This is a genomic window from Anaerotruncus massiliensis (ex Togo et al. 2026), from assembly GCF_900199635.1.
In the GTDB taxonomy this organism is placed as follows: domain Bacteria; phylum Bacillota; class Clostridia; order Oscillospirales; family Ruminococcaceae; genus Anaerotruncus; species Anaerotruncus massiliensis.
In genome coordinates this window covers 1,984,541-2,445,913 of sequence record NZ_LT962687.1, presented here as the reverse complement: position 1 = coordinate 2,445,913, position 461,373 = coordinate 1,984,541, and the positions used below count along the sequence as shown (strand labels likewise).

The following is a 461,373-nucleotide window of genomic DNA, read 5'->3' as shown; positions in this document are numbered from 1 at the left end:
AAAAGGAAGACGGAGGAGAGGAAATCGGCGGCGATGGTGGCGAGCAGGTACCCTGTGAGGCCGAGGTGGAACACCACCAGAAAGATGATGTTGAAGGTGATGACCAAAATGGTGCTGAGCACCCCGTCGAAGGCATAGAGCTTGATGAACTGCTTGGCGCGCACGAACTGGGCGCAGAGGGAGCGCATGCAGGAGGTGAGCACATAGAGGTAGACGAGCGGCGCGCCGCCCTCGAGCATCTCGACGCGGGAGAGGAGCGGATAGAAGGCGAGCAGGAGCACATACCCGGAAAAAATGGCGGTGAGCGCGCCGGTAAAAACGTCCCGCTTGTCGGTGGCGCGGTCGATGCCGAACCGGATGATGGCGTTGGACATGCCGATCGACGCGAGCGGGATGATCAGGTTGGCGGTCTGCGCGAGCAGGTTGGCGTCGCCGAGTTCTCCCGGAGCAAGCACGCGGGTATAGAAGGGAACGAGCAGAAAAACAAGCACCTTCGAGCTGAAGGTGCCGACTGCAAAGATCAGCGTGTTGGAGAGCAGCTTTTTATACTTGTCCACACCGCCGTCCCCTTTCCGTTCATTTGGCGAGCCGTCAGAAGAGATTCAAAAAGCCGAGCAGCCCGTAGGACCCCACCGTCATGATGACCCCGGCGATCAGCACGCCCAGCGTGATCGAAAGCAGCGCGGGGCGCATACGCATCCCGAGCAGCGCGGCGATCGCCGCGCCCGACCACGCCCCGGTGCCCGGCAGGGGCACGGCCACAAAGAGGCAGAGTCCGATGGACTCGTAGCGGGTGACCTTGTCCGACTTTGCCATGAGCCGGTTTTCGATGCGGGTGGAAAGCCCGGAAAGCAGGCGCGTGGACTTGAGCCAGCGGAAGAGCGGCCTGCCGAAAAGCACGATAAACGGGACGGGCAGCAGGTTGCCGACGACCGAGATGACAAAGACGGTCGGCCAGTCCATCCCAAAGAGCGCGCCGAGCGGAATGGAGCCGCGCAGCTCGATGAGCGGCACCATCGACACGAGGAAGAGGGCAAGCTCGCGGCCCGCGCCTGACAGGAACTCAAATAACTGCTGGGTGAGCTGCTGCATAAAATCCTCCGAAAGCCCGGATAAACCCGGATAAAAATACCATTGCAGAATCATATTATAATCAAATTATGCACAAAAGACAATGGAATATTGTAAATTCCCGCTCCGCCCCGGAATTTCCGTGCAAAAAGACGAAGCCCCCGCCCGCAGGGCGGGCGGGGGGATGGATATGCTTGCGGCAAACCGCACGGCGGACCCGCCAAAGGTTTTGAGGGCCCGGGGGACCGTTTTTCAGCTCTGCCGCATGGGCCGAGCGGACGGCGGCGCGGGGCGGCGGGCCTGTTAAAAGTTTTCGGGGTCCAGGGGGACTTTTTCAAAAGTCCCCCTGGGGCAGCAGCCTCTCGGCGTTCCTCCACTTGATGTCCTCGAGTTCCTCCCCGGTAAGGCCGAGGCACTCGAGCATACCGAGCTCGTTTTCGACGGTGTTCCAGGGGCAGTCGGTGCCGAAGAGCACGTGGTCGGCGCCCTTCTTGCGGATGAGGCGGAGGTACTCGCCCGGTTCGAGGTAGACGGAGCTCATGGCCGTGTCGAAATAGACGTTGGGCAGATCGCAGAGATAGCGCTCGGCGGGTTCCGTCTGGCCAAGCGCGCCCATGTGCGCGGCGACGAGGGCGAGGCGCGGGAAGGCGCGCGCGACCGCCGCGATCTGGTCGGCGGGCGCGAAATTCTCTCTGCTGACGGGGTCGCGCCCCGCGTGCAGCAGGAGCGGCAGTCCCGCTTTTTCGATGGTGGCGTAGATTGGAAAATACGCCTCGTCCCCGAAATAGCACGTCTGATAGGCGGGGTGCAGCTTGACGCCGCAGAGGCCGGCGGCCTTGATTTCGGCGATCTCGTCGGCCGCGCCGGGGTCCTTCGGATGCACGGTGCCGAAGCAGAGCATGTTCGGGTTGCGCGCCTGCACCTCGGCGGCGAAGCGGTTGACGGTCTTCTGCTGTCCGGGTTTGGTGGCGATATGCAGCACGACGGCGCGGTCCACGCCCCAAGCGGACATGGCGTCGAGCGCGCCGCGCTCGGTGCCGTCGGTGTAGTAGGGGCTGTCATAGGCGATGTGCGAGAGACGCGGCAGCGTCTTTGCGGCGAGCGCGTCGGGGAAGATGTGGGTGTGAAAGTCGACGAGCATGGTGTTTCCCCCTATAAATCCGGATGGTTCCGGGAATCTTAGATAAGGCAGAGTTTATTATACATCATCGCGTTACCGATGTAAAGCGCGCAAACCCCTTGACAAGTGGATAAAATCGGTATAGAATAACAGCAGACCCACCCCCACCCCCGGGGGGTATCGAAAGGATGAAAGCCATGAAGCAAAAATTCGATGTGACGGGCATGACCTGTTCCGCCTGCTCGGCGCACGTGGAAAAGAGCGTGGCGAAGGTCCCGGGCGTCCGGTCGGTGACGGTCAACCTGCTCTCCAACAATATGGCGGTCGACTACGACGAGACGGCCTCGAGCGACGCCGCCGTCATCCATGCGGTCGAGGAAGCCGGCTACGGAGCCTCGGTGCACGCGGGTGCGGCTTCGTCCCGCCCGCAGGCGAAGGCGGCGCCCGCCGCCGACCCGATGGCGGCCGAGATTGCCAACATGAAGCGGCGGCTGATCGTCTCCTTCGTTTTCCTGATCCCGCTTTTCTACATCTCGATGGGGCATATGATGGGCCTGCCGCTGCCCCATTTCCTGCACGGGACGGCAAACGCGCTTGTCTTCGCGTTCACCCAGCTGCTGCTGACGCTTCCGATCGCCTACGTCAACCGCAAATACTACCAGGTGGGCTTCAAGACCCTCTTCAAGGGCGCGCCCAACATGGATTCGCTGATCGCGATCGGCTCGGCGGCGGCGATGATCTACGGCGTGGTGGCGATCTACATGATCGGCTGGGGGCTCGGGCACGGCGACACCGCCCTGGTGGAGCAGTATTCGATGGACCTCTACTTCGAGTCGGCGGGCATGATATTGGCGCTCATCACGCTCGGCAAGTTCCTCGAAACCCGCTCGAAGGGCAAGACGAGCGAGGCGATCACCAAGCTGATGGACCTCGCGCCCAAGACGGCGCTCGTCGAGCGGGAGGGCGTCGAAGCGGAAATCCCGGTCGAGGAGGTCGCGGTGGGCGATCTGCTGATTGTCAAGCCGGGCGCGAGCATCCCGGTCGACGGGGAGATCACCGAGGGCAGCGCAGCGGTCGACGAATCGGCGATCACCGGGGAGAGCATCCCGGTGGACAAGGGACCGGGCGACCGGGTGATCGCGGCGACGATCAACCGCTCCGGTTACTTCAAATTCCGCGCCACCAAGGTGGGCGCGGACACCACCCTCGCGCAGATCGTCGCGCTCGTTGAGGACGCGGCCAACTCTAAGGCCCCCATCGCCAAGCTCGCCGACAAGGTGAGCGGCGTGTTCGTGCCGGTGGTCATCTGCATCGCCGTGATCGCCGCCGTGACCTGGCTGCTGCTCGGGCATACGGTGGAGTTCGCGCTCTCGATCGGTATCGCGGTGCTCGTCATCTCCTGCCCCTGCGCGCTCGGCCTCGCCACCCCGGTGGCGATCATGGTCGGCACCGGCAAGGGCGCGGAAAACGGCATCCTCATTAAATCCGCCGAGGCGCTCGAGACCGCCCACACGATCGACACCGTCGTGCTCGACAAGACGGGCACGATCACCGAGGGCAAACCGCGCGTCACCGATATCCGGACGGCGGATGGCCTCTCCGAGACGGAGCTGCTGACGATCGCCGCCTCGGTGGAAAAGCCGTCGGAGCACCCGCTCTCCACCGCGATCGTCGAAGAGGCCGCACGGCGGAACCTCTCTCTGCGCGCCGTGACGGGGTTTGAAGCGGTCGCGGGGCAGGGCGTCGCGGCCGAGGTGGGCGGCGTCCGCTACCTCGCGGGCAACCGCAGGATGATGGAGGAAAACCGCATCGAGCTCGGCGGCTTCGCTGAAAAGGGCGAGACCTTGTCAGGGGAGGGCAAGACCCCCCTCTACTTTGCCGGCGAGGGCAAAGCGCTCGGCGTGGTCGCGGTGGCCGACACGGTCAAGCCGACCAGCCGCGCGGCGATCGAGGCGTTCGGACAGATGGGCGTCGATGTGGTGATGCTCACCGGCGACAACAAGCGCACCGCGGCCGCCATCCAGAAGCAGCTCGGCATCGGCCGGGTGGTGGCGGAGGTGCTCCCGCAGGACAAGGAGCGGGAGGTCGCCAAGCTGCAGGAGCAGGGCCGCAAGGTCGCGATGGTGGGCGACGGCATCAACGACGCGCCCGCCCTCACCCGCGCGGACGTGGGCATTGCGATCGGCGCGGGCACCGACGTGGCGATCGAATCGGCCGACGTGGTGCTCATGAAGAGCGACCTGCTCGACGCGGTGACGGCCATCGACCTGTCGCGCGCGGTCATCCGCAACATCAAGCAGAACCTCTTCTGGGCGTTCTTCTATAACTCGATCGGCATCCCGCTGGCGGCGGGCGTCTTCTTCTCGGTGTTCGGCTGGAAGCTCAATCCGATGTTCGGCGCGGCGGCCATGAGTTTAAGCTCGGTGTGCGTCGTCTCGAACGCCCTGCGCCTCAAGCTGTTCCAGCCGCGGAGGGCCGCGGCTTCCAATACAAATAGTAATCAGCAAGAAAAAATCAACCCAAAGGAGGAAATCATTTCCATGAAAAAGACGATGGTGATCGAAGGCATGAGCTGCGGACACTGCTCCGCGCGGGTGGAAAAGGCGCTGAACGCGCTCGACGGCGTGACGGCGAAGGTCGACCTCGAGGCCAAGACCGCCTCCATTGAGACGGAGGGCAGGGCGTCCGACGAGCAGATGAAGGCCGCCGTCACCGACGCGGGCTACGACGTCGTCTCGCTGAGCTGACATGCGGGCGGACAGGGAACAGGTCGCCCGCCTGCTGCGCACGGCGCGCGGGCAGATCGACGGCATCCTCAAGATGGTGGAGGAGGACCGCTACTGCATCGACGTGTCCAACCAGATCATGGCGGCCGAGTCGATTCTGGGGCGCGCCAACCGGGAGGTGCTTCGCGCGCATCTTGAGGGGTGCGTGCGGGACGCGTGCGAAAACGGCGCGGCGGAGGAAAAGATCGAGGAGATTGCCGCGCTGCTCGACAAACTGGTGAGGTGACAAAAAGCCCCGCCCCGGGTACCGGGGCGGGGCTTTTTCACCGCGGAAAACTCACTTCGCGCGGTCCTTTTCGGCGGTGAGCAGGAAGGAGAGGGGCAGCCCCCTCCCGTCGTAGGCGTCGGTCAGCCCGACGTCGTAATCGAACTCCCGCAGCTTTTCGACGCGCATCCCCGCCGCGCTGACCGCGCCGACGATGTCGGCCATCGTGTGCGAAAAGCTGGTGAAGGTTTTGGAGGCGTACCGCTCCGACAGGTAACCCATCCCCTCGTTTTCGAGCCAGGGCTCCCGGCGGAAATAGGAGTAGGCGACCCGGTCGGGGCGCTCCGGGTCGAAGGCGGGCTCGCCGGGCATGGGCAGCATGTTCATGAAGGGGTGGAAATCGTGGAGCAGAAACCGGCCGCCCGGCTTCAGGCAGTCCGCCGCCTTTTGGAAGAGCGGTCCCAGGTCCCGAAACCAGGTGATCGCCCCGATGGTGAAGAAGACGAAGTCAAAGCTACTGTGGAAGGTCTCCGGGATGTCGAGGATGTTGCAGGCGACGAACCGGCAGTTGCCGACGCCCGCCTTTTTCGCGGTTTCGGCCGCCTGCGCGAGGATGTTTTCCGCGATGTCGAAGCCGGTCCCGCTCGCCGCGCCGAGGCGCAGGAGGGAGAGCAGCTCGCGCCCGTTGTTGCAGCAGAACTGGGCGACCGCCCTGCTGCTCCAGTCGACGGCCTCCAGCTCCCTTGCCACGTCCGCGCAGAAGAAGGGAAGATGTTCGCCGAGCAGCCGTTCGTGGTTGTTCTCGCCCCAGCCGGGCTTCCGGTGCTCGAACGCCTCCTCCCAGGCGGCCTTGTTATTCTGGATATAGTCCATGTCGGTTCCTCCGTTCCCGTATGGTTTTTCCGGTCTATTCGCGCAGCGCGTTCAGCAGCGCGCGCACATCGGGGAACTGCCAGGTCGGCTGCCAGCGGGAGGCGGGGATCTCCTCCGGCTTCGCCTCGCCGGTAAAGACGACGGCGGTGTCCACGCCGGCGTTGACGCCGCAGGCGATGTCGGTGTAGAGCCGGTCCCCGACCACGAGCGTTTCGTCGGGGGAGAAGCCGGCGGCCCCCAGGCAGAGGTCGACCATCACGCGGTTGGGCTTGCCGATGAAGAGGGGCTCGCGGCCCACCGCGCAGCCGATCATTTTGCAGATCGCGCCGCAGTCGGGCACCGCGCCGAACCCCACGGGGCAGCAGAGGTCGGGGTTGGTGGCCAGGTAGTCGACCGGGCGGGTGAGGAGAAGCTCGCAGAGGAGCTCCACCTTGCGGTAGGTGAGCTCGTTGTCAAAGCCGACGACGGCGCAGGCGATGCCCGGCTCGAGCGTCTCGGTCACGTCGACGCCCGCCGCGCGCAGCTCCCCGGCGAAGGAGCGGGTGCCGAGCAGGAAGACCTTTTTCCCCGGGTAGTGGGCGCGCAGATGGATGGCCGCCGCGTAGGAGGCGGTGATGAAATTGCTTTCGTCGGTCTCGACCCCCATGCGCCGGAATTTTTCCATGTAGTCGCGGACGCCCTTGGTGGAATTGTTGGTGATGAAAATCGACTTGCCGCCGATCGAATCGATGTGGGAGAAGAGCTCGCGGCTTCCGTCGATCAGCGTTTCGTCGATGGCGACCGTCCCGTCGATGTCGAAGAGGAAGAGTTTCTTATCGGAAAGCATCTGTCACGCCCCTTTTGGGAATTGGTATTTTTTACAACGGTTCGAGACCATTATACCGCGAATGGGCGGATTTGCATAGTGGAAGCTCCACAAACTGCGAGTTGAAAAAACAGGCAAAATCCCGACTTTTTCTGGGAAAATTTTTGGAGGACTCCCCAAAATTGCGAAGGGGTGGATGGCGCGAATTGACAAGGAGGAAGATCGAAATTATAATTATTTACGTAAACGACAACGGTGTCGTGGAAATTTTTCCACGATGCCCATTTTTTTGTCGTTCCCGGCGCGCTGTACAAAGAGGAGCGGATGTGGTATGATGATTGTACAAAATAGGTTAATATTGTGATCAAAAATTATATAAATTGTCGAAAACTGGAAATTGCTTGTCTGTGTGTGGTCCTAACGGGGCGTAACGACGCGCCCCGATGGATAAATAAACAGAGAGAAAGAGGCGATGTTTTCATGGCGAGTGAGTCGAAACCGGTCCGCAGGGACGAAGGCAATGTCATCGCAAGGGTAGGTGCCTCCCTGACAAGATGGTCGATGAAGTACATGCCCGACCCGAGTATTTTTGCGGTCGTGCTGACCCTCATCGCGTTTGTCCTGGGCATTGTGGTCGCGCGGCAGACTCCGATGCAGATGGTTCAGAACTGGTACAAGGGTCTGTGGGAGCTGCTGGCCTTTGCAATGCAGATGTGCCTGATCATCATCACCGGCTCCGCGGTCGCGGAAGCGCCCATCGCGAAGAAGGGCATCCGCAAGCTGGCCGGGATCGCCAAGAGCGGCAAGCAGGCCGCCTGGCTGGTCACCTTCGTATCCGTCCTGGCCTCCTTCCTGCACTGGGGCCTCAGCCTGATCGTGGGCGCGCTGCTGGCCAAGGAGCTGGCCAAGGAGCTGCGCATCAAAAAGATCCCGTTTGAGTACGGCCTGATTGCGGCGGGTGCGTATGTCGGCCAGATGACCTGGCAGGGGATGCTCTCCTCCTCCATCGGCCTGCTCATCGCGACGCCGGGCCACTTCCTCGAGGACCAGATCGGCGTCATCCCGATTTCCCAGTACATGTTCAACCCGATGAACATCATCATTACGATCGCGCTGCTCGTGCTGCCGCCGATCTTCGCCGGCATGCTGCATCCCAAGGAGGAGCACGTGAGCCCGCTCGAAAAGACCGCGATCGAAATGATCGAGCTGGAGAGCGAATCGGTCGACGAGATGCCCGAGAACCCCTCCGTGGGCGACCGCCTCAACCACAGCCGCATCCTGGCCTATGCGCTTGCGCTGATGGGCGTGGTGTATATCGTCTACCACTTCGCGACCAAGGGCTTTGACCTCGATATCAACATGGTCAACGCCATCTTCCTCTTCGCCGGCATCATCATGCACGGCAACATCGCGAACTACATCCGTGCCGTCAAAAACGGCATCGGCGGCGTCAGCGGCATCGTCTTCCAGTTCCCGCTCTACGCTGGCATCATGGGCATGATCAAGTACTCCGGCCTCGTCGACATCCTCGCGACCGGGCTCGTCTCGATCAGCACGCCCTTCACCTTCCCGCTGTGGACCTTCATCAGCGCCTCGATCGTCAACCTGTTCGTCCCCTCCGGCGGCGGCCAGTGGGCGGTTCAGGGCCCGATCGCGGTCCAGTCGGCGATGATGATGAACGCCGATATCATCAAGACCGCGCTGGCGGTCGGCTACGGCAACACCTGGACCAACATGTTCCAGCCGTTCTGGGCGATCGCGCTGCTCGGCGTCACCGGCCTGAAGGCGAAGGACATCATGGGCTACACCACCGCCATCATGCTGATGAGCGGGCTGATCTTCATCCTGGGCGTCCTCTTCCTGCCTGTTTGACGCCTCTGACCTGAAAGGGGGAACCTGCAGTTATGCCTTTTAATTTTAAGGAAACCACGGTCGCCGAGGTGCACCGCGCGATGCTGGCGGGGGAAGTGACCTGCCGCGAGCTCGTGGAGTACTACCTGGGGCGGATCGACGCGTATGACCAGAAGGGGCCCTGCCTCAACGCGATCATCCTCGTCAATCCCAAGGCGCTCGAGGAGGCCGACCGCCTCGACGCGGCGCTCAAGGAGAAGGGGCTGACCGGCCCGCTGCACGGCATCCCGGTCATCCTCAAGGACAACGTCGACACGGCGGATATGCCGACCACCGCGGGCTCGGAGAGCCTGCGCGGCTTTACCCCCGACGAGGACGCCTTCATCACCAAGCGCCTGCGGGAAGCGGGCGCGATCATCCTCGCAAAATCCAACCTGCACGAGTTTGCCATCTGGGGCGAGACGATCAGCTCGATCCTCGGCCAGACCCTCAACCCCTACGACCTGACCCGCACGCCGGGCGGTTCGTCGGGCGGCACGGGCGCGGCGATCGCCTCCGACTTCGGCATCCTCGGCATCGGCACCGATACGATCAACTCGATCCGCTCCCCCTCCTCCGCCTGCTCCCTCGTGGGCATCCGCCCCACCATCGGGCTGGTGAGCCGCAGCGGGGTCGTGCCCTATTCCTTCACGCAGGACACCGCCGGCCCCATCTGCCGCACGGTGGAGGACGCCGTGGCCGTGCTCGACGTGATCGCGGGCTACGACAGGAAGGACGACGAGACCGCCTGGTGCGTCGATAAGCTCCAGCAGGGCAGCTACGCCGAATACCTCAAGAAGGACGGCATCCGCGGCAAGCGGATCGGCGTGCTCGAGAGCTTCTTCGGCAAGAAGGACGTGCACGAGGAGGTCAACCGCGTCGTGCGCGCGGCGATCGAGGTCCTGCGCGAGCAGGGCGCCAAGGTCGTCCCCATCACCGAGGAGATCGACTCCGGCTGGCTCACCTCGAGCGTCAGCGTCCATCTCTACGACCTCAAGGACCACCTCAACATCTACCTGAACGCCCTGCCTCCGCGCGCCCCCGTCCATTCGGTGGAGGAGGTCATGGCGTCGGGCAAGTTCCATCCCGGCATCAAGGAGAACCTGGAGAAGGCGATGCAGCTTTCGACCGGCACGCCGGAATACAACCAGCGGCTGATCCTGCGCGCGCAGACCCAGACCAAGGTCATGAAGCTGATGGCCGACTACGAGCTTGACGCGATGGTCTACCCGCACCAGCAGCAGCTCGTCTGCAAGACGGGCGGCAGCCAGCAGCAGCGCAACGGCGTGCTCTGCTCGGTGACCGGGTTCCCGTCGATCGCGGTGCCCGCCGGCTACAGCACGCCGGACGAGAACGCCCCCATCGGCGTGCCCGTCGGCATGGAGATCATCGGCCGCCCGTGGAGCGAGCCCACCCTCATCGAGATCGCCTACGGGTTCCAGCAGGCCGCGCCTTTGCGCAAATCCCCGCCGACGACCCCCGACCTTTAAGGATCAAATGCACAACGCCCCCGTACCCGGCGCGCCGGGTACGGGGGCGTTTTTATTCGTTACCGCAGCAGCGGCAGGCTGCCGGTGAGGCGGCTGACCTTTTTGGCGTCTCCGCAGATCGCCAGGCCGTAGTAGGTGAACTCCTCCGGGGAGGCCGCGGCGGCCCCGCTGATGTATTCGTCGTAGACGCGGCACCGCTGCGCCACATCGGAGAAATCGACGGTCAACAGGCCGGAAAATTCCTCCGTGCAAAGCCGCTCGCGCAGGTCGTGGAGCAGCGCGCGGTCCCCCTTCAGGATGGGGATGGGGGAGCCGGTGATGCCGGTGTGGACCCGGCCGGCCGCGTCGGCCACGTCCGGTCCGACGATCTCGGGGAAGCGTTTGCCCAGCGTGATCCCGAGGATGGCCGCCGTATTCGCGGCCACCCCCGCGGGCAGGGCCCCGTCGATCACCAGGACGCACTTTTGTCCGCTTTTGAACATACCGGCACATCTCCTTTCCCTGGATTCCGTTCCGAGAGGACCAGCCCCGCCAGCGTCAGCAGGACGCCCCCGGTCGCAAGGGGGGTGATCCGTTCCCGCAGGACGATCACCGAGGTCGCGACGGTGATGATCGGCACGCAGTAGATGTAGACGCTCGTCTTGACCGCGCCGAGCCGCCGGACCGCGAAGTTCCAGGTGACGAAGCAGAGGGCGGAGGCCCCCAGCCCGAGGTAGAGGATGTTGAAAAGGAGCATGGGATTCGCAAAGCGCGCGAAGCCCCAGTGGAAATCGGTGAACAGCAGGGCGGGGAGCATGAAGAGCAGCCCGTAGAAGAAAACGCGGCGGGTGGCCTGGACGGTGGGGCAGCCGAACGCGGCAATGCGGCGGGTGAGGACCGCGTAGACCGCCCACACGAGGGCCGCGAGCAGGGCGAGCAGATCGCCGAGGGGGTTGAGGCGCAGGACGGCGGCCCCATTAAAGCTGATGAGCGCGATGCCCGCGAGCGCGACGGCAAAGCCGATGAAAAAGCCGCTCCGCAGCGGCTCGCCGTTCAGGAAGAAGTGGGCGAGCAGCGCGGTGAAGAAGGGCGCGACCGAAATGATGACGCCGACGTTGGAGGCGAGGGAGTAGGTCAGCGCGATGTTTTCCAGCAGGAAATAGAGGGTGACGCCCGTCAGCCCCGCGAAGAGGAAATACCGTTCCTGCTTCCAGCCGGTGGAGCGCAGGCGGTGGGGACAGATCACAAGCAGGGCGAGAAAGCCGATGCAGAAGCGAAAGAAGAGGATTTCAACGGGGGCGAAGTCGCGGAGCAGCACCTTGGTCGAGATAAAGGTGGTACCCCAGATCAGGATGGTCAGGGCCGCCGCGAGGTGGCCCTGGACGGTTTGCTTTGGCAAGATGGTTCCCTCATTTCTCACGGAAAATCTCCCGGTACTGACCGGGCGTCAGGCCGATGAAGCGCTTGAAGGCGTTGGTGAAGTGGCTCTGGTCGGTGAAGCCGCTGGACATGGCGGCTTCGATCGGCTGCGCGCCCCGTTCGAGCAGTTCCTTCGCCTTGTTGATGCGCACCGTCAGCAGGTACTGGTAGGGGGTGATGCCCCGCTCCCGCGTGAACGCCCGGAGCAGGACGAATTTATTCATGTCCGCCGCCTTTGCCAGCTCATCGAGGGAGACCGGCTCGGCGTAGTGCGCGTCCACGAAGGCGCGCACCCGCTGGACGCCCGCGTTTTCCGCCTCGGGACGGCCTGCGGCCGGCTGGGCGTAGCGGCCGACCACCCGCTCGATCAGGAAGAGGAATGCCTCCTCCTTGGCAAAGTCGGCGCTGCCCTCCATGATCATCTCGTGGACCTCCCGCAGGAGCAGGGCCTCCTCCGCCTGGGGCGCGACCGGCTCGGAAAATTCGGGCAGCCGGCGGCTGCCGGTGATCTCCTCCATAACCGATTCCATCACCGCCTCGGGGATGTTGAGGCAGCGGAAATCGAGCGCCCGCTCGTCCACCTGCTCGCACTCATGGTTTTCGCGCGGGTTTAAAAGCAGCATATCCCCCGACACGAGGATGTAGTCGCGGTTTTTGCAGGAGAGGTGGCGCTTGCCGCTCTCGATAAACCCCACCACGTAGTGGTCGTGGAAGTGGTTGGGAAATTTCTGCATCAGGCCCTGGAACTGGTAGGCCTCGATCTTCAGGTCGCTATCGTAACAGACGCGGCGTTCCTCCGCCATGGCGATCCCTCCCGGTTTCGGTCTGTCCCCTATCATAACACCCGGCGCGGAATTTGTCTTGTATCAAATTGACGGAATCCCCGGTTTCGGCGCAGGAAAAAAGCGGCACGCCGAAGGCGTGCCGCTTTTTCGCGTCCGTTCAGTGGAGGGTGCCCCGCGAGCCCCAGGTGTCGAGATCGACCATCGCGAAGTAGACCTGTGGGATTTCCAAGCCGAGCAGCTCCTTCATCAGGGCGTAGAGCGCCTCGATGTACGCCCTCTGCGCCTCGATGGGCAGGGACTTCTGGAAGACCGTCTCCAGAAAGGCGCACTCGGCGAGCTCGCCGCCCCGGTAGATTTCGCAGCCCGCGTCGATGCGGATCATGGCGCGGTCGGCGGGCTTGCCGGGCAGGAGCCGCACGCAGTCCGCGATTCCGGCGGAAAGGGCGGCCTTCTGCGGCGGGGTAAGCGCCTTGGTGGTGCTGAAATGCAAAAAGGGCATGGTGAAAACTCCTTTCGCTGGATATTAAGGGGTGACTTCCGGCAGGAAGGAGGTCCCGGCCGGGAAATCGTGGATGTCAAAGCGGTCGGCGACCGTCGCGGCGATGTCCGCGAAGGTGCCGCGCACGTGCAGGTTCACGCCGCTTTTGAGCCGCGGGCCGTACACGAGCAGGGGGATGTATTCGCGGGTGTGGTCGGTCCCCTTGGTGGTGGGGTCGCAGCCGTGGTCGGCGGTGATGAGGAGGATGTCGTCCTCCTTCAGGAGCGCGAGGATTTCGGGGAGCTTTTCATCGAAATATTCGAGCGCCTCGGCATAGCCTTTGGCGTTGTTGCGGTGGCCGTAGAGCATGTCGAAGTCCACGAGGTTCACGAAGAGCAGCCCGTCGAAATCGCGTTCGAGGTATTTAAGGGTCGACGCGATCCCCTCCCGGTTGTTGCGGGTGTGGTCGACCTCGGTGATGCCCACGTTATTGAAGATGTCCTCGATCTTGCCGACCGCGATGACGTCGCGCCCGGCGTCCTTCAGGTACTCGAGGACGGTTTTGCCCGGCGGGTCGATCGAAAAGTCCCTGCGGTTTTCGGTGCGGGTGAAGCCGGTCTCGGGGGAGCCGACAAAGGGGCGGCAGATGATGCGGGAAACGGTGTCGTCCCCCATCAGCAGCTCGCGGGCGATGCGGCAGATTTCGTACTGCCGTTCGAGGGGGATAATCTGCTCGTGCATGGCGATCTGCATAAGGCTGTCCGCCGAGGTATAGATGATCGGGCGGCCGGTGCGCATGTGCTCCTCGCCGAGCACCTGGATGATCTCGGTGCCGGAGGCGAGGTAGTTGCCGATCACCCCCACGCCGATGCGCTTTTCCAATTCGTCGGTGATCCGCCTGGGGAAGCCGTCCAGAAAAATCTTGTTCGGCTTTTCCACGAGCAGGCCGCTCATCTCGAAGTGGCCGGTGGTGGTGTCCTTGGCGGGGGCGAACTCCCGGCACTTGCCGTAGTTCGCGCGGGGGGCGTCCACCCCCTCAAGCCCGAGGCCGTCGATGTTATAGAGGCCGAGGGCGCGCAGGTTGGGGACGCGAAAGCCGCCCATGTTTTTTTCCGCATACTCCTTGACGTGGCCGAGGGTGAAGACCCCCTCGTCGCCGAACGCGGCGGCGTCGGGCAGGGCGCCCACGCCCACGCTGTCAAGGACGATCAAAGTAACCCTGGACATAAAATCCTTCCTTTATGATAGATTGTGGCTCCCAACCGAGAGGGGGCGCAGATGGAACCGGCCGTCCTGCCGGAGCTTGGTGGAGACGGAGCTGATCGTGAGGACTACGAGGGCCAGCACGTAGGGCAGCATCGAGATGATCGACGAGGGGATGCCTGTGCCGAGCAGCTCCACCCGGATGCCGATGGCGTCCGCGAAGCCGAAGAGCAGGGTGACGAGCGCCACGCCGATGGGGTTGGAGCCGCCGAAGACGACGGCGGTATAGGCGGTGAAGCCACGCCCTGCCACCATGCCCTCCGAGAACTCCGAGAGGATGGTGGTGGAGAGGTAGGCCCCCGCGAGCCCGCAGAACGCCCCCGACAGGAGCACCACGCTCCATCGGATGCGCGCGGGGGAGATGCCGGCGGATTTCGCCGCGCCCTCCGACTGCCCGAGGGCGGTCACCTTGAGGCCGTATTCCGTCCGCCGCAGCAGAAAGCGCATGACGAAGATGAGCGCGATCGTGAGCAGGACGACGTAGCTCTGGTTATTGAGGAACGCGTTGACGAGAGGGATGCCATCGAGGAAATCGAGGTGGAAGAGGGGGAGCTTCTGGATGTTCGAGAGGCGGTAGAGCCCCTGGGTATTGAAGACGGCCGCCATCAAAAAGGTGGTGAGCCCGCCGCTCAACAGGTTCATCGCGATGCTCGCGATGATGTGGTTGGCCCGAAAGCGCACGACCGCCAGTCCGAAGATCGCGCTGTAGAGGGCGGTGCCGGCGACGGCGCCCAGCATCCCGAGCCAGACGTTGCCGCCGCACTGGTCCGTCACGGCCACGCAGATGAAGCAGCCCACGGTGATGAAGCCGTCGATGGCGAGGTTGGTGATGCCCGCCTTGTCGCAGAGCAGGCAGCCGAACGCCGCCAGCAGAAGGGGAGTGGCCACCCGCACGGCGGCGGCCCACACGCTCGCGTTAAACAGCATTTCCATGGGTCTTTCGCTCCTTCCTTCTGCGGATGAATTTGAAGCCGACGTCCGCGCTGATTGTGAGGATGATGATGGCCATGATGATCTCGGTGACGATCTGGGGCACGCTGGTGACCCGCTGCATGATGCTGCCGCCGTTCTTGAGCGCGCCGAAGAAGAAGCCCGACAGGATGACGCCGAGGGGGTTGTTGTTGGCGAGCAGCGCGACCACGATGCCGTCGAACCCGATGTCGGGGTTGAAGGCGGCGATCAGCTTGTGCTGCACCGCCGTGACCTCCATGGCCCCGATGACGCCGGCCACCGCGCCGCTGAGCGCCATGACCTTCAATATGATGCCGTTGGGCTTCATACCGCCGTAGCGGGCGAACTGCTGGTTGGTGCCCACGAGCTTGATCTCATACCCCAGCGTGGTTTTGAAGAAGAGGAAGGCGGCGATGAGCGCGACGATGACCGCCAGGTAGATGCCGACGCTCGCCGAGGAGGCGCCGAACGCCCCCAGCTTGGGCATCCAGAGAGCCTCGGGGAGGGTACGGCTCGCGTTCATCTGGGTGATCTTTTCCGGGTCGCGCATCACTTCGGCTGCCATGAACTCGGTCAGCAGCTGGCCGACGAAGTTGAGCAGCAGAGTGGTGACGACCATGTCGGTGCCGAAATAGACCTTCATGAGCGCCGGGATGAGCGCGAAGAGCGCGCCCGCCGCCGCCCCGGCGAGAAAGACGGGCAAAAGCCCCAGCCTGCCGGTCGTCTCCGGCAGGGCCAGCGCGATCCAGGTGGAGGCGATCGCCCCCAGGTAGATCTGCCCGTCCACGCCGAGGTTGAAGACCTCGGCCTTGAAGGGGATGCAGACCGCGACCCCCGCCAGGATGAGGGGGGTGGCCCAGCGGATGGTGCCGGCCAGGTCGCGGGTGAAGGCGCGCCCCAGCCCCTGGAGCACGGCGGCGGGGTCGTAGCCGGAGACGGCGAGGAAGATCATGACGATCACGATTGCGACCAGCATCATCGCCACCTGGCGGCCGACCGCTTTGCCCGCGCCGCGTATGCGCTTGGCCCAAAGACTATTCTTCATCGCGCACCTCCCGGCGTTTCGCGCCCAGCATGTATTCGCCGATCTCATATTCGTCCGCCTCGCCGCGCAGGAACTGCCCCACAAGCTCCCCCTCGTACATGACGACGATCCGGTCGGAGAGGGCGAGAATCTCGTCGAGTTCGGCGGAGATGAGCAGGATGCCCCTGCCCTCGTCGCGCAGCTCGCCCAGCTTGCCGTGGATGTATTCGATCGCACCGATGTCCACGCCCCGCGTGGGCTGCGCCGCGATCAGCAGCTCGGGCGACGATTCGAACTCCCGCGCGAAGACGACCTTCTGCATGTTGCCGCCCGACAGGGTGGAGAGCGGATAGGTCGCGTCGGGGGTCTTGACGAGGAAGCTTTTGCAGAGCTCCTCGGAAAAGCGGGAGATCTTCGCGTGGGAAAAGACGCCGCGCTTTGAGTAGGGCGGGGTGTAATAGCGGTTGAGGATGAGGTTTTCGCTGATCGTGCAGCTCTTGGAGACGCCCGTTTTGAGGCGGTCCTCCGGCACGTGCCCGATCCCCTTCTGCCGCCTGCGGCGGATGGAGTCCCGGCCGATCTCGCGGCCGCAGAGGCGGACGCTGCCCGCCTCAAGGGGGATCATGCCCGCGATTGCCTCCGCGAGGTCGGACTGGCCGTTGCCCTCGACCCCCGCCACGCCGACGATCTCGCCGCGCCGCACCGAAAGAAAGACGTCGTGCAGCGGCATTCGCCCGGGCCGGGGCGCGGTGCGCACCTCCCGGAGCTCGAGCACCTTTTCACCGGGCGAAAAGGGCTTCATCGGGACCTCGGTGGCGACCTCGCGCCCGACGATCAGTTCGGAGAGCCTGCGCACGTTCATTTCGGAGGTCTCGCCCGCGCCGGTGACGACCCCCTTGCGCATGATCGTGACCCGGTCGGTGACGGCCAGGACCTCCTTGAGCTTGTGGGTGATGAAGACGATCGTGCAGCCCTGCTCCCGGAGCCTGCGCATAATGTTCAAAAGCCCGTCCGTCTCGGCGGGGGTCAGCACCGCGGTGGGCTCGTCGAGGATGAGAATTTTCACCTGCCGGTAGAGCGCCTTGAGGATTTCGACCCGCTGCTTTTCGCCCACCGAGATCTGGCTGATCTTCGCGCCGAGGTCCACCTTGAGGCTGTAGCGGTCCATAATTTCGGTGATCTCCCGGGCGGCGCGCGTCTCGTCGATCGAAAGCCCCCTGCGCGGGGTGCGCCCGAGGATGATGTTGCGCAGCACCGTCTCGTCGGGCATCAGCATGAAGTGCTGGTGCACCATGCCGATGCCGCGGCGGATGGCGTCCATCGGGGAGGAGATTTCACACTCCTGCCCGAAAATTTTGATGGTCCCCTCGTCCGGCTTCACCATGCCGTAGAGGATGCTCATGATGGTGGATTTGCCTGCGCCGTTCTCCCCGATCAGGCCGTGGATCTCGCCCTGCCCGATGCGGATGGAGACGTCGTCGTTGGCGATGACGCCGGGGTAGCGCTTGGTGATGTGGAGAAGCTCGATTGCAGAGGGCATGGACCTTACCTCCCGAACTCGCCCCGCTCATCCCACTCCTTCAGGATTTTGAGTGCCTCGGATGCAGCCAGGCAGGCTTTTTCCTCGCCGTTGTTGTAGGCAAAATTGTTGTTCTTGCGCGCCGCGACCACCGAAAGGACCGCCGCGATGCGCATGCCGTGCAGATAGCCGATGATAAACTGGCCGGCCGTGTCCATCTCGAGCACCTTGACGCCCTGCTGCTCGATGTCGGGCATGATGTCCTTCGCCCAGGAGGGCCAGTAGCTGTCCGGCTCGTCGCCGAGCGGGCGGCCCTGCCCGAGGTAGAAGGAGCCCGCGGTGTATTCGAGCGCGAGCCCGTAGCGGAAGCCGAGCCGCTCGCACGCCTCCGCCAGCGCCATGACCATGACGGGATCGGCGAAGGAGGGGAATTCGGGGTCGATGTAGCACTCGGAGGAGCCGTCCCGGGCGATGCAGGCCACCGGGATGAGCAGGTCGCCGTTTTCAAAATTGGGGTCGATGCAGCCGGTGGTGCCCACGCGCAGAACGGTGTGCACGCCGGATTTTTTCAGTTCGTTTAAGCAGATCTCCGCGCTGAGCGCGCCGATGCCGGTGGAGGTGGTGCCCTGCTCCATGCCCTGGTAGACGCCGCGTTTGGAGATGTAGTGGCGGCTGTGGGCCACATCCCGCACGTTTTCCCAGTTGGCGGCGATCTTTGCGGTGCGCTCGGGAGAACCGGGAATGATCACATAGCCGGGCATGTCGCCCTCCCGCAGGTGCAGGTAGTAGGATCTCCCGTCCTCCGTCTTCGGGTCGAGTATCTGGTCAAGTTTTTTCATAGTCGGTCCCCTTTCCTGTTTCTCGGTTCCGCCTCAGGCGTAGAGCGTGCGGATGGTTTTTTCGGTGTCCGTCTCCCGCAGGATGCGGATCGCCTCGCTCGCGATGCGGCAGGCCTTCTCCTCGCCGCCGTTGTCGCCCCAGGCTCCGGTGACGCGGTTCGCGTTCACAGCCAGTACCGCGCCCATGCGCATCTTGTGCAGGTAGCCCATGACCAACTCGCCGGCCGTCTCGTTGTCGACCGCCACGACCTTTGCGTTGCGCAGACGGTCGACGACGTTCGCAGCCTCGGGCGGGAAGAAGCTCTCCTCGTCCCCGTCGAGCGGACGGCCCTGGCCGACGTAGTAGGAGCTGATCGAGCAGACCACGCCCATCGTGTAGCGGTAGCCGAGCCGGCGGCAGGCCTCGATGAGGGCCTTTACGACGCGGGGGTCGGCGAAGGCGGGGAACTCGGGCTTCACGTAGTGGGTCACGGCGCCGCCCTTCCGCATGCAGGCGGCGGGGATGATGATGTCGCCGAGGTCGAGGTCGGTGCGGATCGCTTCGGCGCAGCCTACCTTGACGCAGGTGTGCACGCCCACCTTCTTGAGCTCGTTGAGGCAGATTTCCGCCGGCTGGCAGCCGATGCCGGTGGAGGTCATCGCCATGTCGAAGCCCTCATAAACGCCCGTCACGGTGCGGTATTCGCGGTTGTAAGCGATCTCCTTCGTATCCTGCCAGACGGCGGAGATGTGTTCGGTCGCGGCCTGGTCGCCGGGCAGGACGACGTAAGGGGGGACGTCCCCCTTGGCGAGACGCAGGTGGTAGACCTTTCCGTCGACGGTCGGCGCGGTTGCCTTGCTAGCCTGATTTGCCATAACAGTTTACCTCCCGGAAAATTTGATGCGGACGGCGGGGCCGCCCCGTTTTTTTGAAAGCGGCCCTGCGCCGCGCTCGAACGCGGCGCAGGGCCCGCCGGGGGATGCCTATTCAGCCGCGATGCGGTTCCAGTCGGGCGCGATGGGGTCGAACTCGACCACGAGCTCGCCCGCCTTGATCTTCGCCTCGATCTCCTTGCCCTTGGCGATGGCGTCCTTGAAAGCCGCGGCGTATTCCGCGTTGTCGGTGCGCTCGGGGAAGGAGTCGTATGCCTCCCAGTAGAGGTAGTAGCCGTCGTTGGTGATGTCGCGGATGCCCTGCTGCCCGCCGGGGAAGTTCCCGTCGACGACCGCCTGAATCGCGTCGTAGACGGCGGTGCCGTAGTTCATCTTGATCGTGCCGACGAAGTTTTTGCTTGCGTCGGTGTAGTCCATGATGCAGCTCATGACGAAGACGTCCTTGCCGGTCTCGTTCACCGCCTCGATGATGCCCGCGTCGGGGGCGGCGCAGTCGCCCTGGATGACGTCGCAGCCCTTGTCGATCATGGCGAGCGCGACCTCCTTGGCCTTGGCGCTGTCCTCATAGCTGGCATAGGCAAATTCCACCACCGCGTCGGGGTTGGCGTCGCGCACGCCGCGCATGAAGCCGTTGCCCTCGGCGTTCGGGCCGGGCTCCTCGCCGCCGACGATGAAGCCCACGCGGTTGGTCTTGGTGGCCAGCCCCGCGATGTAGCCGTCGACATAGAAGGTGGTCTGGCCGCGGAAGACGGCGTCCCACAGGTTGGCGACCGGCTCCTCGGGGGTGTTGATCTCCTGGAAGATGGCGGCGTACTTGGTGTCGGGGAACTCCTGCGCCACCAGCTTGGTCGCGTCGGACATGTAGCCGAAGGTGGTGATCACGAGGTCGTAGCCCTCCTGCGACATGCTGCGGATGTCCTCCTCAAAGGAGGCGGGGGAGGATTCGATCTTTTTGAACTCCACGCCCAGCTCGGCGGCGGCGCGTTCGCCCGCGGCGGCCATGTCGTCCATGGGGCCGTTGTCGCCGAACTTCTGGTTGCCGATGAGTACGACGCGCACGGCGTCCCCGCCGTCCGCCGCGGGAGCGGCGGAATCCGCCGGGGCTGCTTCGCCGGCGGGCTTGCCGCCGCAGGCCGCCAGCAGCGTCAGGATGAGGCAGAGGCTTAAAACGGTAGAGATGAGCTTTTTCATAATTTCCTCCTTGTAGGCGTTTGATAAGGTTCCTGTTGTCATGGGGGCGGGGGGTTCAGTCCACCCCGAGGGCTTTTTCGGAGACGGCGGCGACCCGCCGCTGAATCTCCCCGAGGTCGAGTCCGGGGATGCGGCGGTCCTGCACCAGGCGGCGGCCGCCGACGAACACGTCGGTCACATCCGCGCCGGTGGCGCAGTAGACGACGTTGGAACTCACGTTTTCGGCGCGCCCCGTCCGCAGCGGCGTCATGTGCGGGCGGGAGGCGTCCACGAGGATGAGGTCGGCCAGCTTGCCCTGCTCGATGGTGCCGAGCTCGTTTTCGAGGCCGAAGAGCTTCGCGCCGTTCACGGTGGCCATGTCGAGCGCGTCGTGCGCCGTGAGGGTGCGTACCCCGCCGTGCAGGCTGTGGACGAGCAGCAGGCATTTCATCTCGCGGAAGAGGTCGTTGGAGTTGCTCCACATGGCGCCGTCGGTGCCGAGCGCCACGGTTACCCCCGCCTTCAGAAGCGCGGGGATAGGGGCGAGTCCGTCGGCGATCTTCATCTCGCAGATGGGGGTGTTCACCACCTTGGCGCCCCGCTTTGCCATCAGCGCGATCTCCTCCCCGTCGAGGTAGACCGCGTGGGAGCCGATGTATTTTTCCGTCAGCAGGCCGCAGCGGTCGAGCGCCCTGACGGGGCTTTCGCCCATCCGCTCCACCGCGGCCGCGTGGCGCCAGGGGGTCTCCGCGAGGTGGCTCGTGAAATGGCAGCCGCTCTTTTCGACGATCTCCCGTACCCGGCGCAGGCGCTCCCGGGTGAATTCCTCCTCCGGCAGCGTGCCGAGCAGGGGGATGAGGCCGTACTCCCGGCAGCGGGATTGGAAGGCCTCGAGCATCCCGTCGGTCAAAAACCCGTCCGAACGGTAAAAGTCGTATCGCACATCCTCCGCCGGCGCGCCGCGCAGGCCGATCTTCGCAAACGCCTCCTGCGAGAGGGGCCCGAGGCTCCAGTACATGTTCTCCACCAGCATCGTGGTGCCGCTGAGCAGCGCCTCGGCATAGGTCAGCAGGCGGGCGTGGTAGCGGTCCTCGTCGGTGACGCGGTCGTAATACCAGTTGTGTTCCGCAAACCGCTCCATCTGCTCGCCCAGCGTGGTGTTGTCCGCGCCGCCCTTGGCAAAGCCCATATCGCCGTGGCAGTGCCCGTTCACGAGCCCGGGCATCACGATCTTTCCGCGCGCGTCCACAAAGGCGCGCCCGTCCGCCGCCGTGAGCGGATGGGACCCCGCATAGGCGATGCGGCCGTCCGTTATGCCGACGCTGCCCGAAAGGGGCTTGTAGCGGTCGTGGGCGGAGATGATCACGCCGCCGGATATCACGGTATCAAACATCTTCTTCTCTCCCACAGAAAGCAGGGATTATTCCGGAATCCCCTGCAGAATGGTCAGGCTGGCCGAGACGCCCAGCCGGTCGGCGCCCGCTTCCACCACGGCCGCCGCGTCCTCGTAGGTGCGGATCCCGCCGGAGGCCTTGACCTGCAGCTTGGAGCCGACCACGCCGCGCATGAGGGCGACGTCGTGAGGGGTCGCGCCGCCGGTGCCGAAGCCGGTGGAGGTCTTGACAAAGTCCGCTCCCGCGCGCATCGCAAGCTCGCAGGCGGTCTTCTTCTGATCGTCGGAGAGGTAGCAGGTCTCGATGATGACCTTTGTGAGGGTGCCCGCTGCGGCGTCCACAACGGCCTTGATGTCGCGGTAGACAGTCTCGTCGTCGCCCGCGAGCAGGGCTCCCACGTTGATGACCATGTCCACCTCCTCGGCACCGCGCCGGATGGCGTCCTGCGTCTCGAACGCCTTCACCTCGGGGGTGTTCGCGCCGAGCGGGAAGCCGATGACGGTGCAGACCCTGACGCCGCTGCCGTCCAACAGGCGCCTGGCCTGTTCGATGTTGCAGGGGTTGATGCAGACCGACGCCGCGCCGATCCCGAGCGCCTCCCGGCAGATCTGCTCGACCTGCGCGGGGGTGGCGGTCGCCTTGAGAATCGTGTGGTCCATCATTTTGGCTAACTGTTTTCTGTTCATATCCGGTCCTCCTTGGCCTTGTTTTGGTTAAAGCATCTCCTGTTCCTTCAGGATGGTTACGATTTTTTGTTTGTCGGACTCGCTTACCTCGCTCAACGGGGCTTTCATCCGGCCGAGCGGCGCGCCGACAAGTTCGCCGACGAATTTGTAGGCCGCCATAAAGGGCCCGATCTTCATCGCCTGGCGCACGCGCAGGATCTTTTCCTGCATGGCCCTCGCGGTTTCCCAGTCGCCCCTGTCGATCGCCCCGCAGATGCCGACGATGAGCTTGGGGAAGATGCAGGTCAGCAGGGAGAAGACGCCCACGCCGCCCAGCAGGCTCGTCGTGAGGATTTGCGCGTCGCTGCCGGCCATCAGTTCAAAGTGGCGGTCCCTGCCGATGAGGCGCAGCATCGTCTGCTGGTGGATGATGTCCTGCGTGCTGTCCTTGTAGCCCCACAGGTTGGGGACCTCGGAAAAGAGCCTCCCGATGAGCTCGGGGGAGAGCTTGTTGCCCGTCTCGGGGGCGTTGTAGAGATAGACGGGCAGCTTGGTCTGGCCCGCGATCCCCGCGAAGTAGCGGTAGAGACCCTCCTCGGTGTATTTGTAGACGAGGGGTGGCGTAATGATGATCGCGCCGCACCCGCATTCCTCATACCGCTTCATGCAGTCCACGGCCATGTCGACGCTGTTGTAGATCAGGTTGCCGAGCACGGGAATCCGGCCGTCCGCGGCCTTGACGGCCCTGCGCACCGCTTCCACGCGCTGCTCGGTGGGGAACATGAGCGCCTCGCTCGCGAGGCCGTTGACAAATACGCCGGTGATGCCGTTTGTGATCAGGTATTCGATCTCCTCTTCGAGCAGCGCAAAGTCAATCCGCCCGTCGGCTGTGAACGGCGTGATGACCTCTGAGGCGGGCCCGTGGAACAAGAGCTCCTTTTGCATGGTCTGCTGACCTCCTGTGTGGAAATTTGAAATTGCGTTCACTCTGCAGGTGATTGCTTGTTGCAGTTCCTACTATATGGCATTACCGAGCGTTTTTCAAGCAAATAATTGAAATTTAGATCAATTTTGTCAAGAAAACCAGAATAAGAATGCGTATTTATTGGTTTTATCCTTAAATAGTGAAAATTTGTTCAATTTATTGCTTCCGAAATTACAGATATGGGCGAAGATTAAAAAAACCGGACACGATTATTTCCGGAAAAACGAATAGAACACAAAATAATTGAAACTATTCTCGAAAAGTAAAAACTAAATTTGAAATTTAGTCCAAATCTATTGACAAAGCAATCATTTTTTTCTATTCTAGAGAAAGAGAAGGAAGCAAAATAATGGGAATCAACCGTGGGGGGAAGACGATGAACAGAGATGGGCAGCTGCTCTATACCGTCGCGCGGCTCTACTATCTGGACAACCTGAACCAGGCCGAGATTTCGGCCGAAATGGGGCTGTCGCGCCCGAAAGTGTCCCGCCTGCTCGCCAAGGCGCGCGAGGACGGGATCGTGAATATCCAGATCAGCCCGCCGCCCTGCGGCGACGTGCACGAGCTGGAGGAGCGTATCCGGGCGCGGTTCGGGCTCGAGCATGTGCTGGTGACCGAATCGCCCTACGCGGACGACAAACGGGCGCTGGCCGATACCGTGCGGCAGGCCGCGCCCTTTTTCCAGGGCTTCCTGCGGGACGGGGACAAAATCGGGATCGCATGGGGCTATACGTTGCTGAAGCTGGCGGAACACCTGCAGGAGGTTTCGATGCCCGCCTCGGTCATCCTCCAGATCGCCGGGAATCTCGACAACGCCGACAGCAACAACTTCGCCAATGAGATCGTGCGGCACTTTTCCCAAAAGCTGGGGGTCAAATCGCTCAACACGCTGCCCTGTCCGGTGGTGGTGGAGAACTCCATCATTGTGGACCTCCTGCTGCACGACTCCAAGATCAGCCACATCATCAACCAGGTCAACGGCGTGGACGTGGCGTTCCCGAACATCGGCGTGCTCAGCGAGGAGAACTGCCTGTGGCGCACCGGATACATTTCCACGGAGGAGCTTCAGCAGCTTCACCGGAGCGGTTCGGTGGGCTGCATCTGCTGCCGCTTCATCAACGAGCGGGGGGAGATCGTGGACCCCTCCCTCGACGAGCGGACGATCAGCATCGGGCTCGAGGCGCTGCGCAGCGCCCGCCACTCCTGCGCCTGCATCGCCAGCGACGACAAGGTGCCCCCGCTCATCGGCAGCCTGCGCGCGGGGCTGGTCGACGTCCTCGCGATCGACTCCCGCACGGCGGAGACCCTGCTCGCCTACGCGGAGGATTAGGGGCGTGAAACAGGACCATAAAAAAGGACGCGTCTGCGTCCTTTTTTTGCGCGCCGGGGCGAACCCCGCGGAATAGAGAGACACACCCTCCGCACATTCTTTGGAATGTGCGGAGGGTGTGCTTCTTTGCGGTGCGATATCGTGAATGAGAGGAGGTCAAACCAGGTCGGCCTTCAGCCGGGGTTCCCGGACGGACGCCTTCGTCAGCAGCTCCCTGCCGACGCGGTTGACGAGCCCGCACATCCCGGCCTCGTCGATATGGGTCAGCTTCCCGTCCCTGACGACGGTTTCCCCGTTGACCACGACGTCCTTCACCATGCGGGGGTCGCCGCTGATGACGATGCAGGCCGCGGGGTCGTTGCAGCCGCCGGCATATTGCAGCTGGTTCCAGTCCATAACGACCAGGTCGGCCGCCATATGGGGCGCGAGGAAACCGATGTCGTCGCGGCCAAGCGTTTTGGCCCCGCCGGCCGTGGCGAGGTAGAGAATGTCCTCCGGGCCGACGGCGTCCCGGCCCCAGGTGAGCCGGTTGACGAGATAGGCGCTGCGGATCTCCTCCATCATGTTGGAGGAGTTGCTGCTGGCCGCGCCGTCCACGCCGAGGCCGATGCGGCTGACGCCCGCCTTGAGGTAGGCCGGGATGGGGCTCACACCGGAATTCAGGAACATGTTGGAGATGGGGCAGTGCGCGATGCCGGTGTTCGTCTTCGCCATCTGCCGCACCTCCTCCTCGTTGATGTGGACGCAGTGCGCGTAGTAGAAGCGCTCGCCCAGCAGGTCGTGCCGCCGGAACCATTCAAAGGGGCGGCAGCCGAATTTTTCGAGGGTGAATTCGGTCTCATAGCGGCTTTCCGCCAGGTGCCCGTGCACGAGCAGGTCGTATTTTTCCGCGAGGTCGAGCGCGGCGCGCAGGCTTTCGAGGGTGCCGTACTGCGGCATGCTGGGCGCGACGCCCACCCGGCACATGGAAAACCGCGACGGGTCGTGGTAACGCTTCACGAGGCGCTCGGTGTCCGCGATGATCTCCTCCGGCGCGCTGATGATTTCGGGCGGGACGATGTTGCTTGCCAGCGATTCAAAGCCGCGGTTGGGATGGAACCGGATGCCGATCTCCTCCGCCGCCAGGATCGTCGCCTCCACCAGCCCTTCCACCGGGTGGGGATAGAAGAGGTCGTTGGAGGTGGTGCAGCCGGTTTTGAGCGCGTCGCCGAGCCCGGCGTAGACGCCCGCCCGGGCGACCTCCGGAGTCAGGTCCTTGAAGATTTCAAACATCACCTGGAGCCACGGCTCGAGCACCAGCCCGTTTGCAACGTTGATGTTACGGATGAGGGACTGCCAGGTGTGGTGGTGGACGTTGACGAACCCCGGGAGGATGACGCGCCCGGAGGCGTCGACCACCTCGTCGATGGGGGTGGTCGCGCGGTGCTTTTCGGCGAGGCGCTCGCCGACGTCCACGATCTCATTCCCGCTGATCAGCAGGTCGCCGTGGCGGTAGCGGCGGCGGTCGCCGTCCATCGTCAAAATCCAGTCGGCGTTTTGGTAAAGGATGGTTTTCATGAGGAGCCCCCTATTCTGATACGGTGTCTTTCGCCTTCTTTTCGGCGGGGATCAGGACGCTGAGCAGGATGGCGGTGATGGCGGTGCCCGGCAGGCCGCTGAGCATCGAGGTGACCCAGAAGGGGAAGGCCGCGAGGCTGTCCGCCACCGCGCTGAACCCGATGCCGACCGCCAGCGAAATTCCCACGATCGTGGTTTCGCGGTTGCCCATTTCGCAGTTCTTGAGGATGTTGATGCCCGAGAGGATGATGACGCCGAAGGTCATCAGCGCCACGCCGCCGAGCACCGCGTTGGGGACAAGGGTGAAGACGGCGCAGATTTTCGGGCAGATGCCGCAGAGCATGACCAGCACGCCGGTGATCGCGATCACAAAGCGGCTGGTGACGCCGGTGAGGCCGCAGAGGCCGAGGTTGGCGCTGATCGAAATGGTCGGGCAGAGATTGAAGAGCGAGCCGAACACGCTGCTGATCCCCTGCGCGAGGATGCCGCCGTGCTGTTCCTTTCCGGTGGGCAGCCGGTTTTCGGCGAGGTTGGCCGCGGTGGTCTGGTCGCCGAGCAGCTCGAGCAGGGCCACAAGGCAGAGGAAGCTGACCGTCACGATGGTGCCCAGCTCAAAGCGGATGCCGAAGTGCAGCGGCTGCGGCACCCGGAGCCACGCGGACTGGATCATTTCGGAAAAATCCAGCTTCCCCATAAAGCCGTAGACCGCCGTCATGACGACCATCGAGACGAGCGCGGCGCATTTTTGCAGGAGCCCCTTCGTAAACCGCTGGAGGAAGAGGGTCAGCAGGATGGTGCCGCCGGCCAGCAGGTAGTTGCTCAGGGAGCCGTAGTCGGCGCTCCCGGTGCCGCCCGCGCAGTAGCCGATCGCCACGCCGCACAGGCTGATGCCGAGGATCGCCACGATCGTGCCGGAGATGTAGGGCTTTACCAGCTTTGCAATTTGCTTGTAGAGCCCGCCCCACACGATCAGGCAGACGACGCTGCCGACCAGGCAGGCGCCCGTGAAGGTGTCGAGCCCGTGCTGGGCGGCGATGGCGATGCCCGGCGCCACGAAGACGAAGCTGTTGCCCAGAAAGACCGGCAGCCGCGCGCCGACGGGACCCGCGCCGATCGATTGGAGGATGCTGGCGATGCCCGCGACAAACAGGCAGGCGGCGATCAAAATGGTGATCTCCGAGGCCGGCAGGCCGATTCCGCCGCCGATCAGCAGCGGGATCGGGACCGTGTTCAGCAGCAGCACCGGCAGATGCGTAAATCCAAGGGCGATCGCTTCCCGCAGGGGGGGACATTCGTTGAGCCCGTAGCCTTTTGGAATTTTCTTAAACATTCTGTTTCCTCCTTACTCACGAGAAACTCGTGACACACACAGAAATCAGCTTTCCAGTGCCCTCCGCGGGAATTCGCGCGCAGACCCGCTGATGAAAATGGAATGTAACAAATGCACTTGTTACATTTACAAAATACCACATTGCCAAAAGGCTGTCAATCGTTACATCGACAGAAATAAACCCGGATTTGTTGTGTAAAACGCTTGAAACGGAGCAAATTTTTTAAAATTACCACCCGCCGGCTGAACGAGTGAATGGGGTCGCTTGCGCTGGAACTGATGTAACATAACGATGTTACCGGGATATGTTTCACTGATTATTCGGAAACTTCACGCGGAATACTTGATGAAAAGGGATTGCTGTGCTAAGATGGAAAAAAAGACAGGATGCGTCCAGAAACGGCAGGTGAGGCTTTTGAATATCCGGGAGATCGCACGGCAGGCGGGGCTTTCCATCGCCACCATTTCCCGCGTCATCAACCATCCCGAGACCGTCGCGCCCGAGACGAGGGAGCGCGTTTTGGGGATTTTGGAGTCCTGCAACTATTCGCCCAAGCTGGCCGCCAAGCCGCCCAGGAAAAAAACCGGCGCCGTCGTCCTGATCGTCCCGGTCCTGCCGCGGTATTACGGCATTCTTGCCGGCATCCGCCAGGTCCTGCAGGCCAACGGCTACCAGCTGACGATCTGCGAGACGAGCGGCTTTCGGGGCGGGGAGAACGGAAGCATCCGCGCGGTCGCGGCCTCCCGGCCGGACGGCGTGATCCTGGTGCGCGGCTACGAAGCCCCGCCGGAGCTCGGGCCGCTCCGGCAGGCGGGGATTCCCGTCGTCCTGGTCGGGAAGTGCGCGGACGCGGAGAGCGAGAACAACTGCAGCATCAACTTCCAGGACGCCGCCGCCAAGCTCACCGCCCACCTGATCGACATGAAATACACCCGTATCGCGCTGGTGCAGACCGAGGCGGACTATCCGGAAAAGCCGCAGATCACGGCGGGCTTTTTGCAGGCGCTCGCGGCGGGCGGCCTGGACGCGGGCGGCTGTCCCATTTTGGAGACGGAGGACAGCGTCCGGGGCGGGTACATCGTTTTAAAGGAGATGCTCGCGGAGGGGGAAGCCCTGCCGCAGGCGTTTTTTGCCGCCGATGACGGCATCGCGGTCGGCATCATGAAGGCGGCGCAGGAGGAGAAGCTCGCGGTTCCCCGCCAGCTGGCGGTCGCCGGCTTCACGGACTCCGAGATGGCCACGGTCGTCTGCCCGGCGCTCACCACGGTGGAGCATCCGTATGAGCGGCTGGGGACGGTGGCGGCCCGGCGGCTGATCGACCTTATCGAGAACAGCGAGCTTTACGACATCGAAACGCAGGAGATCGTGCTGAAATCCAAGCTGAAGATCCGCAAATCCTGCGGCAATAAGAAGAATATCTATGAGCAGTTCGAGTGAGGGGAGGGGAAGCGGTATGTGCACAGCGGTGGATTTTATGGGCCTGCCCCTGAAAAACCCGGTCATCGTGGCGGCCGGTCCCTGGTCGCGGGACGCCGCGTCGATCCAAAAGGCGATCGACGCGGGGGCGGCGGCCGTCGTCACCGAAACCATCACACTGGAAAAGAGCCAGCTTCTCCGGCCGCGCATCTACCGGCAGGAGGGGCGGCTACTCAATACGACGCTCTACAGCACGCTGTCCTTCGAGCAGCTGGAGCGGGAGCTTTCGCAGGTCCGGAAGGGGGACAGCTTTCTGATCTGCAACATCCGCGGCGGCACCCCCTCCGAGCTTGCCTACACCGCCACGGCGGTGGAGCGCTTCGGCGCGGACGCGCTGGAGCTCTGCTGCTTCACCCCCATCGGGACCAAGATGGAGAACCTCGCGATCCATCCGGATGAGATCTACGAGATGATTCGGCAGGTCACCCAAAAGGTCTCCGTCCCCGTGATGGTGCGGCTGCCCCATCACGCGGCGTCCTCCCGGGAGTTCGTCCAGGCGGTGGAGCGCGCCGGGGCGAAGGCTGTCAGCGCGATCGAAACCCTCTCCGGGCTCATCGGGGTGGACGTCGAGCGCGGCCGCTCCCGGACGCCCACGATCGGTGGGTATTCCGGCCCGCATATCCGTCCGGTCTCGCTGGCGGCGACCGCCATGCTCAGCCAGCTGGCGGACTGCCAGATCGCATCGATGGGCGGGGTGGAGGACGCGCTCAGCGCGCTGGAATTCCTCATGCTGGGAGCTTCGGTGGTCCAGCTGGGCTCGGCGGTCCTGCTGGGAGGATATGGGCGGATCACCCGGACGGTGGAGGATCTGGAGGCGTGGATGCGGGCGCACCGGTATGGCTCGGTCGAGGAGCTGCGCGGGATCGCGCTGGACTCCCTCTCCCCCTTTGAGGAGATCCTCACCCGCCGGCTGCACGCCTCGCTGGATTCCCCCTGCGGGCAAAGCTGCGGGGAGGGCGGCTGTCCCTGCGTCACCGCCTGCCTCGACGGCGCGGTCGTCCGGGAGGGGGACCGCGTCCGGGTCGTCCGGGAGCGGTGCTCCGGCTGCGGGCTCTGCGTTTCGCTCTGCCCCGGCGGACATTTTTCCCTGCGGAAATAGGCGCACATATCAAAAGAGGCCGCTGAACCTGTTCAGCGGCCTCTTTTGATATGGGTTGCCTTATGGATTGACGAGCGCGGGCCCGTCCCCTCCCTCCACCCAGGCGAAGATCTCCCAGATATTGCGCTCATAGTCGAGGAAGTAGGCGGCCCGCGAACCAAATCCGAAGGTCTCGGGCTTGCTGATGCAGACCACTCCCTTGGAGGTGAAATCCTCGTAAATTTCGTCCACGTCCTCCACCCGCGGGACCTTGATCGCGGTCATGAAGTTGTGCGCCTCATCCATGAGGTTCTGCTCGCCCATGATCTCGGCGACGGCATCCCGCGCCCAGATTGCGATCGTCGCGCCGCGGAAGGAATACTCGATAAAGTTGGGGTTTTCCACCGTCGGCTGGATCCGCTTCGGCTGGAATCCCCACTTGTCCTCAAAGAATCGGCGGGAACCGTCAAAGTCCTTCGGGAAAAAACAGATGGCTTCAATGTTGTCCAGTTTTTCAACCGCGCTCATAAAATCGCTCCTTCATATTTATTTTTACCGCGTGGTTATGCGGCCGGGTACCTGGTGCCTGGGGCGGGCGGAAGCGCCCGCCGTCACAGGGAGGAGAGCTGCCGGAAAGCGCCGCCGCGCAGGGAGGCGTACACCTCCCGGTAGACGCGGTGGAGTCGGCGGTAGGTCTCGGCGTTTTCCGGGATCGGCGGCACGGTATGCGAGATGTGCACCATTTCGCGCGCACCCTCCCGCACGTCGGCGAAGAGGCCCGCGCCCACCGCGCCGATGATCGCCGCGCCGACCAGCGTCGCGTCCGCGACGGCAAGCACCTTGACTTCCGTGGCGAACATGTCGGCGATGATCTGCCGCCAGAGGCGGGATTTCGTGGCGCCCCCCGTGATGGCGAGGGAACGGATGGAGACGCCGGATTCCCGCATTGTCTCGTACATGTCCTTCGCCTCGAGGGTGATCCCCTCCATGACGGCGCGGAGCAGGTCGTTTTTGGTGCTCGAGAAGGTCAGCCCCGCGAAGACCCCTCTGGCGTCGGGGTCCCAGTTGGGATACCCGCTTCCGGTCAGGTGGGGAAGGAAGACGACCCCGTTTGAACCGGGCGGGCTTTGTTCGGCGCGGATATCCATCAGCCGGTAGGCGTCCGTGCCGGTATCTTCCGCGTGAGCGCATTCCGCCTCCGCGAGGACGTCGCGCGCCCACCGATAGGCGCTCGCCGCCCCGAGCTGGTTGGCCTCCAGCTCGCAGATGCCGAAGGCGGGGGAGAGCGGGGCCATCAGGCCGGCGGTCTTGCTGAGGTCGAGGGACCGCGCGCCCGCCACGAGAAAACCGGAGGTGCCGAGGGTAAGGGAGGCCATGCCGTCGCTCACAACGCCCGCGCCGATGGCGGCGCACTGCTGGTCGCCCGAACCGGCGATCAGCGGCAGCCCCTCCGGAAGCCCGGAGTGGGCGGCGGCCGCGGCTGAGACCGAGCCGATTCGCGCGCCGGATTCCACGAGGGGCGGCAGCTTTGCACGGTCGATACCGGTCGCCGTCAGGATGCGGTCGGACCAGCCGCGCGCGGCGAAATCCACCAGCCCCAGCGTGCAGGCGGCCGTCAGCTCGGCGCGCAGCTCCCCGGCGCCGAACCGGTAGGACACATAGTCCCCGAGGTGTACGATCCACCTCGCGCGGCGGTATGTATCCGGGTCGTTTTTCAAAATCCAGACGAGCTTATGGATGGCGAAGGGAGGCGAGACGGGCATCCCGCTGATGCGGTAGAGTTCGCCGGGATCGATCCGTCCGGCCGTTTCGTCGATCGTCTCCGCCGCGCGCTGGTCCTGCCAGCCGTAGAGACGGCGGTCAATCATCCGCATTTCATCGTCCAGGAAGCCGAACGTCGACCGCTGGCAGGAAAAACTGGCGCAGGCGAGCTGGGAGGGGTCGACGGCCGCCGCTTCCACGGCGCGCCGGCAGGCCTCAAAGGTCTTTTCGACGATCTCCTCCGAATCCTGCTCCACCCATCCGGGGCGGGGATAGGCGGCGCCGTATTCCCGGTACCCCTGCCCCGCCACCGAGCCGTCCGTCCCGATGATCATCGCTTTCGCGCCGGTGGTGCCCACGTCGATTGCCGCGATATAATGTTCCAAACAGAGCTTCTCCTTTCCCGGCCCGTCAGAGGAGGCCGATTTCCTTCATCTGGTCGTACGCGTCGATGATCTGGCCGGACGCCCGCGTCCCGATGAGTTCCGCCCCGGCCTTGATGAAGGCGTAGGCGTTCTGGGGACGCGGGAATTTGACGCCGGCCACCTTCAGCCTGACCCCGGTGCCCGTGAGCGCCTTTTTCATGACAAGGAACTGGTCCATGCTGGGGCCCTCGTACTGTCCGGTGGAGGTTTTCGCGTAGTCCAGTCCCGCCTCGGCGATGAGCCCGCATACCCGCGTGATCTCCTCATCCGTCAGGAAGCACACTTCCAGGATGACCTTGGTCAGCGCGTCCTTCCCGGCGATGCGCTTGAACGCGTCCAGCTCCGCCTTCGTCACGTCGTAGCGGCCGTCGCGGACCGCCCCGACGTTGATGATCAGGTCGAGGGTGTTGCAGCCCGCCCGGAGCGCCTCCTCCATCTGGGCGATCTTTACGGGCAGGGGGGAGGCCCCGAACGGAAAGTCGATTCCCGTTCCGATCAAAAGGTCGCTCCCCGCCAGCTCCTCCCGGACGACAGGGGTCCAGTAGCTGGTCGCGGAATAGAACGCCGCGCAGTTGTAGGCGCGCGCGGTGCGGCAGCCCTCCCGGATCTCCCGTTCGCAGGCGTTTTTGGGGAGCACGCTGTGGTCGAACAGCTTGCCGAGTTCCTTTTTGGAGATGTGCGCAAGATCAACCATTCCGAATCCCTCCAGCAATCAGTAGGCTTTTTCAAGCAGGCGGGTGATGTCGGCGGCGTCCAGGGTCTGATAGTCGTTATCCAGCCCCACGCCCATATAGGCGACCGTCGCCTCGGCGATCGCACGCACGTCCGGGCCCACCCCGACCTCGCGCAGCGTCTTGTCGAGCCCGATATCCCGGAGCAGCGCCCTGATCTCATCGATCGAGCCGGCCAGCAGTTCCTCGTCGGAGCGGCCCTCCGTCTTAGCCGCGGGGTTCAGCAGCTTCCCGACCACCTTGTATTTGTCCGGATTGGAGCGCATGTCGTACTCGTAGACGACCGGCGCGAGCGCCGCCAGGAATTCGCCGTGCACGACGTTGTCGATGCCGCCAGCGGCATGGGCGACGGCATGGCAGTTGGTCACGCCGCCCATCGAGATGGCGATGCCCGCCAGCGTGTCCGCCAGCGCCATCTGCGAGCGGGCCTCGAGGCTGCCGCCCTGTATGACCGCCTCGCGCAGGTATCTGCCGACTATCGAGATCGCCCGCTCGGCGTAGAGGTCGGAGATGGGGGTGGACATGCGGCTGGTGTAGGCCTCAAGCGCGTGGCAGAAGACGTCGAAGCCGGTGCTCGCCGTAATCCTCGGAGGCAGGCTGAGCATGAGCTCGGGGTCGATAATCGCGTGCCTGGCCCAGGTGTAGTCGCAGCCGAAGCCGGGCTTTTCCTTTGTTTCGGGGTTGGTGATGACCACATACTGGGTCACGTGGCTGCCGGTGCCCGACGTGGTGGTAACTGCAACGACCGGTAAGGTCGCGCCCGTGATCGCCTGCCGTCCGCCGCTCGGGGTAGGGGCGAAGTCCCAGATCTTTCCCCGGTGCCCCGCCGCAATTGCGATCCCCTTGGCGGCGTCGATCGCGCTGCCGCCGCCGAGGCCGATCAGGACGTCGACGCCGCTGTCCATGGCAAGCGCCGCGGCCCGGTCGACATCGACCGAGAGAGGGTTGGGGCTGATATCGGTGAACGCCACCGACGCGACGCCGCTGTCCGAAAGGATTTTTTCCAGCCGTGCGAGCAGGCCGTTTTCCCGGAAGAAGGGCCCGGTCGTGACGATCATCGCCTTTTTCCCATACTGCTTTACAACTTCTCCGGCCTCCCTGATTTTCCCGGGGCCAAAGGTGAGCCTGACCGGCGTGTTCCAATTGAATTCCATGGTGTTCCTCCTAAAGCTGGGATGTGTTTGCGCGAGCAAAACATCCTCTGGTTTGTGGACGGCCCCGCGGTTCAGTTCTCCGGCCGGAGGAGCTCCCGCGGGCCGTACCGCGCGAGTACCCGTTCCCCGGCCTCCCGCGCGGCCTCCATGATCCGTTTCCGGTCCACGCGGCAGAGGCTGCGGTCGCGCATGACCGCGCGCCCGCCGATATAGCTGTCGCGCACGTCCTGCCCCGTCACGCTGTAGGCGAGGGTGGAGAGGACGTTGTCGTAGTGGCCGAGGCGCAGCGGGCAGAGGTGGGGCGCGTCGGTATCGATCGTGATGAAATCGGCGCGCTTGCCGACTGCAATGCTCCCGAGCTCCTTTTCCAGCCCAAAGACCCGCGCCCCCTGGATGGTGGCCATCTCGAGCGCCTGCCGTGCGCTGACCGCGCGGACGCCGCCCGTGATCGCGTGCAGGAGCAGGATCCCCTTGATCTCGCGGAAGAGGTCGTTGCTGTTGTTCCACAGCCCGCCGTCGGTGCCGAGCCCGACCGGGACGCCCGCGGCGAGGTAATCGGGGATCGGCGCGACCCCGTCAGCGATCTTCATCTCGCAGAGCGGGGTGTTGACGACGCGGAAATCGGCCCTGCCGAGCATCCCAACCTCCTCCCGGTCCACCTGCACCGCATGGGAGCCGATGATGGGGGCGATATCGAGAAGCCCGCGCTCCTGGAGGTAGCGCACGGGGGTTGTGCGGAAATGCTCGGCGATGTGGCGGGATCGCCAGTCGGTCTCGGCGAAATGCTGGGTAATGAGCACCCCGCTGTCGCGCGCGAATTCCTCGATCAGGCGCAGTTGCTCCTCGTCGAAAAATTCCTCCGAAAGGCTGCTGACGACGGGCAGGATGCCCTGTTCCCGGCACTCCGAAAAGAACGCCGCATAGTCCTCCCGCAGGGCTTTTGCCCCGCCGGCGGCGAGACGGTCCTGGATGTCGTCGGAGACGCCGCCCCGGATTCCCGTTTCGGCCATCGCCCGTATCGAGTCCTTCCCGAGGGAGGTGTACTCGTGCTCGAGGAGGAAGGTGGTGCCGGACATGATCGCCTCGATATAGGTCAGCTGGCGCGACCAGAAGAGGTCCTCCTTCGTGAGGTCCTCCAGGAAGTAGCGGCGCGGCTCGTAAATTTCGTTCTGCTCCAGCAGTGTGAGGCCATCCCCAAGCCCACGCAGGACGGTCATGTCGCCGTGGACGTGGCCGTTGACCATGCCGGGGAAGATGATTTTGCCCGCCGCGTCGACGCGCTCCCGCGCCTCGCCGGGGAGCGCGCCCTCGCATACCGCGGCAAACCGTCCGTCCGTCACGCCGATGGAGCCGACGAACGGCCGGCAGCCGGGCTCCATCGTGACGATGATGCCGTTTTCAAGTTTCAGATCAAACATGCGACCCCTGCCTTTCAATGGCGGAAGCGGCGGGGAACCCGGGGCTCCCCGGCCGCTCCCGTCCTTTGGTTCGTTTAGGCCTTCGCGGAGGCCTCGTCGTCGACCACCTCGCCGTAGATCACCGGCTCGGGGTTTTCGCCGCGCTTGAGCGCGGGCAGGTAATTGTCAAAGAAGTCGTGGAAGAGGCGCATGATCTCCTTGCGGTTTCCGATGATCAGCGTGACCGTCAGCAGGATGAAGACGGCGCTGATGAGGTCCTGCAGGGCCCAGATCGCGGCGACGTCCAGCGTGGAGAGGAAGACCAGCGGCAGGACGTAGTAGCAGATGTGGGCGTATTTGAGCACGGGCGTCAGCCGCCGCTTGCCCAGACAGAAGTTCAGCGACTTTTCGCAGGAATAGAAGAGCGCGATGATCGTCGTCCAGACGAAGAAGCCCAGGATGATCGCCATCAGGTAGGCGCCCCACTCGCCGTAAGCCATGCGGAAGGAGATCGTGGAGAGCTGGCCACTGGTGATGTCGCCGTAGTCGATGTAGGAGTTGGTGATGATCAGGGTGAGCGCGGTCATCGTGCAGATGACGATGGTGTCCACGAAGATTTCGCCCCATGCCCACGCGCTCTGGCGGACCGGATGGTCGGTCCTGGCCGGGGCGTGCAGGACGATGCCGAGCCCGGTGCCGGCGTCGTTGGAATACATCCCGCGCGCGAGGCCGTAGCGGACCGCGTCGCGGACGGTGGCGCCCGCAAAGCCGCCGATGCCGGCGATCGGGGTAAAGGCGTGGGAGAAGATCGAGCCGAAGGCCGCGGGGATCCGGTCATGGAAAATGACCAGGATGCCGACGCAGGCGACGATATAGAGGATCGCCATGAAGGGGACGGCCTTTTCCGCAACGGCGGAGATCCGCTTGAGGCCGCCGGCGACAGTGATGAACACCGTGATGCCGAGGAAGGCGAGGATGAAGCGCTTGTCGATGCCGAACGCCTCGTGGATCGAGTTGGTGAACGCCTCGCTCTGGGTCAGGTTGGACCAGGGCCCGGAGATGACGCACCACAGGCCGACCAGGAAGCCGCCGACCTTCCAGCCCATGGCGTCGCGCACGACGAACGCGCGCTCGCACATGAACTCGTTGGAGGATTTATACCGGACGCGGTATCGCTGCCCGAGGATAATCTCGGCCGCCTTGGTGGACATGCCCACCAGTCCGGCGACCCACATCCAGACGATGGCGCCGGGGCCGCCCATCGTGACCGCCGTCGCGACGCCGGCGATGTTCCCGACCCCGACCGTGCTGGCGAGCGCCGTACATCCGGCCGCGAAGCTGGAGATGGTCCCCTCGCCTTTTTCCCCCTTCTTGAAGAGCTTGCCGATGGAATTCTGGAACATGAACTTGAGGGAGAACTGGTATTTGAATTTGAACTTGATCGTCATGTAGATACCGATGCCCAGCAGGGCGATCGTCATCGGGGTCCCCCACAGGAAATTGGCGACCGCCTGTATGCCGTTAACCAGGAAATCCATTATCTTTCCTCCTCATCTGATCTGTCAGGTGAATACGTCCAATGCGGAATTGAATTCGGAAATCAGGTCGTCAATGTCCTCCGTTCCCACCGAGACGCGCAGCAGCCCCTCGTGGATTCCCATCTTGAGGCGGATTTCCTCGGGCACGCCGTAGTGGGAGGAGGAAACCGGATGGGACATGCTGGTGCGCAGGCCGCCCAGCGTGGTCAGGTATTTGACGAACTGGAGACGGTGCAGGAATTCGTTGATCTTCTCCCGGTCGTCCGCCACCGAAAAACTCAGCATCGCCCCGCAGCCGTGGGGGAACATCCGCTTGGCCAGCTCCCGCTGCGGGTGGGTGTCGAGGCTCGGATGGTTGACGCGCCGTACGTGCGGATTTTTAAGCAGCGCCCGGGAGAGCAGTTCGGCGTTTTCGATCTGCTTTCTGACGCGCAGGCCCATCGTGCGGACGCTGCGCAGGCAGAGCCACGAGGACACCGGGTCCGCGCAGCAGCCGGTCAGGATATACTGGTTGCGCAGCTCCGCGCCGATCTCGGGATCGTTGTAGGTGATGGAGCCCGCCGTCAGATCGCTGTGGCCGCCGAAATACTTGGTGAGGCTGTGCATGACAAGGTCCGCGCCGTGCTCCAGCGGCTTGATGACGAACGGGGTGGTAAAGGTGCTGTCCACCATCAGGACGGCGCGCGCGCCGTGCGCGACAGCCGCGACCTCGTCCAGGTCCACCAGCGTGGTGAGTGGATTGGAGATCACTTCGGTGTAGAGGACCTTTGTATTGGGCCGGATCGCCTTGCGGATTTCGTCCGGGTTGGTAAAATTGGCATAGCTTGTCTCAATCCCGTACCGGGGGAGGATGTTGTCCATCAGGTCGATCGTCTCGCCGTAGAGCGAGCTGTTGGCCAGGATGTGATCCCCCTGTTTGGTGCAGGTGTGCAGGGCAAGGTTGATCGCCGCCATGCCGGAGGAACAGACGAAGGTCTTCTGCCCGTTCTCCAGGTAGGAGATCGCCTTGCCCAGCGCGTTGCGGTCGGGGTTTGCGATCCGGTTGTAGACGTAGCCGTCCGCGTCCACCGTTTCGACGAGCTCGTGCAGGTCGCCCATGGCGTAGGCGCTGGCGAGGAAAATCGGGGGCGCGTCCGCATGCAGGACGTCCCCGTCCAGCTCGTCTCCCGCGTAAAGAAGCCCGGTATCGTCTTTCATTTGGTTCATCATAACTCACCTCAAAAATTGGTATCGCCGGTGTCCGGTGAATGGTTCCGCGCCGTCCGGGGCCTGTCGCGACCAGGCCCGACGGTACAGGGGATTTTAACAGTTGCCCGCTTGACGACCTCATTGTAGACCTTGACGCTACGTAAAGGTCTATTCACGTTTTGTTGGAGAATCGAACAAAATATTCTGTAGATTTAGCCAATTATTGATCAAACAAGCCAATACAACCCGCGTGTGGGAAACACAAAACGGTCGGCCTGGCAGGGCTGTCTCAAACGTCAACAATCCTGTCAGGCCGGCCGTCCGGCGGGCCGAAGAACCTTTGGTTCCCGTTTTTTCAGAGGAGGATCTGGATTTCGTACTCCGCCCGCTCGTACTCCTTAAGGTTGTCCTCATACTCGTTGGCGATGACGAGCGTGTGCGGGGGCGGCTCCCGAATGTAGTCCCGGATGCGGTGGGTGTCGATGTCGTCGAGGAAAATCCGCGAGCGAAAGCAGAGGTACTCCCCGGCGGGCAGGCTGCGGATGCCCGGGGAGAGGACGGCGGGCTTCTCCCGGAGGTAGACGAAGTAGCCAGCCTCCAGAAAGCGGCCCTCGAGCATGGCGTCGAAATCCATCAGGAAGCCGTATTGGCGGCGGTAGGCGAGGCGTTCCTCCTGCTTCCGGCTCTTCAGGGCGGCCAGCCGCACCGCCTTTTCGTCGACGGGCTCCCCCGCGAAACAGGGGGTGTTGAGGATATACCGCTCCTCCAGATGGACGCGGTAAAACTCCTCGGGCGGTCTGCCGGAGGCCCCGTAGGTGAAGTATTCGATATACCACTCGATGTCCCGCAGGATTTTTTCCGATTCCTCGATGGCGCGCCGCTGTTTTTCCCGCTGCTCGTTGAGGTGGGAGAGCAGCGTTTCCACGCTTCCCGAGAGGATGACCTCCTTGATGCTCTCGAGCGACAGGCCGAAGCTCTGCAGGTACTTGATGCGGTCGATGTAGTGAAACTGCTTGAAGGAGTAGTAGCGGTACCCGGTGTCCGGGTCGGTGTAGGAGGGGGAGATCAGCCCCATGGAATTGTAGTAGCGCAGGGTGCGCGTTGTAATGCCCATCAAGGCCGCGGTTTCGCCAATGGTATACAATTCTTTCATAACGCACCTCCGTTGTTAAATCAACCTAACATGATTATACCAATACGATCATATATTGTGCAAGTATGATTTTGTGCATATAAATCTCTTGACAAGTGGGTCCGCAGACGCTACTATATTTGTATATACAGGAACGTTCAAGTAAAGGCGGAGAGGGAGGCTGCCGCGCCGGGGACGGTTCCTGTCTATCCCGCTTGCACGCCAAATGCCTGTCTACAGGCGTTTGGCACGACCCTGTCCGCTTGCTTGACATTGTCCAGACACGTAATATAATGAAGGAGGATACATAAAAATTTCCAACTGCTGATAAAGCGTCGGAAACCGGAGGGAAAGTATGGTACTGGACAAAAACAGCCCGAAGCCGCTGTACGCGCAATTGGAGGACATCCTGCGCACCGCGATCCTCAACAAGGAATGGGAAGTGAATCATGCCATCCCGTCTGAGATTGAACTCAGCCGGATGTACAGCATCAGCCGGATGACGGTGCGCGCCGTCATTACCCAGCTGGTGAACGAAGGGATGCTCTACCGCGTGCAGGGGAAGGGCACGTTTGTCGCCGAGCCCAAAATCTCCACGAAATCGCTGGCCTACATGGGCGTGCGCGAGCAGCTGGAACGGATGGGTTATCAGACCTCGACCCGCCTCGTCCGCTTCGAAACGGTCAGGGCGAACGCGCACATCGCCGGAAAGCTGGGGATCACCCGTGGGGACGAGGTCGTCTTCATCGAACGGGTGCGCCTGGTCGAGGGCTGCCCGCTCAGCCTGCATCTCTCCTACCTGCCGAAGGCCATGTGCCCCTCCCTCACGGAGGAGTACCTGGAGACCGAGCAGCTCTGCGTGATCGTGGAAAAACAGTTCGGACTGAAGGCCGCCGCGGTTTCCGAATCGCTCGAATCGGTGCTGGCCACCGAGGAGGAGGCGGAGCTGCTGGAGATCGACCGAAGGTTTCCTCTCCTGATGCTTGAGGACGTCAACAAGTCCCCGGCTGGGCGCATCTTTGAATACAGCAAGGTGCTCTTCCGGGGGGATAAGATCAAACTCCATTTTGAATACGAAACCAAATAATCAGGCATTCGGCCGCGGTATGCCGCAGGGAGAGCGGGAAACAGCCGCGTTCCGCCTGCCGGAAAGCGAGGCTGTTATGAACGGCAATCTGTTTGTCCGCGTTTTGAGGCGGGCGAGGGAGTCCTCGACCGCCTGTGCATCCATCAACATCCTCAACTACAACACCGCGCGCGCGGTCATCCACGCGGCCGAACGGGCGGGGCGCCCGGTAATCCTGCAGCCCTCCGTCGGTACGGTGCGGCGCTATGGGGTCTCCGAGATGTTCCGGATGATCGACGGGCTGCGTTCGGCGGCGTCCGTCCCCGTCGCGCTGCATTTGGACCACTGCAGGGACGAAGAACTGGCGCGCGCCTGCGCCGACGCCGGATGGGACGCGGTCATGATGGACTATTCCGCGCTGCCGCTGGAGGAGAACATCCGGAAGACCCGTGAAATGGCCGCGTACGCGCACCCGCGCGGCGTTGCGGTCGAGGGGGAGGTGGGCGTCATCTTGGGCGTGGAGGAGGAGGTCTCGAGCAAGACCGCCAGCGCCGCGTCCTATGAGGACACGCTCGCCTTCATCGAAGGGGCGGGCGTGGATGCCATCGCGCCCTCCATCGGGACGGCGCACGGGCTGTATACCGGCGTGCCGGCGCTCAATTTCGGGCTGGTGGAGCGGCTCGCCGCGCAGCCGGTCCCCATCGTCATCCATGGCGGCACGGGGCTGCCCGCGGCGGATTTCCGCCGGCTGATCGCCCTCGGCGCCGCGAAGATCAATCTTTCCACCGCGCTCAAGCAGGTCTATCTCGGGGAGTCCCGCAGACAGCTTGAGAACCCGGACGTCGCCCCGGTCGCCTTCGACGAGGCGGTCGAGAACGCGGCCTCCCTGCTGATGGAGAAGTTCATTCGGCTGTTCGCCGGGGAGGACGTCGAGCTGTGAAACCTGTCACGGTAGGCCCGGCCGGCCGGGCTGCTTACGAATGCGACCTGCACAGCCACACGACCCGGTCGGACGGGAACGACACTCCCCGGGAGTCGATCGACCGCGCGGCGGCGCGCGGGCTCAGGGCCCTCGCAATCACCGACCACGACGTCCTGCCGCCGGCGGAGGTGTCCCTCCCCGACGGGAGCGTCCGGGAAATCCACGCCTATGCCGGGGAGCGGGGCGTCTGCCTGCTGCGCGGCATCGAGTTTTCCTGCGAAACGGAGATTCAGGACGTCCACATCGTCGGCCTCGGCTGCGACTGGGAGGGGCCTGATATGGCCCGGGAGGTCGCCCGCATCGCGGAGAGCAAGTCGGGCTCCTACCTCGAGCTCATCCGCAGGCTGAACGAACGGGGCTACCGGATCGACCTCGCGGAGCTGCTCGCCGCGGGCGGGCGGGAGATCCCCGTCGCGGAGCTGCAAAAGAAAGCGATTTTTGACTACATGGCGGCAAAGGGGTACGTCTCTGCCTGGAGCGAGGCGAAGCTCCTGGTCCGGGAGGACCCCGCCCTCAATGTCGAGCGGGAGAAGCCCGGCGCGCTGCGGATCATCGAGGCGATCCACCGCGCGGGCGGGACGGCGATCCTCGCGCATCCCTATCTGATTGACGAGCAGGTCCGCTTCCAGGGGGAGCGGATCGGGCGGTGGCGGCTGATCGAGCGGCTGGCCGGGGCCGGGCTCGACGGCATGGAGGTGCGCTATACCTACGATAAGACGACCTGCAAGGACCGCCGCCCGCCGGAAGCGATCTGGGCGGAGGTGCGGTCGCGGATGCCGGAGGGGCTGTTTGTCTCGGGCGGCTCCGACTATCATGCTGATTACAAGAAAGGACAGGACAATCCGCGCGACCTCGGGGAATGCGGGCTGACAATGGAAGAGTTTTTATCCGTCCCCGTCTTCGCGCGCCTGTACCGGACGGGAGGTTAAGATGAAAGAGATTGTGGAGATCAGATGGCACGGCCGCGGCGGCCAGGGCGCAAAGACGGCGTCGCTGCTGCTTGCGGACGCAGCCTTCAACACCGGCAGGTATGTGCAGGGATTCCCGGAATACGGGCCCGAGCGGATGGGCGCGCCCATCACCGCCTACAACCGGATCAGCCGGGAGCGCTGCACGGTGCACAGCAACATCTATGAACCCGACTACGTTGTGGTGGTGGACGAGACGCTGCTCTACGCGGTCGACGTGACGAAGGGGCTCAGCGAAGAGGGCGCGGTGATCGTCAATTCGGACAAAAAGCCGGAGGAACTGCGTGGGAGCCTGCACGGCTACCAGGGAAAAATCTGTACGGTGGACGCGGGACGGATCTCGGAGGAGACGCTTGGAAAGAACTTCCCGAACACGCCGATGCTCGGCGCGGTGGTGAAGGTGAGCGGCGTCATCCCGGAAGAAAACTTCGTGAAGGACATGCGCCAGTCCTTCGCGCACAAGTTCGCCACCAAGCCCCAGATGATCGAGGGAAATATGCGGGCGCTTGTCAAAGCGATGCAGGAGGTGCTCATCGGGTGAATAGCAAACGAGCGGCGGAAATCCGGGAGGATATCCGCTGGCAGGAGATTACACCGGGCGGCGCGGTCTATGAGGGCGGAACCGCTTCGGCGGTGAAGACGGGGGACTGGAGGGTCATGCGCCCGGTCTTCCACGCGGATCGGTGCAGGCAGTGCCTTCTTTGCGCCCCAACTTGTCCAGACATGGCTATTCCGGTAAAGGACGGTAAACGGGAGGATTTCGACTATTTCTACTGCAAGGGCTGCGGAATCTGCTTCAAGGTCTGCCCCTTCCAGGCGATCAGCTTTGAAAAGGAAACGCATCAGGAGGTGAACGGCGATGGGAATCCGTGAACGGCTCTCGGGAAACGAGGCGGTGGCATACGCGCTCAAGCAGATAAACCCGGACGTCATGGGGGCGTTCCCCATTACGCCCTCCACCGAAATCCCCCAGTATTTTTCCCAGTATGTCGCCAACGGGGAGGTCGACACCGCTTTTATCCCGGTCGAATCGGAGCACAGCGCCCTCTCCGCCTGCATCGGCGCGGAGGCCGCGGGCGCGCGCGCGGTGACGGCGACCTCCTCCTGCGGGCTTGCGCTGATGTGGGAGCTGCTGTATGTGGCGGCGTCCTCCCGCCTGCCGATCACCCTCGCGTGCGTCAACCGGGCGCTTTCGGGGCCGATCAACATCAACAACGACCACAGCGATTCGATGGGCGCCCGGGACAGCGGCTGGCTCCAGCTCTACGCGGAGACCAACCAGGAGGCGTACGACAACATGCTTCAGGCGATGCGGATCGCCGAGCATCCGGACGTGCAGCTTCCGGTCATGGTCTGCCAGGACGGCTTCATCACCAGCCACGCGATCGAGAATATCGAGCTGGTTGAAACCGACGCGGTCCGGGCGTTTGCCGGCCAGTACCGTCCGGAGCACAGCCTGCTCGGGCCGGAGCCGATGTCGGTCGGTCCATATGACGTCCCCGCCTACTATATGGAGCACAAGCGCCACCAGGCGCAAGGGATGATCAATGCCAAACGGGTCATCCTGGATGTCGCGCGCGAGTTTGAGCGAATGACCGGGCGCGGGTACGGCCTCATCGAGACCTGCCGGATGGAGGACGCGGAATGTGCGCTGGTGCTGATCGGTTCGTCGGCCGGGACCGCGAAGGCCGCGGTCGAACGCCTCCGCGCGGCGGGGAAGCGGGTCGGGCTCGTGAAAATCCGCGCCTTCCGGCCCTTCCCGGCGGAGGAGCTCGCGGCGGCGCTCCAAAACTGCGGCGCCGTCGCGGTAATGGACAAGTGCGCGGGCTTCTCCGCGGCGGGCGGCCCGCTGTTCGCGGAGGTCTGCGCGGCCCTGTACGGCGCCGCGCCGCGTCCCTTGCTCGTCAGCTACACCTACGGCCTCGGCGGGCGGGATGTGACGGTGGACAGCATGGAGCGGGTGTTTGGAGAGCTCGAGGAGACGCTCCGGACCGGAGCGGCGGCGGAGCCCTGCCGCTGGCTGGATGTGCGGGGATAAGGAGGAGAAAACATGTCATACAGCTTAAAGGAAGAACTGGCGAAACCCGAGCGGCTCTCGGGCGGGCACCGGATGTGCGCGGGATGCGGGTCCCCCATCGCGGTCAGGACGGTGCTGCGCGCCGTCAAACCGGAGGACCGGGCGGTCGTCTGCTGCGCGACCGGCTGTCTCGAGGTGTCCACGTTTTTATATCCGTATACGGCCTGGAAGGACAGCTTTATCCACAGCGCGTTTGAAAACGCGGGCGCGACCATTTCAGGCGTGGAGACGGCGTACGCCTCCCTCAAAAAGCAGGGCAAGGTGAAGGAAAACTGCAAATTTATTGCGTTCGGCGGGGATGGGGGCACCTACGACATCGGCTTCCAGTCGCTGTCCGGCGCGCTGGAACGCGGGCATGACATGGTCTATGTCTGCTATGACAACGAGGCCTATATGAACACGGGAATCCAGCGGTCCTCCTCCACGCCGCACTTCGCGGACGCGACGACCTCCCCGGCGGGCCGGGTCGTCCCTGGGAAAACGCAGGAGAAAAAGGATTTGACCCGCATCGTCGCGGAGCACCACATCCCCTATGTAGCCCAGACGACCTTCCTCGGAAACTTCCGGGACATCAGCGAAAAGGCGGAGCGCGCGATTTACACGCCCGGGCCGGCCTTCCTGAACGTCATGGCCCCCTGCCCGCGCGGCTGGCGCTACCCCTCCGAGGAACTGATGGAGATCACCAGGCTGGCGGTGGAGACCTGCGTCTGGCCGCTGTTTGAGGTCATCGAGGGCCGGTGGGTGCTCAACTACCAGCCCAAGAACAAGCTTCCGGTCGAAGAGTACCTCAAGCGGCAGGGCCGGTTCAAGCACATGTTCGCACCGGGAAACGAGTGGATGATCGAGACCTGCCAGAAGGAGGTCGACCGCAGGTGGGAGCGGCTGTGCGCCGCCTGCAACGCGTAACCGCTCATCATGATACAAAAGGGCAGAGGGCCCGCCGGAAATTCCGGCGGGCCCTCTGCCGCGTGTTTATGCGATCGGGTCCAGCTTTTTGACCGTCAGGGTCGCGTTCGCGTTGCCGTTGATGATTGCGTCCAGATTGGCGGGAAGCGTCCGCAGGATCGCGATCGCCAGGTCCAGGACGTCGTTGGCGGCCAGCGTCACGATCGTCGAGCAGGAGAGCCTCGCGTCAAAGGTCAGTCCGGTGCTGCCGTCGGCGGATAGGGTCTGCGAGCCGCGGGTCTGCTGGATGATGGCGCCGTTCCTGCGCACGCCGATCGCGGCGTCCACCGCCTTATTGGCGTTCAGCAGGACGTTGTAGTTGATTTCGTAGTCCCCCGGCTCGGCCACCATCAGGGAGTTCGCGGCGGGGTAAGCGACATTCCGGGCGGACATCGGGGTGTTTAGGGAAACCGGGAGATAGGTGTCCGCCTGCGTAAAGAACAGGAGCTGGGTGGTGGCGTTGTAGAGACCGCCGTAGGCGGCAAGCCCGTTGCCGGCGGTTCCGGGTCTGCATGGCGGAGGACAGCAGGGCGGCGGGGGAGGGACCGGACAGCACCGGGCGGAGTTGTTGGGGGCGCTGGAGTTTGGGTATATTGTCATGTGGCATCTCTCCGTAAAAATGGATTGGGAATTCTCCCATATCAGTCTATGGCGCGCCCAACCGAACCGTTCAAATTGCCGCCGGGAGCGGCGGAAGCGAAAGAAAAAGCGGCCCCGCAGTTTTGCGGGGCCGCTTTTGCGTCATGTGGAGGAGGTCTCCCCTGACGGGGCCTCCTTACTGGAGGTATTCCGGCATGGCTTCCTTGTAGTTGTCCTTGGTGACCATGATGCAGCTGACGGCGGTCTCCTTGGGGGGCTCCTCGCCGTTAACCATCATCATGATGTGCTCCGCGCTGATCCGCCCGACCTCGAGGGCGGAGAAATACGCGGCGGCCTTGAAGCAGGAGCCCTTTTCGAACTCCGCGGGGGCCAGATAGCCGCCGAGCCCGACGGTGCAGGAGCCGTCCGCGAGGCCGGCCTGCTCGATCGCGCGGGTCGCGCCGACGGTCCCCTCGTCCCCGGTGGTGAGGACCATCCACTTTTTGATCTGCGGATTGGCGACGATCACGCCGTTGGCGGACTGGAACGCGACGTTCAGGTCCATCTTATAGTCGGTCTTGAAGATGTGGTCCGCAGGGAAATCGGGGAGCATTTCGGCGATGATGTCGAGCTGGCCCTCCGAACGGGGGATGCAGCTGGTGACGGTGTCAGTGGTCATGATCATGATGCCGCACTCGGGATCGTCAACCAGGTTGTTTTCCTGCATGTAGTTGACCAGCCACTTCGCGCTCTCCTGGCCGATCATATAGGCGTCGATTCCAACCCAAGGCGCGATTTTGTTGCCCGCGTCGTCGATCAGCGCGTCATCGGCGGCCAAAACGGGGATGCCGGCCTTTTCGAGCTTCTCCACCGCGACCTGCGAAAGCGTCTGGTCGGGCGGGCAGCAGATGACGCCGTCCACCTTCTGTGCGATGACGGTGTCGACCATCTGGAGGAAGAGGTTGCCGTCGTCCTTGGCGTCGAGGTACATCCAGTCCTTGGCGCCGAGCTCCTTCACCTTTTCGCCGGCCGCCACGCCCTCATTGATAAACCAGGTCGCGTCGGCAAACTTGTAGATTCCGGCGATGACGACGTCCTTCTTTTCGGCGGGTGCCGGCTCCGCGGCATCGGGCTGCGTTTCGGGGGCGGCCGCCGGTTCGGCCGCCGATGCGGGCGCGGGCGCGGGCTCCGCGGGGGCGGACTGTGCGCAGGAGGCCAGGAGGGTGACCGCCATTGTCAGTGCGAGCAGAATGGCCAATGTTCTTTTCATACTAGTTCTCCTCTCATTCATACCGATAATGACCACGCGGCAGAGCCGCGCTGACGACTTAGTTTGCGCCGGAACGCCCGGCCTCGATGCTCTGCATCAGCATCTTCTTCTGGTGCTTGTTGCGGCGGTAGAAGTCGAAGGCGAGCGCGATCAGCAGGAGCAGGCCGCGCGCCACGGTCTGCCAGTAGACCTGGACCTGCGCCATGATGAGCCCGGTGTTGAAGCACTGGAGGATCAGCACGCCGAGGATCATCCCGCCGACCGACCCCACGCCGCCGGACATCGCCACGCCGCCGAGGACCGACGCGGTGATCGCGTCGAACTCGAGCCCGCTGCAGGAAGAGGGCTGGCTGGACTGCATGCGCGCGGCGAGCAGTCCGCCGCCGAGCGCGGAGAGCCCCGCGCTGATCATAAAGAGGATGGTGGAGATCTTTTCGGGATTTAAGCCCGCCAGCCGGGCGGCGTATTTGTTTCCGCCCAGCACATAGACGCTGCGGCCGAAGAAGGTTTTGCTCAGGACGATCGCGGAGACGAGGAAGGCGAGGATCAGTACCAGCACCGGCAGGTTGAAGATGCCGAGGACCTGCCTGGAGCCGATGTCGGTAAAGGATTTGTCTGAGATGAAGACCGGTTTTCCGCCGCAGAGGATGTAGCCCAGCCCCCGGAAGATCGACATGGCGGAAAGGGTGACGATGAACGGTTCCAGCTTGAGCTTGTTGACGCCCATCCCGTTTAAAAAGCCGATCAGCAGGCCGATCAGAACGACCAGCGGGAGGATCAGCATGCTCGGCACGCCCATTGTCAACAGAAGCCCCGCGACAACCGAGGAAAAGGCGGCGATCGAGCCGGGCGAAAGGTCGATCAGTCCCGCGATGATCAGATAGGTCTCGCCGATTGCCACGAGGCCGGTCAGGGACGCGGAGGTGAGGATGTTCAGTAGGTTCTGGGTGCTGAAATAGTTCTTGTTGATCACGGTAAAGACCACGACAATGACGAACAGGGCCACCATCAGGCCGATTTTTTCCACGAATCCGCTGTTTTTCCAAAACGATTTTCTCTTATCCATCGCTTAGTCCCCTCCCAGCATGGCGTACTGCAAAATGAGTTCCTCCGTGGCGTCCTTCCGGGAGACCTCGCCGGTGACGCGGCCCTCCCGCATGACAATGATCCGGTCGCTCAGCCCGATGATCTCGGGAAGCTCAGACGAAATCAGGATGACCCCCTTGCCCATCCGGGCATATTCGCAGATCATCTTGTAGAATTCCGATTTGGCCCCCACGTCGATCCCCTTGGTGGGTTCGTCCAGAATGATGACGTCGGGGTTGGTCTCGTGCGCGCGGGCGACGACCGCCTTCTGCTGGTTGCCGCCGGAGAGCTCGAGAATTTTTTTCTGCGCGTTCGGCGTCCGGATTTTAAACTGGCGGATTCCGCCCTCGATCAGCTGCGTCTCCCGTTTGGCGTCGATCAGCAGACAGGCGTTGCGCAGCCGCTTCAGCACGCTGATGGAGATGTTCATGCCGACCGAAAGGGTGGGGATGATCCCCTGCTCCTTGCGGTCCTCGGGGCAGAGGGCGATCCCGTTCGCGATGGCCTGCGCGGGCGAACGGTTTTCGATCTTCTTCCCGCCCAGCAGGACGGTCCCGGAGCGGGTCGGATCGGCGCCGTAGATCGAGCGCATGAGCTCGGTGCGCCCCGCGCCGACCAGCCCGGAAAAGCCCAGGATTTCGCCCCGATGCAGCTCGAAGGAGACGTTTTTCACATAGTAGTTGCAGAGGTCCCGCACCTCGAGAATGGTTTCACCGATGGAGTCGCTGCGCTCGAGCGACTGGAACAGGTCCCCGAGATCGCGGCCGACCATCATGCGGATAAGGTCCTGGTTGGTGCATTCCTGCCGGCCGACCTCCGCGACCAGCTGCCCGTCCTTGAAGACGATCACCCTGTCGACGATCTGTTCCAGCTCCTTCATCCGGTGGGAGACGTAGAATACGATCTTTCCCTGCGCGCGCAGCTTCCGGATGATGCGGAAGAGCACGCCGATCTCGTTGTCGGTCAGGCTGGCGGTGGGCTCGTCGAACGCGATGACCTTTGCGTTGCGGATGTAGGCCTTCATGATTTCGACCATCTGCTGGTGGGCGGTGGAGAGGGTGCGCACACGGGCCGCCGGGTCGATGCTGACGCCGAATTCCTCGATGACCTTCCGGGTCTCCGCGAGCATCCGGTTATAATCGATCAGGCGGTCCTTCCCACGCGCCCAGCTCCCCAAAAAGACGTTTTCCGCGACCGTCATATCGAGGATGACCTGGCGCTCCTGATAGATGACGCTGATGCCCGCCTCGATCGCGTCCTTCGGGCAGGTGAAATGCTGCTCCCGTCCGTTGAGCAGCACCTTCCCGGAGGTCATGGTGTAGTCCCCGTTGAGGATTTTTAAGAGCGTGGATTTTCCGGCGCCGTTCTCTCCGACGAACGCGTAGACCTGCCCGCTTTCCGCACGGAATGAAATCCGGTCAAGCGCACGGACGCCCGGGAAATACTTGCAAATCTCCCGGAACTCCACGACGTTTTTGGCCGGGGATTTTTGGGCCTCTTCCTTCATTCCTCATCCCTCCATTCTGTCTGTCATACTTCAATAAAACCGGATCCCGCCGCCGGGCTCCGCCCCATGCGCGGGCCCCGCGCGGAAGGCGATCCACCAGGCGGACTGCCGCCCGCTTCCCACCCAGCCGGTGTCCGCCGCGCTGCGCTCGGCCAGGTGGATGGATTTCTGGGTGGAGGGCTCGGGCGCGATCTGCCATTCCTCCGGACCGCCGGCCCGCGCGTCCATCCAGATTCCCAGAAAGGGGAGCCGGTCGGGCGGGAAGGTGATCTCGACCGCGTAGCGGGATTTCGGCGCCCAAAGGGCGCACCAGCCTTTGGATACCGGCCGGGAAAGGACATATTTGCAGCCCATTCCCGCGGGAGGCATCCGGGTGAGGTCGAGAATTCCTCCGCCCTCCAGCGGAAGATTTCGGAGCGGGGCCTCCCGGACGCGGGAGGGGACAAACCCCTCGGCGCAGGCGATATCCGCTTTTGCCTCCCCGCCGGGCAGAAGAACCTCCATGCCCGGTTCCGCCCGGAAGAGCGGATGGGCGGCCCAGAGAAAGGGGAACCCCGGCCCTCCGGTATGCCGGACGCGGTAGTCCATCCGGACCGCCGGCCCGCTGAGGCGGATACGCTTTTCAAAGAAGCAGGGGAACCGGCGGCTGCGGTATTGCAGGCTTACGCCGTCCTCCATCCGCAGCGCGCGCAAAGTCCGGTACCAGACCTCCCCGTGGTCCGGCAGGCGGACCCGCCGCCCGTCCACCGTTTCAACGGCCGCCGCGGCGGCGTTGGGGAACATGTCGTCGATCCCGGCGCACTCCGCGTCTTCAAAGCGCAGCCCGCGGGGGACCGGGCGGAGGACGTCTCCGGGGCGCTGGTAGAGCAGCTCCCGGTCCGCGCGCTTATCAAAGAGGGAGGCGATGTTCCCGCCCCGTCCGGGGAGCACCAGCAGGCGCAGCGCCTCGTTTTCCAGCCGCAGGCAGGGGGCCTGCTTATAGCGGGCGGGGACGATCTTGACCGCCACCGCTAAACGAACATGTTCTCCGGCACGCACGCCAGCAGCGCGCCGCCGTCGATATCGATGGTCGCGCCGGTGATATAGGCAGCCTTGTCGGAGGCGAGGAAGACGATGCCGTCCGCGATTTCCGACGGGTCGGCAAACCGCTTGAGCGGGATGCGCGGCTCCGCGGACCAGATGGGGTTCTGTTTGTCCCAGCCGATATCGGTGTAGCCGGGCTGTACGGTGACGACCCGGATGCCGTAGGGGGCAAGCTCCATGGCGCAGTTTTTCGTGAACTTGGAAAGCCCTGCCTTGGCTGCCGCGTAGACGGAACAGTCGGGCCAGCAGCCGACGGCGTGGTTGGAGGAGATGTTGACGATAACGCCCCTGACGCCGCGTGAGATCATCTCCTTCGCCGCGCGCTGCGCGCCGAAGAAGTTCCCCCGCAGATCGGTGTTGATCACCGTTTCAAACAACTCGGGCGTCGTCTCGAGGAAGGGGGCGGTGAGCCCCACGCCCGCGTTGTTGACGAGCAGGTCGATCCGCCCGAAGGCATCCAGGAAGGCGTCGTACATCCGCCGGATGCTTTCAAGGTCGGAGACGTCCGCTTGGATCGTCACGGCGCGCCTTCCGAGCCCCTCGATGACGGCGGCGACTTCGCGCGCGCCCTCTTCGCGGCTGTGGTAGGTGACGCCGATGTCATATCCCGCCTCGGCGAGGCGGATGGCGGTCGCGCGCCCGATGCCGTGGCTGGAACCGGTGACCAGTGCGGTCTTTTGCATAGAATCCACCTTCCCTTCTCAGAAATCCGCGTGAGGCAGTCGGGCCGCGAACGTGCGCAGCCGGCGGATTGCCTCCTCGATGTTTTCAATCGAATTTGCGTAGCTGAAACGGATGAAGCCCTCTCCGCAGCTGCCGAAGCAGCTGCCGGGCGTACATACGACACGGGCCTCCTCCAAAATCCGTTCGCAGAGAATCTGGGTCTCCATCCCGAACGCGCGCACGTCCGCAAAGGCGTAGAAGGCCCCCGCGGGCATTGCGCAGCGGATCCCGGGGATGGAATGGAGCCCCGCGACCATAACCTTCCGGCGGGCGTCGTAGATTTCACGCATGGCGTCCGCCGCCTCAAAATGCTCGACCGCCCACTGCGCGGCGTACTGGCAGGGGGTGGCGACGCAGGCGTTCAGGTACTCCTGCAGCTGGGTCATCTTGGCGATCAGCTTTGCGGGGCCCATTGCGAAGCCTACCCGCCAGCCGGTCATGGCGAACGCCTTGGAAACGCTGTTGACGACCAGCGTGCGTTCCTTCATGCCGGGACACTCCGCGATGGAGGCGGAGGGGACGCCGTCGTAGATAAGCGTCCGGTAGACTTCGTCGCAGACGACCAGCAGGTCGTGTTCGACCGCCACCCGGGCGATCTCCTCCAGCTCCGGGCGGCTGAGCACCACGCCGGTGGGATTGCCGGGCGTGTTCAGCATCAGGACCCTGCTGTTGGGGGTCAGGGCCTGCCGGACGCGCTCGGCGCTGACCCGGAAGCCCTCCTCGGGGACGGTGCGGATGTGGCGGACCTCCCCGCCCACAAATTTTGCCAGCTCAAAGTAGTCCAGCCAGACGGGGTCCTGGACGAGGATGCCCTCCCCCGGTTCGATGATGCACATCAGGGCGAGCGCGAGCGCGTTGATCGCGCCGACCGTCACGATGACCTCCGTTTCGGGATCATAGGAGAGCCCGTTGGCAAACGGGGAAGCGGCGATTGCCCGGCGCAGGCTCGGGATGCCGTTATTCGCGGTGTAGTGGGTTTTGCCGTCCCGCGCGGCCCGGTCGGCCGCCTCGACGGCGCCCGCGGGGGTCGGCAGGTCGGGCTCCCCCATCTCGAGGTGGATCACGTCCCGCATCCCGGACGCACGGTCGAAGAGCTTGCGGATCGGGCTTTTCTGCATCTGCCCGGCGCGCGTGTTAATCCATTCCATAGCGGTCCTCCCTGTCGTTACAAAAGCGTCGGCGGGATGCTGAACGAACGGAAGCCGTCGGCGGCTTTCCGGACCACACGGTCCGCGCGGTTCAGGACCGGCTGCAAGTGCCCGGGGAAGAGCGCGTCGACCGGAAGCCCTTCCAGCCGCAGGATGCTCTCCCGGTAGCGCAGCAGGTCGGAATCAAAGGTGCTGAGCAGGTTGATCCTGCCGCCGAAAAAGAGGACGTCCCCGGCGAACAGGACCTGCTTTCCGTCCACCCTGCCGTAGAGGCAGAGTCCGCCGCCCGTGTGCCCGGGCAGGACCAGGCAGGTAAGCTCCAGCCGCCCCAGCCGGAGGCGTTCGCCGTCCCTGACGATTTGCCCGGCGGGCGCGCCGGGGAAGGAGAAGCCCTCCGGGTAGAGCCCGGCCTCTATGTATTCCGCCATCGTGCGGTCGAGCAGGGACTGGTCCCCGAGGACGCGCGCCTCGTGCGCGTCCGCCACGAGCCGCGCGCCCGTCCTCCGGAGAAAGTGGGGGACCCCGGCGGCGTGGTCGGCGTGCGCGTGCGTGACGACCAGATAGCGGATGTCGGAAAGCCGGTATCCGTCCGCGGCGATCTCCTCCTCGATCCGGAGGTTGTCGAGATTCACCCCGGCGTCCACCAGGATGAGCCCCTCCCCCGAATCGATCAGCCATGCGTTGCAGTCGAGCGGGTGGGTCAGCCCGAGGCCGTTGTCGCCCGAGGCTGCGAGGGAAATGCTGCGTGTAACCTTCATGCTCCGTTCTCCCTTCCTGTCAAACGGCTGCTTCCATCCCGTCGACGACCCGGTTCAGCTGCGCCGGGTCGATCTCCACCTCGGCGGGGCGGGGCATGTGCCTCGCGGCGAGCTGCAGGTCCTTGAGCCCGCTGCCCGTGACGACGCAGGCGACCGAATCGCCCGCCTGTACGACGCCCTTTTCCCGCAGCTTTTTTGCCGCCGCCAGCGTCGTCGAGCTGGCGGCCTCGGCAAAGATTCCCTCGGTGCGCCCCAAAAGCCGCTGGGCCTCCAGAATTTCCGCCGATGAGACCGATTCGCTGCAGCCGCCGGAGTCGTAGATCGCCTGCAGGGCGGTCTCCCCGTCGAGCGGGTAGGCGTCGGCGATTGCGACGGCGATGCCGGCGGGGTTCTCCACCCGTTCGATCTGCGTGGGCTTTCTGCCCGCGCGGAAGGCGTTGACAACCGCGCAGCAGCCCTCCTCCTGCGTGCCGACCATCCGGGGGAGCTTTTTGACGAGTCCCAGCCGGAAGAGATCGAGGTAGCCCCTGTAGATGCCCGACAGGATTCCGCCGCCGCCGATCGGGACGAAGAGCCAGTCGGGGACCTCCCAGCCGGAGGCCTTCGCCATTTCGTAGGCGATCGCCTTCTCCGAATCGGCCTGGAAGGGGTTGTAGGCGCTCGCCGTCGTCACGTTGTGCCAGCCGCGCTCCCGGTATACCCTGGCGATCAGGTCGATGCAGTCGGTCACCGAGCCGCGCACGAGGATGACGCGCGCCCCGTAGAGCTGGATCTGCGCGACCCGTTCGGGCGGGGTGGACGCCGGCACCATGACATAGCAGGGGATGCCCGCCCGGGCCGCGTAGGCCGCGGCGGCGGCGCCCGCGTTGCCTGCCGAGCCGATCACAACGGCGGACGCGCCGAGCGCTTTTGCCTTGCTGATGGAGATGCTCATGCAGCGGTCCTTGAAGGTTCCGGTCGGGTTCAGCCCCTCGTTCTTGACGGACATCTGCCGGATGCCGAACGCCCGGGCGATCCCGGGGGCCGGGACGAGGGGGGTGAAGCCCTCGCCCATCGTCACCTTTTCACACTCCCGGCCAATGGGGAAGAAGGGCTCGTAATCCCAGTACTGCCGGGCGTTTCGCAGGGCGGAGCAAAGCGCGTCCCGCCGGTCGAACGGATATTCCGTGTTCAGGATGCCGCCGCAGGAGGGGCAGCGGTAGGCGTCGCCTTCGCACCTCTCCCCGCAGCTTCTGCAGACGAGCGAATAATTACCCATGACGATCCTCCTGTGCGGTGCCCAGATACTCCACGGCCATCCGGGCGAAGATTTCGGCGCCCCGCGCCAGCTGGTCCAGCTCCACGTACTCGTTTGTGATGTGTGCCTGCCGGATACTGCCCGGCCCGAAGATCAGTGCGGGGATCCCCAGACCCTCCATGAGCATCGCCATCTCGCAGCTCGCCAGAAAGGGCTTCAGCGCCGCCCGCTCAGGTTCGCCGGGGGAAACGGCGGACATCATGGCCTTGACCAGCGGGTGCTCCGCCTCGATCTCGCCGGGCGGGCAATTGGTGGTCATCTGCAGGGTGCAGCGGCATCCCTCTTCCACGGACGAGACCTCGTCGATCAGCCGCTGCGTCTCCGCAAGAATCTGTTCCGCCGTCTCCCCGGGCAGGTAGCGCCTGTCGACGCGCATGTCGCACCGGTCGGGGATGGAGTTGAGCTCTCTTCCCGCCTGGAGCATGGTCACCGTCATGGTGGAGTGCCCGAGCAGGCGGGACTGCCTTTTGTCGAGCGTCCCGGACTGGAACGCGCGGATCTTTTCAACCATTTCCGCCGCATGTACGATCGGGTTGATACCCATTTCGGGGCGGGAGGCGTGCGCCCGCCGTCCTGAGAAGGTCAGCCACAGCCCCATCACGCCCTTGTGCCCCAGGTTGATTTCCAAATCCGTGGGCTCTCCGACGATGCAGGCGTCCGCCCGGACGCCCGACGTCAGCAGGCGGCGCATCCCCTTGTTGCTGGTCTCCTCGTCCACGTCGAGCGCCAGCAGGACCTCCCCGCGCAGGGGCACCGCGCACTGCCGCAGAACTTCCAGCGCGTGGAGCATCGCCGCGATGCTGCCCTTCATGTCGCAGGCGCCGCGCCCGTAGAGCCGGTCCCCGCGGACCTGCGGCTCAAAGGGCGGGGAGTCCCAAAGCTCCTCCGCGCCGGGCGGGACCACGTCGATGTGCCCGCTGTAGAGCAGGGTCTTGCCGCCGGGGGCGCCCCGCATGCGGATGAGGATGTTGGAGCGCCTGCCCTCGACCGGCTGCTCCTCCGCTTCGAGCCCCATCTCCGCCGCGATCCGCATCAGGAGCTGTCCGGCGCCGTACTCCATATCGCCGGAAAGATCACTGCGCTCCCGGATCAGACGGCCGGCCAGCTCGGCCACCCGGTTTTTTGAAACCGTGCGGTGGATGGCATCCCGCACACTGTCTGTACAGCGGGACATGGCGGCCCCTTACGGTTCGAGATAGGCGACGACGTCGACCTCGACCGACGCCCCGTCGGGCAGGGAACCGGCGCCGATGGCGATGCGGGAATGACGGCCCCTTTCGCCGAACGCCAGCTCAAAGAGCTCGGAGGCGCCGTTGACCACGCGGGGCTGTAGGGTAAAATCGGGGCCCGCGTTGACGAATCCGGTCACGCGGACGATGCGCAGCCGGTCGAGGTCGGCGACCGAGCGCAGCTCGCTGATGCAGCGGATCGCCGCGATGCGCGCCGACTGGTAGGCGTCCTCAAGCGAAATCTCCGTGCCGACCTTCCCGGCATAGAGCAGTTTTCCGTCGACGGTGGCCGCCTGCCCGGACGCGAAGACGAAATTTCCCGCGGTCTGGGCCGGAATGTAGCTTGCGACCGGCACGGGGCAGTCGGGCAGCGTGATGTGGTTTTCCGAAAGCCTTTTTTCTACATTGGTCATGGTTGGGCCTCCTTAAATTGCAAACAATTTGTCTTTTATACCAGACAAATTATCTTTATTCTTTGGGGCCATTATAGTTCCTGCGGGCAAACATGTCAATATAATATTCAAAAAAATTAAAAACAAATTACTTATTTTATGGAAACTATCTATTTTCTGTCATTGGAGAAAAACTTTTTGTTTTGAATATTTGTAAGAAAGCCTTTACATTTTGTTTTTGGCTTGCTATAATATTCCATAACAATCGGATGTTTGAGCGGTAATATTTAGTTAAAGGGGAGACTGATTTGCGACTGATCAGCGAGGAGCTATCCTTCTGGCGGGACCTGCTGTCGATGCTGGAGGCCCAGTATGGGAGCAACTGCGAAATTGTGCTGCACGACCTGACAAAGGACTATAACCACACAATCGTCGACATCCGCAACGGCCACATCACCGGCCGCAAGATTGGCGACTGCGGAAACAATCTGGGGTTGGAGGTCCTGAGTGGGAACGCCAAAAACGGGAACCGGTACAATTACGTCACCCGGACCGATACCGGGAAGATCCTGCGCTCCTCCACGCAGTTCCTGCGCGACGACGACGGCAAGATCATCGGGTCCCTCTGTATCAATATGGATATCACCGAATCGCTCGCGTTTGAAAAGTTCCTGCACAACTATAATGGGACGGGCGATCCCGCGGTCGAGGTGCGGGAATTCTTCACCACCGACGTGAAGAGCCTGCTCGAGTGCCTGATCCAGGAGGCGCAGCTGCCGATCGACAAGACGCCGGAGCATATGGACCGGGCGGATAAGCTGAAATTTCTGGAGTACCTGGACAGCAAGGGCGCGTTTCTGATTACGAAATCGAGCGAGCGCGTCTGCGAGTACCTGGGGATCTCACGCTATACCCTGTATAACTATCTGGATCTGCTGCGCTCCAAGCAGGAGCAGGATTAGGAGGAAACAATGGAAAAGGTCTTGTGGGAGCTTCTGTCCGGACGGCTGGTCGCCATTGTGCGCGGCGTCGGCCCGGAGGAAATCGTCGACACTGCGCGCGCGCTCGCGGCGGGCGGAATCCGCGCGCTGGAGATCACCTTCGATCACACGCGGGCGGACGGCGCCGCGCGGACGCTGGAGTCCATCCGTCTGCTGAAGGAACGGATGGGCGGGGAACTTTTGCTGGGGGCGGGGACCGTCCTCACGCCGGAGGAGGTGGACCTTGCGGTAGAGGCGGGCGCCGAATATATGATCTCGACCTGCGGGTTGGTGTCGGGCGAGATCATATATTCCGCGCCCGACACCAACCCGCAGGTCGTCCGCCGTACCAAGGAGTTGGGAAAGGTCTCGATCCCGGGAGCATTCACTCCCACCGAGGCGGTGGAGGCGCACCGCTGCGGTGCGGACATCGTCAAGCTGTTCCCTGCGGCGCTGCTCGGCGTCGATTATCTCAAGGCGCTGCGCGGGCCGCTGGGACATATCCGCTTTTCCGCCGTCGGCGGCATAGACGCCCGGAACGCGGCGGCCTTTTTGGAGGCGGGCGCCTGCTGCCTCGGGGTCGGCGGGACGCTGGTCTCGCTGCCCGCGATCCGCTCGGGGCAGTACCGGCTGCTGACCGACGCCGCCCGCGGGCTGTGCCGCGCGGTCTCCGGCGCGAACGCCTCGGACGGGGGGGTGACGCGATGGAACGCTATATTCTGACGATCGATTCCGGAACCAGCAATACGAGGGCGGTCCTGTGGGATCTGGACCGCCATGTCGTGGATATGGAAAAAAGCGGCGTGGGGGTCCGCTGCACGGCGGCCGACGGACACAACGGACGGCTGAAGGAGGCGGTCCGGGGATGCCTGGAGGAGCTCCTGCGCCGGAACGCCGCCTCGTGGGAACAGGTGGAGCGCGTCATGGCGAGCGGGATGATCACCGCCGACGTCGGGCTGGTGGAAGTCCCGCATGTGACGGCCCCCGCCGGGCTGGAGGAGCTGTCCGCGTCGCTGGCGCCCGTCCTTGTCCCAGACGTCTGCCCGCTGCCGATCCATTTTATCCCCGGCGTCAAAAACCGCGTCTCCGGGGTTTCTCTCGAAACCTTTGAGGCGATGGATATCATGCGCGGGGAGGAGGTGGAGGCCTGCGCCCTCATCGACCGGCTTGGGGTGCGGGGGGAGGCGGTCCTCGTCCTTCCGGGTTCCCACACCAAATTTGTCTCCGTCGGGGCGGACGGGAGGATCGCCGGCTGCCTGACCACCATCACCGGGGAGCTGCTCGCCTCGATCATGCACGATACGATCATCGCGGATTCGGTGAAGCGCACCTTTGTGGAGGCGGACACCTACCGCCGGGAGATGGTCCTGCGCGGCTACCGGGCCGCGCGGGAGGTCGGACTCAGCCGCGCCTGCTTTTCCGGGCGGATCCTGAACCAGTTCGCGGTGAAGGACCATACGCTGATCGCAAACTTCATCCTTGGGGCGGCGCTGCAAAACGACCTGTACGCGCTCCGGCATTCCACAGCGATCGCCTGCGGACCGGACGCCCGGGTGATCGTGGCGGGGAAGAGCCCCTTCCGTGAGGCGTTTGCCGACCTGATGGAACGGGAGGGCTGCTGGCGGAGCGTGCGGAGCTATGAGCCGGAGGGCGGCGCGCCGCTTTCCGCGCTGGGGGCGTACCTGCTGGCGGAGGCCTCCCTCGCAAAAGAGGCGGAAAAGAAGGGCAAATAGGATACAAAAAACGCGCTGCAATCGATCCGATTGCAGCGCGTTTTTTATATTGCGGGGCGGACGTCCCGAAAATCCCGCGGCCGTCTACCTGAGCAGGTTCGGCAGGAACATGATGATGCCCTCGAATCCGATCAGCAGCGCCAGGACGACGAGCGCACAGCCGATATAGGCGAACAGGTGCCGGTTGATGACCCGCTCCACCTTTTCCCCGCACAGGCTGACGGCCGTATACAGGTTGATGCCGACGGGCGGGGTGAGCATGCCGATGCCGAGGGTGATGACCATGATGACGCCGAAGGAGACCGGGTTGATGCCATAGGCGCCGAGCATGGGCGTCAGGATGGGCGCCAGGATCATGATGGCCGGGATGGTCTCCATGAAGGTGCCGACGAACAGCAGGAGCAGCGTGACCAGCAGGTAGAACATGAGCCGGTTGGAGGCCACGCTCATGATCGCGTTGCCCACGATGACGGGAATCTGCTCACGCGTCATGATGGCCGCAAACACGGTGGAAGACAGGACGATGAACATGCAGATGTTGGTGGTGATGACCGTGCGGCGGATGATCTGCATAAGGCCCTTGAGGGAGAGCTGGTGGTAGATGAGGGTGCTCACGAGCAGTCCGTAGGCCACGGCGACGACGGCCGCCTCGGTCGGGGTAAAGATCCCCAGGTAGATGCCGCCCAGGATGATGATGGGCATTCCCAACGCCCACAGCGCGTCGACAAAGGAGCGGCCGACCTCATGAATGGAGAACTTCCTGGTGGCGTGCCGCATGTGCTTCCTGCCCCAGAGGACGGCGTACACCGACATGCCGCCCGCAAGCAGGAAGCCCGGGATAAAGCCGCCGAGGAAGACGTCGGTGATCGCCACGCTGCCGACCGAGATGCAGTAGAGCACCATGGGGATGCTGGGCGGTACGATGACCCCCAGCCAGCCGCCGCTGGCAATGGTGGCCAGGATAAAGGGCATCGGGTACCCGTCCTCCTTCATCGAGGGGATCATGATCGACCCGATGGCCGCCACCGTCGCGGGGGCGGAGCCGGAGATGGCCCCGAAGAACGCGCAGGCGAGAAAGGAGACCACGGCCAGACCGCCGGGCAGCCAGCCCACCAGGGAGCGCGCCAGATTGACCAGCCGTTTGGAAACGCCGCCGGTGTCCATCAGGTTGCCGGCCAGGATAAAGAAGGGGACGGCCATCATCGAATAGCTGTTGGCGGACGAAAAGAGGCGCTGGACGACGATCCCGAGGGGGATGTCGGTCAGGGCCATAATCGGCACGATGCCGCCGAGCAGCAGGGCGATGGCAATCGGGCAGCCGATGAGCAGGACCAGGACGAATACCCCGAATATGAGTGCGACCATCATTGGTCATCGCCGCCTTTCTGGACACCCAGCGGATGGGTGGTCGTGAGATAGTCGCTCCAGAAGAGCATGGCCGACCGCAGCGCGGAAAGCGTCAGGCCGAGCGCCATGACCGTATAGATGACGGCCATGGGCATCCCGGTCGTCACGCTGAACTGCGGGCGGGCCAGGCTGCTGGCGACATAGAGCCAGCTTAAGACGCTGATGAAACCGAGCGTCACGGTCGTGATGATGTCCGCGATGACCATGACAACCCGGCGCAGGCACGCGGGCAGCATGTCCACGAAGATGGTGACGCCCATATGGCTCCGCGTGCGCACACACATGCTGATGCCGATGAAGACGATGGTCACCAGAAGATAGCGTGAGATCTCCTCGCCCGCGATGTTGGGGACCTTCAGCACATAGCGCAGGACAATGGCCAGCAGGACCGAAACGGTCATGCCCAAAAGGGCGAGGGCGGACACCGTCATTTCAAACAGGTCCAGACATTTGTCGATCAATCGGATGATTCCGGTTCCCCCGGACTCGTTTTCCACTTGCATAAGGAACCTCCCAGAGTGTGATCAGTTCGCCGCGCCCGGGGCCGGGGCGCCATCCTCCGGAGCGCCGCCCCGGCCCGGCCTTTTCTGCGGACCCGCGTCCGCGCTTTATTTGTCCGCGTTCACCATATCGATCAGCTCCTGCGGGACATACTTGGGCACCATGGCGTCCAGGCACTTCTGCTGCAGGGCGTCCCTCCAGACGTCGCGGTCGGGACGGATGATGGTGACCCCTTCCTCTTCCATCACGGCGGTCAGGCTGTCGATGCTCTCGGCAAGAACCTGCCGCTGGTAGGCGGTGGCCTCGATGCTGGCCTGCGTCAGAATGTCGTGGTATTCTTCCGGGACGCTGTTCCAGGCGCTTTCGCTCATGGCCGTCATGATGGAGGTCGGGATGGGATCGATCAGCGTCATGTAGTCGGTCGCCGTGTAGAACTTGTTGAAGTAGGCGACGACGACCGGCCAGGTGCCGCCGTCAAGCGTGCCGTTCTGCAGGGCCGTAAAGACCTCGCTCATGGCCATCGGGACGGGGTTGGCGCCCAGGGCGTTCATATAGGCGATGAGTCCCGGGCTCTCCATCACGCGGATGTTCATTCCCTTCGCGTCCTCGGGTTTTTCGATGGGATGCCCGTTGTTGATGATGTTGGAGAAGCCCGCGTCGGAGATGGTCAGTACGTGAACCCCCAGCGGGAGGCACTCCTCCTTCAGCTTATCGCCCAGCTGGCCGTCCATGACCTTGTACTCATGCTCATAGCCGTCAAACAGGAACGGGATGTCGAACACCATGAAGTCGGGAATCCAGGCGGTCATCGTGGCGGTGGAACCGAGGTAGCCGTCCACGGTGCCCATCTGCATCCCCTCGATGAGCTCGCGCTCGTCGCCCAGCTGGGACGAGGGGTAGATCTCGATCTGGACGGCGCCGTTGGTCCGCTCCTCGACCAGCTCCTCGAACTTGGCGATGCCCTGGTGCTGCGGGGTTCCGGGCGCGAGCACGTGCCCGAATTTCAGCGTGACCGCGCCGTCCGGGACGGACTGCGCGGGGGCTTCCGTGTCGGCCGGGGCGGCCGGCGCGTCACCGGGCGCGGGCGCGGCCGGCTGCCCGCCGGGGGCGGCGCCGCACGCGGCCAGCGACAGGATCAGAACGAGGGCCGTCAGAACAGAACATACAGTTTTCAACATGGATGATAACTCCTTTCAAAAGCGGGATGATTTGATTTGCGCTTGATCCGAGCGCCGGGCGTCATTCGGCGATCGTTGCGGGGAAAAGGTCGTCCACCGTGATCCGGGGCAGGCACAGGCCCTGCTCCTTGGCGTACCGCAGCATCGTCTCGAGCACGTGCCGGTTTGCCTCCACCCCGTACGGCCAATAGTCCCTTCCCATCAGCTCCATGGCCTTTTCCGCCTCGGAAAACGCCCAGGGCAGGGTCACCGGCAGGGTGCCCATCCCGGTCAATTTCCCCAGCGCGATTTTCTTCGCCCGGGCGAAGGCGCTGCAGAGGCTCCGGGCCGCCCAGGGGTACTTCAGGGCAACGTCCCTTCGGAGGACGACGACGTGCATGATCGGAAAGATTTTGGTCCGGGCATAGTAATCCGTTTCCATCTCCCGGTAGTTCTCCCACAGCCGCGTGATTTTCCGGCCGTCGAAGCAGCCGGGCTTGCGGGGGTTCAGCAGGACGTCGATCTCGCCGTCCTCCAGCATGCCGCTCAGGCACTTGCCGGGGGGAATCCTGTGGATTTTGACTCCCGGGGGCGGCGCGAAATCCCCCATTCTGTCGTTGGGGCCGGGACCCTCGACGCCGCCGGTGAACCATTCGACCTCCTCCGGAGAGACCTGGTATTCCTCCCACAGGATCCCCCGGAGCCAGAGCGCCAGGGTGGTGTGGTATTCGGAAACGCCGATCCGCTTCCCCCGAAGGTCCCGGGCCTCCCGGATCTCCGACGGTTTATGAATATAGATGTTCGAGTGCCGGAACGCGCGGGAGAGGAAAACCGGGATGGCCACGAACCGGCGGGGGCTTTTGCCGCATTCCATGATGTAGTTGGAAAGCGACATCTCCGAGACGTCGAATTCCTCGTCCTTCAGCATCCTGCGGAAGATTTCGTTCGGCTCCCGCACGACGCAGTCCAGCGTAATCCCTTCCGGATGCACGGAACCGTCCCACAGCGGCCTTGTGCGGTCATAGTCGCCGCAGGCCAAAGTCAGCCTGATGTCATCCGCCATACGCTTCCTCCCTCCGGCAGACCGCGCGCGTGCGCGGCGAATCCATTACCGCTTTCCGCAATCCACGATCACTTCCACTTCCACGATCGCGCCCGGAACCAGCCCGGTCACCTCGACCGCCGTGCTGGGGGGACGGGGCGCCGAAAAGAATTGGTTCCGGAGCTCCCGGAATTTGCCCAAGTTGTTGATGTCCTTCAGGTACACGGTGAATTTGATGACGTCGTCCAGAACCGCCCCGGCTTCCTTCAGGATGCTTTCGATGTTTTTGAAGATCCGGACCGTCTGCGCCTCAAAGTCTTTCTCGAGGATCTCTCCCTTTTCATTGCGCGCCGTGATACCCGAAAGGTAGAGGAGATCCCCCACTTTCATTGCCTGTGAAAAATCGTCGGTGACAAATACGTTTTTGCTGACCACCAGTTCTTTCACTTTGTTTTCACCTCCGCGAGATTCAAAATGATGGGACGGACGGGGAATTTCCCCGTTCCGGCTTTAACAGGTCGTATAGGTAGGAAACGTTGTTTTTCTGCACCTTCTGCATCAGGTCCTCCGTCCCCGGGGACATGGGATACCGGTCGGCAAAGGAGATCCCCCGGATCGCCTCCTCCTTGGTCCAGCCCCGTTCGACGGCCTCCTTCACCCGGTCGATCCACTCCAGGATAAACGCGCGCTGCTCCCGCAGATACGATTTGCCGCACACCTCCCCGTGCCCGGGGACGATATAATCCACATCGAGCTTTTCGATCTCCGACAGCGACTCCAGCCAGAGGTAGATGTCTCCCGAATGGAGGAAGGACTGCGTCTTATAAAACACGTTGTCGCCCGTAAAGAGCACGCGCTCCTCCGGGATCAGGACGCTCGTCTGTCCCATCGTGTGGCCCGGGTGGTGGATCAGCCGGATGGTATGGCTCCCGGAATGGAGCGTCAGCCGGTCGGAAAAGGTGATGGTCGGCGGATTGGGCTCCCGTTCGGCGACGAGGCGGCACCCCTCCGGGTCGATGACGGCCACACGGCTCAGAATATCTTCTTTGGGGACGGACAGGATTTCTTCGCGGGTTTTCTCCTGCCCGATCACCGGGACCTTGAAAAAACAGTTGCCCGTGAAGTGATCCCGGTGGCACTCCGTGTTGATCAGGTATTTCGGCTCCCCCTTGGACGCGATTTCCCTTGCCCATTCGCAGGCAACCGTGGGGCGCTGCGGCGAGTCGATCAGAATGATCCCGCCGCCGGTGAGGACGTAGCCCACGTTGCAGCCCCCGATTTTGGTTTCCACAAAAATGTTCTTTGTTAATTGCATTGACCGCGCCTCCAAGCCAAATCACAGATGCCGGAACAGATAGCTGCCGTTTCCTTTTTGCTCCGCCAGGCGGCCGTCCTCCGCCGCGACCCTGCCGTTGACGATGGTCATCACGGGCCATCCCTTGAGAGTCTTCCCCTGGAAGATGGAAAAATCGCTGCTGGACCCGAGCCTCGCGGGATCGACCTGCTGCTCCTTGTCCAAATCCAGGATGACGATGTCGGCGTCCGAGCCGACCCGGATGGTCCCCTTGCGCGGATAGAGCCCGAAAATTTTGGCGGGCGACATCGTGGCCTTCCGGACGATATCGAGCAGCGGCACGCCGCGCTTGTGGTATCCCTCGCTGATCAGCACGGGCAGGTGGGTGCCGAGGACCGCGTAGCCCGTCCGGCTTCCCCACATCCCCTGGTCGAGGCGCTTGTCCGCGATGGTCCGCGTCACGTTGTCCGTCCCGAAGGTGTCGACGACGTCCTCGCGGACCCCTCTCCACAGGGCTTCCGAATCCTTTTTTTCGCGGATCGGCGGGATCATCTTCGCCAGCATCCCGATGGGGTCCTGCGTGTTCAGCCCCAGATGCGCCGAGGTGACCTCCGCGTACAGGTTTTTGTTTTCCTTTTTCAGCAGGCGCATCCGTTCGATCGCCGCCTGCGAGGTGATGTGGACCACATACAGCCTCGCCCCGGCCTCCTGCGCAAGGCGCGCGGCGCGGATGACGGCCTCCTCCTCGGCGATCGCGGGGCGGGTGTCCTGCCAGTCCTGGAGGTTCCCGTCCTGCTTGACCGCCATTGCTTCCCGCGTCCACCGGTCGATGATGCGCTCGTTTTCCGCGTGGACGGACGCCATCGCCCGTTTCCCCAGGGCGGCCACCTTCCGGAACCCGGCGTAAATGAAGCCGTCGTCGGCGCTTTCGACAATGCCGGGATTCCCGCACATGTAGAACTTGAAGGTCGTGGACCCGATTTCCGCGGCGTAGGCGGGCAGCTCGCTCAGGTGCTCTTCGGTGCTGATTTGAATGTGGAAGCACATATTGGAGTAGATCCCGTTGTCGATGGTCTCCAGATAGTCCTTGTACGACTTTAAATAGCTGCCCTGGTCCCGCAGGTAGCAGCCGACCGTCGTGACGCCGCCGATCACGGCGGCCCCCGTTTCGCTCACGGCCAGCCTGGAGAACTGCTCCGGGTTCGTCCCCAGATGGACATGCGGGTCGATGACGCCGGGCATCACGTATTTCCCGGACGCGTCGATGGTCCGTTTTGCCTCCGGGAGGCAGCCGGGGGCGCCGATCCCCACGACTTTGCCGTTGTCGATCGCCACGGCCGCCTCCACCAGACCCGCCTCGGGGATCACCAGGGTTCCGTTTTCTATTCGTAAATCCACCACTTCGCATTGCCTTCCTTCCCGCTTTTTTGGTACCTGGTCCGCAGCGTTTGGGCGGCGTCCGCCGCCGCGGCGCCTGCTCGCCGGGGATTTTCACGTTGCTTCTATGTTATATATTATATATGATTATGTCAATGATTCGATTGACTAAAAATCCGACTTTATCTTTGTGGAAATTAGAGATTTCCGAATAAAATGATCGGGAATTCCGTGAGAAAAGGCCGATAAGCCCCGGCTGTTTATCGGATATTCACAAGAATACGGAGTGAGATTTAGGCAAAATCTTAGTTGCACATAAACCAAATATCATATATCATATATAATAATCAACGACAGAAAACCGTTGGCCGCCTGCGGGGGAACCGCAGGAGGGACGGCTTGGCGGTCCTCCTGTCCATGCTCGAGAAAAAGGAAAGGGATGATGTAAATATGGACACGCGCTTATGGAAAAACGAGAACTATTGGGTCAGCGGCTACAATTTCGATCCGGAGACGGTGGCGGGACATCACATATCCGACAACCTGAAAATTCACGACGCCACCCTGCGCGACGGGGAGCAGACCCCCGGGGTCGTGCTGCGCAAAGAGGAAAAGGTGCGGATCGCCCAACTGCTGGACGAAGCCGGCGTTCAACGCATCGAGGCCGGGATGCCCGCCGTTTCGGACGAAGATAAGCTCGCCATCGCCGAGATCAAGCGCCGGGGCCTCAAGGCCGAAATTTTCGGATTCGTGCGGGCGCTCGAATCCGACCTGATCCTCTGCAAGGAATGCGGCGTGGACGGCATCGTGCTCGAGGTGCCGATCGGCCGGCCGAAGCTGGAACTGCAGTTCAAATGGGATATCCGGCGCGTCATCGACAGCAGCGTGGCCTCCATCCGCAAGGCCAGGGAGCTGGGCCTCAAGGTGATCTATTTCCCTTACGACACCACCCGCGCCGACGAGGACGACCTCGACCTGCTGCTGGATTCGCTGCGGGGGGACGCGCGGCCCGACGCCATCGGGCTTGTGGATACCATGGGCTGCGCGCTGCCCGGCGCCGTCGCCACCATGATGCGCTACATCAGGGAGAGGACCGGCGGCCTTCCCATCGAGATCCATACCCACAACGACTTCGGCCTTGCGGTGGCCAGCACCCTGCAGGCCGTGCTGTGCGGGGCGGACACCGTCCACTGCTGCGTCAACGGGCTGGGCGAGCGCACCGGGAACTGCTCCCTGGAGGAGATCGTCTGCGTCATCCAGATCCTTTTGGGAAAGGACCTGGGCATCGATCTTTCGAAGCTGCAGGGGCTTTCGGACTATGTGGCGGAGAAGAGCGGAATCCCCGTCATGCGCAACAAGCCCATCGTGGGAAAGGACATCTTTGCGCGCGAGTCGGGGATCGGCGCCGATACGCTTTTCAGCGCGCCGCTCGCGATGTTCGCCCTCAACCCCGCCTTCCTCGGGAAACAGCCGCGGCTCATCCTCGGGAAAAAGAGCGGCATGCTCTCAATCGGAAAGAAGCTGGAGCTGCTGGGCGTCACGCTGGATGACGACCGGAAACGGGCCCTGCTCGGCGACGTCAAGGCGCTGGGGATCCAAAAGGAGCGCGCCCTCACCGACGAGGAGTTCCTCGCCCTTCTCAGGAATTATCAGTAAGAGCGCGGGAATAAGGCTATTGAACTAGCTTGGCAAATTCTGCTATAATAGCGGTGGAGAACAGGACCCCATTACAGCGGTAGGAGAAGCCTTCATGGAAAAATATAAAAGCAAAGTCGACATCATCTACGATCTCCTGATGACGGATATCGCCAAGGGCGTTTACCGGCAGGACGACCGGCTGGTCATCAGCCAGATCGCGCGGCAGAACAACGTCAGCGACATCCCGGTCCGGGAGGCCCTGCGCCGCCTCGAGAGCGAGGGGTATGTCAAGATCAGCGCGAACCAGGGCGCGACGGTGTGCGCGTTCAGCATCGACCGGCTGCTGGAGATTATCCGCATCAAAAGCGTGCTGGAGGGCTACGCTACGCGCCTGAGCATCGATTATGTGACGCCGGCGCTTTTGAAAAAGCTGCGCAGCCTCAACGGCCAGATGAAAAAGGCGGTTGACGCCGGGAACTACCCGAAATATTCGGAGCTCAACGTCAAGTTCCACATGAGCATCTACGAAGCGACCCCCTACACTGAGCTGTACAATATGATCCAGGACCTCTGGCGGAAGTGGAGCATCACCCGGTCGGTCTTCGCCGTGGACCCAAACCGCATGCAGGAATCCACCCGGGAACACGAGGAGATCATCCGGCTGCTGGAGGAGCGGCAGTACGATCAGGTGGAGCAGTATGTCCGCCTGCATAAACAGCGGACCGAAACCGTGTTCCTGAGCCGCGAGCGGCTGGACGATTCCCGCGGCGCGTGATCTTTCGCGCGGTTTTCCGCATGAAAAAAGCCTTACGCAGGTTTTCTGCGTAAGGCTTTTTGCTGCTTCGGCGCTCTCGGGCCGCCCGCGGACGGCCGTGTCAGACCGCGCAGTTTTGGGCGATGAAATCCAGCGACTCGCGGATTGCCCGCTGCACCTCTTCCGGCGCGGGCGTCAACTGCTCGATCGCGAAATCCGACGCGCGGACCCGGAAGCTCTGCGGCACCTCCAGCCCGCAGGGGATGGAGGGGCGGCGCTTTTCCAGCGCGGAAAAAACCGCGGCGTACCCCACCTCCCCCTGGCCGATGGGCGGGTTGTAGATATAGCCGTCCCGCAGCAGGGCGTCCTTGAGGTGCAGGCAGTCGAGGACCTCGAGGCTTTCGCAGATGTCGTCTGCGATGGAGATTTCCCCCCGCGCAAAGCGGTAGTTGTTTCCGGGGTCGTAGTTGCAGCGGACGGACGGATGGCCGATCTCCCGAAAGATGGGGCCGCATTCCCGGGCGGTGCCTACGATGTCCCCGTAGGATTCCAGGTTGATCCGCAGCCGGTAGGGCGCGGCGGCCTCGACCGCCCGGGAGAGGTTTTTGCGGAACTTGACGGTCCGGCACACGGGGCCGCACCGGGTGTTGATCCGCGTCGCGCCGATCTTCCCGGCGAACTCCAGCTTCTTCAAAAACCGGGCGAACTGGCGGTCGTTCGTCAGGTCGCAGTGCCCCGAGACGGCGACGCAGCGGAGCCCGCGCTCCTCCAGCCGGGCGCGCACCCACGCGACATACTCGTCGCAGACCCGTTCCGCGACGATCTGCTCGCTGATGCCGTCGATGGCGGAGAGCTCCACGTCGGAAAACCCGAATTCCCTGGCGGCGTCCAGCGCCGGTATGAGATCGTCGCCGGGCACGCTGTTGGTACAGAACCAAAAAGGGGAGAGGTGCAGCATCCTTGACTCATCCTTCCTCATCGAATTGCAGCATCACCTTGGCGTGGACGCCGCTTGCCTTCTCGGCGAAGGCCTGGATTCCCTGTGAAAAGGGGAACAGCCCGGTCACGACCTCCTCCAGCCTGAGCCTGCCGGCCATGGCGATGGCGGAGGGGAAGTAGCCGCTGGGGACGCAGACGCAGGAGATGGTCGCGTCCTTCCAGTAGAGGTTGAAGAGGTTGACCTCGAGGTTGAAATCCATGCCGTAGAGCCCGAAATAGACGACCGAACCGCCCCGGGCGACGATATTGAGCGCCGTCTGGGCGGAGCCACGGCTACCGGAGGCCTCGATGACCGCGTCGTACCCCATGCCGCCGTTCAGCAGCAGCGCCTCGGTCACCAGGTTGCACCCGCTCGGGTCGAGGACCACGTCCGCGCCGAACCGTTTGGCCATCTCCCGCTTGGCCGCCACCGGCTCGACGACCACGATCTTCCCCAGGGGATACTGCCGCGCCAGCTTCAGGATGATCTGCCCCATGGCGCCGCCGCCGAGGATGATGAGGTTCTTTCCCCAGTCGAGCCGCGCCTTCGAGATGGCGTGCATGGCCATCATCAGCGGCTCGATCAGGCTGCCGGCCGGCAGGGAGACCTCCGTGGGCAGCAGGAAGGCCTGCTTCGCGTCGATCGAGATGTATTCCGTCATCAGATCGGAGCGGCCGCCCGGGTTGATGCAGAAATTCGGCTGGTTGCTGCGGCAGGCGTCGCACTGGCCGCAGAAGGTATACGGATTGATCGCCACCCGGTCCCCGGGCTTGAACTCCGCGGGGGAGACCCGCTTGCCGACCGCCTCGATGATCCCCGAGCCCTCGTGCCCCAAAACGCCGTTTTTGGGGTAGGCCGCCTTGCCGTTCAGCATCATCATGTCAAACCCGCAGATGGAGGCATATTTCATCCGCACCAACACCTCGTCCGGCCCCGGCTCGGGAGGGTCGGGCAGGCCCAGGAAATAGAGCTCCCGGTTTCGGCGCATCCGAAGTGATTTCATATGCCTCCCGCCTTTCGTAATTCCGTCCGGTATTGCTGCGGGGTCTTGCCGACCTGCTTTTTGAATACCTGGCTGAAGTATTTCGCGTTGTCGAACCCCACCATCCCGGCGATATCGATGATCTTGTAGGGGGTTTCCAGCAGCTGCATCGCCCGCTGGATCCGCCGCTCGTTCACATAGGCGCTGAACGAGCTGCCGGTCTCCCGCTTGAAGAGCCGGCTGAGGTAGGTGGCGTTGATGTGGACGTGCCCGGCCGCGCGCTCGAGGCTGATCTCCTCGCCGAGGTTTTGATTGATGAAGCTGGTGACCTCGATGATCAGCTGGTTGGAGCTCCGGTTTTCGTTGCAGAGCTGGTCGTAGAGCTTTAAAAACAGCTCCCGGAACGCCTCGAACGCCTCGTGGGCGCTGGAGAACTGCCGGATGCGCAGGGCGAACTCGTCGTCGGAGCCGGTCAGCCCGAAGTTGTAGCGCAGGCGGCTGTACTGGACTGACAGCTGCGTGGTGACGAAGGAATAGAGGTCGGTGGACATGTCGTGGCAGACCAGCGCCTCCAGCGAGCCCAGCGAGGAGACCAGCTGGGGCCGCGCGAGGTTTTGCAGCGCGAGGGAGAGGACGCTCAGCAGGTCGCGGACCTGTCCCTGGGTGGCCGTGGACTGGTAGGCCCGGACGGTTTTGGGCTGCAAGAAGGGCGGGGAGAAGAAGAACCGTTTGTGCCGGAGCTGCAATAGGTCCTTGCACTGGCTGTGCCAGCGCTCTATGGGGAGCGGCACGTCGGAGATCTCGAAGGCGAGCGGCGGGATGCTGTAGGGGGCGAGGGCGAGATTGATCTTTCCGATCAGCCGTTCCCAGTCGGGTTCGTCCTGCCCCTCCGCCAACAGGATGCAGAGGTTGCTCTCCCGGTAGACGCACAGCTCGCATTTGCCGACCGGCTCCAGAACGGCGAAGAGATCGTGGAGCACCGCCTCCAGGCTGTCGATCTGGCTGAAAAAATTGAAGGGCTCGTCGTTGCGCGGCTTCGGGCTTCCCAGAAGCTGCCAGCAGTCGCTGCGCCCCACGCGCAGGCGGCCGAACTCCACCTGCGCCTCGCCGGTGCGCAGCGGGATCAGGCCCATCAGCAGCTCCATGACCTCCAGGCTGTGCTGCACCGCCTGGTCGTGCTGCTCGCGCGCCGGCGGCTCCCGCTTCTTCCGTCCGTGCTGCTCGGCGGCGGCGCAGAGCGCCTGCAAAAGGTCCTCCTCCGGCGGGAGCTCGGTCGGGAAGACGGCCGCCACCCGGGAGTTCACGGGCGCGCCGAGGGAGAGCCCGGGCTCGTCGTTCAGAAGCAGGAAGGTCGGGCAGATGCCGCGGGGGAGCAGGTAGTTGATGAGGTCCTCCGCGTTCCAGAAGTTCATGTAGGCGGGCATGATGACCAGGTCGGGCTGGGTCGATTCAATCAAGCTCATGCCGAGGACGCTGTTGTCGGCGGTCCCGCCGAGCTGGAACTTGTCGGGATATTTCTGGAGGATCCCTCTGAGGTACTGGATTTGGGAATACTGGGTCGAAATCATCAGCACGGTATGGATCTCCGCCGCCCCCTCTCCGTTGTGGATGCAAAAAAACAACCTTTTTCACGCGCCCGCGCAGAAGGTTATATTAAATATATATCCTACTTTCCGCGCGAAAGCAAATGTTTTTTCCCCTTTTTGGGCGATTCCCCGAAAGTGGTAGAATATGCGGACTTTTTCCCGCCGGTCTTCTGACCGCCGCAAAATATTGACCGTGCCGCGGGCCACCCTGCAAAAGGATACTGTCCATTTGAAGTAAAAAAATTGAACCTTTTTCCAAATCGGATACCGGCTTCCCCCGGCGGACCGCGCGCCCGCATAAAATTGCACAACAAATTCGACCAAAATGGAAAACACAATGCGCCTATTTTTTGTTGATATTATAATATGATTTAGAAAAGCCATCCACCACATCAATTGTAGAAAAGAGGAGTGCATTATGCGCAGTATTCGTTATTTCGGAAACGGAACCCTGAAGATGCTCGACATCCCCGAGCCCCAGATCACCCGGCCGGACGACGTTAAAATCAAAGTGGCCTACTGCGGCGTCTGCGGTTCCGACCTGCATTTCAAACGCGCTGAACTGGACTTCCTGTTCGATAAGGAAAACGGAACGCCCATCGGGCACGAGGCCTCCGGCGTCATCACCGAGCTCGGGCCGGCCGCGACCGCCAAGGGGCTCAAGGTGGGCGACCAGGTGACCTATTACTACAACGAGCACTGCGGGAGCTGCTATTACTGCCGCAACGGGCAGGAGCAGTTCTGCGAGAATATGACCGGCTCTTCCGCCGCCATGTCCGATTATCTTGTCGTGCGGGAGCAGGCGGTCCACAAGCTGGTCGGCGGCTGCGACCTCAAGCGCGGCGCCCTCATCGAGCCGATCTCGGTCTGCCTGCACGGCATCGACCTGGCGCGCATCAAGGTGGGCTCGACCGTGGCGATCTCGGGCGGCGGCACCATGGGGATGCTGATGACCCAGCTGGCCAAACGCTCCGGCGCCACCAAGCTGACGGTGATCGAGCCGATCGCCATGAAGCGCGAGATGGCCAAAAAGCTGGGCGCGGAATATGTGATCGACCCGGTGGGCCAGGACCGCAAGGAGGAGGCGCTGAAGATCACCGACGGACGCGGATTCGACGTGGTCATCGAGGCGTCCGGAAGCTGGCGGGCGTGCGACGGCATCGAGGAGCTGGTGGGCAAGGGCGGCACCCTGGAATTCTTCGCCGCGCTTTACCGCAGCGACTACGATTACAAGCTGAACCTCTTCCAGGCGTTCTTCAAGGAGATCCAGATCGTGGGCGGCGTGTTCCAGTCCCCCTACGCCTTCCCGCGCAGCGTGGCGCTGGCCAACGTGCTGGAGCTGGATCCCATCCTGGTGGACGGATGCGTCTTCGAGGCGGAGGATTTCGAGCAGGCGTTCGAGGCCCAGATGGACGGGCGGACCATCAAATCCCTGATCAAGTTCGACTAGTGACAAGTGTGTGTTAAGGAGGAAAGAGGCGAAGTATGGACAACAAACAATATTACGTCAAGCTCCCAGTCTGGAAAAAATGCGCGTTCGGCTCGATCGACACGGCCAACAACTTCAGCTGGTCCTACATCAGCTCCTTTTTGGCGATCTATCTGACGGACACCTTCCTGATCCCCGCGAGCTATGTGTCCATCATGTTCCTGGTGTGCCGTTTCTGGGACGCGATCAACGACCCCATCGTCGGCTATCTGGCCGACCGCACCCGCACCCGCTGGGGCCGCTACCGGCCGTGGATCTTTTTCGGTACCGCGCCGCTCTTCATCACGACGGCGCTGCTCTTCTGGCCGCACCCCGATTGGGCGCTCCCGACCAAGATGGTCTACGTCTGCGCCCTTTACGCGCTGGTGGTGCTCTTCTACACGATGGTCAACCTGACCTACGGCTCCCTCAACGCGGTCGTCACGCAGGACCCGGCGGAGCGCGGGTCGCTGGCCTCCTACCGGCTGCTCTTTGCCTACATAGGCTCCACGGCGATGACCCAGCTGGTCGTGCGCGCGGAGCCCGTCCTCTCCAGCAAAAACCCCGGCATGGGCTACTTCTACCTGGCCGTCATCTTTGCCGTCTTCTGCATCCCCATGCAGATCTTCGGCGCGAAGGTGCAGAAGGAGGTCATCCCGCCCTCCAACACGGGCGTCAAGATGTCCATCTTCAAGCAGCTGCGGCTCTCCTTTAAAAACGTCCCCTTCATGATGGTCTGCATCATGTTCCTCGCGCAGGGCTTCTCCCTCTACGGCGTGGGCGCGATCAACACCTACTGGTTCAAGTACGTGGTGGGCGACACCAACCCGCTGGCCACCTACTCCCTGATCACGCTGGTGCCCTCGATGCTCGGCTGCTTCACCTCCCAGTTCTGGAGCAACAAGCTCCGGAACAAGGGCAAGGCCATCGGCATCACCTACGTCGCGCAGGCGGTCTTCTTCACCCTGCAGTTCTTCCTGTTCCGCAACACGGTCAACATCGGGGTGATGTATTTCCTCGGAATTGTCGTGCAGTACTTCGCGGGCGCCAACATGTCGCTCATCTACGGCATGGTCCCGGATACGATCGAATATTCCGAGCTCATCACCAAGGGAGAGCGGATGGACGGTTTCCTCAACACCCTCTCCTCCTTCTGGAACAAGGTGGGCATCACGATCGGCACCGCGGGGACCGTGTGGATCCTGGACCTGGTGGGCTATGTGCCGAACGCGGCGGACCAGCCCTCCAACGTCATTCTCGCGCTCGACCTGATGAAGTGGATCCTGCCGACCATCTTCTGCATCATCGCCCTTGTCTCGCTGATCTGGTACAAACTGGACTACGCGAACTTCGACAAGCTGGTCGCCACCCTCAACGAACAGCGCCCGGTCTGGGAGGCCGAACGCAAAGCCGCCGCCGGGAAGTGACCCCGTCCGGCCGGAGGAAAAGGAGGATTTCCAATGTATCAATCCGACGTGCAGCGCTTTGAACGCTCCAAGAACACCGACCTGTTCGTCACCTTTTTCCCGCTCGTCCTGGCGTTCGGGCTGCGCGGCTTTCTCCTGAAAACCGGCCTTCCGGAGGCGGCCCTCTTTGCGGCGCAGGCGCTGCTGGCGGTCTTTCTGGCCGCCGCGTTCCTGCTCAGCCACCACTGCTATTTCCGTCTCTTCCGCTATACGGTGGCCGAGCGGGGCGGGAGCGGCTACCCCGCGGAGTCGCTCACCTTTGAGCGGCTCTGCGGCAAAAAGTCGCGGATTTACGAGCGGGTCCTGCGCGGTGAAATGCTTTATCTGGCCGCGCCGGATGAGCGCTGCGCGGCGTATGGGAAGCCCTCGGCTTCCTACCGCCTCACGGTCCTTCCCTCCCGGAGCGCCTGCCGGCTCTATTACCGGCAGGAGGGGACCCTCTACTGCGCGGCCTTTCATCCGGACGAACGGCAGGCCGCCGTCCTGCGCCGGTGGACCGGCCAGGACAAAGCGGAAAACCGGCCTGAAGCGGCCGGATCATGTTAGGAGGTAAAATCTTTTATGGCTGAGAAATCACTGGTCCGGAGGCTGGAAAAGGCCTCTCTGGACACCAAGCTGCGTCTGCTGGACCTGTGCCACCAGACGATGATCCACATTGGCGGCGACCTGTCGGTCTGCGACATGATGACCGCGCTCTGGCAGTATGCCATCCGCTACGACGTGGAGAACCCCCACTGGGACGGGCGGGACCGTTTCGTCCTCTCCAAGGGGCACGCGGCGGCCGTCACATCCTTCAGCCAGGCGGCCATCGGCTGCTACGACGTCCAGGACATCTACAAGGAATACGCCACCGACTTCGGGCGGTTCGGCATGCACTCCTGCAACCTGGCGAACCCCTATGTCGACGTTTCCACCGGCTCGCTCGGGCATGGGATGCCCGTGGCCGCGGGCATGGCGGCGGCCCTCAGGCGCAAGGGCTCCCAGAGCAGGGTCTACTGCGTCATCGGGGACGGCGAGTGCGGGGAGGGCTCCATCTGGGAGGGCGCGATGTTCGCCCACCAGTACCAGCTGGGGAACCTGGTCGTGTTCGCCGACCGCAACGGCTTCTCCTTTGACGGCCCCACCGAGGAATACATGGCGCTCGAGCCCTTTGCCGGCAAATGGCGGGCGTTCGGCTGGAATGTGGTGGAGATCGACGGCCACGACATGGACGCGATCATCGATACGATCGACCGCCTCCCCGACGTGTCCAGCGACACGCCGACCATCGTCATCGGCAAGACCGCCAAGGGACACGGCGTGAGCTTTATGGAGAACAACGCCTCCTGGCACGCGGGCGGCGTCAATACGGAGGACTGGGAAAAGGCGAAGGCGGAGCTGACCGCCGCTTATCAAGAGAAATGGGGTGCGGCCGTATGAGCGGAATGACGCTGAATATGGAAGTAATGACCAGCCTGCGGGACGCCGTCGGAAAATGCCTGGCGGAGCTGGGCAAAAAGTACGACAACATGCTCGTCATGACGGCGGATGTGGACACCTCCTCCCGCATTCAGGCGTTCAAGGAGGCGTTCCCCGACCGCTGCTACAACGTGGGGATCGCGGAGCAGTGCCTGATGAGCACCGCCGCCGGGCTCGCCCATGAGGGCTTCAAGCCGCTGACCTTCGCCTTCGCGCCCTTCGCCTCGATGCGCTGCTACGAGCAGGTCCGCACCGACATCTGCTACACCAAGCTGCCGGTCATCATCATCGGCAACGGCGCCGGGTATTCCAACGGTGCTTCCGGCTGCACCCACTGCGGCCTGGAGGATTCGGCGCTGATGGTGGCCTGCAACAACATGACCGTCATCGAACCGGGCGACCCGGCGCAGATGGTAAAGGTGCTTGAGGCGGCCATGGAGCTGAACGCGCCGGTCTATATCCGGCTGGGCCGCGAGGCCACCACCTCCCTGTACGCGGAGGACGTCAAATATGAGATCGGCAAGGCTCTGATCCCCCGCGAGGGGAACGACGGGGCGTTCGTCTGCACCGGCATCATGGTCCACTTCGCCATGGAAGCGGCGAAACGGATCCGTGAGGAGCTCGGCAGGGAGATCCGGGTGGTGGATATGCACACCGTCAAGCCCCTCGACCGCGACGCGGTCATCGCCGCCGCGAAGACGGGGCGCGTGGTCGCCGCGCAGGACCACAACATCAACGGGGGACTGGGACAGCTGGTCGGCTCCACGATCGCCGAGGCGGGAATCACCTGCAAGCTGGCCATCCGCGGATGCCCGGACGAGTTCGTCCCGATCGCGACGCCGGAGTTCCTCTACGCCCGCAACGGCATGGACGCCGACGGGCTCTACCAGGCAATGAAGGCTCTGCTTTAATCTACCGCCGCAGGAGATGGAGGCGGGCGGGAGACCGCCCGCCTCCATTTTGTGAGAAGGGGGAAACGCCATTGGATAAGCTCCGCGCCGGGCTCCTCACGGGGAGGGAGGCCCGCCTGCTGCTGCTCCTCGCGGGCGCCAGCTTTTTGCGAAACCAGCTCTGGCTCACGCCGTCCCCCCTGATGACCGTCATCATGGACGATATGCGCATCGGGTACCGGCAGGGCGGGCAGCTGCTCTTTATTGTCACCGTCCTGATGGGGATCTCCCTCTTCGTCGGGAGCAGGGTCATCGACCGGCTGGGCGCCAGCCGCGCGATGGCGATCGCGATCGGCTGCCTCGCGCTCGACGGCCTTTTTGCCTTCTTTTGCAGAAGCTACCCGCTCGTCCTCGTGGGGCGCGCGTTCAGCGGGATCGGTTACGGGCTGGGCAGCGGGGCGCAGGGCGTCCTGGTCACGGAGCGGTTCCCGCCCGCCCGGCGCGGGCTGATCAACACGATCAACGCCGCCGTAAACGCGCTGAGCATCGCGGCCGCCTACGCGGTCACCGTGCCCCTCTACCGCTTTTTCCACTCCTGGCGCGGGACGCTGCTCTTCTGGTCGCTCGTGTCCGCGGCTTGGATGGGCATCTTCATTCTGTTCGACGCCGCCCACGCGCCGGCCGCGGCCGGCGCGCCGTCCAGGGCGCCCGCCAGCCTTGCGCAGGCGGCGCGCCTCCCGAAGGTGTGGTGCATGGCCGCCGCGATGGGCGGACTGACGATCCTGTACACGGGCTACTCCTCCTATCTGCCCTCCTTTCTCGCCGAGGCGCGCGGGTTCTCCCTGCAGGCCGCCGGGACGGCGACCGGCATGATCTCCGTGGCGGGGCTGGCCGGATGCCTGCTGTGCGGCCCCCTCTTCACGCGGCTGCGCGCCGTCCACATCCCGCTGCTTGCGCTGGAGCTTCTGGTGCTGGCGGGCGCCGCGGGGACCGCGCTCTTTCCGTCCCACACGGGAATCTACGGCGGCATCTTGCTGCTGGGGTTCTGCTTCAACGGCTGGGGGACGGTCTCGGTGACCGCCCTGATGAACATGGACGGGATGACGCCGAGGCTGATGGGCGGGGCGGTCGCGATCTACAGCGGCCTTGGGGGGATCGCCGCCGTCTGCGTCCCGGGCATGTTCTCCTTCTTCCAGGCGCGGTTCGGTATCCGGAGCGCGCTCGCCCTCTTCTGCCTCTTCGTGCTTCCCGCGCTGGCCGGGACCGGGCTGTACGCCCTCCTCTGCCGCCGGCGCGGCGCATGAAAAAAGCCTTGCGCGGAACCTCCACGCAAGGCTTTTTTCACCGGTGCGGCAAATTTTCGGCAAAACAAAACCGGCCGGTCAGAAGACCGGCCGGTTTGATCTGGTGGGAACACGGGGACTCGAACCCTGGACTTCCTGCGTGTGATGCAGGCACTCTAACCAGCTGAGCTATGCTCCCGAGACAAGTGATATTATAGCACATCGTCCGGGGAAAGGCAAGCCCTTTTTTGCACTCAGTCGTCGAACTCCTGCATGACGTTCCCGATCGTGATCGTGCGGTGGGGAAGCCAGACATACTGCCCCTCCAGCCGGGGGACCGCCTCCTTGACGTCCCGCCCGGTGGAAAGCGCGTAGGCGAGCTCGAAGATCGCCTCGGCCTGTCCCTTGGCGTCGTTGAGCACGGTTCCGGTCAGCGTCCCCTCCTTGATCGCTTCGCGGGCGGGGGGCGTTGCGTCGATGCCGACGATCACCGGCAGGTCTTCGATGCCCGCCGCGCGGTAGGCGTCGATCGCGCCGAGCGCCATATCGTCGTTGTTGCTGAAGACCACCTCGATGCGGGGGCCGATCTCCTCGTCCTTCAGCCACTGCCCCATCTTGGCGGAGGCCTGCGCGCGCTGCCAGTTGGCGGTGTCGTTGGCGAGCTTCTCCACGCTGATGCCCGCGCCCGTCACCGTCTTGATCGAATATTCGGTGCGGATGGCGGCGTCCTGGTGGCCAGGCTCCCCCTCAAGCATGACGTATTGGATCTTGCCGTCCCCGTTGCGGTCGACCAGCTCGGGGTTCTGGTTGAAGAGGTTGGAGACGATCCGTCCCTGCAGGACCCCCGATTCGCTGGCGATGGCGCCGACATAGTAGGCGCGGTCCCACCGCTGCATATCCTCCTCGACCGGCTCGCGGTTGAAAAAGACGATGGGGATGTTCGCGGACTTGGCCTTGTCGATAATGACGGAGGCGGCCGTGCGGTCGACCTCGTTGACGCAGATGACGTCGTAGCCCTGCGAGAGGAACTTGTCCACCTGGTCGTTCTGGATGCCCTGGTTGCCCTTGCCGTCCATCACATTGACGGAGATCTTGACCTTGTCCCGGGACTCGCGGGCCTTTGCGGTCTCGAGGAAATACCCGCTGAGGGTGGAGATAAAGGTGTCGTCCTGCCGGTAGACGGTCATGCCGATCTTGATCTGCCGCAGGTCGGGGTTCTGGCTGTCGTCCGAATCGCTGCATCCGCCGGAAAAAAGCGTCAGGCAGAGCGCGGCGGACAACAGGAGCGCCGTCCTTTTCCAGAGCGTGTTCATGCGAAAACCTCCTTCTTGCGGGTCCCCGCCGGGGCGCCGGTTCAGCGGATAAACGGGAAGAGCAGCCGCTGGTTTTCCGGGTCGTACATGTTTTTCCAGTTGATCATGCGGTGCTCGACGACGGTGGCCGGCGCGACCGGCCGCTTCTTGAGGGAATCGACGGCCGCCTTGACCCCCAGGTATCCGATGCCGAAATCGTTCTGCACGATCGTGGCGTTGACAATGTCCTGCTCGATATAGGAAGCGACCTTTCCGGTCGAGCCGATGCCGAAGAGGGTGAGGTAATCGGCCTGCTCGTCGATGACCGCCTGCGCGGCCGCCTCGAGCGCGGTGACGTCGAGGGTGACCACCACGTCGACCGACTTGGGCCGCAGCTCCTGGGCCAGCGTCCGGGCGGCCTCCGACGATTCGTCGGGGAGCGTCCAGCTGATTACCTCGCCGCCGATCTCGCCGAGCACGCTCATGAGCCCGGCGCGCCGCTGCTGCACGTTGCTGCACTGCGCGCTCGATTCCACGACGGCCAGCCGCTTGCGGGCGTTGCCGCTGCGCACGATCTCCTGGCCGAGCTGGACACCCATGGCGTAGTTGTCCGCCGAAATATAGGACTTGACCGCGGCGCTGTTGACGGTCGATTCGATGCAGACCACCGGAATGTTCTCGGAGACCTGCTCGACCGTGCTGACCAGGCCGTTGCTGTCGGCGGCGGCGAGGACGATCGCGTCCACGCCGCTGTCGTATTCGCGCTGGATCAGGGAGATCTGCTCGGGGAGGTTGTTCTCCTCCGACAGGGTGATGAAGCTCAGGTCGACGTTCATCTCGCTGGCGGCCTGGTCGGCCCCCTGCTTGATGCTCTCCCACTGCTCGCCCGTCTTGCCCCGCACGATGAGGGAGACGTCGTAGACCTCGGGGACCTTCTCCTCCCCGAGCACGTCGAAGGTGAGGATCGCGAAGGAGATCGCGAACGCGGACAGGAGCAGCACAAACACGAGGATCTTTCGCTGCGTCATTTCACATCCCCTCCTTTCACAGCCTCGTCGTAGCTGTGGCGGGGCAGGTGGATGCGCACGGTGGTGCCCACGTCCGGCTCGCTGAGGATGGTCAGGCCGTAGCCCTCCCCGTAGCGCAGCTGGATGCGCTGGTTGACGTTGCGCAGCCCGATGCCGGACCCCTTGGAGCGCACCCGCGTCTCGTCGGTCAGCAGGGTCCTGCAGACCTCCTCGGGGATGCCGCTGCCGTTGTCCTCGACGTCGATGTACAGATCGCCGTCCTCCCCGACGTAGGAGCGGACCCGGATCTCGCCGTCCCCGTCCATGAACTCCATGCCGTGGTAGATGGCGTTTTCCAACAGCGGCTGGACGATCAGCTTGATCGTCTCGAGGCGCAGCGTCTCGGGCGCGGCGTCGATCGAGACGGCGAATTTGTTCTTGTAGCGCATCTTCTGGATGGTCAGGTAGTTGCGCGCGTGCTCGAGCTCGTCGTTCACCGGGATGACCGTTTTGCCCTTGGACAGGCTGATGCGGAAGAGCCGCGCGAGCGCGGTGACCATCGTGACCGCCTCCTCGTACCGCTCGTTCTCGATCATCCAGACGATCGAATCGAGGGTATTGTAGAGGAAGTGGGGATTGATCTGGCTCTGGAGCGCGTCGAACTCGCTCTTGCGCTTGGCCTCCTGCTCGACGACGATGTCCTCCATCAGCTGGCGCATCTGGCCCACCATCCGGCGGATCGTCTTGCCGAGGTGCTGGATCTCGTAGGAGCCGCCGACGGCGATGTTGACGTCGAGGTTGTTCTTTTCCAGCTCCTTGACCGAGTTTTCCAGCGCCTTGATCGGGTTGGCGATGCGCGACGAGACGAAGAGGTTCGCGAACACCATCAGAAACATCGTAAAGAAGATGATGAAGACCGCGAAGGTTCGGATGTGGTAGTAGTCGGCGGTGATGTCGGCCATCGGGGTCACGCCGACGATCTTCCAGCCGGTGTAGCCGACCGTCTTGACGGTGACCACCCGTTCCCGGCCGTTGAAGGTTTCCACGTGGTTGCCGTCCTCGTAGTGGACGGCGGCGTGGTTGTTTTCCTCGAGCAGGTTGGAGTAGAGCAGCTGCTGACGGGGGTGGTAGATGATCTCCCCCTCGCTGTCGATGAGGTAGACGTAGCCGCTGCCGCCGAGGCGGACGTTTTTGAAGAGCTGCTCGATGCCCGAAAAGTTCATGTCGACGAGCAGCACGCCGTGGCGGACGTTTCCGCTGCTGGTCAGCTCGACGGCGCGGGAGAGGGAGACCACCCACCGGTAGCGGTAGTCGGGGTCCTCGAAGAGGTTCTGCACATGCGGGGCGGAGAAGTGCAGGTTTTCGATCTTGCCCATCGCGCGCACGAACCAGTCCTGCCCGTTGGGCTGGACCGTCTTTTTCAGGATCGAGAGCGGGGACGCAGCCACGAGCCCGCCCTCGTCGTCCACCACCACGATGCTGACGAGCAGGTCGCGGTTGGTCTCATAGAGCAGGTTCATCTGCGCGTCGATCGTCTCGTCCGCGAGGTCGACGTTCTTGATGACGCGGTAATACATCGCGTCCGAGACGCGCATCATATTGCGCAGGTAGGTGTCGAGGTTCATGTTGACCTGCTCGATGACGCGCCGGTTGTCCTCCTTGACCATCTGCTCGGTCGAGGTGGCGAAGCGCAGGTAGAGGGTCAGCCCCAGGAAGATCATCCCCACCATCGCCACGATCGTAAAGGAGATCGAGATCATGTACTGGATGCTGCGCTTCTGGTAGGACTTGGTGACGCGCCGGAACCACTCCCGAATGGCGTCAATCATGTGCGGCCCCCTGGCTGCTGCGGTATTTGGTCGGCGACATGCCAAACTGCTTTTTAAAGACGTAGCTGAAATAGTTCGGCTCGGTGTAGCCGACCTTCAGCGAGATCTCGTAGGTCTTGTCCTCGGTGGTCGAAAGGAGCTTGACCGCCTCGTCCATGCGCACCTGCGTGAGGTAGGCCACAAAGCTCATGCCCGTCTCCTTTTTAAAGAGGGTGGAGAAGTAGGCGGGGGAGACGTGCAAATGGTCGCAGAGCATCTCGACCGAGATGTCGGGGCTCTGGTAGTTTTCCGATATGAACTGCTTGGCGCTCTCGGCGATCTCCTTGGAGGAGTTGGTGCGCTCCCGGCGGATCATTGTGGAGATCGTCAGGCACATCTCGGTCAGGCGGCGGCCCAGCTCGTCAAGGGAATCGAAGCTCGTGAGGGCGAAGCCGTTGTCGAAATCCCGCCCGAACACCTTGGAGGCGTCGAGCTGGTAGGTGCGGATGACCTTGAGCAGCTCGGCCATCATCTCCATGAGGCAGAGCTGGTACTGCCCGATCGGCAGGCGCGCCTCCTTGAACCGCCCGACGCAGCGGTCGACGGCGTGGCGAATATTCTCCGGGGTCCCCAGCTTGATGGCGGCGAGCAGGTCGCGCTTGTCCTGCTCGTCGAAGGGGAGCTGCGCGGTGGGATCGGGCTCGACGTCGTCGATGTAGATCGCGCGCCCCGAGCCCATCAGCACCCGGTAGTCGAGCGCGCTGCGCGCGCCCTCGGCCGAAAAATGCAGGTCGGCGAGCGACTCGCACAGGCTCCCGACCCCCGCGGTCAGCGTCAGGCGCAGGAACCGCTTGGCCAGCTTGCAGACCTGGTTCATGCCGTCGATGAGGGCGAGCACCTGTCCGCGCTCGTCGAAGCTGGCGATGACCGCGACCGAGTCGTTGTAGAGGGTGCTCTTGAAGCAGCACCGCCGCCCGAGGTTCTCGTCGATGATCTGCCGCACCGAGAGGGGAAGCAGCTCGCTCTGGCGGATGGGCGCGTCCTCCGGCGTGTCGCTGTCGAAATGGGTGAGCACGACCGCCCAGTACCGCCCCGACAGATCGATGCCGTACTGCTCCGCCTGTTCGCCGGCGCGGCGCTCGGTAATCCGCCCGTCGAGCAGGCGGGCGTAGAACTGCTCGCGCAGCAGCGGCAGGCTGCTCTGGTAGCGCTGGCGCAGCAGCGCGATGTTTCGCTTTTCGGCGAACTCCGCGTCGAGCTGGCTTTTCAGGCGCTGCAAAACCGCCGTCAGTTCGGCGGCGTTGATCGGTTTTAGGATGTACTCGGCGGCGCCCATCTGGATCGCCTTCTGGGCGTACTCGAAGTCGTCGAAGCCGGAGAAGATCACGAGCTTGGTGTCGGGCATCAGCTCGCACAGCCGCTTCCCGAGGGTGAGCCCGTCCATGAAGGGCATCTTGATGTCGGTCATCACGACGTCGGGGTGGAGCTGCTCGGCCAGCTCGAGCGCCTCCTGGCCGTTTTCGGCCGAGGCGACCAGCTCGAACCCGTTGCCCTTCCAGTCGATCTTGCGCCGGATCCCGTCGCGGATCTCCTCCTCGTCGTCGACAAGCATAACGCGGTACAGGGACATGGAATCCTCCTTCCGGCCGGCGGGTCCCCGCCCGCGGCCGCAAAACCTCCCCGGCGGGAGGGCTTTTCAGGCGGGCGGCCCTTCGCGCCGGCCCCCGCTGCAGTGGGAAAACAGGGCGCGTCGTGCGCGCCGGAAGGGGTTCTGTGCAGGATACACAGTATTGTTCCCCTGATAATCACTAGCATTATATCATTTTCTTCCAAAAAAAGAAAGGGCCGACTTGAAAAGCCGGCCCTTTTTTTGGGAAACCAAACGGTTAGGATTATTTCTTGCGATATTTGCCCATGTCGATCGCGACCGCGACGGCGATGATGATGCCCTTGATGACCTGCTGCCACATCGGGGAGATGTTGATAAACTGCAGGCCGTACTGGATGACCGAGAAGATCAGAACACCGGAGACGATGCCGCCGACCTTACCGATACCGCCGTTCAGCGAGACGCCGCCGACGACGCAGGCGGCGATTGCGTCGAGCTCATAGCCGTTGCCGTAGTTGTTGGTGGCGCCCGCGGTACGGGCGGCCTCCAGGACGCCGCCGACGCCGTAGAGGGCGGAGGCGAGGATGAAGATGCCCATGATGGTCTTGAAGACGTTGACGCCCGAAACGACCGCCGCTTCACGGTTGCCGCCGATGGCGTAGACGTTCTTGCCGAAGACCGTCTTGTTGAGCACGAACCAGATGATCACCAGCACGACGAGGGCGATCGGGACGAGGATCGAGATGCCGGGGAAGACGACCTGTCCGGCCGCGTTCCTGATTTCACCGAGCTTGGTGAGACCGAGGGCGGAGAAGTCGGAGCGGATGCCGCCCAGAGGCTGCGAGTTGTTGGGAGGCAGATCGAAGTAGAGGGAAGTCGCGCCGTAGACGATAACCTGGACGGCCAGCGTTGCGATGAACGGGTGCATGTCGTATTTCGCGACGAGGAAACCGTTCAGGGTGCCGAAGAACATGCAGGCGACGATCGCGAGCAGGATCGGCAGGATGATCGGGACCTGCGGCAGGTCGGGGTAGAAGCGGTTGGCATATGTAGCCGTCTGGAGCATCGAGCAGGAGATGACCGCCGCCAGGCCGACCATACGGCCGGCGGAGAGGTCGGTGCCCGCGATCAGCAGGGTGAAGCAGATACCCAGCGCGATGATCAGCCTCGTGGAGGAGATCGACAGGATATCGAGGATAACGCGGACCTGCATGAACCGGCGCTCCTTGATGCAGATGATCACAACGAGCACGAGCAGCGCGAGGATGATCGCGTAGTTGGTCAGGAAGGCTTTCGCCGCTTTTTTGGAGAACGTGACGTCGCCGAGGGTGGCGCGCCGGGAATACTGGATGCCGCCGTAGATGGCGACGATGATGCCGAGGCCGATCATGATGACCGGCAGGTCAAAAATCACCTTGGACAGGTCAACGGCGAATTGCAGGAGCAAACCGAGGACGATCAAAACGCCGCCGCCAATGATGAAGCCAAGGGAGAATTTCGCGCGGGGGACGATCTTTCCTTGCATTCCTAGTACCTCACTTTCCTAAATCATTTCATAAACTGGGTTGCCAGGCGCATAACCTCGACCTGGTCGAACTGGTCCTTCTCGAGGAAGCCGGTAACCCTGCCCTCGCACATGACCATGACGCGGTCGGCCATGCCGAGCAGCTCGGGCATCTCGGAGGAGATCATGATGATGCTCTTGCCCGCCTTGACGAGGTCGAGCATAATGGTGTAGATCTCATATTTGGCGCCGACGTCGATGCCGCGCGTCGGCTCGTCAAGAATCAGGATGTCGGGGTCGGTGAGCAGCCAGCGGGCGATCAGCACCTTCTGCTGGTTGCCGCCCGAAAGGTTCTGCATGGCGGTCTCAAGGGTCGGGGTCTTGACGTTGAGCTGCTTGTCGGCTTCCGACGCGGCCTGGTAGCGTTTCTTCTCCTGAAGCACGCCGTGTCTGGCGTATTTCTGCTGGCTTGCAATAACGGTGTTGTCGAGCACCGAAAGGGAACCGAACACGCCGGTCGCGCGCCGTTCCTCGGTCAGCAGGGCGATTTTGGCGGCTTTGGCGTCACGCACGTTCTTGACGTGGAAGGCCTTGCCGTTCTTCTCGATGATGCCGGAAGCGATCTCCCGCAAACCAAAGATCGCTTCGACCAGCTCGGTGCGCTGCGCGCCGACCAGTCCGCCGATGCCGAGAATCTCGCCGCGGTGCAGGTGGAAGCTGACATCCTGGAATGATTTGGGAAGTGGGGAGCAGAGGTCCTTGACACGGAGCACCGTCTCGCGCGGGAAGGGCTCGTAGTCCTTGGGCGGGAAGCGGTTGGTCATGTCGCGGCCGACCATGCGGCTGATGATCAGGTCGGTGGTCAGCTCGGCGGCGGGCCAGGTGCCGACATACTGTCCATCGCGCATGATGGTGACCTCGTCCGCGATGCGCAGGATCTCTTCCATCTTGTGCGAAATGTAGATGATGGAACGTCCTTCGTCGCGGAGCTGGTTGATGATCTTGAAGAGGTGCTCGGTCTCATTATCGGTCAGCGACGAAGTCGGCTCATCCATGATAATGATCTTCGAGTTGTAGCTGACGGCCCTTGCGATCTCCACCAGCTGCAGGGTGGATGCGGAGAGCTCGCCGGCGCGGATTTCGGGGTCGATGTCCAGATCGACCTTTTTGAACAGGTCCTTGGTCATCTGGATCATTTTCTTGCGGTCCACGGCGATGCCCCTCATGGGGAACCTGCCCAGCCAGATGTTCTCCATGACCGGCCGGAACCGGATCGGGTGGAGCTCCTGGTGGATCATGGAAACGCCCAGATCAAGCGCCTGCTTGGAAGTGTTGATGACTTCCTTTTTCCCGTCGAGAATGATCTCGCCGCCATCTTCGTGATAGATGCCGAAAAGACATTTCATCAGGGTGGATTTGCCGGCGCCGTTCTCACCCATCAGAGCGTGCACGGTGCCCGGACGGACTTTTAGTGTAACGCCGTCCAAGGCGGTGACGCCGGGAAAAACCTTGGTGATCTTGTTCATTTCCAGCACGTATTCGCCCATACAGTCGTCCTCCTTCTTTCCTGAAATAAGATGCCCGCGTTTGCCGTGCTGCGGGAAACAGCGCACGGCAGCCCGGCGACCGGTCCGCGGACATAAAATTCGGCGGGGAACGCGGAAAGCGCTTGCTTTCGCGTTCCCCGCCTAAAGGTGCCTAGGAATGCCCGTTTATCAAACTAAATGCATCTGAGTGATTCAGATTACATGAAGTCCTGATAGTTGTCGGCAGTGACCTTGACATACGGGACCCAGATGTACTTGCCATCGGTGACGTCGTAGCCAACGGTATCCTTGGTGATCTCGAGACCCTGCGCAGCCGCGACGGCCACGTTGACGGTCGCGATGCCCTGGTTCTCAGCGTCGTTCAGGACGGTGCCGAGCAGCTCGCCCTTGCTCATGGACTCCAGAGCCGGAGCGGTCGCGTCAACGCCGACGACCGGGATGTACTTGGAAGCGTCGCCAGTGTTGTAGCCTTCAGCCTTCAGGGCTTCGATCGCGCCGAGCGCCATGTCGTCGTTGTTCGCGAAGACAGCCTCGATCTTGTCAAGACCCTGGGAAGCGATGAAGCTCTTCATGAGGTCGGTCGCCTTGACCTTATCCCACATGGCGGTATCCTGGCCGAGCGCCTCGGTCTTGAAGGTGCCGTCGTCCTCGATGGCCTTGATGCAGTACTCGGAGCGGAGAACCGCGTCCTGATGTCCGGGCTCGCCCTGGAGCATGACGTACTGGATCACGCCGTCGCCGTTCTTGTCGGCGCCTGCATTGGCCTTGAAGTAGTCGAGAATGATCTGGCCGGACATCGTGCCGGACTCCTCGGCGCGGGCGCCGACGTACCAGGTCTTGTCATACTTCGCCATGTCCTCTTCGGAAGGCTGACGGTTGAGCAGAACGATCGGGATGCCAGCGGCGGAAGCCTTGTCGATGATCGGGCCGGCGGCGGTCAGGTCGACCGGGTTGACAGCCAGAGCATTGACGCCCTTGGTGATGTAGGTGTCGACCTGCTCGTTCTGGGTCGGCTGCTTGTTCTGGGAGTCCACGATCTCGATGGTCGCGCCCAGGGACTCAGCCTGCGCGGTCATGTTGTTGCGGACGCCGGTCATGAAGGTATCGTCGAATTTGTAGATGCAAGCGCCGACGGTGATGCCGTCGCCGTTCAGGGTCGCGGGGGCAGCATCCGCAGCGGGAGCTTCCTCGGACGGAGCGGCGTCTTCGGCGGGAGCAGTGGACTCGGCCGGAGCGGCGGGCTCAACCGGAGCAGGCTCGGCGGCGGGCTTGCTGCCGCACGCGGCCAGAGACAGAATCATGAGTGATGCGAACACGAGAGCGAGAATTTTTTTCATCATTCAATTCCTCCTAAACATTTGTGTTCTTTCTTCCGGCGGTATGGACGTATTCTCCCGATACGCTCACGCCACCGTTTTCATTATAGACGGGGGTAACTTCGAAAACCATCAAATTTTCTTTGCAGTTTCATGAAATATCTTCACAGATATGACATTTTGGACGATAAATGCACCGATTGATTGTTTAATTTGACAATGAACTGTAAAATACAAACAGAAAGCATTGAAAAATGTGAGATTTTTTTGCCCAAACTAAACAGGAAAGGAGTGTTTTCCCACCTTTTCCAGATATTGACGAAACGCCCGAAAACAGCCGCTTTGCGGCGTATGGGAGCTGTAAATTTGGTGCAATATTCCATTGTGGGCGGGTCTTCCTTGACAAGCGCGGCGGGGTGGGGTAAAATATGAAATCGGAATTCATTTTCAAATTACAGGGGGCGAAGGGATGCCGGACGGATACAAGACGCGCCAGCGGGAGCGGATTCTGCAGTTTCTGACCGAGAACCGCGACAGGCACCTGTCCGCGGAGGACGTGGCCGCCCATCTGCGCGCCCAGCAGCTCCCCGTCGGACGGACGACCGTCTACCGGACCCTCGACCGGCTGGTCGAGCAGGGCGCGGTGCGCCGCTACTACCTCGGGGAGGGCGCGGGCGCCTGCTACCAGTTCACCGGACGGGAGGACTGCCATGAGCACTTTCATTTAAAGTGCACCGGCTGCGGCAGGCTCATCCACGTCGAGTGCGACTATCTCGGCGAGGTGTCGAAGCATGTGCTGGAGCACCACCAGTTTACGATCGACAACACCAAGACGGTGCTCTACGGCCTCTGCGCCGACTGCGCCGCGAAGAACCAGGGAGAACCCAAATGAAAAAGATCCAAAGAATAGCCGCCGCCCTTCTCTCGGTCCTCCTGCTGGCGGGCTGCGCGGCCCCGGCCGGAGACGGCGGGGAGGACGGCCGGGTGAAGGTCGTGGCGACCCTCTTTCCCCAGTACGACTTTGCGCGGCAGATCGCGGGGGAGCACGCCGACGTGACGCTGCTGCTGCCGCCGGGGGTGGAGAGCCACTCCTACGAGCCGACCCCCGCGGACATCATCATGATCGGGAAGGCCGACCTCTTCCTCTATACGGGCGAATATATGGAGCCGTGGGCGGAGAAGATCCTCGCCGGCGCCGGGGAGGGCGTGCGGGCGGTGGACCTGTCGGCGCATGTGACGCTCGAAAAGGACGATGACGGGGACGGCCACGACCACGGCGGGTACGACCCGCACATCTGGACCGACCCGCAGAACGCCAAGATCATGGTGGACGACATCGCGGCGGCGCTCTGCGCGGCCGACCCGGGGAACGCCGGGGAGTACCAGACGGCCGCGGCGGAATATAAGGAACGGCTCGGCGCGCTCGACGAACGGTTCTCCGAGGTCGTGGAGACGGGAAAGCGCCGGGAGATCGTCTTCGGCGGCCGGTTCGCGCTGCACTATTTCGCCGAGCGGTACGGGCTCACCTGCATCTCGGCGTTCGACTCCTGCTCGGGCGAGACCGAGCCGAGCGCGGGCGCGGTGGCGCAGATCATCCGCGCGATCGAGACGGACGGCGTCCCCGTCATCTACTACGAGGAGCTGACCGACCCGAAGGTCGCGCGCTCGATCGCGGAGGAGACGGGCGCGAAGCCGCTGCTGCTCCACTCCTGCCACAACGTCTCCAGGGAGGAGCTGCAAAACGGCGCGACCTACCTCTCGCTGATGGAGCAGAACGTTGAAAACCTGCGGGAGGGGCTGAACTGATGGCGCTGATATCCTGTAAAAACGTGACGATGGGCTACGAGAACCAGCTGGCCGTGGAAGACGTCAGCTTCGACATTGAGGACGGCGACTACGTCTGCATTGTCGGGGAGAACGGCTCGGGCAAGTCGACGCTGCTCAAGGGGCTGCTCGGGCTCCTGAAGCCGCGCGCCGGGGAGATCGCCTTCGGCGACGGGCTCAAACAGAATATGATCGGCTACCTGCCCCAGCAGACGATCGTCCAGCGGGACTTTCCCGCGTCGGTGTGGGAGGTCGTGCTCTCGGGCTGCCTCAACCGCCGTGGGATGCGGCCCTTCTATTCGCCCGCCGAACGGAGGATCGCGTCGGCCAACATCGAAAAACTGAGCATCGGCGGGCTGGTCAAAAAATCCTACCGCGACCTGTCGGGGGGGCAGCAGCAGCGGGTGCTGCTCGCGCGCGCCCTCTGCGCCACCGAAAAGCTGCTGCTGCTCGACGAGCCGGTGACGGGGCTCGACCCGGTCGTCACCAGCGAGCTCTACGCGCTGATCCGGCAGCTCAACCGGGAGGGCGTGACGATCGTCATGGTCAGCCACGACATCAACTGCTCGGTGCATTACGCGGGCAAGATCCTGCATATGGACACCGGCGTGCTCTTCTACGGGCCGTCGGAAAAATATCTGGAAAGCGACGTCTGCCGCAGGCTGCTGGGAGGTGACGCGCATGGGTGAGCTGTTCCGCGAGCTCTTCTCCTATTCCTTTATCAGCCGCGCGCTCATCGTGGGCATCCTCGTCGCCCTCTGCGCCGCCCTGCTCGGGGTCTCCCTCGTGCTCAAGAGGTATTCGATGATCGGCGACGGCCTCTCCCACGTCGGGTTCGGCGCGCTGTCGGTCGCGATGGCGATGAACGTCGCGCCGCTGGCCGTATCGGTGCCCGTCGTCGTGATCGCCGCGTTTCTGCTGCTGCGCATCAGCGAAAGCAGCAAGATCAAGGGGGACGCCGCCATCGCGCTCATCGCGTCGAGCGCGCTCGCGATCGGCGTCATCGTCACCTCGCTGACCACCGGCATGAACACCGACGTCTACGGCTATATGTTCGGCAGCATCCTCGCGATGAGCGGGGGGGACGTCGTGCTCTCCGTCGCGCTGTCCGCCGTCGTGCTGCTGCTCTTCGTCTGCTTTTACAACAAGATCTTTGCCGTCACCTTCGACGAGGCGTTCGCGCAGGCCACCGGCACCAATGCGAAGCTCTACAACATGCTCATCGCCTTTTTGACGGCGATCACCATCGTCGTGGGCATGCGCATCATGGGCGCGATGCTCATCTCCTCCCTCATCATCTTCCCGGCGCTCACCTCGATGCGGGTCTGCCGCAGCTTCAAGGGGGTCGTCGTCACCTCCGCGGCCGTGTCGGTCGTCTGCTTCTTCGCGGGGATCGTGGGGTCGTTCGCCTTCTCCACCCCGGCGGGCGCGTCGGTCGTCGTCGCGAACATCGCAGTCTTCGCCTGCTTCTGGCTGGCGGGGCTCGCGCGTTCCCGCTTCGGGAAGGCATAGCAAATAAAAACGGGCGGGCCGCGTGAGCGGCCCGCCCGTTTTTCGTTTATTTTAAGAATCCCTCAATGATCTTCTGTTCGGCCTCCTGCTCGGTGAGGCCCAGCGTCATCAGCTTGGTGAGCTGCTCGCCCGCAATCTTGCCGATGGCCGCCTCATGGATGAGGGCGGCGTCGACGCTGGCCGCGGTCAGCTCGGGGATCGCGCTGACCGACCCCTCGTCCATGATGATCGCGTCGCAGGCGGAATGCCCGGTGCAGCGGGTATTGCCGTTGATGACCGAGCGGAACACCTGGTGGGAGCTGCCGCGCGCGACCGACCGGGAGACGAGGTCGCAGCCGGAGTCCTCCCCCGTGAGGTCGACGGAGAAATCGGTCTCGGCGGTCTGCTCCCCGTGGGTCATGAGCTTTTCGCGGATGACCAGCCGGGCGTCCTTCATGAGCTCGGCGCGGGTGATCCGTTTGGTCGAGTCGACCCCCTTGATCTGGGTGGTGTCCATCTTCATGTAGCCGCCCTCGTCGATGCGGACCCAGGTCTGCGGGTTGATGATCCGCCTGCCCGTCCCCTCGCCGACGCCGACGTGCTTTTCGAGGTAGAGGACCCGCGCGTCCTTGCCGATGAAGAAGCGGTGGACGCCGTTGTGCTGGGACTCCTCCTCCCCCTCGTTGTGCACACCGCAGCCCGCCACGATCGTGACGTCCGCGCCGTCGCCGATGTAGAAGTCGTTGTAGACGAGGTCGCGCACCCCCGTGTGGGTGACGCAGGCGGGGATGTAGACGGTTTCGCCCTTCGTGCCGGGCAGCACCCTGATGTCGATGCCCGGTTCGTCGGTCTTGGAGGTGATGCGCACGTTGTCGGTCGAGGCGCGCCCGGCGCAGCCGCCGTCCTCGCGGATGTTGTAGGCGGCGTTCTTCGGCACGCCGGAGAGCTCGGACACCATCTCGAGCAGCATTTCGGTGATCTTATTCATGGCAGATTCCCCCTTCCTGCGGGCAGAAGGCGCAGCGGCTCCCGTCGCCCTTGAGCAGGCCGGGGAGGATCTCCTCCCGCGGGCCGTGCGCCGTGACGACGCCGCTCGCGAGCACGACCAGCTCGTCCGCGATCTCCAGGATCCGCTCCTGGTGGGAGATGACGACGAGCGAGCCGCTCGTCTCCCGGCGCAGCTTCTGGAAGACGCCGATGAGGTTCTGGAAGCTCCACAGGTCGATGCCCGCCTCCGGCTCGTCGAAGATGGTGAGCCGCGTTTTGCGCGCCATGACCGACGCGATCTCGATCCGCTTGATCTCGCCGCCCGACAGGCTCGCGTTCACCTCGCGGTCGATGTAGTCCATCGCGCAGAGCCCCACGTCGCTGAGGTAGCCGCAGAGCTGCTGCTCGCTCAGGGAACCCCCGGCGGCCAGCTCGACGAGGTCCCGCACCGTCAGCCCCTTGAAGCGCACCGGCTGCTGGAAGGCGAAGCCGACGCCGCGCCTGGCGCGCTCGGTGATGCCGAGGCCGGTGACGTCCTCCCCGTCGAGGAGGATGCGCCCCGCCGCAGGCCGGGTGATTCCCGCGACGACGCGGGCGAGGGTGGATTTTCCGCCGCCGTTCGGCCCGGTGATCACGACGAATTTCCCGTCGTCGATTTTGAGGCTCACGTCCCGGAGGATGCCGCGGCTGTCGTCTACATCCACGGTGATATCTTGCAGTTCCAGCATGTTTTCACTCCTGTTTCTGTTGCTGATGTCCCAATTTTTCTGTTATCCCAGCGCCACGTCGAGGATCATCATGACGAGGAAGCCGAACATGACGCCGATGGTGCCCACATGGGAGTGTTCGCCGAGGTGCGCCTCGGGGATCAGCTCCTCGACGACCACATAGATCATCGCGCCCGCCGCGAAGGCGAGCAGCCAGGGCATGACGGGGGAGACCGACCCGGCGATCAGCACGGTGAGGATGCCGCCGATCGGTTCCACGATGCCCGAAAGCGCGCCGTAAATAAAGGAGCGGGTATTGGAGAGCCCCTCTTTCTTGAGGGGGAGGGAGATCGCGGCGCCCTCGGGGAAGTTCTGAAGCCCGATGCCAATGGCGAGCGCGACGGCCGCCGCGAAGGTGTTCGCCGCGCCGCCCTGCGCCGCCAGCGCGAAGGAGAGCCCGACCGCCATCCCCTCGGGGATGTTGTGCAGCGTGACGGCGAAGACGAGCATCGTCGTGCGCCGCAGGGAGGAGGGCATGCCCTCGGGGCTGTCGCTGCCCGGATGCAGGTGGGGGAGCAGGCGGTCGAGCAGCATGAGGAAGAGCCCGCCGAGCACAAAGCCGCCCGCCGCAGGGATCCAGCCGATCATCCCCTGCTCCTCCGCCATGTCGATGGCGGGGATGAGCAGCGACCAGACGGACGCCGCGATCATGACGCCCGCCGCGAACCCAAGAAAGACCTGCTGGAAGGACGCCTTGATCTCCCCGCGGAAGAAGAAGACGACCGCCGCGCCCAGCGCCGTCATTAAAAATGTAAACCCCGTGCCGATAGCGGCCGACAGGACGGGATGCAATGCGTTCATCATAACTACCGCCTCCTTGGTCGCCTTATATTATACCAGACAAGTATAGAAAAGGGAAGAGCCATTTTTGCGGCTGCGCGCCGGTCCCCAGCAGAACAGAAAAGAGCGGGGCGCGGCCCCGCTCTTTTAGGATGCTCCGCGCGAGTCCGTAAGATACTGCGCGGCGGAAAAGTCCAGGTATTCATACCGGCGGCTGTAACATCCGTCGGCGCCCCGGTCGACGGTGCTGCGGTTGCGCTCAAGGAAATTGACGAGCTGGTAGACGTCGATCCAGATCTCCCCGTTGCCGGTCTTCTGCGATTCGTCGAAGATGAGCTGCATGCCGAAATGCAGGTGGGGCACCTTCATCCCGTTGACGTCCTCGGTGTTGGAGTAGCCCGTCATGCCGAGATAGCCGATGACGTCGCCCGCCTGCACGACGCTCCCCTTTTCGAGCCCCGGCTGGTAGGGGCCCCCCTTGCGGAGGTGGGCGTAATAATAGTAGCGCCTGCCGTCAAAGGAGCGGATGCCGATCCGCCAGCCCCCATACTGGTTCCAGCCGAGCTCCTCGATCACCCCCGACTCGACCGCCACGATGGGACTGCCGACGTTGCCCATCAGGTCGTTGCCGAGATGCCTGCGCCGGTAGCCGAAGGAACGGGCGTTGCCGAAATCGTCGCAGTGGGAAAAGCCGAAGCCCTCCGCCACCGGGCAGTAGGCCTTGAGCCCGTATTTGACCTGCCAGCGCGGCTCTCCGTCCCCATCGGGCAGCGCGATGGCGTAATCCCCGACCATGCCGTCCAGCACCGCGCCGTAGGCCTCTTTATAATAGGGATAGTCCTTATATTCCCCGCCGATGCCGTCGAGCGCCTCCCCGGCGCGCAGCCGGTCCATCAGCCGGTCGAGGTCGGCGGCGCGGTAGGACTTCCAGTTGCCCCAGTAGCCCGCCGCGAGGCAGGCGAGCAGGTCGGGCATCGGCGCGGAAAGCCCCTCCCCGTGCGCCGTCACCGCCGCCCGGTAGCTCCCGTCGAGCGCGGCCGAGGGTACGTTGAAATCGACCCATTTGATATAGGAGGAGGCGGGCAGCGCCTCCGAAGCGGGCGCCGCGGCGGGACGCGCGGCAAACAGCGCCGCCCCCGCGGCCGCCGCCAGCAGAATCCCCGCAAGAACGATTTTTCCGCGCCGCATGGCAACCCCTCCCCGTCCCACCATTATATGTGCGGAGGGGGCGGCGGTATGCGCTTTGCGCGGCGCCTCTGACGCTTCCGCCCAGATGCGCGATGATACCACACGCGTTTTGCATGTGGTATAATGGGAACCGGAAGGGAGGGCTGCCATATGGATATTTCCAAGCGGAACGCCATGCAGATCGTCAACGAGATCAGCGGCATCATCGGCCAGCACGTCAACATGATGGACGCGGACGGCACGATCATCGCGAGCACCGACCCCGAGCGGATGGATACCTACCACGAGGGCGCCGCGCGGGTGATCGGGGAGCATCTCGACGAGCTGATCATCCAGAGCGACGACGAATACGAGGGGACCCGGAAGGGGATCAACCTGCCCATCCTGCTCGACGGGGAGATCGCGGGGGTCGTGGGGATCACCGGCGAGCGGGACGAGGTGGTCAAATACGGGCAGATCATCAAAAAGATGACGGAGATTCTGCTGATCGAGAATTTCGACAAGGAGCAGAAGAAGATTGACGACCGCATCCGCACCCGCTTCATCGACGAATGGCTCTACGGCGACGCGATCAGCCAGGGACAGGCGTTCATCCAGCGGGGCGCGCGGCTGGGCATCGACATCACGCTGCCCCGCCGGGTGCTCGTGGCGGAGATCGAAAACCTGCGGGACTACAGCGACAGCCCCGAGGGCCAGCGGATCATCGACCGGGTGAACAAGACGGTCCGCCGGATGGTCGGGGAGGAGAAGAACGGCGTCTTCGCCAAGACGGCCTCCCAGATGATCTGCCTCATGCCCGACTGCGAGGACGCGAAGCTGCGGTTCTTCGCGCAGCAGATCCAGGCGCAGGTGTGGCGGCAGTTCAGCATCCGCGTGATCGTGGGCGCGGACAGCCGGGACGGCAGCCTCCTGCACCAGTCCTACCTGCGCGCCCACAAGGCGCTCAGGGCCTGCCGCGCCTCCCGCGGGAGCACGATCCGGTTCTATGACGACATCAACCTCGAGCTCTTCATGGATGAGATTCCCCAGACCTCCAAGGCGGAATTCATCCGCCGCATCTTCCGCGGCTTCACCCCCGAGGAGATCGACTCCTGGGTGCACCTGCTGGAGGTCTATTTCGAGGCGGACGGATCGCTCTCCGACGCGGCCGCCCAGCTCTTCATCCACAAGAACACCCTCCAGTACAAGCTGCGCAAGCTCTGTGAGCAGACGGGCTACGACCCGCGCAGCCTGTCGGATTCGTCTCTCTTCTATCTGGCGGTGCAGTTCTACAACGAAAACCGGGACGAGCTGAATTTTGTATAGAATGTGAACAAAGGAGGGGCGCTTTCTATAATTCTGTTTTCAGGGACAGATTCTATTGATAGAATCTGTCCCTGAAAACATAGACGGCAAACAAATGGCATAGTATAATTATGACAGAAAAAGGGAAAAATCGGCGGGACAAAATGTGGAAAACACCCAATCGTGTAAAAGCCGCTCCTCCGGGCCTCACGGGATGGCCCCGGATGGGCGGCTCGTTAAAGAACGAGAGCGGACAATCGGGGCAGGCGGCGGCGAAAGCCGCATCACATAGGCATGTTTGAATGGAGGTAGAGACTATGACAGGAGTACCGCTTCTCATCACATTTGTCATCGCGATCGTCGTGATGATCCTCGCAATTTCCAAGCTGAAACTGCACCCCTTCCTCGCCATCATGGGCGTGGCGCTGCTGCTGGCGATTATCGTCGGCATCCCGCTTGCCGATATCCCCGGCACGATCGGCGCGGGCTTCTCCGGCACCTTCTCCAGCATCGGCATCGTCATCATCCTCGGCGCGATGATCGGCTTCTTCCTCGAGAAGACCGGCGGCGCCATCCGCCTTGCCGACGCGGTCGTCAAGATCGTGGGCAAGAAGCACCCCGAAATCGCCATCATGCTGATGGGCTGGATCGTCTCGATCCCCGTCTTCTGCGACAGCGGGTTCGTCATCCTCAACCCCATCCGCAAGGCGATGGTCAAAAAGACGATGTGCTCCTCCGTCGCGATGACGGTGGCGCTGTCGGGCGGCCTTTACATCTCGCACGTCTTCATCCCGCCGACGCCCGGCCCGATCGCGGCGGCCGGCACCCTCGGCATCGGGAACAACCTGCTGCTCGTCATCGGCATGGGCGCGCTCGTCTCGATCCCCTGCCTGGTCGTGGCGTATTTCTTCGCCAAATACATCGGCAAGCGGGTCAAATCCCCCTCTGAGGACAACCCCGACGACAATGAGGTCGTCAAGAGCTATGAGGAGCTCGTCAGGGAGTACGGCAAGCTGCCGAGCACCCTGGCCTCCTTCGCCCCGATCGTTCTGCCGATCATCCTGATGGCGCTCAGCTCGATCTCCTCGATCCTCGGCTGGCAGGGCGGGCTCGCGAGCGTCTGCGCCTTCCTCGGCGCGCCGATCATCGCGCTGGCGGTCGGCCTGCTGTGCAGCATCGCGACGCTGGTCACCACCGGCAAGATGGGCGAATTCCGCGATCTGACCGACGAGACCCTCAAGACGGTCGGCCCGATCCTCTTCATCACCGCCGCGGGCGGCGTGCTCGGCAAGATCATCTCCACCGCGGGCTTCGTCGACTACATGTCGGAGAACGCGGCGTTCCTGTCGAGCGTCGGCATCTTCTTCCCCTTCCTCATCGCCGCCATCCTCAAGTCGGCGCAGGGCTCCTCGACGGTCGCGATCACCACGACCGCCGGCATCATGGGCGCGATCTCCGAGTCGGGCAGCATGATGGCCGCGCTGGGGCTGACCTCCCCGGTGGCCGCCGCCCTGACCGTCATGGCGATCGGCGCGGGCGCGATGACCGTATCCCACGCGAACGACTCCTACTTCTGGGTCGTCACCAACTTCGGCGAGCTCAAGGCGCAGGACGGCTACAAAACGCAGACCATGCTGACGCTGCTGATGGGCGTCGCGGCTATGATCTTCATCTGGATTCTCTCCCTCATCCTCATTTGACGCGGGCGGGGGCAAACATTTCAAGGATGGAAAGCCGGACAGGATCTGTCCGGCTTTTCTCCAAAGGGGGATATGCATGAAAAAAGTGATCCTGATGCCCGACTCCTTCAAGGGGACGATGAGTTCCTCGGAGATCTGCGGCATTATGGAAAAGGCGGTCCGCGCCTACTATCCGGAAGCGGAGGTCGTCCCGATCCCCGTCGCGGACGGCGGGGAGGGAAGCGTGGACGCGTTTCTGGCCGCCGTCGGCGGCGAGCGGGTCACGGTCCCCGTGAGGGGACCCTATATGGAGGAGATGGAGGGGTACTACGGCCTGCTGGACGGCGGCTCCACCGCCGTCATCGAGATGGCGGCCTGCGCGGGCCTGCCGCTCGTGGGGGAGAACCGGCACGCCGAAAAGACCACCACCTACGGCGTCGGCCAGCTCATGGCCCACGCCGCGGGGCGCGGCTGCAAAAAGATGATCGTCGGGCTGGGCGGCAGCGCCACCAACGATTTCGGGGCGGGCGCGGCCGCGGCGCTCGGCGTGCGCTTTCTCGACGAGGCGGGGGAGGAATTCGTCCCGGTGGGCGAAAACCTCGCGCGCGTCGCGAAGATCGACATGTCGGGGCTGCTGCCCGCGCTCCGGGGGATCGAGGTCATCACGATGTGCGACATCGACAATCCCCTCTGCGGCAAAAACGGCGCGGCCCACATCTTCGGCCCGCAGAAGGGCGCAGACCCCGCGATGGTCGAATACCTCGACGGGCAGCTCTCCGCGATCGCCCGCACGGTCGGGCGGGAGCTCGGCCGCGACGTGGCGGACCTGCCGGGCGCGGGCGCGGCGGGCGGCATGGGGGGCGGCATGGTCGCCTTCCTCGGCTCCCGGCTGCAGATGGGCATCGAAACGGTGCTCGACACCGTCGGCTTCGACCGGCTCGTGTCCGACGCGGACCTTGTGCTGAGCGGCGAGGGCAAGATCGACACCCAGAGCCTGCGCGGCAAGGTGGTCATCGGCGTGGCCCGCCGCTGCAAAAAGCACGGCGTGCCGCTCGTGGCGCTCGTCGGGGACATCGGCGACAACATCGAAAACGCCTATGAGGAGGGGGTGTCGGCGGTCTTCAGCACCAACCGCGTGGCGGTCGACTTTTCGGTCGCCAGGACGCGCAGCAAAAGCGACATGGCGCTCACCGTCGACAACCTCATGCGTTTTCTCAGCCGGATCGGCTTTTAAGGGGGCGCTGTCATGAAGATCGGATTTATCGGCCTCGGCATCATGGGCAGGCCGATGGCAAAGAACCTCCTGCGGGCGGGGCACGCGCTCACCGTCTGCGACCACCATCCCGAGCATGTGGCAGAGCTCGCCGCGGCGGGCGCGCGCGCGGCGGATACGCCGCGGGAGGCCGCCGCCGGAAACGAGCTGGTGATCACCATGCTGCCCAACTCCCCCAACGTCCGCGAGGCGGTCTGCGGGGAGGGGGGCGTGCTCGAGGGGGCGGCGCCGGGGACGGTCCTCGTGGACATGAGCTCGATCGCGCCGGGCGCTTCGCAGGAGATTGCGGCGGCCTGCGCGGAAAAGGGGGTCAAAATGCTCGACGCGCCGGTGAGCGGCGGCGAGCCCAAGGCGGTCGACGGGACGCTGTCGATCATGGCGGGCGGCGAACGGGCGGTTTTCGACGCGGTCAGGCCGGTGCTGCTCTGCATGGGCGCGAGCGCCGTCTGGTGCGGTGAGATCGGCGCGGGCAACACGACCAAGCTCGCCAACCAGGTGATCGTCGCGGCGAACATCGCGGCGGTTTCCGAAGCGATGATGCTCGCCCGCCGCGCGGGGGTGGACCCCGCGCGGGTATTCGACGCGGTGAAGGGCGGGCTCGCGGGCTCGGCGGTGCTGAACGCCAAGACGCCGATGATGCTCGAACGCAATTTCGCCCCGGGCTTCCGCATCGACCTGCACGTCAAGGACCTCGGCAACGCGCTCGAGACGGGACACGCCGTGGGCGCGCCGCTGCCGCTGACCGCCGCGGTCATGGAGATGATGCAGACGCTGCGCGCCGACGGCCGCGGCGGAGACGACCACAGCGCGCTGGTGGGATTTTATGAGAAGATCGCCGGGGAGACGATCACTTAGGGGGACCTCGCCCTAAGCGCCGTTTCCGGGGACTTTGAAAGGTCCCCCGCGCTTCGTCAAGCGCGGAACAAAAAAAGTCAGGCGGCCGCCCGTTTGGGCGGCCGCTCCTTTTATGCGGGTTATGCGGGCGCGGAAGGGGGATATCGGCAAAAAAGGCGGCGCGCATCCCGGAGGGCAGCCGCCCGTCGGCCCGGAATGCACGCCAATCTGCGAAAAGAGAAAAGAAAGGGACAGAGAAAAAAGAAGGAAATAGAAGTGGTCAAATATTGAAGAGCAGTTCCCCATAGGTCGGGAAGGGCCAGTATGCCTTGCCGGTGAGCGATTCGAGCTCGTCTGCGGCGGCGCGCAGCTCCTGCATGGCGGCGAAGAGGGCGCCTGCGCAGAAATCGGCCTGCTCCTTGGCGGAGGGGAGCTCCCCGAGCCGCCGGAGCTGCTCTTCCAGAAGCTCGGTCCTGCGGTAGACGCCTCCCTCCAGGTCCGAGAGCCTGCCGAGCAGCTCGCGCTCCATGACGCAGCCCAGCTCGCGGTCGAACGACTGCTTGGCCAGGGCGGCGGCGGTGAGGTCCTTCACGTAGGCGTTGACCGCCGGGAGGATCTCCTTGCGCGACATCTCCAGCATCGTCTGCGCCTCGATCGCGAGGGTCTTGGCGTAGCTTTCCAGCAGGATTTCGTAGCGGGAACGCATCTCCGTCTCGGTAAAGATCTGATGCCTGGTGAAGAGCGCGATGTTCTTCGGGCTCACAAAACAGGGGAGCGCCTCGGGGGTGGTGCGCAGGTTGAGCAGGCCGCGCTTTTCGGCCTCCCGCTTCCACTCGTCGCTGTAGCTGTTGCCGTTGAAGATGATGCGGCGGTGCTCGCGGATGACCCGCCTGATGAGGTCGTGCAGCGCGCCGTCAAAGTCGTCCGCATTTTCCAGCGCGTCGGCGAACCGGCCCAGCGATTCGGCCACGATCGTGTTGAGGACGATGTTCGGCCCCGAAATCGAGAAGGAGGAGCCGAGCATGCGGAACTCGAACTTGTTGCCGGTGAAGGCGAAGGGGGAGGTGCGGTTGCGGTCGGTGGCGTCCTTGGGGAAGCGCGGGAGGACGTGCACGCCCACGCGCAGCTCCCCGGCGCTCTGGGGGTCGTAGGGTGTTCCGCTCTCGATCGAGTCGAGGATCCCGGTCAGCACGTCGCCCAGATAGATCGACACGATGGCGGGCGGGGCCTCGTTTGCGCCGAGGCGGTGGTCGTTGCCCGCGCTCGCGACGGACACGCGCATCAAATCCTGGTAGTCGTCGACCGCCTGGATGACGGCGGCGAGGAAGAGCAGGAACTGCGCGTTCTCCTGCGGGGAATCGCCCGGCTCGAGCAGGTTCTGCCCCGCGTCGGTGGAGAGGGACCAGTTGTCGTGCTTGCCGCTGCCGTTGACTCCCGCGAAGGGCTTTTCATGCAGCAGGCAGACCAGCCCGTGACGGTCGGCGACGTTCTTCATCAGCTCCATGACGAGCTGGTTGTGGTCGGTCGCCGCGTTGGTGGAGGTGTAGATGGACGCCAGTTCGTGCTGGGAGGGCGCGACCTCGTTGTGCTCGGTCTTGGCGGGGATGCCCAGCTTCCACAGCTCCTCGTCCAGCTCCTTCATATAGGCGGAGACGCGTGGCTTGATCGCGCCGAAATAATGGTCCTCCAGCTCCTGTCCCTTGGGGGGCTTCGCGCCGTAGAGGGTGCGCCCGCAGAACACCAGATCCCGCCGCTGCCGGTAGAGGGCCTTGTCGACGAGGAAATACTCCTGCTCGGGGCCGACGGTGGTGACCACCCGCCGGACCCCTTCGTTCCCGAAGAGGCGCAAAATGCGCAGCGCCTGCCGGTTAAGCGCCTCCATTGAGCGGAGCAGGGGGGTCTTCTTGTCGAGCGCCTCGCCCGAATAGGAGTAGAAGACGGTGGGGATGCAGAGGGTGCGGTCCTTGATGAAGGCGTAGGAGGTGGGGTCCCAGGCGGTGTAGCCGCGCGCCTCGAAGGTCGCGCGCAGGCCGCCGGAGGGAAAGCTCGACGCGTCCGGCTCCCCCTTGACGAGCTCCTTGCCGGAAAATTCCATGATCACGCTGCCGTCGGAGGAGGCGGAGATGAAGCTGTCGTGCTTTTCGGCGGTGACGCCGGTCATCGGCTGGAACCAGTGGGTGAAATGGGTGCATCCGCGCTCGACGGCCCAGTCCTTCATGGCGTTGGCCACGACGTTGGCGATGTTGACGTCGAGCTTCTTGCCGTTCTCGATCGTGTTCCGGAGGGCCCTGTAGGTCTCCTTGGGCAGGCGCTGCCGCATCGCGCGGTCATCGAACACCATGCTGCCGAAGATGTCGGGGAGTTTGTTCGCGCAGTTTGCAGTCATGACAGATGCTCCTTTCATTTCGCTGGCGCAAAAAAGAAATAAAAAAGAGGCGCCGCGGGCTGGAACCCGCAGCGCCTTTGCTGTGCATGTCGTTATTATAGGCGGCGGAAATCCCGATGTCAATGGGGTTTTGTAAAGTTGGTGCGATTTATCCGTTTAACCTGCCGAATCATTTGTGAGTTTCGGTGAATCTGCCAAAATCGCAGGATTTGCATGACAAATATGCAGGATTCTCTTGACACACCTGCATATTTCCCGGTATAATCAATAGGAACAAAGGCGTTCGTCAAGGACGCGCCCGCTCTGCGGCGCGTCCTCTGGTGGGCGTCTTCTTTCATTTTTGAAAGAAGTGGTGGAAGCGATGCAGAAAGAGAGAAAACGAGAGGGAGACGTCCGGATTCCGTCCGGTTGCGCGATCTCGGGGATCTTCCGTCGGGACGGCAGGCGGATCGGCGGGGAAAAGATCGTCGAGTCGATCTCGGTGATGCACGACCGCTCCAACGGGCTGGGCGGCGGCTTCGCCGGGTACGGCATCTACCCCGAGTACAAGGACCTCTATGCGTTCCACGTGTTCTATGAGTCCACCGCCGCCCGGCAGGAGTGCGAAGCGTTCCTCGAGCGGCATTTCGACATCGTGAACCTCTCGAAGATCCCGGTGCGCAGGACGCCCCGGATCACCGACGAGCCGCTCATCTGGCGGTATTTCGCCGCGCCGCTGCCGACGAGGCTCGCGGCCAGCCAGCTCGACGAGCGGGAGTTCACCGCGCGCTGCGTCGTGCGGGTCAACAGCACGGTCGACGGGGCGTACATCTTTTCGAGCGGCAAGAACATGGGCGTCTTCAAGGCGGTCGGCTACCCCGAGGACGTGGGGGCCTTTTACCGTTTGGAGGAGTATGCCGGCTACTGCTGGACGGCGCACGGCCGCTACCCGACCAACACGCCCGGCTGGTGGGGCGGCGCGCACCCGTTCGCGCTGCTCGACTACTCGGTCGTCCACAACGGCGAGATCAGCTCCTACGACGCCAACCGCCGCCATATTGAAATGTTCGGCTACCGGTGCAATCTGCTGACCGACACCGAGGTCATCACATATGTGATCGACTACCTCGTCCGCCGTCAGGGCCTCTCACTCGAGGAGGCGGCGAACGTGATCGCCGCGCCCTTCTGGTCGACGATCGACGGTCTTCCCGCCGAAAAGCGGGAGCGCATGACCTACCTGCGCAACGCTTTTTCCTCCCTGCTGATCACCGGCCCGTTTTCCATCCTGCTCGGCTTTACGGGCGGCATGATGGCGCTCAACGACCGCCTCAAGCTGCGGTCGATGGTCATCGGCGAAAAGGGCGACACGACCTATGTTGCCAGCGAGGAATGCGCCATCCGCGCGGTCGAGCCCGCGCTCGACAAGCTTTGGGCGCCGCGCGGCGGCGAACCGGTCGTCGTGACCCTGAAGGGAGGCGTACGGTGATGGAGGCATTTGGCTTCTTCTATCCGGAATACGAGGTGGTCCGCGACGGCGGCCGCTGCACCGTCTGCCGCGTCTGCGAGCGGCAGTGCGCCAACGGGGTGCACACTTACGACCCCGAGCGGGGCGTGATGCTGGCCGACGAGACGAAATGCGTCGACTGCCAGCGCTGCGTCTGCCTCTGCCCGGCGCGGGCGCTCAAGATCGTGGAAAGCGGCAACACCTTCAGGCGCGACGAGAATTGGACCGCCCCGGCCATTTCGGAGGTCTGCCGGCAGGCGGGCAGCGGCGGGGTACTGCTCTCCTCGATGGGAAACCCCGGGAAATATCCCGTCTACTGGGATCGGATGCTGATCAACGCCTCGCAGGTGACGAACCCGCCGATCGACCCGCTGCGCGAGCCGATGGAGACGCGCACCTTCCTGGGCGCGAAGCCCCAGAGGATCGAGCGGGACGAAAAGGGGCGGATCAAAAACAACCTCGCCCCCCAGTTGGAGCTGGAGGTGCCGGTTATGTTTTCCGCGATGAGCTACGGCTCGATCTCCTATAACGCCCACGCGGCGCTCGCGCGCGCGGCGGAGGAACTGGGCACCTATTATAACACTGGCGAGGGCGGCCTGCACGAGGACTTCTACCGCTACGGCAAAAACACCATCGTGCAGGTGGCCTCGGGACGGTTCGGGGTGCATAAGGACTATCTGAACGCGGGCGCGGCGATCGAGATTAAGATGGGGCAGGGGGCCAAGCCGGGCATCGGTGGGCACCTGCCCGGGCGGAAGATCGTGGGCGACGTCTCCCGTACCCGCATGATCCCCGAGGGGTCGGACGCGATCTCTCCGGCGCCCCACCACGACATCTATTCGATCGAGGACCTGCGCCAGCTCGTCTATTCCCTCAAGGAGGCGACCGGATATCAAAAGCCGGTCATCGTCAAGATCGCGGCGGTCCACAACGTCGCGGCGATCGCCTCGGGCGTCGCGCGCTCGGGCGCGGACGTCATCGCGGTCGACGGGTTCCGGGGCGGCACCGGCGCGGCGCCCGCCCGAATCCGCGACAACGTGGGCATCCCCATCGAGCTCGCGCTGGCCGCCGTCGACCAGCGGCTGCGCGAGGAGGGTATCCGCGGGAACGTGTCGGTCGTCGCGGGCGGCTCGATCCGGTCCTCCGCCGACATCGTCAAGGCCGTCGCGCTCGGCGCCGACGCGGTCTATATCGCGACCGCCGCGCTGCTCGCGCTCGGCTGCCGCCTCTGCCGCTCCTGTCACCAGGGCCGCTGCAACTGGGGCATTGCAACCCAGCGCCCCGAGCTGGTGCGCCGCCTCGACCCGGAGGCCGGGGCGCGGCGGCTGGTAAACCTTGTCACCGCCTGGAAGCACGAGATTGAGGAGATGATGGGCGGCATGGGCATCAACTCGATCGAGGCGCTGCGCGGCAACCGGCTGATGCTGCGCGGGATCGGCATGACCGACAGGGAGCTTGAGATCCTCGGTATCCGGCACGCCGGGGAATAGGAGGGATCCACATGAGGATCACGGCGGGAAACATGCATTTCCGGGAGCTCAACGAGCAGATCCGCGCCTGCCCCGACGCGGAGATTGAGATCGACGGCTGCCTCGGGCAGCGGTATATCGGCAGCGGGCTCGCGGACAAGACACTGCTGGTGGGCGGAATCCCGGGCAACGCGCTGGGCGCCTACCTCGACGGCGGCACGATCGTGACGGAGGGCAACGCGCAGGACGCGGCGGGCGACACGATGAACGACGGGGCGATCATCATCCACGGCTCCTGCGGCGACGGCGCGGGCTATGCCATGCGCGGCGGGAAAATCTATATCCACGGGGACGTGGGATACCGCGCGGGCATCCACATGAAGGCCTACCGCGGAAAGCTGCCGGTCCTTGTCGTGGGCGGCACGGCGGGCAGCTTTCTCGGGGAGTACCAGGCGGGCGGCGTGATCGTCGTGCTCGGCCTGCGCAGGCCCGCCGGGACGCCGCTCACCGGCTATTTCTGCGGCACCGGCATGCACGGCGGGAAGATGTTCCTGCGCTGCCCGGAAAGGCCGGAAGGCCTGCCGGAACGCATCCGCGCGGCGGAGGCCTCCGCCGCCGACCTTACGGAGATCGGCGGGTACCTGGACGAGTTCTGCGCGGCGTTCGGCGAGGACCGGCGGGAGCTGCTCGCCGAACGGTTCTGGGTGCTCACGCCGGACGGCGAAAATCTCTACCGGCGGCTTTATACGAGCGTCTGATCCGTGCTGTCATGCCCATAGACCAATCCCCCCGTGAACGCGGGGGCCGGAAGGAGACTGTCAAATGGATACCACCGTATCGGAGGTCCTCCGGTTCGTGGAGGAAAACGGCGTGAAATTTGTCCGGCTGGTCTTCTGCGATATTTTTGGCGCGCAGAAGAACATCGCCATCATGCCCTCCCAACTGAGGCGCGCCTTCGGACAGGGCGTCTCGTTCGACGCGTCCGCGGTGCGCGGCTTTCTGGACGTGACGGAGAGCGACCTCTTCCTGGTGCCCGACCCGGGCACCCTGTCGGTGCTGCCCTGGCGGCCGGCGCAGGGACGGGTGGTGCGCTTTTTCTGCGGCATCCGCTACCCGGACGGCAGGCCGTTCGAGGGGGACGGGCGCGGGCTGCTCGCCGAGGCCACCGCGCGGGCGGGGCGGGAGGGCTTCACCTGCAAATTCGGGCCCGAGTGTGAATTCTATCTCTTCACGACCGACGAGGAGGGCTACCCCACCCACACCCCGCACGACCGCGCGGGCTACTGCGACCTCGCGCCCTGCGACCGGGGGGAGAACGTGCGCCGGGAGATCTGCCTGACGCTCGAGGAGATGGGGCTTTCGCCCGAGCGGTCCCACCACGAGCAGGGCCCCGGTCAGAACGAGGTGGACTTCCACTGCGCGGGCCCGCTGGAGGCGGCCGACAACCTGATGGCTCTGCGCATGGTCGTCAAGGCGGTGGCTGCGAAGAACGGCCTCTACGCCTCCTTCCTGCCCAAGCCCCTCGAGGGGGCGAGCGGCAGCGGCCTGCATGTGAACCTCTCCCTCTGCCGGGAGGGGCGCAACCTCTTCGACCGCTTCGGCGTCCGCCCGGAACCGGAGGCGCTCGGCTTTACGGCGGGCATTCTGCGCCGCGCGCGGGAGATCACCGCCTTCCTCAACCCGCTGGCCAACTCCTACCGGCGGTTCGGCGCGTTCGAGGCGCCGGGCGTGGTGAGCTGGTCGGGGCAGAACCGCTCCCAGCTCGTGCGGGTGCCCGCGGCGGAGGGGGAGTCGAGCCGCATCGAGCTGCGCTCCCCCGACCCGGCCTGCAATCCCTACCTCGCCTTCACGCTGCTGATGGGGGGGTGCGGGAGGGTCTGGAGCTCTGCCCGCCCGCCGACTTCGACCTCTACGGCGCGAACGCGGCGGCGCTCGCGGGATACGAGCGCCTGCCCGCCTCGCTCGGCGAGGCGCTCGCACTCGCGTCGGAGAGCGGCTTCATCCGCCGGGCGCTGCCCGGGCGGATCGTCGAAAACTTCCTCGCCCACAAGCGGCGGGAGTTTGAGGAATGGGAAGCGGCCGAGGACAAATTCGGCTTCGAGCTTGAGCGGTATTTCGGGCGCACCTGAAGGGGCGGGCCGTTTTGACGGAAGGGGGTGTCGGGTTTGGAGGAGCGGATGCTCTTGGTTTCAGGGGAGAGGGGCCGCGCCGCGCTCGAGGGACTCATGCGCGAATGCGGTTTTTCGGCCGTGCGCGCCGCCGGAAGCGGCGGCGAGGCGCGCAGGCTGTTCTCGGAGGGCGGCTTTGAGCTGGTGCTCGTCAACACCCCGCTGCCCGACGAGTTCGGGAGTGCCCTGGCGCTCGAAACCGCGCGCGAGAGCGACGCGGGCGTCGCGCTGCTCGTGAACGCCCCGCAGGCGGACGCGGTTTCCGCCGAGGTGGAGGACTTCGGCGTCTTTGTCGTGGAAAAGCCGTTTTCCCGGCCGATGCTCTTCCAGTCGCTGCGGCTGGTGCTCGCCTCCCGCCGCCGGATGCTCGGCCTCCAGCGGGAGAATGTCCGCCTCAACGAAAAGCTCGAGGAGCTGCGGCTGGTCAGCCGCGCCAAGGGGGCGCTCATGCGGGTGCTGGGGATGACCGAGCCGCAGGCGCACCACTACATCGAGAAACAGGCGATGGACCTGCGCGCCACGCGGCGGGAGGTCGCGCGGAGGATCCTCGGCGCCTGCGACGAATAGACATATCCCCGCCGCGCGCGGGAAAGCTAGAATGACCGAACGGGAAGGGAAGGCGGAAAAACCGATGGGCAAACAGGAGACCAGCTATATCTTTGTGACGGGGGGCGTCGTTTCGGGGCTCGGCAAGGGCATTACGGCGGCGGCGCTCGGGCGGCTGCTCAAGGCGCGCGGGCTCACCGTGGCGGCGCAGAAGCTCGACCCCTACATCAACGTCGACCCGGGCACGATGAGCCCCTACCAGCACGGGGAGGTCTTCGTGACCGAGGACGGGGCGGAAACCGACCTCGACCTCGGCCATTACGAGCGGTTCATCGACGAGGACCTCAACCGGTTTTCCAACCTTACCTCGGGGCGGGTCTACTGGAATGTGCTCAACAAGGAGCGCGCGGGGGAATACCTCGGCGAGACGGTGCAGGTGATCCCCCACGTCACCAACGAGATCAAGTCGTTCATCTATTCGGTCGGCCGCGAGACGGAGGCCGACGTGGTCATCACCGAGATCGGCGGCACGATCGGCGACATCGAAAGCCAGCCCTTCCTCGAGGCGATCCGCCAGATCTCCCGCGAGCTCCCGCGGGGGCGGTGCCTCTTCCTGCATGTGACGCTCGTCCCCTACCTCAAGAGCTCGGGGGAGCACAAATCCAAGCCCACCCAGCATTCGGTGCGCGAGCTGCAGGGTATGGGCATCATGCCCGACATCATCGTGGCGCGCTGCGACGAGCCGCTCGAGGAGGGCCTGCGGCAGAAGATCGCCCTCTTCTGCAACGTCGAGCCCGACTGCGTCGTCGAAAACCGCACCCTTCCCGTCCTCTACGAGGCGCCGCTTATGCTGCGCGGGGCGGGGCTCGACGACATTGTCTGCCGCAGGCTCGGGCTCGAGGCGCATGGGGACGGCCTCGGCGAGTGGACCGCCATGTGCGGGCGGATCGCGCGCGCGACCGAGCCGGTGGAGATCGCGCTCGTCGGCAAATACGTCGAGCTGCACGACGCCTACCTTTCGGTCGCCGAGGCGCTGCGCCACGGCGGGTACGAGTGCGGCGCGCGCGTCGTCATCCGCTGGGTCGACTCCGAGACGCTCACCGACCGCAACGTCGCCGAGCGCCTCGCGGGCTGCGGGGGGATCATCGTGCCGGGCGGCTTCGGCGGCCGCGGCGTCGAGGGGATGATCCGCGCGGTGCGCCGTGCGCGGGAGGCCCGGATCCCCTATTTCGGCATCTGCCTCGGGATGCAGGTCGCCGTGATCGAGGCGGCGCGCTCGCTGGCGGGCCTCGCGGGGGCCGACTCCCGCGAATTCTCCCCCGGGGCGGAGCACTGCGTGATCGACCTCATGCCCGACCAGCGGGGCGTCGTGCCCAAGGGCGGCACCATGCGGCTGGGCGCCTATCCCTGCGCCGTCGCGCCGGGCAGCCTGCTGGAAGAGGCGTACGGTGCGCGGGAGATCCGCGAACGCCACCGCCACCGCTACGAGGTCAACAACGACTACCGGGAGCGGCTTGTATCGGCCGGGGTCCGGCTGTCGGGCCTTTCGCCCGACGGGCGGCTCGTCGAGGCGGTCGAACTGCCCGGCCACCCCTTTTTTGTCGGGGTGCAGTACCATCCCGAGTTCAAATCCCGCCCCAACCGGGCGCACCCGCTCTTCCGGGAGTTCGTCGCGGCGAGCCTGCGCGCGGGGCGCGGGGCCGGGTGAAATTTGCCTTCGGCGGTTGACACGGAAAAGCGCCGGTGCTATACTATGGAAAAATCCAGAAACCGATGAGCGAGAGTAGTAGGGACCGCCGGGTGTGTCCAGAGAGCCGACGCGGGTGGGAGTTCGGCAGCACAGGCGATTTTGAATGGACTCGCGAGGGCGGCCCGAAACCGGGAGGGAGTAGGCGCCGACGGGGATCCCGTCCGTTACCAGGGGGTGCGCGTGCCTGCGCGCAGAACGAGTGGGCGGTTTCGGCCGCCAATCTGGGTGGTACCGCAGAAGCAAAGGCTTTTGTCCCTGTTTTGGGACAGAAGCCTTTTTTGACGCAATTTTGCCGAAGGGAGTCGATAGAGATGTCAAAGGGACGGTTCGGCGTCCACGGGGGACAGTATATCCCCGAGACGCTGATGAACGCTGTGATCGAGCTGGAGGAGGCCTACGCCCGCTGGAAGGACGACCCGGGCTTCGTATCCGAGCTGGAGGGCCTGCTCAAGGATTACGCGGGGCGGCCGTCGCTGCTCTATTACGCGGAAAAGATGACGAAAGACCTGGGGGGCGCGAAGGTCTACCTCAAGCGGGAGGACCTCAACCACACCGGCTCCCATAAGCTCAACAACGTCCTCGGGCAGGTGCTGCTCGCCAAGCGGATGGGCAAGACCCGCGTGATCGCCGAGACGGGCGCGGGACAGCACGGGGTCGCCACGGCGACCGCGGCGGCGCTGATGGGGATGGAATGTGAAATCTACATGGGCGAGGAGGACACCGTCCGCCAGGCGCTCAACGTCTACCGGATGGAGCTGCTCGGCGCGAAGGTGCACCCCGTCAAAACGGGCACCCGCACCCTCAAGGACGCGGTCAACGAGACGCTGCGCGAGTGGACGGCGCGGGTGTCGGACACCCATTACGTGCTCGGCTCGGTGATGGGGCCGCATCCCTTCCCGACGATCGTGCGGGATTTTCAGAGCGTGATCGGCCGGGAGGTCCGGGCGCAGCTGCTCGAGAAGGAGGGCCGCCTGCCCGACGCGCTGCTCGCCTGCGTGGGCGGCGGCAGCAACGCGATGGGGCTCTTTTACGACTTTATCGGCGACCCCCAGGTGCGGCTGATCGGCTGCGAGGCGGCTGGGCGCGGGGTGGAGACGGGCGAGACCGCCGCGACGATCGCGGTGGGCACGCCGGGGATCTTCCACGGCATGAAGAGCTATTTCTGCCAGGACGAGTACGGGCAGATCGCGCCGGTCTACTCGATCTCGGCGGGGCTCGACTACCCGGGCATCGGCCCCGAGCACGCCTGGCTGCACGATACAAAGCGGGCGGAATACGTCTCGATCACCGACGACGAGGCGGTGGACGCGTTTGAATACCTCTCCCGCACCGAGGGGATCATCCCGGCGATCGAAAGCGCCCATGCGGTGGCCTACGCCAGGAAGCTCGCGTCGCGGATGGGGAAGGATCAAATCGTGGTCGTCAATCTTTCGGGCAGGGGCGACAAGGATGTCGCCGCCATCGCCCGGTACAGGGGGGTAGCGCTCTATGAGTAAGCGGATTCGGGAGGCGTTCTCCCACGGCAAGGCGTTCATTCCGTTCGTAACGGCGGGCGACCCGTCGCTCGAGGTCACCGCGCGGCTGGTGCCCGCGATGGCGGCGGCCGGGGCCGACCTCATCGAACTGGGGATTCCCTTTTCCGATCCGGTGGCGGAGGGCCCGGTCATCCAGCAGGCCGACGAGCGCGCGCTCGCGGCGGGCGCGACCACCGACCGCATCTTCGAGCTTGTGCGGCAGATCCGCCGGGAGACGGACGTCCCGCTCGCCTTCATGACCTATCTGAACCCCGTCTTCACCTACGGGGCCGAACGGTTCCTCAAAGCCTGCGGGGAGACGGGCGTCGACGCGCTGATCGTCCCCGACATGCCCTTTGAAGAGAAGGGGGAGCTCGCCCCCTTCTGCAGGCGGTACGGCGTGGACCTCGTGTCGCTCATCGCGCCCACCTCCAGAGCGCGCATCCGCATGATCGCGGCGGAGGCGGAGGGCTTTCTCTACTGCGTCTCCTCGATGGGGGTGACGGGGGTGCGCAGCCGGATTACCACCGATATCGGCGGCATGGTCGCCGAGGCGAAGCGGGCGTCCGACGTCCCCTGCGCGGTGGGCTTCGGCATCTCGACCCCGGAGCAGGCCGCCGAAATGGCGAAGCACGCCGACGGCGCGATCGTCGGCAGCGCGATCGTGAAGCTCGCCGCGAAATACGGCGCGGACTGCGTGCCCCATGTGGAGCGGTACGTCCGCGAGATGAAGGCGGCGCTCAACCTCGGCTGACCCGCCCCGCCGGCTCGGCGGAGATGGAAAAACGGCCGGTCCGCGAGGGAACGGACGGGCAAAAAATTTTCTGCGGGCGGTGTCCCTTTTTGAGGGCCGGGATGGTTTGTAGTATTAGGTGGTTCCGATGCTGCCAGATGTTGTCTGCCGTTTTGGGATTGTTCACAATTCGGTCATAAGAATAACATTTTTGCCACAGGAAAATCGGGTATCATTGGAACACGGACAGAGAAGGGCGGCGACCCGCCGCACGACAGAGAAACTGATTTTTTCAAGGAGGTACCCTACATGAAGAAGCTACTGAGCATCTGCCTCGCGGTGCTGGTCGTAGTGGGCCTGATGCCCGTCTACGCGCTGGCGGACGACGGCGGAGACGAACCCTATGTCGTCTCCTACAATGCGACGCCGGAGGGCGGCACCGTATCAGTCAGCGGTGTCACGACGAATGAGGAAGGCAAAACCGTTGCGACCGGGACGTCGATCACCGTCACGGCCACCGCGGACGAAGGCTATGAACTCAAGGAATTGACCGCAAAGACGGGCGACGGTCCGGCGCTGTCCATTGTGAGCGGCATCGCGTTCACGATCAGCGGAAATGTGTCCATCCACGCGGCTTTCGAGAAGCCGACGACCCCGGAGCCGACGACCCCGGAGCCGACGACCCCGGAGCCGACGACCCCGGAGCCGACGACCCCGGAGCCGACGACCCCGGAGCCGACGACCTCGACGCCGACCCCGACGACCCCAACGACCTCTGGCTCGAACGGTCTGACCGGTACGAATGATGGGACTGCCCCGGCAGCGGACCCGGTTGTCACGGTTGCTTCCGCCGAGAACGGGACGCTATCAGTCAGCTATAGTGGTGGCACAATTACTGAAGGAAACAATGCCTCGGTTGCGAGCAGTACCAAGATCACTGTTACGGCTGCTCCGGATGAGCACTATAAATTGAAGTCCATCACCCTAAGTTCCGGTGAAAACATTACGGATGCCAAAGAATTTACGGTAAACGGAGATGTTACCGTTTCCGCCGAGTTTGAGTTGATCACCTATGCGGTAAACTATACGATTACGGGGGCCGACGGCAAGCTGGTAATCAACGGCACTGAAAAGACCGCAAGTGGAAACGTTTCCGCAAACGAGGGGACCCAGCTCACCGTTAATGCGGTGCCGGAGGCCAACTATAAGGTCAAATCCTTCTCCGTCACGATGGATGGTCAGAGCGGGGAACAGGGCGGCAACGGAAACAACAGGACTATTAGCAACGTAACGGGTATTGTAACAATTTCCGTGGAGTTTGAAGCAGATTCCCCTGCGCCCGTCGTGACCCATGCCGTCAAGTGGAAGGCAGGCAGTAACGGCAGCATCAAGGTGACGGTAAACGGTACTGAGATCAAGAGCGGCGACCAAGTCGCGGAAGGTGCGAAATTTACCGTTACGGCAACGCCGGATAACGGCTATGTGCTCGATAAGCTCACGGTCACCGGAGCAACACAGGACGGCGATACTTCCACCTATACAGTTGGAACTTCTGATGTCGATATTTCTGCGACCTTTAAGTATAATGGAGGCACTTCCACTCCGTCGTATGTCTACCGCCCCATCGGCGTCTACGACGACGATGGCGACTGGCTGGAGGATAATTCCGGCAGCAGCTTCCCGCGGCCTTCCAGCGACGGCAAGGTCGTGCTCGACGGCGTGCTCCCGAACCAGACCTTCTATATCAAGCTGGGCGATGCGGGCAACGACTACGTCACCGAGTTGAGCGGCGGCGGCAAGGCCCGCGCGAGCCAGCTTGTCGACGACGACCTCTTCAAGATCTCGGTCGACAAGGACGGCGACGGCAAGTCCCTCATCAGCAAGATCGAGCAGGTGGAGGAGAAGCGCCTGGGCGGCATGACCCGCGCCAGCTACCTGAAGGTCACGCTGAAGGACATGACTTCGACCGACGAGCGCAAGGCGAACGCCGAGATCGAATTCAAGGCGAAAAAGGATAAGGACGGCAGCTGGAAGAAGGGCGAAACCGCCATCCTGAACCTCAACATGTGGATCAGCAACAAGAAGGTTTCCGGTTCGGACGGCGACGCCGACACGGGCGAGAAAATCTACTTCAGCCCCGAGGCCAACGAGAACAACGTCCTCATCTGGGGCGACGACCGCGCGGCGCTCGAGTTCACCGCCGACGACGACGCGAAGGACTTCTACGCGCGCCTGTCCACCAAGTCGATGAGCGACATCTATTCCGAGTACGGCGATCCCGTCGACGCAGACCTGTGGTTCTATGACTTCGTCGGCAACCCGAGCATCCCCTCGACCTCCCGCGCCTATCTGACGCTGGGCATCCCGTGGGACGATGACGACGACTACACCCCCAATCCGCACGACGTCTATATCTACCGCCTTGACAAGGACGGCTACCTCGAGGACGTGACCGCGATGTTCACCTACTCGGAAGACGACCGCGAGATCGAGGGCTGGACCACCCGGACCCGGACGCTCGGCACCTACATCGTCTCGGACACCGAGCTGGATATCGACAGCTACTATGACGACGATGACGATACCGAGGTCCCGTCGATCGACGTTTCCAACAACCAGAAGCCGGTCCCGAACACCGGCCGTTAAATCAAAAATCTCTTCCGAAAGGCCCCGCGGGCATTGCCCGCGGGGCCTTTTTACGTCTCGCCGCGAAAAAATAGAACCGTGTCAACAGAGAGAATTTCACCGAATTTATGTGCATATTGCCAAAATGAATTCCCTTGACACGGGATATTTTGTGTGCTATATTCATAGTAGATTGTCGACATAATTTATACGTTATGACGACGAAGAGAATACCGAGAAGGGTGGGGTATCAATTGACGCACATCAGAAGGGACGTCCCGCGCTGCGATCCCGCGCTGCTGCGCGCATACGAGGGACAGGCGGCCGCGACCGTCCATGAGGCGATGGGCCGCAGGGGCGCGCTCGATCCCGCGATCAAACCGCTCGCGGCGGATATGACCGTCTGCGGCCGCGCGCTCACCGTGCGTTGCCACACGGGCGACAACCTGATGCTTGTCAAGGCAGTCAGCATGGCTGGCCCCGGCGACGTCATCGTCGCGGACATGGGCTCGGCGGTCGCTTCGGGGCCGTTCGGCGAGGTGCTGGCGGTGGAGTGCATGGCGCGCGGCGCTGCCGGCCTGGTGGTGTCCTGCACCGTACGCGACAGCCGCGAGATCATCCGGATGGGCTTCCCCGTCTTTTCCGCGGGGCTCTGCGTGCGCGGGACCGCCAAGGCGACGCTCGGTACGATCAACCACCCCATCTGCATCGGCGGCGAGATCGTCCGGCCGGGCGACCTCATCGTCGGGGATGCGGACGGCGTCGTGGTGGTCCCGCTGGAGGAGGCGCCGGACATCCTGCGGCTCGCCGAGGAACGGACGGCCAAGGAGGCGGCCGTTATGGACCGGCTCCGCGCGGGGGAATCGCTCTTTGACATCTACGGGTACCAGAGGGTGTTCGACTCGCTGCACTGTGTGGAAGAATAAGGGCTTTTCTGCATACGATTTGTCGAAAATGTTTCGTTCCAGTGTATGATCAGATTGTACAGTGTGAAGATTTATAGTATAATAATACTTTAAGGTGCTTGTCTTCGCATGGATCATCTATGAGCGCAAGTTACATTGGAGGGAATAAACATGGCAGACAGATCGACAGGAGCGGCCGGACGGGCGTACGATTACCTTTACAGCGGGATTTTATCGGGGGAATTCCCACTCGGGTCCCCGATTGCGGAGGTGGAGATCGGCGAGGCGCTGGGCCTGAGCCGTTCTCCGGTGCGCGAGGCGCTCAAACGGATGGAGGCGGAGGGACTGGTGTCCCATTTCCCGGGAAGGGGAACCTTTGTCACCGATATCACGCAGCGGGACCTCGAGGAGATCTTCGAGCTGCGGATCATGTTCGAGCTGCACGCCCTGCACACCGCCTGCCGGTACTTTGATGAGGAGATGCTGGACCGACTGGAACAGGCCTTTTTGGATCTGAACGAAAACTCCGACCCCCAACAGTATTATGACGCAAATCATCTGCTGCACACGTCGATTATTGCGTATGGGGGCAACAGCAGGCTGGAAAAGTTCTACGACATGCTTACGGCGCAGTTCGCGATTGTGAACCGCATTTCCGCGCGGGACCCCGAGCACTTCAACGCTTCCAAAAAGAAGCACCTGAACATTATCCGGGCGTTGAAGCAGCGGGATGAAGCAAGCGCCGAACGGTATCTTTTCCAGCATCTCAACGAGGTCCGCGACCGGACCATCAAGGAGTATTCGGAGCCGTTCCCGATCAAAAAGGCCCGCTCCCTCCCGGCCAGGCGGCTGGAAAGCGAATAGCGGCGCGCGGCGCGTCCCGAATCAAACGCGCCGCCGCCGATCTGCTTCCTCATCAGTTTCAAAAGGCGTCCCGCGCCCTCCCCGGTATCCGGGGAGCGGAGTGGGACTGGACCGGAATGAACCTGGTGGGGATATTTTTTTACAAGGGGGCTTTTCGATGAGGATCGGAATGATCGGACTGGGCGCCATGGGGCTGCCCATTGCGAAGCGGCTGCTGGGCGCGGGGCACGAGTTGTGCGCCTTTGACCTCTCCCCGCGCGCCGCGGGCGAGGCGGAAGCGGCGGGCGCGCGCATCTGCCCGACGGCGGGGGAGGCCGCCGCGGATACCGAGGTGCTTTTCTGCTCGCTGCCAAACGCGGCGATCGTCCGGTCGGTGCTCGAGGAAATCCTCGGGCGGGAGTCGATCGGCGCGTCGGTCATCGCCGACCTGAGCAGCATCGCGCCCGAATCGGCGCGGAAATTTTCCGAGATGGCCGCGGCGCGTGGGATCACCTACATGGACTGCCCGGTGAGCGGCGGGGTCGGCGGCGCGGCCGCCGGAACGCTGACCGTCATGGCGGGCGGCCCGGACCAGGCGTTCCTGCGGATGCGCCCGCTCTTCGAGACGATCGGCAGGAAGATCTGCCACATCGGGCCGGTCGGCGCCGGCTCGGGCGTCAAGATGGTCAACAACTACCTGCTCGGCTGCAACATGGCGGCCGCCGCCGAGGCGCTGGTGCTCGGCGCGAAGATCGGACTCGGGCTCGACACGATGTACGAGATCATCCGGGAGAGCTCGGGGCGCAGCTTCATCATTGAAAACAAGATCCCCAACTTCATCAAAAAGAGGTCCTTCGAGGGCGGCTTCGCGGTGGATTTGGAATACAAGGACCTGGGGCTCGCCGTCGAAACGGCAAAACAGCTCTCGATGCCGATCCCGATGGGGAGCACGGCGGTGCAGATGTTTGAGGCGGCGCGGGCCAAAGGATTCGGCAGGCAGGACATCACCTCGCTCTTAAAAATCTGGGAAGAGCTGATGGACACCGAGGTCAGATAGGGGGAGACGGCATGAAACCGGTTGCGGAGACCGCACGGGAATTGGACTACGACTATGGGCATATGACGCTGGGGGAGTGCATCCGCGTGGCGGAGGAGACCCGGATGAGCGTCGGAGAAGTGATTTTGCGGGAGGCGGTGGACAGCACCGGCCTCACCGGCGAGCAGGTCGCGGCGAGCATGGAGGAGGCGTTCGCGCACAACCTCTGCGCCGCCGGAATCGGCGCCACGACGGGCAGGAGCTTCCTGCTCGGCGCGGTGGGGCAGGACCTCGCGGCGGAGGACGGCGCGAAGATTGCCGGGGACCCGTTCGTCGACCGGATCGTTACATACACCCTCGCGGCGCAGGTGGGGAACCACACGATCGGGTTGTGCCCCTGCGCCGGCACGGGCGACGCCTGCCCCTACACCGGGTTCGTCAAGGCGGTGAAAGAGTTCTATACCGACAAGGACCTGATCACGCGGGTCATGGCCGTCATCCTCAAGATCGGCGGCATCTTCCGGGTGGGCAAGCGGACGACCGGCTGCAACATGGAGGGGATCGGCGCGGGCGCGGCGGCCTCGGCGGCCGCCTTCGTCGAGCTGGCCGGGGGGACCCCCGCCCAGATGGAGCGGGCGGTCGTGCTCGCGATCTCCCCGACGATCAGCGTGCCCTGCACCCCGCGGGTGCTCGTGCCCGGGCTGTGCGCCACCCATATCGGCGGCGGCATCCTCATCGCGCGCCTGGCAAGCCAGCTCGCGATGCACACCTCGATTCCCTCGACCGTCCCGGTGGACGTGATGATCGCCATGGCGGCGCAGTGCCATCTGGCCTCCGCGAAGCACGTCGTCCCGGTGACGATCGAATACATGGAGCCCTTCTTCAAGCACGACGAGCGGGTGGAGGCGTACATCGACCCGGCCGTGCGGGAGGCGGAGAAGCTGCGGCAGGAGGAGCTGATCGTCCGCGCGGCCGCTGAGAGCCGCGAGCTCGCGCGCCGCGCCAACCCGATCACCAAGCCGTTCGCGGAAGCGGTCGTCGGCGGCAGCAGCCAGGGGGTCGGTTCCCCGACCAACTGCGGGAGGATTGCGCACTTCCTGTCGGAGGGGCGGATCAAAAAGGTAAAAATCGAGCTCTATTCCGAGCTCTTCGCCCGGCGGGCGATCAACGTGCCGGGCATCCTGATGGCCGCGGTCGACGGGGCGGGCACGAGCGACGCCGACGCCTACAGGGAGATCCTCGCGGAGGTGCGGCGGCGCGGGATCGAGGTGGAAATCCTCGAGGTCGACGAGCCGTCGGTCCAGCGGGTGACGATCGAGGCGGAAAAGCAGAATTCCATGGTGGATTCCCTCAACCGCGGCGGCGCCCGGCTGGTGCTGCGGGACGCCAGCCCCAGCGTAGAGCGCGCGCGGGAGATTGCGGAGGAGCTGAACATCGTGCTGATCGACCAGTGACCCGGCGGAAGATTTTTGTGGGCGAGGCCTGTCTAAATATGTCGACATTTTGTCGATCCAAATTATACAATATTTGCAAAGAGATCAAATATCTGGAATTGGACCGCGCGGAAGGGAAGGTGACGGGATGGGCGTCGTGAACAGGCTGGTCGGCGGCATGCCGATCCCCCGGATGGTCCGGGTCCGCCAGGAATTCGACGGCGCGCGCCTCGCGGACGTCGGCGGCGCGGTGCGGGAGACCCTCCGCGGGAGCGGCGTCCTGCGCGGCGTGAGGCCGGGCATGCGCGTCGCCGTCACCGCCGGGAGCCGGGGGATCGCGAACATCGCCCTCATTCTCCGCACGATCACGGAAGCCCTGCGGGAGGCGGGCGCGGCCCCCTTCGTCGTGCCGGCGATGGGCAGCCACGGCGGCGCGACGGCCGAGGGGCAGCTCGACGTGCTGCGCAGCCTCGGAATTACCGAGGATTACCTGGGCTGCCCGGTCGAGTCCTCGATGGAGGTCCGGGAAATCGGGCGCACGCCCGACGGCCGTCCGGTGCAGATCGACGCGCGCGCCGCGGCGGCGGACGGGATCGTGGCCGTCAACCGCGTCAAGCCCCACACCTCCTTTACCGGCCCCTACGAGAGCGGGCTCATGAAGATGCTTGCCATCGGCCTTGCAAAACAGGCGGGCGCGGAGGTCTGCCACCAGGAGGGCTACGCCAACATGGCGGCGAACATCGAAAAATACGGGCGGGCGATCCTCCGCGACGCGAAGGTGCTCTTCGGCGTCGCCATCCTGGAAAACGCCTACGACCAGACCTGCGAGGTCGCGGCGCTGCCCCCGGAGGAGATCGCAAAGCGGGAACCGGCGCTGCTTTTGCGGGCCAAGGCGCTCATGCCGGGAATCCTTCTTCCCAACGTCGACGTGCTGGTGGTCGACCGGATGGGCAAGAACATCAGCGGCCTCGGGATGGACCCGCATATCACCGGCTGCTTCGCCACGGGCTACGCAAGCGGGCCGCCGCGGCCGGGCAAGCTGGCCGTCCTCGACCTCACCGACGAGACCCACGGCAACGCCAACGGCATCGGCGTGGCGGACGTGACCACCCGGCGGCTGCTCGAGCGGTTCGATCCGGAGGTCACCTACCCCAACGCGATCACGGCGACCCTCACCCAGGCGGTCCGGATGCCGCTGGTCATGGACAGCCACAAACTGGCGATCCAGGCGGCGATCAAGACGGCGCCGGGGTTTGACAAGGCGCGCATCCGCATGGTGCGGTTGCGGGACACCCTGCATCTGAGCGAAATCTTCATCTCCGAGGCGATGCTCCCCGACGCGGCGGCCAACCCGCGCGTCGAGGTGCTGGGGGAACCGGAGGAGCTCCCCTTCGACGGGGAGGGCAACCTCTTTTGAACCGGTCGTTCCGGCCCAGACGGGCCCGACAATAAAGAATCCCATGCAGGAATTGACGAAAGGGGAGATGTATTTGCGAACGGAAAAAGTTGCAGTCATCACAGGCGCTACCCGGGGCATCGGGAACGCGGTCGCTCTCCAGCTGGCAAAGGACGGCTATGCGATCGTCGGATGCGGGACCATGGACCCCGCCCGGGCGGAAGGGCATATGAAGGAGATCGCGGACGCGAGTCCGGAATTCCTCTATGTGCAGGCCGACGTTTCCAGGGAGGAGGACCGCAGGAACCTGATCGACAGGACGCTCGAACGGTTCGGACGGATCGACGTGCTCGTCAACAACGCCGGGGTCGGCTCCCTGGTGCGCACGAACATCCTCGATGTGACCGAGGAGAGCCTCGACCGGGTGTTCGGCATCAACCTCAAGGGCTACCTCTTCCTGGGGCAGCTGGCCGCCAAGCAGATGATCAAACAGGTGGAGGCGGGGGACCCCGCGCCCAAGCCGGTGATCATCAACATGTCGTCCATTTCGGCGTACACCCTCTCGGTCATGCGGGGCGAATACTGCATGTCCAAGGCCGCCATCGCGATGCTGACCAAGCTGCTCGCCTTCGCGCTGGCCGACTACGGCATCAACGTCTATGAGATCCGCCCGGGCAACATCCTCAGCGACATGACCCTGCCGGTCAAGGAGCATTTCGACAAGCTGATCGCCGACGGCCTGCATCCGCTGCGCCGCTGGGGGACCGGCGAGGACTGCGCGAAGGCCGTCTCCGCGATCTGCAAGGGCTACCTGCCCTACACGACCGGCTCCGCCATCGACGTCGACGGCGGCTTCCACATGAAATGGATCGACTGAATATCCGCCGGGGCGCCCGCGGCGCGGACGTCCCGCACACAACAGCCCTCCATGCGGCGCATGGAGCTATGAAGAGGAGGCGCAAAAAATGAAAAGAAACAGACTGCTCAGCATGCTACTCGCGACGGTGCTGGTCCTGACGCTGCTTGCCGGCTGCGGTTCCGAGCCCGCCCCGGCCGCCACGCCGGAACCCGCCGCCCCCGCGTCGGAAGCCCCGGCCGCGGAGCCCGCGGCCCCGGCTGAAGAGCCCGCCGCCGAGAAGTTCGTCGTGCTCAACAGCACCAAGGGAATGGATAACCAGTACTACGTTGAGCTCGACCGGGGCGGAAAAGAAGCCGCCGCCCAGCTCGGCATGGAGTATGTGACCCTCTCCGCCGAGAACAACGAGCAGAAGCAGGTCGCCGACCTGGAGTCCGGACTGGTCACCTACCAGCCCGACCTCGTCATCATCATGCCGATGAGCCCGTCGATCGTGCCGGCGCTCTGCGATCTGTGTGAAAACGCCAAGGTCCCCTTCATCACCCTCTTCGACTACCCCGAGGGGATGGATTTCACCGCCTACGAGTACCATCTGGCCCACCTGCTGACCGACCTCTACCAGGAGGGCAAGACCGAGGCCGAGTACCTCTTTGAGGCGATGGGCGGCGAGGGCGGCATCATCGCCATCGACGGACCTGCCGGCAACACCACCGCGGTCCGCCGCCATGAGGGCCTGCTGGACGCCATGAAGGAGTATCCGGGCATCACCCTGCTGGAGTCCCAGCCCGGCGATTTCGACCGTTTCGCGGCCGCCCCGGTGTTTGAGGACATGTACATCAAGTACGGCGATCAGATTGACGGCGTATGGTGCGCCAACGACGATATGGCCATGGGCGTCATCGAGATCCTCGACGGCGTCGGCAAGCTGGGACAGGTCAAGATCAGCGGCCTGGACTGCCTGCAGGATTTCCTCGACCACATGAAGAAGGGCAACACCTGCGTCAGCCTCAGCGGCGACGCCCCCGGCATGCAGGCCCGCGCCGTCTGCTTCGGCTATGACTACCTGACCGAGGGCATCCGCCCGGTCACCGACGAAAACAAACACGCGATCTGGGATCCGCCGGTCGTGACTCCGGAAAATGTCGACGAGTACTACGACCTGTGGTATGGCTCGAAAGCCGCCGGCCGCGACTGGACCGCCGACAGCAAGGTCAAACATCCGGCATAAACGGAAACGCCGGCATCAAAAGATTCTCTGTTGCGGCAGGCATACCCCGCGTCCGCAGGGTATGCCTGCCCGCAGATCACGACATCGGAAGCCAACGCTGCTGTGCGCAGCCCCACGGCGGGCTGTGCCGGGCGGACTGCCCGGCTTCCCATCTATAGCGGGAGGAGCGTAGCAAGTATGCAACAGACCGACGACAGGCAGAGCATCCTGTCCATGCGCGGCATCCGGAAAAGTTTTGCCGGCGTCCAGGCGCTCAAGGGGGTTTCGCTGGAGCTCTATCCCGGCGAAGTCCTGGGGCTGATCGGGGAAAACGGCGCCGGCAAGAGCACCCTGATGCGCGTACTGATGGGGATTGAAAAACGAGACGCCGGGACGATCCTGTGCCACGGGGAGGAACTGAACCTGACCAAGCCGATCGAGGCCTATGAAAAGGGGATCGGGATGGTGTTCCAGGAGCAGGCGCTCTTTCCCAACCTTTCGGTGGCGGAGAACATCTTCCTCGGGCACGAGGAACATTTGCAGACGGCGGGCTTTTTGCACTGGAGCGAGATGTACCGCGAATCGAAGATGGTTTTGGAGAAGGTCGGGCTGGCGAACCTCGACCCGAGGACCCGCTTGAGCAGGCTGAGCTTTTCCCAGCGGCAGATGGTGGAGATCGCCCGGGTGCTCTATACGGCGCTGCACACCGACCGGCAGGTCATCGTGATCCTCGACGAGCCCACGGCCGTGCTCTCGCCCAGCGAGGTGGAAAACCTGTTCGCCATCATCAACTCCCTCCGGGAACAGGCCGCGTTTATCTTTATTTCGCACCATCTGGAGGAGATCGTGGAATACACCGACCGCGTGGCCGTCATGAAGGACGGCTCCAACGTGGGCGATGTCATGACCAGGGATGTGGATATCCGGATTTTGCAGGAAATGATGGTGGGACGCGAATTCTCCACCGACTTCTTCTTCGCGCAGGAGCTGCGCGTGCCGGAGGACGAGGTGGTCCTGCGGCTGGAGGGCGTTACCAACAAGGAAGTGAAGGACGTCAGCTTCAGCCTGCGCAAGGGGGAGATTCTGGGGATTGCGGGGCTGATGGGATGCGGCAAGGAGGACCTCTCCAAAATCATCTTTGGGGACTCTCCGGTGGAGAAGGGGACGATCACCGCCGCCGACGGCAGCCAGCTGGGCAACAGCATTGCCCTGGCGGTAAAGGCGGGGATCGGCTATCTGCCCAGCGACCGGCGCAATGAAGGGATTTTGGGCGTCTTATCCGTAATCACGAATACGACCATCGCCAACCTAGACAATTTTACCAGGGCGCTTGGCTTTATCGACCAGCGCCGGGAACAGCAAGGCGTGGATGATTATATTAGCCGGCTGAAAATCAAAACCCCATCCGGCAGGACAAAAATCATGAATCTATCGGGAGGCAACCAGCAGAAGGTCATTTTGGCGCGCTGGCTGAGCTTGAAACCCCGGATTCTGCTGATGGAACAGCCCACGAGAGGCATCGACGTCGGCGCGAAGCAGGAAATTTACCGGCTGATGCGCGAACTTGCCAACGAAGGAATTTCCATTCTAGTGGTATCCGACGAAATGCCGGAGCTGATCGGGCTGTGCAACCGCATCGTCACCATGAGGCGCGGCGCCGTCACCGGCGAAATTGACTGCCAGAAGGAGGTTAAACCGAATGAAAGGGACATCATCCGCTACATCGCATAAGACCGCGCCGGCCGCCCGCCGGGAGATCGACTATTCCCTGATCATCGCGCCGGCGGCGCTGGTTGTCTGCGTAATCTTTTTTACCATCATGAACCCTCGCTTTATTTCGCTGGATAACCTGATGAATATCCTGCGCCAGGGCGGCCCGCTGTTTATCGTATCGTTCGGCCTGGTCGGGGTCATCCTGATCGGAAGCATCGACATCTCGTCCGACGGCCTGCTCAGCCTGGCCGGCGTTTCGGCGGTCATGCTGGCCAACATCGTCCAGGACGGCGGCGGCTGGCTGAGCGTGCTGCTGGGCACGGGGATCGGGCTGGTGTTCGGCGTGTTCATGGGCTTTCTGGTCTCCTATGTGCGTCTGCCCTCCTTCCTGGTCACCTACGGCACCTCGACCATCTGCCGCGGCATCGCGCTGATCGTATCGGGCGGCATCGCCCAGAACACCATGTTCGTCCAGTTTAAGAAGCTGGGGTCCGGAAGCGTCGGCTTCCTGCCGACGCTGGCGATTTTCGCGGCCGTGATCCTCATCTTCATGGTCGTCCTCACGACCAAGACCAAGTACGGCCGGTCGCTGTACGCCATGGGCAGCAACGAGCGGGTGGCCGGGCTGTGCGGCCTGCCGACCCGCAAATATAAGATGATCGCCTTTACCGTAGCGGGCGCCTGCACCGGGCTCGCGGGCGTGCTGATGAGCGCGCGTCTGGGCGCGGGCACCCATTCCCAGGGCCAGGGCATGTCGCTCGACGCGATCGCCGCCGTGGTCATGGGCGGCACCTCCCTCAGCGGCGGCAAGGGCAGCGTCACACGCACCATCACCGGCGTGTTCGTCATCCTGATGCTCAACAACGGCCTGAACCTGATGGGCGTCTCGCCCCACGTCCAGATCCTCGTCAAGGGCATCGTCGTGATCCTCGCCGTGGCCGCCTCCTCCGACTGGAAGAGCAAGGACATCGTCAAGTAACCGCAGACAACGCGGAAGGGGGAGATTTTTTATGAAAGACACCATGAAGGCGGTCGTCTTCAAGGAGCTGGGCTCGGTGGTCCTGGAGGACCGCCCGGTCCCCGCGATCCTGCACCCGAAGGACGCGATCGTCCGGGTGACGCTCGCGGCGATCTGCTCGAGCGACATCCACATCAAGCGCGGCATGATCGCGAAGGCGAAGGAGGGGGTCATCCTCGGCCATGAGATGGTCGGGGAGGTCGTCGAGACGGGAAGCGGGGTCGAAAAATTCCACAAGGGCGACCGCGTGACCGTCAACAACGAGACCTTCTGCGGCGAGTGCTTCTTCTGCCGCCGCGGATACGTCAACAACTGCTCGATGGAGGGGGGCGGCTGGGCGCTCGGCTGCCGCATCGACGGCGGGCAGGCGGAATATGTGCGTGTGCCCTACGCGGACAACGGCCTCAACCACATCCCCGACGCGGTGTCGGACGAGGCGGCGCTGCTCGTCGGCGACGTGCTCGCCACCGGGTTCTGGGCCGCGGAGATCGCGGAGATCAGCCCGGCGGAGACGGTCGCGGTGATCGGCGCGGGACCCACCGGGCTCTGCACGGCGATGTGCGCGCGGCTCTATTCCCCGGCGCGGCTCGCCGTCATCGACGTGTCCGACGAGCGGCTCGAGTTCGCGAAGGCGCACGGGCTCGCCGACCTCACGATCAACCCCCTCCGGGAGGACCCGCTCGAAATCGTGCGCGGCCTCACCGACGGGCGGGGGGCCGACCGGGTCTTCGAGGTCGCGGGCGGGCGCAACACCTTCGAGATGGCGTGGCGTCTCGCGCGGTGCAGCGGGACGGTCTGCCTCGTGGCCCACTACGAGGAGGACCCCCAGAAGCTGCCCCTGCGGGAGATGTACGGCAAGAACCTCGTCTTTAAGACGGGCGGGGTCCACGCGAACGCCTGCGCCAAGACCCTCTCGCTCATCGAGGCGGGCATGCTCGACACCCGCCCGCTCATCACCCACCGGATCCCGCTCGACGACGCGCTCGAGGGATACCGGCTGTTTGAAGCGCAGGAGGACCATGTGATCAAGGTCGCCATCACGCCCCGCAGGGGATGAGAACGGGACCCGAAACGGAAAAGGAGGTTCGGTATGGCAACGGAACCCAACATCAGGAAACTTGTCGTCTTCCGGGAGACGATCCGCAGCGAGGGAGGCTGTGAGCTGGAAAAGCCGCTCAGGAAGTGCGCGGCCGCCGCGGTCATCAAAAATCCCTACGCGGGGGCCTACCAGGAGGATTTGACCCTGCTCATGGAGTACGGGGAATACCTGGGCGGTTATCTGACCCAAAAGGCGGTGGAGGCGATGGGGATTGACCCGTCGGAGGTCCACAGCTTCGGCAAGGCGTGCATCGTCGGGCTGGACGGCGAGCACGAGCACGCCGCCGCGCTGATGCACCCGCGCCTGGGCGCGCCGATGCGCGCCTACCTTGGGGCGGGCAAGGCGGTCATCCCGTCGGCCAAGAAGATCGCGGCCCCGGGCGCGACGCTCGACGTGCCGCTGCTCCACAAGGACGCGATGCTCGTGCGCTCCCACTACGACGCGATCACCATCCGCATCCCCGACGCGCCCCACGCCGACGAGGTCGTCGTCGCCGTCGCGTTCACGACGGGCGGCAGGCCCCACGCGCGCATCGGCGGCGTTTCGGCGGAAGGGATCAAGGGACAGAATGGGCTCGATTAGAGCGGAAAGGGCGTGATCGGATGAAACCATATGTGCGCAAGGAAGTTGTAATCATCGACGAGATCCGCGCGGAGATCGGCAGGCCCCTGCCCGTGCCGCTGCGCAAATGCGCCTCGGTGGCGATCGTGGAGAACCTCTTCGCGGGGAAGCGGGTGGAGGACCTCTCCCTCTACGGCGAATACGGCGAATGGCTCGGAAGGCTGCTGGTCGAAAACGCCCTCGAGGCGCTCGGCGTGGGTCCGGAGGAGATCCAGAGCTACGGCAAGGCCGTGGTGACGGGGCTCGCGGGGGAGCAGGAGCACGGCTCGGCGCTCCTCCACATCGCCTTCGACGGGCCGGTGCGGGAGGCGCTCCGGGACACCCTCTCGATCATCCCCTCGACCGAAAAGGCGGGTCCCGCGGGCTGCTCGGTCGACGTGCCGCTGCACAGCAAGCGGGCCGTCAAGGTGCGGACCCACTACGACGCGATGGAGGTCTCCGTCGCGGACGGCCCAAGGCCCGATGAAATCATGGTGGTGCTCTGCCTGACCACCGGCTCCCGCCCCTTCCCGCGCGTGGGCGGCCTGCTGCTCGACCAGGTCAAGGGCGCGGACGGCGTGAGCTGAGGAGGAATGTGAGATGCCTGATCTGATTATCACCAACATCGGTACCCTCGTAAGCGGCGACTGGGAGCACCCGGTCCTCGACTGCGACACCGTCGCCATCCGCGGCGGGCTGATCGACGCGGTAGGCGGCGCGGAGCTGCTCTCCCGCTACCCGGACGCGCAGGTGCTCGACGCGATGGGGGTCACGGTGGCCCCCGGGCTGATCGATTCCCACTGCCACCCCTGCGTGGGGGACTATACCTTCCGCCAGAAGGCGGCGGACTTCCTCGAAAGCGAGGTGCACGGCGGGGTCACGACGATGATTTCGGCGGGGGAGCCCCACTTCCCCGGACGGCCGAAGGACGCCGCCGGTGCGAAGGCGCAGGCGATCTTCCTCTCCAAGTGCTTCCGGAACCAGTCGCCGCTGGGCGCGAAGATTCACGGCGGCGCGCTGATTCTGGAGCAGGGACTCGTGGAAGCGGACTTCGCCGAGATGGCGCGCGAGGGGGTGTGGCTCGTCGGGGAGATCGGGCTCGGCTCGGTCAAATCCCCGGCCGACGCGGCCCCCCTCGTCGAGATCGCCAAGAGGTACGGCTTCAGGGTCGCGATGCACACGGGCGGCACCTCGATCCCCGGCAGCTCGCCGGTGAGCGCCGACGACGTCATCCGCACCGGGCCGACGGTCGCCTCCCACTGCAACGGCGGCCCCACCTCGATCTCCACGGCGGAGGCGGAGCGGATCATCCGGGAGAGCGACGCGGCGGTCGAGATCGTCCAGTGCGGCAACTACCGCATGACCAACTTCATCCTCGAGACGGCGGGGAAGCTCGGCCAGTGGGGCCGCGTCATCTTCGGGAACGACGCGCCCTCCGGCACCGGCATGATCCCGCTGGGCATCCTCCGCAACGTCTGCTACGCCAGCAGCGTCTGCGGCGTGCCCCCGGCGGTCGCCGTCGCGATGGCGACGGGCAACACCGCCCGCGTCTTCGGGCTCAACACCGGCGTGATCGCGCCCGGCCGGGAGGCGGACCTCGTCTGTCTCGACGCGCCGATCGGCTCGGTCGCGGACACCGCCCTCGGCGCGATCGAGGCGGGGGACATCCCCGGCGTGACCTATGTGATCATCAACGGAAGGGTCGCGGTGGTCAAGAGCCGCAACACCCCGCCGGGAAACCGGACGCCCCGGCCGGCTGGCCAAAACGACGCCTGAGGAGGACGGACAGATGGGAAAAGGCTTCAGCGACTACTATACCAACCGCGAAAAGGCCCTCGACCTCAAAAAGAGCGCGGTGCTGATCGTGGATATGATGAACGACTTCTGCAAGCCGGGCGGCCGCATGGTGCTGGAGGACGGCTACCTGATCGTGGAGCCGATCCAGCGGCTGGTCGCCGCCGCCCGCGCGCACAAGATCCCCATCGTGTGGATCTGCCAGAAATACCGGATGGACAAATACGACAAGGTGACGGAAAAGCGGGTCGGCACCTGCTATGAGGGCACCTGGGGCGCCGAGCAGATCGACGAGCTGCCCATCCTGCCGGAGGACTATGTGGTCAACAAGCGCCGCTACAGCGGCTTCTTCCAGACCGACCTCGACCTCACGCTGCGGGACATGGGCTGTGAAAAGGTGATCGTCGGCGGCGCGGTGACCAACATCTGCGTGCGCGGCACGGTGGCCGACGCCTTCCAGCTCGACTACGAGGTGTTCGTGCCGAAGGACTGCGTGCGCGCCACGAGCGAGCGGGAGCAGGAGTCCCAGCTGTGGGACTTCGAGACCCACTTCGCGACGGTGTGCACGTCGGAGGAGCTGATCGCGGCGATGGATACTCTGGAGCCGGGGGACGAGTGCCGGATCCGGTGATCCGCGCCCCCGCAAAATGATAAAGGAGCGATGTATGATGGGAAAATTGACCAAGGAGCTGCGGGAGCGGCTTGACAGGCTTTCGACGACCAACGTCTCCGACGCGCTCGACGCGCTCGGGCTCAAGGGCTCGACCTACGGCGTCAACAAGATGTACGAGGGCTGCGAAAAGATCATCGGCGAGGCCGTCACGATGAAGGTGGTCGCCGCGGGGCTCACCAAGTCGACCACCCACATGGGAGTCAACGCGATCGAGGTCGCCAAGGAGGGCGACGTCATCGTCATCGACAACGGCGGGCGCATCGACGTCAACTGCTGGGGCGGCGTGCTGAGCACGGGCGCCAAATATAAGGGCGTGTCCGGCGTGGTCATCGACGGCGCCTGCCGCGACCTCGACGAGTGCATCGAGATGGGCTTCCCGGTCTACGCGCGCGCCACCATCTGCGCGACCGCCCGCGGCCGCGTGATGGAGGAGGCGACCAACGTGATGGTCTCCTTCCACGGCGTGCAGGTCCGCCCCGGCGATATCGTCATGGGCGACATCACCGGCGTGGTCTTCATCCCGCAGGAGCGGCTGGAGGACGTGGTCGCCAAGGCGGAGACGCTGCTCGAGAAGGAGGAGGCCATGTGCCGCGACATCAAGTCGGGCATGTCGATGATGGAAGTCGACAAAAAATACAACTATGAGAACATGCTGAAATGATCAGCTGGATGAAGAGAATTTGAGAGGGGCGTTCGCATATGCAAATACCGAAACTCGACCCGGCCGTCATTGAAGCCTACAAGAAGCTGGATTCCACCAGCATTTCGGACGCGCTGGACCGCCTGGGCATCCCGGGCGGGCTCTATGGGATCAAACCGGTCACGCCGGGCGTGGTCATGTGCGGCCAGGCGTTCACCGTCCGTTACGTCCCCTGCGGGGAGGTCAAGGGAACGGTGGGCGACTTCCTGGACGACGTGGAGCCGGGGCAGGTCTGCGTGCTCGACAACGGCGGCCGCGACTACTGCACCGTCTGGGGGGACATCATGGCGATGGCCGCCTCGATGAAGGAGATCGCCGGGACGCTGATCTACGGCGTCTGCCGGGATGTCAAGGACGTGCGCGCGATCCGGTACCCCATCTTCACGATGGGCTACTACATGGTCACCGGCAAGGACCGGGTGGAGGTCGCCGCGGTCAACGAGCCGGTCACCGTGGCGGGAATCAAGGTCTGCCCGGGGGATCTGATCTTCGGGGACGAGACGGGTGCCCTCGCCGTCCCCTTCGACCGCGCGGAGCAGGTGCTCGCCATCGCGCGGGAGATCGAGGAGAAGGAGGAGCGCATCCGCCAGGCGCTGAAGGAGGGTATCCCCCTGCGGGAGGCCCGGGCGCGCATGGGGTACCACCATCTCCAGACCAAAGAGGCGTAAATAAAATTGTGGAGGTTTTTCCGTGAACACAAGAGTACTCTATCTCGATAAGCTCAACGAGCACATGGAGCGGATGATCCTGGACATGTGCCCGCCCGACGTGACGCTGCGGTTTTTAAACCCCACCATCGGGGAAAAGGGAACGCCCGAGGACGCCGACTGCTTTTTCGTCACCACCTTCCGCACGACGAAGGAGATCATCGACCAGGCCCCCAACCTCCGCCTCATCCAGCGCACCGGCGTGGGCGTCGACATGGTCGACGTCGCCTACGCGAAGGAGAAGGGCATCCCCATCTCGATCTGCAAGGGCTTCAACGCCTCCTCGGTGGCGGAGCTCGCGGTGCTGGATATGCTGGCGCTCTACCGCCGCATCATCACCCTCGACCCGCTGGGCAAAAAGGGCGAGTGGCACACCTGGACCTACCGGCACGACAGCTATGAGCTGCTCGGCAAGACGGTCGGCGTGATCGGCGGCGGCACGATCGGCCGCGAGGTCATCAAGCGGGTGAAGGCGTTCGGCACCCGCGTCATCTACAGCGACGTCTTCCGGATGCCCCCGGAGGAAGAGGAGAAGCTGGGATGCGAATACGTGCCCTTCGACGAGCTGATTGCCTCGGCGGACGTCATCACGATCCACGCGCCGCTTCTGGACAGCACCCGCGGCATGATCGGCCGGGAGCAGTTTGCGCGCATGAAGGATTCCGCCATCCTGATCAACACGGCGAGAAGCCAGATCGTGGACGAGACGGCCCTGCTCGAGGCGCTCCGGGAAAAGAAGATCTGGGGCGCGGCGTTCGACGTGTTCGAGCCGGACGACCCGATCTTCGGGCTGGACGAGGGGCTCAACCTCATCACAACGCCGCACATCGGCGCGGCGACCTACGACAACTACTACCGCGTCTACAAGTTCAGCCTGGAAAACGCGCAGCGGATCGGCCGCGGCGAAGAGCCGCTCTTCCTGCTCTGACATTTCCGTCGTCTCCCCATAAAAAGCGGCTCCGCAGAATCCTGCGGAGCCGCTTTTTTGATGCTGTATAAAATGAATTCAGTCGCCGAGGGCGGTGACCGCCGCGCTGGCGCCCAGCCGGTCGCAACCGTTCTCCAGGAAGAGGCGCAGGTCGGCCTCGGTGCGGATGCCGCCCGACGCCTTGATCTTTACCCGGGGCCCGATGTGCTCGCGGAAGAGGAGGACGTCGGGAAGGGTCGCGCCGCCGGTGCCGAAGCCGGTGGACGTTTTGATGTAGTCCGCGCCCGCCTCTGTGACGAGCTCGCAGAGGCGGATTTTTTCCTCCTCGGTGAGGTAGCAGGTCTCGACGATCACCTTGAGGACCTTATCCCCGGCCGCCCGCCGCAGCGCGGCGATCTCCGCGAGGACCTTGTCGTAATCGCCGTTTTTCACGTCGCCCAGGTTGACCACCATGTCCACCTCGCCGGCGCCCTCGGCGATGGCCTGCTCGGCCTCGAAGACCTTGACGGCGGTGGTGTTGTATCCGAGCGGGAACCCGATGACGGTGCAGATGTTGAGCGCGGGGAAATGCTCGTGCGCCCGCGCGACATAGGAGGGCGGGATGCAGACCGAGGCGGTGTGGTGCGCGAGCGCCTCCTCGCAGAGCTTGTGGATATCCTGCCAGGTGGAGACGGCTTTGAGCTGGGTGTGGTCGACGTGGCTGTAGATTTCCTGTTTCTCCATGATAAACCTCCGTTTTTTTGAATCGGCGAGCGAGCTCAGCCGGTATAGACGTTGACGCCGGAACTGCGGTAGAAGGCGAGGTACCTGCCGTCGGTCTCCGGGTTGGTGACGACGTTGGCGATCCGGTCGATCGCGCAGAAGTAGGCGAAGGCGCGCTTGCCGAACTTGTGGCGGTCTGCCAGCAGGTAAAAGTCCCTGGAGTTGTCCAGCAGGTGGCGGTAGAGGGGCGGCTGAAGGCGGCTGTTGATCGAGTAGCCGTATTCAAGGTCGACGCCGTTCACCGTCAGGAAGACCTTGTCAAAATAGAGCCGCCGGAGGGATTCGATCGTGTATTCGTCGAGCGTTTCGATGTAGTTGCTCCCCACATGCACGTCGCCGCCCAGCAGGATCATCGAAAGTCCCTGCGATCTGGACAGCTCGACGACCGCGTCGATGTTGGAGGTCACCACGGTGAGCCCCTTTTTGCCGCGGATATAGCGGGCCAGGAGGGTGCAGGTCTTACCCGCGCCGATGAAGATCACGTCGCCGTCTTCGACCAGGCGCGCGGCGGTTTGCGCGATCCGGTCCTTTTCGCCGTAGAAGGGGTCCTCCTCCCGCCCGTCGTCCGTGGGGCGTTCGGCGGCGGGCCGGTCCCGGTTGAGCCGGGCCGCGCCGTGGGTCTTGACGATCAGCCCGCGGCTGCTCAACGCGTTCAGGTCCCTGCGGACGGTCGCGATCGAGGAGCCGGTCACCTCCTGCAGCACGGCGGTCGGCGTGACCCCGTGCGTCCCGAGGTAGTCCAGGATGCGTTCTTCCCGTTCGGATGCATACATCTTTATCCCAGCTTTATACATGATTGATTGTGCTTAGTATAGCACCTCTGAAAAACAAAATCAATCTAAAAAGATCATAAAAAGACAACAAAATTAGAAACGATCAAAATAAATCAAAAAGGTCCCGGCCGCGAAGACGGCCGGGACCTTTTTTACATCTACGCCTCTTCGGGTTTCGCATCCGCGAGGTCGATATACCCCGTGACGTTCTGTGCGATGGGCGTGCGTCCAACGCGCGACGCGCTGTTGGTGATCCGCAGCCTGCCGTCCACGGCGATCCCGTCGTAGACCCAGTAGCGCCCGCTGATGGTGGCCGAGCGTGTCTGCGCTGTGGCGCTCGCATAGAGCGGAACGCCGTAGAGCAGCAGAGCCGTCCCGGCGGCCGGACCCTCGGGAAGGGCGGGCTCGCCCTCCCCGCCGCCGTCCTCCGCCGCGTAGTCGCGGAAGGAGACGTCGAGGTCGACATACCCGGAGATGCCGTCCACCAGCCCGCGCGAGCTGTGCTGCCAGAGGTCCACGCCGCCCTCCAGCGAGGGCTTTTGGCTGCTCCAGTCCGCCACCCACCGCTGGACGGGCTTCAGCTCCGGGAGGTCGAGCATCGTCTCAAACCAGTAGAGGCTCGAGTAGACGCCGGGGGTGAGGCCGCCCTGCGCCACCCTGCCGCAGAACGCAAGCGCGAGCCCGGTGCGCTGGTCGTTGGTCAGCGCATGCTGTCCGGCGCTCTCCATATCAAGCGAGGCGGGGTATACGATCTGGTAGGGCTTTGCCAGCTCCAACAGAAAGGCGGCTTCCTCTTCGGCCTCGCCCGTCGTGACGGCCCTGCTGTAGAGGTAGGTTCCGACGGGGATCCCCTGCGCGGCGGCGCCCTCCATGTTTCTTGCGAAATTCGGATCGGCCGCGAGGCCGTAGCCCGCACGGACCATTGCAAAGCCGACGCCGCCGGCTTTTACGCGCGCCCAGTCGATTTCTCCCTGCCAGACGGAGACGTCGATTCCATTTATAGCAGTCATTGAAAGACCTTCTCTCGTGGATTCAGATGGGGAAACTTCCCCGGATATCCTATGCCCCCGAGCTGGAAAGCGTTCCCGGAAGGAGTGGGAGAAAATTCGCGCAAGACTCAAAACATATAAATTGATATAAATTTGAAAAAATTTGTGACCAAAAAACCTGAATTATAAAAAAATTGTGAACAGAAAAGAATTTTCAAGAATGGGCTGGAAAAATCATATTGATGGAACTGGAAAATAATGATATAATTCAATTATATTGGTAACAATTTCTAACGAATTTTTATAAAATTATTGAATTGAGTGCTTATATTAACCGATTTTAGGGGGATATTCAGGAAAACAGGAACAATTATTGGATTAATATTGGTAACAAAATTTAGGAACAATTGGGAACTTTTCTTTTGAAAAGGCTTCCTTCAGAAAGTACCGGCAGGCGTCGGAGGAGGGGCGGAACATGAAATCTTTCGCGTACAATGGGGGAAAAACATGGAGAAAGTCGGTCGCGCTGTTACTGACAGCTTTGATGCTGATCAGTGCGACTTCGGTTTTTTCCTACGCGGAAATGATGGACGGCAGTCCGGACGGAATGGAGACCGCCGGCACCGTTTCCGAACCGGAAAAACCGTCCGCGCCCCCAGAAGAGAGCAAACCGGACGGGGAGCAGCCTCCTGAGAGCGGGCCCGCAAGCGGCGAAAGCCCGTCCGAGGAGCGCCGCCACAACGAGGACGACAAGGGGAGCACGGACGAATACAGCCTGACGGCGACGCAGGAGGAGGTCTTCACGGAGGACGGCCTCGCGGTGGAGATCACGGCGGTGTCGACCTTCCCCTTCACGCGGAACTTACATATCGAGGCGAAGGACGGCGGAAAGGCCGAGGGCGCCACGGAGGGCGCGGAGAAGGTCACGGGGGATCCGGAGGCGGCTTCGTCCGAGGCTTCCGGCCCGGAGGAGAACGGTTCGGAAGCTTCGAGCGTCCCGGAGGAATCCACAAGCTCGGAAGCGGCAAGCTCGGAAGCGAGCAGCGTTCCGGAAGTGAGCAGCGCTCCGGAAGAGAGTGCATCGAGCGAAGAGAGCAAACCGGAGGAGACGCCGGAGAGCGGAAAACCGGAGGAGAACGGCAAACCCGGCGGGGCGGAGGACTCGTCGAATCCCATCAGTGAACTTGCAGAGGCTGCGGCAAGCGCGCGGATCAATCTGGTGCGGGTGCTGTCGGCGGAGATCACGGCGGAGGAGATCGTGCCGTTGCCGGAGAGCGGCGTGTCGGAGCCGAAACCGGAGAGCAGCACAGCGGAGTCAAAACAGGAGAGCAAGCCGGAGGACCCGACGGCGGATACGAGCACCGGGGAGGAGAAGGCCCCGGCCCCGGATGGGAGCAGTTCGGAGAATCCCGCGCCGGGCGGGGAGAGCGAGGCCGCGTCCTCTTCCGGGACGGGCCCGGAGGATACCGGTTCTGAAAATGCGGGTTCCGATGTGAACTCAGATGATTCCGGTTCGGAGGCCGCGAGCTCTGATTCGTCGAGCACGGACGAGACGATGAGCGAGGGCAGGGTGACGGTGAACGGGGAAGGGGAGCCGTTCCGGTTCCAGCGGAAGTTCACGGTGACGAAGAACGGGACGTATGTTATCCGGATCTATGACAGCGAGGGGCCGCTGGAGGAGCGCTCCTTCTACACGGAAGTGGAAGTGACCTCGCTGGGAGAGCTGACGGCGGAGATCGCGCCGGGAAGCAATGGACAGTACGAGGTGGCGATGGCGTCGACCTATCCGGGGACGGAGCGGTTCACGGTGGAGTTCGTGCCGGCGGTGCGGGCAATGGCCCGGTCGCGGAGCGCGGAGCCCGCGGAGGGGGAAGCGGTGGAGCTGCCCGTGGAGGATGTGACGGTCAAGAGCGGCGAAGAAAACGGCCACGAAGAAAACGCCCCGTCGGAGGTGACGGAGGCGAGCACCGCCGTGCCCGCGAGCGCGGACGGGGTGTACACCGTCAAGGCGTTCCGTGGCGAAAACCTGTTGCGCGCGGCGGCTTTTTCCGCCCCGGCGGCGACTGCGGCAGAGAGCAGCCTTGCGACCGTTTACTGGAACCCCGACCCGGCGTTCCAGGACGTGGATCAAACAATCCCCGGAGGAAACGACGACGCGGCCGGGGACAGTGCGCTGGCGTCGGTAAAGACGCTGGAACAGGCGCTGTGGCTTGTTAAAGAGGGCGGAACGATTGTCTGCATGAGCATGTGCAGCGATACCTATCATAAGGAAGGCGATGCTTCGACCTACACCTTCGACGGAAAAAATGCGACGGTCAAACGCTGGAACAAGTATCCTTCCGGCCCGTACTTTTACATTGACAAGGGAGTCAATCTGTCGCTTACAAATCTGACGCTGTCCAACACGACAGAGAGCGGCGGCTCCGCTGCGGATTCCGTCGTGACGCTCGCGGACGGCACGCTGACCGCCGGCGCCGGGCTCACGATGGGCGGACCGGTCTATTTCGAGCAACGCCCCACCGCCCCCGGAATCATCTTTACACAGGCGCCTGCCGCTCCCTATCCGATCAAATTCGCCCCAAACGTCGATCCGTTTACCAGCGCGTTTGACGCGGCTTCCGCTCCGGAGACGATCACGGCGGACAATCTGGAAAGTTACCTGGCGCTGGACGGCAGCGTCAATGAGGCCAAGGACCCGCAGTGGGCGCTGCGCGTCAAGCCCGGAACGGGCAACGAACGGATCATGCAGGCCTACCCGATCGTCACCTACACGGCGATCTACCTCTCGGGGACAGGCGACGACAACAACGACGGTGCGACGGCAAATACGCCGGTCGCGACCTTTGCGCGCGCAAAAGAGCTGCTGCTCACAGAATTAAAGGGCAGCGGAGTCATCTATATCTGCGGGAGCACGGTCGCGGTCACCGGGGAAGAGACATGGTCTCTGCCGCCGGCAAGCTTCCCGTCGGCCAAGCTAGCGAAATACAGCGGCTTCACCGGCTCTTCCATGGTCAGCGTGGCAGGAGCGCTCATGCTTGCCGATATTACCTTTGAAAGCGACAAAACCATTCTTCAGACAAGCGTAGACACCGCCTTGCTGAAGATTACCTCCGGGACAAAGCTTGACTATACTGGTACGGATACCGCGGTAACTTTGTCAGATGGGACAGCGTCGATGACCGGCGGGGAGATCGTCGGAACGTCCGAAAAGGGAACCGGCGTGAGCGTAAAAGGTGCCGCGATATTTGACATGTCTGCCGGGAGCATCGACAAATTTTCATTTGGAATAAAGAATTCTGGTATTACGACGATCTCCGGGACAGCGGCGGTTTCTTCAGCGACCGGCGCTTATACGAATTGGATAATGACCTTCTCGAATGCAGCCATTTCTGGTTCGTCCTGCGGCGTCGAGATTGCCAGCGGTGGAAAATTCATCATGGAAAGCGGGACGGTTTCGGGCGCTTCGGGTAAACAAGCGGTGCTATGCAGCAATGGGACATTCGATATGAATGGCGGTACGGTCACGGGTGGAACTTCCTATGGCGTGATGCTGTCCGGGACCTCCGCGAAGTTCAATCTGTCTGGGGGCACGGTTTCCGCGCTCAACCCCACGGAACAAAGCGCAGTCTATGCGAACTCGCCCGGATTCACGCTCAATGCCGCGGCTGCAACGGTCAACGGCCGGATCAGCCTGCCGGACCCGACTTATGTGATCAATCTGTCGGGCGTGCCGGGCGTCGGCAAGACGTTTGACGTGGCCGTAGGACCGAGTCATACCTCCGGCGTCAGCGTGGTGGTTCCCACCAACCCGCTTACAGACGCTTCAAGCTATGAGGCGCATTTTATCCTCAAAAATTACACTGACAAATTTACGATCGGCGGTTATGGAAACGACCTGATTCTGCTTGAAATCGGGATATATCTTGATGGCCAAAATGGAGGCGACGGCAATACCGGCCGCTCTCCCGCGCAGGCGGTCAAGACCTTTGCCGAGGCGAAAACGAAGCTCATAGGACTTGCGCAAGAGCAAAAAGATAATACAAGCTTTGTCCCGCATATCTTCCTCTGCGGCGAGGTGACGGTGAGTTCGGGTGCGGAAACTTGGGACCTGAAGGAGGTTAACGCAATCAAATCCGGCTGGACGGCGGACATCCGTCGGTTCACCAATAAGAACTTCAAGCCGGTCTATCTTGTTCAGATATCGGGCGGCAGTGTGACGCTCTCCAACATCGTCGTGGACGGCCTCCAGGACATATCCCCCGGACTGCAATCCACAATGGACCTGTTTCGGGTGACGGGTGGGAGCCTGACGCTTGGGGAGAACACGACCCTTCAGGGCGCCTACCTCAGCGCGGCGCGGGTGTCGGGCGGGTCGCTCACAATGGGAGACGGCGCGCTTGTCACGGGGAATGGGAGGACAAATAGCACCAGCGGTACGGCGGCCGTCGTGGTTGGCGCGAGCGGCACGTTTACGATGAACGGTGGGCGGATCACCAATAACGAGGCATATAACGCGGTGGTCCTTTCCGGGAGCGGCGCGCGCTTCGAGTTGCATGGCGGCGAAATCAGCAACGGATCGTCCAATGCGATTTATACAAGCGGTGTGCGTCTCAGCGCGGCAAACGCGGTATTCGACATGGACGGCGGCACGATCTCCGGCTTTAAAAATACCCGCAACTACGGCGGCGGCGTGTGGCTCAGTTCTGGCGCGGCGTTCGATATGTCCGGAGGCACAATCACCGGGAACAGCTCAGGCTCCAGCTCCAACGGTTATGGCGGCGGCGGTGTCTATGTGTCGTCGGGTGCGGCCTTCAAACTTTCGGAAGAAGGAATCATTCGCGGGAATACGGCTCCATACGGAACGGGGGGCGGCGTGTATATCGCTTCCGGCGCGAACTTTTCCATGGCCGGCGGGCATGTCCGCGGAAATACGGCGAAGGATTCCGGGTCGAACAATATTTATTCCGTCAATGCTGCAAAATTTGAAATTGGCGGCGAGATTGACGTCAACGACGGCGTGATGTTATGGAACGACGGCACCACGAGTCACAATGTAACCCCAATTACACTGACAGCTGCATTGTCCCAGCGCACGCCGCCAACAGGACTTGCCGCGGTCAGCGCCATTAAGTTAACGATTTCCGAATACTATCTTGGGGAAATTGTCGTAAACGGCAAAGATCAAGGCCTCCCCGCGGCCCAGTATCTGAACGAGGGGGGCATTCAATTCATACTGGCGGCCGCGCCGGCAAAGACGATGCGCCTCATGGCGGATCCGGCGGACGGGTCGTCTCCGTCGGACATTGTCGCGGCGGGCTGGAACGTCTATATTTCCGGGACCGGCAGCGACGGGGACGGCTATGGCTGGAGCCCAAAGAAGCCGGCGAAGACCTTTGCGCACGCGAAGGAGCTCTTGCAGACCATTGCCGATATCCCCGAAGGCGGAGAGGCCAATATCCTCGTCTGCGGGACGGTGAACGTGACGACAAGTGAAAATAACGGGATTTGGGCCATGACGACGGACAGCGGAAGTCCGATCATGGTTGGCGGCCGCACGCCCGTTTTGCGCCGGATGCGCGGCTTTACGGGTACCATGGTCGGCATGACGGGCGGCACGCTGACGCTGCAAAATATCACAATTGACGGCGATGCGGCGGCGGGCAGCGAAACCAGCTATCTCGTCAGCCAGTCGGGCGGCACGTTCACGATCGCGGACGGCGCACTGCTCCAAAACAATGGGACCTTCAGCGGCAGCGCGGGTGTCAACGTATCGGGCAGCGGCTCCCACTTCTCGATGACCGGCGGCGAGATTTCCAACAACTATTACGGGCTGAAGATTTCCACCGCGACGGATGTCGTCCAGTCTGGGGGAGGAATCACCAGCAACGCCAGCCATGGGGTGTATTTGGATAGCGGCGCTTTTACGCTGGAGGAGGAGAAGGACAGCACGGGTACAGTGATTTCGGAAGGACGTATTTCCGAGAATTCTAGTGGTGCCTCTAGTGGTGTCTATGTCTCTTCTGGAAGTTTTACGATGTCTGGCGGAACAATTAACGAAAATTATTCGGGTGTCTCTGTCTCCGGTTCCGGCAGCTTTAAAATGAGCGGAGGAACGGTCGACGGGAATAACGGCTACGGTGTTGGTTGTTCAGGATTTTTCCAGATGGATGGCGGAAAGATTAGCCGCAACAAGGGTGGAGTTTATGTAAGCTACGGTAATATTATAATGAATGACGGGGAGATCAGCGGAAACAACGCAGGTCATGGAGGCGGTGTCAGCATCGGCTATTCCGGAAATTTTACAATGAATGGTGGGAAAATCAGCGGGAACACATCACAGTATGGCGGCGGTATCTATGGCTATGCCGACTATTCCCGCCACGGCAGATTCACGATGAATGGTGGGGAGATCAGCGGTAACACGGGAACTGTCAGGGGCGGCGGCATCTATGCCAGTGATTATATCGAATTAATCATGACCGATGGGAAAATTCGTGGAAACATGGGAAGCGAAGGTGTCTATATCAATCGTGGCACTTTTACGATGAGCGGCGGAATGATTGATGAAAACACGAACAGCAATGGCGTTTATCTCAATATTGGCAGTTTTACAATGAGCGGCGGGACGATCAGTGGGAACACGGCGTCTAACGGAGCAGGTGTCTATCTTGAGGCCGGCACCTTTACGATGAGCGGCGGAACAATTAGCGGAAATACAGCGAAAAATAACGGCGGCGGACTTTACAACATCGGGGGAGCCGCCGTGATCACGGGCGGCGAGATCACCGGGAATACCGCTGGTCAAGGCGCGGGCTGCTATTGTTCTGGGAGCGCCACCACCACCTTCAAAGGCGGGCGGGTGTCCGGAAACATCCTTTCGAACGCGGCCGGCGTGGGCAGGGGCGTCTATGTCGCGTCCCCGAACTTCATCCTTGAGGACGGCGGCGCGGATCTCGCGGACGGCGTCTACCTGAGCAGCAACGCGTACCCAATCAAGCTGTCCCGGACGGTCCGGCAGGCGGGCCGCCGGTACAACGTGGAGCTGGCGACGCCGGCCGTGGCTTCCGCAAACGGCTTCAGGGTCGGCGACAGTGTGGTGATCCCCGAGGGTATGCTCGAGAGCGCGGCCCCAAACCTGCGCTACTTTGCGACCGATTACGAGGGCGCGGTGCTCGACCGCGGCACGGGAAACAAGGCCAAAAATATCGTCCTCAAAAAGATCATCTTTGTGGACGGCGTGAAGGGCAGCGATCAGAACGACGGCAGCACGCCCGATCTCGCATATAAGTCCTTCGCGGCGGCGAAAGCGGCGCTGGGCAGCGACCCGGGCAACATCTACATCTGCGGGAAGCTCACGGTTTCCGCAGACGAAAATTGGAGCCTTGGGGCGGACCAGTCCCTGCGGCGCTATTCGGGCTTTGCCGTGGCGGGCAAGTACAGCTATGCGCCCTATCGCGGCGACATGATCGAGGTGACGGGCGGTACCCTGACCCTTGGCGGGATTACGATCCTGGGCCGTCACGACGCGGATCAGGGCTTCACCGCGGACGGCTCGATCATCAAGGTGAACGGCGGAATCGTCACGATGGGCGCGGGCACGACGCTCGCAAACAACACGACGACCGGCAATGGCGGCGCGGTGAACATCGCCTCCGGCGCACTCTCGATGGAGGGCGGCATGATTGTCAACACGCAGGCGGCGAAGGGCGGCGCGATCTACCAGAACGGTCAAATAATTATTACTTATGTGGTGGAAAAGGTCGAAGGGGATATCTACCTGACAGGCCGGGGAAGTGAGGAAACCAGCCGGGTCATTACTGCATTTGTCTATGATGAGACAGGCCCGGAGCTTACGATCAATCTGGAAGATGCCTATAACGGACGACCGGTAATAGTCGGTGCAGATGATCAGACCGATGAAATGAAGGCAAAGTATACCCTTGCGCCGGAAATCCTGATGCAGTATAAGCTTGAACGCCGTGCGGATCGTCCTTATATCCTCGAATTGCAGGAAAAGGGCATCGTCTACATCGACGGAGTGGACGGAAGCGACGGTCGTGACGGCACGACTCCCGATACGGCGGTCCTGACGCTCAAGCACGCCTACGAACTGCTTGCGGAGCAGGGCGGCGTCATCTACGTCGTGGATAACGTCTCTGTCACAGGCAGCGTCACGCTGGCTGACCGGGAGTATGCCGATGACACCGGGACGGTTGCGATCGGCGGGCCGGTGGTGATCCGGCGCTACTCCGTGCCGACGAATCCGCCCTCAACCGGTTTTACCAGCGAAAAGGCGAAGCGGAGCCATACCGGCATGCTCTTTACCGTGACCGACGGAGGATTCGTCGTCTCGGGCGTGACAATCGACGGCCACAGCGCGGCGCTCAACACCGGCAGCCCCAAAACCACGGCCCCGGCGGTGGAGGCGCAATCCCCGCTGATCGGAGTCACGGCGAGCGGCGTCCTGATCGTTGGGGAGGGCACGGCGCTCCAAAACAACAACAATATCAGCGAGTCCGTTTTTGGCGGCGCGGTCTTTAATGCCGGGAATTTCCAGATGACTGGCGGCGCAATCGCCAACACCGGGGCGGCCAAGGGTGCGGCGGTCTATCAAAACGGCAGCTTCCTTGTGAGCGGCGGCCCGTCGATCGTGGGAGAAATCTATCTGACGGTCGGCAAAATAATGGGCAAAACAGACAAGAAGATCATCGAGGTAATGGGTGACTTCGCGCCCACAAACTCGCTGCTGGTCAACATGGACGGCGCGGAAAACGGCCGCAACGTGGTCAAGTATCCGGATCCAATTGTGGACGCCGACGTCTCCAAACGGCTCGCGGACTACACCCTCGCGGACGAGATCGCCGCGCTCTACACGCTCGGCCGGAAGGACGTAGATAACAGTATCCTCGAACTGCAGGCGAAGAACGCGGTCTACATCAACGGCGTAAGCGGCGACGACGGCAAAGACGGCAATACGCCGGCAGCCGCCGTCAGGACGCTGAAAACCGCATTTGATAAGCTCGCAGGCCTGAAAGGCGGCACCCTCTATGTGGTGGACACCGTCGATGTGAGCAGCGCGCGGATTACCGCCGGGACGGATGAAACGACAGGCGCGGCGAGCACGAGCTATAGCGGCGAGGGCGGCAGTGTCTCCGTCGCGGGCGGGGTGCTCATCAAGCGCTATGCCCAACCGGACAACATCTCCGGCCTCACCGGATTTGACGTGGCCGACAACCAAAACGCGCTCTTCAACGTGACCGGAAGCCTGACGCTCGACGGGATCACGTTGGACGGGCATGCAAAAGCCGTCACGGGCGGAAAACAGGAGGTCGTTGCGGACGGGGTAACGGCGAAAGCGCCTCTGATTACCGTCGCGGCGGACGGACTGCTCACGACGGACAACGGCGCGCGCCTGCAAAATAACGCCAACAGCGGCGACGGCGGCGCGGTGGCCAACAGCGGCACCTTCCGGATGGACGGCGGTTCGATCACCGGGAATCGTGCGGCAAACGGCGCGGGCGTCTGGCAGAACGGCACCTTCCGGCTCGGCGCGAACGCGCCTACGCTCGGGACGGACCAGACGGTCTATCTGACGGCGGGCGCCGACGGAAAGACCGCGAAGGTCATCAACGTTGATTCCGCGCTTGAAAGCGGTGCGAAGATTTCCGTCGACATGGATAGAACCACACCGCCGGATGGCGTTTACGAAGCGGGCAGGGATGTGGCCGTGTTCGCGGAGGGAGCCGCGTCCTATAACGACGTGGCCAACGATGCGGCGCACTTCTCCCTTGCGAAGGGAATCACGGAGGAGTTTGCACTGGTCAAATCCGCGACCGAGCAAAACACGCTCGAGCTCGGCCTGCCCTTCCACTTCACCACCACGCCGGACGACATGTTCGTGCGGGTGGGGGACAAGGTGACCTTTACGGCTGACGTCTCCACAAGCTCGGCTGCGGATGTCAAGCTGTACGATAAAAACGGAGTCGAAATGGAGGCATCCTCCCGCGACGATATGCCGGAGGAGATGTCCTTCCGGGCGGTGGTGCGCTCGAACAACGAAAGCACCTCGACTGTGAGCTTTACCTTCCAGCCCGAGGCCGGAACCCGCGCAGGCGAATATTACCTGACCGCGACCGACGCAAACGGCGTCACGGCGAAGAGCGAAGCATTTGTCCTGTCGCTTTACGAAGCGAGCACTCTGACGGCGAAATCGACCGGTACCTCGGATAACACGCCGAACAGCGATACGGGCGCCCTCACGGTGTATAACGGCTACGGCGTGGATAAAACGGTCACCTCCACCGGCGTGGGGCTCTTGGATGGAATGGGGATTTTACTGGGCATGGACACGCCCACGATCGGGTTCGCGACGGAGCAGGAGATCAACGAGAACTTTAAGCTCTGGACGGCGGACGACGCGATGTACAAGTTCAACTTCAAGGTGGACGGCGATGAGCTGAATTCCTCCACGGTGCTTCCCGGGATGAAGATACCCGCCAACGGGTACGCCTCCTGGACGGTGACGCTAAAAAACGCCAACGCCCTCAACGCGGCCCAGACCAAAAAACTGCTGATCAAGGAGTGCAAAATCGGCGAAACGCCGCTGACCGGCTTGTCGTCCGGGGGGGCCTCCATGATGGGGCTGGACGTCCCGACGGCTGCGAACATGGAGGTGCCGTTTGAGACGGAAACCGCCCGCCTCGACGTGACGGTGCCGCTTTCGATCACCGTCTGTGTGGCGAAGGACGGCACGCTCGCACAGCCGAGCGCGGACAGGATGTATGTGGAGAACCGCTCCGCGTTCCCGGTCAATACGCAGGTAAAACCGATGTTGACGCGGTTGGCCGCGGACAGTGGTGATGCGATGCGGCAGATCGACGCGCCGAAAATCGGGGAAGGGACCGGCTACGACCTGGCGATCCGCCCGATTGACGTCCCTTCGCAGACGGCTCCCATTGCATTTAAAACCAGCGATTCGAGCAGTACCACAAGAGCGTTGGTGGTGTCCTATCAGGACTTCGCGGAGATCCCTTGGAACCGGAAGTGCACCTTCGATTTCCTCAGCAATCAAATGCCCAGCGGGCAGGGCGAAAACGGCGCGCCCGCGAACTACAGCTACCAGATTACCTTTAAAGCGTCGATCGCCGGGGAGCCCCAAATGGGGATCCTGCAATAAAAAGTGTGAAAGAGGTGATATCCCATGAATGAGATACCGGAGCAGGGCGCGGCGGTGGCGGCCCCGCCGAAAAAATCGAAGCGCGGCGTGATCGTGGCGGTGGTGATCGTCCTGTTGCTCGCCTGCGGGGCGGCGTGGTTCTTTTTCGGACGCGGCGGAAGCGGCATGGCGGATTTCTTCGACCCGAACGCCACGACGGGAATCCTCCCGGGGATGACGGAGGAACAGATCATCGAGGAGCTCAACCGCATTGTCGAGGAGGGGATGTTCAACATCTCGATCAACACCCAGATCAGCTTCCCGAACGGGACGGCGGAGGGGCAGGCCTATATCGACAACATCTCCGCCAACCACTACAACATGACCGTGCAGATCGTGCTGGACGATACGGGCGAAACGGTATATCAATCCGGAGGCATCAGGCCGGGGCAGTACATCGAGAATATCACGCTGTCCAAGGCGCTGCCGAAGGGTTCCTATAAGGCGACTGCGATCTTTACGGCGCACGACCCGGAGGACCAGTCGGAAGTCGGGCAGGCGGCGGCGGAAGTGCTCCTGACGGTGGAGTCGTAAGCCGCGCGCAGCCTGTGGAAAAGGAGGTTATGGCTTTACATAAATTCACACGTAACCCCATCAATCAATTGAAACAGGAGGTCAAAACAATGAAAAAGGTATTAGCAACGATCCTGGCAATGGCAATGATTCTCTCCCTCGGCGTGACCGCGTTCGCGGCGCAGAACTATGATGCCGACGGCACGGCGGTAGACTCGAAGACAAACGACGTCAGTACCGATGGTGGTACGGCCGACACCCAGTTTAAGGTTATCGACAAGAGCGCGACGGTCCCGACTTATCAGATGAGCGTTACCGTCCCGATGACGGTCACCTTTGCGGTCGCCAAGGATGGCACCACCTCGGTCCCGAGCAAGTACAAGCTCATCAACTATTCCTTCAAAGATATCACGGTTTCGAGTGTGAAAGCGACGAACGGCGAGTGGACGCTTGCTACTGAGACAACTGCGAAGGAAGCGGCCAAAGCCAGCAAGACGGTCAATATGAAGATCAAGGACATCGATCTGTCCACGGCTACCAGCGGCGTCGATCCCTCCTGGGGCACGGTTGCCAAGGCGACGGACATCAAGGGAACGGAACTCGACCTGACGCTGACCGCCGTGGCGGCCCCGCAGGATGAAACGGTCGCTGGGAATTCCTCGGAAGATGCATTTACCGTCACCTATACGATCGCGATGCCGACTGTCTAATCGTAAGCAAACAACTAAAATACCGGCACAGGGGACCCCTGTGCCGGGGAAAGCGCCGCGCGGCGCGGCGTTTTCCCCGGTACAGGCACGACAAAAGAACATAGGAGCGCGTTATGGAAGAAAAGACGAAAAAGAACGGCGGAGCCGTCAAATGGGTTTTCCCGGTTGTCATCCTCATCCTGGTCGGCGTGATCGCCTGGCTGCTGCTGCGCCCGCAGGAACAGCCGGCGGGCCTCACGCGGGCCGCCGACGCGCAGCTCGGACAGCTCGAGGGCAAGACGGAGGAGCAGATCGTCGAGGAGCTCAACCGCATCGTTGAGGAGGGGATGTTCAACATCTCGATCAACACCCAGCCGGAGTTCCCGGACGGGAGCTCCCCCGGAAACCTCTGCATCGAGAACTCCCCCGCCAACCACTATCTGATGGTGGTGGAGATCACCCTCAACGACACGGGGGAGCAGGTGTACACCTCCGGCGCGCTGGAGCCGAACTACCACATCCAGGAGGCGAAGCTCGACCGGGCGCTTGCAAAGGGGACCTATCCGGCGACGGCGACCTTCTACGCCTATACCGCCGACACACAGGAGCTGGTGGGGACCGCGGGAGCGGAGATGCAGCTGATCATCCAGAACTGAGGAGGGGAGGGACCGCATTGAAAGGACTGGGAAGGGGAGCCGCCCTGCTCGCGGCCGCGGCGCTTGCCCTGACGGTTTCGCTGACGGCGCTGGCCGCCGGGGAGATCGGCGGGGAGGAGACGGACAGGGACCTCTCGGATATCGTGAGCGTGAGCGAAGAGGTGGATACGGCGACGCCGGAGCGCCCGTCCGCGAGCACGCAGTTCAAGGTGATGACGCTGCCGGGCCCGGAGGTATGGGGCGCGGATGTGAGCGTCTACGTCGGGGAGACGGCGGAATTGACGGTGAGCGCGAAGGACGGGGTGCTGCCCTACCGCTTCGCGTGGTATAAGGTGCTCGACGCGGACACCCTGTCGGAGGTGCTCTTCGAGGGGGAGAACTACGCGGGCAACGTCTACACGATCCCGAACGCGCAGAAAAGCGACGCGGGGGTCTACCGGATCGTGCTGACGGACAAATACGGAAGCTCGGCGGAATGCGACGTGGCGCTGGCGGTGCTGTCGAAGTCGCCGGGCGGAGGCGGCGGGGACGGCGGCTCGGACGAGGGTCCGGACATCCACATCGTGGCCCCGGCCGACCCGACGATCATCAGGGACCTGCCCGTCCCGCTGATGAAGCTGCCCAATACGGGCGACGGTTCCGCGCCGGCACTCGCGCTCGCGCTGCTGGGGCTTTCGGCCGCGGCCATAGCGTCAGCCGTTTCCATCCGCAGGAAGCCGGATTAAACATTGTTGCGGAAAGGGGCGCCCCATGCGGGGCGCCCCTTTCCGCCCGCGCGGCGGGGAAGGATTGTATCCGCGGCCCCGGTGTGCTATACTTTCATGGACAGCTGTTTCCGGGATGCCGGGCGGGCTTTCGGGGCCGCCCGTTCATGCCGCTTACGGGAAAAATCACCTCAGGAAAGGGGCCGCCATATGGAGACACGCGCATACCGCGGAACGGACGACCGAGTCTCCCTGCTGGGCTTCGGGGCGATGCGCCTGCCGCGCGTTTCCCCCGACACGCAGGAGATCGACTTCGAGAGGGCGCGCGAGCTGATCGACTGCGCCTATACCCACGGGGTCAACTATTTCGACACCGCCTACCGCTACCACGACGGCGATTCCGAGCCGTTCCTCGGCCGGGCGCTGGCGGAATACCCGCGCGAGAGCTACCACCTCGCGAGCAAGATGCCGACTTGGCTCGTCCACAGCCTGGACGAGGGCAAGCGGATCTTCGCCGACCAGCTCGAACGGTGCCGCACCGATTATTTTGACTTCTACCTCTGCCATTCGGTGGGAAAATCGGTTGAGGAATTTACCGACGTCTACGAGAAGACCGGCCTGCTCGACCACCTGCGGGCGCAGAAGGCGGCGGGGGCCATCCGCCGCCTCGGATTCTCCTTCCACGGGACGCCGGAGGTTTTGCGGGAGCTCATCGCGCGCGGCGGATGGGACTTCGTGCAGATCCAGCTCAACTACCTCGACTGGGAGCTGCTCGACGCCGCGCAGCAGTACCGCATCCTCGAGGAAAACGGCCTGCCCTGCATCGTTATGGAGCCGGTGCGGGGCGGCAACCTCGTCTCCCTCTGCCCGGAGGCGGTGGAGATCCTCCGCGCGGCGCGCCCCGGCGCGAGCACCGCGTCGTGGGCCATCCGCTTCGCCGCGTCGCTGCCCAACGTGCTGACCGTCCTGAGCGGCATGTCCACCCTTGAGCAGGTGCGGGACAACGTCGAAACGATGTCCCCCTTCGAGCCCCTCTCCGACTCCGAGCGGGAGACGCTCGACCGGGCGCGGCGGGCCTACTTCGCCCTCGGGACCATCCCCTGCACCGGCTGCCGCTACTGCATGGACTGCCCGTCGGGCGTCGACATCCCCGGCGTCTTCGCGGCTTACAACCGCTGCGCCGCCGAGGTTGGGCTCGACCCTTCGGACGGCAGGGCGCTGCGGGAGAACGCGAAGGCAATCCGCGCGATTTACGACGCGCTGCCGGAGGAGCGGCGCGCCGGCCGCTGCGTCGGCTGCGGCAGGTGCGTCTCCCACTGCCCGCAGGGGATCGCCATCCCGCAGAGGCTGGGGGAGATCGCCGCGCTCATGAAGATTCTTGAATGACACCCCCCGGGCGCGGGCGGCCGTTGACCGCCCGCGCCCGGTCCGCGTTTCCGGGAAAATATTTTTTCCGCGGGGGGTTGACAAGACTATCTGTAACAGATATAATTACAGTATAAACTGACACAACAAAATTTACAGTTAGGAACGGAGGAACCTCATGAAGGCGAAGCATCTCATGGCCCTGCTGGGCGCGGCACTCATGGCGGCGGCGCTCACGGCGTGCGCGCGGGAGAGCGGGGAGGTCCCGTCCGCCCCGCAGGCACCGGCCTCCGCAACGGACGCCGGGGAGAGCGCGGACGGCGCGGCCCCGGCGGCGGAATACCACAAGATCACCGCTGAGGAGGCCAAGGAGCGGCTCGACGCCAATCCCGACGCGGTCATCGTCGACGTCCGCACGCCGGAGGAGCACGCGGCGGAGCGGATCGAAGGCTCGATCAACGTCCCGAACGAGTCGATCGGAGACGAGCAGCCCGTGCTGCTGCCCGACCTCGATGCGGAGATTCTCGTCCACTGCCGCACGGGGGTGCGCAGCCGGCAGGCTGCCGAAAAGCTGGTCGCGCTCGGCTATACCAACGTCTATGACTTCGGGGGCATCGTAGATTGGCCGTACGGCACGGTGACCGGCGAATGACCCGGGGCGAACGGCTGCAAATCCTGCTGGCCGCAGCGGCGCTTCTGCTCCTGCTGGCGCTCTTTTTTCAGGGCCGGGCGGCAAGCTGTATCATATAAGGAGGAACGGATGTGAAGAACCCACTGATGACCCTGCTCGGCGCGGCGGCGATGGCCGCGCTGCTCGCCGCCTGCGCGGCTCCCGCTCCGGAGGCTCCCGTCCTCCCGGAGCCGTCCGGTCCCGTGCGGAGCGCGGAACAGGCCGAGGTGGCATCCGCGCCGCGGGAGACCTCCTCCGAGGACCCCGCGCTCCAGCCGCCGGGCGGGGAGCTGCCAGTGAAGGCAATCCCCGGCTGCCGCGCCGACCTGCCCTACCCGCTCAAGATGTCGGGGGAGAGTCTGGCCACCGACTTCACCCACTGGGCGGCGAAGGACCTCGACGGCAACGTCGTCACCGAGGAGGTGCTGGCGGACAGCCGTCTCACGCTCGTGAGCGTGTGGAGCACCTTCTGCGACTCCTGCGTGGCGGATATGGCCGCGCTCCAGCAGCTCTACACGGAATATGACCGCGCGGACCTGAACATTATCGGGATCGCCGCGAGCGCGCAGGCGGAGGACGGCTCGATCAGCGAAGGAGAGGTCGAGATCATCCAGCAGATCCAGGAGATGACGGGCGCGGAGTTTTTGCAGCTGCTGCCCTCCGACGACCTGATCGCGATCAAGCTGAAGGACCTCGGCACCGTGCCCGAGAGCTTCCTGCTCGACAGCGCGGGCAACGCCGTTGGCGGATCGCTCTACGGCGGGCGCACGGCGGAGGAGTTCCGCCGGATGGTCGACGACGGACTGCGGACGCTTTCGGAGGAGGCGGACGCATGACCCACTTCGTCCTGAGCACCCTGCTCTCCTTCGCGGGCGTGGCGGCGGCCCTCGCGGTCCTGCTCGCCGCGGGCGCGCTGGTGAAGCTGGGCGGCAACCGCGCGCCGCCCCTTCTCTGCATGGCCGTCTCCGCAGCCTACGGCGCCTCCCAGCTTGCCGTCCTCGCCCGCCAGCAGAGCGGGCTGGCCTGCGCGCTCGCCCCCGGAAGGACCGTGCTTTTGCACGGCGCGCTTCTGGCGGTGCATCTCGTCCTGCTGGGAGGGCTTCTGCGGCGGCTGCGGCAGATTGCCTCTTGATTCCGCTAACTGTATGATGTACAATTACAGTTAGTGGATGCAATAAGGAGGAAACACAGATGACAAGTGAATTCGCCATCGCGGTGCACGCGCTGGTCTATCTCAACCACAAGGGGGAAACCGTCTCGAGCGAGGCGCTCGCCGAAAACATCTGCACCAACCCGGCGCGGGTGCGCAAGGTGATGGCCAAGCTGAAGAAGGCGGGCCTCGTCGCCACCAAGGAGGGGGTCGACGGGGGATACCATTTCATCAAGGCTCCCGCGGAGGTCACCCTCCGCCGCATCGACGAGGCGGTCGACGTCCGGCTGGTATCCGCCTGCTGGAAGCCGGGCGACCGGGAGAAGGCCTGCCTGGTGGCCTCCGGCATGGGGGACATCATGGACGACATCTATTCCGACCTCGACGAGCTCTGCCGCCGCAGGCTGGGGGAGATCACCATCGCGGACATCGACCGGAAAATATTCGGACCACACACGAGCTGAGAAAGAAGGCATTTTTGTGAAGCAGTATGACGCAATCGTAATCGGTTTCGGCAAGGGGGGCAAAACCCTCGCGGGCAAACTCGGCGCGAGCGGAAAAACCGTCGCAATGATCGAAAAATCCGACAGGATGTATGGGGGCACCTGCATCAACGTGGGGTGCATCCCCTCCAAATCGCTGGTGCGCAGTTCGGGCATCTCCCACGGGCACCGAAACGCGGACTTTGAGAAGAAGCAGGCGTTCTACGCCGCCGCCATCGAGGAGAAACGCCGCCTGACCGCCATGCTGCGCAAAAAGAACTTTGACAAGCTCGACGGCAACCCCAACGTCACCGTCTTCAACGGCATGGGCAGCTTCCTTTCGCCGACGCAGGTGCGGGTCGTGTCCGACCGGGGGGAGACGCTCGTCCTCGAGGGGAAGCAGATCTTCATCAACACCGGCTCCACCCCCGTCGTCCCGCCCATCGAGGGGCTCCGGGAGAACCCGTTCGTCTACCTGAGCGAGGGGCTCATGGACCTTGAAAAGCTCCCCCGCCGGCTGGCAATCATCGGCGGAGGCTACATCGGGCTCGAGTTCGCCTCGATTTACGCGGGCTTCGGCTCGCAGGTCACGGTGTTCGAGGGCGCGCCCGTGTTCCTGCCCCGCGAGGACGCGGATATCGCCGCCGAAATCAAAAAGGCGCTCGAAGCAAAGGGCGTCGCCTTCCAGATCGGCGCGGCGGTCAAAAAGGTCGCGGACGCGGGCGACCACGCGGAGGTGACCTTCGCGCGGGAGGGCGCGGAAGAGACGCTCGCGGCGGACGCGGTGCTCGTCGCGACCGGCCGCCGCCCCAACACCGACGGCCTCAACGCGGCCGAGGCGGGAGTCGAGCTGACTCCGCGCGGCGCGGTCAAGGTGGACGAAAAGCTGCGCACCACCGCCCCGAACATCTGGGCGATGGGGGACGTTGTGGGCGGCTTGCAGTTCACCTACGTCTCCCTCGACGATTTCCGAATCGTCTGGTCGCAGCTTTCGGGCGGCGATTACGACGCCGCCAGGCGTAAAAACGTCCCCTACAGCGTCTTCATCGACCCCTCCTTCTCCCGCGTCGGCCTCAACGAAAGGGAGGCGCGCGAGGCGGGCCGCAATGTGAAGGTCCTTACCCTGCCGGCCGCCGCCATCCCCAAGGCGCAGGTGCTGAAGCACCCCGTCGGCCTGCTCAAGGCGGTCGTCGACGCGGACACCAACAAGATCCTGGGCGCGATGCTCTTCTGCGAGGAGAGCTACGAGATGATCAACATCGTCAAGCTCGCGATGGACCTCGACGCCGACTATACCGTGCTCGGCAGGCAGGTCTTCACCCACCCGACGATGAGCGAGGCGCTCAACGACCTCTTCGCCTGATTTCTTTTGACCTCCTCATATCCCCAAAAAAGAGACGCAGCGGCTTGCCGCTGCGTCCCTTTTTATGGGATAAATGATAGAATATATTACCAACTGTATAACATTACTCCGACAGCTGCACGATCCCGATGCAGGTGACGCCGATAGACAGCAGGGTGGCCGCTGTCCGGCCGTCCAGCTTCCCGAGCACGGAAAGCACCAGTGTGGCGACGCCCATCGCGAGTCCGACCGCCCGGAGGACCGGCAGGGCCGTCCGGCGGAGCTCCCGCCCCGCGGGCGCGCCGCGGTTTTCGGCGGGAGCCTGCCCGCGGCAGCGCAGCAGCTCGTCGGTCGAGATCCCGAGGATGTCCGCGAGCGCGGGAAGGGTGCCGATGTCGGGGCAGGAGATTCCGCGCTCCCATTTGGACACCGCCTTGTCCGTCACGTGCAGCAGGTCGGCGAGCTCCTTCTGCGTCATGTTTTTCGATTTCCGAACGCTGCTGATGAGGTCCCCCATATGGTTATAATCCATCCGCGCCCCTCCTTTGGTAATTGTGTTCATGATACCAGAAGCCGCCGGGTTTGGCACGCGAATGACGGTCGACCGGGGTAAACGGCTGGTGGAATCCCCGGTAGAGCCCGGTCAGGACGGCTCCTTCCAGCGGCAGAGCCGCCGCGCGAGCAGGTCGACGGCCAGAAAGAGCGCCGCGCCCACCACCGAGATCACGACGATGCCGCCGTACATTTCGAGGTAGTCGATGCGGCTCCATGCGTCGAGGATGTAGTAGCCGATCCCCGCGCGGGTGCCGTACGCCTCGACGATGAAGAGGACGGCCAGCGCGGTGCCCACGCCGATGCGCAGGCTGGTGAAGAGCTCGGGCAGCACGGCGGGAAGCGTGATCTGTCCGAGCAGGCGGCCGCGCGAGGCCCCTGCGCTGACGGCCACCTGGTAGAGGCCGGGGTCGACGGCCCGGGCCGCGTCCCGCGTGGCGACGATCACCTGGAAGAGGACGGTCAGCAGGATGATGAGGATCTTCGAGCCGTCCCGCAGGCCGAAAAGGAGCATCGCGACGGGCAGCAGGGCGGTCTTGGGGACGGGGTAGGAGAAGTAGACGACCGGGTGGAGCAGGGCGTTCCAACGGGGGGAGGCGGCCATCAGCAGGCCGACCGGCACCCCGACCGCGAGCGCGAGGAAAAGCCCCGCGAACACCCGCCAGAGGCTCGCGCCGATGTGGCGGAAGACGCCCGCGGCGAGCACGTCCCCAAAGTGGGCGTACACCTCCGCGGGGCCGGGCAGCGCGCGGGTGTCGAGCAGCGCGGCGGCGGCCAGCCAGAGCAGGTTGACCGCCGCGAAGCCGAGCAGGAAGGCGCCCGTCTTTTTCATGACGCGGCCTCCTCTCCGGCGGCGAGCAGGATTTCCCGCCGCAGCTCGTGGGAGAACGCCTCGAAATAGGGGCCGCCCGGCTCGGGCAGGCCCTGCCAGGGGTTCTCCAGGAGGCGGGTAAAGCGCCCGCCCTTTCCCATGACGGCGATCTGGCCCGCGAGGTAGAGCGCCTCCTCCGGGCGGTGGGTCACCACGACCGCCGTTGCGCCCGAATCCCGCCAGAGCTCGAAGCAGAGCCGCCTGGCGCGGTCGGCCGCCGCCGCGTCGAGCGCGGCGAAGGGTTCGTCCATCAGCAGCAGGCGCGGCTTCATGAGCAGCGCGCGCGCCAGCGCCGCCCGCTGCGCCTGCCCGCCGCTTAATTCGCGCGGGTAGCGGTCGAGCAGGCCGCCGATGCCCAGCCGCGCGCAGAGGGCGTCAAGCTCCCTTTCGCCGGACGCGCCGCGCAGCCGCGCGCAGAAAAGGCAGTTCTCCCGCACCGTCTTCCAGGGGAGCAGGCCGTAGTTCTGGGGGATGAGGCCGATGGCGGTATCACGCGGGGAGAGGGGTGCGCCGCAGAAGCGGACGCTCCCGCCCGTGGGTGGGAGCACCCCGGCCAGCAGGTTCAGTAGCGTCGTCTTGCCGCAGCCGGACGGCCCGAGCAGTGCAAGCAGCCCCCCTTCCCCGAGGGAGAAGGAGAGCCCGTCGATGACCGGGCGGCTCGCGCGCGGGTAGCGCGCCGTGAGGTTTTCAACTTCCAGCATCGCGCTTATCCGAGGTCGCCGAGCAGGTCGGCTGGGGTGAGGGAAGCGGGGCAGAGCCCCTTGCCCGAGGCCCAGGCGACCGCGTCGGAGAGGACGGCGGCGTCGGGCAGCGCGTTTTTGCGGAAGACGGGCAGCTCGATTCTGCCCGCGAGCTCCTCTGGGAAGCCCGCGCCCGCGATCACGACCGGCTCGTATTCCGAGAGGGGGGTGTTGTTCACGTAGTCGACCGCCTCGTCGTAGGCGGCGTAGTACTTTCTGATCGCGCCGGCCTTCCCGTCGATCGCCGACTGGGTGAAGGCGGAGACGGCGGGATAGAGCCCCGCCGTGTTGGCGCTGCCGAGCTCGACGGCGCCGTCGGTGAGGGCGAGGGTCGCGAACGGCTCGGGCAGCAGGCAGAGGTCGACCTCGCCGCTGCGCAGCATCTCAAGGCGGTCGGGGATGCGGGGGACGACCTCCTTTTTGAGGTAGTCCGCGCCGTACCCCTCCTGCGTAAGGATGTAGTCAAGCGCGTATTCGATCAGCGTGTTTTCCGAAATCGCGATCGATTTCCCGGCGGCGTCCGCGAGCGTCGTGACGCCGGAATCCGGACCGGCGAGCAGCAGGTAGTCGCCGTCGGTCATGCCGGTGATCTTCACGTCGAGCCCGGCGTTTTGGTAGATGCACGCGCCGATGAAATCGGTGAACACCCCGTCGAGCTCGCCCGCCTGCAGCGCCGCGTCGCGGTCCTTGGCGGAGGAGAAGACCTGCATGTCGAGGACGACGCCCTGCTTTTCATCGAGCTTCTGGTCCTTCATGACCGCCAGCGGGATGATGTCGGACGAATACATGACGCCGATGCGCAGCGTATCGGGCTCGGGCTGTCTGCCGCACGCGGCGAGCCCCGCCGCGGCGAGCGCCGCGAGCAACAGGGCCGCGGCGCGCTTCAAAATGGTTTTTTTCATGGTTCTTCCCTCCAACGCTGATATAGATGGTTTTCAACGCCCAGGCAGTCGAGCGCCCGGCCCGCCACGAAGGAGACAAGGTCGTCGACCGTCCGGGGGCGGTGGTAAAACGCGGGCATCGCGGGCAGGATCGTCGCGCCGCACTGACTGAGCGTCAGCATGTTTTGCAGGTGGATCGAGGTGAGCGGCGTTTCGCGCGGCACCAGCAGGAGGGGCCGCCGCTGCTTGAGCATGACGTCCGCCGCCCGGGTGAGCAGGTCGGTCGTGACGCCGCACGCGAGCCTGCCGAGCGTCGACATCGAGCAGGGCGCGACCACCATCCCCGCGAACCGCCGCGAGCCGCTCGCGAGCGGGGAGAAGAGGTCGGCGTTGTCCTCGAGCACGGCGTTGGGGCGTTCCCCGGACCAGCGTTCGAGCGATACGCCCGTCTCATATTCCAGCACCCGGCGGCCGGTATCGGTGGCGACGACCCGCAGGGCCGCGCCGCTTTCCAGCAGGGCGTCCGAGATGCGCAGCGCGTAGGCGCTCCCGCTCGCGCCGGTGATCCCGATGATGTAGGTTTCCATAGAAGCCCTTCTTTCAGAGGTAGATGTCGAGGATGCCGAAGACCAGCAGCGCAAGGCTGGTGAGCTGGCTCATGCTGTAGGAGGCGACGTTGACCCCCTCAAGCCGCCGGGGGGAGACCATTGTGTGCTGCACCGCCATGAGGGCGGCGGCGGCGAGCAGCCCCGCGCCGAAGAGGAGTCCCATATGCGGCTCCAGCAGGAGGAAGGCCGCGAGGCAGACGAGCGCCGCGGCATGAAACGCGGTGCTGATATGCAGCGCGCCCGCCACGCCGAACCGCACGGGGATCGAATGAAGGCCGTTTTGCCGGTCGAAGTCATAGTCCTGGCAGCCGTAGATGACGTCGAAGCCGGCGGTCCACAGGCAGTTGGCCGCGCCGAGCAGCAGCGGCGGCAGGGAAAACCGCCCCGTCACAGCGAGCCACGCGCCGACCGGCGCGATGCCGCAGGTCGCGCCCAGAAAGAGGTGGCAGAGCCAGGTGAACCGCTTGGTATAGGAGTAGAAGGCCATCATCAGGAGGGCGAGGGGGGAGAGGACCAGGCAGAGGGGGTTCAGCATCGCGGCGCTCACGACGAGCAGCGCGAAGCAGGCGGCTGAAAGCGCGACCGTCTCGCGCACGGAGATTTCGCCGCGCGGGATCTGCCGTCCGGCGGTGCGAGGGTTTTTCGCGTCGATCTTCGCGTCGACCGCGCGGTTGAGGGCGTTGGCCCCCGTGCGCGCCGACAGGAAGGCGAGCGCGGCCCACGCCGCCGTCCAGAGTCGCGGCCTGCCGTTCGACGCGGCGAGGAAGGCGACGGCGCCGAACGAGAGGGAGAAGATCGTGTGGCTGAACATCACGAGCGTCCCGTAGGCGCGCAGCTTCCGAATCAGTTTATGAGCGAGTTCCATATCGAAGGCGCCTCCACGTCAGAATCCGTATTCTTCCCACCGCGCGTCCACCCGCGCGGCCATTTCCGGCGACATCGTGATGTCGTCCGGCCAGGGGCGGGTGAGCCCCTCCCCCGGCAGCTTTTTCGTCGCGTCGAGCGCGATTTTCCCGTCCTTCACCACGAGGTCGCGCCCCGCGTCGATGTTGTTGAAGACCCGCCAGAGCACCTCCGAGCGGTCGGCGAGGTCCACCGTGTCGTCGAGCGCCACGGCGAACGAGACGCCCTCCGCCTCGAGCGCGGCCAGCGCGGCCTCCCGGCCGTCGCCCGGCGCGCGCTTTTGGACCGGCAGGAGGGCGTAACGCCCCGGACGGGGCGTTACGCCCGGTTTCGCGGTTGCGTCGACGCCCAGCCGCGCGCCGTAGAGGGCGCGGTCGGACGAGTGGTCGAGCGCGTCGAGCGGGCCGTCCGAGAGGAGGTAGTCCGACGCGGGATCGGCGTTTTGGAGCACCGCCGCGAGCACTGCGCCGGTGTCCCGCGGGTCGACCGACGCGTCCACCGCGACGATCAGCTTGGTGTAGCGCATCTGTCCCATCCCCCACATCGCGTTCATGACGGTGCGCGCCGCGCCGGGGAAGTCGTTTCTGACCGAGACGACCGCGCAGTTGTGGAACACCCCCTCGAAGGGGAGGCAGAGGTCGCACAGCTGGGGCATCTGCAGCTTCAGCACGGGCAGGAAGATGCGTTCGGTGGCCTTCGCCAGATAGCAGTCCTCCATCGGGGGCCTGCCCACGACGGTCGCCGGGTAGACGGGGTTTCTCCGGCGGGTGACGCAGGTGACGTGGAAGCGGGGGTACCAGTCGGTCAGCGAGTAGTAGCCGGTGTGGTCGCCGAACGGGCCCTCCCACACGGGGGGCTCCTCGGTGTCGACGTATCCCTCGAGCACGAACTGCGCGTCCCGCGGCACCCACAGGTCGCTGGCGACGCATTTTGTCAGCGCGACGGGCCGCCTGCGCAGGAAGCCCGCGAGCAGCATCTCGTCGAGACCGGGCGGCAGCGGCGCGGTCGCGGCGTAGGTGATCTCGGGGCCGCAGCCGAGCGCGACCGCGACGGGCATTTTCCCGCCCCGCGCCCGCCACGCCTCATAGATGGCAGAGCCGTCCTTGTGCTTGTGCCAGTGCATGGCGGTGGAGGTCTTATCGAGCACCTGCATCCGGTACATGCCGCAGTTCTGCGTCCGCGCGCCCGGCAGCTTCGTGAAGACGAGCGGCAGGGTGAAGAAGCGGCCGCCGTCCTGCGGCCAGCAGTGGAGCACCGGCAGCGCCGAGAGGTCGGGCTCCCGCTCGATCACCTGCTGGCAGGGCGGGCGGGTAAGGCGCAGGCGGCGCCGGTGGGGAAAGCAGGCGGCAAGGCGCGGGAGACGAGGGGCGAAGCGGACGAGGTTTCCGAGAGAGGTGTAGTTGCCGAAATCGAGGTAGCGGGCCACGTCGCCGCCGATTTCGTCGAGGCTTTCGGCGCCCAGCGCGAGCGCCATGCGTGCGTCGGAGCCCATCGCGTTGATGAGCAGGGGGAAATCGGAGCCCTCGACCCGCTCGAAGAGAAGGGCCGGGCCGCCGCGCTTCATGACGCGGCCGGCGATTTCGGTGATCTCCAGGATGGGGGAGACGGGCGCGGAAATCCGCATGAGTTCGCCGCGCTTTTCGAGCGCGGCGATGAATGCCTGCAAGTCCCGGTAGGCCAATCCGGACGGCCTCCTTTCTCTGGAAAAAACGGTTATCGGGTAATTTGTTAAATAGATGGCGGGGAAGTTGGACACATTATATAAAATGGCAAAAAACCATTGATAAATACTTGACAAATACCAAAGATATAATTATATTAGAAATTGCTTAATTACTAATTTCCTTAATATTATACACGAAAAACGGGGGGGAATCAATGGCGAATCCAGCGAAGGACGCGGCGGCGCTCTGCGCGCTGCTGGCGAACGAAAACCGCATGGTCATCCTCTGCCATTTGATGACCGGCCCCATGAACGTCGGGCAGCTGCACAAGCGCCTCAAGGGGATCACCCAGTCGGCGCTCTCCCAGCACCTGACGCTGCTGCGGGCCAACCGGATTGTTGAGTGCGACAAACAGGGACAGAGCATGGTCTACAAGATCGTCGACCAGCGGGCGATCCGGCTGATCGAAACGGTCGAGGAGATCTTCCTGCTGAAGGCCGCGGCGGGGATGCCCCCGGACGGCGAAACGAACGAGCGCAAATGATTTCACGCCGGGAGCGAACTGGCGGAGTTCACATTTAGGAGATGAAAGCATTGAAAAACATTGTCATTGTCGGCGCGGGCTACGCGGGCGTCCTGACCGCCAAAAAACTGGCGAAACGGCTGAAAAAACAGGAGAACGTGCAGATCACCGTCATCGACAAAAACCCCTTCCACACCATGTACACCGAGCTGCACGAGGTCGCCGCACACCGCGTGGATGAGGACAGCATCAAGATCAGCCTCGAACGGGTCTTCGCGGGACGCAACGTACATGTGGTGCTTGACACGGTCACCTCGATCGATTTTGACGGCAAGGTGCTCGAAGGGCGCGTGGGCACCTACCCCTACGACTATCTCATCCTCGCGACCGGCTCCAAGCCGACCTTCTTCGGCGTGCCGGGCGCGGAGGAGATCTCCTATACCCTGTGGTCCTACGACGACGCGGTCGTCCTGCGCGAGCACCTGCTCCACGTCTTCCGCCGCGCCGCGCGCGAGACCGACCCGGCCGAGCGCCGCAGGCTGCTGACCTTCTATGTGGTCGGCGCGGGCTTCACCGGCGTCGAGATGGCGGGCGAGCTGGCCGAGCTGGTGCCGCTGCTCTGCGAGAAATTCGAGATCGACCGGGACGAGGTGTCGATGTTCGACGTCGACGTGCTCGACCGCACGGTGCCCATCCTGCCGAAGAAGCTCTCCGACAAGGTGGAGCGCAGGCTCACGAAGATGGGCGTGCAGGTCATGCTCGGAACCGGCGTCGCGGGCATCGGCAAGGACTACATCGAGCTCAAGCAGGGAGACACCGTCGAGTGCCACCAGGCGGGCACCGTCATCTGGACGGCGGGCATCGAGTCGAGCGACATCGTCTCCGAGGCGGCCAAGGCCCTCCAGACCGCCCGCCGCGGCCGGGTCGTCACCGACAAATACCTGCGCGCAGTCGACCACGAGGACGTGTTCATCGCGGGCGACAACATCATGTACGTCCCCGAGGGGGAGGAGAACCCCGTCCCGCAGATGGTCGAAAACTGCGAGCAGAGCGCCGACACGATCGCCCACAACCTGACGGTGCAGCTCACCGGGCAGGGGGAGCTGGAGGACTACCGTCCCAAGTTCCACGGGGTCATGGTGTCGGTCGGCGGCAGGTACGGCGTCGCGCAGGTGGGCACCCCCAACCACATGATCTGCCTGCCCTCCTTCTTGGCGATGTTTACCAAGCATTTCATCAACGTCGTCTACTTCGTGCAGGTGCTCGGCTGGAACAAGGTCATCAGCTATTTGAGGCACGAGTTCTTCACCATCCGCAACTGCCGCAGCTTTGTGGGCGGGCATTTTTCCAACCGCACCCCGAGCTTTTTGCTCGTGCCGCTGCGCGTCTGGCTGGGCGTCTGCTGGGTGTTCGAGGGCGTCATGAAGATCGTCGAGGGCTGGATGCAGACCCCGCAGCTCACCGGCTTCTTCAGCGGCGCGACCGGCTTCTTCAACAAGATCCTCTCCGCCGCGGGCGCGCGCAACGTGACTGATATGGTCAACGCGGTCGCGGGCGCGACCTCCGGGGCCGTCGACGCGGTCGCCACCGCGACCGCCGAGGTCGGCGAGGCGGTGGCCAGCGGCGTGGCGGTGTTCAGCTACCGGCTGCTCGGATTTATGGACGTGACGCTTGTCAGCGGCACCGACCTGGCCCATTCCACGCTGGCGGACTACGCCTTCAAGATCGACATCCCCTTTATCAACTGGTTCGTCGACCATGTGGTGCTTGCCAGCGACGGGATGCAGATGTTCATGCAGATCACCATCGTGGTGCTCGAAATCCTCATCGGGCTGGCGCTGATCGGCGGCCTCTTCAACTTCCCGGCCTCCGCCGCCTCGCTCGTGCTGCAGTTCATGTTCGTCACCACGACGGGGCTCTACCTCAACACCTTCTGGATGATCTTCGCCGCGATTGCGGTGCTCATCGGCGGCGGCAGGACGCTGGGCCTCGACTACTACGTCATGCCCGCCCTAAAAAAACACTGGAAAAACGTCAGGTTTGTCAGAAAGTGGTATCTCTACAATGATTGACGCGACACAAAATCAGGCGCGCCCCCAGGCCGCCTGCTACCCCGGATTTGACGCGGCGTTCGAGGCGGTGAAGGAACGCATCGACGGGGCCCTCACCGGCTCGCCGGGTCTGATCCGCAGCTATACCGCGCACCTCGCGGGCGCGCGGGGCAAGATGATCCGCGCCGCCGCCCTGCTCGCCTGCGCACAGGGGGAGGACGGCGGGATTCCCGCCGACGCGGCGGAGCTGGCCGCCGCCGTCGAGATGCTCCACCTCGCGACGCTCGTGCACGATGACGTCATCGACGACGCCGACCTGCGGCGCGGCATCCCCACCCTCCAGCGCATGTACGGCAGGCGCACGGCGGTCATCTGCGGCGACTACCTGCTCGCCGCTTCCCTGCGGCTCGCGGCGCAGGTGGGCGACCGGGAACGCTACCTTGACCTGCGGCTGCCCGACTATGTGGGGCGCATCTGCCTCGGGGAGTTGGGCCAGCACCTCAATAACGGCAACCTCGAGCTGACCGCCTACCGCTACCTCAAGATCATCGGGGGCAAGACGGCCGCCCTCTTTGAGGCGGCGTTTTACGCGGGCGCGCTCTTCTTTACAGAGGAGGAGCGGCTCATCCGCCGGTACGCGCGGCTCGGGCGGCAGATCGGCATGATCTTCCAGCTCACCGACGACTGCATCGATTTTGAATCGGACGAGGCGACCGCCAAAAAGCCGGTGCGGTCGGACTACGAGCAGGGGGTCGTCACGCTGCCGCTCATCCGGGCGTTCGAACAGGACCCCGCCTTTCTCGAGCGCGCGCGGAGAGGGAAACTCGCGCGCGCCGAGGTGGACGAACGGGTCCGCGCGAGCGGCGGGCTCGACGACGCTCGCCGGCTTTCCAAACGCTATTACGACCGCGCGGCCAAGCTGCTCGGGGAGCTCGGCGCTCCCGGGGAGAAGCGGCGGCGGCTCACGGAGATACTGGACAGGGCATTTTACGGCCTCAAGCTACAGCCGGCGGCGAAGCCCGGCCGGTGACGATCGAAGGAGGAACCGATATGAAACGAATTTTTGCGACGGCGCTCAGCCTCGTCTTGGCGGCCTCGCTGCTGGCGGGATGCAGCTCCAATCTGCCGAAGGGGTATTCCCCCTTCGGCCCGCAGGCTTCATCCGGAAGTGAATCGCAGCAGCCGCAGGAGAACCCCGCCCCGGAGAATCCGGTGCAGGTCCCGGCGGGCGCGGAGCTTTCGACCGGGCTGGCGGTGATCAACTCGGTGGGCAGTTCGAAGGACGCGGGCGATGAGGACGGCCTCGCACAGGCGGACTCGAACGTCGTGGCGGTGCTCGTCGACGCGGACGGCCGCATCGTCGACTGCAAGATTGACGGGGTGCAGGCGAAGATCCCCTTCTCGAAGGAGGGGAAGCTGCTCGTCGGAACGGACACGATGTTCCGGACCAAGCAGGAGCTTAAGGAAGAGTACGGCATGAAGAAGGCCTCCGGCATCGGCAGGGAGTGGAACGAGCAGGCGGACGCGCTGGCCGCCTACGTGACGGGCAAGACGCTGGATGAGATCAGGGGCATCGCGGTGACGGAGGACGGGCACGCGGGCGACGCGGAGCTTGCGTCGTCGGTGACGATGTCGGTCGGCGGCTGGCTCGAGACGGTCGAGAAGGCGGTCGCGAACGCGAAGCCGATGGGCGCGAAGGCGGGCGACAAGCTCGGGCTGGGGATCGAGACGAACATGTCCAAGTCCGCCGACGCGGGGGACGAGGACGGCCTGGCACAGGCGTATTCGATGTACACGGCGGCGACCTTCGGGCCGGACGGCCGGATTACGAGCTGCATCCTCGACGGCTCGCAGAGCAACGTGAACTTCGACAAAGCGGGCAAGATCACGACCGACCTGACGGTCGCGCCGCAGACGAAGAACGAGCTCAAGGAGGCCTACGGCATGAAAAAGGCCTCGGGGATCGGGCTTGAGTGGTACCAGCAGGCGGAGAACTACGCGCAGTACGCGCTGGGCAAGACCCCGGCGGAGCTTTCCGGCCTGGCGGTGAACGATCACGGCTCCCCGACGGACGCGGAGCTGGCCGCCTCGGTGACGATCGGCATCGGCGACTTCAACACGATCCTCCAGAAGGCCGCGGAAAACGCGGGCGCCGCCTCCCTGAGCGAGGGCGGCCTTATGACCGGGCTGGCGGTAATCAACTCGGTGGGCAGCTCGAAGGACGCGGGCGACGAGGACGGCCTCGCGCAGGCGGACTCGAACGTCGTGGCGGTGCTCGTCGACGCGGACGGCCGCATCGTCGACTGCAAGATCGACGGGGTGCAGGCGAAGATCCCCTTCTCGAAGGAGGGGAAGCTGCTCGTCGGAACGGACACGATGTTCCGGACCAAGCAGGAGCTTAAGGAAGAGTATGGCATGAAGAAGGCCTCCGGAATCGGCAGGGAGTGGAACGAGCAGGCGGACGCGCTGGCCGCCTACGTGACGGGCAAGACGCTGGATGAGATCAGGGGCATCGCGGTGACGGAGGACGGGCACGCGGGCGACGCGGAGCTTGCGTCGTCGGTGACGATGTCGGTCGGCGGCTGGCTCGAGACGGTCGAGAAGGCGGTCGCGAACGCGAAGCCGATGGGCGCGAAGGCGGGCGACAAGCTCGGGCTGGGGATCGAGACGAACATGTCGAAATCCACCGACGCGGGGGACGAGGACGGCCTGGCACAGGCGTATTCGATGTACACGGCGGCGACCTTCGGGCCGGACGGCCGGATTACGAGTTGCATCCTCGACGGCTCGCAGAGCAACGTGAATTTCGACAAAGCGGGCAAGATCACGACCGACCTGGCGGTCGCGCCGCAGACGAAGAACGAGCTCAAGGAGGCCTACGGCATGAAGAAGGCCTCGGGGATCGGGCTGGAGTGGTACCAGCAGGCGGAGAACTACGCGCAGTACGCACTGGGCAAGACCCCGGCGGAGCTTTCCGGCCTGGCGGTGAACGACCACGGCTCCCCGACGGACGCGGAGCTGGCCGCCTCGGTGACGATCGGCATCGGCGACTTCAACACGATCCTCCAGAAGGCCGCGGAAAACGCGGGCTGAACGGAATAAAATGAAAAGGAAGGGACGGGGACCGTCCCTTCCTTTTTCGGGAGTGCAAACGGATGAGGAAATGGACGGCATGCCTGCTCGCGCTGCTGCTGGCGGCGCTGCCCGCCTGCGGGCGGCCGGAGGCGGAGACGCCGCGGTATGAGGCGACCTTTTTGACCCTCTTCGATACGGTGACGACGATCGTCGGCTATACCGACGACAAGGCGGCTTTTACCGAGGAGGCGCAGTTCGTTCACGACGAGCTGGAACGCTACCACCGGCTCTACGACATCTATAACGACTACGAGGGCGTCCACAACATCAAGACGATCAACGACCGCGCGGGCGTCGCGCCGGTCGTGGTGGAGCGCCCGGTGATCGACCTGCTGCTTGAGGCGAAGGAGCTCTACACCTTCACGGGCGGGAAGGTGAACGTCGCGTTCGGGAGCGTTCTGTCCATCTGGCACGACTACCGGGAACGGGGGATCGACGACCCGCTTTCCGCCAAGCTGCCGCCGATGGAAAAGCTGCGGGAGGCGGCGGCGCACACCGATATCGACAAGGTCGTGATCGACGAGGCGGCCTCGACCGTCTATCTCGCGGACCCGGAGATGCGCCTCGACGTGGGGGCGGTCGCCAAGGGATACGCGGTCGAGCGGGCCTGCCGGGCGGCGGAGGAAAAGGGGATCGAAAGCCTGCTCGTGAGCGTGGGCGGCAACGTGCGCGCGATCGGGAGCATGGACGGGCGCGGTTCCCCCTGGAAGGTGGGAGTGCAGAACCCCGGCATGGGGGAGGGCGGCCCGCAGTTCCTCTGCACGGTGGGGCTTCGGGACCGCTCGCTTGTGACGAGCGGCAGCTACCAGCGGTATTACACGGTGGACGGAAAGACCTACCACCACATCATCGACCCGGAGACGCTCATGCCCGCCGCTTATTATACGGCGGTGAGCGTGTTGACGCCCGACTCGGGGGCGGCGGACGCGCTGTCGACGGCGCTCTACAACATGCCCTATGAGGAGGGACTGGCGCTCGTGGAGGGGATGGAGGACACCGAGGCGCTGTGGGTGATGCCCGACGGGTCGCTGCGTGAGAGCGGCGGCTTCGCGGAAGCGGTTCTTTAAATGGGTTGCCGGCTTTTTAATAGCGGCGAAAAGCCCAATCCCTCAGGCGCTTTTCGGGTCCTTTTTACAAGCGAAAAGGAACATGATAAGGCCCGCCGCAGTTGCGGCGGGCCTTATCATTTGGGAATCTTACTTTAAAATCCCGTCGAGGGCGAGGTTCACCTCGAGCACGTTGACGGTAGGCTCCCCGAATATGCCGAGCAGCCGCCCGTCGGTGTATTCCGCGATCACCGCGCGCACCTCATCGGCGGTGACGCCGCGCGCCCGCGCGACCCGCTCCACCTGATATTCGGCCGCGGCGGGGGAGATGTGCGGGTCAAGCCCCGAGCCGGAACCGGTCACGAGGTCCACCGGGATGGGTTCGTCCGCGCGCTCGGGATGGGCGGCGCGGATTTTTTCGACCCGCTCGGCGATCATCCGCCCGTATTCCGCGCTCGCGGGACTTTTGTTGGAGGGGCCCGCGTATAAGAGCGGGCTGCCGTCATCATCGTGGAAGGCGCCGGTGTTGAGGGCCATCACGCGGCCCCAGAGGTACTCGTCGCCGGTAAATTCCTGCGCAAGCAGGGCGCTGCCGTACTTTTTCCCGTCGATCTCGATGATGCTGCCGTTCGCCTGCTTGGGGAAGGCGAGCTGACAGATCCCGGTGACGGCGAGCGGGTAGACGACGCCGCAGAGAATGGTGAGCGCCACGCAGACCACAAGCGCCTTGACCGTATATTCTTTCAGGGTTTTCATGTGATAACCGCCTTTCTTTAGAGCACGAGCCCGAAGAGGACGAGCAGCATGTCGATCAGTTTGATGGCGATAAACGGGGCGATGATACCGCCGAGGCCGTAGACGACGAGGTTGCGGGAGAGCAGCTTCGCGGCAGGCACCTCCCGGTAGCGGACGCCCCGGAGGGCCAGCGGGATGAGCGCCACGATGATGAGCGCGTTGTAGATGATCGCCGAGAGGATGGCGCTTTCGGCGCTGTGCAGGCCCATGATGTTGAGGGCGGAAAGCCCGGGGTAGAGCCCCATGAAGAGGGCGGGCAGGATGGCGAAGTACTTGGCCACGTCGTTGGCGATCGAGAAGGTGGTCAGGCTGCCGCGGGTCATGAGGAGCTGCTTGCCGATGCGCACGATGTCGATCAGCTTGGTCGGCGACGAGTCGAGGTCGACCATGTTGCCCGCCTCCTTGGCCGCCTGCGTGCCGGTGTTCATCGCGACGGCCACGTCCGCCTGCGCGAGCGCGGGCGCGTCGTTGGTGCCGTCGCCCGTCATTGCGACGAGGTGTCCTTTGGCCTGCAGGTCCCGGATCATCTGCAGCTTGCCCTCCGGGGTGGCCTCGGCAAGAAAGTCGTCCACCCCGGCCTCCGCCGCGATGGCGGAGGCGGTGAGGGGGTTGTCGCCGGTGATCATGACGGTGCGGATGCCCATTTTGCGCAGGTCGGCGAACTTCTCCCTGACCCCCTGCTTGATGATGTCCTTGAGGTGGATGACGCCGAGCACCCGCCCGTTTTTGGCGACGACGAGGGGGGTGCCGCCCTGGCGGGCGATCTGCTCAACGGCCTCCTCGCACTGTTTGGAGTAGGCGCCGCCCTGCCCGGCGACGTAGGCCCTGACCGCCTCGGCCGCACCCTTGCGGATTTCGTTGCCGGCGTAGTCCACGCCGCTCATCCGGGTCTTGGCGGTGAAGGGGATGAAGCTGGCGTGCAGGCCGCCGAGGTTCCGCCCGCGCAGGCCGAACTGCTCCTTGGCGAGCACAACGACGCTGCGCCCCTCGGGAGTCTCGTCGGCGAGCGAGGAGAGCTGCGCCGCGTCGGCCAGCTCGTGGATGTCGGTGCCGTCGACGGGGATCAACTCGTACGCCTGCCGGTTGCCGAGGGTGATGGTGCCCGTCTTGTCGAGCAGCAGGGTATCCACGTCGCCCGCCGCCTCGATCGAGCGGCCGCTCATCGCGAGGACGTTGGCCTGGTTGAGGCGGCTCATGCCCGCGATGCCGATTGCGGAGAGCAGCGCGCCGATCGTGGTGGGCGCGAGGCAGACGAGCAGGGCGGCCAGCGCGGTCACCGAGGTGGGATTGACCATCCCGGCCTGGCCGGCGGAGAAGGCGGAAAAGGGATAGAGGGAGACGGTGACGAGCAGGAAGATGATCGTCAAAGCGACGAGCAGGATCTGCAGCGCGATCTCGTTGGGGGTCTTCTTGCGGGAGGCACCCTCGACCATCGCGATCATCTTGTCCAGAAAGCTCTCGCCCGCCTCGCTTGTGACGCGGATGACGAGCTGGTCGGAGGTGACGGTGGTGCCGCCGGTGACCGCGCTGCGGTCGCCGCCCGATTCGCGGATGACCGGCGCGGATTCGCCGGTGATCGCGCTTTCGTCGACCGACGCCGCGCCGTCGATCACCTCGCCGTCGGCGGGGATCTGTTCGCCCACGCCGACGAGGACGAGGTCGCCCTTCCGGAGGCAGGCGCTCTTGACGCGGGTGATCTCGTCCCGGCGGTCGGGGGAGGGGATTTTGTTGGCGGTCACGTCCTGTCTGGCGGCGCGCAGCGCGTCGGCCTGCGCCTTACCGCGCCCTTCGGCGATCGCCTCGGCGAAGTCGGCGAAGAGGACGGTGAACCAGAGGATGACCGCCACGGCGAGGATAAAGCCGGGGCGCGCGTCCGCAACCCCGAAGAGGGAGCAGACATAGAGGGCGGTGGTCAGGACCGCCGAGACATAGACGAGGAACATGACCGGGTTGCGCAGCTGGGTCTTGGGGGCCAGCTTGACGAAGGAGTCCTTCACCGCCCGGAGCATCAGCTCCTTTGTGACAAAGGCCGTCTGTTTTTGATTCATGAGGTTCACTCCTTTAAGCAATCATCTGGAAGAACTCCGCGATGGGTCCGAGCGCGAGCGCCGGGAAGAAGCTCAGCGCGCCGACGAGCAGGACCACGAAGATCAGCAGCCCGATGAAGAGGGCGTTGTGGGTGGGCAGGGTCCCGGCGCTCTCCGCGACCTTCTTTTTTCCCGCGAGGGAGCCCGCGATCGCGAGCGTCGCGATGAGCGGCACGAACCGCACAAAGAGCATCACGAGGCCGATCGAGACGTTCAGGAAGGGGGTGTTCGCATTGAAGCCCGCGAAGGCGGAGCCGTTGTTTCCGCCGGCCGACGAGTAGGCGTAGAGGATTTCGGAGAAGCCGTGCGCGCCGGCGTTGTTGAGGGAATCGGCGGTGGCGGGCAGCGCGGCGGCAAGCCCGGTGCCGATCAGGATGGCGACGGGGGTGGCCAGACAGACGAGCACCGCCATCTTCATCTCGCGCGGCTCGATCTTTTTGCCGAGGTATTCGGGCGTGCGCCCGACCATCAGCCCGGCGATGAAGACGGTGAGAATGGCAAAGCCGACCATGCCGTAGAGACCGCAGCCGACGCCGCCGAAGACGACCTCGCCGAGCTCCATCTGGAGCATCTCCACCATGCCGCCGAAGGGGGTGTAGCTGTCGTGCATCGAGTTGACCGAGCCGTTGGAGGCCGCGGTCGTGAAGACGCCCCACGTTGTGGAGGCCGCGATGCCAAAGCGGGACTCCTTGCCCTCCATGTTGCCGCCCGCCTGCGCGCCGGACGCGGAGATGCCCACCGCGCCCTCCTGCGCGAGCTGCGGCGTGGCGCCCGCCTCCGAGGCCGCTGCGATGCCGAGGAAGGCCACCAGCAGGATGAGCATCGCCAAAAAGAGCGCGCGTCCCTGGCGTTTGTCCCGGACGCCGTACCCGAAGGTGAAGCAGCAGGCCACCGGGATGAGCAGCAGGGAGATCATCTCGAAGAGGTTGGAAAGCGCGTTCGGGTTTTCAAAGGGGTGCGCCGAGTTGACCCCGAAGAAGCCGCCGCCGTTGGTTCCCAGCTGTTTGATCGCGATCTGGCTGGCGGCTGGGCCGAGCGGGACGACCTGCCGGGTAACGGCGGCGCCGTCCTCCAGCACAACCGGCTGGAGCAGATCGACGGTGTCATAGGGCGAGAACGTCTGTACGACGCCCTGGGAGGCGATGACGAGCGCGACCACGATGGACAGCGGGATGAGTATGTAGAGGGTCACCCGCACAAGGTCGGCCCAGAAGCTGCCGAGCCCGGTGGATTTCACCCGCGTGAACCCCCGGATGAGTGCGAACATCACAGCGATTCCCGTCGCGGCCGAGCCGAAGTTCTGCACTGTCAGCCCGAGCATCTGCGTGAGGTAGGAGAGGGTGCTCTCCCCCGAGTAGGACTGCCAGTTGGTATTGGTCACGAAGGAGGCCGCCGTGTTGAAGGAGAGATGCCACGAGCAGCCGGGCAGTCCTTCGGGGTTGAGGGGCAGAACGCCCTGGAAGAGATTGAGAAGGAGCAGGAAGAGAAATCCGAAGGCGCTGAACATCACGGCGGCCAGCGCGTACTGCTTCCAGGTCATCTCCTGGGTCGGGTCGACGCGCATGAGTTTGCAGAGCCCCTTTTCGACCGGCCGCAGCAGGGGGGAGAGGAAGGTCCTTTCGCCGGTCATGACGTGGTACATATATTTGCCCAGTGGGACGGCCAGCAGAACCAGGATCAAAAGATAAAGGACATATTGCAGGATGTGGTTGGTCATTTTTCATCACCTCTGAACAGAATATAAACCAGATAAGCGAGCATCAGGACCGATGCGGCGCCGATGGCGGCGATTACGGCACTCATTGCGTTGGTCACCTCTTTCTTTCGTGTTGGGGTGTTTTGCTCAACGCTCTATTTATAGCACGGACGCCGTAAACGCGGCGTTAGGCTTTGGGGGGCCGGCGTTAAGGTTCCGTAAACGGAAGGGCCCTTAATGGAATCTTAACGGAATCTTTACATCGGGCGCGGATATCGTAATGTTCTTCTAACGATCTTTGTGGTAAACTGGGGAAGGAAACGGAGGTGCGCGGAAATGGACGAACAGCGCCTCGACCCCGACCAGCTCCTCACCCGGATCAAGGGGGAGAAGCCCAAAGAAAGCCGGGGCCGCCTCAAAATCTTTTTCGGGTATGCCGCGGGGGTCGGCAAGACCTACGCGATGCTTGAAGCCGCGCATGCCGCGAAGGACGCGGGCGTGGACGTGGTGGCGGGCTATATCGAGCCGCACACCCGGCCCGCCACGCTCGGGCTGCTCGACGGGCTCGAGCGGCTGCCGCCGCTCACCCTCTCCCACAAGGGGGTCGCGCTGCGGGAGTTCGACCTCGACGGCGCGATCGCGCGGCGCCCACAGCTCATCCTGGTGGATGAGCTGGCCCATACGAACGCCGAGGGCTGCCGCCACCGCAAGCGGTACCAGGACATCGAGGAGCTTCTCAAGGCGGGCGTCGACGTCTACACGACGGTGAACGTCCAGCACATCGAAAGCCTCAACGACATCGTGGCCTCGATCACCGGGGTGATCGTGCGGGAGCGGGTGCCCGACAGCGTCTTTGACTCCGCCGACCAGGTCAAGCTCGTGGACATCGAGCCGGACGACCTGATCGAGCGGCTGTCGGAGGGGAAGATCTACGCGTCCGACCAGGCGCACCGGGCGCTCGGGCATTTCTTCACGCGGGAGAACCTCGTGGCCCTGCGGGAGATCGCGCTGCGCCGCACCGCCGACCGGGTGAACCGCATCGCGGAGCGCGGCAAGCCGCTGGGCGCCGACTATTACACCGAGGAACACATCCTCATCTGCCTGTCGAGCTCCCCTTCCAACGCCAAGGTCATCCGCACCGCGGCCCGCATGGCGGGAGCGTTCCACGGCAGCTTCACCGCCCTCTTTGTCGAGACGCCCGGTACCGCCGAGCTGGACGGGGAAAACCGCGGCCGCCTGCGGGAAAACCTGCGGCTGGCCGAGCAGCTCGGCGCGCACATCGCCACCGTCTATGGAGAGGACATCCCGGCGCAGATCGCGGAGTACGCCAAGGTGAGCGGCGTCTCGAAGATCGTCATCGGCCGCTCGAACAACCGGAAGGGCCTCTTCGTCCGCCGCCAGAACCTGGTGGAACGGCTGACCGTGCTCGCGCCCAACATCGATATCCACATCATCCCCGACAACGCCCCGCCCTACACCGCCGCGCGCCGCTGGCGGAAGCTGTCCGCCGGGCTTTCGGGTGCGGACACCCTCAAGACCGCCGGGATCCTCGCGGCCGCCTCCCTGATTTCCATGCTCTTTTCCCGCTGGAACTTCCGCGAGGCGAACATTATTACCGTCTATATCCTCGGCGTGCTCTTCGTCGCGATGTGCACCCGCAGCAGGATTTACGGCGCGGCCGCCTCGCTGCTCAGCGTGCTCGCCTTCAACTACCTGTTTACGGCCCCCTATCTCACCTTCCGCTTCAACGACCCCGGCTACTACGTCACCTTTGGCGTCATGTTCACGGCCTCCTTCCTGACCAGCACGCTGACGATGCGGGTTCGCAGTCAGGCGCGGCAGGCCGCGATGAAGGCCTACCGCACCGAGGTCCTTTTGGAAACGAGCCAGAAGCTCCTGCGCGCCGAGACCGAACGGGAGGCGTTTGAGCAGATGGCCGGCCAGCTCATCCGCCTGCTGAACAAGACGGTGCTCCTCTATCCGCTCGACGCGGCGGGTCCCGGGGAGCCGGGCGTCTGGACCGCGCCCGGCGCACAGGGGGATACCGCCCGGTATACGGCGGCGGACGAGCGCGCGGTGGCCCACTGGGTCTACCGCAACAACAAGCACGCGGGCGCGACGACCGACACGCTGCCCGGTTCCAAATGCCTCTACCTCGCGGTGCGCAACCACGACACCGTCTTCGCGGTGGTGGGCATCGCGATGGACGACGGCGCGCCGCTCGACGTCTTCGACCGCAACATCCTGATCGCGATGCTGGGCGAATTCGCCCTCGCGCTGGAGAAGATGCGGGAGGCCGAGCAGAAGAAGCGGATTTCCATGCAGGTGGAGCAGGAACAGCTGCGCGCCAACCTGCTGCGCGCGATCTCCCACGACCTGCGCACCCCGCTGACGAGCATATCCGGCAACGCCGGCATCCTGATGGGCAGCGCGGAAAAGCTCGGCGAGGAAAAAAAGCACCAGCTCTACACCGACATCTACGACGACGCGATGTGGCTGATCAACCTTGTGGAGAACCTGCTGTCGGTGACGCGGATCGAAAACGGCACGATGAACATCCGCATGGAGCCCGAGCTGCTCGACGAGGTGATCGGGGAGGCGCTCCTGCACCTGAGCCGCCGGAGCTGCGAGCATACGATCGCCACCGTGCAGGAGGACGACCTGCTGATGGCGCGGATGGATTCCCGGCTGATCATCCAGGTGATCATCAACATCGTGGACAACGCCGTCAAATACACCCCGGCCGGAAGCCGGATTACGATCTCGGCCCGGCGGGAGGGGGAGATGGTCCGGGTGGAGATTGCGGACGACGGCGGGGGCATCCCCGACGAGGCCAAGGAGAAGCTCTTCCAGATGTTCTACACCGCGCAGCATAAGCGCGGGGGAGACGGCCGCCGCGGGCTGGGGCTGGGGCTTTCGCTCTGCAAATCGATCATAACCGCCCACGGCGGGACGATCACGGTGCGGGACAACCTCCCGCACGGCACTGTATTTTCCTTTACACTGCAAGCTGAAGAGGTGAACTGCCATGAATAAGACTTCCATCCTCGTGGTCGAGGACGATAAGGCGGTCCGGAACCTGATCGCCACCACGCTGGAGACGCAGGGCTACGACTACCTGACCGCCGAGACGGGTGCGTCCGCGCTGATGCAGGCGGTGTCCGGCCATCCGGACATCATGATCCTCGACCTCGGCCTGCCCGATATGGACGGGGTGGAGATCATCAAAAAGGTGCGCGGCTGGAGCAGCCTGCCGATCATCGTGGTGAGCGCGCGCAGCGAGGACCGCGACAAGATCAGCGCCCTCGACGCGGGGGCGGACGACTACCTGACCAAGCCGTTCTCCGCCGACGAGCTGCTTGCCCGCGTGCGGGTGGCGCTACGGCGCATCCGGTACGACAGCGCGCGGCCGGGGGCGGAGAGCAGCGTCTTTGAAAACGGCGGGCTCAAAATTGACTACGCCGCGGGCTGCGCCTATGTGGACGGCGAGGAGGTCCACCTCACGCCGATCGAATATAAGCTGCTCTGCCTGCTGGCGCACAATGTCGGGAAGGTGCTCACCCACAATATGATTCTCAAGGAGATCTGGGGCAACGTCCTGCCGAGCGACACCCCCTCGCTGCGGGTTTTCATGGCCACCCTGCGCAAAAAGATCGAACAGGTCCCCTCCCAGCCGAAATACATCCAGACCCACGTGGGCGTGGGCTACCGGATGCTCCGCATCGTGAACAGCCCGGAGGCCGACGCCTGACCGCCCGCGACCGGAAGGCCCGCCGCTGCAGACGCAGCGGCGGGCCTTCTGTCTTTATACAATATTAACGCCCCGACCCGAAAGCTTTACCCCGCCCTAACGGCCCGGGGGGTATAATGGAACCAGAAGACAGGGGAGGGGGCGCATGGAAGTGCTGATTGTCGCGGGACTGCTGTTCACCGGGGTGGTCGGGTTCCTCTGCGCGCGCGGGATGGAACGGTTCCTGGGCGAAAGCTACCGCCCGCGCTGGAGCGCCCGCAGGGAGCGTCCGTCGGGCGAAGTGATCTTCCTGACGCACGGCCCGGTGCAGAAGTAGGAGCTGAAAAAGGCCCGGAGCGAAGGCTCCGGACCTTTTTTGCGCCCGCGCGCCGAATGGGCAATTCCCTTCTCCTGCTTTTCTTCGGGCGGCCCGCATGCTATAATAAACGCGGGCAATCGGCGCCGGCAAATTGCGCCTGCCTGTGGCGGCGGGCGATTAGGAACGCGCCCGGATGCCCATGCTTTTGACAGGGCGCCCGCGCGGCGCGGACATTCTATCACGATGGGAGAATCACAATGTTTCATTTCGGCGGAAGTTTCCTCACCAGCCTGCTCGCGCTGGGCGTCTATCTGTTGCAGTCCTACGCGATCTACCGGCTCGCGGTCGTGCGCGGCCTTCCGAATCCCTTCTTTGCGTTCATCCCCTTCTTCCAGCTCTTCATGCTCGGACAGATCGGCGACTCGATGAAGCACCTCAACCGCCGCGTCTACGACGTGTTCGCCAGCGTTCCGCTCGCCTACGCGCTGCCGATCGTCTCGGTCGCCGCGGTGCTGCTGCGCTATCCGTTCAGCACGCTGGCCGACCTGCTCGTGAGCGTGGGCACGCTGGTGGTCTACTATCTCGTTTTTTATTTTTACTCGCGCAAGCAGTGTGTGCTTTTTACGGTCATCGCCGGCCTGCCCACGATCGTGAGCATCCTGGCCATCCTCTCGCTCATGCCGCTCATCGGCGGGGCGTTCATCTACGCGGCCGGCATCCTCGCCGTCGCGGCGGTGGTCACGCCGGTCGTCGGCCCGCTGCTGATCCTCTACAGCATCCGGGGCTACCGGATGTACCGCTGAATTTCCAGCCCAAAAGCCCCCGGCGGAGCCGGGGGCTTTTCTTTGGCTCTATTCCACAAAATGGAGGGGGAAAATCTGGGATATATCGTATAATCGCTTCCGTGCGACTTTATCTCTCCCGCCAATTGTAGTATACTGGAAAAAAAGAACCGGCGGGCCCCTTTGACATGGGAGGAGGAAATGACATGAAGAACATCCTGTTTGTCGCATCGGAATGCGTGCCGTTCATCAAGACGGGAGGACTGGCCGACGTGGCCGGCGCGCTGCCCAAGGCGCTCGACAAAAGCCGTTACGACGTGCGCGTCGTCCTGCCCGACTATACCTGCATCCCCGAAAAATACCGCGGCCAGTTCCAGTACGTGGACAGCTTCCAGATGGAGCTGGGCGGCCTGGGCCGCGTCTACGTGGGCGTCATGACCTGCCGGGTGGAGGGCATCACCTACTACTTCATCGACAACGAGCACTACTTCGGCGGCGACAAGCCCTACGGCGATTTGCTGTGGGACATCGAAAAGTTCTGCTTCTTCTCCAAGGCGGCCCTTTCGATCCTGCCGACCGTGGGCTTCCGTCCCGACGTCATCCACTGCCACGACTGGCAGGCGGGGCTGGTTCCCGTCTTCCTGCACGAGATGTTCAGGGACAATCCCTTCTACCGCGGCATCCGCACCGTCGTGACGATCCACAACCTGCGTTTCCAGGGGGTATGGGACATCCCGGCGATGAAGCGGTTCACCGGCCTGCCCGACCGGGCGTTCACCCCCGACCGGCTCGAGTTCCACCGGGACGCCAACATGCTCAAGGGCGGGCTCGTCTACGCCGACCGGATCACGACGGTCAGCGGCACCTACGCGTGGGAGATCCAGCAGCCCTCCTACGGCGAGGGACTGGACGGCCTGCTGCGCGCCAAGAGCGGAACCCTCAGCGGCATCCTCAACGGCATCGACTACGACATCTATGACCCGGTGACCGACCGCAAGCTCTACGCGAACTATGACAAAAACGGCGTGCGCCAGGGAAAGGCGGCCAACAAGGCCGCGCTCCAGCGGGAGCTGGCGCTGCCTGAGGACCCTGAGGTGATGATGGTCGGCATGATCACCCGCCTCACCGACCAAAAGGGGCTTGACCTCGTGGAGCGGGTGATGGACTGGCTGCTCACCTCGCGGATCCAGCTGGTCATCATCGGCACGGGCGACAAGAAATACGAGGACCTCTTCCGCCGCTACGAGTGGGAGCGCAAGGAGAAGGTCTCCGCCAACATCTACTTCAACGACGACCGCGCCCATAAGCTCTACGCGGCCGCCGACGCGATGCTGATGCCCTCCCTGTTCGAGCCCTGCGGCCTCACCCAGCTGATCTCCCTGCGTTACGGCACGGTGCCCATCGTGCGGGAGACGGGCGGCCTCAAGGACACGGTCGAGCCCTACAACGAGTACGTCCAGACGGGCACCGGCTTCTCCTTTGCGAATTATAACGCGGAGGAGATGCTTGACACGATCTTCTATGCGGAGCGGGTCTTCTACGACACCCGTTCCTGCTGGGACGAGATGGTGCGGCGCGGCATGGAACAGGATTTCTCCTGGCGCAGCAGCGCGCAGGCCTACCAGTCCCTCTACGACCAGCTCGGTTAGATTTCAGAAGAAAGGTCCCCCGGAGCCGCCGGCTCCGGGGGCCTTTTTGTGTGCTTTGGGCGGTCACGCCCCCCCGGAGGCCAGGATTCCGGTGACTGCGAGGCGGCTTTCGCCGAACCCGGCGGACAGCGCCGCTTCCCGCAGCCGCGCCGCTTCCTCCCGGCCGAGGAGCGGGATGCCTTCGTATTCCCACGGCAGGCCCAGCCTCCGGTATTTGCCAATGCAGGCGTTATTGAAGGCGCAGAGCTCCCACCGGGAGACGGCGTCCCCCAGCGTCCCCGCGAGGTAGGCGCCGATGGCGGAGAGGTTTTCCGCGTCGGCCGTCGCTCCGGGGATGAGCGGGGTCCGGATCCACAGCTCGCAGCGGGCGCGCCCGGACCGGATTTCTCCGCCGAGGAGCTCCAGATTCTGAAGGATCAGCCGGTTGCTTTTTCCGGTCAGGCGGCGGTGCCGGCCGTCGTCCAGCAGCTTGACATCGTAGAGGACGCAGTCGGTGAAGGGAAGGACCGCTTCGAGCGCTTCCCGGGGGGCGTACCCGCTCGTGTCGAGGGCGGTATGAACGCCTTCCCGTCTCAGCTCCCGGAAAAAAGCGGCGACAAACGAATGCTGCGCCAGCGCTTCCCCGCCCGAGGCGGTCACCCCGCCGCCGAACTGCCCGTAGTAGTGCCGGTCCTTGAGGACCTCGCGCATGAGTTCCGAAAGCCGCCACTCCCGCGCCACGAAGGAGAGAGCCCTGGAGGGGCAGGCGGACACGCATGCGCCGCAGCGGACGCAGGACGCGTCGTCGATGAAGACGCCCTCCTCCCGCGGCCGGTTCGCGCCGGTGGGGCAGGCTGCGCGGCAGCTCAGGCAGCCGATGCATTTGCGCGCCTCCCACCACACCCGCTGGGTGAAGGCGATGCCCTCGGGGTTGTGGCACCACCGGCAGGCGAGGGGGCAGCCCTTGAAAAAGACGGTGGAGCGCAGACCCGGCCCGTCGTGTGTGGTGCCCCGGTAGAGGTCGAAGATCATCGCGCGCGGTTCCGGTTCCATAGGAGGCTTCCTTTCCCCGGGCGCATGCCCGGCTGGAAAACGGCGCGCCGCAGGCCCGCGGCGCGCCGTTCGTCTTGTTAAAACCTGATCGCGACCTTGTAGTCGCCGTATTGGCCGCCGGCGTATTCAAACGCCTTTTCCCACTGCTCGATGGGGAAGACGGAGGTGACCACGCCGTCCGTCTTCAGACGCCCGTTTACGATGTTCTCGATGACGAACGGGTAGCAGTAGGGGCTCAGGTGCGCCCCGCGGATGTCAAGCTCCTTGCGGTCGCCGATGAGCGACCAGTTGACCGTCGTGTTTTCGGCGAAGACGCCGAACTCGACGAAGACCCCCAGCTTGCGCACCGCGTTGAGTCCGGTCACCACGCTGGCGGAGTGGCCGGTCGCCTCGATATAGATGTCGCAGCCGTAGCCGTCGGTGAGGCCGCGGATCGCCTGCACCGCGTCGGTTTCCGCCGGATTCATGACGAGGTCCGCGCCGAACTCCGCCGCCTTCTCCAGCCGCTGAGGATTGATGTCCAGCACGATCAGCTTCGCGGGGTTTTTCATGCGTGCGTAGGTGATCATCGCCAGCCCCAGCGTGCCCGCGCCCGAGATGACCACCACGTCCTCGCAGTGGATGTCCGCACGGTCCACGGCGTGCTTGGCGCAGGCGTACGGCTCGATCAGCAGGGCCTTCTCGAAGGGCAGCTCCTCCGGAATCTTGTAGACGCGCGTCTCGGGCAGGAAACGCACATATTCCCCCATACCGCCGTTGAGCTCCTTATAGAAGCCGAAGCCGCCCCGGTTTTTGCACATCCAGTACTTTCCCGTCCGGCAGAAGCGGCAATGCCCGCAGGGGACGATCTGCTCGGCGACCACCCGGTCGCCCGGTTGGAAGCCGGTGACGTTTTTCCCGGTTTTGACGATGCGGCCGACGAACTCGTGGCCGGGGATGAAGGGAGGCCGGCAGATGCCCACCATCCCGTCGCCGCCCCAGTACATCGACGCGCCCTGATAGTTTTTGAGGTCGCCCGCGCAGATGCCCGAGCCCTCGCTTTTGACGAGCATCTCGTCGTCCCCGCAGCCGGGTACGGGATAGGCCGGCTCGAGGCGGTAATCGTGCTTGCCGTACGCGACCAGGGCCCGCATGGTGGAGGGGATTTCGGCTGGCTTTGTCATAATGCACCTTCCCTTTCCTATTCGGATGAAAAACGGCTTACATTCCGGAGTAGTTGTTCCGGGCGCAGAATTCCTTCTGGAACGGCTTTGCCAGGCAGATGAACCGGCTGGTGTAGCCGGTGACCTTGATGATGAGGTTCTGGTATTCCGGTTTTTCCGGGTGGTCGATCGCGTCCCGGAGCGCCTCGAGGTCGATGATGTTCAGATTGATCTGGAACCCGCCCCGCTTGAAGAACGCCTCGGCGAAGTCCATGATGTACTGCGTCGGATTTTCGCGCCCGTCGAAGAAGCGGGGCTGCAGCTCCACCTGGAGGGAGCCGCCCTGGAATTTGACGTTTTGCGCCTTGGTGAGCGAGTTGGCGGTCGCGAAAAGCCCCCGCGTGTTCCTGCCCGCGGTCGGGTTGCAGCCGTGGGCGAGGGGCTCCTCGGCGAGCCTGCCGTCGGGCGTCGCGGGCAGCACGTCCACGCAGGTGTGCCCCTGGAACTGGAAGAGGGAGGCGCGGTACTGCTGGCCGCGGCTGTTGAAGGTATTGTCGAGCACGCCGGCGATCATATCGCAGATGCGCACGTACATCCCGTCCACCTCGTCGAGGTCGTTGCCGAACTTGTCCTCGTTGAGAAACCGCTGTCGCATCTCCTCGCGGCCCTTCCAGTTTTCCTTCGTTGCCTCGCGCACCTCCGCCATCGTATAACGCCCCTCCTCGTAGACAAGCTTTTTGATGGCGTGCAGCGAATCGGCCACGTTTGGAAGGCCGAGGATGTTGGTGGAGGTGTACTGCACGTCGACGCCGCGCGGCCCCGTGATGTCGACGCCGCGTTCGATCGGGCCGTGGCAGTTGAGGGAGGTGGCGATCTCCGGCCACACCCGGTCGAGCACCTCGTACTGCGCGTCCTTGAAGAGGCGCAGCGCCTCGACGGTGCGCCGGAACTCCGCCTCGAACAGCCGGTAGAAGACTTCAAAGTCGCCGGCGTTCTCCGTGACCGCGCGGTCGATTGCGCGCCACATCGGGTCGAGCAGGACGAGGGCGTTCACGTCCTGGTCGCAGTACTCCCGCCCGGGGATGCAGAACCACTGGCATCCGCTCACCGAGACGGTCCAGGCGATGTCGGGGTCCACGCCCGAGCGCAGTTCGCAGTCGACGAGCAGGTCGTAGTTGGCCAGCGACGGCACGCTCGCCCCGTGCCGGACGAGCACGTCGCAGGCGTAGCGGAAGAGGGCGGGGTCGATGTCCTTATGCCACATGAGAAAGAGGTTGTTGTAGTCGTCGATCATGTCGTAGGCTTCCAGCACGACGAAGCTCATTTCACAGCTCGCGTCGCTGCCGTCCTGAAGCCGCCCGCCGATCGAGAAGTGCTGCCCGCGTACCTTTAAAAAGAATTCGGCCAGGTATTCCCGCGCCTGCTGGCGGGTGAGGACGCCGCGCGCGACGTCCCGCCGGTAGAATTCACCCAGATAGAGGTCCAGCCGGCCGTAGCCGTTGCCGTGGCCGACCATGCGGTCGGTCATGATGGCAAACTGGAGCCACTGCACCGCCTGATGGTAGGTCTCGGGAGGGGCCGCGGCGATGTGGGCGCAGTCGCGGGCGATCAGCTCATAGAGCGCCTTCTGTTCGGGGTCGTCCGTCCGGGCGGCGAGGGCGCGAGCCTTCTCCGCGTGCTTCTCGATGTAGCGGATGATCGCCTCGCAGGTGATTTTGGCTCCGCGCAGGTACTGCGCCTTGCGTTCCTGCCCGAGTCTCGTGTACATGGCGAGGCTTTCTTCGGTCCGCCGGAGGATGCCGCCCCAGCCCTGGCTGAGCCCGATGGAATAGTCGGGGCAGGTGTGCCCGTGACTCGTGCCGCCCGCGCCCAGCTTGCGCACCTGCCTGCCGAGCTCATGCACCTTGTCGCCGAAGTAGTATTTGCGGATCTCGTTCATCTCCCAGTGGAATTCCCCGACGATCGATTCGTCCGGATGGATCTCCGCGGGGGAGTGCTCGAGGAGGAAGGCGTAGTCGCGTGCGAAGTTTTCGGGCGTCTCCTCGTACCCGTCGACATGCGAGGGCACCTCGTCGTACTTCGGGAAGGAAACTCCGATGTCCACGCGGCAGGCGTGGTCGCCCAGCGAGAGGTTCGTCTCCACGGGGTAGGACCATTCGCCCGTCTGGGGCACGATGCCGTTGCTTTTGTCGGTCCAGTGGTAGACGAGCTGGGTGGTGTCCGCGGTGTAGAGGTTGCGGCGGCCGGTCGATGCGAGGCGCTGGTTATATTCCATCACCCGCTGCAGCCGGTCCCCCACCGTAAATTTCGGCGCGTATTCCCTGCGGGGCTTGCTCATAAGCGTTTCCTCCTTACTATTGGCTTTGGGGGCGGCTATCGTCCCAGAAATCCGCCGTCGACCGGGATGACGGCGCCGGTGACATAGTCCGACGCGGCGGACGCGAGGAAGAGGAGCGTTCCGATGAGGTCCTCCGGCTCGCCCCAGCGGCCCATCGGGATACGACTGAGGATTTCGCGGTTGCGCGTCTCGTCCCGCATCAGAAAGATGGTGAGGTCGGTGTGCATATATCCCGGCGCGATCGCGTTGACGCACACCCCGCGCCCCGACCACTCGTTCGAGAGGGCCTTGGTGAGCTGGACGACGCCTCCCTTGCTCGCGACGTAGGCGGGGACGTTCACGCTCCCGATGTAGCTGCCCATCGACGCGATGTTGACGATTTTGCCGCGCCTCTGTTCGAGCATCCGTTTCCCCGCGAGCTGGCACATCGCAAAGGTGGCGGTGAGGTTCACCTCCAGCACCTCCTGCCAGTCGGGCAGCGGGAATTCCGCGCAGGGGTGCTTGCGCTGGATGCCCGCCGCGTTGACCAGCAGGTCCACCCGGCCGTCCAGCAGCTCCAGCGACTCCCGGAAGGCGCGCTCCCGTTCTTCCTGGCGGGAGAGGTCCGCCGCGACGCAGCCGTACTCCCAGCCGGGCCGCGCAAAGGCCGCGACCCGTTCGGCCGTCTGCGGGCTGGCGGCAACCACGGCGACCTTGCAGCCGTGTTCCATCAGCCCGACGGCCATCGCGCCTCCCAGCCCCCGGCTGCCGCCGGTGACGATCGCGCGTTTTCCATTGACATCAAACAGCTTCATGACGTTCCCTCCCGGTAAGGCGGTAAATGTTGCTTCCACCGTTATCATAGATGGCGCCAGGTGCGGTTTCAATGAGAAAAACCGTCATTTTCATGATGAAAAACAGCACATTTTCTTTTTGGGTATTTGCATATCCGGCGGAAAGGTAAACGGGTTTCAAAAAAATGTAAGCGAGTTATCCAGAATTCAATTTTGGCCGGCAGATATTTTGTCGGAAATGTCCGGGCGGGAGAGGTTTCCTGAAATCGGAAAATTATGAAAATTTGCCTAGGAAAATATTACATTTACTTATTGCGGCAAAATCTGTTTGCAATTAACATGAAGACAAAGGAGGTCGTGCCGCAATGCAATATTTTCATGTCAAAACAGATGTTCTGATGGAAAGGGACCTCGCGGCGGGTGTTGTCCACCTGCTGGATAAGGAGGGCAGCCGCAACGTCCTGGTGTTCGCGGACGAGCATGTCGCACAGCACCCCGCCGTCGCCAAAATGCTTTCGGCCGCCGAGGGACCGGGCAGGGAGATCAAGCTTCGGTCCATCCCGTCGGGCGAGCCGACGACCGGCCTGGTCAACGAACTGGCCGGGATCTACCGGGGCCGTGGGCTGGACATGTTCGTCGCGATCGGCGGGGGCAGCGTCCTCGACCTCGCAAAGGCGGTCTCCGCCCTGATCGAAAACGAGGGAGTGATCGAGGACTATCAGGGCACCAGCAGGCAGTTGACCGCCGGCGTCAAAAAGATCTGCATCCCGACCACGGCCGGGACCGGCTGCGAGATTTCGGGCGCGGCCGTCCTCATCAACACCCGGTCGGCCTTCAAGCGCGGCGTGGTGGGTCCGGGCGTGGTGCCCACCTACGCGCTGCTCTGCGCGGAGCTGGGCGCATCGCTCCCGGTGGACCTGACGGTCGGCTGCGGTATGGATGCCATCGTGCACGCGGTGGAATCCTACGTCTCCCCCAAGGCCAACGAGCTGACGCGGCTCTTCTCCCGCGAGGCGTTCCTGCGCCTCTACGAGACGCTCCCGAAGGTCGCGGAGGAGCCGGGGAACCTGCAATACCGTGAGGAGATGCTGCTGGGGAGCTGCCTGGCGGGATACGCCATCGACAACGCGAGCACCGGCGCCGCCCACGGGATGTCCTATGGGCCGGGCATCCACTTCCATGTCCCGCACGGCTTTGCGGTGGCGATCTTTTTCCCCGACACGATGGAGGTGAACATCCGGAACGGATGTCATGCCTACGCGGAGCTGTTCCGGAGCGTCCCGGGCGTGCGGGCGAGCGGCGACGACCGGCAGGACGCGCTGGCGTTCGTCCGCCTGATGCGGGAATACGGACCGATCATCCGCTATGGGAAGACGCTCTTCGACTACGGCGTCAAAGGCGGGGACATCGACCTTCTGGCCAAGGCGTCGATGCAGAACACGGTCGCCTACGCGACCAACCCCGGGCCGTTCACGATCGAGGATTCCTATGCGATCTATCATAAGCTCCTCGGGGTGTAGCCCCGGTGGAAATCTGACGGAAGGCGGAAAGAACCATGAAACGGATTGCAACGATCACCAAGCTCAAACCAGGCGTGGCGGAGGAGTACAGGCGGGTGCACGACGGCATCTGGCCAGAGGTTGTGGAAGCCGCCCATGAGGCGAATATGCGCAACTTCACCATCTTCCGCTGCGGCGACTACCTTTTCTCCTGCTATGAATACCTCGGCGACGACTTCGAGGCGGACATGGCGCGCAAGGCGGCCAAGCCCGTCAGCCCCAAGTGGCAGGAGACGACGGGCGCCTTTATGGAGCCGGTCGACGGGGAGGAAATGAAGATCGCGCTGGAGGAGTTCTGGCACCACGATTTTTAATGGGAAGCGGCCCCACGCAGGTGGAAGAAGCGGAAAAACGACGGACAATCGGAACTGGGAGGAAGGAATATGAAAAAGCGTATCCTGGCAATCACTGTGCTGCTCTGTTTTGCGCTTTCGCTGAGCGCCTGCGGGCAGCAACCCGCCGCGACAGCCCCCTCCGCCGCTGCCGCGCCCACGGACGGCGCGGCGGCCGATCCTGGAGATGATTTTCACATCACGATCAAATTCAGCGGCGCTTCCGCGGCCACGAATCCCGACATGATGATGCTTGACGAGATGTGCAAACGGGTCACCGAACGGACGGACGGCCACATCACGATGGAGATGTACCCGAATAACGAGCTCGGTTCGCTGGCCGACATCGCGGAGATGATCCAGCAGGGCGTGCCGATGATGACCAACTGCAGCTCGGACTTTTTGGCGGACTACTGCCCCGACCATGCGGCGCTTAACGGCGCCTACCTCTACGATAGCTGGGAGGACATGCAGGTCATCGCCAAATCCGACTGGTACGCGGGGCTCAAGGGGCAGCTGGACGACAGCAACATCCATGTGATGTTCTTCGGCTGGAACGGCGGCCACCGCCACATGATCAGCACCTTCCCGATCCGGACCCCGCAGGACCTCGTGGGAAAAAACGCGCGCGTGTCCGGCGGGCTGATGTTCGTCGAGATGTATAAGGCGTTCGGCTCTTCGCCGATCACCCTGCCCTTCAACGAGACCTACCAGGGCCTTCAGCAGGGAATCATCGACATCGTCGAGGCTCCCACCTACACGCTGCTTTCGAGCAGCCTCAACGAGGTCGGCCCCTACCTGACGCTGACCAGCCATATCATCTGCGCCGACGTTGTCATCATGAGCACCGACGTCTACAACAGCATTCCCGAGCAGTACCGCGCGATCCTGGACGAAGAGGTCAACGCGACCTGCCTTGCCTACAACGCGACGGTCGACGGCAACGAGGAGGAGGCGCTGGAGACCTTCCGCGATTACGGCACGACGATCATCGAGCTGTCCGACGAGGAACGTCAGGCGTTCGCGGACGCCTGCAAGGATATGTACACCAATATCCAGAGCTTTTCTCCCGACATCTACAATACAATCCGCTCGATTATCGAGGCGGGCTGACGGGGATCTATGTGTGTGTCCGCCGGCGGCGCGGGTCTGCGCCGCCGGCGGGCGGGAAAAGATTGTGAGAGGGGGCCGTGACCGGCATGGAAAAGGCCAGGGGCAGGCTGCGCTGGCTGGCGGACAACTGGGTGCTGCTGATCGCGGGGCTCGCGCTGGCGGGTGCCTGCACCACCACCTTTGTCAATGTCATCGTACGCTATTTTTTCACCAAATTCGTCCTGGTGGGCGCGGAGGAACTGACGACGCTGTTCGTCTCCTGGACGATCTTTGTCGGGGCGGCCGCCGGATATAAGGCGAAGATGATGTTCGGGATCGACGTACTGGTCAACCTCTTTCCCAAGTCGGCCCAGCGGGTGATCGGCGTCTTTGTCGATCTGGTGGTGCTAGTCACGTCCGCCTATGTGGCCTACCTCAGCTGGAACTTTTCCAACGCGGCGTGGATCAGGACGACGTCGAACCTGTCGATCCCCTATTTCTGGCTGGACATCCCCATCTGCATCGGCTTTGGAATGATCGCGTTCTACACGCTGACCGACCTGATCCGGCGGTCGGCCGCCGTCCTTCGAAGGGACGCGGCGGCGGACGGACCGGGCGAGACGAAAGGAGGCGGACGGGAATGAGCATGGGCGCGCTGCCGGTCTACCTGATGTTTGCTCTGTTCCTGCTGGGCGTTCCGGTCGCGATCGCGCTGATCGCCTGCGTTCTGCCCTATTTTTTATTCATCAACCCGACGATGCCGCCGCAGATGGTCCTGCAGCGGCTGGTCGCACAGGTGGAATCCAGCTCGCTTTGGGCGGTGCCCTTTTTCATCACGGCGGGCGCGGTGCTCAACTACGCCGGCGTGACCAAGCGGCTGATGAACCTCTGCGAGGGGATCGTTGGCCACCTGCCGGGCGCGCTCGGGCAGGTCAACGTTCTGCTCTCCGCACTGATGGGAGGGATCTCCGGCTCGGCGGCGTCCGACGCGGCGACCGAGTGTAAAATCCTTGTCCCGGAGATGCTGGAGCGCGGTTATGACAAGGATTTCAGCGCGGCGGTGACCGCGGCCTCGTCGATGATCACCCCGATCATTCCGCCCGGCATCGGGCTCATCCTCTTCGCCTTTGTTGCGAATGTGTCGGTGGGAAGGATGTTCCTGGCCGGATGGATCCCGGGGATCATCATGACCGTAGGGATGATGATGCTCGTACATATGATCGCCAAGCGGCGCGGCTACGTCCCCACCCGCACAAGGCCCGCGAAGGGGAAAGAGCTCCTGCTGCTGGTCAAGGACGCGGGCTGGGCGCTCGTGCTGCCGCTGGTCATCATCATGGCGATCCGCATCGGCATCGTCACCGCCTCCGAGTGCGGCGCGCTGTGCGTCTTTTACGCGCTGTTCGTCGGCGTCTTCATCCATAGGGAGCTCAAAATGGAGCACATCTGGCCGATCCTCAAGGATGCCGTCACCGGAACGGCCACCGTGCTGGTCATCATGTGCGCGGCGAACGTCCTGAGCTTCTACCTGAGCTATGAACGTCTGCCCCACCGCATCACCGAATACCTGACCACCGTCCAGTTCAACCGCGTCACCTTCCTGTTGATGGTAGACCTGATCTTCGTACTGCTGGGCCTCTTCATGGAGGGGGGCGCGGCGATCATCATCATGGTGCCGCTGCTGCTCGGGACGGCGCAGGCGCTGGGCATCGACATGATCCATTTCGGGCTGCTGATCGTCTTTATCACCCAGATCGGCGCGGTGACGCCGCCCTTCGGCATGGTGATCTTTCTGGTCTCCCCGCTGCTGGATATCCCGATATCGCGGCTGTCCAAGGCGCTGCTCCCCTTCATCGGGCTGCTGATCTTCTGCATGCTGCTCTTTACTTTCATTCCCGTGCTCTCGACCTGGCTTCCAACCCTTGTGTATGGATAAGCGGGACCGGGAGCTGCCGCGGGGTTTCGCTGTCGGGCGGGACCCCGCTTTTTGCAATTGCCGGCGCGCGGACAAATATTTGGGCGGCGTGCGGGAACTGCTAAGGTCAGGAACCCAGATACAAGGAGGACTGGTACCAGATGCCGAATACGATCACGGAGCTCGCAAGGAGGGCACATGTTTCTCCCGCGACCGTCTCCCGCGTCTTCAGCGGGCAGGGATATGTCAGCGAGAGCACCCGGGCGGAAATCCTGCGGATCGCGAAGGAACTGAACTATGCCCCCAAAAAGTATAAAAAGCGGAATCCGGCCTCCTCGGGCGGCAACGTGATCGGTATGGTGATTCCTGACATCCGCAACAGCTTTTATACCGAGATCATCCGGGCGATCGAGGAGACGCTCGACAAAAAGGGGTACGAGCTCTTCGTCTGCGACTCCAACGAGGATTCGCGCAAGGAGATCCGCTGTCTGGCCGCGCTGCGCCAGAAGCAGATCGGGGGCCTGATCATCACGCCGGTGTCCGACGTGGTGGAATACAACGCCGATTTCCTGATGGAGATGAACCACGTGGGGATCCCGGTGGTCCTTTTGGACCGGGATCTGCGCGGCGGCGGGCTGGACGGGGTCTTCCTGGACAACTTCAAGGGCTCCTACCAGGCGACGCAGGTGCTGGTGAACCAGGGACATACCCACATCGCGATGATCTGCGGACCGACCACCTCGAAGACGGGGCTTGAACGGCTGAACGGCTATCTGGAGGCCCTGCGGGAGAACCAGATCCCCATCCGGGAGGAGTACATCCTCTACGGCGACTTCATGGCCCCCAGCGCCTACGCGCTGACCAAAAAGCTCCTCAAAACCCAAAAGCGCGTCACGGCGATCCTGACCGCGAACAGCCGCATGTCGGTGGGGAGCCTCAAGGCGATCGCGGAATGCGGGATGAGCGTGGGGGAGGACATCGCGTTCATGTCCTACGGGCGCGCCGACTTTTTTGAGATGAGCGGGTCGCGAATTTCCGCCGTTTCGCAGCCGGTGCAGCAGATCGGGGAGGAGTGCTCGAAGATCCTGCTCGAGCGGATCGCGTCGGGAAAGCGGGCCCGCAACGCCCCGCGTAAGCAGATCATCCTGGCGTCCGAGCTGCTCCTGTACGGTTCGGAACGGTACCCTTCCAACCGGACAAGATAGCGCGCAAAACTCCCCGCGGCGATTGTCGCCGCGGGGAGTTTTACGGTGATCACACCGCGCTGATTGTAAACCAAAGAGAATATAATGGTTTACAATCATGGGAATCCATGCTATACTGACCGGGACAGGGGGGATATGATGTCGCTCAAAGAGGAACTGCTCCGCTATCTGGAGGAGCACAGGGAGGCGCCCGTCTCGGGACAGCTGCTCGCGGAAAGGCTTTCAGTGTCCCGCGCGGCGGTCTGGAAGGCGGTGAAGAGCCTCGAGGAGGAAGGCCACCGCATCACGGCGGCCACCAACCGGGGCTACCAGCTCGAGGCGGCCAGCGACGTGCTGACCGCGCAGGGGGTGCGGTACCATCTGCGCCCCGCGTACCGGGACTGCGCCGTTCTGGTGGAGCGGCGGGTCGGCTCGACCAACACGCAGGTCAAAAAGCTGGCGGCGGACGGGGCGGGCGGGCGGACAATCCTGCTGGCCGACGAACAGACGGCGGGCAGGGGACGGATGGGACGCGGGTTCTATTCCCCGGCGCTGACGGGCGTCTACATGAGCCTTCTGCTGCGGCCAGAAACGGACAGCGCGCAGCTCCCGATCATCACCGTCGCGGCGGCAGCGGCCGTCTGCGAGGCGATCGAGGCGCTGACCGGGCTGGAAACGCAGGTCAAATGGGTAAACGACGTGCTGGTCGGCGGCAGGAAGGTCTGCGGCATCCTCACCGAGGCGGTCAGCGACTTTGAGAGCGGCCGGACCGAAAGCGTGATCGTCGGCATTGGCGTCAACGTCAAGACGCCGCCCGCCCTTTTCCCGGCGGAGCTGCGGGAGATCGCGGGCTCGCTGCTGCCCGCGAGCGTCTCACGCAACCGGCTGGCCGCCGAGATCGCCAACCGGCTGTTCGACTACGCCGCCGACCTGCCGGGACGGGCATATCTCGAGCCCTACCGGCGGCGTCTGATGGTATTGGGAAAGCGCGTCCGTTTTTACCGGGAGGGCGCGTGGCAAAGCGGAAGGGCGGTCGGGCTCGACGGCGACGGCTGCCTCGAGGTCGAAACCCCGTCGGGCGCGGTCCTGCTGCGCGCCGGGGAGATCAGGATGGAGGGGGAACCCATATGACAACGACCGTGAAGACCCGCGGGATCGTGCTGTGCGGGCTCTTTTCCGCCCTCATCGCGATCGGGGCGTTTTTGCAGGTGCCGGTCCCGTTCATGGATTACTTCACCTTGCAGTTCCTGTTCGTCACGCTGGCGGGGATGCTGCTCGGCTCCCGGCGGGGGAGCCTTGCCGTGGCGGTCTATGTGGCCGTCGGGCTGGCCGGTATCCCGGTGTTCGCGGCGGGCGGCGGCATCCAGTACGTCTTCCGCCCGAGCTTTGGCTACCTGCTCGGGTTCATCGCCGCCGCGTGGCTCACCGGACGGATTTGCGAGCGGACCGGCGCGGGACGGTTCGGGCAGTTTTTGCCCGCCGCCTTCGCGGGGATGGCGGTCACCTATGCGGTCGGCTTCCTCTATAAATTTCTGATTCTCAATTACTATCTCGGCCAGACGACCCCGTTCGCGGTCGTCCTCCTCTCCGCGTTTCCGCTCGATCTGCCGGGCGACGCGGTACTGTGCGTCGTTGCCTCGGGGCTTGCCGGACGATTGCGGGCCGCGCTGGGAAAGGAGCATTTGCTGTGATTACAAAGCTGAAGGAACGGATTTTAGCGGGCGGGGCCGTCTCCCGCAAGGAGGTGCTGCGCCTCGCGTGCGAGGCGGATTTGGAGCCGCTCTGCAGGGCGGCGGATGACATCCGCCGCCAAATGTGCGGCAACCGGTTCGACCTCTGTGCGATCATCAACGGAAAGTGCGGGCGCTGCTCGGAGGACTGCAAATACTGCGCGCAGTCGGCCCGCTACCCGGCGGAGGTGGAGAGCTACCCGCTGCTCGGCGCGGAACCGATCGCCCGGCGGGCGCGGTCCGACTGCGAACGGGGCGTGCTGCGCTTTTCGGTCGTGACCTCGGGGCGGACGCTCACGGAGGGGGAGACGGACGCGGCCTGCGAAGTGTACCGGGAGATCGGCGCACGGTGCGGGATTGCCTGCTGCGCCTCCCACGGGCTGCTGGATTACGATCAGCTCGTGCGGCTGCGCGAGGCGGGTGTGACCCGCTACCACTGCAATCTGGAGACCTCCCGCAGGAACTTCCCGAACATCTGCACCACCCACACCTACGACGAAAAATGCGCGGTCATCCGGAACGCGCGGCGCGCCGGGCTGGAGGTGTGCAGCGGCGGGATCATCGGCATGGGCGAGACGATGGAGGACCGCGTCGACCTGGCGATCGAGCTGCGGGAGCTGAGGGTGCGCTCGGTGCCCGTCAACCTGCTCAACCCCATCAGGGGCACGCCCTTTGAGGACCGGCCGGTGCTGCCGCCGGAGGAGCTGCTGCGGACGGTGGCGGTCTTCCGCTTCCTGCTGCCCGGCGCCGCGCTGCGGCTGGCCGGGGGGCGGGGCCTGCTGCCCGACAGGGGCAGGGCGGCGTTCTGTTCTGGCGCGAACGCCGCCATCACCGGCGACATGTTGACCACCGCGGGCGTCACCGTCGAAACCGACCTCGCGCTGGTGCGAGGCCTCGGATATGAGGTGACGCGGCTATGAGGGAGGGCGTTTTTGTCACCGGCACCGGCACCGACGTGGGCAAGACCTACGTCTCGGCGCTGCTGGTCAAGACCCTGCGGGAGCAGGGCCGCAGCGCCGGATATTTTAAGCCCGCGCTCAGCGGCGCCCGCCGGCGGGACGGCGCGCTCATCCCCGGCGACGCGGAGGAGGTCTGCCGCATGTCGGGGCTGCCCGGCCCGCCGGAGCAGTATGTGGCGTACCTCTACGAGCAGGCGGTGTCGCCCCATCTCGCGGCGCGGCTGGAGGGCCCGCCGATCACGCGGGAGCGGATCATGGAGCGGTTTTCGCAGGTCGCCGCGCGGTTTGACTATCTCGTCGCGGAGGGGTGCGGGGGCCTTTTCTGCCCGCTCTGCACCGAGGGGGAGCAGCTGCTGCTCGGCGACGTGGCCGCGATGCTCGGACTGCCGCTCGTGATTGTCTCGCCGTCGGGGCTCGGAGCGATCAACGCAGCGGTGCTCACGGCGGAATACGCCGCGAAGCTGGGGCTCCCCGTCCTGGCGGTCGTGATGAACGGCTTTGAGGAGGGGAACCCGCTGCACGAGGACAACCGGGTCCAGATCGGGCGGTTCACCGGGCTTCGGACGATCTGCGCCGCGCGGGACGCCGGGACGATCGGGCTGCCCTGAGGGCGGACGGTAAAACAATATAAAAGGGCGGGAGCCGGGGCCATTTGGCCCCGGCTCCCGCCGCAAGGAGAATAATTGTCAGTGGTCGGCAAATGAAACGCGGCTCAGAGAGCCTCCGGCCAGACGGTGAAGCTGCCGTCGAGCTTGACCTCGATCATATATGGGCCGCCGCTTTTGCGGGCGGCCTCCATGGCGGCGGGGATCTGGCTGGCTTTGGTGACGATGCAGCCGTCGAAGCCGAAGGCTTTGGCGACGCTGAGGTAGTCGTAGTCGGGGAACTCCACGCCGATGTAGCGGCCCTCGCCCATCTTGAAGAGCTCCTCCTGTTTGATGTTGCCGAAAGCGGAGTCGTTCACGAGCAGCACGGTGACCGCGAGCTTTTCCCGCGCGATGCTCTCGAGCTCGCCCAGCGTCATGCCCAGCGAGCCGTCGCCGATGAGCGCGACGACCTCCCGGTCGGGCGAGGCCTCCTTGCAGCCGAGCGCCGCGCCCAGCGCGAATCCCATGTTGCCGTAGTTGACCGGCTTCATGTAGGCGGTGCCCTTCGGGAAGGTGGTGTAGTGGGTCCACGCGCCGGGGTTGCCCGCGTCCACGCAGAAGACGGTGTTTTCCCGCAGGGACTTTTCCAGCTCCCTCTGGAGCGCGATGGGCGGCACTGGGGTACGCTCGGTATCGGCGATGGGGCCGGAAAGCAGCGCTTCCTTCCACGCGGCCTTGCGGGAGAACATCTCGTCCCGGAATTCCGGCGTGCCCGCGAAACCTTTGAGCGCGGCGAGCAGCTTTTGCAGCGACGCCTTGGCGTCGCCCACGACACCCGCCGCCACCGGGTACTGGCGGCCGATCTGCTCGGGAAGGATGTCGAACTGGACGACGTTTTTGGGGGCGATTGACCAGCGGTTGGTGCTGATGGCGGTGAGGGAGGAGCCGACCAGGATAACGCAGTCGGCCTCCTCAATGCACGCCTGTGTGACCTGTGTGCCGTGGCGGGAACGGGCCCCCAGGAAATTCTCAAACGATTCGTCCACCGCGCACATGGCGTTGTAGGTGCAGACGATGGGCGCGCAGAGCTGTTTGGAGAGACGCGTCACCTCGTCGGCGGCGTGGGACAGCTTAACGCCGTTGCCGATCCAGAGCATCGGCTTTTTGCTCGCGCGGATGACCCGCGCGGCCGCCTCAATGGCTTCGTCGCTCGCGACGCTGTCGGGGCGCACGCAGTAGCCGGCCGGGTCTGCCGGGACGTAGGGGGCCTTTTGGTTCTCGATGACGTCGCGGTAGAGGTCCACCACCACCGGGCCCGGGCGGCCGGTCTTGGCGGTGCGGTAGGCTTCGCGCATCGCCCAGGGCAGTACGGAGATGTCGCGGACGGGGATGTATTTTTTGCAGATGCTGCCGAAGAGCAGCTCGTGGTCGCTCTCCTGCGCGTCGCCCCGGCCCGCGTCGGCAAGCCGGTTCTGGAAGACCAGCGCGATGACCGGGCTGGAATCCCGCAGGGCCCCGCCCAGGCCGGTGATCAGGTTGGTGGCGCCGGGGCCGGTTGTGGCGAGGCAGATGCCCGGCTCGCCGGTCAGCCGGCCCCAGCCGTCCGCCGCGGTGGCAGCGCCGTTCTCATGGCGGGTATGGACAAAGCGCATGCCCGGAACGTCCTGAATGGGATCGGTGACATAGAGGGTCTGCCCGCCGGGGACCCCGAATACCACTTTTGCGCCAAACTCTTCCATCACTTTGACGACCAGCTGGCCGCCTGTAAATTGTTCGCTCATGCCAGTTCCTCCTCCATGCAGGATCGCAGTTATTTAATACAATAATAATACTATTTTAGCGAATGAATGTCAATTGTATTTATTTTATTTTTGTAATCTTTGGTAAAAGGGCAAAAAATAATATTCCGGTTAACGGAAATAATATAATAAAAATACAATTTAAATAATTCTATAGAGCTCCGCTGTCATAAAGGGCTGCCATCGCTTCGTGGTCCGCGAGAAAACGGAGATAGAGCGCGTCGTACCGGGCCGCGGGCTGGGGGCGCGGCGCGAATTCGGCCTCGACGCCAGGTCGGGGCAGCTCGGAGAGGCCGGCCCCCGCCGCCTGCATGGCCAGCATGCACGCCCCGGCAAGGGAGGCCTCCTTGACCGCCGTCCGGAAGACGGGCAGGCCCAGTACGTCCGCCTTCATCTGGAGCCATACGTCGCTGGCCGCGCCGCCGCCGATGGCGAGCACCCGCCGGACGGACAGGCCGTTTTCCCGCACGAGGTCGAGGATGCGCCGGTTGGCATAGCAGTTGGCCTCCATCATCGCCCGGTGGAGATGCTCCGCCCGGTGGCAGGGGCGCAACCCCCGCACCGTCCCTTCCACCGCAGGACGCCAGAAGGGGGTGCGTTCCCCCGCGAGCGTGGGCAGGAAGGTGACCCCCTCGCTGCCCGGCGGGACTGCCTCGGCCAGTGCGTCCAGTTCCGAAAGCGGACGGCTTCCGCCCAGCAGGTCACGGGAAAACCAGTCGAGCGCGCCGCCGTACATGCCCATCGGCCCGCCGATGAGCCAGCGCCCCGCCGCGACATGGGGATTTACGAGCAGACGCCGGGTGCGGTCCTCGCAAGGGTGCGCCTGCACAGCGAAAAAGACGTCGGTGGTTCCCATCACGCTCACGACGTCCCCCTCCTCCAGGCCGCCCGCGCCGAGAATCCCGGTGGAGCCGTCGACGCTCCCCACCGCGACCGGCGGGGCCTGTGAGAGCCCCAGTTCGCGGCAGAGGGCGGGGGAGAGGGGCGCGAGCGCCGCGCCGGGGACGGAGAGGGGCGGCAGCTTATCCCGTTCGAGCCCGAGGGCTTCAAGGGCACGGACGCTCCAGCGGCCAGCCCCCACATCGTACAGCAGGGTATAGGCCGCCGTGGTGGCGTCCGTGGCGAACGCGCCCGTCAGCTTGCCGTTGATAAAATCCTTCAGGGAGAGGAAGGCCGTCGTCCGCCCGTAGGCTTCCGGGTCGCGGGCTTTCACCCGCGCGAGCTGGAAGCACCCCGACTCAGGGGCGGGGGCGCGGCGGCAGACCCGGTAGGCCTCCTCCGCGTCCCAAGGGGAGGCCGCGTACTCCTCCGGGCATGCATGCATGTAGGTGAAGCAGGGGGTGACGGCGTTTCCGCGCGCGTCCGTCCCCACCCAGCCGAGCAGGGCGGAGACCGCCACGCCCGCCAGGTCCCCTGCGCCGGAGGCCGCGGTCTTCATGAGTGCGTGCAGCAACGTCCACTCCGCCTCCGCGTCGAAGAGGGCGGGCACGGTGCGCCTGGCTGTCTCGAGCCGGAGGATGCGGAGGGTTTCATCGATGAGCGCCGCCCGGACCGAGCTGGTGCCCACGTCGAGGATCAAGTATTGTCTCATGGATGGTTTCCCTAACGGCGCAAGGTCATGGACAGTTTGTAGCGGTTGGCCACATAGAGGCTATCCGAATACTCGATGCACGCGCCGCTGTCGAGGAAGGTGGTGCGGCTGACTTGCAGCATGCAGGAGAGCTCCGCCAGTTCGAGCAGCGCGGCGACACGGTAGTCCGCCATGCGGGCCTGGATCTCCTGCACCGCGTCCAGGATCTTGAGGCCGTATTCCTTTTCAATGATCTCGTAGAGGGAGGTGTTCACCAGCTTCTGCACGTCCAGGTCGGGGCAGAGCCGCACCGGCAGGTAGAGCAGCTGGTAGCAGAGGGGCTTGCCGTTCGCGTAACGGAGCCGTTCGATCTTGTAAAGGCTCTCCTCGGGGGGGAGCTTCATCGCTTCGCCCACCTTCCCCTCGGCCCGCACAATTTCGCTGTCGAGGATAAAGGAGGAGCATTTGATGCCCGACGCCGAAAGCTGCTCCTTGAGCCCGCCCAGCCGGTTGAGGCTGCGGGGCACCGATTCGCACACGACGCGCGCGGTCTTACCGTGGCCGCGCTCGAGCACGCCCTCGTCGATCAGCTCCTTGATCGAGCGGCGGATCGTGACGCGGCTCGCCCCATACTCCTCACAGAGGCTGTTTTCGGTCGGGAGCACGTCCCCCGGGTGATAGACGCCGGTATGCACCTTGTTCTTGATGTCTTCTTTGATCGTGAAATACAACGGACGCTTGGTTGCCTGCGCTTCCATCCTCATCGCTCCTGTCTCTTGCGGATTCGCCTGTCCCCGGTAATACAAAAGGGGAAGATCGTATTGTATTGTCCGTGGGGATATCATATTTCAATTATACCATATTTTCGGGGATTTCCCATACAAAACTGGGGCGGGAAGGAAACTTCCGGCGGCCTGGCGCGGGAGGGTCAGGACTTCCCGAGGAAGATGCCGTTGGGGTCCGCCTGCTCGCGCAGGATGAGCAGCTCCTCGTCGGTCGGTTCGGGCGTCGTGGGGATGTCGTCCGCGATGTTGGGGATGGAAAAGCCGGTGCTGTCGATGACGTCCTGTTTGGAGACGCCCGGATGGATCGATTTGAGGTGGATGATCCCCTCCTCGTCGAAGGAGAAGATGCATTTCGGCGTGTAGATGTATTTCGGCCCCCCGCCGGTGAAGCCGAGCTTCCTGCGGCCCTCAGCCCCGCCCGGCCAGCCCACGCCGGAGATGTAATCCACCTTCTCGACGAAGCTGCGGCGCTCGTGGTTCGGCATCATGATGTATTCCCGGCCGAAGCAGGAGAAGTGCTCGGGCAGGAAGATCGGCCCCACCAGCTCCACCTTGGGATGGCGCACATTGCCGATGCAGGTGCTGTTGAGGTTGCCCTCCCGGTCCACCTGCACGCCGCTGCCAAAGCCAAAGCTGATATCCCCCGCCCGGTGGTGCCACTGTTCCGGCCAGCCGGGCATCTGCGCCTCGCTGGGCAGATCGACGAGCACCTGCTCGTACTCCGATTCGGGCAGGGTGTGCAGTTTAGCGATGTCGGGGTTGAAGTAGACCCCCGACAACAGGATAGTCAGGTTGGGGGCGTGGGTGCGCTGGGCCAGCTCCATGGCGGCCATCGGGATGCAGGTGATGTAGGTGGTGGCGGCCTTGCCGGTGGCAAGGCCGGTGAAGCCGACCTCGCCGTCCTCGATTGTGTGGGCCAGGTCGACCGCCAAAAGCTCTTCCAACGTATAGCGTCCGCTCATCGATACCCACTCCTTTCCAGCGCCTTCACCTGCTCGGTCCCCACGAGCTCCAGATACTGTGCGAAGCTGCTGACGCCGTAGACGTATTTGTCGAGATATTCCCGGAAGCCCTCCTCGGTCTGGCAGGCGTCCGCGTAGAGCTGCAGATGCAGTTCGTCGGTCGCGACCACGTCGAGGTCCATCGTCGGGTGGCTCCCGTGGGGCACGTGGGTGACCGACAGAGTGCGGAAGGAGGGCACGGTGGTGCTCTGTGGGCTGCGCATGATCTCCTCGGTGTCCACGAGGTGCTCCACCGTGGCGATCACCCGCTTGCAAGCCCGCGAAACGGTGATGTCCACCGACTGCGGGTTCATGCGGCGGGGCTGGGTCTGGAGATTGCCCCATTTGTCCCCCTTCCACATGTGGATGAGCGCCACGTCGGGGTCCGCCGCGGGCACTGCCCACATCTGCCGCCCGGTGATCGGGTCGGGGAAGGGGATGATTTTATCGTTGTACTTCACGATGTCGCTGCCTCCCAGCAGGTAGGTGGGCCAGAAGGAGAGGCCCTCCTGACTGGCGCGGAAGCGGTCCCAGCTGATGAGCTCGGGATAGTGGGTGATTTTGAGGACGCCCGCCTGCGCGGCGCGGCGGAAATTCTTCGCGAGGCCGAACTTTTCAAGCCCCATGTAGCTGGTCTCCACCGCGTCGACGCAGCCCGCGCCGACCAACATGTCCACCTCGATCGAGTTGGCCACGCCGACGATGGTGAGGTGCCGCAGCCCCGCCCGGATGATCTCGTGGGTCAGTGCCATGGCCTTGTTGTAAACGGCAAAGCCGCCGAACGCGACCCGGTCGCCGTCGTGAATCTGCTTCACGGCGTCCGGCAGGCCGCAAAGTTTTACAGTGCGTTCCGCCAAAATGTTCACTCCTTCCTGTCAGGTTCTCCGCCCAGCCAGTCCCGCAGGACCTCTTCGGTGTGCTGGCCCAGCGTGGGCGCGGGACGACTCAGGTCGAGCTCACTCTCCGAAAAATCGAAGGGCGCGCCCATCATCGTCATCTCCCCCATGACCGGGTGGCAAAGCTTCACGAGCTTACCCCGGTGGCGGAGCTGGGGATTTTCCGCCACGTCCCGGAGGTTCTCCACCTTGGCGGAGACGATGCCCGCCGCGTCGAGGATCTTCCGCAGCTCGTCCAGCTCGTGGGAGGCCACCCACCCGGCGACGATCTCCTCGATCTCGGCTGCGTGCTCGAAGCGGACCTCCTGCTTGGCGAACCGTTCGTCCTCCAGCAGCCATTCCATTTCCATGGCCTTCACGAGCCGTAAAAAGTGGGACTGGTTGCCGGCGATGATCATCAGCACTTCGCCGTCCTTCGTCTTAAAACAGTTGCCCGGCGCGGTGTAGCGGTCCCGGTTGCCGACGCGGCCGGTGACATGGCCGGTGGCGCAGTAGTCGGGTATGCCGGTCAGCAGCAGGGAGGCGGCGCATTCGAGCAGAGAGAGCCTGATATGCTGGCCTCGGCCGGTCGAATGGCGCACATGCAGCGCGGAGAGCGCCGCGACCGCCGCGTAGAGGGCGGTCGCGTAGTCGACCGCGTAGGTGCCGTACATCATCGGCATGCCGTCCGGCTCGCCGGTGATCGACATCAGCCCGCTCATCGCCTGCACCGCCGCGTCGAAGCCGGGCTTGTCCCGGTAGGGCCCGTCCGCTCCGAAGCCGGTGATGCTCACCATGATGAGGCCGGGGTTGTGTTTTTTCAGTTCCTCGTAGTCGAGCCCCATCTTTTCGATGGTGCCCGCCTTGAAGTTCTCGATCAGCACGTCGGCCGTACAGGCCAGCCGGAAGAGTTTTTCCCGGCCCTCGCCGCTGCGGAAGTCGAGCTCGATGCCGCGCTTGTTCCGGTTGACGGCGAAGGTGTAGAGGCTCTCCCCCTTCACAAAGGGGGGCAGCACACGGGTGTCGTCTCCGCTGCCCGCCTTTTCCGCCTTCACGACGTCGGCGCCGAGGTCGCCCAGCACCATGCCGCAGTAGGGCCCGGAGATGAAGCGGGAGAGGTCGAGGACCCGGATCCCTTCGAGAGGTGCGTTCATAGGTTTATCCCTTCTTTGTATCGTTTTGGCGCTCGCTACATCATGTTGGGCGCAAAGGTCTGCGGAATCCACAGCACGATCTGCGGCACGAAGATGATCAGCAGGATGATCGCGACCACCGCCGCGGTAAAGACGAGCGTGGGCTTCATGACCTTTTGGAGCGGGGTGTGGCCGATCTTGCAGGCCAGCAGCAGGCAAAGGCCGAAGGGCGGCGTGATGAGCCCCAGCGAGAGGGTGACCACGACGACGACGCCCATGTGGATCATGTTGACGCCCAGCGCCATGCCGATCGGCGCGAGGATGGGGGCGAGCATGATGATGGCGGGGGTCGCGTCCATGAAGCAGCCGACGATCATGAAGATGACAAAGGTGATGAGCAGGAAGGGCAGCTCGCTGTCCGCGACGGAAAGCACCATCCCCTTGACCGCGTCGGGCACATGGTAGACCGACATCATATAGCTGAACACCATCGCGATGCCGATGCACATGGTTGTCGCGGAGGTGAGGGCGGCGGTCTTCTTCACGGCGCCCCACAGCGCCTTCAGCGTGAGGGAGCGGTAGCAGGCCGCGAGGATCAGCGAATAGACGCAGGCGACGACCGCCGCCTCGGTGGGGGTGAAGAACCCGGCGGTGATGCCGCCGATCAGGATGATGGGGGTGCCCAGCGGGGGCAGCGCCACCCAGATGGTGTGCAGGGCCTTTTTGATCCCCATCTTCGCCTCGCGCGGATAGCCGTATTTGAGCGCGTAGACGTAGGAGATGAGCATCATCACGAGCCCGATGATCACGCCGGCGGAGAGCCCCGCCAGAAAGAGCGCGCCCACTGAGATGCCGACAGTGGCGGCGTAAATGACCGCGATGATGCTCGGCGGGATGATCTCGCCCAGCGTGGAGGAGGCGGCCGTGACGGCGATCGTAAAGTCGGGGGCGTAGCCCTTCTTGATCATGGCGGGGATGAGGATGCCGCCGATGCCCGCCGTATCGGCGGAGGAGGAGCCGGAGATCCCGGCGAAGATCATGCTGACGAGCACGTTCACATGCGCGATGCCGCCCCGGATGCGTCCGACGATCGCATAGCAGCATTGGACGAGCTTATCCGTGATGCCCGAAATGTTCATGATCTCGGCGGTCAGGATAAAGAGCGGGATGGCCAGCGTGGTGAACCCGCTGAGTCCCGAAAAGGTCCGCTGGACCAGGACGAGCGGGGTCTGGCGGAAGGTGTTGAGCAGCACGACGATCGAGGAAAATCCGATCGCGTAGGGCACGGGGACCGACAGGAAGATCAGTCCCAGCATGAGCAGCAGGAGCAGCAGAGCCATGGGTTCCATTAGTCCAGACCTCCTTCCGTGTCGCGGGCGACCTCAGCGGGAGGAATGACGCCCAGGTGTTCAAGCAGCATTTCAAAGGCAAAAAAGACGGTCAGCGCCCCGCCGATGGGGTACGCGATGTAGACGAAGATAAAGGGCAGATGGGCGGCCACGGAGGTTTTCCCCAGACCGGACTGCACGAAGCGTACGCCGTATAGCAGGAAGACCGCCCCGACCGCCAGCACCATCAGGTCGATCATGCAGAGGAAAACCCTCTTGTATTTGACCTTGTCTATGAAGAGCGGGATCACGAAATGTTCGCCGCGGCGCACCATCAGGGGCGCGCCCACCATGGTGAGCCACATGAAACAGTAGACGGCGATCTCCTGGGTCCAGGTGCTGGTGACCTTGAGGATATCGCGGCAGACGACCTGCACGAGCACGCAGAAGATGATCCCGATCAGGAAGACCGCCGCGGTAACCTCCGCGCAGCTTTGCAGCTTGTGTGAAACTTTATGCAAGGTAACCCCTCCTTTGCAGTGGGAAGAATTCGGGCAGGGCCCGGGACGTCCGTCCGGAGCCCCGCCCAAGAGATTCCAGTTTCAGGCGGTCAGTACTGCTGGACCTTGTCGAGCAGCTCCGTCAGGCCGTACTGCTCGCAGAACTCCTTGCGGACCGATTCCGTCGCGTCGATCCACGCCTGCTTGTCCGTCAGCTCGCAGACCTGGGCGCCGTCGCCGAGCATCTCTTCGAGGTCGCTGGCGGAGTTGGCGCGCTCGCTGGTGACGAATTCATCCGCGGCCGCCTGTCCGCACTCCTTCAGGATCGCCTGCTGCTCCCCGGTGAGCTTGGCCCACTGGTCCGCGCCGATGTAGAGCGGATGGCAGTTGATCTGGTGCTCGGTCTCGATGATGTAGGGGCAGCACTCGTACCACTTCTGGGTGATGAGGGTGGACATTTCGTTCTCCGCCGCTTCGGCGACGCCGGTCTGCAGGGCGGAATAGGTCTCAGAATAGGCGATCACGGTGGGCAGCAGGCCGAGCGCCTTCCAGGTGGCGACGACGATGTCCGACTGCTGCACGCGCATGGTGATGCCGGCCGCGTCGCCCAGCGTCTTGATCTCCTTGTCCGCGATGAGGTTGCGTGTAGCGCCCGAACCGTTGCCGAGGACCACGATGTTGCCCTTCTCCTCAAGGATCTGGTTGAGCTGCGCGATGTCGCCGCCGTGGACGAACTGGTCGCGGGCCTCGGGGCTCGAGAAGACGTAGGGAAGCGCCACGAAGCCCCACTCAGGCACGTTGGCGCTCACCGCGCCGTCGCCCGACCAGACGATGTCGACGCTGCCGGTCTGCACGGCCTCCCACAGCTCGTTTTCATTGCCGAGGGTTCCGTCGGTAAAGACGTCGATCTCAATGGAGCCGCCGGATTTTTCCTTGACCATTTCGGCAAAGGATTTGCTGGCCTGGGCGCAGGCGGTGTTGGAGGAGACTTCGATGGCCATGATCAGCTTGACGGGTTCCGCCGCGTCGCCGGCCTGCGGCGCGGACGGGTCCGCGGCGGGCGCGGAGGGGGTGTCGGACGGGCTGGAACCGCATCCTGCCAACGAGGCAAAACACAAAGACAAAGTTAATACAATCGCGAGTACCTTTTTCATAACAGAGACTCCTTTTCCTTATTTTTGCGAGATTATATTCAATTTTTCGATATTGTTATAATATCATTTAATACAATAAGATGTCAATTATAGATTGCTATTAAAATTCTTGTATTATTTTGTTCATAATGAACATGCGTGAAAAAATCCCATCCCGCGGGCGCGGGATGGCATAAGGGGGGGCAATGAGATTCGCCGCAAAAATAGAAAAGGCCCCGCCCATCAGGGCGGGGCCTTTTCGCGGTTCAGTCCCATTGGTATTCGGCGGCGGAAATGATCTTGATGGGGACCCCGTCGACCGACTCCGTTCCCACCGAGATCAGCTGGCTCGTTCCGGTCCCGGCGACCCAGCCGTTTTTGATCTGGTAGCCCGTGACCGTCACCTGGTCCGACACATTCACATCCTTCAGCGGGTCGGAGATGTAAACCTTGTATTCGTTGTTGTTGACCTTATAGATCCGAAAATCGAAATCCGTGGAGATCTTTAGGGATGCGGCGAGACGCTCCTTGATATCATCGCCGAAATTTGGCCCGGTGGAATTGAGGGTGTTTCCCGGACGTTTTTCGAAGTAGCTCTCTATGGCCAGCTGGAGCAGGTCGAGGACGTTCTTGTTATCGGAGTTGATCGTCTCCACCGCCGTCATCCCGTGCTTGGAGCAGCGGACCTTGATATCGCCGCTGGCGCCGACAGTAACGTTGTAAAAGCCTCCTGAGGGGCAGATCCCGCGATAACCGGAAGAAGTGGGGTCGGCGCCCATGGAATCCTTCATGATCGTGTCGATCACATCCGGAGTGAGCGTCCGATTCTCGACGACCTCATAAAATTCGAGCGTTCGGGTGGCCGTGGTGAGGTTTGCCATGCAGGCGGTTTTCCGGGCGGACTCCAAAAAGGAGGAGAACAAGGGGGCGGTGAGGGCCAGGAGCACGCCGATGATGGCGATGACGACCACCATCTCGATCAGGGTAAAGCCTCGCCGATGTTTTGTTTGCACAGGTCTCACCGCCTCAAATTTTCCGTAAAACAATCATTTATTGTTATTATATGACTTCCGGCCCGATTTGTAAAGCGGCGGACAGCTGATGACAGTTCTGGCCAAAGGCTGCCGAAAAATTTTTTTATGTTCGGGAAAGTTGCATTTTTTTGCACATTTGCTCCATTTATGTGGTACGGGTGGAAAGGACTTTTGGAGAGTCCTTCGATCAATGCGGAAAGGCGGGATGCGATGCGGGGACTTGAAGTATCGGGAGCGGCGGCATGGGACCGGACGTTGACCGGGCTGCTCGAGGACCTTCCGGAGATGCGCCGGAAGCTGCGTGGGGAGCTTATGGAACTTGCCGGAAAGGAAATGGAGAACAAAGGGACCAATCTGCGTAGTTCCTTCGAGGCGGAAGCGGTCTGGCTGGCGGAACAGTTCGTGGAAAAGTTCGCAAAAAAACTGGAGGGTGAGGAATGACGACACAGCTTGCAGTCATGGACGCGATCCAGGCTCTGGCGGCCAAAGTCCTGCCCGAGCTCAAGAGAATCTATACCGACCTTGTTCCCGCCGACTTCCTGCGACCCTGCCTGCTGGTGCAGCCGGTCACGACCACGCGGGAGGACGCGGCGCAGAATCTAGAGCATGTCACGGACTTCTACACGGGGCCGCGGAATAACGCAAAAATGCCGCCCTTTGGCGGCACAGGTGAAAGGAGCTGCTACATATGAAAATCAACTGGACAGTCCGAATCAAGAACCCGCTCTGGTGGGCGCAGATGGCCTGCGCCGTCGTCCTGCCCATCCTCGCGTACTTCGGCCTCGCGTGGGAGGACATGACGACATGGGCGTCGATCGGTGACGTGCTCCTGCGCGCGGTACAGAATCCCGTTGTCGTGGTGGCGGTGATCGTGAGCGTCTTCAACTGCATCACCGACCCGACCACTTCGGGCGTGGGTGACAGCAACCGGGCCATGGGCTACGAGACGCCACACAAGGACATCCCGAACACGGGGAGGTAGGCGGATGGTAAAGATTTGCCTGGACCCCGGCCACGGAGGGACGGATCCCGGAGCGCTGCTCGGGAAACGGTACGAAAAGGACGATGTGCTGCGGCTCGCGCTGGCCGTGAAGCCCCTGCTCGAAGCGCAGGGCCTCGGCGTGGTCATGACCCGGACGGACGACAATGCCGTCCCCTCAATCTCGGAACGGTGCCAGATGGCCAACACGGCGGGATGCGCCTATTACCTCTCCCTCCACCGGGACGCGGCGGGCCCCGCCGCCCACGGCATCAGCCTGTGGGTGCACAGCAGGGCGAACGACCCCACGGTGCGCAAGGCGCAGTACATTTTGGACGAGCTGCTCGCCGTCGTGCCGACGCAGGACCGGGGCGTGCAGAAGGGCGCCCCGCAGAACTATGAGAACTTCGGGGTGAACGTCTACACGACAATGGCCTCGGCCCTGCTGGAGCTGGGATTCATCACGAACGCGGACGACAACGACCGCTTTGACCGGTACTTTGACCAGTATGCCGAGGCGGTCGCATGGGGATTGTGCAAGGCCGTGGGGGTGACGTACACGGCGAAGGACAAGCCCGCAGAGGCCCCGGAGTCTTTAGCTTTCAACCTCAATAAGAGGTGTAATAGCGGGTGTAATAGGATAAAAAATCCGCGACAATTTCAGACATAACAAAATCCCTGCAAACCGGTTAACGGCTTGCAGGGATTTTACGTGGTGGAGACGAAGGGGATCGAACCCTCTACCTCTTGAATGCCATTCAAGCGCTCTCCCAGGTGAGCTACGCCCCCACGGTCATGGTGACCCATCGGAGATTCGAACTCCGGACACCTTGATTAAAAGTCAAGTGCTCTGCCAACTGAGCTAATGGGTCGATGCTGCGGTCGCAGGCACTGTGTCTGTACGACGCTTGATTATTATAGCAAAACAGGGACAGCTTGTCAACTATTCGGGACGAAATTTTTACAGGGAAAGGGATTCGACAGGAAAAGCCCCGTGACAAACCGGGGCCGATTTGGTAAAATGGGACCAATGGCTGAAAGGGGGTGCGCGCGTGGACGCGGGACAGATGGATATCCGGATGCTCCGGGGGGTGGGGGAGACCCGCGCGCGCACGCTCGCGAAGATGGGGATCGCGACGCTGGAGGATCTGCTGCTGCACTATCCGCGCGGTTACATCGACCTTTCGGCGCCCTGCGGCATCCTGGACGCGCCGCTCGACCGGCCGTGCGCGGTGCTCGCCACGGTGGTCAAAAAGTCGGGGGAGATCCGCACGCGCGGCGGGCTCAAGATGTACAAGGCGACCGTCGCGGACGACAGCGGCGAAATGGAACTGACCTTCTTCAACACGAAGTATGCGGTGGAATCGCTCGACTACGACGCGGCCTACCTCTTCTACGGGCGGGTGGAGGGCAACCTCCTGCGCCGGGAGATGCGCGCGCCGCAGATTTTCCCGCCGCGTGCCGACCGGCCCTTCTTCGCGGTCTACCCGCTGACGGCGGGCGTCTCCGCCCGGACTTTTTCGGGGCTGGTGGAGCAGGCGCTGAAGCTCTCGCCCATCCTGCCCGAACGGATCCCGGCGGACATCCGGGCCGAATACCGCCTGGAGGGGATCGCCGGGGCGGTGCGCGCCATCCACCGCCCGCAAAATCCCGACGAGCTCGAAACAGCCAAGCGGCGCCTCATCTTTGAGGAGCTCTTCACGCTGGCCGCCGGGGTCGGCCTGCTGCGCACCCGCACCCGCGCGGCCGCCGCGCAGCCGATGGAACCCCATTCGCTGCAGCCCTTCTACGACGCGCTGCCCTTCACGCTGACGGGCGCGCAGCGCCGCGCGATCGAGGAATTGACCGCCGACATGCGCAGGTCCGCCCCGGCCAACCGGCTCGTGCAGGGGGACGTCGGCTCGGGCAAGACGATGGTCGCGGCGGCGGGGGCGTATTTCGCGTTTCTGTCAGGCGCGCAGTCGGCGATGATGGCTCCCACCGAGCTGCTCGCGCGGCAGCACTATGAGGGCCTTTCCCCCCTTTGCGGGCGGCTGGGGATGAGGGTGGGCCTGCTCGTCGGCTCGATGACGCCCGCCAAAAAGCGCGCGATGCACGAGGCGCTCGCGGCGGGGGAATTCGACCTCTGCATCGGCACCCACGCGCTGCTCTCGCAGGGGGTGTCCTTCCAAAACCTCGCGCTCGTCATCACCGACGAGCAGCACCGGTTCGGGGTGGCGCAGCGCGCCGCGCTCGGCCAGAAGGGCCGGCACGCCCACACGCTCGTCATGTCCGCGACCCCTATCCCGCGCACCCTCGCCCTGATGATCTACGGGGAGCTCGACGTCTCGGTGATCGACGAGCTGCCGCCCGGGCGCAGCCCGGTGCTCACCTACAAGATCTCGTCGGGCAAGCGGGAGCGGGCCTTCGGGTTCATCCGGGAGCACCTCGACCGGGGATTACAGGCGTACATCGTCTGCCCGCGCGTCGAGGCGGGGGAGGAGGACACCGGCCTGCGCGCCGCGACCGACTACATGCTCGAGCTTTCGGGCGGGGCCTTCAAGGGCTACACGGTCGGCCTCCTGCACGGCAGGATGAAGGCCGCGGACAAGGAGCGCACGATGGCGGGCTTCCAGGACGGGACGGTGCAACTGCTCGTCTCGACCACGGTGGTCGAGGTGGGGGTGGACGTGCCCAACGCGGTCATCATGATGGTGGAGAATGCCGAGCGGTTCGGCCTGAGCCAGCTGCACCAGCTGCGGGGCCGGGTCGGGCGGGGGAAGGAGCAGTCCTACTGCATCCTGCTCTCCGACAGCACGAGCCCCGAGACGCTCGACCGCTTAAAGACGATGTGCAGGACGAACGACGGGTTCGCCATCGCGGAATACGACCTGCGCACCCGGGGACCGGGCAATTTCCTCGGACAGCAGCAGCACGGTCTGCCGCAGCTGCGCATCGCGGACCTCGCGGCCGACGTGGAGGTCGTGGCCGAGGCGCAGCGGGCGGCGAACCGCGTGCTTGCGGATGACCCGGCGCTGCAAAAGCCGGAGCACGCCGCGCTGCGCGCGGCCGTCGAACGGCTGATGGACTCGGTGGGGGAGCGCCCCAACTGAAGCGGCCCGCGGGCCGCGCCTTCCGGACAAAATCAAAAAGAGCGGCGGGGCTTTGGCCCCGCCGCTCTTTTGATATCGGCTTATTTCTGCTTGGACTGGTAGATCGCGTAGGCGTCGCGGGCGATCATGAGTTCCTCGTTGGTGGGGATGACCCAGACCTTCACGCGGCTGTCGGGGGTGGAGATCTCCTCCTCGTCGCCGTGGTTGGCGGCGTTTTTCTCCTCGTCGAGCCGGATGCCGAGGAAATCCATGTTGCGGCAGACCTCGCGCCGCAGGTCGGGGGAGTGCTCGCCGATGCCGGCGGTGAAGATGACCGCGTCGAGCCCGTTCATCGCGGCGGCATAGGAGCCGATATACTTCTGGATCTGGTAGTTGAGCATGTCGATCGCGATCTGTGCGCGCTCGTCGCCCTCGGCGCAGGCGTTCTCAACGTCGCGGTGGTCGCTCGAGACGCCCGAGACGCCCAGCAGGCCGGATTTCTTGTTGATGACGTTATGTATGCCCTCCAGGTCGAGGCCCGCCTTCTGGGCCATCGGAAGCAGAAGCGAGGGGTCGATGTCGCCGCTTCGGGTGCCCATCATGAGGCCGGCGAGCGCGGTGTAGCCCATCGTGGTGTCGACCGATTTGCCGCCGTCGACCGCGCAGAGGGAGGAGCCGTTGCCGAGGTGGCAGGAGACGATCTTGAGCTCCTCCACCGGCTTGCCGAGCAGCTTTGCGAGCCGCAGGGAGACATAGCGGTGGCTGGTGCCGTGGTAGCCGTAGCGGCGGAAGCCGTAGTCCTTGTAATAGTCGTAGGGGATCGCGTACATATACGCCTTGGGCGGCATGGTCAGGTGGAAGGAGTTGTCGTAGACGGCGACCTGGACCTTGCCGGAGAAGGTGTCCTGGCAGGCCCGGATGCCGGTGAGCATGCCGGGCAGGTGCAGGGGGAACATCTCGGTGGTGGCCTCGATGTCCTTCAAAACCTCGGGGGTGATCTCGTTGGAACAGGGGGAAACCCGGCTGAACGCCAGCCGGTGGCCGACGGCGACGATGTCGTCGATGCTGTCGATGACCTTGGTCTCGCCCGAAAGCAGCAGGCCGACGACCCGGTCGAGCGCGGCCTTGTGGTTGGGCAGGTCGGTCTCGACGACCTTCTTGGTGCCGAAGTACTTGTAGGTGATCTTGCCGCCGTCGATGCCGATGCGCTCGCAGTTGCCCGAGACGAGCACCTGCTCGCTCTCCATGTCGATGAGCTGGTACTTGAGGGACGAACTGCCCGCGTTGACCACAAAGACGTTGTTCATCCGTTTGCCCGCGTTGACCACATGCACGTTGTTCATGATGATTGCTCCTCCTTATTCTGCCCGCCGGATGATCCCCATGGGGGTCTGCTCACTGCACTGGCCGAGCGGGTTGTCCTTCAAAATTTTGCAGAGCAGATCGCGGTCCATCTTCCTGTCGGAGGTGCCGAGGATCTGCCCTTCGAGGTCGTTGATGTCGGTGATGGCCACCGGCGTGCCGCCGATGCGCCGGGAGATCTCCGCCGCGACCTCGTCGGGACGGTCGGGGCCGAGCACGACGTAGTGGTTGTAGGGCGGCAGCGTGAAGTCGCACGGCCCGTCGATGCTGCGCGCCTTGTAGCCCGCGATGTTGTAGAACCATCCGCGGATGTGGAAGAGCTTGCCCACGGCGGAGACGGCGGCGGCGAAGAGGATGCGGATGGTGCCGCACTCCTGGAGCGCCATCTCCATCGTCTCGGGCATCGCGAGCCCGATGCCGTAGGGGGTGCGCAGCACGAACCGGCTGAGGAAGCGCGCGAGCGGACGGGGATGGATGTCCTCGAGCGGAATGGCTCGGCGCTGGGTGCAGGCGACCGCCTTCTCGGTGATGAAGACGATATCCCCCGGCTCCGTGAGCGGGGAAACGTATTTTTCCACCACGTCGCAGATGTTGTCCTGGTCGGTGATGACGTGCGTTTTGATGCACAGCCGCCGGTAGCCGACGCCGTCCACCTCAATGACCTCGTTCTTTTCCGGGTTCACCACATAGCCCGCCGGGGTCTCCTCCCGCGCGGGTTGGGCCGCGGGCGTTTCCTGCGCGGATGCGTCCCCGGCGGGGGCGTCCGCGGTCTCCGGCGCGGCGTCCAGAACGGCGTCCTCCGGCTGCGCGCCGATGGGCGCGGTTTGTTCGTTCGACATGTTGACCATCCCTTATCTTAAATTACCTGTTTATTGTGAGGTTCAATCACCAAGATTATACAACGTTTCCGCCCGTCCGTCAAAGGGCGCGGCCTTATTCGGCTGGAACAAACTGGATTTCATCCGGAAAGAGGAGTTCGTCCTCCCCGAGCGCCGCGCCGTCCCGCAGCCGGAGGTCCGCGCCGCAGTCCCACAGGCTGAAGCCTTCGCTTCCGGTAAAGGCGCGGGACCCGTCGGGCATCGTGAGCCAGACGGCGGCTTCCTCCAGCCGGTCGGCCTCCGATTTGAAATAGGCCGCGATGCAGCAGTTTTCCGGGAGCCCGTAATTGAGGCAGACCGGGACGCGCAGGGCGCTGCCGTCGGCCTCCGGCTTGGAGGAGAGCAGATTGTAGCTGCGGGATTCCGGGGAACCGTCGGAAAATTCGTAGGCGCTCGCGCCGTCATAGGAGAGCGTCCGCCCGGAGGAAAAGAAGAGCAGGTCGGGCAGGCCGTTTTCGCCGGTGTCGAGGAAGCGGTAAACGGGCTGCGCGAGGGAAAAATACGCCATGCGGTAGCCTCCGCCCGGCTGGGAGTGGAAGAAATAGGCGGGCGCGGGCGAATTCCCGAAGTACATGGCCTGCGGCAGGGCGGAGACGATATAGTCCCGCGCGCCGTCACCGTTCACGTCGCCCGCAGCGATGTCGTACCGCATGAGCGGGAGCACCTCGGGTCCAAACTCCTCGGCGTACCCGGTGAGGAAGAAGTCCTCCGCCTCCGCCGGGAGGGAAAAGCCCACGGGCAGGTTGTCCTCCCCGGCTTCGTACTCCCCGGATTCGAGCGCGAGCAGGACATGGTCGCTCTTCCATTCGAGCGAGTCCAGCGCCACGGGCGGCGGAGGAACTTCCGTTCCCGCAGGGGCGGGCGCCGGAGAAGCCTCCGGAGCCGCCGCGCTTTCGGTGGCGGCGCTTTGGGACGCGGCGCTTTCCGGGGCGGGCGCCGCCGCCGGCGCGCCGCAGGCGGAGAGCGCGAGGGCGAGCGAAAGCGGCAGGGCGAACAGGGCGGACGTTTTCATCATAGCTCTCCCCGTCAGACGGTTTTCTGCGCGGCGAGCGAGCGGTCGCGCCAGACGCACCAGGCGGTGATCGTGACGATGACGATCACGCCGCCCGCGAGGGCGAAGACGCCGGGACGCTCGCCGGTGAAGAGGAAGACCCACACAGGGTTCAGAAGCGGTTCGATCGCGCCGAGCAGCGAGCACATGAGCGCGGGGCAGTCCTTGACGGCGATGCCGTAGAGGACGTAGGGGATGCCGAGCTGGACGACGCCGAGCGCGAGGATGCTCAGGACGGCGGGCGCGGTGACGGGGGTGTCGAAGACGAACATGAAGGGGATGCCCGCGGCGGCCGTGAAGAGATGGCCGAGCAGGATGCCGCTCATGCGGCTCTCCTCGTCGGTGTTGCCGGTGATGATATACATGCAGGCCATCGAGAGGCCGGCGAAGATCGCGACGAAGTTGCCCAGCAGGTTGCCGGGCGCGAGCTGGTCGAGGAAGAAGAGCGCGATGCCGCACATCGTGACCGACACGGTGATCACGTCCGCGCGGGAAAATTTCTGGCGCAGGAAGATCGCCGACAAAATCAGGATGAAGACGGGCGCGGTGAACTGGAGCACGATGGCGTTCGCCGCGGTGGTGAGCTTGTTGGCGGAGACGAAGGCGAGGAAGGTCAGCGCCAGAAAGACGCCGCTCACGAGGGAGGCGCGGTTGAGGCGCAGCCGCTGTTTCGTGGCGCGCAGGTAGATGACGACGCAGCCCGCGGAGATGAGGCTTCGCCATCCCGCGATGACCAGTCCGTTCCAGGGGATCATCTTGATGAAGATGCCGGCGACGCTCCAGAGGGTGGCGCAGATCATCATCAGGAAGATCGCGCGCTGCTGCGCCTTTTGGGAGTTCATGGGGAAGACCTCCGTTTCAGTGATTTACAACAGTTCCTATCCTATCGTAAAAAAGCCTCAAATACAAGGTCCTTATTCAACAAATTGCTTTATTTTACGGGAAAAACTGTGTATAATAGTACCTATCATCACCCGTTGAAGGAGCGCCGCATGGTTTTTGCAAATCTGCTGTTCATCTACCTGTTCCTGCCGCTCAATATCCTCTTTTACTTTCTTTCGAAAAAGCTCGTCTACCGCAACCTGGTGCTGGTGGCGTTTTCCTTCCTGTTCTACGCCTGGGGCGAGCCGGTGTGGTTCCTGCTGCTGCTGACCTCCGCCGCGTTCGACTACATGCACGGACGGCTGATCGAGCGCTACCGGGGGACCTGGGCGGCCAAGGCGGCGCTCGCCTCCTCGCTGGCGCTCAACCTCGGGCTGCTCGGCACCTTCAAGTACAGCGGCTTTCTCGTTCAGAACCTGAACGCCCTGCTGGGCACCGCCTTTCCGGTGCCCGCTTTCGCGCTGCCCATCGGCATCTCCTTCTACACCTTCCAGACGATCTCCTACGTCGTTGACGTCTACCGCGGGGACGCCAGGGCGCAGCCCAACCCCGTCTATTACCTGCTCTACCTGTCGATGTACCACCAGCTGGTGGCGGGCCCCGTCGTGCGCTACGCCGACGTGGCAAGGGAGATCACCACGCGGACGACCGACGCCGTCTCCTTCTCGGAGGGGCTGACGCGGGTCTGCTTCGGGCTGGCGAAAAAGGTGCTCGTCGCCAACACCGCGGGCTCCCTCGCGGACAAGTTCCTGCTGGCCCCCGCCTCGGGCCTCTCGGTCGGCGGGGCGTGGTTCGGCGCGGCGATGTTCACTTTGCAGATCTATTACGACTTCTCCGGCTACTCCGACATGGCCATCGGGCTGGGGCGGATGTTCGGCTTCCACTATAAGGAGAACTTTAACTACCCCTATGTCGCCCGCTCCGCCACCGAGTTCTGGCGGCGGTGGCACATCTCCCTCTCGAGTTTCTTCCGGGACTACGTCTACATCCCGCTCGGCGGCAACCGGAAGCACCAGTATCTGAACCTGCTGGCCGTGTGGCTGCTGACCGGGCTCTGGCACGGCGCGAGCTGGAACTTCATCCTCTGGGGGCTCTACTACGGCGCGTTCATCGCGCTCGAGCGGCTCTTCCTCGGGGACCTGCTCGACCGGCTGCCGGCGGTGTTTGGGCACCTCTACCTGCTGCTGCTCGCCACGACCGGCTGGGTGATCTTCTACTTCACCGACCTTGGCAAGCTCGGCGGATACCTCTCGGTCATGTTCGGCCTTTCGGGTGCGCGCGGCTGGGACAGCAACGTGCAGATCACCCTGCTCAACAACATCTTCTGGGTGGCGCTGGCGGCGTTTTTCTGCATGCCGGCCGTCAAATGGCTCAAGCGCGCGGTCTCTGAGCGGCTCGACCCGGGGAAATCCGCCGTCCTGCTGGCGCTTTCGCCCGCGCTCTGCTTCCTCCTGCTCATCGTCTGCACCGCGCAGCTGGTCGGGCAGAGTTACAACCCCTTCCTCTATTACCGTTTCTGACCGGGGGAATCCCCGGTTTTCGGAGGCTTTATGGACCAGTACCGCAAACAGAACTATGTCTACCGTCCCGCTCCCAAGCGGGCCGCGCGCCCGCGCGGCCCCGAGGAGGAGCGGGAACGGTATTACGCGCTCATCCGCCACCGCATCGATCCGGAGCGGCTGCACAGGCTGAGCTGGGTCAACATTGCTGTGCTCTGCGGGGCGCTGCTGGCCTTCTTCCTCGGCTCGCTGCTGGGCCCCAAGCCCGAGCGCTCCGCGATGGAGAAGCGCGACCTCGCGCGGTTTCCCGCCTTTTCGGCCGAGGCGCTGAGGAGCGGGACGTTCACGCGGGACATCGAAACGTGGTACGCCGACACCTTCCCTTTCCGGGACGGGTTCGTGGGCCTTTCCGCCGTCGTGGACGAGGCGCACGGCGTGCGCGTCGACGACGTGCGCATCGTCGCGCCCTCGGGCGGCGAGGCGCAGGACCTTCCCGACGCCTCCAACCAGCCGCCCGCCGCGCCGCAGGAGCCCCAGCCGGCGCCCGCCGGGCCGGGGGATTCCTCCTCCGCGCCCGAAACCCAATCCGACGCGTCCTCCGCGCCCGAAACGCCGCCGGCGGTGGACGACGGGGCCGCGCCCGGCGCGATCACGGGCGGCACCTTCGTCTACAGGGGGATGGCGATGTCCCTTTACGGGGGCGACCCGGCGAGCGGGAAGTGGTACGCGCAGGTGCTCAACTCCTACCATGAGGAGCTGCCCGACGTTCAGATCTACAACATGATCATCCCCACGGCGATCGAGTTCTACGTCCCGGACAAATACCGCGACCTCACCCAGTCCCAGAAGGCGATGATCGACCTCGTCTACGGGACGCTCGACCCGTCGATCAAGAAGGTGGACGCCTATTCGGAGCTCGCGGCGCACACGGACGAGTATATCTACTTCCGCACCGACCACCACTGGACGGGCCTGGGCGCCTATTACGCCTACCGGGCGTTCTGCGGGGAGGCGGGGCTGACGCCCAAGGAGCTGAGCGATTTTGAGACGCGCCGGCTCGACGATTTCATCGGCACGATGTATTCCCAGACGCAGGACACCACCCTGCTCAAGAACCCCGACTATGTCGACTACTATCTCTTCAAGCAGCCCTACGAGGCGCAGCGGTTCCTGGTGGACGCCCCCTACAGCGGGGTGGACAGCACCCTCTGGGGGGAGTACGCGCAGAGCCCCAACAGCTATTCCGTCTTCCTGCACGGGGATTTCCCCCTCGTCCAGGTCAAGACGGGCATCGGCAACGGGCGCAGGATTCTGGTCGTCAAGGAGTCGTTCGGCAACGCCTTCGCGCCCTTTTTGATCAACCACTACGACGAGGTGTATATCGTCGACCAGCGGTATTTCCAGCTCCCGCTCGTCGACTTCATCAGGGAGCACGGCATCAACGAGCTGGTCTTCGCGAACAATTCCTTCGCGGTCTGCACCCCCTACCACATCCGGTGCATCGACAACATGCGCCATCAGGTATTCGTTCCGCGCGCCCTCCAGGCGGACGTCCCCAAGGCCGGGGAACCGGAGGAGTCCGGTGAGGACGCTCGGGAGCAGGAGGAACAGGAGCCGCCGGACGAGGGGGACCGTCCCCGCAGGCTGCGGCCGCGCGGCGGATAAAGGAGGGGAACCGGCATGAAAATCGGGAGACGCGCGCTGGCGCTGGCGCTCAGCCTGGCGCTGCTCTGTTCCTGCGCGCCGATGGAACCGGGGACGCAGGAATCCGAGCCGATGCGGGTCGTGCGGGTGCTGACCCTCCTGGTGCCCAACACGCTGGACCAGGTCGTGCTCGAGCAGGCGGACGCGTTCGCGGCGGACGCCGCGCGCCTGAGCGGCGGGCAGCTCGTCATCGACGTGCGCACCGGACAGTCGCCCGCCGACGCGCTCACGGGCGGGGAGGCGGACCTCGCCTTTTTGCGCAACGCGCAGATGGCCCAGCTTGACGAACGCTTTTCGACCTTCGCGCTGCCCTTCCTCTACGACGACCACCAGCATTTGAGCCTCGCGCTCAATTCGGAGGAGCTGCTCGGACGGCTCAACACCGGCCTCCAGCCGCGCGGGATCCGCCTGCTGAACGCCTTCTACTCCGGCAGCGCCTTTCTCGTCTCGACGAAGGGGGAGCTGCGCACTCCCTCCGACTACAAGGGGATCGCCGCGGCGCTGCGCACCGACAACGCGGACAAGCTCGCGGTCTTTTCCTCGCTCGGCGCGCGGGTGCTGCCCTATTCGGCCTCCGCCATCCCCAACATGCTCGGCGCGCAGGCGGAGCTGCTCCCCGAGGGGGCGGACGGCCCCGCCGAGGAGGTGACGGTCGACACGATCGAGGTGGATACCGAGCAGGCGCTCGCCCTTGAGGCCGACCCCAACACCCTCTTCTTCATCAAGAGCTACCATGCGGCCGCGCCGCTCTGGCTGGGGGCGAACGAGCAGTCGCTCACGTCTCTCACCGCCTATGAACGCGCGGTGCTCAGCGAGGCCTGCGCCGGGCTGCTCGCCGGGCTCGAGCGGGTCTATACCGACAGGGAGGCGGCGGCCTTCGACGAGCTGCGCGCCCGCGGCGTGGAGGTCGTCGAGATCGAGCGCCAGCAGGTTTCGGCGGTGCTCTACGACAGCTCCCGCAACCTCCCGCTCGACCCCGGGCGGTACCTGCCGCCCGCCTACTTCGACCGCAGGCTCTATGAGATCATCCAGAGCTATTCGCCGCTCTCCTGAGGGAACGGAAGGCGCAGAGAGCTTGCCGGGCGGGGGCACACGGCGGAGGACGGCTTGCCCTCCGCCCGTGAGGCGCACGCGTGTCCCGCTTGCGCCATGGAAATGAAAAAAAGGAGCGGCCGCCCATTTCGGGCGGCCGCTCCTTTATTGCAGTCTGTCAGGGATGGGCACACGGGAGGGGGCGGCCCGCCCCCTGCCCGTGAAATGCGTCTGTACATTGCCGCAGGCGGCAATGCACATCGGTCATTTGCGGACGGGAACCGCAAATGACGCGCATTTTCAGTCGTCGTTATCGATGATGCGCAGGCCGCTCGGGGAGCGGCGGATGAGGCCGCCGCTCTTGCTGGAGGAGCTGCGCCCGCGGTCGTCGTCATCGTCGTCGCTGGAACGGCGGTCGTCGAGGTCCTCCGCGCCGATCGCGTCGCAGTAGGTGCAGACGGGCGGCATGTTGGTGGTCTTGTACCAGCCGGTGGCGGTGGTGGCGCAGCTGTCGCCCGCCAGGTCGCCCGATTCGGTGCAGTATTCCGCCTGCTGCACATCGCCCCAGATGGGGAACTGCTTGGGCTCGAGGCCCTCGTGGACCTGCTGCATCAGCGTGCGGTAGACCTCCGGCGGCGGATACCAGACGCCGGTGTAGCGGATGCGTTCCGGCTCGTCGTAGCCCATCCAGATCGCGCAGACATAGTAGGGGGTGTCGCCGATGAACCACTGGTCCTTGTCGTCGTCGGTGGTGCCGGTCTTGCCCGCCACGGGGAAGCTCGCCGAGTTCCAGGGGGCGCGCCCGCCCGTTCCGTGCGGGCCGGTTGTGACCCGCTGCATCAGGCGGTTGATGATTGTGGCCGTCTCGGGGGTGATGACGCGGCGGGGGGTGGTGTCCCGCTCGAGGATGGGGTTGCCGTCCGCGTCAAGCACGCGGGTGTAGGCGTAGGGACGGGTGAAATAGCCGCCGTTGGCGAAAATCTGGTAGGCGCCCGCCATTTCCAGCGGAGAAACGCCGTCGGTCAGGCCGCCGAGCGCCATCGGGAAGACGTCGATATCCGATTTGATGCCGCTGTCGGTGACCTTGCGGTCGACGAGGGAATACATGTCGAGCTTCTCGGTGAGGAAGTCAAAGGAGGTTTTGGGGCCGATCTGCTGGATCAGCTTATAGGGGACGGTGTTGGTGGAGCGCTGAAGCGCCTCGTCGACCGTGATGGGGCCGAGGTAGCCGGAATAGTGGTTGACGAGGGTGTGGGTGCCGAGGTCGACCGGGCCGTCGTCGATTTTGGTGGACCAGGTGACCACGTCCCGTTCGACCGCCTGCAAATAGGCGGAGATCGGCTTGATCGACGAACCGCACTGGCGGTAGGCGTCGGTCGCGCGGTTAAATTCACGCATGCCGCGTTTTTCGCCGATGCCGCCCGCGAGGGCGATGATCTTGCCGTTCGGGTCGAGGATGGCGGCGGCCGACTGCGGGTATTCGCCCTCGTTGGTGACGGTCGGGAAGTTCTTGACGTCGCTGTAGAAGTTGGTGACGATGTCCTGCACCCGCTCGTCGACGGTCGTATAGATCCGCAGACCGCCGCTTGTGACCATCTGCTGGGCGACCTGGTTGGTGTAGCCGTACTGCTCCATCAGATCGTCGATGACCTGATCGATCACATAGTCGGTAAAATAGCTGTAGACAGGGTTGACGCGGGAGGCGGCGAACTCGGTCTTGAATTCAAGCTTTTCGTTGAGCGCCTCCTCGTACTCCTTGTCGGTGAGGTAGCCCTGCTCGTGCATCGCGAAGAGGATGTTCTCCTGGCGGCGTTTGTTCGCCTCGGGATGGGCCAGCGGGTTATAGGCGCCGGGCGCGTTGGTGATGCCGATGATCGACGCGGCCTCGGCGACCGACAGCTCGCTGACGTCCTTGCCGAAATAGGTGTTCGCGGCGGCCTGCACGCCGTAGGCGCCGTTGTTGAAGTAGATGGTGTTCAGATAGGCCTCCAGGATCTGATCCTTGGAGTAGCGTTTTTCCAGGTTGAGGGCGCGGAAGATTTCCTGCACCTTGCGTTCGATACGCACCTCGTTGTCGCCGGTGATGTTTTTGATAAGCTGCTGGTCGATGGTCGAGCCGCCGGCCTGGGTGGGATAGATCGGGATGAACATGTTGACGAACGCGCCGAAGGTGCGCTTCCAGTCGACGCCCTGGTGCGTCCAGAAGCGTTGGTCCTCGATGGCGACAACCGCCTCCTGCATGTGCTTGGGGATTTTATCCAGTGAAACCCAAATGCGGTTTTCCGTGGTCTGGAGCTGCTGGAGCACCTTGGGCTCGCCCGTCTCCGGATCGGTTTCCTCGGTGTAGAGGATGGTGGAGTAGCGCAGGTTCAGGTCGCTTAAGCTGATCTCCTCGTCCGAGTTGATATAGCGCAGGATGTAGACGGTCAGCACCGACGCGATGATGCATCCGGTGATGATCCCCACCATAATCAGCGCGGCGATGACCCGCCCGATATTCGCAAGGGTGCCTCGGATGACACCCCCGCCCTTTTTATCTTTGCGAGATCCCAAAACAGAATCCTCCCATCTATCAGGAAAAAGTCACACTCCGGCAGTTTAGCATATCCTATAGTATACCACAATCGAAAGGCAAAGTGTTACGGTTTTTTAAACGAATTTCCGCGAAAAGGCGCGGGAAAGCAACAATTCCATCAATCTGTATATTCTGCCTATACTGTGTCCAAAATATTGTAAACGAATCCGTTTTCCCGGAATCTTGAACGAATCAAAGAGGTGCGTTCTTATGCGCAATGCGATTTTGCTGACTTTGGTGGGGATTGTCGCCGTTTCCCTGCTCACCGTGGGGGTGGTCTACGCCCTGCCCCAGGAATCCCCCGCGGAATTTTCCTCCGGGGCCTCCGCGGAAGCCCTTCCCTCGGAGGACACCTCCGGCTATCCTTACCTGCTGCGCAGCTACGACGGCAAGCTGGCGGTGTTTACCGACGACCTCGTGGAGCCGGACCTCGTGTTCGACGTCTACGTGCGCACCCTGCCCGAATACGATCAGCAGCAGCTGGAACGCGGGGTGCGCGTCAAAGATTACGACAAGCTGACCGCGCTCATCGAGGACTATATCAGCTGAAGAATCGATGCGGTGCTTCCCCCTTTTTCCGCCGCTCCTTTATAAGAGTGGCGGAAAGAGGGGATTTTTATGCGAAAGTGCACGGCCATCTTTGCGCCGCCGTCTCCGCGCCGGTGGGCGGAGGATTTTCGTAGGGACGGAAGGATCACGGTCAAGGCCAAGGATTTGGAGGAAAAAGGAAGCGGTTGAGAGGGAAAGGGCGTTGTTACGGTTCTGTCATTTTTCCCGGGAGGCTGTAACCGAATTGTAACCGCTTTGTAATCAAAAAAGGCGGAATCGGAACCCCTCCGGGGATATAATAAATACAGGGTAAGGGCTCTGGTAAAGCCTCCTCCTGAAAAATCAGTTTTAAAATGGCGTCGGGTCTGATCAGCCCGGAAATCTCTCTCTAATCTGCCTGAAGCGGCTGCGCATGCAGCCGCTTTTTATTTTGTTTTCGCGCCAGCGCGCGGGAAAAAGAGCCAGCCGGGCGACTGGCTCTTTTTCGCTTATTTGCGGAAATTTTCATAGATCAGCCGCAGCCCGTCGAGTGTGAGGGTGCGGTCGATCGCGTGGAAGACGCCCGTTTCATCCCCGATCAGCCGCGCGAGACCGCCGGTCGCGACGACCTTTACGTCGTCGCCCAGCTCCGCCTTCATCCGCGACACGATGCTGCTCACCGCGCCCACATAGCCGTATACCGCGCCAGCCTGGAGGCTTGCCACGGTGTTGCGCCCGATGACACGCCCCGGCGCAACCAGCTCGACGCGGGGGAGCTTGGCGGTCTTGGTGAACAGCGCCTCCATCGAGATGCGGATGCCGGGGAAGATCGCGCCGCCGAGGTAGGCGCCCCGCGCGTCGACCGCGTCGAAGGTGGTCGCGGTGCCGAAATCGACCACGATCAACGGGCCGCCGTACTTGTGGAAGCCGCCGACCGCCGCGACCAGCCGGTCCGCGCCGACCTCCTTCGGCTGCTCGTAGCGGTTCTCGATTTGAAAGGGGAGGTTGTCCCCCGCCACGAGCGGGACTTTGCCGTAGAAGTATTTTTTGACCGCGTTGCTGATTGAATACATCACCTGCGGCACGACCGAGGTGATGACCACGTCCTCGATTTCCCTGCGGTCAAAGCCGTTTTCACGGAAAAACTGGGAGGTGAAGAGCCCCACCTCGTCGGAGGTGATGTCCCGGTTGGTCCCCAGCCGGAATGAGCCCGCGAGCCGCTCCCCGTCGAATATGCCGAATTCCATGTTGGTGTTTCCGATATCAATTGCAAGCAGCATCCTGTTTCCTCCGTCCTCCGGGCGCGCCCGGCGTAAAGACGGCGGCCGAGCCGTCTTTTCTCAAACCAGTATAAGGCAGGGGAGAGCGTTCGTCAACGAAAACTTTTTGCCCCGCGCGGGAAGAATTTATGCAAAGGTTCTTGACGTTTTTCGTGCGGGATGCTATACTATTTAGGCATCAGCTGCTAGTATGGCTCAGTTGGTAGAGCAGCGCATTCGTAATGCGCAGGCCGTCGGTTCGAGTCCGACTACTAGCTCCAGGAAAACCCGCAAGGCAAGACGCCTTGCGGGTTTTCTGCCTTTTCGTTCCCTCTCCGCGGGGCTGGATTTGTCGTTCGTTTGTCGTTCATCTCCGCCGAAGCTCACGCCGCGCAGCCCTGCGCGATAAACCGGGACAGGAACCCATTGCCAAACACTGTTATCGGCCCCGGACGGCAACCCGCCGTCCGGGGCCTTTTTCAGCGGATTTTTCGGGGGAACCCCGGCCCGGGCCGGTGGCAGGGATGATTTCCCAGTACCGGAAAATGTCGAAAAAGGGGTTGACAAACGCCGAAAGTGGTATTATTATAACAATACCACATGAGCTTAATATACATATAAATTTTTATTAATTTAAGATTTAAACACATTATGCACAATATGGATATATCAAAATATGACCATATGGAGGCGGAGAGATGTCCTTTGTATCGACCGGTGAGATGACGCGAAAAGCCCAGCGGGAGGGCTATGCGGTCCCCGCGTTCAACGCGGAGAATCTGGAGATGGCGCAGGCGATTATCCAGGCGGCCAGCCGGGAGGGCTCCCCGGTCATCCTGCAGACCACTCTGCCGACTGCGCGCTACTGGGGGATGGAAGAGGCGGTCGCCGTGACCGCCTCGCTGGCCCAGGAGGCGCCGGTGCCGGTGGCGCTCCATCTCGACCACAGCAATTCCTTCGACGAGGTGATGCGCGCCGCGCGGGCGGGCTACACCTCGCTGATGTTCGACGGGTCGGCGATGCCCTATGAGGAAAACCTCCGCCTGACCGGACGGGTGGTGGAGGCCGTGCGTCCGATGGGCCTCACGGTGGAGGCGGAGCTCGGGCGGGTCGGCGGCAAGGAGGATTCCGCCGCGGCTCCAGAGGCCGCCCTCACCGACCCGGAAGAGGCGCGGGCGTTCGCGGAAGAGACGGGCGTCGGGCTCTTCGCCCCCGCGATCGGCACGGCGCACGGGTTCTACAAGGGGGAGCCGAGGCTGGATTTCGCGCTGCTGGGTGAGATCCGCGGACTGGTTTCCGTCCCGCTCGTCCTGCACGGGGGCTCGGGGCTCCCGGACGGGATGATCCGCCGGGCGATCGGGCTGGGCATCGCGAAAGTCAACTTCGCCACCGAGCTGCGCGCCGCCATGACCGCGGCCGTGTGGGAAACGATGGAGGGGGACCGGGAGGTCATCGACCCCAAAAAATACCTCGGCCGGGGCCGGGAGGCCGTGGAACGGCTGTGCGTCGAAAAAATCCGCCTGTGCGGTTCAAACGGGCGGGCGTAGCGGATCAGGGCAGAGACAGAAGAGAAGGGAGCTTGAATCGGCGTGAATCACAAGGAAACGGGAACCCAGTACAAATATGAGGAGCTCTACGACGCCCTCGTGGAAAAGATGAATTCCGGCTGCTGGAAGCCGCACGACAAGATTTTGCCCGAACGGGAGCTGTGCGCGCAGTACGGGGTCAGCCGTATCACCGTGCGGGACACCCTCAAGCGGCTGGAGGAGGACGGGTACATCTACCGCAAGCAGGGCCGCGGCACCTTTGTGGCGGTGCGGCAGATCGAGCAGAAGCTCACCAAGCTCTACAGCCTGCGGGAGGAGTTCGCCGCCAAGGGGATTCCCCACACCAACCGGATCCTCTCCTTCGAGACCGTCGCGGCGGACGAGGCGCTGGCACGCAGCCTGCTGATCTCGCCCGGGGACCGGGTGTACAAGCTGGTACGCTGCCTCTATGCGCGCAGCCAGCCCTACACGGTGGAGACCTCCTTCATCCCGGCGGCGGTCTATCCCGGCATGACGCGGGAGCTGATCCGGGAGCACGGGCTGTACGGGTCGATGCAGACCTACAACATCATCCCCCAGCGCGCGGTCGAAAAGCTGCGGCTCGTCCAGGTTTCCGCCGAGGACGCGGAGCTGCTCCTCATCAAGCCGAAGGAGAGCGCCATCCAGATCGAGCGGACGACCTTCAGCGGGGAGCGGTGCATCGAGTATACGATCAATATCATCAAGGGGGATTTTTTCGTCTACACGGTGGAACTGAAGTAACGTTGATCCGGGAGGAACAAAATGAACTATTACCTGAGCGTGGACGGCGGCGGGACCAAGACAGATTTCCTGCTGACCGACCGGGCGGGGCGCCCGGTGGCCCGCCGCAGGCTGGGCGGCTGCACCTACTCCTACATCGGGCAGGAGGGCGTGTGCGAGCTGCTCGAGGAGGGTGCGCGGCTCCTGCTGCGGGACGCGGCGGCCGGGGAGGACGAAGTGGCGTGCGCGGTCTGGGGAATCCCCTGCTACGGGGAGGACCGGGCGTTCGACGGCTATGTGTCCCGGCGGCTCCCCCGCGTCCTGCCCTGCGCGCACAGGCTCTGCAACGACGTCGAGCTGGGGCTCGCCGGTTCGCTGCTGCTGGGGCCGGGGGTGCATGTCGTGGCGGGCACGGGCGCGATCGCGATGGGACGGGATCCCGGCGGGAAAACCGCGCGCGCGAACGGCTGGCACGAATTCTTTTCGGACGAAGGCTCCGCCTACTGGCTCGGACGGCAGGCGCTGGCGCTCTTCGCGCAGCAGGCGGACCTCCGCAGGGAACGCGGGCCGCTCTACGAGCTGCTCCGGGCCGAGTGGGGGCTGGAATCGGATTACGAGGTGATCCGCTATTACCGCGAAAACCTGGAGAACCGGCGGGAACGGATCGCGGCGGTGCAGAAGCTGCTCTGCCGCGCCGCCGAGGCCGGGGACCGGGACGCCGCGCGGCTCTACGAACAGGCGGCGCGGGCCCTCGCGCGGACGGCCGGCGGCGTGCTGCGGCAGCTGGATTTCCCGGAGGGGGAGCCGGTGCGCGTCTCCTACTACGGCGGCGTCTACCGGGCGGGAGCGCGGATCCTCGCGCCGTTCGGGCGGCTGCTCGGAGAAATGGGCGCGGTCCTCACGCCGCCGGCGCTGCCGCCGCTGTGCGGGGGCGTGCTGCTGGCCGCGCAGGCGGACGGGCGCGATGATCCCGCGGAGATCGCGGAGACCCTCAAGAGCTTTGAAGAAATGGAGCGGAAATGATGTTTACAATCGAACAGGAAATCTTTTCGCAGGACCGCGCCCTCGGGCGGACGGCGCGGTATTTGCAGGAATATGCCGGCGGCATCCGCGCGGCGCTCCGGGAGGACCGGCCGGAAAAGCTCGTCTTTCTGGGCTGCGGCTCGAGCTACATGCTCGCCGCCGGGGCGGCGCACCTCTTCTCCGTGCGGGGCGGGACGCAGGCGGTCGCGCTCGCGGGCGGCGAGGTGATGCTCGCCCCCGGCCGGTACGCCGGGCTCTTTGAGGGGGCGCTTGTGCTCCCGCTCTCCCGCTCGGGGGAGACGAGCGAGGTGCTGCTCGCGCTGGAGCGGATGAAGCAGCGGGCGCGCTTCCGGACGCTGGGGATCACCATGAAGGCAGACAGCAGCCTGCGCGGGCGGACCGACCTGCTGCTCGAGCTGCCCTGGGCGTTCGACGAGAGCGTCTGCCAGACGCGCACCGTCACCAACCTCTACGCGGCCCTGCTGGAGCTCTTCACGGTGTACAGCGGCGACGAAAGCCTCCGGGAGAGCCTTGGGCGGGCGGTCGAGGGCCAGGGGGCGTGGATTTCCGGCCACAGCGGCGACTGCCAGCGGATCGCCTCCGTCGGCTGGGACAACGTCACGGTCCTGGCGGACGGCGAACTCTGCGGGATCGCCAAGGAGGGCGCGCTCGCCTTCACCGAGGTCTGTATGCTGCGGGGGGAATACTTCCGCCTGCTCGACTACCGGCACGGCCCGATCGTCGTGGCGGACGGCAAAAAGCTCGTCATCGCCGCGATGGGACCGTGGGAGGAGAGCTACCAGAAGCAGATGGTGGCGGATATCCGCAAACGCGGCGCCGCCGTGGCCGCGCTGGGCGCGCAGGAGGAGAACATCTGGGGCGCGGACTTCTATTTCCCCGTGCGGGGGATCGCGGACTACGCCGCGTGGGGCCTGCCATTCATCGCGCTCTGCCAGATGATCGCCTTCTATAAGGCGGTGGAACGGGGCCACAACCCCGACATGCCCGACGGGCTGGATCCCTATATTTCGCTGGACTAGGCCGTGTGAAACGGCGCGGCGCTTGTGGAAGAGAGGAAGCCGATGAGAAAGTATGTACAGCTCTATCTGGGCGGGCCCGGGGGACGGGCGGTTTCGGAGGAGGCCATGCGCGCGGCGCTGGACCCGATGGAACGCGCGGAGTCGTTTGCCGGCGTGATCGCCGGCTGGACCGTCCGGCCGGAGCCCTATCGGTGGCTGCGCCGTTTCACACGGGAGCGGGGGCTGAAGCTCTATCTCTGGCTCCCGGTCCTCTCGGAGTTCGGGGAGCTGCGCCCCTTTCGGGGCGTCGAGGGGTTCGGCGGAAAGCCGCTCAGCGGCGCGCGCTTCGACGGCGACGAGACGTTCGATTTCTGCTGTCCCACCCGGCGGGACACCGGGCGGTTCCTGCTGGAAATCTATGAGGAACGGTTCGCTTGGGCGGAGTTCGACGGGGTGTTCCTCGACCGCATCCGCTTTCCTGCCCCCTCGGCGGGGCCGCAGGCGCTCTTTTCCTGCCTCTGCCCCGCCTGCCGGGAGGCTTACGGGGCGGCGGGGCTGACGGAGGAGATGCTGCGTGCGTGCCGCGACCGCCTACGGGCGGAGGAAAAGCCGCTCGGGATCGAAAGCCGCCGGGAGGGGCGCTACCGCTTTGCCGACCCGGCGTTCGCGGCCTATCTCGACTGCCGCGCCGGACTGATCACCGCCCTCGCGGGGCGGCTGGCCGACTGGTTCCACGAGCGTGGGCTCGCGGTCGGACTCGACCTCTTTTCGCCGCTGCTCGCGCCCTTTGTGGGGCAGGACTACGGGGCACTCTCCAAGAAGGCGGACTTTGTGAAGCCGATGCTCTACCGCTATACCGACACGCCCGCCGGGATCTTCTACGAGCTGCGGGGGATCGCCCGCGCGTTCGCGCCCGAAGGACGGGAGGAGGCCTACTTCCGCGCGCTCTGCGAAGCGGCGGGGGCGCGGCCCGAAGAGGGCGGCGGGGCGTGCTATTCCGCCGAGCTCGCGGCGGCGCGGGCGCTCTGCGCCTGCGAGGTGCTCGCGGGGATGGAGCTGCACACGGTCCCCGGGAGGCCGCCCGTCACGGCCGGCCAGGTCGGGGACAGCGTGAGGCGCGCGGCGCGCGGCGGCGCGGCGGGCGCGGTGGCCTCGTGGAACCTGCTGGCCGCGCCGGAGGAGACGGTCCGCGCCTTCGCGGAGATGCCAAAGGAGAAATGACCATGAAGCATACACTGGAATTCCGGGAAATCTGCAAATCCTTCGCGGGCGTCCGGGTGCTCGACCGGGTGAGTTTTTCCGTGGAGGGGGGCGAGGTGCTCGCGCTCGTGGGGGAGAACGGCGCCGGAAAGTCCACCCTGCTGAAAATCCTCAACGGCGACTACCAGCAGACGTCCGGAAGCTACCTGCTCGACGGGCAGGAGCGGCATTTTTCCAGCCCGCAGGAGGCGATCGCCGCCGGCATCGGGCTGATCTACCAGGAACGCCAGATGTTCCCCGACCTGAGCGTGGCGGAGAACATCTTTGTCGGCAACCTGCCCATCAGGGGCGGGCGGGTCGACTTTCCCGCCCTCAACCGGATGGCGCGGGAGCTGATCGCGGAATTCGGGCTGCCGCTGCGCCCGGGGGACAAGGTCCGGGACCTTTCGGTGGCGATGCAGCAGATGGTGGAGATCATGAAGGCCTACTCCCGGCGGCCCAAGGTGCTCGCCTTTGACGAGCCGACCGCCTGCCTTTCGGACAAGGAGGCGCAGGTGCTCTTCACGCTGATTGACCGGCTGCGGGAAAAGGGGCTCATCGTCATCTACGTCTCCCACCGCATGAACGAGATCTTCCGGCTCGCAAGCAAGATCGTCGTGCTCAAGGACGGGGAGTTCATCGCGGAGCACCGGGCCGCCGACACCGACGAAAACCGCCTGGTGAGCGAAATGGTCGGCCGTCCGGTGGGCGGCATGTTCAGCGGGCTCGTGCGCGCCGAACCGTCGGGGGAGGAGATCCTCCGGGTGCGGGGGCTCACCGGCAGGGGCTTTGCCGACGTCGGCTTCTCGCTGCGGCGGGGGGAGATCCTCGGGTTCTTCGGGCTTGTGGGCGCGGGGCGCACCGAGGTGATGCTCGCGCTCTTCGGGGCGGTCCCGGCCGAGGCGGGCGAGATCGAGCTGCGGGGGAAGCCCTGCCGCATCCGCCGCACGCGCGACGCGATCGACCAGAAGATCGCCTACTGCCCCGAGGACCGCAAGCAGCAGGGGATCCTCCCGCTGCGGCCGGTGAGGGACAACATCAGCGTCGTGGTGCTCCGCGGGCTGTGCAGGGGGCCGTTCATCAGCAGCCGGCGGGAAAACGCCTTTGCGAGGGACTATGTGGAGGAGTTCCGGATCAAGACCTCCTCGATTGAAAAGCCGATCTACCAGCTCAGCGGCGGCAACCAGCAGAAGGCGCTGCTCGCCCGCTGGCTCTCCGCCAAGCCGGAGATCCTCATCCTCGACGAGCCGACCAAGGGCATCGACGTGGGGGCGAAGGCGGAGATTTACCGGATGATCTGCGACGTCGCGGCGCAGGGGGTGGCGGTGATCCTCGTCTCCTCCGAGCTGCCCGAGATCATCGGCCTGAGCGACCGCATCGTCGTGATGCGCAACCAGCGGGTGGCCGGGGAGCTCGACGGGCGCACCGCCACCGAGGAGCAGGTGCTGCGGTACGCAATGCTGGATAACAGGGAGGGAACCACTTGAAAGAGTCGAAACTGCGGGAGATGAGCAGGCGGGCGCTGTCCTCCAATCTGCTGGGGCTGTTCGTCGTCCTCATCCTGATGTGCGTCGTCTTTACCATTCTGAAGCCCGGTTTTCTCACCGGGAAAAACCTGCTGAACATCCTGACCGCCGCGTCGCTGAGCGGGCTGATCGCCATCGGCGAATCCTACCTCATCATAGCGGGCCAGATCGACCTTTCCCCCGGCGCGATCGCGGCGTTCGCGGGCGTCTTTTCCGCGCTGCTCGCCCAGCGGGGGATGCCGATCCTGCTGATCATCCTGATCACGGTGGCGGTGGGCGCGCTCTTCGGCGCGGTCAGCGCCTTCCAGGTGAACGCGCTGAAGATCCAGCCGTTCATCGCGACCCTCGCGGTCATGTCGATCGCGCGCGGGCTGGCCTACATCATCTGCGCGGGCAAGCCCGTCTTCATCAGCCACAACACCTATATCAAAATCGGCATCACCCGCATATTGGGGATCCCGCTGCCGGTGATCATCCTCGTGGTGATGTTCCTCGTCTGGGGCGTCGCGCTTTCCAAGACCCGCTTCGGCCGCAACGTCTACGCGGTGGGCGGGAACCCGGCCGCCGCCCGGCTGGCGGGCATCAACGCCGACGCGGTCAAGCGCGGGCTGTTCATCCTCTCCTCCTGCCTCGCGTCGCTGGGGGGGATCATCCTGGCCTCCCGCATGAACACCGGGCAGCCGGGCGCGGCGAGCGACGTCGACTTCGACGCGATCACCGCCTCGGTGCTGGGCGGCATCGCGATGACCGGCGGGACCGGCTCGCTCAGCGGGACCTTTTTGGGGGTGCTGATTCTCCAGGGGTTCAACAACGGCCTGCTGCTGCTCAACGTCTCCACCTTCTGGCAGGACGTTGCGCGCGGCCTGCTGATGATGTTTGCACTGACCTTCGACTTCTATAGAAAGCAGCGAAGGGAGGGGTAGCCCCATCCGATGTTCCCGCGAGGGATGACGATCAGATTCGTATTTTAAAACCCGATGTGGAAAGGAGAACGTAATGAAAAGAAAGCTCACCACACTGCTCTTGACCCTCCTGATGGTGCTCGCCCTGCCGGCATGCTCGTCCGCGCAGCCCGAACCGGCCGCTCCCGAGGCCCCGCCCGCCAGCGCGGCTGACCCGGCCGGGGAAACCCCCGCGCCCGCCGAGACGCCCGCTTCCGGGGAGAAAATCAAGATCGCCGCAATCTACCGCGACATGACCCAGTCCTGGTTCATCCAGGAGGCGGCCGCCGCGACCGCCACGGCCGAGGAGCTCGGCATGGAGCCGCTCATCGTGGGCGATTCGAAGGAGGACCCCTCCGTCTACGTCAACGTGCTGGACAACGTCCTCTCGCAGGACATCCAAGGGCTTATCGTCAACATCTGCGACCAGCAGCTGAGCAAGATGACCGTGGACAAGTGCGCCGAGGCGGGCATCCCCGTCGTGGCGGTCGACGTCCCGCTCATCGACGACGCGGGCAACTACCTCGCGCCCGCCATCGAGCTCGACTCCTACCTCTCTGGCAAGACGATGGGTGAATGGCTGGCCGACTACATCGGCAAAAACGAGCTGATGACCGAGCCGGAGACCACCGGCATGATGATCCTCGCGATGGAGAAGGTCACAAGCTGTGTGCCGCGCTCCGACGGGCAGTACGACGCCTTCAAGGCGGCGTTCCCCGAGTTCCCCGAGGGGAACATCATCCGCATCGACTATGGCGGCGGCTCGTCCGACGAGGGCTACAACGCGGCCGCGGCCACCATCACCGCCAACCCCCAGATCAAGCGCTGGTTTGTGACCGCGGCCAACGACGAGGGCGCGCAGGGCGCGACCCGCGCGCTCGAGCAGGCGGGCCTCGACAAGGACGCCGTCGTGATCGGCCTGGGCGGCTACCACGCGAAGGACGAGTTCCGCAAGGACTACTCCTGCTTCATCGCCTCCGCCTACATCCAGGCGTCGGTGCCCGGACAGGAGTCGGTGAAGGCGCTCTACGAGAAGATCGCCAACGGCACGCCCATCTTTGAGGAGTACAAGACGGATAAGGCCTACGGCGTCTATCCGTTCAGCGCAGTCATGGTGACGGCGGAAAACTTTGAAGAGATCATGGGCGAGGACGCAAAATAACGCGACGCCCCCAAAAAAAGGAGGGCCCGCGGGGACAGACCGTCCCCGCGGGCCCTCCTTTTTGCCCGGTCCGCTCAGGAGTCGCCGAAGAGCTCCTCCTCGACGGCGGCGCAGAGCGCGTGGTAGATGGGAAGGTGCAGCTCCTGCACCTTGAAGGTCTCGGATTCGTCCACGCAGACGGCGACGTCGGCCAGCGCGGCGTTCTGCCGGTTGCGGCCGCCCATCAGCAGGATGGAGGGGATGCCGACGGCCTTCGCCGTGCGCAGGGCGTGGAGCACGTTGACCGACGCCCCCGAGGTCGTGATGCCAAGCAGCAGGTCGCCGGGGCGCGCGTAGGAGAAGACCTGCTGGGCGAAGGCCATGTCGGGCGCGACGTCGTTGCCGTAGGCGGTGACCAGCCCGCTCTGGCTGACCAGGGAGATCGCGGGCAGGCCCTGCTGGAGGTGCCCCACGAGGTAGGCGCTTTCGCTCCCGAGCGCCTCCTCGAACCGCCGGCTCTGCGCCGCGGTCAGGGCGCGGGGAAGGAGGAACCCCTTCATAAGCTCGCCGACGATATGCTCGCTGTCGGCCGCGCTGCCGCCGTTGCCGCAGACGAGCAGCTTGCCGCCCGACGTGAAGCAGCCGTGCAGCAGCGTGAAGGCGCCGAGGACCTCCCGCTCGCAGCAGGAGAGGGGATAGCGGGCGAAGAGGGTGTCGAGGATCTGCCTGGTGCTGTCTTTCAAGATGGCTCCGCTCCTTTATGTTAAACTACTTTTATATATATAGTATACAAAAGTTTGTGGATTGTCAACGGGAAACGGCAAAAAGAATTGTAATTCTATCCATAAATCCTGAAAATATGTTGACTGTCCGTTGGGAGTATGCTAAAACTAGAAACATAAGTAAAGCATATTTACAAAAATGGTTACGAATCCAACGGTCCGATCTTATGATGGTTCAGGATGCCCACCGCGAACCGCGGCGGGCATATGAAATAAGTATGTAAAAGGAGCGTAAAAGGATGAAAAAGATGAAAAAGCTGTTGGCAGTCATGTTGGCGCTGGCCCTGATGGCGGGCCTCGCGGCCTGCGGAGGGAGCCCGGCCCCCGCCCCCGCCGCCTCCACCGGAGACGCGGCGGCCCCTGCCGCGAGCGCGGCCCCCGCCGAGGAGCCCGCGAAGGCCCTGAAGATCGGCGTATCCCTCGACACGATCGACTCGGACTTCTGGGTCTCCACAATCGACAACATGAACGAGGCCGCCGCGGCGGCGGGCGCCGAAGTGGTGCAGCGCCTCTGCGAGGGCGACGCGAACAAGCAGAACCAGCAGATCGAGGACCTGATCGCGCAGGGCTGCGACGCGATCCTCTGCGGCGCGCGCGACGGCGGCGCCATCGTGGCGGCCGTCAAGAAGTGCAACGAGGCGGGCGTGCCGATCATCATGGTCAGCCGCGCGGTGATGGGCGACGAGGCGCTGCCGAGCCTGCAGGTCCTCGTGGACAACATCTCCCTGGCCTCCGGGTCGGTCGAGTGGGTCGCCCAGAAGGCCCAGGAGGAGGGCAAGAAGTACAAGGCGGTTCTGCTCGTCGGCAGCCTCGGCGACCAGAATGCGCTCGAGCGCCAGCAGGGCCACAAGGAGGCCCTGGAGAAATATCCCGACTGCTTCGAGATCGTCGCGGAGATCCCCACCGACTGGAAGGTCGACCAGGCGTACGCGGGACTCCAGAACGCCTTTGAGAAGGACCCGGACATCAACCTGATCATCACCCCGTCCGACGCGATGCTCACCACCATCCAGAGCGTGCTTGAGCCCCTCGGCAAATGGGTGCCGGCTTCCGATCCCAACCATGTGCGCATCGTCACCTTCGACGGCGACTCCACCTTCGCGAAGATGATGGAAGAGGGCTATGTCGACTGCGGCGCGGTCAACGACACGCGGTTCATGGGCGCGGAGAGCATGAACTGGGCGATCAAGCTCGCGAACGGCGAGAAGCCGGCCGAGCTCAACGCCCTCGACCCCGGCATCGTGGCCACGCTGGACAACTGGTCCGACGTGAAGGGCGACATCTGGGGCTACGTGGCCTACTCCTCCAAGTAAGCGCCTCCCGGCCGGGGGAGTCCCCCGGCGCAGACCGGTAAATGTTTTTGCAATCCGTCCGGCGCCGCTCCCGCGCGGCGCGGCGCCGGACGGACGAATATCCGCCAGAGGTTAGGAGAATGGTTATGAGCTTAAAAGAGACGTTTGACAAAAAGCGCGTGGCAGGCCGGCTGCTGGGGTCCCCCATCCTGCTGGTCATCATCGCCATGGCTGTGCTGTCGGCGGCCTTTGTCCCCAACTTCGCAACCCTGTACAACCTCAAGAACCTGCTGCTGCAGACCTGCGATCTCCTGATCATCTCGCTGGGCGTGACTTTCACGGTGCTCAACGGCGGCCTCGACTTCTCCTCCACGTCGGTGCTCGCGCTCTCGAGCGTGGTGGGGGCGTACATCATGGCGCTCTCCCCCCTCAAGGGGACGGGACTTTCCATCCTGCTGGCGATCGTCGTGATGGTCGCCATCGGCGCGGCGGTGGGCGCGATCAACGGGTTCTCCGTCGTGAAGCTGAAGATGCCTTCCTTTATCGTCACCCTTTCGACGCAGCTCTTCTTCAGCGGGATGGCGATCTACTTCACCAGCAAGGTCACCGACAAGGCGTCCATCATGGGGCTGCCCTCCGCCTTTTACCGCATCGGCGGCGAGAAGGCGTTCTTCCTGCCGATCGTCATCGCGGCGGCGGTCTTCCTCGTCTCCCACTGGCTCATGACCCGGACGATCTTCGGCCGGCATGTGCTGCTGGTGGGGACCAACCCGAAATCCTGCCACATCTCGGGCATCAACGTCAAGCGGGTCGTGTTTTTGCTCTTCCTGCTCAGCGGGATCTACGCGGGCGCGGCCAGCGTGGTGCTGACCGCACGCAACCAGGCGGGCATCTCCAGCCTGGGCGACAAGATGTTCATCGACATCATGTCCAGCATCATCATCGGCGGCACGAGCATCTTCGGCGGCTCGGGCGGCGCGAAGCACACCCTCTACGGCGTCATCTTCATCACGATGCTCAGCAATGTGATGAACCTGCTGGGTATGGACTGGTATGTGCTCAGCCTCGTCAAGGGGTTCATCGTGATCATAGCGGCGCTGGCCGATATCCTTTCCAACCGAAGGAAAAACTACGCCGCGGCGGCCGCCTGATGGGCGCCGCGGAATCCAATATAGGAGGTCGTCGGTCTGTGAGCAGTCAACCGCTGTTGCAGCTGGACAATATCCATAAGAGCTTTTACGGCGCGGAAGTCCTCCACGGCGTGAACCTGGATCTCTGCCCCGGGGAAGTGCTGGGGCTCGTGGGGGAGAACGGCGCGGGAAAATCCACGCTGATGTCGATCCTGGGCGGGGTCTACGGGTTCGACTCCGGGACGATGCGCCTCGGCGGGGAAGTCTACACGCCCGCCACCCCAAACGACGCGACCCGCGCGGGCATCGCCTTCATCCGCCAGGAGTTCAGCCTCTTCTCCAACCTGACGGTGGCGGAGAACCTCTTTGTGGACCGCTTCCCCCGCAGGGGGCTGTCGGTCGACAACAAAAAGATGGAGGAGCGCGCGCAGGTCTACATCGACCTGTTCCGCCTGGACATCTCCCCCCGCACCAGGGTGGAGAGCCTGCCCATGGGCGTGCGGCAGATCGTTGAAATCTCCAAGGCGCTCGAAAAGGACGCGAAGATCATCATCTTCGACGAGCCCACCACCTCCCTCTCCCCTAAGGAGAAGGAGGAGCTCTTCGAGGTCATCGGGGGGCTGAAGGCACGGGGCGTCTCGATCATCTACATCTCGCACATCCTCGAGGATGTGATGCGCCTGTGCGACCGCACCACCGTCCTGCGGGACGGCAACTCGGTGGGCACCTTTCAGAACAGCGCGCTGGACAAACGGGAGATCATCCGGCTGATGGTCGGCCGGGAGATGAACCAGGTCTACCCGACGATCGAAAAGGAGATCGGCGAGCCGATCTACGAGGTGCGGGAGTTCGTCCGCAGCGGCAGCAGGTCGCCCGTCTCCCTCGAAATCCGTAGCGGGGAAATCGTGGGCATGTTCGGCCTGATGGGCGCGGGGCGTACCGAGCTGCTGAGCTCCCTCTTCGGCGCCGAACCCTCGGAGGGGGGCGAAATCCTCGTCAGGGGTAAGGCGCTAACTCGTCCCACGCCCACCCGGTGCATCCGTGAGGGGATCGCCTACGTCACCGAAAACCGGCGGCAGGAGGGGCTCATCATGCCCAAGACGATCGAGGAGAACGTCACGATGGTCGTGCTCGACCGGATGACCGGCGCGCTCGGCGTGGTCGACCGGAGCCGGGAGAAAAGGACGGCGCTCGACCTTGTGAAGAAGCTGACCGTCAAGACCTCCGACCCACAGCGGCAGTTCGTCAAGAACCTTTCGGGCGGCAACCAGCAGAAGGTGGTCATCGCCAAATGGGTGGCCAGCGAACCGAAGGTGTTCTTCATGGACGAACCGACGCGCGGCGTCGACGTGGGCGCGAAGTACGAAATCTACACCTATATCAACGAACTGGCCAGGGAGGGCTGCGGGGTGCTGCTCGTCTCCTCCGAGATGGAGGAGGTCATGGGCATCTGCGACCGGATCCTCGTCATGTACCGGGACCGCATCGTCGCGGACATCCCGAAGGCCGCGTTCGACCAGGAACGAATCATCCAATACGCGCTGGAAGGGGGGATCTCGGATGCCGGCTAACCAGACGGCCGCCGCACGGCGGAGCTCCGGGAATTTCCTGGCCCTTGCGACAAAGTACGGGGTCTATGTCATCTTCCTGCTGGTCGTTGTCTATTTCAGCGTCGTCTGCGACAACTTCCTCTCCCTCTCGAACATCCTGAACATCCTCCAGCAGGCCGCGCCGCTCGGCATCGCGGTGCTCGGGATGGTGTTCGTGCTCTCCACCGCCTCCACCGACATCTCGGTGGGGCAGGTGATGTACGTGACGGGCGTCATCTGCGGGCTGGTGCTCGAAAAGTTCCGCGACAACGGGCTGGCCGGAAACGGCTGGGCGATCCTCGTGGTCTGGCTCGTGGGGCTGTGCATCGGCGCTGTGTTCGGCGCCTTCAACGGCCTGCTGGTCGGCAAATTTGGGATCGTCTCCTTCATCGTCACGCTGGCCACCATGAGCATCGCGCGCGGGCTGGGGCTCATCATCTCCCGCTCCAAGGTCTATTACATGAGCGAGTTGTCCCCCTTCTCCCAGAGCGTCGTCGGCCCCATCCGGTTCCCGGTGGTGGTCATCCTGCAACTCGTGATGGTGCTCATCTTCGCCTTCCTCTACCGCAAGACCCCCTTCGGGCGGCACATCGACGCGGTCGGCAACGACGAGGCCGCGGCCAAGAGCGTCGGCATCAACACGGCGCGGGTCAAGTTCCTCGCCTTCCTGCTCTGCGGCATCACGGCGAGCATCGCCGCGCTGCTGCTGGCCGGCCAGGTGGCGAACGTCTATTCGAGCTTCTCCTACGGCAACGAATTCGTCGTGATCTCGGCGGCGGTGCTCGGCGGCACGAGCCTCTTCGGAGGCAAGGGGAACATCATCCCCGGCGCGCTGATCGGCATCGTGCTGATCCAGACGATCATGAACGGGCTGACGATGCTCAACGCGTCCCCCTACTCCTACACCATCGTCAAGGGCCTCATCATCTTCGTCGCGGTCCTGCTCGACAGCGTGAACTACAAAGGCGAGCTGCGCTGAGCGCAGGCAAACATTACACCCGATAAGGAGTCATGGCATGATGGAAAACCTCTATATCGGCATTGAGATCGGCGCGACCAAGCAGCAGGCCGCGCTGGGCACCGCCGACGGCAGGCTGCTGCACACGATCACCGGGAAGATCCCGCTGCCCCGCGGGGCCCAAGACGTGCTCGACTGGCTGTCCGCCAAGGTCCCCGAGCTGCTGCGGATGGAGGAGCGGTTCGGCGGCAGGGTCCGGTCCCTCGCGGCCGGCTTCGGCGGGGAGATCGAAAGCAGCACGGGCAGGACCCTCAATTCGGTGCAGGTGCCCGGCTGGGAGGACTTCCCGCTGCGCGGGTGGCTGGAAGAGACCTTTTCGATGCCGGCGGAAGTCCTCAACGACACCGTCTCGGGCGGTTTCTCCGAGCTCTACCTCGGCAGGGGGAAGGAGGCCGGCAACGTCTTCTACACCAACATCGGCAGCGGCATCGGCGGCGCCTTCTTCATCGACCGGGTCTACTACGACGGCGTCGGCTACGGCGCGGCCTACTTCGGCAACACCTACATCCCCGACTGGCAGTCGCCCGAGCCGGGGGCGATGACCCGGGTGGAGGAGATCTGCTCCGGGCTCGGGATCGAACGGCGGCTGCGCCGGCCGGGATATGTCCCCGCGGGCTCGCGGATCATGGAGATGTGCGGGGGGGACCCGGCGGGGATCAGCTGCCGGATGCTGGAGGACGCGGCCCGCGCGGGGGACCCCTTCGCGCTGGAGGAGGTCGACCGGATCGCGAGGAGTTACAGCATCGGGCTGAGCAACGTCCTCACGCTGATGTCCCCCGAGCTGGTCATCATCGGGGGCGGCGTCGCCAAGATGGGCGGCCTGCTCCTCGACCGGGTGCGCGAATACACCGACCGCATCGCGTTCATCTCCTGCCGCGGGCACTACACGATCGAACAGAGCGTGATGATGGACGACGCGGTCATCGCCGGGGCGGTCTACTGCGCGGGGCACCCCGAACTTATCAGGAAAGGAAGCTGTTGATATTCCATGGAGAAGAATGGTATAATTGAGCAGGTCAGGGAGGAAGTTTTTCCCTCCGGAAAGGCCGCGGAGAAGCCGCTGGGCAAATACTGCGACCACACCGTCCTGCGGGCGTACACGACCCGGGAGACGGTCAAACAATTCTGCGAGGAGGCCGTCCGCTGCGGCGCCGCGTCGGTCTGCGTCAACCCGGTGCACGTGGCCTACGTCCACGAGCTGCTGCGGGGGACCGGGCTCTACACCTGCACCGTCATCGGGTTTCCGCTCGGAGCCAACCGCTCCTGCGTGAAGGCGATGGAGGCGGCGCTCGCCGTTGAGGACGGCGCCGACGAGGTGGACATGGTGATGAACATCGGCGCCCTGCGTGAAAAGGACTACGAGCTCGTCCGCCGGGATATCGCCGGGGTCGTGGCCGCGGCCGCGGGACGCGCGAAGGTCAAGGTCATCATCGAGACCTGCTACCTCACCGACCGGGAGATCGTCGCGGCGTCGCTGCTCTGCCAGCAGGCGGGCGCGGACTACGTCAAGACCTCCACCGGCTTCGGAACGGACGGCGCGCGGGAGCGGGACGTCCGGCTGATCCGGCAGACGGTCGGGGACACGATGAAAATCAAGGCGTCGACCAATATCAACACCCGCGAGGACGCGGAGCGGATGATCGCCGCCGGCGCAGACCGGCTGGGGACGAGCCGCACGCCGCAGATCGTCACGGGGGACGCCAAGGCCCATTCCGCGTCGATGGAGAACCAGCCCCCAAAGCAGGACTGCTGAATTTGTAAAGGTATTTTGTAAAGGTGTTGTGTGAAATGAGGAAAGCGGCAAACAGCAATAAGATCATCAAGCAGGCGAACGAGTATCTGGTGCTGGCAGTGCTGCTGAAAAACGACCCGCTTTCGGTGGAGGAGATCGTGACCCTCTCCCGCCTGAGCCGGCCGACGGTGCTCAACATCCTCAAGGAGCTCGACACCAGGGGTCTCATCTACCGCGCCGGCCTGGGCGAATCGATGGGCGGGCGGCAGCCGATCATGTACACCCTCAACCTCCGCCGCTACTTCGCGGTGGGCGTTGACCTCGAGTACCCGCCGGTGCGCGTCGCCTTTTCCGACCTGCGGGAGAAGGTCCTCTACTCCCAGGAGTGGGACTGCCTGCCGGGGGAGACGATGGAGGACATCGAGGAGAACCTCGTGAACGCGATCCGCGAGGGAATGCGCAGGCTGAACATCGCCACGGAGAACCTGATCGGGATCGGCCTGGGCATCCCCGGACGGGTGGACATCGCCAGGAACCTCGCCGTGCGCATGGACCGCATGGACCACATCTGGCAGGGCGGCGACATCGCCGCCCAACTGTCGATGAAGCTGGGCGTTCCCGTCACCGTGCGCAACGACATCCACCTGCTCGCGGCGGCCGAACGCACCGTGCAGCCCGCGCTGCCCAAGAATTTCCTCTATGTGGCGCGCCGGGTGGGCATCGGCATGGCGGTCTTCCTCAACGGGAAGAGCTACGAGGGCGGCTTCGGCAACTCGGGCTACCTCGGCCACACGGTCCTCGACCCCGAGGGGCCGGCCTGCCGGTGCGGCCAGCGGGGCTGCCTCGAATGCTACGCGACCACCGGCGCGGTGGAAATCAACTATGCGCGGGGGGCGGAGCGCCCCGCGGATTACGACACGATCGTCTCCCGCGCGCAGGAGGGGGAGCCTCTGGCGATGGCCGTCCTCGGGGACGCGGGTGTCAAACTGGCGATGGCGGTCGTCAACGCCATGCTCCTCTACGACATCCAGACCGTCATCATCGAGGACTGCGTTGACGACGGCACCTTTTTCGCGATCGTCCGAGAGAACATCGAAAAGCTGCTGGGCCCCTCGTCCGACATCCAGCCGCGCGTGCTGCGCGGCAAGCTGACGGGCAGGACCTTCGCGCTCGGCGGCTGCTCGATGATCGTCAAAAATTTCTTCAAAGCGCCCCAGCTCAAGGTGGACGGCTGAAGAGCCTTCCGGCAGGACGCCGTCCGCGGGCGGAAAGGACATCCCGATGACTGAATATATTGAAAAGCAGCTGGACTATTTTGTCAACCGCCGCGACCACAAGCGCCTGCGGCGGGAGATTCCCGTCGACCTGACGGATATCCTCGCGGATCCCGCTCTGAGCGACGAGGAGAAGGCGACGCGCGCCCATGCGCGCGTCATGCGAAGCGAAGAGATCGTGGTCTTCCCGTGGGAGCGGATCGCGGGCACGCGGGTGATGCTGCGCCTGCCCGAGTTTCCTCACGGCTCCTACGGGTACCTCGACGGGCGGATCAGCCACATGCTCAACGAGCCGACGATCGGCGGCATCTCCAACAATGTGGCGGAGTACGGCCACGCGATCACGGTCGGGCTCGAGGGCCTGCGCGCCGAGGTGTCCTCCCGGCTCGGGGAGCGCGGGGAGGAGGAAGAGGCGCGCGCGTTCTGGAAAAACCAGCTCCTGCTCATCGACGAGCTGGAGGCGTTCGCCGACCGCATCCGCGACGCGGCGGAGGCGCAGGGCAACGAGACGGTCCGCCGTACCTTCTCCAGGATTCCGCGGCAGGGCGCGGAAAGCTTTTTGGAGGCGCTGCAGTTTTTGAAGTTCCTTAACTTCGCGCTGCGCTATGAGAATCCGACCCATTCTCCGCTCGGGCGGTTCGACCAGTATATGTACCCCTTCTTCGCCGCCGATCGCGCGCGCGGCATGACGAAGGAGGAGGCGCTCGAGCTGGTGGAGGACTTCTTCATCTCCCTCAACCGGGACACCGACATCTATTTCGGCATCCAGCAGGGGGACAGCGGCCAGGCGATGGTGCTCGGCGGCGTAGACGCGCAGGGAAACTGCGCCTATAACGAGTTGAGCGAGCTCTGCATCCGGGCGAGCCTAGAGCTGGCGGTCATCGACCCGAAGATCAACCTGCGGGTGGACAAAAATACGCCGATGGAGGTCTTCCGGCTGGGCAGCCGCCTCACGAAGAAGGGGCTCGGCTTCCCCCAGTACTGCAACGACGACGTCGTCGTCCCGGCGCTAGTCGGCTGGGGCTACGAGCTCGAGGACGCGCGCGACTACGCGGTCGCGGGCTGCTGGGAGTTCGTCATCCCCGGGTACGGCGCGGAGGGGATCAACTACGAGGCGATGCCCTTTGTGAAGCTGGTCAACCGCTGCATGGAGGAGCATCTGGAGGAGTGCGCCGATTTCGACGCGTTCATGGACTGCCTCGAGGGGGAGATGGAGGCGCAGATGGCGAGGATCGACGCCGTCTTCCACAACACCGCCCCGCGCCCCTCGCCGATGCACTCCCTGCTTTCCAAGCAGGCGGTCTCCATAGGGCGCGACATCTCCAAATGCGCGAAGTACAACAATTTCGGCCTGCACGGCCCGGGCATCGCCACGGCGGTCGATTCGCTGGCCGCGATCAAGAAGGTCGTCTACGACGACGGCAGCGTCCTGCCGCACGAGCTGATCGACGCGGTGGCGCGCAACTTCGAGGGGTGGGAGGATCTCCACCACACCCTGCGGTTCGACGCGCCCAAGATGGGCAACGACGACGACCGCGCCGACGGGATCGCCGTGCGGCTGGTCGACATGTACGCCCGCGTGCTCTCCCACTACCGCAACGGGTTCGGCGGCCGCTACCGCCCCGGGACCGGCTCCGCCATGTACTACATGTGGATGTCCGAGGACATGGGGGCCTCCCCCGACGGAAGGCTGCGGGGGGAGCCGCTGCCCGCCAACTATTCTCCCAGCCTCAACGTCCGGCTGAACGGGCCGGTGTCGATGTTCAAGTCGTTCTGCAAGCCCGACCTGCGCAAGGTGTGCAACGGCGGGCCGGTGACGCTCGAGCTGCACGACAGCGTCTTCCGCAACGAGGAGGCGATCGACAAGGTCGCGATGCTCGTGCGCGCCTTCATCCTGATGGGCGGGCACCAGCTGCAGCTCAACGCCGTCAATTCCGACCTGCTGCGCAAGGCGCAGCGTGAGCCGGAAAACTACCGCAACCTGGTGGTGCGGGTGTGGGGCTGGAGCGGCTACTTCGTCGAACTGAGCCGGGAGTACCAGGACCACATCATCGCCCGCGCCGCGATGACCCTGTGAGGCGGCGGCATGGAGCGGGGACTGGTCTTTGACATCAACGAATTCGCCGTCCACGACGGGCCGGGCATCCGTACGACCGTCTTTCTCAAGGGCTGCCCGCTGCGCTGCAAGTGGTGCCACAACCCCGAGGGGCTCTCCTTTTCGCAGGAGGTCCTGCGCGGGAGCAACGGATGCATCCACTGCGGCGCGTGCGAGGCGGTGTGCCCCAGCCCGGACCACTGCATCCTCTGCGGGAAGTGCATCCGGGCCTGTCCCAAAAACCTGCGGCGGTTCGCGGCCCGGGAGCTTTCCAGCCGGGAGCTGGCGGACATCCTGCTCAAAAACCGCGCCTTCCTCGCGGAAAACGGGGGCGTGACCTTTTCGGGCGGGGAGCCGCTGGCGCAGCCGGGGTTCCTCTTTGAGACGATGGACTTTTTAAAGCCGCTGCACCTCGCGGTGGAGACCTCCGGGCACGTGCCTGCGGAGGTCTTCCGGGAGATGCTCGGGCGGGTGGACCTCGTGATGATGGACGTCAAGCACGCGGACAGCGAAGTGCACAGGGAATATACCGGCGTGCCGAACGGCCGGATCCTCGCAAACCTCGCGCTCTTAAAGGAGAGCGGCCGGCCGTTTATCATCCGCATCCCCGTCATCCCGCAGGTAAACGACAGCGTGGAAAACATGGAGCGCACGGCGGCGCTGCTCAGGGGGGCCGAAGGGCTGGAGCGGCTCGAGCTGCTGCGCTACCACCAGACGGCTGGCGCGAAATACGAGCTGCTCGGGAAGGAATACCCCTTCCGCTACACGCGCGAGACCCCCTCGCTCGAGCCGTTCGCGCGCGTCTTTGAAGAAAACGGCATCCCGGTCTTCATCCCCTGAGGGCCGGGCGCGACGAAAGGGAAAACCGATATGCAGGCATTTTTAAAGGCTTATACCGATATGATCGCCGAGACGATCGCCCGGCTGGACCCCGTGGAATTCCGGAAGGCGGTCGACATCCTGACCGAGGCCCACCGGAACGACCGGCAGGTTTTCATCGCCGGCAACGGCGGCAGCGCGGGCACCGCGAACCACTTCTCCTGCGACTTTGGGAAGAACGCGGTGCAGACGCCCGGCGTGCGGCGGTTCCGCATCCAGTCGCTCTCCTCCAACGTGGAGAAGATCACCGCGTTCGGAAACGACATCGCCTTCGACGAGATTTTCTCCCAGCAGATGGAGAACCTCTTCGACCCCGGCGACGTGCTGATCCTCGTGTCCGCGAGCGGCAAGTCCCCCGACCTGATCAAGGCGTGCGAGCACGCCAAACGGAAGCGGTCCCCCATCATCGGGCTGACCGGCTTTGAGGGCGGGCTCGTCAGGGATTACGCGGATGCCAACCTCATCGTCCCGCTGACGAGCTACGAGATGATCGAGGACATCCATTCGATGATCCTGCACCTGTTCGTCTACTACTTCAAAACCCACCCGCAGGTACTTTCTGCCTGACGGCCGCGGAGGGAACAATGCGCGACGAAAATACCATGCTCCGCTATATCGAGGCGGAGCCGGACGATATCAGGCGGATCGTCAGGGACCGGGAACGCTACACCGCCGCGTTTGTGAAGCACTTTTTGAGCCACCCCGTGAAGCGGGTCTACCTGAGCGGGAACGGTTCCCCCCACTCGGTCTGCGTGGTGGCGGGCATGTGCATGGAAAGGCTGCTGGGCGTGGAAGCCAGCAGCTCGTTGCCCGCCGTCCTCAACCGCCACACGCCCTTCAACGCGAACGGCGTCTACCGCCCGGAGGAGATGCTCCTCATCTGCCCGGCGCAGACCGGCCGGACGACGGGCCCGATCGAAAGCGCGCGCCTCGCGCGGGCGGCGGGGATCCCCGTGCTCTGCACGACCCTGTCGCCCGGCGGTGCCCTCGCGCGGGAGTGCGACATCGTCATCGAAAAGCCCACCGGCTTCGAGGAATCCTTCCCCGAGAGCAGGGGGCATGTGGCGTCGATGGTGATCCTGCTGCTCTGCGCGGTGGAGGCGGCCCGCGCGCTCGGGCGGCTGGACGCGGACGAATACCGCCGCTGGATGGACGGCTTTGAGCGGCTGCCCGAAAGCTGCGGCCGCGCGGCCGACGCCGCGAAGGCGTGGTACGCCGATCACCGCGGGATGATGCTCGCGGCGGACGCCTACCGCTTTGTGGGGTACGGCCCCTGCTGCGGGACGCTCCAGGAGTCCTGCCTGAAGATCCTCGAGACCACCCGCAGGCCCTCGATGGCCTACGAGCTGGAGGAGTTCCTCCACGGCAGCGGCTACGGCGTCAAGGAGGACTCGGTCGTCTTTTTCGTCTGCGCCGAGGACGGCCCCGAGCGGGAACGGGCGCAGGAAATCTACCGGTGGTTTGCGAAAAAGAGCAAAAACTGCGTGCTCGTCTGTTCGGGGCGCACCCCCGGGCGGCAGCCCAACTGGCTGGTCAGCGACTTTCTCGACCTGCCCTTTTTGAGCGCGGTCGAGTATCTCGTCCCCTTCCAGGTGCTGAGCCACCTGACGGCGCGGGAGCTGGGCCTCAGCACCCTGACGCAGGCCTACCCGGAAATTTTTACCGAGCTGCACGCGATCGTGGAGGCTTAAAGATGAAATCGAAAAAGGAGCGGCGCCCGCGGGCGCCGCTCCTTTTAATCATTGCGTCACTCGGGCGCGCCGGGCTCCGAAAAATGGCGCGAGGCGTTCCGCGCGACCTTCAGGAGCATCTGGGAAAAGATGGCGCGTTCGATATCGGTCAGCCCGGAGGCGAGCTCGTCCATCCAGTCGTCGCCGATTTTTTGGAGAAAGGGGTAGACGTCGCGGGCGCGGTCGGTGGGGAGGACGTCGAACGCGCGCCCGTCGCCCGAGACGGCCCGCCGCCGCACATAGCCCTGCGCCTCCAGCCGGGAGAGGGTCTTTGCGACGGTGCTCTTATCCATATCGAGCAGGGCGCAGAACTGGTTCTGTGGCACCCCGCCGGTCTCGCAGGCGATCAGGAGGAAAGGCACCTGCCCGCTTGTGAGCCCGAGCGGCTCGACCCGGCCGTTCAAATACATCTGCGTCTTGCGGTGGACCAGGGAGATCAGCTTGAGGAGGTTGGGCCGCGGGTCGCCGGACATAGGCATCGTCCTTTTCAATCAAGTTTCCAGTGCAACCTTATTTTAATTGCCTCTGCCGGGAAAGTCAAGAAAATAACCGCTTGACAATTAAATTTATCTGGCTTAGAATAGACCAGTCGGAAAGAATAAACAAAAAATAATTGAGATTTTTGGCTTTCTATCGTTGCAAAGCCAACGATCTGGGAGGGGACAAATTGGGAAAGAACCTTGACGTCCGGGAGGACCGGACGGAAGGGGCGGCCGCCGCGGGCGAGCGGCGGGATCTGCCCGCTGAAAACAAGATGGGAGTCATGCCCGTCAACCGCCTGCTCATCTCGATGTCGCTGCCGATGATGGTGTCGATGCTCGTGCAGGCGCTTTACAACATCGTGGACAGCATGTTCGTGGCGCGGCTGAGCGAGAACGCCCTGACCGCCGTCTCGCTGGCCTTCCCGGCGCAGAGCCTGATGATCGCCGTGGGCACCGGCACGGGCGTCGGCATCAACGCCCTGCTCTCCAAAAGTCTGGGGGAGAAGAACTTCGAGCTCGCCAACAAGACCGCCGACAACGGCGTTTTCCTGGCGGTTATGAGCTTTTTGGCGTTCGCGCTGGGCGGGATTTTCCTGACGCGGCCCTTCTTCCTGCTCCAGACGGGCAACGCCGCGATCGTCGAGGACGGCGTTTCCTACCTGACGATCTGCTGCGTCTGCTCCTTCGGGCTCTTCGGGCAGGTCACGCTGGAAAAGCTGCTCCAGTCGACCGGGCGCACCTTCTATACGATGATTACGCAGGGCACCGGCGCGATCATCAACATCATCCTCGACCCGATCATGATCTTCGGCCTGCTGGGCTGCCCGCGCATGGGCGTCGCGGGCGCGGCGGTCGCCACCGTCATCGGCCAGATCGTCGCGGCGGCGCTCGCCCTCTGGTTCAACCTGCGCAAAAACCACGAGATCGCCCTCTCCCGGCGGATCCTGCGCCCCGAGGGCCGCATCGTGCGCAAGATCTATTCGGTCGGGCTTCCCTCGATCGTCATGGCCTCCATCGGCTCGGTGATGACCTTCGGCATGAATAAGATCCTCATCGCCTTCACCTCGACCGCCACGGCGGTGTTCGGCGTCTACTTCAAGCTCCAGAGCTTCGTCTTCATGCCCACCTTCGGGCTCAACAACGGCATGGTGCCGATCATCTCCTACAACTTCGGCGCGCGCAAGCCCGACCGCATGAAACAGACCATCCGGCTGAGCGTCCTGTACGCGGTCGGCATGCTGACCTTCGGGCTCGTGATCTTCTGGCTCTTCACCCCGCAGCTGCTTTCGATCTTCAACGCCTCCGAAACGATGCTCGCCATCGGCGTGCCCGCCCTGCGGATCATCAGCCTGAGCTTCCTCTTCGCCGGGTTCTGCATCATCACCCTTTCGGTCTGCCAGGCGCTCGGGCACGGCCTGCTCAGCCTCACCGTCTCGGTCGTCCGCCAGCTGGTCGTGCTGCTGCCCTCCGCCTTCCTCCTCGCCCGGTTCGGCGGGCTCTCGGCGGTGTGGTGGGCCTTCCCCTTCGCGGAGCTCTTTTCGCTGACCCTCTGCGTGGTCTACATGCGCCACCTCTACCGCTCCGAGATCAAGCCGCTCGAGGAAAGCGCGGCGGAGGGCTGATTGCCTGAAAATTCACCGCATCAGCGCGGAAAAATTGGCGGGGAAACGATTGCATCCGCCATGGAGAAACTGGTATAATGGACGCGGAACCCCCCAACAATTTATTATGAGGAGAGAGAATTCACTATGGGTAAGAAACTTGCCGCGCTGCTGCTCGCCGGCTGCCTGCTGCTCGCCGCCGCGGGATGCGGCGCGAAGGACGTCCTCGAGGACGTGGGCACCGAGATCAAGGCGGACGGCCGCGCGCACGGCCAGACGACCTCCCATTCGGAAGGGGAGACCGCGAAGACCGCGTTCTTTGAGTACACGGTCAACTCCGCGCGCATGGAGCCGGAGCTCGAGGACTATACCCCCACTGACCCAAACCACACCTTTGTGGTGGTCAACATCACCGTGAAGAACACCTTTGAGGACGACGCGAAGATCCCCATGTTCTATACCGACTTCACCCTGACCTGGGACGGCATGGGAGATACGACGGTCTATCCCGAATCGGAGTTTGCCGAGGGACAGCTCCCCGACGAGTATGAGCTCTTCAAGGGCGAGAGCCGCACGGGCGACCTGATCTTTGTCGCCCCGGCCGACGCGAAGGGCTTCAGCCTCCGGTATATCGAAGTCTGGGACGACGATTTCGAGGGGAACAGCTACTTCATCCCCTTCTCCGTGGGCTGAACGGGATTTTAAAAGCTGACGCGGCGGGATGTTCCGCCGCCGGAAAGGATGGGAACGATGCTCGAACAGATTCGTGAAGAGGCGCGCCGCGCGGTGCTGGAGCTGCTGCCGCAGGCGCGGCTCCAGCGGGGAGACATCCTGGTGGTCGGCTGCTCGACGAGCGAGGTGGCGGGGGAGCGGATCGGCTCCGCCTCCAACACCGACATCGCGGCGGCGGTCTTTGAGGGCGTCCACCCCGTGCTCGCGCGGGCGGGCATCTTTTTGGCGGCGCAGTGCTGCGAGCACCTCAACCGCGCGCTCATCCTCGAGCGGGAGGCGGCGCGCCTCTACCGGCTCGAGCCGGTGAACGTGGTGCCCCAGCCCAAGGCGGGCGGCTCCTTTGCCACGGCCGCGTGGGCGGGCTTCGATGCCCCCGCCGCGGTCGAGCATGTCCGCGCGAAGGCGGGCATCGACATCGGCGACACGCTGATCGGCATGCACCTGTGCGAGGTCGCGGTACCGGTGCGCATCCAGGTGAAGCGCATCGGCGAGGCGAACGTCGTCTGCGCGCGCACCCGCCCCAAGTTTATCGGCGGCGCCCGCGCCCACTACGACGAGGACCTGCTGTAAACCAAAAAAGCCGCCCTTATGGGCGGCTTTTTTCTTTGCGGGGATCAAAACGGCCGCCCCGCGGGCGGCCGTCTGTCTGTGCCTTATGGCCCGCCGGGGGCAGGGGCCTCACTGGTTATCCAGCTCGTCGATCTCCTGCTCGAGGGCGGCGATGCTGCTCTCCCATTTGGTGATCTCGTCCTGGTTGCCATGCGTTTCGGCGCGGCGCAGGCCGAGCTTGTAAATGGTGAGACGGCTTTTCATGCTGGATAGGTTCTTTGTGGTGGACATGGGAAAACACCTCGCATTTCCATTCAACGGTTCCGTTGCGTACAGCGGCCCTCCTGCACTCCACCGCGAAAAATCCTGCACAAAAGGGCGCTTCGCCCCGCTGGGATTCCCGGAAGATGCCGGCCGCCTCCATTCGTTCAACAGTACCAATGATAGCACAAATCCGCATAAAATGCAAGTCTGCGGGGATTCTGCTGCAAAATGGAGGCATGCGCAGGGAGGAATTGACAAAGGGGGCGGGTTGTGCTAAGATATATTTGTAACAACATGCGCATTTGAAAACTGAATCGCCCCGGGGGAGTAGTCGGCACGTTCGGTGCAGTTAAATCAACATCTCGGGCCATTTGGCCGTGGTTTAACTTGAAATGACAAGACCTGTGTTTCGTTTTCCGGAACACAGGTCTTTTTTGTTTGGCGGCGGGGCAAGATAAATCAGGAAAAGGGGAGTTGCAAATGGAATTTCTGCTGCGCGGCGTCACGGCCATCACCTGGCAGCAACTGGTTATGTATGCGATCGGCGGGCTGCTCATCTATCTGGCGATCGAAAAGGGGTTCGAGCCCGCCCTGCTCATGCCGATGGGCTTCGGTGCCATCCTTGTGAACCTGCCCTTCTCCGGGGTGCTCGACCAGGTGCTCCAGGGCGGCATCCCCGCGCCGGGCATCATCCAGTGGCTCTTCCAGACGCTGATCGACGCGTCGGAGGCGCTGCCCATCCTGCTCTTCATCGGCATCGGCGCGATGATTGACTTCGGGCCGCTGCTCTCCAACCCCAAGATGATGATCTTCGGCGCGGCGGCCCAGTTCGGCATCTTCTTCACCTTCTCGCTCGTGACCCTGCTCGGGCCGTGGTTCGGCTTCACCCTCGCGGACGCGGCTTCGATCGGCATCATCGGCGCGGCCGACGGCCCCACCTCGATCCTCGTCTCGAAGATTTTCGGCACCCCCTATTTCGGGGCGATCGCGGTGGCGGCCTACTCCTATATGGCGCTCGTGCCGATCGTCCAGCCGTTTGCCATCCGCCTGGTCACCACCCGGAAGGAACGCCGCATCCGGATGCCCTACCACCCCAAGGACGTGACCCGGAGGACCCGCATCCTCTTCCCGATCCTCGTGACGGTCATCGCCGGGCTGGTCGCGCCGATGTCGGTGGCGCTCGTGGGCTTTCTGATGTTTGGCAACCTGCTGCGGGAATGCGGGGTGCTCAACTCCCTCTCCCAGACGGCGCAGAACGAGTTCGCCAACATCATCACGCTGCTGCTGGGGCTGACGATCTCCTTCTCGATGCAGGCGGACGCCTTCGTGACCCCGCAGACGCTGGTCATCATGCTGCTGGGGCTGGCGGCCTTCGTGATGGATACGGTCGGCGGCGTGCTCTTCGCGAAGCTCATGAACGTCTTTCTGCCCGAGGGGAAAAAGATCAACCCGATGATCGGCGCGGCGGGTATCTCCGCTTTCCCGATGTCGGCGCGCGTCGTCCAGAAGATGGCGCTCAAGGAGGATAACCAGAACCACCTGCTCATGCACGCGATCGGCGCGAACGTCTCGGGGCAGATCGGATCGGTCATCGCGGGCGGGATCCTGCTCTATCTCGTCCCGCTCTTCCTGTAAGGAGGCTGTGAAATGGAAAACTTCATCATTTCCCTGGAGATCATGGGCCTTGGCATGGCGGGCATCTTCGCCGTCATGCTCCTCATCATGGGACTGGTGGCGCTGCTGGCGAAGTTCGGCGGCGAAAAACCGGAGGAATAGAACCCGCGGGCGCGTTCCGGCGCGCCCCGGCACCGGTCCGCAAGGAGAAGGAGGCCACCGTGGCGGAGCTGGGAATGGTTCCGCCGCTGGCGCTTTCGGGGCGGATGCTCCTGCTCGGGCTGGCGGCGATGGCCGTGGAATATGATAAGCGGGGGGAGTGACCCCGCGCAAAAAGGGCGGACGGCCAGAGGCCGTCCGCCCTTTTGGTTTTGAGGGTTAAAATTTCTTGCGCAGCATGGTAAAATCAAAGAAGTCGGTATAGAACTCCAGCGAACGCAGCACCGGGCGGCTCAGCTTGCAGAAGCCGACCTCGTCGAGCAGGAGCAGCGCGTCCCCGTCCGGGACGCCGAGCTTCTGCCGGATGGCGGGGGTGGCGTTGGTGGCCGAGACGCGGGCGATGTCGGTGACGACGATCAGCCCGCAGTGGCGGTCGAGGATATCGAAGATCGGCTCCGACCAGTCGATGTCGGCGTAGCTCATGCCGTCGAAGAGGGAGAGCGCCAGGTAGTCGACCGAGTAGATGACGGGGATGCTGCCGGCGAGCACCCGCTTTTCGCAGACGATCACGCCCGCGCCCACGTCGATCTGGAGCTTTTCGGCGAGCTCCTCGTCGGCGTATTCGACCCGCAGGGAGATGCTGTCGCTGTGGGGGGTGTAGCCCGCGGCGCGGATGAGCTCGTTATATTCGAACTTGAGGTCGAGGCGGCTGGTGAGGTTGACAATCTCGCGGTTGATGACGGTCCCGATGCCGCGCACCCGCTCGATGAGCCCCTCCCGCTCGAGGTCGGAGAGGGCGTCGCGGATGACGGTGCGGCTGACGCCGAGCCGCTCGGACAGCTCCACCTCGCTGGGCAGCCGGTCCGCCTGCTGGAAGACGCCCTCCGAGAGCTCCCGGATAAGCAGCGCGCTGACCTGCGTGGACATCAGCTTTCCCCCGAGGTGGGGCAGTTCGTATTCTGCTGGCATGGCCGATTCCCTCTTTCCTGCGAAATCGCCCGCATGGCGGACGGGCGCGACTGTGAGAACTCACAATCCGCCTCAAACTATTTTATGGAAAATGAATCTTGCTTTCATACTTTAAATAGGATATCATTATGAAGTAATAAGTATGACTTATACGCGAAACACACAAAAACTTTCCACAATCGCCGGGCTTGGAAGAAGTATATGTTCAATTATACTCGATATTTGTCAAAAACACAAGCGGCGATTGCAAAAATCTTCTGGAGGCAGTATTATGTTAGAGAAGACAACTTTCGCGCTCAGGGGCCATATTCTGCATACGCCGACCCCCCGGGCGATTGTCTGCATGCCGGAAAGCTACCTCGTCTGCGAGGAAGGGAAGACCGCCGGCGTTTTTACCGAGCTGCCCGAGCAGTTCAAGGGGATTCCCGTCGAGGACTGCGGGGACAGGCTGGTCATCCCCGGCCTCGTCGACCTGCACCTGCACGCGCCCCAGTATTCCTTCCGGGCGCTGGGCATGGACCTCGAGCTGCTCGACTGGCTGAATACCCACACCTTCCCCGAGGAGGCAAAATACGCCGACCCCGCCTACGCCGGGAGGGCCTACCGCATCTTCGCTGACGACCTGGCGGCCTCCCCGACCACCCGGGCGGCGGTGTTCGGGACGATCCACCGCCCCGCGACCGAGCTGCTGATGGACCTCATTGAGGAGACGGGCGTCAGGGCGCTGGTGGGCAAGGTCAACATGGACCGCAACAGCCCCGACATCCTGCGGGAGGAGAGCGCGGCCGCCTCGCTCGAGGACACCGCGCGGTGGATTTCCGAGACGAAGGGGAAGTACAGGAACGTCGCCCCGATCCTCACCCCGCGCTTCACCCCCTCCTGCACCGACGAGCTGATGGAAGGCCTCGGAAAGCTCCAGCGGGAGACGGGCCTCCCGGTGCAGTCCCACCTGTCGGAGAACTTCTCCGAGATCGCGTGGGTGAAGGAGCTCTGCCCCTGGTCAGGCTGTTACGGCGGCGCCTACGACCGGTTCGGCCTCTTCGGCGGGGACGCCCCGACGATCATGGCCCACTGCGTGCACAGCACCGGGGAGGAGATCGACCTCATGCAGGCGCGCGGCGTCTTTATCGCACACTGCGCCCAGTCGAACACGAACCTCGCATCGGGCGTCGCGCCGGTGCGCGCCTACCTCGACCGCGGCATGAAGGTCGGGCTCGGCACCGACATCGCGGGCGGCTTTTCGCTCTCCGTCTTCCGCGCGATGGCGGACGCGGTGCAGGCCTCCAAGCTGCGCTGGCGGCTGCTCGACGATTCCCTCCGGCCGCTGACCGTGCCGGAGGCGTTCTACCTCGGCACCAAGGGCGGCGGGGAATTCTTCGGGAAGGTCGGCTCCTTCGAGGAGGGGTACGAGTTCGACGCGGTCGTGCTCGACGACAGCGGCTTCCCGCATCCGCAGGCGCTCACCCCGGTGGAGCGGCTGGAGCGGATCCTCTACCTGGACGACGGGCGCTGTGTGCGCGGCAAATATGTCGCGGGCGCGCGCGTCAGATAAAACAGATCGGAACCCATGCCTGTCAGGACATTCCCCCGGCCGCCCGTGGCGGCGGAACAGTTTTTGTATGGGCGCGCGGAAGCGGACGGACCACCCGCGGCCGCGCATCTCATAGAAGCAGTCCGGCCGGAGGGCCGGAAACCATTCGCGCCGTGCGGCTGCGGCAATGCCGCACGGCCAGATGCAAACTGTGAGGAGGTAATTCAATGACACAGACAAAAGAGAAGGGGTTCTTTGAGCGCTATTTTGAGCTCGAAAAGAACCACACCAACGTGAAGACCGAGGTGCTGGCCGGCTTCACGACCTTCGTGGCGATGGCGTACATCATCGTCGTCAACCCGACCATGCTCGCCGACCCCTTCAACATCATGGGACAGGCGGAATATGCCGCGCAGGTCCAGAACGGCGTATTCTTTGCAACCTGCCTGATCTCCTTCTTCGGCACCTTCCTGATGGCGATGTACGCGAAGGTCCCCTTCGCGCAGGCGCCCGGCATGGGGCTCAACGCCTTCTTCGCCTACACGGTGGTCCTCACCATGGGTTATACCTACGGGCAGGCGCTGGCAATCGTCTTCATCTCCGGCATCCTGTTCATCCTCATCACGGCGGTCGGCTTCCGCGAGGCGGTCGTCAAGGCGATCCCGCACTGTGTGCGCGGAGCGATCAGCGCCGGTATCGGCCTCTTCCTCGCGCTCATCGGGCTTAAGAACGCGGGCCTCGTGGTCTCCAACTCGTCCACCCTCGTGGCGCTCGTCGACTTCTCCAAGATGGGCGATCCCGAGCTGCGCGGCCTCATCTGCTCCGCGATCGTCGCGCTTATCGGCCTCGTCGTGATCGGCGCGCTGCACGCCCGCAACATCAAGGGCTCGATCATCATCGGCATCGTCGTGGCGACGATCGTCGGCATTCCGCTCGGCGTGACCTCCTTCCACGGATTCTCGCTCGACGTTGGCCGGCAGTTCTCCGACTTCGTCAACGTCTCCCTCTTCAAGATGGACTTCGGCGGGCTCTTCGCGGGCGCGACGAACATCTTCCAGATGATCTTTACCCTCGTGATGATCGTCATCTCCTTCTCGCTCGTCGACATGTTCGACACGATCGGCACCCTGCTGGGCACCGCCCGCCAGGCCAAGATGCTCGACGATAAGGGCGAGATGCCCCGCATGCGTGAAGCCATGATGTCCGACGCGATCGCGACCACCGTGGGCGCCTGCCTGGGCACCTCCACCGCGACGACCTTCGTCGAGTCGAGCACCGGCATCGCCGAGGGCGGCCGCACGGGACTCACCTCCCTGACCACCTCGATCCTCTTCCTCGCGTCGATCATCATCGCCCCGATCGTCGGCATCATCCCCAGCGCGGCGACCGCTCCGGCGCTCGTCTTCGTGGGCGTGCTGATGCTCAGCTCGATCAAGGACCTCGACTTCTCGGACATGTCCGAGGCGATCCCCTCCTTCGTGACGGTTTCCTTCATGCCGTTCACCTATTCGATCGCCAACGGCATCGCGTTCGGCCTGTTCACCTACGTGCTCATCAAGCTGCTCTCCGGCAAATACAAGGAGATCAAGCCCTTCACCGTGGTCCTCGTCATCCTCTTCGTACTCCGTTTCGCGTTCATGACGACCGGCTGATTGCCGCCGTCCCGTGCTTTTGCCTCCCGCCGCGGGCGGGAGGCAAAAGCACCTTGTTTATCCCCGCTGGTGCGGTTCTGTTTTTTTCTCGTCGGAATAGTATTACTTATGACTAATGAACACCCTGCCGCGCTGCGCGGCTTGCCGTTATAAATCGATCCCTCTAATTTATCCGCAAGGAGGCTTGTCATATGGGAATCGGAAAGAGCATCACCCGCGTGGACGCATACGAGAAAGTGACCGGCGGGGCCAAATACACCGACGATTTGCGCCCCGCGAACTGCCTGGTCGCCAAGGTCGTGCGCAGCACGATCGCCAACGGGCTGGTGAAATCGTTCGACCTCTCGGAGGCCGAGAAGGTCCCCGGCGTGGTGAAGATCGTCACCTGCTTCGATTCGCCGCAGATTCAGTACCCCACCCCCGGTCATCCCTGGTCGGTCGAGCCCGCGCACCAGGACGTCGCCGACCGCATGCTGCTCAACCGGCGGGTGCGCATCTACGGCGACGACATCGCCGCGGTCGTCGCGGAGGACGAGGTAGCCGCTTCCCGCGCCGCGCGGCTCATCCGCGTGGAGTATGAGGAGTACCCGGCCGTCACCACCGTCGAGCAGGCGCTCGCGCCCGGCGCGCCGGTCATCCACGAGGAGCGCCCCGACAACCTGCTGGCGCACAGCCGTTTCACGATCGGCGAGGGGGACTTCGACGAGATTGTGAAGGCGGATCCCTCCCTGCGGGTCTTCGAGGGGGAGTACGACACCCAGGCGGTCCAGCACTGCCACATCGAGGTGCCCGTCTCCTACGCCTATATGGAAAAGGGGCGGGTCGTCGTCGTCTCCTCCACCCAGATCCCCCACATCGTCCGCCGCGTCTGCGGACAGGCGCTGGGCATCCCGTGGGGGAAGATCCGCGTCATCAAGCCCTATATCGGCGGCGGCTTCGGCAACAAGCAGGAGGTCCTCTACGAGCCGCTCAACGCCTTTTTGACGATGCAGGTGGGCGGGCGCCCGGTCAAGATCGAGCTTTCGCGCGAGGAGACCTTCTCCTGCACCCGCACCCGCCACGCGATCAAATTCAAGCTCAAAACCGCCGTGCGCCCCGACGGCCGGCTCGTGGCGCGCAAGTTCGAGGCGTGGTCCAACCAGGGCGGCTACGCCTCCCACGGCCACGCGATCGTGGCGAACGCCTCCAACGCCTACCGGCACCTCTACCAGGATGAAAAGGTGCTCGACGCGGACGCCTACACCGTCTATACGAACCTGCCGTCGGGCGGCGCGATGCGCGGCTACGGCATCCCGCAGGTCGATTTCGCGATGGAGGCCCACATGGACGACATCGCGCGGGGGCTGGGGCTCGACCCGGTCGAGCTGCGCGAGAAGAACTGCATGAAGCCCGGCTACGTCGATCCGGGCACCGGCATCACCTGCTATTCGAGCGGGCTGCTCGCCTGCATCGAAAAGGGCAAGGCGCACATCCATTGGGACGAAAAGCGCGCGGCCTACCGCGGCCAGACCGGCCCCGTCCGGCGCGGGGTGGGCATGGCGCTCTTCAGCTACAAGACGGGCGTCTACCCGATCTCGCTCGAGACGGCGAGCGCACGGCTCATTCTCAACCAGGACGGCTCGGCGCAGCTCCAGATGGGCGCGACCGAGATCGGCCAGGGCGCCGACACCGTCTTCACCCAGATGGCCGCCGAGACGACGGGCATCCGGCTGGAGGACATCCACATCGTCACGGTGCAGGACACCGACGTGGCCCCCTTCGACACGGGCGCCTACGCCTCCCGCCAGACCTATGTGAGCGGCATGGCGGTCAAAAAGACCGCCGAGAAGTTTAAGGCCCGCATCCTCGACTACGCGGCCTACCTCAAAAAGCGCCCGGCCGACACGATGGACCTGCGGGACAGCGCGGTGGTGGACGCGCACACCGGCGAAAAGCTCGTCGAGCTCGCCGACCTCGCGATGGAGGCGTTCTACAGCCTCGACCGCTCGGTACATATCACGGCGGAGGAGACCTACCACTGCAAGGACAACACCTTCTCGTTCGGCTGCTGCTTCGCGGAGGTGGAGGTCGACATCCCGCTGGGCAAGGTGAAGGTGCTCGACATCATCAACGTCCATGACAGCGGCGTGCTCATCAACCCGCAGCTCGCCGAGGCGCAGGTCCACGGCGGCATGAGCATGGGGCTCGGCTACGCGCTGGGCGAGCAGCTCCGCTTTGACGACCGCGGCCGCCCGCTCAACGGCAACCTGCTCGACTACAAGCTGCCCACCGCGAGGGACACCCCGGAGCTGAACGTCGGCTTTGTGGAGACGATCGACCCGAGCGGGCCGTATGGAAACAAATCGCTCGGCGAGCCGCCGGCCATCCCGCCGGCCCCCGCCATCCGAAACGCGGTGCTCGACGCGACGGGCGTGGCGGTCGACAGCCTGCCGCTGAACCCGCAGAAGCTGGTCGAACAGTTCACCGCCGCTGGGCTCATCCAATAGAGGGGAGGACGAAGGGATGTACGATATCGAGAAAATCCACCTGGCAAAGAGCGTCCCCGACGCGATCGCGGCGCTTGTGAAGGACCCGTCCGCCGTCGTCATCTGCGGCGGCAGCGACGTGCTCGTCAAGATCCGCGAAGGCAAGCTCGCGGGCTGCTCGCTCGTGAGCATCCACGGCATCCGGGAGCTCGAGGGCGTCTCGCTCGAGCCGGACGGCACGATCGTCATCGGCCCGGCGACCACCTTTTCCCACGTCACCAACGACCCGCTGGTCGAAGCGCACCTGCCCGCGCTCGGCGACGCGGTAGACCAGGCGGGCGGACCGCAGCTGCGGAACATCGGCACAATCGGCGGCAACGTCTGCAACGGCGTGACAAGCGCGGACAGCGCCTCGACGCTGCTGACGCTGAACGCCGAACTCGAGCTCACCGGCCCGGACGGCGTGCGCCGGGTGAAGCTGGAAAATTTCTACCGCGGCCCCGGGAAGGTCGACCTCGCGCACGGCGAGCTGCTGACCGCCATCCGGATCGCGAAGGCGGACTATGACGGCTTTGGCGGCCACTACATCAAATACGCGCAGCGCAACGCAATGGACATCGCGACGCTCGGCTGCGCGGTCCATGTGAAGCTCACGGCGGACAGATCCGCCGTGGAGGAGCTGCGGCTGGCGTTCGGCGTCGCCGCGCCCACTCCCATCCGCTGCCATAAGGCGGAGGAGCTGGCGCGCGGGCGGGAAATCGGGCCGGACCTCTTCCAGACGGTGGCGGAGGCGGCCGCCGGGGAGGTCAATCCCCGCACGAGCTGGCGCGCCTCGAAGGAGTTCCGCCTCCAGCTTGTGCGCGAACTCAGCCGGCGCGCCCTGAAACAGGCGATCATCCATGCGGGAGGTGCGGTAGAATGCTGAAACTGATTCAGATGACGGTCAACGACAAACCGGTCGAGCTGGCGGTCGACGAGCGGGAGAGCCTGCTCGACACGCTGCGCAACCGCCTGGGGCTCACAAGCGTCAAGCGCGGCTGCGAGGTCGGCGAATGCGGCGCCTGCACCGTGCTGGTGGAAGGCGAGGCGATCGACAGCTGCATCTACCTGACCGTGTGGGCGGAGGGGAAACACATCCTCACCGTCGAGGGCCTGCGCGGCCCGAACGGGGAGCTGTCCCCCATCCAGCAGGCGTTCATCGAGGAGGCGGCGGTCCAGTGCGGCTTCTGCACGCCGGGACTCATCATGACGGCGGTGGAGATTGTCGGCACCGGCAAAAAGTACAGCCGCGAGGAGCTGCGCAAGCTCATCTCCGGCCACCTCTGCCGCTGCACCGGCTACCAGAACATCCTCAACGCGATGGAACGGATCGTCAACGAGACCTACAGGGTCGTCGGGAAATAACCCGTTGATCCTGTCCCGGGCGGCCCCGCCGCAGGCGCGGCGGGGCCGCCTTTGTCAATCCTCCACATTGACTTTTCCGGAATTTGTGGTAATATGGTGAAAACGATATATTTTCGATAACATAACGGTCGGGAGGGACGCGGAATGATGCCAGAGGGGTTGTCCTTCTCGCTGCGGGTGAGCCTGCGGCGGTCGGAAAAGTTTTTCGGACCGGGCGTGGCGTCCCTGCTGCGGCTGGTCGAGCGGACCGGGTCGCTGCAAACGGCGGCCGCCGAGATGCAGATGAGCTACAGCAAGGCGTGGAAAATCATCCGCAAGGCGGAGGGGGAACTGGGCTTTCCGCTGATGGAGCGCCGCGTCGGTGGCGCCGGCGGCGGCTCCTCGAGCGTGACCGCCGGGGGAAAGCGGTTCCTCGAGCGCTACGAGCGGTTCCGCCAGGAGGTGCAGGACGCGGCCCAGAGGCTGTTTACAGAATGTTTTGAAGGCGGGGATACGAATGAAACGGATTAAGACGGAGGATGCGGTTGGGCAGGTGCTCTGCCATGACATGACGCAGATCATTCCCGGGGTGACCAAGGACGCGCGCTTCCGCAAGGGGCACGTCGTGACCGCGGAGGACATCCCGGTGCTGCTCTCGATGGGCAAGGACTACCTCTACATCTGGGAAAAGCAGGAGGGCATGCTCCACGAAAACGAGGGGGCGCGCATCCTCTGCGACCTGTGCAAAAACGAACACATGTCCGAAAGCCCGGTCAAGGAGGGAAAGATCGAGCTTTCCGCCACCTGCGACGGGCTCTTCTCCATCGATGTGGAGCGGCTCGACGCGATCAATTCCCTCGGCGAGATCATGATCGCGGCGCGCAGCAACCACCTGCCGGTGAAGGCGGGCGACAAGCTTGCGGGCACGCGGGTGATCCCGCTGGTGATTTCCGAGGAAAAGATGAACGAGGCAAAACGGATCGCGGGAGACAAGCCGCTGCTTTCCCTGCTGCCCTACCAAAAAAAGAGATGCGGCATCGTCACGACCGGAAACGAGGTCTTTTACGGCCGCATCAAGGACGCCTTTTCGCCCGTCGTCGCCGCCAAGCTCGAGGAGTACGGCGGCGAGGTGATGGGGGTTACCCTCTGCGGCGATGACCCGGCGGGCATCACCGCCGCGATCGAGGCGTTCCTCGCGGACGGCGCGGACCTCGTCGTCTGCACGGGCGGCATGAGCGTCGATCCCGACGACCGCACCCCCGCCGCCATCAAGGCGACAGGCGCAAGGATCGTCAGCTACGGCGCGCCGGTGCTGCCGGGCGCGATGTTTCTGCTCTCCTATCTCGACGGAAAGCCGATCATGGGTCTGCCCGGCTGCGTCATGTACGCACGCCGGACGATCTTTGACCTTGTGCTGCCCCGCGTCATGGCGGACGACCCCGTCACCGCGAAGGATCTTGCACGGCTGGGGAACGGCGGCCTCTGCCTGAACTGCGAGACCTGCCACTATCCCAACTGCGGCTTTGGAAAGGGCGGCGTGTGATGAGCGGGCTCACCCACATCGACCGGAACGGCAACGCCGTCATGGTGGACGTCGGCGGAAAGGCGGAAACGCTGCGCATCGCGGTCGCCAAGGGCCGCATCCGTATGAGCGCGGAGACCTTTGAGACGATCCGCACGGGCGCCGCGAAAAAGGGCGACGTGCTCGGTGTGGCGCGGGTGGCGGGCATCATGGCCGCCAAGCGCACCTCCGAGCTGATTCCGCTCTGCCATCCGCTGATGCTCACCAAATGCACGGTAGACTTCGAGCTCCTGCCCGAGACGCTCGAGGTGGAGGCGGCCTGCGCCGTCCAACTCACCGGGCTCACCGGCGTTGAGATGGAGGCGCTCACCGGCGTATCGGTCGCGCTGCTGACCATCTACGACATGTGCAAGGCGATCGACCGGGGCATGGTCCTCGGAGACATCCGTCTCATCCATAAGGAGGGCGGGAAATCCGGCGTGTTTGATCGGTGATTTGCAGATTTGCCGCTCAGCGAGCTGCGAAGCTGCCGGGTCCCGCCCCGGCGGGCGGCCCCATTTCTTGTACGGACAAGAAATGGGGGAAAGAAGCCGCAGGGGGCTGCGCCCCCTTGACCCCCGCGCCGCCTCCGGTTGGCCTGCGGCCAAAGTCGGCGGCGCCCTGCCACGGATGAACAGACGGGTGTACAGCATCCCGCCAGCCGCCGCGCCGCGGGCGCAATACCTCTGCCCGAGAGTCTCCGGAACCGTACCGGGAGTTCCCATAGGGGAGGCACGGCGGCTTTTGCGAGGCGCGCATCTCCCACGGGGAGGCGGAAAACTGCGCGGCGAAGCCGCGCACGCGCGCAAAGCGCGCGAACACGCCGCAGGCGTGTTGTTTTCCGCCGAATGTTCCCGGCGAGCCTTCCGGTGTGCGTTGTTGGGAGCGCAAGGCGCACGTCAGTTGCGGCCCCTGCCCGCAACTGACCCCGCGATCGGTCAAGCCGATGCGCGTGCGCCTCACGGGCGGAGGGTCAGCGACCCTCCCCCGTGTGCCCCTACCCGGTAAGCTCGCCGCACCGTTTCCATCGTTGGGAGCGCCCGCAACCTGAATTGAGCCTTCAGCTGGTGTACCCGTGGGGAGTGACGGTAGTCTGCGGGTTATGGCAAGGTACTCCCGGGGGATTCTCAAGGGGACTGGTGGAAGTCCCCTTGAGCGCCCTTCTTCCGCCGACTTCTTGGGCGTGCAAGAAGTCGGCCCGCCCGCCGGGGCGGGACCCGGCAATCTCCGCCGCCGAAGGCGGCTTCCCCAAAGCGCCTCGAAGGGGCGCGAAAAAATCCATCCTGGCTCAGCGCGTCTCTGGCTTCAAAAATAAGGTGGTGAACCAATGAAAGACCAATATAACCGCGAGATCGACTATCTGCGCGTCTCGGTGACCGACCGGTGCAACCTGCGGTGCGTCTACTGCATGCCCGAGGAGGGTGTGGAGCCGGTCGCGCACGAGGAGATCCTCAGCTACGAGGAGATCCTGCGGGTCTGCCGGTGCGCGGCGAAGCTCGGCTTCTGGAGGGTGAAGCTGACGGGCGGGGAACCGCTCGTGCGGCGGGGCGTCGCGGGGCTGGCAAGGGAGATCAAGGCGATCCCCGGCATCCGGCAGGTCACGATGACGACCAACGGCGTGCTGCTGGGGGATTACGCGGAGGAGCTCGCGGCGGCGGGACTGGACGCGGTCAACGTGAGCCTCGACACCCTTGACCCGGAGGCGTTCCACAGGATCACCCGGCGGGGGGAGCTTTCGCGGGTGCTCGATTCGATCGACCGGGCGCTCGCGGCGGGCCTGCGGGTCAAGCTCAACTGCGTGCCCACCCGGGGGAACGACGAGGCGGAGCGGCTCGCGGCGCTCGCCAAGGACCGCCCGATCGACGTGCGGTTCATCGAGCTGATGCCGGTCGGGGAGGGGGACCCCTCCGAGGGCGTCCCGGCGGATGAGATCCGCGCGCGGCTGGCCGCCGCCTACGGGCCGTTGACGGAGTACCCGGGGGAGTGGGGCAACGGTCCCGCTTCCTATTGCGACATCCCCGGCTTTGCGGGCAAGATCGGATTTATCTCGGCGATGAGCCACCGGTTCTGCGGCGGCTGCAACCGGGTCCGGCTGACGGCGACCGGCTTTTTGAAGCTCTGCCTTCACTTTGACGAGGGGACGGACCTGCGGGGGCTCCTGCGGGGCGGCGCGGACGACGCGGCGCTCACTGAGGCGGTCCGCGCGGCGGTGTGGGGCAAACCGGCCCACCATCTCTTCGGGGAGACGGCGGCGCATGTGGAACAGCGGAAAATGGTACAGATCGGAGGATAAGGATCGTGGGAAAGGTGATTGCGGTGTGCACGAGCGAACGCCGCGGAATTCAGAAGACGAATATTCATTCGGCGCAGTTCCGGGAGAACTGGGGCATCGAGGGGGACGCGCACGCGGGGGACTGGCACCGCCAGGTGAGCCTGCTCTCCTTTGACAAGATCGAGGCGTTCCGGGCGCGCGGGGCCGAGGTGGGCGACGGCGCGTTCGGGGAGAACCTCGTGGTCGAGGGGATCGACTTTCGCAGCCTGCCGGTCGGTACGGTGCTCGAATGCAACGGCGTGGTGCTCGAGATGACCCAGATCGGCAAGGAGTGCCACTCCCACTGTGAAATCTTCAAGAAGATGGGCGAATGCATCATGCCGACCGAGGGGGTCTTTGCGCGGGTGATCCGCGGCGGGACGATCTCGGAGGGCGACCGGATGGAGGTACGCCGTGTTTAGGGTCGCGATTGTGACGCTGTCCGACAAGGGCGCCGCCGGACAGCGGACGGACGAGAGCGGCGCGGTCATCCGCGAGATCGCCGAGCAAAACGGCTACGAGGTCGTCTCCTACACGCTGCTGCCCGACGAGCGGGAGCAGATTTCCGCCGAGCTGCGGCGGCTGTGCGACGAGAACGTCGCTGAGCTGGTGCTCACCACGGGCGGGACGGGTTTTTCCCCCCGCGACTGCACGCCGGAGGCCACGCTCGACGTGGCCGAACGGCTCGCCCCGGGCATCGCGGAGGCGATGCGTTATTCGAGCTTAAACATAACGAAGCGCGCGATGCTCTCCCGCGCCGTCGCGGTCATCCGGGGAGGCACGCTGATCGTTAACCTCCCCGGCAGTCCCAAGGCGGTCCGGGAGAACCTGGAATACGTGATCCCCGCACTCGGGCACGGCCTGGAAATTCTCACCGGCCGCGCCGGGGAGTGCGCAAGGAAATAGACAATAGCTTTAGGAGGACAGCAACCATGAAAAAATTCTTCAGCGTACTGCTCGCGGCCCTGATGCTCTTTACCGTCGCAGGATGCGGCGCGTCCGAACCCGCGCCGGCCCCCCCGCCGAGCCCGCCCCCGCGCCCGAGAGCGAACCCGCCGAAGAGCCCGCGGCTTCCGGGGAGCCGGTGACCATCCTTGTGGCGGCCGCCGCGAGCCTGGAGTATTCCTATAAGGACAAGCTGATCCCGATGTTCACCGAGAAATATCCGTGGATCACGGTGGAGGGCACCTACGACAGCTCGGGTAAGCTGCAGACCCAGATCGAGGAGGGGCTTGAGGCGGACGTCTTCATGTCCGCGGCGACCAAGCAGATGAACGCGCTCAAGGACGAGTCGCTTGTCGACGCGGATTCAATCGTCGATTTGCTGGAGAACAAGATCGTGCTGATTGCGCCGGCCGGTTCCGAGCCCGCCGCGAAGAGCTTTGAGACGGTGACCGACGCGGCGACGATCGCCGTGGGCGATCCCGAGAGCGTCCCCGTGGGCCAGTACTCCAAGGAGGCGTTCACAAATCTGGGCAACTGGGACGCGGTGTCCGCCAAGGCGAGCCTGGGTACCAACGTGACCGAGGTGCTCAACTGGGTGGCGGAGGGCAGCGCCGACGTGGGCGTCGTCTACGCGACCGACGCGGCGACGACCGACAAGGTGCAGGTCGTGGCCGAGGCGCCGGAGGGCAGCCTGGAAAAGAAGGTCGTCTACCCGGTCGGCATCGTGTCCGCCTCGCAGCACAAGGACGCCGCGCGGCTCTTCGTCGAGTTCCTTCAGAGCGACGAGGCGCTGGCCGTCTTTGAGGAGTACGGCTTCACCCCCAACAAATAATCCGAAATCATAAATCCCGCGCCGGACCCTGGGTCCGGCGCGGCGGGGAGGGACGGCATTGGATTTATCCCCCATCCTGATATCCATGAAGACGGCGGCGCTCTCGATCTTCATCACCTTTTTCCTCGGCGTGTTCGCCGCCCGGCTGGTTGCCGGGATGCGGCGGGAACATCTGAAAATGGTGCTCGACGGGATCCTGACCCTGCCGCTTGTGCTTCCGCCCACCGTGGCGGGTTTTTTCCTGCTCTACATCTTCGGCGTCAAACGCCCGATCGGCCGGTTCTTCATCGAATATTTCAGCGTGAAGATCGCCTTTTCATGGGGCGCGACGGTGCTTGCGGCAGTGGCCGTCTCGTTCCCGCTCATGTACCGGTCGGCGCGGGGCGCGTTTGAACAGGTCGACCAGGACCTCGTCTGCGCGGCGCGCACGATCGGCATGTCCGAGCGCGCGATCTTCTGGCGGGTCGTCATGCCGCTGGCGGCGCCCGGCGTGGCCAGCGGCGGAGTCCTCGCGTTCGCGCGCGGGCTGGGCGAATTCGGCGCGACCGCCATGATCGCGGGCAACATCGCGGGCAAGACCCGCACGCTGCCGCTCGCGATCTACTCCGCCGTCGCGGCGGGGGACATGGCGGGTGCCTACGACTACGTGGCGATCATCGTGATGATTTCCCTGCTCGCCGTCATCAGCATGAACTGGTTCGCCTCCCGGGAGAGCCGCTACAGGCGGAAGGGGGCGAAGAGATGAGCCTCGAAGTGCGGATCAGGCGCACGCTGCGCGACTTTTCGCTCGAGACGGCGTTCACCACGTCGGACGGGGTGCTCGGCATCCTCGGCGCGTCGGGGTGCGGCAAAAGCATGACCCTGCGCTGCATCGCGGGGGTGGAGACCCCCGACGAGGGGCGCATCGTCCTCAACGGGCGGGTGCTCTTCGACTCGGCGGCGGGGGTCAACCTGCCGCCCCGGCAGCGGCGGGTGGGCTATCTCTTCCAGAGCTACGCCCTTTTTCCGCACATGACGGTGGAGGAGAATATCGCCTGCGCCCTCGGGTGGGAGAAGGACCGGAAAAAACGCGCCGGGACGATCGCCTCGCTGGTTGGGCGGTTCCGGCTGGAAGGGCTGGAGAAGCGGTATCCCGGGCAGCTTTCGGGCGGCCAGCAGCAGCGGGTCGCGCTCGCGCGCATCCTCGCCTACGAGCCGGAGGCCCTGCTGCTCGACGAGCCCTTTTCGGCGTTGGACGCGCACCTCAAGGAGAAGCTCCAGCTCGAGCTGCTCGAACTGCTGCGCGGCTACGCGGGGGACGCGGTGATGGTGACCCACAGCCGGGACGAGGCGTACCGCCTCTGCGGGCGGCTGCTCATTATGGAGCACGGCCGGCCCGTTTCGGAGGGGGACACGCACGAGCTCTTCCGAAACCCAGGCACGCTGACGGCGGCCCGTCTGACCGGCTGCAAAAACCTCTGTCCGGCCCGGAAAATCGGGGAGGACCTCGTCGAGGTCCCCGGCTGGGGCGTGCGGTTTAAGGTCGTTCCGCCCGTCCCCGATGACCTCGCCTATGTGGGCATCCGCGCGCATGATTTCCATCCCGCGCGGCCGGGCGCGGAAAACGCCATGCGCGTCGAGGTGTGCGAACGGGTGGAAAGCCCCTTCGAGTGGTACATCCTCTTCCGGAACGCCGACGGCGGGGAGGGGGAGGCGCTCTGGTGGAAATTCAGCAAGCAGCTTGCCGGAAAGGGGGATGCGGAATACCTTTCGGTCGCGCCCGAAAGCATCCTGCTCCTGAGGGATGCTTTCGGAGAGCACGGTCTGAACGGGTGATTTTACCGCGGATCGCTTGCTCTGCGGAGAAGTCGAGATAAGGAGGCGGCCGCCCTTTTGGGCGGCCGCCTCCCGCATTTCCTCGGGACTCCGACGGGGAGACGCGGCGAAAATTGCCGTCCCTTTCCATGGGCGGCGGATGGTTGTGGGCGGAGGATCACCTGCATCAAACGTTTCGTGGTCCGGGGGATGTTTCGCCGTTCCCGCACGGCTTTTTTATCCCTCCTCACGGACGGCGGCGGATGGTTGTGGGTGGAGGATCACCTGCATCATACGTTTCGGGGTCCGGGGGACTTTTCAAAGTCCCCCGGAGTTCCCAGGGGTAAGAAAATTTTGTTAAATTTCTGAAAAATGATAATAAAAAACTATCATTTTGCGGCGGGGTCTGGTATAATAAAGACAACAACCAACCATAGGAGGCAGTCAATATGAACAAAATGATTTCTGCAAAGAACGCGCCCGCGGCGGTAGGACCCTATTCCCATGCCGTGCTGGCGGGCAACACCCTCTACACCTCCGGACAGCTGGGGCTCGACCCGGTGAGCGGAGAGCTTGCGGCCGGGGTGGAAGCGCAGGCGAAGCAGGCGCTGGAAAACCTCAGGGCGGTGCTCGAGACGGCGGGAATGGACTTTCAGGACGTCACCAAGACGACGGTTTTCCTCTCGGACATGGGGGATTTCGCGGCGATCAACGCGATTTACGCGCAGTATTTCACGGGAGAGGCCCCGGCGCGCTCCTGCGTGCAGGTCGCGGCGCTGCCCAAGGGCGCGGCGTTTGAGATCGAAGCGGTCGCCGTCAAATAAAGACGCCGCATTAGTATGACTTATAGAGAAAGTACCCAAAATCGACGTTGATATTTTTTTATCAACATCCGATAAAATGATTGCAACCGCCCTCGTTTTGCGTTATAGTGGATAGCGGGAAGACAAAAAAATATTAGCACAAAAAAATATTTGTTAGGGCGTGTTGTGATGAATGAAATGAAAGCTCCCGCAGGTTCCGTATTCGAGATGTCCGGCGTGCCGCCGATGAAACAGGTCGTCCCGCTCGGCCTGCAGCATGTGGTCGCCGCGATCGTCGGCGTCATCACCCCCGCGATCCTCGTCTCCAACGCCGTGGGGCTGGAGGTGGCGGACAAGACGCTGCTTATCCAGGTGTCGCTGCTCATTACGGCCATCGCGACGCTCGTGCAGGTGTTCGGGCTGTGGCGCGTCGGCGCGAAGCTGCCGGTCGTCATGGGCGTCAGCTTCGCCTATGTCCCGACGCTGCTCGCGCTCGCCAACGGCTACCACGACCTCAGCGTCATCCTGGGCGCGCAGATCGTGGGCGGCTGCGTCGCGATCCTCTTCGGCATTTTCGTCAAGCAGCTGCGGGTCTTCTTTCCGCCCATGGTCACCGGCACGGTGATCTTTACGATCGGCCTCTCCCTCTATCCGACCGCCGTCAAATACATGGCGGGCGGCGCGGGCGCCGCCGACTTCGGTTCCTGGCAGAACTGGCTGGTCGCCGTCATCACGCTGGCGGTCGTCATCTTCTGCAACAACTTCACCAAGGGCGTCACCAAGCTGGCGTCCATCCTGATGGGGATCATCGTGGGCTATCTCGTGGCGCTCTGCTTCGGCATGGTCGATTTCTCCTCGGTGGGAGCCGCGGGGATCGTCGCGGTGCCCGTGCCCTTCAAGTTCGGGATCAAATTCGTCCCGGCGGCCTGCGTGTCGATGGCGGTCATGTACATCGTCAACTCGGTCCAGACGATCGGGGACCTCACCTCGACCACGCTGGGCGGACTCGACCGCGAGCCGACCGACAGGGAGCTTTCTGGCGGCATCGTCTGCCAGGGCGCCGCGAGCGTCGTGGGCGCCTTCTTCGGCGGCCTGCCCACCGCGTCCTACAGCCAGAACGTGGGTATCGTCACCGTCAACCGGGTCGTCAACCGGGTCGTCTTCGGCTTCGCCGCCGTCGTGCTGCTGATCGCCGGCTTCGTCCCCAAGTTCTCCGCCCTGCTCACCACCATCCCGCAGTGCGTCATCGGCGGCGCGACCATCTCGGTCTTCGCCACCATCACGATGACCGGCATCCGCATGATCTCCTCCGCCGGGCTCACCCCCCGCAATGTCAGCATCGTCGGCATCGCGGTCGCGCTCGGCGTGGGCGTGACGCAGGTGTCCGGAAGCCTCGCGGGCTTCCCCGAGTGGGTCGGAACCGTATTCGGTGGCTCTTCGGTGGTCATTTCCACGCTGATCGCCATTCTGCTGAACCTCATCCTGCCCAAGGACCGGGCAGCGGGTAAATAACGGTTTTCAAAAGGAGCGGATGCCTTTGAACAAGACTCTCACCGCATATCTGCCGCTGGTCGACTTTCTGGCCGACTGCATGGGGGAGAACACGGAGGTCGTGCTGCACGACCTGACCGACTGGCACGAGTCGGTGGTCGCGATCCGCAACGGGCATATCAGCGGCCGCCAGATCGGCTCGCCCGTGACCGACCTGACCCTCAACGTGCTCAAGTCGGCGGCGTTCGAGCAGCAGTCCCATATGGCCAACTACCAGGGAATCGTGAAAAACGGGCACCGGCTCAAATCGTCCACCTTTTTCATCAAGGACGAGACGGGCAAGCTGGTGGGGCTGCTCTGCATCAACACCGACTACCACGAGCTGCTCGAGGCGCACGACAAGCTGGGGGCGCTGATCGGGGAGCTGGGCCTGCGGGCCAACCTGCCGATCACCGAGAGCTTCAACATGAACGTGCGCGAGCTGGTGCAGGCGAACCTGCACCGGGTCTGCCCGGGGTACGAGGAGCAGGTGGGGCGCATGAGCCAGAAGGAGAAGCTCGAGGTGATCGAGGGACTCAGCGACCTGGGGACCTTCCTCGTCAAAGGCGCGATCGGCTGCGTGGCGGAAAGCCTCGGCGTGTCGGTCCCGACGATCTACCGCTACCTGAATATGATCAAGAAATAGACAGAGGCCCGCTCCACAGGAGCGGGCCTCTGTTTCGCGCGGGGGGCTACGCCTTCGCGTCGATGTAGCTGTAGAGGGTGTACTTGGAGATGCCGAAGTACTTCGACACCTTGTCGCCGCTCTTGGTGATGAGGAAGGCGCCGGTGTCGTTTAAAAACTGGATGGCCTTGACCTTGTCGTCCTTGGTCATGAGGGCGACCGGCTTGCCGACGAGGCGGACGCTCTGGGAGATCAGCTCGTCGAGCAGCTCGTTGACGTTCTGGGAGATGCGCTCGGGCTCCTTTTCGGGCGCGGCGGTGGAGACGATGGGCTTAAGGGCGCTCTCCACCATGAGCAGGCCGGTGATGTCGAAATTGATCGAAAAGATGCCCACCGCGTCGCCGTTCTCGTCGCGGATGTAGATGGTGCTCGACTTGAGGATGCGGCCGTCCTTCGTCTTGGTAAGGTAGCCGATCTGGTCGTGGAGGGCGCTGCGGTCGCCGTGCAGCGCCTCGAGCACGATGTGGGAGGGGCCGTCGCCGAGCTTGCGGTGGGTGACGTGCCCGTTTTCGATCGCGACGACGGTGTGGTCGACGCTGTTGTCCGAAAGGTCGTGCACGACGACTTCACAGTTCGGCCCGAACTGCTCGGCAATCCCCCGGGCGAGCTGGCGCAGGAAGGCCAGCGTGGTGGCGTTCAGCATGGCGGTAGCTCCTTTGTCGAAATTGGTCTGATTCCATCATAGCACGTTCCCGGCAATTTGCAACAAAAACTTTGCAGGCTAAAAATTTTTTTTGAGAAAACACGCAGGAACTATTGCATTTTGGGCCCGTTCATGGTAAACTAAAACCAAAGACGAAGGACGGAAAATTCTGTACAATTCCAATAAATTCTTTTGTACAAAGCGACAAGTTTATCGGATTCGTGGCTGCAACGGAGTGCTTCGCGCACGGGCTGGATGATCACCCCACCGGGGAGGTCCCATGCGCGGCATGCCTGCGGGGCCGGACGGGGAAGGGTGTTCATCCACAGGATGGACGCCTTTTTTGGCTGTTATGCGCTTTTCCACAAGCGTACCGCATGATGAAGGAGGAAAAAACATGTTACTGATCGGAAACGGACGGCTGATCACCCGCGGGGCGCACAACCGCCTGATCGAAAACGGCTGCGTGGCGGCCGACGGGAATGTGATCGCGGCGGTCGGGACGACGGAGGAACTGAAAAAACGCTATCCCGGGGCGGAGTTTATCGACGCGCGCGGCGGCATGATCCTTCCGGGGCTCATCAACGCCCACAACCACATCTACAGCGCCTATTCGCGCGGCATCGCGATCAACGGCTACAACCCGCAGAACTTCCTCGACATCCTCGACGGCATGTGGTGGACGATCGACCGCAACCTGCTCCTCGGGGACACCCGCATGAGCGCGCTGACCACCTATATCGACTGCATCAAAAACGGGGTCACAACCGTGTTCGACCACCACGCGAGCTACGGCGAGATCCCGGGGAGCCTCTTTGCGATCGCGGACGCGGCGAAGGAGACGGGGGTGCGCACCTGCCTGTGCTACGAGGTGTCCGACCGCGACGGCGCGGAAAAGATGCGCCAGGCCGTGAAGGAGAACGCCGATTTCATCGCCTTCTGCAAAAAGGACAAGACCGACATGGTCAAGGGCATGATGGGCCTGCACGCCTCCTTCACCCTCTCGGATGCGACGCTCGCCCTCTGCCGCGAGAACACCCCCGCGGACGCGGGCTTCCACATCCATGTGGCCGAGGGGATGACCGACGTGTACGACTCCCTCAAAAAATACGGCAAACGGGTCATTAACCGCCTCTTCGACAATGACATCCTCGGGGAGAAGACGATCACCGGCCACTGCATCCATGTGAACGGCACCGAGATGGACATTCTCAAGGAGACGAACACCATGGTGGTACATAACCCCGAGAGCAACATGGGCAACGCGGTGGGCTGCCCGCCGACGATGGAGATGATCCACCGGGGGCTGACCGTGGGGCTCGGCACCGACGGCTACACCAACGACATGTACGAGTCGATGAAGGCGGCCAACTGCCTGCATAAGCACAACCTCTGCGACCCGACCGCGGCCTGGTCGGAGGTGCCCTACATGCTCTTCGAGGGGAACCCGGCGATCGGCGCGCGGTTCTTTGAAAAGAAGCTCGGCGCCCTCGAGCCCGGCGCGGCGGCTGACATCATCGTCACCGACTACGACCCGCTCACCCCGCTTTCGGCGGACAACGTGAACGGCCACACCCTCTTCGGCATGAGCGGCCGCCAGACGGTCACGACGGTCATCGACGGGAAGGTGCGCATGAAGGACCGGGAACTCGTCGGCATCGACGAGCGGGAGGTCCTGGCAAAGTCCCGCGAGCAGGCGGAAAAGATGTGGGCGCGCATCAACGCGCGGTAAACGAGCAGAACAAGCCGGGCGGGGAAACCCGGATAACAGGAGGAATCTTTTATGAGCGATCGCATGCGGCCGATCCCCTTCGGCCAGTTGATGGACTGGATCATCGAGGAATACCAGACTTACGGGAGCATCTTCGGCGTCTCGAAGCTCGTCCGCCACGCGGAGGACGAACCGCGGCTACCCCTTTTCGGCGAGCGGATGGAGGCCCCCTTCGGCCCCGCGGCCGGCCCGCACACCCAGCTCGCCCAGAACCTGATCGCCGCCTACGCGGCGGGCAGCCGGTTCTTTGAGCTCAAGACGGTGCAGACCCTCGACGGCGAGGACCTGCCGGTCGCAAAGCCCTGCATCAACGCACAGGACGAGTGCTACAACGTCGAGTGGTCGACCGAACTGCGGGTGCCCGAGGCGTACGACGAGTACGTCAAGGCGTGGTTCGCGCTCAAGCTCCTCTCCCGCGAGTGGGGGCTCGGCAGCCCGGACGGCTTCATCTTCAACATGAGCGTCGGCTACGACCTCGAGGGGATCAAATCCCCCAAGATCGACGCCTTCATCGAGGGGCTCAAAAACGCGGAAAACACCCCCGTCTGGGCGGAGTGCCGGGCGTGGGCGCTCGAGCACCTCGGCCGCTTCCAAAAGCTCGACGCCCGCTATGTCGAAGAGATCTCCCCCAGGGTGTGCACCTCGATCACCCTCTCGACCCTGCACGGCTGCCCGCCGCAGGAGATCGAGCGGATCGCGACCTACCTGCTGACCGAGAAGGGGCTCAACACCTTCATCAAGTGCAACCCGACCCTGCTCGGCTACGAGTACGCGCGCGAGACGCTCGACGCGCTCGGGTTCGACTATATCGCCTTCGACGACCACCACTTCAAGGAGGACCTGCAGTTCGAGGACGCGGTCCCGATGATCGGGCGGCTGCAGGCGCTCGCCGACGGGCGGGGGCTGGCGTTCGGCGTCAAGCTGACCAACACCTTCCCGGTCGACATCGCGGCGGGGGAATTGCCCGGCAATGAGATGTACATGTCCGGGCGGAGCCTCTTTCCGCTGACCGTCTCGGTGGCCAAGATGCTCTCCAAGGCGTTTGACGGAAAGCTGCGCATCTCCTATTCGGGCGGCGCGGACATCACCAACGTCGAAAAGCTCTTCGCGGCGGGCATCTGGCCGATCACGATGGCCACCACCCTCTTAAAGCCGGGCGGCTACCAGCGGTTCGCCCAGATCGCCGAGCGGCTGCGCGGCTGCGGGGACCAGCCCTTCGCGGGGGTCAACACCGCAAAGGTGAGCGAGTATGTGGAGGACGCGATGGGCGACCCCTACTACCGCAAGCCGATCAAACCCCTGCCTTCCCGCAAGATGAAAAAACACGTCCCGCTCGTCGACTGCTTCGCCGCGCCCTGCCGTGCCGGCTGCCCGATCGAGCAGGATATCCCCGCCTACCTGCGCCTCGCGGGGGAGGGCAGGCACCTCGACGCGCTGCGGGTCATCACCGAGCGCAACCCCCTGCCCTTCATCACCGGCACCATCTGCTCCCACCGCTGCATGGACAAGTGCACGCGCAACTTCTACGAGGATTCGGTCCACATCCGCGAGGTCAAGCTCGAGGCGGCCCAAAACGCCTATGACGAACTGCTGAAGGAGCTGCGCCCGGCCGCACCCGCGAAGGGCAAAAAGGTCGCGGTCGTGGGCGGCGGCCCGGCCGGGATCTCGGCGGCCTATTTCCTCGCCAGAGCGGGCGTGCCCGTCACCGTCTTCGAGCGCAAACGGCAGCTCGGCGGCATCGTGCGCCACGTCATCCCCGCCTTCCGCATCCCGACCTCCGCCATCGAAAAGGACGCCGCGCTCGCGCGCGCCGTGGGCGCGCGGTTCGAGCTCGGCGCGGAGATCGGCTCGGCGCAGGAGCTGCTGGACCGGGGCTACACCGACGTCATCCTCGCGACCGGCGCGTGGAAGCCGGGGAAGCTCCCGCTCGAATACGGCGGGGCGATGAACGTCATTGAATTCCTCGAGCGGTGCAAGAGCGATCCCGACGGCCTTTCGCTTGGGGAGAACGTCGTCGTGATCGGCGGCGGCAACACCGCCATGGACGCCGCCCGCGCCGCCGTGCGCGCGCCGGGCGTCAAGAAGGTGCGGCTCGTCTACCGCCGCAGCCGCCGTTACATGCCCGCCGACGAGGAGGAGCTCGCGCTCGCCCTTTCGGACGGCGTCGAGTTCTGCGAGCTGCTCGCCCCGGTCGGCGTCCGGGACGGCGTGCTCAAATGCGAAAAGATGGTCCTCGGCGCGCCCGACGCGTCCGGCCGCCGCAGCCCCGTCCCGACCGGCGAGACGGCGGAGGTGCCGGCCGACACGGTGATCGCGGCCGTCGGCGAGCGGGTGGACACCGCGCTCTATGAGCGCTGCGGCGTCGCGGTGGATTCGCGCGGCCGCGCGGTCGTCGACCCCGACACGCTTGAGACGGGCGTTCCCCACGTCTATGTCGCGGGCGACGCGAACCGCGGGCCCGCCACCGTCGTCGAGGCGATCGCCGACGCGACGAAGGCGGCGAAGGCGATCGCGGGCGTCACGGTCGAAACCTATACCGCTACCAACGCGAGCCCAGACTACGGCCACGCGCTCGCAAAGAAGGGGACCCTCTGCACCGACTGCGCGTCCTGCACCGAGTCCCAGCGCTGCCTCGAGTGCGCCACCGTCTGCGAGTGCTGCGCGGACGTCTGCCCCAACCGCGCGAACCTCGCCATCCGGGTGCCCGGACGGCGGATGCGCCAGATCGTGCACGTCGACGGCATGTGCAACGAGTGCGGCAACTGCGCGACCTTCTGCCCCTACGACAGCGCGCCCTACAAGGATAAGTTCACCCTCTTCTGGAGCGAGGCGGACTTCGCGGACAGCGGGAACGAGGGCTTCCTCCTGCTTGACGCCGAACGCCAGCTCTACCGCGTACGCCTCGACGGGCAGGTCGCGGATTACGCGGTGGGCGAGGAGGGCTGCGGCCTTCCCGACGAGATCCGCCAGCTGATCACGGCGGTGTGGGAGGGCTACCGCTACCTCTTCGGCCGCCAGACGGTCACGACGGTATAAAAACGACCCTCAAAGAGGGGCGGGGCGCGGCCCCGCCCCTTGAACGCTTTTCAACAGGAGGCTTTCATATGGCAGTGCTCATTCAAAACGGCCGGGTGGTGACGCCCGAACGCACCTTCGCGGCGGACGTCCTCGTGCGGGATGGAAAGATCGCCGCCGTCGGGCCGGGCCTGCCCGCCGACGGGTGCGAAACCTACGACGCGGCGGGCTGCCTCGTCTTTCCCGGCTTCATCGACGCGCACACCCATCTCGACATGGATAACGGCGTCACCGCGACGGCGGACGATTTCGCCACCGGCACGCGGGCGGCGGTCTGCGGCGGCACGACGACGGTCGTCGACTTCGCGACGCAGGACAAGGGGGGCACCCTTGCCCGCGCGCTCGAGGCGTGGCACAAAAAGGCGGATGGCAAATCCTCCTGCGACTACGCCTTCCACATGGCGATCACCGACTGGAACCCTGCGGTGGCGGAGGAGATCGGGGAGATGGTGAAGGCGGGCGTGACCTCCTTCAAGCTCTACCTCGCCTACGACAACCTGCGCGTCACCGACGCCGAGCTCTACGAAATCCTGAAGAGGGTCGGGCAGGCGCACGGGATTATCGGGACCCACTGCGAAAACGGCGACCTCGTCAACGAGAAGGTCGCCGAGCTCCGCGCGGCCGGAAAGCTCGGGCCGCGGTATCACGCCCTTTCCCGGCCCGACTATGTCGAGGCGGAGGCGATCGCGCGTTACTGCTACATCGCCGGGGCGGCGGGGGTGCCGGTCCACATCGTCCACCTGAGCACCCGCGCGGGGCTCGAGGAGGCGCGGCGCGCCCGCGCGCGCGGACAGAAGGTCTACCTCGAGACCTGCCCGCAGTACCTCGTCCTCGACGGGAGCCGGTATGACGCGCCCGGCTTCAAGGGGGCGAAATACGTCTGCTCGCCGCCGCTCAGAAGCCTCGATGACCAGGCGGCGCTGTGGGAGGCGATCCGAAACGGCGAGATCGACTCGATCTCCACCGACCATTGCAGCTACAACTACGCGGGCCAGAAGGATTTGGGCCAGAACGATTTCAGCAAAATCCCCAACGGCCTGCCCGGCATCGAGCACCGGCCCGCGGCGGTCTATACGGCGGGGGTCGCCGCCGGGCGGATGACGGAAAACCAGATGGCGGCGCTGCTTTCGGAGCACACGGCGCGGCTCTTCGGCATGTACCCGCGCAAGGGGGCGATCTCGGTGGGCGGCGACGCGGACATCGTGGTGTGGGACCCCGCCGCCCGCTGGACGATCTCCGCCGAGACCCAGCACCAAAACTGCGACTACACCCCCTATGAGGGGATGGCGGCGCGGGGCCGCGCGAAGGCGGTTTTCCTGCGCGGCGAGCTCGCGGCGGAAAACGGAGAGCCGGTCAAAGAGGGACTGGGAACCTTTGTCGCGCGCGGCGTGAGCGAATACTATTGATGACACTGATGACACATAAAAAAGGAGGAGGCCCCCGGCCGGGGGCCTCCTCCTTTTTTTATCCGTTACGGTTCCATCTTTGCGATCGCATCGAGGTCGCCCCGGTAGTCCACGTCGAGCAGCTCGCGGCGGTTGGCCGCCTCGACGACGCGCAGCAGCTCCGGGTGCGCGGCGATCACCGCGCCGCCCGATTTGCCCGGCGGCAGCGCCGCCAGTTCGCCGAAGAGGGCGCGCGGGAAAAAGACCGGGTTGCCGCGCTTGCCACGGTGGCCGAGCGCGGCGATCGAACCGGGGTGCGCCAAAAATTCGGCGCGCAGCGCCCCGATGCTCCGCGCGGTGAGCAGCGGCTGGTCGCAGACCGAAAACATGCAGCCGACGGCTTCCGGGTCGACCGCCGCAAGCCCCTTGCGGATGGTGACCGCCATGTCGCCCGTCGTGTCGTCGTTTTCCACCACCGAATAGCCGAGCAGCGCGGCGGACACCGCCACCTGCGGGTAGCGGGTGACGACGATTACCTGCTGGAACAGCTCGCCGGGGAAGTTGCCGAGCACCACGTCGGCCATCGGGCGGCCGCCGAAATCGGCGAGCAGCTTGTTGTCGCGAAAACGCGTCGAACGGCCCGAGGCCAGGAAGATGCACGCCAGTTTCCGCGCGTCGCCCATATCGCGCCCTCCTTCTGCCGCCGGCGTTTTTGCCGGCCTCTCTGCTGACAGTATACCACGGCCCCGCCCGCGAAACAACTTCGTTGTTTCGCAAAGCCGCCTGCGGCGGCTTCCGCCCGGCAGAGCCGGGCGGGGCGGGGCCTTCCCGCGCCCTGCGGCGCGTTTTATTTTTTGCGGCTGTAGGGGGTGTCCTCGAGCGGGAGCCGGGTGCGGAATTTGCCGTCGAAGTTGTAGTAGGCCAGCTGGACGGCGGGCGCGGTCGGGATCGAAGCGATCTCGCCGATGCCCTTGGCGCCGCGTGCGAGCTCGGATTTGGCGGGCCCCTCGACGATGACCGCCTCGACGTCGGGGGTGTCGGTCGCCTTGAAGAGCCCGAGGGTGCCGAACTTGGCGGTGGGCCTGCCGTGGTCGAGCGGGTAGTCCTCGGTGAGCGCGTAGCCGAGGCTCATGACCACGCCGCCCTCGATCTGCCCCTCGACGCTCACCGGGTTGATCGCCTGGCCGACGTCGTGCGCGGCGATCACCTTGCGGATGCGGCCGTTCTCGTCGAGGTCGACGAGATGGGTCGCGTAGCCGTAGGCGACGTGGCTGACGGGGTTGGGCTTGTCGGAGCCCAGCTTATCGGTCACGCCGAGGTATTCCGCGGAAAATTCCCGGCCCTCGAGCGCGCCGAGGGAGGAATCCGCGAGCGCGGCTTTCAGTTGGAGCGCGGCCTGCCGCGCGGCCTCTCCGGTGAAGAGGGTCTGGCGGGAGGCGGTCGTGTTGCCGGCGTCGGGCGCGAGGGCGGTGTCGGGGGTCTGGTAGGCCACCCGCTCGAGGGGGAGCCCGGTCACGTCGCAGACGATCTGGGTGACGACGGTGCCCATGCCCTGCCCGATGCAGGCGGCGGAGGTGTGGATCTGCACCCGGCCGTCCCTTACGAGCAGGCGGCAGCGCCCCGTGTCGGGGATGCCCACGCCGAGGCCGCTGTTCTTGATCGCGCAGGCGATGCCAGCCCTGGGGTGCGCGTCGTAGTAGGGCTTCACAGCCATCAGCGTCTCGACGGCGGCGGTCGTCTCGTCGGCGATCTGGCCGTTGGGGAGCACCTGCCCGGGCCGGATGGCGTTGCGGTAGCGGATCTCCCACGGGGAGATGCCCGCCTTTTCGGCGAGCAGGTTGAGGTTGCACTCGGTGGCAAAGCAGCTCTGCGTCACGCCGAAGCCGCGGAAGGCGCCCGCGGGGGGGTTATTGGTGTAGTAGGCCTTGCCGTCAATCTCAATGTCCTGGTAGTTATAGGGGCCCGCCGCGTGGGTGCAGGCGCGCTGGAGCACCGGCCCGCCCAGCGAGGCGTAGGCGCCCGTGTCGGAAATAAGCGTCGCCTTCATCGCGGTGAGATAACCGTTTTCGTCGCAGGCGGTCGTGAACTCCATCTCAAAGGCGTGCCGCTTGGGATGGATGAGGATGCTCTCCTTCCGGGTCAGCGCGACCTTGACGGGGCGTTTGGCCGCCAGCGCGAGCAGGGCGGCGTGGTGCTGGACGCTCATGTCCTCCTTGCCGCCGAAGCCGCCGCCCACCATCCTGGCGACGACCCGCACCTTTTCGGGCGGCAGGCCGGTCGCCTCGGCGCACTCCTTCTTGGTCTGGTAGATGCCCTGGTCCGCCGAATAGATGACGACTCCGTCCCCGTCGGGCATCGCGAGCGCCGTCTCGGTCTCGAGGAAGGCGTGCTCGGTCGGCGGGGTGGAATAATGGGTGGTCACCACATATTTGGAGCGGCTGATCGCCTCGTCGGCGTTTCCGCGCACCAGATGCTCGTGGGCGAGCAGGTTGCCGGGAGTTTCCTCGTGTACGAGCGGCGCGCCGGGGGCCATCGCCTCGGCGGGGGAGAAGACGCCGGGCAGCTCCTCGTATTCCACCCTGACGAGGGCCTTCGCCCGTTCGAGCGTCTCACGGTCCTCGGCTGCGACGAGCGCGACCGCGTCCCCGAGAAAGTGGGTGATCCCGCCGACGGGGATGAGCACGTCGTAATCCTTCTTGAGATGGCCGACCTTGGGGTTCCCGGGCAGGTCGTCGGCGGTGAGCAGGGCGACGACGCCGGGCAGCGCCCGCGCCTCGGTCGCGTCGATCGAGAGGACCCGCGCGCGCGGATAAGCGCTGCGCACGGCGCTGCCGAAGCAGAGCCCCTCGACGCGCATGTCGTCGACATATTCCGCGTCGCCCACCGTCTTGGCGGGCGCGTCGACGCGGGGCAGGTTTTCGCCCACCCTGCCGGTGAAGGTGCAGGCGGGGGCGGAGGTACCCTCACGGAGGAGCTTCGCGGCCAGCAGCACCGCCTCCTCGATCTTTTTGTAGCCGGTGCAGCGGCAGATGTTGTTTTTGAGCGCCTCCTTGACCTGCGCGCGGGTCGGGTCGGGCACGGCGTCGAGGAGGCCCTTGGCGCTCATGACCATGCCGGGGGTGCAGAAGCCGCACTGGACCGCGCCGCAGCTGGTGAAGGCGTAGGCGTAGACATCCCGCTCGCGGGGGGTGAGCCCCTCGCAGGTGACGATCGATTTCCCGGCGCATTTGGAGGTTTTGAGCACGCAGGCCTTGGTGGCCCTGCCGTCCACGAGGATCATGCAGGTGCCGCAGGCGCCCTCCGAGCAGCCGTTTTTCACCGAGGTGAGCCCGAGCGTCTCGCGCAGGAAGGTGAGGAGCTTTTCGTCCTTTTCGGAGACCACCTGTCTGCCGTTGACCGTCATTGTAACCATCGTACCGTCCTCCATCCGAATTCCGCTGAATGCCGAAAAATAAGTAATACTTTTATAAATCCACCCTAAGTTTATCATGCCGATGGTGGAAAAGCAATAGTCAATTTCGACAAATTCTAAAAAATTTTTAGGTAAAACAAATTTTTTTAAGAAAATCTATTGACTTGCATTTTTCCTGTGCTATGATGGGGTTAAGAACAAAAGTCATACTTGCCCCGGAAGACCGTTTTAACAGGAGGAGAGCAGAGCATGGAACAGATCAAATGGGCGGCGAACCGGATGCCGAAGGGGGACGACCGGGAGCTGTCGGTCATGGCGCTCGAGAATGTGGCGAAGGCGCGCAGATTCCACCAGAGCTTCCCGCAGTATTCGGTGACGCCGCTGGCGCGGCTGGACCGGATGGCGGCGCAGCTCGGGTTGGGCGGGTTCTTCGTCAAGGATGAGTCCTACCGCTTCGGCCTCAACGCCTTCAAGGTGCTGGGCGGGTCGTTCGCGATGGCGCGCTATATCGCCGGAGAGCTCGGCCGGGACGTCTCGGAGATGACCTACGACTACCTCACCTCCCAAAAGCTGCGGGAGGAATTCGGGCAGGCGACCTTCTTCACTGCGACCGACGGCAACCACGGGCGGGGCGTCGCGTGGGCGGCCAACAAGCTCGGGCAGAAGGCTGTGGTCCATATGCCGAAGGGGAGCACCAAAACCCGCTTCGACAACATCGCCAGAGAGGGCGCGCAGGTGACGATCGAAGAGGTCAACTATGACGACTGCGTGCGCATGGCGGCGGCGGAAGCCGCCGCGACCCCGCGCGGGGTGGTCGTGCAGGACACCGCGTGGGAGGGCTACGAGGAGATTCCGGCGTGGATCATGCAGGGCTACGGCACGATGGCGTCGGAGGCGGCCGAGCAGCTCCGCGAGGCGGGCGTCGACCGTCCGACCCACATCTTCATCCAGGCGGGCGTCGGTTCGCTGGCGGGCGCGGTCCAGGGCTACTTTGCAAACCTCTTCCCGGAGAATCCTCCGACAACGGTCGTCATGGAGGCGCAGGCCGCCGACTGCCTCTATAAGGGCGCGGTCGCGGCGGACGGCAAGCCGCGCATCGTGGGCGGCGATTTACAGACGATCATGGCGGGGCTCGCGTGCGGCGAGCCGAACACGATCTCGTGGGAGATCCTGCGCAACCACGCGGGCTTTTTCGTCTCCTGCCCCGACTGGGTCGCGGCCAAGGGGATGCGGATGCTCGGCGCACCCTGCAAGGGCGACCCGCAGGTCGTCTCGGGGGAGAGCGGCGCGGTCGGCATGGGGCTGGCGGCGGCGCTGATGGAGGACAACACCTACCGCGAGCTGCGCGAGGCGATCGGGCTCGGGAAGGACTCGAAGGTGCTGATCTTCTCCACCGAGGGGGACACCGACCCGGAGAACTACCGGAAGGTCGTGTGGAACGGCGCGAACCCGTCCTATCAAGGTTAAAGTTTTCGCCCGCCTTTTTTCAAAAGGCGGCGGGGTGCCGGGGCGGAGCCCCGGCGCGGCCCCGCAGGGCGCAAGAAGCCTCATCCTTCAGGCGTATTTTTTGCAAAGCTTTTTTACAAGAGAAAAAAGCGTCCCGATGTTCTGTACGTGTGATACCGTAATCTATAAGGAGGAAACGACGATGGATTTCAGCAAGATCAAAGAGGCGGCGCAGGGCTACCGCGCGGACATGACCAGGTTCCTGCGGGATCTGGTGGCGATCCCGGGCGAGAGCTGCGGCGAAAAGGGCCACATCCTGCGCATCAAGGAGGAGATGGAGAAGGTCGGGTTCGACGAGGTGGTCATCGACCCGATGGGCAACGTGCTCGGCTATATGGGCGCGGGCGAAACCCTGATCGGGTTCGACGCGCACATCGACACGGTGGGCGTCGGCAACCGCGACAACTGGAACTTCGACCCCTACGAGGGCTATGAGAACGACCTCGAGATCGGCGGCCGCGGCACCTCCGACCAGATGGGCGGCATCGTGTCCGCGGTCTACGGCGCGAAGATCATGAAGGACCTCGGCCTGCTGAACGACAAATACAGGGTCCTCGTCACCGGCACGGTGCAGGAGGAGGACTGCGACGGCCTCTGCTGGGAGTACATCGTCAAAGAGGACCACGTCCGTCCCGCGTTCGTCGTCTCCACCGAGCCGACCGACGGCGGCATCTACCGCGGGCAGCGGGGCCGCATGGAGATCCGCATCGACGTCAAGGGCGTCTCCTGCCACGGCTCGGCGCCCGAGCGCGGCGACAACGCGATCTACAAGATGGCCGACATCCTCCAGGACGTGCGCGCCCTCAACGAGAACGACGCGGCCGCCGGCACGGAGATCAAGGGCCTCGTCAAGATGCTCGACGAGGCGTACAACCCCGAGTGGAAGGAAGCCCGCTTCCTCGGGCGCGGCACCGTGACGGTGTCGGAGATCTTCTTCACCTCGCCGTCGCGCTGCGCGGTGGCGGATTCCTGCGCCGTGTCGCTCGACCGCCGCATGACCGCGGGCGAGACGTGGGAGAGCTGCCTCGAGGAAATCCGGAACCTGCCGGCCGTCAAAAAGTACGGCGGCGACGTGAAGGTCTCGATGTACCAGTACGACCGGCCGAGCTACACCGGCTGCGTCTACCCGATCGAGTGCTACTTCCCGACCTGGGTCATCCCCGAGGACCACAAGGTCACCAGGGCGATGGAAACGGCCTACAAGGGCCTCTACGGCGACAGCCGCGTGGGCGTGCCCGCCAACGAGGAGATGCGCAAGGCCCGCCCGCTGACCGACAAGTGGACCTTCTCGACCAACGGCGTGTCGATCATGGGCCGCAACGGAATCCCCTGCATCGGGTTCGGCCCGGGCGCCGAGGCGCAGGCGCACGCCCCCAACGAGATGACCTGGAAGGACGATCTCGTCCGCTGCGCGGCGGTTTATGCGGCGCTGCCCACCTGCTATTGTGAATAAATCACAAGGAATTTTGGGTTTTGCACCTGCCGCTTCGGAGTGAAAATGCACAAATTTACGGCGGAATCAAACAAATACAGCCGGAGAACTTGCAATCAATCGCCAATTCATGTATGCTGTAAGGGAAGATATTCGTTAAAATTGCATATAGGATTGGCCGATTTCTGAAAACCATTCAAAATCAGTAAACATTTGTGAAGGAGTTACAGCCATGGATCAGAAATTACAGGCCTATATCGATAAACTCAACAAACTCAACTTCAAAGAGATGTACATGAACGACTTCTTCCTTACCTGGGAGAAGACGGACGACGAGCTCGAGGCGGTCTTCACCATCGCCGACGCGCTGCGCTACATGCGCGAGCAGAACATCTCCACGAAGATTTTCGAGAGCGGGCTGGGCATCTCCCTCTTCCGCGACAACTCCACCCGCACCCGCTTCTCCTTCGCCTCCGCCTGCAACCTGCTGGGCCTCGAGGTGCAGGACCTTGACGAGGGCAAATCCCAGATCGCGCACGGCGAGACCGTCCGCGAGACGGCGAACATGATCTCCTTCATGGCGGATGTCATCGGCATCCGCGACGACATGTACATCGGCAAGGGCAACGCCTACATGCACGAGGTCTCCAAATCGGTCCGCGAGGGCTATCAGGACGGCGTGCTCGAGCAGATCCCGACCCTGGTCAACCTCCAGTGCGACATCGACCACCCGACCCAGTGCATGGCGGATATGCTCCACATCATCCACCACTTCGGCGGCGTGGAGAACCTCAAGGGCAAAAAGGTCGCGATGACCTGGGCCTACAGCCCCTCCTACGGCAAGCCCCTCTCGGTGCCGCAGGGCGTCATCGGCCTGATGACCCGCTTCGGCATGGACGTCGTGCTGGCACATCCCGAGGGCTACGAGGTCATGCCCGAGGTCGAGGAGGTCGCCAAGAAGAACGCCGCCGCGTCGGGCGGCACCTACCGCAAGACCAACTCGATGGCCGACGCCTTCCAGGACGCGGACATCGTCTACCCGAAGAGCTGGGCGCCCTTCGCCGCCATGGAAAAGCGCACCAACCTCTACGGCGAGGGCGACTCGGAAGGCATCAAGAAGCTCGAAAAGGAGCTGCTCGCGCAGAACGCCAACCACAAGGACTGGTGCTGCACCGAGGAGCTCATGAAGACCACGAAGGACGGCAAGGCGCTCTACCTGCACTGCCTGCCCGCCGACATCAACGGCGTCTCCTGCGAGGACGGCGAGGTCGAGGCCTCGGTGTTCGACCGCTACCGCACCCCGCTCTATAAGGAGGCCTCCTTCAAGCCCTACGTCATCGCGGCGATGATCTTCCTCTCGAAGGTCAAGGACCCGCAGGCGGTCCTCAAGGCGCTCGAGGAGCGCGGCACCCCCCGCTGGACCAAGTAAACGGCGCGCAGCCCCGCCCGCAGCGGTACGGATTCCGCCTTTGCGGCGTCCCGGGGAGCGCGCTTCCCGGGACCGACGTCACAATCTGCCGGCGCCGCCGGTTTGAGCCGATATTATGAAAAGGTGGTAATTTGGTATGGGAAAGAGAATCGTCATCGCTCTGGGCGGTAACGCGCTCGGCAACAACCTGCCCGAACAGATGATCGCGGTCAAACAGACCTCCAAGGCGATCGTCGATTTGATCGAAGAGGGACACGAGGTCGTCATCTCCCACGGCAACGGCCCGCAGGTCGGGATGATCCAGAAGGCGATGGCCTCCCTCAACGCGGTCGATCCCAAGCAGTACCCGATCCCGCTGTCGGTGTGCGGCGCGATGAGCCAGGGCTACATCGGCTACGACCTGCAAAACGCCCTGCGGGAGGAGCTGCTCGACCGCGGCATCCACAAGCCCGTTTCGACGCTCATCACCCAGGTCGTCGTCGATCCGGAGGACCCCGCCTTCAAGAAGCCGACCAAGCCGATCGGCAGCTTTATGACCGAAGAGGCCGCCAAAAAGCTGGCCGCGGAAAAGGGCTACACCGTCATGGAGGACGCGGGGCGCGGCTGGCGCCGCGTCGTGGCCTCCCCCCGCCCGCAGCACATCGTCGAGATCGAGACGATCCGCACCCTCGTCAACGCGGGGCAGGTGGTCGTCGCGGCGGGTGGCGGTGGCATCCCCGTCATGGAGACGGAGGGCAACCATCTCAAGGGCGTGCCCGCCGTCATCGACAAGGACTTCTGCAGCGCGCGCCTGGCCGAGTCGGTCGACGCGGATTGCCTGATCATCCTCACGGCGGTCGAAAAGGTCGCCATCAACTTCGGAAAGCCCAACCAGGAGTGGCTTGACGAGCTCACCCCCGAACGCGCCCGGCAGCTCATCTCCGAGGGCCACTTCGCTCCCGGCTCGATGCTCCCGAAGGTGCAGGCCGCCCTCCAGTTCGCCGAGTCCAAGCCGGAGCGCTACGCGCTGATCACTCTGCTGGAAAAGGCCAAGGACGGCATCGCCGGAAAGACCGGCACCATCATTCGCTGACTTCGCTCCATCTGTTGATACCCTCCTTCTTGCCGCCCGCGGGATTCTTGCCCCCGCGGGCGGCCCGCGTTTTCGAGAGAGATGTGGAAAAGAACCGCCGCCCGAAAGGGCGGCGTTTTCTTTTGCCGCTTTCTTTCAAGAAAGCGGCAAAGAACATTTGATTCAGGTGGGGCCCTTCCCGAAGCGGCGGGGTTCCGGAGAGGACAAAAGGGCCGCCCCGCGGGGCGGCCCTTTTGTGTGGTAGGATATGCGGATTGGAGTGACGGGTTATCGGTTGTCGATGGCCGGAAGGTAGCGGCCGGAGTCCGTCCGCACGAGCTGCTCAAGCCCCGCGCGGTCCAACTCCCGCGGATCGCCTTCATAGGCGAAGCGGGCGCAGGTCCCGCAGGAGGAGCTCAGGCTCCGAGGCACGGGGGAAAGCTGCACCGCGATCCCCTGCCCGCGCAGGTCGCCCGCGAACCGGACCGCGTCATAGTGGGTGAAAAAGGTTGCGATATACTGCAAAGGCGGTTCCCTCCCGGCGGTCAATGTGGGGCTGCTATTTCACGAGGGTCAGGCGGTAGTCCTCTCCATCCGCCGAGACGGAGACGCGGTAGCCCGCGCGTTCGGCGTAACGGGTGACGTTCTCCCGCGCGGTGGGATTGTCCACCAGCACCTCGCAGGAGGAGGGGGCCTTGTCAAGCGCGTTTTTTGTCAGGACGACCGGCTGCGGGCAGGAGAGCCCGCGCGCGTCGATGGTCTGTGCCATGATGATTCCTCCTTCTATGCCCGCTGGGGCTCTTTTACGCCTGCTGCGGCCGTGGCTTTCGTATTGAGGAAGGCGACGACGAACAGGACGATGAGTGCGATGACGGTAAAGAGTTTCCCCGCGGCGGTGGGGCCGCCAGTGATGGCGCCGTCCTCGGCCACGGCGGTGGCGGCGGAGGCGAGGCCGAAATTGTGCGCGAACGCCGCGCCGACGAAATAGCCGGCGACGGTGACGGCGGAATCGGAGTTGCCCTCGCCCGCGAGGATGAGCTGACGGAGCGGGCAGCCGCCCAGCATGACCGAGCCGAGCCCGACCGCGGCCATCGAGAGGAAGTTCCAGACGCCGTCGATGTGGGCGACCGGCTGGCCCATGAAGCCGAGGCTGAAGTAGCCGCCGAACACGGCGTTGAGAACCAGGTTCCCGGCGAGCGCGGCGACAAGAATGGCCACAAAGCCGGAGAGCAGCGTCCAGTCCTGAAAGAGCAGGACGTCGCGGATGCCGCCGACCATGCACAGCCGGATGCGCTGCGCGAGCGCGCCGACGACCAGCCCGGCGATGAGGGAGATCCAGATGGGGGCGTGCATCGAGCCAGGGCCCTTTTCGCTGAAGAGGATGAACGCGGGCGCGGCGCAGAGCAGGCCGAAGAGGGCGACCTGGACGACCGACAGCCAGACGCCGTCGACGGCGGGCAGGGTGTAGGTGCGCTTCAGGCTGTAGCCGCGTTTGAGAAACTGCACGCCGCAGAGGATGCCGATGGCGAAGCCGACGAGCCCGACGATGGCGTTGAGGTCGCCGCCGGCGATCCGCAGGACCATGCGCAGCGGGCAGCCGAGGAAGACAAGCGCGGTGATCATGACGAACGCGCCGAGCACGAAGCGGGTCATCGGGGAGGAGCCGCCGCGGGGGAGGAACTCCTTCTTCACGGCCGAGACGATGAGCGCGCCGAGCACGAGGCCGATGATTTCAGGGCGGATGTACTGGACGACCGCCGCTTGGTGCATCCCGACCGCACCGGCGGTGTCGCGGATGAAGCAGGCGATGCAGAAGCCCATGTTTTTGGGGTTCCCGAACCAGACGAGCGCGGCGGCGATGACGCCGATGACCACGCCGGCGAGGATGATTTTACGTTTTTCCTTCAATGCCAACACCTCAAAGCAGATTTGATTCGCATGCGTTTCCTTTGTTATTATAGTACAAATATTTGGCATATGGAAATTGCGATTTTGAATAAACCGACGGTATTTATAGATATCATCTATATATATGGCGCGGGAGGAAAAAGTGGCGTACAATAGAAGCCAGAATCTGCAAAGGAGGCCCCAGGAGATGCAAAAAGTATATTTCGACCACGCGGCGACCTCCTTTCCCAAGCCGCCCGAGGTCGTGTCCGCGATGGTGGCGTATATGGAACGGGTCGGCAGCAATGTGGGCCGCGGCGGCTACGCCTCCGCCTACGAAGCCGCCGGGACGGTGCTTGCCGCGCGTGAGCGGCTTTGCGCCCTGCTGGGCGGCCCCGACCCGCGCAACGTCATCTTCACCCTCAACGTCACCGAGGCGCTCAACATGATCCTCAAGGGCTTCCTGTGCCCCGGAGACCACGTCCTCGTGAGCGCGGTGGAGCACAACGCGGTCATGCGCCCGCTCGTGCAGCTTTCACAGACGGGCGTGGCGTTCGACCGCATCCCTTGCGACGGGGAGGGGGCCCTCTGTCTGGACGCGCTCGACGGACTCGTCCGTCCCAGCACCCGCGCCGTCGTCCTGACCCACGCGTCCAACGTCGCGGGCACCATCCAGCCGGTCGCGCAGGTCGGCGCGTTCTGCCGCGCGCATGGCCTGCGCTTTATCGTCGACTGCGCGCAGACCGCCGGGATGGAACCTGTCGACATGGGCCCGATGGGCATCGACGCGCTCGCGTTCACCGGGCACAAGGGGCTGCTCGGACCGCAGGGAACGGGGGGATTCCTCGTCACCGACGCCTTTGAGAAGGAGCTGGACCCGCTTATTTCTGGCGGGACGGGCAGCTTTTCCCACCTCGAGACGGTGCCCGCGCTGCTGCCAGACCGGTTCGAGGCGGGAACCTTGAACCTGCCGGGCATCTACGGCCTGCACGCGGCGCTCGGTTTCCTGGAGGAGACGGGGATCGATGTCATCCGCGCGTGGGAACGGGCGCTGACCGCGCGGTTCCTCGCGGCGGTGGCGGAGGACGGACGCATCCGCGTCGCCGGTCCCCGGACGGCGGAGGGGCGCACGGCGGTTGTCTCGCTCGATTTCCCCGGGCGGGACAACGCGGAGATCGCCTTCCGCCTCGACAGCGAATACGGCGTCATGACCCGCTGCGGCCTGCACTGCGCCCCCAACGCGCACCGGACGCTCGGGACCTACCCGCAGGGGACGGTGCGGTTCTCCTTCGGGTATGGGAACACGGAGGAAGAGATCGATTACGCGTCCGACGCGATCGGGCGCATCCTGAACGGATAGGAGGGCGCGGTATGGAGGACAGGACGGCGCTGCTGCGGGCGATCCCGCAGGTGGACGAGCTGCTCCGGGAGCCCGGGCTCGCCCGGGCGGCGCAGCAGCAGGGGCGGGCGGCGGCGCTCGGCGCGGTGCGCGCCGAGCTCGACGCGGTGCGCGCGTCGGTCCTGCGGGGCGAATGCCTCGCGGTGCCGCCGCCGTCCCTGCTGTGCGCAGTCGTTCTCGAACGGCTGCGCAGCGCGGGTTTCCCGCGCCTGCGCCGCCTCGTCAACGCGACGGGCGTGGCGCTGCACACCAATCTGGGGCGCGCGCCCCTCTCGGACGCGGCCCGCAGCGCGGTGGGCGACGCGGCGGGCTGCTGCGACCTGGAATATGACCTCGAAACGGGGGAGCGGGGCAGCCGCGGCGCGCATGTGGAGCCTCTGCTGAAGGACTTCTGCGGGTGCGGGGACGCGCTCGTCGTCAACAACAACGCGGCGGCGGTGCTGCTCGCGCTGGCCGCGCTGGCGCGCGGGCGGGAGGTCGCCGTATCGCGCGGGGAGCTCGTGGAGATCGGGGACGGCTTTCGCATCCACGACATTTTGGAGCAGAGCGGCGCCCGGCTCAGGGAAGTCGGCTCCACCAACCGCACCGGTCCCGGGGACTATGAGGCGGCCTGCGCCGAAGGGGATGTGGCCGCGCTTTTGAAGGTGCATACGAGCAACTTCCGCGTCGTCGGGTTCACCGCGTCGGCGTCGGTCGGGGAGCTCGCGTCTCTCGCGAAGAGGCGGGAGATCCCGCTCGTCGTGGATTTGGGGAGCGGTGCGCTGCTGGAGGCGGGGGAGTACCCCTTTCCCGGCGAGCCGACCGTCCCGCAGACACTGCGGGAGGGCGCGGATGTCGTCTGCTTCTCAGGGGACAAGCTGCTCGGCGGCCCGCAGGCGGGCATCCTCGTCGGGAGGGCCACGCTGATCGAACGGATGCGCCGCCACCCGCTGGCGCGCGCCCTGCGCATCGACAAGCTCTCCCTCGCGGCGCTGGCCGCGACGCTGGAGAGTTACGCGGACCCGGCCCGCGCGAAGCGGGAGATCCCGGCGCTCCGGATGCTCTGCGCCCCGCCCGAAACCCTGCGGGCGCGCGCCGAGGAACTCTGCGGAATGATCGCGCGGCTGGGCGCGGACTGCGCCTGCGAGGTCGTCCCCACAGAACGCCCGGTGGGGGGCGGCTGCGCGCCGGGACAGCTCCTCAAGGGATCCGCGGTCGCGGTGACGGCGCGCGCTTTCGGCGCGGACGCGCTTGCCGCGCGGCTGCGCGCCGCGCCGGCCCCCGTTGTCGCGCGCATATCGGAGGGCAGGCTGCTGCTCGACGTTTCGACGATGCTGCCGGAGGAGCTTGCACCGGCGGCGGAGGCGGTGAAGGCCGGGTGCGGACCGTGAAGCGGATCGTGATCGGCACGGCGGGCCACGTCGACCACGGCAAGACGGCGCTCGTGCGCGCGCTCACCGGCATCGACGCCGACCGGCTCGCGGAGGAGAAGCGCCGGGGCCTGACGGTCGACCTCGGCTTTGCGTGGATGGAACTGCCGGGGGAGGTCCACGCCGACATCGTCGACGTGCCCGGCCACGAGCATTTTGTCAAGAACATGCTCGCGGGTGCGGGCGGGATCGACCTCGCGCTGCTGGTGGTTGCCGCGGACGAGGGGGTCATGCCCCAGACGCGGGAGCACCTTGTCATTTTGTCGCTGCTCGGCGTGCCGCGCGGCGTGGTCGTGCTGTCCAGATGCGACCTCGCGGATGGGGAGACCCGCGCGCTCGCGCGGGAGGAGATCGCCGAAGCTGTGCGGGGCAGCTTTCTGGAGGGCGCGCCGGTCGTGGAGACCTCCGCCCAAACGGGGGAGGGCCTCGACGTGCTGCGCGCCCTGCTCGCGGAGGAAGCCGCGGAGCTCCCGCCCGGGAATATCGACCGTCCCTTTTTCCTGCCGGTGGACCGGGCGTTTACCGTCCGCGGCTTCGGCGCCGTCGTGACCGGGACCGCGCTTGACGGGCAGGTGCGCCCCGGCGACCTGCTGACCGTCAGCCCCGGCGGAGCCCGCGTGCGGGTGCGCGGCCTGCAAAGCTGCGGCCGCGAGGCCGCGGCCGCCTTTGCGGGCCAGCGCGTCGCCGTCAACCTGGCCGGGGCGGAACCCGGCTCGCTCGCGCGCGGCGACGCGCTGGCGGCCGCACCGTCCGCGCGCGCAAACGCGCTGCTCGACGTGCGGCTGGCCGCGCACCCCGCCTCCGCCCGCGCGATCACCCACAACCAGCGGCTGCACCTCGCGCTCGGCACCGCCTGCGTCCTTTGCCGCGCGCGTCTGCTCGACCGGGAGGCCCTGGCGCCGGGCGAGAGCGGCTATGCCCAGCTGCTGCTCGAGCAGCCGGTCGCGGTCCGCCCGGGAGACCGGTTCGTCGTGCGGTTCTATTCGCCCGTTGAGACGGTGGGGGGCGGCGTGGTGCTCGACATCCCCGCCCGCCGCCACAGACGGCTTGACAGCGCCGTGCTCGCACGGTTACAATGTTACGACGGGGCGGACGCGCGCGGCCGCCTGCGTTCCGACCTCGCCGAAGAGCCGATGACGCGGGAACAGGCGCGGGAGCGGCTCTTTTTTCTCTCGGACGCGGAATTTTCCACCGCGTGGGAGGGCCTGCTCGCGGACGGGGAAATCCGGTGCGCGGGCCGGCTCGCCCTGACGCCCGGGACACTCGCCCGCCTGCGGGAGGAGCTGCTCGGCGTCCTTGCGGATTATCACGGGGCGCATCCCCTCGACCGGGGGATGCCGCTTAACCTGCTGCGGGAACGGTTTCCCGGCGGACTGCCCGAGTGGTTCGCGGAGGAGGGCGCCGTCTCCCGCGCGGGGGACGCGCTCTCGCTGCCCGGCTTTGCGCCGGAGGGGACGGAACTCTATCGCCGTACCGCCGCGGAGCTGCTCGCTCTCTATGCGCGCGAGCCCTGCGCGCCGCCCGACCGGGCGGCGGCGCTCGCGGAATTTCCGCCGTCCGTGCCCGCCGGGCGGGTGTTTGATCTGCTGCTCGAGGCGGGCGAACTGGTCGAGGCCGCGCCGGGACTCTGCTTCACCCGCGCGGCGTGGGAGAGCGCCCGGGAAACGGCCCGCAATGTCGCCGGGGAGCGGGGAAGCGTCACGCTCTCCGGGTTGCGCGACGCGCTTGGAACCTCCCGGCGGTACGCGCAGGCGCTGCTCGAGCGGATGGACGCCGACGGCTTCACCCGCAGGGAGGGGGACGCGCATCTCCTGCGGGAGTGACGGGCCGGTTACCTGCGCGGACAAAAAAACGCGCGGCGTTTTGCCGCGCGGATATGGGGGCGGATGGGCGCCGGTGTGCCTCCCGGTCTTCAAAACCGGTGTGGGCGGCGCAGAGCCGTCCGGGTGAGTTCGATTCTCACACGCCCCCGCCAAAATGAAAATCCCCGTGCGGACGCCTCGTCCGCACGGGGATTTGTTTGATGAAGCCTCTATTTGTTCCGGCCCGCGAGGGTGACGACAAGCGCGGCGATGGCGAAGGCTATCGCGCCGACCGTCAGGACCGAGCCGGGGACGCCGGCAACGAAGAAGCTGGCGGCGAGCAGCAGGATCGCGACGACCCAGAAGGCCTGGATGACTTTACGGTTCATGATGCATATCCTCGTCGATCAGTTTTTTGAGATACTCCGCCATGCTCATGCCGCGGCCCGCGGCATGAGCTTTGATTTTGTCCTTATAACCCTTGGGCGCCCAGAAGCGGATCTGTTCCAGATTCTCCCGCTGGTATTTCATCGTGGCGTTTTTGCTCGCTTCGTTGTAAGCCATGAGACCGACCCCTTCAATATTATAGCAATTATAGAACATTATTACAATGTTTACTGATCGTAACAGGGAATCGGCATTTTAGACGAAAATATTTTTGAAATTTGCACAGATCCGTTTATTGAAATATAGTGCACTATACATTAAAATAAAAAAGGCGTCACGAAACGGTAAAAAACGATTGGAAAATCAGGATAATACGGCTAGGATTATGAGGTCATTGGAAAATATTTCATACCTGCTTATGATAAAGGTATGGAGGGAGTGCTTTGAGAACGATTGAAATCGTAGCAAAGAACCTCAAATTCTACAGACAGCAGCGCGGCCTGACGCAGGAGGAACTGGCGTCGAAGGCTTATACCAGCGCGTCCTACATCAGCAGGATCGAACGGATGGTCGCCAACCCGTCGATCGAATCGCTCGACAGCATTGCCATGGCGCTGGGGCTTTCTCCGGCGGAGCTCTTCCGGATAGACGAGGTGGACATCCTCCCCGAGCAGTACGATGAATTCCGCCACCTGCGGGGGATCAGCAGCACCATGGAGCCGTGGCGGAAGTCCCTTTTTCTGCGTGTGGTATCTTCGACGCTCAATGCGCTAAGGGACTGGAAGCCGGTTGAGGAACCGGAAAAGACCGAACAGGAATAAGAAAAACAGCCGCCCGGAGGCGGCTGTTTTTTGATTGTTTTTCCGTTCAAGCGGTGACGTCCACGTTGCCCTTCAGCAGGGGATCGCAGCAGACGGGGTGGCTGGACGCGTCCTCCCCCAGCCCGTCCGGCGGGCAGCTGGAGCACACCTCGGGCCAGGCCTCGCGGCATTTCGCCCCGAGCGCGGCCCTGCTGCGGCTGTTATTGTGTCCCGGCGATGGAAAGCGGTCAGAGGATGGGGTCGAGCAGCACCTCGACGGTGCCGCCGCACACCATGCCCGCCTGGCGCGCGTCGTTGTTGGTCATGTCGCAGAGGACGACGCGCGGCGCGCCCGACGCGAGGACCTCGGGCGCGGAGGCGACCACCCGCGCCTCGGCGGCGCCGCCGCCGATCGTGCCGTAGAGCGCGCCCTTTCCGTCGGCCAGCAGCTTGGAGCCGGTGCCGCGCGGCGCGGAGCCGCGCTTCTCGATGATGGTGGCGAGCATCATCGGTTCCCCCCGCGCGAGGCATTCGAGTCCCTCGCGGCTGACGCTGCCCGCCGACAGCCCGCTGCCCACCTGGATGATCTCGGCCGCGATGCACACGGCGATCTCGGCGGGGGTTTCGGCCCCGATGCGCAGACCGATCGGGGAATGGACCCGCGCGAGCTGTTCCCTGGTATACCCCTCCCGCTCCATCTGCTCCATGACCACGGCGACCTTTTTACGGCTGCCGATCATGCCGCAGTAGGCGAAGCGGCGGGGGAGGATGCGTTCGAGGCAGAGGCGGTCGTCCGCGTGCCCCCGGGTGATGATGACGAAGTAGCTGCCGTCGGTGTAGGGGACCGCCTCCATCGCCTGCGCGAAGGGCATGCAGAGCACCTGGCCGGCGCGCGGGAAACGCTCGCGGTTGGCGAACTCCTCCCGGTCGTCGATCACCGTCACGTCAAAGTCGAGCAGGGAGCCGATCTCCGCCAGCGGCTTCGCGATGTGCCCGCCGCCGCAGATGATGAGCTGACGCCGCGCGCTCAACCGCTCGGCGAGCAGGCGCACGCCGAGGACCTCGGCGGAGAGCGGCCGGTCGCCGCCCGGCAGGGCGGCCGTCAGCTCCTCCCACAGCCCGCGCAGCCCCTCGTCATAGGGGACGAGGCCGTCCGCCGTCACGAGCGCCTTCTGGGCGGTGAGCGCGCGTCCCTCCCGTTCCCCCGCGAGGATGGTCAGCAGGTCGGCGCTGCCGCCCGCGTCGAGGATGTCGGCGAGCGTGCGGAAAAATACCCGGTTCACAGGACCCCTCCCCTCAGGTGCAGGACCGCCTCCAGCGCGCCGCCCGCGATGGCGCGCGCCTTGTCGGAAATGGTGTGACAGTATTCCACGATGCCGCGCGGGTCGATGTCGCCCGACTTCATCCCGCGCGTCACCGGGGTCCCCTCGGGCAGCATGCCGCGCACGACCCCGTCGATCAGGGCGCGCACCGGTTCCCCCTCCACACGCGCGACGACGTCGCCCGCCCGCACGAGCTGCCCGATCCTTGCCGCGGGGGCGAAGGGGCCGTCGGCGGGCGCGCGGATGATCCGCTCGGAGGTGTAGCCGCCGATGTCGCCGGGCACGCCGGTGTTGGCGATCGCGCTTCCCGCGTAGATCACGCGGCCGAGATAGTGCCCCCGCTTGGTCTCGACGACCGCGTGGCAGTCCGCGCCGGCGGTGAAACCGGGGCCGAGCGCGATCACAACGGGCGCGTCGGTGATTCTGGTGCCGAGGTTGCGCTTGGCGAGCACCGCGTCGATGACGACGGGGGGCCGCAGCATTTCGATCGCGGCCGCCTCGGGGTCGACGAGCACCGCGATTTCGCCCTCCCCGGTGATCCGCAGCGCGTCGGCGGGGTCGCGCGCGAGCCGCGCCGTCACCCCTTCGATCTCGGCCGCGCCCTCATAGACCGCGCGGGAAAACGCGACGGTGCAGCGCACGGCGGTGGGCCGGGCGATGTCGGTCATGACGACCTGGAAGCCGCAGTTGTGCAGCCGCCAGGCCACGCCGGTGGCGAGGTCGCCCGCGCCCTTGATGAAGATCAGCATGTGATTTCCGCCTCCTGTCTGAGCGAAAGAATGAGTACTTTTTCAATGCCGCCCGCACGGAGCAGGGCGGCGGCTTGCTCCCCCTGTTCCCGCAGGGCGGGGGTGTCCGCCTGGTTGAGCAGCACGGTGGGGGAAAACCTCCCGTAGCCCGCGAGCAGCAGCCGGGCGATGATCCCGGGGGTCACGGAGGCCCCCTCCGGGATGCCGAGTGCCTCCCGCGCGAGCGGGGCGCGGTGGCAGACCTCGTCGAACGGCCTGCCGAGCGCCGACAGCCCCGCCACGGCGATCACCCGGCCGGTCCCCTCCGGGATGACCGGCTCGGTGGAGTTCGGAAACTTCACCGGCAGCCGCCGGGAGCCGTCCGCCTCGAGGAAGAGCGCGTCGGTGTGCGCCGCGAGCCACGCGAGCGTCTCGGGCGCGGGCGCGGCGAGTTTCCCGGGGGCGCCCCGCGCCGGCGTGCCGGCAACGGCGATCCGCCCGCCCGCGAGCGCCCGTTCCAGCGCGCCGGGATCGCCGTCGCAGACGACCGCGACGCGGCCGTCTGCCGCGGGGCGCAGGATGTGGGTGGTCGTCCCCGCGCCCACGCGCAGCCCCCGCCGCGCATATTCCCCGGCGAGCGCGTACATGAGGGTGGTCTTGCCCCCCGCGCCCACGATGGACACGATCCGTTCCCGCCCGGGGCAGAGCCCCAGCCGTTCAGAGAGCTCCATACGGTTTCCCTCCTTCGGCGTCCCGGAACTGCCCGAGCAGAAATTCCGCCAGCGCGCGCGCGGCGGGGGAGAGGCGGCCGTCCCTGCGCTGAACGAGGTAGAGCCGCCGCCCGAGCGCGCCCCCCTCGAGCGGGAAGGCGAGCAGCAGCCCGAACCGCTCAAAATCGGCGGCGGCGCGTCGGGAGAGAATGGAGATCCCCAGACCCTGGGACACGGCGCGCTTGATCGCCTCGGGGTCGTCCATCTCGGCGGCGACCTTCAGCCGTTCGGGCGAGACCCCGATCTCCTCGAGGAACCGCTCGAACTCGCGGCGGGTTCCTGACCCGGCCTCCCGCTGGATGAACTTCTCCCGCAGCAGCAGCGAGCGGGGAAAGCCCTCCCGCGGCAGCGCCTGGTAGCGTTCAGTGTTGGGGGTGACGACGACGAGCTCGTCGCCGCACAGGTCGTGGAAGACGCAGCGCGGGGAGGGGATCGCGGTGCCGGTCATGCCGAGGTCGGCGGTCCCCTCCGCGACCTGCCGGACGACGGCGGCGCTGTCACAGCGGAGACTGCGCACCGCCGCGTCGGGATGGGTGCGGCCGAAAGCGGCGGCCGCTCCGGGCAGGACGTACTGGGCCGGGATGCTCGACGCGGCGACGGTGACGATCCCGCCGACGGGCGGGGCGGAGGAGGTGACGGCGGCGATCGCGTCGTCCCGCAGGCGGAGCAGCTTCTGCGCGTAGGCGTAGAGCCGCTTGCCCTCCTCGGAGGGGTAGACCTCCTTGGTGGTGCGCACGACGAGCTGCACCCCGAGCTCCCGCTCAAGGGAGCGGATGTGTGCGCTGATCGTCGGCTGGGTGAGGAAGAGCCGCTCCCCCGCGCGGGAGAAGCTGCCGAGGCTCACCACGGCGGAAAACGCCTCGAGCTGTTTAAAATCCAACCGCCCGCCTCCCTTCGGAAAAGTCCGACTTTTCATCCATTATACCAAAATCCGCCCCAAAAGTCATCCTTTGAGGCTTGTTTTTTTAGGCAAAGTGGGCTATGCTATAGATAATCCCGATAGATCCATGATAGCACAACCCGGCAGGATTTACCATCCCCGGGCGCGGGATACGGGAAATCGCACGGAAGGGAGGCTCGCATCGTGGCGGAACAGGAAAAACGGCTCACCCAAATGACCTCCACGGCCGGTTGAGCGGCCAAAGTCGGACCGGGGGTCCTCGCACAGGTTCTGTGCGGCTTACCAAAGTTCCACGATGAAAACCTGCTGGTCGGCTTCGACACCAGCGACGACGCCTGTGTCTACCGCATCAGCGACGAGCTCGCGCTTGTGCAGACGGTCGATTTCTTCCCGCCGGTGGTGGACGATCCCTACGCCTTCGGGCAGATCGCGGCGGCCAACGCCCTCTCGGACATCTACGCGATGGGCGCCGTCCCGAAGCTCGCGATGAACCTGCTCTGTTACCCCTCCTGCCTGCCGCAGGAGACGGTGCGGGCGATTCTGGCGGGCGGCGCGGACAAGGTGCGCGAGGCGGGCGCGGCGCTCGCGGGCGGGCACACGATCCAGGACAACGAGCCCAAATACGGCCTCTGCGTCAGCGGCTTCGTCGATCCGCGCAGGATCCTCGCGAATGCCGGCGCGCGGCCGGGCGACCTGCTGATTCTCACCAAGCCCCTTGGGGTGGGCGTGCTCAACACCGCCGCGAAGGCGGAGCTCATCACGCCCGAGGCGTTCGCCCCGGCGATCGCGTCGATGTCCGCGCTCAACCGCGCGGCGGCGGAGATCGCGGCGGACTTCCCGGTGAGCGCCTGCACCGACGTGACCGGCTTCGGCCTGCTTGGGCACGCGTTCGAGATGGCGGAGGGCTCGGGCGTCACAGTCCGGCTCTTTTCCGGGGAGCTCCCCCTGCTGGAGGGCGCGGCGGATTTGGCCGAGATGGGCATCCTGCCCGCCGGGGCCTACGCCAACCGCGACTATGTCGGGGAGCGCGCCGCCTACGGCGCGGGGGTGCCGCGCGTGCTGCGCGACCTGCTTGCCGATCCGCAGACGTCGGGCGGCCTGCTGCTCGCGGTGCCGAAAGCGCAAGCGGACGAACTGCTGCGCCGCTTGAAGGACGTTTTGCCAAGCGCGGCCGTGATCGGCGAGGCGGTCGAACGCCGGGCGGCCGCGATCGTTGTGGAATAGAAGCGGAGGACGGCTGATCAATCAGCCGTCCTCCGGCTTTTCCCCGCTCGGGGAGGGGCGCGCCGCCCGGGCGCGGTGAGAAAACGGATAAAAAAGGGGACGGTTCCAAGAACCGTCCCTTTTGTTATTCCGGCGAGAACTCAAAACCGTTTCCCCAAAGCCCGAGCCCGCGGATAACCTTGATCATTACGGCGCTACCGGCAACTTGCACAGTGTGTTCCGCATACTTTTTAGCTATTATAACATGTGCTTTTCACAAAGGCAAGAGAAAATCCGCGGCAAGAAAACAAAATATGAAAGATGTACATACGTAACATACAGCTGTTACGTGCGAAAAAACGCCAATGCGCTCTTGCCTTTTCTGCGCGGATTTGCTATACTATCCTCGTATCCGCCGGTATGATGGAATTGGCAGACGTGACGGACTCAAAATCCGTTGGTAGCGATACCGTGCCGGTTCGACCCCGGCTACCGGCACCAAAAAGGCCCCCGGGCGACTGTATTCAGTCGCCCGGGGGTCTTTTCCGTTTCACGCAGGCCGCACGGGGACCGCGTCATGCGGCCCCTTTTCCGCCCTTTTTCCCCGGTGCGAGCGAGAGCAGCGCCCCGAGCAGGATGCCCGCGGCGGCGGGCGGCACCCAGCCGAGCCCAAGCCCCGCGAGGGGGATGCTCTTCATCGCGGGGGTGAGGACGGGGATGGCGAGATGGGCGTCCGCGAGCGCGTAGAGCACGCTGGCGGTCGCGGTGAAGAGGATGGAGACGGGATAGATCTTCCCGAGCGGAGCGATCCAGCGGTGGAAAAAGGAGAGCAGGATGAGCACGATCGCCACCGGATAGATCGCGCCGAGCACGGGAACCGAGACGGCGAGGATCTGGTTGAGGCCGAGGTTGGCGATCGCCATGCTCATGAGCGCAAAGAAGAGTGCCCACCAGCGATAGGAGACGCGCGGGAACAACTCGTGGAAGTACTCGCTGCAGCAGCTGATGAGGCCGATGCAGGTGTTGAGGCAGGCGATGACGAAGACGGCGGCGAGCAACACGCTCCCAAAGGGTCCGAAGAGGGCGGAGACGAGCCGGGTGAGGGCCTCCGCGCCGTTTTGGCTGCCGGGGAACGCGCTCCCCGAAAGGGCGCCGATATGGGCGAGCATGGCGTAGACGGCCAGCAGGACAGCGCCGGCGAGCCAGCCGGCACGGACGGTGCCGCGCACGACGGCGCCGTCGTCCTTAACGCCGCCTGCGCGGATGTTGAGGGCGATGACGATGCCGAAGTTGAGCGCGGCGATCGTGTCCATCGTCTGGTAACCGACGAGAAACCCCTGCACCGCGGGGTTGGACGCGTACGCGTCCGTCACCGCGCCGTACCCGCCCGGGGGCCGCAGGGCGCAGCCCAGAAAGATGACGAGGATGAGCAGCAGCAGGGTGGGACAGAGGACCTTGCCCAACCGGTCGGTGAGCTTTTCCGGCTTGAGGGCGAGCAGGAGCGCCACGCCGAAGAAGAGGGCGGAGTAGCCGAACTGAAGGAGCCCGAACGGTGCGTCCGGCGGGAGGAAGGGGGAGACGGCCATTTCAAAGGAGGTGCTGGCGGTGCGGGGAATGGCGAGGCAGGGCCCGATGGAAAGATAGATGAGCATCGTATAGACGGCTGCAAAGCGCGGATGCACCCGCCCGGCCAGCCGGGAGAGCCCGCCCGACCGCGCCACGGCGACCACCCCGAGGATGGGGAAGCCGATGGCGCTGAGCGCGAACCCGGCCATGGCGGGCCAGGTGCTTGTCCCGGCCTGCGCGCCGAGAAAGGGCGGGAAGATCAGATTCCCCGCCCCGAAGAACATTGAAAAGAGGGTGAACCCCACCAAAAGCAATCGTTTTCCCTGCAGCTGCATGACATCCTCCCCGTTCCTTGAAAATCACCGTTTCCATTTTATCATGCATAGCGGGCGCTGGCAATGTGAAAACACTCCATACCGGTCCGCTCCCGCTGCCGGGAACCGGGGCCGCGGGGTTCCCGCGGCCCCGGTTGCGACGGTTGCGGCGGTCAGGCGTCGGGGTAGGGGCCGATGCGCGTGATCGTCAGGTAGGCGTTGCGGTAATCGGGCGTAGCGGGGAGGGATACGGGGGTGTTGTTGTCGGTGGCTGCGACGTGCAGGCCCACCCATGTCTGCGCGCCCAGCCGGCTGATGATCGAGCCGCCCACCATCGTGTTCGCCGTGAGCGGGACCCGCCCGGCCACGTCGTACCCGCCGGGCGTAAAGGAGACGGTGCAGTACCCCGGCGTACCCGTCGTCGCGCGTACGCCGTATTCGATCAGATAGAGCCCCGCGATCCCGGCAATGAGATTCTGGCGGTTGTTGGAAAGGGAAAAATTGTGCAGGCTGCCCGTCTGGTCGAAGGTGACCAGACCGTAGTTGGGCCCGTTGAAGGTCTGTGCGTCGTGACTCGAAAGGGAAGCCGCCGCGCCGATGACCGGCCCGGTCGGTCCCGTCGCACCTGTCGGCCCTGTCGCACCTGTGGGACCTGCTTCTCCCGTAGGTCCCGTGGCTCCGGTGGGTCCGGCCGGGCCTGTCACAGAAGCGCCTGCCGCGCCTGTGGGGCCTGTGGGACCGGTGCCGCCTGTGGCGCCCGTCGCGCCGGTGGCTCCTGTGACGCCGGCAGGCCCGGTTGGCCCGGTTGGACCTGTCACAGAGGCACCTGCCGCGCCCGTGGGGCCTGTGGGACCGGTGCCGCCTGTGGCGCCCGTCGCGCCGGTGGCTCCTGTGACGCCGGCAGGCCCGGTTGGACCTGTCACAGAAACGCCTGCCGCGCCCGTGGGCCCCGTGGGGCCGGGACCGCCCGCAGGCCCCGCCGCGCCCGTGTTTCCGGTGGGTCCCTGCGGACCTGCCGGTCCGGTTGTACCCGCAGGTCCCGTGACGCCCTGCGCGCCGATGGGCCCCTGCGCGCCGACGGGTCCCTGCGGACCAGCTGGTCCGGTGGCGCCGGCGGGTCCCGCCGGCCCGGTCGCTCCGGTGTTCCCCTGTGGGCCGGCCACTCCCGTGTTCCCGGTGGGCCCGGTGGGCCCGGTCAAGCCGGGAAGCCCCATGGGCCCCATCGGGCCCGTGGGCCCTTGAAGCCCTGGCTGGCCTGCGGGCCCCGTGGCGCCGGTGGGCCCCGCCGGCCCGGTCGTCCCGGTGTTCCCCTGCGGGCCGGCCACTCCCGTGTTCCCGGTGGGCCCGGTGGGCCCGGTCAAGCCGGGAAGCCCCATGGGCCCCATCGGACCCGTGGGTCCCTGCATGCCCGGCTGCCCCACAGGCCCGGCGGGTCCGGTATTTCCCCGTGGTCCCGTGGGTCCGGCTGGCCCCATGGGTCCCGCGGGACCGGCTGGCCCCGTGGGACCGCAGCAGCAGGAGGGCCGGCCGCAGCGGGGACGGCGACATTCGTTTGAACGTTCGGTTGTCATATGCGTTCATCCTTTTCAGGGAAAAATCCCAATATTCTCTCTCCATTTTATTCAGGGAGGGGGGATGCCGTTCTGGCCTCCGCCCGGTCAAAAATGCCGAATGGATTTCGGTGGATTCCATTCGCTTTTAACCGCGTTCGGGCTCCCCCGGAAAAAGTAAAAACCCCCAAAAGGGACCAATTGTTTTGCGGCTGTCCATTTTGCTCTCCGGATTCGGTTTTGCGCCCGTTTTTTCACTCGTTCCCGGCGACCCGCGGCGGCGCTGTGACTGGAGGCGGGTCCGCGGATACCGCCCGCGGACGGTTTTGCGGGCCTCGGGGATATCCTTTTCAGGGATTAAATCCCATTTGATTTTATACGAATTTCAGGGAAACGGGTGCGTAATCAAGGGCGGAATCCCGCAAAAAAGGCCGCGCAAAAACTTTTTGGGTTTTCGCGCGGCCTTTTGGTCACAAATTTTAAAGATTCTAAATTGGAAAATGAAAAATAAATTACAAAGCGCATTTGGGCATTTTGTTCTTCTTGGGGACAGTTGGAAAAATTCTCAAAAAGTACACTTTTTGTGACCCAATTAGTCAAGAAATTTTAAGATTTTATGAACAATTTCTATTGTAATCTGGAGCTTTGTGTGCTATACTTTTAACAGTATTTTCCTATATATACTAATATTATTCAGAACTAAAAATATTTTACTGGGAATTCCACCTATTTCATATCGTGTACCTTTTGTGACATCTTTGGGACTTATAAGCGGTAACGAACGGAGGGCGGGCGGATGAAAGCCGCGATCAGACAGTATTCCGGCAACATCCCGGTGACGATCGTTAACGTCAATACGATTTCAGAGTGTGTGGTTCGCCGCCGTTCGGGCGGCGGAGGCCTTACGGAGGCCGTTCCCCTGAGAATCGTTCAGGGTGAATTGCATAACGGTTGTTTTGCGGAAAAGATTCCGTTTACCGGGTTCCACGACCTGGTCATGAAATTGGACGTCCTGCTGGACCATTTGGCATTCCCCCAGCGGGACACCGCGCTCAGATCCTTTGGGAAGAATGGAATCAGGCGCTACCATCAGATGAAAGAGGACCTGCTCCCCCGGCTGGAACAGCCATGGAACGAACGGGTGATGCAGGAAGGCTGGGGCAGTTGCGCGACCTTTTCGGTGCATGTGTACGCACGGCAGAACAGCAGCTGGCAGGGAACGGTCCGCTGGCTGGAGGCGAAGGAGGAACGGAAGTTCCGAAGCGTGCTGGAGCTCAGCTACCTTTTGGAGAGCGCGCTGGATTTGGAACCTGAGAATCAAACGTCTGTTTAAAATATGGAATCGTTAAGGCATGGAGGGAATCAGGAATGAAGTCGCAGGGATGGGAAAAGAGAATGGGTTGGAGAAAGCATACGGCGCTGCTTTTGGCGGTGCTGATGCTGATGAGTACGATCCCGGTCTTTACATACGCGGAGGATATCGTCGGGGGAGCTTCTGAAGAGGGGAGCGCGCCGGCGAGCGAAGCCGCGCCCGCGGAGGAGAGCAAACCGGATGGGGAACAGCCTCCTGAGAGCGGGTCCGCAAGCGGCGAAAGCCCGTCCGAGGAGCGCCGCCACAACGAGGACGACAAGGGGAGCACGGACGAATACAGCCTGACGGCGACGCAGGAGGAGGTCTTCACGGAGGACGGCCTCGCGGTGGAGATCACGGCGGTGTCGACCTTCCCCTTCACGCGGAACTTACATATCGAGGCGAAGGACGGCGGAAAGGCCGAGGGCGCCACGGAGGGCGCGGAGAAGGTCACGGGGGATCCGGAGGCGGCTTCGTCCGAGGCTTCCGGCCCGGAGGAGAACGGTTCGGAAGCTTCGAGCGTCCCGGAGGAATCCACAAGCTCGGAAGCGGCAAGCTCGGAAGCGAGCAGCGTTCCGGAAGTGAGCAGCGCTCCGGAAGAGAGTGCATCGAGCGAAGAGAGCAAACCGGAGGAGACGCCGGAGAGCGGAAAACCGGAGGAGAACGGCAAACCCGGCGGGGCGGAGGACTCGTCGAATCCCATCAGTGAACTTGCAGAGGCTGCGGCAAGCGCGCGGATCAATCTGGTGCGGGTGCTGTCGGCGGAGATCACGGCGGAGGAGATCGTGCCGTTGCCGGAGAGCGGCGTGTCGGAGCCGAAACCGGAGAGCAGCACAGCGGAGTCAAAACAGGAGAGCAAGCCGGAGGACCCGACGGCGGATACGAGCACCGGGGAGGAGAAGGCCCCGGCCCCGGATGGGAGCAGTTCGGAGAATCCCGCGCCGGGCGGGGAGAGCGAGGCCGCGTCCTCTTCCGGGACGGGCCCGGAGGATACCGGTTCTGAAAATGCGGGTTCCGATGTGAACTCAGATGATTCCGGTTCGGAGGCCGCGAGCTCTGATTCGTCGAGCACGGACGAGACGATGAGCGAGGGCAGGGTGACGGTGAACGGGGAAGGGGAGCCGTTCCGGTTCCAGCGGAAGTTCACGGTGACGAAGAACGGGACGTATGTTATCCGGATCTATGACAGCGAGGGGCCGCTGGAGGAGCGCTCCTTCTACACGGAAGTGGAAGTGACCTCGCTGGGAGAGCTGACGGCGGAGATCGCGCCGGGAAGCAATGGACAGTACGAGGTGGCGATGGCGTCGACCTATCCGGGGACGGAGCGGTTCACGGTGGAGTTCGTGCCGGCGGTGCGGGCAATGGCCCGGTCGCGGAGCGCGGAGCCCGCGGAGGGGGAAGCGGTGGAGCTGCCCGTGGAGGATGTGACGGTCAAGAGCGGCGAAGAAGACGGCCACGAAGAAAACGCCCCGTCGGAGGTGACGGAGGCGAGCACCGCCGTGCCCGCGAGTGCGGACGGGGTGTACACCGTCAAGGCGTTCCGCGGCGAAAACCTGCTGACCACGATGTCCCTGGACGCGCCTGAACCGCTTGCGATCACGGGGACGCTGGCGGAAGCTTACTGGAACCCCAACGCATCCAGCACCACTGTGGATGGGGTGGAAGTTCCCGGCGGTAACGATACGACCGGAGACGGCTCCAAGGATAAGCCTGTCCAGACGCTCACAAAAGCGATCGAGCTTATACAGGACAACGGTATCATCCACAATATGGCACAGTGGACAATTGGAACGGGTGAGGCGTCGTCCTTCTCGTTCAATGGGAAAAATGCAACGATCAAGCGTTTCGGGCATACGAACCCAATCTTTGGCATCGGACCGGATAAGGTAGTCCAATTTACCAACCTGAAACTCGACGGTGCCGGCGAAATGATTCGCGTTACCAGCAGCGGCCAGCTCATCTTTGGCGCCGACGTGGAGATGCTCAACGATGCCGCCATCCGTTTCGAAAAAGGTTCCACCAAGCTGCTCCAGCTCAGTGGGAAACCAAACGACGGTGCGCTCTATCGCCTCAGCGTTTCCGACGAGCACGTGAGCGGCACGAATCCTTTTGATGTGGTCCAGGTGACCGCTTCCTCCCTCACAGCCGCGGATGCGGCAACCTGCTTTGAAATCTCGATCGATAACAATACCGGATGGGGCCTGCGCGCGCGGGGCACCACAAAATACATCGAAGCATATAAGCTGGCGGACTATGCGGATAAAGCCGTCTACCTCTCGGCGGACGGCTCAGACAGCAACGACGGAGACCTTTCTTCCCGTCCGGTAAAGACCTTCGCAAGGGCAAGCCAGCTGATTAGGGACACCCAGCTCAAGGAAATCCGTATCACCGGAACCAAGCCGATCCCGGTTACTACAGCTGCAACCTGGTCCTTCCCGACGTCCTCCGGTTATCCGGAAGGCGTGGTCGTAACGCGCGATTCCCTGACCGGAGACATGATCAGCGTATCGAGTACCGGAAGCCTGACACTTCAGGACATCATTCTGGACGGCGCGTCTGTGAGCAATAACATCGTTCTTGTTGAAGGCGGTTCCGTGACCATCCATGGAGGCACCACGTTCCGCAAGTGGGGCTCTTCATCCTGCTATGCTGTCAAAGCGAGCGGGGCCGGTTCCACATTGTCGATGGACGGCGGCGAAATTGCCGGCGGCATGTATACGGATGGCCTATATGTCAGCGGCGAGGGCACCACGTTTACCATGTCCGGGAACGCGTCGATAAGCGGATGCAAATGGGGGGTATACATCACGACCAACGCAGCGTTTGTGATGGAAGGAGGGTCCCTCACCACAGCCTCCTCAACCAGTGCAAACGGCGTTTATGTCAGTGGATCGTACTCCACCGCGACTTTTAAGGCAATTGGCGGTACGATTACTTCCACGTCAGGGAATGCGGTGAACGTAGCGGGAACGGGATTTCAATTTGACCCGACAAAAGCCGTGATCAACGGAAAAATTTATCTGGGCGATAACGGCGCGGTTGTAAACCTTCTGGCAAAGCCGGCCGCCGGGAAGGTGTACAACCTTCAGCCGGGCAGCAATTACAGTGGAGTACCATACTTTGGCTCTGGAAGTGTTGTCGTCGTACCGGCGGGAGACCTCTCCAGCGTGGCAGACTGCGCGTCGAATTTTGTGGACGCGGAAGGAAAATATTCGATCGGTCCGTCGGGCAACAACCTGATTCTGGTCGGCTCGGGCGTCTACGTGGATGGCTCGTCCGGCGACGACAGCCGGGACGGCCTGACCCCCGCCACAGCGGTAAGGACGTTGGGCGCGGCGGCGCAGAAGGTAACCGGCCTTGGCAGCGACGACGACAAGATCGTCTACGTCTGCAGCACGGTGAAGGTCCTCACCGACGAAGGGACGGTCGACTTCGGCGGCGCGACGCTCCAGAGGCTGATGATGAATGACTTGGAGATCGGTCCCCTGGTGGAAGGGCAGGCGGGGAGCATTACGCTCCAAAACGTAACGTTTGACGGCCTGTACGGCTCCGCAAAAAATACCGGAAGCCAGACGGGGCTGCTCACGATGTCCGGCGGGTCGGTGACCTTGGGAACCGGGGTCACGCTGCAAAACCACGACACGAAAACCGGCCCTGCCGTGGTGGTATCGGGCGGGAGCCTGACCATGGCAAGCGGCAGCAAACTGACAAACAACATCCTTAATAAGGAGTCCTCTTCTGGTGGATGCGCTCTCTGGGTGCAGGACGGGACTTTTACGCTGCAGTCAAGCGCTTCGATTACCAACAATAAGGCAATTATCGGAATCGGTAGTACGAACGGACAGCAGACGGTCTACGTCTCCGGCGGCGTCTGCAATCTCTCCGGCGGCAACATTTCCGGCAATTCAGCCCTGTTTTTTGGTGCGATCCGCCAGAGCGGCGGCACCATCAACATGACGGGCGGCAGCATCTACAGCAACACGGCATCAGAAGAAGAATTAAACAAGAGGGATACCGGCGGCGTCAGTGTGGAAGGAACCGGGGTCTTCAACATGTCGGGCGGCAGCATCTACAGCAACAAGGCCACGAGTGTCGGCGGCGTGTACGTCTACGGCGACGCGACAACAGCCGGGACCTTTGCCATGAGCGGTTCGGCCAGCATTGGAACCAACACGGCGACCGCCGGCACGGCCGGATTGCTGGTCAGCGGTACCCTGAAGATGGCAGGAAGTCCGTCTGTTTCGTCGGGCGTTTCGCTACAGAATACGGAGCGGCCGATCGTCCTTACAGGCGCTCTGACCGGTACCAATAAATATACCCTTGCCCTCCCCGACACATTTGTCGGCAAGACGGTGGTGCAGGGCCTGGCGGGAACAGCCGACGCGGCAAGTTACCTGTCGCTCTTCCCGCTCAGCACCGCCAGCAAGCAAAGCCTGACGCTGCGCGGGGAATCTCCCAATATTGTCGCCGGGGGGCTGAACATCTATCTGGCGGGAGACGGCGACGACACCGCGGACGGCGAAAGCGTAGACACGGCGGTCAAGTCCCTGAGCCGTGCCTTGACACTGCTGAAGTCCAAGCAGTCCGGCGCAAAAATTCTTTTCTGCCGGGCGCCGGTGGAGATCAGCTCGGGATCGCAGTCCTGGTCGACGACCGCTGTAACGAATAACGACGGCGCGACATGGACGCCGGTCCTGCAGCGTGCGCAGGGCTATACGCAGCCCTTCTTCAAGGTGACCGGCGGCACCCTTACTTTGGGAAATATTACACTCGACGGAAATGCCAGCGCGTTCACCAGCTCGACGGATTCCATTGTTTACATAAAGAGCGGGACCATGAACCTCAACAGCGGCGCCGTCGTCACCAACAACAATGGGTGCGGCGTGGGGGTCCCCAAGCAATATGAAGATGGGACAGGGACCCTCAATATCTCCGGGGGCACCATCTCCAACAACAAAGAATTTGGTGTTGTGGTTTACGGCGATTCCGCCAAATGTGTCATGACAAGCGGGACCCTCGATGGAAATGCCGGAGGGGTACAGGTCAGGAGCGGAACCTTCACGATGAGCGGCGGCGTCATCCAGAATTCAAAGGGTACGGGTTATTCTGATGCGGCGGTTTCCCTTAGTTATAAATCAACGTTCAATATGAGCGGTTCGGCCAAAATCACAAACAATTCCGCTTATTCGTCGACGAACGGCAGCGTGATCGTTTCCAGCGGGACCTTCAACATGAGCGGCGGCCAGATTTCGGCCAATAAGAGCGGACGCGGCGTTTCCGTCAGCGGCGGGACTTTTCAGATGAGCGGTGACGCGAAGGTCGGCGGGGACAGCTTCACGGATGCGAACCCCGCCGGCGGGGTTTACGCAAGCGGCGGCACCGTCGAAATCACCGGCGGCCAGATTTCTTATAACTACGGTCCCGGCATCCAGGCATACAACACAACGACATCCTCCGAGGACACCAGCGCGTTAAAAATCACGCTGGGAGACGGCACGAAGATTTACGGGAACCGGGCTACCCAGGGGGCAGGCGTCTATCTTCAGACGTCCGCCTCCACGGGGATCGACTCTTTTAAGGTAAGCGGCGCCGCTGAAATCTATAACAACAACGCAACCGGAAGCGCCAGCAGCAATGGCGGCGGCGGCATTTACCTGGGCAAAAATGCGAAATTCGATATGACCGGCGGCAAGATTTACGGCAACGAGACCGCGGCTTCGGGCGGAGGCATCTGCGTGGGCGACGCAACGGCGTCCCTCACCATCTCCGGCGGCACCATTTCGAATAACCACGCGAATGGAACCACGGCGACTTCGGGCGGCGGCGGCGTTTCCCTTGTAAAGGGTGCGGGAATCACGCTCAACGGCGGAACAATTTCCGGAAACGACGCGGCGCGCAGCGGCGGCGGCATCTACGCGGCCGCGGGGAGTTCCGGCGCCATCGGCAATATCCAGCTGAACGGTGGAACCATCTCGGGCAATACCGCGAAGGGCACCACGACCGCCTATGGCGGCGGCGGAATCTGCCTGAACGACTACACGAAGGCAGAGTTCAATGGCACGCGGATTACCGGAAACACTGCCCAATATGGCGGCGGCGTTTATCTGACCGGAAGCAATGCGGAGTTCGTCGCGGTGCGCGGCGCTGTTACTGACAATACCGTCAGTTCCGGCGGAAACGGCGCGGGGGTCTACGTCGCAAGCCCGGGCTTCGAGCTACAGGGCGGCGGAGCCGATATTTCGGGCGACATCTATCTGTCAGGAACCTCTTATCCGCTTCAGGTTTCACGCCTGATCTCCCAGACGTCCCGGCAGTATGAGGTCAGTCTGGCCGATTCGTTTAAGTCCGGGGGCGTCGTGGTCAAGCCGGACGGTTCGGAACTTTCAAGCGTAACGGCATATCTGAAGAATTTCTACACATCCAAATCCGGTTCCATCCTCGGCGAGGATGGAAAGAACATCGTCCTGCAGAGCATTGTCTTCCTCGATGGAACCAAGACGGCGTCCGGGGACGGCAGCACGCCCGACAAGGCGTTCAATAACTTTGCGGCCGCTTCGGCTGCCCTGACTTCCGGCAGCACGGCGATCTACATCTCCGGCCCCGTGACCGTCAGCGGCACGGAGAGCTGGACCCTGCCCACCGGCAAGTCCCTGCGCCGTTACTCCGGGTTCTCGGTCGCGGGCAAGGACGAATTCGATCCCTATTACGGGGATATGGTCGTCGTGCCCACCGGCGCAACGCTGAACCTCGGCACGATCACGATCGAAGGCCGCCACAGTCAGGACATCGACTTTACGGCGACGGGCTCGATCATCCGGTTGAACGGCGGCACGGTGAATATGAATGCCGGCACGACGCTGCAAAACAACAGCACCTCCGGAAACGGCGGCGCGGTGCGCATCGACAGCGGCGCCTTCAACCTGAACGCGGGCACCATAGCCAATACGGCCGCGAAGCAGGGCGGCGCGGTTTACCAAAACGGGACCTTCAACGTGAAATCTGCGGCGACCGTCTCGGGAGAGGTCTATCTCGGCACGGGCAAGACCGTCGGCGTCGCCGGCAGCGCGGGGACCGCGCTCAGCCTCGACATGGACGACGCGGCGGCGGCGCGCGCGGTCGTGACCTACACCACCGCGCCCACCAGCTTGAATCTCAATACCGAGCTGGCGAAATACACCCTTTCGGACGACGTCGCGCCGCTCTATAAGCTCGCCCGCAGAAGTACGGATACCAAGGTCTTCGAACTCCAGGAGAAGGGCGGCATCTACGTCGACGGAACCCGCAGCGCCGCGAGCGGCGACGGTACGGAACCCTCCAAGGCGGTCAAGACGTTGGGCGAGGCATACCAGAAGCTGGCGGGCACAGGCGGCGGAACCATCTACGTGGTGAACCCGGTTACAGTCAGCGGCACGATCACGCTCGGCCGGAGCTACACCGAGAGCAGCACGACCTATAACGCGGGCGGCCCGGTGACGATCAAACGGTACTCCAAACCGGCCGCCTTCACGACGGGAAGCAATACGGGTACCCTCATCAACGTCACGGGCGGTACGCTGACGCTCGCCGAGGGCCTCACGGTCGACGGCCACAGCGCCGCGGTCACGCAGGGCAAGGAGACCGTCCAGGCCCCGGCCGTGACGGCGGCGGCCCCGCTGATCTCGATCAGCGGCGGAACCGTGTCCGTCCAGAGCGGCGCGGTGCTCAAGGATAACAACAACGCCTCCGGAAACGGCGGCGCGGTGGCGACGAGCGGCACGGGAATTCTGACGATGACCGGCGGCACGATCGCGAACATGAAGGCGCCGCAGGGCGCGGCAATCCACCACAGCGGCTCGGCGCTCAATCTCAGCGGCGGCCCGTCGATCGCGGGAGAGGTCTACCTGAACGGCACGGGCAAGGTCATCAGCGTGCCGGGCAATACGATTGGGAACACCGCGCTGACGATCGGCATCGACAGCGCGAGCGCCAAGGAAAACCGTGCCGTGGTGGCCTACTCCTCAACGCCGACGGCGGCGGTGGAAACGCCGAAATACACCCTCAGCGAGGCGGTGACGGCGGCCTTCTACCTGAACGCGAGCGGCAATAACCTGGTGCTCGCGGCCAAGGGCGCGGTCTATCTCGACGGGGTCAACGGCCTTGATACGCGGACGGGCGTAAGCCCGGCGCAGGCGGTCAAGACGCTGGGCAAGGCCTATGAGAAGATGAAATCCAATAACGCGAACACCCTCTATATCGTCAATACCGTGACGGTCGACTCGTCTGTCGAGCTCAGCGGCAGGTACTGCTATGTCGGCGGCGCGACCTATGACGCGGGAGCTCCGGTGACCATCCGGCGCTACTCCAAGCCCACCAATCCGCCGACAGGTTTTGAGGCGCTGAAAAATGGCGTGTCACTCTTCTCGATCGTGGACGGCGGCACCCTGACGCTCGAAAACATCACGATCGACGGCCACCGCTACGCGATCACTTCGGGCAAAACTTCCGTGATCGCACCCGGGATTAAGGCACATGAACTCATCAACATTTCAGCGGGCGGGACCCTCATGATGAATGAGGGCGCGGTACTCCAAAATAACAGCACCGACGGCGCAGGCGGAGGAGTATACAACTACGGCGCCGGAACAGTGGTGATGAACGCCGGAAGCCTCGTAACCAAGTGTACGGCGGATCTCAACGGCGGCGGCGTCTTTGTCAACGGCGGTACCTGCACCATTACAAACGCGGAGGTTTCAAACTGTGAGGCGGGGCTGAACGGCACATATAACGGCGGCGGAGTCTATGTCAGTGGAACGCTTGCGATGACCGGCTCGACGCTGTCCGAAAACACCGCGCCGAACGGTGCGGGCCTGTATCTGTCCTCGGGCAAGCACGAGATCAGCAATACCGTTTTCTCCAACAACACAGCCTCGGGAAACGGCGGCGGCGTGTATATGCAAAACTTTTCCCAAACGACCACGCTGAACCGCTGCACCTATGAGAACAACACAGCGACGCTCGGCGGGGGGATCTACGCGCTTATCGGCTTCGAAATGAACGGCGGGTCCTTCTCGGGCAACAGCGGAGGCGGCGGTGGCGGAATCTGTATGACCTCCACGTCGACCCGCTCCCTGACGTTGAACGGCTCGTCCGACCTGAGCTTCGGGGAGGGCCAGGAGATTTTCCTGGGCGGCAAAACACAGATCAATGTCACGGCGAACCTGCCCTCCGGCGCGAGCATCCCCGTGGCCCTGGATGGGGGAGACTGCTATCTCGGCCGCCCGATTGTCGTCTTTGATTCAAGCGTGACGAACGACGCGACCGACCAGCTTGGCAAATTCTCGTTGGCGCACGCCGAGTACCACACATTCGCGTTCGTCATTCGGGCCTCGGACAAAAAGGTCATTGAGCTCGGCTATCCGCGCTCGATCACAGCCCAGCCCGAAGACGCCTTCGTGAAGCTGGGAACCCCGGCGTCCTTCACAATCACGACGGCGGGCGACACCCCGACGGGCTACCGCATCTTCAATAAGACGAAGAACGCCTATGTGGCCGGTGCGATCCTGGCGTTACCCGCCGCCGGCGACCCCAATACCGTGACGGTTTCCTTCACGCCGACGCTTGCCGACGGCGCGGGCGAATACCAGGTCGAGGCGGTGTATGGGACCGGCGACTCCGCGGAAACCCTGCTCAGCGACCCGGCGGTGCTCTCCCTCTGGGAGCTCGCCTACAGCGCCGGAAACGACGCGCTGACCACTTCGGTCGAGTTGGCGTCGATGGTTCCCAACGACGCGGCGACCTTCACGGTGCGCAGTGGTTATAACAAGGCCATGAAGCTGGGGGTGGGAAGCTACCAGTATACCCCGGACGATGGATTTACTATCGACTGGGGAACCACCAATTATGTCAATCCCCAGATATATCGGACCACCTGGGGCAGCGAAGACGCCATGAAGAACATTGCGTTTATGCGGCATGACGGTACCCAATACATGAGCGTCAGTCCGGGCGATACACAAATGTCGGTCGACGTGGCGGCCAATGAGGCACATCCTTTCAAAATAGAGGTATATAACGCCAATGCGATCGCGGAGCGACACACCGGCACACTGGGCATGAACCTGTCGCTGCTGGACGGCGGCACGGAGACGAAAAAAGCCGAAAGCTCCGCCGAGGTCAAATTCCTGATGCAGCCCGCGGCGATCAACGCGACCCTGCCGCTCACCGTCCAGTCCTACGGCTACGGCGCGGACGGTTCGGTGGCGGTCCCGACGAACTACGGCATCCAGAACGGCTCCAACTTCCCGATCAAGGTGACGGGGCTCTCGGCGGAGGCCGCTTCGGGCTTCCGGCTCATGGACCCCTCCTCCTTCGTGGACGGCGCGGACAGGACCTACCTCGTCAACAAGAACCAGATGTCCCACGGGCAGGCGACCCTGCGGCTGGCGGACCAGCAGATCACGACCGCTTCCGCGGGCGGAAGCTGGATGGCGGGCGCGGACTTCACCGGCTGGGCGATCGCGGGCGCGGCGTCCGAGGGGGCGTGGGTCTCCTACCCGATCGCGATCGAGAGCTACATCGCCAAGGGCGAGGACAGCACGACCGGGAAGCAGCTCGCCCAGGTGACCTATACGGTGGGCATTTCGCCCGAGAGCGTGAGCTGAGGAGGTGATGTGAAATGAACGAGACCGAAAGCGCCCCGCGGAAAAAGCGGGGACGCGCATGGCTTGCCGCGGGAATCGCGGTTGTTCTGGTCGCGGCAGCGGCTGCGGGATTTTTCTGGTGGCGCAGCAGCCACCGGCAGGACAGCTTCTTTGACGTGAGCGCGCTGACCGGCGCGCTGCCGGGAAAGAGCGAGGAGGAGGTCATCGCCGAGCTCAACCGGGTGGTGGACGAAGGCATGTTCAACATCGCGATCAATTCCTACATCACCTTCCCGGACGCAAAGGGCGAGGGCGTCGCGAACATCGAGAATGTCCCGGGAAACCGCTACAACATGACGGTGTCAATCGTTTTGGACGACACCGGGGAAACCGTTTACCAATCCAAGGGCATCAAGCCGGGCCAATACATACAGAAAATCAGGCTCGACGAGGAGCTGCCCGAGGGTTTCTATTACGCAACCGCGGTATTTACCGCCTACGCTCAGGATGAGGCGCACACCCGCGTCGGCCAGGCGGCCGCAAAGATCCAACTGGAAGTGGGAGGCTGAGGCGGCCGCGTATCGGCAGAAGGGGGAATGCGAGCGAAACGGTCATTCATCAAACGTCATTATAAAACCCATATCATATCAACATCAGGAGGTCAAAAATCATGAAAAAAATGTTAGCAGTTCTTCTCGCGGTATCCATCGTTCTGACCCTGAGCATCACCGCTTTCGCTGCCGGCGAAACCAGCGTGGCGGACCCCACGCAGATTAGCCCGGATGCGGACGGTAAGTACAGCGCGGACACCTCGTTCAACCTCACGGTCGATAAAGACGCGACCAACCCCGATCTGAACTCCCAGATCAACGTCTCGATTCCGCTCTCCGTCGCCATGTACGGCTACGGCGCCGACGGTTCCGCCGCAGAGCCGACCGAGTACCGCATCGAGAATAAGGGCAAGATCGCCGTCAAGGTGACGAACATCACATCCGCGGGCCAGAACGGCTGGACGCTGAAGGCCCCGACCTCGATCGGCAGCCCGACCCTGACCGCCGGCAAGCTGAACATTGCGGACTACAAGCCCGGCGACAACAACCTGACCGCGAAACAGTTAGTCCTCTATATCAACGGCGTGAGCGTCCACGAGGAGATCACCGCCCCGGCCGCCGCCGACTGGACTGTCAACGCCCCGGCGGAAGGCGTTACCGACCCGGTCAAGAAGATGCTCCCGCTCGAGTGCTTCGTCGCGAAGGGCGATTCCACTGCCAACGCGCTGGCCGTCAAGGTCACCTACACGATCGCCGCCGCGTAATCGGATTCATATCCTGTTTGCACTTAACCTGAGACATTTCTCCGGGAACCCCGCGCGGAAGCCTTCCGCGCGGGGCCCGGGGCCCCTTTTACAAGAATACCCACCGAAGCCCGCGGGGTTTCCCCGCGCCCCAAATTTAGAATACACGCGCCCGCAGGGGCGGTTGCGATAGAAAAAACAGAGGATAGGCGGTCGAAGGTATGGAAGAGCAAAAGACGCCCGAGAGGGCCGAAGCCCGGACGGACGGCGGCAAAAAGCTGCTGCTGGCGGCCTGCGTGCTGCTGGCGGCGGCGCTGGTCGTCCTGCTGGTCATCCTGCTGCGGACCCCGAAGGCGGGGCCGTCCGGCATGGTGCGGGATACGGCCGCGCTGGCCGGGCAACTGGAAAACAAGACGGAGGAAGAGATCATCGCCGAGCTCAACCGGGTGGTGGACGAGGGGATGTTCAACATTTCGATCAACACCACGCCCACCTTTACGAACGGGAAGGCGGAAGGACCGCTCCAGATCGAAAACGTGCCGGGCAACCAGTACCTCATGCAGGTGCAGATCACGCTGGACGACACGGGCGAGCTGATTTACCAGACGGGGCTCATCGAGCCCAACCACCACATCCAGTCGGCAAAGCTCGACGTGGAACTGGAAAAGGGCGAATATCTCGCGACCGCGGTCTTCAACGCCTACGCACTCGAAACGGAGGAGTACGTCGGTTCGGCGGGCGCCAAAATGACCATCACGGTTTTAAACTGACAGGGGAGGGACCAGAATGAAACGAATGATCAGGCTGCTTGCGGGGTGTCTCCTGAGCCTCTGCCTGCTGCTTCCCGGCGTGACGGCGCTGGCCGCGCCGGACGATACGGGAGAGGTGATCGATCCGTCCCTTCCGGCGGCCGCCGGCCGGGCGGGCACTCCGGAGGAGGAGACCGGCAGCCCCTCGGGCACCGAGGTGGGGGACCCGGGCGATTTCACGCTCGGCGAGGACGGCAGGCTCCAGGCCTCGACCGCCTTTTTCCTCACGATTGAAAAGGCGCCCTCGGGCGGCGGGAGCTCGGGCGGCGGTTCGGGCGATTCCGGCGGCATCCTGCGCCCTCTCGTCCCGCTCGACGTGAAGATCATCGAGGAGATCCCCATCCCGGTCTCGCCGATCCCCGACACGGGCGACGGCTCCCTGCCGCCCGCGCTGCTCTTTGCGCTGCTCGCGTCGTCGGGCGCGGCCGCCGCGCTCTGCGCGCGGCGGAAACAGGACCCGTAACCATGCGTTTCCCTGCCGGTTCCGCTTTCTCCGGAAAGCGGGGCCGGCTTTTTCTTGGATCTTTCAATAATGCAAATAAAACGGTGAAAACCGGTTGAAACGGGCGTGAAAAAGTGCTATTCTCGTATTAGGGGATTTTTGCAGAAAAAATCGCCGAATTGAGCAAAAAAGGAGGAAAAATCAGTGGATAACTGCGGCCGAAGTACCAAAATAGACAGCGACGTTCCGTTGCGGGCCGGGAAAACCGCGTTTCCGCCTGATTTTTCCCGCAGATAGCATCCCGCAGGAATATCGCCGTACGGGGGCGCCGGGTTTGGCCGGGGTCCCCGTGCGGTTTTGTCTGTTTGGGGCTTCCTCGCTGTAACGAAAGCAGACAGGAGGATGAACCAATGGAAATGGAATACGATTTCGACCTGCTCATGGGGTACCTTGAAAACCGCGATTACCGCAGCCTGCGCGCCGCGCTCGCCGAGGAAAACGAGGTGGACATCGCCGACTTCATCGAGCGGCTTCCGCAGGAAAAGGCGACCCTCGCCTTCCGCACGCTGCCCAAGGAGCTGGCGGCGGAGGTCTTTTCCAACCTGCCGCCCGAGACCCAGCAGGTGATCGTCGGGTCGATCACCGACAAGGAGCTCTCCGCCATCGTGGAGGACCTCTTCGTGGACGACGCGGTCGACATGCTCGAGGAGCTGCCCGCCAGCGTTGTGAAGCGGGTGCTCAAAAGCGCGGCGCCCGAGACCCGCAGCCTCATCAACCAGTTCCTCAACTATCCCGAGAACTCGGTCGGCAGCATCATGACGGCGGAGTTCATCGACCTGCGCAAGTCGATGACCGTGCAGGACGCGATCAAGCGCATCCGGCGCACCGGCGAGGACAGCGAGCTGATCTACACCTGCTACGTGATCGACGACCGGCGTCTGCTCGAAGGGGTCGTGACCGTCAAGGACCTGCTGCTCGCCCAGGACGACGAGACGATCGGCGCGCTGATGGAGCCCGACGTGATCACCGCCGAGACGACCGAGGACCGGGAGGAGGCCGTCCAGCGGATGATGAAGTACGACTTCATCTCAATGCCGGTGGTCGACCGGGAAAACCGCCTGGTCGGCATCGTCACCGTCGACGACGTGATGGACGTCATGGAGGAGGAGGCCACCGAGGACTTCGAGAAGATGGCCGCCATCGTCCCCTCCGAGCGTCCCTACCTGCGCACCGGCGTCTTTACCCTCGCGAAAAACCGCATCGTCTGGCTGCTCGTGCTCATGGTTTCGGGCATGATCACCGGCGGCATCCTCGGGCGTTATGAGGCCGCCTTCGCCGCCATGCCGCTGCTCGTCACCTTCATCCCCATGCTCACCGACACGGGGGGCAACGCGGGCAGCCAGTCGAGCACGCTGGTCATCCGCGGCATGGCCGTCGGCGACATCGGGCCCGCCGACTTCTTCCAGGTGCTGTGGAAGGAGCTGCGGGTCAGCCTCGTCGTCGGCGCGGCGCTCTCCGCCGTCAACTTCGCGCGGCTGCTGATCACCCATCCCGGAAGCCCCGCCCTTGCGCTGACCGTCGCGCTCGCCCTTTTTGCCACCGTCGTCATGGCCAAGACGATCGGCGGCGTGCTCCCGATGGCCGCGCGGATGCTCAAAGCCGACCCCGCCATCATGGCCGCTCCCCTCATCACCACGATCGTGGACGCGTTCGCGCTCGTCATCTATTTTTCGGTGGCGCAGGCGCTGCTCGGCCTCTGACGGACCACGCGCGCCCCGGGACCGCCTTGGCGGTCCCGGGGCTTTTTCGCGGGCGTCTGCGGGAAAAGGGGTTGACATTTGAACTGTAAATGATATTATTACAGTTGGAGAATGGAATTTTCCGGATGTCCGCACGTGCTTCCCCTTGACAACCGGGGCGGCGCGGCATATGATAGAAAAGTAAACAGTATCAGTTATCGTTTTCGATTCCGCGGACGCGCATAAACCGGCGGGCCCCGCGGCATGCTTGTGACAGACGGAAAGGAGACGGGTATGGCAATTCTCACGGGATATCTCGGCACCTACGATTCGCCGCGCAGCCGCGGCGTTTTCCGCTTCTCCTTCGACGGGGAGACGGGCGCGCTCACCGCGCCCGAGCTCCTCCTTGAGGCGCCCGACGCCAAATACCTCGCGCTGCGGGACGGCCTGCTCGCCGCTCCGGTGCGGCGGGGCAGCCGCGCGGGGCTCTGCCTCGCCGACCTGCGCGTCTCCGGCGGGCCCTGCGTCGTCGAATACCTCTGCGAGATGACGCCCGGCTGTTATACCGCCTTTGACGGGGACCGGGTCTACGGCGCGAACTTCCACGAGGGGACGGTGACCGTCTACCGGCTGGAGGCGGACGCGCCGCTCTTTGAAAAGCGGATCGAGATCGCCCCGGGGGCCGGCTGCCACCAGGTGCTGGCGCGGGGGCGGTTCCTGCTTGTGCCCTGCATGAACCTCGACGAGATCCGCCTCTTCGACCGGGAGAGCCTGGCCCCCGCGGGGAGCGTCCCCTTCCCGAAGGGGAGCGGGCCGCGCCACGGGGTGTTCGACCGGGCGGGGGAGCGGCTTTTCGTGGCGGCGCAGGGGGACAATACGCTCTACAGCTTCGAGGCGGGACCGGAGGGGTTCGTCCCGGCCGGGGCCGAGCCGCTGCTGCCGCCCGGCGCGCGGGAGGGGAGCGAGGCGGCGGCCGTGCGGCTCTCGAACGACGAGCGGTTCCTCTACGTCTCGGTGCGGGGGGAAAACGTGATCGCCGTGCTCGAAGCCCGGGGGACGCGCACGCGGGTGATCCAGCGCGCGCCCTGCGGAGGCGACCACCCGCGCGACATCCTGCTCTCCCCCGACGGGCGGTTCCTGCTCGCGGCGAACCGGAACGCGGGCGGGCTTGTGTGCTTCGCGGTCGACCGGGAGACGGGGCTCATCGGAAAGGAATGCGCGCGCGTGGACGCGTGCGAAGGGGTGGCGGTTGTGCTCGACGCCCCGAATGAAGACGCTCAGGCCGCCCCGGGGGGCGGCGGGAAAGGATGGATGACGGATGCAGGCGCTTTTTGACATCGGAATGGTGGGGCTTTCGGTGATGGGCCGGAGCCTCGCGCTCAACATGGCGGACCACGGCTTCCGGGTGGCGGGCTACAACCGCAGCCGCGAGGTGACCGAACAGGTGATGCGGGAACACCCGCATGAGAACCTCTCCCCCTTCTACAGCCTCCAGGAGCTCGTGGCGGCCCTCAGACGGCCCCGCAGGGTCATGCTGATGATCCAGGCCGGTTCGCCGGTCGACGCGGTTATCGGGCAGCTGGAGCCGCTGCTCGAGGAGGGGGACATCCTCCTCGACGGGGGCAACTCCTTCTTCGAGGACACCCGGCGGCGGCAGGCCGCGCTCGAAAAGAAGGGGATCGTCTACTTCGGCGTGGGCGTCTCGGGCGGCGAGGAGGGCGCGCGGCACGGCCCCTCGATCATGCCGGGCGGCGACGAGCAGGCATACCCGCTCGTGCGCCCGGTGCTGGAGGCGGTGGCCGCGCGCGCGGCGGGAGAGCCCTGCTGCGCCTACATCGGCCCGGACGGCGCGGGGCACTACGTCAAGATGGTGCACAACGGCATCGAATACGCCGACATGCAGCTCATCGCGGAGAGCTACCTGCTGCTCAGGCATGTGGGGGGCTTTTCCAACCGGGAGCTGGCGGACGTCTTCGCACGCTGGAACGAGGGGGAGCTGCGCAGCTTCCTGGTCGGCATCACGGCGGGCGTTTTCCGCGAACGGGACGACCTGGCGGAGGGGGAGCTCATCGACCGGATCGTCGACAGCGCCGCCCAGAAGGGCACCGGCCGCTGGGCGAGCATCGAGGCGCTCAGGCAGGGGGTGGACCTCTCGATGATCACCGCCGCCTGCAACGCCCGCATCCTCTCCAACCGGCTGGAGGAGCGCGCCGCGGCCGCGAAGCTGCTGCCCGGTCCGGAGCCGGCGCGGGCGGGGGACCGGGAAGCCTTTGCCGAGCAGGTGCGCGAGGGGCTCTACGCCGCGAAGATCGCCGCCTACGCGCAGGGCTTCGCGCTGCTGCGCGACGCGTCCGGGCGGTACGGCTGGGACCTGAGGCTCGGGGAGATCGCGTCGATCTTCCGCGCCGGGTGCATCATCCAGGCCGCCTTCCTCGACGACATCACCGCCGCCTACCGGCGGGACCCGGGGCTCGAAAACCTCATGCTGGACGAATTCTTCCGCGCGCGGGTCGCCGATAACCAGCGGAGCCTGCGCGCCGCCGCAGGGGCGGGGATCGCCTCCGGGCTGCCGCTGCCCGCGATGACCGCCGCCGTCTCCTATCTCGACGCCTTCCGGGGTGCGCATGTCGGCGCGAACCTCATCCAGGCGCAGCGCGACTGGTTCGGCGCGCACACCTTCCTGCGCACCGACCGGGAAGGCAGCTTCCACCACGAATGGGGGAAGGGACTATGAAGGCGTTCACCATCTTCGGCGGCACCGGCGACCTCACCTTCCGCAAGCTGCTGCCCGCCCTCTACAACGCCGGCGAGTCCGGTGGGCCGGGCGCGGATTACCGCATCCTCATCATCGGGCGGCGGGACTACACCGACGAGGGCTACCGCGAGCTCGCGCGGGAATGGGTCCGCAAATACGCCCGCCTGCCCTATTCCGAGGAGGCGTTCGGCCGGTTCGCCGGACGCATCGGCTACTACCGGATGGACTTTTCCGACCCGGCGGCCTACGCCGGGCTGGAGGAATACTATGAGGCGGAGGGAGTCGACGGGCATATCTTCTACCTCGCGGTCGCGCCCCGCTTCTTCGGCGTGATCGCCGACGGGCTCGCCGCGGTGCGCGGCGCGCGCCGGGGCAAGGTCATTCTCGAAAAGCCGTTCGGCGAAAGCCTCGCGGCCGCCGGGGAGCTCAACCGCAGGCTGGAGGCCTTCTTCGACCCCGAAAACATCTACCGCATCGACCACTACCTCGGCAAGGAGATGGTCCGCAACATCCAGACCATCCGCTTTACCAACCCCATCTTCACCAACCTCTGGGACGCGCGGTTCATCGAATCGGTGCAGATTTCCGCCCTCGAGGAGGAGGGGGTCGGCACGCGCGGCGGTTATTACGACACGAGCGGCGCGCTCAAGGACATGGTGCAGAACCACCTGTTCCAGATCCTGTCGATCGTCGCCATGGAGCGGCCCGCGCAGTTCTCCGGCCCCGATATGCACGCCGAGCAGCTCAAGGTTCTGCGCGCCCTGCGTCTGCCCGAGGCGGGCGGGGTGCGCGACGCCCTGCTGCTCGGGCAGTACGCGGGCTACCGCGCGGAAAAGGCGGTCGCGCCCGATTCCTCCACCGAGACATACGCCGCGCTGCGCCTCTTCATCGACAACGACCGCTGGCGTGGCGCGCCCTTTTACATCCGCACCGGCAAAAAGCTCGGCCGGCGGGAGATGCAGGTCGCGGTCGTCTTCCGCCGCCCCTCCCCCGACGTGGCTCACGACGTGCTCCTCATCAAGATCCAGCCCACCGAGGGGGTCTACCTGCAGTTCAACATCAAGCGCCCCGGCGACACCGACGAGGTCGCGCAGGCGAAGATGGATTTCTGCCAGAGCTGCTCGCTCGAAAACCGCATCAATACCCCCGAGGCGTACGAGCGGCTGCTCGGCGCCTGCATCCGCGGCGAGCGGTCGTGGTTCTCCCAGTGGGACCAGATCGAAACGAGCTGGCGGTTCGTCGAACGCCTGCGGGAGCTCGGCCGTGCCGAGGGCCTGCCGGTCCTGCCCTACGAGCCCGGCTCGATGGGCCCGCCCGAGGCGGACGCGCTGCTCGCGCGGTTCGGGCACGGCTGGTTCCATTGAGCGGAAAGCCCGGTCTTGCAAATCGCGGGGGAGTCCTATATAATAGGCAGTACAATCGTTGAATGATAGTGAAACCAAAGAGAACGGGTATCCGACGGAGACATTATGGTAACGAGCGTCATGCTTGCCGACAGAAATCCATGCCCGGCCCCGCGTCCTGGTACAATTGAAAAGGATATTGTTGTCAAAGCGGCTCCAAACCAAAACCCGGTTTGGAGCCGCTTTGGGTTTTACTGCCCTGATTCTGTCAGATTTAACAGGATTTGCACCCGCTCCCGCCGCCCGGACGGGCGTATGGGGCGGGAAAGAAGCGGGCGGCGGGTGTTTTATCGGGCTTCCCGGTGATACTACCTTATGACACGTTTTCAGGGAGATGTCGCCGGCGTATCCGCGCCGGAGGAGGGAAGGATTTTTGGAGACACGTATATTCGGATACGCGCGGGTGTCGACCCGGGACCAGAACGAAGACCGCCAGCTCATCGCGCTGGCGGAGGCCCGGGTGCGCCCGGAATTCCTCTTTGTGGATAAACAGAGCGGCAAGGACTTCAACCGTCCCGCCTACCGCAAGCTCTACCGGAAGCTCAAAAAAGGGGATATGCTCGTCGTTAAAAGCATCGACCGGCTGGGCCGCAACTACCAGGAGATCATGGAGGAGTGGCGCAACATCACCAAAAAGAAGGGCGCCGACATTCGCGTGCTCGACATGCCGCTGCTCGACACCAGCCAGAGCCGCGACCTGCTCGGCACCTTCATCAGCGACCTGGTGCTCCAGCTCCTCTCCTTCGTCGCCCAGAACGAGCGGGAGAACATCCGCCGCCGCCAGGCCGAGGGGATCGCAGCCGCCAAGGCGCGCGGGGTCGAGTTCGGCCGGCCCCATAAGTCGCTGCCCAACCACTTCGACGAGCTGCTCTGCCAGTGGCAGCGCAAGGAGCTGACCGCCGCCGAGATCGCCAAGCTGTGCGGCGTCAGCCGCTCGACCATCTACCGCCGCCGCAAGCAGACGGGGGAGAGCTGATTTGCCGCGCTGCGCCCGGCGGGGCTTTTTGCGCGCCCCTCCGGGGCGCTTCAGATGTGCCGCCTTCGGCGGCGAAGATTGCCGGGTCCCGCCCCGGCAGGCGGGGTACTTTCTTTGCGTCAAAGAAAGTACCCAAAGAAGGACGCCTAAGGGGGCTCCGCCGCCCCCTTAGGGATCCCCTGGAGTACCTTGCCAGAACCCGCAAGTTACCGTCACTCCCCACGGGTGCACCAGCTGAAGGCTCAATTCAGGTTGCGGGCGCTCCCAACGGCCGAAGCCGGATGGCTCGCCAAAACCATACGGCGGAAAACAACGCCCGTTCCGGGCGTTCGCGCGCCTTGCCCGCGTGCGCGGCGAAGCCGCGCAGTTTTCCGCCTCCCCGTGGGCGCTACGCGCCACGCAAAAGCGGCCGTGCCTCCCCTATGGGAACTACCGGTACGGTTCCGGGGATTCTCGGGCAGAGGCATTGCGCCCGCGGCGCGGCGGCGGGCGGGATGCTGTACACTTGTCCGTTTATCCGTGACGGGGCGCCGCCGACTTTGGCCGAAGGCCAACCGGAGGCGGCGCTGGGGTCGCAGGGATTTGGCCGCAGGCCATCCTGATAGAGAATCCGGCCCGCAGGGCCGGGTCCGCGCAGCGGACTCAAGCCGGGGCCGCGGGGCGGAGCGCCCGCGAGCGGCCGTCGCGCGTAGCGCGCTCCGGGCGCAGCCCGGGCAGGCCGCCCAGGCCCCCTGCGGTTTCTTTCCCCTATTTCTTGGGCGGCCAAGAAATAGGGCCGCCCGCCGGGGCGGGACCCGGTAGCTCCGCCGCTCGCCGAGCGACCACCGACAAACTGCGCCGCTCGATGAGCGGTAAACCTAAGGGGTCGCTGTCGGTCGACTACCGACAAGCTCCGCCACTCGGCGGCAAACAAATAGCGGCCGCCAAAGGCGGCCGCTTTATTGCGGGATGCATTGATCGGGCGGGGGTACGCGGGGAGGGCCGCCGGCCCTCGTCCGTGAGGCGGGGATACCTTAGACCGCCCACTTTTCGATCTGCTTGATGAAGTGGCTGTCCTCGGTGACGACCTTGACGGGCTTGTTGTAGTCGAGCGCCATCAGGCCGAGGATCGATTTCGCGTCCGCGATCTTGCCGTCGGTGGTGTGCACGCCGATGTCCTCGGACGACTGCATGGCAAGATACATGAACTGGCGGAGGTCCTCCGCGGAGTGAAGCATAACGTCTTTGATGATCATGATAAAACCTCCTTATGTTGTCGGTTGTGAAATGGTTGATTCTCTCTCTGTCCCTATTAAACTACAAAATGGAAGCAATGTCAATATGTACAATGAATTTTTTAAAGTTTGTACATAATTTACATAATTAGCATTCTCATATATAGAGTGCTAGAAATTCTGTAAACATTTCGTGAATTCCCTTGACTTTGCAGAAAAGTGTGGTACATTATAGTTGTTGGCACTCGTAAATAATGAGTGCTAAAGAGCCCTTCGCCGGGAACGGGAATGTGAGGTGGGAACGGTGAAGCTCGACATTCGAAAACTGAAGGTCCTGACGGCCATCGTCGAAACCTATATCGAGACGGGGGAGCCCGTCGGATCCAAGACGGTCGCCCGGAAGCTTGACTTCCAGGTGTCCTCCGCCACCATCCGCAACGATATGGCGGCGCTCTTCGACATGGGGCTGCTCGAACAGCCCCACACCTCGGCGGGGCGGGTGCCCTCCCATCTGGGCTACCGCATCTACGTCGACCAGCTCATGCACTGCCAGCCCCTCTCGGAGGAGGAGCAGCGCGAGATCGACGCGCTTTTCAACGTGCGCGACCCCGATCCCGACAGGCTCCTGGAGGACGCGGCCGAGGCCCTCGCCGACTACACCAAGTGCGCGACCGTCTCGACCACCATCACCCCCAAGACGGTGCAGGTCAAGCGGGTCGAGATCGTCCCTGCGGGCGCGCGGACCGTCGTCGTGCTGGTCATCGCGACCAACGGCGTCATCAAAAACAAGGTCTGCCGCGTCGACTTCGGGCTGACCACCGAGATCGTCGAATTTCTCAACCAGTTCTGCAACGGCCGCCTGGTCGGCAAATCGGTTTCGGACATCTCCCAGTGGTACATCAACTCGATCGCCGTGACCCTCGGCGACTACTCCACCCTCTTCGTCCCGGTGCTCGCCACCGTGTACGAGCTCTGCCGCGAGATCAACGAGGGGCAGTTTTACACCTCCGGCAGCGTCAACCTGCTGGGCTACAAGGAGTTCTCCGACATCGCCCGCGACCTGCTGCTGACGATGAACAACCGTGAACAGCTCCTCGGGGTGCTCGCCTCCAAAAGCGACGCGGTCTTTATCACGATCGGCAAGGAGAACCCCCAGAGCGAGCTGGCGGACACCTCGGTGGTCGTCACGCGCTACAAGATCGGCGAGCAGAATTCGGGCGCGATCGGCGTGATCGGGCCGGTGCGCATGGATTACGCGAAGATCATCCCGCACATCGAGTATTTCTCCAAAACGCTGGGAAAGCTCCTTGCGGAGACGTTTGAGCAGGAATAACAATAACAGAGATAGGTTGTGAGCAGATTTGGCAGAAGAGACGAAGGACACGGCCCCGCAGGCGGAGCCGCAGGAGCGGGAGGAGGCCCCCGCGCAGGAGGCGGAACAGACCGCTCCCGAAAAGAGCGAGGCCGAACTCCTCAGGGAGCAGGTCGATTCCCTGAACGACAAGCTGCTTCGCACGATGGCGGAATACGACAACTTCCGCAAGCGGAGCGTCCGGGAGAAGGAAGCGATCTACCCGCAGGCCACCGCCGCCGCGGTCGCGCAGTTTTTGCCGGTCGTGGACACGATCGAGCGGGCGCTCGCGGCGCCCTGCACCGACGCCGAATTCAAAAAGGGCGTCGAGATGATCCTGCAAAACTTTAAGGACGTTTTCGCCAAGCTCGGCGTCGAGGAGTTCGGCGCGGCGGGCGACGTCTTCAGCCCCGACTTCCACAACGCGGTCATGCACGTGGAGGACGAGGACGCCGAGGCGGGCGTCATCGTCGAGGTGTTCCAGAAGGGTTACAAGCTCGGGGACCGGATCATCCGGCACGCGATGGTCAAGGTCGCCAACTGACGGCGCAAATCAGGTTCAGACGATTCCGCGGGAGAGCCGCGAAACGATATCCCTTTCGTAAAAACTAAGTTTAATAGATCTGGAGGGCTTTTATCATGGGAAAAATCATCGGTATCGACTTAGGTACGACAAATAGCTGCGTGGCGGTCATGGAGGGCGGCGAACCCGTCGTCATCGCCAACGCGGAAGGCGCGCGCACGACCCCGTCGGTCGTCGCGTTCTCCAAGACGGGCGAGCGCATGGTGGGTCAGGTGGCCAAGCGCCAGGCGATCACCAACCCCGACCGCACGATCTCCTCGATCAAGCGGCATATGGGTTCCAGCTACAAGGTCACGATCGACAGCAAGAACTACACCCCGCAGGAGATTTCCGCGATGGTCCTGCAGAAGCTGCGCGACGACGCGGAAGCCTACCTCGGCGAAAAGGTCACCGAGGCGGTCATCACCGTGCCCGCCTACTTCTCCGACGCGCAGCGCCAGGCCACCAAGGACGCCGGACGCATCGCCGGCCTCGACGTCAAGCGGATCATCAACGAGCCGACGGCGGCCGCGCTGGCCTACGGCATCGATAAGGAGCAGGACCAGAAGGTCATGGTCTACGATCTCGGCGGCGGCACCTTCGACGTCTCGATCATCGAGATGGGCGACGGCGTCCAGGAGGTCCTCGCCACCAACGGCAACACCCGCCTGGGCGGCGACGACTTCGACGAGCGGATCATCAACTACCTGGCGGACGAGTTCAAGAAGGACTCCGGCATCGACCTGCGCGGCGACAAGATGGCCATGCAGCGCCTGAAAGAGGCCGCCGAGAAGGCGAAGATCGAGCTTTCCGGCATGACGCAGGCGAACATCAACCTGCCCTTCATCACCGCCGACGCGACCGGGCCGAAGCACCTCGACGTCACGCTGACCCGCGCGAAGTTCAACGAGATGACCGCCGACCTCGTCGAAAAGACGATGGAGCCGGTGCGCAAGGCGATGGCCGACTCGGGCCTCAAGGTCTCCGACCTCGACAAGGTGCTGCTCGTCGGCGGTTCCACCCGCATCCCCGCCGTGCAGGACGCGGTCAAGGCGTTCTGCGGCAAGGATCCCTTCAAGGGCATCAACCCGGACGAGTGCGTCGCGGTCGGCGCGGCCATCCAGGGCGGCGTGCTCGGCGGCGACGTGAAGGGGCTCCTGCTCCTCGACGTCACCCCGCTCTCCCTCGGCATTGAGACGCTCGGCGGGGTCTGCACCAAGATCATCGAGCGCAACACCACCATCCCGACCAAGAAGAGCCAGATCTTCTCCACCGCCGCCGACGGCCAGACCTCGGTCGAGGTCCATGTGCTCCAGGGCGAGCGCGAGATGGCCCGCGACAACAAGACGCTGGGCATGTTCCGGCTCGACGGCATCCCGGCCGCGCCGCGCGGCGTGCCGCAGATCGAGGTCACCTTCGACATCGACGCGAACGGCATCGTCCACGTCACCGCGAAGGATCTCGGCACCGGCAAGGAGCAGAACGTCACGATCACCGCGTCGACCAACATGTCCAAGGACGACATCGACAAGGCGGTCAAAGAGGCGGAGCAGTTCGCCGAGGAGGACAAGAAGCGCCGCGAGGAGATCGACGTGCGCAACGCCGCCGACCAGATGGTCTACCAGTCCGAAAAGGCGCTGACCGACCTGGGCGACAAGGTGTCCGCCGACGAGAAGAGCCGCGTCCAGCAGAAGATCGACGCCCTCAAAGAGGCGCTCAAGGGCACGAACGTCGACGACATCAAGCAGAAGCAGGAGGACTTGCAGAAGGATTTCTACGAGATGTCCTCCAAGATGTACCAGCAGGCGCAGCAGAGCGCCGGCCCCGAGGCGGGCGCGCAGCAGGATGACGGCGGCGCCTCCGCCGGCGGCGGGGACTATGTCGACGCCGACTACCGCGAGGTTGACGAGGACGACAAAAAATAATACAATGGAAAAAGTCTGCGGCAAGGCGGGGGGCGGGGCCTCTCGCCTTGCCGCGTGAAACAGCCGTTCCGGTGACATGGGAGCGGAAAGCAGAGGTGAGGGCAATTGGCTGATAAACGGGATTATTATGACGTACTGGGCGTCTCGAAGGACGCCTCCGCGGACGACCTCAAAAAGGCGTACCGCAAGCTCGCCAAACAGTACCATCCCGATATGAACCCGGGGGACAAGACCGCCGAGGCCAAATTCAAGGAGGTCAACGAGGCCTACGAGGTGCTCAGCGACTCCACCAAGCGCCAGCGGTACGACCAGTTCGGCCACGCGGGCGTCGACCCGAGCTACGGCGCGGGCGCCGGGGCGGGCGGCTTCGGAGGGGGCTTCGGCGGCTTCGACGTCGGGGACATCTTCGAGAGCTTCTTCGGCGGCGGATTCGGCGGATTCGGCGGCGGCTCCTCCCGGCCGCGCAACCCCAACGCCCCGATCCGCGGCAACGACATCAACGTGACGGTCGGCCTCTCCTTCATGGAGGCGGCCAAGGGCTGCAAGCAGCAGATCACGGTCCAGCGGCTTGAAAAATGCGAGACCTGCGGCGGCTCCGGCGCCAAAAAGGGCACCTCCCCCGAGACCTGCCCCGAGTGCGGCGGCACCGGTCAGGTGAAGGTCCAGCAGCGCACCCCCATCGGCGTCATCCAGACCACCCGCACCTGCACCAAGTGCTCGGGCAAGGGCAAGATCGTCAAGGAGCCGTGCGGCGACTGCCGCGGCATGGGCCGCGTGCGCCACACCCGCACACTGGAGGTCTCCGTCCCCGCCGGCATCGACGACGGGCAGACCTTCGTGCTGCGCGGGCAGGGCGACGAGGGGCTCAACGGCGGGCCGTCGGGCGATGTGAACATCATGGTCACGCTGCGCCCGGACACCCTCTTCGAGCGCGACGGCTTCGACGTGTGGTGCGACATCCCGATCACCTTCACCCAGGCGGTGCTCGGGGACGAGATCGTCGTGCCCACCATCGACGGCAAGGTCAAGTACAACGTCCCCGAGGGCACCCAGTCGGGCACCGTCTTCCGCCTGCGCAACAAGGGCATCCCCTACGTGAACGGGCGCGGGCGCGGCGACCAGTACGTCAAGGTCAACATCGAGGTCCCGCGCAACCTGAACGCCAAGCAGAAGGACGCGCTCAAAAAGTTCGAGGACCTGTCGAGCGACCGCAACTATGAAAAGCGCAAGAGCTTTTTTGACAAGCTCAAGGATGCGATGAAATAAGAATTGTTTACAAAACCGCCCTTTCTATGGGGGCGGTTTTGTTGTATAATTAAACATTAGCGTACTAGGACAAGGAGGAGCGGCATGCAGTACAGCGAAGTGAAACTGAAGGTGCCCGTCGAGCGCATCGAAACCGCCGAGGCGGTCGCCAACATGGTGGTGCCCTATGGCATCTATATCGAGGACTACAGCGACATCGAGGAGCTCGCCCCGCAGATCGCGCACGTCGACCTGATCGAGCAGGAGCTTCTGGAGCGCGACCGTACCCACGCGGTCATCCACCTCTACATCTCCCCCGGCGAGAGCCCGCTCGAGGCGGTCTCCTACCTGCGGGAGCGGCTGGAGGCGGAGGGGGTGCCCTTCTCGGTCGAGACGGACAAGGTCGACGAGGAGGACTGGGCCACCGCCTGGAAGAAATATTACTTCCCCACCAGGGTGGGGGAGCGGCTGGTCGTCTGCCCTTCGTGGGAGGACTACGCACCGGCGCCCGGCGAGGTCGTGCTCACGATGGACCCCGGCATGGCGTTCGGCACCGGCACCCACGATACGACGCGGCTGTGCATGCAGCTGCTTGAAAAATACGCGGCGCCCGGCGTGAAGCTGCTTGACGTCGGCACCGGCAGCGGCATCCTCGCCGTGGCGGCGCTGCTGCTCGGCGCGGATTCGGCCGTCGGCGTGGACATCGACGAGGTGGCCGTGCGGGTCGCGAAGGAAAACGCCGCCGCCAACGGCGTCGGGGACCGGGCGGCCTTTTTGGCGGGCGACCTCGCGGACAGGGTGGACGGGCGGTTCGCGGTCGTGACCGCGAACATCGTCGCGGACGTCATCCTGCGCCTCATCCCCGACCTCGGGCGGTTCCTCGAGCCGGGCGGCGTGTTCATCGCGTCGGGTATCATCGACACGCGGGAGGCGGACGTCGTGTCCGCCCTCGAAGGGGCGGGCTACCGCCTCGCCGACCGGCGCGAATCGGGCGGCTGGGTCGCGCTGGCCGCCGTGAGGGGGTAGCGGAATGCCCCGGTTTTTTACCGGCGAGGTGGACGGGCGGTCCGCTGTCATCACCGGCGAGGACGCGCGCCACATCGCGCTCTCCCTGCGCATGAAGCCCGGCGAGCCGCTCACCGTCTGCGACAGCGCCGGGCACGACTACCAGTGCGTCGTCGAGGCGGTCGATCCCGGGCGGGTGGACCTGCGGGTGGAGGCGGTCGCCCCCTCCGCCGGGGAGCCGGGGGTGGAGATCACCCTCTATCAGGCGCTGCCCAAGGGGGATAAGCTCGAAATGATCGTGCAGAAGGCGGTCGAGCTCGGCGTCGGGCGGATCGTGCCCGTGCTGACCCGCCGGTGCGTTTCCCGGCCCGATGAAAAGTCGATGAAAAAGAAGCTCGAACGCCTCAACCGCATCGCGCTCGAGGCCGCCAAGCAGTGCGGCCGCGGCCGGGTGCCGCCCGTCGAACCGCTTGTCGGCTTCGAGGAGGCAGTCGCGCGTATGAAGGAATCGCCGCTGGGCATCTTTTTTTATGAGAATGCCGACGAAAGCCTGAAAAGCGTGCTCTCCCGCCGACTCGGCGGGGAGGTTTCGATTATGGTCGGAAGCGAGGGCGGCTTCGAGCCCTCCGAGGCGGCTTTCGCCGCCGGGAACGGCCTGCTCACCCTTTCGCTCGGCAGCCGCATCCTGCGCTGCGAGACCGCGCCCCTTGCCGCCATCACCGCCATCCTTTATGAGGCGGGGGATATTTGAGACGGACGCGGCAGATACTACCAGGGGAAACTTTTGAAAAAGTTTCCCCTGGACCCCTTCAAAATGTTGGGTTCAGGCGTGGCGCGGACAACCGCCGCAGGCGCGCCCCGTGAGACGCGGCCGGGGGTACGGGCCTGCAACCTTTGAAAAAGTTTCCCCTGGACCCCTTCAAAACGTTGGGTTCAGGCGTGGCGCGGACAACCGCCGCAGGCGCGCCCCGTGAGACGCGGCCGGGGGTACGGGCCTGCAACCTTTGAAAAAGGTTCCCCCGGACCCCTTCAAAATGTTGGGCTCTGGCGCGGCGCGGACAATCGCCGCAGGCGCGCCCCGTGAGGCGCAGCCGGGGAACGGGCCTGCAACTTTTGAAAAAGGTTCCCCCGGACCCCTTCAAAATGTTGGGTTCAGGCGTGGCGCGGACAACCGCCGCAGGCGCGCCCCGTGAGACGCGGCCGGGGAACGGGCCTGCAGCTTTTGAAAAAGGTTCCCCCGGACCCCTTCAAAATGTTGGGCTCAGGCGCGGCGCGGACAACCGCCACAGGCGCGCTCCGTGAGGTGTGCGAAAGACGCGGGCGGAGATATCTAGAACAATTCTTCCTGCGCCCCGTCCAAACGTTGAGTTCGGGCGGGGAACGGGCGCCCGCCGCGGGACGGCGCGCCGGAACATACGAACAGGCATGGGAGGCATAGAATGAAACGATTATGGAAAGCCGGGACGGCGCTTTTACTGGCGGCGCTGCTGATTTTGAGCGGCTGCACCGCGCGCGGTCCCGCGCCGGAAGAGAGCGTTTCATCCGCTCCGGAAGAGGAGGGCGCCATGCCGGAACCCACGATGCTCCCCCGCAAAGAGGTGGGCGAATTGGAGAACCTGCTGCTTGTGAACGCGGAAAACCCCGTCCCGGACGACTACACGCCCGAACTCTATCCGGTGAGCGGCGCTTACCAGATGGATGCGGATGCGGCGGGCTCGATGCTGTGGATGCTCTACGACGCGGCCGCGCAGGGGGTCGACCTGATGGTCGTCTCCGCCTACCGGGGGACCGAGCGCCAGCGGCAGAATTTCAACAACAAGGTGCAGGAGTATATCTCGCTGGGCCTGAGCGAGGAGGAGGCGGTCGAGGTGACCTCCCAGTGGATCGCCCCTCCCGGCACGAGCGAGCATGAGACGGGGCTGGCGGCCGACATCGTGACCCCCGGCTACCAGATGCTCAACCACGGCTTTGCCGAAACGCAGGCCGCCAAATGGCTCGCGGCGCACGCGCCCGAGTACGGGTTCATCCTGCGTTACCCGGAGGACAAGACGGAGATCACCGGGATCACCTACGAGCCGTGGCATTTCCGGTATGTTGGAAAGCGCGCGGCGCGGGAGATCACTGAACGCGGCGTCTCGCTGGAGGAATATCTCGGAGTGGCGGGGGAGACGTATGCTGAGTAAGGAGAAGGTCGCGCACAGGCTGTCCCGCATGCTGGACGGCGGGCGGAGCCGCGCCGCGGCCGCGGCGGTGGCTTTCGCGGCGCTGGCCGCCGTCGTGGCCGCGGGGATGCTGCTCGCCTCCCGCGCGGCGGATATGCGCGGGGAGCTCATGCGCAGCAGCCTCGTCGCGGCGATCGCAACGCCCGGCGAGGAGGGGCGGCTTTCGCAGATTCTGAGCGATCCGGTGAAATCCGAGCTGCTCATGAAGTATATCAATTCGATGGCGGGGGTCGTGACCAACATGGAGGTCTCCCCGCGCCGGCACCTCTCCCAGTTTTCCGCGCTGCTAGACGCGGCGGAGGACGCGGGCGCGACGATTTTGGATTTCGACTGCGACGCGGGCGGACGGGTGCTGACCATCTCCTGCACGGCCCCGGACGGGAAATCCGCCGGGGCGTTCGCACAGCTGTTGCGGGAAAACGGATATTTTTCGCGGGTGGAACGCAAGGAACTGTCCGCAGGGGATGAGCAAAACTTCCTAATTGACTGCTATTTTTCGTAGGAAATTTATACAAAACGACGGAAATGTGGAAAGTTTACAAAATTTTCACACCTTCAACAGACAGTTTTGGCGCGATATGATAAAATTTTGATTGCAATGGAAGTAAACTGATGGATGAAAAAAGACTGGGCGCTTCCTTTTGTCCCTCACGCGGGCAGATTCGCTGGTTTTTGACCGTGCTGGTGGCGTTCGCCGCGCTGGTGCGGCTGATGGTCGCCTATATCACCGTGCACTATTTCGACCTGAGCTTCTACGTGGACTGGTCGACCGGAGTGGCAAACGACTTCTTCGGCGCTTATAACAATATAGGGAACCTTGACTATCCGCCCCTTTTTCTCTTCCCCCTCTTCCTGACGGGGAAGCTGCTCGGGATCGGCGCGGTGCGCGCCTTCGACCCCTATATGATGCTCGCCCTCAAGGGGTGGCAGGTGCTGTTCGACCTCGCGTGCATCCCGCTCCTCTACCGCGTGCTGCGGCGGGAGGGGCAGCTCGTGGGGCTGGCCGGAGCCGCGATCTGGGCGGTCAATCCCGCCGGGATCCTCAACTCCTCCTACTGGGGGCAGACGGACAGCATCATGATCTTTTTGGTGGTGCTCGCCTTCCTGCTGCTCGAGGAGGGAAGGCCCGTCTGGTCGGGCGCCGTCATGGCGCTGGCCTGCCTGATGAAGTTCCAGTCCCTTTACTTCGCGCCCGTCTACGCGGTCGCGCTGCTCACCTCCTATCCGCCCAGACGGATTTTCCGGACCGTGGCGGCGGGAGCGGGCACGGTGCTCGCGGTCTTCCTGCCCTTCATGGCGCGTTCGGGCTGGGCGCTGCCGCTGGAGATCTACTTCGGCGGCTTCGGCCAGTACCAGGGGGCCAGCCTCAACGCCTTCAACTTCTATTCGTCGGCGGGGCTCAATTACAAGCATTTCAGCACGAAAATCCTCGGTCTGATCCAGGCGGACCACCTTTCGACCCTGCTTTTGGCCGCGGCTCTGGCGCTGCTTGTGGCCGTGTGGTTCACGGCCACCGAAAAGAGCGTCTGGCTGATGGGGTTCCTCTTCATGCAGACCGTCTTCATGTTCACGACCCGTATGCACGAGCGTTACCAGATCCCCGTGCTCGTGATGGCGCTCATCGCGGCGGCGCGGCACCGCAGCCGCGGGATGTTCGCCTCGTTCGGGGCGCTGGCGGTCATGGTGTTCCTCAACCAGTTCCTGGTATTGCAGCAGATTTTCGCGGCCGACAAGCAGGCCGGGTGGATCGCCCACTACGACACGGTCGTCGTCGCGCTCTCCCATGTGAACCTGCTGCTCTACTTCGCGACGGCCTGGGTTGCGCTGCGCGTCTGTTACCGGCGCGGCCATTACGGCTTCGCGCGCTCCTTCCGGGCGATGCTGCCCGAACGGTGGCGCGGGTCGCCGCCAGGACCAAACCCGCAGCGCGGCGCGCCTTGACGCCTTGCAGATAAAGGGCCCCCGGGCCCAATAACCAGAAAGCGGTGTTTCCAATGAACCTATTTTCGCACATCACGATGGGCAGGTACCTCTACACCTACTTCACCGAAAATCTCGGCGTGGAGCTCGACAAGGGGAGCTTTGTGAGGTGGAACGTCCTGCCCGATATTGCGCCGAGCCTGCTCAAGCTCTCGCATTTTAAAAAGGACATTTACGACCTTGTGATGGCGCGCGCGGAACACCTGTCAAAGGAAGGCGACAACATGTCGGTGGAGGAATACAGCAAGCAGCTGGGCATCCTCTGCCACTTCATGTCCGACTTCTTCTGCTACGCCCATTCCGAATCGTTCGACGGCAGCAAGGCCGGCCACTTCAAATATGAAGTCCTCATGCAGTTCTACGGCTACCGACGCCGCAGCATGCTGCACGCGGTCGACCTCATCTCCAACGCGGCGGAAATCGACCACAGCACCGCGCTCTACGAGCAGATCAACGAGCTGCACGAGCAGTACTCCCAGCTCGCCCCCTCCTACGGCGTGGATTTTGTCTTTTCGCTGACCGCCTGCGTGGACCTGCTGATGGGGATGCTCGGCGCGAAAACGCCGGCGATTGCCGCGGCGTGAGCCCGGCGCGGAAATAACGTGATGAAAGGGCCCCGGTGCGTAAGCACCGGGGCCCTTTTTTGCCGTTCCCGGGGAACTCCTCAGCCGACGTGGACGCCGCCCTTGAAGACGTGCGCGCGGGGCTTGCCCATGACGGAGATGTCCTCGTCCGGGTTGCCGTCGATCACCACGAGGTCGGCGTATTTGCCGATCCTGACCGAGCCGGTCATGTCGGCCGCGCCGGCGATCTCCGCGCTGTTGATCGTGGCCTGGCGCAGCAGGTCGATGTTGGAGATGCCGATCAGGTCGCGGCGGACCAGAAATTCCTGCGCGGGGTTCTCCACGTAGGAGCCCATGTCCAGGTCGGTGCCCCAGCCGAACTTGAGCCCCGCCTTGTAGGCGGTCCGCAGGCTCTGCTGGAGCAGGGGGAGGTAGGTCTTGGCCTTGAGGGCGCGCCAGTCGTTCGAGTCGGCCTTGCTCAGGTCGATGAGGAACTGGAAGATGCCGATCGTCGGGACGAGAAAGGTGTCCTTCGAGCCGACGAGCATGTCGACGCCCTCCTCGTCGATGAGGGTGGCGTGCTCGATCGTGTGCACGCCCGCGCGGATGCTCATTTTGATGCCCTCGGTTCCGTGGCAGTGGACGGCCACGTATTTGTCGCGGGCCGCCGCGGTGTCGACCACCGTGCGCAGCTCCTCCTCCGTCGTGATCAGGTTGCCCGGCACGCTGCCCTCGTTGAGGAAGGCGCCCGACACCATGTATTTGACGAAGTCGCACCCGTGCGCGATCTCCTCGCGCACCGCGCCGATGACCGCCTCGCGCCCGTCCGCCTCGTTGTACATGAGGCTGAAGGCGTCGTTGCCCGCGTCCTTGGGGGAGATCATCAGCCCCGCGCTGTAGATGCGCGGGCCGGTGATCTGGCCCTTCTGCACCGCGTTGCGCACGGCGATGGCGCAGCGGCTGTTGCTGCCCATGTCGCGCACGGTGGTGTAGCCGAGCTTCAGATAGGTATTGGCGTATTCGCAGGTGTCGAAGCAGGAGGTGCCGAAATCCTTGAGCTGGTTCTCCATCAGGTTGCCCGAGAGGGAGTGCAGGTGGGTGTGCAGGTCGAAGAGGCCGGGCAGAACGGTTTTGCCCGCCATGTCGAGGACGGGCGCGTCCTCGTAGCTCCCGCCCGCCGGGCGGATGTCCGCGATGAGCTCCCCGTCGAGGACGAGGTCGGCGGCGGGCAGGTCGTATCCTTCGGTAAGCGCCGGGATCAGGCGGCAGTTTTTCAGTACCAGCATGAGAATCCTTCTTTCTGTTTGCGTTGTGCACCGGCGGGAAAACAAAAAAAGCCCAAACGGAATACGCATCGGCCGCTCGGCCCATGCGGAGAATTCCTGTCCGGCTTTGTTGTTCGGCTGCCCCTGGGGGCTGTTGATGTCCATTATAGGAACCCCGGGCGCAAAAGTCAAGGCGGGGAATGAATTTTCCGGAAAAACGCGGCGGGCTCTTGACAAATCGCTTTAAATTCGCTATGATTTAACACGTTAAAGCAAAAACAAACTATAGTCTGTACCGATAACGGGGGGCGGTTTGATTTTGTTGTTCGGCAATCAGTAAGGGGGCGGTGGAACCGGCGGCCGGCCACAGAAAAAGCGGCCGCCAGAGGTGTTTTTCGGATCAAAAGAATTGAGGAGCGGTAAAAATGAGCGATTATCTGTCGATAGCAAACAGCCCGATCATGTGGCTATCCTGCTTCCCGCTGGTGCTGCTGGTGCTCTGCCAGGCGGTTCTGTATACCCGCCGGGCGTTCGCCACCGCCGTCAAGATGGGAATCTCCAAGAGCGACTGCGTCAAGGCCTTCCGCGCCGGGATGATCTCGGCCATCGGGCCGTCCGTCGCGGTCTTCATCATGATGGTGGGACTCATGTCCGCCGTCGGGTCGCCCGTTTCGTGGATGCGGCTTTCCGTCATGGGCGCCGCCGCGGGCGAAATGATCAACGCCGGCCTCGGCGCGCAGGCCGTGGGCAGCGCGCTGGGCGCCGCCGACTTCGGCATCCGCGCCTACGCCGCCGCCCTGTGGGGGATGAGCCTCTTCTCGGTGGCCTGGATCGTCGTGCTGGTCTTTATCCCACAGATGAACAAGGTGCAGGTCAAGGTCGAAAAATACGACAAAAACCTCATGACCCTGATCAGCACGGCCAGCATGCTGGGCATCATGTCCTACATGACGATGGAAAACTGCCTGACCGGGCTGCCGATGATCGTCGCCTGCGTGAGCGCGTCGCTCTGCATGGTGGGGCTCTCCAGGACGGTGAAAAAGCTGCCCTGGCTGCGGGAGTACCACATGGGCATCGCCATGATCGTGGGCATCGTCTGCGCGCCGGTCTGCGCCTGGCTGATTGGAGGTTGAGGAGATGAAAAGTGCAGTGACTGAATCGAATTTCAAGGGCATGTCGGACGACCAGTTCACAAGGGAGTTTGGAAAGCCCTCCATCCGCATCGGGAGCATCACGCTGATCATCGGGTTCGTGCTGGCGTTCGTGCCCGCGTTCACCCTCTGGCTGGTGTACGGCGTCGTGCCCACCCCCGCCGAGATCGCGATCATCTTTACGCTCGTCGTCTCCTCCGGGTTCGCCTGGATGGTGGTCGAGCCGATCTCCTACTACGGCGTGCTCGGCGCGGCGGGCAGCTACATGGCCTTTTTGAGCGGCAACATCAGCAACATGCGCCTGCCCTGCGCGATGGTCGCGCAGGAGGTCACCGGCGTGAAGCCGGGCACCAAGGAGGGCGAGCTCATGGCGACGATCGGCATTGCGGGCTCGATCGTCACCAACCTGATCTTCGTCACCCTCGGCGCGATCGGCGGGACCCTGCTGCTCGGCGCGCTGCCCGCGTCGGTCAAGGACGCGTTCAAATACGTGCCCGCCTCGATCTTCGCGATCATGTTCACCAACTTCATGCTCAAGCGCCCCGACCTGGGCGCCTTCGGCGTCATCTCCGCGCTGCTCATCCTGACGGTGGGATCGATGTTCATCCCGCTGCCGCTGCAGATGCTGCTGAACGTCGTGCTGGTGGTCGCCGTCGGCATCCTGATCTACAGGAAGAAGAAAAAGATCTGAACCTCCCGCGCGTATCAGAACGTCCGGGGAGAGGGAGGCTGACAACATCAATATCACGGTAAAATCCATGTCCAAACTGCTGGTGGGACTGCTGCTCTACGCGGTGGGCATCGTCGTGTTCGCGCAGTCGGGCATCGGCATGGCCCCGTGGGACGTCCTGAGCGACGGCCTCTCCCACACGCTGGGCATCTCGCTGGGGGCCGCGGTGCTGGGCGTCTCGGTCGTGCTGCTGGCGGTCAACTGGCGGATGGGTATCCGCATCGGGCTGGGGAACATCCTCGACCTGGTCATCACCGGCCCGATCGTCGACGTCATCCAGGCGCATCATCTGATCCCCGCGGCCCAAAACCTTTCGCAGAAGCTGCTGATGGTGGCCTGCGGGCTCATGGTGCTCAACGTCGCCACCTACTTCTATGTGGGGGCGGGGCTGGGGGCCGGTCCCCGCGAGGGGCTCATGATCGGCATCGTCCGCCGGACGGGCTGGTCAGTGCGGTTCACCAAGAGCGGGCTCGAGCTCTCCGCCATTTTGGCGGGCACCCTGCTCGGCGGGCGGTTCGGCGTCGCCACCGTCATCGTGGCGCTCGTCACCGGGCCGCTCATGAACCTCACCTTCGACCTCGTCCACTTCGACATCAAGTCAGTGCCGCAGGTCTACCTCGACGACCAGCTGCGCATCCTGCGGGAGCGCGGGGCCTGCCGCAGGAAATAGCGATCCGCCGCGCGCCCCCTCGGGGGCGCGCGCTTTTGAGCCGGGGCCCCCTTGCGCGCGGGCGGCGGTTGGTATAAAATGAAACCAGACGGGGAGGGAAGGCCGATGGCAAAGACGGAAGTCCGGGAACGCATCGCGGAGGCCGCGTGGCGGCTCTTCGACGAGAAGGGCTATGAAAACGTGTCGGTCGACGAGATCATCGCCGCGACCGGCACCTCCAAGGGCGCGTTCTACCACTATTTTTCCGCGAAGGACGAGCTGCTTTCGGCGCTGCCCGACAAGTTCGACAACGACTACGACGCGTGGGCGGCCCAGTGCCCGCCCGTCATGCCGAGCGCCGACCGCATCGTGGCGCTCTGCCGGTTCGTCTGCAAGAACATGGAGCTCAAGCTCAGCCGCCAGATCATCACCGAGATCTATTCCACCCAGCTCGTGACGCGGGGGCCGAAGTTTTTGACGAGTGAAAGCCGCCGGTACGTCAAGCTGCTCAACCAGTATGTCCACGAGGGGCAGGAGCGGGGGGAGATCACCGGCGCGATCGCCTGCACCGAGCTTTCCCAGATGCTCGACATCCAGCTGCGCGGGCTCATCTACGACTGGTGCCTGCGGGACGGCGCCTACAGCATGGAGGCGATGTGCGACAAGCTCATCGGCGCCTTCATGAGGGCGATGCGCCCGGGGGAATAGCGGGAAAAACAGGAGGGACCGGTACCCGTTGGGTACCGGTCCCGTTTTTTTCCTGGAAAAAGAACCAAAAAGCGCTTCTCAGGATCCAGCCGCCCCATTGAAAAGGCGGGCAATTTTGGAGGGCGGCGGAAGCTACAGGACCTTGTTGAGGAAATCGATCGTGCGCTGCTCGCGCGGATGGCCGAAGATCTCCTCGGGGGTGCCCTGCTCGACGATCACGCCGCCGTCCATGAAGATCACCCGGTCGGCGACCTCGCGGGCAAAGCCCATCTCGTGGGTGACGACCACCATCGTCATGCCCGCGTCGGCCAGTTGGCGCATGACCGCGAGCACCTCGCCGACCATCTCGGGGTCGAGCGCGGAGGTCGGCTCGTCGAAGAGCATGATGTCCGGGTCCATCGCCAGCGCGCGGGCGATCGCCACCCGCTGCTGCTGCCCGCCCGAAAGCTGCGCCGGGTAGGCGTCCGCCTTGTCCGCGAGGCCCACCCGCTCGAGCAGCTCGCGCGCCTTCTTTTCCGCGGCGGGCTTGTCGAGCTTTTTCCGGTCGAGCGGGGCCATCGTGATGTTCCCGGTCACCGTCAGGTGGGGGAAGAGGTTGAACTGCTGGAACACCATGCCGATGTTCTCACGGATTTTGTTGAGGTCGGTCTTGCCGTCGGTGAGGAGGTATCCGTCCACCTCGACCTCTCCGCCCGTGGGCGTCTCGAGGAAGTTGAGGCAGCGCAGGAAGGTCGATTTGCCGGAGCCGGACGGCCCGATCATGCAGACGACCTCCCCCTCGCGCACCTCGAGGTCGATGCCCCGGAGCACCTCCAGCGAGCCGAAGTCCTTGCGGAGGCCCTTAACCCTTACCTTTGCCATTGTGGAGCCTCCTTTCGATCCGCTTGGAAATCTTGGACAGAATGAAGATGATGATGAAGTAGATCACCGCCACGGTCGCCCACACCTCGAAGGAGCGGAAGGTCCGCGCCACGATCAGGCTGCCGCTCTGCATGAGCTCGGGCAGGCCGATCGCGTAGAGGATCGAGGTGTCCTTGAGGGTGATAATGAACTGGTTGACCATCGAGGGGATGACGATCCGCACCGCCTGGGGCAGGATGACCTTGCGCATCGCGCGCCCATAGGGGAGCCCGAGGCTGCGCGCGGCCTCCATCTGGCCGACGTTCACCGCCTGGATGCCGCCGCGGAAGATTTCCGACAGGTAGGCTCCCGCGTTGAGGGAGAGGGTGATGACGCCCGCCTGCACGGCGGTGAGGCGGATGCCCAGGCCGTTCGGCACGCCGAAATAGATGAAGAAGGAGAGCACCATGACCGGCACGCCCCGCATGACGTCGATATAAATCTGGGAAATCCACTGGAGCGGCTTTTTGCCGGAGATCTGCAAAAGGCAGCAGAACAGGCCGAGCAGGGTGGCGATCAGCAGGGAGATGACCGTCACCTGCACGGTGCCGCCCAGCCCCTTGACCAGCATGGGGAACGACTCTTCCAACAGTTTCAGATAGCGCACGGCGATCGTCCTTTCATGGCAAGTGTGGACACGGCGTTTCGGCTCATCCTCCGCGCCGCGGGAGATCAGCCGGACCGCCGGGAAAACGCGGCTGTGCGGCGGGGCAAGCCCTGCCCCGCCGCACGGATGCGCGCCGAATGGTTACTTTTTGATATAGGTGTCGAGGATCTCCTGGTATTTGCCGCTGTCGCGCAGGTTCTGGAGGCCCGCGTCGAACATCTCGATCAGCTCGGGGTTCTGGCCCTTGTTGACCGCGAAGCCGTAGGAATTGCCGCGCTCCATCTCGGTGACGATCTTGAGCCCGATGTCCTGCGAGATCGCGTAGCCGAGAACCGGGTAGTCCTCGAAGCAGGCGGCCGAGTTGCCCGCCTTGACGTCCTCATACATGTTGGAGGAGTCGGCGAAGTAGGTCACGGTGAAGCCGTATTCATCCATGATGCTCTCGGCGAAGGCCGCGCCCTCGGTGCCCTTCTTGATGGCGACGTTTTTGCCCGCCAGGTCGGCGTAGCCCTTGATCTCCCCGTTGTCCGCCTTGATGCCCATCACGACGCCCGAATCAAAGTAGGGCTCGGAGAAGTCGAAGATCTCCCTGCGGGCGTCGGTGATGCTCATGCCGGCGATCATGCCGTCCGACTGGCCCGACTGCACCGACTGGAGCGACGCGTCGAAGCCGAGCACCTGGATCTCATACTGGAAGCCCTGGTCCTCCGCGATGGCCTTCAGCAGGTCCATGTCGATGCCGACGAAGTTGCCCTGCGCGTCCTGGAACTCGAACGGCGCGAAGGTCGTGTCGGTGGCGATGAGGTAGGTCTTGCCCGGGGCGGCCGGGGTCTCGGCGGCGCTTCCGGCGGGGGCCGCGCTGTCCGAGGGGGTCTCGGCGGGGGCCGGGCTGCCGCCGCAGGCGGCGAGGGCGGCCGTCATCGCGAGGGCGAGGGCGAGCGCGAGCAGTTTCTTTATCGATTTCATTTCTTTCTTCCTCCCAATTCAGATGTATATCGGACAAAGCGGCGTGCTTGCAGGAAAAACCGCTGGTTCCTGCATCCGTCCACGGGCGCGCCGGACGGCGCGCGGCATTTTCCGCTTCGCTCAATATCCTCTATTTTATCAGCCCGCATGGGGAAATGTCAATCCCCGGAAGGGTTTGCTATGGGAAAAACAGCACAAAGGAGCCAAAATTATTTTGTCGAATCTGTGCAGGACCGGAAAAACAGATGTGCAATTTCCAGCTAATCCAATTTCACGGGAAGCGCGCCGCGCGGCTGAAACCCTCCCGCGAGCAGGGAGACGGCGCTTCCGGTGGAGAGCGGGGTGTACTCGTAGCCGCAGACGGCGGTGACCTCCGGCGGGAGCAGGCCGGCCAGGTAGGGGCTCCCGAGCAGCAGCACGACGGTGTCGGGGTTGGCATCCGCGACCGCGCGCACAAGCCCTGCCTGCTCCGCGCGGGTCATCGCGATCACGACCCTGTCCGCCTCCGCCGCCGCGGCTGCGCAGGCCGCGGTCTGCGCCCCGTCGGGCACGGGGTCGACGAGCAGCGGCCGCCCGGAGAACCGGTCAGCCGCGAGGGAAGCGAAGGAGGCGGCCTCGGGGTCGGTCCCGAGAGGGGAAGGGGCGGGGAGATTGCGAGGAGGCGCTCCTCCGCGAGCGTCCCCAGCGGGAGCAGGCCGCGCGGGTCGCGCAGCAGCGTCATGCTCTTGTCGCTGACCTCCTGCGCGAAGCGGGCGTGCTCCTCCTCGTGGGTGTGGTCGAGACCGAGCGGCAGCCCGCCGTCGAAGAGCCCGTATTTCTCCTTATAGAACAGGATGCGCCCCACCCGGTCGTCGAGCGTCTCGCGGGAGATCGTGCCGTTTTTGACGGCGGCGAGCACCTCGTTGTAGGCGGCGCGCTGGACCTGCAGGCCCGCCGCGCCGTCCCCGCCCGTGCCGGTCGTGAGGATGTCGGCCCCCGCGTTCACCGCCAGCACGCACGCGTTCCCGATACCGTACTGCGAGGTGACCGCGCCCATGCGCATCGAGTCGGTGAAGATGAGCCCCTCGAAGCCGTTGGACAGGCCCTCCCCCTCCCGCAGCATGCCGGTGAGCACCGCCTTGGAAAGGGTCGCGGGCCGCCCGTCCGGGTCGATCCGGGGGTAGAGGATGTGCGCGGCCATCACGCCCGCGACGCCCGCCTTGCCTGCGGTCAGGAAGGGGACCAGCTCGGCCGCCGCGAGTTCGTCGAGGGATTTCTGCGAGACGGGAAGGCCGTAGTGGGAGTCGACCGACGTGTCCCCGTGGCCGGGGTAATGCTTGGCGACCGCCAGCACCCCACGGCTCTGCAGCCCGAGCGCGTAGGCCGCGGCGGCGCCCGCCACCCGCTCGGGGTCGTCGCCGTAGGAGCGCACCCCGATGACGGGGTTCAGCGGGTTGGTGTTCACGTCCGCGACGGGCGCGAGGTTGCAGTTGATGCCGAGCGCCCGCAGCTCCTCCCCGACGAACTCCCCCTCGATCCTAAGGGCGTTCGCCTCGGGCACGGGGTCGAGGGCGGTGGGCTTCCCGCCCGATGCGGCGAAGGCCATTGCGCCGGGGTAGACGGTGGCGCCGTCGGTGACGCGGGTGACCTCCCCGCCCTCCTGGTCGACCGCGATGAGAGCGGGCGCTCCGGTCGCCTCGGTCACGGCGCGCTGAATGGAATCGGTCAGGGCGGAGATCTGCGCCCCGTTTTCACAGTTGTTGCCGAAGAGGATGACGTTCCCGATCTTCGCCTCGGTGAGAAAGGCGAGGGAGGCCGCGTCGAGGCCCGTCCCGGGGATCGAGACGAGGAAGAGCTGGCCGACCTTTTCCTCGTCGGTCATCCCCGCGAGCAGTTCCCGCGCCCGCTCCCCCTCCGGCGCGGGGGCGGGCGCGGCGGGCGGAGCTGGGTCCGCGTCCTCCGGCGCGGAGGAGGCGGGCGCGGACTGCGCGGGCTCCCCGAGCGGCGCGGGAGCGGGCGCGCAGCCCGCGAGCGTCAGCGCGCAGAAAAGCGCGCACAGGGTCGGTTTATGAAACATATTGAAACTTCCTCCAATGGATTTCTATGGTTGACAGCGGGTCTTTCTTATTCTATCATATTTAGATAGGGCCGCCAACCGGGGATTTGGATGCCGGTGGAATACGGATGTATTTTGCAGGCGGAATTTCTTCAAAGACGCGCCCAAATCCTTGTGAAATCTTCCGATGTCCCTGACCGATTTGTCAAAAAAAGCGGCATGTCTTTTGGGATTTAAAACAAATACCAAAAAATCAATTAAAATTTTATGAATAATCCTAAAAGAAATCGTGTTTGTCTTTTGAGGATTGGCGAAAAAGACTATGGATTTTACAGGGTATTTGCAATATACTTGAAAAAAGTAATCTGTTACTTTAAAGCGGTAGCGGCCGACACCGGACGCCGCCCCTTTACCAATTGAATTGGGAGGAAAGAAAATGAAAAAGTTACTGGCACTGACCTTAGCGGTCATGATGGTGCTCTCGCTGGCCGCCTGCGGCGGCAGCGACACCCCTGCGGCCCCGTCCGCCCCCACCGACGGAAGCGCCGAGGCCCCTGCCGCGGACGGCGCGCCCTCCGCTTCCGGCGACACGATCAAGGTCGGCCTGCTGGCCAACACCACCGGCGACAACGCCATGTACGGCAACGCGGTCAAGAACGGCGCGATGCTCTACTTCGACGAGGTCAACGCGGCCGGCGGCGTGAACGGCAAGCAGATCGAGGTTATCGCCCTCGACGAGAAGGGCGACGCCACCGAGGCCGTCACCGCCTTCAACCGCCTGCTCGACCAGGGCATCACCGCGCTGGTCGGCTCGGTCCTCACCGGCCCGACGATCGCCGTCGCCGACGAGACCTATCCGATCAACATGCCGCAGGTCACCGCCTCCGCGACCGCCGCGGGCGTCACGATGATCGACCCCGAGGACCCCGCGAGCGAGATCCGCACCAACATCTTCCGCTCCTGCTTCATCGACCCGTTCCAGGGCGAGAAGATGGCGCAGTACGCCTCCGAGAAGCTCGGCGCCAAGACCGCCGCCGTCATCTTTGAGACGGGCAGCGACTACTCGGTCGGCCTCAAGGACGCGTTCGTCGAGAAGTGCGGCGAGCTGGGCGTCGAGGTCGTCGCGGCCGAGGGCTACAGCAAGGGCGACGTGGATTTCAAGGCGCAGATGACCAACATCGCCTCCAAGAACCCCGACGTCGTCTTCTCCCCCAACTACTACCAGGATGATGGCATGATCGTCACCCAGGCCCGCGCCGCCGGCGTCACCGGCACCTTCCTCGGCGGAGACGGCTGGGGCAGCGTCAAGGACTACGCCTCCGCGGAGGACCTTGAGGGCTCCGTCTACTGCTCCGGCTACGCGCCCGGCTCCAACGACGCGGTCAAGAAGTTCGAGGCCGACTACGAGGCCAAGTACGGCGAGGCGATCCCCAACATGTTCGCCCCGCTCGGCTACGACGCCGCCCTGCTGCTGGTCGAGGGCCTGAAGGCCGCCGAGGCCGCCGGGCTGGAAGCCGGCTCCGACGACTACAAGCAGGCCGTGATCGACGGCATCAAGGGCATCAACGGGGTCGAGGGCATCACCGGCTCCTATGCGTTCGACGAGTACAACAACCCCATCAAATCTGCCGCGATGATCAAGCTGACTGGCGGCGAAGAGGTCTTCACCGAGCTCTTCTGATCCGCGAACGGAACAACTGCAAGGAACAACTGTGCCGGGGGGAAGAGCATCTCTTCCCCCTAGCATGGTTTCTTCTGCTTCATGGAGGGCGGACGCCCAATGGGCATTCCTACGCGGGCAAGGGCGCTTCGCGTGGAAACGGCCATTGGCTGTTCGCAATTTTTGCTACCATCGGGCCGGCGCGTGCCGGGCCCCATCCGCCGAAGAAAGGACGTGGCAAAGCCTATGTCTCTGTTCTCTACCATCGTCAGCCAGCTGGTCAACGGACTCCAGTCCGGCTCCATCTACGCCCTGGTGGCCCTGGGCTACAGCATGGTGTACGGCATCATCCTGCTTTTAAACTTCGCGCACGGCGACATCATCATGGTGGGCGCCTACGCCGCGTGGATGTGCATGGTGAACTTCCACCTGCACCCGGTCGTCTCCATCCTCATCGCGATCCTGACGAGCACCCTGCTCGGCGTCGTCATTGAGAAGGTGGCCTACACGCCGCTGCGCTCCGCGCCCCGCCTCTCGCTGCTCATCACCGCCATCGGCGTCTCCTTCCTGCTCGAAAACGGCTTCCAGCTCATTTTCGGCGCGGGCGCGAAGGACATGTCCAGCGCCATGACCGCGGTCACCGGCGGGCCGAGCATCTCCTTCGGCGGGACGACCCTCAGCTTCCCCGCCATGCTCACCATCATCGTCTCGATCCTCTCGATGGCGGTGCTCACCTTCCTTGTCCAGAAGACCAAGCTCGGCAAGGCGATGCGCGCCGTCAGCGAGGATATGGGCGCGGCCCAGCTCATGGGCATCAGCGTCAACGCGACCGTCTCCTTCACCTTCGCGGTCGGCTCCGCGCTGGCGGGCATCGGCGCGATCCTCTACCTCTGCGCCTACCCGCAGGCCAATCCCACCATGGGCTCGATGCTCGGGCTCAAGGCGTTCGTCGCCGCCGTGCTCGGCGGCATCGGCTCGATCCCCGGCGCGATGATCGGCGGCTTCGTCATCGGCATGGCCGAGGCGCTCGTTTCGGCGGTCGGGCTCTCCGTGTGGAAGGACGGCGTCGTCTTCGCCATCCTGATCGTCGTGCTGCTCGTCAAGCCCACCGGCATCCTCGGGCGCAACATCACCGAAAAGGTTTAAGGGGGGCGTTGAGATGAATCAGAATCAAAAACGCATCCCCATGCCCGCGCGCTACGCGATCAACGCTGCGCTGGTCGTCCTGGCGTTCGTGGCGCTCAACCTCATCACCGGCGCGCTCTCGAGCTACTACACCAAAATTCTCATGCTTGTCGGCATCAACATCATCTTGGCCGTCTCGCTCAACGTGGCGACCGGCTACCTCGGGCAGCTTCCGCTCGGGCACGCCGGGTTCATGGCGGTCGGCGGCTATGCGGCGGGCATCTTCCTCAAGGCGATGCCCATGCCCAATCTCGACAAGCTCCCCGAAGGGGCGAACGCCGCCGCCGCGCACCTCCAATACAATTTCTACGTCGTGCTGGCGCTTCTGCTGGCGGGGCTGGTGGCCGCGATCTTTGGCATCATCATCGGTGTGCCCGCCCTGCGCCTCAAGGGGGACTACCTCGCGATCATCACCCTCGGCTTCGGCGAGATCATCCGCGTCGTGCTCCTCAACATCGACAGCGTGCTCGGCTTCGACTTCACCTTCGGCGCCTCCGGCCTCAAGCGCATCCCCAAGGCCGCGACCGTCTCGAACGTGTTCATCTGCGTGGTGATCACCTGCCTGGTGATCCACATGGTCATGAAGTCCCGCCACGGGCGCGCGATCCTCTCGATCCGCGAAAACGAGATCGCCGCCGAAAGCTGCGGCATTCACACCACCTACTACAAGGTCATGGCGTTCACCCTCTCGGCGTTCTTCGCGGGGGTGGCGGGCGCGCTCTACGCGACCTACGTCGGCATCCTCCAGCCGAACACCTTCGGCTTCATGAAATCGATCGAAATTCTCGTGATGGTCGTGCTCGGCGGCATGGGCTCGATGCTCGGTTCGATCCTCTCCGCCACCGTGCTCACCGCGCTGCCCCAGGTGCTGCTCGCCTTCGACAAGTGGCGCATGGTGCTCTATTCGATCGTGCTCATTTTGGTGATGATCTTCAAGCCCTCCGGCCTGATGGGCACCTACGACTTCTCGATGAGCAGGCTGCTTGAGAAGTTCATGAACCGCTTTGGCGGGAAAAAGAAGGGGGAGGCGGTCAAGCAATGAGCGATTACGAGCTGACCTATAACGACTACGACAGCCGGGAAAAGATCCTCCCCGAGCGCGACAAGGCCTATACCCCCGTCATGGAGGCGATCGGGCTGAGCATCGAATTCGGCGGGCTGCCCGCCGTCGACGACTTCAACCTCACCGTCGGCCGCACCGAGATCTGCGGCCTCATCGGCCCGAACGGCGCGGGCAAGACGACCGTCTTCAACCTGCTGACCAAGGTCTACCAGCCCACCCGCGGCAAGATCCTCATCGACGGCAGGGACACCAAGGGGATGAGCACCATCCAGGTCAACCGGGCGGGCGTGGCGCGCACCTTCCAGAACATCCGGCTCTTTAAGAACCTGTCGGTGATCGACAACGTCCTGATCGGGATGCACAACCACACCCATTACAACATGCTGACCTCGACCCTGCGCCTGCCGAAATACTGGAAGGCGGAGAAGGCGGCGAGGGAGAAGGCGCTGGAGCTGCTCTCGATCTTCGGGATGCAGGACCAGGCGGACGCGGAGGCGGGAAGCCTCCCCTACGGCGCGCAGCGGCGGCTGGAGATCGTGCGCGCGCTGGCGACCGGCCCCAAGCTGCTGCTGCTCGACGAGCCGGCGGCGGGCATGAACCCCTCGGAGACGACCGAGCTGATGGAGAATATCCACAAAATCCGCGATACCTTCCAGATCGCGATCATGCTGATCGAGCACGACATGAGCCTTGTCATGGGCATCTGCGAGGGGATCGCGGTGCTCAACTACGGCAAAATCATCGCCAAGGGCACGCCGGAGGAGATCCGGCGCAACCCGGTGGTCATCGAGGCGTATCTCGGCAAGAAGAGGGGGGAGAAGCAGGATGCTGAAGGTCAGTGATATCAACGTCTACTACGGCAACATCCATGCGATCAAGGACATCTCCTTCGAGGTCGCCAAAGGGGAGATCGTCTCGCTGATCGGCGCCAACGGCGCGGGCAAAAGCACCATCCTCAAGACGGTCTCCGGCCTTCTGCGCACCAAGACCGGCAGCATCACCTTCCTCGACGGCGACATCCGCACGGCGGCCCCCAACCACATCGTCAAGCTGGGGCTTGCCCACGTGCCCGAGGGGCGGCGCATCTTTTTGCAGATGACGGTGCAGGAGAACCTCGAGATGGGCGCCTATACCCAGAAGCCCACCGCGCTGTCCGCCGACCTCGAAAACGTCTACGAGCGGTTTCCCCGCCTCAGGGAACGCCGCAGGCAGGTGGCGGGCACCCTCTCGGGCGGCGAGCAGCAGATGCTGGCGATGGGCCGCGCGCTCATGAGCCATCCGACCCTGCTGATGCTCGACGAGCCGTCGATGGGGCTTGCGCCCATCCTGGTGGAGCAGATCTTCGACATCATCCAGGAGCTGCACCGCGCCGGGACGACGATCCTGCTGGTCGAGCAGAACGCGCAGATGGCGCTTTCGATCGCGGACAGGGCGTACGTGCTCGAGACGGGGCGGATCGTGATGAGCGGCACCGCCAAGGAGATGCGGGAGGACGAGCGGGTCCAGAAGGCGTATCTCGGCATGTAAAAAAATTAAGGGGCGCGCCGAGGGCGCGCCCTTTTTTTGGAGGCGGACAGGATGGCGGAGGCCAAGACGAACGCGATGCGGATGCTCGAACGGGCGAAGATTTCCTACCGTGTGCACGTCTACGGGCACGCGGACGGGAAGATCGATGGGGTGAGCGTGGCGGAAAAGCTCGGGCAGGACGTCGACGCGGTCTATAAGACGCTCGTGACCAGGGGCGCGTCGGGCGGCAACTTTGTGTTTGTGATCCCCGTGGCAAAGGAGCTCGACCTCAAAAAGGCGGCGAAGGCGGTGGGGGAGAAGTCGGTCGCGATGATTCCGGTGGCGGAGATCAACAAGACCACCGGCTACATCCGGGGCGGCTGCTCGCCGGTGGGGATGAGGAAGCTCTTCCCCACGGTGTTCGACAGGGCGGTGGAATCGCTCCCGGCGGTCTGCGTGAGCGGAGGGCGGATCGGCTGCCAGATCGAGGTTTCGCCGGGCGACCTGCTGCCGCTCGTCCGGGCGAAAACCGCGCCGATCACTGCGGATTAAAGGGTTTAATCTAAAAGTTTTCGCCCGCCTTTTATAAAAGGCGGCGGGTTGTCAGGGCGGAGCCCTGACGCGTGCGCCGCAGCGCACAAGATACCTGATCCTTCAGGAGCATTTTCTTTGCTTCTTTCTTTTGCGATAGAAAAGAAAGAAGCAGATGCAAAGGGCCGCTTCCCAAATGGGAAGCGGCCCTTTTGCGATGTTCCTTTTTCTCTTGTAAAAAGGAACCGAAAAATACGCCTGAAGGATTGGGCGTTCCGCTCGCCGCGGCGAGCGGCGCGGGGCGCTGCCCCGCGGCCCCGCCACCTTTGAAAAGGTGGACGAAACGTTTGGATTTGGGTTAGTCGCCTGAGTAGACAAAGCGCGGGACGACGCGTCCGTCCTGCTCGACGTCCTCGAGGAACATGTCGAGCGGGCGCACCCAAAGCCCGCCTTCCCCGTAGAGGGCGCGGTAGACGACCAGCTCCTCGAGCGTCTCGCTGTGGCGCGCCTTGCCGATCACCTCGTATTCGCCGCCCTTGAAGTGACGCCACCGTCCGGTTTTCAGCTCGCGCGGCGCGGGCGGGACGGGCGCCGCCGGCGCGCCCGTGGATGCGGCCTCGCCGCTCGAAGCGGCGGAGAAGCGTTCCCACTCCTCCTGCGGCACGAGGATGCGGGAGCCGTAGGCGGGAACCTCCAGCTTGAGGTTGCCGTCGTTCGTCTCATAGGAGGTCCCGGTAAAGAGGTCGACGAGCGGGGAGGCGTCCACGCGGAATTCGAGGTATTCGGGATGCTCGGCGAGGTTGAGCGCCACGTAGACGCTCCGGCCGTTCAGCTCCCGGCGGAAGGCGTACTGTTCATTTTTGATGAGCGCGTGGTCGTAGCCGCCGTACTGGAGCGCGGGCAGCGCGCGGCGGACGGCGCCGAGCCGCTTGATGTGCTCGCAGAGCTGGTAATTCGCGTCCTCGATCTTCCCGAGCTCGAGGCAGGGGCGCAGCCCGGCGTCCGAGCCGTTCTGCTTGATGCCCTTGACGCCCCATTCGCTGCCGTAGTAGACCGACGGCGCGCCCGGCATCGTGTAGAGCAGGGTATAGACGTTTTCAAGGTGGCGCTCGTTGCGCAGCACCGACGCGAGCCGGTTCACATCGTGGTTGTCGACGAAGTTGTAGAGGCAGAGGTTTTTATAGATACCGCCCGGGCCGAACTGCCGCGCGAGCGAGTGGGCGATCTCGAAATAGTTGCGGTCGTTGTGGGAGGAGTAGAGCCCCTTGGCGCACTCGTAGTTGGTGACCGAGTCGAGCATGTCGGGGTTGGCCCAGCGGTTGTAGTCGCCGTGGATGATCTCGCCCATCAGCCAGAAGTCGGGCCGCTTGCCCCGGCAGAAGGCCTTGAGGCGGCGGAAGAAGTCGAAGTCGACGCAGTCGGCCGCGTCGAGGCGCAGGCCGTCGATGCCGAATTCGTCCATCCACATGCCCACCGCGCCGAGCAGGTGGTCGACCACCTCGGGGTTGCGCAGATTGAGCTTGACGAGGTTGAAGTGCCCCTGCCAGCCCTCGTACCAGAAGGCGTCGCCCATTGGGCTGCCGCCGCCGAAGTTGAGGTTGTGGAACCAGCTGCAATACCGGGAGGACTGCCCGTTCTGCTGCACGTCCCGGAACGCCCAGAAGCCGCGGCCGACGTGGTTGAACACCCCGTCGAGCACGATGCGGATGCCGTTTTCATGCAGCGCGGCGCACACCCTTTTGAAGTCCTCGTTGGCGCCCAGCCGCCGGTCGAAGGTGTAGTAGTCGCTCGTGTCGTAGCCGTGCTCGGACGACTCGAACACCGGCCCGAGGTAGAGGGCGTTGACCTGCATCTCCCGCAGGTGGGGAATCCAGCCGAGCAGCTTTTCAATCCGGGGGACGGGTTCGCCGCCCTCGTTCTGCTGCGGCGCGCCGCAGAAGCCCAGCGGATAGATATGATAAAATACCGATTCATTGACCCAGCTCAAAAAAACCATCCTTCCGTGCGGGGGAGACTCGATGCGCATTGCCCGCACCCGAACAGTATACACGACTTTACAGAAAATAGCAAATCCTCGGGGATGGAAAAAAGAGGACAAGCCCCGGCTGCGGGGCCTGTCCTCTTTGCGCCGCCGGGCGGCTATTCGTCAGTCAGACTGCGCAGGCCAACCACCCGGTTGACCGGCAGGGAAAAGACCGCGGCGACCCGGTCCTGCCTGGAGCCGGCCTTTTCCATGATGGCGCGGATGATGTTTTTTTCGTTCTCCTGCTTCGAGACGATGTAGATCACTTCCTGTTCCGAAGCGATGGACATCCCGAAAAAGGGCATGGCGCTTTTTTCGCCGATCCCCTTGGCGTGGATGATGGTGCCGCCTCCCGCGTCCGCTCCGCGCGCGGCGTCCATGACCAGCTCCGTATTGCCTTTGTGCGCGATGACCACGACGAGGGAAAAGCGGTTTTCTTCCATTACAAGCACCCCATTTTGTTCTGTATTCTGCCCCTGGGTCAGATATTGCAGGCTCGCCGAATTCGCGACGCTCTGCAGCGGGACCGTGAAGGCGATGCCGTTGCCCGGCACGTCGATCTGCATGGTGCGCATCAGCCCCTTCAGCAGGCCCGACGCCAGCGGGCCGGACACCACGGCGGAGAGCATGATCTTCTCCGTCTTTTCGATTCCCAGGCGGTCGAGGGTCTTCTGCTGCGCGGTGCCCTCGCAGAGGGCGGCGGTCAGGGAATGGACGCCGTTTTCGTAGAAGTATCGCAGGTAGGCGTCGCCGTATTCCCGCTTGGTAATCGTAACCAGATAATACAACATACTGCTCCCCTTTTTTAAAACGTGATGATATCGTCGTCGTTCAGGACCACGGGGTCCTCCGCGGGTTCTTCAGCCTCCCCGGCGCCCCTGGATTTGTACTTGTAGTAAACGCCCAGCAGCTGGATGGTGATCAGCGGGGTCATCGCCACCATGGCCACGACGCCGAAGGCGTCCACGACCACGTTGCCGCCCACGCCGCTGCAGGTCCCCATCGCGAGGGGAAGCAGGAAGGTGGCGGTCATGGGACCGGAGGCCACGCCGCCCGAGTCGAAGGCGATGGCGGTAAAGAGCGGGGGAGAGAAGAAGGTGAGGATCCCGGCGATCAGGTAGCCGGGAACCAGCAGGTACATGATGGGAAGCCCCGTCACGATGCGCAGCATGGCGAGCCCCACCGAGATCGCGACGCCGATCGAAAGGCTGGTGGACAGGGCCTTCTGCGGGATGGCGCCTGCGGTGATCGTAAGGACCTGCCTGTTCAGGACGTGGACGGCCGGCTCGGCCGCCACGATGAAATAGCCGATGACCACGCCGATCGGCACGATGATCCAGTTCTGCGCCATGCCGCCGATGATCTGGCCGATGTAGTTGCCGACGGGCATGAAACCGACGTTGACGCCGGTCAAAAAGAGCACCAGCCCGACATAGGTGTAGCCGAGGCCCACCCCGATCTTGATCAGCTCACCCTTCTTGAGGCGGAGGGCCGCGATCTGGAAGAGGAGGAAAAAGACGAGGATCGGGCAGAGGGCGAGGGCGACCTCCTCGATGTATTTGGGCAGGGAGGACAGAAAGAGCTGGGAGAGCTCTCTGGAGTCGGTCAGCTCGGGGATCACCACCGGGACGTATTCGCCCGTCCCCGCGCCGTAGACGATGCCGAGGAGCAGCACCGCCAGGATGGGGCCGACGGAGCAGAGGGCGACGAGCCCGAAGCTGTCGTTTTCGGCGTTGCTGTCGCTGCGGATGGCCGTGACGCCCAGCCCGAGCGCCATGATGAACGGCACCGTCATCGGGCCGGTGGTGACGCCGCCGGAATCGAAGGCCACCGAAAGGAACTCCTGCGGCACGAACCGCGCGAGCAGGAAAACGAAGACGTAGATCCCGATCAGCAGGTGGGAGAGCTTGACGCGCAGCAGCATACGCAGCATGGCGACGACCAGAAAAACGCCCACCCCGATCGCCACGGCGACGATCAGGACCATATTGGGGATGCCCGGGACCTGCTCGGCCAGCACCTGGAGGTCGGGCTCGGACATGGTGATGAAGATGCCCACGAGCAGGCTCACAAGGATGATCAGCCACACCCTGCGCGACTTGGTGACGGCGGATCCCACGTGGCTGCCGATCGGGGTCATGGCCAGGTCGGTGCCCAGGGTGAAGAGCCCCATCCCCAAAATCAGCAGAAGCGCCCCGAGCACAAAGCCCATCAGCAGGCTGTTGGGAACGGGGGAGATGGAAAAGCAGAGCAGGAAGACGATCCCCGTCACCGGCAGGACGGAGGAGAGGGATTCTTTCAGCTTCTCGGAAAGAATCGTTCGGTTCTGTTTCAGCAGAGGGAGCTTCGTTTTACCCACATAATCCCCTTTCTGTCGCTGGTAGCAACACGGCCGGCGGCATCCGGGGCCGGATGGCGGCGCCCACAATTTTTTTTATGGTTCATTATAACATATCTCTTTGGCGGATGAAAATGCTTCCGGCAAATAAAATGAAAATAAAAAAGCCGCCCGGTCTTCGACCGGGCGGAAAATTTGGAAGGCGTATTCAAAATTGGGGAGGAAACAAAATCAGTAGTTCTTGCACTGGAGCTGGAAGTACGCCTGCGGATGGTCGCAGACCGGGCAGACCAGCGGGGCCTTCTCGCCCACATGGATGTGGCCGCAGTTGGAGCACTGCCAGATGACGATGCCGGTCTTCTCGAACACCTGCTTGGTGTCGACGTTCTTGAGCAGGGCGAGGTAACGCTCCTCATGCTCCTTCTCGATCTTGGCGACCGACTCAAAGAGGAATGCGATCTTGTCGAAGCCCTCTTCCTTGGCTTCCTTGGCGAAGGTGGCGTACATGTCGGTCCACTCGTAGTTCTCGCCCGCGGCGGCGTCCTTCAGGCAGGCGGCCGTGTCGGGGATGCCGTCATGGAGCAGCTTGAACCAGATCTCGGCGTGCTCCTTCTCGTTGGCGGCGGTCTCTAAGAACAGGTTGGAAATCTGGACAAAGCCCTCTTTCTTCGCTTTGGAGGCGTAGTAGGTGTACTTGTTGCGCGCCTGGCTTTCGCCCGCAAACGCCGCGGCAAGGTTGGCTTCGGTTTTGGTGCCCTTCAGATCTTTCATGTCACATACCTCTTTCTTGAATTTATTTGTCAGTGCTTTTCGGCACAGTTTTGGCAGATCCCCGTGATGTAGACCTGATAGCCGGTCACGGTAAAGTCGGTAATGCCGCGGATGCGGGCCTCGAGGCCGCCCAGGTCGCCGAGCTCGATGTCGTAGAGCCGGCCGCAGCGGTCGCAGAGCAGGTGGTGGTGCGCGTCGGTGCGCGCGTCAAAGCGGTCGGACGCGCCGGGCAGGCAGATCTTGAGGAGCTCCCCCTGCTGGGCAAGCTGGTTGAGGTTGCGGTAGACGGTGCCGAGGCTGATGTTCGGCTCCCGCTCGCGCACCATCGCGTAGACGGCGTCCGCCGTCGGGTGCACGGGGTGCTCCGTCACAGCCTGGCGGATAAGCTCCCGCTGTCTGGAATATTTCATAGGCTCCAATCCTTACCGGTTATTTTTAATAATGATAATGATTACTGAATATTATTATAGCCGCGCCGGTCGATTTTGTCAACCCCATCTTACAAAATTTCGGGGAAAAAAGAAAGCGGCCCGCCCCCTCCCGCGAAGAGGGAGGAAAGCCCCCTCCCGCAGCGGCGGGAGGGGGCTTTCGCGTTCTATTCGGAAATCGGGTTGAGCACGAACTTGTGCGGGGCGGCGACCTTTTCGTCGTAGCAGGAGAAGGTCACGTCGAGGTGCGGCTGCGACAGCTTGGGGGTGACGAGGCTGACGAGCGGGGTGACGACGAGGGAGGCGACGATCGCGATCGCGCCCGCCGAGGTCGGCGCGGTGAAGGGGAAGAAGAAGTTCCACACGCAGATGCCGATGCCGACCACGAAGCTCACCCACACGCTCGCGGTGGTCGCGCCCCGCCAGAAGAGCCCGAGGATGAAGGGCCCGAGGAAGGCGCCCGCCAGCGCGCCCCACGAGAGGGACATGAGGGAGGTGATGAGGTTGTTGGGGTTGAGGGCGAGCACGACCGACAGCGCGACGAAGAAGATGCAGAGCAGCCGGATCCAGCGGAGCTGGACCTTGTGGGTCATGTCCTTCATGAAGACGCCCTTGAGGAAATCGAGGGTGAAGGTGGAGGAGGAGGTGATGACGAGGGAGGAGAGGGTCGACATCGACGCGGAGAGGACGAGGATCATGACGACGCCGATCAGCAGGTCGGGCAGGGAGGAGGCGAGCATCTGGGGGACAATGTTGTCGAAGACCGGCTTGCCCCCCTCGGGAACGGTGTAGTAGAGCCGCCCGAACGCGCCCATGAAGTAGCTGCCCCCCGCGATGACGAGCGCGAAGAGGGTGGAGATGATCGTCCCGGCGTGGATCGATTTCTCGTTCTTGATCGTGTAGAACTTGTGGACCATCTGGGGCAGGCCCATCGTGCCGAGGCTCGTCAGGATGACGACGCCGAGCAGGGCGAGCGGGTCGGGCCCGAAGAAGGAGACGAACGCGCCGTTTAAGGCGGGGGCCGTCTCGCTCGGGATGGCGGAGAGCCGGGTGAAGGCGGAGGAGAAGCCGCCCTGGCCGTTCAGGATGAAGACGACGACGAGGCAGATGCCGCCGAGCATGATGATTCCCTGCACGAGGTCGTTGAGCGCGGCGGCCATATAGCCGCCGACCACGACGTAGATGCCGGTGAGCAGGGCGATGCCGAGCACGCACCAGGTGAAGTCGATGCCGAACGCCATCGAGAAAAGGCCGGACAGGCCCTTGTAGACCGAGGCGGAGTAGGGCACGAGGAAGACGAAGATGATGACCGACGCGACGGTGCGCAGAGCGGGGCAGCAGTACCGCTTGGCGAAGAAATCGGGCATGGTGGCCGACTCGAAGTGCTTGGTCATGACGCGGGTGCGCCGCCCGAGCACCACCCAGGCGAGCAGGCTGCCGATGAGGGCGTTGCCGATGCCGATCCAGGTGGAGGCGACGCCGAAATTCCAGCCGAACTGCCCCGCGTAGCCGACGAATACCACCGACGAAAAGTAGGAGGTGCCGTAGGCGAACGCGGTGACCCACGGCCCCACGTTGCGCCCGCCGAGCACGAAGTCGCCGACGTTGCCCGCGTGGCGGCGGCAGTAGACGCCGATGCCGACCGTGACGGCAAAAAACAGCGCGATCATCAGGATTTTCTCAAACATAACGATGTCCTCCTCATTGCCGTCCCGTCTTCCGGGGGTTCCGGAGGAACAAAAATCCCGTCCTCCGGAACTTCCGGAGGACGGGACGTGTTCCCGTGTTACCACCTCGGTTTGCGCCGGCCTCGCGGGCGGCGCCTCTGCGGGTGCCCGGCTTCCCGGCCACCCCGCGCGTTAACGGGCGCTCCCGGCGCAGCCTACTGGGTTTCCCGTTCGGTGCGCGGCTCGCGGAGGGTATTCGGTGCCGTCCCTCCCCGCGCCTCTCATCATCCGGCCGCTTTCTGTGGGGGATCGGAAGGACCTACTTGTCTCCGGTCGCTGCCTTTCGCGCATCAACGCATTGGCGCGTTGATGTGAAATGCTGAATTCTATTTTAGCAGGCAAAATCGCTAAAGTCAAGTGTTTTCGACGGAAATTTTTCCACACCCGCAGGCCTCGTAATTTTCCCCGGCGAACTGCCAGTCGACGAGCTTCCACCAGGCTTCGAGATAATCGGCCCGCAGGTTGAGGTACTTGAGGTAGTAGGCGTGCTCCCACACGTCGACGCAGAGGACCGGCCGCAGCCCGAGGGGCAGAGGGGTGTCCTGGTTCCCGGTGGAGAGGACGCACAGCCGCCCGTCCCCGTCGCAGGCGAGCCACGCCCAGCCCGAGCCGAACCGGGTAAGCGCCGACTGGGTCATCACGTCGCGCAGCCGCTCGCAGGAGCCGAAGGCGGCGTCCACCGCCTTGGCGAGCGCGCCGCAGGGACAGGCGGAGGCGGGCTTTGGGGTCATGCAGTCGAAATAAAACTCGTGCGACCAGACGCCGCCCGCGTTGCGCAGCACGTCGGTGCGGATCCGCTCGGGAAGCCGGTCGCAGCCGAGGATGAGCTGCTCGAGGGACCAGCCGTGGAATTCGGGAAACTCCCGGAGGGCTTCGTTGAGCTTTTTGACATAGCCCGCCTGGTGGCGGTCGTGGTGGACCGTCACGGTGCGGGTGTCGATGTACGGTTCAAGCGCGTCGTAGGCGTAGGGGAGCGGGGCGAGTTCAAACGGATACTGTTCGTTCATGCTTCCCCTCCGTCAGCGCGGGATGCGGATGTAGCGGGAATCGGCGTAACCGACCGTGCCCCGGAAGTTGACGACGTACCAGTTGTTCCACTGGCCGTTGACGATGATGGGGTCGCCGTTCCAGGCGCGCGCGATCGACTGCGATTCGGTGGAGGGGAACTGGCGGATGTTGAGCCAGCCCGACCGGACGACGACGGTGCCCCGGCGCGGCGCCTGCGGCAGGACGAAGGGAATGCCGAAGTAATCGGTCAGCGAATAGGCGACGTTGGCGGCGATCTCGGCGATGTTGGCCTTGATCCATTCGGCGTCCTCGAGGTTGTCGTGGTAGGCGAATTCGATCAGCACGCCGGGCGCGCGCGTCTTGGCGACCTCGCCGAGCCGGGTGGTCGGGACCGTCTTGACCAGCCAGGGGTAGGGGTAAATCTCCTTGAGGTTCTCCGCGATGATGTCGGCCGCCCGCTTCCCGGCGGCGCTCGTCGGATAGTAGTAGACCTCCGAGCCCTGACGCAGCCCGGCCTCCCCCTCGGGCGCGGCGTTGGAGTGCAGCGCGAGGTGCAGGTCGTAGTTGCCGTGGTTGGATTGCGCGATCGACGACGCAGCGGTCATGTCGGGGGTGTTGCGCACCCAGCGGATGCCGGAGGAGAGCAGGTAGGGCTCCATCGCGTCCGCGATGAGGTTCATATAGTATTCCTCGGTGCCGCCGTTGACAAAGTGATTCCAGTCCTGCGTGGACGGGCTCAGATAGATGATGGGCATAGAATTCCTCCTGTCGGTGGTTTTGGTGCCTTTTTTCCTGTTTCAGACTATGCCCGGCGGGGAAAAAAGGTGCCGGCGCTGCCCGGCGGGAAAAAACGCGCGCGGCGGCCGGGCCGCTGTCAGCCTGCCGGCAGAAAAATGGGAGGATGGTAAATGACTTTAAAAAGAATGATTAACTAATAGAAGAGCTTGGAAAAACATAGGCAAAAACGCCAAAACAGCATGCTTGATTTGTGTTATACAGACAAAAATACGAAAATATGGCAGAAAACCACTTTACACAGGGGCGGAAATCGGTATAATAAAAATAGATATTATTAAATTGATTAATTAAATAATTCTGGAGCGTCCTCCATCGTCCGCGGCCCGGTTCCGCGGCGCGATGACGGGGAGGCGGATGGGGGGAATCGCGATGAAACCAAAACAGGCGGCGCCGCTGCTTCTGCTGGCGCTCATCTGGGGGATCTATTATGTGGCCAGCCACAAGTCGGTGGAGCGGATGTCCGTCTTTACGGTCGGGATCGTCATCCGCCTGCTGACGATGGTGCTGCTGACCGCCGTCATGCTCTGGAAGCGGGAGCTGCCCTCCCTTTTGAGGGTGAAGGGCGTGTTCGCCCGGCTGCTGCTGATCGGGCTGATGGGCTTCCTGCTCGACCTCACGGCGTTCGTCGGCCTCTCCCTCTCTCCGGCGGGCGCGGGCACCGCCCTGCTCAAGACGGACATCCTCTTCGTCAACCTCATCAGCGTCATCATCTATAAGCAGAAGTTCACCGGCCGGGAGTGGATCGACACCTTTGTGATGCTCTTTGGCGTGCTGCTCGTGATGGATTTCGACTTCCTGCACGCCTCCCTCGGCGGAAAGGGGGACATCTTCTTCATCCTGAGCGCGCTCTTCGTCTCGATCAACGCGTTTCTCATCAAGAGCGTGCAGCGCAGCGGGAAAAATTCCGTCTCCAACGATGTGATCGCCTACTACAACAACTTTGTGACGATGATCCTCTTCACCGTCACCGCCTGCATGATGGGCACGATCGGGCAGCTCCGCCTCTTCGGGACCGACCCCGGGATTACCCTCGGACTCGTCGTCGCGGGGCTCGGGCAGACGGGCGTCTACATCGTCTACTACTACGACCTCGCGCGTTTCCCCGTCTGGCTCGTCAAGGTGTTTCTGCTCTTCATGCCGATCGTCTCGACCGTCATCAGCTTCCTGCTCTTCGGCGAGACCCTCACAGGGAAGCAGCTTTTGGGCGTCGCGGTGGTGCTGGCCGGCGCGATGGGCGTCCTGTTTGAACAGCGTAAGAAGGAGGAGGGGCATCTGGCCGCCTCCATGTAAACCATATCAAGACCAGGAGGGCGTTGACTATGAACACAAAGAATTTCCGCTTCCACATGCCGGTCGCCGTGCACTACGGCGTCGGCATCGCGCATAACATGACCGGGCGGATCCGGGGGGAGAGGGTCATGATCGTCTGCGATCCCTTTCTCTACCAAAGCGGCGTTGCCGAAAAGCTCGGCGGCGCGCTCGAGGGAAAGACCGTTTCCTACTTCAGCGGCATCGAGCCCAACCCCTCCACCGTGAGCGTGGACGCGTGCGCCGAGGCCGCGCGCGCCGCGCGCGCCGAGACGGTCATCGGCGTGGGCGGCGGCAGCGCGATGGATGTGGCGAAGGTCGTGGCCTGCCTCGTGACCAACGGCGGCAGCATCTACGACTACTACGCGGGCGGCACCAAACGGTTCGGTCCCCGCGCGGTGAAGCTGATCCTCATCCCGACCACCGCGGGCACCGGCAGCGAGGTCACCAACGTCGGCGTCTACACCAACCCGCGCGCGGGGGTCAAAATGCCCTTCGTCACCGACGAGTTTTGGGCGGACGAGGCGCTCATCGACCCGGAGATGACCTATTCGCTGCCTCCGGCGGTGACCGCCTCCACCGGCATGGACGCCTTCTGCCATGCGATCGAGGCCTACTGGAACAAGGAGAGCCAGCCGATGTGCGACTTTCTGGCGATGGGCGCGCTCAAGACGATTCTCGAGAACATCAAGGCCGCCTACGACCATCCGGACGACACCGCGGCGCGCGGCGCGATGATCACGGCGGCGCTGGTGGCGGGCGTGGCGTTCAGCCAGACCCGGACGACGGGCATCCACGCGGTCAGCTTCCCGCTGACCACCGAGTTCCACGCCAGCCACGGCGCGGCCTGCTCGATCACCCTCCCGGCCTTCATCCGGGCGGCGAAGCAGGGCGCGGCCGAAAAGCTGCGGGTGCTCGCCGGGTACCTCGGCTACGCGGACGCGGGCGCGCTCGCGGACGGGGTGGAGGCGCTGATGCGGAGCATGAAGATGCCGGTGCGGCTTCGGGAGCTGGGCGTGCGGGAGGCGGACATCCCGCACATCGCCGAAGTCGGGCTGACGGCGGCGATCATCCAGCTCACGCCGGCGGAAATGAACCAGGAGACCGTCGAAGCGCTGCTGCGCTCGATCCTATAAGAAAGGGGCCGGAAGCCTTGAATGAGAAAAAAACAGCCATGCTGCGGAAAAAGGCGCATGAAATCCGCAAATACACGCTGACGTCGATCGGGAAGCTCGGCGTGGGCCACATCGGGGGTAGCCTCTCGCTGCCCGAGGTCCTCGCGGTGCTCTATTTCGACGTGATGAACATCGACCCGGCGGACCCGAAGAAGCCCGACCGCGACCGCTTCGTCCTCTCCAAGGGGCACGGCGGCCCGGCGCTCTACGCGACGCTGGCGCTCAGGGGCTATTTTGGGCTCGACTGGCTGGACACCCTCAACCGTCCGAACACCAACCTCCCGAGCCACTGCGATATGAACCGCACGCCGGGCGTCGATATGACGACGGGCAGCCTCGGGCAGGGGTTCTCGGCCGCCGTGGGCATGGCGGTGGCGGGAAAGCTGAACCGCAGCCCCGTCCGCGTCTATACGATCATCGGCGACGGGGAGAGCCAGGAGGGGCAGATCTGGGAGGCCGCCATGCTGGCGGGCAGCCGCAGGCTCGGCAACCTGATCGCCTTCACCGACTACAACAAGATGCAGCTTGACGGGTACATCGAAGAGGTCAACGGCCTCTACCCGCTCGACAAAAAGTGGGAGGCGTTCGGCTGGCATGTGCAGTCGGTGGACGGCCACGACGTCGCGGCCATCTCCCACGCGATCGACAACGCGCAGAAGATCACCGACCGCCCGTCGATGATCCTTCTGGACACCGTCAAGGGCAAGGGCGGCTATTTCTGCGAGAACCAGGTCGCCTCCCACAACATGAATATCACCGGGGAAATGTGGCAAAAAGCGGTGGCGCTGCTGGACGAGGAGGACGCATGATGGAACTGGAAAACAGATGGCTGAGGGAGACCTATGTGGATGAGCTCATCGCGGCGGCCGAACGGGACGAGCGCGTCGTCATCCTGGAGGCCGATTTGAGCAAGGCGGCCGGCACCGGCCGCTTCAAAGAGCGGTTCCCCGAGCGGACGATCAACGTGGGAATCGCCGAGGCGGGCATGATCGGAACGGCCGCCGGCATGGCGGCGATGGGGAAGATCCCCTTCACCCACACCTTCACCCCCTTCTCCACCCGCCGGGTGTGCGACCAGGTGACGCTGTCGGTGGCCTACGCGGGGCTCGGCGTCAAGATCATGGGTAGCGACCCGGGCGTGACCGCCGAGCTCAACGGCGGCACCCACATGAGCATGGAGGATGTGGCGATCATGCGCAACATCCCCGGCATGACGATCTTCGAGCCGACCGACAGCGCCCAGCTGCGCGCCGCCTTCCCGCAGATCGTGGAGTGCGCGGGGCCGGTCTACATCCGCCTCCTGCGCCGCAACGCGGTGAAAATTTTCGAGGAGGGCTGCGCCTGCACCCTCGGCAAGGGGATCGTCCTGCGCGAGGGCCGCGACGTCACCATCGCGGCCAGCGGCATCATGACCGCCGAGGCGCTCGACGCCGCGGAGCTTCTAAGGGCGGACGGCATCGACGCGGAGGTGCTCAACTTCCACACCATCAAGCCGTTCGACGAGGCGCTGCTGATCGCCAGCGCCGGCAAGACGGGCGCGGTCGTGAGCGCGGAAAACCACTCGATTTTAAACGGACTGGGCGGCGCGGTCGCCGAGTGCCTGTCGGAAAACCGCCCCGTGCCGCTGCGCCGGGTCGGGGTGCGGGACCACTTCGGCGAGGTAGGGCTCACCGAGTTTCTCAAGGAGAAGTACGGCCTCACGGCGAAAGACATCGCGGCGGCGGCCAGATCCGCCGTCGCGGCGAAAAAGGGATAAACGGCGCGGGGAAGGCCCCGCGCGAAGGAGGAGTTATCGTGCAAAAGATCATCATCGGTTCGGACAAATCGGGCTTTTCCCTCAAGGAGGCGGTCAAGGCCCACCTGCTTGAACGGGGCGTCGAGGTGGAGGACTGCGGCACCCTATCGCTCGAAGCGGGCATCCCCTATTTCGAGGTGGCGCCGGTCGTCGCCGAGCGGGTCCAGTCGGGCGAATTTTCGCGCGGCATCCTGATCTGCGGGACGGGCGCGGGCATGGCCGTGGTGGCCAACAAATACCGGGGCGTCTACGCCGTGGCGTGCGAGAGCGTCTACGCGGCGGAGAAATGCCGGGCGATCAACGATGCCAACGTCATGACGATGGGCGGCTGGATCGTCGCGCCCGAACTGGGCGTCGCCATGGTGGACAAATTCCTCGACACCGGCTTCACCGACAACCTCGAGGAGTGGCGCAGGGACTTCCTCAAAAACGCGCGCGTCAAGGTGGCGAATCTGGAAGAAACCATTTACAAATAAGGAGAGAGCGGCATGAAATACTTTTTGGACAGCGCAAAACTCGACGAGATCAAATTCGCCTACGAGCACTACTGCATCGACGGCGTGACCACCAACCCCAAGCACATCAAGCTGAGCGGCAAGCCGTTCATGCAGTGCGTGCGGGACATCGCGGCGTGGCTGCGGGAGATCGGCCTGGAGGGGACGGATTTCCCCGTCTCCTTCGAGATCAATCCCCACCTCGCCCAGTGGGAGGAGATCGTGGCGGCCGCCAAGGAGGTCGCCTCCTACTCGAAGAACTACGCCATCAAGATCCCCTGCTGCGAGCAGGGGGTCATCGCCGCCAAAAAGCTCGAGGAGCAGGGCGTGCGCACCAACGTGACCCTCGTGTTCAGCCCCTCCCAGGCGATCCAGGCGGCCAAGCTGGGCGCGAAGTTCGTCTCCCCCTTCGTGGGCTGGAAGGAGAACAACGGCGAGGACGCGCTCGAATACATCTCCAGGATCGTGAAGATCTACCGCAACTACGACTACAGGACCGAGATCATTGTCGCCGCCGTGCGCAGCGGCAAGCAGATCGTCGACTACGCCTGCGCGGGCGCGGACATCGTCACCTGCGGGCTGCAGGTCTACAAGGACTCCTTCGAGCATCCCTTCACCTCCTACGGCCTCGGCGTCTTCCGCGACGCGTGGGACAGCACCGTGAAGGAATAAGGACACACATCCATTGACAGGAGGAAACGATATGAGCGACTATAAAGGCGTGCTGCACGAGACGGCGGTCCGCTTCCCCGACACTGACATCTGGATGGACTCCTGCGGGGAGGAGGAGCTGGACTACGGCCTCGCGCGCGGCATCGTGGGCGCGACGAGCAACCCGATCATCGTGGGCGCGGTGGTCAAGAAGGAGCTCCCCTACTGGGAGCCCCGCATCCGCCAGCTGATCGCGGAGAACCCCTCGGCCACCGAGGACGAGATCACCTGGCTGCTCCTCTACGAGGTGGGCCGGGAGCGCAGCAAAAAGCTGCTGCCCGTCTTTGAAAAATTCAAGGGCAGGAAGGGCCGCCTCTCGATCCAGGTGAACGCGAAATACTACCGCAGCAGGGACAAGATGGTCGAGCAGGCCGTCATGCTCAACACGCTCGGCAGGAATATGCAGGTCAAGCTGCCCGCCTCCGCCGCCGGCGTCGAGGCGATGGAGGAGGCCACCTACCGGGGCGTGTCGATCAACGCGACGGTGAGCTTCACCGTGGCGCAGGCGGTCGCCGTGGCGGAGGCCGTCGAGCGCGGCCTCGCGCGCCGGAAGGCCGAGGGCCTGCCCTGCGATGAAATGGCGCCCGTCTGCACCATCATGATCGGCCGCACCGACGACTGGATGAAGGCCGCGACCGCCGCCGAGGGCGTCACCGTCATCCCCGAGGCGCTCGAGTGGGCGGGCGTCGCCGTCATCAAGAAGGCGTACGCCATCTACAAGGAGCGCGGCTACACCACCCGGCTGCTGAGCGCTGCCAACCGCAACGTCTACCACTGGTCCGAGCTGGTGGGCGGCGACCTCTGCCAGACGATCAACTACAAGTGGCAGCAGCGCCTCAACGGCGGCTGCGACATGCCCGTGGAGGACCGCATCGGCGAGCCGGTCCCTGCGGAGTACCTCGCCGCCCTCGAAAAGCTCGGCGAGTTCCGCAAGTCCTACGACGAGGACGGCATGAAGCCGGAGGAGTTCGTCCGCTACGGCGGCTTTCACGACACGATCAAGACCTTCCTCGCCGGATACGACGATCTGGTCTGCCTCGTGCGCGGCTACATGATCTGATCCCCGTCATGACAGGGCCCTCCGGGCGGCGCCGGCAGGTTTGCCGGCGCCGCCCTTCCTGATGCGAAAAACCGCCCCGGCCGTAAGGCCGGGGCGGTTTGATCCGTTTTTTGGGGGTGGGAGGCTACGCCTCGCCGCCCGTGTCGATCAGGTAGGTCTTGATGGCGGTCGCGGCGGGGCCGATGTAGTCGGTCTTCCAGGAGAGGGCGCTGCGCTGGAAGAGCTCCCGCCCGATGAAGGGATTGAGCCGCACGACCTCGTCGATGAAGCGGTCGGCCGCGCCGGGCACCTCGAAGAGCACGCCGTAGAGGATGACCCGGTCGGGGGAGAAGACCTGAATCGCGTTGTTCACGCCGATGGCCAGATCGTGCACGCAGGCCTCGAAGAAGCCGCGCAGGGCGGGGCAGTCGGCGGAGAGGTAGGAGATGATGTTCGTGACGTGCGGCGCGCCGTGCGCCTCCCGCACCTGCTGGAGCGCGGGCTCGCCGGGCAGCAGCTCGAGGATCTTCTCCTCGATGCGGGAGAGGTTCACGCCCGTCTCGAGGCAGCCCCTGCGCCCGCATTTGCAGGTGCGGCCGTCGTTTCGGTAAAAATAGGTATGCCCGATCTCGGAGGAGTGGAAGGTGTGGTCCTTGCAGATCACGCCGCCGATCGAGGAGGCCGACCCGACGCCGGGGCCCCATTTGAGCGCGATGACGTTGGAATCGGTCGCGCAGCCGAGCAGGATTTCGGCGTTGAGGAAGGCGCAGACGTTGTTCTCCACGCAGATGGGGAAGGGCAGTTCCTTTTCCAGAAGCTGCCGGATGGGGACCTGCCCCTCCCCGAAGATGCTGAAGGGGTTGAGGCTGACCCCCGCCTCCTGGTCGACCGAGCCGACGATGCAGACGCACGCCCCGAGTACCCGTTCGCAGGGGATGTTGTTTTCCCACAGCAGGCGGATGCAGGCGTCGGCGAGCTTTTTGAAAAAATGCTCCGCGTCGTAGGGGGCCTCGACCGAGAAGGAGGTCCAGGCGACCGCCTGCCCGCGCAGGTCGGTGATCGCGATGATATGCCCGTTGTAGTGCAGGCTCACCGCGATGGCATATTTATAGGTGCCGTTGATGTCCAGGGGGCATTTCTTACGGCCGGGACTCTGGGATTTACCGCCGTCCGACTGGATCAGCAGGCCCTTCTGGATGAAATCGTTGCAGATGGACGTCAGCGTCGCAGTGGTCAGGTTCAGTTCCTCCGCGAGGTCGGTGCGGGACATCCCCCCGTTGCGCAGCAAAAGCTGCAGCACCGCGGATCGGTTGATCTGCTTGACGTTGGTCATGTTGACGCCGGTTGGTAACATAGCCCTTCAACTCGTTTCGGTACAGTAATGGTGGTCGCGGGCGCGCGCCCGCGGAGTTCCCCTCAAAAGCATTATACTCCACAGTAGGCGTTAAATCCACCGTCAACCGGCAAAACCACGCCGGTGATGAAGGACGCCGCCTGCGGGGAGAGCAGGAAAAGGAGCGCCCCGGAGAGCTCGTCGATCTCGCCGAACCGCCCCATCGGGGTGCCCGCGAGGATTTTGCGCGCGCGGTCGGTAAAGCCGCCCTCCGCGTCCAGCAGGTTGGGCCGGTTCTGGTTGGTGATGAAGAAGCCGGGCGCGAGGGCGTTCACACGGATGCCCTCCTTCGCAAAATAGGTGGCGAGCCACTCGGTGAAGTTGGAGACGGCGGCCTTCGCGGCGCTGTAGGCGGGCAGCTTGGTCAGCGGCCTATACGCGTTCATCGAGGAGACGTTCAGGATCGAGCAGCCCGGGCGGCCCGGCATGTCCGCAGAAAAGACCTGGGTGGGAAGGAGGGTGCCGATAAAATTCAAATCGAAGACGAATTTGAAGCCGTCAAGATCGAGACGGTAAAAATCCCGGACGCCCTCGGCCGCGCGGGAGAAGAATTCGTCGTCGGTGTTGCCTCTGGGGTTGTTGCCCCCCGCGCCGTTGATGAGAAGGTCGCAGGGCCCAAGGTCGTCGAGGACCCGGCGGTGGACCTCCTCGAGGCTTTCCCGGTCGAGCACGTCGGCGCGGTAGGCCCGCGCCTCAAATCCGTCCGCGCGGACGGCGCGGGCGGCCTCCTCGGCGGCCCGCCCGTCAATGTCGAGCAGTGCGACCCGCGCGCCCGCCCGGGCGAGAGCGCGTGAAAAGTGGCTGCACATGACCCCGCCGGCGCCTGTCACAACGGCTGTTTTTCCGGACAGGCCGGCGGGGAAGGTCATGGATGCTGGCATGCTGGCTACCTCTTTTCCACACCAATAATAAACATAACTAATTAATACTATGAGAATTATATCCTACTACCGATATAAATGCAAGATAAAAAGGCAAAAAATAAGCAGATTATCTAATAAAGAAATGGAATTATTAAAAGAATTGTCAATTGACGGCAAAACAAACGGCGAATATAATAAATACATAAATATTAATCATATTAATTAATTGCTTTTAACACCCCGAATCCGGATTCCTTTTGCAGGATGCAAATGAAATAATCGTATAATTCAAAAAAGGGAGGATACTTATGAAAAACCTGAAAAAGCTGATTACGGCCGTTCTGGCGGCCGCGATGGTTCTCTCCGTTGCGGGCTGCGGCTCCAGCAACACCCCCAGCGCCCCGGACGCGAACAGCGCGGCCGCAAGCGGCGGCGAGAGCCAGGGTGCGGCGCTTACGAAGATCACGGCGAGCGGACAGCCCTACAGCCACACCCTCCCCGCCTGGCTGGCGGAGCAGGACGGCCTCTACGAGCAGGCCGGCATGGGCTTTGAAATGATCATGTTCACCGGCGGCGCCGCGCAGAACGAGGCGCTCGGCGCGGACGAGTGGGACGTCGGCACCATGGGTTCCCCGCCGTCCATCACCGGCGGCGTGGCCTACGGCGTGCACGTCATCGGCTTCGGCTCGCCCGACGACAAGGCGGTCACCATCTGGGCGCGTCCGGACAGCGACGTGGCGCAGGTCTCCGGCGAGGTTGACGGCTACCCGGACATCAAGGGCAACGCCGACACCTGGAGGGGCAAGACGATCCTCTGCCCGACCTCCACCTCCGCGCACTTCACGCTGATCGCAACCCTTAAGACGATGGGGCTCACCACCGAGGACGTCAACATCATCGACATGGGCGTCGCGCAGGGCTTTACCGCCTTCAAGGCGGGCGAGGCGGACATCGTCTGCCTGTGGGACCCGCAGGGCTTTGACGCGGAGAAGGAAGGCTGGACCTGCATCTCCTCCGGCGAGGCGACCGGCGAGGCGATGCCCACCGTCATCGTGGCCTCCGAAAAGGCGATGGCCGAAAAGCACGACGAGATCCTCGAATACCTCGACATCTACTTCCAGGAGTCCGAAAAGTACGCGAAGGACCTCGACGCCTACGCGCAGGCCCTGATGGACATCGGCATTGAAAACGGCGTCGAGCAGGACTACGAGACATCCTACAAATGCGCCGAGAAGCGCCCGCTCCAGACGCTGGACGACGAGATCGAGTGGTACAAGGGCGAGGTCGGCAGCCGCAAGGCGGACATCGCGATGGAGAACCTGATGGACTTCTTCGTCTACACCGGCACGATCGAGGAGGCCGACAAGCAGAAGCTGATCGACAACGGCTTCGTCGACAGCAGCTTCATCGAGGAACTGGCCGCCCGTTACGGCAAAACCCTGAACTGATCCGTAACGCCGGCCGTCGGGAAGAGGGGGCGCGAGCCCCCTCTTCCAATGAGAACGACACAAACGATTTGTTGGATTGGGTGAGTATATGGACAAAGCAAAAAACAAAAAGCGAAATCTGATTCTCCTGAGCATTTTGGGGCTGGTGCTCTTTTTCGGCACCTGGGAGCTGCTTGTCCACGTGGGCGTCATCTCCGAGCGGAACCTCTGCGCACCGTCGACAGCGGTCCAAACCTTCCTTTACAAGCTGACCAACACCAAGCCGGACGGAGCCACGCTCTTCGCTCACTTCTTCTCCAGCATCAAGCTCTCCCTCGCGGGATTCGTGCTGGCGGTGGTGATCGGCATTCCGCTGGGGCTCTTCATGGGCTACTACAAGGGCATGGATTCCTTCTTCACCCCGCTGTTCGAGGTGGTCCGCCCGATCCCGCCGATCGCGTGGATCCCGATCGTCATCCTCACGCTGGGCATCGGCTTCAAGGCGAAGGTGTTCATCATCTTCATCTCGGCGTTCGTTCCCTGCGTGGTCAATTCCTACCTGGGCATCAAGCTGACCGACCCCACCCTCATCGACGTGGCGCAGACCTTCGGGGCGAGCCGGTGGCAGATCTTCCGGACGATCTGCATTCCCTCTTCGATGAACATGGTCTTCACCGGCGTGCGCGTCTCGCTGGCGGCCTCCTGGTCCACGCTGGTGGCCGCGGAGATGCTGGCGTCCACCAAGGGGCTGGGCTACATGATCCAGATCGGCCGCAACCTGATCCGTCCGGACATCATCATCGTCGGCATGCTGACGATCGGCCTGGTGGGCGCGCTGATGGGCTGGGTGCTGAGCCTGTTTGAGAAGAAAGTCGCTCCCTGGAGGTATAAGTGATGAACGATAAAGTGAAAAAGCTCCTTTACGGGCTGCTTTCGGTCTCCTCCCTGGCGCTCTTCGTGGTCGTGTGGGTCGTCCTCTCCCACGCGGAAGGGACGATGCTTCCCACCCCGACGGCGACCTTCTCGCGGTTTATCGACATTATGCAAAACCCCATCTCCAAAGCGACCCTCCCGGTACATATCTGGGTCAGCCTGCGGCGGGTGCTCATCGCCTTCCTCTTCGCGGTGGTCATCGGCATCGCGCTCGGCGTGGGGCTCGGCTGGAGCGAAAAGTTCAACGCCTTCTTCGGCCCGCTCTTTGAGATGATCCGCCCGATCCCGCCGATCGCGTGGATCCCGATGATCATCATCTGGTTCGGCATCGGCGAAACGGCCAAGATCGTCATCGTCTTCATCGGGGCCTTCACCTCGATCGTGCTGAACACCAGCGCGGGCATCCGGGCGATCGACCCGCTGCTCATCAGCGCCGGCAAGGTGCTCGGCGCGAACAGGCGCCAGCTGCTCGTCGACGTGGCCATGCCCGCGACCATCCCCGCGATCCTCGCGGGCATCCGGACGGCGCTTTCAAGCGGCTGGATGTGCGTGGTGGCCGCCGAGATGATCGCGGCCCGGCAGGGCGTCGGCTTCCTGATCGTCCGCGGGCAGGAGATCGGCGACACCGCCCTCATCGTGGTGTGCATGTTGGCAATCGGCATCGTGAGCGCGCTGCTCTCGCTGTTCCTGACGAAAATGGAAGGAGTGCTTTGCCCGTGGCAGTTCTCAAAGACACAATAATCATCAAGGACCTCGCAAAGACCTTCTACCTGAAGAGCGAGACCAAAGAGGTGCTCAAGGACATCAACATCACCGTCAAGGAGAACGAGTTCCTCGTCCTGCTCGGCCCCGGCCAGTGCGGCAAGACGGTGCTCCTGAACATCCTGGCGGGGCTGGACGCCCCCACCGGGGGGGAGATCACCTTCGTGAACGGCCGCCCGCCGATGGGCGACCTGGGGGTGGTCTTCCAGCGGTACGCCCTCTTCCCCTGGAAAACGGTCATGGGGAACGTGGAGATCAACCAGAAGTTCAAGGGCAAATCCAAGGCGGAGCGGCAGGCGGCCGCGCAGAAATACATCGAGCTCGTCGGGCTGCAGGGGTTTGAAAACTCCCTGCCCAAGCAGCTTTCGGGCGGCATGCAGCAGCGCGTGGGCATCGCCCGGGCGTACGCCAGCGAATCGGACATCATGCTGCTCGACGAGCCGTTCGGCGCGCTCGACGCGCAGACGCGCTACTCGATGGAGGATGAGATCCTGCGCATCTGGGAGAAGGACCGCCGCACGGTCATCTTCGTCACCAACAACGTGGAGGAGGCCATCTACCTCGGCGACCGCATCATCCTGCTGGGCGGGCACCCCACCGGCGTGAAGAAGGAATATGTGCCCGACCTGCCCAGGCCGAGGAACTATACCGATCCGGCGTTCCTGAAATTGCGCAACGAGATCGTTGCCAACACGGACCTGGTGCTGTAAGCGGGAGGAGGCAGAACAGATGAGCGAAAACGACAACGTGAAAGTCCGGGTCAGAAACCTCACAAAGTGCTTCGGCGACCTGAAGGTGCTCGACAACGTCTCCTTCGATATCCAGAAGGGCGACTTCGTCTGCATCGTCGGCCCCACCGGCTGTGGGAAAACGACCTTTTTGAAATGCCTCGTCCGGCTCTTCTCCCTCACCGAGGGGGAGATCCTCGTGGACGGGGAACCGGCGGACCCCAAAAAGCACAACCTCAGCTTCGTCTTCCAGAACCCCTCGCACCTGCCCTGGCTGACGGTCGAAAAGAACATCCGCTACGGGCTGGAGCTGAAAAAATATCCCGAGCAACTCATCCGGGAGCGCACCGAGGAGATCCTCGGCCTGCTCGGCCTGGACAAGGTGCGCAACTCCTACCCGCACGAGCTGTCCGCCTCGACGGTGCAGCGCATCGTCATCGGGCGCAGCTTCGCGATGCACCCCGACCTGCTGCTGATGGATGAGCCCTACGGCCAGATGGACATCAAGATGCGCTACTACCTCGAGGACGAGGTCATCAAGCTGTGGCAGGCCACCGGCTCGACGGTCATCTTCATCACCCACAACGTCGAGGAGGCGGTCTACCTCTCCAACAAGTGCCTCATCCTCTCCCAGAAGCCCACGACGGTGAAGGAGGAGCTGAAGATCGACCTGCCGCGCCCGCGCGACATCGCCTCGCCGGAGTTTGTCCGCCTGCGCGAATACGTCACCTCGCAGATCAAATGGTGGTGATCTCCGTTTGAAGACGGTACCGATCGCCGAAAAGGGGGATTTATGAGCATGGAACAGATTCAGAACCGCGTCGCGCGGCTGACCGCGATCCAGAAGATCGAGATGGCGGACGCCCCGATGCCGAAGGCCGGCCCGGGCGAGGTCGTCGTCAAAACGGAGTACTGCGGCATCTGCGGCTCGGATATGCATTTTTACACCCACGGGAGCATCGGCAAGAAGGTCGCGCCCTTCCCGTTCATCCTGGGGCACGAGTGCTCCGGCTACGTCGCCGAGCTGGGCGAGGGGGTCACGACCCTCAAAGTCGGCGACCGCGTCGCGCTCGAGCCGGGCGTCCCCTGCGGCAGGTGCGAGCTCTGCCGCGAGGGGCTCTACAACCTCTGCCCCGACGTGCGCTTCATGGCCGCGCCGCCCTTCGACGGCGCGCTGCAAAACTACCTCGCCCATCCGGCCGACCTGTGCTTCCGGCTCCCCGACTCGATGACGATGCAGGAGGGCGCGATGCTCGAGCCGCTCGCCGTCGGGATGCACGCCGCCAAACGCGGCGGCGTCACGATGGGGCAGAGCGTCTGCATCCTCGGCTCGGGCACCATCGGAATCATGACCCTGCTCGCCTGCAAGGCGCTGGGCGCGACCCGCATCGTCGTCTCCGACCTCATCGAAAGCCGTCTGGAGAGCGCGAGGGCGTTCGGCGCGGACGTCGTCGTCAACCCCAGGGAGCAGGATCTGGAGGCGGCCGTGATGGAGCTGACGGGCGGCGCGGGCTGCGACGTCGTGTTCGAGACGGCGGGCAGCCCCCACACGATGGTCGACACGTGGAAATACGTCAGGCGGGGCGGCGTCATCACGCTGGTGGGCAACATCACCGCCGACGTGCCCTACAGCTTTTTGGAGATTTCCCGCAAGGAGGTGGACATCCGTCCCGTCTTCCGCTACCGCAACCTCTATCCGATGCTGATCGAGGCGGTCGCGAGCGGAAAGATCGACCTTTCGGGAATCCGGCCGCGCGAGTTCCCCTTCGGGGAGAGCGACGCCGCGTTCCGGTATACCGCGAACAACGCGCAGGAGGTCATCAAGACGCTGATCAGGGTGTCCGAATGACCGCATGAAGAGAGAAGGACCCTACAAAAGGCCGCGGAGGCGGGGCAGATGCCCCGCCTCCGCGGCCTTTCGCCATCCCCGAAACGTTGGGAAACGTAAATCGCCCCCGGCCGGGATTTACGCGGCCGGGGGCACGAAGGGGAGAAACAGGTGTTCGGATTTACAGGACCGCCGCCACCTTGGAGGTGATCCCCTCGAGGTTGAAGGCGTCGACGTAGCGCTCGATCGATTTCATGACCGCGTTCACGACGATCCGGTGGGGGTCCAGCCCGGCGGCTTCGAGGCCCGCGTACATTTTGGCGATCTCCGCCTTGACTTCCGGATCGTTGAAGGTGTAATGGCCGCAGATTTCGACCACCTCGGCGGAGAGCGCCTCGTCCGCCAGCACCTGGTCGACGGTGTAGCCGCGCGCGTCGCCGACCATCCATTTGCGCCAGCGCTGGCTTGCGATCGAGGCGCGGGTGAACACCTCGGGGAACCGGGAGGGGCAGGAAAGCATCTTCCGGTCGCAGAGCCACCGCTCGATCCTTGCCAGCCGCAGGAGCGTCTGGGTCTCGACCACGCCGTATTCGGGCGCGACGTTGGTGGCGGTGATGCCGAGCGCGGGGTGCAGCTCGAGGATGAAGTCGGAGAGGTAGTCGCCGTTGTGCTCCTTGAGGCCGACCCCGTGCACCCGGGCGGCTTTGGAGAGGGCGACCGCCTGGTCGGCGTTGAAGTGGCCGACGTTCTCGGTCAGGCGGGTGAGGGTGCCGGTCTGGCCGACGATGTACACCGGCAGCGGCAGGCCCTTGGCGTTCAGCCGCTCGACGAGCGTGTTGATGAACTGGTTGTAGGACTCCACACCGGTGAGCCCGCCGTTGGTCTCCTCGGTGCCCACCTCGTAGGCCACGGGCGGCAGGCCGAGCGCCTTGCGCTGCGCCTCGCAGTATTCGATCAGCTCGATCGTGAGGTCGAGCACCATGTCCATCGGGACCACGTCGCCCACGTCGGGGATCTTGGTGGGGTCGATGTGCAGCAGGTCGAAGCCCGCCTTGAGGTCGTACAGATAGGAGCGCTTGCCCAGCTCCATCGCCTCGGCCACCGGCAGCTTGTCGCTGCGCTCCTTGTCCCGCTGCCACGGGCCGCCGTGGTCGCGGCAGAGGTAATAGAGCCCGTCGTACCGGCAGCGCCCGGCGATCTTGGCGATGTCCCGCCGAAAGGTGTCCTGGTTCCACGAGCAGACGTACCCGCCGCCGAATTCGTCCGCGTCCACCTGGTTGCGGCTGGCGATGAACATCACGGGGAAGTCCTTCTTCTTCGCGAGCAGGAAGCACGCCTCAATGAGGTTTTCGGACATCGGCCCGATCCCCAGCATGGTGCAGCGCAGGTTCTGCGCCTCTTCGAGCTTGTAGATGCCCTGCATGAATTCCCTGAGTCCCGGTTTTTGCATCTGGATGACCTCCAATTCTATGACGTCGGTTCATAACGTTCCGTTTACAGCAGGTCGCGCGCCAGCAGGATCGCCCCGGTGGTGCCGACCAGCCCGCCGAGCTGCGCCCGCGCGAGCCGGATGTGGTGCGCCGTGTCGGTGTAGCAGTACCGCCGCGCGGACGCGAGGACCGGCCCCTCCATCAGATCCCAGGCGTTGGAGACCCCGCCGCCGAAGACGAACAGGTCGGGGTCGAGCACTTGGTTGAGGATGCCCACCGCGATCCCCAGCTTGCGCATCGCGGCATCCCAGACGCCGGCGCAAAGTTGGTCGCCCGCCCGCACGCCGCATTCGACGTCGTAGGCGGTGACCTCCTTCTTCCCGGCGAGAAAACCGCCGGGTCCGGCCTTGGCTGCCAGCTCCCGCGCCCTCCGGGCGATCGAACTTCCGGAGGCGTAGAGCTGGACGCACCCGCGGCCCCCGCAGGGGCAGGGCGGGCCGTCGGGGTCGACGGTGACGTGGCCGAGCTCGCCCGCGAAGCCGTGCGCGCCCTCCAGCAGGCGGCCTCCCGCGCAGATCCCGCCGCCGATGCCGGTGCTGACGGTCAGGTAGACCACCGTGCCGCAGCCGCGGCCCGCGCCCGCCCTGGCCTCGGCGTAGGCGGCGGCGTTCGCGTCGTTTTCGAGCCGCACGGGCACGCCGAACCGCTCCTCAAACAACCGCCGCACGGGCACCTCCCGCCAGCCGGTGGTCGCGACCTGCACGATGCTGCCCGCCGCGAGATCGAGCGGGCCGGGGCAGCTGATCCCGATGCCGGAGAGCTCCTTCAACGTGGCGCCGTGCGCCGCGAGCAGCTCACCGACCATGGCGGCGGCGGCTTCAAACACGGGGGAGAAGTCCGCGCCGGGAGGGGTCGCGCGGCGGACGGTGCCGAGGATGACGGCGTCATCCGCAGCGATGGAGGCGGCGATTTTGGTGCCTCCGATATCGACGCCGGCCCAGTACATATCCCAATCCCTCCTCCTGTTTGGTAGGTGGCTTTAATGTATCACGATAAGATATTTATGTCAACAACAAATGCAAATAAAAAATAATGTGACCATCAAGTTGCATATAAAACAAGAAATTTATAGTGAATATTAATGAAATTGGCGCAAAAAGATTGCGAAAGATATTTTGTCGTGATATCATTTAGGAAAAGTTTACATCACGATGTGATATCGGATGTTTGCCGGCCGCGCAGGCCGTGGAAAGGGGAATGATCCGTATGCAATCGCTGAAGGTCGGCCTGGTCAGTTCGTCCCAGCTCAGCTTCCCGGGCGACAAAAAAAGCGTCTATGAGGCGAGCGCCCAAAAGCTGCGGGCGCTGTCCGGGCAGCTGGGCTTCGAGCTCTATGTCCATCCCGGCACCGTCATCACGCCGGACGACGGCTACGCCGCCGTGAAGGCCCTCGAGGGGGAAGGCGTGGATTTCATCCTGCTGCAGTGCACCAGCTTTTCGGCGGGCGCGCTCGCCCCGATCTTCGCCCGCGCCCGGGCGGCGCTCGGCCTGTGGGCGATCCCCGAGCATGCCGACCATGGGGTGCTGCCCTTCAACTCCTTCTGCACCATCAACATGTATTCCGGCATCATCGGCCACTACCTCAAGGATTACAACATCCCGATCAAATGGTTCTTCGGGGACGTGGAGGACCCGCTCTTCCGCGGCCGCCTCGCGGTCACCGTGCGCGCGCTGCGCGCGATCAAGAACCTCAAGGCCTCCAAGGTCGCGCTGATCGGCGGCATCGCCCCCGGCTTCGACGACCTCTACGACGACGAGCGCACGCTCATCCGCCGCTTCGACGGCATCCGCATCAACCGGCTGCACGAGTATTCCGAGGTGCGCGACCGCGCGGTCGCCTACTCCGCCGCGCAGGTGTCCGCCGAGATGGAGCGCATCGCCGCCGAGGCGGGCGGGGTGCTCAACCGCCGGGCGGACGAGACCCTCGAAACGAACGCCCGCTTCTCGCTGGCCTATGACGACTTTATTAAGGAGTACGGCTACGACGCGATCGCGGTCAGCTGCTGGCCGAAGTTCCAGGACGAGTTCCAATACAGCGTCTGCGCGGTCGTGGGCGGGCTCAACGACAAGGGGATCCCCACCGCCTGCGAGGGGGACCTCACGAGCGCGATCAGCATGCTGCTGCTCAAATACCTGTCCGACGACGTGGGGATGCTCATGGACATGGGCGCCTTCGACCAGGCGGACGACACGGTGCTCATGTGGCACTGCGGCCCCGCCGCCAGCCGGTTCTGCCGGCAGAACGGCTACCGGCTCAGCGTCAACTACCACGGCATGGCGCACGAGGAGGGCGCGAAAGAGCCCAACTGCTGCGGCGTGACGCGGGACATGGTCTTCGATCCCGGCGAGGTGACCATCGCGCGCATCTCGGGGGAGGCCGACGAACTGCTCGTCGCGAACGGCAGCTTCCTCGGGGACACGAAGCCCAGCTTCTACGGCTCGCGCGGCTGGCTGGGCGGGCTCTCCCTCAACGGGACCCCCATCGGCGCGCTCGACCTGGTCAACACGCTGCTGGTGCGGCGGTTCTCCCACCATTTCCCGATCGTGCGGGGAGATTATTCAAAGGAGCTGCTCGAGGCGATGGGCTGGCTCGGCATGAAGAAGATCGAGCCGGTCCCCTACGCGGACTACTTACAGGCCCCCAATTGGTAATCCGGCGCCGGAAGACGCCAGAAATACACAGAAACGAGAGAATTTGGAGGTAAAAGAATGAAAAAGATCCTTTCCGCGCTACTCGTTGTCATGATCGTCCTGTCGCTGGGCGCGTGCGGTTCCGAGCCTGCGGCGGCCCCGTCCGAGACGGCCCCCGCCGCCGACGCGGCCCCGTCCGAGGAAGCCCCGGCCGAAGAGCCCGCGGCGGCTCCCGCACAGATCACCATCGGCGCGTCCATCCGCAAATACGACGACACCTACCTCACCGAGCAGCGCAACAACATGAAGATCAAGGGCGACGAGCTCGGCGTCACGATCGACTTTACCGATTCCAAAGCCGATCAGACCACCCAGAACAACAACATCGACATGTACATCACCAAGGAGTACAACGCCCTGGCGATCAACATGCAGGAGCGTTCCGCGGCCGACGTCGTGATCGAGAAGGCCAAGAACGCCAACATCCCGGTCGTCTTCTTCAACACCGAGCCGTTTGAAGAGGCCATGGCAATGTGGGATAAGGTCTACTATGTCGGCGCGAAGGCGGAGGAATCCGGCCTCATGCAGGGCAAGGCGATGGTCGATTACTGGAACAGCCATCCGGAAGCCGATAAGAACGGCGACGGCATCGTTCAGTACGTCATCATCATGGGCGAGCCCGGACATCAGGACGCCGAGCTGCGTTCCGAGTACTGCGTCAAGGCGATGACCGACGCGGGCCTCCAGGTGGAAGAGGTCGCGAAGGACACCGCGATGTGGGACCGCGTCAAGGGCCAGGACAAGATGGCCACCTTCCTCGCGGCGCATGACAACATCGAGGCGGTCTTCTGCAACAACGACGACATGGCGCTCGGCGCGATCGAAGCGCTCAAGGCGCAGGGCTACTTCACCGGCGACAAGTATATGCCCGTCTTCGGCGTCGACGCGACCGAGCCCGGCAAGGAAGCCATCATCGAAGGCACCATGCTCGCCACCTCCCTGAACGACGCGAAAAACCAGGGCTTCGCGGTGGTCCAGCTCTGCGACCTGCTCGCCAAGGGCGAAACCCCGACCTCCGAGAGCCTCGGCTACGAGATGGACGGCCAGTACGTCTGGATTCCGTACGTCGCGGTGAGCAAGGAGAACGTGGACCAGTTCAGCTGATCCGCGCCAGGCATACCAGCACGCGCGGGGGACGGGTTCCCGTCCCCCGCGCTCCTAAAGGGGGAACTCAGCGAGATGAGTGAAAACGGCTACATCCTGGAAATGAACAACATCACCAAACGATTCCCCGGCGTCCTGGCGCTTGACAAGGTCACCCTCAAGGTGCGTCCCGCCACCGTGCACGCCCTGATGGGCGAAAACGGCGCGGGAAAATCCACCCTGATGAAATGCCTGTTCGGCATCTATGTCCGCGACGAGGGCGACGTGATTCTGGACGGGCAGCCGGTCAATTTCTCAGGCGCGCTCGACGCGATCGAACATGGGATCGCAATGATCCACCAGGAGCTCCACCCGGAGCCCCACCTGAGCGTCATGGAGAACATCTGGCTGGGGCGGTTCCCGATCAAAGGGATCGTTGTCGATTATAAAAAGATGTATAACGACACCCGGGACCTGCTCGAGCGGCTCAACCTCCACCTCGACCCGAAGGCGCTCGTCAAGACGCTCTCCGTATCGCAGATCCAGTCGATTGAAATCGCAAAGGCGGTTTCCTTTAACGCGAAGGTAATCATCATGGACGAACCGACCTCCTCGCTGACTTCCGACGAGGTCGACCACCTGTTTACGATCATAAACGACCTGCGCTCCAAAGGAGTCGCGATCATTTACATCTCCCATAAGATGGAGGAAATCAAGAAAATTTCCGATGAGGTCAGTATCATGCGCGACGGTACGATGATCGGTACCTGGAACGCCGCCGACCTCACGACGGATATGATCATCTCCAAGATGGTCGGGCGGGACATGAGCAACCGCTTCCCGCCCAAGACGAACAAGCCCGGCGAGGTTTACATGCGCGTCGAGGGGTTCTCGTCGATCCACGACCGCAGCTTCCAGGACGTGAGCTTCGAGCTGCGCCGCGGAGAAATCCTCGGACTGGGCGGCCTGGTGGGCGCGCAGCGCACCGAGCTGGTCGAGGCGATCTTCGGCCTGCGCGCGCTCAGGGCGGGCAAGCTCTACCTCGACGGGAAGGAGATCCGGGTGCACAACTCGACCGACGCGATGGACAACGGCATCGCCCTGCTCACCGAGGACCGCAAGGGCTCGGGCATCTTCCCGGTGCTGGGCGTGGGCGAAAACACCTACATCGCCGTCTACAAGCGCCTGGCGCGCTTCCTCGGCCTGATCAACGGACGGCGCTGCAACGAGCTGGCCGAGGAGAGCATCGAACGCCTGTCGATCAAGACGCCGAGCATCCGCACCCCGATGAACAGCCTGTCGGGCGGCAATCAGCAGAAGGTGCTCTTCGCCCGGTGGCTGCTGACCGAGCCGGAGGTCCTGCTGCTCGACGAACCCACGCGCGGCATCGACGTGGGCGCGAAATACGAGATCTACACGATTATGGCCGACCTCGCGGCGCAGGGCAAATGCGTCGTGATGATTTCGAGCGAAATGCCCGAGCTGATCGGCATGGCCGACCGGGTCATGGTGATGTGCGAGGGCAAAAAGGCCGGTGAACTTGAGGGCGACGCGATCAATGAAGAGGAGATCATGCGCCTTGCCACCAAATTTATGGTTTAGAAAAGAGGCCGGAATATGGATGCAACGAACAAAACTTCCAAAAAACTGATTCGCTTCCTCGGCGACAACGCGATTACCCTCTGTCTGGTGGTGCTGGTGGTCGTCATCATCTGCATCAACCCAAAATTCTTCTCCTTCAACGTCCTGCGCGACGTCCTGCTCCAGAACGCGACCAAGCTGATCATGGCCTGCGGCATGATGTTCGTGCTCATCTCGGGCGGCGTCGACCTGTCGGCCGGACGCATTCTCGGGCTCGCGGCGGTGCTGACCGCCTCGCTCGGACAGACGATCGACTACAGCCGCCGGTTCTATCCCAACATGCCGGACATCCCGATCATCGTTCCGTTTCTGGTCGCGCTGGCCGTCTGCATGCTGCTCGGCCTCTTCAACGGCACCGTGATCGCGAAGTTTGCCATCCCGCCCTTCATCGTGACGCTGGGCACGCAGGTCATCGCCTGGGGCGTGAACCTCCTCTACTTCGACCTGCCGCCCAACTCCTCCCAGCCGATCGGCGGCGTCAAAAAGAGCATCACCTACATGGGCTCCGGGCTGCTGGGCGGCAAGGTGCCGGTCATCATCCTCATCGCGCTGGCGGTCACGCTCGCGGTGTGGTTCATCCTCAAAAAGCTGCGCTTCGGGCGCAACGTCTACGCGGTGGGCGGCAACGCCGAGGCGGCCAACGTCTCGGGCATCAAGGTGACGGCCACGCTGATCGGCGTCTACGGCATCGCCGGACTGCTCTACGGGCTCGCGGGCTTCCTCGAGTGCGCGCGGACGGGCGGCGCGACCTCCGCCTACGGCCTCAACTATGAGTTCGACGCGATTGCCTCCTGCGTCGTGGGCGGCGTCTCCAACACCGGCGGCATCGGCACCGTGCCGGGCATGGTCGTCGGCGTGCTGATCTTCGGCATCATCAACTACGGACTCACCTTCATCGGCGTCAACCCGTACTGGCAGCAGATTATCAAGGGCATCATCATTATCGCGGCGGTCGGCTTTGACATCCGGAAAAACCTCCGGCGCAAATAACAGATTCATTCCTCTGCGATACATACTGATCTGATCTATACCGGTACGGCGAAGATATCTCACTGGATATTTCCGCCTGCCGGCCTTTTTTCTGGAAACAAAATGGGACTAGGTTTTCAGCCGGACGCGTGCTATAATTTGACTGTTCCCCCCGCTTCGCGGCGGCAGCGTGAATTTGAATGATAAGGGATGATAACATGACGGAAACCGTCAGGCACGATTTGATGCGCAGCACGAACATGCTCAGCGTCTTTAACTGCATCCGCAAGCACGGCCCCATCTCCAAGCGCAGGATCCAGGAGGAGACGGGGCTGAGCTGGGGGGCGGTCTCCACCTTTTCCGCCGACCTGCTCGAACGGGGGATCATCAGCGAAACCGGGCGGGTGGACACCGGATCGCGCCGTTCGGCCACGGCGTTCGACATCAATCTGGAAAACAACCTCATCATCGGCATCGACACCAACGTCATCGGCATGACCGGCGTGATCATCGACCTCAAAAGCCGCGTCAAGACCAAGATCCACCAGGAGCTGGTCAGCAACCACATCTCCGAGTTGCTCGAGCAGATGAAGGGGATCATCCGCCTGCTGATGGCGGAGGTCAGCGACCAGTCGGTCATCAAGGGGATCGGCGTCGCCTTCCCGGGGCATGTCGACACCGAGCGCGGCGTCTCGGTGCTCGCCCGGCAGTTTTGCAGCCTCGAGCCGCTCGACATCTGCGGCATCTTGAAGGGGGAGTTCGGCCTGCCGGTCGTGATCGAGCACGACCCGAACTGCTGCGCGCTGTCGGAGCAGCTCTTCGGCGCGGGGCAGGGGCTGACCAACCTGCTCTATGTCCGCCTCTCCCGCGGCATCGGCATGGGCATCATCCTCGGCGGCGAAATCTACCACGGGTTCGCGGGCGCCACGGGCGAGATCGGGCACATCACGATGGACCCGGACGGCGGGCCCTGCTACTGCGGCAACAACGGCTGCCTGGAAATCTACGCCTCGTCGGAGGCGGTGCTGAGCCGGTGCGAGCAGGCCGCGCGCATGGGGGACGCCCCCCGGCTCGCGGAGCTCCTCGCGCGGGGGGAGCCCCTGACGCTCGAGACGGCGGAGAAGGCCGCGGCCGCGGGGGACGGGGCCGTCTACGACTTCTTCTACCGCGCCGCCGATTACGCGGGCCTCGCGGTATCCGCCGCCATCAACCTGCTCGATCCGCAGGCGGTCATCCTCGGCGGGGAGATGCCCGACGTGAAGGAGCCCTTCTACCGCCACCTGCGGGAGGTCATCGACAGACGGGTGTGGAACCGCCGCAGCATCGACATCCGCGTCTCCCATCTCGGGCGGTCTTCCGCCGCCATCGGGGCGGCCTCCCTCTTCATCCAGCAGGCGTTCTTCTCGGCCGTCGGGCCGGACGCCTCCTGAGGAGGCGCCGCGGATGTACCGTGCGGACAGCCACCTTCATTCGCTGCACTCGTTCGATTCCGCCGCGCCGATGGAGGCGCAGTGCGAAGCCGCGTGCGCGGCGGGGATGGAGGAAATCTGCTTCACCGAGCATTTCAGCGTGAACCCGCTGGTGCCGACCTACGGCTACCTCGACCGGGCGCGCTACGACGCCGATTACGCGGCCTGCCGCGGCGCGTTCGCCGGGAGGCTGCGCGTCTATAAAGGGATCGAGCTCTGCGAGCCCCACCGGTACGCCGAACGCTACCGGGAGCTCTTTGCGCGCGGGCCGGTCGACGCGGTCGTCGGCTCGGTGCACAACGTCGATAACGGCAAGCTGCGCGCCCTTGTGCGGGACGAGGGGCCCGACCGGGCGTGCGAGAGATATTTTTCCGAGCTGCGCGACATGGCCGGGCGGGCGGAGATCGACGTGGCCGCGCATTTCGACCTCGTCAAGCGGTATATCGGCGCGCCCTTCACCGAACGGGAGGTGGAGCACAACCTCCGGGTGATCGGGGAGATCCTCCAGATCCTCGTCGAGCGGGGGATCGCGCTGGAGCTGAACGGTTCCACCCTCGGCTCCCTCGGCCAGTTGATGCCCTGTGAAGAGATCGTGCGGCTCTACGCGCAAAAGGGCGGGCGGCTGCTCACCTTCGGCTCGGACGCACACAGCCCCGAAAAGCTCGGGCAGGGCTTTGCGGAGGCCGCCGCGCTTGCGAAGAGCTGCGGCTTTCCGGGATTTTACACCTACCGGGCGCGCCGCCCGGTCTTCCATCCGTTCGAGGATGAATGACCAGAAAAAAACAGCCGCAAAAGCGGCTGTTTTTTTGTGCTGCCATGCGGGCGCTACTGCGCCTGCTCGAGAAAGAGCGCGGCCGCGCCGAGCAGGGAGGCCTCGTAGCCGAGGCCGGTCGCGCGGATTTCAACGCCCGCGCAGGACTCGGCGGCGCGCGCGTCGAGCGCCGACCGCATCCGCGGAAGCAGCAGGCCGAGCGAGCGGGCGACGCCTCCGCCGAAATAAACCCGCTCGGGGTTGAGCATGCTCACGACGGGGGCGAGCGCCTGCCCGAGGTAGCCGCCCGCCCGATCGAAGAGCGCCCGCGCGGGCGAAAACCCGGCCTGCGCGAGCGCGGCGCAGCCCGCCGCGTCGGGGGACGCGCCCCGTTCCCGCGCGAGGGCGGCGGCTTGGGGGTCCTCCGCGAGCAGGAGGGCGAACCGGCGGGAGAGGGCGGCGCCCGAGGCGTGCGCCTCGAGGCAGCCGCGGCTACCGCAGGGACAGGGGAGGGGGTGCTCGAACTCGACCTTGCAGTGCCCGAGCTCCCCGGCGAGGCTGTTGCAGCCCAGCAGCACCCGCCCGTCCGCGACAACCGCGCCGCCGATCCCGGTGCTGACGGTGATCCAGAGGAAGTTTTCGGGCGCGCCGGCGAACCGGAGCTCGGCGCGGGCACAGTTGTTGACGTCGTTTTCGCACCAGAGCGCGCGGATGCCCAGCGCCTCCCGCAGGAATTCGGCCGCGGGGAAGTCCCGCCATCCCGCGCCGGGCGCGAGCAGCAGGACGCTGTGGCTGTGGTCGACCATGCCGGGCAGGCTCACGCCCACCCCCTCGAGCGCTTGGGCGGGGACGCCGTATTCCGCCGCGGCCTCGAGCAGCAGGGCGGCGCAGCGGTTGAAATGCGCCGCGCAGTCCGATTTTTCGGTGACGATCTGCTTTTCAATGAGCAGCTCTCCGTTTTCGTTGACGATCCCCGCGATCGTTTTGCTTCCGCCGATGTCAATCGCGCCGATATACATTACAATCCCCCCAATGCGGCCTGTTCTTCGGAGATGCGGAAAAAGACCCGCCGGATAAACATGGCGGCCGCCCCGATCGCGGCGGAATCGCCGCCGAGCGAGGAGACGCGCAGATCGACCGGGCCGCTCCACGCACGGCTTCCGACCGTCTCGCGCAGCCGTTCGATGCACAGGTCCGGGTAGGCGGCCAGCTCCCCCCCGATGACCACCGCGGCCGGGTCGATGATGTTCACGACGTTGGCTACGGCGATGCCCGCGTAGTCCGCCGCGCGGGAAAAGACTTCCGCGACCGCCCGTTCCCCCTGCCGCGCCGCCCGCGCGGCGGCCTCGAGGGTAATTGGGCCGTCCGCCGCGATCGAAGCGAGCAGCGGCGCCCGCCCGTCCGCCGCCAGCTCGCGGCAGCGGCGCAGGATGGCATCGACTGACGCGACCGTTTCGAGGCAGCCGCGGTTGCCGCAGCAGCAGGGCTCCCCGTCGGGCAGCATGGTCATGTGGCCGATCTCGCCCGACGCGCCGCTGTGGCCGCGGTAGACCGCGCCGCCCGTGAGGATGCCCATGCCGATGCCGTAGGAGAGGCGCACGAAGAGGAAGTCCTCAACGTCCTGCGCCGCGCCCATCCAGTGCTCGCAGACCGCCATGCAGTTGGGGTCGTGCTCGAGCAGGACCTCCAGCCCGAACGCCCGCTGGAAGATTTCCCGCATGTTGACCTCCGAGAGGCTCCCGAACTGGTGGGTCCAGAGGGAGACGCCCCGCTCGGCGTCGACCTGCCCGGGAAAGGCGATCGCGAGGCCCTTGACCGTGCCCGCGGCGGTCTGCCCGAGCAGCTCGGCGGCGGCCTCCTTCATGAGGCGGAGGATGTCCTCCCCCTTCCGCCCCTCGGTGGGCCGCCAGACGCGGGCGAGCACACGGCTGCGCAGGTCGCAGACCACGCCGGTGAGTCCGGAGAGGTTGACGTCCAGCCCGATGATGAGGTTGTCCTTCAGGTTGATGTCGAAGCCGGAGGGGTTGCGTCCCGCGCCCTCTGTCCGGACGGGCAGCTCGCGGAGGACGCCCCGCTCGAGCAGGATGGAGCAGAGGTTGGAGACGCTGCCCCAGCTCAGCCCGGTGAGGGACTGGATCTGCCGCTTGGTGACGGGCGCGTGGGCGCGGATGCAGTCAAAGACGCTTTCCATATTGGCGCTGCGCATGTCGTCATGGTTCACGGTGCGCTGCAAGGAGAAGCCCCCTTTCTGTAAATATCACGATATGATAAATTTTTTTGCCTGACCCTATTGCAATTATATCACATCGTGATATAATTGCAATAGGAAAGCTTGCACAAACCTGACACATCATCATCGGGAGGCGATTTGATATGGATTTTGACGGAAAAGCCATCTCCTCGGCCCTGCTGGAATACACCGGGGACGTCGCGGCGCGCGCGATGCGCACAGACTTCGACCTGCTCGCGCAAATCGCGCGGACGCTCATCGAGGCCAAGGAGCGCGGCGCGACGATCTACACGGCGGGCAACGGCGGCAGCGCGGCGACCGCCTCGCACATCTGCAACGACCTGCTCAAGGGCTGCCGCGTCCACAACCGCGAGGGCTTCAAGACCGAGTGTCTCGCGGATTCCTGCGCGGTCATGACCTGTCTGGGCAACGACTTCTCCTATGAGGAGATCTTCTCCATCCAGCTGCGCACCAAGGCGCACCGGGGGGACGTGCTGCTCGTCTACAGCGGCAGCGGGAATTCCCCCAACATCGTGCGGCTGGTGGACACCGCCCGGGAGATGGGCGTCGTCACCATCGGCTTTTCCGGCCGGGACGGCGGGAAGCTCGCGGGCCGCTGCGACCTGCTGCTCATCGCGCCCACCGACTCGATGGAGCAGATTGAGGACTTACATATGCTCTATGTGCACGCCCTCTCAAGCGTCATTCAGCAGGTCCTGCCCGACCGCTGGGGGGTGGAGTACGTCCGCTACCCCGACCCGAAGGCGGGGATCACCACCGCGCTCTTCGACTTTGACGGAACGGTGAGCCTCATCCGGGAGGGCTGGCGGGAGATCATGGTTCCCTATTTCGCCGAGGTGCTCGGCGCGACCGGGACCGGGGAATCGCCCGAGACGCTTTGCGAGGTGGCCGCCGACTTTGTCGACGCGCTCACCGGCAAGCAGACGATCTTCCAGTGCATCCGGCTGGACGAGGAGGTCCAGAAGCGGGGCGGCCCCCACCGGGACCCGCTGGAATACAAGGCGGAGTACCTGCGGCGGCTGGGCGTCCACATCCGGGACCGGCGCGAGGGGCTGGAAAACGGGACGATCGACCCGTCCGGGCTGCTCGTGCCGGGCGTGAGGGAGCTGGTCGGCGCGCTGCGGGAGGCGGGGATCGCCTGCCACCTCGCGAGCGGCACCGACGAGGCCGACGTGCTCCATGAGGCGCGCCTGCTCGGGCTGGACGGCTGCTTTGACGCCATCCACGGCGCGCGCGACGAGATGACCGAGTGCTCCAAGGAGCAGGTGCTGCGCGGGCTCTTTGCCGACGGCACCCTGCGCCCGGAGCAGCTCGTCTCCTTCGGGGACGGGTATGTCGAGATCGAGCTGGTCGCGCAGCTCGGGGGCTACACCTTCGGCGTCGCCACGGACGAGGTACGCCGGAAGGGGATCAACGAATGGAAGCGCCGCCGCCTGCTTTCGGCGGGCGCGGACGCGATCATTCCGGATTTTGTCGGGTACCGGCAAATCGTACACGCGATCAGGGAGGGGATTTAAATGCCGTTTGAGAAGTTTGACCGCTCCAGGCTGGAGATCTTCCCGCTCGAGCAGCGGGTGCACGACGTGGACATCAGCGTTGTGAAGTCGCTGGACGACCCCGTCCCGCCCTTTTCGCACCCCGAGCTGCCCTCCATCGCGCGCGACGTCGTGGCGGCCCGCCGGGAGCACGACGCGACAGTGCTGATGATGTACGGCGCCCACGTCATCCGCACCGGCAACGGCCTGCACATGATCGAATTGATGAAGCGCGGGCTGGTGACCCACTTCGCCACCAACGGCGCGGGCTCAATCCACGACTATGAGCTCGCGCTCATCGGCAGGACCTGCGAGAGCGTAGCCAAATACATCAGCATGGGCCAGTTCGGCCTGTGGACCGAGACGGGACGGCTCAACGACATCATCAAGGAGGGCGTCCGGGACGGACTCGGCTGGGGCGAGGCCGTCGGCCGCTACATCTGGGAGGAGAAGCTCCCCAACCGCGAAAAGAGCGTGCTGGGCATGGGGTACCACCTCGGCGTGCCCTGCACGGTGCATATCGGCGTGGGCAACGACATCATCCACGAGCACCCCAACTGCGACGGCGCGGCGATGGGGGAGGCGTCCTACAACGATTTCCTCATCTACGCGCAGAGCGTGACGAAGCTGGAGCACGGGGTGTTCCTCAACTTCGGCTCGGCGGTCGCGGGACCGGAGGTCTACCTCAAGGCGCTCGCGATGGCCCGCAACGTCGCGCGGCAGGAGGGGCGGCAGATCGCCCATTTCACGACCGCGGTCTTCGACCTGCTGGAGATCGAAAACGGGGACTTTTCGGCCGCGCCGCCCAAGAGCGACCCGCGCTACTATTTCCGCCCGTGGAAGACGATCCTCGCCCGCACGGTGGCGGACGGCGGCGTGAGCCATTACATCCGGGGAGAGCACCAGAGGACGGTTCCCGCGCTGGCGCGGATGATCCTGGAGCTCGACAGCGCGGGAAAGTGAGGGAGCGCCATGATCGACTATCGCCGGATGATCGGGGCGATTGAACGGGAGCCCGCCTGCACCGTCGTGGTGTTCGGCGACTACTGCCTCGACAAATACCTCTATACCGATCCCGCCAACGACGAGCTCTCGGTCGAGACGGGGCTTGTCGCCCGCCAGTTCGACCGCAAGGCGATCTTCGCGGGGGTGGGCGGTACGATCACCAACAACCTGCGCGCGCTCGGCGTTGGGGTGCGCTGCGTCGGGATGCTCGGAAGCGATGGGGAGGGCTGGGAGCTGGAGCGCGCGCTCCGGGAGACCGGCGCGGACACCCGCTTCATGCTTGAGACGCCCGGCCGCTGCACCTGCACCTACACCAAGCCGATGCAGAAGAACCCCGACGGCGGCTACAGCGAAACGGGGCGGCTGGATTTCCGCAGCCTGACGCCGCTTCCGCGGGCCTATGAGGACGCGCTCGTCGGCAGGCTGGAGGAAGCGCTCACGGGCGCGGACGCGGTGATCATCACCGACCAGTTCGTCGAGCGCGGGCTCGGCGCGCTGACCGACCGGGTGCGGGCCGCCGTCTGCGCGATGGCGGAGGCGAACCCGGAAAAGCTCTTTTATGCCGATTCCCGCGCGTTCGCGGGGGAGTACCGCCATGTGATCGTCAAGTGCAACCATCTCGAGCTGCTGCACATCTGCGCCCCCGGCTTTAGCGGGGAACCCGGGCAGGCCTTCCTGGAGGAGTGCGGCCGGGAGCTTTCGGCGCGCACCGGCCGTCCCGCCTTCGTCACAATGGGGGACAAGGGCTCGCTCGTCTTCGCAAACGGAGCGGTCACCGCGGTGCCCGCCTTCCATGTGGAGGGGCCGGTGGATATCGTCGGCGCGGGCGACGCGACCAACGCGGGCATCGTGCTCGGCTTCTGCCTCGGCTTCTCCGCCCCCGAGGCGGCGGCGCTGGGAAACTGCGTCTCCTCGATCACCATCCAGCAGATCGGCAGGACGGGCACCGCCACCCGCGCGCAGGTCGCCGAACGCCTGCGCACCCGCCTGGAACAATAGGATCGGAACCATAGGAAAGGCCGGCGCCGCGCGCCGGCCTTTTTTCGTGCTGTCTTTTCGCGCGCTTTGTGCTATAATAAGCGGGCGGCGCGGCTGTGCAAAGGCCGCCGGAATACATAGAGGACAAGAGGAAGTTATGAACGAAAAAGAAATTGCAGAAATCCGCCGCCGGTTCCGTCCCGACAAGTCGAACATCACCCACATCCGGGGATGCTACGTCAACGACAAGCGGGAGATCGTCACCGGCATTGACCAGTCGCTCGCGGTGATGCCGCAGGAGGAGTCCGAAAAGCTGCTGACAATCCTCCGCCGGGCCCTCTCGGGGACGGTCGGGAAGAATTTGGTCGACATCCCCTTTACGACGCAGCAGGTCGTCGACAGCGAGGAGCACCGGCTGCTGATGGCGCTGCGGGATTCCGCGCTGAAGGACGAGGAGGCCGTGCAGGCCTTTTTCCAGCGGGTGATCCAGTCGCTTACGCTGGAGGGCGGCTACCTGATCCTGCTGGCGGCGGACAAATACGACGTGCCCTACCGCTCGAAGGACGGGGAACGGCAGGACGACGCCTCCTCGGAGGTGTACTCCTACATCCTGTGCGCCGTCTGCCCGATCAAGGAGACAAAGCCCGCGCTGGGCTATTACGTCAACGAGAACGCCTTCCGCAGCTGCCGGACCGACTGGATCGTCGGCGCGCCCGAGCTCGGGTTCCTGTTCCCCGCGTTCGACGACCGCAGCGCCAACATCTACGGCGCGCTCTACTACTCGCGCGACATCGCGGAAAGCCACGGGGAGTTCGTGGACGCGGTCTTTCGCCGCGAGGCGCCGATGCCCGCCGCCGAACAGAAGGAGACCTTCCAGTCGATCCTTGGGGAGACGCTGGCGGGCGAATGCAGCTACGGCGTCGTGCGGGCGGTCCACGACCGGCTGTACGAGATGGTCGAGGAGCACAAGGCGAACAAGGCCGAAGCGCCGCTGGTGGTGTCCAAGCAGACGGTGCGGCGGGTGCTCGAGTCGTGCGGCGTCGCGGAGCCGCAGGCGGCGGAATTTGAGGAGAAGTTCGACGCCGGGTTCGGCGCCGACGCGGACGTCAGCCCGCAAAACCTCGTCGACGTGAAACGGATCGAGGTCCGCACCCCCGACGTGACGATCCATGTGAGCCCCGGGCGCAGCGACCTGGTCGAGACGCGGGTGATCGACGGCGCGCGGTATATCCTGATCCGCGCCAACGACGGCGTCGAGGTCAACGGGGTGAACATCAGCAAGTTTTGACGGCGCGCCCCTAAAAGCGGATGCGGAAAGGCGCCCGGCGGATTGACCGCCGGGCGCCTTTTTTGCGTGGGCTTGCGGCTTCGGGGCCGCGTTCAGGCCAGTTTTCCCTGTTTGCGGCGGCGGAAGCGGCGGACGATGAGGAGCGCGGCCAGCAGGAGGACGCCCCCGCCGCCCGCCTCCAGCAGCAGGAGCGTGGGGAACTGCTGCCGCGCCTGCCCGCCGGGGAATTCCGCCGTCCCCGCCCGGGACGTTTCCCTGCCGGACCTGCCCCTCGTCCCCCGGAGATGCGGGGCCTCCGGAGGGAAGGGCGGGCGGTGCGGCTTCCGCGTCCGCGGTACGGGCCTCCGGCTGCCCGCCGTCCGGCGGCGGTTCGCCCTCCGGGCGCGCTTCGCCTTCCGCGGGCCGGCCGGCTTCTGCCGGGGGTTCCCCGTCCCGGCCGCTTTCCCGCCGCTGGCCGCGCCCGGCGCGCGCCCCCTCCTCCAGGCCGGGAGGGGAGCCGTTCCCGCCGCGCCCGCCGCCCATGTTCATGCCGCCCATCGCGCTGAAATTGAGAGCGGAGGCGTCGACCAGCGCGGAGGGGTCCGCCTTTTGGCCCTCCCCGGTGGAGGGGATGGACCCGTCGAGCTGTCCGAGCACGCTTTCCGCCCGCAGGAGCACATAGAGCTTGAGGTTTACGACGGCGGTTTCGTACTCCTCATAGCTGTAGAGGGCGGTCGCGTCCGTCTGCACATGGGGGGAGATCAGGCGGCTGACCCGCTCGATCGTATCGGTGAGCCGTCCGCCGCCGACATAATCCTCCGCGATCTGCCGCAGGTAGCCGTGGTAGCGCGCGCGGTATTCCTCCACCTCAAGCAGTTTTTGGAGGATGGGGCTCTTTTCGGCCGAGGTGCCCGAATAGGGGTCGTCGATGGGGAAGTTGACCGCGTCGGAGGCGGAGCGGAGCTGGTGCGCCCCAAAGGAGAGGTTGTAGTCCCACGGCAGCATCGAGAGCCTGCCGTCCTCCTCATAGAGGTAGTAGTTGTGCTTGAGGTTGGACAGGTAGCTGTCGAGGTTGACGAGGAAGACGTTGGCCGCGAAATATCGCAGCACCTCGTCCACATCGATATACGCTTCGAGGTTCTCGCCGCTGTCGAGGTGCGCGAGCGCCTCGACGACCCGGTGCTCGTCCTCGTCGGACGTCCGGAAGACGGCGTTCTCAAAGACGGCGGCGTAGCTTTCCGGGTCGTCGCCGCTGTAAACGAGGTCGTTGCCGCTCCCGCGGCCCCCGCCGCCCTCCGATTCCGGCTTGTAGAGCTGGCCGTAGCCGCCGCCGAAACTGCGCTCGGCAAACTCCTCCTCCACCGCCTCGAGCAGCAGGTAGAGGCCGAACGGCTCGCCGTTCACGGTGACTTCGGCATAGGTGCGCAGCGGCGCGGGGATCCCGAGATAGTCCATCAAATCGTAGGAGAGGGCCTCCTTCATGTAGGTCGGGTCGGCGTAGGAATTGTTGAGCACGAGCTTGGAAAGACCCCAGAAGGACTGGCCGTCGACATATTTGTCCGCCCGGATTTTGAAGCTGAACCGCTCGGAGTCCATCCCGGCGATGCCGGTGAGGCTCGTGTTGCCCTTGGGACGGATGGCGACCGAGGAAAACGCCGTCCCGTCGATCGTCACGTCGCAGGAGACGTACTCCTCCTGCCGGGCGTTTTCGATCATGTCGTCCCACTCGCCGGGGTCCATTTGGATGTCGATCGAGACGATCTCCTTCCCGAAGAGCCTGTCGGCATAGGCGCCGCCCGACTTTTCGAGCGAGGCGCGCAGGGAGGCGGGCATCCAAAGCATGCCGAGCAGGAGCAGCACCGCCAGAGCCATGGCGGCCCCCGCGATCAGCCAGTAGCGCTTGCCGGTCATCATGGCGGCGCCCGGTCAGGACATGTACTCGCCGTTATAGCTCACGAGCACCGCGCTGTTCACGCCGGGAAGCGCGGAGATTTCGTTGACAAAACGGGTCGTCATGTCCTTGAGGCGGACCTCCACCGTCAGCTCCACGCCGCTCTGGGAGACGGTCTTGGATTTCAACAGGGATTTTTTCACCGCCCGGTTGACATAGCCGTTGACCGCCGCCTCGGCCTCGTCCCCCGCGCAGCTCACGACGAGGATGTAGGGGTTGTCGGTGCTCTTTTTATTGACGAAGAGGACGAGGAAGATGCCGATGAAGAGGGAGCCGAGCACCGCGAGGGGAAGTAAGCCCGCGCCGGTGACGATGCCCGCCGAGATCGACCAGAAGAGGAAGGCGATGTCCATCGGCTCCTTGATGGCGGTGCGGAAGCGCACGATCGACAGCGCGCCGACCATGCCGAGGGAGAGGATGACGTTGGAGGTGACGGCGAGGATGATGAGGGTGGTGACGAGGGTCATGGCGACGAGCGACGCGCCGAAGGAGGCGGAATACATCACGCCGCTGAAGGTTTTGCGGTAGACGGCGAAGATGAAGAGCCCGAGCAGGAGGGAAAGCAGCATGGCGAGCCCCATGTCGAGCAGGGAGAAGGAGGAGACCTTCTCGAGGAAGCTGGACTTGAAGATATCGTTGAAGGTGGTCATGTTGGGTACCTCACTGTTCTTTCAGAGTTGGCCGCAGAAGGTGCGGCAGGCGGCGTATTTGGAAAAGGCGGTCGACTGGCGGTCCCGCTCCTGGACGAGATCGCCGATGAGGTCGGGGAGGAACTCGTCGAATTTGACCTCCAGCAGGATGGGGCTTCCGGTCCGGACGGTGACCGCGCCGGGGTCGAGGAAGCCGGCGGCGGAAAAGCCGGTGCGGATGCCGCTGTCGACCGTCACGCGGACGTTGCCGGCGGGGTAGACGTACGCCTCCCGCGTGTAGACGACCGGCGTGAGCGGGCGCAGAAGCTGGCAGCGCATCTTCAGGAGCAGCTCCGTGACGAGCGCCCGCCCGTCGCCCTCCATCCACGAGACCTCCCCGGCGAGCAGCCGTCCGCACTCCTCCCGGGTGACGGCCGCCTGCGCCTTGCAGCCCAGGCCGTTTCGCTTGGACTTCTTCTCCAGCCGCAGGAAGGAGAGGTCGCCGTTATAGTAGCGCAGGCGGAACTTCTCCCGGTTGTTCACCCCGTCGAGCTTTTCCCGCAGGGCCTTGTTGTCGAGGTTGTCGAAATAGAGGCTGTGAACGGTGTAGCTCCCGTCTGGCCCGGAAAAGCGGTCGAGCGGGGCGATCTCCCGCAGCCGCCGGCGGATGGCGAGGTAGTCGGCGTGGTTGATGTAGTGCTTGAGCTCATGCCGGTATTTTCTTTCACACATGGCGGCGCTCCTTCGTTTTTTTCTATTTTTGCGCGCCCGTGTGACGCTCTTGTGTGCGGATCGAGACAAAATCCTGAACATTTTACCCGCGGCGCATCCAAATTTTACAGGTCCGGCGCGCAAAAAAGGAAGGCCGCAGGCAGATGCCTGCGGCCTTCCCGTATAAGTGGCAATGGATCGTCAGCCCCCGACCAGCTCCCGCACGAAGGCGGTGGCGGGACGGCTGCGCAGCTCGTCGGGCGGGCCGTCCTGCACGATGCCGCCGTGGTCCATGACGAGCACGCGGCTCCCCAGCTTGAGCGCCTCGCCGATGTCGTGGGTGATAAAGACGATCGTGACGCCCTGCTCCCGGTGGATGCGCAGAATCTCGTCCTGCAGCGCCTTGCGGGTGATGTCGTCCACCGCGCCGAACGGCTCATCCATCAGCAGGATGTCTGGGGAGGCGGCGAGCGCCCGCGCGATGCCGACCCGCTGCTTCTGCCCGCCCGAGAGCTCGGCGGGATAGCGCCTGGCAAGCTCGGGATCGAGGCGCACGACCTCCATCCATTTCTTCACCGCGCGGCGGGTCTTCTCCTTGTTCTGCTTGTTGAGCAGGGTGGGGACGTAGGCGATGTTGTGCCACACGTCCATGTGGGGGAAGAGCCCCACCCCCTGGATCGCGTAGCCGATGTTGCGGCGCAGGACGATCTGGTCGACGGTCGAGACGTCCCGCCCCTCCACATAGACGGCGCCCGTGTCGGGGGAGAGCAGGCCGTTGATGAGCTTTAAAAGGGTCGTCTTGCCGCAGCCCGAGCTGCCGATCACGGTGACGAACTCGCCGCGCGCGATCGAGAGGCTCACGTCGGTGAGCACGTCGTTGACGCCGTAGCTCTTGCCGACATGGTCGAAACGGATGATCGGGTCACCGCTCATTTGAGCAGCCCCTTGGAGGTCAGGAATTCCTTCGCGACTTCCTTTTCATCGCGGTTTTCCACCTCGACCTGGTAGTTCATCGAGGCCATCTCGGCGTCGGTGATGAGGCCGTTCATCTTCTCGAGCACCGGCTCGAGTTCGGGGTGCTTTTCAAGGGTGTCCATCCGCACGACGGTGCCGCAGTAGTAGTTGGTGAAGAGGTGCTTGTCGTCGGTGGGCAGCGTGATGTCCGCGACGCTGAGCTGCGCGTCGGTGGTGAAGGCGTTGGTCACGTCGATGTCGCCGTTTTCAAGCGCCTTGTATTTGAGGCCGATATCGATGTCGGAGGTGGATTTGAAGTTCATGCCGTAGGCCTCGGCGAGGTGGGGGAAGCCGTCCGCCTTCTCGAAGAAGTCGGGGTTCGCGCCAAAGACGAGGTCCGGGGAGACCTTTGCGATGTCGGAGTAGGTCTCGATGCCGTACTGCTCCGCCACATCGCGCCGGACCGCGAGCGCGAAGGTGTTGTTGAAGCCGTAGAGCCCCGTCCATTTGAGGCCGAGCTTCTGGTACGCCTCCTGCAGGCCCGCGTAGAGGGTGTCGTCGTCGGGGACGTCCTCCCGCTTCACGACGAACGCCCAGGCGGTCCCGGTGTATTCGGGATAGAGGTCGAAGTCGCCCTTGAGGAGCGCGGGGTGGATGTTGGTGGTGCCGCCGCCGATCCCCTTGGTGATCTCGACGGTGAGCCCGGTGTCCTGCTCGATGAGCTGCGCGAGCATTTCCGAGAGGATGAACTGCTCGGTCATCGGCTTGGTGGCGATCCTGACGACGCCGGAATCCTTTTTGCCGCAGCCGGAAAAAACGCCCGCGAAGAGCAGGACGGCCAGCAGAACGCTGAGAACCTTACGGATTTGATGTTTCATTGTTCCAGTCTCCATTTCTTTTTGAGATAGTGCTCCAGCCTGCCGAGCAGGAAATCGCACAGCAGCGCCACGGCGGCGATCAGCAGGCTTCCCGCCACGGTGAGGCTGATGTTGTTGGTGGTGATGCCGCGGTAGACCGCGACGCCCAGTCCCCCCGCGCCGATGAAGGCGGCGATGCCCGAGAGGGAGACGGTCATGACGACCATGTTGCGCAGCCCCGCGACGATGACGGTCATCGCCAGCGGCAGCTTGACGCGCACCATGATCTGGAGGTCGGTGCTGCCCATGCCGCGCGCCGCCTCGATGATCTCGGGGTCGATCGAGGTGATGCCGGTGTAGGTGTTGCGCACCATCGGCAGCAGGGCGTAGACGGTGAGCGCGATGATCGCGGTCGTGTCCCCGATGCCGGAAAACGGGATCAAAAAGCCCAGCAGGGAGATCGACGGGATCGTGTATACGACGTTGGTGACCCCGATGACGAAGGGCGCGGCCCGCCGGTGCCCGCTGATATAGACGCCCAGCAGCAGCCCGGCCGCCGCCGCGATGACGATCGCGGTCGCGGAGATGCGCAGGTGCTGCACAAGCAGCTCGGCGAAGAACTCCCGCCGTTCGCCATAGAGGCGCAGTATTTGTGACATGTGTGTTCCCCTTTATCTGAGTCCTACCGGTGCAGCCGGCGAATCGCCCCCACCGGGCAGGTCTCGGAGCAGAGCCCGCACTGCAGGCAGTGCTCCCATGCTATTTTGTACGGCGTGCCCTCCGAAATGCATTTCTGGGGGCAGGCGTCGGCGCAGGCGCCGCAGCCGGTGCAGCCGCCGGTGATTTCAAAGCCGCAGTGCTCCTCCGGCGCGCCGCCGAAGGAGAAGGTCTCGCGGCGGATGGGGTAGTGGAGCAGGTCGAACCATTCGCCGGAGCCCTCATAGATGAGGAAGGCGTCGAGCGCGTAGCGGCTCTCGCCCGGGTAGACCTCGTTCATGCCGGGGTTCTGCTCGAACACCCGGTCGACCCATTTCTGCTCGACCTTCCGCACGCGGCCGCTCAGCTTGAGCGACTGGCAGTCGGGCGCCATCGCCGAGAGGGCGATCTTCCCGGTTTCGGCAAGCTGCCGGTAAAACGGCTTTCCCCGCGAGGTTACGATATAGAGCCCCTCGGGTTCGCAGAGCATCACGTTGATGATGCGGGACTGCGGGTTCCCGTCGGCGTCCACCGTCGCGGCGGAGGCGATCTTTACCGTCCGGAACATCTTCAGATAGGATTGCGCGTCCATAAACCGGCCCGCCTTTCATTCTATTCCCGCGCCGGGAGGCGCGTTCTTTCGACGCTTTCATCATAATACACCGCCCGCGCAAAGTAAAGTAAGCACTTTCCGGTAACGTAGGTACCCAAAGGATACCGTGGCGGCGGGGAACAAGAGAAAACCGGCCCCCCGCGCAGGGCGGGGAGCCGGTCTGACGAGAATAGGAGAAAGAAATAAATGTGAATTGGGCGTTATTCGTAGACGAGCTCGGAGATCGAAGGATCCTGGAGCGCCTCGGCGTTGTACCACTTGGCGCCGGTGTCGACGATCGGGCTCGCGGCGGGTTTGCCGTTGATGGCGTCAACCGCCAGGGAGACGGCCTTGTAGCCGATCTGGTAGGGGTCCTGGGTCACGGAGCCGAGGAACCAGCCGTTCTCAACGGCGACGCGCTGGGTCTTGCCGGCGTCAAAGCCGATGGCGATGATGTCCTTGAACTTGCCGGTGTCCTTGTTGAAGTCGTTGCCGTCGTTGGAAGCGGCGAGGATGCCGCCGGCGGCGTTTTCATTGGAGCCGTAGATCGCGACGAGGTTGTCGAGGCCGAGCAGCGCCTCGGCGCCGGTCTTCTGGTCGGCGGCGGAGGTGGTGGCCGGGACGTTGACGTTGACGATCACCTTCGGGGAGGCGGCGTCCTTGGCATACTTGTCATGGCCGACAACCTTGACGGAGTCGTCGCCGACGAGCTCGACGAGCTTGTTGATGAAGCCGGAGGTACGGGAGATGATCGAATCGGAGGTCGCGTCCTGGGAAAGGACGGCCACGTTGATCGGCGCTTCGGGGGTGGCGGCGGCGAGCTTCGCCTGGAAGCCGGCGTCAGCGTACAGCTGCTCGGCAGCGATCGCGGCGGCGGCGGAGTTGTCGGTGGAAGCGGTCGCGTAGATGGAGCCTTCAGGAGCGTTCGGAACGCCCGAGTCAAAGCCGACGACGGGGATGCCGTTGTCCTTGCAGGCCTGGAGCTGCTCCTTCACCGACTCGGTGTCGAGCGCGGCGAGGCAGACGGCGGCGGGCTTTTTGTCCATCGCGGATTTGAGCATGTCGACCTGGATGGCGATATCCGACTCGGTCGGCGGGCCGTCGAAGGTGATTTCAACGCCGAGGTCGGCGGCCGCCTGATCGGCGCCCTTTTTGACGACCTGCCAGAACTGGTGCTGGAAGCCCTTGGAGACGACCGCGATGTAGGGCTTTTCGCCGTTGTCGGCGGGAGCGGGCGCGGCCGCGTCAGGGGCGGGTTCCGCAGTGTCGGCGGGGGCTGCCGGGGCCGGGGTCGGCTCGGCGGCCGGCTTGGAGCCGCAGGCGGAAATGGAGATCAGCATCAGGCCCGCGAGCACGATTGCCAGGAATTTTTTCATTTTGTTTTCCTCCTTAACAATTGGTGGCTATTTTAACACGGGAGTCCTCCCGCAGGAGCGACGGGTTATTTCGCGGCGGAAGCCTTCTTGTTGCGGTAGATGTCGAGCAGCACCGCGAGGATGACCACGAGGCCGGTGAAGAAGGTCTGGAAGTGGCCCTGCAGGCCCATCGACATGAGGCCGGTCTTGAGCACGCTCATGAGCAGCGCGCCGATCAGGGTGCCGGACATGGTGCCGATGCCGCCGGACATCGAGGTGCCGCCGATGATGACCGCCGCGATGGCGTTCATCTCGAGGCCGTTGCCGGTGCCGGGGATGATGGTGGTGTATGTAGCCGCGTAGACGATCGCGGAAAGGCCGCAGAAGAAGCCGCAGACGGTGTAGACGAGGGTCTTCCATTTGATGACATTGACGCCAGACAGCCGGACGGATTCCTCGTTGGAGCCGATCGCGTAGGTGTAGCGGCCGAAACGGGTCTTGTTGAGCAGGAGCATCGCGATGAGGAAGAAGACGAGCATGTAGACGATGCCGGAGGGGAAGCCACCGGGGGTCTTGTAGAAGACCGCCTTGTAGCCGCCGTCCGCGTCGAAGCCGGAGGGGAAGCGCTGGGTCTGCACCTTGGTGATGATCGAGCCGAAGCCCTGGGTCATCATCATCATGCCGAGCGTGGCGATGAAGGGGGGGAGCTTGAGGCGGGAGACGAGCGTGCCGTTGATGAAGCCCACGAAGGTGGCGATGATCACGATGACCACCAGGCAGAGCCAGATGTTGACGCCCTTGGTGTAGAGGTAGCCCGCGATGAGGGCGGACATCATCATGTTGGTGCCGATCGACAGGTCGATGCCGCCCGTGATGATGACGAAGGTGATGCCGAACGCCATCATCCCGACATAGTAGGTGCTGTCGAGGATGCTGACGAGGGTGCCGGCGGAAAAGAAGTTCTTGCCAAAGAAGCAGAAGAAGATATACAGGATGACCAGCGCCGCGGGGGCGAGGAGTTTCTGAATGTTGAGTTTTTTAGCTGTGTTCCCCATAACCAACGACCTCCGTTAATTTCTCATAGTGGCGTATTTCATGATGACCTCCTGCGAGGCGTCCTGGATATCCAGGATCTTGGTGAGCCTGCCCTCGCACATGCATACGACCCGGTCGCTCATGCGCAGGACCTCCTGCAGCTCGGAGGAGATCATGATGATCGATTTGCCCTCATGCGCCAGCTCGTTCATGAGCTTGTAGATTTCGCTCTTGGCGCCGACGTCGATGCCGCGCGTGGGCTCGTCGAAGATGAGGATGTCGCAGTTTTTGACCAGCCACTTGGCGATGATGACCTTCTGCTGGTTCCCGCCCGAGAGGTTGCGGATGAGCTGGGAAACAGACGGCGTCTTGATGTTGATCCTGCCGACGTACTCCTGCGTGGCCTCGCGGATCTTGCGGTCGTCGACGAAGCCGGCGCGGGAGAATTCCTCGAGGTTCGCGAGCACGGTGTTGTCCGCGACGGACAGCCCCACCGCGAGCCCGAACCGCTTGCGGTCCTCCGAGAGGTAGCCGATGCCGGCCCTGACCGCGTCCTCGGGGGTTTTGATGTGGAGTTCCGTGCCGTTCTTGCGGATGACGCCCCCGTCGCGGGGGTCGGCCCCGAAGATGAGGCGCGCCGTCTCGGTGCGCCCGGCGCCCATCAGACCGGCAAAGCCGAGGATCTCGCCCTTATGTAGCTGGAAGGAGACGCCCTTGACGTCCTTGGAGACGAGGTTTTCCACCTCGAGCACGACCGGCGCGTCGGGGGGGACGTTGCTCACCGTCTTGGGCTCCTCGTAGATGGTGCGCCCGACCATCGCGTTGATGATCTCGTCGAGGTTGGTGTCCTTCGTGTTGAGGGTGGTGATATACTCGCCGTCGCGCATGACGGTGATGCGGTCGGTGATCTCCATGATCTCGTCCATGCGGTGGGAGATGTAGACCATCGTGACCCCGCGGTCCCGCAGGTCGTTCATCGTCTTGAAGAGCTCGGTGATCTCCGCCTCGGTAAGGGCCGCCGACGGCTCATCCAGGATGAGCACCGACGAATCGAAGGAGATCGCCTTGGTGATCTCGACCATCTGCTGCTTGCCGACGGTGAGGGAGCCGACCTTGTCGGTGGGCCTGATCGTCAGCTTGAGGTGGTCGAAGAGCTTCTGGGTGGCGGCGTTGATCTGGTCGTCGTGGAGGAAGAAGCCCTTGCACTCCCGCCCGATGAAGATGTTCTGGGCGGCGGTGAGGTGGTTCATCAGGTTGAGCTCCTGGTGGACGATCGAGATGCCCGCCTCCTGGGCCTCCTTCGGGTTTTTAAACTGGACCTCTTTGCCGTTGTAGATGATCTTGCCCTCGTCCGCCTTGTAGATGCCGGTGAGCACCTTCATCAGCGTCGACTTACCGGCGCCGTTTTCTCCGACGAGCGCGTGGATCTCCCCGCGCCGCAGTTCGAGGTGGCATTGTTTCAGCGCGTGGACGCCCTGGAAACGCTTGTCGATTCCGACCATCTGGAGGATGACCGGGCTTTCCGGGCTGGTATGTTCACTCACAGCAGAATCACCCCTATTGGTTGTATTTGTCAACATACTACAAAAAATAATAATAATGAATGAATAAATTATATAATTTGACATATGTTGCCCGCTGATTTTCATTATAGAGGCTTCTCCGGGGGAATCCCATAGAGAATTTTCCATAAATTGTTCAAATTTTTACTTTTCAGGGAAAATTCTCTTGTAAGGCCGGGTGTTTTCCGATAACATGAAAATGAACAGAAATAGACATTTCCAGAAAGGCACAGGCGTCAACATGTACAAAATCATGCTTGCGGAGGATGAACTTGAGGTTTTGGGCGCGATGCTCCGGACGATCCGCTGGACCGAGCACGGCTTCGACCCGCCGGTCGGCTGCCGCGACGGGCGGGAGGCGATCGAAAAGCTCGAGGGGGGCTTTGTGCCCGACGTGCTGATCACCGACATCTGCATGCCCTTTGTCGACGGACTCGAGCTCACCCGCTATATCAACGAGCACCTGCCCAACACCGTGGTGGTGATTCTCACCGGCTACGACGACTTCCAGTACGCCCACCGGGCGATCAAGATGCAGGTCTACGACTATGTCCTCAAGCCGGTCACCCCGGCGAGCATCAACGAGCTGACCGACCGGCTCAGGGGGGAGCTCGACGAGCGCCGGCTGCGCAACATCGACGACTCGATGCAGATCGTCGCCAGCTACTTCTTAAATCAGCTCATGACCCGCCGCCTCGACGCGAAGCGGATCGAGGAGAGCTGCCGCGCGCACAAGCTGGACTTCGCGGGGCGCTACCACATCGCGGCGGTGCTCGACGTGGACCTGCGCGCGCCCGCGACGGAGGACGACGGCGGCAACCTCGAGCTGATGCGCTACGGGCTGGCGAACATCGCGCAGGAGCTCTCGGAAAACAGCCACGGGACGCTGGCTTTCCAGGGCAACGACGGCCTGACCAAGCTGATCATCAGCTCCGGGGAGCGCGACGGCCTCTACGCGGCCGCCATCGGGCTCTGCCGGACGATCTCCAAGACGGCGGGCGCCGCGCTGCAGGTGCCCGTCTCGGGCGGCATCGGGGACCCGGTCGCCTACCTCGACGAACTGCACCTCTCCCACGGGCAGGCGATGACCGCGCTGGGCTACCGGTTCTTCTACGGGGAGTCGAGCGTCACCTGCGTGGCGGACGTCGACATCCGGGAGACGCGGGACATCGACTATTTCAGCTGCGAGCGGCGGCTGGAGGCCGCCGTCAAGACCCTCGACCGGGAGGGCGCCCGCGCCGCCGTGCACGACCTGGTCGGGCAGCTCCGCTCCGGCCACGTCCCCTTCGAGCGGTGCGTGCTCTACAGCCAGAAGCTGATGATGACCCTCATCGGGCTCACCGACGAGCTGATCGGCGGCGCCGAGGTGGAGTCGCTCGAAAAGACGTGGGAGCAGTTCAACTTCTATTCCGCCCCGACGCTCGGGCGGCTGGAACGGATGATCGACGAGGTGTGCGACAAGGCGTTCAAAATCCTCGCCCTCACCAAGAGCGACACCGCCGCCGCCCAGGTGAGCAAGGCGGAAAAATACATCCGCGAGCACTACGGCGACCCGAGGCTCTCCCTCAACATGATCACCGAGCACCTCGCGATCAGCACGAGCTATTTCAGCGCGATCTTCAAGTCGCGCACCGGCGCGACCTTTGTGGAATACCTGACCCGGGTGCGCATGGAGAAGGCCCAGCAGATCCTGGCCTTCACCGACCGGCGCACCTATGAGGCCGCGGAGGACGTGGGCTTCTCCGACCCGCACTATTTCAGCGTGACCTTCAAGCGGGTGACGGGCATGACGCCCAAGGAATACCGGGAGTTCAGCCGGCGCGGCGACACCGCGCCTCAGGCCTGAGCCGAGGGAGGGAAGACGTGCGGAAGGTTTGGAAAAAACTGAGGAAGGCGCTCAATCCCTACAGCGTGCGCGGCACGATGATCCTGTCCTTCATGCTGCTCATCTCGATCATCGTGCTGCTCGTTTCACTTGTCTCCTACTACTACACGATGAACGATATCGAGAGCATCTCGATCAACTACACCGTGCGCCTGCTCGGGGAGATCAACGCGAGCATCGACTCCTACATAGACAACATGAAGAGCATGGCGAAGGTGGTCGTCGAGAACAAGGACGTGCGGGACGTGATGGCCTTCTATAACCGGCACCACGACAAGCGCCTCTCCTACATCGAGGAGAAGGAGCTGGAACGGCTGCGCGCGAACGCGGCCGCGCACATGAACATTGTGGCGAACACCCGCAGCGACATCACCAACATCGCGGTGATCTCCAAGTATAGGGACGTCGTGCTCAGCGACGTCGAAAAGGAGGTCAACGAGAACTCCGAGTTCAACGTCACCGACTGGTACCTGAAGCCGATGTCCTACAAGGACGAGATCGTCGTCTCCCCCTCCCACGTGCAGAACCTCGTGTCGGGGGAGTACAAGTGGGTCATCTCGATCTCCAAGTCGGTGCTCGACCCCGAGACGGGGGAGGTCACGGGCGTCATGGTGATCGACCTCAACTACCGGTCGATCGAGGCGATCTGCGAAAACGCCCAGCTGGGCAAGAACGGCTACATCTACCTGATCGACCGGCACAAGAACATCATCTACCATCCCCAGCAGCAGCTCCTCTACTCGGGCATCAAGAGCGAGCTCGTCGAGGAGATCCTCAAGATGCGGGACACCTACCTGCGGGACGATGTGAACAACCGCATCTACACCCGCAACTACTCCGAGCTGACCGGCTGGAGCGCGGTGGGGGTGGTGAACGTGGATGAGCTGATCAAGGACAAGAGCAGCATCATCGACTTCTATTTCCGCCTCGCGGGGATCTCGATCCTCTTCGCGATGACCTTCGCGGTGCTCATCTCCACGACGATCACCAACCCGATCAAGATGCTTGAGAACACGATGCACGAGGTCGAGGTGGGCAACTTCGACGTGCGCTCGGAGATCGAGCTCAACAACGAGATCGGCCACCTCAGTAAGACCTTCAACGTCATGATCTCCCGCATCAAGGACCTGATGGAAAAGACGGTGCGGGACGAGGAGGAGAAGCGCAGAAGCGAAATCCGCGCCCTCCAGGCGCAGATCAACCCGCACTTCCTCTACAACACCCTCGACACGATCATCTGGATGTCGGCGGGCGGCAAGAACGACGAGGTCGTGGAGGTCACCTCCGCGCTCGCGCGGCTCTTCCGCACGAGCATCAGCAAGGGGGAAAACCTCGTCACGCTGCTCAACGAGGTGGAGAACATCAAAAGCTACCTCACCATCCAGAAGATGCGCTACGAGGATAAGCTCTCCTGGCGGGTCGACGTGCCGCCCGGGCTGCTCGGGCTGATGACCCCCAAGCTCATCCTCCAGCCGATTGTTGAAAACGCCGTCTACCACGGCGTCAAGATGAGCCAGGCGGGCGGCGAGATCGCCATCTCGGCGCGCACCGAGGGGGAACGGCTGACCATCACGATCGCGGACAGCGGCGTGGGCATGACGGCCGAGCAGCTGGAGCAGCTCTTCGTCCCGCGCCCCGACACCGACCGGGGGATCGGCGTGATCAACGTCAACAACCGCATCCGCCTCTGTTTCGGGGAGGAATACGGACTGCACTATTTCTCCGCGCCCGGCGAGGGCACCCGTGTGGAAATCTGGCTGCCGGTGATCGAAGGCGGTGATGAAGATGATGTTTAAAAGGCGCTATTTCCTGCTGCTGGCGGCGCTGTTCTTCTGCTTTGGGGCGCTGCTCTTCTTCTTTGTCCACGAGGGCCGCCTGCTGCTCCCCGAGGAGGAGCCGGCCGCGCGCTACAACATCCAGGTGATCTTCAAGGCGCTGGCCAACCCGCCCGACTTCTGGCGGGTGGTGGAGCAGGGGGTGCAGTCGGCCGCCGCGGAATACGGCGTCAACTGCGAGGTGACCGCCCCGCCGATGGAAAAGGACGTCGACCGCCAGATCGAACTGGTGCGGGAGGCGATCGCCAAGCACCCCGACGCGATCATCCTGGCGGCGAGCGACTATGAGCGGATGGTCCCCGTCTGCAAGGAGGTGACCGACGCGGGCATCCTGCTCGTGACGGTCGACAGCGACGTCAACTACGACGGGCGGCGGTGCTTCGTCGGCACCGACAACGTCGCGATGGGCCGCAAGCTTGCCGAGCTGGTGGACGAGGCGGTCCCGCCCGAGCAGAAGATCGGCGTGATGGGCCATGTCGAGGGGGCGCGCACGGCGGTGGAACGCCGCGACGGGCTCGTCGATAACGTCGCGGGCGGGATGGAGCGGGTGGCCGCGCTCGACTACTGCGACGGCTCGGAGATCGTCTCCCGGCAGCGCACCAAGGAGATGCTCATCGCGCATCCGGAGATCTGCTGTATGGTGGGGCTCAACGAGTCGTCGGCGCTCGGCGTGGCCAACGCGATCCGGGACCTCGGGCTGGAGGGGAAGGTCGGGCTGATCGCCTGCGACAGCTCGGAAAAGCAGATCCAGTTCATGGAGCAGGGGACGATCCAGGCGTTCGTCATCCAGAACCCCTTCAACATGGGGTACCTGAGCGTCTCCAACACGGTTTCGATCCTCCAGGGCAGGACGGTGCCCGAGGTGGTCAACACCGACAGCGTGATCATCAAGAAGGAGGACCTCTACAAAAAGGAGAACCAGAAGCTGATGTTCCCGTTCACGAGCGTGGAATAAATCAAGAGGAAAAGGGTGTCATGAGATGAAAAAGAGACTGCTGGCATTTGATTTCGGCGCGTCGAGCGGCCGTGCCATGCTCGGGGAATTCGATGGGGAGCGCATTGCGCTCACCGAGGTTCACCGCTTCGACAACAACCCCGTCACGGTGCGCGGGACCTTCTACTGGGACGTGCTCGCGCTCTTTCACGAGATCAAGCAGGGCATCACCAAGGCGAAGGCGCTGGGCGATTTCGAGAGCATCGGCATCGACACCTGGGGGGTGGATTTCGGCCTGCTCGACCGGCACGGCGACCTGATGCAGAACCCCGTCCACTACCGCGACGCCCGCACCGCCGGGATGATCGAGGAGGTCTGCGGGATCATCGGCCGCGACGAGCTCTACCGGGCGACCGGCAACCAGTTCATGGAGCTCAACACGATCTTCCAGCTCTATTCCCTCGCGCAGAAGCGCCCCGAGCTGCTCGAGCGCGCCAGCCGCGCGCTGCTCATGCCCGACCTCTTCGGCTACCTGCTGACGGGCGGGCAGGCGTCGGAATATTCGATCGCCTCCACCACCCAGCTCATGGACCCGCGCACCCACGAGTGGAACAAAGGGATCATGCGGCGGCTGGGGATCCCCGAGGACCTCTTCCCCGACATCGTGAAGCCGGGCACCCCGCTGGGCGTCCTGTCGGACGACATCCGCGAGGAGCTGGGCGTCGGACCGGTGAAGGTGGTCTCGGTGACGGGTCACGACACCGCCTGCGCGGTCGTGGCCGCGCCCGCGACGGAGGAGGATTTCATCTACATCTCCTGCGGCACCTGGTCCCTCTTCGGCACCGAGCTTCGGGAGCCGGTCATCGGGGAGAAGAGCCTGCGTTACAACATCACCAACGAGGGCGGCTACGGGTACACGGTGCGGTTCCTCAAAAACATCATCGGCCTCTGGATGATCCAGGAGACCCGCCGCCAGTACCGCCGCGAGGGGGAGCAGTACAGCTACAACGATCTCGAAAAACACGCGCTGGCCTCCGAGCCCTTCCGCTACTTCATCGACCCCGACGCGCCCGAATTCGTCGCGCCGGGCAACATCCCCCGCCGCATCCGCGCCTTCTGCGGGCGCACGGGGCAGGGGGAGCCGCAGACGGTCGGCGAGATCATGCGCTGCATCTACGAGAGCCTCGCGCTCAAGTACCGCTGCGCCTTCGACCAGATCCGCGACTGCACGGGCAAGGACTACCACAGCATCCACATGGTCGGCGGCGGCACCAAGGACAATCTCCTCTGCCGCATGGCGGCCTCCTCCACCGGCTGCCGGGTGGTGGCCGGGCCGATCGAGGCGACCGCGCTGGGCAACATCGCGGTGCAGCTGATGGCGCAGGGGGACATCGGCGACGTGTGGGAGGCGCGGAGGATCATCTCCAACTCCTTCGAGCCGGTCGAATACCTGCCGGAGGACGTTCCTGCGTGGGAGGCGGCCTACGCGCGCTTTAAACAGTATATCCTGCCCGGGGGATGAGACCGGGAAAGGGACGGTGCGGGCCGTCCCTCTCTTTTTTCATAGGATTACGACCAATTTCCGGAAAATAACGAATTAACTTTTGCGGGGCGATTGTGTAAAATTGGACACAGGCAATAAAAATATCCGGACGGTGCGTCCGGATTTTGTTCAACAGTCAAACTGAAGGAGGTCATTTCATGAGTTATCCGAAAATTGGCATCCGGCCGGTCATCGACGGCAGGTGGGGCGGCGTCCGCGAGAGCCTCGAAAACCAGACGATGGGCATGGCTTACGCGGCGGCGGAGCTGATCTCGAAGAACCTTACATATCCCGACGGCACCCCGGTCCAGTGCGTCCTCGGCTGCACGACGATCGGCGGCGGCGCGGAGGCGGCCAAGGTGGCCGAGCAGTTCTCCACCGAAAACGTTGTGGCGACCCTGTCGGTCACCCCCTGCTGGTGCTACGGCAGCGAGACGATGGACCTCGACCCGCTGACCATCAAGGCGGTCTGGGGCTTCAACGGCACCGAGCGCCCCGGCGCGGTCTACCTCGCGGCGGCCATGTCCGCCCACGCGCAGCGGAATCTGCCCGTCTTTTCGATCTACGGCCACGACGTGCAGGACGCCGACGACACCTCGATCCCGGCGGACGTGTCAGAGAAGCTGCTGCGGTTCGCGCGCTGCGCCGTCGCGGTGGGGCTCATGCGGGACAAGGCGTACGTCAACCTCGGCGGCGTCGCGATGGGCATCGCCGGCTCCAACTGCAACGCCGACTTTTTCCAGAAATATCTGGGCATCCGCGCCGAGTGGGTCGACATGACCGAGATCGTCCGCCGCATCACGCTGGAGATCTACGACCATGACGAGTATGAGAAGGCGCTCAAATGGGTCAAGGCCAATTGTAAGGAGGGCTTTGACTGCAACGCCGGCAAGAACCTGCCGGAGGTCATCACGAAATCCAAGGTCGTCCCGGCCGACAAGGACTGGGAGTTCATCGTCAAGCAGACGCTCGTCTGCCACGACATCCTGTACGGCAATCCCAAGCTCGCCGAGATGGGCTGGCACGAGGAGTCGCTCGGCCGCAACGCGATCGCGGGCGGCTTCCAGGGGCAGCGCCAGTGGACCGACTGGCTCCCGAACGGCGACTTCATGGAGGCGATCAACAACAGCACCTTCGACTGGAACGGCAAAAAGTGCCCGACCGTGCTCGCCACCGAGAACGACACCTGCAACGGCGTCGCCATGCTCTTTGAGGCGCTGCTGACCAACCGCGCCCCCGTCTTCGCCGACGTGCGCACCTACTGGAGCCCCGAGGCGGTCGAGCGGGTGTGCGGACGCCGCCCGGAGGGCGTCGCCGCCAACGGCTTCCTGCACCTCATCAACTCGGGCGCGGCGGCGCTCGACGCCACCGGCGTCTCGAAGGACGAGAGCGGAAACGGCTGCATGAAGCAGTGGTTCGACGTCACCGATTCCGACATCGAAGCGATGCTCGGCGCGACCGACTGGTGCCGCGCCAACTATGAGTACTTCCGCGGCGGCGGGTTCTCCTCCCACTTTAAGACCCACGCGGAGATGCCCGTCACCCTCGTGCGCTTCAACCTCGTCGACGGGCTCGGCCCGGTGCTTCAGCTCGCCGAGGGCTGGACCGCCCTGCTGCCCGACGACATGCACGAAAAGATCGACCTGCGCACCGACCGCACCTGGCCGACGACCTGGTTCGCCCCCCGCCTGACCGGAAAGGGCGCTTTCAAGGACGTCTACAGCGTCATGGCCAATTGGGGCGCGAACCACGGCGCTTTCGTCTACGGGCACATCGGCGCGGACCTCATCACGCTGGCCTCGATGCTGCGCATCCCCGTCTCGCTCCACAACGTGGAGGACGACGCGGTCTACCGCCCGCACACCTGGGCCTCCTACGGCACCCGGGACCTCGAGTCGGCGGACTACCGCGCCTGCGAGCAGTACGGGCCGCTCTACCGCTGAGAAAACAGATAAGAGGGGGCGGCGGACTGCCGCCCCCTTTTGACAGATGACAAGCCATCATATTCGGCAAGTCCCCGCCTGACCGAAAGGGAGGGGGCGTGTGTGTGGGAACCGTCAGGTTCCTACCGCACGTTGAGCGAGCGCGGCGAGTGGGGAACCCCGCCGCAGCGGCTTCATCCTGCCGAACATGTTCGGCAAGATGAAGGAGGAATTGCGATGTTAAAGGGCATCCCCAGCGTCCTGCCGCCCGAGCTGCTCAAAATCCTGATGGAGATGGGCCACGGCGACACGATCGTGATCGGCGACGGCAATTTCCCGCACGCCGCGATGGCCAAACGCCTCGTGCGCTGCGACGGCAACGGCGTGCCGAAGCTCCTCGACGCGGTTTTGCGGCTCATGCCGCTCGATTCCTACAGCGAGTACCAGGTGGGGCTGATGGAGGTCGTCCCCGGCGACCCCTGCAAGCCGGTCATCTGGGACGAGTACCGGGAGATCATCAACCGTTACGAGCCGGTGAACAACAGGATCGAAATGATCGAGCGGTTCGCTTTCTATGAGCGTGCGAAGGAGGCCTACGCGGTCGTCACCTCCTCCGAGCTGGCGCTCTACGCCAACATCATCCTGCGCAAGGGCGTCGTCACCGAGGAATAACGCATAAAAAGGGCCTTCCCCGCCGGGGAAGGCCCTTTTTATGGATATGGTCAGTTCGGCCGGTGGAGCTGGGTGTACTGGTTGCAGAGGTCGTTGGTCTCCTTGCGCTCGGTGATCACCTCGTAGTAGTCGGAGAGAGCGGCGAGCTTGCAGAGAAAGTCGACGTTCATCTTGGACAGGTCGCAGAGGAGGATCGATTTTTTGCAGTTGGCGAGGTAGCGGCGCTTGACGGCGGCCTCCTCCTCGCTCGCCTCCGACACCCCCCGCTCGATGCTGAAGCCCCGGCAGGACATGAAGGCGATGTCGGCGTTGAAGCGGTCGATGTAGCTGCAGGCGGTCTCGCCGACGAGGGACTTGGAGTTCTCCCGCAGGGTGCCGCCGGTGCAGAAGACCTTGACGTTTTTGAACTCCGAGAGAAGCAGGGAGGTCTTGAGCCCGTTGGTGATCACCTTGATGTTGGTGAAGCGGTCGAGGGTCCGCGCCAGCGCGAAGACGGTGCTCGACGAATCGAGGAAGAGGGTCATCCCGTCGGAGATGTGGCGGGAAGCCATGTCGGCGATGATCTGCTTTTTCATCGCGTTCTGGTTTTCGCGGAAGGCGAGGGGGTCCTCGCTCGTGCTCCCCTCGACGAGGATCGCCCCGCCGCGGGTGCGCCGGATGAGCTTGCTCTCCTCCAGCTCGCGCAGGTCGCGGCGGACAGTGGCGCCGCTGGCAAAGACGGCGGCGCACAGCTGCTCGACGGTGACCACCCGGCCCCGTTCGCGCATATAGTCGAGGATTTGCTGCTTGCGTTCGTAGGCGAGCATCGGATTTCCTCCTTCTGTCGATCATAGGTGATCAAAACGGATTGTAGATCAAGTTATAGAGGTGAAATGATCAATATCGCCGCCAAATATAGCTTGTTTTGATTAATCTTGATAAGATGATAACAGGAATGAACAGGAAATGCAACCACCTTCTGCAAAACAGTGTAAAAAAGGAGACGAAATTTATGGCATCGGCATACGAGATCAAAAAACAGCTCTGTGACATCGGCCGCCGCATCTATCAGAACGGATTTGTCGCCGCCAACGACGGCAACTTCTCCGTCAAGATCAGCGAAAACGAGTTCTACTGCACCCCCACCGGCGTGTCCAAGGGTTACATGACCCCCGACATGATCCTCAAGGTGGACGGGCAGGGCAACATGCTCGAGCCCAACGCGAAGTATAAGCCCTCCTCCGAGTTCAAGATGCACCTGCGCGTCTACCAGGAGCGCCCCGACGTGACCGCCGTGGTCCACGCGCATCCGCCTGTCGCGACCGCGCACGCCGTCTGCGGCATGCCGCTCGACAGCATGATCATGCCCGAGGTCATCATCTTCCTCGGCGAGGTGCCGCTGACCAAGTACGGCACCCCCTCCACGATGGAGATCCCCGAGGCGATCTCCGACGCGCTCAAGGACCACGACGCGGTGCTGCTGGAAAACCACGGCGCGCTGTCGGTGGGCGTCGACCTGACCCAGGCGTATTTCCGCATGGAGACGCTCGAATATTGGGCAAAGGTGAGCCTCTACGCCAAGCAGCTCGGCGGCGCGCAGGAGCTGACCTGCGAGCAGATCGAGCGGCTGATTGAAATCCGCAAGCAGATGAAGCTGCCCGGACGGCATCCCGGCTGCTCCCGCTGCGCCAACCGCGGCACCGACAAATGCCGCTGCCTGACCCCGGAGCAGAAGGCCTCCTGCGCGGCCAAATCGGCCCCGACCGCGAACCCCGCCTCCAACGAGGCGATGATCCGTGAGATCACCCAGAAGGTGCTGGCCTCTCTCGGCAAATAAAAAATCGCGGGGCGTTACATAGCCTCCGGAGAGGGGGATCACCGATGAGGATCTACACAAGGACCGGGGACACCGGGTTCTCCAGCACGGGAAACCGCCGGATGATCCCCAAAAATTCCCCCGTGTTTTCCCTGCTCGGGGCGCTGGAGGAACTGGACGCGTCGCTCGGGGAGGCGGCCGGGAAGCTCCCGGCGGGGCTTTCCGAGGTCGCGGGGACGCTGCGGCGGGACGTGGCGGCCCTCTCCGCCGAACTTTCGGGCGGCGAAAAATTCGCCGACGCCGCCCGCGTCAGGGGAATGGAGGAATCCATCGACCTGATGATGGAGTCGGCGGGCGCGGGCGCGCCGGACGGCTCCCGGGAGAGCGCGGGCGCCGCGGCGCTCGGGGTTTCCCGGGCAATCGCGCGCCGCGCGGAGCGGGAGATGGCCTCCGCCAAGCAGACGGGCGGCGTCACGCCCGACGCGATGCGCTATCTCAACCGCCTTTCCGACCTGCTCTACGCGATGGCCCGCATGGCCGACGCGCAGGGGCCCGGACCGGCGGCCCCGCCGGCGGACTTCGGCGGCGGGTTCCTCGAAAGAGCGCTGGAGCTCTGCCGGCGGGTGCTCGCCGAGGCGCGGCGGGAAAACCTGCGGGTGACCGCCGCGGTGTGCGACGAGGGGGGCAGCCCCACGGCGCTGCTCCGGGACGACGGCGCGCTGCTCGCGAGCGTTGAGATCGCCAGGGACAAGGCGTTCACCAGCGCGGCGATGCGCATGTCCACCGAGGAGCTCGCCGGGCTCTGTAAGCCGGGCGGCTCCCTCTACGGCCTCCAGCACACGAACGGCGGACGGATCGTCATCTTCGGCGGCGGCGTGCCGCTGGTGGAGGGGAACCGGCTGGTCGGCGGCTTCGGCGTCAGCGGGGGCACGGCGGAACAGGATACGAACCTTGCGAACTACGCGCTGAAGGTTTTCAGCGCAGGCATAAGGGAGGAATACAGCAGATGAACATCAGCGAAAAGGAGATCGAGGGAATCGTCCGCCAGGTGATCGCGGGCATGGCGGTTTCCGAGGCTTCCTCCGGGATGGTGATCGACGGGAAGACCTATCTCGGCGTGTTCGAAGATATGAACGATGCGATCGACGCCGCCTGGAAGGCGCAGAAAAAGCTCTATGACATGTCGGTGGAGGAGAAGGAGGAGATCATCTCCGCCATCCGCCGGCTGATTCTCGAGGAGGCCGAGACGCTCGCCAGACTGGGCGTGTCGGAGACGGGCATGGGCCGCGTGGAGCACAAGATCCTCAAGCACCGCTATGTGGCCCAGAAGACCCCCGGCACCGAGGACCTCGTGACCGAGGCGATCACGGGGGACAAGGGGCTCACGCTGCTCGAGCTCGCGCCCTTCGGCGTGATCGGCGCGATGACCCCCTCCACCAACCCGAGCGAGACGGTGCTCTGCAACTCGATCGGCATGATCGCGGGCAGCAACACGGTGGTCTTCAACCCCCACCCCGGGGCGCTGATGACCTCGCTCTACGCGGTGGACCTCGTCAACCGGGCGGCGCGCTCGGTGGGCGCGCCGGAGAACCTCGCCGTCGCGGTGAGAAAGCCCACGATGGAGACCTCCGACATCATGATGAAATCCCCCAAGGTGCGCATGATCTGCTGCACCGGCGGCCCGGGCGTCGTGCGCGCGGTGCTCTCGTCGGGCAAAAAGGCGATCGGCGCGGGCGCGGGCAATCCGCCCGTCATCGTCGACGACACGGCCGACATCCAGAAGGCGGGCAGGGACATCATCGACGGCTGCACCTTTGACAACAACCTCCCCTGCATCGCGGAGAAGGAGGTGTTCGCCTTCGAGAGCATCACCGACGAGCTGATCTACTACATGTCCCAGAACGGCGCCTACCTCATCAGCCGCGAGCAGATGCGGCAGCTTGAAGGGGTGGTGCTGGTCGAGGACAAGAAGGGCAAAAAGGCGATCAACAAGAACTGGGTCGGCCGCGACGCCAAAAAGATCCTCCACGAGATCGGGATCGAGGTCGGGGAGGAGATCCGCTGCGTCATCTGCGAGGCGCAGTTCGACGACCCGTTCGTGCAGATCGAGCTCATGATGCCGATTCTGCCGATCGTGCGGGTGCCGGACATCGACACGGCGATCGACCTGGCGGTCAGGGCGGAGCACGGGCTCCGGCACACCGCCCACATGCACTCCAAAAACATCGACCACCTCACGAAATTTGCGCGGGCGATCGAGACGACCATCTTCGTCAAGAACGCGCCCTCCTACGCGGGCATCGGCGTGGGCGGAGAGGGGCACTGCACCTTTACCATCGCGGGTCCGACCGGGGAAGGGCTGACCTCGGCCAAGAGCTTCTGCCGGCGCAGGCGCTGCGCCATGGTGGACTCGTTCCGGATCGTCTGACGGCCCAATTCCAGATCGGGAGGTTACATAGTAATGGACATCAATGCGAACCAGATTGAAACCATCGTGCGTTCGGTCCTCTCCCAGATGGGGACGGGCGCGCCTTCGTCGGGCATGGCGCGCGTCGCGATGCTGACCGCGGCCAAGCATTTCGAGGTCAGGGAGTTCCCCATCCCCCAGCCGGGCGACGACGAGATTCTCGTCAAGGTCGAGGGCTGCGGCGTGTGCGGCACCGACGTGCACGAGTGGAAGGGCGACCCCTTCGGCTACATCCCGCTCGTCCTCGGGCACGAGGGCACCGGCGAGGTGGTCGCGCTGGGCAAAAACATCAAACACGACTCGCAGGGCCACCCCATCCGGGTGGGCGACAAGCTGGTGACCTCGGTCATCTCCTGCGGCGAATGCCACAACTGCCTGATGCACCCCGACTCCCCCCAGCTCTGTGAAAACCAGGGGGTCTACGGGCTCATCCCGGACAACGACAAAAACCACCTCTGCGGCTGGTTTTCCACCCACCTGCTGATCACGAAGGGCTCGACCTTCTTCGTGGTGAACGACCTCTCCCTCGACCAGCGGATGCTGCTCGAATTGGCGGCGGTCACGACCCACGCGCTCGAGCAGGGCAAAAGAACGGGCCGCCTCAACTTCAACAGCAAGGTGCTCGTGCAGGGCTGCGGCCCGGTCGGCCTCATGATGATCGCCACGCTGCATGTGGCGGGCATCGACCGCATCATCGCGGTGGACGGCAACGACAACCGCCTCTCCTTCGCCAAGCGGCTGGGCGCGACCGACACGGTCAACTTCAAGGAGCTGCCCACTTTAGACCAGCGGGTCGCGGCGGTCAAGGGGATGAGCGACGGCGCGGGCGCGGACTTCGCCTACCAGTGCACCGGCAACCCGGGCGCGGCGGCGGACGTCTACAAGTACATCCGCCGGGGCGGAGGGCTTTGCGAGATGGGATTCTTCGTCAACAACGGCGACTGCACCATCAATCCGCACTTCGACCTCTGCAACAAGGAGATCATGCTGGTCGGCTCGTGGACCTACGGCGCGCATGAATATCCCGTCACGATGGCGTTCCTGCGCCGGGCCAAGGGGATGGGCGTGCCGCTCGAGGAGCTGATCACCCACCGTTTCCCGCTCGACAAAATGAACGAGGCGATGGAGACGAACCTTTCGCAGCAGGGCATCAAGATCGCGTATGTCGCGCAGTAAATTCCGGCGCATCCGCCGGGGCGGGGAGTGATATCTATGGCGCTTGGAATGATCGAGGTCTGCGGCTTCGTCACGTCGATCGTCGTGGCGGACGCCGCGGCCAAGGCGGCGGACGTCAAAATCCTCGCGCTCGACAAGAATAAGCCCGCGGCGGGCGACGCGGCAGAGGTGCCGCTCATCATGATCGTCAAGATCGGCGGTGAGGTCTCCGCCGTCGAGCAGGCCGTCGAGGCGGGGGTGCGGGAGGCGAAGGCCCGCGGGCTCTACGTCACCCACCACGTCATCGGGCGCGAGGCGGAGGACACCAAAAAGCTCTCGAAGCTCTGCGCGGTCGGCCGCGACCGCTTCGACGAGCACAACTATTAACCAGGAACTCAAAATCCACATAAAAACGACATTGTAAAGGAGATTATTATGATGATGGAAGCATTGGGCATGGTCGAGACCAGAGGTCTGGTAGCAAACATCGAAGCGGCGGACGCGATGGTCAAGGCCGCGAACGTCACGCTGATCGGCACCGAGAAGATCGGTTCCGGGCTCGTGAGCGTCATGGTCCGCGGGGACGTCGGCGCGGTGAAGGCCGCCGTCGAGGCCGGCGGGGCCGCCGCCGCCCGTTTGGGCGAGGTCGTCGCGACCCACGTGATCCCGAGGCCGCACGCGGATGTGGAGAAGATTCTCCCGTCGATCAAGTAACCCGAAACCGACAACGACGCAAAGGAGATAAGAACGATGATGGAAGCATTGGGCATGGTCGAGACCAGGGGTCTGGTAGCAAACATTGAAGCGGCGGACGCGATGGTCAAGGCCGCGAACGTCACGCTGATCGGCACCGAGAAGATCGGTTCCGGGCTCGTGAGCGTCATGGTCCGCGGGGACGTCGGCGCGGTGAAGGCCGCCGTCGAGGCCGGCGGGGCCGCCGCCGCCCGTTTGGGCGAGGTCGTCGCGACCCACGTGATCCCGAGGCCGCACGCGGATGTGGAGAAGATTCTTCCCTCCATCAAGTAACAAAGGGGGATACCCATGGAACGGGCAATTGCGCTGATCGAGGTGCAGGCGATGGCCGCGGCGGTCGAGGGGCTCGACGCGATGCTCAAGGCCGCCGACGTCCGCCTGGTACATATCGAGCGCCGCCTCGGGGGGCGCATGGTCACCATCGTCGTGGACGGGGAGGTATCCGCCGTCCAGGCGGCCGCCGACGCGGGTAAGGCCGCCGCCGGGCGGGTTGGCACCGTGAAGCTGTGCGAGGTGATCCCCCGCCCGCACGAGGAGATCAAAAAATTTCTCTATACCGATGATGTGGAGGCGTAGCACGGCATGGCAAAGGCAAATCAGAACGGAAAGAACAAGGTGACCAAGAGCGTGATTGCCGCAACCTCCCCGGAGGTGCTCGAGATGGTGACCAAACAGGTGCAGGCGAACACGCCCGCGCCGCCCGCCCCTCCCGCCCCAAAGCCGGAGGAACCGAAGGAAAAGAAGGAGCGTACAGGTATGGAAGCACTGGGCATGGTAGAGACCAGGGGACTGGTCGCGAACATCGAAGCGGCGGATGCGATGGTCAAGGCCGCGAACGTCGTGCTGATCGGCACCGAAAAGATCGGTTCCGGGCTCGTGAGCGTCATGGTCCGCGGGGACGTCGGCGCGGTGAAGGCCGCCGTCGAGGCCGGCGGGGCCGCCGCCGCCCGTTTGGGCGAGGTCGTCGCGACCCACGTGATCCCGAGGCCGCACACGGATGTGGAGAAGATTCTCCCGCATCTGGACTGACCGCTTCCGGCAGGAAAAGCCCGCCGGGCGGGTCCGCCCGGCGGGAATTGACGAATATAGGAGGCGGAGAAAATGGCCGTGGATGAAAAACTCGTGGAACTGATCGTCCGGCAGATTGTGGCACAGCGTCAATCCGGGGCGCCCGCCGGGCTGCCGCCCATCCCGGTGGGGGTCTCCGCGCGGCATATCCACCTGACGCGGGAGCACATGGACATCCTCTTCGGCAAGGGCAGCGAGCTCCACAACATCAAGGAGCTGATGGGCGGGCAGTTCGCCGCCCAGGAGCAGGTGACGATCCTCGGACCGTCCCTGCGGCCGATCGAAAAGGTCCGCGTGCTCGGGCCGCTGCGCAAGCAGACGCAGATTGAAATCTCGCGCACCGACACCTTCGTGCTCAAGGTGCGCCCCCCGGTTCGCCCGTCGGGCGAGATCCGGGGCTCGGCCGGGCTCACAATTGTCGGCCCCTGCGGGGTCGTGATCGTCGAGGAGGGCTGCATCATCGCCAACCGGCACATCCACATGTCGCCGGAGGACGCGCGGATCTACGGCGTGCGGGACGGCGACCTGGTCGAATGTCTCGCGGAGGGGGAGCGCCGGACGATGCTCTACGACGTGCAGATCCGGGTTGCGCCGAGCTTCACGCTGGAAATGCACATCGATACCGACGACGCCAACGCGATCGGGTTCACCGGCAAGCCGCAGGTGACGATCGTCAAACGCGGCGGCTGACCGGACGGAAGGGATTAACTATGGTATGCGGAAAGGTCACCGGCACGATCGTCTCCACCCGCAAGGTGGAGACGCTTGTCGGTTCTAAATTTCTCGAGGTCGAGCTCTACCGGAACGGCGCGCCGACGGGGGAATTCCTCGTCGCGATCGACCGGGTGGGCGCGGGCATCGGCGAGCGGGTGCTCATCACCCGCGGCAGCGGCGCGCGCCTGGCGCTCGACGACCGCGAGACCCCGACCGACGCGGTGATCGTCGGGATCATTGACGAATGAGGCGGTTTTCCGCCGGGAAGGGAGGGGAAGCCCCATGGAACTGGAACTGCTGAGGGATACAATCGAGGCAGCCGGCGTGATCGGCGCGGGCGGCGCGGGGTTCCCCACCCACCGGAAGCTGGCGCGGGGGATCGACACGGTGCTGGTCAACGCCGCCGAGTGCGAGCCCCTGCTCTACACCGATTTCACCATTCTGCGGGAGCACCTCGACCGGGTGTGCGAGGGCGCGCGGGAGCTGTGCGACGCGATGGGCGCCGCACAGGTCCTCGTGGCGATGAAGGAGCACACCGCCCTGCGCCTCGGCGTCGCCCAGGGGGAGGAGCTCCCCTGCGGTGCGCGCGCCGCGCTGCTGCCCGACGTCTACCCGATGGGCGACGAGATCATCATGATCTACCAGGCGCTCGGCCGGGTCGTGCCGCCGGGGCAGCTGCCCAGCGCGGTGGGCGTGGTCGTCGTCAACGCCGAGACGGCCTACAACGTCTCGAACGCCGTTCGGGGCGCCCCAGTGACGGAGAAGTGGCTTACGATCGGCGGCGCGGTGGAACATCCCGTCGTCGTGAGGGTGCCGGTCAACTGCGGCGTGCGCGCGGTCCTGCGCGCGGCGGGGGTAACGGTCCCCACGGGGCATGTCGTCGTGGACGGCGGCCCGGCGATGGGCAATATCGTGAATCCCGCCTCCGCCGTCGTGACCAAGAAGACCAAGGCGCTGCTCATCCTGCCGGAGGAGATCCCGGCGATCGCCAACAAGGCCGCGCCGGTCGAACGGCTGCTCAAACGGGTGCCGTCCGCCTGCTGCCAGTGCATGTACTGCACCGAGCTCTGTCCGCGCCACCTGCTGGGGTATCCGCTCCAGCCGCACAAGACGCTGCGGGCGGTTGGCGCGGGGGCGCCGGGCAACCCGGAGGAGTTGCTCACCGCGTCGCTTTGCAGCGGCTGCGGGGTGTGCACGCTGATGGCCTGCTGCCAGGGGATCGCGCCGTCGGCGGCGATGACCGCCGTCAAGCAGAGCCTGGGCAGGCACCGGATCGGCTACCGCGCGGACGGGCCGACGAAGCCGGACTCCGAGCGGGACTTCCGGATGGTGCCGGTCAGCCGGTTCAAAAGCCGGATCGGCGTGGCGAAATTCGACCGGGAGGCCGAATGGGCCGGCGACCTGCCGGTGGCGCAGGCCCTCTGGCGCCTGCCGCTCTCCCAGCATGTGGGAAAGCCGTCGGAGCCGGTCGTGGCCGTGGGCGACGAGGTGGCGGCGGGCCAGCTGATTGCGAGGGCGCGGGAGGGCATCTCCGCGGCGCTGCACGCGCCGGTCGCGGGAACAATCTCCCGCGTGACGGATACGGAAATTGAAATGACGATGGGCGAGGTGAAATAAGAATGGACTATGCGGTAGGCGTACTGGAACTGCGGAGCATCGCCCGGGGAATCGAAGCGAGCGACGCCGCGCTTAAATCCGCCGGGATCCGGCTTATTTCGGCGCAGCCCATCTGCCCCGGGAAGTTCGAATTGGTGATCACCGGCGAGCTCGCGCAGGTGAACGCCGCGATGGATCGGGTCAAAGCCGGCTTCGAGGAGAACCTGCTTGACGCGGTGCTGCTCGGGCGGATCGACCCGGCGGTGGTCAAGGCGCTGCTCGGCGCGCAGCCGGAGGCGAAGCGCGGCGCGCTCGGCACGATCGAGACCTTCACCGTCGCCAGCGTGATTCTGGCCGCCGACTGCGCGGTCAAATCCGCCGACGTGGAGATCCTCGAGCTGCGCACCGCGCGCGGCATGGGCGGCAAGGGGGTCGTCCTGCTGACGGGCGACGTGGCCGACGTGACGGCCGCCGTCGAGGCGGGCGCGCGCTACGCCAAGGAGCAGGGCGTGTTCGTGGGCCAGTCGATTCTCGGCGCGCCCCACGAGGAGCTTTGGAACTTCCTGTAAAAGCATCAGCAAAGGAGGCGTCCGGCCAACGGCCGGACGCCTCCTTTTTTCATGCGGCGGAATTTTTATTTCGGCGGCTCGGGCATCACCGCGTAGATGGGCGGGGTCACGTCGAGCGCGATCGGACCGGGCGGCCCGTGCTCGGAGAGCCAGGCCTCCCGCTCCGCGTCGAGCGTCTCCCGGAGGGCGTAGGGGTCGGGCCGCCCTGGCAGCGAAACCTCAGCGGGCGCGGGGGTGGGGACATACGCCTCGGGGCAGGCGGGGACGGCCAGCTCGGTGAGGATGGTTTCCCGCTGTCCGGGCGCGATCGCGCCCCCGTAGTAGGCCGCGAGGGATTCTCCCCAGCGGTGGTCGGCGAGCATCGTCCGGTCGTCCCGAAGGAAGTACCGGAAGCTCACCCGTCCCGATTTGACGACGTTCTGTTCGAGCTGCGGGTCGAGGTGGTACCATTTCCCGTCGAGCTGTACGACGGTCCACGCGTGGTCGACGAATTCCCCCTCGACCGAGATCGTGAGCCCCGACACATATTGCGCCTTGTAGCCCATCCGCCGCAGCAGCACGGCCATTGCGGCGGCAAAGTCCTCGCAGGAGCCGACGCCGAAGCGCAGCGGGCTGAGGGCGCGGTTTTCGAGGTAGGGGGGCGGCGCGTCCGGGTCGCCGTGGTACCGCCACGCGTCGAGGCCCACCGGGTCGGCGAAGTAGACGTTTTCGATGAGCCAGAGGTAGGCCGCGCGGATCTCCTCCGCGGGCGGCAGCTCCCGCGCCAGAATCGGCGCGGCGATCCCGTCCGCCAGCGAGGCGATCCACGCGTTTTCGAGCGGCAGCGCCGCGCGCCCGGAGGGCGCGGGCGCGGCGCTCTCCGCTCCCGGCGGAGCCTCGGCGGCTTCGGAAGCGGCCGCCGGCGCGGGAGGCGGCGGCTTTGCCGGCGCGCCGCAGCCCGCGAGCAGGAGCAGGGACAGAAATAAAGCGACGAATTGTTTCATAAGGGTTCTCCCGTCGGTTGGTACCCTCATTATAATGGGATAGGGCGGGAAAAGCAAATATTCGGTTGACAGCTGTCCCCTGCGGAGGGTACAATTTTGTTAATAGAGTGTGTACATCAGAGGGAGGTGCGGGGATGCGGCGGATGCTGGCGGCGGTCCTGGCGCTGCTTTTTTTGTTCGCGGGCTGCGCGCGGGCCGCGCCGCTCCCGGAGGACGAACCGCCCGCCGCGCCTGCGCGCCCGGAGGGCTACGCGCGCTCCCTGCTGGACGGGGAGGGGCGCGCCGCCTACGACGAACTCTGCTCTGCGGCGGAAGGCTGGCGGGTGGGGGAGGAGATCCCCCTTGCTTCCCCGGCGTCCGCTCGGACGATACAGGCGGCGTACGACGCGCTGCTGCTAGACCGGGCGGAATTCTACTGGCTGCGCTGTGAAATCCCGGCGGGGGAGCGGGCCGACCGATTCACCCTGGCGGTGGAGGAGGGACTCACCCTCCCGGCGGTGCGGGAACGACAGCGGCAGATCGACGCGGCCGCGGACGCCCTGCTGGACGGCATGGAGGGCCTGCCCGCCCCGGAGGCGGCCGTGCTGGCGCACGACGCGCTCCTCCGCCGCGTCTCCTATGAGGAGGGCGCGCAGGACGGTGACGCGGGCAACCTCTACGGCGGACTGGTGCGCTGCGGCGGGGTGTGCGGCGCCTACAGCCGCGCCTACCAGTACCTCATGCAGCGGCTGGGCGTGCCCTGCGCCTTTTTGAGCGGCACGAGCGTGCGGGGAATCCCCCACGCGTGGAACGCGGTGAAGCTGGAGGACGGGTGGTACTACGTCGACGCGACATGGGACGACCTGCCCGACGAGACCGGCTACCTCTACCACGACTACCTGCTCGTCACGCTGGAGGAAATCTCCCTCGAGCACTTCCCCGAGCCGGGGCAGTACCGCGAGCTGCCGCCGGGGGACTCCGACCGCTACAGCTACTATCGGCAGTTCGGCTACTGCGCCGACCTCGGCGACCCCGACCCGGTCGCGGCGATGGCGGCGGGCTTCGCCCGCCGGCTCGCGGATCAGCCGCTTCCGGCGGCCAGGCAGCCCGTCTTCCTCGAAATCAAGCTCTTCGGGGAGTACGAGGCGTTTACCCGCTGGCGGGATATCTACCACAGGGACATCTTCCCGTTGCTGCGTGCGGTTTCCGCTCGGCTGGAGGAGGAAAACATCCCGGTGGAAATCGACACGACCGGCTACATCGAATATAACTACAACGACAATACCCAGGTGCTGACGCTCTTTCCGAACGCGTCGGCGTCCGTATGAACGACCGGAAAGGAGAGCGCGCCATGTCTGAGTTTGACGACAACCGCCCGCAGAATGAAAACGGGGACCCCTCCCCGCAGGAGGAGCCCCGCCCCGCGCCGGGGCATTCTGGGGAGGACGCGGGGGCCGCGCCCCCGCCGCGCGATGGGAAGAAGCCGAAGCTCAGCCGTCCCGCGCTGATCGCGCTGGCCGTGCTGGCGGTCTTCCTGCTGGTCGGGGCGCTGGGCTGGTTCATCACCCTCAGCTTCCCGAAAAACCCCGTCAACGCCCCGGCGGCGCCCGTGGAATCCGAGCCGTCCGGCGAGTGGAACTACCCCTCGCAGGACGCGATGAAGACGCTCACCGTCGACGATTTCTACCTGCCGCTCGACGGGGCGGTCCGCGTCCGCTGCGACGTTCCCGCCTCCCAAAACGGCCTGTCGGCCGGCTTCCTCGAGGAGAAGGTTACCTTCGACCCGCCGGTGGAATTCACCGTCGGGCAGGAGGATGAAAAGTGCTTCCTCCTGTATGTGGAGGACGGCAAAAACCTCAAGGACGCCCGGCTCAAAATCAGCTATTACAACAGCGACTACGACTACGAAACGGTGGTGGATTCCCACTTCTCCGCGCGGGTGAGCCTTGGGGAGGGGGCGGATGGAATCCCGATCGAGGGGCCGATCTTCGTCGAGTTTTCCGACGAGCTCGACCCCGCGTCGGTCGCGGGACAGGTGCAGCTGCGCCTGCCGTCCGGCCCCGACGCGGATGCGGAGGGCAAGGGGAGGAGCGTCCCCTGCCGGGTGAGCGCGGAGGGCAATCTCGTCAAGCTCGCGCCCGAGGCGATGCTCGATTATAACACGAACTACTCCGTGACAGTTCCGGCGGGCTTCGCCTCGAAGAACGGCCTGGCCCTCTCGACGGCGCGGGTGATGGAGGTGCGCACCGAATCGCGCGACTTCTCCCTCATCATGACCAACCGCGGGGTCAACACCTTCCACCCGGACGACGAGGTCGCGCTTGAATACCAGCTCGACACCGTCGCCAAAAAGGGACGCGAGGCCACCGTCACCCTCTGCCGGCTGACCGGCTTCGACCAGTACGCCGACATCCTGCTCGGCCGGGACCCGGAGAGCGCACCCGAGGCGATCGGACAGGCGCGTACCGAGCAGATGAAGGAGGGCCTCAACACGGTCTCCTTCCCGAACCCCGGCAGGGGCTACTACGCGGTCGTGACGACGGTCATCGACACCAAGACGAAGGAGCCGGTCACCGACTACAAGGCCTTCCAGGTTGCGACCGCCTCCCTCTACATGCAGTCGGCCCAAAAGCAGATGCTCCTCTGGCTCAACGACTCCGCCACGGGCGGCAGCCTCGCGGGCCACACCGTAAGGTTTACCCAGGACGGGAAGGAGGTCGCCTCCGCCGTGACGGGGGAGGACGGCAGCGCGGTCTTTTCCTTTGAGCCGCCCGCCTACGAGGACCCGGCCGCGGCGGAAAGCTACTACGGCAAGGGGATGCCCCCCGCCAAGCCGGTGCTCTTCACGATCTACGACCCGTCGGGCGTGCCGGTCTACGCGGACGTCACCCGCGGCATGACGACCGAGGCGTACTACTACGGCGGCGACTTCGGGCGCAGGGAGGACCGCTACTATGCCTTCTTCTATCTCGACCGGGCCCTCTACCGCCCGACCGACACGGTCCACTTCTGGGGCTACCTGAAGCCCTACCGGATGAACCGCGGAGCCATGCCGTCGGCCGTGACGGTCACCCTCGACCCGGACGGCGTCAACCAGCAGGTGCGGGCGGCGGTCCAGGCGGACGGCACCTTCACGGGGGAATTCTTCTTTGAGCAGATCGTGAGCCAGGATTACATTGTGCAGGCGACCATCCCCTGCACCCCCTACACCGACCCCTACAGCGGCGAGGTGGTGTCCACCCGCGTCCTGGATTCGATCTACATCGACGTCAAGGAGTTCACCACCCCCGCCTATACGATCGCGGGCGAGGTCGACGGGATCATCTACCGTTACGGCGACGAGGTGACGGCGACGATCACCCCCACCTTCTACGACGGGACGCCGCTCCCGAACTACCCGCTCGAATTCAGCCTCTTCAACCCCTACAGCGGCAACTTCGAGGCGGTGCGCACCGTGACGACCGACGCCCAGGGGGTGGCGCGCGTCACCTTCAAGGCGGGGGAGGGAGTCACCGAGGGCAAGTCCTCCTGGACGCCCCGGGCCGGTTACTACTACGTCAAAATCGCAAACGACGGGGAAAACGTCACCTTCCAGGGCCGGTACGTCTACGTCCCCGCCAACGTGATGCTGCGCCCCTCGCTGCGCTTCGGCGCGGACGGCAACGCATCCCTCACCGTGCTCGCCAACCGCATCGACCTGAGCCGCGTCACGAGCCGGGAGCAGGCGGACGGCCTGATCGGCGGCTACTACGACTACAACGACAACTACGACAGGAAGTACGACGTCCTCGTCGGCGAGCCGGTCGACATGCAGCTCTCCTTCGACGCGCGGTACGACTATTATGATCCCAAGGGGGAGTACCAAAGCGGAAAGGTCGGCGGCATGGTTCCGCTCACGGCCGGGCGCGGGACGCGGGAGGCCCTCATTGAGCAGGAGTTCGACGGGAACTACTACGCCTATGTGAGCGCGAGCGTCTCCTACCGGGCCAACGGCAGCGAGATCGTGGCGGGGGCCTACGCCGACAACGGCAAGCCGTGGCCGGGCGACCGGGACGCCGAGAAGGAGGCGATCCGCGGCTACACCTTCGACATCTACAAAAACGGCGCGCGCAAGCCGGTCCAGCAGTATGAGCAGTACCTCGCGCGCAGCTTCGTCGAGGCGGACGTGGGGGACACCCTGCGGTTTGAACTGCGGCACGAGGGCGCGCCGGTCGGGGACGCGAACGGCCGGATGCTCTACACCTTCCTCCAGGACGAGATCGTGGGGCGCGGCGACGCGGACGACGGGTTTGAGCTGACGGTGGGCCAGCAGCACGCGAACAGCGTCCTCGTCGTGGCCGCCTACTTCGACGGGCGCGACGTGCACGCGGTCAGCAACGCCTACGTGCGCACCAAAAACGAGAGCATGGCGCTCACCGTCGAGGCGTCTACCGACAAGGAGGCCTACCGGCCGGGCGAGCAGGTGACGGTGAAGGCGAAGGTCACCGACCGCGCCGGCAGGCCGGTGAGCGGCGAGATGGTCGTGAGCGTCGTGGACGAGGCGATCTTCGCGCTACGCGAGCAGTACTTCGACGTGCTCAACGAGCTCTACGGCGAGCTCGATTTCTACACCTACTACGTCTATAAATACACGACCTCCGCCGGGGACATCGACCCCTTCAACCAGAGCGGAGACGGCGGCAAGGGGGACGGCGACAACCTGGCGGCCTACGACAGCTTCCGCAAGAACTTCAAGGACACCGCCGCCTTCTATCCGCTGCGCAGCGACGCGAACGGGGACGCGTCGGTCACCTTCACGCTGCCCGACAACGTCACCTCCTGGCGGATCACAACGATCGCGATCGGCGACAACCTCTACGCCGGGTCCTCCAAGACGAATTTCGCCGCGACGCTGCCCTTCTTCGTAAAGCCGGTCATCAGCCCCAAATACATCGCGGGCGACGAGGTGGCCGTCCTCGTGCAGGGCCACGGCGACGCGCTCTCCGAGGGGGATGAGATTTCCTACCAGGTCCGCGTAACCGGCGACGGGGTCGACCGGACCTTCGACGAGACGGGCAGGGCCTACCAGCCGGTCCAGCTCAACTTCGGAAAGCTCGCGGAGGGCGAATACACCGTCACGTCAACCGCGCAGTTCGGCGGGATGCGCGACACGGTGGAGCTGCCGCTCGCGGTCATCCACAGCAACCTCGAACTTGTCGTCAACCGGGAGATCGACCTGCAAAAGCCCATCGACATCCAGGCGATGCGCTACCCCGTGACCATCACGATGTACGACGAGGAGTTCGAGCCCTACTATCTGAGCGTCTCCTCGCTGCTCACCCACTACTGCTTCCGCGTCGACCAGCGCATGTCGCGCTATGTCGCCAAGCGGGCGCTCTCGTCCCACCTTGAGCCCGAGCAGCTGCCGCAGCACATCCGCGCGGACGACGGCGACGTTGCGGGCTTCCAGAACGCGGACGGCGGCATCGGCTGGTATGTGAACGGGCCGAGCGACCCCGAGGTCACCTTTAAAATCCTGCTTGCGGCGGGGGACGAGTACAGCAAGCCGCGGATGCGCGTCTACTTCGCCGCGGCCGCAGAGGACTCCTCCGCAGACCCCGTCGCGCGGGCGGCGGCCCACGCGGGACTGGCGGTGCTCGACCCGTCCCACACCGCGAAGATCCGTGAGATCCTCGCGGCGGGCAACGTCCCGTTCGAGGAGCAGCTCTACTACATGGCGGGCCTCGCCGCCGCCGGGGAGCGGCAGGAGGCGCGGGAGCTCTATGACGGGATCGTCACGCCCAGGCAGCGTACCCACGGGCAGGAGAAGTGGCTGGAGTTTTCCAACCTGCCCAAGGACTACCAGCGCAGCGCGGAGAACCGCCGGTGCACCACGCTCGCGTGGATCACCGCCTCCGAGCTGGGGCTTTCCGACGCGGACGCCTACGCCTACTATTTCGCGCGGGACCGCTGGCGGATCGGCTCGGTGCTGGAGTGCATGATCTACGTCGCCAACTTTGACAGGCCGGTGCCCGCCCCCGCGAAGTTCACCTGCACCGCGGGCGGCGAGACCCGCACGGTCGACCTGGGCGCGACCGGCCGCGCGACGATCACCCTCAACCGCGGCGACATGGAGGGCCTCGCCTTCCACGGGGTCCCCGACACGGTCAGGGCGACCGCCTACTACATCGGCGAACCGTCCGAGGTCGGCATCGAGCAGTCCGACACCGTCCATGTCCGGAAGGATTTCCTCCCGATGGAGGGCGGCAAATACAAGGTCACGCTGACCGTCGACTTTGAGGACGCGGCCTCCTACGGCTACTGGAACGTCAGCGACTGGGTGCCCTCCAACATGCGCCTGCACACGGTGGCGAAGCAGCCGCAGAGCAACCAGTTCTGGGTCAACTGGACGCAGGAGAACCAGAAGATGTATTTCGAGTTCTACCGCGACGAGCGCAGCCCCTCGCGGGTGCTCATCGAGTACTACATCCAAAAGACCTACGACGCCGAGGCGGTCGTCGACCGCACCTATGTCATCTGCGCCGATTCGGGCGAGAACGCCAACACCGAGCGTTCCACCCTCGGCTGAAAAGCGCAGGGGGCCCGCAAACGCGGTTTGCGGGCCCCTTGCTTTTCGGCATGAAACTTGTTACAATGGGGAAAAACAGGACGGGAGGTGGCGCCATGAATGTCAGGGAGATCGCAAAGCTCGCGAACGTTTCGATCGCGACGGTCTCGCGCGTCATCAACCGGCCGGAGGTCGTGCTGCCCGAGACGCGGGAGCAGGTGCTCGCCGTGATGCGCAAGGTCGGCTACAGCCCGGCGCCCCACGCGGGCGGGGGCGCGCAGCCCAAGGCGGTCGGGCTTTTGGTGCCCGACGCGGAGGACTACCTGGCCATCCGCCTGATGGCGGGCATTGAGAGCGTCGCGGCGCGGCGGGAGCACGCGGTCTACCTCTGCAGCACCAAGGGCGGCCCCGACCGGGAACGGCAGGCGATCGCGGGCGCGCTCGAACAGCGGATGCGAGGGCTCGTCATCTACACGAACACCCTCTCCGCCGAGGACGCCGCCGACCTGCAGCGCAGGCGGGTGCCCTTTGTGCTGGTGGGGCGGAGCGAGGCCGCGCCCCGGCATAACGCCTGCTACATCAACTACGAGGAGGGCGGCTACCGGATGGTGCGCCACCTGCTCGAGCTGGGACACCAGAAGTTCCTGCTCCTCTGCGAGGCGGGCTCGCCCAACATTGAGGCGCGCATGTGGGAGGGGCTCTGCCGTGCGCGGCGGGAGCTGATGACCGGGCCGGGCGGCGACCGGGTGCTGCACGCCGAGGGCGGCTCGATCCGCGCGGGCTACGACGCCGCGCGGGAGGTGCTCGCCGGGGAGCGGCCGGACGCGGTGTTCGCTTCGAGCGACGAGCTCGCGCTCGGGCTGATGAAGGCGCTGCAGGAGAACGGGGTCGGGGTGCCCGGGCAGATTGCGGTGACGGGCTTCACCGATTCGCCGGTCGCGGGGGTGGTCACCCCCGAGCTGACCACCGTCGAGCAGCCGACCCACCGCCTCGGCATGGTCGCGGCACGTATGCTTTTTGATCTGATCGACGACGAGAGCCTGCTTGACGGTACGCCGCAGGAGATCGTGCTGCTGCCCAAGCTGAAGGTCCGGAACTCGTGCGGCAACCGCAAACCGATCAATACGCTGTTTGAATAGCGAGGTGAGGAAGTTGGAATACAAGCTGGATTTTATGGGCCTGCCGCTTAAGAACGCGGTCATCGTGGCCGCGGGGCCGTGGGCCGGGGACGCGCGCAGCATCCAGAAGTGCATCGACGCGGGCGCGGCGGCGGTCATCACCGAGACGATCGTCATGGAGGAATCCGCCCTGTTCGGGCCGCGGGTCTACTATGAAAACGAGGAGCTGCTCAACATCTCCCTCTACGGGCACCGGCCCCTCGAGGAGTGGGAGGAGCAGGTCGAGCGCATCCACAAGAAGGGGAGCTTCCTCATCTGCAGCATCCGCGGGTCGAGCCCGTCGGAGCTCGCCTACATCGCGCGCCGCGCGGAGCGGCTGGGGGCGGACGCGCTCCAGCTCGACCTCTTCGCGCCGATGGACGCGATGCTCGAGGAGATCAACATGCGTCCCGAAAAGCTCTACGAAATGACGAAATGCGTGACCGGCACGGTGAAGATCCCCGTCATGGCGCGCCTGCCCCACAACATCAGCGCCTCGACCGCCTACATCCGCGCGCTCGAGCGCGCGGGGGTGTCGGCCATCAGCGCGATCGAAAGCCTGCGCGGGATCTCGGGCGTCGACCTTGAAAACCGCCGGACCAAGATGCCCACCTACGGCGGCTACACGGGCAAGCACATCCGTCCCGTCTCGCTGGCGGCGACCGCGACCCTTTCCCAGATGACCGACTGCCAGATCTGCGGCGTGGGCGGCGTGGAAACCTATGAGAACATCCTCGAATTCATGATGCTCGGCGCGGCCACCGCCCAGCTCGGCTCGGTCATCATGCTCAAGGGCTACGACGTGATCACCGAGACGGTGAAGGGTCTGGCGGGCTGGATGGAGTCGCACGGCTGCCAAAGCTACGGCGAGATCATCGGCGCGGCGCTCCCGACCCTCTCCCCCTACGAGAAGATCGAGCGGATGCGAGCGGTCAGCTGCCTGACCGAGCCGTGCGGCGACCGCGACTGCGGGCTGTGTGTGCGCGGCTGCATGTACGAGGCGCTCACCTTCGGGGAGGACGGGGTCCGATGCGACCCGGCGCTCTGCACCGGCTGCGGGCTGTGCGTCCAGCGCTGCCCCAAGGGCATCCTCAAGCTGAAAAAGGCCCCCCGGGCCTGAATATCCCGTAACAGCAATGCGGCCCCGCCGGCAGACGCCGACGGGGCCGCATTCTATTTCAGGAAAGGGGTCGGTCGGGTTATTCCGCTTTCGCGGCTTCCTTTGCCTTGGCTTCCTCGGCACGCTCCTCCGCGCTCTTGTTGGGGAGCACGAGGTTGAGGATGATGCCCGCGATGGCCGCGATGGCCATGCCGCCGAGGCTGATGCCGCCCGGGAAGGTGAAGGTCGCGCCGCCGACCGCGAGGATGAGGATGGCGCTGGCGACGATCAGGTTCTTGGGCTTGGAGAAGTCGACGCGGTTTTCCACGACGGTGCGCACGCCGACGCTCGTGACCATGCCGTAGAGCAGGATGCCCACGCCGCCGATGACCGGATTGGGGATCGAACGGCAGAGCGCCTCAAACTTGGGCACGAAGGCGAAGAGCGCCATCCACACCGCGCCGCAGCGCACGACGAAGGGGGAGTAGATGCGGGTGACGGCGAGCACGCCGGTGTTCTCGCTGTGGATGGTGAGGGACGGGCCGCCCAGGCAGGCGGACACGCAGGTGGCGCAGCCGCAGGCGAAGAGGGAGCGGGGCAGGCCCGGGTTTTTGGTGAAGTCCTTGCCGACGGTGGTGCCGACCGCGATGACGTCGCCGATATGCTCGATGCAGGGGACGATGGCGGCCGGGGCGATCATGATGATCGCGCGCACGTCGAATTTCGGGAGGGTGAAGTTGGGGACGCCGAACCAGGGCGCGGCCAGCACGCCGGAGAAATCGACGAGGCCGAAGGGGATCGAGATGAGGTAGCCGCCGACCAGCGCGAGCACGATGGTGAGGATCTTGGTGAGGCCCTTGCCGAAGATGTTGACCACGATGGCGATGCCGAAGGTCAGCAGCGCGACGATCCAGTGCTCGGAAGCCGACGAGACGCCGACGTTCGCGAGGCAGAGGCCGAGGACCATGATGATCGGGCCGGTGATGACGGGCGGGAAGACCTTATGGATCCGCTCGGTGCCCAGCAGCTTTAAGAGCAGGGCGAAGAGGAAATAGAAGCACATGACGAAGATCAGTCCGCCCTGCGCGTAGGGGACGCCCATTTCGCTGATGATGACCGTCAGCGGGGCGATAAAGGCAAAGGAACCGCCCAGGAAGGCCGGGACGATGCCCTTGTCGACGAACTGGTAGATCAGTGTGCCGATGCCCGCGCAGAAGAGGGTGACCGACACGTTGAGTCCGCAGAGGATGGGGACGATGATGACGCCGCTCATGGCCACGGTGTTTTGCAGGCCGAGGAACACCATCTGCTTTTTGGTGAAGTTTACCGAAAGGTCGCTCGGGGAGACGAAAACCGGCTCCTGGGTGGCGGCCGAGGTGTTGACGTTGTCACTCATGGATACTGCCTCCTTCTTTCATCAGCTCGCGTTGAACGCGCAGTAAAATTCCGCGGCGCAGGAAAATTCGTCGAGGGGCACCTTCGCCAGCAGCTCCCGGAAGGGGGTGTAGCCGTCGGGGGAGGTGCGGATGGGCTCGCCGCCCACCTTTTCGATGATCTCCGCCTTGGTCGCGGGGAAGGTGATGGGGCGCATGGCGATCGCCACGTAGTGCCCGGTGAGCAGGTAGGGGATTTCACGCATGTAACTCATTTTCCTTCACCTCCGAAATCGTAGGCGTTGTACTGGTTGCGCTGTTCGCCCTTTCCGCCCAGGTCGCGGCAGGAGGCGCCCCGGTGACGGAAGGAATAGAGGAAGGTATTGGTGACGCTGCTCTCGTGCAGCTTATCCACCAGACCCGGATAGAGGTCTGCCTTGACCAGGTAGGGGACGCCCGCCGGCGCCTGGGTGATGACGTTGCCGTCGGGCGCGACGATCATGCTCTTGCCGAACGCGGAGCAGGCCGCCTCGACGCCCACGCAGTTGACGGCCACCACATAGCACTGGTTGCAGTAGGCGCCCATCTTGTTGGTGATGTCCCAGCCGTTCTCCCAGGGGCTCATGTAGTGGGTGGGGCGCACGATGATGTTCGCGCCGTTGTAGGCCGCTTCGCGCCAGATCTCGGGATAGTCGCCGTCCGCGCAGACGATGGTCGCGATCTTCGAGCCCTTGGGTCCGGGCGTGACGGGGCACTCCCAGCCGGGATAGTGCCGTTCGGTGGGGATCCACGGGTTCATCTTGACGTAGCGGTGCACGACCTCGCCCTGGTCGTTGATCATGATCGCGCAGTTGCCCGGGCTGTCGTGCCCGTCGAGCTTCAGGATGACGCTGAAGATGCCCCACACGCGCAGGCGCGCGCACGCCTCCTTGAGACGCCCGACCTCGGGCGAGTCGAGCGTGAGCACCACGTTTAGGCGCTTGGTCGGATGCATCCCCTGCACGGCGAACTCGGGCGTTACGAACAGGTCGTAACCCGGAAATCCGCGCGCGCCCGTCTCCATGAACTGGATGACGGTGTCGATGTTCTGGTTGACTTCCTCCATGCAGTCGGCGTGAATCGGTTCCATCTGCGCACACACAACGCTCAGGACCTCGGTCTCCACCTTGCCGCCGACACCATGGCTGCTTCCAATGATCATTTGCTCCTCCTCCTTTATGGTTTGATATCTCGCCGCCGCAAAGCAGTGGTCGTGAAACTATGTAACATGAAAGGATGCCAAATAGGAATAATCTTCCATTTTGCTCTCCCAATTTATAGTCAATTCTGACAAAAAATTGAGCAGACACTAGACAAACGAAGTGGAACATGATATATTTTTTGTAACAACAATGTATCATGTTTCATGAGCCTTGTCAAGCAAACCGTGTAGAATTTTTTATGAAAGCGGGAGAGATTTAATGAAGCTGCTGATTCAAAACGCCATCCTGCGCGGGCGGAAAGAGCCTGCCGACATCCTGATCGAAGAAGGGAAGATCAGCCGCGTCGGCGGGCGCATCGACGCCGCCGCCGACCGGACGATCGACGCGACCGGATGCCTCGTGACGCCCTCGCTCATCGATCCGCACATCCACCTCGACAAGGTGAACGTCTTCGACGTGGTGCGCCCCAACGTGAGCGGGACCCTCAAGGAAGCGATCGAGATCCTCTGGGACCAGAAGCGCGTCTACACCGTCGAGGACATCGTCACCCGTTCGGAGGACGTGGTGCTCAAGGCGATCAAAAACGGCACCCTCGCGATCCGCACCCATGTCGACGTGGACACGATCGGCGGCCTGCGTCCCCTCGAGGGCGTCGTGGCGCTGCGGGAGAAGTATCAGGACGTCATCGACATCCAGATCGTCGCCTTCCCGCAGGAGGGCATCGTCAAGGACCCCGGCTGCGACAAGCTGATGTGGGAGGCGATGGAGGCGGGCGCCGACATCGTGGGCGGCATGCCCGCCAACGAGAATTCGCCCGACGACAGCCGCGCGCATGTCAAGCTCTGCTTCGACATCGCGGAGAAATACGGCGCCGAGATCGACATGCACGTCGACGAGACGGACGATCCCTTCTACCGCACGCTCGAGATGATCGCCGACGAGGCGATCGCGCGCGGCTTCGCGCCGGGCACCGTCACGGCGGGCCACACCTGCGCGCTGGCCGCCTACGACGACCACTACGCGGGCTATGTCATCGAGAAGGTGAAGCGCGCGGGCATCAACGTGATCACCAACCCGGTCACCAACCTGATGCTCCAGGGCCGCCTCGACAAGCAGCCGATCCGCCGCGGCATCACCCGCGTCAAGGAGCTGCTCGCGGCGGGCGTGAACGTCTCCTTCGGCCAGGACTGCGTCAAGGACACCTTCTACCCCTATGGCAGCGCCGACATGCTCCAGGTGGCCAACGTCGTGGCGCACGCCGCGCAGATGAGCCTGCCCGGCGAGATCGAGAAGCTCTACGACATGGTGACCGGCGATGCGAACAAGATCCTCAAGATTCCCGGCTACGGCCTCGAGCCCGGCTGCCGCGCCAACCTGCTCATCATCGACGCGCGCGACGCGCGCGACGCCATCCGCCTCTGCCCGCCGCGCCGGACCGTCATCCGCGACGGCCGCGTCCTGGCGGAGACGACGGTCGACACCAGGCTGAACCTCGGCTGAACTACATAAAAAGGGCCCGTTGCAGTTTCTTTCTGCAACGGGTCCTTTTTGCGTTCTGCGCGGATGCGGCGGGCCTGTTTTCCGGCCCTTGCTGCAAATGATTCCGCCTCTCGCGAACGCGGCCTGAAAGCCCACCGAAAAAATGATCTTCGTCCACCCCGCATTCAAAGATGGAGGAAATTAGCAGGACTAAGCAATAAGTATAGATACATTTTTCAGTATTTCAAAAACTTTTCCAATCCACAATACTAAAGTAAATCGTTTGTGGAAGGAGGGGAAGGACGTGGTAAGCTACGAGCCATTATGGAAAACGATGGAATCCAAGGGAATCACGACCTATGCCCTGATCCACAGGTACGGCGTCAATCCAAGAACCGTGAACAACCTGAAACACAACAGGGGAATCACTGTATTTACGCTGGAGCGGCTCTGTGAGATTTTGGAGTGCGCGCCGAACGACATATTAAAGTTTGTATAACCGAAAGGTGTTTGGGGATTTCCCCAAAAAGAAGGAGCCGTAAACCCGGGAGAGGGTTCGCGGCTCCATTTTTTATAATTGCTACCGTTTCGCGTCGATGATTTCGTTGCACCGGCGGTAGACCTCCTCCGGGTCCGCGCCGATGTGGAACTGCCCGTCCTCGTAGAGGATGCGGCCGTTCACCATCGTGAGCTTCACGTTCTGCTTGCTGCCGCTGTAGACAACGTTTTTGGCGATGTTGTTGAGCGGCTGCATGTTGGGCTGGTGCAGGTCGAGCATGACGAGGTCGGCGCATTTCCCGGGCGCGAGGGTGTCGCAGTCCGAAAGGCCCATCGCCCGCGCGCCGCCCACCGTCGCCATCTCGAGCACGCGGTCGGCGGGCATGGCGGACGCGTCGTTCTCCCGGAGCTTTTGCAGCCCGGTGGCGAGGAACATCTCGCGGAAGAAGTCGAGGCAGTTGTTGCTGGCCGGGCCGTCGGTGCCGAGCGCGAGATTGACGCCCGCGTCCAGCATCTTTTGGAGAGGGGCGATGCCGCTGGCGAGCTTGACGTTGGAGCCGGGGTTGGTCACCATCCACAGCCCCCGGCGGCGGAAGATTTCGAGGTCGGCGTCGTTTAAGTAGACACCGTGGTATCCGCCGCCGCCGTAGTCGAACATTCCGAGGCTGTCGAGGAAGGCGGTCGGGGTCATGCCCCACCGCTCGAGGCAGCCGTCCACCTCGAGGCGGGTTTCGGAATTGTGGGTGAAGACGGGGGCTTCATACTTGTGGGCGAGCGCCGCCATCCCCTCGAGCAGCTCCCGGGAGCAGGTGTACTCGGCGTGGAAGCCGAGGATAAAGGAGACGAGCTCGTCATAGCGGTTGTACTCGTCCCAGCATTTCTCCATGAAGGGCAGGTTGTAGGTGAAGTTGTTGACGCAGCCGCAGAGCACGGTGCGGAAGCCGCAGTCGGCGGCGGCCTTCGCGATCTCGTCGGGGAACATGTACATATCGAAGTTGGCGGTGACGCCGCTCGTCAGGTATTCCATGATCGCCAGCCGCGTCAGGTCGTAGACGTCGCCCGGCCGGAGCTTCGCCTCCATCGGGAAGCACTCCTGGAGCCAGTCGTGGAGCGGCTGGTCGTCCGCGTAGGAGCGCAGGAAGGTCATCCCCGAGTGGGTGTGCGCGTTCTTGAAGCCGGGCAGGAGCAGGTTGCCCCGCGCGTCGATTTCCCGGTCCCAGACGGTGCCGTCCGGCGGGCCGGCGGGGGCGATGCGGTTCCCCTTCACCCAGAGCTCCCCCTCGGTGACGCCCGCGCCCTCCTCCATCGTGAGGATGCGCGCGTTATAAAACCGGATGTTCATACGATCCCTCCTTGTGGTCGTCCCCGCCGGAAAAGAGCGCGGCGAGGCTTTCGGTATAGGGCGGGCGGCAGACGCCGCGCTCGGTCACGATGCCGGTGATGAGGCTGTGGTCGGTCACGTCGAAGGCGGGGTTGTAGCACCTGACGCCTTCGGGCGCCATCGGCTCGCGGTAAAATTTCGAGCGGATCTCCTCCGGGTCGCGCAGCTCGATTTCGATCTCCGCGCCCGTCTTGCAGGAGCGGTCGATCGTCGAGGTCGGACCGAGCACATAGAAGGGGATCCCATAGTGCCGGGCGAGGATGGCCACCCCGCTCGTGCCGATCTTGTTGGCGGCGTCGCCGTTGGCGGCCACCCGGTCGCACCCGACGAAGCAGGCGTTCACCCATCCGTTTTTCATGACGATGCTCGCCATATTGTCGCAGATGAGGGTCACGTCGACCCCCGCGCGGGAGAGCTCATAGGTGGTGAGCCGCGCGCCCTGAAGCAGCGGGCGGGTCTCGTCGGCAAAGACGCGAAAGCGCATCCCGCGCTCCGTCCCGAGCAGCAGCGGCCCGAGCGCCGTCCCGTAGCGGGAGGTCGCGAGCGGCCCGGCGTTGCAGTGGGTGAGCACCCCGTCGCCGTCGCGGAGGAGCGTAAGGCCGTGCTCCGAGATCGCGCGGCACATCTCCGCGTCCTCCGCCTGAATGCGGCGGCACTCCTCCCCGAGGAGCCGGACGATCTCCGGGACCGGCTTTTCGGCGTTCTCCCCGGCGCGGCGGACCATCCGCGCGGTCGCCCAGCTCAGGTTGACCGCCGTGGGACGGGCCGCGTCGAGGTAGTCCTTACAGGCCCGGAGCTTTGCGAGAAATTCCGGGACGCTCTCCGTTTTGATCCGCCGCGCGAGCAGGTACATGCCGTAGCCCGCACAGATGCCGATGGCGGGCGCGCCCCGCACCCGCAGGGAAAAAATCGCCTCGCGGAGGCTTTCGGCGTCGGAAAGGACGCGGTATTCCGTCCTGCCCGGCAGCAGCGACTGGTCGAGGATGACGACCGCGTCCTCCGCGTCCGTCAGCCGCACGTTATCGATCGATTGAACCAGCCTGTCCATCGCGCACCTGCCTTTCATCCGGGTTCAGCCGATCACCTCGGCGATCCCCCTGACCGACGCGGTGACAAGCTGTTTAAAGAGCGGGGCCGCGCGGTCGGCGGCCTCCTGCACCTCGATGTGGGAGAGGGGCTGGGGGGAGAGGCCCGCACCGGGGTTGGTGACGAGCGAGATGCCGCAGGTTTCGATCCCCATGTGGCGGGCGGCCACCGCCTCGACAGCGGTGCTCATGCCGACGGCGTCGCCGCCGAGGATGCGACACATGCGCACCTCGGCCGGCGTCTCGAAGTTGGGACCGGTGAGCTGGACGTAGACCCCCTCGCGCAGCGGGATCGCCAGCTCCTTCGCGGCGCCGCGGACGACCTTTCGCAGGCGGGCGCTGTAGAGGTCGGTCATGTCGGGGAAGCGGGTGCCGAGCTCGTCGATGTTCGGCCCGATGAGGGGGGAGGGGACGAAGTCGGCGATGTGGTCGGAGATGAGCATGAATTCACCCGGGCCGTAGTCGGGGTTGAGCCCGCCCGAGGCGTTGGTGAGGAAGAGCGCCTTCACCCCCATGAGCCCCATCAGGCGGGTGGGGAGCACCACGTCGGTGATGTCGTAGCCCTCATAGTAGTGGATGCGTCCCTGCATGACGACGACGGGGACCCCCTCCACATAGCCGAAGACGAACCGGCCCCGGTGGCCCTGGGCGGTGGAGACGGGGAAGCCCTCGATGTCGCGGTAGTCGAGGGTGGCGGTGATTTCAATCCCGTCGGCGTAGTCGCCGAGCCCCGAGCCGAGGGTCATGCCGATGAGCGGCTGAAAATCGATCTTTTCCCGGAAGCAGTCGTAGCAGCGAAGCAGTTTTTCATATGGACGCATAGCGGTCCCTCCTGTTTCAAAATAGGTACCTACAGTATAGCATATCCCGCCGGATTTCCAAAGAAAAAGAAAGAATTTGCATAAGACTATAAATATAGTCTTGACAAGCGCCGGGAAGGTGCTATACTATAACCATAGAACAGACTATAAACATCGTCTGACGGAGGAACGGCATGAACGACCAGATCAAACTCAACAATTCCGAGACGCGGATCATGAACGTCCTGTGGGAGAAGGGGCAGCTCCCCGCCAAGGAGGTCGCGCTCGAGGCCGCCGCGCGCTACGGCTGGAACAAGAACACCACCTACACGATCCTCAAAGCCCTGATCGAGAAGGACTACCTCAGGCGGGAGGAGCCGAACTTCGTCTGCGTTCCCCTTTTAAAGCGCGGCGAGGTCCAGCGCGCGGAGACGCGCGGGCTGATCGACCGGCTGTTCGGCGGCTCGCCGGCAAACTTCCTCTCCGCCTTCGTGGAGAACGAGGAGCTCTCGGACGACGAGCTTGCGAAGATCAGGCGCCTGATCGACGAGGGGGAGGAACGATGAAACGCCTGCTTGCCGCCCTGCTGGCGGCCGCGCTGGCGGGTTCCCTCGCCGCCTGCGGCGGGGAGCCCGCCCGGGAACCGGCGCCGCCCGTCTCCTCTATGGAGCTGCCGGGCGAACCGGAAGCCGCGCCGCCCGCGCCAAAGCCGGAGCCCGCGCCCGCGCCGGAGAGCGCCCCGGAAGAGGCGCCGCCCGCCGGGAGCGTTCCCTCCGCCGAGGCGGTCTCGACCCCGCCCGCCGCTCCCGCCGTCGCGCTTCCGGACGGCTTCAACTTCACCGCCGGCCCCGATTCCGGGGTGTTCCTGTGCGGCGGCGTGCGGGTGAACGGCGGCTCGGTCTACCGCTATTCCGACCAGGTGGCCGTGGGGAGCAGCTGGGAGACGCCCTTCCACCTCCAAAAGCTCGAACCGGAGCCCGCCGATGAGATCGGGGAGCGCCTCTCCGACTTCGACGTTCTGATCCTCGAACTGGAGGACGACACGAAATATACCTACACCTTCTATACCGAGGGGCTGGAGGTCGCGAAATCGCTCCCAGCCGCCGACGCGGGGGAACCGGTCCGCTACCGCGTCGACCCGAAGGCCTACGCCGAGCTCATCGGGCTCGAGCGGGTTCGCATGGGCGAGGGACTCTGGTTCCCGAGCTGGCTCAGGGTCATCCGGAAATCCCGCGTGACGGGAATCGCCTTCCGCTCGTCGGACGGCGAAAGCGAAACCGTCTACCTGCCTGACGACGAACGGTTCGACTGGGCGCTTTCGGGGCTGGACATCTCGGTCAGGCCGGGCAGCGCCGAACGGGTCGGCAGGGAGAGCCGTCTCGAGGGGGCCGCGCGGATCGACATCGACTTTGCCACCGGCATCCGTTACCGCGTCGAGGTGAACGAAACCGCCCTGCTGGTCGCGGCGAGCGACATGGACCACGCGCTGCGCTACCCGCTCAAGCACGAGGACACGACGCTGCGGGAGCTGGACGACATCGCGGCGGGAAAGATGCTCCCGCTGACCGGCAAGCCGGTCGTCTACCTCTATCCCGAGCGGCCGACGGACGTGTCGGTGAGGGTCGATTACCGCGGGAGCTTCAGCGAGACGATCCCCGCCTACCGGGACGGCTGGGAGGTCACCGCCCATCCGGGCGGCGCCCTCGTGGACAGGGCGGACGGGAGGAGTTACCCCTACCTCTTCTGGGAGGGGAACACGCCGGTCGACTGGGACTTTTCCGAGGGATTTTGCGTGGCTGGCGCGGACACCGAACGGTTTCTGCGCGAAAAGCTCGCCCTTCTGGGCCTGAACGCCGGTGAAACGGCGGAATTTCTCGACTACTGGCTGCCCGAGATGCAGCAAAACGCCTGCAATCTCATCACTTTTTCCACAGAACAGTACGAGCGGCTCGCCCCGATGGAGATCTCTCCCGCGCCCGACAGCCTGCTGCGGGTGCACATGGTCTACCGGGGGCTGGACGCGCCGCGTCCCATCCGGGCGCAGGAGCTTGAGGGCGGCTTTGCCCGCCGGGGCTTCACCGTGGTGGAGTGGGGCGGCAGCCGCGCCTGAAAAAATACGCAGCGGCGGGAGGAAGCTATGGAAGACCTGTTTTTGCGCCTGGTGAATATGTCGCTGGCGGCGTCGGTGCTCGGCGCGGCGGTGCTGCTGCTGCGGGCGCTCCTCAAAGGGAGGCTGCCCCGCTGGACCTTCTGCCTGCTGTGGGGGCTCGTGCTCGTACGGCTGCTGGTTCCCTTTTCGGTGCCATCGCCGGTGAGCGCCTTCAACGCCATCCCCGCCGCGCGCACTGTCGAGACGGGACGGCGCGCCGCCCTCCGGTTTGTGGAGGACCCCGGCGCGGCGGTCGACTTCCCGACCTTGCAGACCCCGCGGGGGACGGGGTCGGACGCCCCCGCCGAACGCCCGGTGGTCGCCCCGGCGAAGGTCCCGCTGACCGCGATCCTGTCGTCTATCTGGCTTTGCGGCGCGGCGCTCCTGCTCCTCTACAGCCTCTTCTGCTACCTCTATACGATGCACCGCCTGCGGCGCGCGCGCCGGCTCCCGCACACCCCCGCGATCGACGAGATTTTTAACCGAGTGGGGGTGCGGCCGGACCGGGTGCGGCTCTATGTGAGCGACCTCTTTCCAAGCCCGGTCGTCTGCGGGCTCGTCCGGCCCCGGCTGGTGCTCTCGGGCCTCGTCGAGGAGGAGGACGTGGCGCACGTCGTCACCCACGAGCTCACCCACATCCGCCGGCACGACAACCTCTGGAAGGCGCTGGCCACCTTCGCGCTCTATCTCCACTGGTTCAATCCGCTCGTCTGGCTCTTCTACCGCTGGTACGTCACCGACATGGAGGCGTCCTGCGACGAGGCGGTCGTGCGGCGGCCGGAAACCGACCGGAAAGCCTACGCCTACAGCCTCGTGAACATGGCGGAACGAAGCCGCAGCGCCTTCGCGGGAGGATTCCTCGCCTTCGGGGAGTGCGCGCTCAAGGAAAGGGTCAAATCGATCATGCACGTCAGGAAAAACACGGTCATTCTAACGATCATCGCGGCGGCGGTCGTCGCGGGTCTCGCGGTTGTTTTCCTCACCAACCCGCAGATTTCCCCCGCGCAGACCGCGCCGTCCGGTTCTGCCGCGGACCTTCCCGGCGCGGAGGTGCCGGAGGACGTGGCCGCGGACATGAAGCTCACCTACAGCGTGCTCGGCTCGCTGCGGGAGAAGGACGTGGCCGAGATGTGGGTCCGTTACGGGGAGTTCGGCGACTCCCCCGAGGCGGAGATCCCGCCCGACGGCTACGGCGAGGTGATCGGCGGGCTCCAGGAGCTCACCCTCGGCTGGGAGAGCACCGACCGGGAGTCGGAGCCGGTGGAGATCGTGATCACGCGCAAGGACGGAAAGCAGGTCGCCGTTTCCCTGCGGGCGGACAGCGTCCGCCTGAGCGGCACGGCGCCCAAGCTCGCGGACAAGAGCACCGTCTACGTCTACAAGGCGGACGTGTCCGCGCTGCGCGCCTATGCGCTCGGCCTGCTCGCCCCGGCGGAGCGCGTGGAGACCCCCGCCGAATCCCCCGCGCCGCAGGTTTCCGCCCCCGCCGCGCCTTCCGCGCAGGAAGCGGCCTCCCGCGCGGCGGACCTTCCGCCCCTCATCGAGGGGAACCCGCCCTGCCTGCGCATCCCCTACGACGAGGTCATGGAGGTGAACCTCATCGACCGGGAGAGCCGCACCTGCTGTCCGGTGACGGGCGAACGGTGCGGCGCGGTGCTCGCGCGGCTCAACTCCCTGACCCCGCAGGAGGACCTTTCGGTCACGCCAGACGAGGCGGGCCTGCGCCTTCTGCAGGTCCGGCTGCTCGACGGGACGAAATACGACTTCTGGTGCCACAGCAACCTGCTGATGGAGGGGGAGACGCCGCTTGCCGACGCCTCCCGGCTGCGGGACCTCTACGACAGCTTCTACGAGATCGAGAAGGAGACCTACGGTCAAAACCGCGCCACCGCCGAGTGGCTCGGCTATATGAACCCCTACCGCATCACCGGGATGGCGGTCGACGACCTCTCGGAAGGCACGCACGGGCAGTACCGCGCGCTGACCTCGGAGCAGCAGCGGGAGGCGATCATGGAGGTCGCCGCGCTGCTCAAGGCGGTGACGGTCAAGCCCTCCTCCACCGAGACGCTCGCGCCCGGAGCGGCTCACGACTCCACCCCGCTCTTCCAGACCGTTCTGAACTTCGAGGACGGCGTCGTGGAATACACGGTCACCGTCTACCTCGACGGGTCGATCGAAATCCTCGTCAGCAGCATCCCGGGCTACCATCTCGCCTATGAGACCACCGGCGACGGGACGCTGGATGCGCTGGCCGACGCGCTTACAAAATACGCCGCGGCGTAAGCGCACACCTTCCGCGCGGGCGGCGTTCCCGCCGCCCGCGCGGGGAGCTCCACCCGGCTCGTTATCACGACGGGGGAACCGTTTTTGCCCTTGTGAATGGTAAATTATATAAAATAAGTAATATTTTTACATTTAAGAAAGAAGGCGTCACCATGTTAGAGCATCTCAAATCCACCCTCGCATCCCTGCTCGCGGCCGCGCTGCTCGTCTCCGCCCTCGCCGTCCCCGTCGCCGCCGACACGGGCGCGGTGAAGGACACGAGCTTCAACCATGACATCGAACAGGTGCAGGACATCCAGGTCATCAACCGCGAGCTGCACGTCAGCTACGCCGTCACGAACCAGAACGACCGCGCCGGGATCATCAGCGCGCTGAACGCGCTTACCGTCGCGCCCATGAGAAAGGAGCGCGGCGAGGAGGACGGTCTGCGGCTGCTGACCGTGCTGATGACGAACGGCGACCGCTGCAACTACTGGTGCTATGAGGACGGCGTCCTCCAGTCGGACGGCGGCTGGCAGGCGAGCGGCAGACAGCTTGACGGCCTCTATGCCGCAATGTCCCGCTGCCAGCAGACATACCCGGCGAACATCGAGTGGCTCGGCTACATGAACCCCTACCGCGTCACGAAGGCGGAGCTTTCGGGTGCCGCATGGGACGGCGACGTGGTCATAGAAAGGAGCGCCTCCTACGATTCCGCCGCGTCCCAGGCGCAGCGCGACAAGATCCTGGACCTCTGCGCCAAGCTGAAAAACGTCAAAGTCGGCACGGTTCGGCGGTTCAATGGGGACGGGATGGAAAAGGCGCGGACGGACGGCGCCTACCGGATTTCCATGAGCTTTGAGGACGGCAAAAAGGACTATTACGCGCTCCAGATTCCGAACAGCCTTACCGACGGAAAGAGCGAAATCTGGATTTCGGTGGACAGCATCGGCTACGACCTCTGCTACACCGCCAACGACGCGGCGCTCCTGAAGGAGCTGACCGACACGCTCGCCGCGCTGCTTTCGAACTGACCGTTTTTCCGGGCGAAAAGCCCCGCCGTCCGGCGGGGCTTTTGCGCATTATCAGGCGGAACTTCACATTTCCCAAAAATCCGGGTAGAATAATACGGTACGGATGAAAGGGGGAAGCGCCATGTTGAGGGCGAAGAGCGCCTGGGGGGAACGGCTGACCGACCTGGCCTTTTTTTCGGCGGGCAGCCTGCTTTACGGGGTGTCGGTCAATATGTTCACCGCGCCCAACCATATCGCGCCGGGCGGGCTGACGGGCCTTTCGACCCTGGTCAACTACCTGTTCGGCACGCCGATCGGCACGGTGATCTTCCTGATGAACATCCCGCTGTTCGTGTGGGCGGTATCATCGGTGGGCTACAAGCTCGTGGTCAAGACGGTCGCGGCGACGCTGCTGTCCTCAGCGGCCATCGACCTGATGAGCCTTGTGATCCGGCCCTATCTCGGCAACGAAATCCTCGCGGCGGTGTTCGGCGGGGTGGCGGAGGGCTTCGCGCTCTCGCTCATCTTCATGCGCGGCGGCACGACGGGCGGCACCGACCTGATCGCGCGCCTGCTCGGCCGGCATTTCCGCCACATCTCGATGGCAAAGCTCATGATGTGCATCGACATCCTCATCGTCGCCCTGTCGGGGATCGTCTACCGCAGCCTTGAGAGCGCGATGTACGCGCTGATCGTCATCTTCGTCGCGACCAAGCTGATCGACACGGTGCTCTACGGCACCGACGTGGGCACGGGAAAGATGCTCTACATCATCTCGGACAGAAACGAGGAGATCGCGCGCCAGATCCTCGGCGACCTCGACCGCGGGGTGACCTTCCTCAAGTCGCGGGGCGGCTACAGCGGCCGGGAGGGGGAGCTGCTCCTCTGCGCGGTGCGCCGCTATGAGGTGTGCAAGGTGGGCGACATCGTGCGGTCGATCGACCCGAACGCGTTCGTGATCGTGGGGGACGCGGGAGAGATTTCGGGGGAGGGCTTCCGGGAGCACGCGCCGTCCGACCTGACGCTGGCCGACCTGCTCCGCCGGGCGCGCAAAAAACAGGCATGACAGAAAAGGGACGCCCGCGGGCGTCCCTTTTTGATACCGGTTTCCGCTCAGGAACGGCCGGGCTCCTTGTAGGCGGTGATGTCCACGCAGGACATAAGGCAGACGCTCTGCCCGTCGACCCAGGTCATGCGGGAGGCGGTGGCGCTCGTCCAGACGGACAGCTGGGTGTTGTGGAGCTCCATCGTGCAGCTTCCCGCGCCGGTGCGGTCCATCTCGCGCATCGGGCATTGCGGGCAGGGCGCGCGGTTTCCCCAGAAGGCCTCGTAGCAGCACGCGCCGACCTTGGCCCCGGGCACCAGCTCGAGGGTCTTCCGGTTGATGTAGAGCAGCCGGTGGTCCCCGCCGATGACGTAGGTCCACAGGTTCTGATGGTCGAGCACCGCGCGGGTGACCCGGAAGGACTCGGCCAGCTTTTCCTGCGTGCGCCATTTGATCAGGAAGGTGCTGAGGATTTTGGAGATGAAGGTGAGGGTGTCGATCTCCTCCTGCGTCCAGAATCGCTGGGCGCTGCATTCGTCGAAGCCGACGTACCCCGAAAACACGCCGTCGTTTTTGAGGGCGCATTGGAGCATCGAATGGATATTCTGGACCGCGAGAGCGTCGTGGAGCCCCTTCACGGTGAGCCGGGAGATGTCGTCGCAGTAGAAGACCCCGTCCTCATTGAAGTTGGCGGCATAGTCGCCGATCAGGGAATAGGGGACCCGCTGGAGATTGTCGATCTGGGGGGATACGCCCTCGTTGCACCATTCAAAGGTGTTGTTGCAGGCGAGCCCGTCCTCGGTGTTCTCGAATATGTAGGCGCGGCTCACGTCGAAATGCCGCCCCACGATCGCGAGGATCGCGTTTACCGCCTTGTTGATGTCGTCCGAGTCGTAGAGGATTTGGAAGATGTATTCCGCGATATGCTCTGTGAAGGATTTGCGCCCGGCGTCCGGTTCCTCCCCGCGCCGCGTGCCGGGCGGGAGGAAGGGGTCGCCGCCGCCGTCGTAGAACTGGCAGCGGTCCTTGCCGAGCTTTTTGGCGCTGTAAAGGGCGCTGTCCGCCTTCTCGAAGAGGGCGCGGTAGTCGCCGCCGTCGCGCGGGCAGAGGGCGATGCCGATGCTGCCCGAGATCGCGTGCCCGGCGTTGTGCCCGGCGAGGGTGCTGCGGAAGGCGTTGAGGACCGCCCCGGCCTTTTCGCCGATGACCTCCTCGTCGTCCGCGCCCTTGAGGAAGACGACGAACTCGTCCCCGCCGATCCGCCCGACGATGTCGGTGGACCGGAACAGCTGGGTGATCCGCTCCGAGACGTCGCGCAGCACGGCGTCGCCGAGCAGGTGACCGAGGTGGTCGTTGACCGCCTTGAAGTCGTCGATGTCGATGATGAAGAGGGCGCCCGAGGCGGCGGGGCCGCTCTTTTCGAGGAAGCGGTTGACCATGACCTCGGTGTAGCGCCTGTTGTAGAGCCCGGTCAGCGGATCGCGCCGCGACTGGTCCTTGAACTCCTGCTCCCGGCGCTTGTCCCGGTCGATGTCCTTGATGCTGCCGATCAGCCGCCGGTACTTCCCGTCGGAGCCGCGGATGGGGACAAGGGTGATGCGCACCCAGGTGTAGTGCCCTTCGCCGTCGAGGGTGCGGTATTCGGCCGAGAGGGCGGTCTCTCCATCGTCGAAGGCCTGGCGGACCCGCTCGGACGACAGGCTTTCGCGGAGGCGGTCGCGGTCCTCAGGGTACACGTGGGGGAAATCGTCGTCCGGCAGGAACCCCGCCGGGTCCTTGCCGCCGAGGTAAAGGGCGCTGTTGGCGGTGACCAGCCCGTTGGAGGCGTTGTATTCAAACACAAGGTCGCTCGTGGCCTCGAGCGCGAAGCGGTAGCGGGTCTCGTCGGCCCTGCGCTCGTCGTTGAGCCGTTCGAGCTCGGCGGTTTTTTCCGCGATCTTCTTCTTGAGCAGGGCGTTGCTCTGCTCGGTGAGGCTCTTGGCGAAGAACTCGCCCTCCCGCTGGTAGCGGTCGGGCGCCGAGTGGTGCAGGTGCAGCACGGAGAAATTTCCGTCCCGCAGGCGGCAGACCCCCGAAAACCGGGTGTTGAGGTCCGCGACGACGCGGTCCTGCCCGCCGCTCTCCTCCCGCGCGCGGATGGTGCCGAAGGTGAGGAAGAGATCGTCGGAGAGCTGCCGGGCGCGGTAATCCTCGCCGACGATGGAAAAATGCCCGCTCCACTCCTGGGACTCCGCGCCGAGCATCCGCACGGCGTCGCCGAGGCTGAGGCAGAGCTCCCCCTCGCCGGTGCCGATCCAGGTGACCTCCTCGTCAAAAGACCGGATGATCCCGGAATAATCGCGGGCCTCCAGGTAGTCGTGCCAGACGCCGCGCACGAATTCGGCGGCGCGCGTCTCCAGATCGTTCATCGGATTTCCTCCCTTCCAGGAAAACGTCCGGACCGCGGTCCGGACAAAACAGCTGTCATAATATTACCATATCTTTATAAAAAAGGCCAGAGTTTATGATCGAAATTCTGGAAAGGACGCATTTTTTCATCGCCCGGGCGGTCCTTGCAACGAAAGCCGGGACATGTTACACTGCAAAATAGGATTACTTCGGAAAGGATGATCACCGGATGGACTGGTTTCGGCGGATGATGCCGGGCAGGCGGGGGCTCGACGGGCTGGGCTGGGCGCTGCTGGCCGGCGCGGCGGTTTCGATGGCCCTGCGCCGCGCGACGGGGTATCGGCTCTTCTGGACGCTGGCGTTTGTGCTGCTGGCGGTCTTTTTCCTGCGTTTTTTCTCGCGGGACGCGGGGCGCCGCTATGAGGAGAACCGACGTTTTATGGCGCTGTGGCGGCCGCTGGCGCGCCGCTTTTCCTCCTGGGCGGACGCCCTGCGGGACGCGCGGACCCACCGGCGTTTCCGCTGCCCCTCCTGCGGGCAGAAGGTACGGGTGCCGCGCGGGAAGGGGAGGATCTGCATCACCTGCCCGCGATGCCGGGCGGAATTCGTCCGGCGGACGTGAAAATTTACAGAATATTCGCCTTTCCACCGGCACGCGTATGTTAAAATGAGCTGAGACACCGGAGATGGAGGGAGAAGGGTTTGGACCGATTGCTGACCTATCGTCCGGAGCGGCAGGGACGCTATCTCTTTTGGGCGATGACCGCCTTCGCGCTGGCGCTGATCGGCTTCGGGCTGCTGTGGGACACGCCCGCGGGCGTCGTTTCGGGCATCTGGAAGATCATCCGCACCCAGGCGGGGCTGATCACCGACTCGATCAGCGTCGGCGGCATGGGGGCCGCGTTTGTCAACGCGGGCCTGGTGACGCTGCTGTCGATCGGCATCCTGCGCGCCGTCCGGATGAACTTTTCGGGCATCAGCGTGGCGAGCCTCTTTTTAATGGCCGGGTTCTCCCTCTTCGGCAAGGACGTCTGGAACATCTTCCCGATCATTTTCGGCGGATGGCTCTATTCCCGCTATAAGCGGGAGCATTTCGGCCGCTACGTCTACATCTCCCTCTTCGGCACGGCGCTCGCGCCCGTGGTCTCGGAGATCGTCACCGTCGGCCGCGAACGGGACAAGCTGCTCTGGTACCTGCTCGGGGTCGGCATCGGCGTGGCCGTCGGCTTTCTGCTGCCCGCCGTCGCCTCCTTCACACTGCGGGTGCACCAGGGCTACAACCTCTATAACGTCGGCTTTACGGCGGGGCTGATCGGCATGGTGCTCGCCTCCTTTTTCAAATCCTTCGGGCACACCTTCGAGGCGCGCCTCGCGTGGAGCACCGGAAACAACCTGCCGCTCGCCGCCTTCCTGTTCGGTCTGTTCGCCCTGATGGTGCTGGCGGGCTTCTGGTGGAACGGGCGCAGCTTCCGGAACGTCGCGCGCATCACCCGTCATTCGGGCCGCCTCGTGGCCGACTTCGTCCAGCTCGACGGCCTGCCCGTGACGCTCATAAACATGGGAATCATCGGCGCGGCCGCCACCGTCTACGTGCTGGTGGTGGGCGGCGACCTCAACGGGCCGACCATCGGCGGCGTCTTTACGATCTGCGGGTTCGGCGCGTTCGGCAAGCATCTCAAGAACATCATCCCCGTCGTGCTCGGCGTGGTGATCAGCTCCTTTTTCATGGTGTGGTCGCTGAGCGAGCCCAACGTTTTGCTGGCGGCCCTCTTTGCGACGGGGCTCGCCCCCATCGCGGGGCAGTTCGGCTGGAAATGGGGGATCGCCGCGGGCGTGATCCACGCCTCGGTGGTGCTCAACACCGGCTTCCTGCACGGGGGCCTCAATCTCTACAACAACGGTTTTTCGGCGGGGCTCGTGTGCATTGTGCTGGTGCCGCTCATCGAGGCGCTGCGCCGGGACCGGGAATAACGGGAGGAATCGTTACGGAAGCTACAGCCAGAAAGATGACGAAAGTGATCGACGAGCTGATCGTGTTCTTTTTCAGCGTCGGCTCGGACGGGGTGCAGATGGATTTGCGCAAGCTGGAGGACGGTTACGAGCTCTCGCTCAAAAGCCGGTACGACCCGGCGGAGAGCAAGAAGGTGAACGACCTCGACCGGTTCCTCAACCAGGCGGAGAAAAACGAGGGGCTCGAGGAGTTCTTCTGGCAGCTCGCGGGAGTGAGCGGGCTGGGGCAGGACAGCGAGCTGCACCTGATCGGGCAGATGGTCGACTGCCGCAGGCTGGAGATCGGCGCCGACACGGTGGAGCTCACGCTTTTTAAGCGCAGGGAATGACCTGAATTTCCCTTTCAAACCCGCATGAACAGGGGCCTTTGGAGCGTTTGTTTCAAAAGTGCATAAAAGCGGTTTCGGGCGAGGGGGGAGATTTAGACAAACTCATAAAAATCGTGAAAAGTTTGTTAAAAATATAGCAATTTCAAAACCCTTGTAGTATACTGATAATCGAAGGGCCGGTCCGGCCCGAAACCTGAGAATTTCAAGAAAAATCGGAGGCGTCAACATGTCAAAGGAAATCGTATTGGCCGGTGCCTGCCGCACCGCAATCGGCAAAATGGGCGGTTCCCTCACGGGTGTCCCCGCCGCGCAGCTCGGTGCTATCGTGATTAAGGAAGCCCTCAACCGCGCGGGCGTGAAACCCGAGCAGGTTGACGAAGTCTTTATGGGCTGCGTGCTCCAGGCCGCGCAGGGCCAGAACGTCGCGCGCCAGGCCGCCCTCAAGGCCGGCCTTCCCATCGAGGTCCCCGCGCAGACGCTGAACATCGTCTGCGGCTCCGGCCTCAAGTGCGTCAACCTCGCGGCCGCGATGATCGCTTCGGGCGAGGCGGACATCATCGTCGCCGGCGGCATGGAGAACATGTCCGCGACCCCCTTCGCGCTCGACAAGGCGCGCTATGGCTACCGCATGAACGACGGCAAGCTGATCGACTGCATGATCAAGGATTCCCTCTGGGACGCTTTCAATAACTATCATATGGGCATCACCGCGGAGAACGTCGCCGAGAAATACGGCGTCACCCGCGAGATGCAGGACGAGTTCGCCGCGTCCAGCCAGCAGAAATGCGAGGCCGCCCGCAAGGCCGGCAGGTTCAAGGACGAGATCGTCCCGGTCCCCATCAAGGTCAAGAAGGAGACCGTCCTCTTCGATACCGACGAGTTCCCCCGCGACGGCGTGACCGCCGAGGGCATCGCCAAGCTGCGCCCGGCCTTTAAGGAGGGCGGCACGGTGACCGCCGCGAACGCCTCGGGTATCAACGACGGCGCCGCCGCGATCGTCGTCATGAGCGCCGACAAGGCCAAGGAGCTCGGCATCAAACCGATGGCCAAATGGGTCGCCGGCGCGACCGCGGGCGTCGATCCCTCCATCATGGGCATCGGACCCGCCTTCTCCACCAAGAAGCTGTTTGACAAGACCGGCCTCACGATCGACCAGATGGACCTCATCGAGGCGAACGAGGCGTTTGCCGCGCAGTCGCTGGCCGTGGGCATCGAGCTCGGCTGGGACGCCTCCAAGGTCAACGTCAACGGCGGCGCGCTCGCGCTGGGCCACCCGGTGGGCGCCTCCGGCTGCCGCATCCTCGTCACCCTGCTGCACGAGATGAAGAAGCGCGGCTCCAAGCTGGGACTCGCGACCCTCTGCATCGGCGGCGGCATGGGCTGCTCGACGGTTGTCGAAAATATCCAGTAACAGGGAAAATCAGTTTCAGGCATCCGGGTCTCCGGGTGCCTGAAAGCTGTACAAAAGCGAAAATACACACAGGAACGGAGGCAAAAACTTGAGTTACGTCACCTACGAACAGAGGGGCTTCGTCGGCGTAATCACCATCGACAAGCCCAAGGCGCTCAACGCGCTGAACAGCGAGGTGCTCGGCGATCTCGAGAAGGTCGTCGACGCGATCGACGTGGACGCGACCCGCTGCGTCATCATCACCGGCGCGGGGGAGAAGGCGTTCGTCGCGGGCGCGGACATCGCCGAGATGTCCGGGCTCACCAAGGCCGAGGGCAAGGCGTTCGGCAAGAAGGGCAACGACATCTTCCGCAAGATTGAGACGCTGCCCGTGCCGGTCATCGCGGCGGTCAACGGCTTCGCGCTCGGCGGCGGCTGCGAGCTGGCCATGAGCTGCGACATCCGCATCGCTTCGGAAAACGCGGTGTTCGCGCAGCCGGAGGTTTCGCTCGGCATCACCGCCGGCTTCGGCGGCACCCAGCGGCTGGCCCGCACGATCGGCGTGGGCAAGGCCAAGGAGCTCCTCTACACCACGAGCAAGGTGAAGGCCCCCGAGGCGCTCGCGCTCGGGCTCGTCAACGCCGTCGTCCCGCTGGAAAGCCTGATGGACGAGGCGATGAAGCTGGCCGAGAAGATCGCCCGCAACGCGCCGATCGCGGTGCGCGCCACCAAGAAGGCGATCAACGACGGCCTGCAGGTCTCGATCGACGAGGGCGTCGCGATCGAGGAGGAACTGTTTGGCAGCTGCTTCGAGACGCAGGACCAGCAGAACGCGATGAAGGCGTTTGTGGCGAAGGAGAAGCCCGCCCCGTTCGAGAACAGGTAATGTGATCCTGATATTTACATATGGAGGTAACTGAAATGAAAGTTGGCGTTATCGGCGCGGGAACGATGGGTTCCGGCATCGCGCAGGCATTCGCGGTCACTGACGGCTACGAGGTCGTGCTCTGCGACATCACCGAGGAATTTGCCGCGGGCGGCAAGAAGAAGATCGAGAAATCCCTCACCAAGCTCGTCTCCAAGGGCAAGATGGAGCAGGAGAAGGCGGACGCGATCCTGGCGAAGATCACCACCGGGCTCAACGACAAGGTGGCCGACTGCGACCTGGTCGTCGAGGCGGCGCTCGAGAAGATGGACCTCAAGAAGGAGCTCTTCGCGAAGCTGCAGACGATCTGCAGGAAGGACGCGATCTTCGCGTCCAACACCTCCTCCCTCTCGCTGACCGAGATGTCCCAGGGGCTTGACCGCGCGATCGTGGGCATGCACTTCTTCAACCCCGCGCCCGTCATGAAGCTGGTCGAGGTCACCGCTGGCCTGCACACCGCGCCCGAGACGGTCGAAAAGATCGTCGCCATCTCCAAGGAGATTGGCAAGACCCCGGTTGAAGTCAAGGAGGCCCCCGGCTTCGTCGTCAACCGCATCCTCATCCCGATGATCAACGAGGCGATCGGCATCTACGCCGAGGGCGTCGCGTCGGTCGAGGGCATCGACTCCGCCATGCAGCTCGGCGCGAACCACCCGATGGGCCCGCTCGCGCTCGGCGACCTGATCGGCCTGGACGTCTGCCTCGCGATCATGGAAGTGCTCTACAACGAGTTCGGCGATCCGAAATACCGCCCGCATCCGCTGCTCCGCAAGATGGTCCGCGGCGGCACGCTCGGCCGCAAGACCGGCAAGGGCTTCTACGACTACTCCAGGTAAATCCGCTCCCGCTCCGCAGGCCGCGCGGCGCATCCGATGTGCCGCGCGGCTTGGCGCGGGCAGCTTTCGCAGGAAATATAAACATATTAGGGAGGAACTTGCATGGACTTTGTACTCAGCAAAGAGCAGGAGATGGCAAGACAGCTTTTCCGTGACTTCGCGGAAAAGGAAGTGAAGCCCCTTGCTCAGGAAGTGGATGAGGAAGAGCGCTTCCCGGCCGAGACGGTCGCGAAGATGCAGAAATTCGGTTTTATGGGCATCCCGTTCCCGAAGGAGTTGGGCGGTCAGGGCTGCGACACGCTGACCTACGCGATGTGCGTCGAGGAGCTGTCGAAGGTCTGCGCCACGACGGGCGTCATCGTGTCGGCGCACACCTCGCTCGGCTGCGACCCGATCAAAAAGTACGGCACCCCCGAGCAGATCGAAAAATACCTCGTCCCGATGGCGCAGGGCAAAAAGCTCGGCGCGTTCGGCCTCACCGAGCCGGGCGCCGGCACCGACGCCTCCGGCCAGCAGACCAAGGCGGTGCTCGACGGCGACCACTATGTGCTCAACGGCTCCAAGATCTTCATCACCAACGCCGGCCAGGCGGACGTATACGTCATCTTCGCGATGACCGATAAATCCAAGGGCAACCGCGGCATTTCGGCGTTCATCGTCGAAAAGGAGTTCCCCGGCTTCTCGATCGGCAAGAAGGAGCTCAAGATGGGTATCCGCGGCTCCTCCACCTGCGAACTGATCTTTGAAAACTGCATCGTCCCGAAGGAGAACCTCCTCGGACAGGAGGGCAAGGGCTTCGGCATCGCGATGGGCACCCTTGACGGCGGCCGCATCGGCATCGCCGCGCAGGCGCTGGGCATCGCGCAGGGCGCGTTTGATGAGACGGTCAAATACGTCAAGGAGCGCAAACAGTTCGGCCGCCCGATCTCGGCGTTCCAGAACACCCAGTTCCAGCTTGCGGACATGAAGGCCAAGATCGAGGCCGCCCGCCTGCTCGTCTACAGCGCCGCGGTGGCCAAGGACACCAAAAAGCGCTTCTCGGTCGACGCCGCGATGGCAAAGCTGTTCGCCGCCGAGACCGCGATGGAAGTCACCACCAAGTGCGTGCAGCTCTTCGGCGGTTACGGCTATACGAGGGATTACCCCGTGGAGCGCATGATGCGCGACGCGAAGATCACGGAGATCTACGAGGGCACCAGCGAGGTCCAGCGTATGGTCATTTCCGGATCGTTCTTGAAGTAGAAGGGAGTTGCAGGAATTGAAAGTAGTCGTTTGCATTAAGCAGGTCCCGGATACCAACGAGGTCAAGCTCGATCCGGTGACCGGAACGCTGATCCGTGAAGGCGTCCCCAGCATCATCAACCCGGACGACAAGGCGGGCCTCGAGGCCGCGCTGCGTCTCAAGGACCAGTACGGCGCGCATGTCACCGTCATTTCGATGGGCCCGCCGCAGGCCGACCTGGCGCTGCGCGAGGCGCTGGCGATGGGCGCGGACGAGGCGATCCTCGTCACCGACCGCGCGTTCGGCGGCGCGGACACCTGGGCGACCTCGTCGACCATCGCGTCCGCCATCGAGAACCTCGAGTACGACCTCATCATCACCGGCCGCCAGGCGATCGACGGCGACACCGCCCAGGTCGGCCCGCAGATCGCGGAGCATCTGGGCCTGGCCAACATCAGCTATGCCGAGGACCTCAAGGTCGAGGACGGCTATGTGATCGTCAAGCGGCAGTACGAGGACCGCTACCACATCCTCAAGGCGAAAATGCCCTGCCTGATCACCGCACTCAGCGAGCTGAACGAGCCCCGTTACATGACCCCGGGCGGCATCTTCGACGCCTACCGTGAGAAAGAGGTCAAGGTGTGGACCCGTCCCGACCTCAAGGTCGACGACGGCAACATCGGCCTCAAGGGTTCCCCGACGCGGGTCTTCAAGTCGTTCACCAAGGCCGTCAAGGGCAAGGGCACCGTCGTGACCCTCGACCCGCAGGAGTCGGCCAACTGGCTGGTCGACAGGCTCAAAGAAAAATTCATTCTGTGAGGAAAGTGGTGAACGAAATGGCTGTTTCTGATTATAAAGGCGTATTTATCTTCGCACAGCAGGTCGACAACAAGATCACCGGTGTTTCCTATGAGCTGATCGGCAAGGGCAAGCAGCTCGCCGCCGACCTCGGCGACGAGGTGACCGCGGTCCTGCTGGGCCATCAGGTGACCGACCTTGCCAAAAAGCTCGCGCGCTACGGCGCCGACCGCGTGATTGTCGTGGACGATCCCGCGCTTGAGACCTATATGACCGAGCCGTACGTCGAGGCGATGTACGAGGTCATCCAGGCGAAAAAGCCCGCCGTCGTCCTCTACGGCGCGACCGCGATCGGCCGCGACATGGCCCCGCGCGTCTCCGCGCGCGTGCACACCGGCCTGACCGCCGACTGCACCGGGCTGGAGATCGACCCCGAGACCAAGAACCTCATGATGACCCGTCCGGCGTTCGGCGGCAACATCATGGCGACGATCCTCTGCCCCGACCACCGTCCGCAGATGGCGACGGTCCGCCCGGGCGTGATGCAGCGCATCTCCCCGATCGACGGCGCCGAGTGCCCGGTCGAGAAGTTCGAGGTCCCGAACCTCGACTCCCGCAAGAACGTCGAGATCCTCGAGGTGATCAAGAAGGTCAGCGAGAAGATGGACATCCAGGACGCGAAGGTGCTCGTTTCGGGCGGCCGCGGCATGGGCTGCCCCGACAACTTCAAGCTGCTTGAGGAACTCGCCGACGAGCTCGGCGGCACCATCTCCTCCTCCCGCGCCTGCGTCGACGCCGGCTGGGTCGAGAAGGACCGCCAGGTCGGCCAGACGGGCAAGACCGTCCGCCCGAACCTGTACATCGCCTGCGGCATCTCCGGCGCCATCCAGCATCTCGCCGGCATGGAGGAGAGCGACATCATCATCGCCATCAACAAGGACCCCTCCGCCCCGATCTTCGAGGTCGCGGATTACGGCGTGGTCGGCGACGTCTGCAAGATCGTGCCCCTCTTCACCGAGGAGATTCGCCGCGTGCGCACCCAGAAGGCGAACGCCTGATTTTTCCCGCGAATCAAAGGGAGCCCCTTCCGTTCGGAAGGGGCTCCCTTTTTTGCGCGGCGGCGGAAAACCGCGCGGCCGCGGCCGCGCACGCGCGAATGCCCGGTTCGGGCGTTTTTTTTTCGCCGGGCGGTTTTCCTCTGCGTGGAAGGGTCATCAGGTCGCTGAAACGGAGCTATAGATCGAGTATTTAAACCGATCCGTGACGACAAGGTCCTTGCTGACATAGATGGGCTTCTTTTTCTTATTGAAGTAGCGCCCGTCGAGAAGAAGCAGAGGTTCCCCGACGGGGATCTGCAGGTGGGACGCCTCCTCTTGATTGGACATGCACACCTCAAGCACGGACGTCCAGGCGTGGATCGCGGCGCCGTTTTTTCGCAGGATTTCGTGGAGGGACCCCTTCAGGTCCTCATAAAAGAGGAAGCTGCTTTTGACGGGAAAATAGTTGGTTTCTATCATAACGGGAACGTTATCGGCGTACCGGATCCGCTTCATGACAATCCCTTTGGAATTGTTTGGAAGCTCCAGGGATGCCGCCACACGCGCAGGCAGGTCGACGATCTTAAGCCCCAGCACTTTCGTGGACGGTTCGATTCCGCTGCTGCGGCATATTTCCGTAAAGCTGGAGAGGCCTTCCTTCATATTTCGCTGCATCGGCATCATGGAGGCGACAAACGTCCCCTTGCCCTGCTGCTTTACGACGATGTTGTCCGAGGATAACAGCTCCAGGGCCTTTCGCACCGTGATCCGGCTGACACCGTAGGTATCGCTCAGCTCCTTTTCGGAGGGCAGACGCTGCCCCGGGTTCAAGCTGTGCTCGTGGATGTAAAGCATAAGCTGCTCGGCCACCTGTTGATAGAGCGGCGTTCCATCGTTGATATCCACCTGATTCAAAAAGATCCCTCCGCGTATTTTTTTCGGCTTATCTGATCACTATTCATACAAGTTAGCACAAAAAGGAAAAATTATCAAGACGCCAAATTCTTTTAAACTTTTGAAAAAAAACTATTGCAATTACCCAACAAACTTATTATAATACGTTATAGATGTTACAATACATCTTACACAAAAAGCACCCCTTTTGTCAACGCGATTACAGAGATGGAAGGATGAAAGAACATGGAAAAAATGGTCCGAATGCTGCTGGAGAAAAGAAAAATCGACAAGGTCTTTTTTGTTGCGTGCGGCGGTTCGCTGGCGGCTTTTTATCCGGCAAAATATTTTCTGGAGAGGGAGAGCAAGGCGCTTGTACGCATTGGATGGCACCCCGCCAATGAGTTTGTCCACGATACCCCCAAAGCTCTGGACCAAAACAGCCTGGTGATCTTGTGCTCCCATCAGGGCACGACTCCGGAAACCGTGGAGGCGGGCCGCCTGGCCAGGGAAGCCGGAGCCGCCACGGTGGTTTTTACATATGCTCCGGGATCGGCCATCACAACGCTGGGGGACCATGTGGTGGTCTATAGCTGGGGGGAGCGGCAGGTCTACTCGCGGAAAAAGGAGAGCCTCTGTCTGCGCCTGGTGATGGAATTTTTACACCAGTCTGAGGGGTGGAGCCATTACCAAGAAAGCATGGCCGCATTTGATCTCTATGACGAGATCGTGGCGAAAGCCAAAGAGGGCTGCCTGGCGGATGCGCAGCGGTTCGCGCAGTCGAACAGGGATGAAAGGATGATCTACACCGTTGGCTGCGGCGCGAGTTGGGGCGCGGCCTATATGGAAAGCATCTGCATCCTGATGGAGATGCAATGGATTCATTCCGCCTGCATCCATTCCGGCGAATTTTTCCACGGCCCGTTGGAGATCACGGACCAGCATACGCCGTTCCTGCTCTTTCTCAGCGACGGACCTTGCAGGGAGCTGGATGAGCGCGTGCTGAGATTCCTGGAACAATACGGACGCAAAATCTACACGATCGACGCGAGGCGGATGGGATTGGACGCGATCGACCCGGCGGCCGTGGAATATTTCTGCCCCCTGCTGCAATCCGCGGTGGTGGACGTCTATAACCAGGCGCTTGCCGAGGTGAGGGAGCATCCCCTGAGCATGCGCCGGTATATGTGGAAGGTCGCATATTGAGCCGCTGCTTGTAATTTCATCTGAGCGGCGCCCGAGAACTGGGGGAGTGTGCCATGCTAAACGTGATCGGTGTCGGCGACAACGTTGTGGACATCTATCTGCACAAAAACATTATGTATCCCGGCGGAAACGCCTTGAATTTTTGCGCCTACGCGAAAAAACTGGGGCATAACGCGGCATACATCGGCGTGTTCGGCGACGACCGGGCGGCTCGCCATGTGATGGATACAGCCAGGCTGCTGGGGATCGATCTTTCACGCGCCCGGCGCGTCCACGGCGAAAACGGGTATGCGAAGGTGGACCTCGTGGATGGGGACCGCACCTTCATAGAAAGCAACAAAGGAGGTGTCGCAAAAACCCACCCGTTAATGCTGGGGGCGTCCGATCTCGAGTTTATCCGCCGATTCGACCTGGTGCACACAAGCTGCTTCAGCTACATGGACGGCGAGCTTGAAAAGCTCTATCGGACGGGGGTCCCGGTCAGCTACGATTTTTCCGCCGACTTGAGCGACGACCGTCTGCGAAGCGTCTGCCCCTACCTGTTTTTAGGCGTGGGCTCCTGCAGTCATCTGGACGACCAGCAGGTTTCTGATCTGGCGCGCAGGATGCACCGCATGGGAAGCCGGATGGCCTTACTGAGCATGGGACGGCGCGGCGCGGTCCTCTTTGACGGGGAAACGCTCTACCGGCAGGCGTCGGGAAAGGAGAAGGCCGCCGACTCCATGGGAGCGGGCGATTCGTTCCTAACCAGCTTTGCGACCTCCTATCTCTCCCTGACGCGGGAACATGCGGCGCCGGACGCCGCCATTCGGAAAAGCCTGGAATCCGCGGCGGCCTTTGCTACGGAAACCTGCATGATAGACGGCGCGTTCGGATATGGCGCGACCTATGCGGATGAACTGTAAACAGGTTCGTAACAAAACGCGGTGAAAATGATTAAGGAGGTAAAAAATGAAAAAGCTACTATCTTTGCTACTGGCGCTGACGATGGTGAGCATGCTGCTCGCGGCCTGCGCGGGCGGCGCGAATCCACCGCCTGCGGAGCAGGCGAGCGCCTCCGCCCAACCGGTCGGTGGCACGCGGCAGGCTGGGGATGGCGGCGACGGGGAGATTGTACTGTCCCTGTATCATCGGTATGCAACCGAAAATCAGACAGCATTCATGTCCAAGATCATCGCGCTTTTTGAGGAACAGAATCCCGGCGTCAAGGTGGAGGTTTCCACGAGCGGCCGCGACGAGTACCGCGACAAGCTGAAGGTCGTGCTGGGGTCCAACAACATTCCCGATGTGTTCTTCAGCTACGCCTATGAAAACGCCAATGAAATCATCCGCGAGGGCAAGTGCCTGGATATCACGGGTTATTATGAGGCGGACGACGAGTGGAAGGGTTACTACATCGACGGGGTCCTCGACGGATATACCTATGAGGACGCCCTCTATGGCGCGCCGTATCGGGTTTCCATCTCCGTCATCCTTTATAACAAGGAGATCTACAGCGATCTCGGACTCTCCGTTCCCTCCACCATGGACGAGCTGCTGTCGAATTGCAAGGCGATACAGGCGGCCGGAATTCAGCCGTTTACCTTTGCGAACTCCGAGCAGTGGCCCGCGCCTCAGTGGATCGGGGCGTTCAACCAGAAGCTGGTTGCTCCGGAGGTGATGGCCGCCGATTATTCCCTGAAGGGAGACTTCAGCGATCCCGGCTATCTGAAAGCCTTCGACGTTTGGAGCCAACTGCTTGCCTATGCCAGTCCCGACGCGAATTCAAAAACCTACTCGATTTCCGAAGAGGAATTCGCCAGCGGTTCCGTGGCGATGATGTGGGGAGAATCCGTCTCAGTGGGCGACATCAATCTCCTGAACCCCGATTGCAGCTTCGGCTGCTTTGCCGTTCCCGCGATCGTGGGCGGCGCGGGGGACAACACCGGCATCCAGGGCGGCCCGGAGGGGTTCGTTGTGTCGTCCGGCACCGCGCATCCCGAGGAAGCCGCAAAATTGGTGAAGTTCCTGTCCAGCCCCGAGGTGGGCAAGCTGATGATGGCGGACCTGCAATGGTTTAATGGCTGCGCGGACGTGGTGAACGCCTCCGCGGAGGGGTTGACCCCGATCGAGGAGGCCTATACCTTCCTCAACAATTCCACCGGGCTACTGCCCTTCATGGACACGGCGATGAATTCCAGCGTCGCGAGCGTCTACATCGCGAGCATGCAGTCCTATGTTGACGGCGGAATCACGGCCGAGGGCGTGATGGAAGCGGTGCGCACGGAAGCGGAATTCTGTGCCGCGGAATAACACAGAGGCATAACGGCAAATGGGTAAGGTGGCGATGTGAAACCATCGCCGCCTTACCCGAAATGTGGAGGCTGAACATGAAAAAGGCACGGTATGAGCCGTACTTCTATATTGCTCCTGCTTTTTTCCTTGTTGCTGTGTTATTGTATTATCCCATTGTTATGAATTTCCTATACAGCTTTCATAGCTTCAAGGCTTATTCCAGCGATATGACGTTTGTAGGGCTGAAAAATTACCTGACGCTGCTTACGGATTCGCGCTTCCTTACGGCGATTTCCAACAACCTCATTTTTCTCGTGCTCAATTTGATTTTTCAGGTCGGCGTCGCCTTACTGCTCGCGATCCTTGTGGAGAACGTCGCCCAAAACAGATTTGGGAAGCTCTGCAGAACGATTTATTACATTCCGTCGCTCTTTTCCATTACGGCGATCGCGATTATGTGGCAGTTCATCTTTGAGCCCAGCGTTGGACTGGTGAACAACTTGTTCCGCGCAGTCGGATGGGATTCCCTTGTGTCGATCAAAGGACTCTTGGGACAGGAATCGACGGCGATTTATACGGTGGCGGCAATGCCGCAATGGCAGTTTACCGGATATTTTATGATGCTGCTGGTCGTGGCGATACAGAAAATCCCCGATGAATACTATGAGGCGGCCGAAATAGACGGAGCGTCGAAATTTCGCCAGGCGCTGATGATTACGATCCCGATGGTCAAGGAGATGCTGCTGGTCACCGTTGTGATGACCGTGATCTCCACCTTCAAATCCTTTGCCGAGGTGTACCAATTGACGATGGGCGGGCCCGGTTATTCGACCCTGGTGGTGGGGATGTATTCGTACCAGAGCGCCTTCAAATTTGACCGGATGGGGTATTCATCCGCCATGGGCGTCGTGATTTTTATCATCACCTTCGCGTTTTCTGTGATTCAGCTCAAGGTGTCAAGATCCGGAGAAGAATTGTAGGAGGGCTCAGATGCACAAGAAAAAAATATGCTGGAGGCGCCTGCCGATACAGCTTTTCCTCCTGCTGCTGAACGTGATTGTCCTATATCCGATCTTTTGGATTCTGATCAATTCCTTTAAATCAACCTCTGAATTTTTGCAAAATTCCTTTAATCTCCCGTCGGTCCTGCATTTTGAAAACTATTTGAAGGCGTGGAGCAGCGGACTGAACAGATACTTCCTGAACAGCGTCTTTATTTCGGTGGTTTCCATTTTTTTCACGACCCTTTTGTCGTCGCTCGCCGCATACGGACTGACCAGGTTCCGGTTCAAATTCCGCGGCGCCCTCTTTACCTTTATCCTGTGCGGCCTGTCGCTTTCCATTGAATCCTCCTTCGTGCCGCTCTTTAAGCTGTTTCAATCCATCCACCTGTATAATACGCAGTTCGGCGTCATTCTCCTATATATCGCCTTTCGCATCCCGTTGACGGTTTTTTTGATGCGGTCCTACTTCATCTCCTTCCCAAAGGACATCGAGGAGGCCGCGCGGATGGATGGGTGCAGCTCCTTTGCGATCTATTGGCGGATGATCCTGCCCATTGGAAAACCAATCCTCGCGTCCAGCGCGCTGATGAATCTGATCTTTACCTGGAATGAGTTCCTGACGGCGCTGATCTTCCTGGAAGACCAGGATTTAATGACGATCCCCGTCGGACTGAACGCGCTGAAGGGAGAGATGCTGCAGGAATGGAATATTCAGCTTGCCGCCGTCGTAATCGCGTCCATCCCGCTGATCATCATGTTCCTGTGTATGCAGAAGCAGTTTGTCAAAGGCCTTACGGCCGGAAGCGTAAAAGGATAGGAGGACCGACATGTTCGAGCTGAAACGATCACAGATCGCCGGGATGAATTTGAGTTACCGGTACTTTTCCTTCGATTATTTTCTCGACTCGATGGAGCGGATCGGATTTCAAAGTGTGGAGATTTGGGGCGCAAGCCCACATTTTTACGTCCCGGATTTGACCCCGTCCGACATCCGGGCGGCCGCGAAAAAGATTAAGGACCACGGCCTGCGGATCGTCTGCTTCACGCCGGAACAGTGCTGCTATCCGGAAAACATTGCGGAAAAGGATTCTGTGGCGCGCAAACGCAGCGTCGCGTTCTATGAAAAGACGATCGAAGCGTGCGCGGAACTGGGCTCCCCGCAAATCCTGATGACCTCCGGCTGGGGCTATTTCGACGAGCCGCCCGAGGAGGCGTGGAAGCGGTCGGCGGACGGCCTCGCGCAGCTCTCCCGGGCCGCCGAACGGGTTGGCGTCACCATCGTTCTTGAGCCTCTGCGGGCTGAGGAGACGAATCTGGTGACGACGCTGCCCCAACTGAAAAGGATGCTTGACGAGGTCGGATCGCCGGCGCTGAAAGCGATGATCGACACCAGTCCCATGTATCTTTCCGGGGAGACGATCACCGACTACTTCCGGACGCTGGGCGGTGATCTGCGCCACATCCACTTTGTCGACGGCGACCCGGCCGGCCATCTGGCGTGGGGGACCGGGATTTTCCCGCTGGAAAGGTACATCGCGGAGCTCAAATCGTATGAGTACCAAAACGCTCTTACGCTGGAGCTTACCGCGGCCAAATACTTTTCCGACCCCAATGCCTCCATGGCGGCGGCGTTCCAATATCTGCAAGGCTATTTTACAGAGTAAATGATGAAAAGAGGAGAACGATGAAAGCACTGATCGTAGAGCGGCCCGGCAAGCTGGCCGTCAGAGAGATCCCGGAGCCGCCGATGGGAGAATATGAGGTCCGGTGCAGAATGCTGTACGGGGCGACCTGCACGGGGACCGACCTGCATGTCATTGACGGCACGTTCGCGGAACATGTGGACTATCCGTCGGTCATCGGCCATGAAAGCATCGGAGAGGTGATCGAGGCCGGCGCCAAGGTGCGGAACTTTAAGCTCGGAGATTTGATTACCCGCGTCGGGACCCGGGCGCAGGCCGACGGTTCGGTCAAGCTGAGCTGGGGAGGCATGTGCGAATACGGGCTGGCGGTCGACCATCGGGCGGCGCGGCTGGACGGCGTGGACCCCGCGAAATGGCGCTATTTCTGTATCAACGAGGTGCTCCCGAGGGGGATTATTCCGCTGGAATACGCCCCCATGGTCATCACATGGCGGGAAACCCTCTCCTACATCAAGCGAATCGGCGTGAAGCCGGGCGACAAGGTCGTCGTCTCGGGTTCCGGCGCGAACGGTATTTCACTGGCGGCGATGGCGGCCGTCTGCGGCGCGGCCGATGTGACCATGGTAGGCAGCCTCAGCCGAAAGGACAACGCCATGCGCGCGGGCGTGACCCGGTTCCTCGACTATAAGGACGCGGACGCGGTGTCCGCGTTTGCCGCGGAACACAAGGGCACTTTCCGGTTCCTGCTGGACGTAACCGGAAAGTCCGGCAGTCTGAACAGGCTGCTTCCCGTGATTCGCGACGGCGCGACGGTCGGCGTCTATGGGATGGACGATTTCCACACCTATGCGCTGAACCCGCTGCTGGGTCCGTCCTTCCGAATCTATAACGGCGGTTACTACGAGCCCGAAACGCATGAGGAGGTCGTGGACCTCATCCGCGCGGGCAGGCTTGACGCCTCCGCGTGGATCGACACGAGCACCGTCTTTACCTGGGACAACGCGCCGCTGGCTTACGAGCACGTCCGCGCGAAAAAGGCCATCAAGGCGGTCATCAAGCTGAGCGGAGATTGAACCCGCCCGTTCCGCGCGAAGGTCCGGCGCTTGCCGATGGAACCGATAAATAGACTGATTGAAAGGAATGGTCGTTACATGGAAAAGGTCATTTTGGGCAGAACAGGATTGGAAGTCACAAAGCTGGCGCTTGGAGGGCTCTTCCTTTCCGAGCTGGGCGGCGCCTTTGAAGATTCCAAACACGCGACCTTGAAGGCTCTGGAACTGGGGATCAACTACATCGATACGGCGCCTGCCTACTATGACAGCGAAAAAGTGCTGGGCAAAATTCTTCAGGAGTGGGAAGGCCCGCTGGTGATTTCCACCAAGCTGGGCGGGAGGCCGCAGCCGTTTGATCCGCAGTCCAAAAAGGCGCTGATTCAGTCCGTGGAAATGAGCCTTGAATACCTGCACCGGGATTCGATCGATATTTTGATGATTCACGAACCGGACCGGGTCAGGGAGTACAATTGGTGGACCGACGAGTTAAATTATGAGGGGCCGGTGCTGGAAGCGATCGATGAGATGAAAAAAGCCGGAATGATCAAGTTCAGCGGCCTCGGCGGGACCACGGCGCATGAGCTTGCCCGCGTGTGTGACAGCGGAAAGTTCGATGTCGTGTTGACCGCGTATAACTACAGCCTGCTCTGGAGGGAAGCGCAGTACGAGATTTTCCAGGCGGCGAAGCGGCACCATATGGGCGTGGTCTGTGGTTCGCCGCTCCAGCAGGGCGCTTTGGCCGTCCGTTACGACGACGCGATCAACCACGGCGCGCCGTGGATCAGCGAACCCCGGCGCGAACAGTTTCGGGCGCTCTACCGCCTTTTGGACGAGACGGGCATGGGGATTGTGGAGATGGCGATTCGGTTCGTGATCTCCAATCCCAGCGTGGACTGCGTCCTCACCGGTTCCAGTAATGAGGCCCAGTTTATGGAAAACTATCTTGCGGTGGAGAAGGGACCTTTGCCCGCGGATATCCTTCAGGAATTGGACAAAATCTATGCGATGGTGCCCTTCCGTCCGTCACTGGAGTACTTTACGCTGCCGTTTGACAATAACTGCAAGGGGCAGCAGAAGTTCTACTAAACGTTGTTGCCCGTCAGGGGCGGGGGTCCGTGAATTTCCCGGGATGTCTTGCGCGCGGCGGGGAAA

At 64.0% G+C, this 461,373-nt stretch carries 406 protein-coding genes, 6 tRNA genes and 3 pseudogenes (1 of these 415 running past the window's edge); 257 read left to right on the top strand and 158 right to left on the bottom strand.

Annotation, left to right across the window (positions count from 1 at the left end; genetic code table 11):
• From C1A13_RS11860 to C1A13_RS11850, 3 genes are all read right to left on the bottom strand, one after another.
• On the bottom strand, positions 1–557 hold the 5' end (the start) of the coding sequence (locus tag C1A13_RS11860) for a lipopolysaccharide biosynthesis protein (RefSeq protein ID WP_101552260.1). Its footprint begins 832 nt before the window's first position; only the first 557 of its 1,389 coding nucleotides appear in the window; it begins with the start codon at positions 555–557; its stop codon lies off the left edge, out of view.
• 34 nt (positions 558–591) lie between these two features.
• Positions 592–1,092, bottom strand: a complete 501-nt coding sequence (locus tag C1A13_RS11855; RefSeq protein ID WP_101552257.1) for a COG2426 family protein — start codon at positions 1,090–1,092, stop codon at positions 592–594.
• A gap of 313 nt (positions 1,093–1,405) precedes the next feature.
• Positions 1,406–2,212: an amidohydrolase family protein gene (locus C1A13_RS11850; RefSeq protein WP_101552255.1), complete on the bottom strand. Its 807-nt coding sequence runs from the start codon at positions 2,210–2,212 to the stop codon at positions 1,406–1,408.
• Between the two features lie 176 nt (positions 2,213–2,388).
• Here C1A13_RS11850 and C1A13_RS11845 point away from each other — a divergent pair, with 176 nt between their 5' ends.
• Both C1A13_RS11845 and C1A13_RS11840 read left to right on the top strand, forming a co-directional pair.
• Positions 2,389–4,938: a heavy metal translocating P-type ATPase gene (locus tag C1A13_RS11845; RefSeq protein WP_101552253.1), complete on the top strand. Its 2,550-nt coding sequence runs from the start codon at positions 2,389–2,391 to the stop codon at positions 4,936–4,938.
• Between the two features lies 1 nt (position 4,939).
• Complete coding sequence (locus C1A13_RS11840; RefSeq protein WP_101552251.1) at positions 4,940–5,203, top strand: metal-sensing transcriptional repressor; 264 nt, start codon at positions 4,940–4,942, stop codon at positions 5,201–5,203.
• A gap of 51 nt (positions 5,204–5,254) precedes the next feature.
• Here C1A13_RS11840 and C1A13_RS11835 read toward each other — a convergent pair whose 3' ends face one another.
• Positions 5,255–6,055, bottom strand: a complete 801-nt coding sequence (locus C1A13_RS11835) for a class I SAM-dependent methyltransferase (RefSeq protein WP_101552249.1) — start codon at positions 6,053–6,055, stop codon at positions 5,255–5,257.
• Between the two features lie 34 nt (positions 6,056–6,089).
• Positions 6,090–6,881, bottom strand: coding sequence for an HAD-IIA family hydrolase (locus C1A13_RS11830; RefSeq protein WP_101552247.1), 792 nt, complete (start codon positions 6,879–6,881; stop codon positions 6,090–6,092).
• Positions 6,882–7,340: 459 nt separating this feature from the next.
• Between C1A13_RS11830 and C1A13_RS11825 the strand changes: the two genes are divergently transcribed.
• Together C1A13_RS11825 and C1A13_RS11820 are read left to right on the top strand one after the other, a co-directional pair.
• Positions 7,341–8,732 (top strand): short-chain fatty acid transporter, encoded by a 1,392-nt coding sequence (locus C1A13_RS11825; protein WP_101552245.1) that lies wholly within the window; start codon positions 7,341–7,343, stop codon positions 8,730–8,732.
• Positions 8,733–8,764: 32 nt separating this feature from the next.
• Positions 8,765–10,240: an amidase family protein gene (locus C1A13_RS11820; protein ID WP_101552242.1), complete on the top strand. Its 1,476-nt coding sequence runs from the start codon at positions 8,765–8,767 to the stop codon at positions 10,238–10,240.
• Positions 10,241–10,299: 59 nt separating this feature from the next.
• Here the strand turns inward: C1A13_RS11820 and C1A13_RS11815 are convergent, their stop codons facing one another.
• The 14 genes from C1A13_RS11815 to C1A13_RS11750 all read right to left on the bottom strand — a co-directional run bounded on the left by C1A13_RS11815 (position 10,300) and on the right by C1A13_RS11750 (position 23,544).
• Positions 10,300–10,722: a DUF2000 domain-containing protein gene (locus C1A13_RS11815; protein WP_101552240.1), complete on the bottom strand. Its 423-nt coding sequence runs from the start codon at positions 10,720–10,722 to the stop codon at positions 10,300–10,302.
• On the bottom strand, positions 10,689–11,621 hold the full coding sequence (locus C1A13_RS11810; protein ID WP_101553272.1) for a DMT family transporter: 933 nt from the start codon (positions 11,619–11,621) through the stop codon (positions 10,689–10,691). The genes C1A13_RS11815 and C1A13_RS11810 overlap by 34 nt, the downstream gene beginning before the upstream one ends.
• Before the next feature lie 7 nt (positions 11,622–11,628).
• On the bottom strand, positions 11,629–12,441 hold the full coding sequence (locus tag C1A13_RS11805; protein ID WP_101552238.1) for a helix-turn-helix domain-containing protein: 813 nt from the start codon (positions 12,439–12,441) through the stop codon (positions 11,629–11,631).
• A gap of 139 nt (positions 12,442–12,580) precedes the next feature.
• Positions 12,581–12,922, bottom strand: coding sequence for a phenylpyruvate tautomerase MIF-related protein (locus tag C1A13_RS11800; protein WP_101552236.1), 342 nt, complete (start codon positions 12,920–12,922; stop codon positions 12,581–12,583).
• A gap of 24 nt (positions 12,923–12,946) precedes the next feature.
• Positions 12,947–14,128 carry a phosphopentomutase gene (locus tag C1A13_RS11795; protein ID WP_101552234.1) on the bottom strand — a complete coding sequence of 394 codons (1,182 nt, stop codon included), beginning with the start codon at positions 14,126–14,128 and terminating at the stop codon, positions 12,947–12,949.
• Between the two features lie 12 nt (positions 14,129–14,140).
• Complete coding sequence (locus C1A13_RS11790) at positions 14,141–15,097, bottom strand: ABC transporter permease (protein WP_101552233.1); 957 nt, start codon at positions 15,095–15,097, stop codon at positions 14,141–14,143.
• Positions 15,081–16,160, bottom strand: coding sequence for an ABC transporter permease (locus C1A13_RS11785; protein WP_158595549.1), 1,080 nt, complete (start codon positions 16,158–16,160; stop codon positions 15,081–15,083). Before C1A13_RS11785 ends, C1A13_RS11790 begins: the two co-directional genes overlap by 17 nt.
• On the bottom strand, positions 16,150–17,679 hold the full coding sequence (locus C1A13_RS11780) for an ABC transporter ATP-binding protein (RefSeq protein ID WP_101552229.1): 1,530 nt from the start codon (positions 17,677–17,679) through the stop codon (positions 16,150–16,152). The genes C1A13_RS11785 and C1A13_RS11780 overlap by 11 nt, the downstream gene beginning before the upstream one ends.
• A 5-nt stretch (positions 17,680–17,684) precedes the next feature.
• Positions 17,685–18,497, bottom strand: a complete 813-nt coding sequence (locus C1A13_RS11775; protein WP_101552227.1) for a nucleoside phosphorylase — start codon at positions 18,495–18,497, stop codon at positions 17,685–17,687.
• A gap of 33 nt (positions 18,498–18,530) precedes the next feature.
• Entirely contained in the window at positions 18,531–19,352 is an 822-nt protein-coding gene (locus C1A13_RS11770) for a nucleoside phosphorylase (protein ID WP_101552225.1), read from the bottom strand.
• A gap of 108 nt (positions 19,353–19,460) precedes the next feature.
• Positions 19,461–20,561, bottom strand: coding sequence for a BMP family ABC transporter substrate-binding protein (locus tag C1A13_RS11765; RefSeq protein WP_242970868.1), 1,101 nt, complete (start codon positions 20,559–20,561; stop codon positions 19,461–19,463).
• A 55-nt stretch (positions 20,562–20,616) separates the two neighbouring features.
• Positions 20,617–21,933: an amidohydrolase family protein gene (locus C1A13_RS11760; protein ID WP_101552221.1), complete on the bottom strand. Its 1,317-nt coding sequence runs from the start codon at positions 21,931–21,933 to the stop codon at positions 20,617–20,619.
• Between the two features lie 27 nt (positions 21,934–21,960).
• Positions 21,961–22,620 (bottom strand): deoxyribose-phosphate aldolase, encoded by a 660-nt coding sequence (gene deoC / locus C1A13_RS11755; protein WP_101552219.1) that lies wholly within the window; start codon positions 22,618–22,620, stop codon positions 21,961–21,963.
• Between the two features lie 27 nt (positions 22,621–22,647).
• Positions 22,648–23,544 carry a dihydrodipicolinate synthase family protein gene (locus tag C1A13_RS11750; protein WP_101552217.1) on the bottom strand — a complete coding sequence of 299 codons (897 nt, stop codon included), beginning with the start codon at positions 23,542–23,544 and terminating at the stop codon, positions 22,648–22,650.
• 389 nt (positions 23,545–23,933) lie between these two features.
• On the opposite strand from C1A13_RS11750, the gene C1A13_RS11745 reads away from it, so the two are divergent.
• Entirely contained in the window at positions 23,934–24,914 is a 981-nt protein-coding gene (locus tag C1A13_RS11745) for a sugar-binding transcriptional regulator (RefSeq protein ID WP_101552215.1), read from the top strand.
• A 156-nt stretch (positions 24,915–25,070) separates the two neighbouring features.
• On the opposite strand, the gene C1A13_RS11740 is transcribed toward C1A13_RS11745, so the two are convergent.
• Complete coding sequence (locus tag C1A13_RS11740; protein ID WP_101552213.1) at positions 25,071–26,471, bottom strand: amidohydrolase family protein; 1,401 nt, start codon at positions 26,469–26,471, stop codon at positions 25,071–25,073.
• Positions 26,472–26,481: 10 nt separating this feature from the next.
• Positions 26,482–27,801: a uracil-xanthine permease family protein gene (locus C1A13_RS11735; RefSeq protein ID WP_101552211.1), complete on the bottom strand. Its 1,320-nt coding sequence runs from the start codon at positions 27,799–27,801 to the stop codon at positions 26,482–26,484.
• Positions 27,802–28,171: 370 nt separating this feature from the next.
• Between C1A13_RS11735 and C1A13_RS11730 the strand changes: the two genes are divergently transcribed.
• Positions 28,172–29,239, top strand: a complete 1,068-nt coding sequence (locus C1A13_RS11730) for a LacI family DNA-binding transcriptional regulator (RefSeq protein WP_172439270.1) — start codon at positions 28,172–28,174, stop codon at positions 29,237–29,239.
• A gap of 16 nt (positions 29,240–29,255) precedes the next feature.
• Complete coding sequence (locus tag C1A13_RS11725) at positions 29,256–30,377, top strand: 4Fe-4S binding protein (protein ID WP_101552207.1); 1,122 nt, start codon at positions 29,256–29,258, stop codon at positions 30,375–30,377.
• A gap of 60 nt (positions 30,378–30,437) precedes the next feature.
• On the opposite strand, the gene C1A13_RS11720 is transcribed toward C1A13_RS11725, so the two are convergent.
• The 8 genes from C1A13_RS11720 to C1A13_RS11685 form a co-directional block, all read right to left on the bottom strand.
• The gene (locus C1A13_RS11720) at positions 30,438–30,884 is read right to left on the bottom strand and encodes a VOC family protein (protein WP_101552205.1); all 447 of its coding nucleotides are present in this window, start codon (positions 30,882–30,884) and stop codon (positions 30,438–30,440) included.
• A gap of 83 nt (positions 30,885–30,967) precedes the next feature.
• On the bottom strand, positions 30,968–32,503 hold the full coding sequence (locus C1A13_RS11715) for an FGGY-family carbohydrate kinase (RefSeq protein WP_101552204.1): 1,536 nt from the start codon (positions 32,501–32,503) through the stop codon (positions 30,968–30,970).
• 25 nt (positions 32,504–32,528) lie between these two features.
• Complete coding sequence (gene deoC, locus C1A13_RS11710) at positions 32,529–33,236, bottom strand: deoxyribose-phosphate aldolase (protein ID WP_101552201.1); 708 nt, start codon at positions 33,234–33,236, stop codon at positions 32,529–32,531.
• Between the two features lie 18 nt (positions 33,237–33,254).
• The gene (locus C1A13_RS11705; RefSeq protein ID WP_101552199.1) at positions 33,255–34,427 is read right to left on the bottom strand and encodes an iron-containing alcohol dehydrogenase; all 1,173 of its coding nucleotides are present in this window, start codon (positions 34,425–34,427) and stop codon (positions 33,255–33,257) included.
• Positions 34,428–34,498: 71 nt separating this feature from the next.
• A complete protein-coding gene (locus C1A13_RS11700) occupies positions 34,499–35,845 on the bottom strand; it encodes an amidohydrolase family protein (RefSeq protein WP_101552197.1) in 1,347 nt (448 codons plus the stop codon).
• A 74-nt stretch (positions 35,846–35,919) separates the two neighbouring features.
• The gene (locus tag C1A13_RS11695) at positions 35,920–37,362 is read right to left on the bottom strand and encodes an alanine/glycine:cation symporter family protein (protein ID WP_101552195.1); all 1,443 of its coding nucleotides are present in this window, start codon (positions 37,360–37,362) and stop codon (positions 35,920–35,922) included.
• A 24-nt stretch (positions 37,363–37,386) separates the two neighbouring features.
• Positions 37,387–38,568, bottom strand: a complete 1,182-nt coding sequence (locus C1A13_RS11690; protein ID WP_101553271.1) for a trans-sulfuration enzyme family protein — start codon at positions 38,566–38,568, stop codon at positions 37,387–37,389.
• 337 nt (positions 38,569–38,905) lie between these two features.
• Positions 38,906–39,703 (bottom strand): MerR family transcriptional regulator, encoded by a 798-nt coding sequence (locus tag C1A13_RS11685; RefSeq protein WP_101552193.1) that lies wholly within the window; start codon positions 39,701–39,703, stop codon positions 38,906–38,908.
• 334 nt (positions 39,704–40,037) lie between these two features.
• Here C1A13_RS11685 and C1A13_RS11680 point away from each other — a divergent pair, with 334 nt between their 5' ends.
• The 7 genes from C1A13_RS11680 (at position 40,038) to C1A13_RS11650 (ending at position 45,681) form a co-directional block, all read left to right on the top strand.
• Entirely contained in the window at positions 40,038–40,769 is a 732-nt protein-coding gene (locus tag C1A13_RS11680; RefSeq protein WP_101552190.1) for a GntR family transcriptional regulator, read from the top strand.
• A gap of 76 nt (positions 40,770–40,845) precedes the next feature.
• On the top strand, positions 40,846–41,688 hold the full coding sequence (locus tag C1A13_RS11675; protein ID WP_158595546.1) for a class II fructose-bisphosphate aldolase: 843 nt from the start codon (positions 40,846–40,848) through the stop codon (positions 41,686–41,688).
• Complete coding sequence (locus C1A13_RS11670; protein WP_101552185.1) at positions 41,685–42,659, top strand: PHP domain-containing protein; 975 nt, start codon at positions 41,685–41,687, stop codon at positions 42,657–42,659. Before C1A13_RS11675 ends, C1A13_RS11670 begins: the two co-directional genes overlap by 4 nt.
• Before the next feature lies 1 nt (position 42,660).
• On the top strand, positions 42,661–43,239 hold the full coding sequence (locus C1A13_RS11665; protein WP_101552183.1) for a 2-oxoacid:acceptor oxidoreductase family protein: 579 nt from the start codon (positions 42,661–42,663) through the stop codon (positions 43,237–43,239).
• A complete protein-coding gene (locus tag C1A13_RS11660) occupies positions 43,236–43,571 on the top strand; it encodes a 4Fe-4S dicluster domain-containing protein (RefSeq protein WP_101552181.1) in 336 nt (111 codons plus the stop codon). Before C1A13_RS11665 ends, C1A13_RS11660 begins: the two co-directional genes overlap by 4 nt.
• On the top strand, positions 43,558–44,736 hold the full coding sequence (porA, locus tag C1A13_RS11655; protein ID WP_101552179.1) for a pyruvate ferredoxin oxidoreductase: 1,179 nt from the start codon (positions 43,558–43,560) through the stop codon (positions 44,734–44,736). Before C1A13_RS11660 ends, porA begins: the two co-directional genes overlap by 14 nt.
• A 12-nt stretch (positions 44,737–44,748) precedes the next feature.
• Positions 44,749–45,681 carry a thiamine pyrophosphate-dependent enzyme gene (locus C1A13_RS11650; RefSeq protein ID WP_101552177.1) on the top strand — a complete coding sequence of 311 codons (933 nt, stop codon included), beginning with the start codon at positions 44,749–44,751 and terminating at the stop codon, positions 45,679–45,681.
• A gap of 66 nt (positions 45,682–45,747) precedes the next feature.
• Here C1A13_RS11650 and C1A13_RS14660 read toward each other — a convergent pair whose 3' ends face one another.
• The 11 genes from C1A13_RS14660 to C1A13_RS11595 all read right to left on the bottom strand — a co-directional run bounded on the left by C1A13_RS14660 (position 45,748) and on the right by C1A13_RS11595 (position 56,813).
• A complete protein-coding gene (locus C1A13_RS14660) occupies positions 45,748–46,320 on the bottom strand; it encodes a hypothetical protein (protein WP_146021723.1) in 573 nt (190 codons plus the stop codon).
• Between the two features lie 175 nt (positions 46,321–46,495).
• Complete coding sequence (locus C1A13_RS11640) at positions 46,496–47,569, bottom strand: substrate-binding domain-containing protein (RefSeq protein ID WP_101552174.1); 1,074 nt, start codon at positions 47,567–47,569, stop codon at positions 46,496–46,498.
• Between the two features lie 58 nt (positions 47,570–47,627).
• Complete coding sequence (locus C1A13_RS11635; RefSeq protein WP_101552173.1) at positions 47,628–48,635, bottom strand: ABC transporter permease; 1,008 nt, start codon at positions 48,633–48,635, stop codon at positions 47,628–47,630.
• 3 nt (positions 48,636–48,638) lie between these two features.
• Positions 48,639–50,162: a sugar ABC transporter ATP-binding protein gene (locus C1A13_RS11630; RefSeq protein WP_101552171.1), complete on the bottom strand. Its 1,524-nt coding sequence runs from the start codon at positions 50,160–50,162 to the stop codon at positions 48,639–48,641.
• A gap of 30 nt (positions 50,163–50,192) precedes the next feature.
• Positions 50,193–51,170 carry a hypothetical protein gene (locus tag C1A13_RS11625; RefSeq protein ID WP_101552169.1) on the bottom strand — a complete coding sequence of 326 codons (978 nt, stop codon included), beginning with the start codon at positions 51,168–51,170 and terminating at the stop codon, positions 50,193–50,195.
• A gap of 2 nt (positions 51,171–51,172) precedes the next feature.
• Positions 51,173–51,928, bottom strand: coding sequence for an SDR family NAD(P)-dependent oxidoreductase (locus C1A13_RS11620; protein ID WP_101552167.1), 756 nt, complete (start codon positions 51,926–51,928; stop codon positions 51,173–51,175).
• 18 nt (positions 51,929–51,946) lie between these two features.
• Positions 51,947–53,116, bottom strand: coding sequence for a pyridoxal phosphate-dependent aminotransferase (locus C1A13_RS11615; RefSeq protein WP_101552165.1), 1,170 nt, complete (start codon positions 53,114–53,116; stop codon positions 51,947–51,949).
• Between the two features lie 17 nt (positions 53,117–53,133).
• A complete protein-coding gene (locus C1A13_RS11610) occupies positions 53,134–53,874 on the bottom strand; it encodes an MBL fold metallo-hydrolase (RefSeq protein ID WP_101552164.1) in 741 nt (246 codons plus the stop codon).
• A gap of 19 nt (positions 53,875–53,893) precedes the next feature.
• Entirely contained in the window at positions 53,894–55,132 is a 1,239-nt protein-coding gene (gene thrC / locus C1A13_RS11605) for a threonine synthase (protein ID WP_101552162.1), read from the bottom strand.
• Entirely contained in the window at positions 55,125–56,345 is a 1,221-nt protein-coding gene (locus C1A13_RS11600) for a M20 family metallopeptidase (protein WP_101552159.1), read from the bottom strand. The genes thrC and C1A13_RS11600 overlap by 8 nt, the downstream gene beginning before the upstream one ends.
• Positions 56,346–56,354: 9 nt before the next feature.
• Complete coding sequence (locus C1A13_RS11595) at positions 56,355–56,813, bottom strand: RidA family protein (protein WP_101552157.1); 459 nt, start codon at positions 56,811–56,813, stop codon at positions 56,355–56,357.
• A 287-nt stretch (positions 56,814–57,100) separates the two neighbouring features.
• Here C1A13_RS11595 and C1A13_RS11590 point away from each other — a divergent pair, with 287 nt between their 5' ends.
• The 3 genes from C1A13_RS11590 to C1A13_RS11580 are packed head-to-tail and all read left to right on the top strand — an operon-like array spanning position 57,101 to position 59,505.
• Positions 57,101–57,754 carry a helix-turn-helix transcriptional regulator gene (locus C1A13_RS11590; protein ID WP_101552155.1) on the top strand — a complete coding sequence of 218 codons (654 nt, stop codon included), beginning with the start codon at positions 57,101–57,103 and terminating at the stop codon, positions 57,752–57,754.
• 9 nt (positions 57,755–57,763) lie between these two features.
• The gene (locus tag C1A13_RS11585) at positions 57,764–58,495 is read left to right on the top strand and encodes a bifunctional 4-hydroxy-2-oxoglutarate aldolase/2-dehydro-3-deoxy-phosphogluconate aldolase (RefSeq protein WP_101552153.1); all 732 of its coding nucleotides are present in this window, start codon (positions 57,764–57,766) and stop codon (positions 58,493–58,495) included.
• Complete coding sequence (locus tag C1A13_RS11580; protein WP_101552151.1) at positions 58,477–59,505, top strand: 2-dehydro-3-deoxygalactonokinase; 1,029 nt, start codon at positions 58,477–58,479, stop codon at positions 59,503–59,505. Before C1A13_RS11585 ends, C1A13_RS11580 begins: the two co-directional genes overlap by 19 nt.
• 84 nt (positions 59,506–59,589) lie before the next feature.
• On the opposite strand, the gene C1A13_RS11575 is transcribed toward C1A13_RS11580, so the two are convergent.
• The 7 genes from C1A13_RS11575 to C1A13_RS11545 form a co-directional block, all read right to left on the bottom strand.
• Positions 59,590–60,873 carry a TRAP transporter large permease gene (locus C1A13_RS11575; RefSeq protein WP_101552149.1) on the bottom strand — a complete coding sequence of 428 codons (1,284 nt, stop codon included), beginning with the start codon at positions 60,871–60,873 and terminating at the stop codon, positions 59,590–59,592.
• Positions 60,870–61,415, bottom strand: coding sequence for a TRAP transporter small permease (locus C1A13_RS11570; RefSeq protein ID WP_101552147.1), 546 nt, complete (start codon positions 61,413–61,415; stop codon positions 60,870–60,872). The genes C1A13_RS11575 and C1A13_RS11570 overlap by 4 nt, the downstream gene beginning before the upstream one ends.
• Before the next feature lie 105 nt (positions 61,416–61,520).
• Positions 61,521–62,591 (bottom strand): TRAP transporter substrate-binding protein, encoded by a 1,071-nt coding sequence (locus C1A13_RS11565; protein WP_101552145.1) that lies wholly within the window; start codon positions 62,589–62,591, stop codon positions 61,521–61,523.
• A gap of 61 nt (positions 62,592–62,652) precedes the next feature.
• On the bottom strand, positions 62,653–63,633 hold the full coding sequence (locus tag C1A13_RS11560) for a 4,5-dihydroxyphthalate decarboxylase (RefSeq protein ID WP_101552143.1): 981 nt from the start codon (positions 63,631–63,633) through the stop codon (positions 62,653–62,655).
• Positions 63,634–63,678: 45 nt separating this feature from the next.
• Positions 63,679–64,059, bottom strand: coding sequence for a RidA family protein (locus C1A13_RS11555; RefSeq protein WP_101552142.1), 381 nt, complete (start codon positions 64,057–64,059; stop codon positions 63,679–63,681).
• A gap of 22 nt (positions 64,060–64,081) precedes the next feature.
• The gene (locus tag C1A13_RS11550) at positions 64,082–64,927 is read right to left on the bottom strand and encodes an MBL fold metallo-hydrolase (RefSeq protein ID WP_101552140.1); all 846 of its coding nucleotides are present in this window, start codon (positions 64,925–64,927) and stop codon (positions 64,082–64,084) included.
• A gap of 21 nt (positions 64,928–64,948) precedes the next feature.
• On the bottom strand, positions 64,949–66,307 hold the full coding sequence (locus C1A13_RS11545; protein WP_146021722.1) for a dihydroorotase: 1,359 nt from the start codon (positions 66,305–66,307) through the stop codon (positions 64,949–64,951).
• A 426-nt stretch (positions 66,308–66,733) separates the two neighbouring features.
• Between C1A13_RS11545 and C1A13_RS11540 the strand changes: the two genes are divergently transcribed.
• A complete protein-coding gene (locus C1A13_RS11540; protein WP_101553270.1) occupies positions 66,734–67,939 on the top strand; it encodes a LeuA family protein in 1,206 nt (401 codons plus the stop codon).
• Positions 67,940–68,033: 94 nt separating this feature from the next.
• A complete protein-coding gene (locus C1A13_RS11535; RefSeq protein ID WP_101552136.1) occupies positions 68,034–68,696 on the top strand; it encodes a GntR family transcriptional regulator in 663 nt (220 codons plus the stop codon).
• A gap of 100 nt (positions 68,697–68,796) precedes the next feature.
• Here C1A13_RS11535 and C1A13_RS11530 read toward each other — a convergent pair whose 3' ends face one another.
• From C1A13_RS11530 to C1A13_RS11520, 3 genes are read right to left on the bottom strand one after another with little or no spacing between them, the layout of a single operon-like run.
• A complete protein-coding gene (locus tag C1A13_RS11530; RefSeq protein ID WP_172439269.1) occupies positions 68,797–69,633 on the bottom strand; it encodes a sugar phosphate isomerase/epimerase family protein in 837 nt (278 codons plus the stop codon).
• A 7-nt stretch (positions 69,634–69,640) separates the two neighbouring features.
• The gene (locus C1A13_RS11525; protein ID WP_101552131.1) at positions 69,641–70,657 is read right to left on the bottom strand and encodes a zinc-dependent alcohol dehydrogenase; all 1,017 of its coding nucleotides are present in this window, start codon (positions 70,655–70,657) and stop codon (positions 69,641–69,643) included.
• Positions 70,654–72,204 (bottom strand): helix-turn-helix domain-containing protein, encoded by a 1,551-nt coding sequence (locus C1A13_RS11520; protein WP_242970899.1) that lies wholly within the window; start codon positions 72,202–72,204, stop codon positions 70,654–70,656. The genes C1A13_RS11525 and C1A13_RS11520 overlap by 4 nt, the downstream gene beginning before the upstream one ends.
• A 436-nt stretch (positions 72,205–72,640) precedes the next feature.
• On the opposite strand from C1A13_RS11520, the gene C1A13_RS11515 reads away from it, so the two are divergent.
• The 6 genes from C1A13_RS11515 to C1A13_RS11490 all read left to right on the top strand — a co-directional run bounded on the left by C1A13_RS11515 (position 72,641) and on the right by C1A13_RS11490 (position 78,808).
• Entirely contained in the window at positions 72,641–73,672 is a 1,032-nt protein-coding gene (locus C1A13_RS11515) for an alcohol dehydrogenase catalytic domain-containing protein (protein WP_101552127.1), read from the top strand.
• 35 nt (positions 73,673–73,707) lie between these two features.
• Positions 73,708–75,117: an MFS transporter gene (locus C1A13_RS11510; protein ID WP_101552125.1), complete on the top strand. Its 1,410-nt coding sequence runs from the start codon at positions 73,708–73,710 to the stop codon at positions 75,115–75,117.
• Between the two features lie 33 nt (positions 75,118–75,150).
• Positions 75,151–75,702, top strand: coding sequence for a hypothetical protein (locus C1A13_RS11505; protein ID WP_101552123.1), 552 nt, complete (start codon positions 75,151–75,153; stop codon positions 75,700–75,702).
• Between the two features lie 15 nt (positions 75,703–75,717).
• A complete protein-coding gene (locus C1A13_RS11500) occupies positions 75,718–76,575 on the top strand; it encodes a transketolase (protein ID WP_101552120.1) in 858 nt (285 codons plus the stop codon).
• Complete coding sequence (locus tag C1A13_RS11495) at positions 76,572–77,525, top strand: transketolase family protein (RefSeq protein ID WP_158595541.1); 954 nt, start codon at positions 76,572–76,574, stop codon at positions 77,523–77,525. The genes C1A13_RS11500 and C1A13_RS11495 overlap by 4 nt, the downstream gene beginning before the upstream one ends.
• A gap of 71 nt (positions 77,526–77,596) precedes the next feature.
• Positions 77,597–78,808, top strand: coding sequence for an MFS transporter (locus tag C1A13_RS11490; protein WP_172439268.1), 1,212 nt, complete (start codon positions 77,597–77,599; stop codon positions 78,806–78,808).
• A gap of 101 nt (positions 78,809–78,909) precedes the next feature.
• Here C1A13_RS11490 and C1A13_RS11485 read toward each other — a convergent pair.
• The 8 genes and pseudogenes from C1A13_RS11485 to C1A13_RS11450 form a co-directional block, all read right to left on the bottom strand.
• Positions 78,910–78,986 (bottom strand) — tRNA-Val (locus tag C1A13_RS11485).
• Positions 78,987–79,041: 55 nt separating this feature from the next.
• Positions 79,042–80,100 (bottom strand): galactose ABC transporter substrate-binding protein, encoded by a 1,059-nt coding sequence (locus C1A13_RS11480; protein ID WP_101552113.1) that lies wholly within the window; start codon positions 80,098–80,100, stop codon positions 79,042–79,044.
• A gap of 41 nt (positions 80,101–80,141) precedes the next feature.
• Entirely contained in the window at positions 80,142–81,107 is a 966-nt protein-coding gene (locus tag C1A13_RS11475; protein ID WP_101552111.1) for a substrate-binding domain-containing protein, read from the bottom strand.
• On the bottom strand, positions 81,104–82,915 hold the full coding sequence (locus tag C1A13_RS11470; protein WP_101552109.1) for a cache domain-containing protein: 1,812 nt from the start codon (positions 82,913–82,915) through the stop codon (positions 81,104–81,106). The genes C1A13_RS11475 and C1A13_RS11470 overlap by 4 nt, the downstream gene beginning before the upstream one ends.
• On the bottom strand, positions 82,908–84,524 hold the full coding sequence (locus C1A13_RS11465; RefSeq protein WP_101552107.1) for a response regulator transcription factor: 1,617 nt from the start codon (positions 84,522–84,524) through the stop codon (positions 82,908–82,910). Before C1A13_RS11465 ends, C1A13_RS11470 begins: the two co-directional genes overlap by 8 nt.
• Before the next feature lie 262 nt (positions 84,525–84,786).
• Positions 84,787–86,028 (bottom strand): galactose/methyl galactoside ABC transporter permease MglC, encoded by a 1,242-nt coding sequence (gene mglC / locus C1A13_RS11460; RefSeq protein WP_101552105.1) that lies wholly within the window; start codon positions 86,026–86,028, stop codon positions 84,787–84,789.
• A gap of 23 nt (positions 86,029–86,051) precedes the next feature.
• On the bottom strand, positions 86,052–87,554 hold the full coding sequence (locus tag C1A13_RS11455; RefSeq protein WP_101552103.1) for a sugar ABC transporter ATP-binding protein: 1,503 nt from the start codon (positions 87,552–87,554) through the stop codon (positions 86,052–86,054).
• A gap of 197 nt (positions 87,555–87,751) precedes the next feature.
• Positions 87,752–88,684 (bottom strand): annotated as a pseudogene (locus C1A13_RS11450) (galactose ABC transporter substrate-binding protein); the annotation flags it as partial.
• Between the two features lie 655 nt (positions 88,685–89,339).
• On the opposite strand from C1A13_RS11450, the gene C1A13_RS11445 reads away from it, so the two are divergent.
• The 4 genes from C1A13_RS11445 to C1A13_RS11430 are packed head-to-tail and all read left to right on the top strand — an operon-like array spanning position 89,340 to position 92,206.
• Positions 89,340–89,762 carry a Fur family transcriptional regulator gene (locus C1A13_RS11445; protein WP_101552099.1) on the top strand — a complete coding sequence of 141 codons (423 nt, stop codon included), beginning with the start codon at positions 89,340–89,342 and terminating at the stop codon, positions 89,760–89,762.
• On the top strand, positions 89,759–90,676 hold the full coding sequence (locus tag C1A13_RS11440) for a metal ABC transporter substrate-binding protein (protein ID WP_101552097.1): 918 nt from the start codon (positions 89,759–89,761) through the stop codon (positions 90,674–90,676). The genes C1A13_RS11445 and C1A13_RS11440 overlap by 4 nt, the downstream gene beginning before the upstream one ends.
• Positions 90,676–91,383, top strand: coding sequence for a metal ABC transporter ATP-binding protein (locus C1A13_RS11435; protein WP_101552095.1), 708 nt, complete (start codon positions 90,676–90,678; stop codon positions 91,381–91,383). Before C1A13_RS11440 ends, C1A13_RS11435 begins: the two co-directional genes overlap by 1 nt.
• On the top strand, positions 91,376–92,206 hold the full coding sequence (locus tag C1A13_RS11430) for a metal ABC transporter permease (RefSeq protein ID WP_101552093.1): 831 nt from the start codon (positions 91,376–91,378) through the stop codon (positions 92,204–92,206). The genes C1A13_RS11435 and C1A13_RS11430 overlap by 8 nt, the downstream gene beginning before the upstream one ends.
• Before the next feature lie 46 nt (positions 92,207–92,252).
• Here C1A13_RS11430 and C1A13_RS11425 read toward each other — a convergent pair whose 3' ends face one another.
• From C1A13_RS11425 to C1A13_RS11410, 4 genes are all read right to left on the bottom strand, one after another.
• Positions 92,253–93,173, bottom strand: a complete 921-nt coding sequence (locus tag C1A13_RS11425; protein WP_101552091.1) for a SufB/SufD family protein — start codon at positions 93,171–93,173, stop codon at positions 92,253–92,255.
• A complete protein-coding gene (locus C1A13_RS11420) occupies positions 93,166–93,900 on the bottom strand; it encodes an ABC transporter ATP-binding protein (protein ID WP_101552089.1) in 735 nt (244 codons plus the stop codon). The genes C1A13_RS11425 and C1A13_RS11420 overlap by 8 nt, the downstream gene beginning before the upstream one ends.
• Positions 93,901–93,942: 42 nt before the next feature.
• A complete protein-coding gene (locus C1A13_RS11415; RefSeq protein ID WP_101553269.1) occupies positions 93,943–94,740 on the bottom strand; it encodes a ZIP family metal transporter in 798 nt (265 codons plus the stop codon).
• A 126-nt stretch (positions 94,741–94,866) separates the two neighbouring features.
• Positions 94,867–95,907, bottom strand: a complete 1,041-nt coding sequence (locus tag C1A13_RS11410) for a M23 family metallopeptidase (protein WP_172439267.1) — start codon at positions 95,905–95,907, stop codon at positions 94,867–94,869.
• 150 nt (positions 95,908–96,057) lie between these two features.
• On the opposite strand from C1A13_RS11410, the gene C1A13_RS11405 reads away from it, so the two are divergent.
• The 4 genes from C1A13_RS11405 (at position 96,058) to garR (ending at position 100,998) form a co-directional block, all read left to right on the top strand.
• Positions 96,058–97,212 (top strand): CdaR family transcriptional regulator, encoded by a 1,155-nt coding sequence (locus C1A13_RS11405; RefSeq protein ID WP_158595539.1) that lies wholly within the window; start codon positions 96,058–96,060, stop codon positions 97,210–97,212.
• Positions 97,213–97,508: 296 nt separating this feature from the next.
• Positions 97,509–98,891 (top strand): GntP family permease, encoded by a 1,383-nt coding sequence (locus C1A13_RS11400; protein ID WP_101552082.1) that lies wholly within the window; start codon positions 97,509–97,511, stop codon positions 98,889–98,891.
• 76 nt (positions 98,892–98,967) lie between these two features.
• Positions 98,968–100,104, top strand: coding sequence for a glycerate kinase family protein (locus C1A13_RS11395; protein WP_101552080.1), 1,137 nt, complete (start codon positions 98,968–98,970; stop codon positions 100,102–100,104).
• Positions 100,105–100,116: 12 nt separating this feature from the next.
• Positions 100,117–100,998, top strand: coding sequence for a 2-hydroxy-3-oxopropionate reductase (gene garR, locus C1A13_RS11390; RefSeq protein WP_101552078.1), 882 nt, complete (start codon positions 100,117–100,119; stop codon positions 100,996–100,998).
• 259 nt (positions 100,999–101,257) lie between these two features.
• On the opposite strand, the gene C1A13_RS11385 is transcribed toward garR, so the two are convergent.
• Positions 101,258–103,363 (bottom strand): glutamine synthetase III family protein, encoded by a 2,106-nt coding sequence (locus C1A13_RS11385; protein ID WP_101552076.1) that lies wholly within the window; start codon positions 103,361–103,363, stop codon positions 101,258–101,260.
• 361 nt (positions 103,364–103,724) lie between these two features.
• Between C1A13_RS11385 and C1A13_RS11380 the strand changes: the two genes are divergently transcribed.
• The 26 genes and pseudogenes from C1A13_RS11380 to C1A13_RS11255 all read left to right on the top strand — a co-directional run bounded on the left by C1A13_RS11380 (position 103,725) and on the right by C1A13_RS11255 (position 132,559).
• Entirely contained in the window at positions 103,725–104,828 is a 1,104-nt protein-coding gene (locus C1A13_RS11380) for a class II glutamine amidotransferase (RefSeq protein ID WP_101552074.1), read from the top strand.
• The gene (locus tag C1A13_RS11375; RefSeq protein ID WP_101552072.1) at positions 104,828–106,336 is read left to right on the top strand and encodes a glutamate synthase-related protein; all 1,509 of its coding nucleotides are present in this window, start codon (positions 104,828–104,830) and stop codon (positions 106,334–106,336) included. Before C1A13_RS11380 ends, C1A13_RS11375 begins: the two co-directional genes overlap by 1 nt.
• 11 nt (positions 106,337–106,347) lie before the next feature.
• On the top strand, positions 106,348–107,073 hold the full coding sequence (locus C1A13_RS11370; protein ID WP_101552070.1) for a glutamate synthase: 726 nt from the start codon (positions 106,348–106,350) through the stop codon (positions 107,071–107,073).
• 64 nt (positions 107,074–107,137) lie between these two features.
• Positions 107,138–108,444, top strand: a pseudogene (locus tag C1A13_RS11365) (glutamine synthetase family protein).
• A gap of 183 nt (positions 108,445–108,627) precedes the next feature.
• The gene (locus C1A13_RS11360) at positions 108,628–109,050 is read left to right on the top strand and encodes an ANTAR domain-containing response regulator (RefSeq protein WP_242970898.1); all 423 of its coding nucleotides are present in this window, start codon (positions 108,628–108,630) and stop codon (positions 109,048–109,050) included.
• 31 nt (positions 109,051–109,081) lie between these two features.
• Entirely contained in the window at positions 109,082–110,737 is a 1,656-nt protein-coding gene (locus C1A13_RS11355) for a CTP synthase (protein ID WP_172439266.1), read from the top strand.
• Between the two features lie 353 nt (positions 110,738–111,090).
• Complete coding sequence (trpB, locus tag C1A13_RS11350; protein WP_101552068.1) at positions 111,091–112,275, top strand: tryptophan synthase subunit beta; 1,185 nt, start codon at positions 111,091–111,093, stop codon at positions 112,273–112,275.
• Entirely contained in the window at positions 112,268–113,047 is a 780-nt protein-coding gene (gene trpA / locus C1A13_RS11345; RefSeq protein WP_101552067.1) for a tryptophan synthase subunit alpha, read from the top strand. The genes trpB and trpA overlap by 8 nt, the downstream gene beginning before the upstream one ends.
• A 288-nt stretch (positions 113,048–113,335) precedes the next feature.
• On the top strand, positions 113,336–115,672 hold the full coding sequence (locus C1A13_RS11340) for an InlB B-repeat-containing protein (RefSeq protein ID WP_101552065.1): 2,337 nt from the start codon (positions 113,336–113,338) through the stop codon (positions 115,670–115,672).
• A 233-nt stretch (positions 115,673–115,905) separates the two neighbouring features.
• Entirely contained in the window at positions 115,906–116,577 is a 672-nt protein-coding gene (locus C1A13_RS11335; protein ID WP_172439265.1) for a 4-carboxy-4-hydroxy-2-oxoadipate aldolase/oxaloacetate decarboxylase, read from the top strand.
• A 150-nt stretch (positions 116,578–116,727) separates the two neighbouring features.
• Complete coding sequence (locus C1A13_RS11330; RefSeq protein WP_101552061.1) at positions 116,728–117,420, top strand: GntR family transcriptional regulator; 693 nt, start codon at positions 116,728–116,730, stop codon at positions 117,418–117,420.
• Between the two features lie 157 nt (positions 117,421–117,577).
• The gene (locus C1A13_RS11325) at positions 117,578–118,456 is read left to right on the top strand and encodes an NAD(P)-dependent oxidoreductase (protein WP_101552058.1); all 879 of its coding nucleotides are present in this window, start codon (positions 117,578–117,580) and stop codon (positions 118,454–118,456) included.
• 11 nt (positions 118,457–118,467) lie between these two features.
• The gene (locus tag C1A13_RS11320; RefSeq protein ID WP_101552056.1) at positions 118,468–119,889 is read left to right on the top strand and encodes an L-serine ammonia-lyase, iron-sulfur-dependent, subunit alpha; all 1,422 of its coding nucleotides are present in this window, start codon (positions 118,468–118,470) and stop codon (positions 119,887–119,889) included.
• Between the two features lie 127 nt (positions 119,890–120,016).
• A complete protein-coding gene (locus C1A13_RS11315) occupies positions 120,017–121,285 on the top strand; it encodes a lactate racemase domain-containing protein (RefSeq protein ID WP_101552054.1) in 1,269 nt (422 codons plus the stop codon).
• Positions 121,286–121,358: 73 nt separating this feature from the next.
• The gene (locus C1A13_RS11310; RefSeq protein ID WP_207654192.1) at positions 121,359–122,141 is read left to right on the top strand and encodes a 3-ketoacyl-ACP reductase; all 783 of its coding nucleotides are present in this window, start codon (positions 121,359–121,361) and stop codon (positions 122,139–122,141) included.
• Between the two features lie 88 nt (positions 122,142–122,229).
• The gene (locus C1A13_RS11305; protein ID WP_101552050.1) at positions 122,230–123,348 is read left to right on the top strand and encodes a sugar ABC transporter substrate-binding protein; all 1,119 of its coding nucleotides are present in this window, start codon (positions 122,230–122,232) and stop codon (positions 123,346–123,348) included.
• Between the two features lie 177 nt (positions 123,349–123,525).
• Positions 123,526–125,058 carry a sugar ABC transporter ATP-binding protein gene (locus tag C1A13_RS11300; protein WP_101552049.1) on the top strand — a complete coding sequence of 511 codons (1,533 nt, stop codon included), beginning with the start codon at positions 123,526–123,528 and terminating at the stop codon, positions 125,056–125,058.
• Positions 125,027–126,019, top strand: coding sequence for an ABC transporter permease (locus C1A13_RS11295; RefSeq protein WP_101552047.1), 993 nt, complete (start codon positions 125,027–125,029; stop codon positions 126,017–126,019). The genes C1A13_RS11300 and C1A13_RS11295 overlap by 32 nt, the downstream gene beginning before the upstream one ends.
• Positions 126,020–126,050: 31 nt before the next feature.
• Positions 126,051–127,115, top strand: a complete 1,065-nt coding sequence (locus tag C1A13_RS11290) for an alcohol dehydrogenase (RefSeq protein ID WP_242970866.1) — start codon at positions 126,051–126,053, stop codon at positions 127,113–127,115.
• A gap of 33 nt (positions 127,116–127,148) precedes the next feature.
• Entirely contained in the window at positions 127,149–127,739 is a 591-nt protein-coding gene (locus C1A13_RS11285) for an amino acid synthesis family protein (protein WP_101552045.1), read from the top strand.
• 20 nt (positions 127,740–127,759) lie between these two features.
• Positions 127,760–128,344, top strand: a complete 585-nt coding sequence (locus C1A13_RS11280; protein ID WP_101552043.1) for an amino acid synthesis family protein — start codon at positions 127,760–127,762, stop codon at positions 128,342–128,344.
• Positions 128,345–128,357: 13 nt separating this feature from the next.
• On the top strand, positions 128,358–129,533 hold the full coding sequence (locus C1A13_RS11275; RefSeq protein ID WP_101552041.1) for an amidohydrolase family protein: 1,176 nt from the start codon (positions 128,358–128,360) through the stop codon (positions 129,531–129,533).
• Between the two features lie 13 nt (positions 129,534–129,546).
• Positions 129,547–130,182 (top strand): cysteine hydrolase family protein, encoded by a 636-nt coding sequence (locus tag C1A13_RS11270; RefSeq protein WP_101552039.1) that lies wholly within the window; start codon positions 129,547–129,549, stop codon positions 130,180–130,182.
• Positions 130,183–130,219: 37 nt separating this feature from the next.
• Positions 130,220–130,885: an RraA family protein gene (locus tag C1A13_RS11265; RefSeq protein ID WP_101552037.1), complete on the top strand. Its 666-nt coding sequence runs from the start codon at positions 130,220–130,222 to the stop codon at positions 130,883–130,885.
• Positions 130,886–130,923: 38 nt separating this feature from the next.
• The gene (locus tag C1A13_RS11260; protein WP_101552036.1) at positions 130,924–131,592 is read left to right on the top strand and encodes an RraA family protein; all 669 of its coding nucleotides are present in this window, start codon (positions 130,924–130,926) and stop codon (positions 131,590–131,592) included.
• Between the two features lie 22 nt (positions 131,593–131,614).
• The gene (locus tag C1A13_RS11255) at positions 131,615–132,559 is read left to right on the top strand and encodes a 2-hydroxyacid dehydrogenase (protein ID WP_101552034.1); all 945 of its coding nucleotides are present in this window, start codon (positions 131,615–131,617) and stop codon (positions 132,557–132,559) included.
• A gap of 78 nt (positions 132,560–132,637) precedes the next feature.
• Here C1A13_RS11255 and deoC (C1A13_RS11250) read toward each other — a convergent pair whose 3' ends face one another.
• The 3 genes from deoC (C1A13_RS11250) to C1A13_RS11240 form a co-directional block, all read right to left on the bottom strand.
• Positions 132,638–133,282 carry a deoxyribose-phosphate aldolase gene (gene deoC, locus C1A13_RS11250; RefSeq protein WP_101552032.1) on the bottom strand — a complete coding sequence of 215 codons (645 nt, stop codon included), beginning with the start codon at positions 133,280–133,282 and terminating at the stop codon, positions 132,638–132,640.
• A 35-nt stretch (positions 133,283–133,317) separates the two neighbouring features.
• Positions 133,318–134,094, bottom strand: a complete 777-nt coding sequence (locus C1A13_RS11245) for a DeoR/GlpR family DNA-binding transcription regulator (protein WP_172439264.1) — start codon at positions 134,092–134,094, stop codon at positions 133,318–133,320.
• A gap of 158 nt (positions 134,095–134,252) precedes the next feature.
• A complete protein-coding gene (locus C1A13_RS11240; RefSeq protein WP_101552028.1) occupies positions 134,253–135,104 on the bottom strand; it encodes a glycoside hydrolase family 25 protein in 852 nt (283 codons plus the stop codon).
• A 454-nt stretch (positions 135,105–135,558) separates the two neighbouring features.
• Here C1A13_RS11240 and C1A13_RS11235 point away from each other — a divergent pair, with 454 nt between their 5' ends.
• The 11 genes from C1A13_RS11235 to C1A13_RS11185 all read left to right on the top strand — a co-directional run bounded on the left by C1A13_RS11235 (position 135,559) and on the right by C1A13_RS11185 (position 153,890).
• A complete protein-coding gene (locus tag C1A13_RS11235) occupies positions 135,559–146,259 on the top strand; it encodes a hypothetical protein (protein WP_146021720.1) in 10,701 nt (3,566 codons plus the stop codon).
• Between the two features lie 24 nt (positions 146,260–146,283).
• On the top strand, positions 146,284–146,832 hold the full coding sequence (locus C1A13_RS11230; RefSeq protein ID WP_101552024.1) for a hypothetical protein: 549 nt from the start codon (positions 146,284–146,286) through the stop codon (positions 146,830–146,832).
• 89 nt (positions 146,833–146,921) lie between these two features.
• On the top strand, positions 146,922–147,521 hold the full coding sequence (locus tag C1A13_RS11225; protein ID WP_101552023.1) for a hypothetical protein: 600 nt from the start codon (positions 146,922–146,924) through the stop codon (positions 147,519–147,521).
• A gap of 113 nt (positions 147,522–147,634) precedes the next feature.
• A complete protein-coding gene (locus tag C1A13_RS11220) occupies positions 147,635–148,156 on the top strand; it encodes a hypothetical protein (RefSeq protein WP_101552020.1) in 522 nt (173 codons plus the stop codon).
• A 17-nt stretch (positions 148,157–148,173) separates the two neighbouring features.
• The gene (locus C1A13_RS11215) at positions 148,174–148,881 is read left to right on the top strand and encodes an immunoglobulin domain-containing protein (protein WP_101552019.1); all 708 of its coding nucleotides are present in this window, start codon (positions 148,174–148,176) and stop codon (positions 148,879–148,881) included.
• Between the two features lie 189 nt (positions 148,882–149,070).
• Positions 149,071–150,246: an aldo/keto reductase gene (locus C1A13_RS11210; RefSeq protein WP_101552017.1), complete on the top strand. Its 1,176-nt coding sequence runs from the start codon at positions 149,071–149,073 to the stop codon at positions 150,244–150,246.
• 157 nt (positions 150,247–150,403) lie between these two features.
• On the top strand, positions 150,404–150,877 hold the full coding sequence (locus C1A13_RS11205) for a rhodanese-like domain-containing protein (protein ID WP_101552016.1): 474 nt from the start codon (positions 150,404–150,406) through the stop codon (positions 150,875–150,877).
• Positions 150,878–150,987: 110 nt separating this feature from the next.
• Complete coding sequence (locus tag C1A13_RS11200; RefSeq protein WP_146021719.1) at positions 150,988–151,731, top strand: TlpA disulfide reductase family protein; 744 nt, start codon at positions 150,988–150,990, stop codon at positions 151,729–151,731.
• Positions 151,728–152,027 (top strand): hypothetical protein, encoded by a 300-nt coding sequence (locus C1A13_RS11195; RefSeq protein ID WP_101552013.1) that lies wholly within the window; start codon positions 151,728–151,730, stop codon positions 152,025–152,027. Before C1A13_RS11200 ends, C1A13_RS11195 begins: the two co-directional genes overlap by 4 nt.
• Before the next feature lie 59 nt (positions 152,028–152,086).
• Positions 152,087–152,509, top strand: coding sequence for an RrF2 family transcriptional regulator (locus tag C1A13_RS11190; RefSeq protein ID WP_101552011.1), 423 nt, complete (start codon positions 152,087–152,089; stop codon positions 152,507–152,509).
• Between the two features lie 16 nt (positions 152,510–152,525).
• Positions 152,526–153,890, top strand: coding sequence for an FAD-dependent oxidoreductase (locus tag C1A13_RS11185; RefSeq protein WP_101552009.1), 1,365 nt, complete (start codon positions 152,526–152,528; stop codon positions 153,888–153,890).
• A gap of 103 nt (positions 153,891–153,993) precedes the next feature.
• Here C1A13_RS11185 and C1A13_RS11180 read toward each other — a convergent pair whose 3' ends face one another.
• The 7 genes from C1A13_RS11180 to C1A13_RS11150 all read right to left on the bottom strand — a co-directional run bounded on the left by C1A13_RS11180 (position 153,994) and on the right by C1A13_RS11150 (position 160,105).
• A complete protein-coding gene (locus C1A13_RS11180; RefSeq protein WP_101552007.1) occupies positions 153,994–154,401 on the bottom strand; it encodes a helix-turn-helix domain-containing protein in 408 nt (135 codons plus the stop codon).
• A 111-nt stretch (positions 154,402–154,512) separates the two neighbouring features.
• Entirely contained in the window at positions 154,513–155,253 is a 741-nt protein-coding gene (locus C1A13_RS11175; protein ID WP_101552005.1) for an ABC transporter permease, read from the bottom strand.
• Positions 155,250–155,993, bottom strand: coding sequence for an ATP-binding cassette domain-containing protein (locus tag C1A13_RS11170; RefSeq protein WP_101552003.1), 744 nt, complete (start codon positions 155,991–155,993; stop codon positions 155,250–155,252). Before C1A13_RS11170 ends, C1A13_RS11175 begins: the two co-directional genes overlap by 4 nt.
• A 5-nt stretch (positions 155,994–155,998) precedes the next feature.
• A complete protein-coding gene (locus tag C1A13_RS11165; RefSeq protein ID WP_101552001.1) occupies positions 155,999–156,934 on the bottom strand; it encodes an ABC transporter substrate-binding protein in 936 nt (311 codons plus the stop codon).
• Positions 156,931–157,500, bottom strand: a complete 570-nt coding sequence (locus C1A13_RS11160) for a UbiX family flavin prenyltransferase (RefSeq protein ID WP_101551999.1) — start codon at positions 157,498–157,500, stop codon at positions 156,931–156,933. Before C1A13_RS11160 ends, C1A13_RS11165 begins: the two co-directional genes overlap by 4 nt.
• A 13-nt stretch (positions 157,501–157,513) precedes the next feature.
• On the bottom strand, positions 157,514–158,386 hold the full coding sequence (locus C1A13_RS11155) for a 4-hydroxybenzoate octaprenyltransferase (RefSeq protein ID WP_101551997.1): 873 nt from the start codon (positions 158,384–158,386) through the stop codon (positions 157,514–157,516).
• A gap of 18 nt (positions 158,387–158,404) precedes the next feature.
• Positions 158,405–160,105 carry a menaquinone biosynthesis decarboxylase gene (locus tag C1A13_RS11150; RefSeq protein ID WP_101551995.1) on the bottom strand — a complete coding sequence of 567 codons (1,701 nt, stop codon included), beginning with the start codon at positions 160,103–160,105 and terminating at the stop codon, positions 158,405–158,407.
• Between the two features lie 197 nt (positions 160,106–160,302).
• On the opposite strand from C1A13_RS11150, the gene C1A13_RS11145 reads away from it, so the two are divergent.
• The 5 genes from C1A13_RS11145 (at position 160,303) to C1A13_RS11125 (ending at position 166,864) form a co-directional block, all read left to right on the top strand.
• On the top strand, positions 160,303–160,632 hold the full coding sequence (locus C1A13_RS11145) for an ArsR/SmtB family transcription factor (protein ID WP_242970865.1): 330 nt from the start codon (positions 160,303–160,305) through the stop codon (positions 160,630–160,632).
• A gap of 50 nt (positions 160,633–160,682) precedes the next feature.
• Complete coding sequence (locus C1A13_RS11140; RefSeq protein ID WP_417007773.1) at positions 160,683–162,683, top strand: NAD(P)/FAD-dependent oxidoreductase; 2,001 nt, start codon at positions 160,683–160,685, stop codon at positions 162,681–162,683.
• Positions 162,676–163,692: a polyprenyl synthetase family protein gene (locus tag C1A13_RS11135; protein ID WP_101551991.1), complete on the top strand. Its 1,017-nt coding sequence runs from the start codon at positions 162,676–162,678 to the stop codon at positions 163,690–163,692. The genes C1A13_RS11140 and C1A13_RS11135 overlap by 8 nt, the downstream gene beginning before the upstream one ends.
• Before the next feature lie 20 nt (positions 163,693–163,712).
• Positions 163,713–165,755 (top strand): hypothetical protein, encoded by a 2,043-nt coding sequence (locus tag C1A13_RS15130; RefSeq protein ID WP_242970864.1) that lies wholly within the window; start codon positions 163,713–163,715, stop codon positions 165,753–165,755.
• Between the two features lie 62 nt (positions 165,756–165,817).
• Positions 165,818–166,864: an FAD:protein FMN transferase gene (locus C1A13_RS11125; RefSeq protein ID WP_101551989.1), complete on the top strand. Its 1,047-nt coding sequence runs from the start codon at positions 165,818–165,820 to the stop codon at positions 166,862–166,864.
• 129 nt (positions 166,865–166,993) lie between these two features.
• Here the strand turns inward: C1A13_RS11125 and kdpC are convergent, their stop codons facing one another.
• The 3 genes from kdpC to kdpA are packed head-to-tail and all read right to left on the bottom strand — an operon-like array spanning position 166,994 to position 171,442.
• On the bottom strand, positions 166,994–167,599 hold the full coding sequence (kdpC, locus tag C1A13_RS11120; RefSeq protein WP_101551987.1) for a potassium-transporting ATPase subunit KdpC: 606 nt from the start codon (positions 167,597–167,599) through the stop codon (positions 166,994–166,996).
• Between the two features lie 17 nt (positions 167,600–167,616).
• Positions 167,617–169,686: a potassium-transporting ATPase subunit KdpB gene (kdpB, locus tag C1A13_RS11115; RefSeq protein ID WP_101551985.1), complete on the bottom strand. Its 2,070-nt coding sequence runs from the start codon at positions 169,684–169,686 to the stop codon at positions 167,617–167,619.
• 13 nt (positions 169,687–169,699) lie between these two features.
• The gene (kdpA, locus tag C1A13_RS11110) at positions 169,700–171,442 is read right to left on the bottom strand and encodes a potassium-transporting ATPase subunit KdpA (protein WP_101551982.1); all 1,743 of its coding nucleotides are present in this window, start codon (positions 171,440–171,442) and stop codon (positions 169,700–169,702) included.
• Positions 171,443–171,757: 315 nt separating this feature from the next.
• On the opposite strand from kdpA, the gene C1A13_RS11105 reads away from it, so the two are divergent.
• The 5 genes from C1A13_RS11105 (at position 171,758) to glgA (ending at position 177,901) form a co-directional block, all read left to right on the top strand.
• A complete protein-coding gene (locus tag C1A13_RS11105; protein WP_101551980.1) occupies positions 171,758–174,457 on the top strand; it encodes a sensor histidine kinase in 2,700 nt (899 codons plus the stop codon).
• Complete coding sequence (locus C1A13_RS11100; protein ID WP_101551978.1) at positions 174,450–175,172, top strand: response regulator; 723 nt, start codon at positions 174,450–174,452, stop codon at positions 175,170–175,172. Before C1A13_RS11105 ends, C1A13_RS11100 begins: the two co-directional genes overlap by 8 nt.
• A gap of 145 nt (positions 175,173–175,317) precedes the next feature.
• Complete coding sequence (locus tag C1A13_RS14920) at positions 175,318–175,488, top strand: hypothetical protein (RefSeq protein WP_172439263.1); 171 nt, start codon at positions 175,318–175,320, stop codon at positions 175,486–175,488.
• 239 nt (positions 175,489–175,727) lie between these two features.
• Positions 175,728–176,273 (top strand): hypothetical protein, encoded by a 546-nt coding sequence (locus C1A13_RS11095; protein ID WP_101551976.1) that lies wholly within the window; start codon positions 175,728–175,730, stop codon positions 176,271–176,273.
• 185 nt (positions 176,274–176,458) lie between these two features.
• On the top strand, positions 176,459–177,901 hold the full coding sequence (gene glgA, locus C1A13_RS11090; protein WP_101551974.1) for a glycogen synthase GlgA: 1,443 nt from the start codon (positions 176,459–176,461) through the stop codon (positions 177,899–177,901).
• A gap of 63 nt (positions 177,902–177,964) precedes the next feature.
• Here the strand turns inward: glgA and C1A13_RS11085 are convergent, their stop codons facing one another.
• The 4 genes from C1A13_RS11085 to C1A13_RS11070 all read right to left on the bottom strand — a co-directional run bounded on the left by C1A13_RS11085 (position 177,965) and on the right by C1A13_RS11070 (position 183,207).
• Entirely contained in the window at positions 177,965–178,933 is a 969-nt protein-coding gene (locus tag C1A13_RS11085; protein WP_101551972.1) for a glycyl-radical enzyme activating protein, read from the bottom strand.
• Between the two features lie 77 nt (positions 178,934–179,010).
• On the bottom strand, positions 179,011–180,096 hold the full coding sequence (locus C1A13_RS11080) for an alcohol dehydrogenase catalytic domain-containing protein (RefSeq protein WP_101551970.1): 1,086 nt from the start codon (positions 180,094–180,096) through the stop codon (positions 179,011–179,013).
• 37 nt (positions 180,097–180,133) lie between these two features.
• Positions 180,134–182,413, bottom strand: a complete 2,280-nt coding sequence (locus C1A13_RS11075) for a pyruvate formate lyase family protein (RefSeq protein ID WP_101551968.1) — start codon at positions 182,411–182,413, stop codon at positions 180,134–180,136.
• A gap of 35 nt (positions 182,414–182,448) precedes the next feature.
• A complete protein-coding gene (locus C1A13_RS11070) occupies positions 182,449–183,207 on the bottom strand; it encodes an SDR family oxidoreductase (RefSeq protein ID WP_101551966.1) in 759 nt (252 codons plus the stop codon).
• A gap of 344 nt (positions 183,208–183,551) precedes the next feature.
• Here C1A13_RS11070 and C1A13_RS11065 point away from each other — a divergent pair, with 344 nt between their 5' ends.
• From C1A13_RS11065 to bioD, 10 genes are all read left to right on the top strand, one after another.
• Positions 183,552–184,706, top strand: coding sequence for an iron-containing alcohol dehydrogenase family protein (locus C1A13_RS11065; protein ID WP_101551964.1), 1,155 nt, complete (start codon positions 183,552–183,554; stop codon positions 184,704–184,706).
• 35 nt (positions 184,707–184,741) lie between these two features.
• On the top strand, positions 184,742–185,059 hold the full coding sequence (locus tag C1A13_RS11060) for an L-rhamnose mutarotase (RefSeq protein ID WP_101551962.1): 318 nt from the start codon (positions 184,742–184,744) through the stop codon (positions 185,057–185,059).
• Between the two features lie 69 nt (positions 185,060–185,128).
• A complete protein-coding gene (locus C1A13_RS11055) occupies positions 185,129–186,190 on the top strand; it encodes a TRAP transporter substrate-binding protein (RefSeq protein ID WP_101551960.1) in 1,062 nt (353 codons plus the stop codon).
• Between the two features lie 86 nt (positions 186,191–186,276).
• Entirely contained in the window at positions 186,277–186,813 is a 537-nt protein-coding gene (locus C1A13_RS11050; protein WP_101551958.1) for a TRAP transporter small permease, read from the top strand.
• Positions 186,810–188,102, top strand: a complete 1,293-nt coding sequence (locus C1A13_RS11045) for a TRAP transporter large permease (RefSeq protein ID WP_199724021.1) — start codon at positions 186,810–186,812, stop codon at positions 188,100–188,102. Before C1A13_RS11050 ends, C1A13_RS11045 begins: the two co-directional genes overlap by 4 nt.
• Positions 188,103–188,242: 140 nt before the next feature.
• The gene (locus C1A13_RS11040; protein ID WP_101551956.1) at positions 188,243–189,286 is read left to right on the top strand and encodes a LacI family DNA-binding transcriptional regulator; all 1,044 of its coding nucleotides are present in this window, start codon (positions 188,243–188,245) and stop codon (positions 189,284–189,286) included.
• Between the two features lie 138 nt (positions 189,287–189,424).
• Positions 189,425–190,396, top strand: coding sequence for a biotin--[acetyl-CoA-carboxylase] ligase (locus tag C1A13_RS11035; RefSeq protein WP_158595592.1), 972 nt, complete (start codon positions 189,425–189,427; stop codon positions 190,394–190,396).
• On the top strand, positions 190,393–190,956 hold the full coding sequence (locus C1A13_RS11030) for a biotin transporter BioY (protein ID WP_101551952.1): 564 nt from the start codon (positions 190,393–190,395) through the stop codon (positions 190,954–190,956). Before C1A13_RS11035 ends, C1A13_RS11030 begins: the two co-directional genes overlap by 4 nt.
• Positions 190,953–191,915, top strand: a complete 963-nt coding sequence (bioB, locus tag C1A13_RS11025; protein WP_101551951.1) for a biotin synthase BioB — start codon at positions 190,953–190,955, stop codon at positions 191,913–191,915. The genes C1A13_RS11030 and bioB overlap by 4 nt, the downstream gene beginning before the upstream one ends.
• The gene (bioD, locus tag C1A13_RS11020) at positions 191,912–192,562 is read left to right on the top strand and encodes a dethiobiotin synthase (protein ID WP_101551949.1); all 651 of its coding nucleotides are present in this window, start codon (positions 191,912–191,914) and stop codon (positions 192,560–192,562) included. Before bioB ends, bioD begins: the two co-directional genes overlap by 4 nt.
• Before the next feature lie 104 nt (positions 192,563–192,666).
• Here the strand turns inward: bioD and C1A13_RS11015 are convergent, their stop codons facing one another.
• The 10 genes from C1A13_RS11015 to C1A13_RS10970 form a co-directional block, all read right to left on the bottom strand.
• A complete protein-coding gene (locus tag C1A13_RS11015; RefSeq protein WP_101551947.1) occupies positions 192,667–194,322 on the bottom strand; it encodes a thiamine pyrophosphate-binding protein in 1,656 nt (551 codons plus the stop codon).
• 169 nt (positions 194,323–194,491) lie between these two features.
• Positions 194,492–195,931 carry a xylulokinase gene (locus tag C1A13_RS11010; protein ID WP_101551945.1) on the bottom strand — a complete coding sequence of 480 codons (1,440 nt, stop codon included), beginning with the start codon at positions 195,929–195,931 and terminating at the stop codon, positions 194,492–194,494.
• An 11-nt stretch (positions 195,932–195,942) separates the two neighbouring features.
• Entirely contained in the window at positions 195,943–196,668 is a 726-nt protein-coding gene (locus C1A13_RS11005; RefSeq protein ID WP_172439262.1) for a GntR family transcriptional regulator, read from the bottom strand.
• Positions 196,669–196,838: 170 nt separating this feature from the next.
• A complete protein-coding gene (locus tag C1A13_RS11000; RefSeq protein WP_101551940.1) occupies positions 196,839–197,657 on the bottom strand; it encodes a hypothetical protein in 819 nt (272 codons plus the stop codon).
• Positions 197,654–198,553: a CoA transferase subunit A gene (locus tag C1A13_RS10995; protein WP_172439261.1), complete on the bottom strand. Its 900-nt coding sequence runs from the start codon at positions 198,551–198,553 to the stop codon at positions 197,654–197,656. Before C1A13_RS10995 ends, C1A13_RS11000 begins: the two co-directional genes overlap by 4 nt.
• Before the next feature lie 5 nt (positions 198,554–198,558).
• The gene (locus C1A13_RS10990; protein ID WP_101551935.1) at positions 198,559–199,725 is read right to left on the bottom strand and encodes a CaiB/BaiF CoA transferase family protein; all 1,167 of its coding nucleotides are present in this window, start codon (positions 199,723–199,725) and stop codon (positions 198,559–198,561) included.
• A gap of 35 nt (positions 199,726–199,760) precedes the next feature.
• Complete coding sequence (locus C1A13_RS10985) at positions 199,761–201,053, bottom strand: TRAP transporter large permease (RefSeq protein ID WP_207654191.1); 1,293 nt, start codon at positions 201,051–201,053, stop codon at positions 199,761–199,763.
• The gene (locus tag C1A13_RS10980; RefSeq protein ID WP_172439260.1) at positions 201,053–201,553 is read right to left on the bottom strand and encodes a TRAP transporter small permease; all 501 of its coding nucleotides are present in this window, start codon (positions 201,551–201,553) and stop codon (positions 201,053–201,055) included. The genes C1A13_RS10985 and C1A13_RS10980 overlap by 1 nt, the downstream gene beginning before the upstream one ends.
• An 89-nt stretch (positions 201,554–201,642) precedes the next feature.
• Entirely contained in the window at positions 201,643–202,686 is a 1,044-nt protein-coding gene (locus C1A13_RS10975; RefSeq protein WP_101551931.1) for a TRAP transporter substrate-binding protein, read from the bottom strand.
• Positions 202,687–202,931: 245 nt separating this feature from the next.
• Entirely contained in the window at positions 202,932–203,678 is a 747-nt protein-coding gene (locus C1A13_RS10970) for a type II secretion system protein (protein WP_172439259.1), read from the bottom strand.
• Between the two features lie 231 nt (positions 203,679–203,909).
• Here C1A13_RS10970 and C1A13_RS10965 point away from each other — a divergent pair, with 231 nt between their 5' ends.
• From C1A13_RS10965 to C1A13_RS10950, 4 genes are read left to right on the top strand one after another with little or no spacing between them, the layout of a single operon-like run.
• Positions 203,910–204,140: a hypothetical protein gene (locus tag C1A13_RS10965; RefSeq protein ID WP_146021718.1), complete on the top strand. Its 231-nt coding sequence runs from the start codon at positions 203,910–203,912 to the stop codon at positions 204,138–204,140.
• Positions 204,137–204,391: a hypothetical protein gene (locus C1A13_RS10960; RefSeq protein WP_101551926.1), complete on the top strand. Its 255-nt coding sequence runs from the start codon at positions 204,137–204,139 to the stop codon at positions 204,389–204,391. Before C1A13_RS10965 ends, C1A13_RS10960 begins: the two co-directional genes overlap by 4 nt.
• Entirely contained in the window at positions 204,388–204,681 is a 294-nt protein-coding gene (locus C1A13_RS10955) for a phage holin (RefSeq protein WP_101551924.1), read from the top strand. Before C1A13_RS10960 ends, C1A13_RS10955 begins: the two co-directional genes overlap by 4 nt.
• A 4-nt stretch (positions 204,682–204,685) precedes the next feature.
• Positions 204,686–205,348: an N-acetylmuramoyl-L-alanine amidase family protein gene (locus C1A13_RS10950; protein WP_101551922.1), complete on the top strand. Its 663-nt coding sequence runs from the start codon at positions 204,686–204,688 to the stop codon at positions 205,346–205,348.
• Positions 205,349–205,391: 43 nt separating this feature from the next.
• Here the strand turns inward: C1A13_RS10950 and C1A13_RS10945 are convergent.
• Positions 205,392–205,467: transfer RNA gene (locus tag C1A13_RS10945), tRNA-Ala, on the bottom strand.
• A 7-nt stretch (positions 205,468–205,474) separates the two neighbouring features.
• Positions 205,475–205,550: transfer RNA gene (locus C1A13_RS10940), tRNA-Lys, on the bottom strand.
• A 180-nt stretch (positions 205,551–205,730) separates the two neighbouring features.
• Between C1A13_RS10940 and recG the strand changes: the two genes are divergently transcribed.
• Positions 205,731–207,770, top strand: coding sequence for an ATP-dependent DNA helicase RecG (gene recG / locus C1A13_RS10935; protein WP_347295253.1), 2,040 nt, complete (start codon positions 205,731–205,733; stop codon positions 207,768–207,770).
• 80 nt (positions 207,771–207,850) lie between these two features.
• Here recG and C1A13_RS10930 read toward each other — a convergent pair whose 3' ends face one another.
• The 4 genes from C1A13_RS10930 to C1A13_RS10915 all read right to left on the bottom strand — a co-directional run bounded on the left by C1A13_RS10930 (position 207,851) and on the right by C1A13_RS10915 (position 211,882).
• Positions 207,851–209,092 carry an acetate/propionate family kinase gene (locus C1A13_RS10930; protein WP_242970863.1) on the bottom strand — a complete coding sequence of 414 codons (1,242 nt, stop codon included), beginning with the start codon at positions 209,090–209,092 and terminating at the stop codon, positions 207,851–207,853.
• Positions 209,093–209,107: 15 nt separating this feature from the next.
• A complete protein-coding gene (locus C1A13_RS10925) occupies positions 209,108–209,950 on the bottom strand; it encodes a coenzyme F420-0:L-glutamate ligase (RefSeq protein WP_101551921.1) in 843 nt (280 codons plus the stop codon).
• 94 nt (positions 209,951–210,044) lie between these two features.
• Positions 210,045–211,001, bottom strand: a complete 957-nt coding sequence (locus tag C1A13_RS10920; protein ID WP_101551919.1) for a hypothetical protein — start codon at positions 210,999–211,001, stop codon at positions 210,045–210,047.
• Positions 211,002–211,015: 14 nt separating this feature from the next.
• A complete protein-coding gene (locus C1A13_RS10915) occupies positions 211,016–211,882 on the bottom strand; it encodes a DMT family transporter (protein WP_101551917.1) in 867 nt (288 codons plus the stop codon).
• A gap of 150 nt (positions 211,883–212,032) precedes the next feature.
• Between C1A13_RS10915 and C1A13_RS10910 the strand changes: the two genes are divergently transcribed.
• The 3 genes from C1A13_RS10910 to C1A13_RS10900 are packed head-to-tail and all read left to right on the top strand — an operon-like array spanning position 212,033 to position 216,178.
• A complete protein-coding gene (locus tag C1A13_RS10910) occupies positions 212,033–213,442 on the top strand; it encodes an MBOAT family O-acyltransferase (RefSeq protein WP_101551915.1) in 1,410 nt (469 codons plus the stop codon).
• A 30-nt stretch (positions 213,443–213,472) separates the two neighbouring features.
• Entirely contained in the window at positions 213,473–215,086 is a 1,614-nt protein-coding gene (locus C1A13_RS10905) for a DHHW family protein (RefSeq protein ID WP_101551914.1), read from the top strand.
• 15 nt (positions 215,087–215,101) lie between these two features.
• A complete protein-coding gene (locus C1A13_RS10900) occupies positions 215,102–216,178 on the top strand; it encodes a hypothetical protein (RefSeq protein ID WP_101551912.1) in 1,077 nt (358 codons plus the stop codon).
• A gap of 279 nt (positions 216,179–216,457) precedes the next feature.
• Here C1A13_RS10900 and C1A13_RS10895 read toward each other — a convergent pair whose 3' ends face one another.
• Positions 216,458–218,710: a transglycosylase domain-containing protein gene (locus C1A13_RS10895; RefSeq protein WP_101551910.1), complete on the bottom strand. Its 2,253-nt coding sequence runs from the start codon at positions 218,708–218,710 to the stop codon at positions 216,458–216,460.
• Between the two features lie 232 nt (positions 218,711–218,942).
• Here C1A13_RS10895 and C1A13_RS10890 point away from each other — a divergent pair, with 232 nt between their 5' ends.
• Complete coding sequence (locus C1A13_RS10890; protein ID WP_101551907.1) at positions 218,943–219,281, top strand: hypothetical protein; 339 nt, start codon at positions 218,943–218,945, stop codon at positions 219,279–219,281.
• Positions 219,282–219,769: 488 nt separating this feature from the next.
• On the opposite strand, the gene C1A13_RS10885 is transcribed toward C1A13_RS10890, so the two are convergent.
• Positions 219,770–220,540, bottom strand: coding sequence for a type III pantothenate kinase (locus C1A13_RS10885; protein ID WP_101551905.1), 771 nt, complete (start codon positions 220,538–220,540; stop codon positions 219,770–219,772).
• Between the two features lie 184 nt (positions 220,541–220,724).
• Between C1A13_RS10885 and C1A13_RS10880 the strand changes: the two genes are divergently transcribed.
• The 9 genes from C1A13_RS10880 (at position 220,725) to C1A13_RS10840 (ending at position 229,717) form a co-directional block, all read left to right on the top strand.
• A tRNA-Thr gene (locus C1A13_RS10880) sits at positions 220,725–220,800 on the top strand.
• A gap of 417 nt (positions 220,801–221,217) precedes the next feature.
• On the top strand, positions 221,218–222,066 hold the full coding sequence (locus tag C1A13_RS10875) for a class II fructose-bisphosphate aldolase (RefSeq protein WP_101551903.1): 849 nt from the start codon (positions 221,218–221,220) through the stop codon (positions 222,064–222,066).
• Positions 222,067–222,108: 42 nt separating this feature from the next.
• A complete protein-coding gene (locus C1A13_RS10870; protein ID WP_242970862.1) occupies positions 222,109–222,828 on the top strand; it encodes a GntR family transcriptional regulator in 720 nt (239 codons plus the stop codon).
• A 21-nt stretch (positions 222,829–222,849) separates the two neighbouring features.
• Complete coding sequence (locus C1A13_RS10865; RefSeq protein ID WP_101551901.1) at positions 222,850–223,830, top strand: N-acetylglucosamine kinase; 981 nt, start codon at positions 222,850–222,852, stop codon at positions 223,828–223,830.
• Complete coding sequence (locus C1A13_RS10860; RefSeq protein ID WP_172439258.1) at positions 223,830–224,870, top strand: SIS domain-containing protein; 1,041 nt, start codon at positions 223,830–223,832, stop codon at positions 224,868–224,870. The genes C1A13_RS10865 and C1A13_RS10860 overlap by 1 nt, the downstream gene beginning before the upstream one ends.
• 42 nt (positions 224,871–224,912) lie before the next feature.
• On the top strand, positions 224,913–226,070 hold the full coding sequence (locus C1A13_RS10855) for a hypothetical protein (RefSeq protein ID WP_101551897.1): 1,158 nt from the start codon (positions 224,913–224,915) through the stop codon (positions 226,068–226,070).
• Positions 226,071–226,072: 2 nt separating this feature from the next.
• The gene (locus C1A13_RS10850; RefSeq protein ID WP_101551895.1) at positions 226,073–227,575 is read left to right on the top strand and encodes a sugar ABC transporter ATP-binding protein; all 1,503 of its coding nucleotides are present in this window, start codon (positions 226,073–226,075) and stop codon (positions 227,573–227,575) included.
• Complete coding sequence (locus C1A13_RS10845) at positions 227,572–228,537, top strand: ABC transporter permease (RefSeq protein WP_207654190.1); 966 nt, start codon at positions 227,572–227,574, stop codon at positions 228,535–228,537. Before C1A13_RS10850 ends, C1A13_RS10845 begins: the two co-directional genes overlap by 4 nt.
• Before the next feature lie 73 nt (positions 228,538–228,610).
• Positions 228,611–229,717, top strand: a complete 1,107-nt coding sequence (locus tag C1A13_RS10840) for a substrate-binding domain-containing protein (protein ID WP_101551893.1) — start codon at positions 228,611–228,613, stop codon at positions 229,715–229,717.
• A 74-nt stretch (positions 229,718–229,791) separates the two neighbouring features.
• Here C1A13_RS10840 and C1A13_RS10835 read toward each other — a convergent pair whose 3' ends face one another.
• Positions 229,792–230,439, bottom strand: a complete 648-nt coding sequence (locus C1A13_RS10835; RefSeq protein ID WP_207654189.1) for a D-sedoheptulose-7-phosphate isomerase — start codon at positions 230,437–230,439, stop codon at positions 229,792–229,794.
• 278 nt (positions 230,440–230,717) lie between these two features.
• On the opposite strand from C1A13_RS10835, the gene C1A13_RS10830 reads away from it, so the two are divergent.
• The 11 genes from C1A13_RS10830 (at position 230,718) to C1A13_RS10780 (ending at position 243,178) form a co-directional block, all read left to right on the top strand.
• Entirely contained in the window at positions 230,718–231,791 is a 1,074-nt protein-coding gene (locus tag C1A13_RS10830) for a sugar ABC transporter substrate-binding protein (protein WP_101551889.1), read from the top strand.
• A 125-nt stretch (positions 231,792–231,916) separates the two neighbouring features.
• On the top strand, positions 231,917–232,921 hold the full coding sequence (locus C1A13_RS10825) for an ABC transporter permease (RefSeq protein WP_172439257.1): 1,005 nt from the start codon (positions 231,917–231,919) through the stop codon (positions 232,919–232,921).
• Between the two features lie 38 nt (positions 232,922–232,959).
• Complete coding sequence (locus C1A13_RS10820; RefSeq protein ID WP_172439256.1) at positions 232,960–234,471, top strand: sugar ABC transporter ATP-binding protein; 1,512 nt, start codon at positions 232,960–232,962, stop codon at positions 234,469–234,471.
• Positions 234,461–235,468, top strand: a complete 1,008-nt coding sequence (locus C1A13_RS10815) for an ABC transporter permease (RefSeq protein WP_101551883.1) — start codon at positions 234,461–234,463, stop codon at positions 235,466–235,468. The genes C1A13_RS10820 and C1A13_RS10815 overlap by 11 nt, the downstream gene beginning before the upstream one ends.
• A gap of 40 nt (positions 235,469–235,508) precedes the next feature.
• Positions 235,509–236,489 carry an ROK family protein gene (locus tag C1A13_RS10810; RefSeq protein ID WP_101553257.1) on the top strand — a complete coding sequence of 327 codons (981 nt, stop codon included), beginning with the start codon at positions 235,509–235,511 and terminating at the stop codon, positions 236,487–236,489.
• 6 nt (positions 236,490–236,495) lie between these two features.
• A complete protein-coding gene (deoC, locus tag C1A13_RS10805) occupies positions 236,496–237,260 on the top strand; it encodes a deoxyribose-phosphate aldolase (protein WP_101551881.1) in 765 nt (254 codons plus the stop codon).
• 35 nt (positions 237,261–237,295) lie between these two features.
• Positions 237,296–238,474, top strand: coding sequence for an ROK family transcriptional regulator (locus C1A13_RS10800; protein ID WP_101551879.1), 1,179 nt, complete (start codon positions 237,296–237,298; stop codon positions 238,472–238,474).
• Positions 238,475–238,520: 46 nt separating this feature from the next.
• On the top strand, positions 238,521–240,590 hold the full coding sequence (locus tag C1A13_RS10795) for a pyruvate formate lyase family protein (protein ID WP_101551877.1): 2,070 nt from the start codon (positions 238,521–238,523) through the stop codon (positions 240,588–240,590).
• Between the two features lie 9 nt (positions 240,591–240,599).
• Complete coding sequence (locus C1A13_RS10790) at positions 240,600–241,448, top strand: glycyl-radical enzyme activating protein (RefSeq protein WP_101551874.1); 849 nt, start codon at positions 240,600–240,602, stop codon at positions 241,446–241,448.
• 30 nt (positions 241,449–241,478) lie between these two features.
• Positions 241,479–242,054: a D-sedoheptulose-7-phosphate isomerase gene (locus C1A13_RS10785; RefSeq protein ID WP_101551872.1), complete on the top strand. Its 576-nt coding sequence runs from the start codon at positions 241,479–241,481 to the stop codon at positions 242,052–242,054.
• Between the two features lie 17 nt (positions 242,055–242,071).
• On the top strand, positions 242,072–243,178 hold the full coding sequence (locus tag C1A13_RS10780) for an SIS domain-containing protein (protein WP_101551870.1): 1,107 nt from the start codon (positions 242,072–242,074) through the stop codon (positions 243,176–243,178).
• 56 nt (positions 243,179–243,234) lie between these two features.
• Here the strand turns inward: C1A13_RS10780 and C1A13_RS10775 are convergent, their stop codons facing one another.
• Complete coding sequence (locus C1A13_RS10775; protein ID WP_172439255.1) at positions 243,235–243,690, bottom strand: MarR family winged helix-turn-helix transcriptional regulator; 456 nt, start codon at positions 243,688–243,690, stop codon at positions 243,235–243,237.
• A gap of 281 nt (positions 243,691–243,971) precedes the next feature.
• Here C1A13_RS10775 and C1A13_RS10770 point away from each other — a divergent pair, with 281 nt between their 5' ends.
• The 3 genes from C1A13_RS10770 (at position 243,972) to C1A13_RS10760 (ending at position 246,602) form a co-directional block, all read left to right on the top strand.
• On the top strand, positions 243,972–245,321 hold the full coding sequence (locus C1A13_RS10770) for an MATE family efflux transporter (protein ID WP_101553256.1): 1,350 nt from the start codon (positions 243,972–243,974) through the stop codon (positions 245,319–245,321).
• Positions 245,322–245,447: 126 nt separating this feature from the next.
• Entirely contained in the window at positions 245,448–245,993 is a 546-nt protein-coding gene (locus C1A13_RS10765; RefSeq protein ID WP_101551866.1) for a DUF4352 domain-containing protein, read from the top strand.
• A 57-nt stretch (positions 245,994–246,050) separates the two neighbouring features.
• On the top strand, positions 246,051–246,602 hold the full coding sequence (locus C1A13_RS10760) for a TIGR01440 family protein (RefSeq protein ID WP_101551864.1): 552 nt from the start codon (positions 246,051–246,053) through the stop codon (positions 246,600–246,602).
• Between the two features lie 108 nt (positions 246,603–246,710).
• Here the strand turns inward: C1A13_RS10760 and C1A13_RS14915 are convergent, their stop codons facing one another.
• Complete coding sequence (locus tag C1A13_RS14915; protein ID WP_158595584.1) at positions 246,711–246,872, bottom strand: hypothetical protein; 162 nt, start codon at positions 246,870–246,872, stop codon at positions 246,711–246,713.
• Between the two features lie 453 nt (positions 246,873–247,325).
• Here C1A13_RS14915 and C1A13_RS10755 point away from each other — a divergent pair, with 453 nt between their 5' ends.
• Entirely contained in the window at positions 247,326–248,480 is a 1,155-nt protein-coding gene (locus C1A13_RS10755) for a sodium ion-translocating decarboxylase subunit beta (RefSeq protein WP_101551862.1), read from the top strand.
• A 12-nt stretch (positions 248,481–248,492) separates the two neighbouring features.
• Positions 248,493–248,621, top strand: a complete 129-nt coding sequence (locus C1A13_RS15200) for a hypothetical protein (protein ID WP_278277674.1) — start codon at positions 248,493–248,495, stop codon at positions 248,619–248,621.
• A 216-nt stretch (positions 248,622–248,837) separates the two neighbouring features.
• On the opposite strand, the gene C1A13_RS10750 is transcribed toward C1A13_RS15200, so the two are convergent.
• Entirely contained in the window at positions 248,838–249,587 is a 750-nt protein-coding gene (locus C1A13_RS10750) for a GntR family transcriptional regulator (RefSeq protein WP_101551860.1), read from the bottom strand.
• Positions 249,588–249,858: 271 nt separating this feature from the next.
• On the opposite strand from C1A13_RS10750, the gene C1A13_RS10745 reads away from it, so the two are divergent.
• The 17 genes from C1A13_RS10745 (at position 249,859) to C1A13_RS10665 (ending at position 267,040) form a co-directional block, all read left to right on the top strand.
• Positions 249,859–251,139, top strand: coding sequence for an amidohydrolase family protein (locus C1A13_RS10745; RefSeq protein WP_101551858.1), 1,281 nt, complete (start codon positions 249,859–249,861; stop codon positions 251,137–251,139).
• 206 nt (positions 251,140–251,345) lie between these two features.
• Positions 251,346–252,770, top strand: a complete 1,425-nt coding sequence (locus tag C1A13_RS10740) for an NCS2 family permease (protein ID WP_101551856.1) — start codon at positions 251,346–251,348, stop codon at positions 252,768–252,770.
• Positions 252,771–252,961: 191 nt separating this feature from the next.
• The gene (gene xdhA / locus C1A13_RS10735; protein WP_101551854.1) at positions 252,962–255,256 is read left to right on the top strand and encodes a xanthine dehydrogenase subunit XdhA; all 2,295 of its coding nucleotides are present in this window, start codon (positions 252,962–252,964) and stop codon (positions 255,254–255,256) included.
• A 16-nt stretch (positions 255,257–255,272) separates the two neighbouring features.
• A complete protein-coding gene (xdhB, locus tag C1A13_RS10730) occupies positions 255,273–256,160 on the top strand; it encodes a xanthine dehydrogenase subunit XdhB (protein WP_101551852.1) in 888 nt (295 codons plus the stop codon).
• Positions 256,154–256,639 (top strand): xanthine dehydrogenase subunit XdhC, encoded by a 486-nt coding sequence (xdhC, locus tag C1A13_RS10725; protein ID WP_101551850.1) that lies wholly within the window; start codon positions 256,154–256,156, stop codon positions 256,637–256,639. The genes xdhB and xdhC overlap by 7 nt, the downstream gene beginning before the upstream one ends.
• A 147-nt stretch (positions 256,640–256,786) precedes the next feature.
• Entirely contained in the window at positions 256,787–257,149 is a 363-nt protein-coding gene (locus C1A13_RS10720; protein ID WP_242970861.1) for a winged helix-turn-helix domain-containing protein, read from the top strand.
• Positions 257,136–258,161: a molybdopterin-binding protein gene (locus C1A13_RS10715; RefSeq protein WP_101551846.1), complete on the top strand. Its 1,026-nt coding sequence runs from the start codon at positions 257,136–257,138 to the stop codon at positions 258,159–258,161. Before C1A13_RS10720 ends, C1A13_RS10715 begins: the two co-directional genes overlap by 14 nt.
• Entirely contained in the window at positions 258,158–258,634 is a 477-nt protein-coding gene (gene moaC / locus C1A13_RS10710; protein WP_417007731.1) for a cyclic pyranopterin monophosphate synthase MoaC, read from the top strand. The genes C1A13_RS10715 and moaC overlap by 4 nt, the downstream gene beginning before the upstream one ends.
• Before the next feature lie 872 nt (positions 258,635–259,506).
• Positions 259,507–260,472 carry a GTP 3',8-cyclase MoaA gene (moaA, locus tag C1A13_RS10705; protein WP_101551842.1) on the top strand — a complete coding sequence of 322 codons (966 nt, stop codon included), beginning with the start codon at positions 259,507–259,509 and terminating at the stop codon, positions 260,470–260,472.
• Positions 260,473–260,477: 5 nt separating this feature from the next.
• Positions 260,478–260,912, top strand: a complete 435-nt coding sequence (locus C1A13_RS10700) for an MOSC domain-containing protein (RefSeq protein ID WP_101551840.1) — start codon at positions 260,478–260,480, stop codon at positions 260,910–260,912.
• Positions 260,905–261,396, top strand: coding sequence for a MogA/MoaB family molybdenum cofactor biosynthesis protein (locus C1A13_RS10695; RefSeq protein ID WP_101551838.1), 492 nt, complete (start codon positions 260,905–260,907; stop codon positions 261,394–261,396). Before C1A13_RS10700 ends, C1A13_RS10695 begins: the two co-directional genes overlap by 8 nt.
• 82 nt (positions 261,397–261,478) lie before the next feature.
• Positions 261,479–262,267 carry a molybdate ABC transporter substrate-binding protein gene (gene modA / locus C1A13_RS10690; RefSeq protein ID WP_172439254.1) on the top strand — a complete coding sequence of 263 codons (789 nt, stop codon included), beginning with the start codon at positions 261,479–261,481 and terminating at the stop codon, positions 262,265–262,267.
• 58 nt (positions 262,268–262,325) lie between these two features.
• Positions 262,326–263,012 (top strand): molybdate ABC transporter permease subunit, encoded by a 687-nt coding sequence (modB, locus tag C1A13_RS10685; protein WP_101551836.1) that lies wholly within the window; start codon positions 262,326–262,328, stop codon positions 263,010–263,012.
• A complete protein-coding gene (locus tag C1A13_RS10680) occupies positions 263,009–264,082 on the top strand; it encodes a sulfate/molybdate ABC transporter ATP-binding protein (protein WP_101551834.1) in 1,074 nt (357 codons plus the stop codon). Before modB ends, C1A13_RS10680 begins: the two co-directional genes overlap by 4 nt.
• Before the next feature lie 428 nt (positions 264,083–264,510).
• The gene (locus C1A13_RS10675) at positions 264,511–264,885 is read left to right on the top strand and encodes a RidA family protein (RefSeq protein ID WP_101551832.1); all 375 of its coding nucleotides are present in this window, start codon (positions 264,511–264,513) and stop codon (positions 264,883–264,885) included.
• Positions 264,886–265,053: 168 nt separating this feature from the next.
• A complete protein-coding gene (locus tag C1A13_RS10670) occupies positions 265,054–266,376 on the top strand; it encodes a uracil-xanthine permease family protein (RefSeq protein ID WP_101551831.1) in 1,323 nt (440 codons plus the stop codon).
• Positions 266,377–266,395: 19 nt separating this feature from the next.
• A complete protein-coding gene (locus C1A13_RS10665) occupies positions 266,396–267,040 on the top strand; it encodes a helix-turn-helix transcriptional regulator (protein ID WP_242970860.1) in 645 nt (214 codons plus the stop codon).
• Between the two features lie 46 nt (positions 267,041–267,086).
• On the opposite strand, the gene C1A13_RS10660 is transcribed toward C1A13_RS10665, so the two are convergent.
• Entirely contained in the window at positions 267,087–267,722 is a 636-nt protein-coding gene (locus tag C1A13_RS10660) for a helix-turn-helix transcriptional regulator (protein ID WP_101551827.1), read from the bottom strand.
• Between the two features lie 397 nt (positions 267,723–268,119).
• Between C1A13_RS10660 and ssnA the strand changes: the two genes are divergently transcribed.
• From ssnA to hydA, 3 genes are all read left to right on the top strand, one after another.
• Positions 268,120–269,454: a putative aminohydrolase SsnA gene (ssnA, locus tag C1A13_RS10655; protein ID WP_101551825.1), complete on the top strand. Its 1,335-nt coding sequence runs from the start codon at positions 268,120–268,122 to the stop codon at positions 269,452–269,454.
• A 51-nt stretch (positions 269,455–269,505) separates the two neighbouring features.
• Complete coding sequence (gene ygfK / locus C1A13_RS10650) at positions 269,506–272,529, top strand: putative selenate reductase subunit YgfK (RefSeq protein ID WP_101551824.1); 3,024 nt, start codon at positions 269,506–269,508, stop codon at positions 272,527–272,529.
• A gap of 68 nt (positions 272,530–272,597) precedes the next feature.
• Positions 272,598–273,974 carry a dihydropyrimidinase gene (hydA, locus tag C1A13_RS10645; protein WP_101551822.1) on the top strand — a complete coding sequence of 459 codons (1,377 nt, stop codon included), beginning with the start codon at positions 272,598–272,600 and terminating at the stop codon, positions 273,972–273,974.
• Between the two features lie 65 nt (positions 273,975–274,039).
• Here hydA and C1A13_RS10640 read toward each other — a convergent pair whose 3' ends face one another.
• Both C1A13_RS10640 and xdh read right to left on the bottom strand, forming a co-directional pair.
• Positions 274,040–274,636 carry a nucleotidyltransferase family protein gene (locus C1A13_RS10640; protein WP_101551820.1) on the bottom strand — a complete coding sequence of 199 codons (597 nt, stop codon included), beginning with the start codon at positions 274,634–274,636 and terminating at the stop codon, positions 274,040–274,042.
• A 164-nt stretch (positions 274,637–274,800) separates the two neighbouring features.
• Entirely contained in the window at positions 274,801–277,365 is a 2,565-nt protein-coding gene (gene xdh / locus C1A13_RS10635) for a selenium-dependent xanthine dehydrogenase (RefSeq protein ID WP_101551818.1), read from the bottom strand.
• Between the two features lie 249 nt (positions 277,366–277,614).
• Here xdh and dpaL point away from each other — a divergent pair, with 249 nt between their 5' ends.
• The 4 genes from dpaL (at position 277,615) to arcC (ending at position 282,804) form a co-directional block, all read left to right on the top strand.
• Positions 277,615–278,832, top strand: a complete 1,218-nt coding sequence (dpaL, locus tag C1A13_RS10630; RefSeq protein ID WP_101551816.1) for a diaminopropionate ammonia-lyase — start codon at positions 277,615–277,617, stop codon at positions 278,830–278,832.
• Positions 278,833–279,013: 181 nt separating this feature from the next.
• Positions 279,014–280,324 carry a YgeY family selenium metabolism-linked hydrolase gene (locus C1A13_RS10625; RefSeq protein WP_101551814.1) on the top strand — a complete coding sequence of 437 codons (1,311 nt, stop codon included), beginning with the start codon at positions 279,014–279,016 and terminating at the stop codon, positions 280,322–280,324.
• Positions 280,325–280,535: 211 nt separating this feature from the next.
• Positions 280,536–281,732, top strand: coding sequence for a knotted carbamoyltransferase YgeW (gene ygeW, locus C1A13_RS10620; protein WP_101551812.1), 1,197 nt, complete (start codon positions 280,536–280,538; stop codon positions 281,730–281,732).
• 136 nt (positions 281,733–281,868) lie between these two features.
• Complete coding sequence (arcC, locus tag C1A13_RS10615) at positions 281,869–282,804, top strand: carbamate kinase (RefSeq protein WP_101551810.1); 936 nt, start codon at positions 281,869–281,871, stop codon at positions 282,802–282,804.
• 267 nt (positions 282,805–283,071) lie between these two features.
• Here arcC and C1A13_RS10610 read toward each other — a convergent pair whose 3' ends face one another.
• Genes C1A13_RS10610 through yedE form a run of 3 tightly spaced genes read right to left on the bottom strand, consistent with a single transcriptional unit; the run spans position 283,072 to position 284,691 of the window.
• Positions 283,072–283,308, bottom strand: a complete 237-nt coding sequence (locus tag C1A13_RS10610) for a DUF3343 domain-containing protein (protein WP_101551808.1) — start codon at positions 283,306–283,308, stop codon at positions 283,072–283,074.
• 34 nt (positions 283,309–283,342) lie between these two features.
• The gene (locus C1A13_RS10605; protein WP_101551806.1) at positions 283,343–283,552 is read right to left on the bottom strand and encodes a sulfurtransferase TusA family protein; all 210 of its coding nucleotides are present in this window, start codon (positions 283,550–283,552) and stop codon (positions 283,343–283,345) included.
• A gap of 14 nt (positions 283,553–283,566) precedes the next feature.
• Entirely contained in the window at positions 283,567–284,691 is a 1,125-nt protein-coding gene (yedE, locus tag C1A13_RS10600; protein ID WP_417007829.1) for a YedE family putative selenium transporter, read from the bottom strand.
• 187 nt (positions 284,692–284,878) lie between these two features.
• Here yedE and C1A13_RS10595 point away from each other — a divergent pair, with 187 nt between their 5' ends.
• The 4 genes from C1A13_RS10595 (at position 284,879) to C1A13_RS10580 (ending at position 289,453) form a co-directional block, all read left to right on the top strand.
• Positions 284,879–286,030: an aminotransferase class V-fold PLP-dependent enzyme gene (locus C1A13_RS10595; protein ID WP_101551802.1), complete on the top strand. Its 1,152-nt coding sequence runs from the start codon at positions 284,879–284,881 to the stop codon at positions 286,028–286,030.
• Positions 286,031–286,041: 11 nt separating this feature from the next.
• Complete coding sequence (selA, locus tag C1A13_RS10590) at positions 286,042–287,439, top strand: L-seryl-tRNA(Sec) selenium transferase (protein WP_101551801.1); 1,398 nt, start codon at positions 286,042–286,044, stop codon at positions 287,437–287,439.
• Positions 287,427–289,301 (top strand): selenocysteine-specific translation elongation factor, encoded by a 1,875-nt coding sequence (gene selB / locus C1A13_RS10585; RefSeq protein WP_101551798.1) that lies wholly within the window; start codon positions 287,427–287,429, stop codon positions 289,299–289,301. Before selA ends, selB begins: the two co-directional genes overlap by 13 nt.
• A gap of 55 nt (positions 289,302–289,356) precedes the next feature.
• Positions 289,357–289,453 (top strand) — tRNA-Sec (locus tag C1A13_RS10580).
• Positions 289,454–289,510: 57 nt separating this feature from the next.
• Here C1A13_RS10580 and C1A13_RS14910 read toward each other — a convergent pair.
• Both C1A13_RS14910 and C1A13_RS10575 read right to left on the bottom strand, forming a co-directional pair.
• Positions 289,511–289,669: a hypothetical protein gene (locus C1A13_RS14910; RefSeq protein ID WP_172439253.1), complete on the bottom strand. Its 159-nt coding sequence runs from the start codon at positions 289,667–289,669 to the stop codon at positions 289,511–289,513.
• Positions 289,659–289,844: a hypothetical protein gene (locus tag C1A13_RS10575; protein WP_101551796.1), complete on the bottom strand. Its 186-nt coding sequence runs from the start codon at positions 289,842–289,844 to the stop codon at positions 289,659–289,661. The genes C1A13_RS14910 and C1A13_RS10575 overlap by 11 nt, the downstream gene beginning before the upstream one ends.
• A 266-nt stretch (positions 289,845–290,110) precedes the next feature.
• On the opposite strand from C1A13_RS10575, the gene C1A13_RS10570 reads away from it, so the two are divergent.
• Positions 290,111–290,488, top strand: coding sequence for a helix-turn-helix domain-containing protein (locus C1A13_RS10570; protein ID WP_101551794.1), 378 nt, complete (start codon positions 290,111–290,113; stop codon positions 290,486–290,488).
• A gap of 227 nt (positions 290,489–290,715) precedes the next feature.
• On the opposite strand, the gene C1A13_RS10565 is transcribed toward C1A13_RS10570, so the two are convergent.
• Genes C1A13_RS10565 through C1A13_RS10550 form a run of 4 tightly spaced genes read right to left on the bottom strand, consistent with a single transcriptional unit; the run spans position 290,716 to position 294,167 of the window.
• Positions 290,716–291,750 (bottom strand): XdhC family protein, encoded by a 1,035-nt coding sequence (locus C1A13_RS10565; protein WP_101551792.1) that lies wholly within the window; start codon positions 291,748–291,750, stop codon positions 290,716–290,718.
• Entirely contained in the window at positions 291,747–292,538 is a 792-nt protein-coding gene (yqeB, locus tag C1A13_RS10560; protein ID WP_101551790.1) for a selenium-dependent molybdenum cofactor biosynthesis protein YqeB, read from the bottom strand. Before yqeB ends, C1A13_RS10565 begins: the two co-directional genes overlap by 4 nt.
• Entirely contained in the window at positions 292,532–293,248 is a 717-nt protein-coding gene (yqeC, locus tag C1A13_RS10555) for a selenium cofactor biosynthesis protein YqeC (RefSeq protein ID WP_101551788.1), read from the bottom strand. The genes yqeB and yqeC overlap by 7 nt, the downstream gene beginning before the upstream one ends.
• Entirely contained in the window at positions 293,235–294,167 is a 933-nt protein-coding gene (locus tag C1A13_RS10550) for a selenium metabolism-associated LysR family transcriptional regulator (protein WP_172439252.1), read from the bottom strand. The genes yqeC and C1A13_RS10550 overlap by 14 nt, the downstream gene beginning before the upstream one ends.
• A 234-nt stretch (positions 294,168–294,401) precedes the next feature.
• On the opposite strand from C1A13_RS10550, the gene selD reads away from it, so the two are divergent.
• The gene (gene selD / locus C1A13_RS10545; protein ID WP_101553255.1) at positions 294,402–295,412 is read left to right on the top strand and encodes a selenide, water dikinase SelD; all 1,011 of its coding nucleotides are present in this window, start codon (positions 294,402–294,404) and stop codon (positions 295,410–295,412) included.
• 393 nt (positions 295,413–295,805) lie between these two features.
• A tRNA-Leu gene (locus tag C1A13_RS10540) sits at positions 295,806–295,892 on the top strand.
• A 74-nt stretch (positions 295,893–295,966) separates the two neighbouring features.
• Here the strand turns inward: C1A13_RS10540 and brnQ are convergent.
• Complete coding sequence (gene brnQ, locus C1A13_RS10535; RefSeq protein WP_101551785.1) at positions 295,967–297,292, bottom strand: branched-chain amino acid transport system II carrier protein; 1,326 nt, start codon at positions 297,290–297,292, stop codon at positions 295,967–295,969.
• Positions 297,293–297,444: 152 nt separating this feature from the next.
• Positions 297,445–297,975 carry a collagen-like protein gene (locus tag C1A13_RS15265; protein ID WP_242970905.1) on the bottom strand — a complete coding sequence of 177 codons (531 nt, stop codon included), beginning with the start codon at positions 297,973–297,975 and terminating at the stop codon, positions 297,445–297,447.
• A 1,642-nt stretch (positions 297,976–299,617) separates the two neighbouring features.
• Between C1A13_RS15265 and C1A13_RS15115 the strand changes: the two genes are divergently transcribed.
• The 11 genes from C1A13_RS15115 (at position 299,618) to C1A13_RS10475 (ending at position 320,209) form a co-directional block, all read left to right on the top strand.
• Positions 299,618–300,154, top strand: a complete 537-nt coding sequence (locus C1A13_RS15115) for a hypothetical protein (protein WP_242970859.1) — start codon at positions 299,618–299,620, stop codon at positions 300,152–300,154.
• Between the two features lie 62 nt (positions 300,155–300,216).
• Complete coding sequence (locus C1A13_RS10520; RefSeq protein ID WP_146021716.1) at positions 300,217–310,812, top strand: hypothetical protein; 10,596 nt, start codon at positions 300,217–300,219, stop codon at positions 310,810–310,812.
• A 14-nt stretch (positions 310,813–310,826) separates the two neighbouring features.
• On the top strand, positions 310,827–311,360 hold the full coding sequence (locus C1A13_RS10515) for a hypothetical protein (protein WP_101551778.1): 534 nt from the start codon (positions 310,827–310,829) through the stop codon (positions 311,358–311,360).
• Positions 311,361–311,461: 101 nt separating this feature from the next.
• Positions 311,462–312,106 (top strand): hypothetical protein, encoded by a 645-nt coding sequence (locus tag C1A13_RS10510; protein WP_101551776.1) that lies wholly within the window; start codon positions 311,462–311,464, stop codon positions 312,104–312,106.
• 200 nt (positions 312,107–312,306) lie between these two features.
• Positions 312,307–312,855, top strand: a complete 549-nt coding sequence (locus tag C1A13_RS10505) for a hypothetical protein (protein ID WP_101551774.1) — start codon at positions 312,307–312,309, stop codon at positions 312,853–312,855.
• A 16-nt stretch (positions 312,856–312,871) separates the two neighbouring features.
• Complete coding sequence (locus tag C1A13_RS10500; protein ID WP_101551772.1) at positions 312,872–313,357, top strand: hypothetical protein; 486 nt, start codon at positions 312,872–312,874, stop codon at positions 313,355–313,357.
• A 389-nt stretch (positions 313,358–313,746) separates the two neighbouring features.
• Complete coding sequence (gene mgtE, locus C1A13_RS10495) at positions 313,747–315,096, top strand: magnesium transporter (RefSeq protein WP_101551770.1); 1,350 nt, start codon at positions 313,747–313,749, stop codon at positions 315,094–315,096.
• Positions 315,097–315,369: 273 nt separating this feature from the next.
• Complete coding sequence (locus C1A13_RS10490) at positions 315,370–316,410, top strand: lactonase family protein (protein WP_172439251.1); 1,041 nt, start codon at positions 315,370–315,372, stop codon at positions 316,408–316,410.
• Positions 316,394–317,809, top strand: coding sequence for an NADP-dependent phosphogluconate dehydrogenase (gene gndA, locus C1A13_RS10485; RefSeq protein WP_101551767.1), 1,416 nt, complete (start codon positions 316,394–316,396; stop codon positions 317,807–317,809). Before C1A13_RS10490 ends, gndA begins: the two co-directional genes overlap by 17 nt.
• Positions 317,806–319,194, top strand: a complete 1,389-nt coding sequence (gene zwf / locus C1A13_RS10480) for a glucose-6-phosphate dehydrogenase (RefSeq protein WP_101551765.1) — start codon at positions 317,806–317,808, stop codon at positions 319,192–319,194. The genes gndA and zwf overlap by 4 nt, the downstream gene beginning before the upstream one ends.
• Positions 319,195–319,606: 412 nt before the next feature.
• Positions 319,607–320,209, top strand: coding sequence for a recombinase family protein (locus tag C1A13_RS10475; RefSeq protein ID WP_242970858.1), 603 nt, complete (start codon positions 319,607–319,609; stop codon positions 320,207–320,209).
• Between the two features lie 1,013 nt (positions 320,210–321,222).
• On the opposite strand, the gene C1A13_RS10470 is transcribed toward C1A13_RS10475, so the two are convergent.
• Positions 321,223–321,444 carry an HPr family phosphocarrier protein gene (locus tag C1A13_RS10470; RefSeq protein ID WP_207726263.1) on the bottom strand — a complete coding sequence of 74 codons (222 nt, stop codon included), beginning with the start codon at positions 321,442–321,444 and terminating at the stop codon, positions 321,223–321,225.
• A gap of 283 nt (positions 321,445–321,727) precedes the next feature.
• On the opposite strand from C1A13_RS10470, the gene hrcA reads away from it, so the two are divergent.
• From hrcA to C1A13_RS10420, 10 genes are all read left to right on the top strand, one after another.
• On the top strand, positions 321,728–322,756 hold the full coding sequence (gene hrcA, locus C1A13_RS10465; protein WP_172439250.1) for a heat-inducible transcriptional repressor HrcA: 1,029 nt from the start codon (positions 321,728–321,730) through the stop codon (positions 322,754–322,756).
• Between the two features lie 28 nt (positions 322,757–322,784).
• Positions 322,785–323,318 (top strand): nucleotide exchange factor GrpE, encoded by a 534-nt coding sequence (gene grpE, locus C1A13_RS10460; RefSeq protein ID WP_101551760.1) that lies wholly within the window; start codon positions 322,785–322,787, stop codon positions 323,316–323,318.
• 95 nt (positions 323,319–323,413) lie between these two features.
• Positions 323,414–325,261 (top strand): molecular chaperone DnaK, encoded by a 1,848-nt coding sequence (gene dnaK, locus C1A13_RS10455; protein ID WP_101551758.1) that lies wholly within the window; start codon positions 323,414–323,416, stop codon positions 325,259–325,261.
• A 105-nt stretch (positions 325,262–325,366) separates the two neighbouring features.
• Positions 325,367–326,527: a molecular chaperone DnaJ gene (gene dnaJ, locus C1A13_RS10450; protein ID WP_101551756.1), complete on the top strand. Its 1,161-nt coding sequence runs from the start codon at positions 325,367–325,369 to the stop codon at positions 326,525–326,527.
• An 84-nt stretch (positions 326,528–326,611) separates the two neighbouring features.
• Positions 326,612–327,532: a 50S ribosomal protein L11 methyltransferase gene (prmA, locus tag C1A13_RS10445; RefSeq protein WP_101551754.1), complete on the top strand. Its 921-nt coding sequence runs from the start codon at positions 326,612–326,614 to the stop codon at positions 327,530–327,532.
• Positions 327,533–327,536: 4 nt separating this feature from the next.
• Complete coding sequence (locus C1A13_RS10440) at positions 327,537–328,262, top strand: RsmE family RNA methyltransferase (protein ID WP_101551752.1); 726 nt, start codon at positions 327,537–327,539, stop codon at positions 328,260–328,262.
• A gap of 688 nt (positions 328,263–328,950) precedes the next feature.
• Positions 328,951–329,694, top strand: a complete 744-nt coding sequence (locus tag C1A13_RS10435; RefSeq protein WP_101551751.1) for a M15 family metallopeptidase — start codon at positions 328,951–328,953, stop codon at positions 329,692–329,694.
• Positions 329,684–330,235 (top strand): hypothetical protein, encoded by a 552-nt coding sequence (locus C1A13_RS10430; protein WP_101551749.1) that lies wholly within the window; start codon positions 329,684–329,686, stop codon positions 330,233–330,235. The genes C1A13_RS10435 and C1A13_RS10430 overlap by 11 nt, the downstream gene beginning before the upstream one ends.
• A 110-nt stretch (positions 330,236–330,345) precedes the next feature.
• The gene (locus tag C1A13_RS10425; RefSeq protein WP_101551746.1) at positions 330,346–331,674 is read left to right on the top strand and encodes a glycosyltransferase 87 family protein; all 1,329 of its coding nucleotides are present in this window, start codon (positions 330,346–330,348) and stop codon (positions 331,672–331,674) included.
• A gap of 53 nt (positions 331,675–331,727) precedes the next feature.
• Entirely contained in the window at positions 331,728–332,297 is a 570-nt protein-coding gene (locus C1A13_RS10420) for a zinc dependent phospholipase C family protein (protein ID WP_101551744.1), read from the top strand.
• 80 nt (positions 332,298–332,377) lie between these two features.
• On the opposite strand, the gene C1A13_RS10415 is transcribed toward C1A13_RS10420, so the two are convergent.
• A complete protein-coding gene (locus C1A13_RS10415; RefSeq protein WP_172439249.1) occupies positions 332,378–333,562 on the bottom strand; it encodes a metal-dependent hydrolase family protein in 1,185 nt (394 codons plus the stop codon).
• Positions 333,563–333,966: 404 nt separating this feature from the next.
• Here C1A13_RS10415 and C1A13_RS10410 point away from each other — a divergent pair, with 404 nt between their 5' ends.
• The 4 genes from C1A13_RS10410 to C1A13_RS10395 all read left to right on the top strand — a co-directional run bounded on the left by C1A13_RS10410 (position 333,967) and on the right by C1A13_RS10395 (position 336,779).
• Complete coding sequence (locus tag C1A13_RS10410; RefSeq protein WP_101551741.1) at positions 333,967–334,674, top strand: DUF5058 family protein; 708 nt, start codon at positions 333,967–333,969, stop codon at positions 334,672–334,674.
• Positions 334,675–334,678: 4 nt separating this feature from the next.
• Positions 334,679–335,383: a hypothetical protein gene (locus C1A13_RS10405; RefSeq protein WP_101551739.1), complete on the top strand. Its 705-nt coding sequence runs from the start codon at positions 334,679–334,681 to the stop codon at positions 335,381–335,383.
• 67 nt (positions 335,384–335,450) lie between these two features.
• On the top strand, positions 335,451–336,092 hold the full coding sequence (locus tag C1A13_RS10400) for a YczE/YyaS/YitT family protein (protein WP_101551737.1): 642 nt from the start codon (positions 335,451–335,453) through the stop codon (positions 336,090–336,092).
• A gap of 105 nt (positions 336,093–336,197) precedes the next feature.
• Positions 336,198–336,779: a TetR/AcrR family transcriptional regulator gene (locus C1A13_RS10395; RefSeq protein ID WP_172439248.1), complete on the top strand. Its 582-nt coding sequence runs from the start codon at positions 336,198–336,200 to the stop codon at positions 336,777–336,779.
• Between the two features lie 132 nt (positions 336,780–336,911).
• On the opposite strand, the gene C1A13_RS10390 is transcribed toward C1A13_RS10395, so the two are convergent.
• The 6 genes from C1A13_RS10390 to C1A13_RS14650 form a co-directional block, all read right to left on the bottom strand.
• Positions 336,912–337,640, bottom strand: coding sequence for an amino acid ABC transporter ATP-binding protein (locus tag C1A13_RS10390; protein WP_101551733.1), 729 nt, complete (start codon positions 337,638–337,640; stop codon positions 336,912–336,914).
• A complete protein-coding gene (locus tag C1A13_RS10385; protein WP_242970857.1) occupies positions 337,621–338,286 on the bottom strand; it encodes an amino acid ABC transporter permease in 666 nt (221 codons plus the stop codon). Before C1A13_RS10385 ends, C1A13_RS10390 begins: the two co-directional genes overlap by 20 nt.
• A 141-nt stretch (positions 338,287–338,427) precedes the next feature.
• Complete coding sequence (locus C1A13_RS10380) at positions 338,428–339,252, bottom strand: transporter substrate-binding domain-containing protein (RefSeq protein ID WP_101551731.1); 825 nt, start codon at positions 339,250–339,252, stop codon at positions 338,428–338,430.
• 260 nt (positions 339,253–339,512) lie between these two features.
• Complete coding sequence (locus C1A13_RS10375; protein ID WP_146021715.1) at positions 339,513–339,743, bottom strand: hypothetical protein; 231 nt, start codon at positions 339,741–339,743, stop codon at positions 339,513–339,515.
• Entirely contained in the window at positions 339,740–341,308 is a 1,569-nt protein-coding gene (locus C1A13_RS10370) for a glycoside hydrolase family 3 protein (protein ID WP_101551727.1), read from the bottom strand. Before C1A13_RS10370 ends, C1A13_RS10375 begins: the two co-directional genes overlap by 4 nt.
• A 24-nt stretch (positions 341,309–341,332) precedes the next feature.
• Positions 341,333–341,758 (bottom strand): hypothetical protein, encoded by a 426-nt coding sequence (locus C1A13_RS14650; protein ID WP_146021714.1) that lies wholly within the window; start codon positions 341,756–341,758, stop codon positions 341,333–341,335.
• Here C1A13_RS14650 and C1A13_RS10365 point away from each other — a divergent pair.
• The 6 genes from C1A13_RS10365 to ybaK all read left to right on the top strand — a co-directional run bounded on the left by C1A13_RS10365 (position 341,724) and on the right by ybaK (position 347,253).
• Positions 341,724–342,968: an ABC transporter substrate-binding protein gene (locus C1A13_RS10365; RefSeq protein WP_101551724.1), complete on the top strand. Its 1,245-nt coding sequence runs from the start codon at positions 341,724–341,726 to the stop codon at positions 342,966–342,968. The genes C1A13_RS14650 and C1A13_RS10365 overlap by 35 nt on opposite strands.
• Before the next feature lie 225 nt (positions 342,969–343,193).
• The gene (locus C1A13_RS10360; protein ID WP_101551722.1) at positions 343,194–344,093 is read left to right on the top strand and encodes a branched-chain amino acid ABC transporter permease; all 900 of its coding nucleotides are present in this window, start codon (positions 343,194–343,196) and stop codon (positions 344,091–344,093) included.
• Positions 344,094–344,106: 13 nt separating this feature from the next.
• Entirely contained in the window at positions 344,107–345,174 is a 1,068-nt protein-coding gene (locus C1A13_RS10355) for a branched-chain amino acid ABC transporter permease (protein WP_101551720.1), read from the top strand.
• Between the two features lie 80 nt (positions 345,175–345,254).
• Positions 345,255–346,037, top strand: coding sequence for an ABC transporter ATP-binding protein (locus tag C1A13_RS10350; RefSeq protein WP_370867172.1), 783 nt, complete (start codon positions 345,255–345,257; stop codon positions 346,035–346,037).
• A complete protein-coding gene (locus tag C1A13_RS10345) occupies positions 346,021–346,722 on the top strand; it encodes an ABC transporter ATP-binding protein (protein WP_101551716.1) in 702 nt (233 codons plus the stop codon). Before C1A13_RS10350 ends, C1A13_RS10345 begins: the two co-directional genes overlap by 17 nt.
• A gap of 51 nt (positions 346,723–346,773) precedes the next feature.
• The gene (ybaK, locus tag C1A13_RS10340) at positions 346,774–347,253 is read left to right on the top strand and encodes a Cys-tRNA(Pro) deacylase (protein ID WP_101551714.1); all 480 of its coding nucleotides are present in this window, start codon (positions 346,774–346,776) and stop codon (positions 347,251–347,253) included.
• A gap of 337 nt (positions 347,254–347,590) precedes the next feature.
• Here ybaK and C1A13_RS10335 read toward each other — a convergent pair whose 3' ends face one another.
• The 8 genes from C1A13_RS10335 to C1A13_RS10300 form a co-directional block, all read right to left on the bottom strand.
• Positions 347,591–349,228, bottom strand: coding sequence for a DUF1653 domain-containing protein (locus C1A13_RS10335; RefSeq protein ID WP_101551712.1), 1,638 nt, complete (start codon positions 349,226–349,228; stop codon positions 347,591–347,593).
• Between the two features lie 143 nt (positions 349,229–349,371).
• Positions 349,372–350,043: a P-II family nitrogen regulator gene (locus C1A13_RS10330; protein ID WP_101551710.1), complete on the bottom strand. Its 672-nt coding sequence runs from the start codon at positions 350,041–350,043 to the stop codon at positions 349,372–349,374.
• Positions 350,044–350,060: 17 nt separating this feature from the next.
• Entirely contained in the window at positions 350,061–351,614 is a 1,554-nt protein-coding gene (locus tag C1A13_RS10325) for a DUF1538 domain-containing protein (protein ID WP_242970855.1), read from the bottom strand.
• A gap of 210 nt (positions 351,615–351,824) precedes the next feature.
• Positions 351,825–352,364, bottom strand: a complete 540-nt coding sequence (gene rbr / locus C1A13_RS10320; protein ID WP_101551708.1) for a rubrerythrin — start codon at positions 352,362–352,364, stop codon at positions 351,825–351,827.
• 29 nt (positions 352,365–352,393) lie between these two features.
• Positions 352,394–352,774 carry a Fur family transcriptional regulator gene (locus C1A13_RS10315; RefSeq protein ID WP_101551706.1) on the bottom strand — a complete coding sequence of 127 codons (381 nt, stop codon included), beginning with the start codon at positions 352,772–352,774 and terminating at the stop codon, positions 352,394–352,396.
• Positions 352,775–352,959: 185 nt separating this feature from the next.
• The gene (locus tag C1A13_RS10310; protein ID WP_101551704.1) at positions 352,960–354,480 is read right to left on the bottom strand and encodes a sodium:solute symporter family transporter; all 1,521 of its coding nucleotides are present in this window, start codon (positions 354,478–354,480) and stop codon (positions 352,960–352,962) included.
• Positions 354,481–354,872: 392 nt separating this feature from the next.
• On the bottom strand, positions 354,873–355,526 hold the full coding sequence (locus C1A13_RS10305; RefSeq protein WP_101551702.1) for a superoxide dismutase: 654 nt from the start codon (positions 355,524–355,526) through the stop codon (positions 354,873–354,875).
• A 12-nt stretch (positions 355,527–355,538) separates the two neighbouring features.
• Positions 355,539–356,282: an N-acetylmuramoyl-L-alanine amidase gene (locus C1A13_RS10300; protein ID WP_101551700.1), complete on the bottom strand. Its 744-nt coding sequence runs from the start codon at positions 356,280–356,282 to the stop codon at positions 355,539–355,541.
• Positions 356,283–356,694: 412 nt separating this feature from the next.
• Here C1A13_RS10300 and C1A13_RS10295 point away from each other — a divergent pair, with 412 nt between their 5' ends.
• From C1A13_RS10295 to C1A13_RS10265, 7 genes are read left to right on the top strand one after another with little or no spacing between them, the layout of a single operon-like run.
• The gene (locus C1A13_RS10295; RefSeq protein ID WP_101553250.1) at positions 356,695–357,615 is read left to right on the top strand and encodes a DMT family transporter; all 921 of its coding nucleotides are present in this window, start codon (positions 356,695–356,697) and stop codon (positions 357,613–357,615) included.
• Positions 357,616–357,644: 29 nt separating this feature from the next.
• Complete coding sequence (locus C1A13_RS10290) at positions 357,645–358,769, top strand: iron-containing alcohol dehydrogenase family protein (RefSeq protein ID WP_101551698.1); 1,125 nt, start codon at positions 357,645–357,647, stop codon at positions 358,767–358,769.
• A gap of 17 nt (positions 358,770–358,786) precedes the next feature.
• Entirely contained in the window at positions 358,787–359,617 is an 831-nt protein-coding gene (locus C1A13_RS10285) for a transketolase (RefSeq protein ID WP_242970854.1), read from the top strand.
• The gene (locus C1A13_RS10280; protein ID WP_101551696.1) at positions 359,617–360,564 is read left to right on the top strand and encodes a transketolase family protein; all 948 of its coding nucleotides are present in this window, start codon (positions 359,617–359,619) and stop codon (positions 360,562–360,564) included. The genes C1A13_RS10285 and C1A13_RS10280 overlap by 1 nt, the downstream gene beginning before the upstream one ends.
• 38 nt (positions 360,565–360,602) lie before the next feature.
• A complete protein-coding gene (locus tag C1A13_RS10275) occupies positions 360,603–361,079 on the top strand; it encodes an RpiB/LacA/LacB family sugar-phosphate isomerase (RefSeq protein WP_101551694.1) in 477 nt (158 codons plus the stop codon).
• Between the two features lie 12 nt (positions 361,080–361,091).
• Positions 361,092–361,769 carry a transaldolase family protein gene (locus tag C1A13_RS10270; protein WP_101551692.1) on the top strand — a complete coding sequence of 226 codons (678 nt, stop codon included), beginning with the start codon at positions 361,092–361,094 and terminating at the stop codon, positions 361,767–361,769.
• 31 nt (positions 361,770–361,800) lie between these two features.
• Complete coding sequence (locus tag C1A13_RS10265) at positions 361,801–362,868, top strand: transaldolase family protein (RefSeq protein ID WP_101551690.1); 1,068 nt, start codon at positions 361,801–361,803, stop codon at positions 362,866–362,868.
• Positions 362,869–362,992: 124 nt separating this feature from the next.
• Here C1A13_RS10265 and C1A13_RS10260 read toward each other — a convergent pair whose 3' ends face one another.
• The gene (locus tag C1A13_RS10260) at positions 362,993–364,201 is read right to left on the bottom strand and encodes an ROK family transcriptional regulator (protein ID WP_101551688.1); all 1,209 of its coding nucleotides are present in this window, start codon (positions 364,199–364,201) and stop codon (positions 362,993–362,995) included.
• A gap of 71 nt (positions 364,202–364,272) precedes the next feature.
• Positions 364,273–365,121, bottom strand: a complete 849-nt coding sequence (locus C1A13_RS10255) for an SDR family oxidoreductase (RefSeq protein WP_101551686.1) — start codon at positions 365,119–365,121, stop codon at positions 364,273–364,275.
• A gap of 290 nt (positions 365,122–365,411) precedes the next feature.
• Between C1A13_RS10255 and C1A13_RS10250 the strand changes: the two genes are divergently transcribed.
• From C1A13_RS10250 to C1A13_RS10225, 6 genes are all read left to right on the top strand, one after another.
• Positions 365,412–366,551: an ABC transporter substrate-binding protein gene (locus C1A13_RS10250; RefSeq protein ID WP_101551684.1), complete on the top strand. Its 1,140-nt coding sequence runs from the start codon at positions 365,412–365,414 to the stop codon at positions 366,549–366,551.
• An 88-nt stretch (positions 366,552–366,639) separates the two neighbouring features.
• A complete protein-coding gene (locus C1A13_RS10245; protein WP_101551682.1) occupies positions 366,640–367,425 on the top strand; it encodes an ABC transporter permease in 786 nt (261 codons plus the stop codon).
• The gene (locus tag C1A13_RS10240; RefSeq protein WP_101551680.1) at positions 367,425–368,204 is read left to right on the top strand and encodes an ABC transporter permease; all 780 of its coding nucleotides are present in this window, start codon (positions 367,425–367,427) and stop codon (positions 368,202–368,204) included. The genes C1A13_RS10245 and C1A13_RS10240 overlap by 1 nt, the downstream gene beginning before the upstream one ends.
• Positions 368,180–368,935: an ABC transporter ATP-binding protein gene (locus C1A13_RS10235; protein ID WP_101553248.1), complete on the top strand. Its 756-nt coding sequence runs from the start codon at positions 368,180–368,182 to the stop codon at positions 368,933–368,935. The genes C1A13_RS10240 and C1A13_RS10235 overlap by 25 nt, the downstream gene beginning before the upstream one ends.
• Positions 368,936–368,954: 19 nt before the next feature.
• Positions 368,955–369,704 (top strand): ABC transporter ATP-binding protein, encoded by a 750-nt coding sequence (locus C1A13_RS10230; RefSeq protein ID WP_101551678.1) that lies wholly within the window; start codon positions 368,955–368,957, stop codon positions 369,702–369,704.
• Between the two features lie 48 nt (positions 369,705–369,752).
• Complete coding sequence (locus tag C1A13_RS10225) at positions 369,753–370,802, top strand: NAD(P)-dependent alcohol dehydrogenase (protein WP_242970853.1); 1,050 nt, start codon at positions 369,753–369,755, stop codon at positions 370,800–370,802.
• A gap of 160 nt (positions 370,803–370,962) precedes the next feature.
• Here C1A13_RS10225 and C1A13_RS10220 read toward each other — a convergent pair whose 3' ends face one another.
• On the bottom strand, positions 370,963–372,231 hold the full coding sequence (locus C1A13_RS10220) for a class II D-tagatose-bisphosphate aldolase non-catalytic subunit (RefSeq protein WP_101551676.1): 1,269 nt from the start codon (positions 372,229–372,231) through the stop codon (positions 370,963–370,965).
• Between the two features lie 44 nt (positions 372,232–372,275).
• The gene (locus C1A13_RS10215; protein WP_101551675.1) at positions 372,276–373,217 is read right to left on the bottom strand and encodes an ROK family protein; all 942 of its coding nucleotides are present in this window, start codon (positions 373,215–373,217) and stop codon (positions 372,276–372,278) included.
• A 260-nt stretch (positions 373,218–373,477) separates the two neighbouring features.
• Here C1A13_RS10215 and C1A13_RS10210 point away from each other — a divergent pair, with 260 nt between their 5' ends.
• The 6 genes from C1A13_RS10210 to C1A13_RS10185 all read left to right on the top strand — a co-directional run bounded on the left by C1A13_RS10210 (position 373,478) and on the right by C1A13_RS10185 (position 380,896).
• On the top strand, positions 373,478–374,923 hold the full coding sequence (locus C1A13_RS10210) for an L-fucose/L-arabinose isomerase family protein (protein WP_101551673.1): 1,446 nt from the start codon (positions 373,478–373,480) through the stop codon (positions 374,921–374,923).
• Positions 374,924–374,980: 57 nt separating this feature from the next.
• On the top strand, positions 374,981–376,066 hold the full coding sequence (locus C1A13_RS10205) for a galactose ABC transporter substrate-binding protein (protein WP_101551671.1): 1,086 nt from the start codon (positions 374,981–374,983) through the stop codon (positions 376,064–376,066).
• A 75-nt stretch (positions 376,067–376,141) separates the two neighbouring features.
• Positions 376,142–377,647 (top strand): sugar ABC transporter ATP-binding protein, encoded by a 1,506-nt coding sequence (locus tag C1A13_RS10200; RefSeq protein WP_101551668.1) that lies wholly within the window; start codon positions 376,142–376,144, stop codon positions 377,645–377,647.
• 15 nt (positions 377,648–377,662) lie between these two features.
• A complete protein-coding gene (locus tag C1A13_RS10195; protein ID WP_101551666.1) occupies positions 377,663–378,676 on the top strand; it encodes a galactose/methyl galactoside ABC transporter permease MglC in 1,014 nt (337 codons plus the stop codon).
• A 197-nt stretch (positions 378,677–378,873) separates the two neighbouring features.
• Positions 378,874–380,085, top strand: a complete 1,212-nt coding sequence (locus C1A13_RS10190; protein ID WP_172439247.1) for an ROK family transcriptional regulator — start codon at positions 378,874–378,876, stop codon at positions 380,083–380,085.
• Positions 380,086–380,098: 13 nt separating this feature from the next.
• A complete protein-coding gene (locus C1A13_RS10185; protein WP_101551662.1) occupies positions 380,099–380,896 on the top strand; it encodes a histidinol-phosphatase HisJ family protein in 798 nt (265 codons plus the stop codon).
• 53 nt (positions 380,897–380,949) lie between these two features.
• Here C1A13_RS10185 and C1A13_RS10180 read toward each other — a convergent pair whose 3' ends face one another.
• A complete protein-coding gene (locus tag C1A13_RS10180) occupies positions 380,950–381,894 on the bottom strand; it encodes an ROK family protein (RefSeq protein WP_101551660.1) in 945 nt (314 codons plus the stop codon).
• A complete protein-coding gene (locus C1A13_RS10175) occupies positions 381,894–383,108 on the bottom strand; it encodes an ROK family protein (RefSeq protein WP_101551659.1) in 1,215 nt (404 codons plus the stop codon). The genes C1A13_RS10180 and C1A13_RS10175 overlap by 1 nt, the downstream gene beginning before the upstream one ends.
• 140 nt (positions 383,109–383,248) lie before the next feature.
• On the opposite strand from C1A13_RS10175, the gene C1A13_RS10170 reads away from it, so the two are divergent.
• From C1A13_RS10170 to C1A13_RS10155, 4 genes are all read left to right on the top strand, one after another.
• Positions 383,249–384,643 (top strand): SIS domain-containing protein, encoded by a 1,395-nt coding sequence (locus C1A13_RS10170; RefSeq protein ID WP_101551657.1) that lies wholly within the window; start codon positions 383,249–383,251, stop codon positions 384,641–384,643.
• Complete coding sequence (locus tag C1A13_RS10165; protein WP_101551655.1) at positions 384,644–385,624, top strand: hypothetical protein; 981 nt, start codon at positions 384,644–384,646, stop codon at positions 385,622–385,624.
• 9 nt (positions 385,625–385,633) lie between these two features.
• A complete protein-coding gene (locus C1A13_RS10160; protein ID WP_101551653.1) occupies positions 385,634–386,665 on the top strand; it encodes a bifunctional heptose 7-phosphate kinase/heptose 1-phosphate adenyltransferase in 1,032 nt (343 codons plus the stop codon).
• Positions 386,666–386,801: 136 nt separating this feature from the next.
• The gene (locus C1A13_RS10155; protein WP_101551651.1) at positions 386,802–387,932 is read left to right on the top strand and encodes a DUF4317 domain-containing protein; all 1,131 of its coding nucleotides are present in this window, start codon (positions 386,802–386,804) and stop codon (positions 387,930–387,932) included.
• A gap of 696 nt (positions 387,933–388,628) precedes the next feature.
• Here the strand turns inward: C1A13_RS10155 and C1A13_RS15260 are convergent.
• Positions 388,629–389,507: pseudogene (locus C1A13_RS15260) on the bottom strand (CotH kinase family protein); the annotation flags it as partial.
• 25 nt (positions 389,508–389,532) lie between these two features.
• On the opposite strand from C1A13_RS15260, the gene C1A13_RS15110 reads away from it, so the two are divergent.
• On the top strand, positions 389,533–389,700 hold the full coding sequence (locus C1A13_RS15110) for a hypothetical protein (protein WP_242970852.1): 168 nt from the start codon (positions 389,533–389,535) through the stop codon (positions 389,698–389,700).
• A gap of 137 nt (positions 389,701–389,837) precedes the next feature.
• Here the strand turns inward: C1A13_RS15110 and C1A13_RS10145 are convergent, their stop codons facing one another.
• The 9 genes from C1A13_RS10145 to C1A13_RS10105 form a co-directional block, all read right to left on the bottom strand.
• Positions 389,838–390,512 carry a DUF4956 domain-containing protein gene (locus C1A13_RS10145; protein ID WP_101551649.1) on the bottom strand — a complete coding sequence of 225 codons (675 nt, stop codon included), beginning with the start codon at positions 390,510–390,512 and terminating at the stop codon, positions 389,838–389,840.
• 21 nt (positions 390,513–390,533) lie between these two features.
• Positions 390,534–391,223, bottom strand: a complete 690-nt coding sequence (locus C1A13_RS10140) for a polyphosphate polymerase domain-containing protein (protein WP_101551647.1) — start codon at positions 391,221–391,223, stop codon at positions 390,534–390,536.
• Between the two features lie 180 nt (positions 391,224–391,403).
• A complete protein-coding gene (locus tag C1A13_RS10135; RefSeq protein WP_101551644.1) occupies positions 391,404–392,135 on the bottom strand; it encodes an ATP-binding cassette domain-containing protein in 732 nt (243 codons plus the stop codon).
• Positions 392,132–393,034, bottom strand: coding sequence for a glycine betaine ABC transporter substrate-binding protein (locus C1A13_RS10130; RefSeq protein ID WP_101551642.1), 903 nt, complete (start codon positions 393,032–393,034; stop codon positions 392,132–392,134). The genes C1A13_RS10135 and C1A13_RS10130 overlap by 4 nt, the downstream gene beginning before the upstream one ends.
• On the bottom strand, positions 393,031–393,672 hold the full coding sequence (locus tag C1A13_RS10125) for an ABC transporter permease (protein WP_101551640.1): 642 nt from the start codon (positions 393,670–393,672) through the stop codon (positions 393,031–393,033). The genes C1A13_RS10130 and C1A13_RS10125 overlap by 4 nt, the downstream gene beginning before the upstream one ends.
• Positions 393,673–393,695: 23 nt before the next feature.
• Positions 393,696–394,301, bottom strand: coding sequence for a 4Fe-4S binding protein (locus C1A13_RS10120; protein ID WP_101551638.1), 606 nt, complete (start codon positions 394,299–394,301; stop codon positions 393,696–393,698).
• A gap of 221 nt (positions 394,302–394,522) precedes the next feature.
• Positions 394,523–395,677, bottom strand: a complete 1,155-nt coding sequence (locus tag C1A13_RS10115; protein WP_101551636.1) for an ABC transporter substrate-binding protein — start codon at positions 395,675–395,677, stop codon at positions 394,523–394,525.
• A 65-nt stretch (positions 395,678–395,742) separates the two neighbouring features.
• The gene (locus C1A13_RS10110; RefSeq protein ID WP_101551634.1) at positions 395,743–396,711 is read right to left on the bottom strand and encodes an ABC transporter permease; all 969 of its coding nucleotides are present in this window, start codon (positions 396,709–396,711) and stop codon (positions 395,743–395,745) included.
• Between the two features lie 15 nt (positions 396,712–396,726).
• A complete protein-coding gene (locus tag C1A13_RS10105) occupies positions 396,727–398,193 on the bottom strand; it encodes a sugar ABC transporter ATP-binding protein (protein WP_101553246.1) in 1,467 nt (488 codons plus the stop codon).
• Between the two features lie 301 nt (positions 398,194–398,494).
• Between C1A13_RS10105 and C1A13_RS10100 the strand changes: the two genes are divergently transcribed.
• The 6 genes from C1A13_RS10100 (at position 398,495) to C1A13_RS10075 (ending at position 407,044) form a co-directional block, all read left to right on the top strand.
• Positions 398,495–400,099, top strand: a complete 1,605-nt coding sequence (locus tag C1A13_RS10100) for a helix-turn-helix domain-containing protein (protein WP_158595626.1) — start codon at positions 398,495–398,497, stop codon at positions 400,097–400,099.
• Positions 400,100–400,116: 17 nt separating this feature from the next.
• Complete coding sequence (locus C1A13_RS10095) at positions 400,117–401,934, top strand: sensor histidine kinase (RefSeq protein ID WP_101551630.1); 1,818 nt, start codon at positions 400,117–400,119, stop codon at positions 401,932–401,934.
• Positions 401,924–402,928, top strand: a complete 1,005-nt coding sequence (locus tag C1A13_RS10090; RefSeq protein WP_172439246.1) for a substrate-binding domain-containing protein — start codon at positions 401,924–401,926, stop codon at positions 402,926–402,928. Before C1A13_RS10095 ends, C1A13_RS10090 begins: the two co-directional genes overlap by 11 nt.
• A 25-nt stretch (positions 402,929–402,953) precedes the next feature.
• The gene (locus tag C1A13_RS10085; RefSeq protein WP_101551626.1) at positions 402,954–404,429 is read left to right on the top strand and encodes a rhamnulokinase; all 1,476 of its coding nucleotides are present in this window, start codon (positions 402,954–402,956) and stop codon (positions 404,427–404,429) included.
• A gap of 179 nt (positions 404,430–404,608) precedes the next feature.
• A complete protein-coding gene (locus C1A13_RS10080; protein WP_101551624.1) occupies positions 404,609–406,393 on the top strand; it encodes an L-fucose isomerase in 1,785 nt (594 codons plus the stop codon).
• Positions 406,394–406,609: 216 nt separating this feature from the next.
• On the top strand, positions 406,610–407,044 hold the full coding sequence (locus C1A13_RS10075; RefSeq protein WP_101551622.1) for an RbsD/FucU family protein: 435 nt from the start codon (positions 406,610–406,612) through the stop codon (positions 407,042–407,044).
• A 50-nt stretch (positions 407,045–407,094) separates the two neighbouring features.
• Here C1A13_RS10075 and C1A13_RS10070 read toward each other — a convergent pair whose 3' ends face one another.
• Positions 407,095–407,850: a DeoR/GlpR family DNA-binding transcription regulator gene (locus tag C1A13_RS10070; RefSeq protein WP_101551620.1), complete on the bottom strand. Its 756-nt coding sequence runs from the start codon at positions 407,848–407,850 to the stop codon at positions 407,095–407,097.
• 185 nt (positions 407,851–408,035) lie between these two features.
• Here C1A13_RS10070 and C1A13_RS10065 point away from each other — a divergent pair, with 185 nt between their 5' ends.
• The 13 genes from C1A13_RS10065 to C1A13_RS10005 all read left to right on the top strand — a co-directional run bounded on the left by C1A13_RS10065 (position 408,036) and on the right by C1A13_RS10005 (position 417,161).
• Positions 408,036–408,860, top strand: a complete 825-nt coding sequence (locus C1A13_RS10065; RefSeq protein ID WP_101553245.1) for a class II aldolase/adducin family protein — start codon at positions 408,036–408,038, stop codon at positions 408,858–408,860.
• Between the two features lie 44 nt (positions 408,861–408,904).
• Positions 408,905–409,849 (top strand): ATP:cob(I)alamin adenosyltransferase, encoded by a 945-nt coding sequence (locus C1A13_RS10060; RefSeq protein ID WP_101551618.1) that lies wholly within the window; start codon positions 408,905–408,907, stop codon positions 409,847–409,849.
• Positions 409,846–411,267: an aldehyde dehydrogenase family protein gene (locus C1A13_RS10055; protein WP_101551616.1), complete on the top strand. Its 1,422-nt coding sequence runs from the start codon at positions 409,846–409,848 to the stop codon at positions 411,265–411,267. Before C1A13_RS10060 ends, C1A13_RS10055 begins: the two co-directional genes overlap by 4 nt.
• Positions 411,268–411,300: 33 nt before the next feature.
• The gene (locus tag C1A13_RS10050; RefSeq protein ID WP_101551615.1) at positions 411,301–412,482 is read left to right on the top strand and encodes a zinc-dependent alcohol dehydrogenase; all 1,182 of its coding nucleotides are present in this window, start codon (positions 411,301–411,303) and stop codon (positions 412,480–412,482) included.
• A gap of 36 nt (positions 412,483–412,518) precedes the next feature.
• Positions 412,519–412,848 carry a BMC domain-containing protein gene (locus tag C1A13_RS10045; protein ID WP_101551613.1) on the top strand — a complete coding sequence of 110 codons (330 nt, stop codon included), beginning with the start codon at positions 412,519–412,521 and terminating at the stop codon, positions 412,846–412,848.
• A 48-nt stretch (positions 412,849–412,896) separates the two neighbouring features.
• Positions 412,897–413,175 (top strand): BMC domain-containing protein, encoded by a 279-nt coding sequence (locus C1A13_RS10040; protein ID WP_101551610.1) that lies wholly within the window; start codon positions 412,897–412,899, stop codon positions 413,173–413,175.
• A 36-nt stretch (positions 413,176–413,211) separates the two neighbouring features.
• Entirely contained in the window at positions 413,212–413,487 is a 276-nt protein-coding gene (locus C1A13_RS10035) for a BMC domain-containing protein (protein WP_101547903.1), read from the top strand.
• Between the two features lie 15 nt (positions 413,488–413,502).
• Positions 413,503–413,790, top strand: coding sequence for a BMC domain-containing protein (locus C1A13_RS10030; protein ID WP_101547901.1), 288 nt, complete (start codon positions 413,503–413,505; stop codon positions 413,788–413,790).
• Between the two features lie 180 nt (positions 413,791–413,970).
• Entirely contained in the window at positions 413,971–414,243 is a 273-nt protein-coding gene (pduA, locus tag C1A13_RS10025) for a propanediol utilization microcompartment protein PduA (protein WP_146021740.1), read from the top strand.
• Positions 414,244–414,315: 72 nt separating this feature from the next.
• Positions 414,316–414,972, top strand: a complete 657-nt coding sequence (gene pduL / locus C1A13_RS10020; RefSeq protein ID WP_101547911.1) for a phosphate propanoyltransferase — start codon at positions 414,316–414,318, stop codon at positions 414,970–414,972.
• Between the two features lie 20 nt (positions 414,973–414,992).
• Positions 414,993–415,244, top strand: a complete 252-nt coding sequence (locus C1A13_RS10015) for a EutN/CcmL family microcompartment protein (protein ID WP_101547909.1) — start codon at positions 414,993–414,995, stop codon at positions 415,242–415,244.
• Between the two features lie 34 nt (positions 415,245–415,278).
• Complete coding sequence (locus C1A13_RS10010) at positions 415,279–416,613, top strand: 4Fe-4S dicluster domain-containing protein (protein WP_101547907.1); 1,335 nt, start codon at positions 415,279–415,281, stop codon at positions 416,611–416,613.
• Positions 416,614–416,615: 2 nt separating this feature from the next.
• Positions 416,616–417,161: a BMC domain-containing protein gene (locus C1A13_RS10005; RefSeq protein ID WP_101547905.1), complete on the top strand. Its 546-nt coding sequence runs from the start codon at positions 416,616–416,618 to the stop codon at positions 417,159–417,161.
• Positions 417,162–417,226: 65 nt separating this feature from the next.
• Here the strand turns inward: C1A13_RS10005 and C1A13_RS10000 are convergent, their stop codons facing one another.
• Positions 417,227–418,144 carry a transglutaminase domain-containing protein gene (locus tag C1A13_RS10000; RefSeq protein WP_101551608.1) on the bottom strand — a complete coding sequence of 306 codons (918 nt, stop codon included), beginning with the start codon at positions 418,142–418,144 and terminating at the stop codon, positions 417,227–417,229.
• A gap of 134 nt (positions 418,145–418,278) precedes the next feature.
• Between C1A13_RS10000 and C1A13_RS09995 the strand changes: the two genes are divergently transcribed.
• From C1A13_RS09995 to C1A13_RS09980, 4 genes are all read left to right on the top strand, one after another.
• A complete protein-coding gene (locus C1A13_RS09995) occupies positions 418,279–419,451 on the top strand; it encodes a transglutaminase domain-containing protein (protein WP_101551606.1) in 1,173 nt (390 codons plus the stop codon).
• Positions 419,452–419,474: 23 nt separating this feature from the next.
• Positions 419,475–424,691 carry an Ig-like domain-containing alpha-2-macroglobulin family protein gene (locus C1A13_RS09990; protein WP_172439245.1) on the top strand — a complete coding sequence of 1,739 codons (5,217 nt, stop codon included), beginning with the start codon at positions 419,475–419,477 and terminating at the stop codon, positions 424,689–424,691.
• Between the two features lie 95 nt (positions 424,692–424,786).
• Positions 424,787–425,809, top strand: a complete 1,023-nt coding sequence (locus C1A13_RS09985; RefSeq protein ID WP_172439244.1) for a LacI family DNA-binding transcriptional regulator — start codon at positions 424,787–424,789, stop codon at positions 425,807–425,809.
• A gap of 13 nt (positions 425,810–425,822) precedes the next feature.
• The gene (locus tag C1A13_RS09980) at positions 425,823–426,947 is read left to right on the top strand and encodes a 4Fe-4S dicluster domain-containing protein (RefSeq protein WP_101551600.1); all 1,125 of its coding nucleotides are present in this window, start codon (positions 425,823–425,825) and stop codon (positions 426,945–426,947) included.
• A gap of 79 nt (positions 426,948–427,026) precedes the next feature.
• On the opposite strand, the gene C1A13_RS09975 is transcribed toward C1A13_RS09980, so the two are convergent.
• From C1A13_RS09975 to C1A13_RS09965, 3 genes are read right to left on the bottom strand one after another with little or no spacing between them, the layout of a single operon-like run.
• Positions 427,027–428,322, bottom strand: coding sequence for a uracil-xanthine permease family protein (locus tag C1A13_RS09975; RefSeq protein ID WP_101551598.1), 1,296 nt, complete (start codon positions 428,320–428,322; stop codon positions 427,027–427,029).
• A gap of 21 nt (positions 428,323–428,343) precedes the next feature.
• Positions 428,344–428,574 (bottom strand): hypothetical protein, encoded by a 231-nt coding sequence (locus C1A13_RS09970; protein WP_101551596.1) that lies wholly within the window; start codon positions 428,572–428,574, stop codon positions 428,344–428,346.
• A complete protein-coding gene (locus tag C1A13_RS09965; protein WP_101551594.1) occupies positions 428,571–429,500 on the bottom strand; it encodes a nitrilase-related carbon-nitrogen hydrolase in 930 nt (309 codons plus the stop codon). The genes C1A13_RS09970 and C1A13_RS09965 overlap by 4 nt, the downstream gene beginning before the upstream one ends.
• Positions 429,501–429,759: 259 nt before the next feature.
• Here C1A13_RS09965 and C1A13_RS09960 point away from each other — a divergent pair, with 259 nt between their 5' ends.
• On the top strand, positions 429,760–431,001 hold the full coding sequence (locus tag C1A13_RS09960) for an amidohydrolase family protein (protein WP_101551592.1): 1,242 nt from the start codon (positions 429,760–429,762) through the stop codon (positions 430,999–431,001).
• A 283-nt stretch (positions 431,002–431,284) separates the two neighbouring features.
• Positions 431,285–431,479: a helix-turn-helix domain-containing protein gene (locus tag C1A13_RS09955; protein ID WP_101551590.1), complete on the top strand. Its 195-nt coding sequence runs from the start codon at positions 431,285–431,287 to the stop codon at positions 431,477–431,479.
• Positions 431,480–431,560: 81 nt separating this feature from the next.
• On the opposite strand, the gene C1A13_RS09950 is transcribed toward C1A13_RS09955, so the two are convergent.
• Genes C1A13_RS09950 through C1A13_RS09940 form a run of 3 tightly spaced genes read right to left on the bottom strand, consistent with a single transcriptional unit; the run spans position 431,561 to position 434,765 of the window.
• Entirely contained in the window at positions 431,561–432,820 is a 1,260-nt protein-coding gene (locus C1A13_RS09950; protein WP_101551588.1) for an amidohydrolase, read from the bottom strand.
• Entirely contained in the window at positions 432,801–433,907 is a 1,107-nt protein-coding gene (gene mtnA / locus C1A13_RS09945) for an S-methyl-5-thioribose-1-phosphate isomerase (RefSeq protein ID WP_242970851.1), read from the bottom strand. The genes C1A13_RS09950 and mtnA overlap by 20 nt, the downstream gene beginning before the upstream one ends.
• 24 nt (positions 433,908–433,931) lie before the next feature.
• A complete protein-coding gene (locus tag C1A13_RS09940; protein ID WP_101551584.1) occupies positions 433,932–434,765 on the bottom strand; it encodes a purine-nucleoside phosphorylase in 834 nt (277 codons plus the stop codon).
• Positions 434,766–434,938: 173 nt separating this feature from the next.
• On the opposite strand from C1A13_RS09940, the gene C1A13_RS09935 reads away from it, so the two are divergent.
• The 5 genes from C1A13_RS09935 to C1A13_RS09915 all read left to right on the top strand — a co-directional run bounded on the left by C1A13_RS09935 (position 434,939) and on the right by C1A13_RS09915 (position 441,234).
• Positions 434,939–435,310 carry a BlaI/MecI/CopY family transcriptional regulator gene (locus C1A13_RS09935; protein WP_101551582.1) on the top strand — a complete coding sequence of 124 codons (372 nt, stop codon included), beginning with the start codon at positions 434,939–434,941 and terminating at the stop codon, positions 435,308–435,310.
• Positions 435,307–436,854 carry a hypothetical protein gene (locus tag C1A13_RS09930; RefSeq protein WP_101551580.1) on the top strand — a complete coding sequence of 516 codons (1,548 nt, stop codon included), beginning with the start codon at positions 435,307–435,309 and terminating at the stop codon, positions 436,852–436,854. The genes C1A13_RS09935 and C1A13_RS09930 overlap by 4 nt, the downstream gene beginning before the upstream one ends.
• 27 nt (positions 436,855–436,881) lie before the next feature.
• A complete protein-coding gene (locus C1A13_RS09925; RefSeq protein ID WP_101551578.1) occupies positions 436,882–439,176 on the top strand; it encodes a M56 family metallopeptidase in 2,295 nt (764 codons plus the stop codon).
• Positions 439,177–439,328: 152 nt separating this feature from the next.
• Complete coding sequence (locus tag C1A13_RS09920) at positions 439,329–440,189, top strand: hypothetical protein (RefSeq protein ID WP_101551576.1); 861 nt, start codon at positions 439,329–439,331, stop codon at positions 440,187–440,189.
• Between the two features lie 121 nt (positions 440,190–440,310).
• The gene (locus C1A13_RS09915; RefSeq protein WP_101551574.1) at positions 440,311–441,234 is read left to right on the top strand and encodes a YitT family protein; all 924 of its coding nucleotides are present in this window, start codon (positions 440,311–440,313) and stop codon (positions 441,232–441,234) included.
• Positions 441,235–441,281: 47 nt separating this feature from the next.
• On the opposite strand, the gene C1A13_RS09910 is transcribed toward C1A13_RS09915, so the two are convergent.
• Positions 441,282–443,621: a diguanylate cyclase domain-containing protein gene (locus C1A13_RS09910; RefSeq protein WP_101551571.1), complete on the bottom strand. Its 2,340-nt coding sequence runs from the start codon at positions 443,619–443,621 to the stop codon at positions 441,282–441,284.
• Between the two features lie 209 nt (positions 443,622–443,830).
• Between C1A13_RS09910 and C1A13_RS09905 the strand changes: the two genes are divergently transcribed.
• The 9 genes from C1A13_RS09905 to C1A13_RS09865 all read left to right on the top strand — a co-directional run bounded on the left by C1A13_RS09905 (position 443,831) and on the right by C1A13_RS09865 (position 452,169).
• A complete protein-coding gene (locus C1A13_RS09905; RefSeq protein WP_101551569.1) occupies positions 443,831–444,223 on the top strand; it encodes a hypothetical protein in 393 nt (130 codons plus the stop codon).
• An 80-nt stretch (positions 444,224–444,303) separates the two neighbouring features.
• Positions 444,304–445,572, top strand: coding sequence for a DUF1576 domain-containing protein (locus tag C1A13_RS09900; RefSeq protein WP_242970850.1), 1,269 nt, complete (start codon positions 444,304–444,306; stop codon positions 445,570–445,572).
• A gap of 35 nt (positions 445,573–445,607) precedes the next feature.
• Positions 445,608–445,940, top strand: a complete 333-nt coding sequence (locus C1A13_RS09895) for a hypothetical protein (protein WP_101551566.1) — start codon at positions 445,608–445,610, stop codon at positions 445,938–445,940.
• 226 nt (positions 445,941–446,166) lie between these two features.
• Positions 446,167–447,351 (top strand): acetyl-CoA C-acetyltransferase, encoded by a 1,185-nt coding sequence (locus C1A13_RS09890; protein ID WP_101551565.1) that lies wholly within the window; start codon positions 446,167–446,169, stop codon positions 447,349–447,351.
• An 88-nt stretch (positions 447,352–447,439) separates the two neighbouring features.
• Positions 447,440–448,216: an enoyl-CoA hydratase-related protein gene (locus tag C1A13_RS09885; protein ID WP_101551563.1), complete on the top strand. Its 777-nt coding sequence runs from the start codon at positions 447,440–447,442 to the stop codon at positions 448,214–448,216.
• A 35-nt stretch (positions 448,217–448,251) separates the two neighbouring features.
• Entirely contained in the window at positions 448,252–449,091 is an 840-nt protein-coding gene (locus C1A13_RS09880) for a 3-hydroxybutyryl-CoA dehydrogenase (protein WP_101551561.1), read from the top strand.
• Between the two features lie 102 nt (positions 449,092–449,193).
• Positions 449,194–450,333 (top strand): acyl-CoA dehydrogenase, encoded by a 1,140-nt coding sequence (locus C1A13_RS09875; protein WP_101551559.1) that lies wholly within the window; start codon positions 449,194–449,196, stop codon positions 450,331–450,333.
• A gap of 16 nt (positions 450,334–450,349) precedes the next feature.
• Positions 450,350–451,132 (top strand): electron transfer flavoprotein subunit beta/FixA family protein, encoded by a 783-nt coding sequence (locus C1A13_RS09870; protein WP_101551557.1) that lies wholly within the window; start codon positions 450,350–450,352, stop codon positions 451,130–451,132.
• A 17-nt stretch (positions 451,133–451,149) separates the two neighbouring features.
• Positions 451,150–452,169 carry an electron transfer flavoprotein subunit alpha/FixB family protein gene (locus C1A13_RS09865; protein ID WP_101551555.1) on the top strand — a complete coding sequence of 340 codons (1,020 nt, stop codon included), beginning with the start codon at positions 451,150–451,152 and terminating at the stop codon, positions 452,167–452,169.
• 156 nt (positions 452,170–452,325) lie between these two features.
• Here C1A13_RS09865 and C1A13_RS09860 read toward each other — a convergent pair whose 3' ends face one another.
• Complete coding sequence (locus C1A13_RS09860) at positions 452,326–453,054, bottom strand: GntR family transcriptional regulator (RefSeq protein WP_242970897.1); 729 nt, start codon at positions 453,052–453,054, stop codon at positions 452,326–452,328.
• Between the two features lie 234 nt (positions 453,055–453,288).
• Between C1A13_RS09860 and C1A13_RS09855 the strand changes: the two genes are divergently transcribed.
• The 8 genes from C1A13_RS09855 to C1A13_RS09820 all read left to right on the top strand — a co-directional run bounded on the left by C1A13_RS09855 (position 453,289) and on the right by C1A13_RS09820 (position 461,307).
• The gene (locus C1A13_RS09855; RefSeq protein WP_101551551.1) at positions 453,289–454,248 is read left to right on the top strand and encodes an SIS domain-containing protein; all 960 of its coding nucleotides are present in this window, start codon (positions 453,289–453,291) and stop codon (positions 454,246–454,248) included.
• A 53-nt stretch (positions 454,249–454,301) separates the two neighbouring features.
• Positions 454,302–455,153 (top strand): PfkB family carbohydrate kinase, encoded by an 852-nt coding sequence (locus tag C1A13_RS09850; protein WP_101551548.1) that lies wholly within the window; start codon positions 454,302–454,304, stop codon positions 455,151–455,153.
• Positions 455,154–455,199: 46 nt separating this feature from the next.
• Positions 455,200–456,540, top strand: coding sequence for an ABC transporter substrate-binding protein (locus C1A13_RS09845; RefSeq protein WP_101551547.1), 1,341 nt, complete (start codon positions 455,200–455,202; stop codon positions 456,538–456,540).
• Positions 456,541–456,617: 77 nt separating this feature from the next.
• A complete protein-coding gene (locus C1A13_RS09840) occupies positions 456,618–457,502 on the top strand; it encodes a carbohydrate ABC transporter permease (protein WP_172439243.1) in 885 nt (294 codons plus the stop codon).
• Between the two features lie 10 nt (positions 457,503–457,512).
• The gene (locus tag C1A13_RS09835) at positions 457,513–458,343 is read left to right on the top strand and encodes a carbohydrate ABC transporter permease (protein ID WP_101551543.1); all 831 of its coding nucleotides are present in this window, start codon (positions 457,513–457,515) and stop codon (positions 458,341–458,343) included.
• Positions 458,344–458,353: 10 nt separating this feature from the next.
• Positions 458,354–459,190, top strand: coding sequence for a sugar phosphate isomerase/epimerase family protein (locus tag C1A13_RS09830; RefSeq protein WP_101551541.1), 837 nt, complete (start codon positions 458,354–458,356; stop codon positions 459,188–459,190).
• A 20-nt stretch (positions 459,191–459,210) separates the two neighbouring features.
• Positions 459,211–460,242 carry an alcohol dehydrogenase catalytic domain-containing protein gene (locus C1A13_RS09825; protein WP_101551539.1) on the top strand — a complete coding sequence of 344 codons (1,032 nt, stop codon included), beginning with the start codon at positions 459,211–459,213 and terminating at the stop codon, positions 460,240–460,242.
• Positions 460,243–460,320: 78 nt separating this feature from the next.
• Complete coding sequence (locus C1A13_RS09820) at positions 460,321–461,307, top strand: aldo/keto reductase (protein WP_172439242.1); 987 nt, start codon at positions 460,321–460,323, stop codon at positions 461,305–461,307.
• The last annotated feature ends 66 nt before the right edge of the window (positions 461,308–461,373 follow it).

Coding starts and splice junctions, on each gene's coding strand:
- C1A13_RS10415 (WP_172439249.1), bottom strand. CDS start 333,562: ATGCTGGTACTGAAAAACTGCCGCCTGATCCCGGCGCTTACCGAAGGA.
- C1A13_RS10125 (WP_101551640.1), bottom strand. CDS start 393,672: ATGTCACAAATACTGCGCCTCTATGGCGAACGGCGGGAGTTCTTCGCC.
- C1A13_RS15115 (WP_242970859.1), top strand. CDS start 299,618: ATGAAAGCCGCGATCAGACAGTATTCCGGCAACATCCCGGTGACGATC.
- C1A13_RS10225 (WP_242970853.1), top strand. CDS start 369,753: ATGGAACAGATTCAGAACCGCGTCGCGCGGCTGACCGCGATCCAGAAG.
- C1A13_RS11240 (WP_101552028.1), bottom strand. CDS start 135,104: ATGACTGCTATAAATGGAATCGACGTCTCCGTCTGGCAGGGAGAAATC.
- C1A13_RS10905 (WP_101551914.1), top strand. CDS start 213,473: ATGGACCAGTACCGCAAACAGAACTATGTCTACCGTCCCGCTCCCAAG.
- C1A13_RS11780 (WP_101552229.1), bottom strand. CDS start 17,679: ATGCCCTCTGCAATCGAGCTTCTCCACATCACCAAGCGCTACCCCGGC.
- C1A13_RS11760 (WP_101552221.1), bottom strand. CDS start 21,933: ATGTTTGATACCGTGATATCCGGCGGCGTGATCATCTCCGCCCACGAC.
- C1A13_RS10775 (WP_172439255.1), bottom strand. CDS start 243,690: ATGTCCGGCGACCCGCGGCCCAACCTCCTCAAGCTGATCTCCCTGGTC.
- C1A13_RS14910 (WP_172439253.1), bottom strand. CDS start 289,669: ATGAACCGTAAAGTCATCCAGGCCTTCTGGGTCGTCGCGATCCTGCTG.
- C1A13_RS11395 (WP_101552080.1), top strand. CDS start 98,968: ATGAAAAAAGTGATCCTGATGCCCGACTCCTTCAAGGGGACGATGAGT.
- C1A13_RS11160 (WP_101551999.1), bottom strand. CDS start 157,500: ATGGAAACCTACATCATCGGGATCACCGGCGCGAGCGGGAGCGCCTAC.
- C1A13_RS11105 (WP_101551980.1), top strand. CDS start 171,758: ATGGACGAACAGCGCCTCGACCCCGACCAGCTCCTCACCCGGATCAAG.
- C1A13_RS10795 (WP_101551877.1), top strand. CDS start 238,521: ATGACTGAATATATTGAAAAGCAGCTGGACTATTTTGTCAACCGCCGC.
- zwf (WP_101551765.1), top strand. CDS start 317,806: ATGAAGGCGTTCACCATCTTCGGCGGCACCGGCGACCTCACCTTCCGC.
- C1A13_RS10310 (WP_101551704.1), bottom strand. CDS start 354,480: ATGTTTGAGAAAATCCTGATGATCGCGCTGTTTTTTGCCGTCACGGTC.
- C1A13_RS09835 (WP_101551543.1), top strand. CDS start 457,513: ATGCACAAGAAAAAAATATGCTGGAGGCGCCTGCCGATACAGCTTTTC.
- C1A13_RS10675 (WP_101551832.1), top strand. CDS start 264,511: ATGAACAAAATGATTTCTGCAAAGAACGCGCCCGCGGCGGTAGGACCC.
- hydA (WP_101551822.1), top strand. CDS start 272,598: ATGGCAGTGCTCATTCAAAACGGCCGGGTGGTGACGCCCGAACGCACC.
- mglC (WP_101552105.1), bottom strand. CDS start 86,028: ATGCAAGGAAAGATCGTCCCCCGCGCGAAATTCTCCCTTGGCTTCATC.
- C1A13_RS10090 (WP_172439246.1), top strand. CDS start 401,924: ATGATGTTTAAAAGGCGCTATTTCCTGCTGCTGGCGGCGCTGTTCTTC.
- C1A13_RS09930 (WP_101551580.1), top strand. CDS start 435,307: ATGAAACGCCTGCTTGCCGCCCTGCTGGCGGCCGCGCTGGCGGGTTCC.
- C1A13_RS10405 (WP_101551739.1), top strand. CDS start 334,679: ATGAAAAGTGCAGTGACTGAATCGAATTTCAAGGGCATGTCGGACGAC.
- C1A13_RS10255 (WP_101551686.1), bottom strand. CDS start 365,121: ATGCCAGCATCCATGACCTTCCCCGCCGGCCTGTCCGGAAAAACAGCC.
- C1A13_RS10245 (WP_101551682.1), top strand. CDS start 366,640: ATGGACAAAGCAAAAAACAAAAAGCGAAATCTGATTCTCCTGAGCATT.
- C1A13_RS10430 (WP_101551749.1), top strand. CDS start 329,684: ATGCTGAGTAAGGAGAAGGTCGCGCACAGGCTGTCCCGCATGCTGGAC.
- C1A13_RS10400 (WP_101551737.1), top strand. CDS start 335,451: ATGTCCAAACTGCTGGTGGGACTGCTGCTCTACGCGGTGGGCATCGTC.
- rbr (WP_101551708.1), bottom strand. CDS start 352,364: ATGAAAGATCTGAAGGGCACCAAAACCGAAGCCAACCTTGCCGCGGCG.
- C1A13_RS11325 (WP_101552058.1), top strand. CDS start 117,578: ATGAGGATCGGAATGATCGGACTGGGCGCCATGGGGCTGCCCATTGCG.
- C1A13_RS10145 (WP_101551649.1), bottom strand. CDS start 390,512: ATGACCACCTTCAACGATATCTTCAAGTCCAGCTTCCTCGAGAAGGTC.
- C1A13_RS10135 (WP_101551644.1), bottom strand. CDS start 392,135: ATGAGCGGTGACCCGATCATCCGTTTCGACCATGTCGGCAAGAGCTAC.
- C1A13_RS10765 (WP_101551866.1), top strand. CDS start 245,448: ATGGGTAAGAAACTTGCCGCGCTGCTGCTCGCCGGCTGCCTGCTGCTC.
- C1A13_RS10890 (WP_101551907.1), top strand. CDS start 218,943: ATGCGCAATGCGATTTTGCTGACTTTGGTGGGGATTGTCGCCGTTTCC.
- C1A13_RS11455 (WP_101552103.1), bottom strand. CDS start 87,554: ATGGGCGAATACGTGCTGGAAATGAACAAGATCACCAAGGTTTTTCCC.
- C1A13_RS09910 (WP_101551571.1), bottom strand. CDS start 443,621: ATGAACGATCTGGAGACGCGCGCCGCCGAATTCGTGCGCGGCGTCTGG.
- C1A13_RS10505 (WP_101551774.1), top strand. CDS start 312,307: ATGGAAGAGCAAAAGACGCCCGAGAGGGCCGAAGCCCGGACGGACGGC.
- C1A13_RS10055 (WP_101551616.1), top strand. CDS start 409,846: ATGAACATCAGCGAAAAGGAGATCGAGGGAATCGTCCGCCAGGTGATC.
- kdpB (WP_101551985.1), bottom strand. CDS start 169,686: ATGAATCAAAAACAGACGGCCTTTGTCACAAAGGAGCTGATGCTCCGG.
- C1A13_RS10170 (WP_101551657.1), top strand. CDS start 383,249: ATGGATTTTGACGGAAAAGCCATCTCCTCGGCCCTGCTGGAATACACC.
- C1A13_RS11835 (WP_101552249.1), bottom strand. CDS start 6,055: ATGGACTATATCCAGAATAACAAGGCCGCCTGGGAGGAGGCGTTCGAG.
- C1A13_RS11295 (WP_101552047.1), top strand. CDS start 125,027: ATGAAAGGGACATCATCCGCTACATCGCATAAGACCGCGCCGGCCGCC.
- C1A13_RS11635 (WP_101552173.1), bottom strand. CDS start 48,635: ATGGATAAGAGAAAATCGTTTTGGAAAAACAGCGGATTCGTGGAAAAA.
- C1A13_RS09895 (WP_101551566.1), top strand. CDS start 445,608: ATGACGAAAGTGATCGACGAGCTGATCGTGTTCTTTTTCAGCGTCGGC.
- C1A13_RS10595 (WP_101551802.1), top strand. CDS start 284,879: ATGCAAAAAGTATATTTCGACCACGCGGCGACCTCCTTTCCCAAGCCG.
- C1A13_RS10900 (WP_101551912.1), top strand. CDS start 215,102: ATGAAAATCGGGAGACGCGCGCTGGCGCTGGCGCTCAGCCTGGCGCTG.
- arcC (WP_101551810.1), top strand. CDS start 281,869: ATGGGAAAGAGAATCGTCATCGCTCTGGGCGGTAACGCGCTCGGCAAC.
- C1A13_RS10755 (WP_101551862.1), top strand. CDS start 247,326: ATGGAATTTCTGCTGCGCGGCGTCACGGCCATCACCTGGCAGCAACTG.
- C1A13_RS10155 (WP_101551651.1), top strand. CDS start 386,802: ATGAACGAAAAAGAAATTGCAGAAATCCGCCGCCGGTTCCGTCCCGAC.
- C1A13_RS14920 (WP_172439263.1), top strand. CDS start 175,318: ATGGAAGTGCTGATTGTCGCGGGACTGCTGTTCACCGGGGTGGTCGGG.
- C1A13_RS11640 (WP_101552174.1), bottom strand. CDS start 47,569: ATGAAAAGAACATTGGCCATTCTGCTCGCACTGACAATGGCGGTCACC.
- C1A13_RS10230 (WP_101551678.1), top strand. CDS start 368,955: ATGAGCGAAAACGACAACGTGAAAGTCCGGGTCAGAAACCTCACAAAG.
- C1A13_RS11570 (WP_101552147.1), bottom strand. CDS start 61,415: ATGCAAGTGGAAAACGAGTCCGGGGGAACCGGAATCATCCGATTGATC.
- C1A13_RS11070 (WP_101551966.1), bottom strand. CDS start 183,207: ATGAAGCTGTTTGATGTCAATGGAAAACGCGCGATCGTCACCGGCGGC.
- deoC (WP_101552201.1), bottom strand. CDS start 33,236: ATGGTTGATCTTGCGCACATCTCCAAAAAGGAACTCGGCAAGCTGTTC.
- C1A13_RS11795 (WP_101552234.1), bottom strand. CDS start 14,128: ATGTCCAGGGTTACTTTGATCGTCCTTGACAGCGTGGGCGTGGGCGCC.
- C1A13_RS11125 (WP_101551989.1), top strand. CDS start 165,818: ATGAGGAAATGGACGGCATGCCTGCTCGCGCTGCTGCTGGCGGCGCTG.
- C1A13_RS10990 (WP_101551935.1), bottom strand. CDS start 199,725: ATGAACGCACCTCTCGAAGGGATCCGGGTCCTCGACCTCTCCCGCTTC.
- C1A13_RS10315 (WP_101551706.1), bottom strand. CDS start 352,774: ATGAAATATTCCAGACAGCGGGAGCTTATCCGCCAGGCTGTGACGGAG.
- C1A13_RS10760 (WP_101551864.1), top strand. CDS start 246,051: ATGCTCGAACAGATTCGTGAAGAGGCGCGCCGCGCGGTGCTGGAGCTG.
- C1A13_RS10950 (WP_101551922.1), top strand. CDS start 204,686: ATGGTAAAGATTTGCCTGGACCCCGGCCACGGAGGGACGGATCCCGGA.
- C1A13_RS09825 (WP_101551539.1), top strand. CDS start 459,211: ATGAAAGCACTGATCGTAGAGCGGCCCGGCAAGCTGGCCGTCAGAGAG.
- C1A13_RS10855 (WP_101551897.1), top strand. CDS start 224,913: ATGAGAAAGTATGTACAGCTCTATCTGGGCGGGCCCGGGGGACGGGCG.
- C1A13_RS10065 (WP_101553245.1), top strand. CDS start 408,036: ATGGCATCGGCATACGAGATCAAAAAACAGCTCTGTGACATCGGCCGC.
- C1A13_RS10380 (WP_101551731.1), bottom strand. CDS start 339,252: ATGAAATCGATAAAGAAACTGCTCGCGCTCGCCCTCGCCCTCGCGATG.
- C1A13_RS10045 (WP_101551613.1), top strand. CDS start 412,519: ATGGCGCTTGGAATGATCGAGGTCTGCGGCTTCGTCACGTCGATCGTC.
- C1A13_RS11175 (WP_101552005.1), bottom strand. CDS start 155,253: ATGAAAAAGACGGGCGCCTTCCTGCTCGGCTTCGCGGCGGTCAACCTG.
- garR (WP_101552078.1), top strand. CDS start 100,117: ATGAAGATCGGATTTATCGGCCTCGGCATCATGGGCAGGCCGATGGCA.
- thrC (WP_101552162.1), bottom strand. CDS start 55,132: ATGGGTAATTATTCGCTCGTCTGCAGAAGCTGCGGGGAGAGGTGCGAA.
- C1A13_RS11500 (WP_101552120.1), top strand. CDS start 75,718: ATGGCTGAGAAATCACTGGTCCGGAGGCTGGAAAAGGCCTCTCTGGAC.
- C1A13_RS11560 (WP_101552143.1), bottom strand. CDS start 63,633: ATGGCGGATGACATCAGGCTGACTTTGGCCTGCGGCGACTATGACCGC.
- C1A13_RS10130 (WP_101551642.1), bottom strand. CDS start 393,034: ATGAAACATCAAATCCGTAAGGTTCTCAGCGTTCTGCTGGCCGTCCTG.
- C1A13_RS10660 (WP_101551827.1), bottom strand. CDS start 267,722: ATGCTGAACGCCACCACGCTGGCCTTCCTGCGCCAGCTCGCCCGGGGG.
- moaA (WP_101551842.1), top strand. CDS start 259,507: ATGAAAGACCAATATAACCGCGAGATCGACTATCTGCGCGTCTCGGTG.
- C1A13_RS11290 (WP_242970866.1), top strand. CDS start 126,051: ATGAAAGACACCATGAAGGCGGTCGTCTTCAAGGAGCTGGGCTCGGTG.
- C1A13_RS11650 (WP_101552177.1), top strand. CDS start 44,749: ATGTCATACAGCTTAAAGGAAGAACTGGCGAAACCCGAGCGGCTCTCG.
- C1A13_RS11580 (WP_101552151.1), top strand. CDS start 58,477: ATGGAACGCTATATTCTGACGATCGATTCCGGAACCAGCAATACGAGG.
- C1A13_RS11535 (WP_101552136.1), top strand. CDS start 68,034: ATGGAAAAATATAAAAGCAAAGTCGACATCATCTACGATCTCCTGATG.
- C1A13_RS11680 (WP_101552190.1), top strand. CDS start 40,038: ATGGTACTGGACAAAAACAGCCCGAAGCCGCTGTACGCGCAATTGGAG.
- C1A13_RS14660 (WP_146021723.1), bottom strand. CDS start 46,320: ATGACAATATACCCAAACTCCAGCGCCCCCAACAACTCCGCCCGGTGC.
- C1A13_RS09840 (WP_172439243.1), top strand. CDS start 456,618: ATGAAAAAGGCACGGTATGAGCCGTACTTCTATATTGCTCCTGCTTTT.
- C1A13_RS10050 (WP_101551615.1), top strand. CDS start 411,301: ATGGACATCAATGCGAACCAGATTGAAACCATCGTGCGTTCGGTCCTC.
- C1A13_RS09960 (WP_101551592.1), top strand. CDS start 429,760: ATGAAGCTGCTGATTCAAAACGCCATCCTGCGCGGGCGGAAAGAGCCT.
- C1A13_RS11030 (WP_101551952.1), top strand. CDS start 190,393: ATGACAACGACCGTGAAGACCCGCGGGATCGTGCTGTGCGGGCTCTTT.
- C1A13_RS10165 (WP_101551655.1), top strand. CDS start 384,644: ATGCCGTTTGAGAAGTTTGACCGCTCCAGGCTGGAGATCTTCCCGCTC.
- C1A13_RS10295 (WP_101553250.1), top strand. CDS start 356,695: ATGAAACCAAAACAGGCGGCGCCGCTGCTTCTGCTGGCGCTCATCTGG.
- C1A13_RS10770 (WP_101553256.1), top strand. CDS start 243,972: ATGGGAGTCATGCCCGTCAACCGCCTGCTCATCTCGATGTCGCTGCCG.
- C1A13_RS11190 (WP_101552011.1), top strand. CDS start 152,087: ATGACAAGTGAATTCGCCATCGCGGTGCACGCGCTGGTCTATCTCAAC.
- C1A13_RS10100 (WP_158595626.1), top strand. CDS start 398,495: ATGTACAAAATCATGCTTGCGGAGGATGAACTTGAGGTTTTGGGCGCG.
- C1A13_RS11785 (WP_158595549.1), bottom strand. CDS start 16,160: ATGAAGAATAGTCTTTGGGCCAAGCGCATACGCGGCGCGGGCAAAGCG.
- C1A13_RS10335 (WP_101551712.1), bottom strand. CDS start 349,228: ATGGTTTTTTTGAGCTGGGTCAATGAATCGGTATTTTATCATATCTAT.
- ygfK (WP_101551824.1), top strand. CDS start 269,506: ATGAGCGATCGCATGCGGCCGATCCCCTTCGGCCAGTTGATGGACTGG.
- C1A13_RS11040 (WP_101551956.1), top strand. CDS start 188,243: ATGCCGAATACGATCACGGAGCTCGCAAGGAGGGCACATGTTTCTCCC.
- prmA (WP_101551754.1), top strand. CDS start 326,612: ATGCAGTACAGCGAAGTGAAACTGAAGGTGCCCGTCGAGCGCATCGAA.
- C1A13_RS11815 (WP_101552240.1), bottom strand. CDS start 10,722: ATGTTCAAAAGCGGACAAAAGTGCGTCCTGGTGATCGACGGGGCCCTG.
- C1A13_RS11235 (WP_146021720.1), top strand. CDS start 135,559: ATGAAATCTTTCGCGTACAATGGGGGAAAAACATGGAGAAAGTCGGTC.
- deoC (WP_101552219.1), bottom strand. CDS start 22,620: ATGAACAGAAAACAGTTAGCCAAAATGATGGACCACACGATTCTCAAG.
- porA (WP_101552179.1), top strand. CDS start 43,558: ATGGGAATCCGTGAACGGCTCTCGGGAAACGAGGCGGTGGCATACGCG.
- bioD (WP_101551949.1), top strand. CDS start 191,912: ATGAGGGAGGGCGTTTTTGTCACCGGCACCGGCACCGACGTGGGCAAG.
- C1A13_RS10250 (WP_101551684.1), top strand. CDS start 365,412: ATGAAAAACCTGAAAAAGCTGATTACGGCCGTTCTGGCGGCCGCGATG.
- C1A13_RS10040 (WP_101551610.1), top strand. CDS start 412,897: ATGATGATGGAAGCATTGGGCATGGTCGAGACCAGAGGTCTGGTAGCA.
- C1A13_RS09820 (WP_172439242.1), top strand. CDS start 460,321: ATGGAAAAGGTCATTTTGGGCAGAACAGGATTGGAAGTCACAAAGCTG.
- C1A13_RS11210 (WP_101552017.1), top strand. CDS start 149,071: ATGGAGACACGCGCATACCGCGGAACGGACGACCGAGTCTCCCTGCTG.
- C1A13_RS11620 (WP_101552167.1), bottom strand. CDS start 51,928: ATGCAAAAGACCGCACTGGTCACCGGTTCCAGCCACGGCATCGGGCGC.
- C1A13_RS10975 (WP_101551931.1), bottom strand. CDS start 202,686: ATGAAAAAGGTACTCGCGATTGTATTAACTTTGTCTTTGTGTTTTGCC.
- C1A13_RS09830 (WP_101551541.1), top strand. CDS start 458,354: ATGTTCGAGCTGAAACGATCACAGATCGCCGGGATGAATTTGAGTTAC.
- C1A13_RS11745 (WP_101552215.1), top strand. CDS start 23,934: ATGGGAATCAACCGTGGGGGGAAGACGATGAACAGAGATGGGCAGCTG.
- C1A13_RS10750 (WP_101551860.1), bottom strand. CDS start 249,587: ATGCCAGCAGAATACGAACTGCCCCACCTCGGGGGAAAGCTGATGTCC.
- C1A13_RS10410 (WP_101551741.1), top strand. CDS start 333,967: ATGAGCGATTATCTGTCGATAGCAAACAGCCCGATCATGTGGCTATCC.
- C1A13_RS10070 (WP_101551620.1), bottom strand. CDS start 407,850: ATGCTCGCCTACGAACGCAAGCAGCAAATCCTCGACTATATGCGCGAA.
- C1A13_RS10365 (WP_101551724.1), top strand. CDS start 341,724: ATGAAAAAGTTACTGGCACTGACCTTAGCGGTCATGATGGTGCTCTCG.
- C1A13_RS11230 (WP_101552024.1), top strand. CDS start 146,284: ATGAATGAGATACCGGAGCAGGGCGCGGCGGTGGCGGCCCCGCCGAAA.
- C1A13_RS11820 (WP_101552242.1), top strand. CDS start 8,765: ATGCCTTTTAATTTTAAGGAAACCACGGTCGCCGAGGTGCACCGCGCG.
- C1A13_RS11475 (WP_101552111.1), bottom strand. CDS start 81,107: ATGACGCAGCGAAAGATCCTCGTGTTTGTGCTGCTCCTGTCCGCGTTC.
- C1A13_RS10395 (WP_172439248.1), top strand. CDS start 336,198: ATGGCAAAGACGGAAGTCCGGGAACGCATCGCGGAGGCCGCGTGGCGG.
- C1A13_RS11855 (WP_101552257.1), bottom strand. CDS start 1,092: ATGCAGCAGCTCACCCAGCAGTTATTTGAGTTCCTGTCAGGCGCGGGC.
- C1A13_RS10140 (WP_101551647.1), bottom strand. CDS start 391,223: ATGTGTGAAAGAAAATACCGGCATGAGCTCAAGCACTACATCAACCAC.
- C1A13_RS11515 (WP_101552127.1), top strand. CDS start 72,641: ATGCGCAGTATTCGTTATTTCGGAAACGGAACCCTGAAGATGCTCGAC.
- C1A13_RS11005 (WP_172439262.1), bottom strand. CDS start 196,668: ATGGAAGCGCAGGCAACCAAGCGTCCGTTGTATTTCACGATCAAAGAA.
- C1A13_RS11180 (WP_101552007.1), bottom strand. CDS start 154,401: ATGGATTATAACCATATGGGGGACCTCATCAGCAGCGTTCGGAAATCG.
- selA (WP_101551801.1), top strand. CDS start 286,042: ATGGAGGACAGGACGGCGCTGCTGCGGGCGATCCCGCAGGTGGACGAG.
- C1A13_RS11725 (WP_101552207.1), top strand. CDS start 29,256: ATGTGCACAGCGGTGGATTTTATGGGCCTGCCCCTGAAAAACCCGGTC.
- C1A13_RS10200 (WP_101551668.1), top strand. CDS start 376,142: ATGAGTGAAAACGGCTACATCCTGGAAATGAACAACATCACCAAACGA.
- C1A13_RS11465 (WP_101552107.1), bottom strand. CDS start 84,524: ATGTCCCTGTACCGCGTTATGCTTGTCGACGACGAGGAGGAGATCCGC.
- C1A13_RS10955 (WP_101551924.1), top strand. CDS start 204,388: ATGAAAATCAACTGGACAGTCCGAATCAAGAACCCGCTCTGGTGGGCG.
- C1A13_RS10160 (WP_101551653.1), top strand. CDS start 385,634: ATGATCGACTATCGCCGGATGATCGGGGCGATTGAACGGGAGCCCGCC.
- C1A13_RS14650 (WP_146021714.1), bottom strand. CDS start 341,758: ATGACCGCTAAGGTCAGTGCCAGTAACTTTTTCATTTTCTTTCCTCCC.
- C1A13_RS10875 (WP_101551903.1), top strand. CDS start 221,218: ATGTCCTTTGTATCGACCGGTGAGATGACGCGAAAAGCCCAGCGGGAG.
- C1A13_RS11170 (WP_101552003.1), bottom strand. CDS start 155,993: ATGCTGGAAGTTGAAAACCTCACGGCGCGCTACCCGCGCGCGAGCCGC.
- C1A13_RS10110 (WP_101551634.1), bottom strand. CDS start 396,711: ATGGGGAACACAGCTAAAAAACTCAACATTCAGAAACTCCTCGCCCCC.
- C1A13_RS11790 (WP_101552233.1), bottom strand. CDS start 15,097: ATGGAAATGCTGTTTAACGCGAGCGTGTGGGCCGCCGCCGTGCGGGTG.
- C1A13_RS09965 (WP_101551594.1), bottom strand. CDS start 429,500: ATGATCATTGGAAGCAGCCATGGTGTCGGCGGCAAGGTGGAGACCGAG.
- C1A13_RS10515 (WP_101551778.1), top strand. CDS start 310,827: ATGAACGAGACCGAAAGCGCCCCGCGGAAAAAGCGGGGACGCGCATGG.
- C1A13_RS10300 (WP_101551700.1), bottom strand. CDS start 356,282: ATGCCCATCATCTATCTGAGCCCGTCCACGCAGGACTGGAATCACTTT.
- C1A13_RS11380 (WP_101552074.1), top strand. CDS start 103,725: ATGCAGAAAGAGAGAAAACGAGAGGGAGACGTCCGGATTCCGTCCGGT.
- C1A13_RS09970 (WP_101551596.1), bottom strand. CDS start 428,574: ATGAGTTACATGCGTGAAATCCCCTACCTGCTCACCGGGCACTACGTG.
- C1A13_RS11100 (WP_101551978.1), top strand. CDS start 174,450: ATGAATAAGACTTCCATCCTCGTGGTCGAGGACGATAAGGCGGTCCGG.
- C1A13_RS11700 (WP_101552197.1), bottom strand. CDS start 35,845: ATGTTTGATCTGAAACTTGAAAACGGCATCATCGTCACGATGGAGCCC.
- C1A13_RS09855 (WP_101551551.1), top strand. CDS start 453,289: ATGGAAAAAATGGTCCGAATGCTGCTGGAGAAAAGAAAAATCGACAAG.
- C1A13_RS11550 (WP_101552140.1), bottom strand. CDS start 64,927: ATGCAATTAACAAAGAACATTTTTGTGGAAACCAAAATCGGGGGCTGC.
- C1A13_RS09935 (WP_101551582.1), top strand. CDS start 434,939: ATGAACGACCAGATCAAACTCAACAATTCCGAGACGCGGATCATGAAC.
- C1A13_RS11340 (WP_101552065.1), top strand. CDS start 113,336: ATGAAGAAGCTACTGAGCATCTGCCTCGCGGTGCTGGTCGTAGTGGGC.
- mgtE (WP_101551770.1), top strand. CDS start 313,747: ATGGAAATGGAATACGATTTCGACCTGCTCATGGGGTACCTTGAAAAC.
- C1A13_RS10215 (WP_101551675.1), bottom strand. CDS start 373,217: ATGTACTGGGCCGGCGTCGATATCGGAGGCACCAAAATCGCCGCCTCC.
- C1A13_RS11275 (WP_101552041.1), top strand. CDS start 128,358: ATGCCTGATCTGATTATCACCAACATCGGTACCCTCGTAAGCGGCGAC.
- C1A13_RS11415 (WP_101553269.1), bottom strand. CDS start 94,740: ATGAACGCATTGCATCCCGTCCTGTCGGCCGCTATCGGCACGGGGTTT.
- C1A13_RS10925 (WP_101551921.1), bottom strand. CDS start 209,950: ATGTCGAACGAACAAACCGCGCCCATCGGCGCGCAGCCGGAGGACGCC.
- gndA (WP_101551767.1), top strand. CDS start 316,394: ATGCAGGCGCTTTTTGACATCGGAATGGTGGGGCTTTCGGTGATGGGC.
- C1A13_RS11765 (WP_242970868.1), bottom strand. CDS start 20,561: ATGAAAAAGCTCATCTCTACCGTTTTAAGCCTCTGCCTCATCCTGACG.
- C1A13_RS10060 (WP_101551618.1), top strand. CDS start 408,905: ATGAGGATCTACACAAGGACCGGGGACACCGGGTTCTCCAGCACGGGA.
- C1A13_RS11850 (WP_101552255.1), bottom strand. CDS start 2,212: ATGCTCGTCGACTTTCACACCCACATCTTCCCCGACGCGCTCGCCGCA.
- C1A13_RS10015 (WP_101547909.1), top strand. CDS start 414,993: ATGGTATGCGGAAAGGTCACCGGCACGATCGTCTCCACCCGCAAGGTG.
- C1A13_RS10865 (WP_101551901.1), top strand. CDS start 222,850: ATGAACTATTACCTGAGCGTGGACGGCGGCGGGACCAAGACAGATTTC.
- C1A13_RS11445 (WP_101552099.1), top strand. CDS start 89,340: ATGCCGGACGGATACAAGACGCGCCAGCGGGAGCGGATTCTGCAGTTT.
- C1A13_RS11245 (WP_172439264.1), bottom strand. CDS start 134,094: ATGTATGCATCCGAACGGGAAGAACGCATCCTGGACTACCTCGGGACG.
- pduL (WP_101547911.1), top strand. CDS start 414,316: ATGGCCGTGGATGAAAAACTCGTGGAACTGATCGTCCGGCAGATTGTG.
- C1A13_RS09850 (WP_101551548.1), top strand. CDS start 454,302: ATGCTAAACGTGATCGGTGTCGGCGACAACGTTGTGGACATCTATCTG.
- C1A13_RS10355 (WP_101551720.1), top strand. CDS start 344,107: ATGAATCAGAATCAAAAACGCATCCCCATGCCCGCGCGCTACGCGATC.
- glgA (WP_101551974.1), top strand. CDS start 176,459: ATGAAGAACATCCTGTTTGTCGCATCGGAATGCGTGCCGTTCATCAAG.
- C1A13_RS11400 (WP_101552082.1), top strand. CDS start 97,509: ATGACAGGAGTACCGCTTCTCATCACATTTGTCATCGCGATCGTCGTG.
- C1A13_RS10840 (WP_101551893.1), top strand. CDS start 228,611: ATGAAAAGAAAGCTCACCACACTGCTCTTGACCCTCCTGATGGTGCTC.
- C1A13_RS10745 (WP_101551858.1), top strand. CDS start 249,859: ATGTTAGAGAAGACAACTTTCGCGCTCAGGGGCCATATTCTGCATACG.
- C1A13_RS10120 (WP_101551638.1), bottom strand. CDS start 394,301: ATGGACGCGCAATCCTATCTGAAGATGTTCCGGACGGTAAAGATCGCC.
- C1A13_RS15200 (WP_278277674.1), top strand. CDS start 248,493: ATGGAAAACTTCATCATTTCCCTGGAGATCATGGGCCTTGGCATGGCG.
- C1A13_RS11355 (WP_172439266.1), top strand. CDS start 109,082: ATGACCGAACGGGAAGGGAAGGCGGAAAAACCGATGGGCAAACAGGAG.
- C1A13_RS10490 (WP_172439251.1), top strand. CDS start 315,370: ATGGCAATTCTCACGGGATATCTCGGCACCTACGATTCGCCGCGCAGC.
- C1A13_RS09925 (WP_101551578.1), top strand. CDS start 436,882: ATGGAAGACCTGTTTTTGCGCCTGGTGAATATGTCGCTGGCGGCGTCG.
- C1A13_RS11035 (WP_158595592.1), top strand. CDS start 189,425: ATGTCGCTCAAAGAGGAACTGCTCCGCTATCTGGAGGAGCACAGGGAG.
- C1A13_RS10435 (WP_101551751.1), top strand. CDS start 328,951: ATGAAACGATTATGGAAAGCCGGGACGGCGCTTTTACTGGCGGCGCTG.
- C1A13_RS10510 (WP_101551776.1), top strand. CDS start 311,462: ATGAAAAAAATGTTAGCAGTTCTTCTCGCGGTATCCATCGTTCTGACC.
- C1A13_RS10780 (WP_101551870.1), top strand. CDS start 242,072: ATGCGCGACGAAAATACCATGCTCCGCTATATCGAGGCGGAGCCGGAC.
- C1A13_RS11385 (WP_101552076.1), bottom strand. CDS start 103,363: ATGACTGCAAACTGCGCGAACAAACTCCCCGACATCTTCGGCAGCATG.
- C1A13_RS10260 (WP_101551688.1), bottom strand. CDS start 364,201: ATGTTACCAACCGGCGTCAACATGACCAACGTCAAGCAGATCAACCGA.
- C1A13_RS10885 (WP_101551905.1), bottom strand. CDS start 220,540: ATGCTGCTTGCAATTGATATCGGAAACACCAACATGGAATTCGGCATA.
- C1A13_RS11480 (WP_101552113.1), bottom strand. CDS start 80,100: ATGAACACGCTCTGGAAAAGGACGGCGCTCCTGTTGTCCGCCGCGCTC.
- C1A13_RS11280 (WP_101552043.1), top strand. CDS start 127,760: ATGAAACCATATGTGCGCAAGGAAGTTGTAATCATCGACGAGATCCGC.
- dpaL (WP_101551816.1), top strand. CDS start 277,615: ATGGAACAGATCAAATGGGCGGCGAACCGGATGCCGAAGGGGGACGAC.
- C1A13_RS11750 (WP_101552217.1), bottom strand. CDS start 23,544: ATGCAAAAGGAGCTCTTGTTCCACGGGCCCGCCTCAGAGGTCATCACG.
- C1A13_RS11155 (WP_101551997.1), bottom strand. CDS start 158,386: ATGGAACTCGCTCATAAACTGATTCGGAAGCTGCGCGCCTACGGGACG.
- C1A13_RS11840 (WP_101552251.1), top strand. CDS start 4,940: ATGCGGGCGGACAGGGAACAGGTCGCCCGCCTGCTGCGCACGGCGCGC.
- C1A13_RS11135 (WP_101551991.1), top strand. CDS start 162,676: ATGATTGACGCGACACAAAATCAGGCGCGCCCCCAGGCCGCCTGCTAC.
- C1A13_RS11080 (WP_101551970.1), bottom strand. CDS start 180,096: ATGACAAAGCCAGCCGAAATCCCCTCCACCATGCGGGCCCTGGTCGCG.
- C1A13_RS11055 (WP_101551960.1), top strand. CDS start 185,129: ATGAAAAAGCGTATCCTGGCAATCACTGTGCTGCTCTGTTTTGCGCTT.
- C1A13_RS11525 (WP_101552131.1), bottom strand. CDS start 70,657: ATGAAATCACTTCGGATGCGCCGAAACCGGGAGCTCTATTTCCTGGGC.
- C1A13_RS10210 (WP_101551673.1), top strand. CDS start 373,478: ATGCAATCGCTGAAGGTCGGCCTGGTCAGTTCGTCCCAGCTCAGCTTC.
- C1A13_RS10190 (WP_172439247.1), top strand. CDS start 378,874: ATGACGGAAACCGTCAGGCACGATTTGATGCGCAGCACGAACATGCTC.
- C1A13_RS10915 (WP_101551917.1), bottom strand. CDS start 211,882: ATGAACTCCCAAAAGGCGCAGCAGCGCGCGATCTTCCTGATGATGATC.
- C1A13_RS11495 (WP_158595541.1), top strand. CDS start 76,572: ATGAGCGGAATGACGCTGAATATGGAAGTAATGACCAGCCTGCGGGAC.
- C1A13_RS11595 (WP_101552157.1), bottom strand. CDS start 56,813: ATGACCAATGTAGAAAAAAGGCTTTCGGAAAACCACATCACGCTGCCC.
- C1A13_RS11065 (WP_101551964.1), top strand. CDS start 183,552: ATGCAATATTTTCATGTCAAAACAGATGTTCTGATGGAAAGGGACCTC.
- pduA (WP_146021740.1), top strand. CDS start 413,971: ATGGAAGCACTGGGCATGGTAGAGACCAGGGGACTGGTCGCGAACATC.
- C1A13_RS10350 (WP_370867172.1), top strand. CDS start 345,255: ATGGAGGCGATCGGGCTGAGCATCGAATTCGGCGGGCTGCCCGCCGTC.
- C1A13_RS09940 (WP_101551584.1), bottom strand. CDS start 434,765: ATGCGTCCATATGAAAAACTGCTTCGCTGCTACGACTGCTTCCGGGAA.
- C1A13_RS10800 (WP_101551879.1), top strand. CDS start 237,296: ATGAGGAAAGCGGCAAACAGCAATAAGATCATCAAGCAGGCGAACGAG.
- C1A13_RS11630 (WP_101552171.1), bottom strand. CDS start 50,162: ATGAAGGAAGAGGCCCAAAAATCCCCGGCCAAAAACGTCGTGGAGTTC.
- C1A13_RS11260 (WP_101552036.1), top strand. CDS start 130,924: ATGCAAATACCGAAACTCGACCCGGCCGTCATTGAAGCCTACAAGAAG.
- C1A13_RS09950 (WP_101551588.1), bottom strand. CDS start 432,820: ATGAACATCCGGTTTTATAACGCGCGCATCCTCACGATGGAGGAGGGC.
- C1A13_RS11375 (WP_101552072.1), top strand. CDS start 104,828: ATGGAGGCATTTGGCTTCTTCTATCCGGAATACGAGGTGGTCCGCGAC.
- C1A13_RS11695 (WP_101552195.1), bottom strand. CDS start 37,362: ATGGATTTCCTGGTTAACGGCATACAGGCGGTCGCCAATTTCCTGTGG.
- C1A13_RS09920 (WP_101551576.1), top strand. CDS start 439,329: ATGTTAGAGCATCTCAAATCCACCCTCGCATCCCTGCTCGCGGCCGCG.
- C1A13_RS09845 (WP_101551547.1), top strand. CDS start 455,200: ATGAAAAAGCTACTATCTTTGCTACTGGCGCTGACGATGGTGAGCATG.
- C1A13_RS10920 (WP_101551919.1), bottom strand. CDS start 211,001: ATGAAAACGTCCGCCCTGTTCGCCCTGCCGCTTTCGCTCGCCCTCGCG.
- C1A13_RS11705 (WP_101552199.1), bottom strand. CDS start 34,427: ATGGAATTCAATTGGAACACGCCGGTCAGGCTCACCTTTGGCCCCGGG.
- C1A13_RS10665 (WP_242970860.1), top strand. CDS start 266,396: ATGCCTTTGAACAAGACTCTCACCGCATATCTGCCGCTGGTCGACTTT.
- mtnA (WP_242970851.1), bottom strand. CDS start 433,907: ATGGACAGGCTGGTTCAATCGATCGATAACGTGCGGCTGACGGACGCG.
- C1A13_RS11585 (WP_101552153.1), top strand. CDS start 57,764: ATGGAAAAGGTCTTGTGGGAGCTTCTGTCCGGACGGCTGGTCGCCATT.
- C1A13_RS11205 (WP_101552016.1), top strand. CDS start 150,404: ATGAAGGCGAAGCATCTCATGGCCCTGCTGGGCGCGGCACTCATGGCG.
- C1A13_RS10220 (WP_101551676.1), bottom strand. CDS start 372,231: ATGCAAAAACCGGGACTCAGGGAATTCATGCAGGGCATCTACAAGCTC.
- C1A13_RS10085 (WP_101551626.1), top strand. CDS start 402,954: ATGAAAAAGAGACTGCTGGCATTTGATTTCGGCGCGTCGAGCGGCCGT.
- C1A13_RS10625 (WP_101551814.1), top strand. CDS start 279,014: ATGGATTTCAGCAAGATCAAAGAGGCGGCGCAGGGCTACCGCGCGGAC.
- C1A13_RS11075 (WP_101551968.1), bottom strand. CDS start 182,413: ATGAGCAAGCCCCGCAGGGAATACGCGCCGAAATTTACGGTGGGGGAC.
- C1A13_RS10740 (WP_101551856.1), top strand. CDS start 251,346: ATGACACAGACAAAAGAGAAGGGGTTCTTTGAGCGCTATTTTGAGCTC.
- deoC (WP_101551881.1), top strand. CDS start 236,496: ATGGAGAAGAATGGTATAATTGAGCAGGTCAGGGAGGAAGTTTTTCCC.
- C1A13_RS10680 (WP_101551834.1), top strand. CDS start 263,009: ATGAGCCTCGAAGTGCGGATCAGGCGCACGCTGCGCGACTTTTCGCTC.
- C1A13_RS10670 (WP_101551831.1), top strand. CDS start 265,054: ATGAATGAAATGAAAGCTCCCGCAGGTTCCGTATTCGAGATGTCCGGC.
- C1A13_RS11800 (WP_101552236.1), bottom strand. CDS start 12,922: ATGCCCTTTTTGCATTTCAGCACCACCAAGGCGCTTACCCCGCCGCAG.
- C1A13_RS11845 (WP_101552253.1), top strand. CDS start 2,389: ATGAAGCAAAAATTCGATGTGACGGGCATGACCTGTTCCGCCTGCTCG.
- C1A13_RS11330 (WP_101552061.1), top strand. CDS start 116,728: ATGGCAGACAGATCGACAGGAGCGGCCGGACGGGCGTACGATTACCTT.
- brnQ (WP_101551785.1), bottom strand. CDS start 297,292: ATGCAGCTGCAGGGAAAACGATTGCTTTTGGTGGGGTTCACCCTCTTT.
- C1A13_RS10280 (WP_101551696.1), top strand. CDS start 359,617: ATGGAACTGGAAAACAGATGGCTGAGGGAGACCTATGTGGATGAGCTC.
- C1A13_RS11060 (WP_101551962.1), top strand. CDS start 184,742: ATGAAACGGATTGCAACGATCACCAAGCTCAAACCAGGCGTGGCGGAG.
- dnaK (WP_101551758.1), top strand. CDS start 323,414: ATGGGAAAAATCATCGGTATCGACTTAGGTACGACAAATAGCTGCGTG.
- C1A13_RS09890 (WP_101551565.1), top strand. CDS start 446,167: ATGTCAAAGGAAATCGTATTGGCCGGTGCCTGCCGCACCGCAATCGGC.
- C1A13_RS14915 (WP_158595584.1), bottom strand. CDS start 246,872: ATGTCCACCACAAAGAACCTATCCAGCATGAAAAGCCGTCTCACCATT.
- C1A13_RS09990 (WP_172439245.1), top strand. CDS start 419,475: ATGTCTGAGTTTGACGACAACCGCCCGCAGAATGAAAACGGGGACCCC.
- C1A13_RS11010 (WP_101551945.1), bottom strand. CDS start 195,931: ATGAGACAATACTTGATCCTCGACGTGGGCACCAGCTCGGTCCGGGCG.
- C1A13_RS10520 (WP_146021716.1), top strand. CDS start 300,217: ATGGGTTGGAGAAAGCATACGGCGCTGCTTTTGGCGGTGCTGATGCTG.
- C1A13_RS11045 (WP_199724021.1), top strand. CDS start 186,810: ATGAGCATGGGCGCGCTGCCGGTCTACCTGATGTTTGCTCTGTTCCTG.
- C1A13_RS11520 (WP_242970899.1), bottom strand. CDS start 72,204: ATGATTTCGACCCAGTATTCCCAAATCCAGTACCTCAGAGGGATCCTC.
- C1A13_RS11575 (WP_101552149.1), bottom strand. CDS start 60,873: ATGATGGTCGCACTCATATTCGGGGTATTCGTCCTGGTCCTGCTCATC.
- C1A13_RS10965 (WP_146021718.1), top strand. CDS start 203,910: ATGCGGGGACTTGAAGTATCGGGAGCGGCGGCATGGGACCGGACGTTG.
- C1A13_RS10930 (WP_242970863.1), bottom strand. CDS start 209,092: ATGAACAACGTGCATGTGGTCAACGCGGGCAAACGGATGAACAACGTC.
- C1A13_RS10360 (WP_101551722.1), top strand. CDS start 343,194: ATGTCTCTGTTCTCTACCATCGTCAGCCAGCTGGTCAACGGACTCCAG.
- ybaK (WP_101551714.1), top strand. CDS start 346,774: ATGGCGGAGGCCAAGACGAACGCGATGCGGATGCTCGAACGGGCGAAG.
- C1A13_RS11675 (WP_158595546.1), top strand. CDS start 40,846: ATGAACGGCAATCTGTTTGTCCGCGTTTTGAGGCGGGCGAGGGAGTCC.
- C1A13_RS15130 (WP_242970864.1), top strand. CDS start 163,713: ATGAAACGAATTTTTGCGACGGCGCTCAGCCTCGTCTTGGCGGCCTCG.
- C1A13_RS11740 (WP_101552213.1), bottom strand. CDS start 26,471: ATGAAAACCATCCTTTACCAAAACGCCGACTGGATTTTGACGATGGAC.
- C1A13_RS11165 (WP_101552001.1), bottom strand. CDS start 156,934: ATGAAAAAAACCATTTTGAAGCGCGCCGCGGCCCTGTTGCTCGCGGCG.
- C1A13_RS11825 (WP_101552245.1), top strand. CDS start 7,341: ATGGCGAGTGAGTCGAAACCGGTCCGCAGGGACGAAGGCAATGTCATC.
- C1A13_RS11015 (WP_101551947.1), bottom strand. CDS start 194,322: ATGAGCGAACAATTTACAGGCGGCCAGCTGGTCGTCAAAGTGATGGAA.
- C1A13_RS11530 (WP_172439269.1), bottom strand. CDS start 69,633: ATGCTGCACCTCTCCCCTTTTTGGTTCTGTACCAACAGCGTGCCCGGC.
- C1A13_RS10005 (WP_101547905.1), top strand. CDS start 416,616: ATGGACTATGCGGTAGGCGTACTGGAACTGCGGAGCATCGCCCGGGGA.
- C1A13_RS11050 (WP_101551958.1), top strand. CDS start 186,277: ATGGAAAAGGCCAGGGGCAGGCTGCGCTGGCTGGCGGACAACTGGGTG.
- trpA (WP_101552067.1), top strand. CDS start 112,268: ATGAGTAAGCGGATTCGGGAGGCGTTCTCCCACGGCAAGGCGTTCATT.
- C1A13_RS10195 (WP_101551666.1), top strand. CDS start 377,663: ATGGATGCAACGAACAAAACTTCCAAAAAACTGATTCGCTTCCTCGGC.
- C1A13_RS11600 (WP_101552159.1), bottom strand. CDS start 56,345: ATGTCCCGCTGTACAGACAGTGTGCGGGATGCCATCCACCGCACGGTT.
- C1A13_RS10420 (WP_101551744.1), top strand. CDS start 331,728: ATGAACCTATTTTCGCACATCACGATGGGCAGGTACCTCTACACCTAC.
- C1A13_RS09975 (WP_101551598.1), bottom strand. CDS start 428,322: ATGAGTGACAACGTCAACACCTCGGCCGCCACCCAGGAGCCGGTTTTC.
- C1A13_RS10115 (WP_101551636.1), bottom strand. CDS start 395,677: ATGAAAAAATTCCTGGCAATCGTGCTCGCGGGCCTGATGCTGATCTCC.
- C1A13_RS10240 (WP_101551680.1), top strand. CDS start 367,425: ATGAACGATAAAGTGAAAAAGCTCCTTTACGGGCTGCTTTCGGTCTCC.
- C1A13_RS11690 (WP_101553271.1), bottom strand. CDS start 38,568: ATGAACCAAATGAAAGACGATACCGGGCTTCTTTACGCGGGAGACGAG.
- C1A13_RS11085 (WP_101551972.1), bottom strand. CDS start 178,933: ATGGAACCGGAACCGCGCGCGATGATCTTCGACCTCTACCGGGGCACC.
- C1A13_RS11540 (WP_101553270.1), top strand. CDS start 66,734: ATGGACACGCGCTTATGGAAAAACGAGAACTATTGGGTCAGCGGCTAC.
- C1A13_RS11410 (WP_172439267.1), bottom strand. CDS start 95,907: ATGCGGCGCGGAAAAATCGTTCTTGCGGGGATTCTGCTGGCGGCGGCC.
- C1A13_RS11265 (WP_101552037.1), top strand. CDS start 130,220: ATGGGAAAATTGACCAAGGAGCTGCGGGAGCGGCTTGACAGGCTTTCG.
- xdhA (WP_101551854.1), top strand. CDS start 252,962: ATGGGAATCGGAAAGAGCATCACCCGCGTGGACGCATACGAGAAAGTG.
- kdpC (WP_101551987.1), bottom strand. CDS start 167,599: ATGAAAACCCTGAAAGAATATACGGTCAAGGCGCTTGTGGTCTGCGTG.
- modA (WP_172439254.1), top strand. CDS start 261,479: ATGCGGCGCGTCCGAACCCGCGCCGGCCCCCCCGCCGAGCCCGCCCCC.
- C1A13_RS11665 (WP_101552183.1), top strand. CDS start 42,661: ATGAAAGAGATTGTGGAGATCAGATGGCACGGCCGCGGCGGCCAGGGC.
- xdhB (WP_101551852.1), top strand. CDS start 255,273: ATGTACGATATCGAGAAAATCCACCTGGCAAAGAGCGTCCCCGACGCG.
- C1A13_RS10825 (WP_172439257.1), top strand. CDS start 231,917: ATGAGCTTAAAAGAGACGTTTGACAAAAAGCGCGTGGCAGGCCGGCTG.
- C1A13_RS10470 (WP_207726263.1), bottom strand. CDS start 321,444: ATGATCATCAAAGACGTTATGCTTCACTCCGCGGAGGACCTCCGCCAG.
- C1A13_RS10830 (WP_101551889.1), top strand. CDS start 230,718: ATGAAAAAGATGAAAAAGCTGTTGGCAGTCATGTTGGCGCTGGCCCTG.
- C1A13_RS10080 (WP_101551624.1), top strand. CDS start 404,609: ATGAGTTATCCGAAAATTGGCATCCGGCCGGTCATCGACGGCAGGTGG.
- C1A13_RS10985 (WP_207654191.1), bottom strand. CDS start 201,053: ATGGAACCCATGGCTCTGCTGCTCCTGCTGCTCATGCTGGGACTGATC.
- C1A13_RS11285 (WP_101552045.1), top strand. CDS start 127,149: ATGGCAACGGAACCCAACATCAGGAAACTTGTCGTCTTCCGGGAGACG.
- C1A13_RS10860 (WP_172439258.1), top strand. CDS start 223,830: ATGTTTACAATCGAACAGGAAATCTTTTCGCAGGACCGCGCCCTCGGG.
- C1A13_RS11565 (WP_101552145.1), bottom strand. CDS start 62,591: ATGTTGAAAACTGTATGTTCTGTTCTGACGGCCCTCGTTCTGATCCTG.
- C1A13_RS09875 (WP_101551559.1), top strand. CDS start 449,194: ATGGACTTTGTACTCAGCAAAGAGCAGGAGATGGCAAGACAGCTTTTC.
- C1A13_RS11430 (WP_101552093.1), top strand. CDS start 91,376: ATGGGTGAGCTGTTCCGCGAGCTCTTCTCCTATTCCTTTATCAGCCGC.
- C1A13_RS11830 (WP_101552247.1), bottom strand. CDS start 6,881: ATGCTTTCCGATAAGAAACTCTTCCTCTTCGACATCGACGGGACGGTC.
- C1A13_RS10720 (WP_242970861.1), top strand. CDS start 256,787: ATGCCAGAGGGGTTGTCCTTCTCGCTGCGGGTGAGCCTGCGGCGGTCG.
- C1A13_RS11735 (WP_101552211.1), bottom strand. CDS start 27,801: ATGTTTAAGAAAATTCCAAAAGGCTACGGGCTCAACGAATGTCCCCCC.
- C1A13_RS10030 (WP_101547901.1), top strand. CDS start 413,503: ATGGAACGGGCAATTGCGCTGATCGAGGTGCAGGCGATGGCCGCGGCG.
- C1A13_RS11505 (WP_101552123.1), top strand. CDS start 75,151: ATGTATCAATCCGACGTGCAGCGCTTTGAACGCTCCAAGAACACCGAC.
- C1A13_RS10305 (WP_101551702.1), bottom strand. CDS start 355,526: ATGAACGAACAGTATCCGTTTGAACTCGCCCCGCTCCCCTACGCCTAC.
- C1A13_RS10605 (WP_101551806.1), bottom strand. CDS start 283,552: ATGGCACAGACCATCGACGCGCGCGGGCTCTCCTGCCCGCAGCCGGTC.
- C1A13_RS11425 (WP_101552091.1), bottom strand. CDS start 93,173: ATGAATAAGATCACCGAAATGCTGCTCGAGATGGTGTCCGAGCTCTCC.
- C1A13_RS11000 (WP_101551940.1), bottom strand. CDS start 197,657: ATGAGCGGACGCTATACGTTGGAAGAGCTTTTGGCGGTCGACCTGGCC.
- C1A13_RS10265 (WP_101551690.1), top strand. CDS start 361,801: ATGAGCGACTATAAAGGCGTGCTGCACGAGACGGCGGTCCGCTTCCCC.
- C1A13_RS10105 (WP_101553246.1), bottom strand. CDS start 398,193: ATGGTCGGAATCGACAAGCGTTTCCAGGGCGTCCACGCGCTGAAACAA.
- C1A13_RS10010 (WP_101547907.1), top strand. CDS start 415,279: ATGGAACTGGAACTGCTGAGGGATACAATCGAGGCAGCCGGCGTGATC.
- C1A13_RS10390 (WP_101551733.1), bottom strand. CDS start 337,640: ATGGCAAAGGTAAGGGTTAAGGGCCTCCGCAAGGACTTCGGCTCGCTG.
- C1A13_RS09865 (WP_101551555.1), top strand. CDS start 451,150: ATGGCTGTTTCTGATTATAAAGGCGTATTTATCTTCGCACAGCAGGTC.
- ssnA (WP_101551825.1), top strand. CDS start 268,120: ATGTTACTGATCGGAAACGGACGGCTGATCACCCGCGGGGCGCACAAC.
- C1A13_RS11315 (WP_101552054.1), top strand. CDS start 120,017: ATGGGCGTCGTGAACAGGCTGGTCGGCGGCATGCCGATCCCCCGGATG.
- C1A13_RS11440 (WP_101552097.1), top strand. CDS start 89,759: ATGAAAAAGATCCAAAGAATAGCCGCCGCCCTTCTCTCGGTCCTCCTG.
- C1A13_RS10500 (WP_101551772.1), top strand. CDS start 312,872: ATGAAACGAATGATCAGGCTGCTTGCGGGGTGTCTCCTGAGCCTCTGC.
- C1A13_RS09915 (WP_101551574.1), top strand. CDS start 440,311: ATGTTGAGGGCGAAGAGCGCCTGGGGGGAACGGCTGACCGACCTGGCC.
- ygeW (WP_101551812.1), top strand. CDS start 280,536: ATGGATCAGAAATTACAGGCCTATATCGATAAACTCAACAAACTCAAC.
- C1A13_RS11370 (WP_101552070.1), top strand. CDS start 106,348: ATGAGGATCACGGCGGGAAACATGCATTTCCGGGAGCTCAACGAGCAG.
- C1A13_RS11610 (WP_101552164.1), bottom strand. CDS start 53,874: ATGAAGGTTACACGCAGCATTTCCCTCGCAGCCTCGGGCGACAACGGC.
- C1A13_RS10180 (WP_101551660.1), bottom strand. CDS start 381,894: ATGTATATCGGCGCGATTGACATCGGCGGAAGCAAAACGATCGCGGGG.
- C1A13_RS09995 (WP_101551606.1), top strand. CDS start 418,279: ATGCGGCGGATGCTGGCGGCGGTCCTGGCGCTGCTTTTTTTGTTCGCG.
- C1A13_RS10205 (WP_101551671.1), top strand. CDS start 374,981: ATGAAAAAGATCCTTTCCGCGCTACTCGTTGTCATGATCGTCCTGTCG.
- xdhC (WP_101551850.1), top strand. CDS start 256,154: ATGCTGAAACTGATTCAGATGACGGTCAACGACAAACCGGTCGAGCTG.
- C1A13_RS11435 (WP_101552095.1), top strand. CDS start 90,676: ATGGCGCTGATATCCTGTAAAAACGTGACGATGGGCTACGAGAACCAG.
- C1A13_RS10185 (WP_101551662.1), top strand. CDS start 380,099: ATGTACCGTGCGGACAGCCACCTTCATTCGCTGCACTCGTTCGATTCC.
- C1A13_RS10425 (WP_101551746.1), top strand. CDS start 330,346: ATGGATGAAAAAAGACTGGGCGCTTCCTTTTGTCCCTCACGCGGGCAG.
- C1A13_RS11300 (WP_101552049.1), top strand. CDS start 123,526: ATGCAACAGACCGACGACAGGCAGAGCATCCTGTCCATGCGCGGCATC.
- C1A13_RS10715 (WP_101551846.1), top strand. CDS start 257,136: ATGAAACGGATTAAGACGGAGGATGCGGTTGGGCAGGTGCTCTGCCAT.
- C1A13_RS10345 (WP_101551716.1), top strand. CDS start 346,021: ATGCTGAAGGTCAGTGATATCAACGTCTACTACGGCAACATCCATGCG.
- C1A13_RS10075 (WP_101551622.1), top strand. CDS start 406,610: ATGTTAAAGGGCATCCCCAGCGTCCTGCCGCCCGAGCTGCTCAAAATC.
- C1A13_RS11405 (WP_158595539.1), top strand. CDS start 96,058: ATGGATATTTCCAAGCGGAACGCCATGCAGATCGTCAACGAGATCAGC.
- C1A13_RS10575 (WP_101551796.1), bottom strand. CDS start 289,844: ATGGCTTACAACGAAGCGAGCAAAAACGCCACGATGAAATACCAGCGG.
- C1A13_RS11305 (WP_101552050.1), top strand. CDS start 122,230: ATGAAAAGAAACAGACTGCTCAGCATGCTACTCGCGACGGTGCTGGTC.
- C1A13_RS11420 (WP_101552089.1), bottom strand. CDS start 93,900: ATGCTGGAACTGCAAGATATCACCGTGGATGTAGACGACAGCCGCGGC.
- C1A13_RS09985 (WP_172439244.1), top strand. CDS start 424,787: ATGAATGTCAGGGAGATCGCAAAGCTCGCGAACGTTTCGATCGCGACG.
- C1A13_RS10850 (WP_101551895.1), top strand. CDS start 226,073: ATGAAGCATACACTGGAATTCCGGGAAATCTGCAAATCCTTCGCGGGC.
- C1A13_RS11775 (WP_101552227.1), bottom strand. CDS start 18,497: ATGAAAAAACTTGACCAGATACTCGACCCGAAGACGGAGGACGGGAGA.
- C1A13_RS11805 (WP_101552238.1), bottom strand. CDS start 12,441: ATGGCGGAGGAACGCCGCGTCTGTTACGATAGCGACCTGAAGATCGAG.
- trpB (WP_101552068.1), top strand. CDS start 111,091: ATGTCAAAGGGACGGTTCGGCGTCCACGGGGGACAGTATATCCCCGAG.
- C1A13_RS11720 (WP_101552205.1), bottom strand. CDS start 30,884: ATGAGCGCGGTTGAAAAACTGGACAACATTGAAGCCATCTGTTTTTTC.
- C1A13_RS11270 (WP_101552039.1), top strand. CDS start 129,547: ATGGGAAAAGGCTTCAGCGACTACTATACCAACCGCGAAAAGGCCCTC.
- C1A13_RS10640 (WP_101551820.1), bottom strand. CDS start 274,636: ATGGGCGACGCGCGGAAACTGGCGTGCATCTTCCTGGCCTCGGGCCGT.
- kdpA (WP_101551982.1), bottom strand. CDS start 171,442: ATGACCAACCACATCCTGCAATATGTCCTTTATCTTTTGATCCTGGTT.
- C1A13_RS11220 (WP_101552020.1), top strand. CDS start 147,635: ATGGAAGAAAAGACGAAAAAGAACGGCGGAGCCGTCAAATGGGTTTTC.
- C1A13_RS10035 (WP_101547903.1), top strand. CDS start 413,212: ATGATGGAAGCATTGGGCATGGTCGAGACCAGGGGTCTGGTAGCAAAC.
- C1A13_RS10910 (WP_101551915.1), top strand. CDS start 212,033: ATGGTTTTTGCAAATCTGCTGTTCATCTACCTGTTCCTGCCGCTCAAT.
- C1A13_RS10440 (WP_101551752.1), top strand. CDS start 327,537: ATGCCCCGGTTTTTTACCGGCGAGGTGGACGGGCGGTCCGCTGTCATC.
- C1A13_RS11225 (WP_101552023.1), top strand. CDS start 146,922: ATGAAAAAGGTATTAGCAACGATCCTGGCAATGGCAATGATTCTCTCC.
- C1A13_RS09880 (WP_101551561.1), top strand. CDS start 448,252: ATGAAAGTTGGCGTTATCGGCGCGGGAACGATGGGTTCCGGCATCGCG.
- C1A13_RS11195 (WP_101552013.1), top strand. CDS start 151,728: ATGACCCACTTCGTCCTGAGCACCCTGCTCTCCTTCGCGGGCGTGGCG.
- C1A13_RS11145 (WP_242970865.1), top strand. CDS start 160,303: ATGGCGAATCCAGCGAAGGACGCGGCGGCGCTCTGCGCGCTGCTGGCG.
- C1A13_RS10815 (WP_101551883.1), top strand. CDS start 234,461: ATGCCGGCTAACCAGACGGCCGCCGCACGGCGGAGCTCCGGGAATTTC.
- C1A13_RS10270 (WP_101551692.1), top strand. CDS start 361,092: ATGAAATACTTTTTGGACAGCGCAAAACTCGACGAGATCAAATTCGCC.
- C1A13_RS11510 (WP_101552125.1), top strand. CDS start 73,708: ATGGACAACAAACAATATTACGTCAAGCTCCCAGTCTGGAAAAAATGC.
- C1A13_RS11730 (WP_172439270.1), top strand. CDS start 28,172: ATGGAAAAAAAGACAGGATGCGTCCAGAAACGGCAGGTGAGGCTTTTG.
- C1A13_RS10810 (WP_101553257.1), top strand. CDS start 235,509: ATGGAAAACCTCTATATCGGCATTGAGATCGGCGCGACCAAGCAGCAG.
- xdh (WP_101551818.1), bottom strand. CDS start 277,365: ATGGTTACAATGACGGTCAACGGCAGACAGGTGGTCTCCGAAAAGGAC.
- C1A13_RS10785 (WP_101551872.1), top strand. CDS start 241,479: ATGCAGGCATTTTTAAAGGCTTATACCGATATGATCGCCGAGACGATC.
- C1A13_RS10960 (WP_101551926.1), top strand. CDS start 204,137: ATGACGACACAGCTTGCAGTCATGGACGCGATCCAGGCTCTGGCGGCC.
- yqeC (WP_101551788.1), bottom strand. CDS start 293,248: ATGGAGCTCTCTGAACGGCTGGGGCTCTGCCCCGGGCGGGAACGGATC.
- C1A13_RS11770 (WP_101552225.1), bottom strand. CDS start 19,352: ATGGCAAATCAGGCTAGCAAGGCAACCGCGCCGACCGTCGACGGAAAG.
- C1A13_RS11470 (WP_101552109.1), bottom strand. CDS start 82,915: ATGATTGACGCCATTCGGGAGTGGTTCCGGCGCGTCACCAAGTCCTAC.
- C1A13_RS10790 (WP_101551874.1), top strand. CDS start 240,600: ATGGAGCGGGGACTGGTCTTTGACATCAACGAATTCGCCGTCCACGAC.
- C1A13_RS10000 (WP_101551608.1), bottom strand. CDS start 418,144: ATGAAACAATTCGTCGCTTTATTTCTGTCCCTGCTCCTGCTCGCGGGC.
- C1A13_RS11095 (WP_101551976.1), top strand. CDS start 175,728: ATGTTTCATTTCGGCGGAAGTTTCCTCACCAGCCTGCTCGCGCTGGGC.
- C1A13_RS11615 (WP_101552165.1), bottom strand. CDS start 53,116: ATGGAATGGATTAACACGCGCGCCGGGCAGATGCAGAAAAGCCCGATC.
- C1A13_RS10370 (WP_101551727.1), bottom strand. CDS start 341,308: ATGTTTCATAAACCGACCCTGTGCGCGCTTTTCTGCGCGCTGACGCTC.
- C1A13_RS10290 (WP_101551698.1), top strand. CDS start 357,645: ATGAACACAAAGAATTTCCGCTTCCACATGCCGGTCGCCGTGCACTAC.
- deoC (WP_101552032.1), bottom strand. CDS start 133,282: ATGGAGAAACAGGAAATCTACAGCCACGTCGACCACACCCAGCTCAAA.
- C1A13_RS11320 (WP_101552056.1), top strand. CDS start 118,468: ATGAAACCGGTTGCGGAGACCGCACGGGAATTGGACTACGACTATGGG.
- C1A13_RS09905 (WP_101551569.1), top strand. CDS start 443,831: ATGGACTGGTTTCGGCGGATGATGCCGGGCAGGCGGGGGCTCGACGGG.
- C1A13_RS11685 (WP_101552193.1), bottom strand. CDS start 39,703: ATGAAAGAATTGTATACCATTGGCGAAACCGCGGCCTTGATGGGCATT.
- yqeB (WP_101551790.1), bottom strand. CDS start 292,538: ATGCTGATCTTCATCAAGGGCGCGGGCGACCTCGCCACCGGCGTGGCC.